This window comes from Rhodococcus sp. DMU1 (assembly GCF_012272955.1).
GTDB lineage: Bacteria > Actinomycetota > Actinomycetes > Mycobacteriales > Mycobacteriaceae > Rhodococcus > Rhodococcus aetherivorans.
Map to the genome: position 1 here is coordinate 1,813,452 of NZ_CP050952.1, position 456,326 is coordinate 2,269,777.

Annotated in this window: 420 protein-coding genes, 4 pseudogenes and 1 riboswitch (1 of these 425 only partly in view); of the genes and pseudogenes, 250 read left to right on the forward strand and 174 right to left on the reverse strand. The window is 70.8% G+C overall.

The features are described 5' to 3' along the window. Nucleotides 1-251 precede the first annotated feature (251 nt). The gene (locus HFP48_RS08600; protein WP_037201496.1) at nt 252-449 is read left to right on the forward strand and encodes a hypothetical protein; all 198 of its coding nucleotides are present in this window, start codon (nt 252-254) and stop codon (nt 447-449) included. Between the two features lie 88 nt (nt 450-537). Continuing rightward, entirely contained in the window at nt 538-1,761 is a 1,224-nt protein-coding gene (locus tag HFP48_RS08605; RefSeq protein WP_072634694.1) for an EAL domain-containing protein, read from the forward strand. On the opposite strand, the gene HFP48_RS08610 is transcribed toward HFP48_RS08605, so the two are convergent. Then, on the reverse strand, nt 1,748-3,415 hold the full coding sequence (locus HFP48_RS08610) for an FAD-binding oxidoreductase (protein ID WP_168579355.1): 1,668 nt from the start codon (nt 3,413-3,415) through the stop codon (nt 1,748-1,750). The genes HFP48_RS08605 and HFP48_RS08610 overlap by 14 nt on opposite strands. A 25-nt stretch (nt 3,416-3,440) precedes the next feature. Beyond that, nucleotides 3,441-5,096: an alkaline phosphatase D family protein gene (locus HFP48_RS08615; RefSeq protein WP_168579356.1), complete on the reverse strand. Its 1,656-nt coding sequence runs from the start codon at nt 5,094-5,096 to the stop codon at nt 3,441-3,443. A 220-nt stretch (nt 5,097-5,316) separates the two neighbouring features. On the opposite strand from HFP48_RS08615, the gene HFP48_RS08620 reads away from it, so the two are divergent. Then, a complete protein-coding gene (locus HFP48_RS08620) occupies nt 5,317-5,517 on the forward strand; it encodes a hypothetical protein (RefSeq protein ID WP_260502470.1) in 201 nt (66 codons plus the stop codon). A gap of 37 nt (nt 5,518-5,554) precedes the next feature. Here the strand turns inward: HFP48_RS08620 and HFP48_RS08625 are convergent, their stop codons facing one another. Then, on the reverse strand, nt 5,555-6,037 hold the full coding sequence (locus HFP48_RS08625; RefSeq protein ID WP_006948019.1) for an SRPBCC family protein: 483 nt from the start codon (nt 6,035-6,037) through the stop codon (nt 5,555-5,557). Then, complete coding sequence (locus tag HFP48_RS08630; protein WP_043799194.1) at nt 6,034-6,366, reverse strand: metalloregulator ArsR/SmtB family transcription factor; 333 nt, start codon at nt 6,364-6,366, stop codon at nt 6,034-6,036. Before HFP48_RS08630 ends, HFP48_RS08625 begins: the two co-directional genes overlap by 4 nt. A gap of 66 nt (nt 6,367-6,432) precedes the next feature. Here HFP48_RS08630 and HFP48_RS08635 point away from each other — a divergent pair, with 66 nt between their 5' ends. From HFP48_RS08635 to HFP48_RS08660, 6 genes are all read left to right on the forward strand, one after another. Next, on the forward strand, nt 6,433-6,930 hold the full coding sequence (locus HFP48_RS08635) for a DUF2505 domain-containing protein (protein ID WP_006948023.1): 498 nt from the start codon (nt 6,433-6,435) through the stop codon (nt 6,928-6,930). A 114-nt stretch (nt 6,931-7,044) separates the two neighbouring features. Next, the gene (gene recC / locus HFP48_RS08640) at nt 7,045-10,341 is read left to right on the forward strand and encodes an exodeoxyribonuclease V subunit gamma (RefSeq protein WP_168579357.1); all 3,297 of its coding nucleotides are present in this window, start codon (nt 7,045-7,047) and stop codon (nt 10,339-10,341) included. Then, complete coding sequence (locus HFP48_RS08645; RefSeq protein WP_210432815.1) at nt 10,338-13,634, forward strand: UvrD-helicase domain-containing protein; 3,297 nt, start codon at nt 10,338-10,340, stop codon at nt 13,632-13,634. Before recC ends, HFP48_RS08645 begins: the two co-directional genes overlap by 4 nt. Next, nucleotides 13,631-15,514, forward strand: a complete 1,884-nt coding sequence (gene recD / locus HFP48_RS08650) for an exodeoxyribonuclease V subunit alpha (protein ID WP_168579359.1) — start codon at nt 13,631-13,633, stop codon at nt 15,512-15,514. The genes HFP48_RS08645 and recD overlap by 4 nt, the downstream gene beginning before the upstream one ends. Nucleotides 15,515-15,538: 24 nt before the next feature. Next, complete coding sequence (locus HFP48_RS08655; protein WP_006948033.1) at nt 15,539-15,742, forward strand: hypothetical protein; 204 nt, start codon at nt 15,539-15,541, stop codon at nt 15,740-15,742. Beyond that, the gene (locus HFP48_RS08660; protein WP_043799206.1) at nt 15,739-16,104 is read left to right on the forward strand and encodes a type II toxin-antitoxin system death-on-curing family toxin; all 366 of its coding nucleotides are present in this window, start codon (nt 15,739-15,741) and stop codon (nt 16,102-16,104) included. Before HFP48_RS08655 ends, HFP48_RS08660 begins: the two co-directional genes overlap by 4 nt. On the opposite strand, the gene HFP48_RS08665 is transcribed toward HFP48_RS08660, so the two are convergent. From HFP48_RS08665 to HFP48_RS08675, 3 genes are all read right to left on the reverse strand, one after another. After that, on the reverse strand, nt 16,049-17,266 hold the full coding sequence (locus tag HFP48_RS08665) for an FAD-dependent oxidoreductase (RefSeq protein WP_161996189.1): 1,218 nt from the start codon (nt 17,264-17,266) through the stop codon (nt 16,049-16,051). The two genes, HFP48_RS08660 and HFP48_RS08665, sit on opposite strands and share 56 nt — an antisense overlap. A gap of 114 nt (nt 17,267-17,380) precedes the next feature. Continuing rightward, the gene (locus HFP48_RS08670; protein WP_050034841.1) at nt 17,381-19,009 is read right to left on the reverse strand and encodes a LuxR family transcriptional regulator; all 1,629 of its coding nucleotides are present in this window, start codon (nt 19,007-19,009) and stop codon (nt 17,381-17,383) included. A gap of 88 nt (nt 19,010-19,097) precedes the next feature. Beyond that, complete coding sequence (locus HFP48_RS08675) at nt 19,098-19,847, reverse strand: ABC transporter permease (RefSeq protein ID WP_043799209.1); 750 nt, start codon at nt 19,845-19,847, stop codon at nt 19,098-19,100. A gap of 105 nt (nt 19,848-19,952) precedes the next feature. On the opposite strand from HFP48_RS08675, the gene HFP48_RS08680 reads away from it, so the two are divergent. Continuing rightward, a complete protein-coding gene (locus HFP48_RS08680) occupies nt 19,953-20,552 on the forward strand; it encodes an ATP-dependent Clp protease proteolytic subunit (RefSeq protein WP_196813355.1) in 600 nt (199 codons plus the stop codon). A 2-nt stretch (nt 20,553-20,554) separates the two neighbouring features. Further along, on the forward strand, nt 20,555-21,148 hold the full coding sequence (locus HFP48_RS08685) for an ATP-dependent Clp protease proteolytic subunit (RefSeq protein ID WP_029542284.1): 594 nt from the start codon (nt 20,555-20,557) through the stop codon (nt 21,146-21,148). A 103-nt stretch (nt 21,149-21,251) separates the two neighbouring features. Here HFP48_RS08685 and HFP48_RS08690 read toward each other — a convergent pair whose 3' ends face one another. Continuing rightward, on the reverse strand, nt 21,252-22,067 hold the full coding sequence (locus HFP48_RS08690) for a mycofactocin-coupled SDR family oxidoreductase (protein ID WP_006948042.1): 816 nt from the start codon (nt 22,065-22,067) through the stop codon (nt 21,252-21,254). A 101-nt stretch (nt 22,068-22,168) separates the two neighbouring features. After that, on the reverse strand, nt 22,169-22,537 hold the full coding sequence (locus HFP48_RS08695) for a helix-turn-helix transcriptional regulator (protein WP_102799778.1): 369 nt from the start codon (nt 22,535-22,537) through the stop codon (nt 22,169-22,171). A gap of 176 nt (nt 22,538-22,713) precedes the next feature. On the opposite strand from HFP48_RS08695, the gene HFP48_RS08700 reads away from it, so the two are divergent. Together HFP48_RS08700 and HFP48_RS08705 are read left to right on the forward strand one after the other, a co-directional pair. Then, complete coding sequence (locus HFP48_RS08700; protein ID WP_006948046.1) at nt 22,714-23,373, forward strand: TetR/AcrR family transcriptional regulator; 660 nt, start codon at nt 22,714-22,716, stop codon at nt 23,371-23,373. After that, nucleotides 23,370-24,029 (forward strand): enoyl-CoA hydratase-related protein, encoded by a 660-nt coding sequence (locus HFP48_RS08705; protein WP_006948048.1) that lies wholly within the window; start codon nt 23,370-23,372, stop codon nt 24,027-24,029. The genes HFP48_RS08700 and HFP48_RS08705 overlap by 4 nt, the downstream gene beginning before the upstream one ends. A gap of 43 nt (nt 24,030-24,072) precedes the next feature. Here the strand turns inward: HFP48_RS08705 and HFP48_RS08710 are convergent, their stop codons facing one another. The 6 genes from HFP48_RS08710 to HFP48_RS08735 form a co-directional block, all read right to left on the reverse strand. Beyond that, the gene (locus tag HFP48_RS08710) at nt 24,073-25,596 is read right to left on the reverse strand and encodes an ATP-dependent DNA ligase (RefSeq protein WP_168579360.1); all 1,524 of its coding nucleotides are present in this window, start codon (nt 25,594-25,596) and stop codon (nt 24,073-24,075) included. A 76-nt stretch (nt 25,597-25,672) separates the two neighbouring features. Further along, entirely contained in the window at nt 25,673-26,755 is a 1,083-nt protein-coding gene (gene ugpC / locus HFP48_RS08715) for a sn-glycerol-3-phosphate ABC transporter ATP-binding protein UgpC (RefSeq protein ID WP_168579361.1), read from the reverse strand. Between the two features lie 29 nt (nt 26,756-26,784). Next, the gene (locus tag HFP48_RS08720; RefSeq protein WP_006933843.1) at nt 26,785-27,666 is read right to left on the reverse strand and encodes a carbohydrate ABC transporter permease; all 882 of its coding nucleotides are present in this window, start codon (nt 27,664-27,666) and stop codon (nt 26,785-26,787) included. Then, the gene (locus tag HFP48_RS08725) at nt 27,666-28,631 is read right to left on the reverse strand and encodes a sugar ABC transporter permease (protein WP_006933844.1); all 966 of its coding nucleotides are present in this window, start codon (nt 28,629-28,631) and stop codon (nt 27,666-27,668) included. Before HFP48_RS08725 ends, HFP48_RS08720 begins: the two co-directional genes overlap by 1 nt. Beyond that, nucleotides 28,628-29,956 carry a sugar ABC transporter substrate-binding protein gene (locus HFP48_RS08730; protein ID WP_006933846.1) on the reverse strand — a complete coding sequence of 443 codons (1,329 nt, stop codon included), beginning with the start codon at nt 29,954-29,956 and terminating at the stop codon, nt 28,628-28,630. Before HFP48_RS08730 ends, HFP48_RS08725 begins: the two co-directional genes overlap by 4 nt. Nucleotides 29,957-30,018: 62 nt before the next feature. Next, entirely contained in the window at nt 30,019-31,023 is a 1,005-nt protein-coding gene (locus HFP48_RS08735; RefSeq protein ID WP_006933848.1) for a sugar-binding domain-containing protein, read from the reverse strand. Nucleotides 31,024-31,139: 116 nt separating this feature from the next. Here HFP48_RS08735 and HFP48_RS08740 point away from each other — a divergent pair, with 116 nt between their 5' ends. The 4 genes from HFP48_RS08740 to xylB are packed head-to-tail and all read left to right on the forward strand — an operon-like array spanning nt 31,140 to nt 35,969. Beyond that, nucleotides 31,140-32,156, forward strand: a complete 1,017-nt coding sequence (locus HFP48_RS08740; RefSeq protein ID WP_168580542.1) for an NAD(P)-dependent alcohol dehydrogenase — start codon at nt 31,140-31,142, stop codon at nt 32,154-32,156. Nucleotides 32,157-32,167: 11 nt separating this feature from the next. Continuing rightward, a complete protein-coding gene (locus HFP48_RS08745) occupies nt 32,168-33,640 on the forward strand; it encodes a mannitol dehydrogenase family protein (RefSeq protein WP_029542295.1) in 1,473 nt (490 codons plus the stop codon). After that, nucleotides 33,637-34,563, forward strand: a complete 927-nt coding sequence (locus tag HFP48_RS08750) for a carbohydrate kinase (RefSeq protein ID WP_006933855.1) — start codon at nt 33,637-33,639, stop codon at nt 34,561-34,563. The genes HFP48_RS08745 and HFP48_RS08750 overlap by 4 nt, the downstream gene beginning before the upstream one ends. After that, nucleotides 34,560-35,969: a xylulokinase gene (gene xylB, locus HFP48_RS08755; RefSeq protein WP_168579362.1), complete on the forward strand. Its 1,410-nt coding sequence runs from the start codon at nt 34,560-34,562 to the stop codon at nt 35,967-35,969. The genes HFP48_RS08750 and xylB overlap by 4 nt, the downstream gene beginning before the upstream one ends. A gap of 14 nt (nt 35,970-35,983) precedes the next feature. Here the strand turns inward: xylB and HFP48_RS08760 are convergent, their stop codons facing one another. Beyond that, on the reverse strand, nt 35,984-36,157 hold the full coding sequence (locus HFP48_RS08760) for a hypothetical protein (RefSeq protein WP_161996180.1): 174 nt from the start codon (nt 36,155-36,157) through the stop codon (nt 35,984-35,986). A gap of 149 nt (nt 36,158-36,306) precedes the next feature. Here HFP48_RS08760 and HFP48_RS08765 point away from each other — a divergent pair, with 149 nt between their 5' ends. Together HFP48_RS08765 and HFP48_RS08770 are read left to right on the forward strand one after the other, a co-directional pair. Continuing rightward, on the forward strand, nt 36,307-36,777 hold the full coding sequence (locus HFP48_RS08765; RefSeq protein ID WP_161996179.1) for a VOC family protein: 471 nt from the start codon (nt 36,307-36,309) through the stop codon (nt 36,775-36,777). Nucleotides 36,778-36,834: 57 nt separating this feature from the next. Beyond that, the gene (locus HFP48_RS08770) at nt 36,835-38,151 is read left to right on the forward strand and encodes an MFS transporter (RefSeq protein ID WP_168579363.1); all 1,317 of its coding nucleotides are present in this window, start codon (nt 36,835-36,837) and stop codon (nt 38,149-38,151) included. A 3-nt stretch (nt 38,152-38,154) separates the two neighbouring features. On the opposite strand, the gene HFP48_RS08775 is transcribed toward HFP48_RS08770, so the two are convergent. Continuing rightward, on the reverse strand, nt 38,155-38,799 hold the full coding sequence (locus HFP48_RS08775) for a LysE family translocator (RefSeq protein ID WP_006933867.1): 645 nt from the start codon (nt 38,797-38,799) through the stop codon (nt 38,155-38,157). A 95-nt stretch (nt 38,800-38,894) separates the two neighbouring features. Here HFP48_RS08775 and HFP48_RS08780 point away from each other — a divergent pair, with 95 nt between their 5' ends. The 6 genes from HFP48_RS08780 (at nt 38,895) to HFP48_RS08805 (ending at nt 44,046) form a co-directional block, all read left to right on the forward strand. Continuing rightward, nucleotides 38,895-39,785 (forward strand): LysR family transcriptional regulator, encoded by an 891-nt coding sequence (locus HFP48_RS08780; protein WP_168579364.1) that lies wholly within the window; start codon nt 38,895-38,897, stop codon nt 39,783-39,785. A 211-nt stretch (nt 39,786-39,996) separates the two neighbouring features. Beyond that, a complete protein-coding gene (locus HFP48_RS08785; RefSeq protein ID WP_029542304.1) occupies nt 39,997-40,824 on the forward strand; it encodes an IclR family transcriptional regulator in 828 nt (275 codons plus the stop codon). A 45-nt stretch (nt 40,825-40,869) separates the two neighbouring features. Further along, the gene (locus HFP48_RS08790; protein WP_006933873.1) at nt 40,870-41,664 is read left to right on the forward strand and encodes a 2-keto-4-pentenoate hydratase; all 795 of its coding nucleotides are present in this window, start codon (nt 40,870-40,872) and stop codon (nt 41,662-41,664) included. Beyond that, the gene (locus HFP48_RS08795) at nt 41,661-42,449 is read left to right on the forward strand and encodes a fumarylacetoacetate hydrolase family protein (RefSeq protein ID WP_006933875.1); all 789 of its coding nucleotides are present in this window, start codon (nt 41,661-41,663) and stop codon (nt 42,447-42,449) included. Before HFP48_RS08790 ends, HFP48_RS08795 begins: the two co-directional genes overlap by 4 nt. Before the next feature lie 2 nt (nt 42,450-42,451). Further along, complete coding sequence (locus tag HFP48_RS08800; protein WP_168579365.1) at nt 42,452-42,649, forward strand: tautomerase family protein; 198 nt, start codon at nt 42,452-42,454, stop codon at nt 42,647-42,649. Between the two features lie 131 nt (nt 42,650-42,780). Beyond that, complete coding sequence (locus HFP48_RS08805; protein WP_006933879.1) at nt 42,781-44,046, forward strand: acyl-CoA dehydrogenase family protein; 1,266 nt, start codon at nt 42,781-42,783, stop codon at nt 44,044-44,046. A 123-nt stretch (nt 44,047-44,169) separates the two neighbouring features. On the opposite strand, the gene HFP48_RS08810 is transcribed toward HFP48_RS08805, so the two are convergent. Further along, a complete protein-coding gene (locus HFP48_RS08810; protein ID WP_044475768.1) occupies nt 44,170-45,174 on the reverse strand; it encodes an AraC family transcriptional regulator in 1,005 nt (334 codons plus the stop codon). A gap of 130 nt (nt 45,175-45,304) precedes the next feature. On the opposite strand from HFP48_RS08810, the gene HFP48_RS08815 reads away from it, so the two are divergent. Together HFP48_RS08815 and HFP48_RS08820 are read left to right on the forward strand one after the other, a co-directional pair. Then, entirely contained in the window at nt 45,305-46,519 is a 1,215-nt protein-coding gene (locus HFP48_RS08815; protein ID WP_029542310.1) for a cytochrome P450, read from the forward strand. 2 nt (nt 46,520-46,521) lie between these two features. Next, complete coding sequence (locus tag HFP48_RS08820) at nt 46,522-47,550, forward strand: 2Fe-2S iron-sulfur cluster-binding protein (RefSeq protein WP_006933887.1); 1,029 nt, start codon at nt 46,522-46,524, stop codon at nt 47,548-47,550. A gap of 54 nt (nt 47,551-47,604) precedes the next feature. Here HFP48_RS08820 and HFP48_RS08825 read toward each other — a convergent pair whose 3' ends face one another. After that, the gene (locus HFP48_RS08825) at nt 47,605-48,627 is read right to left on the reverse strand and encodes an AraC family transcriptional regulator (protein WP_006933888.1); all 1,023 of its coding nucleotides are present in this window, start codon (nt 48,625-48,627) and stop codon (nt 47,605-47,607) included. A gap of 237 nt (nt 48,628-48,864) precedes the next feature. Here HFP48_RS08825 and HFP48_RS08830 point away from each other — a divergent pair, with 237 nt between their 5' ends. Beyond that, complete coding sequence (locus HFP48_RS08830; protein WP_043799290.1) at nt 48,865-50,427, forward strand: 4-hydroxyphenylacetate 3-hydroxylase N-terminal domain-containing protein; 1,563 nt, start codon at nt 48,865-48,867, stop codon at nt 50,425-50,427. A 28-nt stretch (nt 50,428-50,455) separates the two neighbouring features. Further along, nucleotides 50,456-50,986 carry an NADH-dependent flavin reductase gene (nphA, locus tag HFP48_RS08835; RefSeq protein ID WP_006933892.1) on the forward strand — a complete coding sequence of 177 codons (531 nt, stop codon included), beginning with the start codon at nt 50,456-50,458 and terminating at the stop codon, nt 50,984-50,986. 121 nt (nt 50,987-51,107) lie between these two features. Here nphA and HFP48_RS08840 read toward each other — a convergent pair whose 3' ends face one another. The 5 genes from HFP48_RS08840 to HFP48_RS08860 form a co-directional block, all read right to left on the reverse strand. Continuing rightward, on the reverse strand, nt 51,108-51,536 hold the full coding sequence (locus HFP48_RS08840; protein WP_006933894.1) for a tautomerase family protein: 429 nt from the start codon (nt 51,534-51,536) through the stop codon (nt 51,108-51,110). A gap of 65 nt (nt 51,537-51,601) precedes the next feature. Continuing rightward, complete coding sequence (locus tag HFP48_RS08845; RefSeq protein WP_006933896.1) at nt 51,602-52,354, reverse strand: SDR family oxidoreductase; 753 nt, start codon at nt 52,352-52,354, stop codon at nt 51,602-51,604. A 165-nt stretch (nt 52,355-52,519) separates the two neighbouring features. Beyond that, nucleotides 52,520-53,998, reverse strand: coding sequence for an aldehyde dehydrogenase (locus HFP48_RS08850; RefSeq protein ID WP_006933898.1), 1,479 nt, complete (start codon nt 53,996-53,998; stop codon nt 52,520-52,522). A 15-nt stretch (nt 53,999-54,013) separates the two neighbouring features. Further along, nucleotides 54,014-55,087 carry a 4-hydroxy-2-oxovalerate aldolase gene (dmpG, locus tag HFP48_RS08855; protein WP_006933900.1) on the reverse strand — a complete coding sequence of 358 codons (1,074 nt, stop codon included), beginning with the start codon at nt 55,085-55,087 and terminating at the stop codon, nt 54,014-54,016. Next, entirely contained in the window at nt 55,084-55,962 is an 879-nt protein-coding gene (locus HFP48_RS08860) for an acetaldehyde dehydrogenase (acetylating) (protein ID WP_029542312.1), read from the reverse strand. The genes dmpG (HFP48_RS08855) and HFP48_RS08860 overlap by 4 nt, the downstream gene beginning before the upstream one ends. A gap of 221 nt (nt 55,963-56,183) precedes the next feature. On the opposite strand from HFP48_RS08860, the gene HFP48_RS08865 reads away from it, so the two are divergent. Then, nucleotides 56,184-57,278 carry a VOC family protein gene (locus HFP48_RS08865; RefSeq protein ID WP_006933903.1) on the forward strand — a complete coding sequence of 365 codons (1,095 nt, stop codon included), beginning with the start codon at nt 56,184-56,186 and terminating at the stop codon, nt 57,276-57,278. A gap of 75 nt (nt 57,279-57,353) precedes the next feature. Here HFP48_RS08865 and HFP48_RS08870 read toward each other — a convergent pair whose 3' ends face one another. Next, complete coding sequence (locus HFP48_RS08870; RefSeq protein WP_006933904.1) at nt 57,354-58,283, reverse strand: sigma-70 family RNA polymerase sigma factor; 930 nt, start codon at nt 58,281-58,283, stop codon at nt 57,354-57,356. Between the two features lie 75 nt (nt 58,284-58,358). On the opposite strand from HFP48_RS08870, the gene HFP48_RS08875 reads away from it, so the two are divergent. From HFP48_RS08875 to HFP48_RS08885, 3 genes are all read left to right on the forward strand, one after another. Then, complete coding sequence (locus HFP48_RS08875) at nt 58,359-58,814, forward strand: carboxymuconolactone decarboxylase family protein (protein WP_043799232.1); 456 nt, start codon at nt 58,359-58,361, stop codon at nt 58,812-58,814. Nucleotides 58,815-58,929: 115 nt separating this feature from the next. Further along, nucleotides 58,930-59,319: a hypothetical protein gene (locus tag HFP48_RS08880; RefSeq protein WP_065922833.1), complete on the forward strand. Its 390-nt coding sequence runs from the start codon at nt 58,930-58,932 to the stop codon at nt 59,317-59,319. 92 nt (nt 59,320-59,411) lie between these two features. Further along, nucleotides 59,412-59,834 carry a hypothetical protein gene (locus tag HFP48_RS08885; protein ID WP_029542318.1) on the forward strand — a complete coding sequence of 141 codons (423 nt, stop codon included), beginning with the start codon at nt 59,412-59,414 and terminating at the stop codon, nt 59,832-59,834. A 96-nt stretch (nt 59,835-59,930) separates the two neighbouring features. On the opposite strand, the gene HFP48_RS08890 is transcribed toward HFP48_RS08885, so the two are convergent. Then, nucleotides 59,931-61,628: a fumarate hydratase gene (locus tag HFP48_RS08890; protein ID WP_029542320.1), complete on the reverse strand. Its 1,698-nt coding sequence runs from the start codon at nt 61,626-61,628 to the stop codon at nt 59,931-59,933. Nucleotides 61,629-61,920: 292 nt separating this feature from the next. Between HFP48_RS08890 and HFP48_RS08895 the strand changes: the two genes are divergently transcribed. Both HFP48_RS08895 and HFP48_RS08900 read left to right on the forward strand, forming a co-directional pair. Continuing rightward, nucleotides 61,921-62,676, forward strand: coding sequence for a CPBP family intramembrane glutamic endopeptidase (locus HFP48_RS08895; protein WP_029542322.1), 756 nt, complete (start codon nt 61,921-61,923; stop codon nt 62,674-62,676). Between the two features lie 35 nt (nt 62,677-62,711). Beyond that, on the forward strand, nt 62,712-63,236 hold the full coding sequence (locus HFP48_RS08900) for a 2'-5' RNA ligase family protein (RefSeq protein WP_168579366.1): 525 nt from the start codon (nt 62,712-62,714) through the stop codon (nt 63,234-63,236). A gap of 10 nt (nt 63,237-63,246) precedes the next feature. Here HFP48_RS08900 and HFP48_RS08905 read toward each other — a convergent pair whose 3' ends face one another. Continuing rightward, a complete protein-coding gene (locus HFP48_RS08905) occupies nt 63,247-63,462 on the reverse strand; it encodes a hypothetical protein (RefSeq protein WP_006933918.1) in 216 nt (71 codons plus the stop codon). 90 nt (nt 63,463-63,552) lie between these two features. Beyond that, entirely contained in the window at nt 63,553-64,344 is a 792-nt protein-coding gene (locus tag HFP48_RS08910; protein WP_006933920.1) for a helix-turn-helix transcriptional regulator, read from the reverse strand. Between the two features lie 128 nt (nt 64,345-64,472). On the opposite strand from HFP48_RS08910, the gene HFP48_RS08915 reads away from it, so the two are divergent. After that, nucleotides 64,473-64,808: a DUF1330 domain-containing protein gene (locus HFP48_RS08915; protein WP_006933922.1), complete on the forward strand. Its 336-nt coding sequence runs from the start codon at nt 64,473-64,475 to the stop codon at nt 64,806-64,808. A gap of 12 nt (nt 64,809-64,820) precedes the next feature. Here the strand turns inward: HFP48_RS08915 and HFP48_RS08920 are convergent, their stop codons facing one another. Continuing rightward, a complete protein-coding gene (locus tag HFP48_RS08920) occupies nt 64,821-65,387 on the reverse strand; it encodes a mismatch-specific DNA-glycosylase (protein ID WP_168579367.1) in 567 nt (188 codons plus the stop codon). Between the two features lie 156 nt (nt 65,388-65,543). Here HFP48_RS08920 and HFP48_RS08925 point away from each other — a divergent pair, with 156 nt between their 5' ends. Further along, nucleotides 65,544-66,488 carry a winged helix-turn-helix domain-containing protein gene (locus HFP48_RS08925; protein ID WP_006933925.1) on the forward strand — a complete coding sequence of 315 codons (945 nt, stop codon included), beginning with the start codon at nt 65,544-65,546 and terminating at the stop codon, nt 66,486-66,488. Nucleotides 66,489-66,612: 124 nt separating this feature from the next. Next, the gene (locus HFP48_RS08930) at nt 66,613-67,335 is read left to right on the forward strand and encodes a DUF1906 domain-containing protein (RefSeq protein ID WP_168579368.1); all 723 of its coding nucleotides are present in this window, start codon (nt 66,613-66,615) and stop codon (nt 67,333-67,335) included. Here the strand turns inward: HFP48_RS08930 and HFP48_RS08935 are convergent. From HFP48_RS08935 to HFP48_RS08945, 3 genes are all read right to left on the reverse strand, one after another. Next, nucleotides 67,322-68,749 (reverse strand): MFS transporter, encoded by a 1,428-nt coding sequence (locus HFP48_RS08935; protein WP_029542330.1) that lies wholly within the window; start codon nt 68,747-68,749, stop codon nt 67,322-67,324. The two genes, HFP48_RS08930 and HFP48_RS08935, sit on opposite strands and share 14 nt — an antisense overlap. Before the next feature lie 123 nt (nt 68,750-68,872). Continuing rightward, complete coding sequence (locus HFP48_RS08940; RefSeq protein WP_029542331.1) at nt 68,873-69,220, reverse strand: hypothetical protein; 348 nt, start codon at nt 69,218-69,220, stop codon at nt 68,873-68,875. Nucleotides 69,221-69,320: 100 nt separating this feature from the next. After that, a complete protein-coding gene (locus HFP48_RS08945; protein ID WP_037200674.1) occupies nt 69,321-70,148 on the reverse strand; it encodes a hypothetical protein in 828 nt (275 codons plus the stop codon). Between the two features lie 359 nt (nt 70,149-70,507). Between HFP48_RS08945 and HFP48_RS08950 the strand changes: the two genes are divergently transcribed. Beyond that, the gene (locus tag HFP48_RS08950) at nt 70,508-71,755 is read left to right on the forward strand and encodes a mannosyltransferase (RefSeq protein WP_037200676.1); all 1,248 of its coding nucleotides are present in this window, start codon (nt 70,508-70,510) and stop codon (nt 71,753-71,755) included. On the opposite strand, the gene HFP48_RS08955 is transcribed toward HFP48_RS08950, so the two are convergent. After that, nucleotides 71,700-71,987 carry a 4a-hydroxytetrahydrobiopterin dehydratase gene (locus HFP48_RS08955; protein ID WP_029542335.1) on the reverse strand — a complete coding sequence of 96 codons (288 nt, stop codon included), beginning with the start codon at nt 71,985-71,987 and terminating at the stop codon, nt 71,700-71,702. The two genes, HFP48_RS08950 and HFP48_RS08955, sit on opposite strands and share 56 nt — an antisense overlap. Before the next feature lie 25 nt (nt 71,988-72,012). Here HFP48_RS08955 and HFP48_RS08960 point away from each other — a divergent pair, with 25 nt between their 5' ends. Next, nucleotides 72,013-72,417, forward strand: coding sequence for a (deoxy)nucleoside triphosphate pyrophosphohydrolase (locus HFP48_RS08960; RefSeq protein ID WP_029542337.1), 405 nt, complete (start codon nt 72,013-72,015; stop codon nt 72,415-72,417). A 12-nt stretch (nt 72,418-72,429) separates the two neighbouring features. On the opposite strand, the gene HFP48_RS08965 is transcribed toward HFP48_RS08960, so the two are convergent. After that, on the reverse strand, nt 72,430-72,597 hold the full coding sequence (locus HFP48_RS08965) for a hypothetical protein (protein WP_006933942.1): 168 nt from the start codon (nt 72,595-72,597) through the stop codon (nt 72,430-72,432). A 401-nt stretch (nt 72,598-72,998) separates the two neighbouring features. Between HFP48_RS08965 and typA the strand changes: the two genes are divergently transcribed. From typA to HFP48_RS08990, 5 genes are all read left to right on the forward strand, one after another. Next, nucleotides 72,999-74,885, forward strand: a complete 1,887-nt coding sequence (typA, locus tag HFP48_RS08970; protein WP_006933946.1) for a translational GTPase TypA — start codon at nt 72,999-73,001, stop codon at nt 74,883-74,885. Between the two features lie 77 nt (nt 74,886-74,962). Continuing rightward, complete coding sequence (locus tag HFP48_RS08975) at nt 74,963-76,870, forward strand: ABC transporter family substrate-binding protein (protein ID WP_043799239.1); 1,908 nt, start codon at nt 74,963-74,965, stop codon at nt 76,868-76,870. Further along, on the forward strand, nt 76,867-77,760 hold the full coding sequence (gene mshB / locus HFP48_RS08980; RefSeq protein ID WP_083662478.1) for an N-acetyl-1-D-myo-inositol-2-amino-2-deoxy-alpha-D-glucopyranoside deacetylase: 894 nt from the start codon (nt 76,867-76,869) through the stop codon (nt 77,758-77,760). Before HFP48_RS08975 ends, mshB begins: the two co-directional genes overlap by 4 nt. 50 nt (nt 77,761-77,810) lie before the next feature. Continuing rightward, entirely contained in the window at nt 77,811-77,969 is a 159-nt protein-coding gene (locus tag HFP48_RS08985; protein WP_006933951.1) for a hypothetical protein, read from the forward strand. Nucleotides 77,970-78,021: 52 nt separating this feature from the next. After that, a complete protein-coding gene (locus tag HFP48_RS08990; protein WP_006933953.1) occupies nt 78,022-78,459 on the forward strand; it encodes a hypothetical protein in 438 nt (145 codons plus the stop codon). Here HFP48_RS08990 and HFP48_RS08995 read toward each other — a convergent pair. Genes HFP48_RS08995 through HFP48_RS09005 form a run of 3 tightly spaced genes read right to left on the reverse strand, consistent with a single transcriptional unit; the run spans nt 78,422 to nt 81,182 of the window. After that, nucleotides 78,422-79,156, reverse strand: coding sequence for a uracil-DNA glycosylase (locus HFP48_RS08995; protein ID WP_155951748.1), 735 nt, complete (start codon nt 79,154-79,156; stop codon nt 78,422-78,424). The genes HFP48_RS08990 and HFP48_RS08995 overlap by 38 nt on opposite strands. Continuing rightward, the gene (locus tag HFP48_RS09000) at nt 79,153-80,706 is read right to left on the reverse strand and encodes a PH domain-containing protein (RefSeq protein WP_168579369.1); all 1,554 of its coding nucleotides are present in this window, start codon (nt 80,704-80,706) and stop codon (nt 79,153-79,155) included. The genes HFP48_RS08995 and HFP48_RS09000 overlap by 4 nt, the downstream gene beginning before the upstream one ends. Next, nucleotides 80,703-81,182 carry a PH domain-containing protein gene (locus HFP48_RS09005; RefSeq protein WP_044475775.1) on the reverse strand — a complete coding sequence of 160 codons (480 nt, stop codon included), beginning with the start codon at nt 81,180-81,182 and terminating at the stop codon, nt 80,703-80,705. Before HFP48_RS09005 ends, HFP48_RS09000 begins: the two co-directional genes overlap by 4 nt. Before the next feature lie 174 nt (nt 81,183-81,356). Here HFP48_RS09005 and HFP48_RS09010 point away from each other — a divergent pair, with 174 nt between their 5' ends. The 11 genes from HFP48_RS09010 (at nt 81,357) to HFP48_RS09060 (ending at nt 94,653) form a co-directional block, all read left to right on the forward strand. Next, a complete protein-coding gene (locus HFP48_RS09010) occupies nt 81,357-81,545 on the forward strand; it encodes a hypothetical protein (protein WP_006933961.1) in 189 nt (62 codons plus the stop codon). Between the two features lie 60 nt (nt 81,546-81,605). Beyond that, nucleotides 81,606-84,239 (forward strand): bifunctional FO biosynthesis protein CofGH, encoded by a 2,634-nt coding sequence (locus HFP48_RS09015; protein ID WP_029542348.1) that lies wholly within the window; start codon nt 81,606-81,608, stop codon nt 84,237-84,239. Further along, on the forward strand, nt 84,236-84,937 hold the full coding sequence (locus HFP48_RS09020; RefSeq protein WP_168579370.1) for a hypothetical protein: 702 nt from the start codon (nt 84,236-84,238) through the stop codon (nt 84,935-84,937). The genes HFP48_RS09015 and HFP48_RS09020 overlap by 4 nt, the downstream gene beginning before the upstream one ends. A 129-nt stretch (nt 84,938-85,066) precedes the next feature. Beyond that, nucleotides 85,067-85,390 (forward strand): ferredoxin, encoded by a 324-nt coding sequence (fdxA, locus tag HFP48_RS09025; protein WP_006933964.1) that lies wholly within the window; start codon nt 85,067-85,069, stop codon nt 85,388-85,390. A 35-nt stretch (nt 85,391-85,425) separates the two neighbouring features. Then, nucleotides 85,426-86,511: a succinyldiaminopimelate transaminase gene (dapC, locus tag HFP48_RS09030; RefSeq protein ID WP_168580543.1), complete on the forward strand. Its 1,086-nt coding sequence runs from the start codon at nt 85,426-85,428 to the stop codon at nt 86,509-86,511. Nucleotides 86,512-86,700: 189 nt separating this feature from the next. Further along, entirely contained in the window at nt 86,701-88,341 is a 1,641-nt protein-coding gene (gene pruA / locus HFP48_RS09035; RefSeq protein WP_006933968.1) for an L-glutamate gamma-semialdehyde dehydrogenase, read from the forward strand. Continuing rightward, nucleotides 88,338-89,357, forward strand: a complete 1,020-nt coding sequence (locus tag HFP48_RS09040) for a proline dehydrogenase family protein (RefSeq protein ID WP_051446042.1) — start codon at nt 88,338-88,340, stop codon at nt 89,355-89,357. The genes pruA and HFP48_RS09040 overlap by 4 nt, the downstream gene beginning before the upstream one ends. Before the next feature lie 76 nt (nt 89,358-89,433). Continuing rightward, a complete protein-coding gene (locus HFP48_RS09045) occupies nt 89,434-90,129 on the forward strand; it encodes a rhomboid family intramembrane serine protease (protein WP_168579371.1) in 696 nt (231 codons plus the stop codon). A 5-nt stretch (nt 90,130-90,134) separates the two neighbouring features. Next, the gene (locus HFP48_RS09050) at nt 90,135-91,553 is read left to right on the forward strand and encodes an acyl-CoA synthetase (protein ID WP_168579372.1); all 1,419 of its coding nucleotides are present in this window, start codon (nt 90,135-90,137) and stop codon (nt 91,551-91,553) included. Between the two features lie 130 nt (nt 91,554-91,683). Beyond that, nucleotides 91,684-92,949, forward strand: a complete 1,266-nt coding sequence (locus tag HFP48_RS09055) for a helix-turn-helix domain-containing protein (protein ID WP_006933981.1) — start codon at nt 91,684-91,686, stop codon at nt 92,947-92,949. 153 nt (nt 92,950-93,102) lie between these two features. Next, entirely contained in the window at nt 93,103-94,653 is a 1,551-nt protein-coding gene (locus tag HFP48_RS09060) for a substrate-binding domain-containing protein (RefSeq protein WP_080688523.1), read from the forward strand. Between the two features lie 38 nt (nt 94,654-94,691). Here the strand turns inward: HFP48_RS09060 and HFP48_RS09065 are convergent, their stop codons facing one another. Both HFP48_RS09065 and dapD read right to left on the reverse strand, forming a co-directional pair. Then, nucleotides 94,692-96,080: an amino acid permease gene (locus HFP48_RS09065; protein WP_006933986.1), complete on the reverse strand. Its 1,389-nt coding sequence runs from the start codon at nt 96,078-96,080 to the stop codon at nt 94,692-94,694. 16 nt (nt 96,081-96,096) lie between these two features. Next, nucleotides 96,097-97,050: a 2,3,4,5-tetrahydropyridine-2,6-dicarboxylate N-succinyltransferase gene (gene dapD / locus HFP48_RS09070; RefSeq protein WP_029542360.1), complete on the reverse strand. Its 954-nt coding sequence runs from the start codon at nt 97,048-97,050 to the stop codon at nt 96,097-96,099. A 73-nt stretch (nt 97,051-97,123) separates the two neighbouring features. On the opposite strand from dapD, the gene dapE reads away from it, so the two are divergent. The 10 genes from dapE to HFP48_RS09120 all read left to right on the forward strand — a co-directional run bounded on the left by dapE (nt 97,124) and on the right by HFP48_RS09120 (nt 105,619). Continuing rightward, nucleotides 97,124-98,200 (forward strand): succinyl-diaminopimelate desuccinylase, encoded by a 1,077-nt coding sequence (dapE, locus tag HFP48_RS09075; RefSeq protein ID WP_006933989.1) that lies wholly within the window; start codon nt 97,124-97,126, stop codon nt 98,198-98,200. A gap of 56 nt (nt 98,201-98,256) precedes the next feature. Beyond that, complete coding sequence (locus HFP48_RS09080; protein ID WP_006933996.1) at nt 98,257-99,063, forward strand: TIGR00730 family Rossman fold protein; 807 nt, start codon at nt 98,257-98,259, stop codon at nt 99,061-99,063. After that, nucleotides 99,057-99,644: a TIGR00730 family Rossman fold protein gene (locus HFP48_RS09085; RefSeq protein ID WP_006933997.1), complete on the forward strand. Its 588-nt coding sequence runs from the start codon at nt 99,057-99,059 to the stop codon at nt 99,642-99,644. The genes HFP48_RS09080 and HFP48_RS09085 overlap by 7 nt, the downstream gene beginning before the upstream one ends. A 70-nt stretch (nt 99,645-99,714) precedes the next feature. Next, nucleotides 99,715-101,487: a long-chain-acyl-CoA synthetase gene (locus tag HFP48_RS09090; protein WP_168579373.1), complete on the forward strand. Its 1,773-nt coding sequence runs from the start codon at nt 99,715-99,717 to the stop codon at nt 101,485-101,487. A 59-nt stretch (nt 101,488-101,546) separates the two neighbouring features. After that, nucleotides 101,547-102,428: a dihydropteroate synthase gene (gene folP / locus HFP48_RS09095; RefSeq protein ID WP_029542462.1), complete on the forward strand. Its 882-nt coding sequence runs from the start codon at nt 101,547-101,549 to the stop codon at nt 102,426-102,428. Next, the gene (locus HFP48_RS09100; RefSeq protein WP_029542464.1) at nt 102,425-103,342 is read left to right on the forward strand and encodes a glucosyl-3-phosphoglycerate synthase; all 918 of its coding nucleotides are present in this window, start codon (nt 102,425-102,427) and stop codon (nt 103,340-103,342) included. Before folP ends, HFP48_RS09100 begins: the two co-directional genes overlap by 4 nt. A 42-nt stretch (nt 103,343-103,384) precedes the next feature. Then, a complete protein-coding gene (locus HFP48_RS09105) occupies nt 103,385-103,765 on the forward strand; it encodes a DivIVA domain-containing protein (RefSeq protein ID WP_043799256.1) in 381 nt (126 codons plus the stop codon). 2 nt (nt 103,766-103,767) lie between these two features. After that, nucleotides 103,768-104,364 (forward strand): DNA-3-methyladenine glycosylase I, encoded by a 597-nt coding sequence (locus HFP48_RS09110; protein ID WP_168579374.1) that lies wholly within the window; start codon nt 103,768-103,770, stop codon nt 104,362-104,364. Nucleotides 104,365-104,487: 123 nt separating this feature from the next. After that, a complete protein-coding gene (locus tag HFP48_RS09115; RefSeq protein ID WP_003936084.1) occupies nt 104,488-104,655 on the forward strand; it encodes a DUF3117 domain-containing protein in 168 nt (55 codons plus the stop codon). 112 nt (nt 104,656-104,767) lie between these two features. Continuing rightward, complete coding sequence (locus HFP48_RS09120) at nt 104,768-105,619, forward strand: putative RNA methyltransferase (protein WP_006938800.1); 852 nt, start codon at nt 104,768-104,770, stop codon at nt 105,617-105,619. A gap of 10 nt (nt 105,620-105,629) precedes the next feature. Here HFP48_RS09120 and glgA read toward each other — a convergent pair whose 3' ends face one another. After that, complete coding sequence (glgA, locus tag HFP48_RS09125; RefSeq protein WP_029542466.1) at nt 105,630-106,805, reverse strand: glycogen synthase; 1,176 nt, start codon at nt 106,803-106,805, stop codon at nt 105,630-105,632. A gap of 87 nt (nt 106,806-106,892) precedes the next feature. Here glgA and glgC point away from each other — a divergent pair, with 87 nt between their 5' ends. Next, entirely contained in the window at nt 106,893-108,107 is a 1,215-nt protein-coding gene (glgC, locus tag HFP48_RS09130) for a glucose-1-phosphate adenylyltransferase (protein WP_037200697.1), read from the forward strand. Nucleotides 108,108-108,126: 19 nt separating this feature from the next. Here the strand turns inward: glgC and HFP48_RS09135 are convergent, their stop codons facing one another. Then, nucleotides 108,127-108,756 (reverse strand): O-methyltransferase, encoded by a 630-nt coding sequence (locus tag HFP48_RS09135; RefSeq protein ID WP_065922827.1) that lies wholly within the window; start codon nt 108,754-108,756, stop codon nt 108,127-108,129. 244 nt (nt 108,757-109,000) lie between these two features. On the opposite strand from HFP48_RS09135, the gene sigE reads away from it, so the two are divergent. From sigE to tatB, 4 genes are all read left to right on the forward strand, one after another. Next, nucleotides 109,001-109,627 (forward strand): RNA polymerase sigma factor SigE, encoded by a 627-nt coding sequence (gene sigE / locus HFP48_RS09140; protein ID WP_006938796.1) that lies wholly within the window; start codon nt 109,001-109,003, stop codon nt 109,625-109,627. A gap of 16 nt (nt 109,628-109,643) precedes the next feature. Further along, nucleotides 109,644-109,997 carry a zf-HC2 domain-containing protein gene (locus HFP48_RS09145; protein ID WP_029542469.1) on the forward strand — a complete coding sequence of 118 codons (354 nt, stop codon included), beginning with the start codon at nt 109,644-109,646 and terminating at the stop codon, nt 109,995-109,997. Between the two features lie 190 nt (nt 109,998-110,187). Beyond that, nucleotides 110,188-111,639: a trypsin-like peptidase domain-containing protein gene (locus HFP48_RS09150; RefSeq protein WP_037201547.1), complete on the forward strand. Its 1,452-nt coding sequence runs from the start codon at nt 110,188-110,190 to the stop codon at nt 111,637-111,639. 84 nt (nt 111,640-111,723) lie between these two features. Next, nucleotides 111,724-112,104 (forward strand): Sec-independent protein translocase protein TatB, encoded by a 381-nt coding sequence (gene tatB / locus HFP48_RS09155; protein ID WP_168579375.1) that lies wholly within the window; start codon nt 111,724-111,726, stop codon nt 112,102-112,104. 70 nt (nt 112,105-112,174) lie between these two features. Here tatB and HFP48_RS09160 read toward each other — a convergent pair whose 3' ends face one another. From HFP48_RS09160 to HFP48_RS09180, 5 genes are all read right to left on the reverse strand, one after another. Continuing rightward, complete coding sequence (locus HFP48_RS09160) at nt 112,175-113,308, reverse strand: P-loop NTPase (RefSeq protein WP_006938786.1); 1,134 nt, start codon at nt 113,306-113,308, stop codon at nt 112,175-112,177. A 25-nt stretch (nt 113,309-113,333) separates the two neighbouring features. Next, on the reverse strand, nt 113,334-114,212 hold the full coding sequence (locus HFP48_RS09165) for a lytic murein transglycosylase (RefSeq protein ID WP_006938784.1): 879 nt from the start codon (nt 114,210-114,212) through the stop codon (nt 113,334-113,336). A 159-nt stretch (nt 114,213-114,371) separates the two neighbouring features. Then, the gene (locus tag HFP48_RS09170; protein ID WP_168579376.1) at nt 114,372-115,361 is read right to left on the reverse strand and encodes a hypothetical protein; all 990 of its coding nucleotides are present in this window, start codon (nt 115,359-115,361) and stop codon (nt 114,372-114,374) included. A gap of 88 nt (nt 115,362-115,449) precedes the next feature. Continuing rightward, on the reverse strand, nt 115,450-115,977 hold the full coding sequence (locus tag HFP48_RS09175) for a DUF1003 domain-containing protein (RefSeq protein WP_029542474.1): 528 nt from the start codon (nt 115,975-115,977) through the stop codon (nt 115,450-115,452). After that, nucleotides 115,970-117,244 carry a CBS domain-containing protein gene (locus HFP48_RS09180; RefSeq protein WP_029542476.1) on the reverse strand — a complete coding sequence of 425 codons (1,275 nt, stop codon included), beginning with the start codon at nt 117,242-117,244 and terminating at the stop codon, nt 115,970-115,972. Before HFP48_RS09180 ends, HFP48_RS09175 begins: the two co-directional genes overlap by 8 nt. Nucleotides 117,245-117,302: 58 nt before the next feature. On the opposite strand from HFP48_RS09180, the gene HFP48_RS09185 reads away from it, so the two are divergent. From HFP48_RS09185 to HFP48_RS09215, 7 genes are all read left to right on the forward strand, one after another. Next, nucleotides 117,303-118,259 carry a CoA ester lyase gene (locus HFP48_RS09185; protein ID WP_029542478.1) on the forward strand — a complete coding sequence of 319 codons (957 nt, stop codon included), beginning with the start codon at nt 117,303-117,305 and terminating at the stop codon, nt 118,257-118,259. Nucleotides 118,260-118,390: 131 nt separating this feature from the next. Next, nucleotides 118,391-118,879: a general stress protein gene (locus HFP48_RS09190; protein ID WP_003936099.1), complete on the forward strand. Its 489-nt coding sequence runs from the start codon at nt 118,391-118,393 to the stop codon at nt 118,877-118,879. A gap of 136 nt (nt 118,880-119,015) precedes the next feature. After that, nucleotides 119,016-120,350 carry an ABC transporter substrate-binding protein gene (locus tag HFP48_RS09195; protein WP_029542479.1) on the forward strand — a complete coding sequence of 445 codons (1,335 nt, stop codon included), beginning with the start codon at nt 119,016-119,018 and terminating at the stop codon, nt 120,348-120,350. Then, a complete protein-coding gene (locus HFP48_RS09200) occupies nt 120,347-121,312 on the forward strand; it encodes a sugar ABC transporter permease (protein ID WP_006938769.1) in 966 nt (321 codons plus the stop codon). Before HFP48_RS09195 ends, HFP48_RS09200 begins: the two co-directional genes overlap by 4 nt. Nucleotide 121,313: 1 nt before the next feature. Continuing rightward, nucleotides 121,314-122,150, forward strand: a complete 837-nt coding sequence (locus tag HFP48_RS09205) for a carbohydrate ABC transporter permease (protein ID WP_006938767.1) — start codon at nt 121,314-121,316, stop codon at nt 122,148-122,150. A gap of 5 nt (nt 122,151-122,155) precedes the next feature. Then, nucleotides 122,156-123,325, forward strand: coding sequence for a sn-glycerol-3-phosphate ABC transporter ATP-binding protein UgpC (ugpC, locus tag HFP48_RS09210; protein ID WP_006938765.1), 1,170 nt, complete (start codon nt 122,156-122,158; stop codon nt 123,323-123,325). A gap of 22 nt (nt 123,326-123,347) precedes the next feature. Beyond that, nucleotides 123,348-124,160 (forward strand): hypothetical protein, encoded by an 813-nt coding sequence (locus HFP48_RS09215; RefSeq protein ID WP_006938762.1) that lies wholly within the window; start codon nt 123,348-123,350, stop codon nt 124,158-124,160. A gap of 10 nt (nt 124,161-124,170) precedes the next feature. Here HFP48_RS09215 and HFP48_RS09220 read toward each other — a convergent pair whose 3' ends face one another. After that, nucleotides 124,171-125,691 carry an MFS transporter gene (locus tag HFP48_RS09220; RefSeq protein WP_102799362.1) on the reverse strand — a complete coding sequence of 507 codons (1,521 nt, stop codon included), beginning with the start codon at nt 125,689-125,691 and terminating at the stop codon, nt 124,171-124,173. A gap of 124 nt (nt 125,692-125,815) precedes the next feature. Between HFP48_RS09220 and HFP48_RS09225 the strand changes: the two genes are divergently transcribed. Both HFP48_RS09225 and HFP48_RS09230 read left to right on the forward strand, forming a co-directional pair. Continuing rightward, nucleotides 125,816-126,922, forward strand: coding sequence for a winged helix DNA-binding domain-containing protein (locus tag HFP48_RS09225; protein ID WP_029542486.1), 1,107 nt, complete (start codon nt 125,816-125,818; stop codon nt 126,920-126,922). A 76-nt stretch (nt 126,923-126,998) separates the two neighbouring features. Next, on the forward strand, nt 126,999-127,532 hold the full coding sequence (locus tag HFP48_RS09230) for a DUF1360 domain-containing protein (RefSeq protein ID WP_006938758.1): 534 nt from the start codon (nt 126,999-127,001) through the stop codon (nt 127,530-127,532). A 155-nt stretch (nt 127,533-127,687) separates the two neighbouring features. Here HFP48_RS09230 and HFP48_RS09235 read toward each other — a convergent pair whose 3' ends face one another. Further along, complete coding sequence (locus tag HFP48_RS09235; RefSeq protein WP_168579377.1) at nt 127,688-129,391, reverse strand: RecQ family ATP-dependent DNA helicase; 1,704 nt, start codon at nt 129,389-129,391, stop codon at nt 127,688-127,690. Nucleotides 129,392-129,580: 189 nt separating this feature from the next. Next, a complete protein-coding gene (locus HFP48_RS09240) occupies nt 129,581-130,426 on the reverse strand; it encodes a ParB N-terminal domain-containing protein (protein ID WP_006938754.1) in 846 nt (281 codons plus the stop codon). A gap of 94 nt (nt 130,427-130,520) precedes the next feature. Between HFP48_RS09240 and HFP48_RS09245 the strand changes: the two genes are divergently transcribed. Then, complete coding sequence (locus HFP48_RS09245; RefSeq protein WP_006938753.1) at nt 130,521-131,108, forward strand: suppressor of fused domain protein; 588 nt, start codon at nt 130,521-130,523, stop codon at nt 131,106-131,108. A gap of 9 nt (nt 131,109-131,117) precedes the next feature. Here the strand turns inward: HFP48_RS09245 and HFP48_RS09250 are convergent, their stop codons facing one another. Both HFP48_RS09250 and corA read right to left on the reverse strand, forming a co-directional pair. Then, entirely contained in the window at nt 131,118-132,932 is a 1,815-nt protein-coding gene (locus HFP48_RS09250; protein ID WP_168579378.1) for a hypothetical protein, read from the reverse strand. Continuing rightward, nucleotides 132,923-133,990 carry a magnesium/cobalt transporter CorA gene (gene corA / locus HFP48_RS09255; protein WP_029542492.1) on the reverse strand — a complete coding sequence of 356 codons (1,068 nt, stop codon included), beginning with the start codon at nt 133,988-133,990 and terminating at the stop codon, nt 132,923-132,925. The genes HFP48_RS09250 and corA overlap by 10 nt, the downstream gene beginning before the upstream one ends. 122 nt (nt 133,991-134,112) lie before the next feature. Between corA and HFP48_RS09260 the strand changes: the two genes are divergently transcribed. The 4 genes from HFP48_RS09260 (at nt 134,113) to HFP48_RS09275 (ending at nt 138,050) form a co-directional block, all read left to right on the forward strand. After that, complete coding sequence (locus HFP48_RS09260) at nt 134,113-134,967, forward strand: PHP domain-containing protein (RefSeq protein ID WP_006938750.1); 855 nt, start codon at nt 134,113-134,115, stop codon at nt 134,965-134,967. Then, on the forward strand, nt 134,964-135,383 hold the full coding sequence (locus HFP48_RS09265) for a hypothetical protein (RefSeq protein ID WP_168579379.1): 420 nt from the start codon (nt 134,964-134,966) through the stop codon (nt 135,381-135,383). The genes HFP48_RS09260 and HFP48_RS09265 overlap by 4 nt, the downstream gene beginning before the upstream one ends. Nucleotides 135,384-135,828: 445 nt before the next feature. Further along, the gene (locus HFP48_RS09270) at nt 135,829-137,022 is read left to right on the forward strand and encodes an NADP-dependent malic enzyme (RefSeq protein ID WP_029542499.1); all 1,194 of its coding nucleotides are present in this window, start codon (nt 135,829-135,831) and stop codon (nt 137,020-137,022) included. An 80-nt stretch (nt 137,023-137,102) separates the two neighbouring features. Then, on the forward strand, nt 137,103-138,050 hold the full coding sequence (locus tag HFP48_RS09275; protein WP_168579380.1) for a glycine betaine ABC transporter substrate-binding protein: 948 nt from the start codon (nt 137,103-137,105) through the stop codon (nt 138,048-138,050). On the opposite strand, the gene HFP48_RS09280 is transcribed toward HFP48_RS09275, so the two are convergent. The 3 genes from HFP48_RS09280 to HFP48_RS09290 are packed head-to-tail and all read right to left on the reverse strand — an operon-like array spanning nt 138,009 to nt 141,344. Beyond that, nucleotides 138,009-138,926: an alpha/beta hydrolase gene (locus tag HFP48_RS09280; protein ID WP_006938745.1), complete on the reverse strand. Its 918-nt coding sequence runs from the start codon at nt 138,924-138,926 to the stop codon at nt 138,009-138,011. The genes HFP48_RS09275 and HFP48_RS09280 overlap by 42 nt on opposite strands. Before the next feature lie 10 nt (nt 138,927-138,936). Then, nucleotides 138,937-139,764, reverse strand: a complete 828-nt coding sequence (locus HFP48_RS09285) for an SDR family NAD(P)-dependent oxidoreductase (protein ID WP_168579381.1) — start codon at nt 139,762-139,764, stop codon at nt 138,937-138,939. Then, a complete protein-coding gene (locus HFP48_RS09290; RefSeq protein ID WP_168579382.1) occupies nt 139,761-141,344 on the reverse strand; it encodes an NAD(P)/FAD-dependent oxidoreductase in 1,584 nt (527 codons plus the stop codon). Before HFP48_RS09290 ends, HFP48_RS09285 begins: the two co-directional genes overlap by 4 nt. A 71-nt stretch (nt 141,345-141,415) precedes the next feature. On the opposite strand from HFP48_RS09290, the gene HFP48_RS09295 reads away from it, so the two are divergent. Next, the gene (locus tag HFP48_RS09295; protein WP_161995676.1) at nt 141,416-142,048 is read left to right on the forward strand and encodes a TetR/AcrR family transcriptional regulator; all 633 of its coding nucleotides are present in this window, start codon (nt 141,416-141,418) and stop codon (nt 142,046-142,048) included. Between the two features lie 116 nt (nt 142,049-142,164). Here the strand turns inward: HFP48_RS09295 and HFP48_RS09300 are convergent, their stop codons facing one another. The 6 genes from HFP48_RS09300 to HFP48_RS09325 form a co-directional block, all read right to left on the reverse strand. Beyond that, complete coding sequence (locus HFP48_RS09300; protein WP_168579383.1) at nt 142,165-145,938, reverse strand: multifunctional oxoglutarate decarboxylase/oxoglutarate dehydrogenase thiamine pyrophosphate-binding subunit/dihydrolipoyllysine-residue succinyltransferase subunit; 3,774 nt, start codon at nt 145,936-145,938, stop codon at nt 142,165-142,167. A gap of 107 nt (nt 145,939-146,045) precedes the next feature. Next, nucleotides 146,046-149,846: an ABC transporter ATP-binding protein gene (locus HFP48_RS09305; RefSeq protein WP_161995675.1), complete on the reverse strand. Its 3,801-nt coding sequence runs from the start codon at nt 149,844-149,846 to the stop codon at nt 146,046-146,048. Nucleotides 149,847-149,971: 125 nt separating this feature from the next. Further along, nucleotides 149,972-150,757: an ABC transporter permease gene (locus HFP48_RS09310; RefSeq protein WP_006938729.1), complete on the reverse strand. Its 786-nt coding sequence runs from the start codon at nt 150,755-150,757 to the stop codon at nt 149,972-149,974. Next, on the reverse strand, nt 150,754-151,845 hold the full coding sequence (locus tag HFP48_RS09315; RefSeq protein ID WP_050034873.1) for an ABC transporter ATP-binding protein: 1,092 nt from the start codon (nt 151,843-151,845) through the stop codon (nt 150,754-150,756). The genes HFP48_RS09310 and HFP48_RS09315 overlap by 4 nt, the downstream gene beginning before the upstream one ends. 43 nt (nt 151,846-151,888) lie before the next feature. Next, nucleotides 151,889-152,728, reverse strand: a complete 840-nt coding sequence (locus HFP48_RS09320) for an alpha/beta hydrolase (RefSeq protein ID WP_161995674.1) — start codon at nt 152,726-152,728, stop codon at nt 151,889-151,891. Between the two features lies 1 nt (nt 152,729). Then, nucleotides 152,730-153,479 (reverse strand): hypothetical protein, encoded by a 750-nt coding sequence (locus HFP48_RS09325; protein ID WP_210432816.1) that lies wholly within the window; start codon nt 153,477-153,479, stop codon nt 152,730-152,732. A gap of 116 nt (nt 153,480-153,595) precedes the next feature. On the opposite strand from HFP48_RS09325, the gene HFP48_RS09330 reads away from it, so the two are divergent. Both HFP48_RS09330 and HFP48_RS09335 read left to right on the forward strand, forming a co-directional pair. After that, nucleotides 153,596-154,453 carry an AraC family transcriptional regulator gene (locus tag HFP48_RS09330; protein WP_006938721.1) on the forward strand — a complete coding sequence of 286 codons (858 nt, stop codon included), beginning with the start codon at nt 153,596-153,598 and terminating at the stop codon, nt 154,451-154,453. Continuing rightward, the gene (locus tag HFP48_RS09335) at nt 154,450-154,851 is read left to right on the forward strand and encodes a VOC family protein (protein ID WP_050034875.1); all 402 of its coding nucleotides are present in this window, start codon (nt 154,450-154,452) and stop codon (nt 154,849-154,851) included. The genes HFP48_RS09330 and HFP48_RS09335 overlap by 4 nt, the downstream gene beginning before the upstream one ends. A 1-nt stretch (nt 154,852) precedes the next feature. Here HFP48_RS09335 and HFP48_RS09340 read toward each other — a convergent pair whose 3' ends face one another. Next, a complete protein-coding gene (locus tag HFP48_RS09340; RefSeq protein ID WP_050034876.1) occupies nt 154,853-155,881 on the reverse strand; it encodes a glutathione S-transferase C-terminal domain-containing protein in 1,029 nt (342 codons plus the stop codon). Nucleotides 155,882-155,909: 28 nt separating this feature from the next. Next, nucleotides 155,910-156,605: a GNAT family N-acetyltransferase gene (locus tag HFP48_RS09345; protein ID WP_168579384.1), complete on the reverse strand. Its 696-nt coding sequence runs from the start codon at nt 156,603-156,605 to the stop codon at nt 155,910-155,912. A 38-nt stretch (nt 156,606-156,643) separates the two neighbouring features. Here HFP48_RS09345 and HFP48_RS09350 point away from each other — a divergent pair, with 38 nt between their 5' ends. The 5 genes from HFP48_RS09350 (at nt 156,644) to HFP48_RS09370 (ending at nt 161,892) form a co-directional block, all read left to right on the forward strand. Then, nucleotides 156,644-158,113 carry a DHA2 family efflux MFS transporter permease subunit gene (locus HFP48_RS09350; protein ID WP_168579385.1) on the forward strand — a complete coding sequence of 490 codons (1,470 nt, stop codon included), beginning with the start codon at nt 156,644-156,646 and terminating at the stop codon, nt 158,111-158,113. A 10-nt stretch (nt 158,114-158,123) separates the two neighbouring features. Then, the gene (locus tag HFP48_RS09355; protein ID WP_006938708.1) at nt 158,124-158,921 is read left to right on the forward strand and encodes an enoyl-CoA hydratase/isomerase family protein; all 798 of its coding nucleotides are present in this window, start codon (nt 158,124-158,126) and stop codon (nt 158,919-158,921) included. 66 nt (nt 158,922-158,987) lie between these two features. Next, on the forward strand, nt 158,988-160,043 hold the full coding sequence (locus HFP48_RS09360; RefSeq protein WP_029542511.1) for an AMP-binding protein: 1,056 nt from the start codon (nt 158,988-158,990) through the stop codon (nt 160,041-160,043). Nucleotides 160,044-160,151: 108 nt separating this feature from the next. Then, complete coding sequence (locus tag HFP48_RS09365; protein WP_006938704.1) at nt 160,152-160,913, forward strand: crotonase/enoyl-CoA hydratase family protein; 762 nt, start codon at nt 160,152-160,154, stop codon at nt 160,911-160,913. Between the two features lie 55 nt (nt 160,914-160,968). Continuing rightward, entirely contained in the window at nt 160,969-161,892 is a 924-nt protein-coding gene (locus HFP48_RS09370) for an adenosine deaminase (RefSeq protein ID WP_168579386.1), read from the forward strand. Nucleotides 161,893-161,900: 8 nt separating this feature from the next. Here the strand turns inward: HFP48_RS09370 and HFP48_RS09375 are convergent, their stop codons facing one another. Then, nucleotides 161,901-163,226, reverse strand: coding sequence for a D-arabinono-1,4-lactone oxidase (locus HFP48_RS09375; protein ID WP_168579387.1), 1,326 nt, complete (start codon nt 163,224-163,226; stop codon nt 161,901-161,903). 77 nt (nt 163,227-163,303) lie between these two features. On the opposite strand from HFP48_RS09375, the gene HFP48_RS09380 reads away from it, so the two are divergent. Together HFP48_RS09380 and HFP48_RS09385 are read left to right on the forward strand one after the other, a co-directional pair. Further along, nucleotides 163,304-163,948, forward strand: a complete 645-nt coding sequence (locus HFP48_RS09380; protein WP_029542519.1) for a TetR/AcrR family transcriptional regulator — start codon at nt 163,304-163,306, stop codon at nt 163,946-163,948. 72 nt (nt 163,949-164,020) lie between these two features. Further along, entirely contained in the window at nt 164,021-165,196 is a 1,176-nt protein-coding gene (locus HFP48_RS09385) for an amino acid deaminase/aldolase (protein WP_168579388.1), read from the forward strand. Nucleotide 165,197: 1 nt separating this feature from the next. Here the strand turns inward: HFP48_RS09385 and HFP48_RS09390 are convergent, their stop codons facing one another. Then, on the reverse strand, nt 165,198-166,553 hold the full coding sequence (locus tag HFP48_RS09390; protein ID WP_161995669.1) for a DUF2252 domain-containing protein: 1,356 nt from the start codon (nt 166,551-166,553) through the stop codon (nt 165,198-165,200). 32 nt (nt 166,554-166,585) lie between these two features. Between HFP48_RS09390 and HFP48_RS09395 the strand changes: the two genes are divergently transcribed. Continuing rightward, nucleotides 166,586-167,230: an alpha/beta fold hydrolase gene (locus HFP48_RS09395; protein ID WP_161995668.1), complete on the forward strand. Its 645-nt coding sequence runs from the start codon at nt 166,586-166,588 to the stop codon at nt 167,228-167,230. A gap of 64 nt (nt 167,231-167,294) precedes the next feature. Here the strand turns inward: HFP48_RS09395 and HFP48_RS09400 are convergent, their stop codons facing one another. The 4 genes from HFP48_RS09400 to HFP48_RS09415 all read right to left on the reverse strand — a co-directional run bounded on the left by HFP48_RS09400 (nt 167,295) and on the right by HFP48_RS09415 (nt 171,813). Next, complete coding sequence (locus HFP48_RS09400; protein ID WP_168579389.1) at nt 167,295-169,097, reverse strand: long-chain fatty acid--CoA ligase; 1,803 nt, start codon at nt 169,095-169,097, stop codon at nt 167,295-167,297. A 160-nt stretch (nt 169,098-169,257) separates the two neighbouring features. Then, nucleotides 169,258-169,887, reverse strand: a complete 630-nt coding sequence (locus HFP48_RS09405) for a phosphoribosyltransferase family protein (RefSeq protein ID WP_006938688.1) — start codon at nt 169,885-169,887, stop codon at nt 169,258-169,260. Nucleotides 169,888-169,970: 83 nt separating this feature from the next. Then, a complete protein-coding gene (locus HFP48_RS09410; protein ID WP_006938685.1) occupies nt 169,971-170,402 on the reverse strand; it encodes a hypothetical protein in 432 nt (143 codons plus the stop codon). 136 nt (nt 170,403-170,538) lie between these two features. Next, nucleotides 170,539-171,813 carry a TrpB-like pyridoxal phosphate-dependent enzyme gene (locus tag HFP48_RS09415; RefSeq protein ID WP_168579390.1) on the reverse strand — a complete coding sequence of 425 codons (1,275 nt, stop codon included), beginning with the start codon at nt 171,811-171,813 and terminating at the stop codon, nt 170,539-170,541. Between the two features lie 122 nt (nt 171,814-171,935). Between HFP48_RS09415 and HFP48_RS09420 the strand changes: the two genes are divergently transcribed. The 3 genes from HFP48_RS09420 to HFP48_RS09430 all read left to right on the forward strand — a co-directional run bounded on the left by HFP48_RS09420 (nt 171,936) and on the right by HFP48_RS09430 (nt 175,549). Beyond that, nucleotides 171,936-172,508: a TetR/AcrR family transcriptional regulator gene (locus HFP48_RS09420; RefSeq protein ID WP_168579391.1), complete on the forward strand. Its 573-nt coding sequence runs from the start codon at nt 171,936-171,938 to the stop codon at nt 172,506-172,508. Continuing rightward, nucleotides 172,505-173,545 (forward strand): SDR family oxidoreductase, encoded by a 1,041-nt coding sequence (locus tag HFP48_RS09425; protein WP_168579392.1) that lies wholly within the window; start codon nt 172,505-172,507, stop codon nt 173,543-173,545. Before HFP48_RS09420 ends, HFP48_RS09425 begins: the two co-directional genes overlap by 4 nt. A 69-nt stretch (nt 173,546-173,614) precedes the next feature. Beyond that, entirely contained in the window at nt 173,615-175,549 is a 1,935-nt protein-coding gene (locus HFP48_RS09430; protein WP_081636982.1) for a DEAD/DEAH box helicase, read from the forward strand. Nucleotides 175,550-175,657: 108 nt separating this feature from the next. On the opposite strand, the gene HFP48_RS09435 is transcribed toward HFP48_RS09430, so the two are convergent. The 3 genes from HFP48_RS09435 to HFP48_RS09445 all read right to left on the reverse strand — a co-directional run bounded on the left by HFP48_RS09435 (nt 175,658) and on the right by HFP48_RS09445 (nt 178,983). After that, on the reverse strand, nt 175,658-176,461 hold the full coding sequence (locus HFP48_RS09435) for a DUF1206 domain-containing protein (protein WP_029542535.1): 804 nt from the start codon (nt 176,459-176,461) through the stop codon (nt 175,658-175,660). Between the two features lie 108 nt (nt 176,462-176,569). Beyond that, nucleotides 176,570-177,085, reverse strand: coding sequence for a DUF664 domain-containing protein (locus tag HFP48_RS09440; RefSeq protein WP_006938667.1), 516 nt, complete (start codon nt 177,083-177,085; stop codon nt 176,570-176,572). Then, nucleotides 177,082-178,983, reverse strand: coding sequence for an ABC transporter ATP-binding protein (locus HFP48_RS09445; RefSeq protein WP_006938666.1), 1,902 nt, complete (start codon nt 178,981-178,983; stop codon nt 177,082-177,084). Before HFP48_RS09445 ends, HFP48_RS09440 begins: the two co-directional genes overlap by 4 nt. A 193-nt stretch (nt 178,984-179,176) precedes the next feature. Between HFP48_RS09445 and HFP48_RS09450 the strand changes: the two genes are divergently transcribed. After that, nucleotides 179,177-179,638 carry a PPOX class F420-dependent oxidoreductase gene (locus HFP48_RS09450; protein ID WP_006938665.1) on the forward strand — a complete coding sequence of 154 codons (462 nt, stop codon included), beginning with the start codon at nt 179,177-179,179 and terminating at the stop codon, nt 179,636-179,638. 9 nt (nt 179,639-179,647) lie between these two features. Here HFP48_RS09450 and HFP48_RS09455 read toward each other — a convergent pair whose 3' ends face one another. Both HFP48_RS09455 and HFP48_RS09460 read right to left on the reverse strand, forming a co-directional pair. Then, the gene (locus HFP48_RS09455; protein WP_006938664.1) at nt 179,648-180,250 is read right to left on the reverse strand and encodes a hypothetical protein; all 603 of its coding nucleotides are present in this window, start codon (nt 180,248-180,250) and stop codon (nt 179,648-179,650) included. Nucleotides 180,251-180,297: 47 nt separating this feature from the next. Further along, a complete protein-coding gene (locus tag HFP48_RS09460; protein ID WP_006938663.1) occupies nt 180,298-181,068 on the reverse strand; it encodes a deoxyribonuclease IV in 771 nt (256 codons plus the stop codon). A 138-nt stretch (nt 181,069-181,206) separates the two neighbouring features. Between HFP48_RS09460 and HFP48_RS09465 the strand changes: the two genes are divergently transcribed. From HFP48_RS09465 to HFP48_RS09505, 9 genes and pseudogenes are all read left to right on the forward strand, one after another. Continuing rightward, nucleotides 181,207-181,965 (forward strand): ABC transporter ATP-binding protein, encoded by a 759-nt coding sequence (locus HFP48_RS09465; protein ID WP_029542537.1) that lies wholly within the window; start codon nt 181,207-181,209, stop codon nt 181,963-181,965. A gap of 12 nt (nt 181,966-181,977) precedes the next feature. Further along, the gene (locus HFP48_RS09470) at nt 181,978-184,500 is read left to right on the forward strand and encodes an FtsX-like permease family protein (protein WP_029542538.1); all 2,523 of its coding nucleotides are present in this window, start codon (nt 181,978-181,980) and stop codon (nt 184,498-184,500) included. Between the two features lie 227 nt (nt 184,501-184,727). Continuing rightward, nucleotides 184,728-186,311, forward strand: coding sequence for an alpha/beta hydrolase (locus HFP48_RS09475; RefSeq protein ID WP_050034888.1), 1,584 nt, complete (start codon nt 184,728-184,730; stop codon nt 186,309-186,311). After that, nucleotides 186,308-186,793, forward strand: coding sequence for an LppA family lipoprotein (locus HFP48_RS09480; protein ID WP_201356153.1), 486 nt, complete (start codon nt 186,308-186,310; stop codon nt 186,791-186,793). The genes HFP48_RS09475 and HFP48_RS09480 overlap by 4 nt, the downstream gene beginning before the upstream one ends. Nucleotides 186,794-186,922: 129 nt before the next feature. Next, a complete protein-coding gene (locus tag HFP48_RS09485; protein ID WP_050034889.1) occupies nt 186,923-187,354 on the forward strand; it encodes a helix-turn-helix domain-containing protein in 432 nt (143 codons plus the stop codon). Continuing rightward, nucleotides 187,351-188,190 carry an alpha/beta fold hydrolase gene (locus HFP48_RS09490; protein WP_006938638.1) on the forward strand — a complete coding sequence of 280 codons (840 nt, stop codon included), beginning with the start codon at nt 187,351-187,353 and terminating at the stop codon, nt 188,188-188,190. Before HFP48_RS09485 ends, HFP48_RS09490 begins: the two co-directional genes overlap by 4 nt. Before the next feature lie 545 nt (nt 188,191-188,735). Beyond that, the gene (locus tag HFP48_RS31540) at nt 188,736-189,914 is read left to right on the forward strand and encodes an HD domain-containing phosphohydrolase (RefSeq protein WP_348983362.1); all 1,179 of its coding nucleotides are present in this window, start codon (nt 188,736-188,738) and stop codon (nt 189,912-189,914) included. Then, nucleotides 189,797-190,738 (forward strand): annotated as a pseudogene (locus tag HFP48_RS09500) (CocE/NonD family hydrolase C-terminal non-catalytic domain-containing protein); the annotation flags it as partial. The gene HFP48_RS31540 and the pseudogene HFP48_RS09500, both read left to right, overlap by 118 nt. Before the next feature lie 79 nt (nt 190,739-190,817). After that, complete coding sequence (locus HFP48_RS09505) at nt 190,818-191,816, forward strand: hypothetical protein (RefSeq protein WP_168579394.1); 999 nt, start codon at nt 190,818-190,820, stop codon at nt 191,814-191,816. A gap of 24 nt (nt 191,817-191,840) precedes the next feature. Here HFP48_RS09505 and HFP48_RS09510 read toward each other — a convergent pair whose 3' ends face one another. From HFP48_RS09510 to HFP48_RS09520, 3 genes are read right to left on the reverse strand one after another with little or no spacing between them, the layout of a single operon-like run. Next, nucleotides 191,841-192,818: a glycerate kinase gene (locus tag HFP48_RS09510; protein WP_168579395.1), complete on the reverse strand. Its 978-nt coding sequence runs from the start codon at nt 192,816-192,818 to the stop codon at nt 191,841-191,843. Next, nucleotides 192,800-193,738, reverse strand: coding sequence for a hydroxymethylglutaryl-CoA lyase (locus tag HFP48_RS09515; RefSeq protein WP_167666177.1), 939 nt, complete (start codon nt 193,736-193,738; stop codon nt 192,800-192,802). Before HFP48_RS09515 ends, HFP48_RS09510 begins: the two co-directional genes overlap by 19 nt. Then, complete coding sequence (locus HFP48_RS09520) at nt 193,735-194,961, reverse strand: CaiB/BaiF CoA-transferase family protein (RefSeq protein ID WP_168579396.1); 1,227 nt, start codon at nt 194,959-194,961, stop codon at nt 193,735-193,737. The genes HFP48_RS09515 and HFP48_RS09520 overlap by 4 nt, the downstream gene beginning before the upstream one ends. A gap of 263 nt (nt 194,962-195,224) precedes the next feature. Here HFP48_RS09520 and HFP48_RS09525 point away from each other — a divergent pair, with 263 nt between their 5' ends. The 17 genes from HFP48_RS09525 to HFP48_RS09605 all read left to right on the forward strand — a co-directional run bounded on the left by HFP48_RS09525 (nt 195,225) and on the right by HFP48_RS09605 (nt 216,088). Next, entirely contained in the window at nt 195,225-195,416 is a 192-nt protein-coding gene (locus HFP48_RS09525) for a hypothetical protein (protein WP_006941589.1), read from the forward strand. A 170-nt stretch (nt 195,417-195,586) separates the two neighbouring features. After that, on the forward strand, nt 195,587-195,829 hold the full coding sequence (locus tag HFP48_RS09530; protein ID WP_006941585.1) for a helix-turn-helix transcriptional regulator: 243 nt from the start codon (nt 195,587-195,589) through the stop codon (nt 195,827-195,829). A 5-nt stretch (nt 195,830-195,834) separates the two neighbouring features. Then, complete coding sequence (locus HFP48_RS09535) at nt 195,835-197,070, forward strand: HipA domain-containing protein (RefSeq protein WP_168579397.1); 1,236 nt, start codon at nt 195,835-195,837, stop codon at nt 197,068-197,070. A gap of 105 nt (nt 197,071-197,175) precedes the next feature. Then, entirely contained in the window at nt 197,176-199,260 is a 2,085-nt protein-coding gene (locus tag HFP48_RS09540) for a hypothetical protein (protein ID WP_050034901.1), read from the forward strand. A gap of 4 nt (nt 199,261-199,264) precedes the next feature. Further along, nucleotides 199,265-200,920 (forward strand): ATP-binding domain-containing protein, encoded by a 1,656-nt coding sequence (locus HFP48_RS09545; RefSeq protein WP_006939148.1) that lies wholly within the window; start codon nt 199,265-199,267, stop codon nt 200,918-200,920. After that, a complete protein-coding gene (locus tag HFP48_RS09550; RefSeq protein WP_006939146.1) occupies nt 200,917-201,540 on the forward strand; it encodes a hypothetical protein in 624 nt (207 codons plus the stop codon). The genes HFP48_RS09545 and HFP48_RS09550 overlap by 4 nt, the downstream gene beginning before the upstream one ends. Before the next feature lie 12 nt (nt 201,541-201,552). Continuing rightward, nucleotides 201,553-202,485, forward strand: coding sequence for a hypothetical protein (locus HFP48_RS09555; protein ID WP_006939145.1), 933 nt, complete (start codon nt 201,553-201,555; stop codon nt 202,483-202,485). 43 nt (nt 202,486-202,528) lie between these two features. Beyond that, the gene (locus HFP48_RS09560; RefSeq protein WP_006939143.1) at nt 202,529-203,452 is read left to right on the forward strand and encodes a LysR substrate-binding domain-containing protein; all 924 of its coding nucleotides are present in this window, start codon (nt 202,529-202,531) and stop codon (nt 203,450-203,452) included. Between the two features lie 180 nt (nt 203,453-203,632). Then, on the forward strand, nt 203,633-204,820 hold the full coding sequence (locus HFP48_RS09565; protein ID WP_168579398.1) for an acyl-CoA dehydrogenase family protein: 1,188 nt from the start codon (nt 203,633-203,635) through the stop codon (nt 204,818-204,820). After that, the gene (locus HFP48_RS09570; protein WP_168579399.1) at nt 204,817-206,070 is read left to right on the forward strand and encodes a CoA transferase; all 1,254 of its coding nucleotides are present in this window, start codon (nt 204,817-204,819) and stop codon (nt 206,068-206,070) included. The genes HFP48_RS09565 and HFP48_RS09570 overlap by 4 nt, the downstream gene beginning before the upstream one ends. After that, nucleotides 206,067-207,248 carry an enolase C-terminal domain-like protein gene (locus HFP48_RS09575; protein WP_006939130.1) on the forward strand — a complete coding sequence of 394 codons (1,182 nt, stop codon included), beginning with the start codon at nt 206,067-206,069 and terminating at the stop codon, nt 207,246-207,248. The genes HFP48_RS09570 and HFP48_RS09575 overlap by 4 nt, the downstream gene beginning before the upstream one ends. Before the next feature lie 31 nt (nt 207,249-207,279). Continuing rightward, nucleotides 207,280-208,419 (forward strand): CaiB/BaiF CoA-transferase family protein, encoded by a 1,140-nt coding sequence (locus HFP48_RS09580; RefSeq protein ID WP_168579400.1) that lies wholly within the window; start codon nt 207,280-207,282, stop codon nt 208,417-208,419. Nucleotides 208,420-208,736: 317 nt separating this feature from the next. Beyond that, nucleotides 208,737-210,197, forward strand: coding sequence for a benzaldehyde dehydrogenase (locus tag HFP48_RS09585; RefSeq protein WP_168579401.1), 1,461 nt, complete (start codon nt 208,737-208,739; stop codon nt 210,195-210,197). A 51-nt stretch (nt 210,198-210,248) separates the two neighbouring features. After that, a complete protein-coding gene (locus HFP48_RS09590; RefSeq protein ID WP_072634790.1) occupies nt 210,249-211,574 on the forward strand; it encodes an MFS transporter in 1,326 nt (441 codons plus the stop codon). A gap of 188 nt (nt 211,575-211,762) precedes the next feature. Then, nucleotides 211,763-212,698: a LysR family transcriptional regulator gene (locus tag HFP48_RS09595; RefSeq protein ID WP_006939123.1), complete on the forward strand. Its 936-nt coding sequence runs from the start codon at nt 211,763-211,765 to the stop codon at nt 212,696-212,698. Nucleotides 212,699-212,833: 135 nt separating this feature from the next. Next, nucleotides 212,834-214,174: an MFS transporter gene (locus HFP48_RS09600; RefSeq protein ID WP_006939122.1), complete on the forward strand. Its 1,341-nt coding sequence runs from the start codon at nt 212,834-212,836 to the stop codon at nt 214,172-214,174. Nucleotides 214,175-214,177: 3 nt separating this feature from the next. Continuing rightward, nucleotides 214,178-216,088 (forward strand): FAD-dependent monooxygenase, encoded by a 1,911-nt coding sequence (locus HFP48_RS09605; protein WP_072634793.1) that lies wholly within the window; start codon nt 214,178-214,180, stop codon nt 216,086-216,088. A gap of 64 nt (nt 216,089-216,152) precedes the next feature. Here HFP48_RS09605 and HFP48_RS09610 read toward each other — a convergent pair whose 3' ends face one another. The 5 genes from HFP48_RS09610 to HFP48_RS09630 form a co-directional block, all read right to left on the reverse strand. After that, complete coding sequence (locus HFP48_RS09610; RefSeq protein WP_168579402.1) at nt 216,153-217,175, reverse strand: alpha/beta hydrolase family protein; 1,023 nt, start codon at nt 217,173-217,175, stop codon at nt 216,153-216,155. Nucleotides 217,176-217,581: 406 nt separating this feature from the next. Beyond that, nucleotides 217,582-218,112 carry a flavodoxin domain-containing protein gene (locus HFP48_RS09615; protein ID WP_168579403.1) on the reverse strand — a complete coding sequence of 177 codons (531 nt, stop codon included), beginning with the start codon at nt 218,110-218,112 and terminating at the stop codon, nt 217,582-217,584. A 39-nt stretch (nt 218,113-218,151) separates the two neighbouring features. Further along, on the reverse strand, nt 218,152-219,000 hold the full coding sequence (locus HFP48_RS09620; RefSeq protein WP_246872528.1) for an alpha/beta hydrolase: 849 nt from the start codon (nt 218,998-219,000) through the stop codon (nt 218,152-218,154). After that, a complete protein-coding gene (locus HFP48_RS09625) occupies nt 218,997-219,524 on the reverse strand; it encodes a flavodoxin domain-containing protein (RefSeq protein ID WP_072634795.1) in 528 nt (175 codons plus the stop codon). Before HFP48_RS09625 ends, HFP48_RS09620 begins: the two co-directional genes overlap by 4 nt. 82 nt (nt 219,525-219,606) lie before the next feature. Then, entirely contained in the window at nt 219,607-220,260 is a 654-nt protein-coding gene (locus tag HFP48_RS09630; RefSeq protein WP_168579404.1) for an SDR family oxidoreductase, read from the reverse strand. 159 nt (nt 220,261-220,419) lie between these two features. Here HFP48_RS09630 and HFP48_RS09635 point away from each other — a divergent pair, with 159 nt between their 5' ends. Then, nucleotides 220,420-221,127: a gamma-glutamyl-gamma-aminobutyrate hydrolase family protein gene (locus tag HFP48_RS09635; protein ID WP_006939113.1), complete on the forward strand. Its 708-nt coding sequence runs from the start codon at nt 220,420-220,422 to the stop codon at nt 221,125-221,127. A 4-nt stretch (nt 221,128-221,131) separates the two neighbouring features. Here HFP48_RS09635 and lhgO read toward each other — a convergent pair whose 3' ends face one another. The 3 genes from lhgO to HFP48_RS09650 all read right to left on the reverse strand — a co-directional run bounded on the left by lhgO (nt 221,132) and on the right by HFP48_RS09650 (nt 224,914). Continuing rightward, a complete protein-coding gene (gene lhgO, locus HFP48_RS09640) occupies nt 221,132-222,337 on the reverse strand; it encodes an L-2-hydroxyglutarate oxidase (RefSeq protein WP_006939111.1) in 1,206 nt (401 codons plus the stop codon). An 87-nt stretch (nt 222,338-222,424) separates the two neighbouring features. Beyond that, nucleotides 222,425-223,621: an FAD-dependent monooxygenase gene (locus HFP48_RS09645; protein WP_168579405.1), complete on the reverse strand. Its 1,197-nt coding sequence runs from the start codon at nt 223,619-223,621 to the stop codon at nt 222,425-222,427. A 39-nt stretch (nt 223,622-223,660) separates the two neighbouring features. Beyond that, nucleotides 223,661-224,914 carry an aromatic acid/H+ symport family MFS transporter gene (locus tag HFP48_RS09650; protein ID WP_006939104.1) on the reverse strand — a complete coding sequence of 418 codons (1,254 nt, stop codon included), beginning with the start codon at nt 224,912-224,914 and terminating at the stop codon, nt 223,661-223,663. A 47-nt stretch (nt 224,915-224,961) separates the two neighbouring features. On the opposite strand from HFP48_RS09650, the gene HFP48_RS09655 reads away from it, so the two are divergent. From HFP48_RS09655 to HFP48_RS09670, 4 genes are all read left to right on the forward strand, one after another. Beyond that, complete coding sequence (locus HFP48_RS09655) at nt 224,962-225,804, forward strand: IclR family transcriptional regulator (protein WP_168579406.1); 843 nt, start codon at nt 224,962-224,964, stop codon at nt 225,802-225,804. A 125-nt stretch (nt 225,805-225,929) separates the two neighbouring features. Then, nucleotides 225,930-227,000, forward strand: a complete 1,071-nt coding sequence (locus tag HFP48_RS09660) for a cupin domain-containing protein (RefSeq protein WP_006939100.1) — start codon at nt 225,930-225,932, stop codon at nt 226,998-227,000. Nucleotides 227,001-227,006: 6 nt separating this feature from the next. Further along, a complete protein-coding gene (locus tag HFP48_RS09665; protein ID WP_029542600.1) occupies nt 227,007-227,828 on the forward strand; it encodes a fumarylacetoacetate hydrolase family protein in 822 nt (273 codons plus the stop codon). Nucleotides 227,829-227,838: 10 nt separating this feature from the next. Continuing rightward, complete coding sequence (locus HFP48_RS09670) at nt 227,839-228,555, forward strand: maleylpyruvate isomerase family mycothiol-dependent enzyme (protein ID WP_029542602.1); 717 nt, start codon at nt 227,839-227,841, stop codon at nt 228,553-228,555. A 67-nt stretch (nt 228,556-228,622) separates the two neighbouring features. Here the strand turns inward: HFP48_RS09670 and HFP48_RS09675 are convergent, their stop codons facing one another. From HFP48_RS09675 to HFP48_RS09690, 4 genes are all read right to left on the reverse strand, one after another. Further along, a complete protein-coding gene (locus tag HFP48_RS09675) occupies nt 228,623-228,964 on the reverse strand; it encodes an excalibur calcium-binding domain-containing protein (protein ID WP_168579407.1) in 342 nt (113 codons plus the stop codon). A 388-nt stretch (nt 228,965-229,352) separates the two neighbouring features. Beyond that, complete coding sequence (locus HFP48_RS09680) at nt 229,353-230,462, reverse strand: alcohol dehydrogenase catalytic domain-containing protein (protein ID WP_006938963.1); 1,110 nt, start codon at nt 230,460-230,462, stop codon at nt 229,353-229,355. A gap of 98 nt (nt 230,463-230,560) precedes the next feature. Beyond that, complete coding sequence (locus tag HFP48_RS09685; RefSeq protein WP_006938964.1) at nt 230,561-231,181, reverse strand: isochorismatase family cysteine hydrolase; 621 nt, start codon at nt 231,179-231,181, stop codon at nt 230,561-230,563. Between the two features lie 33 nt (nt 231,182-231,214). Continuing rightward, the gene (locus tag HFP48_RS09690) at nt 231,215-232,288 is read right to left on the reverse strand and encodes an LLM class flavin-dependent oxidoreductase (protein WP_029542606.1); all 1,074 of its coding nucleotides are present in this window, start codon (nt 232,286-232,288) and stop codon (nt 231,215-231,217) included. Between the two features lie 285 nt (nt 232,289-232,573). Here HFP48_RS09690 and HFP48_RS09695 point away from each other — a divergent pair, with 285 nt between their 5' ends. The 7 genes and pseudogenes from HFP48_RS09695 (at nt 232,574) to HFP48_RS09725 (ending at nt 239,860) form a co-directional block, all read left to right on the forward strand. After that, complete coding sequence (locus tag HFP48_RS09695) at nt 232,574-233,314, forward strand: GntR family transcriptional regulator (protein ID WP_006938967.1); 741 nt, start codon at nt 232,574-232,576, stop codon at nt 233,312-233,314. Nucleotides 233,315-233,728: 414 nt separating this feature from the next. Continuing rightward, on the forward strand, nt 233,729-235,084 hold the full coding sequence (locus HFP48_RS09700) for an MFS transporter (protein WP_050034913.1): 1,356 nt from the start codon (nt 233,729-233,731) through the stop codon (nt 235,082-235,084). A 4-nt stretch (nt 235,085-235,088) separates the two neighbouring features. Beyond that, nucleotides 235,089-236,999, forward strand: coding sequence for an FAD-dependent monooxygenase (locus tag HFP48_RS09705; protein ID WP_168579408.1), 1,911 nt, complete (start codon nt 235,089-235,091; stop codon nt 236,997-236,999). Next, the gene (locus tag HFP48_RS09710) at nt 236,996-237,865 is read left to right on the forward strand and encodes an alpha/beta hydrolase (RefSeq protein ID WP_006938972.1); all 870 of its coding nucleotides are present in this window, start codon (nt 236,996-236,998) and stop codon (nt 237,863-237,865) included. Before HFP48_RS09705 ends, HFP48_RS09710 begins: the two co-directional genes overlap by 4 nt. A 134-nt stretch (nt 237,866-237,999) precedes the next feature. Next, complete coding sequence (locus tag HFP48_RS09715; RefSeq protein WP_168579409.1) at nt 238,000-238,944, forward strand: 3-carboxyethylcatechol 2,3-dioxygenase; 945 nt, start codon at nt 238,000-238,002, stop codon at nt 238,942-238,944. A 62-nt stretch (nt 238,945-239,006) separates the two neighbouring features. After that, nucleotides 239,007-239,093 (forward strand): annotated as a pseudogene (locus HFP48_RS09720) (hypothetical protein); the annotation flags it as partial. A gap of 2 nt (nt 239,094-239,095) precedes the next feature. Further along, nucleotides 239,096-239,860 carry an SDR family oxidoreductase gene (locus tag HFP48_RS09725; protein WP_168579410.1) on the forward strand — a complete coding sequence of 255 codons (765 nt, stop codon included), beginning with the start codon at nt 239,096-239,098 and terminating at the stop codon, nt 239,858-239,860. Nucleotides 239,861-240,016: 156 nt separating this feature from the next. Here the strand turns inward: HFP48_RS09725 and HFP48_RS09730 are convergent, their stop codons facing one another. The 3 genes from HFP48_RS09730 to HFP48_RS09740 are packed head-to-tail and all read right to left on the reverse strand — an operon-like array spanning nt 240,017 to nt 242,682. Continuing rightward, complete coding sequence (locus HFP48_RS09730; protein ID WP_006938981.1) at nt 240,017-240,553, reverse strand: flavin reductase family protein; 537 nt, start codon at nt 240,551-240,553, stop codon at nt 240,017-240,019. Nucleotides 240,554-240,610: 57 nt separating this feature from the next. Continuing rightward, nucleotides 240,611-241,414: an alpha/beta hydrolase gene (locus HFP48_RS09735; RefSeq protein WP_043797917.1), complete on the reverse strand. Its 804-nt coding sequence runs from the start codon at nt 241,412-241,414 to the stop codon at nt 240,611-240,613. Beyond that, the gene (locus tag HFP48_RS09740) at nt 241,411-242,682 is read right to left on the reverse strand and encodes an LLM class flavin-dependent oxidoreductase (RefSeq protein WP_043797920.1); all 1,272 of its coding nucleotides are present in this window, start codon (nt 242,680-242,682) and stop codon (nt 241,411-241,413) included. Before HFP48_RS09740 ends, HFP48_RS09735 begins: the two co-directional genes overlap by 4 nt. 177 nt (nt 242,683-242,859) lie before the next feature. On the opposite strand from HFP48_RS09740, the gene HFP48_RS09745 reads away from it, so the two are divergent. Beyond that, nucleotides 242,860-243,816: a LysR family transcriptional regulator gene (locus HFP48_RS09745; protein WP_168579411.1), complete on the forward strand. Its 957-nt coding sequence runs from the start codon at nt 242,860-242,862 to the stop codon at nt 243,814-243,816. 550 nt (nt 243,817-244,366) lie between these two features. Here the strand turns inward: HFP48_RS09745 and HFP48_RS09750 are convergent. The 3 genes and pseudogenes from HFP48_RS09750 to HFP48_RS31550 all read right to left on the reverse strand — a co-directional run. Beyond that, nucleotides 244,367-245,620 carry an MFS transporter gene (locus HFP48_RS09750; protein ID WP_210432817.1) on the reverse strand — a complete coding sequence of 418 codons (1,254 nt, stop codon included), beginning with the start codon at nt 245,618-245,620 and terminating at the stop codon, nt 244,367-244,369. 396 nt (nt 245,621-246,016) lie between these two features. Next, nucleotides 246,017-246,688, reverse strand: coding sequence for a LysR family substrate-binding domain-containing protein (locus HFP48_RS09755; RefSeq protein ID WP_246872562.1), 672 nt, complete (start codon nt 246,686-246,688; stop codon nt 246,017-246,019). 127 nt (nt 246,689-246,815) lie between these two features. Beyond that, nucleotides 246,816-246,947 (reverse strand): annotated as a pseudogene (locus HFP48_RS31550) (LysR family transcriptional regulator); the annotation flags it as partial. Between the two features lie 216 nt (nt 246,948-247,163). On the opposite strand from HFP48_RS31550, the gene HFP48_RS09760 reads away from it, so the two are divergent. Beyond that, on the forward strand, nt 247,164-247,940 hold the full coding sequence (locus HFP48_RS09760; protein WP_168579412.1) for an alpha/beta fold hydrolase: 777 nt from the start codon (nt 247,164-247,166) through the stop codon (nt 247,938-247,940). Nucleotides 247,941-248,021: 81 nt separating this feature from the next. On the opposite strand, the gene HFP48_RS09765 is transcribed toward HFP48_RS09760, so the two are convergent. The 3 genes from HFP48_RS09765 to HFP48_RS09775 form a co-directional block, all read right to left on the reverse strand. Next, nucleotides 248,022-249,968, reverse strand: a complete 1,947-nt coding sequence (locus tag HFP48_RS09765; RefSeq protein WP_006946876.1) for a 3-oxoacyl-[acyl-carrier-protein] synthase III C-terminal domain-containing protein — start codon at nt 249,966-249,968, stop codon at nt 248,022-248,024. 53 nt (nt 249,969-250,021) lie between these two features. Continuing rightward, nucleotides 250,022-250,855, reverse strand: coding sequence for a 3-oxoacyl-ACP reductase family protein (locus HFP48_RS09770; protein ID WP_006946880.1), 834 nt, complete (start codon nt 250,853-250,855; stop codon nt 250,022-250,024). 885 nt (nt 250,856-251,740) lie between these two features. Continuing rightward, nucleotides 251,741-257,254: a carboxyl transferase domain-containing protein gene (locus tag HFP48_RS09775; RefSeq protein ID WP_029542619.1), complete on the reverse strand. Its 5,514-nt coding sequence runs from the start codon at nt 257,252-257,254 to the stop codon at nt 251,741-251,743. Nucleotides 257,255-258,098: 844 nt separating this feature from the next. Between HFP48_RS09775 and HFP48_RS09780 the strand changes: the two genes are divergently transcribed. From HFP48_RS09780 to HFP48_RS09800, 5 genes are all read left to right on the forward strand, one after another. Beyond that, the gene (locus HFP48_RS09780) at nt 258,099-258,551 is read left to right on the forward strand and encodes a GyrI-like domain-containing protein (protein WP_006946883.1); all 453 of its coding nucleotides are present in this window, start codon (nt 258,099-258,101) and stop codon (nt 258,549-258,551) included. 53 nt (nt 258,552-258,604) lie between these two features. Beyond that, nucleotides 258,605-260,458 carry an acyl-CoA thioester hydrolase/BAAT C-terminal domain-containing protein gene (locus tag HFP48_RS09785; protein ID WP_168579413.1) on the forward strand — a complete coding sequence of 618 codons (1,854 nt, stop codon included), beginning with the start codon at nt 258,605-258,607 and terminating at the stop codon, nt 260,456-260,458. 70 nt (nt 260,459-260,528) lie between these two features. Beyond that, on the forward strand, nt 260,529-261,707 hold the full coding sequence (locus tag HFP48_RS09790; protein ID WP_168579414.1) for a hypothetical protein: 1,179 nt from the start codon (nt 260,529-260,531) through the stop codon (nt 261,705-261,707). Nucleotides 261,708-261,932: 225 nt separating this feature from the next. Continuing rightward, nucleotides 261,933-262,355, forward strand: coding sequence for a hypothetical protein (locus tag HFP48_RS09795; RefSeq protein WP_168579415.1), 423 nt, complete (start codon nt 261,933-261,935; stop codon nt 262,353-262,355). 115 nt (nt 262,356-262,470) lie between these two features. After that, on the forward strand, nt 262,471-263,517 hold the full coding sequence (locus tag HFP48_RS09800) for a zinc-dependent alcohol dehydrogenase family protein (protein ID WP_029542625.1): 1,047 nt from the start codon (nt 262,471-262,473) through the stop codon (nt 263,515-263,517). Between the two features lie 104 nt (nt 263,518-263,621). Here the strand turns inward: HFP48_RS09800 and HFP48_RS09805 are convergent, their stop codons facing one another. Further along, nucleotides 263,622-264,761 (reverse strand): patatin-like phospholipase family protein, encoded by a 1,140-nt coding sequence (locus HFP48_RS09805; RefSeq protein ID WP_168580546.1) that lies wholly within the window; start codon nt 264,759-264,761, stop codon nt 263,622-263,624. Between the two features lie 243 nt (nt 264,762-265,004). Here HFP48_RS09805 and HFP48_RS09810 point away from each other — a divergent pair, with 243 nt between their 5' ends. Further along, nucleotides 265,005-265,673, forward strand: a complete 669-nt coding sequence (locus tag HFP48_RS09810) for an HAD family phosphatase (RefSeq protein ID WP_006941379.1) — start codon at nt 265,005-265,007, stop codon at nt 265,671-265,673. Nucleotides 265,674-265,717: 44 nt separating this feature from the next. On the opposite strand, the gene HFP48_RS09815 is transcribed toward HFP48_RS09810, so the two are convergent. Together HFP48_RS09815 and HFP48_RS09820 are read right to left on the reverse strand one after the other, a co-directional pair. After that, nucleotides 265,718-266,698, reverse strand: coding sequence for a hypothetical protein (locus HFP48_RS09815; RefSeq protein WP_210432818.1), 981 nt, complete (start codon nt 266,696-266,698; stop codon nt 265,718-265,720). Between the two features lie 154 nt (nt 266,699-266,852). After that, nucleotides 266,853-268,388 carry a hypothetical protein gene (locus HFP48_RS09820; RefSeq protein WP_168579416.1) on the reverse strand — a complete coding sequence of 512 codons (1,536 nt, stop codon included), beginning with the start codon at nt 268,386-268,388 and terminating at the stop codon, nt 266,853-266,855. Nucleotides 268,389-268,511: 123 nt separating this feature from the next. Between HFP48_RS09820 and HFP48_RS09825 the strand changes: the two genes are divergently transcribed. Together HFP48_RS09825 and HFP48_RS09830 are read left to right on the forward strand one after the other, a co-directional pair. Further along, nucleotides 268,512-269,369 carry an AAA family ATPase gene (locus HFP48_RS09825; protein WP_043800061.1) on the forward strand — a complete coding sequence of 286 codons (858 nt, stop codon included), beginning with the start codon at nt 268,512-268,514 and terminating at the stop codon, nt 269,367-269,369. Continuing rightward, nucleotides 269,366-269,848, forward strand: a complete 483-nt coding sequence (locus HFP48_RS09830; protein WP_168579417.1) for a hypothetical protein — start codon at nt 269,366-269,368, stop codon at nt 269,846-269,848. The genes HFP48_RS09825 and HFP48_RS09830 overlap by 4 nt, the downstream gene beginning before the upstream one ends. A 30-nt stretch (nt 269,849-269,878) precedes the next feature. Here HFP48_RS09830 and HFP48_RS09835 read toward each other — a convergent pair whose 3' ends face one another. Further along, nucleotides 269,879-270,037: a hypothetical protein gene (locus HFP48_RS09835; protein ID WP_006944786.1), complete on the reverse strand. Its 159-nt coding sequence runs from the start codon at nt 270,035-270,037 to the stop codon at nt 269,879-269,881. A 208-nt stretch (nt 270,038-270,245) separates the two neighbouring features. Here HFP48_RS09835 and HFP48_RS09840 point away from each other — a divergent pair, with 208 nt between their 5' ends. The 16 genes from HFP48_RS09840 to HFP48_RS09915 all read left to right on the forward strand — a co-directional run bounded on the left by HFP48_RS09840 (nt 270,246) and on the right by HFP48_RS09915 (nt 287,066). Beyond that, nucleotides 270,246-270,986 carry a DUF429 domain-containing protein gene (locus HFP48_RS09840; protein ID WP_006944788.1) on the forward strand — a complete coding sequence of 247 codons (741 nt, stop codon included), beginning with the start codon at nt 270,246-270,248 and terminating at the stop codon, nt 270,984-270,986. Nucleotides 270,987-271,050: 64 nt separating this feature from the next. Continuing rightward, a complete protein-coding gene (locus tag HFP48_RS09845; RefSeq protein ID WP_168579418.1) occupies nt 271,051-271,968 on the forward strand; it encodes a pseudouridine-5'-phosphate glycosidase in 918 nt (305 codons plus the stop codon). A 374-nt stretch (nt 271,969-272,342) separates the two neighbouring features. Further along, on the forward strand, nt 272,343-273,626 hold the full coding sequence (locus tag HFP48_RS09850) for an aromatic ring-hydroxylating dioxygenase subunit alpha (RefSeq protein ID WP_168579419.1): 1,284 nt from the start codon (nt 272,343-272,345) through the stop codon (nt 273,624-273,626). Between the two features lie 13 nt (nt 273,627-273,639). Beyond that, on the forward strand, nt 273,640-274,230 hold the full coding sequence (locus HFP48_RS09855; RefSeq protein WP_168579420.1) for an aromatic-ring-hydroxylating dioxygenase subunit beta: 591 nt from the start codon (nt 273,640-273,642) through the stop codon (nt 274,228-274,230). A gap of 10 nt (nt 274,231-274,240) precedes the next feature. Beyond that, nucleotides 274,241-274,516 carry a hypothetical protein gene (locus tag HFP48_RS09860; protein WP_029542639.1) on the forward strand — a complete coding sequence of 92 codons (276 nt, stop codon included), beginning with the start codon at nt 274,241-274,243 and terminating at the stop codon, nt 274,514-274,516. After that, nucleotides 274,513-275,220 carry a type 1 glutamine amidotransferase gene (locus HFP48_RS09865; RefSeq protein WP_168579421.1) on the forward strand — a complete coding sequence of 236 codons (708 nt, stop codon included), beginning with the start codon at nt 274,513-274,515 and terminating at the stop codon, nt 275,218-275,220. The genes HFP48_RS09860 and HFP48_RS09865 overlap by 4 nt, the downstream gene beginning before the upstream one ends. Beyond that, the gene (locus HFP48_RS09870) at nt 275,210-276,193 is read left to right on the forward strand and encodes an NAD(P)/FAD-dependent oxidoreductase (RefSeq protein WP_029542643.1); all 984 of its coding nucleotides are present in this window, start codon (nt 275,210-275,212) and stop codon (nt 276,191-276,193) included. The genes HFP48_RS09865 and HFP48_RS09870 overlap by 11 nt, the downstream gene beginning before the upstream one ends. A gap of 23 nt (nt 276,194-276,216) precedes the next feature. Then, the gene (fdxA, locus tag HFP48_RS09875) at nt 276,217-276,549 is read left to right on the forward strand and encodes a ferredoxin (protein WP_043800072.1); all 333 of its coding nucleotides are present in this window, start codon (nt 276,217-276,219) and stop codon (nt 276,547-276,549) included. 31 nt (nt 276,550-276,580) lie between these two features. Beyond that, a complete protein-coding gene (locus HFP48_RS09880; protein ID WP_168579422.1) occupies nt 276,581-278,074 on the forward strand; it encodes a glutamine synthetase family protein in 1,494 nt (497 codons plus the stop codon). A 36-nt stretch (nt 278,075-278,110) separates the two neighbouring features. Continuing rightward, nucleotides 278,111-279,478: a styrene monooxygenase/indole monooxygenase family protein gene (locus HFP48_RS09885; RefSeq protein WP_168579423.1), complete on the forward strand. Its 1,368-nt coding sequence runs from the start codon at nt 278,111-278,113 to the stop codon at nt 279,476-279,478. Beyond that, the gene (locus HFP48_RS09890) at nt 279,475-280,632 is read left to right on the forward strand and encodes a Xaa-Pro peptidase family protein (RefSeq protein ID WP_168579424.1); all 1,158 of its coding nucleotides are present in this window, start codon (nt 279,475-279,477) and stop codon (nt 280,630-280,632) included. The genes HFP48_RS09885 and HFP48_RS09890 overlap by 4 nt, the downstream gene beginning before the upstream one ends. Nucleotides 280,633-280,648: 16 nt before the next feature. Next, on the forward strand, nt 280,649-282,448 hold the full coding sequence (locus HFP48_RS09895; RefSeq protein ID WP_168579425.1) for a hydantoinase B/oxoprolinase family protein: 1,800 nt from the start codon (nt 280,649-280,651) through the stop codon (nt 282,446-282,448). A gap of 2 nt (nt 282,449-282,450) precedes the next feature. Beyond that, nucleotides 282,451-284,535, forward strand: coding sequence for a hydantoinase/oxoprolinase family protein (locus tag HFP48_RS09900; protein WP_037200721.1), 2,085 nt, complete (start codon nt 282,451-282,453; stop codon nt 284,533-284,535). A gap of 68 nt (nt 284,536-284,603) precedes the next feature. Further along, complete coding sequence (locus HFP48_RS09905; RefSeq protein WP_139310991.1) at nt 284,604-285,746, forward strand: LuxR C-terminal-related transcriptional regulator; 1,143 nt, start codon at nt 284,604-284,606, stop codon at nt 285,744-285,746. Next, complete coding sequence (locus tag HFP48_RS09910; protein ID WP_168579426.1) at nt 285,743-286,531, forward strand: SDR family oxidoreductase; 789 nt, start codon at nt 285,743-285,745, stop codon at nt 286,529-286,531. Before HFP48_RS09905 ends, HFP48_RS09910 begins: the two co-directional genes overlap by 4 nt. A 4-nt stretch (nt 286,532-286,535) precedes the next feature. After that, entirely contained in the window at nt 286,536-287,066 is a 531-nt protein-coding gene (locus HFP48_RS09915) for a flavin reductase family protein (RefSeq protein ID WP_006933107.1), read from the forward strand. 173 nt (nt 287,067-287,239) lie between these two features. On the opposite strand, the gene HFP48_RS09920 is transcribed toward HFP48_RS09915, so the two are convergent. Together HFP48_RS09920 and HFP48_RS09925 are read right to left on the reverse strand one after the other, a co-directional pair. Next, nucleotides 287,240-289,024, reverse strand: coding sequence for an alpha/beta-hydrolase family protein (locus tag HFP48_RS09920; protein WP_246872529.1), 1,785 nt, complete (start codon nt 289,022-289,024; stop codon nt 287,240-287,242). Between the two features lie 116 nt (nt 289,025-289,140). Further along, nucleotides 289,141-289,566 carry a hypothetical protein gene (locus HFP48_RS09925; RefSeq protein ID WP_006933103.1) on the reverse strand — a complete coding sequence of 142 codons (426 nt, stop codon included), beginning with the start codon at nt 289,564-289,566 and terminating at the stop codon, nt 289,141-289,143. A gap of 249 nt (nt 289,567-289,815) precedes the next feature. On the opposite strand from HFP48_RS09925, the gene HFP48_RS09930 reads away from it, so the two are divergent. Both HFP48_RS09930 and HFP48_RS09935 read left to right on the forward strand, forming a co-directional pair. Then, the gene (locus HFP48_RS09930) at nt 289,816-290,265 is read left to right on the forward strand and encodes a DUF6325 family protein (RefSeq protein ID WP_006933101.1); all 450 of its coding nucleotides are present in this window, start codon (nt 289,816-289,818) and stop codon (nt 290,263-290,265) included. A 55-nt stretch (nt 290,266-290,320) separates the two neighbouring features. Beyond that, nucleotides 290,321-290,614, forward strand: coding sequence for an SHOCT domain-containing protein (locus HFP48_RS09935; RefSeq protein ID WP_161995896.1), 294 nt, complete (start codon nt 290,321-290,323; stop codon nt 290,612-290,614). A gap of 84 nt (nt 290,615-290,698) precedes the next feature. On the opposite strand, the gene HFP48_RS09940 is transcribed toward HFP48_RS09935, so the two are convergent. Next, nucleotides 290,699-291,115, reverse strand: a complete 417-nt coding sequence (locus tag HFP48_RS09940; RefSeq protein ID WP_029542672.1) for a CoA-binding protein — start codon at nt 291,113-291,115, stop codon at nt 290,699-290,701. 202 nt (nt 291,116-291,317) lie between these two features. On the opposite strand from HFP48_RS09940, the gene HFP48_RS09945 reads away from it, so the two are divergent. Both HFP48_RS09945 and HFP48_RS09950 read left to right on the forward strand, forming a co-directional pair. Beyond that, a complete protein-coding gene (locus HFP48_RS09945) occupies nt 291,318-292,112 on the forward strand; it encodes a hypothetical protein (RefSeq protein ID WP_168579427.1) in 795 nt (264 codons plus the stop codon). A gap of 132 nt (nt 292,113-292,244) precedes the next feature. Then, a complete protein-coding gene (locus HFP48_RS09950; protein ID WP_168579428.1) occupies nt 292,245-293,165 on the forward strand; it encodes a phosphodiesterase in 921 nt (306 codons plus the stop codon). Between the two features lie 51 nt (nt 293,166-293,216). Here the strand turns inward: HFP48_RS09950 and HFP48_RS09955 are convergent, their stop codons facing one another. From HFP48_RS09955 to HFP48_RS09980, 6 genes are read right to left on the reverse strand one after another with little or no spacing between them, the layout of a single operon-like run. Next, nucleotides 293,217-294,164: a dioxygenase gene (locus tag HFP48_RS09955; protein WP_168579429.1), complete on the reverse strand. Its 948-nt coding sequence runs from the start codon at nt 294,162-294,164 to the stop codon at nt 293,217-293,219. Next, entirely contained in the window at nt 294,161-295,249 is a 1,089-nt protein-coding gene (locus HFP48_RS09960) for a maleylacetate reductase (RefSeq protein ID WP_168579430.1), read from the reverse strand. The genes HFP48_RS09955 and HFP48_RS09960 overlap by 4 nt, the downstream gene beginning before the upstream one ends. 3 nt (nt 295,250-295,252) lie before the next feature. Further along, a complete protein-coding gene (locus HFP48_RS09965; RefSeq protein WP_168579431.1) occupies nt 295,253-297,052 on the reverse strand; it encodes an FAD-dependent monooxygenase in 1,800 nt (599 codons plus the stop codon). A gap of 36 nt (nt 297,053-297,088) precedes the next feature. After that, the gene (locus HFP48_RS09970) at nt 297,089-297,541 is read right to left on the reverse strand and encodes a MaoC family dehydratase (RefSeq protein ID WP_072634829.1); all 453 of its coding nucleotides are present in this window, start codon (nt 297,539-297,541) and stop codon (nt 297,089-297,091) included. Continuing rightward, the gene (locus tag HFP48_RS09975) at nt 297,538-299,121 is read right to left on the reverse strand and encodes a class I adenylate-forming enzyme family protein (RefSeq protein WP_168579432.1); all 1,584 of its coding nucleotides are present in this window, start codon (nt 299,119-299,121) and stop codon (nt 297,538-297,540) included. Before HFP48_RS09975 ends, HFP48_RS09970 begins: the two co-directional genes overlap by 4 nt. A 25-nt stretch (nt 299,122-299,146) precedes the next feature. Then, entirely contained in the window at nt 299,147-300,394 is a 1,248-nt protein-coding gene (locus HFP48_RS09980) for an FAD-dependent monooxygenase (protein ID WP_246872530.1), read from the reverse strand. 209 nt (nt 300,395-300,603) lie between these two features. On the opposite strand from HFP48_RS09980, the gene HFP48_RS09985 reads away from it, so the two are divergent. Next, nucleotides 300,604-301,401: an IclR family transcriptional regulator gene (locus tag HFP48_RS09985; RefSeq protein WP_282597467.1), complete on the forward strand. Its 798-nt coding sequence runs from the start codon at nt 300,604-300,606 to the stop codon at nt 301,399-301,401. Between the two features lie 28 nt (nt 301,402-301,429). Then, a complete protein-coding gene (locus tag HFP48_RS09990; protein WP_168579433.1) occupies nt 301,430-302,053 on the forward strand; it encodes a TetR/AcrR family transcriptional regulator in 624 nt (207 codons plus the stop codon). 22 nt (nt 302,054-302,075) lie between these two features. On the opposite strand, the gene HFP48_RS09995 is transcribed toward HFP48_RS09990, so the two are convergent. Then, entirely contained in the window at nt 302,076-303,728 is a 1,653-nt protein-coding gene (locus HFP48_RS09995) for a helix-turn-helix domain-containing protein (protein ID WP_168579434.1), read from the reverse strand. Nucleotides 303,729-303,962: 234 nt separating this feature from the next. On the opposite strand from HFP48_RS09995, the gene HFP48_RS10000 reads away from it, so the two are divergent. The 7 genes from HFP48_RS10000 (at nt 303,963) to hcaB (ending at nt 310,225) form a co-directional block, all read left to right on the forward strand. After that, nucleotides 303,963-305,222 carry an FAD-dependent oxidoreductase gene (locus HFP48_RS10000; RefSeq protein WP_168579435.1) on the forward strand — a complete coding sequence of 420 codons (1,260 nt, stop codon included), beginning with the start codon at nt 303,963-303,965 and terminating at the stop codon, nt 305,220-305,222. Between the two features lie 139 nt (nt 305,223-305,361). Then, the gene (locus tag HFP48_RS10005; protein WP_168579436.1) at nt 305,362-306,219 is read left to right on the forward strand and encodes an alpha/beta hydrolase; all 858 of its coding nucleotides are present in this window, start codon (nt 305,362-305,364) and stop codon (nt 306,217-306,219) included. 22 nt (nt 306,220-306,241) lie between these two features. Next, entirely contained in the window at nt 306,242-307,144 is a 903-nt protein-coding gene (locus tag HFP48_RS10010; RefSeq protein WP_246872532.1) for a VOC family protein, read from the forward strand. Beyond that, entirely contained in the window at nt 307,137-308,468 is a 1,332-nt protein-coding gene (locus HFP48_RS10015; RefSeq protein WP_168579437.1) for an aromatic ring-hydroxylating dioxygenase subunit alpha, read from the forward strand. The genes HFP48_RS10010 and HFP48_RS10015 overlap by 8 nt, the downstream gene beginning before the upstream one ends. Nucleotides 308,469-308,494: 26 nt before the next feature. After that, nucleotides 308,495-309,055 (forward strand): aromatic-ring-hydroxylating dioxygenase subunit beta, encoded by a 561-nt coding sequence (locus tag HFP48_RS10020; RefSeq protein WP_168579438.1) that lies wholly within the window; start codon nt 308,495-308,497, stop codon nt 309,053-309,055. Between the two features lie 11 nt (nt 309,056-309,066). After that, a complete protein-coding gene (locus HFP48_RS10025) occupies nt 309,067-309,441 on the forward strand; it encodes a bifunctional 3-phenylpropionate/cinnamic acid dioxygenase ferredoxin subunit (protein WP_168579439.1) in 375 nt (124 codons plus the stop codon). After that, nucleotides 309,428-310,225 carry a 3-(cis-5,6-dihydroxycyclohexa-1,3-dien-1-yl)propanoate dehydrogenase gene (gene hcaB, locus HFP48_RS10030; RefSeq protein WP_050034941.1) on the forward strand — a complete coding sequence of 266 codons (798 nt, stop codon included), beginning with the start codon at nt 309,428-309,430 and terminating at the stop codon, nt 310,223-310,225. The genes HFP48_RS10025 and hcaB overlap by 14 nt, the downstream gene beginning before the upstream one ends. A gap of 68 nt (nt 310,226-310,293) precedes the next feature. Here the strand turns inward: hcaB and dmpG (HFP48_RS10035) are convergent, their stop codons facing one another. Genes dmpG (HFP48_RS10035) through HFP48_RS10045 form a run of 3 tightly spaced genes read right to left on the reverse strand, consistent with a single transcriptional unit; the run spans nt 310,294 to nt 313,117 of the window. Beyond that, a complete protein-coding gene (dmpG, locus tag HFP48_RS10035) occupies nt 310,294-311,319 on the reverse strand; it encodes a 4-hydroxy-2-oxovalerate aldolase (RefSeq protein ID WP_168579440.1) in 1,026 nt (341 codons plus the stop codon). Then, nucleotides 311,316-312,293, reverse strand: coding sequence for an acetaldehyde dehydrogenase (acetylating) (locus HFP48_RS10040; protein ID WP_168579441.1), 978 nt, complete (start codon nt 312,291-312,293; stop codon nt 311,316-311,318). The genes dmpG (HFP48_RS10035) and HFP48_RS10040 overlap by 4 nt, the downstream gene beginning before the upstream one ends. Further along, nucleotides 312,290-313,117: a fumarylacetoacetate hydrolase family protein gene (locus HFP48_RS10045; RefSeq protein WP_168579442.1), complete on the reverse strand. Its 828-nt coding sequence runs from the start codon at nt 313,115-313,117 to the stop codon at nt 312,290-312,292. Before HFP48_RS10045 ends, HFP48_RS10040 begins: the two co-directional genes overlap by 4 nt. Nucleotides 313,118-313,288: 171 nt before the next feature. Between HFP48_RS10045 and HFP48_RS10050 the strand changes: the two genes are divergently transcribed. Both HFP48_RS10050 and HFP48_RS10055 read left to right on the forward strand, forming a co-directional pair. Further along, nucleotides 313,289-314,071 (forward strand): IclR family transcriptional regulator, encoded by a 783-nt coding sequence (locus tag HFP48_RS10050; protein ID WP_246872533.1) that lies wholly within the window; start codon nt 313,289-313,291, stop codon nt 314,069-314,071. 117 nt (nt 314,072-314,188) lie between these two features. Further along, complete coding sequence (locus HFP48_RS10055; protein WP_168579443.1) at nt 314,189-315,148, forward strand: DUF1214 domain-containing protein; 960 nt, start codon at nt 314,189-314,191, stop codon at nt 315,146-315,148. 99 nt (nt 315,149-315,247) lie between these two features. Here the strand turns inward: HFP48_RS10055 and HFP48_RS10060 are convergent, their stop codons facing one another. The 4 genes from HFP48_RS10060 to HFP48_RS10075 form a co-directional block, all read right to left on the reverse strand. Then, nucleotides 315,248-316,738: a stealth family protein gene (locus HFP48_RS10060; RefSeq protein ID WP_168579444.1), complete on the reverse strand. Its 1,491-nt coding sequence runs from the start codon at nt 316,736-316,738 to the stop codon at nt 315,248-315,250. A 417-nt stretch (nt 316,739-317,155) separates the two neighbouring features. Beyond that, complete coding sequence (locus tag HFP48_RS10065; RefSeq protein WP_168578824.1) at nt 317,156-317,356, reverse strand: hypothetical protein; 201 nt, start codon at nt 317,354-317,356, stop codon at nt 317,156-317,158. Between the two features lie 96 nt (nt 317,357-317,452). Further along, nucleotides 317,453-318,085 (reverse strand): DUF3558 domain-containing protein, encoded by a 633-nt coding sequence (locus tag HFP48_RS10070; protein ID WP_168579445.1) that lies wholly within the window; start codon nt 318,083-318,085, stop codon nt 317,453-317,455. Beyond that, nucleotides 318,082-318,414, reverse strand: coding sequence for a hypothetical protein (locus HFP48_RS10075; RefSeq protein WP_043800101.1), 333 nt, complete (start codon nt 318,412-318,414; stop codon nt 318,082-318,084). Before HFP48_RS10075 ends, HFP48_RS10070 begins: the two co-directional genes overlap by 4 nt. A 452-nt stretch (nt 318,415-318,866) precedes the next feature. Between HFP48_RS10075 and HFP48_RS10080 the strand changes: the two genes are divergently transcribed. After that, nucleotides 318,867-319,684 (forward strand): IS5 family transposase gene (locus tag HFP48_RS10080; protein ID WP_246872563.1). Its coding sequence is split into 2 segments (ribosomal slippage): nt 318,867-319,223 and nt 319,226-319,684, totalling 816 coding nucleotides; the frame shifts between segments, so codons are not numbered across the junction. A gap of 468 nt (nt 319,685-320,152) precedes the next feature. Here the strand turns inward: HFP48_RS10080 and HFP48_RS10085 are convergent. Continuing rightward, complete coding sequence (locus HFP48_RS10085; protein ID WP_029542705.1) at nt 320,153-320,944, reverse strand: CoA ester lyase; 792 nt, start codon at nt 320,942-320,944, stop codon at nt 320,153-320,155. After that, nucleotides 320,944-322,209, reverse strand: coding sequence for a CoA transferase (locus tag HFP48_RS10090; protein WP_168579446.1), 1,266 nt, complete (start codon nt 322,207-322,209; stop codon nt 320,944-320,946). The genes HFP48_RS10085 and HFP48_RS10090 overlap by 1 nt, the downstream gene beginning before the upstream one ends. Nucleotides 322,210-322,428: 219 nt before the next feature. Here HFP48_RS10090 and HFP48_RS10095 point away from each other — a divergent pair, with 219 nt between their 5' ends. Further along, the gene (locus tag HFP48_RS10095; RefSeq protein WP_029542709.1) at nt 322,429-323,349 is read left to right on the forward strand and encodes a LysR family transcriptional regulator; all 921 of its coding nucleotides are present in this window, start codon (nt 322,429-322,431) and stop codon (nt 323,347-323,349) included. A gap of 29 nt (nt 323,350-323,378) precedes the next feature. Here HFP48_RS10095 and HFP48_RS10100 read toward each other — a convergent pair whose 3' ends face one another. The 3 genes from HFP48_RS10100 to HFP48_RS10110 all read right to left on the reverse strand — a co-directional run bounded on the left by HFP48_RS10100 (nt 323,379) and on the right by HFP48_RS10110 (nt 326,948). Continuing rightward, nucleotides 323,379-324,224 carry a CoA ester lyase gene (locus HFP48_RS10100; protein WP_168579447.1) on the reverse strand — a complete coding sequence of 282 codons (846 nt, stop codon included), beginning with the start codon at nt 324,222-324,224 and terminating at the stop codon, nt 323,379-323,381. 8 nt (nt 324,225-324,232) lie between these two features. Next, nucleotides 324,233-325,345, reverse strand: a complete 1,113-nt coding sequence (locus tag HFP48_RS10105) for a PrpF domain-containing protein (protein ID WP_210432834.1) — start codon at nt 325,343-325,345, stop codon at nt 324,233-324,235. Nucleotides 325,346-325,553: 208 nt separating this feature from the next. After that, nucleotides 325,554-326,948, reverse strand: a complete 1,395-nt coding sequence (locus HFP48_RS10110) for an SLC13 family permease (RefSeq protein WP_168579449.1) — start codon at nt 326,946-326,948, stop codon at nt 325,554-325,556. 441 nt (nt 326,949-327,389) lie between these two features. Here HFP48_RS10110 and HFP48_RS32075 point away from each other — a divergent pair, with 441 nt between their 5' ends. Together HFP48_RS32075 and HFP48_RS10115 are read left to right on the forward strand one after the other, a co-directional pair. Then, entirely contained in the window at nt 327,390-327,512 is a 123-nt protein-coding gene (locus HFP48_RS32075; protein ID WP_257785089.1) for a hypothetical protein, read from the forward strand. A 183-nt stretch (nt 327,513-327,695) separates the two neighbouring features. Further along, entirely contained in the window at nt 327,696-328,205 is a 510-nt protein-coding gene (locus tag HFP48_RS10115) for a hypothetical protein (protein WP_210432820.1), read from the forward strand. Between the two features lie 38 nt (nt 328,206-328,243). Here the strand turns inward: HFP48_RS10115 and HFP48_RS10120 are convergent, their stop codons facing one another. The 3 genes from HFP48_RS10120 to HFP48_RS10130 all read right to left on the reverse strand — a co-directional run bounded on the left by HFP48_RS10120 (nt 328,244) and on the right by HFP48_RS10130 (nt 332,036). Continuing rightward, on the reverse strand, nt 328,244-329,968 hold the full coding sequence (locus tag HFP48_RS10120; RefSeq protein ID WP_246872564.1) for a plasmid pRiA4b ORF-3 family protein: 1,725 nt from the start codon (nt 329,966-329,968) through the stop codon (nt 328,244-328,246). Nucleotides 329,969-330,098: 130 nt separating this feature from the next. Continuing rightward, complete coding sequence (locus HFP48_RS10125) at nt 330,099-330,902, reverse strand: hypothetical protein (RefSeq protein ID WP_050034956.1); 804 nt, start codon at nt 330,900-330,902, stop codon at nt 330,099-330,101. Between the two features lie 222 nt (nt 330,903-331,124). Continuing rightward, nucleotides 331,125-332,036, reverse strand: coding sequence for an SDR family oxidoreductase (locus tag HFP48_RS10130; RefSeq protein WP_050034957.1), 912 nt, complete (start codon nt 332,034-332,036; stop codon nt 331,125-331,127). 136 nt (nt 332,037-332,172) lie between these two features. On the opposite strand from HFP48_RS10130, the gene HFP48_RS10135 reads away from it, so the two are divergent. Continuing rightward, on the forward strand, nt 332,173-334,029 hold the full coding sequence (locus HFP48_RS10135; RefSeq protein ID WP_168579450.1) for a TerD family protein: 1,857 nt from the start codon (nt 332,173-332,175) through the stop codon (nt 334,027-334,029). A 199-nt stretch (nt 334,030-334,228) separates the two neighbouring features. Here HFP48_RS10135 and HFP48_RS10140 read toward each other — a convergent pair whose 3' ends face one another. After that, entirely contained in the window at nt 334,229-335,203 is a 975-nt protein-coding gene (locus tag HFP48_RS10140) for a GIY-YIG nuclease family protein (protein WP_168579451.1), read from the reverse strand. 438 nt (nt 335,204-335,641) lie between these two features. On the opposite strand from HFP48_RS10140, the gene HFP48_RS10145 reads away from it, so the two are divergent. From HFP48_RS10145 to HFP48_RS10180, 8 genes are read left to right on the forward strand one after another with little or no spacing between them, the layout of a single operon-like run. Beyond that, the gene (locus HFP48_RS10145) at nt 335,642-335,962 is read left to right on the forward strand and encodes a hypothetical protein (RefSeq protein WP_168579452.1); all 321 of its coding nucleotides are present in this window, start codon (nt 335,642-335,644) and stop codon (nt 335,960-335,962) included. Then, complete coding sequence (locus HFP48_RS10150; protein WP_246872535.1) at nt 335,929-338,703, forward strand: vWA domain-containing protein; 2,775 nt, start codon at nt 335,929-335,931, stop codon at nt 338,701-338,703. Before HFP48_RS10145 ends, HFP48_RS10150 begins: the two co-directional genes overlap by 34 nt. A 45-nt stretch (nt 338,704-338,748) precedes the next feature. Next, complete coding sequence (locus HFP48_RS10155) at nt 338,749-342,318, forward strand: tubulin-like doman-containing protein (protein WP_168579453.1); 3,570 nt, start codon at nt 338,749-338,751, stop codon at nt 342,316-342,318. A gap of 1 nt (nt 342,319) precedes the next feature. After that, complete coding sequence (locus HFP48_RS10160) at nt 342,320-345,055, forward strand: magnesium transporter (protein WP_168579454.1); 2,736 nt, start codon at nt 342,320-342,322, stop codon at nt 345,053-345,055. Between the two features lie 14 nt (nt 345,056-345,069). Then, nucleotides 345,070-347,076: a hypothetical protein gene (locus HFP48_RS10165; RefSeq protein WP_168579455.1), complete on the forward strand. Its 2,007-nt coding sequence runs from the start codon at nt 345,070-345,072 to the stop codon at nt 347,074-347,076. Beyond that, nucleotides 347,073-349,838 carry a hypothetical protein gene (locus tag HFP48_RS10170; protein ID WP_168579456.1) on the forward strand — a complete coding sequence of 922 codons (2,766 nt, stop codon included), beginning with the start codon at nt 347,073-347,075 and terminating at the stop codon, nt 349,836-349,838. Before HFP48_RS10165 ends, HFP48_RS10170 begins: the two co-directional genes overlap by 4 nt. A 46-nt stretch (nt 349,839-349,884) precedes the next feature. Next, on the forward strand, nt 349,885-350,901 hold the full coding sequence (locus HFP48_RS10175) for a hypothetical protein (protein WP_102799092.1): 1,017 nt from the start codon (nt 349,885-349,887) through the stop codon (nt 350,899-350,901). Then, a complete protein-coding gene (locus HFP48_RS10180; RefSeq protein WP_168579457.1) occupies nt 350,898-352,061 on the forward strand; it encodes a hypothetical protein in 1,164 nt (387 codons plus the stop codon). Before HFP48_RS10175 ends, HFP48_RS10180 begins: the two co-directional genes overlap by 4 nt. Before the next feature lie 114 nt (nt 352,062-352,175). Here the strand turns inward: HFP48_RS10180 and HFP48_RS31265 are convergent, their stop codons facing one another. Further along, a complete protein-coding gene (locus HFP48_RS31265; protein ID WP_210432846.1) occupies nt 352,176-352,544 on the reverse strand; it encodes a hypothetical protein in 369 nt (122 codons plus the stop codon). Between HFP48_RS31265 and HFP48_RS31270 the strand changes: the two genes are divergently transcribed. Both HFP48_RS31270 and HFP48_RS10190 read left to right on the forward strand, forming a co-directional pair. After that, nucleotides 352,543-352,746, forward strand: coding sequence for a calcium-binding protein (locus HFP48_RS31270; RefSeq protein WP_235194070.1), 204 nt, complete (start codon nt 352,543-352,545; stop codon nt 352,744-352,746). The genes HFP48_RS31265 and HFP48_RS31270 overlap by 2 nt on opposite strands. A 63-nt stretch (nt 352,747-352,809) precedes the next feature. After that, entirely contained in the window at nt 352,810-353,745 is a 936-nt protein-coding gene (locus HFP48_RS10190) for an HNH endonuclease (protein WP_246872537.1), read from the forward strand. A gap of 50 nt (nt 353,746-353,795) precedes the next feature. On the opposite strand, the gene HFP48_RS10195 is transcribed toward HFP48_RS10190, so the two are convergent. Continuing rightward, nucleotides 353,796-355,427: an IS1634 family transposase gene (locus HFP48_RS10195; RefSeq protein ID WP_168579021.1), complete on the reverse strand. Its 1,632-nt coding sequence runs from the start codon at nt 355,425-355,427 to the stop codon at nt 353,796-353,798. Here HFP48_RS10195 and HFP48_RS10200 point away from each other — a divergent pair. Next, nucleotides 355,402-355,800, forward strand: a complete 399-nt coding sequence (locus HFP48_RS10200) for an HNH endonuclease (RefSeq protein ID WP_246872538.1) — start codon at nt 355,402-355,404, stop codon at nt 355,798-355,800. The genes HFP48_RS10195 and HFP48_RS10200 overlap by 26 nt on opposite strands. A gap of 593 nt (nt 355,801-356,393) precedes the next feature. Here the strand turns inward: HFP48_RS10200 and HFP48_RS10205 are convergent. Beyond that, on the reverse strand, nt 356,394-356,642 hold the full coding sequence (locus tag HFP48_RS10205; protein WP_152103794.1) for a hypothetical protein: 249 nt from the start codon (nt 356,640-356,642) through the stop codon (nt 356,394-356,396). On the opposite strand from HFP48_RS10205, the gene HFP48_RS10210 reads away from it, so the two are divergent. Both HFP48_RS10210 and HFP48_RS10215 read left to right on the forward strand, forming a co-directional pair. After that, entirely contained in the window at nt 356,629-357,255 is a 627-nt protein-coding gene (locus HFP48_RS10210; protein WP_168579458.1) for a hypothetical protein, read from the forward strand. The genes HFP48_RS10205 and HFP48_RS10210 overlap by 14 nt on opposite strands. A gap of 168 nt (nt 357,256-357,423) precedes the next feature. Then, nucleotides 357,424-357,909 (forward strand): hypothetical protein, encoded by a 486-nt coding sequence (locus tag HFP48_RS10215; protein ID WP_168579459.1) that lies wholly within the window; start codon nt 357,424-357,426, stop codon nt 357,907-357,909. Nucleotides 357,910-357,940: 31 nt separating this feature from the next. Here HFP48_RS10215 and HFP48_RS10220 read toward each other — a convergent pair whose 3' ends face one another. After that, nucleotides 357,941-358,561, reverse strand: a complete 621-nt coding sequence (locus HFP48_RS10220) for a DUF2510 domain-containing protein (RefSeq protein ID WP_168579460.1) — start codon at nt 358,559-358,561, stop codon at nt 357,941-357,943. A gap of 537 nt (nt 358,562-359,098) precedes the next feature. Between HFP48_RS10220 and HFP48_RS10225 the strand changes: the two genes are divergently transcribed. From HFP48_RS10225 to ribB, 12 genes are all read left to right on the forward strand, one after another. Then, on the forward strand, nt 359,099-360,151 hold the full coding sequence (locus HFP48_RS10225) for a LacI family DNA-binding transcriptional regulator (protein WP_168579461.1): 1,053 nt from the start codon (nt 359,099-359,101) through the stop codon (nt 360,149-360,151). A gap of 127 nt (nt 360,152-360,278) precedes the next feature. Continuing rightward, nucleotides 360,279-361,364: a pyrimidine utilization protein A gene (gene rutA, locus HFP48_RS10230; protein ID WP_168579462.1), complete on the forward strand. Its 1,086-nt coding sequence runs from the start codon at nt 360,279-360,281 to the stop codon at nt 361,362-361,364. Between the two features lie 73 nt (nt 361,365-361,437). Further along, a complete protein-coding gene (locus tag HFP48_RS10235; RefSeq protein WP_168579463.1) occupies nt 361,438-362,406 on the forward strand; it encodes a carbon-nitrogen hydrolase family protein in 969 nt (322 codons plus the stop codon). After that, nucleotides 362,403-364,055 carry an amidase gene (locus HFP48_RS10240; RefSeq protein ID WP_168579464.1) on the forward strand — a complete coding sequence of 551 codons (1,653 nt, stop codon included), beginning with the start codon at nt 362,403-362,405 and terminating at the stop codon, nt 364,053-364,055. Before HFP48_RS10235 ends, HFP48_RS10240 begins: the two co-directional genes overlap by 4 nt. Continuing rightward, on the forward strand, nt 364,048-365,541 hold the full coding sequence (locus HFP48_RS10245; protein ID WP_168579465.1) for an MFS transporter: 1,494 nt from the start codon (nt 364,048-364,050) through the stop codon (nt 365,539-365,541). The genes HFP48_RS10240 and HFP48_RS10245 overlap by 8 nt, the downstream gene beginning before the upstream one ends. Continuing rightward, nucleotides 365,538-366,176 carry an isochorismatase family protein gene (locus tag HFP48_RS10250; protein ID WP_050034987.1) on the forward strand — a complete coding sequence of 213 codons (639 nt, stop codon included), beginning with the start codon at nt 365,538-365,540 and terminating at the stop codon, nt 366,174-366,176. The genes HFP48_RS10245 and HFP48_RS10250 overlap by 4 nt, the downstream gene beginning before the upstream one ends. A gap of 210 nt (nt 366,177-366,386) precedes the next feature. Then, the gene (locus tag HFP48_RS10255) at nt 366,387-367,565 is read left to right on the forward strand and encodes a sugar ABC transporter substrate-binding protein (RefSeq protein ID WP_050034988.1); all 1,179 of its coding nucleotides are present in this window, start codon (nt 366,387-366,389) and stop codon (nt 367,563-367,565) included. Next, nucleotides 367,552-369,090: a sugar ABC transporter ATP-binding protein gene (locus HFP48_RS10260; RefSeq protein ID WP_168579466.1), complete on the forward strand. Its 1,539-nt coding sequence runs from the start codon at nt 367,552-367,554 to the stop codon at nt 369,088-369,090. The genes HFP48_RS10255 and HFP48_RS10260 overlap by 14 nt, the downstream gene beginning before the upstream one ends. Next, nucleotides 369,090-370,121, forward strand: a complete 1,032-nt coding sequence (locus HFP48_RS10265; protein WP_168579467.1) for an ABC transporter permease — start codon at nt 369,090-369,092, stop codon at nt 370,119-370,121. The genes HFP48_RS10260 and HFP48_RS10265 overlap by 1 nt, the downstream gene beginning before the upstream one ends. Nucleotides 370,122-370,145: 24 nt before the next feature. After that, nucleotides 370,146-370,649, forward strand: coding sequence for an NAD(P)H-dependent oxidoreductase (locus HFP48_RS10270; protein ID WP_168579468.1), 504 nt, complete (start codon nt 370,146-370,148; stop codon nt 370,647-370,649). Next, nucleotides 370,646-371,131, forward strand: a complete 486-nt coding sequence (locus HFP48_RS10275) for a flavin reductase family protein (RefSeq protein WP_168579469.1) — start codon at nt 370,646-370,648, stop codon at nt 371,129-371,131. Before HFP48_RS10270 ends, HFP48_RS10275 begins: the two co-directional genes overlap by 4 nt. Next, the gene (gene ribB, locus HFP48_RS10280) at nt 371,128-372,348 is read left to right on the forward strand and encodes a 3,4-dihydroxy-2-butanone-4-phosphate synthase (RefSeq protein WP_168579470.1); all 1,221 of its coding nucleotides are present in this window, start codon (nt 371,128-371,130) and stop codon (nt 372,346-372,348) included. The genes HFP48_RS10275 and ribB overlap by 4 nt, the downstream gene beginning before the upstream one ends. 101 nt (nt 372,349-372,449) lie before the next feature. Here ribB and HFP48_RS10285 read toward each other — a convergent pair whose 3' ends face one another. After that, nucleotides 372,450-373,037 (reverse strand): DUF3558 domain-containing protein, encoded by a 588-nt coding sequence (locus tag HFP48_RS10285; RefSeq protein WP_065922743.1) that lies wholly within the window; start codon nt 373,035-373,037, stop codon nt 372,450-372,452. A 23-nt stretch (nt 373,038-373,060) separates the two neighbouring features. Then, the gene (locus HFP48_RS10290; RefSeq protein WP_065922742.1) at nt 373,061-373,393 is read right to left on the reverse strand and encodes a hypothetical protein; all 333 of its coding nucleotides are present in this window, start codon (nt 373,391-373,393) and stop codon (nt 373,061-373,063) included. A gap of 612 nt (nt 373,394-374,005) precedes the next feature. Here HFP48_RS10290 and HFP48_RS10300 point away from each other — a divergent pair. From HFP48_RS10300 to HFP48_RS10315, 4 genes are all read left to right on the forward strand, one after another. After that, nucleotides 374,006-375,385, forward strand: a complete 1,380-nt coding sequence (locus tag HFP48_RS10300) for a hypothetical protein (protein WP_246872539.1) — start codon at nt 374,006-374,008, stop codon at nt 375,383-375,385. Between the two features lie 104 nt (nt 375,386-375,489). Beyond that, nucleotides 375,490-375,696, forward strand: a complete 207-nt coding sequence (locus HFP48_RS10305; RefSeq protein ID WP_232334083.1) for a hypothetical protein — start codon at nt 375,490-375,492, stop codon at nt 375,694-375,696. Further along, the gene (locus HFP48_RS10310; RefSeq protein ID WP_246872540.1) at nt 375,690-375,977 is read left to right on the forward strand and encodes a hypothetical protein; all 288 of its coding nucleotides are present in this window, start codon (nt 375,690-375,692) and stop codon (nt 375,975-375,977) included. The genes HFP48_RS10305 and HFP48_RS10310 overlap by 7 nt, the downstream gene beginning before the upstream one ends. Nucleotides 375,978-376,043: 66 nt before the next feature. Beyond that, nucleotides 376,044-377,258: a GNAT family N-acetyltransferase gene (locus tag HFP48_RS10315; protein ID WP_168579473.1), complete on the forward strand. Its 1,215-nt coding sequence runs from the start codon at nt 376,044-376,046 to the stop codon at nt 377,256-377,258. A gap of 24 nt (nt 377,259-377,282) precedes the next feature. On the opposite strand, the gene HFP48_RS10320 is transcribed toward HFP48_RS10315, so the two are convergent. From HFP48_RS10320 to HFP48_RS10330, 4 genes are all read right to left on the reverse strand, one after another. Then, on the reverse strand, nt 377,283-377,963 hold the full coding sequence (locus HFP48_RS10320; protein ID WP_168580558.1) for a DedA family protein: 681 nt from the start codon (nt 377,961-377,963) through the stop codon (nt 377,283-377,285). Between the two features lie 56 nt (nt 377,964-378,019). After that, the gene (locus HFP48_RS10325) at nt 378,020-379,168 is read right to left on the reverse strand and encodes a serine hydrolase domain-containing protein (protein ID WP_168579474.1); all 1,149 of its coding nucleotides are present in this window, start codon (nt 379,166-379,168) and stop codon (nt 378,020-378,022) included. A gap of 103 nt (nt 379,169-379,271) precedes the next feature. Then, nucleotides 379,272-379,406, reverse strand: a complete 135-nt coding sequence (locus HFP48_RS32080) for a hypothetical protein (protein WP_006939481.1) — start codon at nt 379,404-379,406, stop codon at nt 379,272-379,274. A 37-nt stretch (nt 379,407-379,443) separates the two neighbouring features. Beyond that, nucleotides 379,444-379,893, reverse strand: coding sequence for a DUF5994 family protein (locus HFP48_RS10330; RefSeq protein WP_006939480.1), 450 nt, complete (start codon nt 379,891-379,893; stop codon nt 379,444-379,446). 191 nt (nt 379,894-380,084) lie between these two features. On the opposite strand from HFP48_RS10330, the gene ppk2 reads away from it, so the two are divergent. From ppk2 to HFP48_RS10345, 3 genes are all read left to right on the forward strand, one after another. Continuing rightward, nucleotides 380,085-381,032: a polyphosphate kinase 2 gene (gene ppk2, locus HFP48_RS10335; RefSeq protein WP_006939479.1), complete on the forward strand. Its 948-nt coding sequence runs from the start codon at nt 380,085-380,087 to the stop codon at nt 381,030-381,032. Between the two features lie 104 nt (nt 381,033-381,136). Beyond that, the gene (locus HFP48_RS10340) at nt 381,137-381,346 is read left to right on the forward strand and encodes a hypothetical protein (protein ID WP_044476108.1); all 210 of its coding nucleotides are present in this window, start codon (nt 381,137-381,139) and stop codon (nt 381,344-381,346) included. 34 nt (nt 381,347-381,380) lie between these two features. Continuing rightward, on the forward strand, nt 381,381-382,076 hold the full coding sequence (locus tag HFP48_RS10345) for an alpha/beta fold hydrolase (RefSeq protein ID WP_168579475.1): 696 nt from the start codon (nt 381,381-381,383) through the stop codon (nt 382,074-382,076). 19 nt (nt 382,077-382,095) lie between these two features. Here HFP48_RS10345 and HFP48_RS10350 read toward each other — a convergent pair whose 3' ends face one another. Beyond that, the gene (locus HFP48_RS10350) at nt 382,096-384,183 is read right to left on the reverse strand and encodes an elongation factor G-like protein EF-G2 (RefSeq protein ID WP_168579476.1); all 2,088 of its coding nucleotides are present in this window, start codon (nt 384,181-384,183) and stop codon (nt 382,096-382,098) included. Between the two features lie 147 nt (nt 384,184-384,330). Here HFP48_RS10350 and HFP48_RS10355 point away from each other — a divergent pair, with 147 nt between their 5' ends. From HFP48_RS10355 to HFP48_RS10365, 3 genes are all read left to right on the forward strand, one after another. Continuing rightward, nucleotides 384,331-385,404, forward strand: coding sequence for an alpha/beta hydrolase family protein (locus HFP48_RS10355; protein WP_006939468.1), 1,074 nt, complete (start codon nt 384,331-384,333; stop codon nt 385,402-385,404). Nucleotides 385,405-385,499: 95 nt separating this feature from the next. Further along, entirely contained in the window at nt 385,500-386,924 is a 1,425-nt protein-coding gene (locus tag HFP48_RS10360) for an aldehyde dehydrogenase family protein (RefSeq protein ID WP_168579477.1), read from the forward strand. A 94-nt stretch (nt 386,925-387,018) separates the two neighbouring features. Continuing rightward, nucleotides 387,019-387,492 (forward strand): hypothetical protein, encoded by a 474-nt coding sequence (locus tag HFP48_RS10365; RefSeq protein WP_006939466.1) that lies wholly within the window; start codon nt 387,019-387,021, stop codon nt 387,490-387,492. A 99-nt stretch (nt 387,493-387,591) separates the two neighbouring features. On the opposite strand, the gene HFP48_RS10370 is transcribed toward HFP48_RS10365, so the two are convergent. After that, the gene (locus HFP48_RS10370; protein WP_006939464.1) at nt 387,592-387,891 is read right to left on the reverse strand and encodes a chorismate mutase; all 300 of its coding nucleotides are present in this window, start codon (nt 387,889-387,891) and stop codon (nt 387,592-387,594) included. 375 nt (nt 387,892-388,266) lie between these two features. Between HFP48_RS10370 and HFP48_RS10375 the strand changes: the two genes are divergently transcribed. Next, nucleotides 388,267-389,118 carry a hypothetical protein gene (locus HFP48_RS10375; RefSeq protein WP_006939462.1) on the forward strand — a complete coding sequence of 284 codons (852 nt, stop codon included), beginning with the start codon at nt 388,267-388,269 and terminating at the stop codon, nt 389,116-389,118. A gap of 115 nt (nt 389,119-389,233) precedes the next feature. Continuing rightward, nucleotides 389,234-390,418: a thiolase family protein gene (locus tag HFP48_RS10380; protein ID WP_043797306.1), complete on the forward strand. Its 1,185-nt coding sequence runs from the start codon at nt 389,234-389,236 to the stop codon at nt 390,416-390,418. Between the two features lie 63 nt (nt 390,419-390,481). Here HFP48_RS10380 and HFP48_RS10385 read toward each other — a convergent pair whose 3' ends face one another. Both HFP48_RS10385 and HFP48_RS10390 read right to left on the reverse strand, forming a co-directional pair. Further along, nucleotides 390,482-392,038, reverse strand: coding sequence for a long-chain-fatty-acid--CoA ligase (locus tag HFP48_RS10385; protein WP_006939457.1), 1,557 nt, complete (start codon nt 392,036-392,038; stop codon nt 390,482-390,484). 129 nt (nt 392,039-392,167) lie between these two features. Further along, nucleotides 392,168-393,355: a hypothetical protein gene (locus HFP48_RS10390; protein WP_230304619.1), complete on the reverse strand. Its 1,188-nt coding sequence runs from the start codon at nt 393,353-393,355 to the stop codon at nt 392,168-392,170. Nucleotides 393,356-393,636: 281 nt separating this feature from the next. Between HFP48_RS10390 and HFP48_RS10395 the strand changes: the two genes are divergently transcribed. Further along, nucleotides 393,637-394,131: a MarR family winged helix-turn-helix transcriptional regulator gene (locus HFP48_RS10395; RefSeq protein ID WP_006939453.1), complete on the forward strand. Its 495-nt coding sequence runs from the start codon at nt 393,637-393,639 to the stop codon at nt 394,129-394,131. Further along, complete coding sequence (locus HFP48_RS10400; protein WP_168579478.1) at nt 394,124-395,914, forward strand: long-chain fatty acid--CoA ligase; 1,791 nt, start codon at nt 394,124-394,126, stop codon at nt 395,912-395,914. The genes HFP48_RS10395 and HFP48_RS10400 overlap by 8 nt, the downstream gene beginning before the upstream one ends. A 47-nt stretch (nt 395,915-395,961) precedes the next feature. On the opposite strand, the gene malQ is transcribed toward HFP48_RS10400, so the two are convergent. The 3 genes from malQ to HFP48_RS10415 are packed head-to-tail and all read right to left on the reverse strand — an operon-like array spanning nt 395,962 to nt 400,574. Beyond that, nucleotides 395,962-398,097, reverse strand: a complete 2,136-nt coding sequence (malQ, locus tag HFP48_RS10405; RefSeq protein WP_168579479.1) for a 4-alpha-glucanotransferase — start codon at nt 398,095-398,097, stop codon at nt 395,962-395,964. 48 nt (nt 398,098-398,145) lie between these two features. After that, a complete protein-coding gene (locus HFP48_RS10410; RefSeq protein ID WP_043797247.1) occupies nt 398,146-398,811 on the reverse strand; it encodes a response regulator transcription factor in 666 nt (221 codons plus the stop codon). Next, the gene (locus tag HFP48_RS10415) at nt 398,808-400,574 is read right to left on the reverse strand and encodes an ATP-binding protein (RefSeq protein ID WP_231385888.1); all 1,767 of its coding nucleotides are present in this window, start codon (nt 400,572-400,574) and stop codon (nt 398,808-398,810) included. Before HFP48_RS10415 ends, HFP48_RS10410 begins: the two co-directional genes overlap by 4 nt. 268 nt (nt 400,575-400,842) lie before the next feature. On the opposite strand from HFP48_RS10415, the gene HFP48_RS10420 reads away from it, so the two are divergent. Further along, entirely contained in the window at nt 400,843-402,495 is a 1,653-nt protein-coding gene (locus HFP48_RS10420) for a protein kinase (RefSeq protein ID WP_006939444.1), read from the forward strand. A gap of 79 nt (nt 402,496-402,574) precedes the next feature. On the opposite strand, the gene HFP48_RS10425 is transcribed toward HFP48_RS10420, so the two are convergent. Beyond that, the gene (locus HFP48_RS10425) at nt 402,575-403,960 is read right to left on the reverse strand and encodes a YbjN domain-containing protein (RefSeq protein ID WP_168579480.1); all 1,386 of its coding nucleotides are present in this window, start codon (nt 403,958-403,960) and stop codon (nt 402,575-402,577) included. Between the two features lie 134 nt (nt 403,961-404,094). After that, nucleotides 404,095-405,090 (reverse strand): alpha/beta hydrolase, encoded by a 996-nt coding sequence (locus HFP48_RS10430; RefSeq protein WP_168579481.1) that lies wholly within the window; start codon nt 405,088-405,090, stop codon nt 404,095-404,097. A gap of 291 nt (nt 405,091-405,381) precedes the next feature. On the opposite strand from HFP48_RS10430, the gene HFP48_RS10435 reads away from it, so the two are divergent. Then, a complete protein-coding gene (locus HFP48_RS10435) occupies nt 405,382-406,743 on the forward strand; it encodes a wax ester/triacylglycerol synthase family O-acyltransferase (protein ID WP_037201594.1) in 1,362 nt (453 codons plus the stop codon). Between the two features lie 6 nt (nt 406,744-406,749). Here the strand turns inward: HFP48_RS10435 and HFP48_RS10440 are convergent, their stop codons facing one another. From HFP48_RS10440 to HFP48_RS10455, 4 genes are all read right to left on the reverse strand, one after another. Further along, nucleotides 406,750-407,514: an ABC transporter ATP-binding protein gene (locus HFP48_RS10440; RefSeq protein WP_006939435.1), complete on the reverse strand. Its 765-nt coding sequence runs from the start codon at nt 407,512-407,514 to the stop codon at nt 406,750-406,752. After that, nucleotides 407,511-408,305, reverse strand: coding sequence for an ABC transporter permease (locus tag HFP48_RS10445; RefSeq protein WP_168579482.1), 795 nt, complete (start codon nt 408,303-408,305; stop codon nt 407,511-407,513). Before HFP48_RS10445 ends, HFP48_RS10440 begins: the two co-directional genes overlap by 4 nt. Then, nucleotides 408,286-409,320: an ABC transporter substrate-binding protein gene (locus HFP48_RS10450; protein WP_072634936.1), complete on the reverse strand. Its 1,035-nt coding sequence runs from the start codon at nt 409,318-409,320 to the stop codon at nt 408,286-408,288. Before HFP48_RS10450 ends, HFP48_RS10445 begins: the two co-directional genes overlap by 20 nt. Then, the gene (locus tag HFP48_RS10455) at nt 409,317-410,036 is read right to left on the reverse strand and encodes a TenA family protein (protein ID WP_168579483.1); all 720 of its coding nucleotides are present in this window, start codon (nt 410,034-410,036) and stop codon (nt 409,317-409,319) included. The genes HFP48_RS10450 and HFP48_RS10455 overlap by 4 nt, the downstream gene beginning before the upstream one ends. Beyond that, a riboswitch (TPP riboswitch) is annotated at nt 410,029-410,128 on the reverse strand. It overlaps the preceding gene by 8 nt. Before the next feature lie 123 nt (nt 410,129-410,251). On the opposite strand from HFP48_RS10455, the gene HFP48_RS10460 reads away from it, so the two are divergent. From HFP48_RS10460 to HFP48_RS10470, 3 genes are all read left to right on the forward strand, one after another. Next, nucleotides 410,252-411,793 (forward strand): carboxylesterase/lipase family protein, encoded by a 1,542-nt coding sequence (locus tag HFP48_RS10460; protein WP_029542851.1) that lies wholly within the window; start codon nt 410,252-410,254, stop codon nt 411,791-411,793. Between the two features lie 129 nt (nt 411,794-411,922). Next, nucleotides 411,923-412,657 (forward strand): GntR family transcriptional regulator, encoded by a 735-nt coding sequence (locus HFP48_RS10465; protein WP_029542852.1) that lies wholly within the window; start codon nt 411,923-411,925, stop codon nt 412,655-412,657. Beyond that, nucleotides 412,654-413,325: a sterol desaturase family protein gene (locus HFP48_RS10470; RefSeq protein WP_102799844.1), complete on the forward strand. Its 672-nt coding sequence runs from the start codon at nt 412,654-412,656 to the stop codon at nt 413,323-413,325. The genes HFP48_RS10465 and HFP48_RS10470 overlap by 4 nt, the downstream gene beginning before the upstream one ends. Before the next feature lie 18 nt (nt 413,326-413,343). Here the strand turns inward: HFP48_RS10470 and HFP48_RS10475 are convergent, their stop codons facing one another. Together HFP48_RS10475 and HFP48_RS10480 are read right to left on the reverse strand one after the other, a co-directional pair. After that, nucleotides 413,344-414,087 (reverse strand): helix-turn-helix domain-containing protein, encoded by a 744-nt coding sequence (locus tag HFP48_RS10475; protein WP_246872541.1) that lies wholly within the window; start codon nt 414,085-414,087, stop codon nt 413,344-413,346. Between the two features lie 2 nt (nt 414,088-414,089). Continuing rightward, nucleotides 414,090-415,586 carry an APC family permease gene (locus HFP48_RS10480; RefSeq protein WP_043797237.1) on the reverse strand — a complete coding sequence of 499 codons (1,497 nt, stop codon included), beginning with the start codon at nt 415,584-415,586 and terminating at the stop codon, nt 414,090-414,092. Nucleotides 415,587-415,787: 201 nt separating this feature from the next. Between HFP48_RS10480 and HFP48_RS10485 the strand changes: the two genes are divergently transcribed. The 4 genes from HFP48_RS10485 (at nt 415,788) to HFP48_RS10500 (ending at nt 419,167) form a co-directional block, all read left to right on the forward strand. Then, complete coding sequence (locus tag HFP48_RS10485; RefSeq protein WP_146034301.1) at nt 415,788-417,401, forward strand: FAD-dependent oxidoreductase; 1,614 nt, start codon at nt 415,788-415,790, stop codon at nt 417,399-417,401. A 28-nt stretch (nt 417,402-417,429) separates the two neighbouring features. Further along, complete coding sequence (locus tag HFP48_RS10490; RefSeq protein WP_029542861.1) at nt 417,430-418,101, forward strand: Rid family hydrolase; 672 nt, start codon at nt 417,430-417,432, stop codon at nt 418,099-418,101. After that, the gene (gene tatA / locus HFP48_RS10495) at nt 418,101-418,274 is read left to right on the forward strand and encodes a Sec-independent protein translocase subunit TatA (protein ID WP_006940119.1); all 174 of its coding nucleotides are present in this window, start codon (nt 418,101-418,103) and stop codon (nt 418,272-418,274) included. Before HFP48_RS10490 ends, tatA begins: the two co-directional genes overlap by 1 nt. 206 nt (nt 418,275-418,480) lie before the next feature. Continuing rightward, nucleotides 418,481-419,167 (forward strand): DUF998 domain-containing protein, encoded by a 687-nt coding sequence (locus HFP48_RS10500; protein WP_065922723.1) that lies wholly within the window; start codon nt 418,481-418,483, stop codon nt 419,165-419,167. Nucleotides 419,168-419,283: 116 nt separating this feature from the next. On the opposite strand, the gene HFP48_RS10505 is transcribed toward HFP48_RS10500, so the two are convergent. Next, entirely contained in the window at nt 419,284-419,562 is a 279-nt protein-coding gene (locus HFP48_RS10505) for a GNAT family N-acetyltransferase (RefSeq protein ID WP_006940123.1), read from the reverse strand. A 174-nt stretch (nt 419,563-419,736) separates the two neighbouring features. Further along, on the reverse strand, nt 419,737-420,258 hold the full coding sequence (locus HFP48_RS10510; RefSeq protein WP_006940125.1) for a hypothetical protein: 522 nt from the start codon (nt 420,256-420,258) through the stop codon (nt 419,737-419,739). A gap of 128 nt (nt 420,259-420,386) precedes the next feature. Between HFP48_RS10510 and HFP48_RS10515 the strand changes: the two genes are divergently transcribed. Continuing rightward, the gene (locus tag HFP48_RS10515) at nt 420,387-420,704 is read left to right on the forward strand and encodes a hypothetical protein (protein ID WP_006940127.1); all 318 of its coding nucleotides are present in this window, start codon (nt 420,387-420,389) and stop codon (nt 420,702-420,704) included. A 21-nt stretch (nt 420,705-420,725) separates the two neighbouring features. On the opposite strand, the gene HFP48_RS10520 is transcribed toward HFP48_RS10515, so the two are convergent. The 6 genes from HFP48_RS10520 to HFP48_RS10545 are packed head-to-tail and all read right to left on the reverse strand — an operon-like array spanning nt 420,726 to nt 423,994. Further along, nucleotides 420,726-421,349 (reverse strand): Type 1 glutamine amidotransferase-like domain-containing protein, encoded by a 624-nt coding sequence (locus HFP48_RS10520; RefSeq protein ID WP_029542868.1) that lies wholly within the window; start codon nt 421,347-421,349, stop codon nt 420,726-420,728. An 11-nt stretch (nt 421,350-421,360) separates the two neighbouring features. Next, nucleotides 421,361-422,245 (reverse strand): maleylpyruvate isomerase family mycothiol-dependent enzyme, encoded by an 885-nt coding sequence (locus HFP48_RS10525; protein WP_029542870.1) that lies wholly within the window; start codon nt 422,243-422,245, stop codon nt 421,361-421,363. Then, entirely contained in the window at nt 422,242-422,682 is a 441-nt protein-coding gene (locus HFP48_RS10530) for an HIT family protein (RefSeq protein WP_029542872.1), read from the reverse strand. Before HFP48_RS10530 ends, HFP48_RS10525 begins: the two co-directional genes overlap by 4 nt. Before the next feature lie 4 nt (nt 422,683-422,686). Then, nucleotides 422,687-423,457, reverse strand: coding sequence for an NAD-dependent deacylase (locus tag HFP48_RS10535; protein WP_051445986.1), 771 nt, complete (start codon nt 423,455-423,457; stop codon nt 422,687-422,689). Nucleotides 423,458-423,461: 4 nt separating this feature from the next. Then, nucleotides 423,462-423,632, reverse strand: a complete 171-nt coding sequence (locus HFP48_RS10540; protein ID WP_006940139.1) for a hypothetical protein — start codon at nt 423,630-423,632, stop codon at nt 423,462-423,464. Further along, complete coding sequence (locus HFP48_RS10545; RefSeq protein ID WP_006940140.1) at nt 423,629-423,994, reverse strand: DUF488 family protein; 366 nt, start codon at nt 423,992-423,994, stop codon at nt 423,629-423,631. Before HFP48_RS10545 ends, HFP48_RS10540 begins: the two co-directional genes overlap by 4 nt. Before the next feature lie 259 nt (nt 423,995-424,253). On the opposite strand from HFP48_RS10545, the gene HFP48_RS10550 reads away from it, so the two are divergent. The 4 genes from HFP48_RS10550 (at nt 424,254) to HFP48_RS10565 (ending at nt 427,879) form a co-directional block, all read left to right on the forward strand. Further along, nucleotides 424,254-425,366, forward strand: a complete 1,113-nt coding sequence (locus HFP48_RS10550) for a Re/Si-specific NAD(P)(+) transhydrogenase subunit alpha (RefSeq protein ID WP_043797226.1) — start codon at nt 424,254-424,256, stop codon at nt 425,364-425,366. After that, complete coding sequence (locus tag HFP48_RS10555; RefSeq protein WP_006940142.1) at nt 425,367-425,711, forward strand: NAD(P) transhydrogenase subunit alpha; 345 nt, start codon at nt 425,367-425,369, stop codon at nt 425,709-425,711. Continuing rightward, on the forward strand, nt 425,708-427,138 hold the full coding sequence (locus tag HFP48_RS10560) for an NAD(P)(+) transhydrogenase (Re/Si-specific) subunit beta (protein ID WP_050035005.1): 1,431 nt from the start codon (nt 425,708-425,710) through the stop codon (nt 427,136-427,138). Before HFP48_RS10555 ends, HFP48_RS10560 begins: the two co-directional genes overlap by 4 nt. Before the next feature lie 123 nt (nt 427,139-427,261). Continuing rightward, entirely contained in the window at nt 427,262-427,879 is a 618-nt protein-coding gene (locus tag HFP48_RS10565; RefSeq protein ID WP_161997045.1) for an NADPH-dependent FMN reductase, read from the forward strand. Here HFP48_RS10565 and HFP48_RS10570 read toward each other — a convergent pair. Genes HFP48_RS10570 through pdhA form a run of 4 tightly spaced genes read right to left on the reverse strand, consistent with a single transcriptional unit; the run spans nt 427,876 to nt 432,471 of the window. Continuing rightward, on the reverse strand, nt 427,876-429,051 hold the full coding sequence (locus HFP48_RS10570; RefSeq protein WP_168579484.1) for an MFS transporter: 1,176 nt from the start codon (nt 429,049-429,051) through the stop codon (nt 427,876-427,878). The genes HFP48_RS10565 and HFP48_RS10570 overlap by 4 nt on opposite strands. A gap of 21 nt (nt 429,052-429,072) precedes the next feature. After that, nucleotides 429,073-430,365, reverse strand: coding sequence for a dihydrolipoamide acetyltransferase family protein (locus tag HFP48_RS10575; RefSeq protein WP_246872542.1), 1,293 nt, complete (start codon nt 430,363-430,365; stop codon nt 429,073-429,075). A gap of 22 nt (nt 430,366-430,387) precedes the next feature. Then, the gene (locus HFP48_RS10580; protein WP_168579486.1) at nt 430,388-431,371 is read right to left on the reverse strand and encodes an alpha-ketoacid dehydrogenase subunit beta; all 984 of its coding nucleotides are present in this window, start codon (nt 431,369-431,371) and stop codon (nt 430,388-430,390) included. Further along, nucleotides 431,368-432,471, reverse strand: a complete 1,104-nt coding sequence (gene pdhA, locus HFP48_RS10585; protein WP_006940155.1) for a pyruvate dehydrogenase (acetyl-transferring) E1 component subunit alpha — start codon at nt 432,469-432,471, stop codon at nt 431,368-431,370. Before pdhA ends, HFP48_RS10580 begins: the two co-directional genes overlap by 4 nt. 166 nt (nt 432,472-432,637) lie before the next feature. Here pdhA and HFP48_RS10590 point away from each other — a divergent pair, with 166 nt between their 5' ends. Beyond that, the gene (locus HFP48_RS10590) at nt 432,638-433,108 is read left to right on the forward strand and encodes an Lrp/AsnC family transcriptional regulator (protein WP_072634951.1); all 471 of its coding nucleotides are present in this window, start codon (nt 432,638-432,640) and stop codon (nt 433,106-433,108) included. A 43-nt stretch (nt 433,109-433,151) separates the two neighbouring features. Here HFP48_RS10590 and HFP48_RS10595 read toward each other — a convergent pair whose 3' ends face one another. The 3 genes from HFP48_RS10595 to HFP48_RS10605 form a co-directional block, all read right to left on the reverse strand. Continuing rightward, the gene (locus HFP48_RS10595; protein ID WP_029542887.1) at nt 433,152-434,324 is read right to left on the reverse strand and encodes a thiolase family protein; all 1,173 of its coding nucleotides are present in this window, start codon (nt 434,322-434,324) and stop codon (nt 433,152-433,154) included. A 93-nt stretch (nt 434,325-434,417) separates the two neighbouring features. Next, complete coding sequence (locus tag HFP48_RS10600) at nt 434,418-434,894, reverse strand: thioesterase family protein (protein WP_006940160.1); 477 nt, start codon at nt 434,892-434,894, stop codon at nt 434,418-434,420. Beyond that, a complete protein-coding gene (locus tag HFP48_RS10605) occupies nt 434,891-436,087 on the reverse strand; it encodes a benzoate/H(+) symporter BenE family transporter (RefSeq protein ID WP_168579487.1) in 1,197 nt (398 codons plus the stop codon). Before HFP48_RS10605 ends, HFP48_RS10600 begins: the two co-directional genes overlap by 4 nt. A gap of 100 nt (nt 436,088-436,187) precedes the next feature. On the opposite strand from HFP48_RS10605, the gene HFP48_RS10610 reads away from it, so the two are divergent. Then, nucleotides 436,188-437,024, forward strand: coding sequence for a sulfurtransferase (locus HFP48_RS10610; RefSeq protein WP_029542891.1), 837 nt, complete (start codon nt 436,188-436,190; stop codon nt 437,022-437,024). Between the two features lie 10 nt (nt 437,025-437,034). On the opposite strand, the gene HFP48_RS10615 is transcribed toward HFP48_RS10610, so the two are convergent. The 3 genes and pseudogenes from HFP48_RS10615 to HFP48_RS10625 form a co-directional block, all read right to left on the reverse strand. After that, a complete protein-coding gene (locus HFP48_RS10615; RefSeq protein WP_044476147.1) occupies nt 437,035-437,859 on the reverse strand; it encodes a shikimate 5-dehydrogenase in 825 nt (274 codons plus the stop codon). A gap of 155 nt (nt 437,860-438,014) precedes the next feature. Next, nucleotides 438,015-438,665: pseudogene (locus tag HFP48_RS10620) on the reverse strand (HNH endonuclease family protein); the annotation flags it as partial. 81 nt (nt 438,666-438,746) lie between these two features. Beyond that, on the reverse strand, nt 438,747-439,073 hold the full coding sequence (locus HFP48_RS10625) for a hypothetical protein (RefSeq protein ID WP_006940172.1): 327 nt from the start codon (nt 439,071-439,073) through the stop codon (nt 438,747-438,749). A 190-nt stretch (nt 439,074-439,263) separates the two neighbouring features. Here HFP48_RS10625 and HFP48_RS10630 point away from each other — a divergent pair, with 190 nt between their 5' ends. The 7 genes from HFP48_RS10630 to HFP48_RS10660 all read left to right on the forward strand — a co-directional run bounded on the left by HFP48_RS10630 (nt 439,264) and on the right by HFP48_RS10660 (nt 448,426). Then, a complete protein-coding gene (locus tag HFP48_RS10630) occupies nt 439,264-442,068 on the forward strand; it encodes a DEAD/DEAH box helicase (RefSeq protein WP_198163299.1) in 2,805 nt (934 codons plus the stop codon). Next, nucleotides 442,065-442,823, forward strand: a complete 759-nt coding sequence (locus HFP48_RS10635) for an SWIM zinc finger family protein (protein ID WP_050035011.1) — start codon at nt 442,065-442,067, stop codon at nt 442,821-442,823. Before HFP48_RS10630 ends, HFP48_RS10635 begins: the two co-directional genes overlap by 4 nt. A gap of 189 nt (nt 442,824-443,012) precedes the next feature. Beyond that, nucleotides 443,013-444,518, forward strand: a complete 1,506-nt coding sequence (locus tag HFP48_RS10640) for a CoA-acylating methylmalonate-semialdehyde dehydrogenase (protein ID WP_006940176.1) — start codon at nt 443,013-443,015, stop codon at nt 444,516-444,518. Between the two features lie 12 nt (nt 444,519-444,530). Beyond that, a complete protein-coding gene (locus tag HFP48_RS10645; RefSeq protein ID WP_029542900.1) occupies nt 444,531-445,685 on the forward strand; it encodes an isobutyryl-CoA dehydrogenase in 1,155 nt (384 codons plus the stop codon). Next, on the forward strand, nt 445,682-446,743 hold the full coding sequence (locus HFP48_RS10650) for an enoyl-CoA hydratase/isomerase family protein (RefSeq protein ID WP_029542902.1): 1,062 nt from the start codon (nt 445,682-445,684) through the stop codon (nt 446,741-446,743). The genes HFP48_RS10645 and HFP48_RS10650 overlap by 4 nt, the downstream gene beginning before the upstream one ends. A 1-nt stretch (nt 446,744) precedes the next feature. Beyond that, nucleotides 446,745-447,653, forward strand: a complete 909-nt coding sequence (gene mmsB, locus HFP48_RS10655; protein WP_006940179.1) for a 3-hydroxyisobutyrate dehydrogenase — start codon at nt 446,745-446,747, stop codon at nt 447,651-447,653. Further along, the gene (locus tag HFP48_RS10660) at nt 447,650-448,426 is read left to right on the forward strand and encodes an enoyl-CoA hydratase (RefSeq protein WP_006940180.1); all 777 of its coding nucleotides are present in this window, start codon (nt 447,650-447,652) and stop codon (nt 448,424-448,426) included. The genes mmsB and HFP48_RS10660 overlap by 4 nt, the downstream gene beginning before the upstream one ends. 54 nt (nt 448,427-448,480) lie before the next feature. On the opposite strand, the gene HFP48_RS10665 is transcribed toward HFP48_RS10660, so the two are convergent. After that, nucleotides 448,481-449,008, reverse strand: coding sequence for a MarR family transcriptional regulator (locus HFP48_RS10665; protein WP_006940181.1), 528 nt, complete (start codon nt 449,006-449,008; stop codon nt 448,481-448,483). A 189-nt stretch (nt 449,009-449,197) separates the two neighbouring features. Between HFP48_RS10665 and HFP48_RS10670 the strand changes: the two genes are divergently transcribed. Then, nucleotides 449,198-449,743 carry a protein-tyrosine-phosphatase gene (locus HFP48_RS10670; protein WP_006940182.1) on the forward strand — a complete coding sequence of 182 codons (546 nt, stop codon included), beginning with the start codon at nt 449,198-449,200 and terminating at the stop codon, nt 449,741-449,743. Here the strand turns inward: HFP48_RS10670 and HFP48_RS10675 are convergent. From HFP48_RS10675 to HFP48_RS10685, 3 genes are all read right to left on the reverse strand, one after another. Then, nucleotides 449,728-450,876: a sulfotransferase gene (locus tag HFP48_RS10675; protein WP_168579488.1), complete on the reverse strand. Its 1,149-nt coding sequence runs from the start codon at nt 450,874-450,876 to the stop codon at nt 449,728-449,730. The two genes, HFP48_RS10670 and HFP48_RS10675, sit on opposite strands and share 16 nt — an antisense overlap. Nucleotides 450,877-450,937: 61 nt before the next feature. Continuing rightward, complete coding sequence (locus HFP48_RS10680; RefSeq protein WP_029542907.1) at nt 450,938-451,741, reverse strand: SDR family oxidoreductase; 804 nt, start codon at nt 451,739-451,741, stop codon at nt 450,938-450,940. Further along, nucleotides 451,738-452,904: a hypothetical protein gene (locus tag HFP48_RS10685; protein ID WP_168579489.1), complete on the reverse strand. Its 1,167-nt coding sequence runs from the start codon at nt 452,902-452,904 to the stop codon at nt 451,738-451,740. Before HFP48_RS10685 ends, HFP48_RS10680 begins: the two co-directional genes overlap by 4 nt. Before the next feature lie 83 nt (nt 452,905-452,987). Between HFP48_RS10685 and HFP48_RS10690 the strand changes: the two genes are divergently transcribed. From HFP48_RS10690 to cysC, 3 genes are all read left to right on the forward strand, one after another. Then, a complete protein-coding gene (locus HFP48_RS10690; RefSeq protein ID WP_029542911.1) occupies nt 452,988-453,902 on the forward strand; it encodes a helix-turn-helix domain-containing protein in 915 nt (304 codons plus the stop codon). A 213-nt stretch (nt 453,903-454,115) separates the two neighbouring features. After that, nucleotides 454,116-455,033: a sulfate adenylyltransferase subunit CysD gene (gene cysD, locus HFP48_RS10695; RefSeq protein ID WP_029542913.1), complete on the forward strand. Its 918-nt coding sequence runs from the start codon at nt 454,116-454,118 to the stop codon at nt 455,031-455,033. Further along, on the forward strand, nt 455,033-456,326 hold the 5' portion of the coding sequence (gene cysC / locus HFP48_RS10700; RefSeq protein WP_043797218.1) for an adenylyl-sulfate kinase. 542 nt of this gene lie beyond the right edge of the window; 1,294 of the gene's 1,836 nt are visible here — the first part of the coding sequence; it begins with the start codon at nt 455,033-455,035; its stop codon lies off the right edge, out of view. Before cysD ends, cysC begins: the two co-directional genes overlap by 1 nt.

Sequence of the window (456,326 nt, forward strand, 5' to 3'; positions counted from 1 at the left end):
GGCGCCGGATCCGAGGCAGACCCTCCCGGGTCTGTTATTCATTCGTGACCGTTTGTTGCCGTTCGGTGATGTCGGCAGGGGTGGGAATGTCACCGTAGGGGGGCATGCTCGAGCACGTCAGGCTCAGGAGCATCAGCAGCAACGGTCGGGCGACGACTGTGCGGTGCGCACGAGGTTGGGACGTGACCATGGCGACCAGACCGGCATCCCCCACCGTGTCCTCCGAGCGAACCGTGTCCTCCGAGCGAACCGTGTCCTCCGAGCGAACCGTGTCCTCCGAGCGGGCCGCCCCGCTCGTCGAGAGCCCCGGGGTCGGGTGGATTCTGTTGACGCTCTTCGGCCTCGGTGGGGGACTGGTGGCGGCGTCGATCGCCGGGTCGTTCCTGATCGGGATCTCGGTGGTGCTGCTCGTCGGCGGGCTGGCCGCGGTGCTGGTCGCCGTCGTGTGATCTCCGGTCCCGGCTGGGGAAGGTCGGGACCGGGCCCGTCGCCCGCACCGGCCTTTGCGCAGCGGGTCGCGCATGCGACGCTGGGGTCATGGTGTTCGTCCTCTCCGACCCCACCCGGCACGCGGATCCCGAGGCCGCGGGCCTGCAGGTGACGCCGTCCTACGCGCCGGTGCGCCGGCTGGACTCGGGCGCGCTCGCGGCGGTGGAGGTCCAGTTGCGCGGCCCCGCGGACGGGCCGCTCGCCACCGCGGAGGCCCTGCGGGTCGCGGCGCGGACCATGAGCGAGAAGCGGCACCTCGACCGGCTCAAGTGGTCGGTCGCGCAGTCGAGGCCGGTCCGGAACGTACCCGCGCTGGTGGCGATGGACCTCGAGTCGGTCGAGAGCCTCGACGTTCCCGATTCGGAGGGATTGCGGCGCGACGTCGTGGTGATCACGGAGGAGTCCCTGACGGCCAACCCGTCGCGGACGCTGCGCGCGGTGGCCGATGCCCGCCGCAGCGGCAAGGTCGTCGCGGTCGACGAGGTCGGGTCGCGTCCGCAGTCCCTGGCCCTGTTGCCGCTCGTCGAACCGGACGTGATCATCCTCGCGGCGCGGCTGCTGGCCCATCGTGCGGACACGGACACCGCCCGTACCGCGCACGCCGTGGCCGCCCAGGTCGAGCGGACGGGCGCGCTCGTGATCGCGGACGGCGTCGACTCGGAACTGTGCCGGCGACGGGCCCTGGGGCTCGGGGCCACGTACGGCCTCGGCGCGCTGTACCCCGCCGTCGACACCCCGGAACAACTCGACGAGGAGGGGATCGACCCCTTCCCGCCCGCACCCGTCCGCAGCGTCCGCCCGGAGGAGGCGCGCACCCCGTTCGCGATCGCCTCGGTGGGGCGCCGGCCCGTGCGCAGCCTCAAGCGCCTCCTGGTCGCGATGAGCACGAATCTCGAGAAGCAGGCCGGCGCCGCGGGCCCGGAGACCATCGTGCTCGGCACCTTCCAGTACGCCCGGCACTTCGGTGAGCGCACCCGCGCGCGGTGGCAGTACATGGCGGACCGGATCGCGTACGCCGGGGTGTACGGCGTGGGCCTCGGGCACTACGCGGAGGCGGGCATCCACCACGCGCCGCTCGACCCGGACGACCCGCTCGTCGAGGAGTGGAACGTCGTCGTCCTCGGCCCGCACTTCGCGTGCGTGCTGTCGGCCGTGGACCTGCATCGCGGCACCGCCGACCTCGACCGCGAGTTCGACTACGTCGTCTCGTACGACCGCGACACCGTGGTGCGCTGCGCCCGCTCGATCATGGACCGGTTCACGACGACGTAGGGCCGTCCGGCGCGGATGCCACCGGGCCGATCAGGACCCCCGGGTTCAGGATGCCCGCCGGGTCGAGAGCCGACTTGGCCGCCCGCAGGACCGCCGCGAACGGCTCGGGGCGTTGACGGTCGTACCAGGGCCGGTGATCCCGGCCGATCGCGTGGTGATGGGTGATCGTGCCGCCCGCAGCGAGGATCGCCTCCGACACGGCGGCCTTGATGTCGTCCCACTGGGCCACCGTGCTGCCCCACCGGCCCGCGGCGTAGATGCCGAAGTAGGGTGCGGGGCCGTCCGGGTACACGTGGCTGAACCGGCACGCGATCACCCCCGTCGCGCCCGCCCGGCGCATCGCGTCGTTCGCGGCGTCGTGCACCGCCGCCCGCAGAGAAGCGAATGTGTCCCACGTGCAGGCGGTTTCGAAGGTCTCGACGATCATCGACCGCGCGGCGAGGGCGTCGCGCAGGTACGGCATGCGCAGGAACGACGACCGCCACCTGCCCGCGGCGTCCGTGTCCCTCTCGTCGCCGGCCGAGCCGGTGCGCCGCGGCGCCTCCGGCGCGGTGCGCCGCGGCGCCTCCGGCAGGGTGCCGCCGTGCCCGCGGCACAGTTCGACGGCGCGGTCCATCCAGGCGTCCACGGGATGATCGGCCGACTCGAAGGCGAGCAGGAGGACACCGCCCCCCGACGGCGTGGCCGCGTTGACGAACGCCTCGACGGGGTCCAGCAACCGGCAGTTGGCGGGCCGGAGACCGGACTGGGCGACGGCGCGGGTCGCCGCCACCGCCGCTCCGTAGTCGGTGAAGTGCACCGACGCATCCGCCCGCCACCGGGGGCGCGGATGCAGCCGCATCCAGGCCTCGGTGACGACACCGAGGACCCCCTCCGAACCGAGGAACAGGCGATCCGGCGACGGTCCCGCTCCCGAGCCGGGCAGGCGACGCGACTCGCACGTGCCCGCCGGGGTGACGACCCGCATCGACTCCACCAGATCGTCGATGTGGGTGTATCCGGTCGCGAAGTGACCTCCCGAACGCGTGGCCAGCCAGCCTCCCAGCGTGGAGAACTCGAACGACTGCGGGAAGTGGCGCAGCGTCAGACCGGACGGGCGCAGTTCGTCTTCGAGCGCGGGACCCAGGGTGCCCGCCCTGATGCGGGCCGCCCGGCTCGTGCGGTCGATCTCCCGAACTCCTTCGAGGGCACCGAGATCCAGGCTCACCGCACCGGAGAAGTCGCCGTCGAGCCGCGGCTCGACACCGCCGACGACGGACGTGCCGCCGCCGAACGGAATCACGGCGACGTGCACCCGGGCACACCAGTCCAGGACGTCCACGATCTCGCCCTCGACGGTCGGCCGCACGACGAGGTCGGGCGGATGGCGCAGGTCGCCGAGCAGGTTCCGGACCACATCCCGGAACGCGCGCCCGTGGGTGTGGGCGGCCCGGTCCGTCGGGTCGGAGGAGCACAGCGCCGCAAGGGAATCCGGTGGAACGATCCGCGGGGGCGGCAGTCCGAGCGACGGCACGTCGGGCGGCGGGTGGTCCGTGAGGTCGGCGCCGGGCAGCAGGGCCGAGGCACGGTCGACCAGGTCCCGCAGCTCGGCGCCGCGCACCGCGTCCTCGACCGTGCCCCAGCCCCACCAGGAACGCGTGCCGGATCCCGTCACCGGACCCGCCTCGCGGTCCGCAGGGTCACGTGGTCTCGTCCGGCGTCGACAGCACGAGGTCGGCGGTGGTGGTGAAGCCGATGGGACCGTGCGGGACCCGGCCGGCCCGTTCCAGCACCAGATGCGCGGCACGGCCGGCCAGGCGCAGCGTCGCGATCTGATTGCCGAAGAACGGTCCCGTCGCCTTGGTCCACTCGATCGGCACCGGCGGCACCTCCGACACGCGCCCGAGCGCGAAGCGCACGGTCCGTTCCATCGCCCGGCTCCAGGAGATGCGGAACACCGCCCGGACCGCGGCGGGCACGTAGTTGTGCAGCGGCGAGCAGGTCAGCTGGTACACGCGGGTCGGCATCGGATCCGGGAACCGCGCCTGCGCGACGTAGGCGTGGTGCACGTCGCCCGAGAGCACGCAGATCGTCGCGGGGGGACGGCCGGACGGTCCGGTGCAACGGCCCCGGCCGATGTCGGCGAAGAGCCGGGCGAGCCGGTCGAACGAGTCGCGGAACGCCGCCCAGTGCTCGAGATCCGCGCCGCGACGGACGGTCTCCGCCCAGCGGGCGACCCGATTCCCGCGCACCCCGGCGGCGAGCCGCTCGTCCCAGGATTCGAGGTCGTGCAGCGCCCGCGGCAGCAGCCACGGCAGCGACGTCCCGACGAGCAGGTGGTCGTAGTCGCCCTGGGTCTGCCGCTCGATCCAGGAGAACTCCGGGTCCGAGACCATCTCCCGCCGGCCGCCGGACAGGACCCGCCCGCACCGCGAGTCGATCACGAGCAGTCGCACCCTCCCGAGGTCGCGCCGGTAGGACCACTGGGCGCCCTTCGCGCCGTCGGCCTCCTCGTCCGCGGCCGACGCGAACTCGCGCAGCAGCGGCTCGGCGTCCCCGTCTGCCTTCCGGACGCGCTGGTACAGCGCGTTCTCCGCCAGTTGGACGGGGTCGAGGTTGCCGAGGTGCTGGTACACCCAGTACGACGCCAGCCCGCCGACGATGCGTTCCTCCCACCACGAGGTGGCCTCGACCTCGTCGCGCCAGGACTGCGAGGTGTTCCAGTCGTCGTGCACGTCGTGGTCGTCGAAGATCATCGACGTGGGGACGGTGGACAGCAGCCACCGCACGTGCGGATCGGACCACGACTCGGCGTAGAGCCAGGTGTACTCCTCGTAGTTGCGGACCTGCGGGCCGGGAGGCTCGTCGAGGTCGTGGTGTTCGCGGACCCGCGCGAGGGTCTGTTCGGACAGTTCGTCGGCGTAGACCTGGTCGCCGAGGAGCAGCAGCGCGTCGGGCCACCGGTCCGGGGTCCGGGTCATCATGCGCTGCGCGTATGCGTCGAGGGCGTCGGCGCCGAGCTTGTCGTCGTTCTCGGTGGCGGACGTGGTGGCGAACCGGCACGAACCGAAGGCCAGTTCGAGCGGCCCGTCGTCGCTGAGGGTGCGGACGACGGACGCGGGGAAGTCGGGGTGCGGCCAGACCGGATCGCCGTCGAGGCGGACCTCGTACGGAGTGGTCGAGCCGGGCTCGAGGTCCTCGATCACCACCAGTGCGTAGTGGTGGCCGGCCACGGTCCAGGTGCGCTCCCGGTGGCCGAGAATCTCGACGGTGCACGGGTCCGACGTCTCCACCCACACGGTGGCGTCGCTGCGACCGACGTGCCGAAGGACCGGGCCCAGGATGAGCTCTGCCATGGCGCCACCTACCTCGGGGTTCGGATCGGCGATACAGCCATGCGCACGAGCCTACTGGTCCGCGGGGTCTCCGCGGCCCGGCTCGGCCGATTCGTCGGCGGGGGTGGTGCCGGGCGCCGATGCGGAGGATCGTGAGGGGGGCCGGGCGACCGGCGGCCAGGTGCACCGCGAGGGGATCGGAGCGAAACCGTTGAGTACCGAGCACAGGCCCGAGGATCCGCTGGAGAACATCGACGAGGACACGAAGCGCCGCGCGAAGGAACAGGCGGAGGAGATGCAGCGCCGGTACGAGCCGGGGGCCCGGCCGACGGTGACCCTGCCCGGGACCGGGGGGACGGTGTCGGGCACGGCGTTCGCCGACCTCGTCGACACGGGGTCCGACGAGGTCGACGAGGAGGGCGACACCGCCTCCGGTCGCTGAGCCCCGCACCGCGGGGAGGCGCTGAGCCCGACGGCGGTCACATCCGGGCGAGCAGCGCGTCCAGCGCGTCGTAGCTCTGGCCGAGACCCTCGGCCATGCCGGAGTTCAGCATGCCGTCGCGTTCCTCGGGCGTGTGGAACTGCGAGACGGTGACCACGCGGGTGCGGCCGTCGCCGAGGTCCTCGAACGTCGCGGTGTCGATGGCGACGTATGCCGGCATCCCGTCCCATTCGAAGGACTGCACAATGCGGTCCTTGGGCGCGATCTCCCGGAATCGCCCTTCGAACCCGTGGGTTTCGCCGTCGCTGTGCTCGACGAACCGCCAGTGTCCACCCCGTTCGAACTCGTAGCGTTCGACGTCGAGCCGGTTGCCCCGGCCCCACCACTGGGCGAGCAGTTCGGGCTCGGTGTAGGCGGCCCACACGCGGTCGCGGTCGGCGTCGAAGACGCGCTCGACCCGGATCTCGCGCTCGCTGGGCGTCGTAACGGCAAGCGGAGCAGAGGGATTCGTGGTGGTCATGACGTTCCTTTCGTTCGGTCGAGAAACTCCGCGAGGCGGTCCATGCGGCCCTCGATCATCTGCTGGTGGTTGCGGATCCAGTCCGCCTCCCGCTCGAGCGGGTTGGTGCCGAGCCGGCAGTAGCGCACCCGGCCCTTCTTCTCGGTGACGACGAGACCTGCCTCCTCGAGTAGCCGGACGTGTTTGGTGATCCCGGTCGGCGTCATCCGGTACCGGGCGGCCAGGTCGCTGATCGAGGCCGGTCCGGCACGCAGGTCCTGGAGGATCCCGCGCCGGGTGGGGTCCGACAACGCCGCGAACGTGGCATCGAGACTCGAATACTGAACCATTAGGTTCAGTGTTGCATCGGGGCGGAGCCCTGTCAACGGTCCGGGCGGGCCGATAATGTGCAGCTCATGCCGAAGTCCTTCGCCTTCACCACCGAGCTGGACCACCACGTCCGGGACGTGCACGCGGCCCTGATCGACGAGCGGTACTGGCTCGACCGGGTGGCGGACCGGGCGAGCGCCACCGCGGTGGTCGAGGAACCGCACGGTCCGGGCACCCTGCGCGTGACCGTCACGGACCGGTCCGAACCCTCGGAGCTGCCGTCGATCGTGCGCGGGATGCTGCGCGGCCCGCTGGTCATCGAGCGCACGGACGAATGGGGTCCGCTGATGGGCGAGGCCGCCGAGGGGCGGATGTCCGGAGGCGCCACCGGCCTGCCCGTCGCCCTCGAGGGACGCTCGCGGCTGCGGGTGAGCGAGACCGGCGGCACGTTCATCGACGTACAAGGGCAGGTCGTGGTCCGGGTCCCGCTCCTCGGGGGCCGGATCGAGTCGATGGTGCACGGGATGGTCCTGCAGATCGTCGAGAACGATCGGATCGCGATCGCGGCGTGGCTGTCGCGCTGACCTGCCGCGACCGCCCGCGCCGCGCCTGCTGCACCGCCGCGGCGGCGAGCCCTGTCACCGCGGTGTGATAAGCCGGTGGAGGACCGGAACACACCGAGCGACGAGGGGACCTGCGTGCTGACGCTGCACCGCGCCGAGCGCGCCGACACCCTGGCGGCCGCCCTCGCCGACCTGCTCGCCGTGCCCCTCGCCGACCCGTTCGCCCGCGAGCTCGTCGCCGTCCCCGCCAAGGGGGTCGAGCGGTGGCTGACCCAGCGGCTGTCGACGGTGCTCGGGGGCACCTGCGGCGACGGCGTCGCCGCCAACATCGACCACCCGTCGCCGGCACGGTTGGTGGACGAGGCACTGGCCGCCGCCACCGGCCGGGCGGCGGAGGACGACCCGTGGCATCCCGACCGGATGCTGTGGACGCTGCTCGACGTCGTCGACGACTGCCTCGACGAATCGTGGTGCACCGTCCTCGCCCGGCATCTCGGCCGCGACGGCGTCGATCACCGCGCCGGCCGTCGCTACGCCACCGCCGCCCACCTGGCCGGCCTGTTCCGCAGCTACTCCACGCAGCGCCCGGAGATGCTCGTCGACTGGGCCGCCGGACGCGACACGGACGGCACCGGCCACGGCCTCGCCGACCACCTCGGGTGGCAGGCACGGCTGTGGCGGCGGCTGCGCGAGCGCATCGGCGACGACAGTCCCGCCGAGCGGCTCACCGCCGCCTGCGCGCGGTTGCGCGCCGAGCCCGCGCTCGTGGACTGGCCGTCGCGGCTGTCGCTGTTCGGACCCACCCGGCTCACCGTCGCCCAGTGCGCCGTGCTGTCCGCGATCGCCGCGAACCGCGATGTGCACCTGTGGATTCCGCACCCCAGCCCGGCCATGTGGGAGGGGCAGGCGGCCGCGGAGCCGGTGCGCCGGCGCGCCGACGACCGCAGCGCCCTCGCGGTGCAGCACCCCCTCCTGGCGAGCCTGGCCCGTGACGTGCGCGAACTGCGCGCGCACCTGGCCGGCCCCGGAGTCGCCGACGTGCACCACACCGGCCGGCCCGGCCCCGACACCCTCCTCGGCCGGCTGCAGGACGACCTCCGCGCCGACCGGCCCCCGGCCCGCTCCGCGGTCGCCGACGGCACGATCCGCATCCACGCCTGTCACGGCCCGGCCCGGCAGGTCGAGGTGCTGCGCGAGTGCCTGCTGCACCTGTTCGCGGACGATCCGGGTCTCGAACCGCGCGACGTGGTCGTCATGTGCCCGGACGTGGAGACCTACGCGCCGCTCGTGCAGGCCGCCTTCGGTCAGGGCGCCCTCGCCCAGCGCGACGCTTCCGGACACCCCGGGCACCGGTTGCGGGTGCGTCTGGCCGATCGGGGCCTGCGCCGCACCAACCCGGTGCTGGCGGTCGTGTCGACGCTCGTGGACCTCGCCGACGCGCGGGTGACCGCCAGCGAGGTCCTCGACCTCGCCGCCGCCGCGCCGGTGCGCCGGCGGTTCGGCCTCGTCGACGACGACCTCGAACGGCTGCAGGAGTGGACCGCCGCCGCCGGCGCCCGATGGGGCATCGGCAAGGGGCAGCGAAACGCCTTCGGGCTCGGGGACTTCCCGCAGAACACCTTCGGCACGGCACTGGACCGGATCCTGCTCGGTGCGGCCGCCGACGAGTCGCAGAGCGAGTGGCTCGGGCTCACCCTCCCGCTCGACGACGTCGAGAGCAACGACATCGACCTGACCGGACGGTTCGCCGAGTACATCGACCGGCTGACGGTGGCGCTCCACGGCCTGCGCGGTCCGCAACCGGCCGCGCAGTGGGCCGCCGCCCTCGCCCGCGCACTGGACCTGCTGACCGACGTCGAGCCCGCCGACGCCTGGCAGCTCGCCCAGGCGCACCGCGAACTCGCGGCCGCCGTCGAGCACGCCGGGCCGGCGCCGCTGCGGCTCGCCGACGTGCGGGCCATGCTGGCGGCCCGGCTCGCGGGGCGGCCGACGCGCGCGAACTTTCGCACCGGTGAACTGACCGTGTGCACGATGGTGCCGATGCGGTCGGTGCCGCACCGGGTCGTGGTCCTGCTCGGCCTCGACGACGAGGTCTTCCCCCGCACCGCGCACATCGACGGTGACGACGTGCTGGCTTTGAACCCCTGTCTGGGAGAACGTGATCCGCGCAGCGAGGACCGGCAGTTGCTGCTCGACGCCGTCATGTCGGCGGGGGAGACGCTGCTGCTGTTCTACACCGGTGCGGACCCGGTCACCGGCGCCCGCCGGCCCCCGGCGATCCCGCTCAGCGAGCTGCGCGACGTGGTCGAGACGATGGTCGGACCCGAGGGCATGGCCGAGGTCGTCACCCGGCATCCGCTGCAGCCGTTCGATCCGCGCAACTTCCGGCCCGGCCGCCCGCTGAGCTTCGACCGGGCCGCACTCGCCGGGGCGCGCGCCGCGCAGCATCCGGCGAGGCACCGGCCCGGGCTGCTGCACCGTCCGCTCGCGCCCGTCGCGCGCACCGACGTCGACCTCGCCGACCTCGTCGCGTTCGTCACCCACCCCACCCAGGCGTTCCTGCGGCAGCGGCTCGGGGTGCGGGTGCCCGACCGGGACGAGGACATCGCGGACGCCCTCGACATCGGGCTCGACCCGCTCGCCCGGTGGGACCTCGGCGACCGCATGCTCGAGGCGCTGCTCGCCGGCACGGACCCCGCGGACTTCCGGGCCGCCGAATGGCGGCGCGGGACACTGCCGCCGTACCGGCTCGGCGAACTCGCGCTCGACGACGTCGCCGGCACCGTGGACGCCCTGGTGGCGGTGTGCCGGCCGATCTACACGGGACCGGCCGACACCGTCGACGTGAACGTCGACCTCGGCGACGGCCGGCGGCTGACCGGCACGGTCGGCGGGGTCCACGGCACCGTCGTCGCCCGCAGCACCTTCTCCCGGCTGGCGCCGAAGCACCGCCTCACCGCCTGGGTGCACCTGCTCGCCGTCGCCGCGTCGGATCGGCCGGGGCAGTGGCAGGCGATCACCACCGGCCGCGGCCGGTTCCGCAGCAGCCCGGCCTGGCGGTCCACGATCAACGCCCCCGCCGACGCGCTCGAGCAGCTCGCCCGGCTCGTGGACCTGCGCGACCGCGGGCTGCACGAGCCGCTGCCGACGGCCACCGCCGCCGCCGCGGAGTACGCCGAGCGGCGACACCGCGGCGACTCCGTCGAGATGGGCGTCGACGCCGCCGCCCAGGAGTTCGGCTCCACCTACGGCGAACGCACCGACCGGCACATCGCCTACCTGTACGGCTCCGGCGTGACGCTGCGGGACCTGACCGCCGTCGCCGCCCGCGACGACGAGCAGGCGTGGCACGGCGAGCCCACCCGGTTCGGCGCCCTCGCGCGGCGCCTGTGGGAGCCGTTGCTGTCCAACGAGATCCAGGGGCGTCCGTGACCCGAACCGTATCGAAGTTCGACCTGCTCGGGGCGCTCCCGACGGGCACCACCGTGCTCGAGGCCAGCGCGGGAACCGGCAAGACCTACGCCATCGTCGGCCTGGCCACCCGGTTCGTCGCCGAGGGGGCGGCGGAGCTGTCGCAGCTGCTGCTGGTGACGTTCAGCCGCGCCGCGACGCAGGAACTGCGCGAACGCACCCGGGACCGGTTCGCCGGCGTCGCGCGGGCGCTGGCCGACCCGGAGGCCGCGCGGCACCACCCCGACGAGCTGATCCGGCACCTCGCCGGCGGCGACGTGGCCACGCACCGGCGCCGGCTGCTGCGGGCCCTGTCCGACTTCGACGCCGCCACCATCGCCACCACGCACGGGTTCTGCCAGCGCATGCTCGACGAGCTCGGTACCGCCGGCGAGCGGGACACCGACGCGGTGCTCGTCGAGGACGTCGACGACCTGACCATCGAGGTCATCGCGGACCTGTACCTGCGCCGGTACGGGCGGGCGGACAGGGCACCGATCTCGCATGCCGAGGCCGCGGAGGCCGCGCGCGCCGCGGTCTTCGACCCCCAGGCCGCCCTCGCCCCCGAGGGCGCCGACGGCACGCCCGCCGGGGAACGCGTCGAGTTCGCCCGGGCCGTGCGGGCCGAGGTCGACCGGCGCAAGCGCCTCGCGGGCCTGCGGGACTACGACGACCAGCTCGCGCTGCTGCACGCGGTGCTGACCGACCCGGAGCACGGCGAGGCCGCGTGCCGCCGCATCGGCTCCCGCTTCCGCGTCGTGCTCGTCGACGAGTTCCAGGACACCGACCCGCTGCAGTGGGAGATCCTGCGCAGCGCGTTCCACCGCCGCACGACCCTCGTCCTCGTCGGCGACCCGAAGCAGGCCATCTACGCGTTCCGCGGCGCCGAGGTGCTGAGCTACCTCGGCGCGATGGAGTTCGCCGACGGCCACCAGGAACTCGTCTGCAACTGGCGCAGCGACGGGAACCTGCTCGCCGCCCTCGACCATCTGTACGGCGGTGCGGCCCTGGGTGATCCGCGGATCGTCGCGCACCCGGTGGAGGCGGCGCAGCCGGCGTCCCGGATCGCCGGGGCAGCGCCGCTGCGGCTGCGGCACCTGCCGCGGACCGGGGCCGGCCCGTGCGGCGCCTCCGGTTTCCCGAAGGCCCAGGCGCTGCAGGAACGGGTGGCACGCGACGTCGCGGCCGACGTCGCGGCCCTGCTCGGTGGCGACGTCACCGTCGACCTCGGGGCCGGCCGCCGGCCCGTCGAACCCGGCGACGTCGCGGTCCTGGTGCGCACCAATGCGCAGGTCGCCCTCGTCCACGGGGCGCTCACCGGTGCCGGGATCCCGGCCGTGCTGGCCGGCGGGACGAGTGTCTTCGCGACCCCGGCCGCGCGGGAATGGCTGCGGGTGCTGCAGGCGCTCGAACAGCCGCACCGCCCCGACCGGGTGCGGTTGGCCGCTCTGACCTCGCTGATGGGCCGCACCGCCGAGGACGTCGATACCCGGGGCGACGAACTCGTCGCCGCGATCGGCACCCTGCTGCGCGAACTGGACGTCGTGTTCGAGCGGTCCGGCTTCGCCGCGCTCTTCGAGCGCCTCGCCGCGTTCTGCGACCTCGAACCGCGGCTGCTGGGATGGCCGGGCGGCGAGCGGGAACTGACCGATCTGCGGCACCTCGCGCAACTGCTCGACGAGACCGCGTCGGCCGAGGCGCTGGGTGTCACGGCGCTGACCCGCTGGCTGACGGAACGGATCGCCGAGGCGGGCACGGCCCGTGCCGACCGCAGCCGCCGCCTCGACAGCGACGCCGCCGCGGTGCAGGTGCTCACCGTCCACGCCAGCAAGGGCCTCGAATTCCCCGTCGTGTACGTGCCGTTCGCGTGGGAGTCGGGCGTCCGGTCGAAACCCGACCGGCTCCTGCTCCACGACGACGACGGCCGCCGCGTCCTCGACGTCGGCGGCGAGGGCAGCGCGGGCTACGGCGAGCGCCGCCGGCGCCACGACGAGGAGGTGGCCGGCGAGGAACTGCGCCTGCTCTACGTCGCGCTGACCCGCGCCCGCTGTCACCTGGTGCTGTGGTGGGCTCCGGGGTACAGCACCTCCGGTGCCCCGCTGCACCGCATGCTCTTCGGCCGCGTGCCGGGCACGTCCGAGATCGCCCACAAGGCGCGCGTGCCCGAGGACCCGATCGTGGCGCAGCAGCTGACCGGGTGGGCCGGCCGGGCCGCAGGCACGGTGTCCGTCGAGGCCGTCGGATCGGCGCCGATCCCCGCCGTCACGTGGGTGCGGCCGCACGAGACCGTCGTGGAACTCGAGGCCGCCCGCTTCGACCGCGAGCTCGACGACGCCTGGCGGCGCACCTCCTATACCGCCCTCACCGCCGCCGCCCACGAGGGGCCCGGCGCGGGCGCCGAGGCCGAACAGCCCGCGAAGACCGACGAACCCGAGGAACCCCCGCTGCTGCCGGCCGACGCGGCGGACGACGGCATCGCGTCCCCGATGAACCCCCTGCCCGGCGGGGCCGTGTTCGGCACCCTCGTGCACGCGGTGCTCGAGGTCGTCGACACCGCGGCCGCCGACCTCGGGGCGGAACTGCTGCGCTGTTGCCGCGACATCGTCGCCGAACAATTCTCCGACGTCGACCCCGAGGAGCTGGCCGAGGCCCTGCTGCCGGTCCTGCGCACCCCGCTCGCCGGGGGCGCGGGCACGCTCGCCGACATCGCTCCCGCCGACCGGCTCGCCGAACTCGACTTCGAGCTGCCCCTCGCCGGGGGTGACGACCCCGTCGCCACCACCGTCACCCTCGACGGTGTCGCCCGGCTGCTGCGTGCTCACCTGCCCGCCGGCGACCCGTTCGCGTCCTACGCCGATCTCGTGGGCATCCTCGAGCCGACCCCGCTGCGCGGCTACCTCACCGGCAGCATCGATTCGGTCCTGCGGATCCACGGCACCGAGCCGCGATTCGTGATCGTCGACTACAAGACGAACCGGCTCGGGCCGGAGGAGCTCACCACCGCCCACTACACCCGGGACCGGATGGCCGAGGAGATGCTGCGCGCCCACTACCCGATGCAGGCGCTGCTGTATGCCGTTGCCCTGCACCGGTATCTGCGGTGGCGGCTGCCCGGGTACGACCCGGCCGTGCACCTCGGCGGCGTGCAGTACCTGTTCGTGCGCGGCATGGTCGGCCCGGACACCCCCGCGGGCTGCGGCGTGTTCGACTGGGCGCCGCCGCCCGCCCTCGTCGCCGAACTGTCCGACCTGCTGGCAGGCAAGGAGGTCCCGTGACGAACGCCCAGGTGGCCCAGCGTGGCAAGGGGGCCCTGCGGGTCTTCAACGAGGCCGGGGTGCTCGCGGCCGCCGACGTGCACGTCGCGCTGCGGCTGGCCCAGCTGTCCGGGGAGACCGCCGAGGACGTGCACCTCGCGACCGCGTTGGCCGTGCGCGCCGTGCGTGCCGGTTCGGTGTGCCTGGACCTGACCCGGTTGCGGGAGGTCACCGTCGACGAGGCCGCAGAGGTGGATCTCGCGGCGCTGCCGTGGCCGGACGACGACGCCGTCGTCGCCGGGTTGCGCCGCAGTCCGCTCGTCGTCGGCGGCGACCGCGGCCCGCTGCGCCCGCTGCGCCTGGTGGACACCGCCGACGGCCCGCTGCTGTATCTCGAGCGCTACTTCCGTCAGGAAGAGACGGTCCGGCAGATCCTCGACGCCCGCGGGCTCGGTCATCCCGTCGTCGACGAGCAGACGCTCGAGCGGGGGCTGCAGGAGCTGTTCCGGGACCAGCACGACCCCGGCCGCCCGGCCGCCGCACCGGATCGGCAGCGCATCGCCGCGGCGCTGGCCGCCACCGGGTGGACCACGGTCATCGCCGGCGGGCCGGGCACCGGCAAGACCCACACCGTCGCCCGGATCCTGGCGCTCCTGACCACGCTGCACGGCCCCGCCCTGCGCATCGGATTGGCCGCGCCCACCGGCAAGGCCGCGGCCCGGCTGCAGGAATCCGTCCGCGAGCAGGCCGAGCCGCTGGGCCTGCGCGCCGACCTGTCCGCGATGACCCTGCACCGCATGCTCGGCTGGCAGCGCGGCCGCACCCGGTATCGCTACCACGCCGGCAACCATCTGCCCTACGACGTCGTGGTCGTCGACGAGACGTCGATGGTGTCGCTGACCATGATGTGCCGGCTGCTCGAGGCCGTCCGCTCCGGCACCCGCCTGATCCTGGTGGGCGACCCCGACCAGCTGACCTCCGTCGACGCCGGCGCCGTCCTGGCCGACCTCGTGGCCCGTCCCGTCACCGCCGCGGGAAACCCCGTTCTCGGCCGCGTCGTGGGACCCGACCTCGACGCCGGCGACGACCCCGCCGAGGCGGCGCTCTCGCCGGGGGAACGGAACCGGCTGCGCGGCGGCGTGATCCGGCTCAGCCGCGGCCGGCGGTTCGGTGGCGACATCGCACACCTGGCCGTCGCCGTGCGGGAGGGCGACGCCGACGCGGTGATGCGGATTCTCGGGGGCGGTGGCACCGAGGTGTCCTTCCACGCCCCGAACGACCTGGAGGCCCTGCGGCACGACGTCGTCACCACCGCCGCGACCGTCACCGCCGCCGCCGTCGCGGGCGACGCCGGGACTGCGCTCGAGCAGTTCGAGACGCACCGCCTGCTGTGCGCGCACCGCGAGGGACCGTACGGGGTGCAGTGGTGGGCGCGGCGGGCGATGGAGTGGATCGCCACCGACACCGGCCGGCGGCTCGACGCCGAGCGCTGGTACCCGGGTCAGCCGCTGCTCGTCACCGCCAACGACCACGAGACCCGCATCTACAACGGCGACACCGGCGTCGTGGTCGTCGACGCCGCCGGCGAACCCGTCGCGGCGTTCGCGCGCGGCAGGGAGCCGTTCCGGCTCCACCCGAGCCAGCTGTCGGCCGTGCAGACCGTGTACGCGATGACCATCCACCGCAGCCAGGGCAGCCAGTACGGCACGGTCTCGGTGATCCTGCCCCCGCCCGAATCCTCGCTGCTGACCCGCGAATTGCTGTACACCGCGATCACCCGGGCGCGCGGTCACGTGCGCCTGATCGGCACCGAGGAAGCCGTCCGCGCCGGGGTCGAGCGGCGGGTGCTGCGAGCCAGCGGCCTGCGCCGGCAGCTGCCGGGCCCTCGGGCCGTCCGGTGATACCAAAGTGGTAGCATCGGACTCATGGCCATGACACTCCGGTTGACCGAAGAGCAGGAGCGAGCACTTGCGCTGTTGGCGGAGGCCGACGGTGTGAGTAAGCACGAGGCGACGGTGCGTGCCATCACGGAGGCGGCGGCGCGGCGCGTGCGGGACACGCGGGTGCAGGCGTTGTCCCGTGACGGCCGGGAGCGATACGCTGCGCTGCTCGACCGATTGGCTCAGTGAACGTCGAGTACCTGGAACTCGAGGATCTGCTCGCGCTTGCGGCGGATCTGGGAGTGCCGCACATTCGCGATCTCGGTCTCCTGGATTCGGCTGCGCACCGACCTCGCTCCTCGCTTTTCGGGCGTGATGCCTATCCGTCGATCCACGAGAAGGCCGCGGTGCTGCTCGAATCGATCGCGCGGAACCATCCTCTGGTCGACGGCAACACGCGGCTCTCGTGGATGGCGGTGTTCGTCTTCTACGGCCTCAACGGGCTCGATCTCGACGCGCCGGATGACGACGCGTACGACCTGGTGATCGCCGTCTCTACCGGGACGATCGACTACCGGGCAGCAGCCGAGACACTCGCCGGCTGGACGTAGCGTAGGTCCCCGACGAGCCGTATGAACGGCCGTGCGCCGGAGCGCCGAATCGGGTCGGAACCCCAGCGGGGACGGGCGCGCGGTGCTCGACCAGGTGCCGGACGACGTGCCCGGCGTCCGCGCCGGCCCCGCCCACGAGCATCGAGCGGAACGACGACTGGAAGCACAGCCCGGTGAAGTACAGGCCGGGGATGTCGGTCACCACCCCGTGCTCCTCGAGCGGCCAGCCGTCCGGGCCGAGCACCGGCAGGTCGATCCAGTCGTAAACCTGGCGGAAACCGGTGCACCACAACACGTTCGTCACGTCGAGGACGCGCCCGCCGGCGAGGACCGGACGGCCGTCGACGACCCCGGTGACCCGTTCGGTGATCCGTTCGACGCCGAGCTCGGCGAGATCCTCCCGCTTGACCCGCAACAGCGGTGCGCCGTGCCGGCGTTCGTGTTCACGCACCTTCCGGCCGAGCGGGGTGCGGACGGAGAGCACGTGGCCCCACACGAACCACAGGACCGGGAAGAGCACCCGCATCCGGCGGCTCTCGATCCGCACCGGGAGCTGCCCGGTGTCGCGGCCGCACAGGATCGTCGGATGGGACGTCGCCACCTCGTAGGCGAGGTCGCCGCCGGAGTGGGAGGCGCCCACCACGAGCACCGGGCCGTCGATCAGCTGCGTCGGATTACGGTATTCGCTCGAGTGCAGCTGCACGATCCGCGGGTCCAGCTCCGCCGCGAATTCCGGGATGCTCGGGGTGCGGCCGAACGTGCCGGTCGCGACGACGACGTTGCCGGCCTCGATCCGCATCTCGCCGCAGTCGAGGAGGAAGCGGTCGCCGTCGCGTGAGAGCCGACGCACCCGGGTGCCGCCCGCGACGGGGAGATCGAACCGCGCGGCGTATGCCTCGAGATAGTTTGCGACGTCGTCCTTCGTCGGAAACCGGTGCGGATCGCCGGGGAACGGCATGCCGGGCAGGCCGTCGTATCCGGCGGGGCTGTACAGGCGCAGCGAATCCCAGTGGCTGCGCCAGTTGTCGCCGATCCGCCGGTTCGCGTCGACGATCAGGAAAGAGCGGCCGCGCCGGGCGAGGTGGTAGCCGGCGGACAGACCCGCCTGGCCCGCGCCGATCACGACGGTGTCGATCAGTCGGGGTGCACTGTCGGTGGTCATGGGGAACTCCTGGCTCGAGGGGTCTGGACGGACGACGTTAGGCGCCGCCGGCATCGGCCGCGTCGGGCGAACTATGTAGCCGGCCGAGAACCCGGATGGGTCATTCTGTGCAGCTCAGAGCAGGTGGTGCTCGTACGCGTATGCCGTCGCGGCCGCCCGGGAGGACACGTCGAGCTTGGTGAAGATGTTGCTCAGGTGCCGTGCCACGGTCTTCTCGCTCAACACGAGTTCACGGGCCACGGCCCGGTTGGTCTTCCCGGTGGCGACGGCCCGCAGCACTTCGACCTCGCGCGGGGTCAGCCGGCCCCGCGCGGCCGGCCGCGTCGGCACTCGCGCGAGGTCCCGCAGGTCCGGCTCGGCGTGCAGGTCCCGGAACGTCGCCGCCGCGGCCTCGTACTCGAGCCGTGCCGACTCGGCATCGCCGAGCGCGTCACAGCAGCGGCCCTGCAGCACCCGCACCCGCGCGCACTCGTAGGGCGCCTCGAACCCGCGCCAGAGCCCGCACGAGCGGCGCAGCCGGTCGAGGGCGGCGCGCGGTGCGCCCTCGGCGAGCAGGACGGCCCCGGTGACCTGCTCGGCGATCGCATTCAACGCCGGAGCGTCCTGTTCGCGGGCCAGCGCCGCGAGTTCGTCGGCGCTGCGGCGCGCGGCCGCGACGTCGCCGACGGCGAGCGCGACCTCCACGTGGCCCGCCAGCAGCCGCGGACGATAGAGGGGAAGCGATTCGCCGAGCGCCCGCCGGATCCCGGCGAGCGCCGCGTCGGGGTCGCCCTGACGCAGACGCAACAGCGCCATGCCCGGTTGGATCTCGCGGCCCAGCCGGCCCGCGCGGCGGTAGGCGTCCTCGGCCTCGTCGAACTCGCCGCGCAGCCGGTGCAGTTCACCCTGTTCGTACAGGGCCATGCCGACGGCCGGTTGCCCCGGTGGGTCCGACAGCCGACGGAACGCGAGCCGGGCCAGGTCCATGGCCTCCGTCCAGGCGCCCTCCAGTTGCAGGATCTCCGCGCGGTGTACGAGGCACTGTCCACGGAACGGGACGAGGCCGGGCTGGGCGTCGCACCAGCGGCCGAGTGCCCGCGTCCATTCCCTGGCCCGCTGCAGCTGGAACGTGTCCTGGCAGGCCTCGATCACCGCGCAGTACACCAGGCCGGCCACGACCGGCGAGACCTCTTCGAGGGTCACGCCGACCATCACCTCGTCCAGCGTGCCGAGACCGCCGGTGACGTCGCCGAGCAGGATGCGGCACTGCCCGATGCCGAGGGTGCTCAGCGCGACGAGGTCGGCGTCGCCGCAGGACCGGCCGATTTCCTGGGCGGCGGTGAACGCGGGCAGGGCGTCGGCCGGGCGGTTCGCATGCATGTCCTGCACCGCCGCCGGCAGCAGCAGGAAGCCGCGCGTCGCGCAGTCCGGGCGTCCGGGCTCGCTCAGGTGCTGGGCCCGGGCGAGCCAGCCGCCGGCGCGCGCCACCTCACCACGGTTCATCAGCAGGAAGCAGAGCCAGAAGGCACTGCGTCCGGCCCGCTCGGGGTCGTCGGCGTCGAGATGGGCCGAGAACGCACGTTCGTACAGCGTCGCGCAGTCGTCGTCCCGGCCGACCAGATACGCCGACCGTGCGAACAGGTCGAGGTCGTCGGCGGTGAGGGGCTCGTGCGCGTCGGCGGCGCGGAACGCGTCGAACGCCCGCGTCCAGTCCCGCGCGTGGAACGCTGCCCGCGCGTGGTCGAGCACCGTCGACGGGCCCATCCTCGCTCCCTGCGGCGACCGAACGTGCACCGAGTGGTTGCCTGCGATCCTACGCCCCCCGGCCACCCGGTCCGGGGCGCTGCGGAGATCAGTCCGGCAGGCCGGGCCGGGTACGGACCGGTGCCAGACCGGAGACGAGGACGACGGCGGTGATCGTTCCGGCGGCCATGATCGCGGCGAGCACCACGATCTGGAAGCGTCCGGCCTCGAGCGGGGACACACCCCCGAAGATCGCGCCGACGAAGGCGCCCGGCAGCGTCACCAGCCCGGTGGTCTTGGTCTGGTCCGTCGACGGGATCAGCGCCGAGTGGACGGCCAGGCGCGTGAGCTCGCGGGTGGACTGCCGCGGCGTCGCACCGAGCGCGAGCCAGCCCTCGACGGTGTCCCAGTTGTCCCCGGTCAGTTCCGTGAAGCGCCGCCCGGCGAGGGTCGCGATCGTCATGGCGTTGCCGACGACGATGCCGCCGATGGCCAGCACGTACCGCGGGGAGAACTCGATGGCGCCGGTGACGAAGACGATCGTGAGCGTCACGGCGATCCCGAGCGCCATCGCACCGGATACGAGGGCCACGTGTCCCGGGCTCCAGCCGATCCGGCGCGATGCGGTGAGAGCCGCCACGGTGAACATGACGAGCAGGGCGGCGCCCACCCAGATCGGATTCGTGATCACCCCGGACAGCACCACGCTGATCAGGGCCAGTTGCACGGCGCCCCGCAGCACCGCGATCGCCGGCGCGAACTGATGCGGGGCGCGGTAGCCCCACAGCACCGCGGTCGTCGTCCCGACGAGCAGTGCCACCCCGACGGCGGTGGGCACCAACTCCAGGGACCAGGTCACCTCCGGAGCGTATCCGCCGGTCGCGCCCCTGCAACATCACCTGTGTCTGCCGTCGGCAGACGAAGCGCCCCGGCGCGCGGAACCGGCGCCAGGATGACGGTCATGATCACCACACCACCGCTGAACTACCGCGACCAACTCGCCGACCGGCTCTTCCAGCACCGCACGGTGCTGCTGACCGGGGAGGTGAACGACGACACGGCCGAACGGGTCTGCTCCGAACTCGTCCTGCTCGCCACGGCCGACACCGAACGCGACGTGGTCGTCTACATCAACTCGCCGGGCGGATCGGTCCTCGCCGGGCTCGCGATCTACGACACCATGAAGCTGATTCCGAACGACGTGGTCACCGTGGCTCTCGGGTTCGCCGCGAGCATGGGGCAGGTGCTGCTCGCCGCCGGCACGCACGGCAAGCGGATCGCCTTGGCGCACAGTCGCATCATGATGCATCAGCCGTCGGCGGGGATCGGCGGCACCGCGATCGACATCGCCATCCAGGCCGACAACTGGGAATACATGAAGCGCCAGTCCGAGGAGATCCTGGCGGCCGAGACCGGGCGCCCGGTGGAGCAGATCGCCGCCGACAGCGACCGGGACCGGTGGTTCACGCCCGAGCAGGCCCGCGAGTACGGCATCGTCGACGCAGTGGTCGACTCGTTCGGTCAGCTCGCCCCGTTCGCGGCCGGTCGCCGGATGGGGTTGTGATCATGTCCCAGTACACGATTCCGCACGTGATCGAGCGGACGCCGGCGGGGGAGCGGTCCTTCGACGTGTTCAGCAGGCTGCTGAACGAGCGAATCATCTTTCTGGGCACGGAGATCGACGACGGCGTCGCGAACGTCGTGATGGCCCAGCTGCTGCACCTCGAAGCCGAGTCGCCCGATCGGGAGATCGGCCTCTACATCAATTCGCCCGGTGGGTCGAGCACCGCGATGATGGCCGTGTACGACACGATGCGGTTCCTGCGGCCGCCCGTCGCCACGTACTGCATGGGTCAGGCCGCGTCCGCGGCGGCGGTGCTGCTCGCGGCCGGAGCACCGGGCCGGCGCTTCGTGCTCGCCCACTCGCGGGTGCTGCTGCACCAGCCGTCGACGCAGGGGCAGGGCACGATCTCGGACCTGTCGCTCCAGGCCGCAGAGGTGTTGCGGATCCGCGCGCAGACCGAGGAGATCCTTGCCGAGCACACCGGTCAGGACCCGGCGCGCCTGCGCAAGGACACCGATCGGGACCGCGTCTTCACCGCGCAGGAGGCCATCGACTACGGGCTCGCCGACGAGCTGATCGTCGACCGCGAGCCGTAGTGGCCGGGCCGCAGGGTGCACTCCCCCCTTCGGGTGGCCGAATGTGACATGCGTTCGCTCGGATCGAAGCGGTGTGACATTCGGCCACGTTGGGTGGGGGCGCTCAGCGGATCAGGTTCCCCAGGTCGACCGGGATCTGCGCGCCGGTGATGTACTTCGCCTCGTCCGAGCACACCCACGCGACGACGGCCGCGACGTCCTCGGGCTGCAGGATCTCGTACGGCAGGGAGTTCATGTAGATCGGGCCGAGAGTGGTCGCGTACTTCGCGATCAGCGGGTGCAGGTCGCTGACCTTCATGCCGGTCTCCACCCCGGCCGGGTGGACGGTGTTGACCCGGATCCGATGCTCGCCGAGTTCGTTCGCCATCGTCTTCGCCAGTCCGGTGATGCCGTGCTTCGTCGCGACGTAGTGGCCGGTGAACGGGGTGCCCTTGAGACCCGAGACGGAACTGGTGAAGACGACCGCGCCGCCCTCGCCCTGCTCGATCAGGTAGGGCACGGCGGCCTTCGCGGTGTGGAACACTCCGGTGAGGTTGACGTCCACCGTTTCGCGCCACTGCTCGAGGGTGATCTCCCACGACAGCGCGCCCGAGCAGATGCCGGCGTTGGCGACGACCACGTCGAGCCGGCCGAGCCGGTCCACGCCGTCGGCGAGTGCCCGCGAGAGCGCGTCGAAGTCCCGCACGTCCGCGGTCGTGGCGACGATGCGACGCCCGGTCGTCTCGACCAGCCGCACGGTCTCCGCGAGATCCTCCTCCGTGGCGCCCGGGTAGGCGGTCGAGGCGAAATCGATGCACGCGTCGATCGCGATGATGTCGGCGCCCTCCCGGGCGAACTGCACCGCCTCGGCGCGGCCCTGGCCGCGGGCTGCGCCGGTGACGAAGGCGACCTTGTTCTCGAAACGGCCGGCGGCATCCATGCTCGTCTCCTCGGCAGTGGGGGGATCGTCGGGTCGGACGCGGATTCTCCAGCCCCGAAGCGACGGGCGATACCACGGGTTCCGCTCAGCGGGACCGGGGCTCAGGCGGCGCACAGCTCCACGCGCGGGTCGCGCACCCGCTCGACCTGCGCGTTCACTCGCGCGGCGGTCAACCGCCGGATCCCGCGCGAGAGCAGGTGCTCGACGGGCAGGTGCAGCGCGCCGCACACCGAGCGCAGCACCTCCGACGACGGCTCCTTGCGGCCGCGCTCGATCTCGGACAGGTACTGCTTGGACATGCCGACCGCGGCCGCGACGTCGGCGAGGCTGCGGTCCTGATCCCGGCGTTCGTCGCGCAGGATCTCCCCGTAGACCTCGCGCAGCAGGCGCTCGGGCCGCGGCCCCCGGGCACGGTGCTGTCGGCGCCGGGCGTCGAGATCCGCGACGGCGGGCCGGTCCGCTGCTGACATGCCCCGAAGTCTCGCACGACGCCGGCGCCGGGGCCGGGGTATTCACCGACAGCGAAACGGGGGGCCTCCGTCCGCGACGCGACGCGGCACGGCCGGCCGCGGTTCGGCAGCGCAGCCGATCGCCACCCCGCGGTTACCGCCTAGTAATAGAGCGCATGTTCTGTTATGGTCCCGCTGTGCCCCGCCCCCGCATCCATGACCTCGACGAGGTTCTCGACACCACCGAAAGTCTGGTGGTGGAGGGTGGCGCGAGTGCGGTGACGCTGCGTGCGGTCGCCGCGGCCACGGGGATGTCGAACGGCGCTCTGTATCACGCGTTCGGCTCACGAGGCGGGCTGGTCGGCCGGGCCTGGTTGCGCGCGGCCCACCGCTTCCTCGACCTGCAACACGCGGCGGTCGACGAGGTTCTCGGCTCCGCCTCGGCGCCGGGCTGGGCCGTCGGGGTCGACGCCGTCGTCGCAGCTGCCGATACCCCGGCGGCGTTCGCCGCACGCTTCCCCGAGTCCTCGCGTCTTCTGCTCACCGTCCGGCGCGACGAGTTGCTCGGGTCCGACCTGCCGGAGGATGTCGCCGCAGAGTTGAGCCGGCTCGATTCGGTTCTGGTCGCGCTGCTCGTTCGCCTGACTCGGACATTGTGGGGCCGCGGCGACGCGCGTGCGGTCGCGGTCGTCGAGGACTGCGTCGTCGGTCTGCCCACAGGGCTGTTGCTCCGGCGTCGGCGTGTCCCCGACACCGCCTTGCGGCAACGCCTCGAGGCCGCGGTCCGTGCGGTTCTCGCCCTCGATCCTCCGCCGGCGCCGCCCCGGCGCGGCGGCCACACGAAAGGTTCTCGATGACTGCCACTCTGACCTACCGGGACAAGATCGCCGTCCTCGACCTCGGCGACGACGAGAACCGGTTCTCCCCGGACTGGCTCGACACCGTCGACCGCCTCCTCGACGAAGCGCAGCAGAACGCGCACGCGCTCGTCACCACGGCGACGGGGAAGTTCTACTCCAACGGCCTGGACCTGGAATGGTTGACGGCGCACGGTGATCGGGCGCAGTGGTACGTCGGCCGGGTGCAGGCGCTGTTCAGCCGCATCCTCACCTTCCCGTTGCCGACAGTCGCCGCGGTGGTCGGGCACGCGTTCGGGGCGGGCGCCATGCTCGGCATCGCGCACGACTACCGGGTGATGCGCGCCGACCGGGGCTACTACTGCTTCCCCGAGGTCGACATCCACATCCCGTTCACGCCGGGCATGGCCGCCCTGATCCAGGCCAAGCTGACCCCGCAGACTGCAGTCACCGCGATGACCACCGGGCACCGTTACGGCGGCCTCGAGGCCGAGGCTGCCGGCCTGGTCGACCGCACAGCCGGCGAGGGTACCGTCCTGGATGCCGCCGTCGAGCTCGTCACCCCGCTCGTGGGGAAAGACCCCGGCACCCTCGGTGTCATCAAGTCCACCATGTTCGCCACCGTGGTCGAGTCGCTCGCCCAGGGGCGGGCATGACCGGCCACGAGCGACATCCGGTATCGGGCGGAAGTGCGGGGCGCTAACCGGAATCCGTCGCCGGCAGCAGCGCCCGCACCGCGTCGATCGTGTCCGCCTCGGCAGCCGTCTTGTCGGGGCGGTAGCGCACCACCCGCGCGAATCGCAGCGCCACCCCGCCGGGGTAGCGCGGGCTGACCTGCACGCCGTCGAGTTCGATCTCCACGACCAGCTCCGGCCGCAGGTACACCGCGTGTGCGTCGCGGCTGCGCTCGTGCCGCGGGAATTCCTCGGTCTGCCATTGCAGCAGCGCGTCGGTCAGCCCCTTGAACGTCTTGCCGACCATGATCGGTTCACCGCCGTCCGGGTCCCGCGCGCCCAGATGGAGATTGGACAGGTACCCGGTGCGGCGGCCGTAGCCCCACTCGGCGCCGAGCACCACCAGGTCGAGGGTGTGCTCCGGCTTGACCTTCTGCCAGGCGCGGCCACGCCGGCCCGCCGCGTAGGGCGCGGTGAGGTCCTTGACGACGACGCCCTCGTGTCCGGCGGCGAGCGCGGCCTCGAACTGGGCCTTGGCTGCGGCGTCGTCCGGCTGCAGCACGCCCGGGATCCGGTGCTCGGGGGCGACCCGCTGCAGGGCGTCGAGACGCTCGGCGAGCGGTGCGTCGAGCAGGTCGACGCCGTCGAGGTGCAGGCAGTCGAAGAAGTACGGGTGCAGCAACAGATCGTGGGCGGACTCGGCGCCGAAGCGGCTCATGGTCTCCTGGAACGGCCGGGGCCGGCCCGCGGGGTCGAGCGCCAGGGTCTCGCCGTCGAGCACCACCGACGTGCACGGCAGCGCGGCGACCAGATCGACGAGTTCCGGTACGCTGCCAGTGATCTCGCGCAGGGTGCGGGTGAACACCCGCACCGTCTCGTCGTGGCGGTGCACCTGGATGCGGGCGCCGTCGAGCTTGTATTCGACGCTGACGTCGCCGCCGAACCGGCTGTAGGCGTCGGCGAGGGACGGCGCGGGAGAGGCGAGCATCGGCCTGATCGGCCGGCCCACCTCGAGACGGAACGCGGTGAGCACGTCGGCGCCGCCGGTGAGCGCGGCGGCCGCCGTCACGGACAGTTGCCCGGAGAGCATGAACGCCCGGCGCACCGTCTCGGCGGGCAGACCGGCCGTGGCGGCCACCGCGTCGGTCATCACGCCCTCGAGCGCGCCCTGCCGCAGATCCCCGGTGAGCAGCCGCACCAGGAACTCCTGTTCGGCGGTGGTGGCCGCGCCGAGCAGCGTGGCGAGCAGTTCGCGGCGCCGCCCCGTCGATCCGGTCCCGGCCAGACCGGCGAGCTCGGTGAAGGCCCGGTCGACGTCGGAGACGGTCAGCGACGGCGCGTCGGCCGGGTCGACGCGGGCCCCGGCGAGGGTGCGCCAGCCCACGCCGATGCGGCCCTGGCGGGGCTCGCCCGCCAGCCACGACACCGCGGGCTCGACCTCCACGGGGTCGAGGACGGCGAGGAGGCTGCGCAGTTCTTCCACCTTGGTCCGTCGCGACCGGGTGGTGCCGACGGCCCGTGAGGTGGCGACGATCGTCGAGAAGAGCACGCCCCGACCGTACCGACCCCCGCCGGTTCCGGCGCAGGTTCACCGCCGCTTCCGGCGCAGGTTCACCGCCGGCCGGTCAGTCGCCGACGCGTTCGCCCGTCTCCGGATGGAACAGGTGCACCGAGCCCTCCCGCTTGCGCAGCCGGATCGTGTCCGCGAGCCGGGCCGGGGTGCGGGTGAGCGACCGCGCGACGAGGGTGGTGTCGCTGCGCGCGACGCGGGTGTACACGTACGACTCGCTGCCGAGTTCCTCGACGAGGTCGACGATGGCCTCGACGCCGTCGCCGTCCGTGATCTCCAGCTGTTCGGGCCGGATCCCGACGGTGACGGTCTCGAGGCCGGCGCGGTGCAGCGCGGCGATGCGGTCCCGTTCGACCTCGACGACGGTGCTGCCGATCTGCACGCCGCCGTCGACGATCCGCGCGTCGAGCAGGTTCATCGCGGGCGAGCCGATGAACCCGGCGACGAACGCGTTGGCGGGCCGGTCGTACAGCTCGGTGGGGGAGGAGAACTGCTGCAGCGTGCCGCCGCGCAGCACCGCCACCCGGTCGCCCATGGTCATCGCCTCGACCTGGTCGTGCGTGACGTACACCGTGGTGGTGCCGAGACGCCTTTGCAGCGCGGCGATCTGGGTGCGGGTCTGCACCCGCAGCTTGGCATCGAGGTTGGACAGCGGTTCGTCCATGCAGAACACCTGCGGTTCGCGGACGATCGCCCGGCCCATCGCGACGCGCTGCCGCTGGCCGCCGGAGAGCTTGGCGGGCTTGCGGTCCAGGTAGTCGGTGAGGTCGAGCAGCTTCGCCGCCTGCTCGACCTTGCGCCGCCGTTCGTCGGCGCTCACGCCGCGCATCTTCAGTGCGAAGCCCATGTTCTCGGCGACGGTCTTGTTCGGGTACAGGGCGTAGTTCTGGAAGACCATCGCGATGTCACGGTCCTTCGACGGCACGCCGACCATGTCGCGGCCGCCGATGCTGATCGAGCCCTCGTCGATGTCCTCGAGTCCGGCGAGCATCCGCAGCGCGGTGCTCTTGCCGGAGCCGGACGGTCCGACCAGGACGACGAACTCCCCGTCCTGGATGTCCAGGTTCAGCGAGTCGACGGCGAGGGTGTCGGAGTTCTCGTAGATGCACGACGCGTTGCGGTAGGTGATCTCGGCCATGACGATTCCTTCGAAAGTGATCGGGGGAGTTACTTGATTGCGCCGAACGACAGGCCGCGCACGAGCTTGTTCTGAGCGACCCAGCCGGCGAGGACGACGGGCAGCGCCGCCATCGTCGCGGCCGCGGACAGGCGAGCCCAGTACAGGCCCTCGCCGGTGATGAAGCCGACGAGGAACACGGGAATCGTCTGCGCCTGCACCGCCGTGAGGTTGACGGCGAAGAAGAATTCGTTCCAGGAGAAGATGACGCAGATCAGGGCGGTGGCGGCGATGCCGGGCGAGACGAGCGGCAGGATCACCTCCCGCACCGACGTCCACAGGCCGGCGCCGTCCATGCTCGCCGCCTCGAGCAGCTCGCCCGGCACCTCGAGGAAGAACGAGCGCATCATCCACACCGCGATCGGCAGGTTCATCGCGGTGTAGAGGATGATCAGGGCCCAAATATTGTCGAGCAGACCGATGTTCGCGACGATCACGTACAGCGGGATGATCGCGGCGACGATCGGCAGCATCTTCGTGCTGATGAAGAAGAACAGGGCGTCCTTGGTCTTGCGCACCGGCCGCAGCGACAGGGCGAACGCGGCGGGCACGCCGAGCAGCAGGACGAGGATCGTCGACACGCCGGTGGCGAACGCCGAGTTGAGAAGGCTGACACCGACGCCGGTGTCGAACACCGCGCGGAACTGGTCGAGGGTGGGAGTGAAGAAGAACTTCGGTGGATCGGAGTAGGCGTCGGCCTCCTGCTTGAAGGCGGTGAGCACCATCCAGAACACCGGGAAGAAGAACCCCAGGGCGGCGATCCAGGCGACGACGCCCCATGGATTTGCCTTGCGGTGCTTGCGTTTCCGGGGGCGCGCCGGGACGGTCTCCGGTGCGGGGAGCTGCTGTGTGGTGGGGGCGGTGGTGCTCATCAGGCGGCCTCCTCCTTGCCCGTGAACGATGTGAAGATCAGCCGCAGCGCGACGGTGGCCACGACGATGGTGGCGACGACGACCACCACGCCCATGGCGGCGGCCTGGCCGATGTCGAAGCCGAGGAACGCCCGCTGATAGATGTAGAACGGCAGGTTGGAGCTGGCGGTGCCCGGTCCGCCCTGGGTCATCATGTAGATGGCGTCGAACGTGTTGACCAGGTGGATCGCGCCGAGCACGGCGCCGAGTTCGATGAACCGCCGCAGGTGCGGCAGCGTCAGCTCGCGGAACAGGGCGAAGGCGCCGGCCCCGTCGACCCGGCCGGCCTCGAGGGTGTCACGCGGCATGGACTGCAGCCCGGCCAGGATGAGCAGCATCATGAACGGGGTCCACTGCCACACCAGGTTGGCCATCACCGCGGCGAGCGGGTAGCGGCTGACCCAGTCGATCTGCCCGACGCCGAACGGGGAGAGCACGAAGTTGACGATGCCGAACACGGGATCGAACATCGCGGTCTTCCACATCAGCGCTCCCGCGACGGGGGTGACCAGGAACGGCGTGATGAGCAGGGTGCGGACGATGCCGCGGCCGAGGAAGACCCGGTCGAGCAGCAGCGCGAGCAGCAGGCCCAGCACGACGGAGATCAGCACGGTGCCGACGATGAGGATCACGGTGTTGACGGCGACCTCGCGGAACTGGCTGTCGCGGAAGACGTCCGCGTAGTTCTGCAGGCCCACGAAGCTGCGCGAGCCCGGGCGCACCAGGTTCCACGACTGCGTGGAGTAGTAGAGGGTGAACACGAACGGGATCTGCGTGACCACGATCATGAAGATCAGGGCCGGCAGCAGGGGCCCCCGGCGGCGCCAGCCTTCCGCGCGGGAGACCGCGTCGCTCTTGGCTTCCCGCACCCGGCGGATGCGTTCCGAGTCGTCGGCGGTGGGTGCGCCGACTGCCACGGTTGTCATTGTTGATCCTCCCGGTAGGTGGCACCGACGACGTCGGCGTATTCCTGGGCCTGTTCCAGCGCTTCGGTGACGGTCTTCTGACCGGCGATCGCGGCGCTGATCTGCTGGCTCACGCGGGTTCCGAGATCCTGGAACTCGGGGATGGCCAGGAACTGGACGCCGGTGTAGGGCACCGGCTCGACCGTCGGGGCGTCCGGGGTCGCGTTCTCGATGGACCGGAGGGTGAGTGGCCCGTAAGCGGCTGCGGCCTCACGGTATTCGGGGATCTCGTAGGTGGACAGCCGGCTGCCGGGCGGCACCCGCTCCCAGCCGAGGGTCTCGCCGACGGTGCGCAGGTACTCCTTGCTCGTCATCCACGAGACGAACCGCCACGCCGAGTCCGCGTTGTCGCTGTCGACGGGGATGCCGAGCGACCAGCTGTAGAGCCAGCCCGCGTCGTCCTTGACCCGGATCGGTGCGGGGGCGTACCCGATCTTTCCGACCACGTTGCTCGACGCGGGGTCCTCGAGGGTGGAGACCGCCGACGTGGAGTCGTACCACATCGCGACGCGGCCCTGGGCGAGCTGCGTGGCGCATTCGCTGAAACCGCTGGTGGCGGCGCCCGGCTGGCCGTGCTCGCGCACCAGGTCGACGTAGAACTGCACGGCCTCGACGACCTCGGGACTGGTGAGCTGCGCGTTCCAGTTCTCGTCGTACCACCGGCCGCCGAAGGTGTTGATCACCGTGTTCAGCGGGGCGAGCACCTCACCCCAGCCGGGCTTGCCGCGCAGGCAGATCCCGGCGGTGTCGGGGCTGTCGAGGCGGGCGGCGGCAGCGGCGACCTCGTCCCATGTGGGGGTGGGGGACAGGGCGATGCCGGCCTGCTCGAACAGGTCCTTGCGGTACATCAGGAACGAGGACTCGCCGTAGAACGGCACCGAGTACATGTCGCCGTCGTAGGACAGCGATTCGCGCAGGGAGGGAATGAAGTCGTCCTCGTCGTAGCCCTCCGTCTGCCGGGCGTAGTCGGAGAGGTTGGTCAGCCAACCGTTCTCCGCCCACTGCGGGGTCTCGTAGTTGCTGATCATCACCACGTCGAACTCGCCACCGCCCATCGCGGTGGAGGCCGTGATCTTCGCGCGGGCCTGGTTCTCCGAGAGCGTGACGAACCGCAGGTCGATGTCCGGGTTCTCGGCCTCGAACTGCGCGGCGAGTTGCTGGGCGTCCTGCATCTGGGAGTTCGACACCATCGCGATGGTGACGGTCTGGTCGGAGGCGCCGAGCGAGCCGGCGCCGGCGCAGCCGGTGAGCGTGAGGCTGAGCGCCCCCGCTCCGGCCACCAGCATTCGGGTGGTCGTTCTGGATGTGTTCACCGATCGTCGCCTCTTCTTCGGTCTCTCCGGTGGGGTTATCGGTCGAGTAGCCAACGTGCGCACTCGATGTCGCACACGAGCATGGTGGCCAGGCCGCCGCGCAGCGCCCCGAGCGCGGCCTGGTGTTTGGCGGCCCCGCCGGTGACGAGGACCGTGCCGGGGCAGGCGCGGATGTCGTCGAGCGAGACCGACACGGCGCGACGGTCGAGGTCCCCGCCGACGGCCGTGCCGTCGGCGTGGAAGAACCGTCCCGCGATCTCCCCGACCGCGCCGAGGTCGGTGAGGGAGTCGAGCATGGCGGTGTCGAGGTAGCTGCCCTCGAACAGGGTGGTCGACGTGGACACCGCCCCCACGCCGAACATCATCATGTCGGCGCGGCGGCCGATGTCCAGGGTGCGGGAGATCATCGAGTCGGCACGCATGGACGCGACCGTCGCGGGGTCGGCGTACAGGGGAACGGGGAGGCGGACCATCTTGGCCTGCAACTGTTCCGCGCATCGTCCGAGCACGTACTCGGCGCCGGTCTGGTAGTCGGACGCGGTGACGGCGCCGTCGAGCTGGACGATCGTCGCGCAGGTCGCCCCGCCCGGCGGCAGGGCCTGCGCGACGGCCACGGTCTCCGGGCCCCACGTGAATCCGAGGGTGTCCGTCGCGCGGATCCGCCGGCTGATCAGGGCGGCGGCGGCCCGTCCGACGCCCGCGAAGCTGGCGGCCTCGTCGAGCGGGCCGGCCGCGTCCACGCCGTCGCCGACGACGACGGCCTCGAGCAGGCCGAAGCGCTCCTCGAGGGCGCGTTCCTCGTCGGCGTGCAGGTCGTCGCGCAGGTTGGCCGGCACGTTCACCTCGATGCGCACCAGGCCCTGGGCCCGGGCCCGGGCGACGAGGCGTCCCGCGGTCGGCCGGGAGACGCCGAGGCGCGTCGCGACCTCCGCCTGGGTGAGGCCGTCCAGGTAGTACAGCGTCGCCGCGCGCAGCGCCAGGCGCAGCTCCTCCGGCGCGGCGGCGGCCGCGGGCTGGTTCGTCACGTGGGGGACGGTCACGACATCTCCTGGTTCGGAGGAACACCGTGAGCAAATGCTCATGGGTGCGTTCATTTGCTCAGTACGCTAGCATCGGCAATGTGACCCACACAACACCCCCGTCGATCCCGGCCGGCATGCGCGCCGCCGTCCTCGTCGAACCCGGACGGATCGAGATGCGCGAACGGCCGGTCCCCGAACCCGCACCCGGCGACGTGCTCGTCCGGGTCACCTCCGTCGGCGTGTGCGGATCGGACACGCACTACTACCGGGAGGGCCGCATCGGCGAATTCGTCGTCGAGGCCCCGCTCGTCCTCGGCCACGAGGCCGCCGGCACGATCGCCGCGGTCGGCGCCGGCGTCCCCGCCGGCCGGGTCGGGCAGCGCGTGTCCATCGAGCCGCAGCGCCCCGACCCCACCACCGACGAAACCCGGCGCGGGCGCTACAACCTCTGCCCGCACATGCGGTTCTACGCCACCCCACCCGTCGACGGCGCCTTCTGCGACTACGTCACCATCGGGGCGGAATTCGCCCACCCCGTGCCCGACACCGTCTCCGACGACGCCGCCGCCCTCTGTGAACCGCTGTCCGTGGGCATCGCCGCCGTCCGCAAGGCGGGCGTCACCGCCGGTTCCCGGGTCCTGGTCACTGGCGCGGGCCCCATCGGGATCGTCACCGCGCAGGCCGCCCGCGCGTTCGGCGCCACCGACATCGTCGTCACCGACCTCGACGCGGACCGGCGCGCGCTGGCCCGGAAGTTCGGGGCGACCGCCACGCTCGACCCGCGCACCGACGACGTCAGCGACCTGCACGTCGACGCCTACATCGACGCCTCCGGCGCCCCCGCCGCGGTCGCCGCCGCGATGCGGGCGGTCCGGCCCGCCGGCACCGTCGTCCTCGTCGGCTCCGGCGCCGAGACGATGAACCTGCCGGTCCAGCTGATCCAGAACCGCGAGCTGGTCCTCACCGGCGTCTTCCGTTACGCACACACCTGGCCGACGGCGATCGCCCTCGCCGCCACCGGCCGCGTCGACCTCGACGCGATGGTCACCGCCCGCTTCCCGCTCGAGAGGGCGGCCGAAGCACTCGAATCCGACCGGACACCCGGCAACATCAAGACCGTCGTGCGGGTGCACCCCGGCGACGACACGTAAGGAGCCCCGAAGTGGACCTGGGGGAGAACACCCTGAACGCCCTGCCCGTCCCTGGCCCGACCTACTCGCGCCGCGACATCGGCGTCGGCATCGTGCATTTCGGGGTCGGCGGATTCCATCGTGCCCATCAGGCGATGTACGTCGACCGGCTGCTCGAACGCGGCGCCCGCAACTGGGGCATCTGCGGCGTCGGCGTCATGCCCGGCGACCGCCGCATGCGCCACGCCCTCGCGTCCCAGGACGGCCTCTACACCCTGATCCTGCGCCACCCGGACGGCAAATGGGAACCGCGGGTGATCGGTTCGATCGTCGACTACCGCTACGCCCCCGACGATCCCGAGGCGGTGATCGAACTGATCGCCGCACCCACCACCCGCGTCGTCTCGCTCACCGTCACCGAGGGCGGTTACAACATCCGCCACGACACCGGCGAATTCGACGTCGACGACCCCGCCGTCCGCCGCGACCTCGAGCACCCCGACGCGCCGGCCACCGTCTTCGGCCTGGTCACCGCCGCGCTCGCGCGCCGCCGGGAGCGCGGGCTGCCGTCGCCGACGATCATGTCGTGCGACAACATCGAGGGCAACGGCACCGTCGCCCGGCGGGCTTTCACGTCCTTCGCCGAACTCGTCGACCCCGATCTCGCCGGCTGGATGCGCGAGCACACCCGGTTCCCCAACTCGATGGTCGACCGCATCACCCCCGTCACGACCGACGACATCGCCCCGGAACTCGACGCCCGCTTCGGCGTCCGCGACCGCTGGCCCGTCGTCGCCGAACCGTTCACCTCGTGGGTGCTCGAGGACGACTTCTCCTGCGGCCGTCCGGCCTTCGACGAGGCCGGGGTGCAACTCGTCGACGACGTCGCGCCGTACGAGTTGATGAAGCTGCGCCTGCTCAACGCGAGCCACCAGGCGCTGGCCTACTTCGCCCACCTGTGCGGCTACCGCTACGTGCACGAGGCCGCCCAGGACCCTCTGTTCGCGGAGTTCCTGCTCGACTACATGGACACCGAGGCCACCCCCACCCTGCGGCCCGTGCCCGGCATCGACCTCGCGCAGTACAAGCGCACCCTGATCGAGCGCTTCGCCAATCCCGAGATCCGCGACACCGTCGCCCGGCTGTGCGCCGAATCCTCCGACCGCATCCCGAAGTGGCTGCTGCCGGTGGTGCGGGAGAACCTCGCCACGGGCGGATCGGTGCGCCTGGCCGCCGCCGTCGTGGCCGGCTGGGCCCGCTACGCCGAGGGCATCGACGAGGCCGGCGACCCCATCGAGGTCGTCGACCGGCTCGCCGACACCCTCGGGCCCCTCGCCCGCAGCCAGCGCGAGGAGCCGACCGCCTTCCTCGGGAACCGGTCCGTCTTCGGGGATCTCGCCGATCAGCCGCGGTTCGTCGAGGCCTACCTGTGGGCGCTCGGGTCCCTGCACCGCGTCGGGGCCCGCGCCACCCTGCAAGCCCTGCGCAGCAAGGTCGGATCGTGAACGGGCCCGTCCTCGTGATCGGCGAGGCGCTCGTCGACATCGTCCGCCGGGGCGCGGCCGAGCCCGTCGAACACGTCGGCGGCAGCCCGCTCAACGTCGCCGTCGGCCTCGGCCGGCTCGGCCGCGACGTCGAGTTCGTCACCCATATCGGTGACGACGACCGCGGCCGCCGTATCGTCGGCCACCTCGCGGCGTCGAAGGTGCGGCTCGCCGCCGGCAGCAGCACCGCGGCGCGCACCCCGACCGCGACCGCCGTGCTCGACGAGAACGGCTCCGCCACATACGAGTTCGACCTGGAATGGCAACTGCCCGATCCTCGTCCCACGCCCGGTGCGCGGCACGTGCACACCGGATCCATCGCGGCCCTGCTCGAACCCGGCTGCGAGGCCGTCGCCGCGCTGCTCGACCGGCACGTGCCCACCGCGACCGTCAGCTACGACCCCAACGTCCGGCCCGCGCTCGTCGGCGACGACCCGCGCGCCCGCGACCGCATCACCCGGTTCGTCGCGGGCGCCGACGTCGTCAAGGCCAGCGACGAAGACCTGCGCTGGTTCGCCCCCGGCCGCGACCCCCGCGACGTCGCGCGGGAGTGGCTCGCGCTCGGGCCGGCACTCGTCGCGGTGACGCTCGGTGCGGGCGGTGCCGTCGCCGTCGCGCGGTCCGGCGCCGTCGAGGTCGCCGCGCACCCGGTCGAGGTCGTCGACACCGTCGGCGCCGGCGACGCGTTCATGGCCGGCCTGCTCGACGCCCTGTGGACCCAGGAGCTGCTCGGCGACCGCGAGGGCCTGCGCGGAATCGGACCGGACGCGCTGCGCACGGCCCTGGACGTCGCCGCGCTCACCGCGGCCCGCACCGTCGCGCGTGCCGGCGCGGACCTGCCCACCCGCGACGAGCGGGACGCCGACCCGAAGGAGCCGTGGTGACGCTCGTCGCCGGGATCGACTCGTCCACCCAGTCCTGCAAGGTGCTCGTCTGCGACGCGCACACCGGCCGCATCGTGCGGCAGGGCCGCGCCCCGCACCCCGACGGCACCGAGGTCGACCCGCGTGCCTGGGCGGACGCCCTCGACCGCGCCGTCGCCGCCGCCGGCGGGCTCGCCGACGTCGCCGCGGTGTCGGTCGGCGGTCAGCAGCACGGGCTGGTGACCCTCGACGAGACCGGGACGGTGGTGCGCCCGGCGCTGCTGTGGAACGACACCCGCTCGGCCGCGGCCGCCGCCGACCTCGTCGCCGATCTCGGGGGCGGACAGAAGTGGGCCGACGCCGTCGGCGTCGTCCCGCTCGCCGCGATCACCGTCGCCAAGGCCCGCTGGCTCGCCGACCACGAGCCCGCCCGCGCCGACCGCACCGCGGCGCTGTGCCTGCCGCACGACTGGCTGACCTGGCGGCTGGCCGGAGGATCGGACATCGGTGCGCTGATCACCGACCGCAGCGACGCCAGCGGCACCGGCTATTACAGCGCCGCCGACGACGCCTATCGCACCGACCTGCTCGAACTGGCGTTGCGCGGCCGGCGGCCCCTGCTGCCCCGGGTGGCCGGACCGGCCGAACAGGTCGGGGAGACGAGCCGGGGCGCCGCGCTGGGACCCGGCGCCGGGGACAACGCCGCCGCCGCCCTCGCCATCGGTGCGCGCGAGGGCGACGTGATCGTCTCCGTCGGCACGTCGGGCGTGGTCTCGGCGGTCTCGGTCACCCCCACCCGCGACCCCGACGGGCTGGTCGCCGGCTTCGCCGACGCCACCGGCCGCCACCTGCCGCTCGTGTGCACCCTCAACGCGGCGCGGGTCCTCGACGCCACCGCCGCGCTGCTCGGCGTCGACCACGACGAACTGTCACGGCTCGCGTTGTCGGCCCCGCCCGGCACCGGCGGGCTCGTGATGGTGCCGTACCTCGAGGGCGAGCGCACCCCCAACCGCCCCGGCGCGACCGGCGCGATCCACGGCCTGCGCCTGACGAATTCGACGCGGGAGCACCTGGCGCGCGCGGCCGTGGAGGGGCTGCTGTGCTCGCTCGCGGACGGCCTCGACCACATCACCGCGCAGGGCGTGCCGGTGCGACGGGTGCTGCTCGTCGGTGGCGGCGCCCGTTCCCGCGCGCTGCGCGAGGTCGCGCCCGGCGTGCTCGGGGTCCCGGTCGAGGTGCCCGAGCCGGGCGAGTACGTCGCCGTCGGCGCGGCCCGCCAGGCGGCGTGGGTGCTCGACGGCGGTGCGGAACCACCGCGGTGGCAGGGTGGTGCCGTGCAGCGTTACGAGGCCGACCCGATGCCGGCCGTGCGCGCCCGGTACGCGGAGGTCCGCGACCTGACCGAGGGCACGATCCGTTGCAGCTGACGCGGGTGGCCGGCTCAGGACAGGCCGAAGGCACTGGCCAGGAAGTCGATCAGCCAGGAGAAGATCTCGGCGGACCCGATCACGCTCGAGCCCTCGTCGGTGGTGTCGGCGAGGGCTGTGCCGGGCGCGAGCGCCGACAGGACTGTGGCGCCGAGAACTGCCGTGGTGATGCGAGCCGACGTCCGCATGAGCGTCTCCTTCCGACGGGTATCGAAACCAGTTCATGATCGCCCGGGCGTGCACCGGTTCGCGACCGCGATGAGTTCCGGTTCCGTCTCGGGTCGATATCTGTGACACCGACGGCAGTGCCGTCATCCACCCGAGCAAGGAGAAGACGATGCCGAAGATCACCCCGTTCCTGTGGTTCGACACCGAGGCCGAGGACGCGGCCAAGTTCTACACCAGCGTGTTCCCCGACTCCCGCATCCTGGGCACCACCTACTACCAGGACGCCGGCCCCAAGCCGGCCGGCACCGTCATGGCCGTCGACTTCGAACTCGACGGCCAGCGCTACGTCGCGTTCAACGGCGGCCCCGAGTTCTCGTTCTCCGAGGCGGTGTCGTTCCAGATCGACTGCGCCGACCAGGACGAGGTCGACCACTACTGGAACGCCCTCACCGAGGGCGGGGAGGAGAGCCAGTGCGGCTGGCTGAAGGACCGCTTCGGGCTGTCCTGGCAGGTGGTGCCGCGGCGGCTCTACGAGCTGCTCTCCGACACCGACCCCGAGGTGGGACGGCGCATCACCGAGGCGATGTTGCAGATGCGCAAGATCGAGATCGCGCCGCTCGAGGACGCCGCCCGCGGCTGAACCGGCGCGGCGGCCGAGCCCAGCTATCACCGCGGCGGCGGTGATAACTTTCGGTCGATGACCACGCGCACCGAGCGGCTCGACGAGCTCCCGTTCACCCGCAAACACGGCAGGCTGCTGCTCGGCTCCGGTGTGGGCTGGGCGCTCGACGCCATGGACGTCGGGCTCATCTCGTTCGTGATGGCCGCCCTGGCGGTGCAGTGGGGCCTGAGCACGACCCAGTTGTCGTGGATCGGTTCGATCGGCTTCGTCGGGATGGCCGTCGGCGCCGTGCTCGGCGGCCTGCTCGCCGACCGGATCGGCCGGCGCCAGGTGTTCGCGGTGACACTACTGGTGTACGGCCTGGCCACCGGTGCCGCCGCGCTCGCCGGCTCCGTCGCGGTGCTGATCGTGCTGCGGTTCGTCGTCGGTTTGGGTCTCGGGGCCGAACTTCCGGTGGCGTCGACCCTCGTCAGTGAATACGCGCCGCGCCGGCAGCGCGGCCGCATGGTGGTGGCGCTCGAGGCGTTCTGGGCGGCCGGGTGGATCCTCGCCGCCCTCATCGGCTACTTCGTGATCCCGCTCGGCGACGACGGCTGGCGCTGGGCGCTGGCCGTGGGGATCGTCCCCACCCTGTACGCGGTGGTCGTGCGGTTCGGCCTGCCCGAATCCGTCCGGTACCTCGAGAGCCGTGGCCGCTACGGCGAGGCCGAGACGGCCGTCCGGTCCTTCGAGACGTCCGCCGGCGTCGACGCGCCCCCGGACCAGGAGGAGACGTCGCGCCCGGTGCGCACCGACCCGGCGGCGGCCGCGTCGATCTGGTCGTCGCGGCTGCGGCGCCGGACCGTCGCCCTGTGGACGGTGTGGTTCGGCATCAACCTCTCGTACTACGGGGCCTTCATCTGGCTGCCCAGCCTGCTGGTCACCCAGGGCTTCGATTTGGTGAAGTCCTTCCAGTACACGCTGATCATCACGCTCGCGCAGTTGCCGGGGTACGCGGTCGCCGCGTGGCTGATCGAGGTGTGGGGGCGGCGCGCCACCCTGGCGAGTTTCCTCGTCGGCTCGGCGGCGGCCGCGGGGCTGTTCGGCCTCGCCGACACCCCCACCCGGATCGTCGCCGCCGGAATGGCGTTGTCGTTCTTCAACCTCGGCGCGTGGGGCGCGCTGTACGCGATCGGTCCGGAACTGTATCCGACGTCGGTGCGGGCCGCCGGGACCGGTGCGGCGGCCGCGTTCGGGCGCATCGCGTCGATCCTGGCGCCGCTGCTGGTGCCCGGGCTGCTCACGGCCGGCGGCAACCCGCTCGTCTTCGGGGTGTTCGCGGCGGCGTTCGCCGTCGCCGCCGTCGCCGCCTACACGCTGCCGGAACGCAAGGGGCAGGTGCTCGAGGCCTGAGCCCTACGCCCGTGCGGGCGGCGCCTGGCTGCAGGCCGTCGCCACGGCGAAGGCCCCGAGGGCCGTGCCGGTGACGAGGCGCTGCGCCCGCACGGCCCGCGGGTGCGTTGCCACGCGGCGCGCGACGGCTGCCGCGCCGAGCACGATCAACCCGTTCACCGTCAGCGCCACCCCGATCTGGACCGCGCCGAGCACGAGTAATTGCCGCCACTCGGGACCGGCGGCGGACGAGACGAACTGGGGCAGCAGCGCCGCATACATCAGGGCGATCTTCGGGTTGAGCACGTTCGTCGCGAGGCCCATGCCGAACAGTCGCGCCGCCGAGTGCTCGGTCGCAGGGGCCGGGGCGAAGAGTGCACCGCCGCCGGGACGCAGGATGCCCCATGCGAGATACGCGAGATAGCCCGCGCCGGCGAACCGCAGGAGATCGTGGGCGACGGGGACCGCGGCGAACAGGGCGGAGAGCCCGGCCGCAGTGGCGAGCAGGTAGCAGAGGAACCCGGCGCCGACACCCGCGAGGGACACCAGGCCGGCCCGGCGGCCCTGCGCCAGCGACCGGGAGGTCAGGTACATCATGTTCGGGCCGGGCGTGAGGACCATGCCCAGCGCGACCACGGCCACCCCGGCCGCAGCGGAGGCAGAAACCACGGGAACCCCTTCCGTTCGGGACAGGATCGAGAGTGCCGCGCGGAAACGTGCACGTCCATCACGGCTTTGTGCAGGGTTCTGTGTAATGTTGCTACATGCTCGACGTCGACGGGCTCGTGGCCCTGCGTGCGCTGCGTGACCACGGCACGGTCACCGAGGCCGCGAGCGCCCTCGGATACACGCCCTCCGCCGTCAGCCAGCGCATCAAACGGCTCGAGCGACGCCTCGGCGCGGCCCTCACGGCCCCGGCGGGCCGCCGGGTGGTGCTCACCCCCGCCGCCCAGCGCCTCCTCGACGACGCCGAACCCCTTCTCGGGCAGCTGGAATCGGCCTTCTTCCGGGTCTCGGGATCGTCGCGGATCGCCGGCGCGGTCACGGTGGCGGCATTCACGACGGCGATCCGGGCCGGCATCCCCGCGGCGCTGGCCTCGGCCACCATGGGCCGGCCGGATCTGTCCGTCAGGGTCGTCGAGGCCGACCCGGTCGACGCTGCCCTGAGGGTGGCCACCGGGCGGGCCGACGTCGCCGTGCTGCACCACTGGCGGTCGCTGCCGCGGGTGTTGCCCGACACCCTCGTCGCCGAACATGTGCTCGACGACGGCGCCGACGTGATCGTGCGCGCGGACCATCCGCCGGCCCTCGGCGAAACGCTCTCACCGCAACAGCTCTCGTCGTCGGACTGGGTGTCCACCGGCGAGGGGACGCTGTGCCACGAATGGCTGATGTCCATGTTCGCCGGGCACGGCCTGCGCCCCCGGATCACCTGCACGTCGAGTGACTTCGACATCCATCTGGACTTCGTGCGCGCCGGGCTCGCCGCCGCGCTGGTGCCGCGACTGGGCCGCAGGCCGCTGGGACCGGACCTGGTGGCGATGCCCGCGCCCGGCGCCGTGCGGGTCGTCAGCGTCGTCCGGCGCGCCGGTCAGGTCGACGACCCGACCCTCGCGCACGTCGTGGCGCACCTGCGGATGTCGTTGGGCGCGTAACCGCCGAGGCCCCGAGTGCGCACGTCTCGTGCCGATTTCCGAGGCAGCGTGACGGGATGTGCGCACTCGGTGCGCGTGGAGTCATCCTTCTGTGCATTCCCAGCCATGTTCGCCCGCCATCCGGGGGCCTAGTGTTCCAGATCACAAGCATCCGGCGGCGGGTGGTGCGCATTCGAGGCCTCCGCCGCGACCCGAAAGGACGGACCTGGACGTGGCGTCACTGCAGACGGTGCAGAGGATCGGACCGGTGCTGGACCTGTTCACGGTGCAGCAACCCGAGTGGGGAGTCTCCGAGGTCGCGGCGGCGATCGACGTTCCCCGATCGAGCGCGCACGCCCTGCTGTCGAGCCTGGTCGACACGGGGCTGCTCCAGTGCCGCGCACGCGGACGCTACCGGCTCGGTTGGCGCGTCGTGGAGCTGGGAGAGACGCTGCGCGGCACCGTCGACGTCCGGTCCTGTGCCGCCCCGGTCCTCGAGCGCCTGGTGGAGAAGTACGGCGAGACAACTCATCTCGCGGTCATGGATCGATGGAACGTCCTCTATGTGGACAAGATTCTCGGCAATCACAACATCACCGTGCAGGGTGCGCGGATCGGGACGCGCCTCGATGCGCATTCCACGGCGGTGGGCAAGGTGCTGCTCGCGCAACTCGAGGAGATCGAGGTGCGCCGGTATCTGGCCATGCGCCCGTTGCGGCGGCTGACACCGTCGACCACCACGAACCCCCAGGCACTTCTGGACGCCCTGGCCGGTGTGCGCTCGGCCGGCTTCGCTGCGGACCTCGGGGAGACGGTCTCGGAGGTGCACTGCGTCGCCGCCCCGGTGCGCGACGACCTGGGTTCCGTCGTGGCGGCCGTGAGCGTGAGCGTGCCCGCGACGCGCTTCGTCCAGCGGCGACCGCAGCTCGAGCGGGCCGTGGTCGGTGCCGCGCACGAGATCACCCGGGCGATCGCCGAAGCCCACGACTGCAGTCCCGTGCTCCTGCGGGACGACCCGGGTGCCGCCGGTTTGACGGCGGCGAGCCCACGCGCCTCCTGACCACGAATCCGACCGCACGAACGAGACAAGCGAAAAAGAGGAGCCATGGACACCGCCGCCCACAAGGCCGCAGACCGCCTGCTCGAGGTGTATCGCACGGGGGAACCGATCGATCCGCTCACCCCGGACCATCCCGACGCGTCGATCGAACTCGCCTACCGGATCCAACAGCTGCAGGTCGAGCAGTGGACGCTGGCCGGTGATGTCGTCAAGGGCCACAAGGTGGGCTTGGCCTCCCGTGCGATCCAGCGGCAGATGGGCGTCGATCAACCCGATTTCGGGCACCTGACCGCGAGCATGTTCCACCTCGAGCACCAGCCGATCCCCGCCGGCCGCTTCCTGCAGCCGCGGATCGAGCCCGAGGTGGCGTTCGTGCTCGGCCGGCCGCTGGCCGGTCCGGGCGTCACCGCCGCCGAAGCCGCGCGGGCCGTGGACTTCGTGCTGCCCGCACTCGAGATCGTCGACTCGCGGATCCGGGACTGGAAGATCGGCATCTTCGACACCATCGCGGACAATGCCTCCTCCGGCGGGGTGATCCTGGGGAGCCGGCCGGTCTCCCTCGGCGACGTCGACCTGAGGCTGATCGGATGCACGCTCCACATAGGCGGTGAACTCACCGCGACGGGAGCAGGCGGAGCCGTGCTCGGGTCCCCGCTCAACGCACTGGTGTGGCTGGCCAACACGGTCGGCCCGCTCGGGGTCACCCTCGAACCGGGGCATGTGGTGCTTCCAGGCTCCATGACCAGGGCGTTCCCGGTGGCGGCGGGCGACTCCGTCGTGGCGAACATCAGCGGGCTCGGCAGCGTCACCGCCGTGCTCGGCGGAAAGGACGAGAAATGAGCGACCAGTTGTGGAGCGCGGCCCGCGTCGCCGACGTGCTGCTGCGTGCGGAGGACACCGCGACCCCGCAGACGTCGATCCTCGCGGAATGGGACGGACTGGACCTGGGGACCGCGTACGCCGCGCAGGACATCGCGTTGCGCATGCGGCTCGCCCGCGGCGAGCGGCTCACCGGCGTGAAGCTCGGGGTCACGTCGAAGGCGAAGCAACGGCAGGTGGGCGTGGACTCGCCGTCCACCGCGTGGCTCACGGACCGGATGATCCTGCCGATCGGCGAGCCTGTCCCGCGCGAGAAGATGATCCACGCCCGCGCGGAGCCGGAGATCGCGTTCGTCATGGGCCGCAGGCTCGAGGGACCCGGGGTCTCGGCCGCGACCGCGCTGGCCGCGGTGGAGCACGTGGTCGGCGCGATCGAGATCATCGACAGCCGGTTCTCCGGCTACCAGTTCTCGATGATGGACGCCGTCGCGGACAACAACTCGTCCGGACGGTACGTGACCGGTCCGGTCGGCCGTGCGCCGGAGGATCTCGATCTCGCCCTCGAGGCGTGCCTGCTCGAGGTCGACGGCGAGGTGGTGGACTCGGCGACGGGCGCCGCGGTGCACGGACATCCCGCGGAGGCGCTGGCCTTCGCCGCGAACACCCTGGCCGAGCGGGGACTCGCCATCGAGGCAGGGTGGGTGGTGCTCACCGGCGGCATGACCGACGCGGTGCCGGTGCAGCCGGGGGCGCGCATCGCCGCGCACTTCACCACCCTCGGCACCGTCACCGTCGCGGGAGGCTGACGATGCCGTTCATCGACGTGACGATCGCGGAGGGGCGCAGCCCGGACGAGCTCCGGAGGCTGATCCACGAACTGACCCAGGCGGCGCACCGAGCGCTGGACGCGCCGCTGCCCAACATCCGGGTGGTGCTGCGGGAGACGCCGAAGACACACTTCGCGGCGGGTGATGTGACGATCGCCGAGCGTGAGACACGGACCTGAACGGTCCGGATATCCCGAACTGCGACAACGCCCGCCGGCGACGCAGTCGAGCATCGTGATCGGGCCGGATCGGGGCGGGGCCGCGGGATACACAAGGGAGACACCATCCCCTGCATCCCCCGGAGAACCCGATGACGTCGAACCGACAGCGCGCCCTGACCCTGGTTGCCGAGCCCGAGCCCGGCTGCGAACGGGTGGCGGACCGGATGTACCACGACCTGCTGTCGCCACCGGAGGTGCGACAGGTGCGCGACCGCGTCCGGGACTTCGCCACCCGGGCCGTCGCGCCGATCGCCGGCCGGATCGCCGGCGGGGACGAGCGCCTCGACGGGTTCCCGCGGGACGCGTTCGAGGCCATGGCCTCGAACGGTCTGTTCCGCATTCCCTTCACCGCGGACGTCGGTGGCGACGGACTCACGCATCGCGCCACGGCCACCGCGGTGGCCGTCGAGGAACTGGCGTACTACTCCAACAGTGTCGCCGCCATCTACGACGTCCATTGCATCCTCGCCGGCACGGCACTGGACCAGGGCACCGAGGCGCAACGGCACCGATGGCTGCGTCCCGTCGTCGACGGGGAGATCGTGGGGTCGTTCGCGACGAGTGAGCCCGGTGCGTCGAGCGATCTCTCTCCCGAGGCGGTGCAGACCGTCGCGAGCCCGGACGGCGACGGGTGGGTACTCACCGGCCGCAAGCGGTGGATCACCAATTCGGTCGTCGCCGGCGTCGTCGTCGTGCTCGCCCGGACCGGCGACAGCCTCACCACCTTCATCGTTCCCACCAGCGCACCGGGCGTCACCGTCGGCACACCCGACCGCAAACTCGGCAACCGCGGGCAGATCACGGCCGACGTGATCCTCGACCGTGTTCGGCTCGGACCGGAAGCGGTGCTCGGGCGGGTCGGCGGCGGCCTGCGCGTCGCGCTCCGGACACTCACGTACGGCCGCATCGGAATCGGCGCCGCCGGCGTCGGCATGGCGCAGGCCGCCTTCGACCGCACCGTCGCGCATCTGAAGTCGCGGCACGCGTTCGGTGGTTCGCTGGCTTCCAAACAGCACTGGCAGTTCGTGATGGCCGACTACGCGGCGGATCTCGAGGCCGCCCGCAGCCTGTACCTGAAAGCGGCTCTTCGGCTCGACGCCGGGGAGCATTTTCCCGAGCCCGAAGCGGCGATGGCGAAGCTGCGCGGCACCGACCTGGCGGCGCGCATCGCCCGGGATGCCGTGCAGGCGTTCGGCGGACTCGGATTCGTGCAGTCCCTCGGAGCCGACGACACCGAAGGACCGGTCGAGGCGATATACCGGGACAGCAAGATCGGTGAGATCTACGAGGGCGCCAACGAGATCCAGCGATGGGTCCTCGCACGACAGATCTTCGGACGCGATCACACCGGATAACGGAACATTCTCCGCACATCATTCGGAGCGCGGGACGGTCGTCGATCTCCGGCGAGGAAACGGGACGAACGGTTCTCGCGGGACTGCGGACGCGCGGTGCACGCGGTCCGCCCGTCCCGGCGACTATCGTACGGCTCGACCGAGCCGGAAATGCGCGGGGCTGGAGCCGAACTGCCGACGGAAGGCACGGCTGAAGTGGGACACGTCCCGGAAGCCGACCAGGCCGCTGATCTCGGTGACCGTGAGGTCGGTTTCCGACAGCAGGGCACGCGCGCGTCCGAGGCGTACCTGGTACAGCCAGGTACGGGGGGTGGTTCCCGCCGTGCTGAACAACTTGTGGATGTACCGCACGGACATTCCGAGTTCCACGCCGACATCGGCGAGCGTGTGGTCGGGGTCTCGGAGATACCGGACCATGGTGCTCTGCACCTTGCGAAGGTCGTCCGCGTGGATCCGCTTCGTGGCGCTCAACGGGGGCGATTGTTCACCGATCGCGCTCACGAGCAGATCCAGCGCCGCGGCCGCAACGGTTGCCGAAGAGCCCTGCGACAAGGGGGTATCGGCGGTGGCGACCTCGACGAGGAACCGGGACACGAACCTGCCGATTCCGGACTGCCCGGAAATGCCCTGGCCTGTCACGCTGTTCATGAGCTCGACGGGAAGGCGGGAGGTCAGCTGCTCACGCGGCGTGCGCAGCACGATCTGCTCGAATTCGGTTGTGGCGTCGACGACGAACGGTGCCGACGAGTCGACGATGCCGAAGGCGCCGTCGGTGAGGGTCGCCGACCGGGTCCCCTGCGTCAGGATCGCGGAACCGCGCGTGATCAAGCACAGCAGGTAGTCGTCGTTCGGATCCGAGGTGATCATCGACGGTGTCCGCACCACCGCGTGCGGATCGGCATGCACCACACTGACGGTCATCTCCCCGAGCGGGCGCGCGACCAGATCCGCCGCGAAACGGTCGTGCGTCTGCGGCCAGTCGACGTCCATCTCGCAGTAGGTCGTCTCGAGCGTGTCCGTCCACCGGGCACGACCTTCGGTGGACTCCAGTTCGCGCGTGCTCAGCGCCAATCTCCGGCCGGACGCCGCGGTGCACGGGGAGTCATCCTTCGGTGCACTGTCGGTCATGTTCCCGCTCACCTCCGCCTTCTAGTGTTCCAGATCACAGGAACTCGGCGGGCGGACGATACCGCGGGACACCCCGTCTGCGCGACCCCGGCCGTCATCTCCGATGAGCCCACGACAGGAGAGCGACATCATGACCACCACCCATACCTGGATCGACGAGATCACCATGGAGGAACTCGACCGCGACCCGAATCCGATCTACGAGCGGCTGCGCCGGGAGGCGCCGGTCGCCTACGTCCCGGCGATCGGGATGCACGTGGTGGCCACGAGGGAGCTGTGCCTGCAGATCACCCAGGACTCCGAGACGTGGTCCACGGTGATCGCCCCCTCGGGCGGGCGGACGTTCGGGACCGGAACCGTGCTCGACTCCAACGGCGAGCGGCACCGCAAGCTGCGCGAATGGATCGATCCGCAACTCCGGCCCGCCGCGGTCGACTCCTACGTGGAAGCGCTGGTCCGGCCGCAGGCGCGGAGCATCCTCGAACGGATCGAGGAACTCGGGGCCGTGGACATCCAGGAGGCCTATTTCGCTCCGGTCAGCGTCCGTGCGGTCGGTGACCTGATGGGTCTGCGGAACGTCCCCTCGGAGACGCTCGTGCGGTGGTTCCAGACGCTCGCGCTGTCGTACGGCAACGCCGAGGTCGACGAGAACGGCGAGTTCGCCCATGCCGAGCCCTTCGAGGCCGGAGACCGGATCAAGGAGGAGATCGTCGCCACCGTCGATCCGTTGCTCGACCACTGGACCCGCAATCCCGACCACACGTTGATCTCGCACTGGTTGCACGACGGAATGCCGGAGGGGCAGGTGCGGGAGCGGTCGGAAATCTACCCGAACATCTACGTCTTCCTGCTCGGTGCGCTGCAGGAGCCCGGTCACGTCATGACGACGACACTGGCGGGCCTGCTGCAGCATCCCGACCAGCTCGAGCGCGTCGTCGACGATCCGGATCTCCTCCCGCGGGCGGTCAACGAGGGCGCGCGCTGGGTAGCGCCGATCTGGAGCGCCGCCGTCAAGGTCGCGAACCGGGAGGTCACCGTCGGCGGCGTCGACCTGCCCGCGGGTACGCCGGTCATACTCGCGTACGGCTCGGCCAACCGCGACGAGACGGTGTGGGCGAACCCGGACGCCTACGACGTGGACCGGCCGGTCATGCCGCACCTCGCCTTCGGCGCCGGCAAGCACGCCTGTGCCGGCACCTACCTCGGGACCGCGATCGTCCGGATCGCCCTCGAGGAGTTGTTCGAGACGATCCCGAACATCGAACCCGACCCCGACCGCACCCCGAGCTTCTGGGGCTGGACCTTCCGCGGCCCGCAGGGCCTGCACGTCCGATGGGAGGTGTAGTCGTGAGCCACTCGGTGACCGTTTCCGGGCAGGACGGGGCCTTTCCCGGCGCGCCCGACCGTTCGGTACTCGAGTCCGCACTGCGGGCGAACCGCTGGTTGCCGCACGCGTGCTCGCAGGGCACCTGCGGGACCTGCAAGATCAGGGTGCTGTGCGGCGAGGTGGACCACGGCCGGCCCGACGAGACCATCCTGAGCGAGGCGGAGCGCGCGTCCGGGCTCACACTCGCCTGTCAGGCGACACCTCGCACCGATCTGACCGTCGCGCCGTTGAACGACGTGCCCCCGGACGGGCCGAGGCATCCCTTGCGCGACCACGCCGGCACCGTGCTCGAGCTGGCCGACATCGCACGGTGCACCCGCCGGCTCGTCGTGGAGCTGGACGAGCCGATGGAGTTCTCCGCCGGTCAGTACGCCGAGCTGATCGTGCCGGGTTCCGTTGTGGCGCGTCAGTACTCGATGGCCAATCCGCCCTCCGAGTCGCGCCGGCTCGAGTTCCACATCAAGCGGGTCGATGGAGGGCTCGCGACGGAGGGGTGGATCTTCGGCTCGCTTCGGCCGGGAGACCGGATCGGGCTGCGCGGGCCGCTGGGGCAGTTCGCCCTGGTTCGTCCCCAGGAAGAACCGGCCATTCTGGTCGGCGGCGGAACGGGGCTTGCCCCCTTGAAGTCGATTGTGCGCCATGCACTCTCCAACGATCTTGTCCCGAGCATCGACCTGTACCACGGAGGGCGCGGGCAGGCGGATCTGTACGACGTGGACTTCTTCCGGGCTCTCGAGGCCGCCGATCCCCGATTCCGCTACCACCCTGTACTCAGCGAGGAGCAGTGGGACGGTGCCACCGGCGTGGTCACCGACGCCGTGCTCGACGACTTCGCCAGTTGCAAGGGGCGCAGCGCATACCTGTGCGGGCCACCCGCCATGGTCACCGCGGCGGTCAAGGCGCTCAAACGGCGTCGCATGGCGCCCCGGTTGATCTTCAAGGAGGAGTTCACCGTCGGCAGCGCGCCGCCGGTGATGTCGCCGGTGTGACCGGTTCCGCGGCCGGGTGTTCGGGTTCACCCCGAGCACCCGGCCGGTCGTCGTTCAGTGTCGGTGCCCCGGTTCGCGGCCGGCGCGTTCCTTCCGATACTGGCCGGGGCTCGCGCCGAAGGCGGCGCGGAACGTCCTGCTGAAGTGGGAGACGTCCCGGAAGCCCGCGCATTCGCTGACCTCGGCGACGGACATCTCGGTCGTCAGCAGGTACTTCCGCGCGCGCTCGAGCCGTGCCTGATACAGCCATGCGCGCGGAGTGGTGCCCGCTGCGCTGAAGAGCTTCTGGACGTTGCGCAACGACATCCCGGCGTCGGCGGCGACGTCCGGAAGCGTGAGCTCGGGATCGTGCAGCTTCTGTTCGATGACCCGCTGGACGCGGGTGAGATCTTCCGTGCGGTGCAATTGGGCGGCACCGGTCGCGACAGTGCCTTCGGTGAGGGCGGTGACCAGCATGTCGACGGCCGAGGAGGCGAACGACACGGCGGCCCCCCGCGAGATGGGGGCATTCATCGACGCGATGTCGACGAAGAAGCGACCGACCAGTCCGCCCGGCCCGGTCTCGCCGCAGATCGTGCGGGCCGTGCCGTGTTCGACGATCCGCCCCGGCAGGCGCGAGGTGAGCAGCTCACGAGGAGACCGCACGACGATCTGCCGGAACGGTGCGGGGGAGTGGAAGACGAACGGGGTGGCGCAGTCGAGCAATGCGAACGACCCTCGCTCGACCGTCGTGGTCCGGCCCGACTGCTGCACCTCGACGTGGCCCTCGGTCACGATGCACACGAGATAGCCTGCACCGGAGTCGGAGTCGACCATCGCGGGCGAGCGGACCACCGTGTGGGCGTCGGCCCGGATCGTGCTGACGTGCAGATCGCCGAACGGCCGGCCGCCCCATTCCGCGTCGAAGTGACGTCGTGGGTTCGGCCACGCGACGTCCATCTCGCAGTACAGCTGCCCCAGCGTGCTCGCCCATCGGGTGTGCCCCTCGCTCGTGTCCAGCTCCTGCGTCCGCAGGGAAACGATGCCGGGGGCCGCTCCGTTGCGCGCAGAGTCACCCGTTTGTTCGCGCTCAGCCATGTTCCACCACACCTCCGCCTTCTAGTGTTACAGATCACAGGAACGTGGCGCCCGGAACGATATCCCAACCCCCGGCCCCGCGCGACCACCGAGGACGGTTACCGAAGCGCGCCAGCGTGATCGGTGCCGGGATCCTCCGAAGTCGGCGGATACGGCCGGGCCGGGTCGACGCCCGTCGTGCCGTTCCCCACCCGAGCCGATTCCTGCACCACACCCCCGAGACCAGGAGTGAAGACCATGACGACCACATCGATCCTGGGCGACGCCGTCGGAGCGCCCAACACCGTCCGGCCCATGACCGGCGACGAGTACATCGAGTCGCTCCGCGACGGTCGTGAGGTGTACTTCCGTGGCGAGCGGGTCGACGATGTCACCACACATCCGGCCTTCCGCAATTCGGTCCGGTCGGTGGCCCGGATGTACGACGCGATGCACAAGCCGGAAGCGAAGGGCATCCTGTCGGTGCCGACCGACACCGGTAACGGAGGATTCACCCATCCGTTCTTCAAGACGGCGCACAGTGCCGACGATCTGCTCCTCGCTCGTGATGCGATCGCCACCTGGCAGCGCGAGGTGTACGGCTGGCTGGGCCGCTCGCCCGACTACAAGGCGTCGTTCCTCGGCACCCTCGGAGCCAACGCGGAGTTCTACGGGGAGTACCAGGACAACGCGAAGCGGTGGTACAAGGAAGCACAGGAACGCGTGATCTACATGAACCACGCGATCGTGAACCCCCCGATCGACCGCGACAAGCCCGCCGACGAGACCGCCGACATCTGCGTGCACGTGGTGGAGGAAACCGACGCGGGCCTGATCGTGTCCGGCGCCAAGGTGGTGGCGACCGGGTCGGCGATCACCAACGCCAACTTCATCGCGCACTACGGCCTGCCGCTCCGCAAGAAGGAGTTCGGCCTGATCTTCACCGTCCCGATGGATTCGCCGGGCCTGAAGCTGTTCTGCCGTACGTCCTACGAGATGAACGCCGCCGTCATGGGTACGCCGTTCGACTACCCGCTCTCGAGCCGATTCGACGAGAACGACGCCATCATGGTGTTCGACCGGGTGCTGGTGCCGTGGGAGAACGTCTTCGCCTACGACACCGAGACGACCAACGGGTTCGTGATGAAGTCGGGCTTCATGTCTCGCTTCATGTTCCACGGTTGCGCTCGTCTCGCCGTGAAGCTGGACTTCATCGCCGGCTGTGTGATGAAGGCGGTGGAGATGACCGGCTCGGCCGGATTCCGCGGCGTGCAGATGCAGATCGGCGAGATCCTCAACTGGCGTGACATGTTCTGGGGACTGTCCGACGCGATGGCGAAGACGCCCGATCCGTGGGTCAACGGGGCCGTGCAACCGAACCTCAACTACGGTCTCGCCTACCGCACCTTCATGGGCGTCGGCTACCCGCGGATCAAGGAGATCATCCAGCAGACCCTCGGCAGCGGCCTGATCTACCTGAATTCGCATGCGAGCGACTGGGGTAACCCCGAGATCCGGCCGTACCTCGACCAGTACGTTCGCGGGTCGAACGGCATCGTGGCCATCGATCGTGTCAAGCTGCTCAAGCTGCTCTGGGATGCCGTCGGTACCGAGTTCGGCGGCAGGCACGAGCTGTACGAGCGCAACTACGGCGGCGACCACGAGGCCGTGCGCTTCCAGACGCTGTTCGCCTACCAGGCTCAGGGCCTGGACAACCAGCTCAAGGGCTTCGCCGAGCAGTGCATGTCCGAATACGACATCGACGGCTGGACGCGCCCGGATCTGATCAACAACGACGATCTGAAGATCGTCCGTAGCTGAACGGGGCGCAGCGATGAGGAGCACGGTCATGACCGACACCGCCCGGGGATCCGATCTCGACGTCACGCCTCTGCACATGCGTAAGGCCCTCGGCCGGTTCGCCAGCGGCGTCACCATCGTCACCACCGCCGAGTCCGAGGACGAGGCCTCGGTGCACGGAATGACCGCCAACGCGTTCACCTCCGTGTCGCTCGATCCGCCGCTCGTGCTCGTATCGATCGCCAACCGCGCCAAGATGAACGAGCGGATCCGCGAGGCGGGGCGGTACGGCGTTTCGATCCTCGCCGGGGACCAGGAACCGTTGTCCCTGCACTTCGCCGGCGCGGCGAACCAGCCGGATCTGGTCCGGTTCGTGTGGCGCAAGGGCGTGCCTCTCCTCGAAGGTGCACTGGTTCATCTCGCGTGCACCGTGGTCGATTCGCATCCCGCGGGTGACCACACCTTGCACGTGGGCCGGGTGGAGCGGCTCTGGTACGACGACGGGCACCCGCTGGTGTTCTACACCGGCACCTTCCGGTCGCTCGAGTTGCAGGGCAGGGACGAACCCTGGGGGTTCTGATCGAGCAGGGCGGGGTGGCCGCGGCGGGCGTCGCGGTCACCCCGCCTCTCGAACCCCCGAGCGAATGTGCCGTTGTGTCGGATAGATCGACGTAACGGCACATTCGCTCGTGCCCCGCTGATCACCGCGCCGGCTGTGCGGCCGCCGCGCGCGCCGTGATCTCGCCGGCGCGCGTGGCAGCGGCCGGGTTGCCTGCGATGGACCAGTTCACCGGATCGACTTCGACGATCTGTCCGCGCACCAGATCCCGCTGCGCCCCAAGGATCTCGACGATCAGATCGGTGAATCGCGCCGCCAACTCCTGGCGCTGCTCGATCGGGCGTCCGGCGAGGACGATCGCGGTGAAGTAGGGGGCCGGGGTGCCGCCGTCGGCGATCACCGTCCCGGCCGTCGCGGCGTCGTCCGGGTCGTACCGGACGACGAACGCCCGCACTCGCTCGATCGGGGAGTCGAGGACCTCCGCGTAGCAGCGGCTCGCGTCGGCGAGCAGCCGACGTCGTTGCTCGGCAGTGTAGGCGCCGTCGACGAGATGGAAGTGTGCAACGGGCATGGCCGCTCCTTTGTGACGTTTTGGGGTACAGATCTAGTGGACGCCGTGACTATTGGACTCCGTGACTATTGGACTCCGTGCCGGGTCCCGCCGTCGACGGTGAGGACGCTTCCGTGCAGCACGGCGGCCTCGGGGGCGAGCAGCATCTCCAGAGTCCAGCCGATCTCGTCGAGGGTCGGTAGCCGGCCGAGCGTGGTCTTGGCGCGGTAGCGGTTCCAGATCTCGCCGGGGTCGCGGCCGGTCTCGGCGGCTTCGGTCTCGACGAACTTCCGCAGCCGTGGCGTGTCGACAGGCCCCGGCGCGATGGTGTGGGTGGTGACGCCCTTCGGGCCGTACAGCGCGCTGAGCTGGCGCATGAGGTTGAAGACCGCGGCGTTCACCGTCCCCGGCCCGGCGTCGAGCGGGCCGGGTTCGAGCCCGAGCGACCCGGCGATCGTCACGAAACGCGAACCCGGCACCAGGTGGTCGCGGACGGCGTGCAGCAGCCGCACCAGCCCGCCGACCTTGATGTTCGCGCCGACCGCGAAGTCTCCCGGCGCGATGGTGTCGGCCGAGCCGCGCACCGGAAGTCCGGCCGCGAACACGGCCATCCGCACCGGTGCGTCGACGTGGGCGGCGATCGCCTCGATCGCGCTGTCGTCGGCGATGTCGGCGACGCACGGGACGATCAGGTCGTCCGAGGCCGCCAGCTTGTCGAGGTCGTCGGCGTTGCGGGCGACGGCGATCACGCGAAGGCCGCGACGGGCCAGGCGACGGGTGAACTCGGTGCCCATCGCACCGGTCGCGCCGACGACGACACACACTGAGGACGAAGTCATACCTGTGCTCCCTCTTGCCGTTGTGGAACGCCCGGACGATCCGCGCAGTAGCGGGACGGGCGATTGGTCGTTCGGCCGCGATCGACGCGCCGAACAGAAATCCGCCCACGCAAGATGCCGTGGGCGGATTCCGGTCTGCGGAGCGAATCCGATTCTCCGGCCGTTTCAGCCGCGCAATCGGAGGGTGACCGCGCGGGGTTCGGTGAAGAATTCGCGCGAGTACTGGCCGCCTTCGCGGCCGAGGCCGCTGGCGCCTTCGCCGCCGAACGGCAGGCGCAGGTCGCGTTCGAAGAACGTGTTGATCCACACGGTGCCGGCCTTCCAGCGGGCGGCCATCCGGTGGGCCCGGTCCAGGTTCTGGGTGAACAGCATCCCGGCCAGGCCGTAGGGGGAGTCGTTGGCGATGCGCAGGGCCTCCTGTTCGGTGTCGAAGCCGAGGACGGTCTCGACCGGGCCGAAGATCTCCTCGCGTGCGGTGCGGGAGTCGTTGGTCAGCCCGGTGATCACGGTGGGCGGGTAGTAGAAGCCGCCGGCGCGGGCCTCGTCGGTGAGGCGGGCGCCGCCGGTGACGACCTTGCCGCCTTCCTCCTGGGCGAGTTCGACGTAGCCGTGCACCTTGTCGAGGTGGCGTTGCTCGATGAGCGGGCCCAGGAAGTTCGACGGGTCCTTCGGGTCGCCGACGGTGAGCGTGTTCGCCTGCTCGGTGAACCGGGCCAGGAACTCGTCCATGATGCTGTTGTGCACCAGCAGCCGGGACCCGGCCAGGCACACCTGTCCGTTGCCGCCGAAGATCGCGCGGATCGCCATCGGCACGGCGACGTCGAGGTCGGCGTCGGCGAAGACGATGTTCGCGGACTTGCCGCCCATCTCCGCCGAGACCGGGGTGTGGTTGACTGCCGCGGCCTGCAGGATCTTCACGCCCGTCGCGCTCGAGCCGGTGAAGGTGATCCGATCCACCCGCGGATCCGAGGTCAGCGGCCCGGCGACGGCCTCACCGCCGAACCCGTGCACGACGTTGAGCACGCCCTCGGGCAGTCCGGCCTCGAGGGCGAGTTCGGCGAAGCGGTGCGCGGTCAGCGGGGTCTGCGGCGCCGGCTTGAGCACCGCGGTGTTACCGAAGGCCAACGCGGGGGCGATCTTCCAGGTGGCCAGCATCAGGGGTGCGTTCCACGGGCTGATCGCCGAGACCACACCGGCCGGCGGGTAGAGCACGTAGGACAGCAGGTCCCCGTCGGGGTAGGCCTCGTTGGCGGCCATCGCGACGTAGTCGGCGAAGAACCGCAGATTGTGGGCCACGCGGGGGATTTCGGCGTGCAGCGACTGGTTGATGCTCTTGCCGCCGTCGCGGGTCTCGAGCAGGGCGAGTTCCTCGCGGTGGGCGTCGACCGTGTCGGCGACCGCGTGCAGGATCTTCGCGCGCTCCTTCGGGGACAGCAGCGGCCAGGGGCCGTCGTCGAAGGCGGTGCGGGCGGCGGTGATCGCCGCGGCACCGTCCTCGGCGGTGCCCGCGGGCACGACCCCGAGCAGCGCCCCGTCGTGGGGGTCGCGGGACTCGAAGGTGGCCCCGTCCGACGCCGGCTTCCATTCGCCGCCGATCAGGTGCCGGACCTGCGTCACCGACGGCGTGTTCTGGGTCTGTGTCATGGCAGTCTCCCCGGGTCAGACGCCGGCTCGGGCCGGCAGTTCGTAGGTGCGGCCGGCCAGTTCGGAGGCGACATCGACGATCATGTCCTCCTGCCCGCCGATGACGCCGCGGCGGCCGAGCTCGAGCAGGATCTCGCGGGTGGAGAGGCCGAACTTCTTCGCGGCCCGCTTGGTCGGGTGGAAGAACGTCGAGTACACCCCGGCGTAGCCGAGGATCAGGGCGGTCTCGTCGACGATCTGCGGTTCGGTCATCAGCGGGGCGACGACGTGCTCGGCGGTGTCGATCAGCGGGAACAGCTCGACCCCGGTGTCCCAGCCGGCCCGCTCGAACGCGGCGGCGAGCACCTCGGTCTGGGCGTTGCCGGCGCTGGCGCCGAGCCCGCGCAGCGACCCGTCGATGAACGTCGCCCCATGCTCGGCCGCGGTGAGCGCGTTGGCGATGCCGACCCCGAGATTGTTGTGAGCGTGGAAACCGATGTCGGCGGAGATCGCCTGCCGCAGGGCCGCGACGCGGTCGCCGGCGTGCCGGGGCACCATCGCGCCGGCGGAGTCGACGACGTAGACGACGTCGGCGCCGTAGGAGTCGAGCTTGGCGGCCTGCTCGGCGAGCGGTTCGGGCTCGAGCTTGTGGCTCATCATCAGGAACGTCATCACGTTCAGGCCCTTGTCCTTGGCCCACTCGACGGGCTGCTGGGCGCAGTCGGCCTCGGTGCAGTGCACCGCGACGCGCACGGTCTTGATGCCGGCGTCGATCGCGCCCTGCAGTTCGGCGAGGGTGGCGATGCCCGGGACGTACAGCACCGCGATGTCCGCATCGTCGACGGCGTCGACGGCGGCACGCACGTACTCGGGGTCGGTGGCGGCGGCGAAGCCGTACTGGATCGAGGAGGCACCGAGGCCGATGCCGTGGGCCACCTCGATGGTGGGGATCCCGGCCCGGTCGAGGCCGCGGGCGATGTCGGCGACGTTGCCGGGGGTGAACCGGTGCGAGACCGACGACATGCCGTCGCGCAGGGTGGTGTCGACGAGGGTGACCTTGCGGCGCCCGCCGGGGGTGCCGGGGGTGTGGGTGGTGTCGGTGGTGCTCACTGGGCTGCTCCCTGGACGAGGCTGCGCTGCGCCATGACGTCGGCGACCTGCACGGCGGCGGCGGTGATAATGTCGAGATTTCCGGCGTAGGTGGGCAGGAAGTCGCCGGCGCCGACGACCTCGAGCATGACCGTGACCAGGTCGCCGTCCACATCGACCAGACGCAACGTGTAGCCGGGGACGTACTGCTGCACCTTGGCGACCATCTCGACCACGGCGCGTTCGATCGCGTCCGGGTCGGGGTGGCGGACCTTGGCGTAGACGGTGTCGCGCATGTTCATCGGCGGCTCGGCCGGGTTGATCACCGAGATCGCCTTGGCGCGGTCCGCGCCGGCGACCTGCGCGAGTGCCCGGCCGGTCTTCTCGCTGAATTCGCTGAGGTTCTGGCGGGTGCCCGGGCCGGCGCTGTGCGAGGCGATCGCGGCGACGATCTCCCCGTAGTAGGCGTCCGCGGCCTGGTTGATCGCGTACAGGATCGGGATCGTGGCCTGACCGGCACAGCTGACCATGTTCACGTTCGGTGCGTCGAGGTGTTCGGTGAGATTGACCGCGGGCACGACGTACGGGCCCACCGAGGCGGGCGTCAGGTCGATCGCGGTGATGCCGGCCGCGGCGTACCGGGGTGCGGCCGCGGCGTGCACCCTCGCCGAGGTGGCCTCGAACACCACGTCCGGCAGCTCGGGCCGGGCCAGGAGCCACTCGAGCCCCTCCGCGGACGCCTCGAGGCCCTCCCGCCGGGCCCGCTCGAGTCCCTCGCTGGCCGGATCGATGCCGACCATGTACACCGGCTCGACATGCTCGGACCGCAACAGCTTGTACATCAGGTCCGTCCCGATGTTCCCGGATCCGACGATCGCGGCTTTCAAACGACTCATCTGTGGGCCTTCCCTCCAGTGTCGGGGTGATGCTGCCGACGCTAGGGGCGATCCCCTGGTAGACGGCGGGTGATCCGGCGGTACCGGACACGCCCGGCCGTGATCCGATCGGTGTTCGGCTATCCCGAACAGCGCTGACGGAAGCGCCGGCACCCCCGCAAGCTCGTGACATCCACCACAACCGGAGCAGCAAGCCCGGCCAGCGGAGATCAGGAGTAGCCATGACCGACCCCACTGCCCGTTTCGACATCGCGCACCTCGCCCGTGCCGAACTGTTCACCCCCAGGCCGCAGGAAACCCTCGACTTCTTCACGAAGTTTCTCGGCATGTACGTCACGCATCGGGAGGGGCAGTCCGTCTACCTGCGTGGGTACGAAGACCCGTACCAGTGGAGCCTGAAGGTCACCGAGGCGCCGGAAGCCGGCATGGGCCACGCCGCGCTGCGCGCCAGTTCGCCGGAGGCGCTCGAGCGCCGCGTGGCGTCGCTGAAGCAGGGCAACGTCGAGGGTACGTGGAGCGAGGACCAGTTCGGCTACGGCAAGACCTTCGAATTCCAGTCCCCGGACGGTCACAACCTGCAGCTGCTGTGGGAGGTGGAGAAGTACGTCGCCCCGCAGGAACTGCAGAGCAAGATCCTCTCGCGGCCGTCGAAGAAGCCGCTGTCGGGGATTCCGGTCAAGCGGATCGACCACCTCAACCTGATGGCCTCGGATGTCACCCCGCTCAAGGACTCGTTCGAGCGGCACCTCGGATTCCGCACCACCGAACGCGTCGTGGACGGCAACGTCGAGATCGGCGCCTGGATGAGCTCGAACCTGCTCGGCCACGAGGTCGCCTGCATGCGGGACATGACCGGCGGCCGCGGCAAGCTCCACCACCTCGCGTTCTACTACGGCACCGGCCAGCACCTTGCCGATGCGGTCGAGATGTTCCGCGACTACGACATCCAGATCGAGGCCGGCCCCGACAAGCACGGGATCACCCAGGGGCAGTTCCTCTACGTGTTCGAGCCGGGTGGCAACCGCATCGAACTGTTCGGCGAGGCCGGTTACCTGCACCTGGATCCGGACGCCGAGACCAAGACCTGGCAGATGTCCGATATCGACACCGGTCTCGCGGTCGGCGGCGCGAAGCTGCCGTGGGAGACGTACTTCACCTACGGCACCCCGAATCCGCTCGCACTCGATCAGCACATCGAGAAGTTCTCGCACTTCGGTCCGGGCGCTCCCGTCGACGACCCGGAGGTGAGTGCCGCGGAACGCGCGGTTCCGGACGAAATCGACCATTCCCGAGCGGTTTCGGGATCCCCGGTCTGAGCCCTGGCCTTCTGCGGGTGCGCACCTCCCGCGCCGGTCTCCGGCGTGCCGCGACGAGAGGTGCGCACTCGCGTGTCAGCCGGCGTCCGGGAACGTCACCTCGAGCGCCGCGAGCTGCCCGGGATCCGACACCACCTCGATCTCGACGATCGCGTCGTCTTCGATCGTGAAGGCGAACACCGTGCGCGGACGGCCGCCCGGCGCCCATGCGGCACCGGGCATTCCGTCGACGAGCACCGTCCGGGCGGCCTGGGCGCGGCCGTCGAAAACCTTTGCGACGCTGTGGGGTCCGTGAAGCTCGTGCGCGAGCGCCGGTGCGCCGTGAGCCGCGCCGGCACGGGCCGTCGCCACGGCGACGTCGTCCGCGCGAAGGACCACGTCCGGATCGAGCAGGGCCAGCAGGTCGTCGAACCGTCCCTCCCGCGACGCGGCGAGGAACGCGTCGACGAGGCGACGGCGGCGCATCAGGTCGGCCCGTGGGGCGGTCGCGCCCTGGATGCGCCGCCGCGCGCGGCTCGCGAGCTGGCGGGTGGCGGCGGGGGAGCGCTCCACGATCGGGGCGATCTCGTCGAACGGGACGGCGAACAGGTCGTGCAGCACGAACGCGAGGCGTTCGGCCGGGGCGAGGGTGTCGAGCACGACGAGCATGGCCACACCGACCGAATCGGCCAGTAGTGCAGCGCTTTCCGGAACGTCGCGCGGGTCCGTCGACCCAGGTTCGGGACGGTCGGGCTGATCGAGGGGGACCTCCCGGCGCGAGCCCCGGGAGCGCAGCATGTCCAGGCACACCCGGCTCACCACCGTCGTCAGCCAGCCTCCCAGGTTGGCGACCTCGTCGGTGCCGGAGCGGTGCAGGCGCAGCCAGGCCTCCTGCACGGCGTCGTCGGCCTCGCTCGCCGAGCCGAGCATGCGGAAGGCCACCGCCCGGAGATGGTCCCGATGTGCCTCGAACTGTTCGGCGGGGAAGGCGCCGCCGGGGTGGGCCGAGAAGTTTCCGTCGCTCATGTCGTCACATTCTGTCGTCGGGATCCGTCATGGCTGTGACGAACGCACGACCCCGGATGTGACAAGGAGACGATCATGAAGGCTCGAATGACGAATCCCGCGCTCGTTCTGCCCGACGCGGTGACGGCGTTGCAGGCACTGGGGAACGCCGCCGACGGTGGCGGGCTGCCGGCGCGCACCACCCACCTCGTGCATCTGCGGGCGAGCCAGATCAACGGATGCAGCGTCTGTGTGGACATGCACCCGCGGCTGGCGAAGAAGGACGGGGAGACCGACAAGCGGCTGTTCGCGGTGGCGGCGTGGCGCGAGGCGCCGTACTTCACCGATGCCGAGCGGGCGGCCCTGGCGCTGACGGAGGCGGTGACCCGGCTCGCGGACCGGCCCGACCCGGTGCCCGACGACGTCTGGGACGAGGCCGACCGCCACTACGACGAGCCGCAACTGGCGGCGCTGATCCTGCAGATCTCGCTGATCAACGTGTGGAACCGGCTCAACGCGACGGTCAAGCAGGTGGCCGGCGCGCAGTGGTGACGACCGCGACGTTGCCCCCCGCCGTATTGTCTGGAATCATTCCAGATAATGCGTCGGAGGGTCGTCGCCCGCGTGGTGACGGCCCCGAACGAAAAGAACGAAAAGGAGTGCGCTCATGTTCGCCGCCGGCTCCGGTGCCGTCACGCTTCCGTCGATGGTCCTCGGAGGACTGCGGCCGCTCTACCGGCAGATGGCACGCGCCAACGTGCGCACCGTGGGCTTCGTGCACACCGTGGGCGCGAACCGGTTCGAGGTCCGGCTGACCGCGGCGGTGGGTGGACCGACGCTCGACATCCGTTCGCGGGACCGGACGATCGCGTTCACGGTGCCGCTCACGGCGCAGTTCCGGGCGCAGCCGGAACTCGATCCGGGCAGCTACCGGACGCTGTGCGCGATGCTGACGCCGGACGCCGCTCCGGCGGCCGGCACCGTCGTCCGCTTTCTGCAGGGCCTCGTCGCGCAGGCGCCCGCCGTGCTCTCCCGCACGGACACCCCCGCGGCCTGAGGGAGCCCGCCGCGACGGGGTTCGGCTGCCGAGACGGTGCCCGGGGGGCATGATCGGATCGGGACCGAACCGTGGTCCGGAGGAGGGTGACGATGGCGGAGGAAGGCGAGACCCGTCGATTCGGACTGCTCGGGTCCGCGATGGAGGAGTTGCTGGAGAGGACCCGCGCCGTGGCGGACGCGGTCGGGTCGATCGGGAGCGACGCCCTCGGCGCGATTCCCGAGCCCCTGTCCGCGCCCGCGAACCGGATGCTCGGCTCTCTTCGGCAGGTGATGGAGCTCGTGCCACCCGTCCTCACCGAGTTCGACGCACTCGTCGAGCAGCTGCACGCGCAGCGAAAATCGGTGCAGGCGCTGCAGGCACAACTGTCGGCGTTCGACCGTCAGTTGGAGGTGGTCGAAAAGTCGCTGGCGCCGTTGCAGGGTCTGGCCCATCAGTGGTCCCGTCTGCAGCAGTCGCTGCTCGACTACCCCGCCACCGGCGAACCGAAGAAGTCCGGCCCGTCGGAGGCCTGATCGACCGGATGCGTCGGCTCGTCCGGCGCCGCAGCATCCCGGTGCGTCCTTCGGGCTGCTGGGACAGCCCAAAGGACGCACCGGCGGCGCAGCCGCCTACAGGCCGGGGCGCTTGCCGATCGTCAGGGTGACCTCGCCGGTGCCGGCGAAGAAATCGTTGCCCTTGTCGTCCACGACGATGAACGCCGGGAAGTCCTCGACCTCGATCTTCCACACCGCTTCCATACCCAGTTCCGGGTATTCGAGAACCTCGACCTTCTTGATGCAGTCGAGTGCGAGGCGCGCGGCCGGCCCGCCGATGGAGCCGAGGTAGAAGCCGCCGTGGTTCTTGCAGGCGTCGGTGACCTGCTGCGAGCGGTTGCCCTTGGCGAGCATGACCATCGAGCCGCCCGCGGCCTGGAACTGCTCGACGTAGGAGTCCATCCGGCCGGCCGTGGTGGGGCCGAACGAACCGGAGGCCATGCCGTCCGGGGTCTTGGCCGGCCCGGCGTAGTACACCGGGTGGTCCTTCAGGTACTGCGGCATTCCCTCGCCGGCGTCGAGGCGTTCCTTGATCTTCGCGTGCGCGATGTCGCGGGCGACGACGAGCGGGCCCGTGAGGGACAGCCGGGTCTTGACGGGGTGCTTGGACAGTTCGGCGAGGATCTCCGGCATCGGCCGCGTCAGGTCGATCTTCACCGCGGCACCCTTGCCGGTGCCCGACACGCCCTCGGTCTCGGCGTCGAGCTGGGCGTCGGTGATCTCGGGCAGGAAGCGGCCCGGGTTGAACTCGAGCTGTTCGAGGAACACGCCCTCCGGGGTGATCTTCGCCTTCGCCTGCCGGTCGGCGGAGCAGGACACGGCCAGCGCCACCGGCAGCGACGCGCCGTGCCGGGGCAGGCGGATGACACGCACGTCGTGGCAGAAGTACTTGCCGCCGAACTGCGCGCCGATCCCGATCTTGCGGGTCAGCTCGAGCACCTGCTCCTCGAGCTCGAGGTCGCGGAAGCCGCGGCCGGTGATCGCGCCCTCGTTCGGCAGCTCGTCCAGGTAGTGCGCCGAGGCGTACTTGGCGGTCTTGAGGGCGAACTCGGCGGAGGTGCCGCCGACGACGATCGCGAGATGGTACGGCGGGCACGCGGCGGTGCCGAGCGAGCGGATCTTGGCCTCGAGGAATCGCATCATCGAGTCCGGGTTCAGGATCGCCTTCGTCTCCTGGTACAGGTACGACTTGTTGGCCGATCCGCCGCCCTTGGCCATGAACAGGAACTTGTAGGCGTTCTCGTGGCCGGCCGCCGTGTCGGCGTAGAGCTCGATCTGCGCCGGCAGGTTCGAGCCGGTGTTCTTCTCCTCCCACATGGTGAGGGGAGCGTTCTGCGAGTACCGCAGATTGAGCCGGGTGTACGCGTCGTACACGCCGCGGGCGATGGCTTCCTCGTCGTTGCCGGGACTGAGGACGTGCTGGCCGCGCTTGCCCATGACGATCGCGGTGCCGGTGTCCTGGCACATCGGCAGCACCCCGGCGGCGGCGATGTTGGCGTTCTTCAGGAGATCGAGCGCGACGAACTTGTCGTTGTCCGACGCCTCCGGGTCGTCGAGGATGCTTGCGAGCTGCTTCAGGTGATCCGCGCGCAGGTAGTGCTGGATGTCGTGCAGCGCGGTCTCGGTGAGCAGGCGCAGCGCCTCGGGCTCGACCTGCAGGAAGGTGCGGCCGCCCGGTCCTTCGACGGTGGACACCCCCTCGGTGGTCAGCAGCCGGTACTCGGTGGGGTCTTCCCCGATCGGCAGCAGGTCCTCGTAGAGGAAGTCGGCCATTTCTTCTCCTGAACTGTCCTGGACAGCGGGGCTGATGTTCGCGACAAGGCTAGTCCGGGCGACACGGCGCCCCGACGCCGGGGCGTGTGACGCAATCCGCTCCCGCACCCGTCGTGACCTGCGTCACTACCGAATTCGGCCGTCGCTGTGGCGCCGGTCACGGCCCCGGCGGCACGCGATCCGTACACTGGTATGGATGGTTCGTACGGCACAGGAACGGGTACTCGGAGAGCATCGGGTACCCGGAGGGCACCGCTTCCGACAGACCCGAGAGCGGGAGTTCGAGAACACATTGAGTACCGAGACCGTGCCGACGACGGCACCTGCGCACCGCGGATCGCTTCGCGGCGCCCACGCCTGGCTCGACGTCGCCGTCGTGGTGGTCGTCCTCGTCGCCACCAACCTGATCGCGCACTTCACCACCGTGTGGGCCAGCATCGCGACGGTGCCCATCGCGGCCGTGGTGCTCGTCGCGCTGATGCGCCGCCGGGGCATGCGCTGGTCCGAACTCGGGCTCTCGCCGCGCCACTGGCGGTCCGGTTCGCTCTACGCGCTGGGCGCCGCGGGGATCGTGCTGGCCGTGATCGCCGTCGGCGTGGCGCTGCCCCCGACCCGGCAGTTCTTCCTGTCCGACCGCTACGCCACGATCTCCGGCGCGCTCCTCGCATCGATGATCGTCATCCCGCTGCAGACGGTCATCCCCGAGGAACTCGCGTTCCGCGGCGTGCTGCACGGCACGCTCGAACGTGTCTCGGGTGCGCGCGGCGTGTTCGCCGCCGGCTCGCTGCTGTTCGGCCTGTGGCACATCGCCTCGTCGCTCGGGCTCACGAACGGCAACCGCGGGCTCAGCGGCGTCCTCGGCGGCGGCCTGTGGGGACAGGTGCTGGGCATCGCCGGAGCGGTCGTGGCGACCGCGGCCGCCGGATTCGTCTTCACCTGGCTGCGCCGCCGCAGCGGGAGCCTGATCGCCCCGATCGCCCTGCACTGGTCGCTCAACGGCGCCGGTGCCCTGGCCGCGGCCCTGGTCTGGCACGCCACCCTGAACTGACCGCCGGCGAACCGCCGCCGCGGTACCGTGCGCTGATGGCACTCGCGGTCTGCCTGCTCTTCGACGCCGCCGCCCGGCGCGCCCTGCAACAGCTGTGGGCCCGGCTCGAAGATCTCGGTGTGCCGACGCTGCTCACCCATACCCACGGCCGGCACGTGCCGCACCTGTCGTACGCGGTGCTGCGCAGCTACGACGTCGACGACGTGACGGCCGCGCTCGAGGCGCTGCCCGACGGCGGGCCGCTGACCCTCTACTCCGACGGCCTGGGCGCCTTCCGGCGCGGACGGATCTGGCTCGCGCCCGCCCCCACCGCCGACCTCCTGCGGCGCCAGCAGCGTGTGGTCGACACCCTCACCGCCACCGGCGCGGACCTGCACAAGCACTACCGGCCGGGCGTATGGACCCCGCACCTGACCCTCAGCCCCCGCGCACGGCTGGACGACCTGCCGCGGGTGGCCGCGGCCGTCTACGACGTGCTGCCCCTCGCAACGGCCGTGTCCGGCGCGGCACTGATCGACACCACGACGGGGGAGCGCCGTCCGTTGCGGCGGGTCCCGTGACCGACGTCGCTCACTCCTCGGGGTTCTCCACCCACTTGCCGTAGGGCGGGGGGCCCTCGCCCATGATCTGCACTCCGAAGTGCGGGGCGTGCTTCCACACGTAGCCGTGCAGGGTGTGTTCCTCCGACGTCTGCGTGTTGACGAGGACGAGGTCTCCCGTCGCGCGCTCCTCGAGCGAGAACCCGCTCTCCGGGCCCTCGAGTACCCACCACTTCTTCCTGCTCATGATCGATGCCCTCCGGTGCGGGACGGGACAGGTCTCGGGCCGGACGTTACTCCCGAGCGGGCCTTCGCGGCACCGGTTCGCCGATCCGGGTCATCGGCTCCCCAGCAGACGGCGGGTGGTCTCGTCGGCGGGGTAGAACGCCTCGATCGCCAGTTCCGCGACGGTGACGTCCAGCGGCGTGCCGAACAGCGTCGTCGTGCTCAACAGCGACAGCTCGCCGTCGTCGGTGCGCAGCCGCAGCGGCACCACCAGGGCGTGGGCGCCGGCCGGGTCGAGCTCGGCGTCGTGGCCGTCGTCGCACGGGTAGGCGGCCAGTTCGGCGTGCAGCCGTCGCAGCACCGGGTCGCCCGTCGCGGCGAGCTGGTGCCGCAGACGTGTCAGCAGGTGCGCCCGCCACTGGCCGTGGTTGGCGATGCGCGGCGCCATGCCCTCCGGGTGCAGCGTCACCCGCAGCACGTTCACCGGGGGCTCGAGCAGCCGCGGCGCGCAGCCGTCGAGCAGTCCCACCACGGCGTCGTTGGCGTCGACCATCGTCCAGTGCCGGTCCACCACCAGCGCCGGATACGGCCGGTGCGACGCCAGGATCCGCTCGATCGCGTCGGCCACCGCGGCCATCGGCACGTCCCCGAGTCGGTGCTCCGGATACGCGGGGGCCAGGCCGGCCGCGAGCAGCAGCGAGTTGCGCTCCCGCAGCGGGATGTCGAGCTGATCGGCCAGGCGCAGCAGCATGGTGCGGGTCGGCCGCGACCGGCCGGTTTCGAGGAAGCTCACGTGCCGCGCCGAGACCTCCGCCCGGTTGGCGAGCGCGAGCTGGCTCAGGCCGCGACGCTCGCGCCAGTGCCGCAGCAGCACTCCGACGGGTTCCTCGTGCACGGTGGTCATGCCCGTCACCGTAGGCGCGGAGTGGGAAGGGCGGCCATTACCTGCCGGGTAATCGATTCGGGCACCGGAGCGCGGCAGTCTCGTCGGTGTGCGGCACACCGCCGCCACCGACCGACCGGGAGGACCCCATGACCGCCTACGCGATCGCCCATCTGCGTTCCGTCGACTTCGGCCCCGAGATCGTCCGTTACCTCGAGGAGATCGACGACACCTTCACGCCGTACGGGGGCAGGTTCGTCGTCCACGGCGCCGAACCCGAGGTTCACGAGGGACCGTGGCCCGGCCACGTCGTGGTCGTCGAGTTCCCCGACCTCGAGCAGGCCCGCGCCTGGTACCGGTCGCCGGCCTACCAGGCGATTCTGCCGCTGCGCACCGAGCACTCCGACAGTTCGGCGATCCTCGTCGACGGCGTGCCGCCGGGATACCGGGCGAGCGACTACCTCGCCAAGGTGGGACGCGGCTGATCCGTCCGCGGTTCAGCGCAGGATCCCGGCCGCGCGGGCGGGCGCCGCATACGCCTCGGCGAGGGTGTCCACCGTCTCGTGGGCGTTGAGCCCGCTCGGATTCGGCACCACCCACACCGGCACCCCGCCGAGCGTCTCCGCCTGCAGCCCCGCGACGGCCTTCCGGTGCCCGAACGCCGACCGGTACGCGGTGATGCCGGCGACGGCCACCACCCGCGGCCGGTGCAGCGCCACCACCTCGGCCAGCCGCACCGCCCCGGTCCGCAGTTCCTCGGCCGTGAGCTCGTCCGCGCGGGCCGTGGCGCGCGGCGCGAGATTGGTGATCCCGACGCCCCGCTCGATCAGGTGGGCCCTGTCGTCCTCGCTCATCCCCGAGGTGGGGTCGATGGGCCGGAGCAGGATGCCGGCCCGCAGCAGCGCCGGGTAGAAGCGGTTGCCGGGCCGCGCGAAGTGCGCACCCGTCGCCGCCGTCCACAGGCCCGGGTTGATGCCCACGAACAGCAGCCGGCAGTCCGGCCCGATCAGGTCGGGCACCACCGCGTCACGGAAGCGTTCGAGTTCGGCGCGCGTGAATCCCACCCGCCCCACGGTAGCGAGCGGCGCCGCCGGCCCCGGCAGTGCCGGGCCCGGGGAGTGTGGCCGCCATCGCGCCCGCGCCCATCGGCTAGGGTGAAATGCGCGTCGTGGCGGGACCGGACAGCCGCGGCGAGCAGGGCCGAAACGATAGGGGAAGGTGTGCAGCGCCGGAACGTGATCGGTAACCCCGTCGGAGACTCGTCCGGCCGCGAGGTGGCGCTACCGCCGTACACGGATCTGCTGTGGCCCACCCTGCAGGCGCTGATCGGGCTCGGTGGCTCGGCCTCGATCGAGGAGCTCGAGAAGGCCGTCATCGCGCGCGAAGGTCTGTCCGAGGCCGCGCGGTCCGTACTGCACGGCGACGGGCCGGTCACCGAGATCGAGTACCGGGTCGGCTGGGCGCGCACCTACCTCAAGGGCATGGGGCTGCTCGCCAACACCCGTCGCGGCGTGTGGAGCGTCACCGACCGCGGCCGCGCGGTGCAGGAATCCGAGATCAAGCCCCTGCAGGTGGCATACACCGCGGAGAAGCGGCGCAAGCGGCTCGTGCGCAACGCGTCGTCGCGCGCGCAGGTGGTGACCCTCGCGGCCGCCCCCGAGGATCCCGAGCTGTGGCGCGAGCCCGTGCTCGCCGCCGTCGCCGAGCTCCCCGACGAGGGCTTCGAACGGCTCGCCGTCGCGGTGCTCCGCGCCGCCGGCTTCACCACCATCTCGGTGCCCCCGCACGGCGGTCACCTCGACACCGGCTCCGACAACGACGTCGACGTCGAAGGCACCGGCGTGCTGCGGGTGTCGCTGCTCGGCTTCTCGGTGTTCTTCCGGTTCCTGCGCGGCCCCGAGCGGGCGGGCGCGGACGTCGTGCGCGAGTTCCGCGCCGCGATGGCCGGTCGCGGCGAGAAGGGCCTGCTCGTCACCACCGGGACGTTCGGCGACGACGCCCGCGCCGAGGCGCACCGGCTCGGCGCGCCGCCCATCGAACTCGTCGACGGCGACGGCCTGTGCGATCTGCTCAAGGAACACGGTCTCGGGGTCCACACCACGGTGCGCACCGTCGAGGACGTCGCCCTCGTTCCCGCCTTCTTCGCCGAGCTCGGCGGCCGGTAGCCGCGCCGCGTCCCCGTCGCGCGGGCCCCGAATCCCGATGTGCCCGCGCGGGACCCGCGAGTGTGGTGCAATACCGGAAGCTCGACACCCTGTCCGCCGTGCACGCTCGTCCAAGCGAGGTTCGATGGCCATCTCACGTCGGGAACTGTTGCGGTACGCGGCCGTCGGCTCGTGCGCGGCCTGGGTGTCGGCTGTCGCCGCCCCCGGGGTGGCGCACGGCCGGGAGGTGCTCGGCACGATCGTCGACTACTCGGCGGCCGTGCCGTCGCCGTCGTCGATCCGTGCCGCCGGGCACATCGGTGCCATCCGGTACGTCTCGGACCGCCGGCCGGGCGCCGAATGGATGCTGGCCAAGCCGCTGACGGAGTCGGAGGCCGCCGCGCTCGTCGCCGGCGATCTCGAGGTCGTGTCGTGTTATCAGTTCGGCAAGGCCGACACGGCGGACTGGCTCGGCGGATACGACGCCGGGGTCCGGCACGCGACGCGCGGCCTCGACCTGCATCGGGCGGCCGGAGGACCGGCGGACCGGCCGATCTACGCCTCGATCGACGACAATCCGTCCGAGCAACAGTTCGCCGACCTGATCGCGCCGTACCTGCAGGGCTGGCACGACGTGGTCGGCGCCGGGAACACCGGCGTGTACGCCAACGGGCCGACCATCTCCTGGGCCCGCGACGCCGGCCTGGGATCGTTCTACTGGCAACATGATTGGGGCACGGCCGAGGGCTACGTGCATCCCGCGGCGGACCTGCACCAGGTGGGTGGCGGGACGATCGACGGCATCGGCATCGACGTCAACAATGTATTCAGCGCCGACTACGGGCAGTGGTCGCTCACCGCCGGTTGAGCCCGCCGGGCCGCGCCCGGGGAACGGCGGCGGTCAGGGCCAGCGCGACGGCGGAGGCCGCGATCGACAGCAGGAAGGTGGCGCGGAACCCGTCGAGGGCGGGCACCGTGTAGGTGCCGACCGTCGTGGTCATCGCCGCGAGCACCACGCTCACCACCGCCGCGGACGTGGACGTCCCGATCGAACGCATCAGCGTGTTGAGACTGCTCGCGGCGGCGGTCTCGGACAGCGGCACCGCGCCCATGATGAGGGCCGGCATCGCCGCGTACGCCAGGCCGATGCCCGCCCCGATGATCATCCCCGCCACGACGATGTGCCAGATCTCGGTGTACGCGACGTAGACCAGCACGTAGCCGGCGCCCACCACCACGACCCCGCTCGCCAGGGTGACCCGTGGCCCGTGGCTGCCGGTGATCCGCGCGGAGACGGGGGACAGCGCCATCATGACGATCCCGCCCGGCGCGATGAGCACTCCGGCCGTCACCATGGACAGCCCGAATCCGTAGCCCGTCTCGGTGGGGGCCATCAGCAACTGCGGGAACGCGAGCATCTGTCCGTAGATCGCGAATCCGACGGCGACCGACGCGAGGTTGGTCAGCAGCACCGGGCGCCGCGCGGAGATCCGTAGATTCACCAGGGGTCGCGCCGTGCGCAGTTCGTAGTATCCCCACACGAGCGCCGCGCCGGCGGCGCCGGCGAACATGCCCAGGGTCAGGGGATTCGACCAGCCCCAGGTGCCGCCCTTGGTGACGGGCAGGAGCAACAGCGTCAGCGTGACCGAGAGGCCGATCGCGCCGACGACGTCGAACCGGCCGGGGTTGCGGTGGGGCGACTCCGGGATCACCTTCAGCACCATGGCGATGCCCAGCAGGCCGAAGCCGGCGGCGGCGGCGAACAACATGTGCCAGTCGGCGATCTGGGCGATGGCCGCGGCGACGGGGAATCCGACGGCGCCGCCCACCCCGAGGGTGGCGCTGATGGTCGCCATCGCCCCGGCGATCCGCCGGGGCGGCAGTTCGTCGCGCAGGATCGCGATGCCGAGCGGGATCGCGCCGGTCGCCGCGCCCTGCAGGGCGCGGCCGGCGATCATCGGGAGCAGCGACTCGGCGAGGGCGCAGACGAGGGAGCCGGCCACGACCGCACCGAGGCTGACCAGCAGCATGCGCCGCTTGCCGAACATGTCGCCCAGCCGGCCGCTGATGGGGGTGAGGACCGCCGCGGCGAGGAGCGTGGCGGTGACCGCCCATGAGGCGTTCTCCACGGACGTGCCGAGCAGGTGCGGCAGCTGGGGGAGCAGGGGGATGACGAGGGTCTGCATCAACGCGACGACGATCCCGCACAGGGAGAGCACCGCGACGAGACCACGGGGTGCGGGGCGTTCGGCTGTGCCCGGAACGGGGGTCTCGACGGCCATGCGCCTCCTCGGGTCCGGGGGCCGCGCGATACGGGCGGGCATGGACGTGATCTACGAGATGTATCAGGTTCCCCACCGGGAGGGCAGCCGCCCGCCCGCCGATCGGGACACGGGCCCGGCCGGTCAGCTCTGGCAGTGCGCGGCGGGGTCGGGTTCGGCGGCGGTGACGACGAGCGTGGGATGCGGGTCGTCGGGGGCATCGTGGACACCGCGCCACGACAGCAGCGACCAGCGGGACAGTCCCGACAGCGCCGAGCCGAGGCTGGCGAACGACAGCGACGACAGGGCCGAACCGAACGAGCCCACCGAACCGACGGACAGCACCGACCCCACGCTGCCGATCGACAGGATCGAGTACGCCGAGCCGATGGACAGGATCGAGCCCTCGGAGCGGACGGACAGGATCGACCGGTGTGAACGGCGCGAGCGCAGGGACCGGGAAGCGGTGAGCCTGGACGGTGTTTCGGCCATGACTCGGTCTACCACGCGGTTCCCGGCTCGGGAAGCGCCCGGACGACGGAGGCCGCCGGGGGATGATCCCGGCGGCCTCGGCCAAGGTGCGGATGATCGGTCAGGCGACCGTGACGAGCCCGATCGTCGGCAGGAAGGTGCACGAACGCGGGGCCGCGCCCGCGGCTTGCGTGGTGATGCCGCCGGAGATCACGGCGGCCACGTTGCCGGAGCCGGTGTCGGCGATCGCGCTGAGCGTCGTCGGCCCGTCGGGATTGATCCTGGCCTCGTTGGTCAACGTCGCGGTGCCGCTGCGGCCGTTGGAGACGTTGATCCAGCTCACCGTCAGCGGCTGCGCCTGCTGGTCGGCGAACTTGGCGGTGCCCAGGGCGGTGAACACGAACCCGGCCTGGCCGGCCTTCGGGCCCGGCGGCGGGAGCGGCGCGGGGCCGGCCACGGCGAGCGCGGTGCCGATGGAGTCGCCGCCGTCGCGGATGCAGTCCTTGCCGATGCTCGGGTACAGGAACTGCGAGATCGCCACGGCGCCCGGCTCCGGAATGTCGGGTCCGCCGCCGCCGCTGCCGTCGAGGAAGGTGATCACGCGCTGGAGCAGGGCCTTGACCGAGTCCGGCAGCTGCGAGTTCGCGAGCAGTTCCTTCGCCTGGTCGAGGAGCTGATTCTTGCCGTCCGCGACGTCGGCCGGGCCGGCCGCCGCTCCGACGATGGCGGGGGCGAGGGAGGCGAGGGCCTCGACCTCTTCGGGGGCGGCTGCCTGGGTGCTGAGCATGCCCATGAGCGACTCGATCGACAGATCCGCCGGCACCTGGTAGCCGGCGAACTCGGCCGGCAGCTGGAGCACGTCGGGGATGCCCGGAACGACGGGTTGCGCGACCGCCTGCGACGGCACGGTGAGCGCCGCGGCGGCGGCGAGGGCGCAGGCGGTGAACATCCTGCGCGTTGCTCGGGTTCGAAGCACTTTTCCCCATCCTTGTCGTTGAAGCGGCTCCGGAGCGCGAGGCGCCGATGCCGCTGACGGCTCGGGGAGACACTTTATGTAGGCCCCCCGATCAGTACAAGCCGTGGCCGGTCTCACAGCCGCGCCCGTACTGGCGGGAGTCTAGCCATAACGTGTTCCGATCAGTGGTGTCCGCTCGAGACTACGTGTGACTGATGTGGTTTTTGTGAGAGTAGATGAAACTGTTACTGATGTGAGTATCGTGTTCGGCCCGCCGCCGCGGAACGGATAGTCTGCATCCGTCCCCGGCCCTTTCCCCCCGGGGTGACGTGACGACGGGAGGCCGCACCGCAGTGTCCGATCCGGTTCGCCCGCATCGACTGTGGTGGTGCGCGGCCCTGCTGGCCGTCTCCGTCGGGGCCCGGCTGGCGTGGAACTTCCTCACGCCCAACGGCATGAATCTCGTGGATCTGCACGTGTACGTCGACGGTTCCGCGGCGCTGCTGCGCGGCGAACTGTACGACTTCACCTACACCCGGGACACTCCCGAGTTCTCCCTGCCCTTCACCTACCCGCCGTTCGCGGCACTGGTCTTCTTCCCGCTGCACTATCTGCCCTTCCCGGTGGTCGGGGTGGCGTGGCAGCTGCTGACCGTGGCCGCCCTGTTCGGCCTCCTGCGCATCTGCCTCGAGTTGCTGTTCGGTTCCGCGGCGCACGGCGCGCGCTGGACGGCGGTCGCGCTCGTGTGGACGGCGGTGGGCATCTGGACGGAGCCCATCCGCACGACCCTCGACTACGGACAGGTCAACGTGTTCCTGGCCTTCGGCGTGATGGTCGCGGTCCGCAGCAACCGCTGGTGGCTCTCGGGCGGACTGGTCGGATTGCTCGCCGGCATCAAGCTGACCCCGGCGATCGCCGGCATGTACTTCGTGGCGCGTCGCCGCTGGGCGGCGGCGTTCTTCTCCGCGGCGACCTTCGCCGCCACCGTCGCCGTCAGCTGGCTGCTCCTCGGCGACCAGGCGCGGACCTACTTCACCACGTTGTTCGGCGACGCCGACCGGATCGGGCCGGTGGGGTCGGTCTGGAACCAGTCGCTGCGCGGAGCGCTGAGCCGCATCGTGGGACACGACGTGGGCACCGGGCCGCTGTGGCTGGCGGCTGTCGCGGCCTCGGCGGCGCTCGCCGTCGCGGCCTGGCGTGCCCTCGGCCCGGACGACCGGCTCGGCACGATCGTCGTCGTCGAACTGTTCGGGCTGCTGGTGTCGCCGATCTCCTGGATGCACCACTGGGTGTGGGTGCTGCCGATGCTGCTGTGGCTGGTCTACGGGCCGCTCGCCGGCCGCCTCGGCACCCGTGTGCTCGCCGGGTTCTGGGCGGTGCTGACCGTCGTCGGGGTGCCGTGGCTCCTCGGCCTGGCGCAGGACTCGATGTGGGACATCTCCCGCCCCGCCCTGCTGGCCTGGGCGGGCGCGTGCAACGTGGTGGGGGTGCTGGCGGTGTACGCGTGGATCGTCTACACCGGGCGCCCGGCTGCGGCCCCGCCCGTCAGCCGCGGGCCAGCGCGTCGATCTTCCGGGCCAGCTCCACGTCCGACCCGGTGATCCCGCCGGCGGAATGGGTGGACAGCGAGTAGGTCACCTTCCGCCAGCGGATGTCGATGTCGGGGTGGTGGTTCGCCGCCTCGGCGGCCTCGGCCACCCTGTCCACCAGCGCGACGGCCGCGGGGAACGAGGAGGACTCGACGGTCCGCACGATCGCGTTCCCGTCCCGTCGCCACTCGGGCAGCTGGGCGAGGGCGGCATCGATGTCGGCGTCGGAGAGCAACTCGGCCATGCCCCATTCTGGGACGATGCCGCACATGAGTGCAACGACGGGCCGGGCGGACGAGGTAGTGGCCGGGGCGATCTTCCGCGACGGCCGGCTGTTGCTGGCCCAGCGCATCGGGCCGCCGGAGCTCGCGGGGCTGTGGGAGCTGCCGGGCGGCAAGGCCGAGCCGGGGGAGTCCGCCGAGGCGGCGCTGCGCCGGGAGCTGCGCGAGGAACTGGGCGTGGAGGTCGCCGGTGCGCAGCGGGTCGGGGTCGGGGTGCCGCTGGACGGCGGCCGGGTGCTGCGTGCCTACCGGGTGGAGCTGCTCTCCGGGGAACCGCGGCCGCTCGAACACGCGGCACTGTGCTGGGTGGACGCCGACGAGCTGGAGCAGATCGACCTGGTGCCGAACGACCGGCTGTGGCTGCCGGAGCTGCGCGCGCACCTCGGGCGCTGACGGGGCGGGCGGTCAGGCGGCGCGGGCCTTCTTCAGGCGCTTCGCGAGTTCCTTCCCGCCGAGGCCCTCGTGCTCGAGCCTCTTCATCCGCATGATCACCACGGGGCAGCGCACACAGCGGGTCTTCTTGCGGCAGCACTTCTTCTTGGGCTCGAGCTGCGCGACCCTGCTCGCCTTCACCTTGCCCATCCGTGTCGCCGGCCTTTCGTCGGTGGGTCCCGGACCACAGCACTGGGCCCCTGGTCACATCAATTGGAAGGTTAGCATGCCCTAATAAAGGCGGAGGCGCCCGGCGAGCCGGTTTCGGCGGCCCGCAGCCGCCGGCGGGTTCGCCGAACAGTGCGCCGGGACGTGGCGAACGTCACGCTCCGGCCCGCGAACTGGTGAATCAGCCGTCGGCGGGCGCGAGGTACCACGTCCGGCCTGTACTGTATTGGAGGCCGCAGTGCCTGTGCGGGCCGTTCGCGGCCGCGAACGGGTGACTCGCATTCGCGACGCGGCCACCGCAAGAACGCCGTACGGGCGAGGTGCCGTCTGGGTCCAGTGCCGTGTGGCCGGACAACAGCCAGGAGAGCCATCGCGTGAGCACCGCCAGTTTCCGCAACGTCGCCATCGTCGCGCACGTCGACCACGGAAAGACCACCCTCGTCGACGCCATGCTGCGCCAGTCGGGCGCCTTCGCCGAGCGCGCGGAACTCGTCGACCGGGTCATGGACTCCGGTGACCTCGAGCGCGAGAAGGGCATCACCATTCTCGCGAAGAACACCGCCGTGCACCGGTACAACGGCGACGGCACCGTCACCGTCATCAACGTGATCGACACCCCCGGTCACGCCGACTTCGGTGGCGAGGTCGAGCGCGGCCTGTCCATGGTCGACGGCGTCGTCCTGCTCGTCGACGCGTCCGAGGGCCCGCTGCCGCAGACCCGCTTCGTGCTGCGCAAGGCGCTCTCCGCGTCGCTGCCGGTGCTGCTGGTGGTCAACAAGACCGACCGCCCCGACGCCCGCATCGCCGAGGTCGTCGAGGAGACCCACGACCTGCTGCTCGACCTTGCCTCCGACCTCGACGACGAGGCCTCCGAGGCCGCCGAGCAGCTGCTGGACCTGCCGGTCCTGTACGCCTCCGGGCGCGAGGGCAAGGCGTCGACGGAACAGCCCGAGAACGGACAGGCGCCCTCCGCCGAGAACCTCGACGCGCTGTTCGACGTCCTCATGAAGTACATCCCCGCCCCCAAGGGTGATCCGGCCGCACCGCTGCAGGCCCACGTCACGAACCTCGACGCCTCCGAGTTCCTCGGCCGCCTGGCGCTGCTGCGCATCCACAACGGCGAGCTGCGCAAGGGCCAGACCGTCGCGTGGATGCACGCCGACGGCGTGAAGAACGTGAAGATCACCGAGCTGCTCCAGACCATCGGTGTCGAGCGCCGGCCCGGTGACGTCGCCGTCGCCGGCGACATCGTCGCCGTCGCCGGTATCCCGGACATCATGATCGGCGACACCCTTGCCGACGTGGACAACCCGGTCGCCCTGCCGCGCATCACGGTCGACGAGCCGGCCATCTCGGTGGTCATCGGCACCAACACGTCGCCGCTCGTCGGCCGCGTGCAGGGCCACAAGCTGACCGCGCGCATGGTCAAGTCCCGTCTCGACTCGGAGCTGGTCGGCAACGTGTCGCTGCGCGTGCTCGACATCGGCCGCCCCGACGCCTGGGAGGTGCAGGGCCGCGGCGAGCTGGCGCTGGCCATCCTCGTCGAGCAGATGCGCCGCGAGGGCTTCGAGCTGACCGTCGGCAAGCCGCAGGTGGTCACCCGGCAGGTCGACGGCAAGGTGCACGAGCCCTACGAGGAACTCACCATCGACAGCCCCGAGGAACACCTCGGCGCGATCACCCAGCTGCTCGCGGCCCGCAAGGGCAAGATGGTGCAGATGTCCAACCACGCCGCCGGATGGGTGCGCATGGAGTTCATCGTCCCGTCGCGCGGCCTCATCGGGTTCCGCACCGACTTCCTCACCGAGACCCGTGGCACGGGCATCGCCAACGCCGTTTTCCACGGCTACGCCCCGTGGGCCGGGGAGATCCGCGCACGGCACACCGGCTCGCTGGTCTCCGACCGCTCGGGCTCGGTCACGCCGTTCGCCATGATCCAGCTCGGCGACCGCGGCACCTTCTTCGTGGAGCCGGGCAGCGACACCTACGAGGGCCATGTCGTGGGCATCAACCCGCGCGCCGAGGACCTCGACATCAACGTCACCCGCGAGAAGAAGCTCACCAACATGCGCTCCTCCACGGCCGACGTGATGGAGACCCTCGCGAAGCCGATCACCCTGAGCCTCGAGGAGGCCATGGAGTTCTGCGCGTCCGACGAGTGCGTCGAGGTCACCCCGGAGATCCTCCGCGTCCGCAAGGTGCACCTGTCGGCCACCGACCGGGCCCGCGCCCGCTCGCGGGAGAAGGCTCGCAACAAGTAGTCGCGGCAGTGGTGGTCCCGGGGGCCCCCCCCCCCCCCCCCCCCCCACCGCCGCATCCCGGAGGGAAGGGAGGCCGGATGCGCAGGATCGCCGGGATCACCGCGGTCGCCGCGGTGCTGGGGTTGACGGCGTGCACCGCCGATCCGCCGCCGCCGATCGAGCAGACCGAGCCCACCCGGACCCCCACCCCGGTTCCCCAGCTCAACACCGTCGTGGTGGCCGTCGACGACGTGGGCGCCGGGCTCAACCCGCACCTGCTCGCCGACCAGTCGCCCGTCGGCAACACCGTCGCCGGGATGGTGCTGCCGAGCGCGTTCCGGCCCGTGCCCGACCCCGCGCGGCCCGGCGCCTCCGCGTGGGTGCTCGACGAGTCCGTCCTCGCATCGGCCGAGGTCACCTCGCAGGCCCCGTTCACCATCACCTATCAGGTGCGCGACGAGGCGCAGTGGTCCGACAGCGCGCCCATCGCCGCCGAGGACTTCCGGTACCTGTGGCAGCAGATGATCACCCAGCCCGGTGTGGTCGATCCCGCCGGATACCGCCTCATCGAGGACGTCGGATCCTCCGGCGGCGGCAAGACCGTCACCGTCACGCTGCGCGAGCCCTACCCGGCGTGGCGGGAACTGTTCACCCACCTGCTGCCGGCTCACCTCGTCAAGGACACTCCGGGCGGTTTCACCACGAGCCTCGCCGAATCGATCCCGGTGTCCGGCGGGCAGTTCCATGTCAAGTCCGTCGACCGCGGCCGCGGCGAGATCCTGCTCGAACGCAACGATCGCTTCTGGGGCACGCCGGCCCGGCCCGACCGGATCCTGTTGCGCCGCGGCGGAACCGACGCGCAGCTCGCCGAGTCCATTCGCACCGGCGACGCGCAGGTCGCGCAGATGCACGGTGGGGGATCCGCGCTGCTCGCCCAGCTCGGCGCGATCCCGCAGGTGCGCACCGGCACCCAGCTGCAGCCCCGCGTCCTCGAGCTGACCCTCAACGGCCGCACGACCGAGTTCGCCGATCCGCGCGTGCGCCGGGCCGTCCTCGGGCTTCTCGACCCGGACCTGCTGGCCACCGTCGCGGCCGGCACGGAATCGGCCGTCGTCGCGGCCCGCGCGCAGGTGCTCGCCCCGTCCGATCCCGGCTATTCGCCGACGATGCCGCCGCGGCCCGGCCGCGAGGAGTCCCTCGCGCTCCTCGCCGGGGCCGGGTATGTACCGGCCGGCCCGGCGACGATCGACGCAACCGGCACCCCGGCGCCCGAGACCGCGACCACGGGTCTGCTCGCCCAGGGCGGCGTGCCGCTCACCCTCGTGCTGGGCGTGCCGGAGAACTCGCCGGTGGCCGACGCCGTCGCCCGCACCGCCGCGGACCAGCTGCGTGGGGCCGGTGTCGCCGCCACCGTGACGACGTTGCCGCCGGACGAGCTCTACGGCGACGCCCTCGTCGAGGGGACCGTGCATGCGGTGGTCGGCTGGACGCGCGCCGGAGGCGACCCCGCCACCGCTGCGCTGTCCCGATTCGGTTGCCCCCCAGTGCTTCCCGAGCAGGGCCCCGGCTCCGTCGAGCCGGCTCCCGCACCCACCCCGACGCCGGAGCCCGCCCCCGGCGGTGACGCCGAGTCCGTTCCGGACGGTGACGCCGAGTCCGTTCCGGACGGTGACGCCGGGCCGGTTCCCGACGGTGACGCCGGGCCGGTTCCCGACGACGAGATCGAGGCCGCCGAGGCGCAACTCGCCGCACCGAGCAACGTGTCCGGGGTGTGCGACCCCACCCTCGACCCGGAACTCGCCGGGGCCCTGCGCGGCGCCGGCGACGTGCCCGCCGTCCTGGCCGGGGCGCAGCCGAAGCTGTGGGACCTCGCCGTCACCCTGCCGATCGTGCAGGACCGCACCGTGATCGCCGCGGGACCCGGCGTCGAGGGCGTGACGCTGGCCGGCTCGATCCCTGCCGGTTCCCTGTCCGACGCGCAGAACTGGTGGAGGACCACACCGTGACCGATCGGAACGCCCCCGCGCCGAAACGCCTGCTGCTGGTGCACGCCCATCCCGACGACGAATCCATCACCACGGGCGGCACCATCGCCCGCTACGCCGCCGAGGGCGCCGAGGTCACCGTCGTGACGTGCACCCTCGGGGAGGAGGGCGAGGTCGTCGGCGACGAATGGGCGCAGCTCACCGCCGACCGGGCCGATCAGCTCGGTGGCTATCGCATCCACGAGCTCGGCCGGGCGCTGGCCGCCCTCGGCGTGCCCGCGCCCCGCTTCCTCGGCGGCGCCGGGCATTGGCGCGACTCCGGGATGGCCGGCACCCCGTCGGCCGCGAACCCGCGGGCCTGGGTGAACGCCGACCGCGACGAGGCGGTGGCCGCACTCGTCGCGGTGATCCGGGAACTGCGCCCGCACGTGGTGGTCACCTACGACCCCGTGGGCGGTTACGGCCACCCCGACCACATCCAGGTGCATCACGTCGTGACCGCAGCGGTCGAGGCCGCGGGGACCGGCGCCTACCCGCACGCCGGCGCACCGTGGGATCCGGCGAAGCTGTACTGGACCGTCACCGAGGCGAGCGCCCTGCGCCGCGGCATCGCGGAGATGACCGGCCTGCCCGACGGGTGGCAGCGTCCCGGCCCCGACGACCTGCCGTGCGTGCCCGACGAACAGGTCACCACCGTGGTCGACGTCGCCGGCGTGCTCGACGCCAAGCGGGCGGCCCTGGCGGCGCACGCGACCCAGGTCGTCGTCGCGCCCGGCGGAGCACAGTTCGCCCTGTCCAACCTCGTCGCGCAGCCCGTGCTGGAGCAGGAGCACTACGTGCTCGTCCGGGGCGACCGCGGCGACGTCGACGGCTCCGGCCGGGAGCGTGACCTCTTCGCCGGGCTGAGTTAGTGTGACCACGAGCACCGGACAGGTGATCGTGGTCACACGAGAGGGTCCTGATGTACAACTGGTCCGTCCAGAACCAGATCGTCGCATTCGTCGATTCGCTGCGTCCCTACGCGGACCAGATCAACGCCGCCTACTACCAGGCGCTCTACGGATTCGCGGACCAGGCCAGCCACGTGCTGACGCTCATGGGCTACCCGCCGGTGCCGTGATCGGCCGGGACCCGGTGACCACCCACCCGCGCCGGTGGCGCACTATCGAACGATGACGGTCGATCCCGCCACCACAGCCACCGAAGCTCCCGCCCCGCCGGCGCCGAAGCCGCGGCCGGGCATCGTCGCGCTGCTGACCTTCGACGGCTTCCTCTGCGCGCTGCTGTCCGTGTTCTTCCTCGGCCTGTACATCGGCACGGTGCCGTTCCCGATCACGATCGTGCTGGCCGGCGCGGCGAACATGCTCCTGGTGATGGCGATGCGTGCCGAGACCGGGTCCGCCTCGCGCGCGGCGTGGCCGCTGCTGGCGTGGATCGTCGGCTTCGTGGTGTGCCTGGCCGGCGGTCCCGGCGGCGATCAGCTCCTCGTCGCCGACTGGCGGACCCTGCTGCTGCCGGTCGGTGCGCTCGCCCCCGCCGGGTTGCACCTGTTCGTCGCCCGCATGGCCGCGCTCACGAGCGCAGTCCGGCAGCCCGCGCCGCGTCCGTGAGCACGGCGGTGAGCATGGCCGGGGTGAGCCGGCCGGTGAACGTGTTCTGCTGGCTCACGTGATAGCAACCGAACACGTGTAGCGGCCTGCGGTCCGCAGCGTCGCCGCGCGGCCGCAGTTCCACCGCCGTGCCGTGCCCGAATCCGGGGCGGGGACGCGGCACGGCCCAGCCGGCGTCGTCGAGTACCGGGAGCAGCGCCTGCCATCCGAAGCCGCCGAGCACCACGACCGAGCGCAACGTCGGCGCCAGCAGCTGCAGCTCCGCGTCGAGCCAGGTGCGGCACGTGTCCCGCTCCTGCGGCGTCGGCCGGTTGGCCGGCGGCGCGCAGTGCACCGGCGACGTGACGCGGGTGCCGAACAGTTCGAGGCCGTCGCCGCGGTGCGTCGCGGTGGGCTGCGACGCCAGGCCCGCCGCGTGCAGCGCGGCGTACAGGAAGTCGCCCGAGCGGTCGCCGGTGAACATCCGGCCGGTCCGGTTGCCGCCGTGCGCGGCCGGGGCCAGGCCCACGATCAGCAGGGACGCATCCGCCGGTCCGAACCCGGGCACGGGACGCGCCCAGTACTCCTCGTCGCGGTATGCGGCACGCTTCTCGCGGCCCACCTGCTCCCGCCACGCGACCAGGCGCGGGCAAGCCCGGCACTCGATCAGGCGCGCGTCGAGCGCGGCCAGGTCCGGGGGCCGATCGATCGGGTTCATCGGCGCACCCATCCGTCGCCGGCCCCGGGAGTGACCGCCTCGACCAGCGCCCACGCCTGCTCCGCGGGGAGGTCCACCACCGCGTAGCGGCCCGTACCGGCCGGGGTCGCGGCGACGACCGTCGCCACCCCGGCGCGGCGCTGGAAGAACGTCTGCCGCACCGTCCAGCCGATGATGCCGTCCGCCTCGAGCGAGACGCGGCGCCGATCCAGCGACCCGCCGCGGGTGATCAGCCACGCCGTCGCGTCCTGCGGCCCCGCCCCCAGCACGGCATGCCCCAGGCTGCGGTAGCGATCCCACGCCAGCCCCACCGCCGCCACCGTGACGGCCGCGACCGCCGGACCCCATGCCGCCACCGGGACCGTGCGGCCGGTGACCGCGACCGCCGTCGCACCGGCGGCGACGGCCAGCGCCACGGGACTCAGCGCCCGGGTGAACCGTCGCCGCCGCGCCGCCGGCCCGTGCGGCCGCAGCGGGGCGTCGAGCTGCCGCGTGTCGCGCAGTACCGCTGCCGCGACCCGTCGCGCCTCGGCGGAGGGCGCGGGCGGCAGCAGCAGCGACGACTCGCCGTGCTCGGCGGCGACGCCGGTCATCACCGCGTCCAGGCGGGCCCCGCCGGCCAGGCGCAGCGCAAGCGGCTCGCGAAGGCTCACGCCGCGCAGGCGGCGCCGGTCCAGGGTGGTGTGCCGGTGCCGCAGCAGGCCGTGCCCGACCCGCAGCATCCGCCCGTCGTCGGTGACCGACAGGTCCGCGTACAGCAGCACGTACCGCACGCACGCCGCCAGGCTCGCCACCACGCCCAGGACGAGCAGGCCGAGCACGGCGGCGACGAACGGGCCGGCGGCCTCGATCGACGACAGCCCGCGCTCGACGGTGGCCGACTCGCCGAGCCGCTCGGCGATCCCGTACTGGAAGGCCAGTCCCACCACCGCCGCGACGGTGACCAGCCCCGTGGTCGAGAACGGGGCGTAGCGCACCCAGCCCGGCTGGAACCGGGCGATCGCGGTTTCGGCCGGGGCGGCCGCCCCGGCCGCCTCGTCCGGCGCCCCTGGGTGCGTGCTGAGCAGGACGGCGCGCAGCGCCGGCACGGCACCGACCGCCAGGCCGTTCAGCTCGAACCGGTTGCGGTCGCGTCCGGCGCCGGTCCGCTGGCCGGTCCCGATCCGCACCACCGCCAGCCCGAGCAGCCGGTGCAGCAGGCGCTGTTCGACGTCCACGGACCGGATGCGGCTGCGCGGCACCGACAGCAGCTGGCGCTGCAGCAGGCCCCGGCGCAGCTCCACGTGCACCGGTCCGATCCGGTAGGTCGTGGTGAACCAGCGCAGCATGCCGATCACCACCAGCAGCGCGGCCACCGCCAGGCCCCAGCCGTGATTGCCGCTGCTGCTGCCGAGCAGCACCGACGCCACCAGCACCGGCAGCAGCCGCAGTACCTCCTCGACGGGGTGGATCAGCAGCATCCGCGGATCCAGCCGCAACCACGGCTGCTCGGCCTCGGCGGCGAGGGCGGGGGCGTCCTCCCGCTCCGGCGGCACGGGTACGTCGCTCACGTGGCATCGGCCTGGCTGCTGCCGGCGATCGCGGTGAGCCGGGCGGCGGTGGCGTCGGCGACCCCGACGTCGAGAGCGGTGATCTCCACGGCGCCCGCGGACGAGGCGGTGGTGACGGTGACGGTGGCGAGGCCGAGCCATCGTTCGATCGGGCCGCGCTCCGTGTCGACCGTCTGGATCCGGGAGATCGGCGCGATCCGGCGTTCCTGGGTGAGCCACCCCGAGCGCGTGTACACGGCGGTGTCGGTGATCTCCCAGCGGTGCACCCGGTACCGCCACAGCGGCATCACGGCCACGTGCGCGACGGCGAGAACCGCGGTGGCGACGCCGGCGGCGACGTGCCAACCCGGGTGCCGGCCGGAGTCGACTATCGCCCACACCACCTGCGCGGCCACGACCGGCACCCACAGCAGCGCGGCGCTCACCGCCCACAGCAGCCGCGCCCTCGGGCTGGGGCGCCACGCCGGATCGGCCATCGTCACCGGCGGCGGGGCGGCCCTGCCGGCTGCCGGGGGCGGCGGGGGGTCGTCCCGGTTCACGCGGTTCTCCTCGTCGGTGGTGTCCAGTCGGTTCCAGGCTAAGCTGATCGGGCGAGCAAACCCGGCAATGCCGCGACCGGGTTCGGAGTCGACACGAGGAGGAGGACCGCCGTGACCGAATCATCGGAGACCACCGAATACACGGAACTGCCCGAGGCCGATCGGATCGAGCAGGAGATGCCGGCCGAGGACGAACCGGCCGACGACGAGGTGACCTCGGTGCCGCTCGAGGTGGAGCCCGCGGACGTTCTCGAGCAGAGCCGGGTCGTCCCGGGAGACGAGGACTATCCCCGCGAGTGAGTTCGCCGGGGACGTGCCCCCGAGGTGGCATGGGTACGGCGGGTGGCGCATGATCGGCGAATGACCGATTCGACCCACGACGGTGCCACGCCCGCGATGTTGCCCCTGCCCTCGGTCCGCGCCGGCGCGGCCGGGCCCGCGTCGTCCGCGGCGGATCCTGTGCGGGTTTCCCCGTCGGGCATGCGGCGGGCGTTGCGGCGCGCGCGGGACGGGGCGACGCTCAACGTCGACGAGGCCGCGATCCTGCTCGCCGCCCGGGGATCGGATCTCGAGGACCTGTGTGCCTCGGCCGCCCGGGTGCGCGACGCCGGTCTGCTCGCGGCGGGCCGGCCGGGCACGGTCACCTATTCCCGCAAGGTGTTCGTCCCCATCACCCGGCTGTGCCGGGACCGCTGCCACTACTGCACGTTCGTGACCGTGCCGGGCAAGCTGCGCGCCGCCGGGCAGGGGATGTATCTCGAGCCCGACGAGATCCTGGACATCGCCCGGCGTGGAGCCGAACTGGGTTGCAAGGAAGCGCTTTTCACGCTCGGTGACCGGCCCGAGGAGCGCTGGCCGGAGGCGCGGCAGTGGCTCGACGAGCGGGGCTACGACTCGACCCTCGACTACGTGCGCGCGATGGCGATCCGGGTTCTCGAGGAGACCGGGCTGCTGCCGCACCTGAACCCCGGGGTGATGAGCTGGGCCGAGATGTCCCGTCTCAAGCCGGTGGCCCCGTCGATGGGCATGATGCTCGAGACCACGTCGACCCGGTTGTTCACCGAGCAGGGGGAGTGCCACTACGGCAGCCCCGACAAGGACCCGGCGGTGCGGCTGCGGGTGCTCACCGACGCGGGCCGGCTGTCGGTGCCGTTCACGACCGGCATCCTCGTCGGCATCGGCGAGACGCTCACCGAGCGCGCCGAATCCATCGCGGCAATCCGCAAGCAGCACAAGGCGTTCGGACATATCCAGGAAGTGATCGTGCAGAACTTCCGGGCGAAGGACGACACCGCGATGCGCGACGTGGACGACGCCGGACTCGACGAGTTCCGGGCCGCGATCGCCGTGGCCCGGCTCGTGCTCGGCCCGTCCATGCGCATCCAGGCGCCGCCGAACCTCGTCGCCGCCGACGAGTGCCGCGCGCTGCTCGCCGCGGGCGTCGACGACTGGGGCGGGGTCTCACCGCTGACCCCGGACCACGTCAACCCGGAACGGCCGTGGCCGAACCTGGACGCGCTCGCACGGATCAGCGCCGACGCCGGGTTCACCCTCACCGAGCGGATCGCGGCCCAGCCGCAGTACGTGCTGGCCGGGCAGCCGTGGATCGACCCGCGGATCGCCGCCCACGTGCGCGCGCTGGCGGACCCGGCGACCGGTCTGGCCCGGGACGTGACCCCGCAGGGGCAGCCGTGGCAGGAGCCCGACCTCGATTGGGAGTCCAGCGGCCGCGTGGATCTGAACTCCGAGATCGACGTGACCGGGCGCAACACCGAGTACCGCTCCGACCTCGGCAGCGCGTTCGGCGACTGGGACACCGTGCGCGAGCAGGTCCTCGCACTCGGCGCGAATGCCCCGGTGCGGTTGGACGGGGACGTGCTCTCGGCGCTGCGCGCCGCGGAGAAGGACCCCGCCGGCTGTACCGACGCCCAGTACGTCGCCCTCGCGCACGCCGACGGGCCCGGCCTCGAGGCGGTCGTCGCCCTGGCCGACCAGCTGCGCCGGGACACGGTCGGCGACGACGTCACGTACGTGATCAACCGGAACATCAACTTCACCAACATCTGCTACACCGGCTGCCGGTTCTGCGCGTTCGCGCAGCGCAAGGGCGACGCCGACGCGTTCACCCTGTCCACCGCGGAGGTCGCGGACCGGGCGTGGGAGGCGCACGTCGCCGGTGCCACCGAGGTGTGCATGCAGGGCGGCATCGACCCGGAACTGCCCGTCACCGGCTACGCCGACCTGGTCCGCGCGGTCAAGGAGCGGGTGCCGTCGATGCACGTGCACGCCTTCTCCCCGATGGAGATCGCCAACGGCGTCTCCCGCAGCGGCGTGTCCGTCCGCGACTGGCTGACCGAGCTGCGTGAGGCCGGCCTCGACACGATCCCCGGCACCGCCGCGGAGATCCTCGACGACGAGGTCCGCTGGGTGCTCACCAAGGGCAAGCTGCCCACCGCGGAGTGGATCGAGGTGGTCACCACCGCACACGAGGTGGGGCTGCGGTCCAGCTCGACGATGATGTACGGCCACGTCGACCAGCCGCACCACTGGGTGGGGCACCTGAACGTGCTGCGTGGGATCCAGGACCGCACCGGCGGCTTCACGGAGTTCGTGCTGCTGCCGTTCGTGCACCAGTCGTCGCCGCTGTACCTGGCCGGCGCGTCGCGGCCCGGTCCGACGTTGCGCGACAACCGCGCCGCGCACGCGCTGGCGCGGATCATGCTGCACGGCCGGATCGACAACATCCAGACCAGCTGGGTCAAGCTGGGTGTCGCCGGCACGCAGGCGATGCTGCAGGGCGGCGCCAACGACCTCGGCGGCACCCTGATGGAGGAGACGATCTCCCGGATGGCGGGTTCCCAGCACGGCTCGGAGAAGACCGTGGCAGAACTCGTGGCGATCGCCGAGGGCATCGGTCGCCCGGCCCGTCAGCGGAGCACCGCCTACGCGCCGCTCGCTGTCGACGGGGGCGCCCTCAGCGGGGCCGGCCGGTGAGCCCCAGGCTGGGCGACGGGGTCGTCGCGGCGGCCCTGGATGCGACCGCCGCGGGCGTCGGGCCGCTGTTCGACCTGGCGTACCTCGACCCGTTCGGTCTCAAGGCCCGCACGTTCGTGCCCACGGTGCGGGAGCGGACCCCGGTCGAGCAGGTGCTCGACGCGGCCGCGGCCGTGCTCGACGCCGGTCGCGTGCCGGGCACGGCGGCGTGGGCGGCCGCGTCGGAACAGGAGCGGGTGAACTGGTGGGTCGGCGGGCTCGGCTCGGTCTCGACGCTGCCCGTCGCGTTCTCCGGCATGCTCGGGGTGGTGGGCCGGATGCTGCCGCTGCAGGACGCGCTCGGCTTCGTGAACCAGGCGATCGTGCTGCTCGCCGTCGCCCGGGAACGCGGAATCCACGACCGCGACCGCCAGGTGCGGATGCTCGCGGCCGTGCTGTGCCGCCGCGACCTCCTCGGCACGGACGAAACCGGGACACCGCTGTCGTGGGTGCGGCGTCCGGTGCGGTCGACGATCGACCTGGTCCGCGCGGTGAACGCGGAATTCGCGCGGCGTCCGCAGCCGTCGGGCGCGTGGCGCGCGCTCGGCGTGCTGCCGCTGGTGGGGGCACTGGCCGGATACGTCGGCGAGCGGTCCGCCCTGTCCCGGGCCGCCGCGGACGGGCAGCAGTGGCTGGGCGCCCAGCCGGGGCCCGTCTAGTCAGGGCACCCTAACTCGGAGGGGTGTCCCCGCGGCGGGGGATACTGGACGTCGACGGACGCGGAGCGCGCCCCGATTCGGCGTGACCGTGCAGGTGGGCGGGCGACCAGAGAGGCAGGGAGAACACCAGTGACGTACACGATTGCGGAACCGTGCGTGGACGTGTTGGACAAGGCGTGCATCGAGGAATGCCCGGTCGACTGCATCTACGAGGGCGGTCGCATGCTGTACATCCATCCGGACGAGTGCGTGGACTGCGGTGCCTGCGAGCCGGTGTGCCCCGTCGAGGCGATCTTCTACGAGGACGACGTGCCGGACGAGTGGAGCGCGTACGTCAAGGCCAACGTCGACTTCTTCGACGATCTCGGATCCCCGGGTGGCGCCGCGAAGCTCGGCAAGGTCGATTACGACCCGCCGTTCGTCAAGGCCCTGCCGCCCATGGGCGAGGAATAGTGATCGGCGGTACCGTGACGCGCACTCGTCGTTCGGTGGCCGCGAGCCTGCCGGACTTTCCGTGGGACTCGCTGACCGGCGCGAAGGAGAAGGCGGCCGCGCACCCCGGCGGCATCGTCAATCTCTCGGTCGGCACCCCCGTCGACCCCGTCGCCCCGGTCATCCGTGAGGCGCTGCTCGCCGTCGCGGAGGAATCCGGGTATCCGACCACCCACGGCACGGAAGCGCTGCGCGCCGCCGCGGTCGGGGCGCTGGCCCGACGCTACGGCGTCACCGGCATCGACGCGTCCGCGATCCTGCCGGCCATCGGCACCAAGGAGATGATCGCGTGGCTGCCGAGCCTCCTCGGCCTCGGCGGCAGCGACCTGGTGGTGATCCCCGAGCTCGCGTACCCGACGTACGAGGTGGGAGCGCTGCTCGCCGGCACGCGGATCATTCGTGCCGACGGCCTCAACCGCCTGGGACCCGAGGGCGCGGCGCTGGTGTTCGTGAACTCGCCGTCGAACCCGACGGGCAAGGTGCTCGGCCTCGAACACCTGCGCAAGGTAGTGGACTGGGCGCGCAGCCGGGACGCGATCGTCGTCTCCGACGAGTGCTACCTGGGCCTGACCTGGGAGGGTGAGGCACTGTCCATCCTGCACCCGAGCGTGTGCGACGGCGACCACACGAACCTGCTCGCGGTGCACTCGCTGTCGAAGACGTCGAACCTGGCCAGCTACCGCGCCGGCTTCGTCACCGGCGACGCCGAACTCATCGCGGACCTGCTCGAGGTGCGTAAGCACGCCGGCATGATGGTGCCGCTGCCGATCCAGTCGGCGATGACCGTCGCGCTGAACGACGACGAACACGAGAACGCGCAGCGCGAGCTGTACCGCAAGCGCCGCGAGGTGCTGCTCGCGGCCGTCCGCGGTGCCGGGTTCACGGTGGATCACTCCGAAGCCGGCCTGTACCTGTGGGCGAGCCGCGGCGAGGAGTGCCGCGCGACGGTGGACTGGTTCGCCGAACGCGGGATCCTCGTGGCCCCGGGCGAGTTCTACGGTCCCGGCGGCGTCCAGCACGTGCGGATCGCGCTGACGGCCTCGGACGAGAGGATCGCGGCCGCCGCGCAGCGGCTGATGTGATGTGCGCGCACCGGCTGATGTGATGTGCGCGCAGCGGCTGATGTGATGCGCGCGCAGCGGCTGATGTGATGTGCGCGCACCGGCTGACGTGATGCGCGCGCGGCGGCGCGCGGCGGAAGCGACGCTGCCCGAGCAGGATTGCCGTATGCGACGCCGTGTTCGGCGCTACCCTGGGCCCAGGGAGGCCCCATGGACGCCGTCACTGCAGTTCCTGCGCCGGCCAACGAGCCGGTCCACACCTACGCTCCCGGCAGCCCGGAGCGGGAGCGTCTGACCGCCAAGCTGAAGGAGCTGGCGGCCGAACCGGTGGACGTCTCGCACGTCATCGGCGGCGAGCACGTGCACGGTGAGGGCGATCGCTTCGACATCGTGCAGCCCCACAACCATCACGCGGTGCTCGGCACCCTGCGCAACGCCACCCCGGCTGAGGCGACGGCGGCCGTCGAGGCGGCGACGGCCGCGGCCCCCGCGTGGCGGGAGATGTCGTTCGACGCCCGCGCGGCCGTGCTGCTGCGGGCCGCCGACCTGCTGGCCGGGCCGTGGCGGGAGACGATCGCGGCCGCCACCATGCTGGGCCAGTCCAAGTCGGTGCAGCAGGCGGAGATCGACGCGCCGTGCGAACTGGTCGACTTCTGGCGATTCAACGTGCACTTCGCCCGGGCGCTGCTCGCCGACCAGCCGTATTCGTCGCCGGGTGTGTGGAACCGGATGGACTACCGGCCGCTCGAGGGGTTCGTGTACGCGATCACCCCGTTCAACTTCACGGCGATCGCCGGGAACCTGCCCACCGCTCCGGCGCTGCTGGGCAACACCGTGGTGTGGAAGCCCGCACCGACGCAGTCCCTGTCGGCGTACTGGACGATGCGCCTGCTCGAGGCGGCGGGGATGCCGCCGGGCGTGATCAATCTGATCACCGGGGACGGCCGGGTCGCGTCGGAGGTGCTCCTGCGCGATCCTCGGCTGGCCGGTATCCACTTCACCGGGTCGACCCGGACGTTCCAGCACCTGTGGCGGGAGGTCGGGGCCAACATCGACGGCTACCGCACGTATCCGCGGCTGGTGGGGGAGACCGGCGGCAAGGACTTCGTCCTCGCGCACCCGTCGGCCGATCCGGGCGTGCTGTCCACGGCCCTGATCCGGGGGGCCTTCGAATATCAGGGACAGAAGTGCTCGGCGGCGTCGCGGGCGTTTCTGCCCCGCTCCCTGTGGCGGCGCATGCGCACCGAGTTCCTCGACGAGGTCGAGAGCCTGACCTACGGCGACGTGACCGACCTGTCGAACTTCGGCGGCGCCCTGATCGACCGGACCGCCTACGAGAAGGTCGTCGGCGCCCTCGAGCGGGCCCGCGACCGCGAGTCGATCGAGATCGCCGTCGGCGGCGGGTACGACCAGTGGGTCGGCTGGTTCGTGCGGCCCACCGTCCTGCTCACCGACGATCCGGGTGACGAGTCGATGTGCACGGAGTACTTCGGTCCGGTGCTGAGTGTGCACGTCTACGACGACGCGGAGCCGGACGCGTGGCGGCGGGTGCTCGACCTCGTCGACCGCGGTGCCCCCTACGCGCTCACCGGCTCGGTGATCGCCGAGGACCGCGCGGCCGTCGAGGAGGCCACCGCCGCGCTGCGGTTCGCGGCCGGCAACTTCTACGTCAACGACAAACCCACGGGCGCGGTGGTGGGGCAGCAACCCTTCGGCGGCGGCCGGGCGTCCGGCACCGACGACAAGGCGGGCTCGCCGCTGAACCTGCTGCGCTGGGTGTCGGCGCGGACGATCAAGGAGACGTTCGTGCCACCGACGGACTACCGGTACCCGCACATGAAGGGCGGGTGAGGTCCGTGGTCGCCTCGGAACCGCTGCCGTCGCCGCCCGTGACGTCGCGGGCGCTGCCGCGGCTGGCGTCGAACCCGCTGCGGCCGGTGATCCTCGCGGCCGCGAAGTCGCCCCGCGTCCGGGCGCTGGTCACCACGGCGCCGCCGACACGCCGGCTCGTCGACCGGTTCGTCGCCGGGGACACCCGCCCCGACGCGCTGGCGGCCACGAAGGCCCTGCTCGGCACCGGACGGGCGGTGAGCATCGACCACCTCGGGGAGGACACCACCGATCTCGCGCAGGCCCGGGCGATCGTCGCCGAATACGAGGCGCTGATCGCCGACCTGGCTCCGCTGGTCGAGCGCGATGCCCCGATGCCGGCGGTGGAGGTGTCGGTCAAGCTCACCGCGCTCGGCCTGGCCCTCGGCGCCGAGGGCCCCGGCATCGCGCTCGGGCACGCCCGGCAGATCTGCGCGGCCGCCGCCGCGGCGGGGGTGTGGGTCACCGTCGACGCCGAGGACCACACCACCACCGACGCCACCCTGTCGATCGTGCGGCGGCTGCGCGAGGACTTCCCCTGGGTCGGTGCCGTGCTGCAGGCCTACCTGCGCCGCACCGAGGCGGACTGCCGGGACCTGTCCGGCCCGGGCTCGCGGGTGCGGCTGTGCAAGGGCGCCTACCGCGAACCGGCGTCGGTGGCGTACCAGGATTCCGCCGAGGTGGACGCCTCGTACCTGCGGTGCCTGCGGGTGCTCATGGCCGGGCAGGGCTATCCGATGGTGGCCTCGCACGACCCGGCGATCGTGGCGGCCGCGGGCCCGCTCGCCGCCGAGTACGCCCGCGGCCCGGACGGATTCGAGCATCAGATGCTGTACGGGATCCGCGACCTCGAACAGCGCCGGCTCGCCGGCGCCGGCCTGCGCATGCGGGTGTACGTCCCCTACGGGGCCCAGTGGTACGGGTACCTGATGCGGCGGCTCGCGGAGCGGCCGTCGAACCTGCGGTTCTTCCTGCGCTCGGTGGTGTCACGGGATTGAACGTCCGGCGCCGGGGGAGCGGACCCGCCGTCGACGGAACCGGACGCCGGGTACGTCCGCAGGTACATTGACGCCCGTGAGCACCTCGGAGGCCGACCCCGGTTCGGTGCTCCTGCTCGCCCTCGTCGCGGCCCTCGCGGTGCTGCTCGCGCAGCGTCGGTGCGCGCCGCCGGGGCGGCTGGTGTGGTGGCCCCCGCCGGGGCGGCTGCTGTGGCCGCCGCCGGTGACCGCGCTCGTGCTGTGGCTCGTCGTCGCGGTCCCGTCGCTGCTGCGCCTGGCCGTGCCGTCGCTGCTCGGGACGTTCGGCCGCGACCCGCTGCGGATCCGCGCCGAGGACGAATGGTGGCGGGTCCTGACCTCGGTGCTCGTGCAGGACGGCGGCGTGTTCGTCACCCTGGTGAATCTGCTCCTCCTCGCCGTCGTCGCGACCGTCGCGGTGCGGGTGTGGGGCCCGGGCCGGGCGGTCGGGTTGTTCGCGGTGAGCCAGCTGCTGTTCGGGCTGTTCACCGCGTTCGTGTCGCCGTCGACCGGTGCCGGCAGCTCGGGCGCGTCGTTCGCGGTCGCGGGGTCGATCGCGGGCCTGTGGCTGGCGGTCGGCGCCCGCGGGGCCGTGCTCGCGGCCGCCGTCGGCATCGGCCTCGCCGGCGCGGTGCTGGTGGTGGCCGGTGACGGGCACGGCGTGGCCGTCCTCGTCGGTGTGCTGCTCGGCGCGGTGCTCGGGACGGTGGCGCCGCCGCGCCGCGCCGCCCTCGCGGCGGCTGTGCGATCCTGACCGACGTGTCTTCGCTGCTTCGTTCCCTCAACCCCCTGGCCGTCGCGCGCGGCGACGACCTGCCCGACGCGCTCCGCATCGACGGGCACACGCTCTCGCGCAGCGACATCCTCGGCGCGGCCGGTGCCCTGGCCCGCCGCATCGGCGGAGCCGAACGCCTCGCGGTGCTCGCCGCGCCGACAGCGACGACGGTGATCGCGGTGGTGGGCTGCCTGCTCGCCGGGGTCACCGTCGTCCCGGTGCCACCGGACTCCGGCCCCGCGGAACGGGAGCACATCCTGCGCGACTCCGGAGCTCAGGCGTGGCTCGGCGACGTCCCGGACGAACCCGGCCTGCCGGTGGTGCCGGTTCGGCTGCACGCCCGCGACTGGCACAGTCACCCGGAACCCGATCCGTCCCGCACGGCGTTCGTGCTCTACACCTCCGGCACCACCGGCGCGCCCAAGGGCGTGCTGCTGAGCCGCCGCGCGATCGCGGCCGGGATCGACGCGCTGGCCGAGGCGTGGGACTGGACCGAACGCGACACGCTGGTGCACGGGCTGCCCTTGTTCCACGTGCACGGCCTGATCCTCGGCGTGCTCGGTCCGCTGCGCGTCGGCAGCCGGCTGATCCACACCGGCAGGCCCACCCCGGAGGCGTACGCGCAGGCGCACGGCACCCTGTACTTCGGGGTGCCGACGGTGTGGTCCCGCGTCGTGGAGGACGAGGAATCCGCGAAGGCCCTGAGCGGTGCGCGGCTGCTCGTGTCCGGCAGCGCGCCGCTGCCCGTCCCGGTGTTCGAGCGCCTGCGCGAGCTGACCGGGCTGACCCCGATCGAGCGGTACGGGATGAGCGAGACGATGCTGACGCTCAGCACCCGGGTCGACGGGGAGCGCCGGCCCGGATGGGTGGGTACTCCGGTGCGCGGGGTCGAAACCCGGCTGCGCGACGAGCACGGCAACGACGTCCCCCACGACGGGGAGAGCATCGGCGGGCTGCAGGTGCGCGGGCCGATGCTGTTCGACGGCTACCTGAACCGTCCCGACGCGACGGCCGCGGCGTGGACCCCGGACGGGTGGTTCGTCACCGGCGACGTCGCGGCGATCGATCCGGGCGGGTTCCACCGCATCGTCGGTCGCGAGTCGACGGACCTGATCAAGTCCGGCGGCTTCCGGGTCGGGGCCGGCGAGATCGAGACCGTGCTGCTCGGCGATCCGTCCGTGCGGGAGGTCGCGGTGGTGGGCGTCCCCGACGACGACCTGGGCCAGCGCATCGTCGCCTTCGTGGTGCCCGCCCCGGACGGCCCGGCCGTCGACCCGGGCGCGCTGATCGAGCTCGTGGCCCGTCAGCTCTCCGTGCACAAGCGGCCGCGGGAGGTGCGGGTGGTGGACACCCTCCCGCGCAACGCGATGGGCAAGGTCCAGAAGAAGCAGCTGCTGACCTGAGTCTCGGCCCGTCGCCGCCGCCGGGTGTGAGCCAGGTCTCTGCGGGCCCTTGTCCGATTCGCCCGGGCCACGTACCTTCCTACGGCAGAGTAAGTTCGTCTCTTTCCGGAGTCATGGGGGGTTCCGCGGAATGTCGGTGTCCGAATACGGTTCGCGGTCCGGGGTGGCGTTCGTCGTCGACGGAAGGCCCGCCTCGGTCCCGCTGCGGGACCTGCGCGCCGTCGCCCGCAAGCTGGTCGCGCACTTCGCGGACAACGTCGCGCCGTGTTCGCTGCAACCGGGCGAAGCCCTGCGCGGCGACGTCACCGAGATCACCGTCCGGTGCCTGCGCCTGGCGATCCAGGTGCTCGACACGGGGGAGCTGCCGACCGACGCCGACCTGTCGGAGCTGCGCAGCAGCGCCGCCCAGTGGGCGCGCGCCGGGTTCCGTCTGGAATACATGCTGCGCATCTACCACGAGGGCATCCGGCTGGGCTGGGAACTCGTCACCGCCCGGGCCCGCGAGGGCGACGTCGAGTCGGTCGCCGCGGCGTCGCGGCTGTGGATGGCGCTGCTCGAACGCGTCACCGTCGCCGCGACCACCGGGTTCGTCGCCGAACTCGAGGCGATGCGCCGCAACCGCGACGTCGCGGCCCAGGAGCTCGTGACGGCCCTGCTCGGCGGGCAGGACGCCGCCGCCGTCGCGCGCCGGTCCGGGCTCGAGCTGGCCGAGCGGTACACGGTGCTGGGCGTGCGGCTGGGCCGGCACCCGGACGAGCGCAATCCGCACGTGCGGCCGGAGGTCGTCGCGCGGCGTACCCTGCGGCGGCTCGAGACCGAGCTGGACCGGGTGTGCGACGGCCGGCAGCTGACCATGCTCGGACCCGAGGGCGGCACCGTGCTGCTCGGCGACACCCCGGCCGAGCACATCCGCACCGCGCTCTACGAGCGGGTCGCGCGTGCCGCGGGGGTGCCGCTGACGGTCTCGCTCGTCGAGTCCGACGTCCCGGGCATCCCCGCCGCGGCGCACCAGGCGCACGAATTGCTCGAACTGGTCGGCCATCTGCGCCGGCCCGCCGGCGTATACCGGATGCAGGACCTCGCGTTCGAGTATCAGCTCACCCGGCCCGGGCCGGCCCGCGAGCACCTCGTGCGGGTGCTCGAACCGCTCGCCGACGCGCCCGAGCTGGTCGAGACCCTCGAGACCCACATCGCCCACGAACTGAGCCGCCAGCGCACCGCGCGGAGCCTGCACGTGCACGCCAACACCGTCGACTACCGGCTCAAGCGGGTCGCGCAGCTCACCGGGTTCGATCCCACCGTCCCCTCCGGGCTGCGCCACCTGCACGCCGCGCTCGTCGCGCGGCGCCTCCAGAGCGGAGCGGCAGCCGGCGGCTCACCTTCCGACGGCACGTGAGACCGGACCGTTACGATGTGGCGCAGATCATGACGACGGTGTGTGCGGCGCGGCCCGGCACCGGCAGGGGAGGACCACATGGCAGGAGGCCGCCACAGCGTGCGGACGGCACGTGACGGCCGATCGACCCGGGTTGTCGCAGTCGTCGGAGCGGTGGTGGTGGTAGTGCTCGCGGCGGCCGGAGTCGGCGTCGTCCGCGCCCTGACCGGAGGATGCGACACCGTCGAGCAGTACAGCCTCGCCGTCGCTCCGAGCATCGAACCGGCCGTGAGTTCCGTCCTCTCGGAAAACGCGGACACCCACTGCTACGAGTTCACGGTCGACACCGCCGAACCGGGGGACGTCGCCGGGCTGCTCGGCAAGGGGATCGACGCGCCCGACCTGTGGATTCCCGATGCCCGGTGGTGGGCGAGTCGTGCGGCACCGACCGCCGCCGGGCCGGTACAGATGATCGCCGGGGCGGTCGCGAGCACCCCCGCGGTGCTGGTCGGGCCCCCGGGGGCGGTTCCGGAGGTGTCCAGCTGGCGCGCCGCCCTCGCGATCCCGGATCTGGTGCTGGGCAACCCGCTGCGGACCGGTGTCGCCGCCGCCCCGATCCGGGCGGCCCTGGCCGAGACCCAGGACGACCCCGTCGCCGTCGGCACGGTGCGCACCGCCATGGTGCCCCTGGCCCAGAAGGAGAGCATCCGCACCGAGGAGGCGCCCAGCGGCGCCGACCTGCTGGCGACGATCGGCGCCGACGGCATCGGCGTCGCCACCGAGCAGCAGGTGCTGGCCTTCACGACGGCGAACGAGTCGGCCCTCGAGGCGCGGGTACCGGACAACGGCAGCATCCTGCTGGAATATCCGGTGGTGGTGACGTCGCCGGTGCCCGACCGGCACCATCGCGCGACGGACGCCGCACGGGTACTGATCGAGGTGCTGGGCACGGAGAAGGCCCTCGACGTGTTCCACGACCACGGGTTCCGCGGGCCCGACGGCGAGCCGTTGCCCGACGGCCGCGGCATCGGGGGCGTGCCGCTGCTGTCGCTGCGGGACGAGGCGATGGCGGAGGAGGCGCTCGGCGCCTGGTCGCTGATGGCGTTGCCGATCCGCACGCTCGTCGCGATCGACGTGTCCGGTTCGATGCGGTTTCCCGCCGGCGACGGCACCCGGATGGACCTGACGGTGCGGGCCGCCCTCGCGGGCAATGCGATGTTCCCCGACAGCGTCTCCGCCGGGCTGTGGGCGTTCTCGCAGGACCTCGGCGGTGACGGCCAGGACTATCTCGAGCTGGTGCCGATCCGGCGGTACGACACCGACGTGGACGGGCGCACCCAGCGTGAGGTGATGGCGGCCCAGGCGGAGAAGGTGCCCGGTCTGGTCGGGGGTGGCACCGGCCTGTACGACACGACTCTCGCGGCGTTCCGCGCCGTGCAGCAGAGTTACGACCCGCGCGCGGTCAACAGCGTCATCGTCCTCACCGACGGAGCGAACGAGGATCCGGACAGCATCACCGAGGCGCAGCTCCTCGAGATCCTCGCGCGGGAGCAGGACCCGGCACGGCCGGTGATCGTCGTGACGATCGGCATCACGGAGGACGCGGATGCGCAGACCCTCGCCGAGATCTCCCGCGTGACCGGCGGCTCGAGCTACGTCGCCCGCGACCCCGCGGACATCGCGAACGTCTTCGTCAACGCCCTCGCCGACCGCGGCGAGCGCTGAGGCCGCCGGCCACCCCCGGACCTACCGCGCCTCCGGCACTACCGCGCCGCGGTGCGGGACCGGCTCCGGCGCTGCCACAGCCGGGACACCGCGGCGATGAACAGGAACAGCACCGCCGTCGAGGCCAGCTGTATCCGCGCGGCGGAGTCGAACAGCATGAGCACGATGAACGCGCCGAGCATGGCCAGGGTCAGCCAGCTCAGGTAGGGGAACGCCCACATCCGGACGGTGAGGCGGCCCTCCTGTTCGAGCGTGGGCCGCAGCCGCAGGTGCGAGACGACGATGAAGATCCAGATCGCCAGCAGGGCGGAGCCGACCGCGTTGAGCAGGATGCCGAGGATGTCCTCCGGCAGCCACCAGTTCAGCAGGACCGAAACGAACCCGAAGAACACGGACAGCAGCACGGCGTTGCGGGGAACACCCGTGCGGGAGAGCTTCGCGAGGACGGTCGGGCCGTCGCCGCCCCGGGCGAGGGAGTACGCCATGCGTGAGGTGCCGTAGACGTTGGCGTTGAACGCCGACAGCAGGGCGATCACCACGACGAGTTCCATGAAGCCCGACACGTACGGCAGGCCGGCGATGTCGAGGACGCTCACGAACGGCGAGGTCTCCCCGCTCGCCGACGTCCACGGCAGCACCAGCACCATGATCGAGATCGAGCCCAGGTAGAACAGGCTGATGCGCCACACGACGGTGCGCACCGCGGTCGCGATGGACCGCTCGGGGTCGCGCGACTCGGCCGCGGCGATGGTGACGATCTCGATGCCGCCGAACGCGAAGGCGACGGCCAGCAGGCCGGCGGCGATACCGGCGAGCCCGTTGGGGGCGAAACCGTCGCCGTCGCCGAGCAGGTGTGTCAGTCCCACCGGCTCGGTGTCCGGCAGCAGACCGAACACCAGCAGCACGCCGATGACGAGGAACGCGATGATGACCGCGACCTTCAGCGCCGCGAACCAGAACTCGAACTCGCCGAAGTTGGCGACCTTCGCCAGGTTCACCACCGCGAAGAACGTGACGAACACCAGGGCCACCACCCATTGCGGCACGCCCGGCAGCCAGCTGCTCACGATCGCCGAGGCGCCGGTGATCTCGACGCCCAGCACCATGATGAGCATGAACCAGTAGAGCCAGCCCATCGTGAAGCCGGCCCATTCACCGATGCCGATGCGGGCGTAATGGGAGAAGGATCCGCTGGCCGGGAGGGCCGCTCCCATCTCCCCGAGCATGCGCATCACGAAGACGATCATGATGCCGGCCAGGACGTAGGAGACGATCACCGCGGGTCCGGCGGCGGCGATGCCGACGCCGGACCCGAGGAACAGGCCTGCGCCGATCGCGGAACCGAGTCCCATCATCGTCAGGTGCCGGACCTTGAGCCCGTGCTCGAGGTGGTCGGCTTCGGTGAGTGTGTGCTCGGTTTTCGACACGATCGGTTTCTCTGGGTCAGTCGTTGGCGTGCAGCGCCGCATTCAGTTCGACGCCGGTGCCCTTGGTGGGAACCACCTCGACGGCGCCGGTGACCGAGTTGCGGCGCAGCATCAGGTTGGAGCGGCCGTTGAGGTCCTTGGCCTTGACGACGGTGCCGTCGGGGCCGCTGACTTTGGTGCCGGCGGTGACGTACAGGCCGGCCTCGACGATGCAGTCGTCGCCGAGGGAGATGCCGACACCGGCATTGGCGCCGAGCAGGCAGCGCTTGCCGATGGCGATGACCTCCTTGCCGCCGCCGGACAGGGTGCCCATGATCGACGCGCCACCACCGATGTCGGAGCCGTCGTCGACGACGACGCCGGCGGAGATGCGGCCCTCGACCATCGAGTTGCCGAGCGTGCCCGCGTTGAAGTTCACGAAGCCCTCGTGCATGACGGTGGTGCCGGCGGCCAGGTGTGCGCCGAGGCGGACACGGTCGGCATCGGCGATGCGCACCCCGGACGGCACGACGTAGTCGACCATGCGGGGGAACTTGTCGACGCCGTACACGGTCACGGGGCCACGGATGCGCAGGCGCGAGCGCACCAGTTCGAAGTTGTCGACGGCGCACGGGCCGTAATTGGTCCACACGACGTTGGCGAGCAGGCCGAACACGCCGTCGAGGTTGGCGCCGTGCGGCCGGACGAGGCGGTGCGACAGCAGGTGCAGCCGCAGGTAGGCGTCGTGCGCGTCGGCCGGCGGCTGGGACAGGTCGGCGATCGTCGTGCGGACCGCGACCTGGTTGACCTCGCGCGCCTCGTCGGCGCCGACGAGCAGCGCGAAGTCCGACGGGATGTCCGTGCCCTCGAGCCGGGACGTGCCCGTCTCGCTGTATTCGCCCAGCGTGGGGGCCGGGTACCAGGTGTCGAGAACGGTGCCGTCCGCCGCGATGTTGGCGATGCCTACTGCTGATGCTCCCTGTGCACTCACGGTCGTGAAGCGTACGCGAGGCGTCGTCGTTCGCACCGGCGGCCTGGGAAATCGCTCCACGTATTGTTCTTGCATGTCTGCACCGCGCCTGGACCTGCACGCCGATCCGATCGAGCTGACCGCTGCGCTGGTCGACATCCCCAGTGTCTCGCAGGACGAGGCGGTGATCGCCGACTCCGTCGAACAGGCGCTGCGCGAGCAGACCACCGGTTTCGAGATCGTCCGCAGCGGCAACGCGGTCCTCGCGCGGACCCGGCTCGGCCGGCCGAGCCGGGTGCTGCTGGCCGGGCATCTCGACACCGTGCCCATCGCGGACAACGTGCCGTCGCGGCGCGACGGGGAGTTGCTGTACGGCTGCGGCACGGCCGACATGAAGTCGGGCGACGCGGTGTTCCTGCACCTGGCCGCCACCATCGCGGACCCGGCGCACGATCTGACGCTGGTCTTCTACGACTGCGAGGAGATCGCCGCGGCCTACAACGGTCTCGGCCGCATCGAGCGGGACCTGCGGGACTGGCTGGACGCGGACGTGGCGATCCTCGGCGAGCCGACGGCCGGGCAGATCGAGGCGGGCTGCCAGGGCACCCTGCGGGTGCGGATCTCGGCGACCGGGATGCGCGCGCATTCGGCGCGGTCCTGGCTGGGTGACAATGCGATCCACCGGCTGGCCCCGGTGCTGGAGCGGCTCGCGGCCTACGAACCGCGATCGGTGGACATCGACGGCTGCGTCTACCGCGAGGGTCTGTCCGCGGTACGGATCGCCGGCGGCGTCGCCGGCAACGTGGTGCCCGACGCCGCGGACCTCGACGTCAACTTCCGGTTCGCGCCCGACCGCACCGTCGAGCAGGCTCTCGCGCACGTGCGGGAGGTGCTCGACGGTCTCGACGTCACCCTCGAGCTCACCGACAGCTCGCCCGGCGCGCTGCCCGGCCTGGCCCACCCCGCCGCCGCGGACCTCGTCGCCGCGGCCGGCGGCCGGTTCCGGGCCAAGTATGGATGGACGGACGTCGCGCGCTTCGCGGCGCTGGGGATCCCGGCGGTCAACTACGGTCCCGGCGATCCGAACCTCGCGCACAAGCGCGACGAGCACGTGCCCGTGAAGCAGATCACGGAGGTCGCCGGCACGCTGCGGAGGTATCTGGCCGCCTGATGCACGATGCGGGGCATCGGCCGGGGCGGCCCGGCGGCATCCCCTAATCTGGGCGCATGGCGCGCGACACCGACCCCGGATCCCGCGACCGTGCGAGTGCCGATGTGGTGCACCGCGGTCCCGTCCAGTTGCGCCGGGACCGGGCGACCGAGACCACGACGATGGACCAGCGACTGCTGGACCGGAGGGGCCCCTCCGACTGGGTGCACACCGATCCGTGGCGGGTGCTGCGCATCCAGAGCGAGTTCGTGGAGGGTTTCGGTGCGCTGGCGGAGGTGCCGCGCGCGGTGGCGGTCTTCGGCTCTGCCCGCACCCCCGTCGACCACCCCGAGTACGTCACCGGCCGTGCCCTCGGGGCCGCGTTGGCCGCGGCGGGCTATGCGGTTGTCACCGGCGGTGGGCCGGGGGCGATGGAGGCGGCCAACCGGGGCGCGAGCGAGTCGGGCGGGTTCTCCGTCGGACTGGGCATCGAGCTGCCGTTCGAGCAGGCGCTCAACGAATGGGTCGACCTCGGACTGAACTTCCGCTACTTCTTCGCCCGCAAGACGATGTTCGTGAAGTACTCCCAGGCCTTCGTCTGCCTGCCCGGCGGTTTCGGCACGCTCGACGAGCTGTTCGAGGCGCTCACGCTGGTCCAGACCCACAAGATCACCCGGTTCCCCATCGTGCTGCTGGGCACCCACTACTGGGCGGGGCTGCTCGAATGGATCCGGCACGCGATGGTCGGCGAGGGCCGGATCTCACCGAGCGACCTCGATCTGCTGTACCTGACCGACAGCGTGGAGGAGGCGGTGCAGATCGTCGTCGACGCCCATCGCGGGCAGGACGAGTCGGCGCTGTACGGAGGGGGCGGGGCGTGGTGAGCGGTTTCCATCCGTTCGAGGGCATCGGCGGCGAGCGCACCGTCGAGGCGCGGGCGGTGTGCGTGTACTGCGCCTCCGGGCCGGTCGACGAGTCCTACCTCGAGCTCGCGGCGGCGGTGGGGACCGCCATCGGACGGCGCGGCTGGCAGCTCGTCTCCGGCGGCGGCAACGTGTCGATGATGGGTGCGCTCGCCCAGGCGACGCGCGCCGCCGGCGGCCACACCGTCGGTGTGATCCCCAAGGCGCTGGTGCACCGCGAGGTCGCCGACGTCGACGCCGACGAGCTGATCGTCACGGACACGATGCGCCAGCGGAAGCAGGCGATGGAGGAGCGCGCCGACGCGTTCGTCACGCTGCCCGGCGGGATCGGCACCCTCGAGGAATTGTTCGAGACGTGGACGGCCGGCTATCTGGGCATGCACGCCAAGCCGGTGGTGCTGCTCGACCCGGTGGGGCACTACCGGGGGCTGCTCGACTGGCTCGAGGCGATGGTGCCGACCGGCTTCGTCAACCGCCACGCGCTCGACGGCCTGCAGGTCACCGGCGACATCGACGACGCCCTCGACCGCTGCGCCGGGTGAGGGGCTTCCGCTTCGCGCCGAGGTTGCTTACTCTGCAGTAAGTTCCTGTCCGCCAGTAACCGAGGATGCCATGACCGAGTCCGGCTCGACGATCTCCCTGGTGGGTCTCGCCACCCAGCTTCCGCGAATGCTGCCCGACGCACCGAGCCTGCTACGCGGCGCGCGGGGTCTCATCCGGCGGCCGGACGCGCGCGAGACGATCGGGTCGGTGTTCCAGCGCCTCGCGGAGCGGAACCCGGATCGGCCGTTCCTGCGATTCGAGGGCGACGCCCTCAGCTACGGCGACGCCAACGCCCAGGTCAACCGCTACGCCGCCGTGCTCACCGCGCAGGGTGTGCGCACCGGCGACGTCGTCGGCGTGCTGATGAAGAACCGTCCGGAGGCGTTGCTCGTCGCGCTCGCCACGGTCAAGCTCGGTGCCGCGGCCGGCATGCTCAATCACCATCAGCGCGGCGAGGTGCTCGCGCACAGCCTCGGCCTGCTCGACAGCCGGGTGCTCGTGGTCGGGGAGGAATGCGAGGAGGCCCTGGAGTCCCTCGACGGGGCGCCGCCGGCCGGAAAGGTGCTGCGCGTCGGCGAACTCGACGACCTCGCCGTCGCCGCCGACTCCGCGAACCCCGCCGTCACCGACCGCCTGCAGGCGAAGGAGACCGCCTTCTTCATCTTCACCTCGGGCACCACCGGCATGCCCAAGGCCAGCCGGATGACCCATTTCCGGTGGCTGAAGTCCATGTCGGGCCTGGGCAGCCTGGGCGTCCGGCTGCGCCGCGACGACACCCTGTACTGCTGCCTGCCGCTGTACCACAACAACGCCCTCACCGTGTCGCTGTCGTCGGTGCTCGCCGCCGGCGCCACCTTCGCGCTCGGCCGCAAGTTCTCCGCCACCGGATTCTGGGCCGACGCGAAGCGCAACGGCGCGACGGCGTTCGTCTACATCGGGGAGATCTGCCGCTACCTGCTCAACCAGCCACCGTCGCCGGACGACCGCGACCACGGCATCCGGTTGATGGTGGGCAACGGACTGCGGTCCGAGATCTGGACCGAGTTCACCCAGCGGTTCGGCATCGCCCGCGTCGCCGAGTTCTACGGCGCCAGCGAGTGCAACATCGCGTTCGTCAACGCGCTCAACCAGCCGCGCACCGCGGGTGTCTGCCCGCTTCCGTACGCAGTGGTCGACTACGACCACGAGACCGGCAAGGCGCTCCGCGGACCGGACGGCCGGCTGCGCCGGGTCGGCCGCGGCGAGGTGGGCCTGCTGCTGGCGAAGGTCACCGACCGTGCCCCGTTCGACGGCTACACCGATCCCGAGGCGAGCGAGTCCAAACTCGTGCGCGACGGCTTCGAGGACGGCGACACCTGGTTCGACACCGGCGACCTCGTCCGCAGCCAGGGCTTCATGCACGTCGCGTTCGTCGACCGCCTCGGCGACACCTTCCGGTGGAAGGGCGAGAACGTCGCCACCACCGAGGTCGAGGCGGCCGTGTCGGCGAACGAGTCGATCTCGCAGGCAGTGGTCTACGGGGTCGAGATCCCCGGCACCGACGGCCGGGCCGGCATGGCCGCGATCACGCTGCACGACGGTGCCGAGTTCGACGGCACCGCGCTCGCGGCGCAGCTGTACCGGGCGCTGCCGTCGTACGCGGTGCCGCTGTTCGTCCGTGTCGTCGGCGAACTCGAGCACACCTCGACGTTCAAGAGCCGCAAGGTGGACCTGCGCAAGCAGGGCTACGCCGACACCGGCGACGACCCCGTCTACGTGCTCACCGGGCCGGAGGAGGGCTACCGGCCCGCGTACGACGGCTACGTCGAGGCCGTCGCCGGGGGCGAGCTGCCGGCGGGCTGACTCCCGCTGGGCCGGTTCCTGCCCGGGCCCGCCCGCGGGTGCGTGCCAGGATGGAAATCATGACCGCCTCCGTCACCGTCTCGCCGACCCTCTGCGGCCGCCCGGTCGCCACCGACCGGGCCCTGGTGATGGCGATCGTCAATCGCACCCCGGACTCGTTCTACGACCGGGGCGCGACCTTCACCGACGACGCTGCGATGGCGGCCGTGGATCGGGCCGTGGCCGAGGGCGCGGACCTCGTCGACATCGGCGGCGTGAAGGCCGGCCCCGGCGAGGTGGTCGACGCGGCGGAGGAGACCCGGCGGGTGGTGCCGTTCGTCGCGGCGATCCGGGCCCGCCACCCCGGGCTGCTCATCAGCGTCGACACCTGGCGCAGCGACGTCGCGCGGCGCGCGGTGGCGGAGGGGGCGGATCTGATCAACGACACGTGGGCGGGTGCCGATCCGGAACTGGTGACCGTCGCGGCCGAACTCGGCGCGGGCATCGTCTGCTCGCACACCGGAGGTGCGGTCCCGCGCACCCGGCCGCACCGCGTGCGCTACACCGACGTCGTCGCCGAGGTGACGCGCGAGATCGTCGCCGCGGCCGAGCGGGCCGCGAAGGCCGGGGTGCCCGGCGACGCCATCCTCATCGATCCGACCCACGATTTCGGCAAGAACACCTTCCACGGCCTCGAGTTGTTGCGGCACGTGGACGTTCTCGTAAATACCGGGTGGCCCGTGCTCATGGCGCTGAGCAACAAGGACTTCATCGGGGAGACTCTGGGGGTGGAACTCGCCGACCGGTTGGAGGGCACATTGGCAGCGACAGCACTTGCGGCCGCGGCAGGCGCGCGGATGTTTCGGGTGCACGAGGTGGCGGCGACCCGTCGCGTGGTCGACATGGTGGCGGCCGTCGTCGGCACGCGCCCCCCGGCGCGCACCGTCAGGGGGCTGGCATGAGCACCGCGATGACCCGGCCGTGGGCCGAGGCGAACAGCTGGGACGAGCCCGGATGGAGCATCGCCGAACTCGAACGCGCGAAGCGGGGCCGAACCGTGTCGGTGGTGCTGCCCGCGCTCAACGAGGAGACGACCGTCGCGGGGGTGGTGGACACCATCCATCCGCTGCTCGGCGGGCTGGTCGACGAGCTGATCGTGCTGGACTCGGGGTCTACCGACCGCACGGCGGAGCGGGCCCGCAGCGCCGGCGCCCGCGTCCTCTCCCGGGAAGAGGCGGTGCCGGGCCTCGCCCCGGTGCCCGGCAAGGGGGAGGTGCTGTGGCGCTCCGTCGCGGCCACCACGGGTGATCTCATCGCGTTCGTGGATTCGGACCTCCTCGACCCCGATCCGGCGTTCGTCCCCAAGCTGCTCGGACCGCTGCTCACCGGCGACGGAATCCACCTGGTCAAGGGCTATTACCGCCGCCCGCTCCGGGTCAGCGGCGCCGAGGAGGCCAACGGCGGGGGGCGGGTCACGGAACTGGTGGCGCGGCCGCTGCTCGCGGCGCTGCGGCCGGAGCTGACGTGCGTGCTGCAGCCGCTGGGCGGCGAGTACGCCGGTACCCGGGAACTGCTGTCGGCGGTGCCGTTCGCGCCCGGCTACGGCGTCGAGATCGGGCTGCTGCTCGACACCTACGACCGGCTCGGGATCGGCGCGATCGCCCAGGTCAACCTCGGCGTGCGCAAGCACCGGAACCGGCCGCTCGGGGAGCTGGGGGTGATGAGCCGGCAGATCGTCGGCACCATGCTCGCTCGCTGTGGGATCCCCGACTCGGGGGCGGGCCTGACCCAGTTCCTGGTGGACGGCGACGCGTTCGTCCCCGTCACCACGGAGGTCAGCCTCGCGGACCGGCCCCCGGCCGCCACCGTGGCCTGACGCCCCGGGCGCCCTGTCGGTGGCCCGTGCCAAGATCGGTACATGCTGACGGTTCTGCTCTACCTGCTCGTCATGGTGGTCGTCGGCGCGGTGCTGTTCCTCGTGGCGAGCGCGGTGTTCGGCCGCGGGGAGACCCTGGCGCCGATCCCGCCGGGCACCACCGCCACGGCCCTGCCGGTCACCGACGTGACCGGCGCGGACGTCCGGGATCTGCGTTTCCAGCAGGTGCTGCGGGGCTACAAGACCGCCGAGGTGGACTGGGCGCTCGACCGGCTCTCGCACGAGATCGACGACCTGCGGGCCAGGCTCGCCGCGTACGAGGACGCCGAGCGGGGCACGCCCGGTGGCGACGCCGCGGTGGGGCAGGCCGACGCATCCGTTGCGGTAGAGGCCGCAGGGGACCGCTCGGACAGGGGGGAGTAGCGATGGACGAGGACCGGGTGCGCTGTCCGTGGGCGGTGGATCCGCCGGGGTCCACGCTGTACCGGGACTACCACGACGAGGAGTGGGGCCGCGAGCTGCACGGGCGCGACGAGCTGTTCGAGCGCCTTGCCCTCGAGGCGTTCCAGTCGGGGCTGTCGTGGCTGACGATCCTGCGCAAGCGGGAGGCGTTCCGGTCGGCGTTCGCGGGGTTCGACGTCGAGGTGGTCGCCCGCTACACGGACGACGACGTCGCTCGCCTGCTCGGCGACGCCGGCATCGTCCGGAACCGGCGCAAGGTCGAGGCGGTGGTCGCCAACGCCCGGGCGGTGCTCGACCTGGAGGGCACGGACCTCGACGCGCTGCTGTGGTCGTTCGCGCCGGCGCGGCGCGCCCGGCGGTTCCGCTCCGTGGCGGAGGTGCCGGCGGTGACACCGGAGTCGACGGCAATGGCCCGCGAACTGAAGCGGCGCGGCTTCGCGTTCGTCGGTCCTACCACGGCGTATGCGCTCATGCAGGCCACCGGCATGGTCGACGATCACCTCGCCGACTGCTGGGTCGAGACGGACGTTCGACCAGTTTCCGGCCACATTAAGGCATAGTCAGCTACCCGGCGGTCGGCCGGATAGGGAAGAATGATGTGGCGAGCCTCGTCGAATTCCGACGAGGCCCCCACGGTAACCCACGCGCGCAAGAGTCGAGCGCAGATTTGGAGGGAGCAGAGGATGGCGGCCATGAAGCCCCGGACCGGGGACGGTCCCCTCGAAGCAACCAAAGAGGGACGAGGAATCGTCATGAGGGTTCCACTCGAGGGTGGCGGACGTCTGGTCGTCGAACTCACGCCGGAGGAAGCTGCAGCGCTCGGCGAAGAGCTCAAGGGCGTCACCAGCTAGGTGTCGGCACCCGGCGACGATTCGCCGGGTTCTCCGGGCCCCGCGCTCCACGGTGCGCGGGGCCCGTTGCTGTTCGTACTCCGGTGCTCTTCGTTTCTCGGAAGGACTGCCCGTGCTCGACGCGGTGACCGATCTGCTCGCCTGCCCGCAGTGCGAGCGCGGACTCGATCTCGACGACGGCGTGCTGCTGTGCGAGGCCGGGCACAGCTTCGATGTCGCCCGCCAGGGGTATGTCAGCCTCCTCACCGGGGCCGCGACGCGGTTCACCGGCGACACCGCGGAGATGATCGCCGCGCGGGCGGACTTCCTCGAGGCGGGACACTACGATCCGCTGCGCGACGCCGTCGCCCGCGCCTGTGCCGAGCGTCCCGGCGGCGACGGCACCGCCCGCGTCCTCGAGGTGGGCGCCGGCACCGGGCGGTATCTCGCGGCGGTGCTCGACGCGCTGCCGGGCAGCCGCGGCGTCGGGCTCGACGTGTCCAAGCCCGCGGTCCGGCGCATCGCCCGCAGCCATCCCCGCGTCGGGGCCGTGCTCGCCGACGTGTGGCGGCAGTGGCCGATCCGCAGCGGCGTCCTCAGCCACGTGCTGTCCGTCTTCGCGCCGCGCAACGCCGCCGAGACGCACCGGGTCCTCGCGCCGGGCGGCGTGCTCGTCGTCGCGGCCCCCACCCCGTCGCACCTGCGCGAGCTGGTGGCCCTGCCCGGCATGGTCCAGGTGGACGAGCGCAAGACCGAGCGGCTCGGGGCGGCCCTGTCCGGCGCGTTCGAGCGGGTCGACCGCGCCGACGTGCAGTACACCCTGGAGCTCGACCGTCCGGCACTCGGACAGCTGGCCGGCATGGGGCCCTCGGGGCACCACCTGACCGCCGAGCGGCTGGCGGAGCTGGTCTCGGGGCTGCCGGAGCCGTTCCCGGTGACCGCCTCGGTGACCGTCACCGTGTGGGAACGGCGCGCGACGCACTGAGCCGGGACGCTCAGTGCCGCGCGGCGGCGACCTCCTGGTACACCGCGAGGGTCTGCCGCGCGATCTGCGCCCAGGAGAACTCCGCGATGGCCCGCACCCGTCCGGCCCGGCCCATCTCCGCAGCCAGGGCGGCGTCGCCGGCGACCTCGTTGATCGCCGCGGCCAGCGCCTGCTCGTACGCCCGCGGCTCGTAGGAGTTGTAGTGCACGAGCCGGCCGGTGACCCCGTCCTCGACGACCTCGGGGATGCCACCGACGTCCGACGCGACGACAGCGGTCTCGCAGGCCATCGCCTCGAGGTTCACGATACCCAGTGGCTCGTACACCGATGGGCACACGAAAACTGATGCCGCGGAAAGGATCTCACGGACCGAGTCGGTGGGGAGCATCTCGCGGACCCAGAAGACGTTGCCGCGCCGGCGCTCGAGTTCGGCCACCGCCTGCTCGGTCTCGGCGGCGATCTCCGGGGTGTCCGGCGCGCCGGCGCACAGCACCAGCTGAATCCCGGGGTCCACGTCGTGGGCGGCGGCGATGAGGTGCCCGACGCCCTTCTGGCGCGTGATGCGCCCGACGAACGCGACGATCGGCCGATCGGGGTCCACCCCGATCTTCTCCAGGGCGGACGGCTCGCCCGGCTCGGCCGGCCCCGGGTGCCACACCCCGGTGTCGATGCCGTTGCGCACCACGTGCACACGGGCCGGGTCGACGAACGGATATGCGTCCAGCACGTCGAGGCGCATCCCAGCGCTGACCGCGATGACCGCGTCCGCGTGCTCGACCGCGTTGCGTTCGGACCACGAGGAGACGCGGTAGCCGCCGCCCAGCTGCTCGGCCTTCCACGGCCGGCGCGGTTCGAGCGAATGTGCCGTCAGCACGTGCGGCACGTCGTACAGCTCGGCGGCGAGATGCCCCGCGAGGCCGGTGTACCAGGTGTGGGAGTGGACGACGCCGGCACCGCTCGCGGCGTGCGCCATCCGCAGCTCGGCGGACAGCGTCGTCAGCGCCGGGTTGGCGCCCGCCAGTTCGGGGTCGGGTCCGTGGACGAAGGCGCCCTCGCGGGGCGCCCCCATGCAGTGCACGTCGACTTCGCACAGCCGGCGCAACTGCGCAACCAATTCGGTGACGTGCACGCCGGCACCACCGTAGACCTCCGGCGGGTACTCCCGCGTCATCATTGCCACCCGCACCGGATCAAACTATCCGGCGCGTGACGTTCCGGCCACCGATGGGCCTCTTCGCTGGCGGCGGAGGGGGGTGGCGGATAGGTTGACTGTGTGAGGAGCCAGCCCCATGTGCTTGGAATCGTGCTCGCCGGCGGCGAGGGCAAACGCCTGTATCCGCTGACGGCGGACCGCGCGAAACCGGCGGTACCGTTCGGCGGTGCCTACCGACTGATCGACTTCGTGCTGAGCAACCTGGTCAACGCCGGGTTCCTGCGGATCTGCGTGCTGACCCAGTACAAGTCCCATTCGCTGGACCGGCACATCTCCCAGACCTGGCGCCTGTCGGGCTTCACCGGCGAGTACATCACCCCGGTGCCGGCGCAGCAGCGGCTCGGGCCGCGCTGGTACACCGGCAGCGCCGACGCCATCCTCCAGTCGCTCAACCTCGTCTACGACGAGGATCCGGAGTACATCGTGGTGTTCGGCGCCGACCACGTCTACCGGATGGACCCGGAGCAGATGGTGAGCCAGCACATCGAGTCCGGCGCGGGCGTGACCGTCGCCGGCATCCGGGTACCCCGCAGCGAGGCGTTCGCGTTCGGTTGCATCGACACCGACGAGCAGGGCCGCATCACCCAGTTCCTCGAAAAGCCCGCGCACCCGCCCGGCACCCCGGACGATCCCAACGTCACCTTCGCCTCGATGGGCAACTACGTCTTCACCACCAAGGTGCTGGTGGAGGCGCTGCGGGCGGACTCCGAGAACCCGGACTCGGACCACGACATGGGCGGCGACATCATCCCCGCCCTCGTCGCGCAGGGCGCCGCGCACGTCTACGACTTCAACGACAACGTCGTGCCGGGCGCCACCGAACGCGACCGTGGCTACTGGCGCGACGTCGGCACCCTCGACGCGTTCTACGACGCGCACATGGACCTGGTGTCGGTGCACCCGATCTTCAACCTCTACAACCGGCGCTGGCCGATCCGCGGCGCCTCCGAGATGTGGCCGCCGGCGAAATTCGTCCAGGGCGGTCTCGCGCAGGAGTCGATCGTCGGATCGGGCAGCATCCTGTCGGCCGCCACCGTCCGCAACTCGGTGCTCAGCTCCAACGTCATGATCGAGGACGGCGCCACCGTCGAGGGCAGTGTCCTGATGCCGGGCGTGCGCATCGGCAAGGGCGCGGTCGTGCGGCGCGCGATCCTCGACAAGAACGTCGTCGTCGGCGACGGCGAGATCATCGGCGTGGACCTCGAACGCGACCGGCAGCGCTTCGCCGTCAGCAGCGGCGGCGTCGTCGCCATCGGCAAGGGCGTGTGGATCTGATCGGGGCGTGCGCCGGGGCCTAGAGCTTGGCGGCGCAGAGCAGCCCGTCGCCCACCGGCAGCAGCACCGGTGCAAGACGCTCGTCGGTCACCACGGCCCGCGTCGCCTCTCGGACGGCGAGGACGGCGGAGTCACGCTCGCCCGGGTCGGCGACGCGGCCGCAGAGCAGCGCGTTGTGCAACACGATGACCCCGCCCGGTCGCAACAGCCGCACGCCCTCGCGGACGTAGTGCGGATGATCGGCGGGGGTGGCGTCGACGAAGACCAGGTCGTAGGCCGAGTCGGCCAGCCGTGGCAGCACGTCCAGCGCGCGCCCGTTGATCAGCCGGGTGCGGGAGGCCGTGACGCCGGCCTCCCGGAACGCGGTCTTGGCGGCACGCTGATGCTCGGGCTCGCTGTCGATGGTGGTGAGGACGCCGTCCTCGCGCAGGCCCCGCAGCAGCCAGAGTCCGCTGACGCCGGCGCCGGTGCCGACCTCGACGACCGTCCGGGCGTCGAGCATGCGGGTGAACATCGTCAGGGCCGCGCCCACTGCTGCCGGGATCGGATCTGCGCCGAGATCGAGGGCACGCTCACGCGCCAGGGCGAGGTTCTCGTCCTCGGTGACGTTCTCGACGTGGGCCAGGATCCGTTCGGCATTCGTGTGCACCCCAGTGAGGTTATCGTCGCCGGGGGCCGGTCGCAGGCAGGCGCGCACGGCGGGTGGATTCTCAGGCGATGCTCAGGTTGCTCATATCGGCACCACATCCCCGTGCGTGAGGGTGTAGATACCACATCAGACCGCACCGACAGCGCGATCGGGGTACCGGGAACAAGCCGGCGCCCCCGGGTGTTGGACGAAGACACCGACACCCACGATCAGCGGTCCCGAAGAGGAGGATCCAGCGATCCACATGGCCGATTCCCCCCAGCTCCCCAGCCCCGACGCCGAGCCCACGGCCGACGTCGAGCTCACCGGCACGGCAGTGTTCGACGCCACCGGTGACCGTGCGGTGATGCCGTCGTGGGACGAGCTGGTGCGCGAGCACGGCGACCGGGTGTACCGGCTCGCCTACCGCTTGTCCGGAAACGCGCAGGACGCCGAGGACCTCACCCAGGACACGTTCATCCGGGTCTTCCGCTCGCTGCAGAACTACCAGCCGGGCACCTTCGAGGGCTGGTTGCACCGCATCACCACCAACCTGTTCCTCGACATGGTCCGGCGCCGCAACCGCATCCGCATGGAGGCGCTGCCCGAGGACTACGACCGCGTGCCCTCCGAGGGCCCCGACCCCGAGCAGATCTACCACGATGCCCGGCTCGGCGCCGACCTGCAGTCCGCCCTGGACTCGCTGGCGCCGGACTATCGTGCTGCTGTCGTCCTGTGTGACATCGAAGGCCTGTCCTACGAGGAGATCGGTGCCACACTGGGAGTCAAGCTCGGCACGGTGCGCAGCCGCATCCATCGCGGACGGCAGGCGCTGCGTGAGCACCTGCGCGAGCATGGGAAGGTCGAAGTCGGTCGAGTCGATGCGGGGTAGCCGCCAGGAGGATTTCATGACGAGGGCACACCCGACCCGCCGGTTCGGTTCCACGGAGCACCTGGCGAGTGAGGCTGTGGCAGCGTACGTGGACGGCGAACTGCGGATGAACGCGTATCTCCGGGCGGCCGAGCACCTGGCCGTGTGCCCGGAGTGCGCCACGGAGGTCGAGGCCCAGCAGCAGGCCCGGCGCGCGTTGCGCGACGCCGCCCGGACGGCGCCGCCCCCGATGCCGAGTTCCCTCCTGGGTGCCCTCGCCGACATCCCGCAGCACCACCAGGACCTGTCCGCGCCCGGCTTCGGGGGAGTGCTGGCGGCCGACCAGTCCTGGCCCGCCGGGCGGCGCTGGCCGATCCGTTGGCGCCGTTGACGGTGCTCGCGTCCTTCCGCGCCGTGATCGACCCGCGACGGTCGGTGGCGGTGCCACCGGTGCCATCGGTGATACTGGGCACCGTGACTGACGGACACGGGGGAGACGGGCACGCGTGACAGCGGAATCAGTGGAGTCCGAGCGCCGGGCCGCCTCGACGTCGGACACGGACGGCGCTCCCGCGCCGGGCGTGTCGCACCGCGCCGACGCCCCGCGCCTGCAGCCCCGCCCGGTCTATCGCCCGGACGTCGACGCCGCCGCCAGCAGCGTCTTCGGCCGGCCGGCCGGTACGACGGGCTCGTTCGGCCGGTCCGCCGAGGAACGGGCCGCGGAGCCGCGGGTCGGCCACGGTGCGCCCGCCGATCCGGTGCTGGCCGAGGCGTTCGGCCGACCCGTGGGCACCTCCGAGATCCTGCAGCGGCCCCCGGCCGACCCGGATGCCGAGACCGATGCGGACGGCCCCGAGCCCGACCCGTGGCGCGACCCCACGACGAACGTGCGCCTGGGCGCGCCTGCGCAGGCCCGCGACGAGCGCCCGTTGCCGCCCGCCCCGAAGCTCACGCTGCGGGAAGTCCTCTTCGGCGGTCGGATCGAGACCCGCGCCCTCGCGACGCTGGCGGCGGTCGCGCTGACCATCGGCATGATCGGCGGTCTCGTCGTCGCGCTGATCACGTCCGACACCGGCTCCCTCACCAGCCGCAGCGTGACGCTGGCCCAGGTGGAGCAGGACGGCGACCTGCCGACCGGGCAGGTGGCCCGCGTGGCCGACGCGGTGCTGCCCGCCGTCGTCTCCATCCAGGTCACCGTCGGCGACGAGTCCGGCACCGGGTCCGGTGTCGTGATCGACGGTGCCGGATACATCGTCACCAACAACCACGTGATCTCGATGGCCGCGACCGGTCCGGACGCGAAGATCCAGGTCACCTTCAACGACGGCACCAAGGTGCCCGCACAGATCGTCGGGCGCGACATCAAGACCGACCTGGCAGTGCTCTCCGTCGACGTGGACAACCTCACGGTCGCCGAACTGGGCCGTTCCGGGGACGTGCAGGTCGGTGAGGACGTCATCGCCGTGGGTTCGCCGCTCGGGTTGAGCAAGACCGTCACCCGCGGCATCGTCAGCGCCCTCAACCGGCCGATGCGCCTGGGCGGTCAGGGCACCGACACCGACGCCGTGATCGACGCGGTGCAAACCGACGCCTCCATCAACCCCGGCAACTCCGGCGGCCCGCTCGTCGACGCCGAGGGCCGCGTCATCGGCATCAACTCGGCCATCAAGACCGAGACCGGCGGTTCCGTCGGTCTGGGGTTCGCCATTCCCATCGACGACGTCACCGCCGTCACCCAGGAACTGATCCGCACCGGCGCGATGCGTCATCCGGAGATCGGCGTCAACGCCCGCAGCGTCGTCAACGACGTCGCCAGCGGCGCCGAGGTGGCCAACGTGCAGGAGGGCAGCCCCGCGCAGCAGGCCGGGATCGTCGAGGGCGACGTGATCGTCAAGGTCGGGGACCGCGAGGTCACCAGCGCGGACGAGTTGGTCGTCGCGGTCCACGCCCAGAAGATCGGCGAGCCGGTGACGGTGCAGCTGGTCCGCTCGGGCCGTCTCGTGGACGTGCAGGTGACCCCCCAGTCCGACTGACCGTCGGCTCCCTGTTCGCTGGGAATTCGCTGTGACCTGGGTCCTCCGGGCTGCGAACGGCGCGGCACCACGTACCCTGGAGCGGTGTTCGGCAACATCGGTTGGGGCGAATTCATGGTCCTCCTCGTCGCGGCGCTCGTGGTCCTCGGCCCCGAGCGGCTGCCCGGCGCGGTGTCGTGGGTGACCAAGTCGCTGCGGCAGGTCCGCGATTACGCGTCCGGCGCGAAGGAGCAGCTGAAGGAGGAGCTGGGCCCCGAGTTCGACGACCTGCGTCAACCCCTGTCCGAACTCAACGAGCTGCGCGGCATGACGCCCAAGGCGGTCATCACCAAGCACCTGCTGGACGGCGACGAATCGCTGCTCACCGGCAACTTCGACAAGCCCGGCACCAAGCCGGTGAGCAAGCCCGTCCCGCCGCCGCTGGCGGCCGGGGAGAAGCCCCCCATCGACTCCGACGCGACGTAGGCCGCTGCGCGGCCGGTGTGTCCTTCGGGCGGCAGGAGCAACCCGAAGGGCACACCGGCGCCGCAGGCGCCTACAGGTGGCGGGTGGTGTCGATCCCCAGCGACATGCCGGCCAGGCCGCGGCGCCGCACGGCGAGCTTCTCGGCGATCTCGCGCAGCGCCGTACCCGCAGGCGACTCGGGGGCGCTGAGAACGATCGGGGTGCCGGCGTCGCCGGCCTCGCGCACCGCCGGATCGAGCGGGATCTGGCCCAGCAGCGGGACGGTCGCGCCGACGGCGCGGGTGAGCCGCTCGGAGACGGCCTGACCGCCGCCCGTGCCGAACACGTCCATCCGGGTACCGTCGGGCAGTTCGAGCCACGACATGTTTTCCACGACGCCGACGATGCGCTGGCGGGTCTGCAGCGCGATGGAGCCGGCCCGTTCGGCGACCTCTGCGGCGGCCTGCTGCGGCGTGGTGACGACGAGGATCTCGGCGCCCGGGATCAGCTGCGCGACGGAGATCGCCACGTCGCCGGTGCCGGGCGGCAGGTCGAGCAGCAGCACGTCCAGATCGCCCCAGAACACGTCGGCGAGGAACTGCTGCAGCGCACGGTGCAGCATCGGTCCGCGCCAGACCACGGGCGTGTTGCCCTGGGTGAACTGGGCGATGGAGATCATCTTCACGTCGTGCGCGACGGGCGGCATGATCATCCGCTCCACCTGGGTGGGCTTGGCGTCGGTGCCGAGCATCCGTGGGATGGAATGGCCGTAGATGTCGGCGTCGAGCACGCCGACGGACAGGCCCCGCGCGGCCATCGCGGCGGCGAGGTTAACCGTGACGGAGGACTTGCCGACCCCGCCCTTGCCGGAGGCCACCGCGTAGACGCGGGTGAGCGAGCCGGGCTGGGCGAACGGGATGACCGGCTCGGTGGAGTCGCCGCGCAGCGACTTGCGCAGCTCGGTGCGCTGCTCGTCGGTCATGACGTCGAGCTCGACGCGCACGGCGGAGACCCCGGCGACGTCGGCGACGGCCTTGGTGACGCGGTCGGTGATCTCGGTGCGCAGCGGACAGCCGGCGGTTGTCAGGTAGATGCCGACGTCGACGCTGCCGTCGCCGCCGATCTCGATGCTCTTGACCATGCCGAGCTCGGTGATGGGCTTGCGGATCTCGGGATCCTGGACCCGCGCCAGGGCGCTGCGAACGTCGGACTCGCTGACTGCCATGGCATCAATCGTAGGTGGCGCCCGATCAGTGGATGCGCGGCAGGTCCGCCGCGCTGGGGGTGACACCGGTCGAATAGGCGGCCGACCAGGCGAGCACGTTGGCAACGTATGCCATCGAGTTGTTGTAGCGATGGATGGCCTTGGTGGCCTGCGCGATGTCGTGCATGTTGTTTCCGCCGTCGCACAGGTACTTGGCGGTGGTGAGGGTGGAGTCGTACAGGTTCTGCGGGTCGGCGTCGCCGTCGCCGTCACCGTCACCGGCGTAGAGCTTCCACGTGGACGGGATGAACTGCATGGGGCCGACCGCCCGGTCGTAGACGGTGTCGCCGTCCAGGGTGCCGCCGTCGGTGTCACGGATGACGGCCTGGCCACGCAGGCTGCCGTCGAGCGGCAGGCCGATCACGGGTTCGAGGAGGTTGCCCTTGTCGTCGGCCTTGCCACCCTTGGCGTGGCCGGACTCGACCTGGCCGATGCCGGCGAGCAGCGTCCAGTACATGTTGCAGCCGGGGTTCTCGGCGGCGAGGATCCGCTCGGCGTTCTGGTAGGCGGCGAAGTTGATGCCGGGGATCCCGAGGGGGCCGGGCTGCAGCGGCGCCGGGGCGGCGGGTGCGGGCTCCGGGGCGGGCGCGGGGGCCGCCGCGGGTTCCGCGGTAGGCTCCGGAGCGGTCATGAGGGCGGCTGCGGCGGCGACGTCGCGGGAGACCCCGTCGGCGACGTAGGTGGTCTCGGACGCGGCGGTCACGGGCTCGGCCACCGCTTCGGTGTCCTGGACGCCGAACAGGGTCTTCGGGCTCGCACCGGCGCTGGTGGCGGCGGCGACCACGCCGACCGGAACCAGTCCGGTGAGGGCGATGACCGAATTGCGGCGAAGCTTGGACTCCGAAGGCTTTCTGTGCCGGCCCACTCGATACCTCCTGGGCGCCTACCCCGAGACGCTTTCGTTACATGGCGGTATCGACCATACATGAAGTGATGCGTTTCCGTTACCCTACCGTGATGTAACGCGCTGAGCTGGGCATACGGTGGCAGGGAGGGGTTACCGGGAGATCGAGTCGTGACCGGATCAGGGCACGGGCGGCGCCGGGCACAGCGCCGGGACGAGACACGGCAGCGGCGGCAGCACCGGCGCGGGCGGCGGTGTCCCGACGACCGGCGCGGGGGCGGGGTCCGGCTCGACCGCGGGCGCCGGGACCGGCCCCGGTGGGGGCGCACCGGTGGTCCCGGCGACGGGAGCCGGGACGGTCTCGGCGACGTCGACGGTGTTCGGCAAGGCCGGAACGGCCGGCGTGGCCGACGGCATCGGGGGTGGCACGACGATCCCCGGCGAGACCGCGGCGCCCTTCTCGTAGGCGGCCGACCAGGCCTGCACGTTGGAGACGAACTCGGGCGACGGGTCGAACCGGGCCGCTGCCCGGGCGCGGGCGTCGGGCTCGGCGAGGCGAGCGTCGTCCGAGCACAGCCAGGTGCCGGCCGCCAGGGTGGCGTCGAAGACGTTCTGCGGGTCGGCGGCGCCATCCGCATTGCCGTCCGCCGAGAACTGCGACCACACCGCCGGGGGCAGCTGCATCGGCCCGAGCCTGCCGGTCCCGGGGGCCACACGCGCGGTGGTGAGGGTGCCGAGCACGTCGGTGCGTCCCGAATCGGCGTGCTGCGAGGTGATCCGTCCGATCGCCGCGAGCAGATGCCACGGCAGCGCGCACCCGGGCTCGCTGATCGCTAGCTGCATCTCGGCCGCCCGGTACGCGTAGAGCACCAGTTCGGGGATCGCCAGGGGGCCCTCACCGGCCATCACGGGTGACGGCTGTCCGGGAGCGACCGTGACCGCGGGCGGTAGGTCCGCGGCGGGATCGGGAGCCGTGCTCGCGGCTCCGCGCACGGGCCGCGTCGTCGCCGGATCCGCCGGCAGTACCCCGACCCCGGTGCTGCCGTCCGCCGCCGTCACGACGACCGGCTCCGTGTTCTCCGTCGCGGCCACCGTCGCCGGCGACGACGCGACCGCCGCGAACCCCGCGCCGAGCACCACCGGCACCGCGATCAGACCCTGCCAGCGCACGCCATCACCCCACAGACCTACTCGTCGCGGACCGTTACCCCACCGACACCATCGACCGGCTGTGATGAACGTTACAGCGAGTCACGTCTCAGCGGCGGGGAGGGCGCGGTTTACCGGCCGTCGTCGTTGCCGTGTCCTCCTCCCCCGGCTCGATCAGCAGTGCGCGCAGATCGTCGAGTTCGCGGCGCAGATAGTCGCGGGTGGCCACCTCGCCGACGGCCAGCCGCAGCGCCGCCAGCTCACGCGCGAGGAACTCGGTGTCCGCCTTGGTCTGGGCGGCGCGGGCCCGGTCCACCTCGAGGGAGACCCGGTCCCGGTTCTCCTGCCGGTTCTGGGCGAGCAGGATCAGCGGCGCGGCGTACGCGGCCTGCGTGGAGAACGCGAGGTTCAGCAGGATGAACGGGTACGGGTCCCACTGCAGCGCGACGGCGAAGACGTTGAGCAGGATCCACACGATCACCACGACGGTCTGGATGGCCAGATAGCGCCCGGTGCCGAGGAACCGGGCGATCGACTCGCTGACGCGCCCGACGGCCTCGACGTCGAAGTTGACCCGGAAGCGGCCGGTGCGGGGGGTGTCGAGGCGCTGCCGGGCCACGGCGGAACGGTCACTCATCGTCGGCCTCCTCCTCGCGCCAGTCCTCGGGCAGCAGGTGGTCGAGCACGTCGTCGACCGTCACGGCACCGAGCAGGTGCCCCTCGTCGTCCAGCACGGGCCCGCACACCAGGTTGTACGTCGCGAAGTACCGGGTGACCGCGGTGAGCGAGTCGTCCGGGTCCAGTCGCGGCAGGTCGTTGTCGACGATCCCGCCCACCAGGCCGGCCGGCGGCTCCCGGAGCAGCTGCTGCAGGTGCACGCAGCCCAGATACTTGCCCGTCGGGGTCGCGGTGGGCGGCCGCACCACGAACACCATCGACGCGAGCGCCGGCGTGAGGTCCGGGTCGCGGACCCGGGCCAGCGCCTCGGCCACCGTCGTCGCCGGGGTGAGCACCACCGGCTCGGGGGTCATCAGGCCGCCGGCGGTGTCGGGGGAGTGCTCGAGCAACCGCCGCACCGGCTCCGAATCCTCCGGATCCATCAGGCGGAGCAGCGACTCGGCCTCCGAGTCGGGCAGCTCACCGAGCAGATCCGCGGCGTCGTCGGGATCCATCGCCTCGAGCAGGTCCGCGGCGCGTTCCACCTCGAGGTGCATCAGCAGATCGGTCTGGTCGTCGGTGGGCAGCTCCTGCACGACGTCGGCGAGCCGCTCGTCGTCCAGCGCGACCGCCACCTCGTGCCGGCGCTTCTCCGGCAGCTCGCGGAGCGCGTTCGCGACGTCGGCGGCGCGCATGTCCTCGAACTGCAGCAGCAGCTGCGAGACGCCCTGGCCGGGCATCCCGAGGTTGGTGTAGGTCAGACCGTGCACGTGCTGCCAGTCCACGACGTGGATCGCGGACCTCCGGCCCAGCCGGCCGCGGTGCGCGCGCACGGCCACCCGCGAGACCAGCCAGTCCCGGGTGCGGGTCAGTTCGATGCCGAGGTCGACGACGACCACGTCCACGCCCGCGAGCTCGCCCAGCTCGGGATCGTCGACCCGGACCTTCGAATCGAGCACCTGCGCGAGCGCCAGCACCTCGGTCGGCCGCTGCGTGAACCGGCGCAGGCTCACGTTGCCGGTGTTCAGGGTGACGGCGCCCGGCTCGATCGCCGTCACCCGCAGCATCGGCACGAATATTCGCTTGCGCGTTGGCAGTTCGACGACCAGGCCGAGCACCCGGGGCTGCTGCCGGCCGATCCGGATGGTGAGCACGACGTCGCGCACCCGGCCGATCGACTCGCCGTCGGGCCCGAGGACCACCAGACCGGCGAGCCTCGCCGCGAATACCTTGCTCACTGCTGCCATGATGGTCAGGCTAGAACGTGCGGTCGTCGATTTCGGAACACGGAGGTCTGCCCAGCCCATGTCGTTCGACTTCAGGCCCCGAAGGTCCGTGCTCGCCGTTCCCGGCAGCAGCCGCAAGATGATCGACAAGGCCAAGGGCCTCGCCGCCGACGAGGTGTTCCTCGACCTCGAGGACGCCGTCTCCCCGCTGGCGAAGGAGCAGGCCCGCACGACGATCGTCGAGGCCCTCAACGAGGACGGATGGGGCGAGCAGCTGAAGGTGGTGCGGGTCAACGACTGGACGACCGACGCCACCTACCTCGACGTCGCCACCGTGGTGGGCGGCGCCGGCGCGCACCTCGACGCGATCCTGCTGCCGAAGGTCCCCGACGCGAGCCACGTGCAGGCGCTCGATCTGCTGCTGACCCAGGTGGAGAAGGCCCACGGCCTCGAGGTGGGCCGCATCGGCATCGAACCGCAGATCGAGGACGCACTCGGGTTGACCAACATCAACGCCATCGCCACGGCGAGCCCGCGCGTCCGGACCCTGGTGTTCGGCCCGGCCGACTTCATGGCGAGCATCAACATGCGCACCCTCGTCGTCGGTGAGCAGCCCGACGGCTACGACCGCGGCGACGCCTACCACCACATCCTCATGACCATCCTCATGGCGGCCCGGGCCCACGGCCTGCAGGCGATCGACGGGCCGTACCTGCAGATCCGCGACGTCGAGGCGTTCCGGCGCTCGGCGCAGCGGACCGCTGCCCTCGGCTTCGACGGCAAGTGGGTGCTGCACCCCAGCCAGATCGACGCCGCGAACGAGGTCTTCAGCCCGCGGCAGGAGGACTACGACAAGGCCGAGATGATCCTCGACGCCTACGAGTGGCACACCTCCGCGGCCGGCGGCGCGCGCGGCGCCGCGATGCTCGGGGACGAGATGATCGACGAGGCCAGCCGCAAGATGGCGCTGGTGATCTCCGCGAAGGGCCGGGCGGCCGGGATGACCCGCACCACGAAGTTCGAGCCGCCGCAGTAGGCGGCTGCGCCGCCGGTGCGTCCTTCGGGCGGCGGAAACAACCCAAAGGACGCACCGGCGCCGAAGGCGCACACGGGCAGAATGGACAGGTGCGCCGGATCGGGGCGCGCAGTCACGAGAAGGAGCCGAAGATGACCAACCCCCTCGGACAGCCGGGACGCGCCACGCCGGGCCTGCCGACTCCGCCGAGCGGCTGGCCGGTCGGTTCGTACACCACCTACGCCGAGGCGCAGCGGGCTGTCGACCACCTCTCGGACCAGTCCTTCCCGGTCGAGGACGTCACCATCGTGGGCGTCGACCTCATGCAGGTCGAGCGGGTCACCGGCCGGTTGACGTGGGCGAAGGTGATCGGGGGCGGCATCGCCTCCGGCGCCTGGCTCGGTCTGTTCTTCGGCCTGCTGCTCGGGATCTTCTCGACCGACTTCCTCGGCCCCCTGCTCGTCGGCATGGTCGGCGGCATCGTCTTCGGCCTGATCTCCACGACGATCCCGTACGCCGCGACGCGCGGCCAGCGTGACTTCTCGTCGACGATGCAGCTGGTGGCCGGCCGTTACGACGTGCTGTGCGCGCCGCGCAACGCCGAACGGGCCCGGGACCTGCTCGCCAAGCTCGCGTTGTAAACCGTTCGATCACAGTTCCGCTCCGGGCGGCAGTTGGGTCGCGCGCCGGCGCCCGGTGCGTTACGTTCGCACCAAGTGTGACGGAAGTCACCGTCGCGCTGGACGACGGGCGGAGGCTGCGGTGCGGAGACGGGCGGTGAGGGTCGGACTGGTGGGTGCCGCGGCGGTGCTCGCGCTGTCGTCGGTCGCGGCGTGCGGCAGCGAGTCCAGCGGGACGGTACTGAGTTTCTACACCGCCGCCGACGGTGCGGAGCAGTACGCCGCCGCGGCGGCGAACTGCACGGCCGCCGCCGGCGGCAGGTACACGATCGAGCAGCGCACCCTGCCGAAGGGCGCCGACGACCAGCGGCTGCAGCTCGCGCGGCGGCTCACCGGCGATGACGACACGCTGGACCTGATGACCCTCGACGTGGTATGGACGGCCGAGTTCGCCGAGGCGGGATGGGCGCTGCCGCTGCCGCCGGACGTCGCGGCCTCGGTGTCCGAGGGCACCCTCGCCGGGCCGCTGGCCTCGGCGACGTGGCAGGACACCCTGTACGCGGCTCCGCTGAACACGAACACCCAGTTGCTCTGGTACCGCAAGGACCTGATGCCCGGCGGCCGCCCGCCGCAGACGTGGGACGAGATGATCGACATCGCGAGCGGGCTCGCGGACGAGGGCCGGCCCAGCTGGATCGGGGTGCAGGCCCGCCAGTACGAGGGCCTGATGGTGTGGTTCAACACCCTGCTCGCCAGCGCGGGCGGATCCGTCGTCGCCGAGGACGGCACCACCGTCACCGTGGCCGACGGTGACGCCGCCGTGACGGCCCTCGACATCATGAAGCGCGTGGCGACGGCGCCCGGTGCGGATCCGTCGCTGAACCAGTCCGACGAGGCCGCCGCCCGCCTGGGCATGGAGAGCGGCAAGGCCGCCTTCCAGGTGAACTGGCCGTTCGTCTACCCCGGCATCCTCGAGAACGCCGAGAAGGGCTTCCTGCCCTCCATCGACGACAACGGCAACGTGACCGCCGAGAACACCGGCAACACGGTGCTGACGGTGAACGGCGAGCAGAACTTCCTCCCCGCGCCGTACCCGGCGGTGATCGCTGGCACGCCCGCACGGGTCACCATCGGCGGGTTCAACATCGCTGTCGCCCGCACCAGCCGCAACCCCGACCTGGCGTTCGAGGCGATGCAGTGCCTGCGCAACGAGGAGAACCAGCGCAACAACGCCGTCGACGGCGGCGTTCCGCCCACTCTCGCCTCGCTCTACGACGACCCGGAGTTCCAGCAGGCGTATCCCGTGTGGCGGGAGGTGCGCGAGAGCCTCGAGAACGCGGCGGTGCGCCCGGTTTCGCCCGCCTACCAGAGCATTTCGACGCTCATCACCGCCACGCTCAACCCGGTCGACCGGATCGATCCGCCGCGCACGGTCGACGAACTCGCGGAACAGGTTCGCAAGGCGGTCAATTCGGAAGGGCTGATCCCGTGACCACCACGCCCGCAACCAGACCCGTCCCGCCGGCCGAGGGCGCCCGGACCGCACCGTCCCGGCGCGAGAAAGCCCTTCTCTCCGAAGGGAAGAAGGCCGAACGCCGGCTCGGGCTGTGGCTCGTCGCACCCGCGGCGCTGCTGATGCTCGCCGTCACGGCCTACCCGGTGGGGTACGCGGTCTGGCTGAGCCTGCAACGGTACGACCTGCGGTTCCCCGACGAACGCGAGTTCGTCGGACTGGCCAACTACGTCTCGGTCCTCACCGACGCGTTCTGGTGGCAGGCGTTCGCCGTGACCGCCGGGATCACCGTCGTGTCGGTGGCGATCGAGTTCGTCCTCGGCCTGACACTGGCGCTGATCATGCACCGCACCATCGTCGGCAAGGGCACCGTCCGCACCGTGGTGCTGATCCCGTACGGCATCGTCACCGTCGCCGCGGCCTACAGCTGGTACTACGCGTGGACGCCGGGCACCGGTTACCTCGCGAACCTCCTGCCCGAGGGCAGTGCCCCACTGACGCAGCAGCTTCCGTCGCTGGCGATCATCGTGCTCGCCGAGGTGTGGAAGACCACCCCGTTCATGGCGCTGCTGCTGCTCGCCGGGCTGGCCCTCGTTCCGGACGACCTGCTGCGCGCCGCCCAGGTCGACGGCGCCGGCGCATGGACGCGGCTGACCAGGATCATCGTGCCGCTGATGAAGCCGGCGATCCTGGTGGCCCTGCTGTTCCGCACCCTCGACGCCTTCCGCATCTTCGACAACATCTACGTCCTCACGCGCGGATCCAACGGCACGGGCTCGGTGTCGATCCTCGGATACGACAACCTGTTCAAGGCGTTCAACCTCGGGATCGGGTCGGCGATCAGCGTCCTGATCTTCCTGTGCGTGGCCATCATCGCGTTCGTGTTCATCAAGCTGTTCGGGGCGTCCGCACCGGGCTCCGATCCGGAAGGGAAACGGTGACATGACGACGACCGAGACCCCGCGCCGCAAGCTGAGCTGGTCGGTGGTGAACCTGCTCGTCCTGCTGTACGCGCTGATCCCCGTCGTGTGGATCGCCAGCCTGTCCTTCAAGCCGGCCGGCACCATCAAGGACGGCCGGTTCATTCCCCGGGAGTGGACACTCGACAACTACCGCGGGATCTTCCGCACCGACGCGTTCACCAGCGCACTGATCAATTCCATCGGTATCGGGCTGATCGCGACGGTGGTCGCGGTGGTCATCGGCACCATGGCGGCCTACGCCATCGCGCGGCTCGACTTCCCGGGCAAGAAGATCCTCGTCGGCGTGGCGCTGCTGATCGCGATGTTCCCGCAGATCTCCCTCGTCAGCCCGCTCTTCGACATCATCCGCAAACTCGGGCTGTTCGACACGTGGGCCGGCCTGATCATCCCGTACATCACCTTCTCCCTGCCCCTGGCGATCTACACGCTCTCGGCGTTCTTCAAGGAGATCCCGTGGGAGCTCGAGAAGGCCGCCAAGATGGACGGCGCCACACCCGGGCAGGCGTTCCGAAAGGTGGTGGCGCCGCTGGCGGCGCCGGGCATCGTCACCGCCGCGATCCTGGTGTTCATCTTCTGCTGGAACGACCTGTTGTTCGCGATCTCGCTGACCTCCACCGAGCGGTCCATCACCGCGCCCGCGGCGATCGCCAACTTCACCGGGGCCTCGCAGTTCGAGGAGCCCACCGGCTCGATCGCGGCGGCCGCGGTGGTCATCACCATCCCGATCATCGTGTTCGTGCTGATCTTCCAACGTCGCATCGTGGCCGGCCTGACGTCCGGCGCAGTGAAGGGATGACCCAGATGGCTGAAATCGTGCTGGACAAGGTGACCAAGCTCTACCCCGACGGGGCGAAGGCGGTCAGCGACGTGGACGTGACGATCGCCGACGGGGAGTTCATCATCCTGGTCGGTCCCTCGGGCTGCGGGAAGTCGACGACGCTGAACATGATCGCCGGGCTCGAGGACATCTCCTCCGGCGAGTTGCGCATCGGCGGCGAGCGGGTCAACGAGAAGGCGCCCAAGGACCGGGACATCGCGATGGTGTTCCAGTCGTACGCGTTGTACCCGCACATGACGGTGCGGGAGAACATCGCCTTCCCGCTCACCCTCGCCAAGATGCCCAAGGACGAGATCGAGCGGAAGGTCACCGAGGCCGCCAAGATCCTCGACCTGACGGACCATCTCGACCGCAAACCGTCGAATCTGTCCGGCGGGCAGCGTCAGCGGGTGGCGATGGGCCGCGCGATCGTGCGCAACCCCAAGGCGTTCCTCATGGACGAGCCGCTGTCCAACCTCGATGCCAAGCTGCGGGTGCAGATGCGCACCGAGATTGCCCGCCTCCAGAAACGGCTGGGCACCACCACGGTGTACGTCACCCACGATCAGACCGAGGCGATGACCCTCGGCGACCGGGTGGTCGTCCTCCGCGGCGGGCTGGTGCAGCAGATCGGCGCGCCCCAGGAGCTCTACGACCGGCCGAGAAACCTGTTCGTGGCCGGATTCATCGGCTCTCCGTCGATGAACTTTCTGGCCGGCCAGCTCGAGTCGAACGGCGTGCGCACCGTGATCGGCGACTTTACCCTGCCGGCCGAGCGGTGGGCGGCCGTGCAGAAGCACAATCCGGGACGTGACGTCGTCGTCGGCGTCCGGCCCGAACACTTCGAGGACGCCACGCTCCTGGACCCGGCCCAGCGTGAGCAGGGTACGACCTTCACCGTGGACGTCGACGTGCTCGAATCGATGGGGTCGGACAAGTACGCGTACTTCACCGTCGAGTCCCCGGACCTGCATTCGAGCGACCTCGACGACCTGGCGGCCGACGTCGGCGTCGCCGACCTCGCCGGCGGGTCGATGGTCGCGCGGCTGCCCGCCGAGTCCGGCGTCGCGAAGGGCCGGCCCGTCCAGCTGTGGTTCGATCCGGCGAAGATCGCCCTCTTCGACCAGGCGACGGGGGAGAACATCACCCTCTGACCGAGCGGTGCATAGTAGGCCGGTGGACCTCGACGACATCGCCGACGAGCTGTACGGGCTCGATCCGGGCGAGTTCACCGCGGCCCGCAGCGAGCACGTCGCCCGCGCCCGTGAGGCCGGAGACCGCGAGCTCGCGGCGGCCGTCGGCCGGTTGCGCAAGCCGACCGTGTCGGCCTGGCTGGTGAACATGCTCGTCCGCGAGAAGTCCGAGGAGGTCACGGCCCTGCTCGGGCTCGGCGACGCCCTGCGCTCCGCGCAGCGCCAGCTCTCCGGGTCCGAGCTGCGGCGGCTGTCCACGCAGCGACGGCGGGTGATCGGTGCGCTCGAGAAGACCGCGGCCCGCCTCGCCGCCGAGCATGGCCGGCGGGCGTCGGAGGCGGCCCTGCGCGAGGTCGGCCAGACCCTGCACGCCGCCCTCGCCGACGCCGATCTGGCCGAGCAGGTGCGCGGGGGCCGGCTCGAGGCGCCCCTGGACTACAGCGGCTTCGGCCCGGTGGGGCTGTCGGTCGTCCCGCCCCCGCCGGCACGGACGGACACCGAGGCGGACGAGGCCGAGCGCACCCGGCGCGCCGCCGCCCTGGAGACCGCCGTCGCCGAGGCGGAGGCGGCGCGGAACACCGCCGACGAGGCGCAGTCGGTGGCGGCGCGGGCACGCGCGGCGGTCGAGGAACTCGACGGGCACGTCGCGCGGTTGCGCGAGGAGCTGAGCCGGGTGGAGCAGCGGCGCGAGTTCGCGCGACGCACCGCCCGGTCGGCCGACGAGGACGCCGCGAAGGCCGAGGACGCGGCGCGGCAGGCGGAGGAGGCGGTGCGCGCGCTGCGGGAGCAGGACTGACGTCGCCCGATCAGCCCCGACGCGCCGCGGCGGCCTCGGCCTGATCGTCCGCGACGACGGGCGTGGCGGCGAGACCGGACACCGATCCCCATTCGGCAGCGAGGGCCGTCGCCTCCACCTCGTCCTCCTCGCGGTCGCTGAGCGGACGCGTCGCCGGTTGCCCGCCGACGAGAACGAGCACCGCGGCGGCGGCCGCGGCCGCGGCGCCCAGCGCGAACGCCGCGACGAACGCGCTCTCGCGGACGACGCCGCCGGTGCCGGCGACGGTCAGCGTGGCCAGCAATGTCGTCACCACCGCGCTGCTGAGCGAGCTGCCCGCCGTGCGGGCGATGGAATTGATGCTGTTCGCGACCCCGGTCTGATCGGGGCGCACCTCGGCGACGAGGAGCGCCGGCAGCGCCGCATAGGCGAGACTGACGAAGGTGGTGACGAGGATGCCGGAGACGATCAGCTGCCAGCTCCGGTCGTGCACGACCGCCACCAGGGCGAAGCCGGCGATCCCGAGAACGCACGCTCCGATCAGCACCCAGCGGGCGTCGAACCGGTGGATGAGCCGGCCCGCCAGTGCCGCGGCGACCACACCGACGAGCGCGCCCGGGAGCATGTACACCGCGGTCGCCTCGAGCACGGTGGCGCCGAACCCGTATCCGGCGACGGCGGGCGGGGTCTGCACGAAGTATGCGGTGGCGAGGAAGCTGACGAACATGGCCATGCCGACGAGGAACGCGGCGCCGTGCACCACGAACACCGGCCGGTGGGTGAGCATCCGCGGCGGCACGAGCGGCTCGTCGACGTGCCGTTCGAAGAGGAACCACCCGGTGAGCACGGCCAGGCCGAGGGCGGCGCTCGCGACGGTGGGCGGCGCCGCCCACCCCCACGTTCCGCCCTCGGACAGGGCGAGCAGCACCAGCGCCAGGCCGACGGCGAGCAGCGCCGCGCCGAGCCAGTCGATCCGGCCTCCCTCGGCCCGCCGCCGCTTCGGCACGACGAGGAAGGCGCTCAGCAACGCGACGACGTTGAACGCCGCCACCAGCCAGAACACCCGGCGGTAGTCGCCGCCCGAGACCATCAGGCCGGTGAGCACCATGCCGATCGCACCACCCACGCCGAGCGTGCCCGAGAACAGGCCCATCGCGCCGATCAGCCGCTGCGGCGGCAGTTCGGCGCGCAGCACGGCGATGCCGACGGGGAACAACGCGAACGACACGCCCTGCAGTACCCGGCCGAGAAGCAGAAGCGCGAACGAGTCCGTGGCGGCGCACAGCAGCGAGCCGACGAGCACTACGGCGAGGACAGTGAGCAGAACCGGGCGTTTGCCGCGCAGGTCGGCCAGCCGGCCCAGCAGCGGCGTGGTGACGGCGGCGGCGAGCAGGTTCGCGGTCAGCACCCAGCCGGCGGCGGTCGTGCTCACGCCCAGCTGGTCGCGGATGGTGCCGACGATCGGCACCACGGACGTCTGCATCACGGCGATCGTGGTGATGATGAAGCACAGCACGGGAACCAGCAGCCGCGCACCTCTCGGATCGGACATCGGCTCTCCTCGACGCTGCAACATGAAACTAAATTCAACTAAACATCTACCGGACGCTCGGTCTCGCCGTCCAGGCACATGCGAAACCCGGGCCGCCGTCGGACCGCCGTGGCAGGGTGTCCCCGTGACGCCGCGCACCCTCACCGCCCGCGCGCTCGGCCGCGCCACCCTCGCCCGGCAGCACCTGCTGCGGCGCGGCGACCTGCCCGCGATCGAGCTGGTCGAGCATCTGCTGGGCTTGCAGGCCCAGGCGCCGAGCCCGCCCTACTTCGCGCTGTGGGCGCGGTTGCGGCGGTTCCGGCCGACGGCCCTGGCCGACCTCCTCGAATCACGCGACGTGGTGCGCATCGTGCTCATGCGCGGCACGGTGTTCGCCGTCTCGGCGGCCGACGCGGTGGCCCTGCGGGACTGGATCCAGCCGCTGCTGGACCGGGACCTGACCACCAACACCCAGTATGCGGCCGGTCTGGCGGGGCTGGATCTGCGCGAGCTCGCCGCCGTGGGCCGCGACCTGCTCCGCGACGGCCCGCGCAGCCTGCAGGAACTGCGCCCGCTGCTCGCCGAGCGGTTCCCCGGCCGCGACCCGGCCGCGCTTGCCTACGGGCTGCGGAATCTGCTTCCGCTGGTGCAGGTGCCGCCGCGGGGGCTGTGGGGGCGCTCCGGGCAGCCGAGACTCACGCCGCTCGACGAGTGGATCGGTCGCGGCCCGGCACGGGCGGACCCGGCCGTCGTCCTCCGGCGATACCTCGCCGCGTTCGGGCCGGCGAGCGTGCGCGACGCGCAGACCTGGTCGGGGCTGACACGGCTCGGTGAGGTCTTCGAGCGGTTGCGTCCGTCGCTCGAGGTGTTCCGTGACGAGAACGGTGTCGAGGTGTTCGACCTACCCGACGCCCCGCGACCCGAACCGGCGACGCCGGCGCCGGTGCGGATCCTTGCGCCCTACGACAACGTGCTGCTCTCGCACGCCGACCGGACCCGGATCGTCCCCGACGAGCACCGTCGCCGGATCATGACGCAGAACGGCATCGTGCGCTCGACCTTCCTCGTCGACGGGACCGTCGCCGGGGCCGCGAACCTCATCGTCACGAGGAATTCGGCCGTGCTCGAGGTGACCCCCTGGCAGCGACTGACAGCCACCCGGCGCGCGGCGGTCGAGAAGGAAGGTCTGCGGCTGACGAGATTCGCTGCTGCGACCGCCGAAGTGCACGAGGTGCGGTTCGTCGAACAGTAGGCGCGCGGCGGCAGGCGTGGCCCGCCCGCGGACGGGGTATCCGGCGGGCGGACCGAACTACCCGCAGGAGCAGCAGATGAGCAATCAGACCGACACGTCCCTCGACCTCGCGGAGACCGCCCGCAGGCACGCCCGCGAATACACGGCGGGTGAGGACCTCCCGATGCGGGGGTACGCGACGGTCCTTGCCGGGTACAGCACGCTCGTCACCGTCGCCGTGATCGGCGCGCTGGTGACCGGCCGGCGGCTGCCCGACCGGTTGAGCGGCGAGGACCTGATCGTGCTCGCCCTGGGCACGCACAAGCTGTCGCGGACGGTCACGAAGGACGCGGTGACCAGCCCCCTGCGGGCGCCCTTCACCCGGTACACGGGACGGGGCGGTCCCGCCGAGGTGACGGAGGAGGTGCGCGGAACGAACACCCTGCGGCACAGCCTCGGGGAGCTGCTCACCTGCCCGTTCTGCTTCGACGTGTGGGTGGCGACCTTCTTCACGATCGGGATGGTCTTCGCGCCGCGCCCGACGCGGCTCGTCGCCGGGCTGTTCGCGGCCCTGGCCGGCGCGGATTTCCTGCAGTTCGCCTACGCGAAGGCGCAGCAGAGCGTCGGGTGAGCGCCGCGGCCCGTCGCCCCCTGTGCCGTCTCGGGCAGGACGGGCCGTGCAGGATCCACGCGCCGGTTCGGAATCCGCCCGTGCTGCGGCGTGGGCGGATTCCGAAGTCCCGGGCGGATCCACCGGGCGCATCCGCCCGGCCCGCCTGGGGGACGTCAGGCGATGTCGGGCTCCGGCTCGGGCTCCGAGTTCTCGGGGCGCAGCAGGTCGTGCTCCTCGACCGCCTCGAGCGAGAGGGTGCGGTAGCCGTATCCGTCGAACAGCACGGTGATCCGGTCCGTCTCCGCGCTCATCACCTCGCCGGCGCCCCACTGCGCGTGCACGACCCGGGTGTGTAGCGGAATCGATTCGTGACGAACATGATTCGCCGGCTCGGGCCGGCTCTCGGGGATCCCCTCGCGGCAGCAGTCGCAGTGGCCGCACGGTTCGAGCAGCGACTCGCCGAAGTACCCGAGCAGGAACTGCCTTCGGCAGCCGCGGGTTTCGGCGTAGCCGCGCATCATCTCCACGCGGGAGCGGTCCATCCGTTCGCCCACCGCTGCCACCTCCGCCGCGCGCCGGACGGCGATCTCCACCTCGACGGTGCGTGCGGTGAACCCCTTGCGTCCCGAGGAGACCACCCCGGCCCGTTCGAGCAGGTTGACCGCGTTGGTCAGGGTCCGGCCGCGGGTATCCAGTTCGGCGCGTAGGTCTTTCAGTCGCGTCGGGGCTTTCGCGCGCCGCAGCGCGGTGAACGCCCGGCCGAGCAGTTCCTCGTCCGGGCGGTGGGTCGTGAAGAACTTCGCGAGCGAGAGGTCCTCGGGCCGGTAGAACAGCAGCGCCTTCGCCTCGAGCCCGTCGCGCCCGGCCCGGCCGATCTGCTGGTAGTAGCTGTCCACGGAATCCGGCGCGGAGGCGTGCGCGACGAACCGCACGTCGGGCTTGTCGATGCCCATGCCGAACGCGGAGGTCGCCACCACCACCTCGTACTCGCCGTCGAGGAACCCGTGGTGTACCCGCTCGCGCGTGGCCGACGCCAGGCCGGCGTGGTACGCGGCCGCCCGCAGTCCCCGTTCGGCCAGTTCGGCCGCATAGAACTCGGCGTCCTTGCGCGTCGCGGTGTACAGCAGCCCGGGCGTCTCGAGTCCGGCGACCGTCTCGATCACCGCCCGGCGTTTCTCGGCGTCGGTCGTGTACCGCTCGACGGCCAGATCGATGTTGGGCCGATCGAATCCGCTGGCGATCACCACCGGGTCGCGCAGGCGCAGCTCCTCGACGATCTCCTGCCGCACCGGCGGCGACGCGGTGGCCGTGAGCGCCACCACCGGCGGTCGGCCGAGCCGGTCGAGCGCGTCGGCCAGGCGCAGGTAGTCGGGCCGGAAGTCGTGGCCCCACGCGGACACACAGTGCGCCTCGTCGACCACCACGAGGGAGACGTGCGCGTCGGCGAGACGGGCCACCACCTCGTCGTTGGCGAGCTGCTCCGGCGCCAGGAAGACGTACTCCACGGTGCGCTCCCGGATCGTCTCCCACGCGGCCGCGGTCGCCGAGGCCCGCTGCCGGGAATTGATCGCGACCGCGTCCGGCGCCGAGGTGGCGTCGAGACCTGCGATCTGATCGTTCTGCAGCGCGATGAGCGGGGAGATCACCAGGGTCGTGCCCTCGATCAGCAACGCCGGCACCTGGTAGATCGCCGACTTGCCCGATCCGGTGGCCATCACCGCGAGCACGTCCCGGCCCCGCACCAGCGGTTCCATCGCGTCGAGCTGGCCGGGACGCAGTTCCTCCCAGCCGAACACGCGGCGCGCGGCCGCCCGTAGCTCGGCCCGGATGTCACGCGGTCCGGTCGTGTCGGCTGCGTCCTGCACGGTCGCCGTCAAGCGTGTCCTCCTGTCGTGGGCCCGGTCCTCCCGACCAGGGTACGGAGCGCATGGAGTCCCCAACCCCAGCGCGGACCGGCGCCGGCACGCTTCTCGACCGGCCCGAGGCACCCGGGCGTTCGGTGGGCGCCCTCGGTGGCTGACCGGGGATACCTCCGGCGCCCCGGGATCAAACCGGTGGGCGTGCGCTCACCGCGGGGCCCGCCGCCGCAGCCGCTCGATGATCTCCTCGTTCCACACGTGCCGCCGCACCAGCCGGTACCGTTCGCCGGCCAGCCACAGATACGCCTCGGCGTCGGTGCGGGTGCGCAGCATCCCCGCCGCCCGCACCATGTCGACCACCGGTACGAACTCCTCGTCGAACCACCGCTGCGCCACCACGTCGCGGGTGAGGAACTCGCCGCGCTCCTGCATGAGCCGGAAGCCCCACGCCTCGATGCACTCGGCCAGTTCCGCGTAGTCCCACGGGTCCCGGACGGTCACCGCATCACGCCGGCTGCCGGTGAGCGGCACCCGGCTGAGGAACATCCGGTAATGGTCCTTGCGCATCAGGTCCGAGTGCTGGGTCACGCCCTCCGGCGAGATCCGGGTGACGATCTCGGTCACGTAGGCGTCGATGGTCGCGTCACCGCGGGCGTAGGCGATGGAGACGCGGTGGTGCCCGTCCACCACGAAATGCATCGTCCCGATGCGGTACACCGTGATCGGCGGCACCGCCTCGCCCCGGCGGCGGGCCGTGGCCAGCTTCTCCCACCGCTGGCGCAGCCGCGCCGACGTGGGCCGGAACCGCCGGTCGAAGTCCTCGGTGCGGTCCACGCTGCCGACGATCGAGGCCACGTCGATGCTCTGCAGGCCCAGGCGCCGTTCCCCGACCCGGCCGAGGGCCCGCACCACGGCGTCGAACGGCAGCACGGCGTTGACGTCCTCGGGTTCGCGGCGCAGCCACGCGATCAGCCGCGCGTACTCGGCGCGCCGCCGCTGCCGGGAGAAGTCGTCGCCGGCGTCGGCGCCGGGGAAGCCGGTGTCTCGCACCATTACACGACGGTACCGGCGGACGGGGCCCCGGTCGGCCGGATCGGCGCAGGCCGCACCGGCGGCGCGGGACCCGCCTCGGGTCTACATTGCAGGGGTGATCGACGCCGTGCTGCCCGCCGTCCGTGCCCATCTCAGCGCCCGCCTCGGGGGCGGCGAGCCGGAGACGGCGTCCGTGACGTTCCTCGGCCTCGAACCCATCGAGGTGCTGCGCTTCCGCGTGGAACAGCCGGACCTGGTGCGGTTCGCGACCCTGGGGTGTTCGCGGCACCCGATGGGCGACCCCACCGCGACGGTCGCCGACCCGACCCGCGGGCCGCGCGCCGAGCTGATCCTCAGCGTGCGCGGCCTCAGCGGCAGTCTCCCGGGACTGGTCCGCACGCTCGCGACGCTCGCGGCCCTGCCCGCGGTGGAGGGCGTCGTCCTCACCGACGACGCCCTGCTCGACCTGGGGGAGCCGCTGTGGCAGGGCGCCACCTTCACCGCGGTGATGCTCGAGCCGAGCGACGTCCCCGACCTGGTGCTGCCCGAGCCCGCCGACCCGGTGCGGTTCTTCGAGGTGATACCGCTGACCGGCACCGAGGCCGCGTGGAAGCGGTTGCGCGGCGGCGCTGCGCTGCGCGAGGCGTGGTCAGAGGCCGGCATCGACGTGCGGGACCCGAACCGCGCCCCGGCCCGCATGTGAATCGCGCCGTCAGCGGGGCACGACGACCCCGATCGGGCCACCGGCGAGGCAGACGTCGAGCCCGGCCGACGCGGAGCGGGCCTGCAGCCCGGTGCCCGCGCCCGGGACCCGCGCGTACACCGTGCCCAGTCCCGCGGTGACCGGCACCCGCACCCGTGGCGCTGCGGGGAAGCCCACCTCGATCTCGCCGTCCGCGGAGGCACGGTAGTTCAGCTGCACCGTCCATTCCCCGCCCACCAGCGCGGTGTCGGCGGGGAGCACGGTCGTCGTCGACGCGGTGAGCAGATGCCCGCAGTCGGGCACCGGCCCGGGCAGCACGTGCCGCACCGGGACGAGACCCGCCGGCACCAGCCGTCCGCCGTCGTCGAGCACCTGCAGTTCGGTGGTGACGGCGCCGATCTCGGCGCGTCCCGGCAGCGGCGAGAACACGCGGCTGAGCAGATTGTGGGGGTGGGTGACCGGCAGGAGCACCCACACCGAGACGGGATGATCGAGGATCGGCATGTCCGGCCGCGCGGTGAGCGCGGACTTCGCGGCGGCCAGGTACGCGCCGGTGGGGTTGTCGGCCCAGGTGCGGGCGAACGTCGCCGTCGACCACAGGCTGCTCGCCGCGAAGGTGACCGCGCACCCGGCCGCGACGAGCCGCCGTGCCGGTTGTGCGGGGGGCGCGTCGCCGCGCGACGGAGCGTGCAGGATCAGCGCCGCGGCGATCGCGACGACGACGGCCGTGTCGGTGTGGTAGCGCAGGGTCTGCGCCAGTTCGTACGTCGTGTCCGGACCGAAGCGGGTGCTGATCATCGCGGCCGTCGAGGCTGCCACGTAGACGGCCGTCGCGGCCCACACCCAGCCCGTGCGCCGGTTCCGCCGCAGCGACCACACCAGGACGGCGAGCACCGCCGCCCAGGCCGCCACGACCAGCCCGGCCGGCGGATCCGCCCACGGCGGGCCCGGATTCCAGCGGTCCCATCGCCACGGCCCGCCCAGCAGGGTCGGCAGCACCCCGAACGAGACGCCGTGGTGCGTCAGCCCGCGCACCATGTCGGCCGTGGGCGCCCCGAACCGGGACTCCACCAGGGACAGGTAGGCGGCCGCCCACCCGGCGAGGGCGAGCGCCGAGCCCAGCCACAGCGGCGCCCCGCGTACCGCCGCGGTGCGCACCGGCCGGCGGCGGCCGTCCAGCCGGTACATCAGGGCGACGGTCGCGAAGGCCACCGCCGGCACCAGCACCGACTTCTCGAAGAACAGCAGCGCGACGACGGTGACCGCCGTCCCGCTCAGCGCGTAGCGGATCCGGCCGGTGCGCACCAGCCGGATCGCGTCGCCGGCCACCCACGCCAGGGCCGCCTGCAGCGGCAGCGAATTCAGCCCCGCCGCCCACCACGCGAACGACGGCAGCGTCAGGGGGGTGAACAGGTAGAACAGCAGCGGGCCGAGCAGCGCCGGCCGCGGCCCCAGCAGCAACCACAGCACGCGCAGCACGGCCAGCGACGCCAGCGCCTGGCCGGCCACCAGCGTCGCCGCTGCGGGCCACCACTGCAGCGGCGCGAGGGCCGTGACGACGCCGGCCACCAGGAACCCACCCGGCATGAGATGGCCGTCGTGGTCGTAGCCGAGGAGTTCGAACGACAACAGCGGGTGCATGCCCGAGCGTCCGACCAGAATCAGGTCGTCCCAGTAGAACTCCCCGCGGAAGGCGAGCAGCGAGCGCACCGTCAGCTGCAGGGCGATCAGGACGAGTGCCGCCGCGAGCATCGCCGGGCCGGGTGTGCGCCCGTCGGGGGAGACCGGCGCGAGGCGCTCCCGGGCCGCGGTGATCAGAGCCATTTGTTGCGGCGGAACGTGACGAACAGGCCGACGGTGATCGCGACGATGGCCCCGATGACCACGAAGTATCCGTGCTCCCAGTGCAGTTCGGGCATGTTGTCGAAGTTCATCCCGTAGATCCCGGCGATCATCGTGGGTACGGCCGCGATCGCCACCCATGCCGAGATCCGGCGCATGTCGGTGTTCTGCTGCACCGTCACCTTCGCGATCGCGGCATCGACGAGAGTGCTCAGCGTCTCGTCGTAGTCCGCGATGCGCTCGGCCACCTTGGTGTGATGGTCGGCCACGTCCCGGAAGTAGCGCCGGACCTCCTTGGGCACCGGATTGCCCGCGCCGCGGGTCAGCTGGCGCAGCGGCGTCGCGAGGGGGAGCACCGCCCGCCGCAACTCCACGATCTCCCGCTTGAGCAGATAGATCTGTTCCACCGCGATGCGGGTGTCGGGCGTGAACACCAGTTCCTCGAGGTCGTCGATGTCCGGCTGCACGGCGTCGACCACGGCGAGGTACGTGTCCACGACGTGGTCGGCGACGGCGTGCAGCACCGACGACGGCCCCAGCGCCAGCCGCTCCGGGGCCGCCTCGAGCCGGTGCCGCACGTCCGCCAGCGCCGAGTGGTCGCCGTGGCGGACGCTCACGACGAAGTCCCGGCCGCAGAAGAGCATGATCTCGCCGGTCTCGACGATCTCCTTCGTCGTGGTCACCGACTCGTGCTCGACGTAGTTCACGGTCCGCAGCACCAGGAACGTCACGTCGTCGTAGCGCTCGAGCTTGGGCCGCTGATGCGCGTGCACCGCGTCCTCGACCGTCAGCTCGTGCAGGCCGAACGTGCGGCCCACGCTCGTCATCTGCTGTTCGTCGGGCTCGTGCAGGCCGAGCCACACGAAGCCGGCGCCGCGCCGGCGCACCTCCGCGAGCGCCGCGCCGTGGGCGTAACGGCCCGGCAGTCGCATGCCGTCGACGTAGACGGCGCAGTCCACGACGGCCCGCTCGGCGGGGATCCGCAGGGCGGGCGCCGCGGCGCCGGTCCGTCGCGACGAGTGCGAGGGCAGGTTCGGCATCGGTTCCCTTCCGCGCGGCACGCTCCGGCCCGAACCGGGCGGTCCGGGCCGTCACAGCGTCATGCTAACCCGCCCCGGGCCGGCCGCCGGGGCTGCGCGACGGCACCTGACACACTGGTGGGGTGCGTATCGACCTGCATGCCCACTCGCTCGCCTCCGACGGGACCGACACCCCGGCGGGGCTCGTCCGCGCCGCCGCCGAGGCCGGGCTCGACGTCGTCGCCCTGACCGACCACGACACCACCGCCGGCTGGGACGCTGCGGCCGACGCCCTGCCCGGGGGACTGCGGCTGATCCGCGGCATGGAGATGTCGTGCACCGGGCGCGGCGAGGACGGCCGGCCCGTGGCGGTGCACCTGCTCGCGTACCTGTTCGACCCGCGGGACGAGGCGTTCGCGGTCGAGCGGGAGCGCCTGCGGGCGGAGCGGGTGGCCCGCATCCGGGCGATGGCCGAGCGGATGGCCGACGACGGGCTGCCCGTCGACCCCGAACGGATCGTCACCGCCGCCGGCCCGGTGGCCGGCCGACCCCACCTGGCGCGTGCGCTGGTGGAGGCGGGTGTCGTCCCGAGCATCGACGCCGCCTTCGCAGACCTGCTCTCGTCGCGGGGCCGCTACTACGTCACCAAGGCGGACACGCCGCTGTCGGACGCCGTGCGCATGGTCGCCGCGGCCGGCGGCGTCACCGTCGTGGCGCATGCCCGTGCCCGCTCGCGTGGGCGGCTGCTTGCGCTCGACCACATCGAGGAGCTCGCCGAGCTGGGCCTCGGGGGCCTCGAGGCGGACCATCCGGACCACGATCCGGCCGACGCGCGGCTCATGCGGGACATGGCGGCGAAGCTCGACCTGTTCGTGACCGGGTCGTCCGACTACCACGGCGGCAACAAGAAAGTCTCCCTCGGCCGGTACACGACGGACCCCGAGGCGCTCGAGGCCCTGACGGCCCGTGCCACCGGGATCGAGGTGCTTGCGGGATGACCACCTGGGGCCGCCCTGCGCGACGTCACGACCGCGCCGACGGGTACGACGACTACTACGCCGACGACTCCGGCCGCGACCCCTACGGCGCCCCCACGGCGGCGCCGTCCCGCCCGGGTCGCGGGGCGCCGCGGCGGGACGGGCTCGTCGTGCGGGGACTGCGGGCGCTGTCCGGCGTGGTGTGCGGCGCGGTGATCGTCCTGACGGTGGTGGTCTGGGCGGCGCAGTACCTGGGCGACAAGCGGGATTTCCCGGGACCGGGCTCGGCGTCGCTGTCCGCGCACGTCGTCGCGGTGGTCGTCGCGTCGGCCGCGCAGGTGTTCGCGGACCGCCGGCGCGGGCTCGCCGCCGCCGTGGGCGCCGGTGTGGTCTATCTCACGGGCGCGGTCCTGATGTTCACCCAGTGGTGGGGCTGACGTTTCGCGCGCCGTCCGTTACCGGTAGGTAACCGGCCGGCATCTCGGGCTTTTGCCTCGGAACGGCTCCGATCGCGGGGTCGACATTCCGGCTCTGCTGTCCAAACTCACAGGTGAGCGGGGAAAAACGTGAGACATTCGCAAGAAATACCGATTTGATTGTTGGGTTGTGAAGGTGGCAAACTTTTCCTCAATCCGGCGTCGGTGCCACCGCCCCGAAGCCGGACGAAGATGGCAGACCCTGTAGAGGGCTCGTCGCCAGGGCTCACCCGCCTCGGCGCCATCACGCTCCGGAAGTCGTACAGCGTTGTACAGCGGTAACCGTGATCGCGCCCGGAAGCTTCACCGAAATGTCCTTGGCGAAGCGCTGCGCCGGATGTCCGTCGCGCAGCTACTTCGCAGTAACCGGAACCCGAGTGGTTCCGGCTCGAGCAGGAGTGTCATCGTGTCAATCGTGTCTGATGCACCTACCCCCCGGAAGGTCGAATTGACCGACGAGGAAATCTTCAGCAGCCATATCGACGGCAAGCTGTCCGTCGAGCTCACCGCACCCCTGGAGACGCAGCGCGATCTGTCGATCGCCTACACGCCCGGCGTCGCGCAGGTTTCCCGCGCGATCGCGGCCGACGAGACCCTCGCCGACCGCTACACCTGGACCAACCGCCTCGTGGTGGTCGTCTCCGACGGTTCGGCGGTGCTCGGCCTCGGTGACATCGGCCCGCGCGCGTCGCTGCCGGTGATGGAGGGCAAGTCCGCCCTGTTCAAGAAGTTCGCGGGCCTGAACTCGATCCCGCTGGTGCTCGACACCAAGGATCCCGACGAGATCGTCGAGACGCTGATCCGGCTGCGCCCGAGCTTCGGCGCGGTCAACCTCGAGGACATCTCCGCCCCGCGCTGCTTCGAGATCGAACGACGCGTCATCGAGGCGCTGGACTGCCCGGTCATGCACGACGACCAGCACGGCACCGCCATCGTGGCACTCGCCGCGCTCAAGGGCGCCGCCAAGGTGCAGGGCCGCGAGCTGGCCGGCCTGCGCATCGTCATCTCCGGCGCCGGTGCCGCCGGCGTCGCCGTCGCGAACATCCTGCTCGCCGCCGGCGCGGCCGATGTGACCGTGCTGGACTCGAAGGGCATCGTCTCGGCCGAGCGCACCGACCTGAACGAGGTCAAGGTCGACCTGGCCGCGCGGACCAACCCGGCCGGCCGGCACGGCGGGCTGATCGAGGCCCTCGACGGCGCGGACGTGTTCATCGGCGTCTCGGCCGGCACGGTGCCGGAGGAGATCGTCGCTCGGATGGCCGACGGCGCGATCGTGTTCGCGCTGTCGAACCCGGATCCGGAGATCCACCCGGAGGTCGCCGCCAAGCACGCCGCGATCGTCGCGACCGGCCGCAGCGACTTCCCGAACCAGATCAACAACGTGCTGGCCTTCCCCGGTGTGTTCAAGGGCGCGCTCGACGCGGGCGCCCGGCGCATCACCGAGGGCATGAAGCTCGCCGCCGCCGAGGCCATCCTCTCGGTCGTCGGTGACGAGTTGGCCGTGGACAAGATCGTCCCGAGCCCTCTCGATCCGCGGGTGGCGCCCGCCGTCGCCGAGGCCGTCGCGGCCGCGGCGCGGGCCGAGGGCGTCACCGACTGACGCGATCGACCGCACGCCCCGGCCGGAGCCCGCACCCAGGTTCCGGACCGGGGCGTTCGGCTTTCCGGGGATGCGCGAGGATGGGCATCGTGTGGAGCGCGAGGAGCCGGGGACTGCGGGGCGAGGGATTCATTCGGACGGTGGCCGGGCCGGTGGTCGCCGTCGCGGTGCTGACCGGGTGCGGGCCGTCGGTGGTCGACGAGTCGACGGACGTCGCCACCGTGGTCGTCGGCGCCGGAGACGACGCCGCGAGCGAACTGCTCGCCCGGATCTACGCGGGCGCCCTGGCCGGTAGCGGGACCCGGACCGAACTGCGCACCGGGCTCGGCGGCCGCGCCGACTACCTCGCGGCGCTGGACGCGGCCGAGGTGACCCTCGTGCCGGACTACACCGGACGGCTGTTGCGGTACTTCGCCCCGGCTGCGACGGACACGGACGCCGAGGACGTGTTCGAGGCGCTCGCCCGATCCCTGCCCGACGACATGGCGATCACGGACTACGCTGCCGCACAGGATCGTTCGGTGCTGTTCGTCTCCGACGCCACCGCTGCCCGGCTCGGTACCACCGAGTTGGCCGGGATCGTCGGCCGGTGCGGCGAGCTGACCGTGACGGTCACGGGCGGATTCGAGGAGAACGACGGACTGCGGGACATGGCCGAAAGAGGCTGCGTCCCAGGCCGTGTCGAAACCGACGACGCGCCGGGGCCCGCGGCCGGCGGGGGCGTGGCCGCGCTGACGACCGCCTCGGCCGCCGCGCGCGACGCGACGGGCGTCGCGCTGCAGGATGCGCCGGACCGCGCGCCCGGATCCGGTCCGGAGGCCGGAACCGGCACGGAGCCACCGGTGTTCACCGCACAGAACGTCGTCCCGGTGTTCCGCAAGCACGTCCTCGGGGAACGTCAGCTCGAGGCCCTGAGTCTCGTCGCGGGGGAGCTGACCACCGCCGACCTGGCCGAGATGCTCGACCGGATCGGCGGCGGCGAGGACTCAACCGTCGTCGCGCAGGCGTGGCTCACCGAGCACGTGTGAGCGCAGGAAGGCGCCGAGCTGTGCCACCGCGTCGGCGGCCTCGCCCACCAGCGCGGCCTGCAGATGGGCCACGTGCCACAGTTCGCGCTGCTCGGTGACCGTCACGTCCACCCCCGCCTCACGCAGCTTCCGGGCGAACTCGGTGACCTGCGGGTACAGCATCTCGCCGGTGCCGACGTGGATCAGCGTCGGCGGCAGGCCGGCCAGGTCTCCGCGCAGCGGCGCGTAGCCGGGGTCGGAGGCGTCGCGGTCGCCGAGATACGCCCGCGCCGACGCCGAGATCCAGGCGGCGTTGAGGACCGTGTCCCGGTCGAAGGGGAAGTCCCGCGAGGCGGGATCGACCCAGGGCGCGATCAGCCCCAGGGCGGCGGGCCGCACCCCGTGCCGGTCGATCAGCCGGCGCGCCGCCGCGACCGTCAGGCCGCCCCCGGCCGAGTCGCCGGCGATCGGGGCGGTCTGCGGGGTCACGCCGTGCTCGGTCACCAGCTCGAGGTACGCACCGACCGCGTCGTCCAGTGCGGCGGGGTAGGGGTGCTCCGGGGCCAGCCGGTAGTCGAGCACGTACACCGCCGAACCCGAGGCCGCGGCCAGGTGCGCGGCCAGGGACCGGTGCGTGGCGGGCGAGGCCACCGTGTACCCGCCCCCGTGCAGGTACAGGACCGCGGTGGGACGTTCGGTGGCGCCGACGGTGACGCGTTCGGCGGGCCGGCCCGCGAGCGTGACCTGCTGCACCACCGTGCCCTCGGGCAGGGTCTGGATCGGCGCGACGAGCTCGAGCAGCCGGCGCTGGACGGGGTACGGCAGCCGCGCGTTGAGGGCGAGCCGGTAGGCCGGCCGCACCGCGGCCCGCACGACGGGCAGGGGGAGCTGGGGCATGACCGCGACCCTAGCCCTTCGGCACGAAGCGGCCACTGACGAATGCGACGACACGCTGATAGGACGGGCCCACTACGCGCACCCAGGCGTCGAGGAACTTCGCGTCGGCGCCGATGAGTACCCGGGCCCTGCCCCTGCGCACGCCCTCGACGATGGTGCGGGCCGCGTCCTCCGGGCTGGTGCGGGCCAGCTTGCGGTCGAAGAACTGGGCGAAGGATTCCTGATCGTCGCCGGCCGGGACGGCGGCGTTGCGGGCGATCGCCGTCTTGATGCCGCCGGGATGCACGCAGGTGACCTTGACGGGGTGCCGGGCGATCAGCATCTCCTGGCGCAGTGCCTCGGTGAAGCCGCGGACGGCGAACTTCGCGGAGTTGTAGGCGCTCTGACCGGGGATGGCCAGCAGCCCGAACAGGCTCGAGACGTTGACGATGTGGCCGTCCCCGGACGCGACGACGTGGGGCAGGAACGCCTTGGTGCCGTTCACCACGCCCCAGAAGTCGACGTCCATGATCCGCTCGATGTCCTTGAACTCCGAGCGTTCGAACTCGCCGTGGTAGGCGATGCCGGCGTTGTTGTAGATCTGGTTGACCTGGCCGAAGTGGACGGCGACGGCGTCGGCGTAGTCGAGCACCGCCTCGCGCTGCGTGACGTCGAGGTGATCGGCCTTGACCTCGGCGCCGAGGTCGCGGGCCCGGCGCACAGTCTCGTCCAGCCCGGCGGTGTCGACGTCGGACAGGGCCAGCCGGGCGCCGCGCCGGGCGAGCTCGAGCGCCAGGGCACGGCCGATGCCCGATCCGGCGCCGGTGATCACGGCGACCTTTCCTGCGAACTCGCTCACTGCGCTGCCACCTTCCGGGTGTCGGTCTCGTCGGAGTCACGGACGGTCGCCGGCGTCTGCGCCGGGACCGGGGGGAGGTCCGCCGCGGCGACGCTGCGGTAGGCGTCCAGGTCGAAATGCTTGGTGATGCGGCGGAATTCGAACGTGAAGCTCGGCCACAGGGTGGTGTTGTTGCCGTGCTTGTCGAGGTACCAGCTGGCGCAGCCGCCGTTGCTCCACACGCTGCGCTTCAGGGCGTCCTGCAGGTTGCGGTTGTATTCGCCCTGCACCTCCGGGCGCACCTCGACGGTGCCGATCCGGTGGCGGTCGATCGTCTCGATCGCGTCCACCAGGTAGTTCAGCTGGGATTCGATCATGTACACCATCGAGGTGTGGCCGAGTCCGGTGTTCGGTCCCACGAGGAAGAACATGTTGGGGAAACCGGCGACGGCGGCGCCCTTGTAGCCCTGCATGCCGGTGGCGTCGAAGACGTCCGCGAGGCTGCGGCAGTCCTTGCCGAAGATGCCGGCGAAGGTGGGCGAGTCGGTGACGTGGAAGCCGGTGGCGACGACGATGGCGTCGACCTGGCGGGTGGTGCCGTCGCGGGTGACGATGCCGTCCGCGGTGACCTCGGCGATGCCGTCGGTGATCAGGTCGACGTTCGGCCGGGCCAGCGCGGGGTAGTAGTTGTTCGAGATGAGCATCCGCTTGCAGCCGATCCGGAAGTTCGGGGTGACCTTGCGGCGCAGCTCGGGGTCGGTGATCTGGCGGCGGATGTGCGCGCGGGCGGCGAGCTCGAGCGGCTTCATGAAGACCGGTGCCTTGGCCAGGCCGACGACCTGCGTCTCGCGGGTGAGGTACTGCAGGGCGCGGGACAGGCGCTGGAACCCGGGTACGCGGCGGAACGCGAGCCGCTCGACGGGGGTGTATTCGCGGTCGGCGCGAGGCAGCACCCAGGGCGCGGTGCGCTGGTAGACGTCGAGGTGGGCGACCTTGCCGGCGATGGCGGGCACGATCTGGATTGCGGAGGCTCCGGTGCCGATCACGGCGACGCGCTTGCCGGTCAGGTCCGCGTCGTGGTTCCACCGGGCGGAGTGGAAGATCTCGCCCCGGAACCCTTCGATGCCCGCGATGTCGGGCAGCGACGGCTCGCACAGCGCCCCGACGGCGGAGACGACGATCCGGGCGTCGAACGCACCCTTGGTGGTCTGCACGTCCCAGCGGTGGGTGGCGGTGTTCCAGCGGACGGTCTGCACGTCGCACCCGAACACGGTGCGGCGGCGTACGTCGTACCTGTCGGCGACCGAGGCGATGTAGGCCTGGATCTCGGGCTGGGGGGAGAAGGACCGCGTCCAGCCGGGGTTGAGGGCGAACGAGTAGGAGTACAGGTTGGACGGGACGTCGCACGCGGCGCCCGGGTACGTGTTGTCGCGCCAGGTGCCGCCGACCTCCGATCCGCGCTCGAGGACCACGAAGTCCTTGCCGGCCCGGGTCAGTCGGACGGCGGCGCCGAGTCCGGCGAACCCGCTGCCGATGATCAGCGTGTCGACCTTACGCGGGTGCGCATCGGTGGCGATGGTGTCTGTAACCGGAAGACTCATGTAAATAAGCGTAGGGCCATATTGAGCGCCGGTCAATAGCCTGTTGACTGCGATTCAACAAGAGTGTTTGCATGGCATCTGTGAAGGGCAACAGCAGCAAGCGCACCAGGCTGAGTCCCGCCGAGCGGCGGGCCCAGCTCGTCGACCTCGGCGTGCAACTGCTCGCCGAACGGCCGCTCGAGCAGATCTCCGTCGAGGACATCGCCGACCAGGCGGGGGTGTCGCGCGGGCTGCTGTTCCACTACTTCGCGTCCAAGCACGACTTCCACGTCGAACTCGTCCGGCACACCAGCCGGGACATGCTCGAGCGCACCGCACCCGACGACAGCCTCGGACCGATGGAGATGCTGCGCGGCACGATCGTCGCGTACGTCGACTACGTCACCGACCACCGCGACACCTACCTGTCGATGCTGCGCGGCACCGCGAGCGGGGACCCGGACATGCGGCAGGTCTTCGAGGACACACGCACCGCCATGGTCGACCGCACCGTCGCGTACCTGCCCCGCATCGGCATCGACGCCGGGCCCGCCGTCGCCCTGGCCGTGCGCGGCTGGATCGCGTTCGTCGAGGACACGACGATCGCCTGGCTCCGGGACCCGCAGCTCACCCGCGAGGAGTTCGTCGACCTCGCCGTCGCCGCCCTGCCCGCGCTGGCCCTCGCCGCGGGCGCACCGAATGTCACAGCGGTTCGATCTGAGTGAACGCGTGTGACATTCGGTCACGTCCCGGGGGCCGGAAACGGCGCGAGCCGGGCCGGCCGCCCCGAAGGGCAGGCACGACCCGGCTCGCGTGAGAACCGCGGGGCTACCGCCGGTGACTACCGGCCGAACGCCTTCTCCAGGATCTCCTGCTGCTCGACCGCGTGAACCTTGCTCGAGCCGGAGGACGGAGCCGACATCGCGCGCCGCGACGCCCGCTTGATGCCCGACAGCTTCTCGGGCAGCATCTCCGGCAGCGCCAGACCCAGGAACGGCCACGCTCCCTGGTTGGCCGGCTCCTCCTGCACCCAGAAGAACTCGTGCGCGTTCGGGTACCGGTCGAGCGCCTCGGCGATGCGGCGACGCGGCACCGGGTACAGCTGCTCGATCCGCAGGATCGCGATGTCGTCCCGCTTCTCCTTGTCCTTCTTCGCCTTCAGCTCCCAGTAGAGCTTGCCGGAGGTCAGCAGGACGCGGGTGACCTTGTCGCGGTCGCCACCCTCGTTCTCGTACAGCGGCTCCTCGAACACCGAGCGGAACTTGCCGGTGGTGAAGTCCTCGAGGTCGCTGACCGCGGCCTTGTTGCGCAGCATCGACTTCGGCGTGAACACCACCAGCGGGCGGCGGATGCCGTCGAGGTGATGGCGGCGCAACAGGTGGAAGTAGCTCGCCGGCGTCGACGGCATGGCCACCGTCATCGACCCCTCGGCGCACAGCTGCAGGAACCGCTCGATGCGGCCCGAGGTGTGGTCCGGGCCCTGGCCCTCGTGGCCGTGCGGCAGCAGCAGCACCACGTCGGAGAGCTGACCCCACTTGGCCTCGCCGGAGGAGATGAACTCGTCGATGATGGACTGCGCGCCGTTGACGAAGTCACCGAACTGCGCCTCCCACAGCACCAGCGCCTCCGGGTTGCCCACGGAGTAGCCGTACTCGAAGCCCAGGCCCGCGAACTCGGTCAGCGCCGAGTCGTACACCATGAACTTGCCGCCCTTGCCGCCCTCGGCCGCCACCTGCTGCAGCGGGGTGTACTCGGCACCGGACTTGCGGTCGATGAGCACCGCGTGGCGCTGGGTGAAGGTGCCGCGGCGCGAGTCCTGACCGGCCAGGCGCACCAGGGCACCCTGCTCGACCAGCGAACCGAACGCCAACAGCTCGGCGTACGCCCAGTCGATGTGGCCCTCGCGGGACATCTCCCGGCGCTTCTCGACGACCGGCTTGACACGCGGATGCACGGAGAAGCCCTCGGGGACGTTCACGAACGCGTCGCCGATCCGCTCGAGCACCGACTTGTCGACCGCGGTGGTCAGCTTCGCCGGCGGCGTCTGGTCGAGCTCGACCGACTCCGACGGTTCCGGCTTGTACTTCTCGAGCTCGCGGACCTCGTTGAAGACCCGTTCGAGCTGGCCCTGGTAGTCGCGCAGCGCGTCCTCGGCCTCTTTGAGCGAGATGTCGCCACGACCGATGAGGGACTCGGTGTAGCTCTTGCGGACGCTGCGCTTGGTGTCGATCACGTCGTACATCGCCGGCTGCGTCATCGACGGGTCGTCGCCCTCGTTGTGGCCGCGACGGCGGTAGCAGATCATGTCGATGACGACGTCCTTGTTGAACTTCTCCCGGAAGTCCACGGCCAGCCGGGCCACCCACACGCACGCCTCCGGGTCGTCCCCGTTGACGTGGAAGATCGGCGCGCCGATCATCTTCGCGACGTCGGTGCAGTACTCCGACGACCGCGAGTGCTCGGGGGCCGTGGTGAAGCCGACCTGGTTGTTGACGACGATGTGCACGGTGCCGCCGGTGCGGTAGCCGCGCAGCAGCGCGAGGTTGAGGGTCTCGGCCACGACGCCCTGGCCGGCGAACGCGGCGTCGCCGTGCAGCAGCAGCGGCATGACGGTGAAGCCGCCCTCGCCCTTGTCGAGGATGTCCTGCTTGGCGCGCACGAGGCCTTCGAGGACCGGGTTGACGGCCTCGAGGTGCGACGGGTTCGCCGTGAGCGACACCTTGATGTCGTTGTCGCCGAACATCTGGATGTAGTTGCCCTCGGCGCCGAGGTGGTACTTGACGTCGCCGGAGCCGTGGGCGGCGGCCGGGTTCAGGTTGCCCTCGAACTCGGTGAAGATCTTCGAGTACGGCTTGCCGACGATGTTGGCCAGCACGTTCAGGCGGCCGCGGTGCGGCATCGCGATGGCGACCTCGTCGAGCTCGTGCTCGGCGGCCTGGTCGATGATCGCGTCCATCATCGGGATGACCGACTCGGCGCCCTCGAGCGAGAACCGCTTCTGGCCGACGTACTTGGTCTGCAGGAAGGTCTCGAACGCCTCGGCGGCGTTGAGGCGGCTGAGGATGTACTTCTGCTGCGCCACGGTCGGCTTGACGTGGTGCGCCTCGACGCGCTCCTGCAGCCACTGCTGCTGCTCGGGATCGAGGATGTGGGTGTACTCCACGCCGACGTGGCGGCAGTAGGCGTCGCGCAGCACCGACAGCACGTCGCGCAGCTTCATGCGCTGCTGACCGTGGAAGCCGCCGACGTTGAACTCGCGGTCGAGGTCCCACAGGGTCAGATCGTGCGTGGTGACGTCGAGGTCCGGGTGCGACCGGAACTTGTCCTTGACGAACTGCAGCGGGTCCGTGTCGGCCATCAGGTGGCCGCGGCTGCGGTAGGCGGCGATCAGCTCGAGGACGCGGGTGCTCTTGTCGACCGCGCCTTCCGGCACGTCCTTGCGCCAGCGGACCGGCTCGTAGGGGATGTGCAGCGTGTGGAAGATCTCGTCGTAGAAATCGTCGCTGATCAGCAGGTTGTGGACGGTCCGCAGGAAGTCGCCGGACTCCGCGCCCTGGATGATGCGGTGATCGTACGTCGAGGTCAGCGTCATCAGCTTGCCGACGCCGAGCTCGGCGATGCGCTCGTCCGAGGCGCCCTGGAACTCGGCGGGGTACTCCATCGCACCGGCACCGATGATGGTGCCCTGACCCGGCATGAGCCGCGGTACCGAGTGCACGGTGCCGATGCCGCCCGGGTTGGTCAGCGAGATGGTGACGCCGGAGAAGTCCTCGGCGGTGAGCTTGCCGTCGCGCGCACGACGGACGATGTCCTCGTACGCGGAGTAGAACTGCGCGAAGTTCATCGACTCGCAGTTCTTGATCGCGGCGACGACGAGCGAACGGTTGCCGTCCTTGCCGGCCAGGTCGATGGCCAGGCCGAGGTTGGTGTGCGCGGGGGTGACCGCGTTCGGCTTGCCGTCGATCTCGGCGAAGTGGCGGTTCATGTTCGGGAACGCCTTCACCGCCTGCACGATGGCGTAGCCGAGCAGGTGAGTGAACGACACCTTGCCGCCGCGGGTACGGGCGAGGTGGTTGTTGATGACGATCCGGTTGTCGACCATCAGCTTCGCAGGGATGGCGCGCACACTGGTGGCGGTCGGGATCGAGAGCGAGGCGTTCATGTTCTTCGCGACGGCAGCGGCAGCGCCACGGAGAACCTTGGACTCTTCCTGGGTGGCCGGCGCGGCGGGCTTCGCGGGGGCCGGCTTGGCCGGCGCGGCGGGCTTCGCGGGGGCCGGCTTGGCGGCGGCGGGCTTGGCCGGTTCCGGAGCGGGAGCCGCCTTGGGTGCCGGTGCGGGCTTCGCCGGGGCAGTAGCGGCCTTCGGCGGAGCCTGGGCCGGGGTGGCCTTCGAGGCGGGGGCGGATTCGGTGGAGGTCGGGGCGGAACTCTGCGCCGGACGCTGGGTCTGCGTGGCGCCGTTCGCGCCACCCGCGACCGCCGCCTCCGGGGAGTAGTCCGTCAGGAATTCGTGCCAGCTGGCGTCCACGGACGACGGATCGTCCTGGAACCGCTGGTACATCTCGTCAACCAACCACTGGTTCTGTCCGAACTGGGAAGTAGAGCTGCTGCTCACGGCAGTTGTTCGCCTCGTTTCTTTCTTCGGTACCCGATCGGAGTGCCTATGTATATGAGGCTAGCCCGCGGCTGTGACGAACAAAAAAGCTCTGCCACGGTCGAGACCTACCTCACAATCTCTGATTCGATGGGATCCCCATCGACGACGGTTCTCGACAGCCGATTATTCCCTGCCCGCATTTGGGCCGCATCACAGAGGGTCGTGTACACGCCTCCGGCGTGCCGCAGTGCGTCGTGCGATCCGGTCTCCACGATGCGCCCGCCGTCGACCACGACGACCAGGTCGGAGCGTGCCGCGGTGGCCAGCCGGTGGGCCACCACCACGGCGGTGCGGCTGCGGGTCACCGACTCGCCCGCCGCGAGCACCGCCCGTTCAGTGCCCGGGTCGAGCGTCGCGGTGGCCTCGTCGAGCAGCAGCAGGTCCGGATCGACGAGTTCGGCCCGGGCCAGCGCCACGAGCTGACGCTGCCCGGCGGACAGGCCCTGCCCGCGCTCGCCGACGGGATGCAGCATGCCGCCGGGCAGACCGGCGATCATGTCGAGGGCCCCCACCGCGCGTGCGGCGGCCTCGATGTCCGCGCGGTCCGCATCGGGCCGCCCGTAGGCGATGTTGCTCGCGACGGTGCCGGTGAACAGGTGCGCCTCCTGCGGGACGACGCCGAGCCGGGCCCGGTACTCGGGCAGGCGATACCCGCGCAGGTCGACGTCGTCGACCCGCACCGAGCCGGACGTCGGATCGTAGAACCGGGCCAGCAGCTTGACGATCGTGGACTTGCCGGCGCCGGTGCGGCCGACGAGCGACACCGTGGAGCCGGCGGGGAAGTGCAGGTCCACGCCGGTGAGCGCGTCGGTGTCGGCCCCCGCGTAGCGGAACCCGACGTCGTCGAGGCGCACGTCGCCGCGCAGGTGTCCCGGGACGGGCACCGTGCCGGTGCCGCCCGTCTCGAGGGAACTCTCGGTGCGCAGCAGGTCGCCGATCCGGCGCAGCCCCACCCGGGCCTGCTGGTAGCCGTCGAACACCTGCGACAACTGCTGGATGGGACCGAACAGCAGGCCGAGGTAGAGCACGAACGCGACGAGCACGCCCGCGGTCGTCGCCCCGGAGGCCACCTCCCGGGCTCCGACGAACACCACCGCGGCCAGCGCGAGGTCGGACAGCAGCGCAATGAACGGGAAGTACAGCGAGATGGCCCGCTGGGAGCGCATCCGGCTGCGCCGGTACGCATCGGCGCGCTCGGCGAACCGGCGGGCCGCGAACTCCTCCCGGCGGTAGGCCTGGGCCGCCCGCAGCCCGGTGACGTTCTCCTGGAAGTCCGCGTTGACCAGGGAGATGCGTTCGCGGGAGACCGAGTAGGCCGTGGACGAGACCCGCCGGAACCACAGCGTCGCCGCGAGCAGCGGCGGCACCACCGCCAGCGCTACCAGCCCCAGGGTGAGGTCGGTGGCGAGCAGGGCGACCGAGATCCCGACCAGCGTCAGCACGCTCACCACCGCGGTGGACAACCCGGTCTGGATGAACGAGGAGAGCGCGTCGACGTCCGTGGTCATCCGGGTCATGATGCGGCCGGACAGCTCCCGCTCGTAGTAGTCCAGACCCAGCCGCTGCAGGTGCGCGTAGCTGCGCACCCGCAACCCGAACAGCACCCTTTCGCCGGCGCGGGCGGTGAGCACGGTGAGCACCGCGACCACCAGCCAGGCCAGGAGCGCCAGCGCGGCGCCCACTGCGGTGGCCGCCCACAGCCGCGCGGGTTCGCCCGGCGTGACGCCGCGGTCGACGGCGTAACGCACGATCGACGGGAACGCGATCGACGTCAGCGACTCGACCGCCAGGCACAGCACCACCGCCGCCAGCAGCCACCGCACCGGCCGCAGCGTCCGGGAGAGGCGGAACTCGGGGTCGGGGCGCCGCAGCTGTGCCGTGTCCAGCCCCGGTTGCTCGGTGGCCGGGGGCAACGCCTCGACCGCCCGGCGCAGCGCCGGCGTGGGGGCGATCGACCCGAGGGCGCCGCTCATCGGACCGCCGCCGCGGCCACCCCCGCCCGGCCCCGCCTGCGGCGCGGCCGCCCGGACCGCGGCCGGATCGGAGTCGGGCGCCGCCTCCGGCCACAACGCTTCGACGCCGTACCCGTCGGCACGGTCCGGCTCCGGCGTCTCGTCCTCGGCGCCACTGAGCAGGGCCCGGAACAGGGCGTTGCGCGCCTCGAGTTCGTGGACGGTCCCGGAGTCGACGACGCGACCGCCGTCGAGCACCGCGACCCGGTCGGCGAGCGACAGCGTGGACCGCCGGTGCGCGAGGATCAGCGTGGTGCGCTTCGGGCGCGCCCGCAGCGCCGCGAAGATCGCGGCCTCCGTCTCCGCGTCCACCGCGGAGGTCGCGTCGTCGAGGATCAGCACCCGGGGGTCGAGCAGCAGCGCCCGGGCGAGTGCGACGCGCTGCCGCTGCCCACCCGACAGCGTCAGACCGCGCTCCCCGACGACGGTGTCGTACCCGTCGGGGAGCGCCTCGACGAACTCGTCGGCGCACGCCGCCCGCGCGGCGGCGCGGATCTCCTCGGCGCTCGCCTCGGGCCGGCCCAGCGCGATGTTCGCCGCGATCGTGTCCGAGAACAGGAACGGTTCGTCGAACACCAGGCTCACCGCCTCGCGCAGGTGCTCGGCGCGCAGGGCGGCGACGTCGATCCTGTCGCCGTCGGCGGTGGTGACGTACACGGCGCCGGATTCGGGGGCGTAGAACCGGGGCAGCAGCAGCGACATCGCCGTCTTGCCGGAGCCGGCGGAGCCGACCACGGCGACGGTCTCGCCCGGCGCCAGTTCGAGGTCGAGACCGTCGAGCACGGGCCGTCCGGGCTCGAAACCGAACGTCACCGCGTCGAGGACCAGCCCCAGCGGCCCGTCCGGCAGCGGCACCGGATGCGGCGGGTCGGCGACGTCGGGCTCGGTGTCGATCACCTCGTACACCCGCTCGACCGCGGCGCGGGAGAGCTGCGCCATGATCACCACCGAGAACAGCGTGCGCGTCGTCGCGGTCATCGTCGCCAGGTAGGCGGCGAACGCGAGGAACGTGCCGACGGTGACGGTGCCCTGCAGGGCCAGCCAGCCGCCGAGCGCGATCACGGCGACGAGCCCGAGTTGCGGGATGGCACCCATCGGGGCGGCGAACGTGGCGTTGATCCGGGCGGCGCGCATGCGCTCGGCATAGAGGGCGCGGCCGTGCTGTTCGAGCTGGTCCACGGCGCGGGCCTCCTGCCCGAACCCCTTGACCACCCGCACCCCGGTGACGGTCTCCTCCACGTGCTGGGCCAGGTCGGCCGCGCGTTGCTGCGCCGACCACGTCGCCGCGAACAGTTTGGGCCGGACGACGGCGACCACCCCGGCGATCACCGGGACGGTGACGAGGGCGACGAGGGTCAGCAGCGGCGAGAGCACCGCCATGATCACCAGCGCCAGCGCGAACTGCAACAGCGCCCCGGCCGACATGGGGACCATCGCCAGCAGGCCCTGGACGAGTTGCAGGTCGGTGATCGACCGCGACACCACCTGCCCGGTGCGGATCTGGTCCTGGCCGCGCCCGTCGAGCCGCTGCAGCGAGGCGAGCAGCCCGAGCCGCAGGTCGTGCTGCACGTCCAGCGAGAGCCGGCCGGCGAGCATCCGCCTGCCGTACTGACACCCGAACCGCACCAGCGCGCCCACCGCGATCGCCGCCGCCGCCAGCCCGATCAGCTGCAGGTCGTGGCCGTCGGGGTGGGTGGCGCTGTCGAGCGCCAGCTTGGTCAGCAACGGGAACGTGATGTCGATCAGTGCGGCGACGACGGTGACGGTCAGCGCGCCGAGCGCGACGCGGCGATGCTGCCAGGCCTCCGCGCCCAGCCGACGGATCCAACCGGGGGAACGCGCGTCGTGTGCCATCGTCTTCCGACATTAGCGCCGGCCGGGGACACGGGAGGATTCTGCGGCGAGGGGGTGGTTGTTGCGCCCACCACTCGATCGATGCCGCAGCAACCTCCCCTTCGCCGCGAGAACCGCCGTCGGACTCAGACGATGTCGCGGGTCCGGGTGCGCCACCAGCCGAGGCCGCAGATCAGCGCGGTCCAGCCGAGCAGCCCCAGCGGCGCCGCCGGCCACGTCACGGCCGGGTCGACCTCCTCGGGCAGGTCGATGACGGTGAAGACCGTGTACCAGGTGAGCTGCCCGGGCAGCAGCCGGGCGAGTGCGCCCGCCCCGAGGCCGTCGAGGATCAGCGAGACGATCAGCTCCCCGAACGGGATCCAGGCGGTGATCGCCAGGACGCTGCCGGCCGTCGACCCGGTGAGCAGGCCGAGCCCGGCGCCCATGAGGGCCCACAGCATCGCGGCGAACAGGCCGGCGCCGAGGACCGCGGCGACACTGCCCGCACCCGAGCCGTCACCGGCGAGACCACCGCCGAACATCAGGATGGTCAGCATCGACACGGCCTCGACCACCACGCAGTACAGCAGCCCGAACGCGACCGCCGTCGTCAGCTTGGCGGCGATCACTCCGTCGCGGCCGCGGGTGGTCAGGAAACTGGTGACGATGGTGCGGTGCTGGAACTCGCTGCCCGTGTTGACCACCCCGAACAGCGCCGCGAACAGGAACACCAGCGCGAGCGCGACGCTCACCCCGATCGCGGCGGCGGCGGTCTCGGCGAAGCTCTCGCCGACGAGGCTCTCGAGCGTGCCGAGGATCGGCAGGGTCAGCGCACCGGAGAACAGGCCCACCACCACCGGGGTGATGCCGAGGATCCACCAGTAGCGCAGGCCCAGGACCTTGCGGAACTCGGCCGTCAGCAACGCGGTCATCGGGGTCCCTCCCAGCCGGTCGGCGAATGCTGTTGCCCGGGCGGAAACGGCCCGGGCGGCGGGAACTGTCCCGGGTAGGGCGGCTGCTGCGGGGGCGTCGGCCCCTGCATGCCCCACCCCGGCGCGGCCCCCACGTACTGCCCGGCCGTCATCGCCAGGAACACCTGTTCGAGGTCGGCGTGCTCGACGCTCGTCCCGAACACCGTCACGCCGTGTCCGGCGGCGAGCGCCGCGACGCGCTCGGGCTCCACCCCGACGATCGCGAGCCGGCCGTCCGGCTGCACCTGCGCGTCGGTGTGGCCCGCCGCGGCCAGCGCCGTCGCCAGGCGGGCCGGGTCGGAGGCGGCGACGAGGACCCGCGCGCGGTGCGCGTGCCGCAGGTCCGCCGTCGTGCCCTGGTGCACGAGCATGCCGCGGCTGATGATCACCAGACGGTCGGCCGTCTGCTCGACCTCCCGCAGGATGTGGCTCGAGATCAGCACGGTGCCCCCGGAACGCGCGTAGCCGAGCAGGAAGTCGCGCAGCCAGGCCATGCCTTCGGGGTCCAGGCCGTTCGCCGGTTCGTCGAGCACGAGGTAGCGCGGTTCGCCGAGCAGCGCGGTGGCCAGGGCCAGCCGCTGCCGCATGCCGAGGGAGAACTCGCCGATCCGCCGTCGGGCGGCCGCGCCGAGCCCGACCAGGTCGAGAACGTGCCGCACCCGGGCCGCCGGCACGCCGATCGCGGCGGCGTACACGTCGAGATGGGTTCCGGCGGTGTGCTTGGGATGGAAGCTCTGCGCGTCCAGCACCGCACCGACCACCCGCGCCGGCTGCGGCAGCGAGGTGAAGGGCATCCCGTCGACGAGCGCGGCACCGGCCGTCGGGCGCACCAGACCGAGCAGCATCCGCAGGGTCGTCGTCTTCCCGGAGCCGTTCGGTCCGAGGAATCCCGTGATCGATCCCGGCGGGACGGAGAACGACAGGTCCGACACCGCCGGCACGTTGCGAAAGGTCTTGCTCAGCCCCTGCACGGCGATGCCCGGCGGCGGCGCGGCCGCGTTCGCGTACCCGGCGCCGGCGACCGGCCCCGTCGGGAACGGCGCTGTCATCGATACCCTCCCTGGTGTGGGCCCCTGCTCGGACCCCGCGAGCCTACGTGCCCGGCGCGGCGGACCGGGAGAAGGACCGGTCGAGGAAGGGAAGCACCAGTTCGAGGAATTCGCTCGGGGCGTCGAGCTGCGGGCAGTGCCCGGCGTCCGGAATGATCGCGACCCGTCGCCGGGCCCCGGTGTTCACCCGGCCCGCGGCGCGCGCCGGGGTGATCAGATCCCGCTCGCCCCACACGAGCAGCGCCGGCACGGTCAGGGAGTTCACCATCTCGGGAATCGGCAGCCGGCCCAGTTCGGGGATCACGGCCCGGCCGACGGCCAGCATGGTCTCGATGCTGCGCCGCGTCGCGTAGTTCGCCGCGAACGCGGTGCGCGTGTCGCCGCCCAGCCGGTCCGGGCGGTGCAGCGCCGCGCGGGTGTACAGGGCGGCGACGGCGAACTGCACGAGCGCCGGCGGCACGGGCCGGGACAGCGCGCGCGACACCATGTCCAACGGCAGCCGCGCTCCGCCCAGCCAGCTGCGCGGTATGCCGGCCATCCCCGGCATGTCGGCGAGTACGACGCCGTCCACCCGGCGCGGATACGTCGACGCGAACGCCAGCGACGTCACCGCTCCCAGCGAATTGCCGATCAGCGCAACCGGATCCCGGCAGTCGGCGATCACGTCGGCGACGGTGTCGACGTAGTGGTCCAGTACCGGCGCCCGCCAGTGCCCGGCGCTCCGGCCGAACCCCGGCAGGTCGACGGTCAGGACCCGGTGGCGTTCGGCCAGGGCCGGGGCCACCTTGCACCAGGTGCCCCCGTGATCGGAGTATCCGTGCAGGAGGACCACGGTGCGCGGGCCGGATCCGCTCTCGCGCACGAACACCGTGCCCGCGGACATCTCACCAGCCGGTCAGGGGAGAGGACAGCGCCTGCCAGTTCGGATCGCCGTCCGGCCCGGTGGCCGGTCCGGCGAGCGACGGACGCTTCGCCGGCCACTGCGCCGGCGGCGGGCCGAACGCATCGCGCGCGTTCGCGATGACCCGCTTGCCCAGCGCGCGGTTGCCCACGCCGCCGATCGCGGCACCGATCCCGGCCGGCACCAGCTTGCCGAACACGAGGGCGCTGCGCTTGGCGAGGTACTTGCGGACGAACGTCCGCGCGAGCGACTTGTTCACGGACCTCAGCTGGGCGCCGGGGATCTTGCCGGTGATCGCCGACGTCCACGTCTTCGCGGTCGTGCCCGTGGCCCGCTCGACGATCTCCATGCCTGCCTCACCCAGTGCCACGGCGAGCACGAGGGCGCGGCGCTGCTCGTGTTCGTGCGGTTCGATCCCGTGCACCGACGCCACCGCAAGCGTCAGCAGCGCGGCAGCCTCGAGGAAGAACGCGGTTTCGGCGCCGACCGCGGCGATCGATGCGAGCGTGCCGATGCCGGGAACGGTCGCGGCGGCGCCCGCCGCCGTGCCGCTGCCGGTGACTCCGTTGAGGAAGATCTTCTCCAGCCGCGCAATGATCTGCTCCGGAGTCTCGCCGGGATGGGCGCGCCGCGTCAGTTCGACGTAGCGCGCCACCGCGGGCGCCTGCAGCCTGCTGCCGTTGTCCAGGAGCGTGACGAGATACTTCTCCACGCGTCCCACCCTGTCGGTCATCGTTCCGTCCTCGATCCTCCCGGCCCTCCCGGGCCTGCATGCGCCGCCGTGAGTCCACGGTTGCTCACCCCGTGTACCCCATGGGCGTGTCCTCTATCCCTGTTTACCCTGGGACCGTGACCGGCATCTCGGACGGTGCCCGGCGGCGGCCCGCCCCGTCGCTGCGTCCCTACGTGCGCGGTTACGACGGGTACCGGCTGACGGGATTCGCACCCGGCACCCACCTCGGCCTGCCGTCCCCGGACCTGACCGTCGTGCTCACGATCGGCGCACCGCTCGAACTCGCGCGGGCCGCCGCACCGGGCCAGGGGCCCGGCCGATTCGGTGCGCTCGCGAGCGGGCTGGCCACCACCGCCGTCACCATCGCCCACGACGGCAACCAGCACGGCATCCAGCTCGCACTCACCCCGGCGGGAGCACGGGTGCTGCTGGGCGTTCCCGCCGGTGCGCTCGGCGCCTGGGTCGTCGACCTCGAGGAGGTGCTCGGCGCCGCCGCCCGCGAGCTCGGCGAACGGATCGCCGCCACCGGGGCGTGGGAGAGCCGGTTCCGGGTCCTCGACGAGGTGCTCGGCCGGCGGCTCGCCGGCGGGCGCGGCGAGATCGATCCCCGCCTGCGGCACGCGTGGCGCAGGCTGCAGGACCCGCGTTCGCCGGGGCCGCGGATCACCGATCTGGCCGACGAGATCGGCTGGAGCCGAAGGCATCTGACGTCGCGATTCACCGCCGAGTTCGGGGTCGGGCCCAAGGAGGCGGCACGGGTGATCCGATTCGACCGGTCCCGTCGGCTGCTGCGCAGCCCCGGGCCGCACGTGCTCGCCGACGTGGCCGCCCGGTGCGGGTTCTACGACCAGGCCCACCTCGCGCGGGAATGGCGCGAGATCGCCGGGGTCCCGCCGTCGCGCTGGCTGCGCGACGAGCAGTTCCCAATCGTCCAAGACGGCGACCCGGCCGTCGACGAACACTGGCAGACATGACCACGACAGCACTCACCACAACCGTATGGCCCTGCCTCTCCTACACCGACGCCCGGGCGGCGATCCGCTTCCTCGTCGACGCGTTCGGCTTCACCGAGAACGCCGTCTACGGCGACGGCGACCGCGTCGACCACGCCGAGCTGAGATGGCCGCACGGCGGCGGCGTCATGCTCGGCTCGGCCGGTCGGGGCGGCCCGATCGAGACGCCCGCCGGCACCGGCTGCATCTACCTCGTCGCCCCCGATGCCACCGCCGTCGACACGCTGCACGAACGCGCCGTGGCCGCGGGCGCCACGATCGTCGTCGCCCTGCACGACACCGACTACGGCTCACACGACTTCACGTGCCGGGACCCGCAGGGGGTGTACTGGAGCTTCGGAACCTATCCGGGCGCGTGAATCACGCGCCGTGACCGGCCGGCACCGCCTCCTGCGCCCGCGGCGGGGGCGGTGGCGTGCCGTCACCGAACGGCTTGCCGCCCAGCTCTTCCCGGCCGTGCGGCGTCAGCCACCCCCTCAGGTCGGGGCCCTTCGGCACGATCTGCGTCGGATTGATGTCGGCGTGCACGATGTAGTAGTGCTCCTTGATCTGCACGAAGTCGATCGTGTCGCCGAAGCCCGGCGTCTGGAACAGGTCCCGGGCGTACCCCCACAGCGCCGGCATCGACGAGAGCAGACCCCGGTTGCACTTGAAGTGCCCGTGGTAGACGGCGTCGAAGCGGGCCAGCGTGGTGAACAGCCGGACATCCGCCTCGGTGATCGTCTCGCCCACCAGGTACCGGCGCGAACTCAGCCGTTCCTCGAGCCAGTCCAGCCGCGCGAACAGCCGGTCGAAGGCGCGGTCGTACGCGCGCTGCGACCCGGCGAACCCGCACCGGTACACGCCGTTGTTGACGTCCTGGTAGACGAGCTGGGCCACCTCGTCGATCTCGTCGCGCAACGGCTCCGGGTAGAGGTCGGGGGCGCCGTCGCGGTGCAGCGCCGTCCACTCCGTGGAGAAGTCCAGGGTCATCTGCGCGTAATCGTTGGTGACCACCCGGCCGGTGGGCACGTCCACGACGGCCGGGACCGTGATGCCCCGTGGGTACTCGGGGTCCCGGGCGAAGTACGCGTCCTGCAACCGCGGGATCTGCAGCACCGGATCCACCCCGCCCGGGTCGAGATCGAACGTCCAGCTGCGCTCGTCGTGCGTGGGCCCGCACAACCCCAGCGACAGCGCGTCCTCGAGCCCCAGCAGCCGGCGCACGATGAGCGTGCGATTCGCCCACGGGCAGGCGCGGGCGGCGATCAGCCGGTACCGGCCCGCCTCCACCGGATACCCGTCGCGCCCGTCGGCGGTGATGCGCGTGGTGATGTAGTGCGTGTCGCGGCTGTACTCGGCGCCGGGCGTGACATACCCGTCGCTGTCGCCTCCGGAGTGCTTGTTCACAGGGCTCCCTTCGCTCGGTGCGGCCCGTTCAGACGCTAGCCGGTACGGCCACCGAGGTGTGGGTACCCAGTTCGGTGTATCCCAGCACCGCGGCCAGGCCACGGCCCGCGGTGTTGTCGCGCCGGGCCCGCCACTGCGGGATCAGCCCGGCGTCGAGCGCGTCGTGCGTCGCGAGCGTCGCGACCGTCGCCGCCAGACCGATCCGGCGGTGCTCCGGCACGGTCAGTGCCGTCACGTCCGCCAGGATCGACTGCACCTCCCGGTACACCGCCCCCGACAGCGGCCGGTGGTCGTCGTCGAGCAGCACGAACGACGAGGCCTCCCCGTTCACATTCTCGAGTCCCGCCTCGGTCGCGTCGTCGGGTGGGCAGTGCCGCAACAGCTCCGCGAGATCGTCGACCTCGTGGGAGATCAGCGGATCGCGCACCCGCGTCGCGTCGACCCAGTCGGCGCAGTAACTCAGCGCGTGGCTGCGCACCGCGCGGCCGCGGGTCAGGTCGAGCAACGCCGACGCGTCCAGCTCCGCGTCGGGCACCGCCGCGACGGCCTCGACCGCCCAGCTCGGACCCACCACCGCGGTGGCCTCACCGAGGCGCAGCACCCGGACCAGCGCGGACGCGTCGTCCACCCGCGTCACCCGTCCCGGCGCGGCGAGCGCTCCGTCGTCGAGCCCGAGTTCGCGGCACCAGGCCAGCCGCACGATGTCCAGGAGATGTCCGTCCACGGCGCTACCGTAGACGCCTACGAGCGGAGGACGTGCGGGTGGAGACCGAGACAAATCCGTGGCCGGCGCTGTGGGCGCTGTGCCTCGGGTTCTTCATGATCCTGGTGGACAGCACCATCGTGGCGGTCGCCAACCCGGCGATCATGCGGGCGCTGGATACCGACATCAACAACGTCGTGTGGGTCACCAGCGCGTACCTGCTGGCATACGCGGTGCCGCTGCTGGTCACCGGCCGCCTCGGCGACCGATTCGGCCCGAAGCGCGTCTACCTGGCGGGCCTGGTGCTGTTCACCGCGGCGTCGCTGTGGTGCGGATTGTCCGGCACCGTCGCCGCCCTCGTGGTCGCCCGGGTCTTCCAGGGCCTCGGCGCGGCCCTGATGACCCCGCAGACGATGGCGATCATCACCCGCACCTTCCCGCCCGACCGGCGAGGCACCGCGATGGGCCTGTGGGGCGCGGTGGCGGGGGTCGCGACCCTCGTGGGCCCGCTGGCCGGCGGTGTCCTCGTCGACAACCTCGGCTGGGAATGGATCTTCTTCGTGAACGTGCCGGTCGGGATCGTCGGTTTCGTCCTCGCGGCGCGGCTGGTCCCGGCGCTGCCCACCCATCCGCACCGGTTCGACCTCCTCGGCGTGCTGCTCAGCGGCGCGGGCATGTTCTGTCTCGTGTTCGGTATCCAGGAGGGCAACTCCTACGACTGGTCCACTCCCGTGTGGGTGCTGATCGCCGCCGGGGTGGCGCTGCTGGCGGTGTTCGTGTGGTACCAGTCCCGGGGGCGCGGGGAGCCGCTCGTTCCGCTCGGCCTGTTCCGCGACCGCAACTTCTCGCTGGCCAACATCGGCATCGCCACGATGGGCTTCTCGGTCACCGCGATGGTGCTGCCGCTGATGTTCTACGCCCAGGGCGTGCGCGGCTGGACACCCACGGAGTCGGCGTTGCTGATGGCCCCGATGGCGGTCCTCACCGGCGTGCTCGCCCCGATGGTCGGGCGGCTCGTGGACCGAACCCATCCGCGCTACATCGCCGGCACCGGATTCGCGCTGCTCGCCGTGTCGCTGGCGTGGCTGGCCGCGGTGATGACGCCCGACTCGCCGGTGTGGCAGCTGCTGCTGCCGATCGCCCTCATGGGCGCCGCGATGGCCGGCATCTGGTCGCCGCTGGCCGCCACCGCGACGCACGGCCTGCCGCCGCATCAGGCGGGGGCCGGGTCGGGTGTCTACAACACCACCCGGCAGGTCGGTGCCGTCCTGGGTAGCGCCGCCGTGGGTGCGCTCATCACGTCCCGCCTCGCCGTGCACGGGTTGGCCGGCGGCGGTGCCGGCGAGGGCGGGACGACGGCCCTGCCCGAGCCGGTGCGCGCGCCGTTCGCCGCCGCCATGGCCGAGTCGACGCTGCTGCCTGCCGCGGTCCTGCTCGTCGGCTTCGCCGCGGCGCTGTTTTTCACGCGGCCTGTGCGCACCGAGCCGGCGCCGAGACCACCCCTCGAGCAGCGCCGCACGCTCGCCTAGTGTGGCGCGCATGACGCAGACCACACATCCCACCCGCCTCGAGCGCCACACCACCGCGGCCGGTGCCGAGGTCGCCGTGCTCACCGTCGCGCACGGCACGCTGAACCTGTTCGACCGGGCCCTGTTCGACGCCGTGATCGCCGACATCACCGCGCTCGTGGCCGCGCCGCCGCGCGCGGTACTGATCCGCGCGGAAGGCAAGGTCGTCTCCGGCGGGGTGGACGTCCACCTGTTCGACGGCCTCGACGCCGGGCAGGGCGCGCAGCTGTGGCAGGACCTGTTCGCGCAGATCATCCACCCGCTCGAGGCCCTGCCGTGCCCCGTGGTGTTCGCCGCGCACGGGCTCACCCTCACCGCGGCGTTCGAGATCTCCCTCGCCTGCGACATCGTCCTCGCGGCGCCGGGCGCGAAGTTCGGGTTGGTGGAAACCGTCGTCGGTCTGACCCCGTCGATGGGCGGGCCGCAGCGGCTGGCCGAGCGTGCCGGCTCCGGCCGCGCACGCGAACTGGTGATGACCGGCGACCTCTACGACGCCGAGACGCTGCGGTCGTGGGGCGTGGTCAACGCGGTCCACGAGGACGTGGATTCCGCCGCACGCGCCTTGGCGGACCGGCTCGCCGACGGCCCCACCCGCGCCCACGACGCCACCAAGCAGATCATCGGCGCGTGGCGGTCCGGTGGCGTCGCGCACGCCGACTCGGAGACCCCGGACGTCTCCGGCGCGCTGTTCGGCACCGACGACCTGAAGGGTGCCGTGCGCAGCTTCCTCACCGTCGGCCCGGGGAAGGCGTCGTACACCGGAAGGTGAGCCGATCCCGCCCCCAGTTGTGACCCGCGCCATATAGTGCAGGCACACGACGAGGCGGAGGTGACGATGTCGGTGGCGGTGGTCCGGGTTTCGTGCGCAGCGGGGTGGTTCCGTGACGAGCGTGTCAGTCGCCGACTGGACGGTGTCCTGCGGTACGAGGACCTCGAGCCGTGCCTGGCCGAGCTGCTCGACCGCAGCGCGCTGCGGCACTCCGCCCGCGTCGCCGCCGTCGACCGGGCCGGCAACGCCCTCACCTACGGGCAGATGTGGTCGTCGGCAGCACGGGTGGCGGGTGGACTGCTCGATCAGGGCGTGGGCCCGGCCGACCGGGTGGTCGTCCACTATCCGAACGGGTTCCGCTGGCTGTACGCGTTTCTCGGGGTGGTCCTCGCCGGTGGGGTGCCGGTGCTGCCGGATCCGACGTGCAGCGATCCGGAACTCGAGTGGATCGCCGATGACAGCGGCGCCGTCCTGACCCTCGACGGCGAGCTGCCCGACGGGGTGGCGTTCCTGGACGAGGGCGCCGCGCCGGACGAGCTCGCGGTGCTGTACTACGTACGCAAACGCGGCGGGGGACTGCACGGGGTGGAGCTGACCAACGAGAACATCCTCTCCACGATCGAGGCCGTGGTGCACGCGATGGACCTGACCGCGGAGGGGGCGCGCACGGTGCTCACCGCACCGCTGTCCACGGCGGCGGGCAGCGCCGTGCAGCTGTTGCCCACCCTGGCGGCCGGCGGCACCGTCGTCGCCGCCGGGGCCCGGGGGGTGCGGGTGCCGTGGCGGCACCTGCGCGCGTCGTTCCCCGCGGCGAGGTGCGTACGCGGCTGGGGGGTGGCCGAAACCGGCGGCATCGGGCTGCTGCTGCCCACCGACCAGCGGGCCGCGCACCCGCGCAGCGTCGGAGTTCCGTTCGGCGGCATGGAGGTCGCGCTCCTCGGCCCGGCCGCCGATCAAGGCGTCGGCGAACTGCTGTGCCGCGGTCCCAGCGTCGCGCGCCGCTACTGGAACGACCCGGAATCGACCGCCGAGACCTTCGACGACGGCTGGTTCCACACCGGCGACCAGGTGCACATCGACGGGGACGGCTTCGTCACGCCCGTCGCCGTCCGGGTGTCGTGACACGGCGGTACGGCCGGTCCGCCGCCGCCGCCGGGTTCGGTTGCGGTATAAGCGAATGGACCGCGGTACGCGCGGTCGGCTACCGAATCCTGTGAAAGGTGTGCGCGCATGTCCGACGAGGTCCTGCTCGAGCGTCGCGGTCGAATCCTGGTGATCACCATCAACCGGCCCGAGGCCCGCAATGCCGTCAACGCGGCCGTCAGCCACGCCCTCGCCGCCGCCGTCGACGAACTCGACGCCGATCCCGACCTGTCCGTGGGCGTGCTCACCGGTGCGGGTGGCAACTTCTGTGCCGGCATGGATCTCAAGGCGTTCGTCGCCGGGGAGAACGTCGCGGTGCCGGGCAAGGGCCTCGGCTTCACCGAGGCGCCGCCGCGCAAACCGATCATCGCCGCCGTCGAGGGCTTCGCGCTGGCCGGCGGCACCGAACTCGTCCTCGCCACGGATCTCGTGGTCGCCGCCGCGGACGCCAGGTTCGGCATCCCGGAGGTCAAGCGCGGACTCGTCGCCGCGGGCGGCGGCCTGCTGCGCCTGCCTACCCGGATCCCGTATCAGAAGGCGATGGAACTGGCCCTCACCGGCGACGCGTTCACCGCCGAGGAGGCCCACGGCTACGGCTTCGTCAACGTTCTCACCGAGCCGGGCGGCGCGCTGGAGGGTGCCCTGGCCCTCGCCGAACGGATCACGGCCAACGGCCCGCTCGCCGTGGCGGCCACCAAGGAGGTCATCGCCAAGGCCGCCGACTGGCCGGCGGACGAGGCCTTCGACAGGCAACGCGAGATCGTCGGCCCGGTGTTCGTGTCCGAGGACGCCCGCGAGGGCGCGACGGCGTTCGCGGAGAAGCGTTCCCCGGTCTGGAAGGGCCGCTGACGACCCGCGTCCCTTCCGCGCGGCCGCGGAAGGGACGCGTCGACGAAGGAGGATCGTGCTCGCCGAACTGCATGTCCACATCGAGGGCACTCTCGAACCGGAGCTGATCTTCGCTCTGGCCGAGCGCAACCGGGTCGCGCTCCCGTACGCCGACCTCGCGGAACTGCGCAGCCGGTACGAGTTCACCGATCTGCAGTCCTTCCTCGACCTGTACTACGCGAACATGCAGGTGCTGCGGACGGCCGAGGACTTCGCCGATCTCGCGCGGGCGTACCTGCGCCGGGCGGCGCAGGCCGGCGTGACGCGGGCCGAGTTCTTCTTCGACCCGCAGGCGCACACGAGCCGCGGCGTGCCGCTGACGGAGGTGGTCGAGGGCCTCGCGGACGCCGTCGCGGCGGGCCGGCGAGAGTTCGGCGTCGATGCGGCGATGATCGCCTCCGTCGTGCGGGACCGGCCCGTGCACGAGGCCGAGGAGGTGTTCGGGGAGCTGCTGCGCCTGTCGGCTCCGATCATCGGGCTGGGCCTGGACTCTGCGGAGGTGGGCTATCCGCCGTCGCTGTTCGAGGACGTGTTCGCCCGCGCCCGCGCCGAGGGCCTGCACACGGTCGCCCATGCGGGAGAGGAGGGACCGCCCGAATACGTGTGGCAGGCACTGGATCTGCTCGGGGCCGAACGCATCGACCACGGCATCCGATCCCTCGAGGACCCCCTCCTCGTCACGCGCCTCGTGGACGAGCAGATTCCGCTCACGGTCTGTCCGCTGTCCAACGTCCGTTTGCGCGTGGTGGATTCGCTCGAGCGGCATCCGCTGCCGCGCATGCTCGAGGCGGGTCTGCTGGTGACCGTCAACTCCGACGATCCGGCGTACTTCGGCGGGTACGTCGACGACACGTTCGCGGCGCTGCGCGATCGGCTCGGGCTCACGTCCGATCAGCGGGAGACGTTGGCGCGCAATTCGATCGAGGCGTCCTTCGGCTAGCCCGCGGCCTACGGGCCGAGCACGCGGTCCAGGTACGGGTTGGCGAAGGTGCGCTGCGGGTCGACACGGTCGCGGACGGCGAGGAAGTCGTCGAAGCGCGGATACGTCGTGCGCAGGTCGGCCGCGCTGCGGCCGTGCATCTTGCCCCAGTGCGGCCGTCCGTCCACGGCGCGGGCGATCGCCTCGACCGCATCGAAGTACGCCCGGTGCTCGCGCCGGTGGTACTGGTGCACGGCGAGGTACGCGCTGTCGCGGCCGTGTGCCGTCGACAGCCACACGTCGTCGGCGGCGGCGAAGCGTACCTCGACGGGAAAAGCGACACGGAAGTCGTTGCGGGAGAGCCACGCATCGATCTCGGTGAGCACGTCGGTCACCGAGCCGACGGGTACGGCGTACTCCATCTCCCGGAACCGGACCCGGCGCGGGGAGGCGAAGACGCGATAGCTGCGGTCGACGAACTCCCGCGGCGACAGCGTCCGGGCGGCGAACTCGTTGAGCCGCGGGATGGTCGCGGGGGCGCGGGTCGCGACGCGCTGGACGACCTCGAACATGCCGTTGGCGAGCACCTCGTCGTCGACGAAGCCCCGTACCCGGCCCACCGGGGCGCCGGGCGCGTCGGCGGGCAGCCGGGTGTTGCGCTTGGTGAGCACCCGGTCGGTGTGCGGGAACCAGTAGAACTCGAAGTGGTCGACGGCGAGCCGGTCGCGCTCGAGCACGGCGAGGGTGTCGTGCAGCGTGCCGGGCGCTTCCGCGGCGTGCAGCGCGAAGGCGGGCACGCACTCGAGTGTGATCGTGGCGAGGATGCCGACGGCGCCGAGGCCGAGCCGGGCGGCCTCGTAGAGTTCCGGGTGGTCGTCGGGGGAGCAGTGCACGACGGAACCGTCGGCGAGCACCACGGTGGCGGCGCGGGCGACGGTGGCGAGGCCCCCGAATCGCGCGCCGGTGCCGTGGGTGCCGGTGGACATCGCGCCGGCGAGCGACTGCACGTCGATGTCCCCGAGGTTGGGCACGGCCAGACCCTGATCCCACAGGAGCCGGTTGAGATCCCGCAGCCGGGTGCCGGCCCGCACGGTGACGAGCGCACCGGCGGAGGTGGGCCGGACGTCCTCGATGCCGGTGAACCGGTCGAGGGAGACGAGCACGCCGTCGGTGACGGCGACGCCGCTGAACGAGTGTCCCGCCCCGACCGCCTTGACGCGCAGGCCCCGCTCGGATGCGCGTGCGACGACGGCGGCGATCTCGTCCAGGGATTCCGGAGTCTCGTACGCGCGCGGCGTCGCGGATTCGGTGCGCGCCCAGTTGCGCCAGGTGGCTGCGGGACGGTCGGTGGCCATGGGGCAATCATCGACTTGGACGACCGTCCAGGTCAATAGGGGCCGACGGATCCGGACCGGGTTCTACGATCGGAGGCATGCTGAACCGGTTGCCGGCGGACCAACGTCGAGCCCAACTCGTCGAATCCGCCCTCGCGCTGGCCGAGGGCGGCGGTCTCGGGGCCGTCACAGTGCGTGCCGTCGCCGAGCACGCCGGCGTATCGCTCGGGGTGGTGCACTACTGCTTCGAGAGCAAGGAAGCCCTCGTCGCCGCGATGGGGGAGACGCTGGTGCTCCAGCTCAGCCAGGCGTTGCGCACCGCCTTCACCCTCCCGCAGAACGGGCCGGACCCGCAGGGCCCGCGCGGGCTGCGGCAGCTGCTCTACGCCGGGATCACTGCGATGTGGCCGACGATCGAGGCGACGGCCGACCGTCAGCTGCTCACCTACGAGATCACCACCTATTCGCTGCGCCACCGCGCTGCCGGCGAGCCGCTCGGCGGCAACATCGCCACCGAGCAGTACCGCATCATGGACGTCGAGGCCCAGGCATTTCTCGAGGAGTGCGCCGCCCGCACCGGCACCGAGTGGGTCGAGCCGGTCTCGACCGTCGCGCGCCTGGCGCTGGCCATGCTCGACGGCCTGGTCCTGCGGTGGCTGGTGGATCGTGACAGCGACGCCATCGTCACCGAACTCGACGACATCGCCGCGATCGTCGCCGGCCGGGCCGTGGAAACGACCTGAACCTGGACACAGGTCCAAGTCGGTGCTTGACTGGCCGCGACGACCCGACCTGCCGTGGATTGGACCCCCGCCGTGACCCACCCCCTCGACCGGCTCCACGACGCGACGGCCGACCTGGACCCGCCGCTCGCGGCCGTCGACCTTCCCACACTCCGACGCAACGCCGCCGACCTCGTCCGTCGCGCCGGGGGCACGCCCGTGCGGGTGGCGAGCAAGTCCGTCCGGTGCCGCGCGGTCCTCGAGGAGGTGCTCGGCACCGGCCTCACCGCCGACGGCGGTTTCGGCGGGATCATGGCGTACTCGCTGCGCGAAGCGCTCTGGCTGGTCGAGCGCGGCGCCCGCGACGTGCTCCTCGGATACCCGACCGTCGACCGTGCCGCGCTCGCCGAACTCGCCGGCCGGCCGCACGCCCTCGACGCGGTCACCCTCATGGTCGACTCCGCCGCCCAGCTCGGCATCGTCCGCGACGCCCTCGGCACCGCCCGTGTGCGACCCCGCGTGTGCCTCGACGTGGATGCGTCGCTGCGGCTCGGGCCGGTGCACCTCGGCGTGCGGCGCTCGCCGCTGCGCACGCCCGACGAGGTGGGGCAGCTCGCCCGCTGCGCCACGACCGCCGGCTTCGCCGTCGTCGGAGTGATGTTCTACGAGGCGCAGATCGCCGGTCTGCCCGACACGTCGCTCGCGGTCCGCCTGATCAAGCGCCGGTCGGCCGCCGAGCTGGCCACCCGTCGCAGCGCCGTCGTCGGGGCCGTCCGCGCCGTCGTCGGCGACCTCGAGATCGTCAACAGCGGCGGCACGGGTTCGCTCGAGATCAGTTCCGCGGACCCGGTCGTCACCGAGGTCACCGCCGGCTCCGGCCTCTACGTGCCCACGTTGTTCGACCGATACCGGGCCTTCACACCGCGGCCCGCGCTGTACTTCGCGCTGCCCACGGTGCGCAGGCCCAGTCCCACCATCGCCACGCTCTTCGGTGGCGGTTACATCGCCTCCGGCCCGACGGGTACGTCCCGGGTACCGCGGCCGGTGCGGCCCGCCGGACTGCGGTTGCTGCGCGCCGAGGGTGCCGGCGAGGTGCAGACCCCGGTCACCGGCCGCGCCGCCGCAGACCTGCCCGTCGGCGGCCGCGTGTGGCTGCGGCATGCCAAGGCGGGGGAGCTGTGCGAGCGGTTCGCGCACCTGCATCTCGTCGACGCCGGCGGCACCCGCACCACCGTCCCCACCTATCGCGGCGAGGGGCACTGCTGGTGAGCTACGCCGGTGCCGCGCTGTTGCACAACGCCTTCCAGTCCTGCTCCGTGCGATCGGCGTAGGCGGCGGACCACCGCGCCACCGCCTCGTCGAACACCGTCCCGCGGCCGAGGTACCCGGCGACGAACGCGCCGTCCGGGCTCTGGCTGTGGGCGCGGGCGAGCAGCGCTCCGCACAGCCGGCCGTACTGCTCCGATTGTGCGGGCCTGAGCCGTTCCCACTGCACCGATCCCTTCATGTCCCGGAACTGACGCACATAGAAGTCCCGGCGCACGCCGTCGGCGCCGGGGACGCCGGTGATCCAGCCGAGAAGCGGATCCGAGTGGGCCTGCAGGATCCGCTGTGCCCCCACGACGCGGGCGCCCTGGCCGTGCGCGATGAGGTCGGCCTCGACCCGGTGCGGGGTCTCCCGGATCCCGCCGTGCGTCTCCAACACCGACCGCCCGGCCTCCTTGACCTGGAGAAACAGCGGCTCGTCGGCCGGGCCGAGCAGCAGGACGAGGAAGCATCGGGTGCCCACGCTGCCCACCCCCACGATCCGCATCGCAAAATCCACGACGCGGTACTGGGAAAGCAGCAGCTGGGCATCCGCCCGCACCGTCGCACGGTAGGACGCGACGATCCGCTCGATGGCGTCGAGTGACCCGATGTCGAGGTGGCGGACGATCGGGGGCTGGTCGACGATGCGCGGAACGTCGTCGGCCGTGGTGACCGTCAGTTTCCTCAGGACCTGTTCCGACGTGCGGCTGCGAGCCTTCTGCACGACGGCTCGTATCGCCTCCGGATTCCGCGACGCCTGCTCGATCTCTTCCGCGTCGACCTGGAAGTAGAACCGCTCGGTGGCCGTCAGGCCGGACAGGAACCGGATGGTCTCGCGGTACGAGCGCACCGTCGCGAGGGTCGCGTCCCGGCACTGCTGCTCGGTGCAGCCGGTGTGACGGCCGGCCAGCCATACCGAGGCGGCCAGCCGCTTGACGTCCCATTCCCACGGCGCCGGATACGCCTCGTCGAAGTCGTTGAGATCGAACAGGACCCGTCGCTCCGGCGAGGCGTACAGGCCGAAATTCGCCAGATGGGCGTCGCCCGAGGCCACCACGTGCGGTCCCGTCACGGCCTCGGTGGACAGATCCGCCGCCATCGCGGCGGCGCTGCCGCGGTAGTAGGCGAACGGGGACTCCGTCATCCGCTCGTACCGGATCGGCACCAGTTCCGGCAGCCGGGTGCGGTTCTGCTGCTCGAAGATCGCCACGGGGTCGCGGTCGGGGCAACGGAATTCGCCGTGCGCACCGCGGGGCACGCGGGTGCGGGCGGCACGCCCCTCGGCTCGACTGCGCTCGGCGGCGGTAGTCGGTGTCATCCCGCGATTGTGCACCGGCGCACAATGACCGCATGCCCTTTTTCGACGGCAGCACCGGCCGTATCCACTACCGACACTGGCCCGTCGACGGCGCGGCGGCCGCCGTCGTCTTCGCCCACGGGATGCGTCAGCACACCGGCCACTACCACCGCTTCGCGGCGGTCCTGGCGACGCACGGCATCGCGTTGTGGGGCATCGATCTCGCCGGGCACGGTCTGTCCGAGGGCAGCCCCGGCGAACCGGGCGTCCTCGACGACCTGGCTGCGGACCTGCTGCGCGTCGCCGAGGTGGCGGAGCGTGCCGAGCCGGGGATGCCGCTGGTGGTGATGGGGCATTCGCTCGGCGCGGCGACCGCCCTCACGCTGCTGCGCACCGACGCCGGCCGCTTCCGTGGCGCCGTGCTCTGCGGGACGCCGCGCTCGGCGGCCGTGCCCGCGACGGCCGAGATCCTCGCGGGGGCTCGCATCCCGCTGCTCGCGGTGCACGGCGCCGACGACCGGCTGGCCCCGATCGACCCCGTGCGGGCCTGGGCCCGGACGATCCCGGCCCTGGACCTGCGCGAGTACCCCGACGCGGGCCACGACCTGCTGCACGAACCGGTGCACCGCACGGTGACGCGCGACGTCGCCGAGTTCGTCCGGACCGTGACCGAAGTGCCGGCCCCCCAACAACAGTGAGCGAATGTATCCCTCACTCGATCAGAGGAGATGAAGGATACATTCGCTCACCATGGGCGTGGCCCTACGAGTAGATGGCCTCGATCGCCGTGCCGTGCGCCTCGTGGATGACGTTGCGCTTGAGCTTGAGCGTCGGGGTCAGCTCGCCGGTCTCGATGGTGAAGTCCACTTCGAGGATCCGGTACTTCTTGATCTGCTCGGGGTTGGAGACCTTCCTGTTGCCCTCGGCCACCGCGGCGTCGATCTCCGCGATCAGGTCGGGGTTCTTCAACAGCTCGGACACCGGGGCGTCGGCCGGAATGCCGTGGCGCTCCTTCCAGCCGGGCAGGGCCTCGGGGTCGAGGGTGATCAGCGCGCCGATGAACGGCTTCGCGTCGCCGACGACGATGACCTGGCTGATCAGCGGGTGCGCCCGCAGAGCGTCCTCGAGCACGGCCGGGGCGACGTTCTTGCCGCCGGCGGTGACGATGAGCTCCTTCTTGCGGCCGGTGATGTGGACGAATCCGTCCTCGTCGATCTTGCCGATGTCACCGGTGTGGAACCAGCCGTCGACGATCGCTTCGGCGGTGGCCTTCTCGTTCTTCCAGTAGCCGCCGAACACCGCGGGGCCCTTGAGCAGCAGCTCGCCGTCCTCGGCGATCCGCGCGGCGTGCCCGTTGACCGGCCGGCCGACGCTGCCCACCCGCTGGTGCTCGGGGGTGTTGATGGTGACGCCACCGGTGGTCTCGGTCAGGCCGTAGCCCTCGAAGATCGGGATGCCGACGCCGCGGAAGAAGTGGCCCAGGCGCGCGCCGAGGGCGGCGCCGCCGGAAACCGCCTGCTCGCACTCGCCACCGAGGGCCGCGCGCAACTTGCTGTACACCAGCTTGTCGAACACCGCGTGCTTGATCTTCAGGCCCAGACCGGGCCTGCCCTTGTCCAGCGCCTCGCTGTACGCGATGGCGGTATCGGAGGCCTTCTCGAAGATCCGGCCCTTGCCGCCGTCGTACGCCTTCTGCTTGGCCGAGTTGTAGACCTTCTCGAACACGCGCGGCACCGACAGGATGAAGTTCGGCTTGAACTCGCCGAGCTGGTCGAGCAGCGTGGTCAGATCGGAGGTGTGCGCGACGGTGACGCCGTGCTCGAACGCGCCGAACGAGATCTCGCGGGCGAACACGTGCGCGAGCGGCAGGAACAGCAGGGTCCGCTTGCCGCTCACCATGGAGTTCGGCAGGGCGAGCTTGACGGCCGCCGCCTCGGCCCACAGGTTGCTGTGGGTCAGCTGCACACCCTTGGGGCGGCCGGTGGTGCCCGAGGTGTAGATCAGGGTGGCGGGAGACTCGGCACGCACCTGGTGGCGCCGCTCCTCGAGCTGCTCGTCGGTGATCGCGGCGCCGCGCGCGATCAGTTCGTCGACGGCGCCCTTCGCTCCCGCTGCGCCCTCGATCTGCAGGACCTCGCGCAGGGCCGGCGCGGCCTCGGCCACGGCGGCGACCGTCCGCGCGTGGTTGTCGTTCTCCACGACCAGCAGCGAGGTCCCCGAGTCCTCGAGGATCCACTGGGCCTGGTCGGCCGAGGAGGTCTCGTAGATCGCGACGGTGCAGCCCCCGGCGGCCCAGATCGCGTAGTCGATGAGGACCCATTCGTAGCGGGTGCTCGACAGGATCGCGACCCGGTCGCCGAGTTCGATCCCGGAGGCCATCAGGCCCTTGGCCACCCCGCGGACCTGTGCGGCGAACTCGGCGGCGGTGACGCTGACCCACCGGCCGTCGACCCTGCGCTCGAACGGCACCCAGGTCGGCGACTCCTTCTCGTGCCGGAAGACGGCGTCCGCCATCGATGCGTCCTCGGGAATCGAGAACGACTGTGGCACGGCAAACTCTCTCACGGTGACCCCTCCATCAATTTTTCACTGGTGGATGTGCATTGCATCACACGAGGACGGAAAACGCAGCAACGGGGGTGCCCGATTTGTAGCCTTTTCGCTCTGACCTGTGAAGATACCTGTTAATGATGGACACGGACAACCGTTGTGCGCGGGTGCGTGCTCAGGCGGGCTCGAGCAGCCGGGCGGCCTCGTCGTCGGAGAGCTGATGGAAGTCGTCGTATGCGGCGCCGACGCTGCCCAGGTCCGCGGGCGTGAACGGGCACACCACCTCGTCGGCCACCGCGCCCACGCGACGCGCCGCCTCCGGGGACGCCACGGGCACCGCCAGCACCACCCGTTCGGCACCGGACTCCCGAGCGGCCAGGCAGGCGACGGCAGCGGTCGCGCCGGTGGCCATGCCGTCGTCGACGAGGACCACCGTGCGTCCCGACAGCGACGTGCGCTCCTTGCCGCCGCGCAGCAGCCGGGCGCGACGGTCGAGTTCGGTGCGTTCACGGGCCTCGATCCGTGCGATCGAGTCCTCGGCCACCCGGCCGATCCGGATGACGTCCTCGTTGAGCACGCGGAAGCCGCCCTCGGCGATGGCGCCCATCGCGAGTTCCGGCTGCCACGGCACCCCGAGCTTGCGGACGACGAGCACGTCGAGCGGGGCGTCGAGGGCGCGAGCCACCTCGCGGGCGACGGGGATGCCGCCGCGTGGGAGGGCGAGGACCACGGGGTTCGCGTCGCGCAGGTGGGCGACCGAGCGGGCCAGCCGCCGCCCGGCCTCCGGACGGCCGGAATAACGCATAGGTCGAGTATGCGCCCGGCGGCGGGCGGCCCGGGTGGGTTTGCGTCCGGATCCGGGCCCGCTCAGGCGACGGTGTGCAGGGCTCAGGCGACGGTGTGCAGGGCTCGGGCGGGCCGCAGGGCGTCGAGGAGCGGCTGCCAGGTGGAGGCGTCGCCGCCGCGCCGCTGCCACTCGCCGGCGAGGGTGGTGTCGTCCGTACCGGCGAGGTCGTCGATGGTGTCGACGCCGTGCCGGTACAGGACCTCGGCGGCCAGTTCGACGGTGTCGGCGGCGATGGGGGCCTCGTCGGGGCTGTAGCGGCGACGGTAGTGGCCGACCTTGCCGGCCCACTGGGCGCTGCCGCCGGTCTCCTCGAAGGTGCGCAGGAGCGCGCGGATCCCGTCGCGGCCGGCGTCCGCACCCTGGGCGGCCCGGTAGGCCCGGTAGCGATCGGTGACGATCCCGGGATCTACGCCTCGGGTGCGGTGCACTGCGTCGAGCAGGCGCAGGGCCAGGTTGTCGGCTGCGTCGGGCATCGGGGCCTCCCGGTGGTGACATGGCGCGGTGGAGCGGTTCCACAGGTGTATCGCCGATGACCGGGCGTGTGTTGCATCACAGACTTCCTCGGCGTGTCTTCCTCCCCGTCACAGGGGAGGAAGACACGCTCCGGGGCTATCCGAGCTCGCCGTGCAGGTATGCGGCGTAGGCCGGCAGGTCGAGCTGCCCGTGCCCGGACAGCCCGATCACGATCACCTCGGGCCCGGTGACGGTCCGCGCGTACTCGGCGGCCGCCGCGAGGGCGTGGGCCGACTCGGGGGCGGGCACGATGCCCTCGCTGCGGGCGAACTCGACGGCCGCCGCGAAGGCGTCGGTCTGCGCGACGGCCGTGCCCTGCACGTATCCCAGTTCGACGGTGTGGCTGAGCAGCGGCGCCATGCCGTGGTAGCGCAGCCCGCCGGCGTGGATGGGGTCGGGGATGAAGTCCTGACCGAGGGTGTGCATCTTGAGCAGCGGGGTGAGGCCGACGATGTCGCCGTGGTCGTAGCGGTACTCGCCCTGCGTGATGGACGGGCACGCGGCCGGCTCGGCGGCCACCACCCGCGTCGTGGCGCGACCGTGCAGCACGTCGCGCAGGAACGGGAACGACAGGCCGGCCAGGTTGGAGCCGCCGCCGGCGCAGCCGAACACGACGTCGGCCTGCTCCTCGCCGGCGGCGCGCAGCTGGGCGACGGCTTCGAGACCGATCACGGTCTGGTGCAGCACGACGTGGTTGAGCACACTGCCGAGCGCGTACCGGGCGGCGGGGTCGCCGGCGGCGACCTCCACGGCCTCGGACACGGCGATCCCCAGCGAGCCGGGGGTGTCCGGCTGTTCGGCGCGCACCTTGCGGCCGGACGCGGTGAGTTCCGACGGGCTCGAGTGCACGGTGCCGCCGTACACCTCGATGAGGTGCCGGCGGTACGGCTTGGACTCGTACGAGGCGCGCACCTGCCACACCTCGAGATCGATGCCGAACTTGGCGCATGCGAACGACAGCGCGCTGCCCCACTGGCCGGCGCCGGTCTCGGTCGTCAGCTTCTTCACGCCGTCGAGGGAGTTGTAATACGCCTGCGCCAGAGCCGAATTCGTCTTGTGGCTGCCCACCGGGCTCACGCCCTCGTACTTGACGTAGATGCGGGCGGGGGTGCCGAGTGCGCGCTCGAAGGACCGGGCCCGCAGCAGCGGCGTGGTGCGGTAGGTCGCGTACGCCTCCCGGACGGGTTCGGGGATCGCGATGTCGGTCTCGGTGGACAGCTCCTGCTCGATCAGGCCGGCGGCGAACAGCGGTTCGAGGTCGGCGGCCGTGACCGGTTCCCTGGTGCCGGGATGCAGGTGCGGCGGCGGGGCGTCGGGCAGATCTCCCGCGATGTTGTACCAGTGGGTGGGAATGCTGACGAGCTCCGACACCGGAAGGTCCTTTCGTCTGTCAAGAGTGGAACCGGTTCAGTGTGCCCCCCGTCGCGCGTGGCCCGTCCGGCGGAGGGCTCGCGGTGTCGACAGAAATATGTAGACCGGTCTATTATTTTGCTGTGACCACCAAGGGAGCACGCACGAAGGCGCGCATGATCGACACCACGCTGGAGCTGATCCAGACCCGCGGCTACCACGGCACCGGCCTCGCCCGCATCACCGACGCCTCCGGTGCGCCCCGGGGCTCGGTGTACTTCCATTTCCCCGGCGGCAAGGACGAGCTCGTCGTGGCGGCGCTGGACCGGGTGGGTGCGGAGTTCACCGGCCTGCTCGAGGCGCTGCTGGCCGAGGGGCGGACCGCCGCCGAGATCGTCGCCGCGGTGTTCGACGACCTCGCCGCCCGGCTCGGGCGATCCGGGTTCGCGGCCGGCTGCGCCGTCGCCTCCGTCGCCGTCGACGCCGCCACCGACAACCCCGTTCTGCAGCAGAGCTGCGCCCGCGTCTACGAGTCGTGGCGGGTGGTCCTCGAGCGGGTGCTCGTCCGCGACGGGATGCCCGATGCCGCCCGGCTCGCCGGGGTGATCGTCAGCCTCGTCGAGGGCGCGACCACCGTCGCCCGTGCCCGGCACGACGTGACCCCTCTGGTGGACGCCCGTGCCGTCGCGCTCGACCTCCTCGGAGCCGCGCGATGAGCGCCGCGGTGGTCTTCGGCGCGACGGGGTTCATCGGCCGCGGCCTGCTGCGGGAACTGCTCACCGACCCGGACGGCGACGATCTCGTCGTCGCGGCGGTGCGGACCGCGGAGTCGGGGGCGCGGCTGCGCGACCGGCTCGTGTCCGGCGGGGTGCCGCTGGACCGGCTCTCGGTCCATGTGTTCGATCCGGGCTCCGCCGAGCTCGTCCTGGATCCCGTGGCGGCGGACGTGCGCGACGTCTACAACCTCGCCGCCGCGTTCGCCTTCGGGATGACGGCCCGGGCGGCGCGTGAGGTGAATGTGGTTCTGGCCGAGAAGATCACCCGATTCGCGGCCGCTGCCGGCGCGCGCCGGCTGGTGCACGTCAGCGGTTACCGCGTCGCGGCGTACCCGGCCGTGCCGGCGCCGTGGCCGCCCCGGCACCGGCGCCGGATCTACCGGAGGTTCGGCGCATACGAGGCGTCGAAGATCGAGGCCGATGCGGTGGTGCGTGCACTCGCCGCGGAGCTCGGGGTCCCCCTCACGGTGGTCAACCCCGGGACGGTGATCGGCGACTCCCGGACCGGGGAGGCCGATCAGTACCTGGGTCTCGCGGAGCTGGTCGTGCAGCTCGCCCGCGGGCAGCTGCGCGCCGTGCCCGGCTCGCGGCGCACCGTGCTGCCCGTCGTCACCATCGACCACCTCGCGCGCTTCCTGGCGCTGATGCCGCGGGACCCGGAGACGGCGGGGCGTGCCTACTGGGTCCTCGACGACGCCACGCCGCCGCTGCCCGAGCTGGTCGCGCTGGTCGCCGACGAACTCGGGGTGGCCGCGCCGCGCCTGCGGATACCCGTCGCGGCGCTGCGGGCTCTGCCGGCCCGCCTGACCAGCGCGGAGAAGGAGACCCTGAGTTTTCTCAGCGCCGACACCTATCCGACGGCGCCCGCCACCGCCCTCGCGCGCCGGCACGGGCTCGAGTACCCGCCGGTGCGGCCGGCGCTGCGGCTGTGGGCCCGCCACGTGGCGGCGACGGCACCGGATGCGGCGTCCGGATAGGGTGGTCGGGGACCCTTGTCCGGCGCTGTGGAAGGGTCATGGCCGTCCATCCGATAAACTGCAGGTCAAATGAGTGATACTGTGCAAGACCCCGAAGCCGACACCGCTACCCCCACGTTCGCCGATCTGGACATCGACGCCCGTGTGCTGCAAGCGCTTTCGGATGTGGGCTACGAGACCCCGTCGCCGATCCAGGCGGCCACCATCCCGCCGCTGCTGGAGGGGCGCGATGTCGTCGGTCTCGCGCAGACCGGTACCGGCAAGACCGCCGCGTTCGCGGTGCCGATCCTGTCGCGGATCGACACCGCGGTGAAGCGGCCCCAGGCACTGGTCCTGGCTCCCACCCGTGAGCTCGCCCTGCAGGTCGCGGAGGCTTTCGGCAAGTACTCGGCGCACATCCCGGGTCTGCACGTGCTGCCCATCTACGGTGGCCAGAGTTACGGCGTGCAGCTGTCCGGGCTGCGCCGTGGCGCGCACGTCATCGTGGGCACCCCCGGACGTGTGATCGATCACCTCGCCAAGGGCACCCTCGACATCTCCGAGCTCGAGTTCCTCGTGCTCGACGAGGCCGACGAGATGCTCACCATGGGCTTCCAGGAGGACGTCGAACGGATCCTCGCCGACACCCCGGAGACCAAGCAGGTCGCGCTGTTCTCGGCGACCATGCCGGGCGCGATCCGCCGGCTGTCCAAGCAGTACCTGCACGACCCGGTCGAGATCACGGTCAAGTCGAAGACGACGACGTCGGCGAACATCACCCAGCGCTGGGTGCTCGTGTCGCACCAGCGCAAGCTCGACGCCCTGACCCGGATCCTCGAGGTCGAGCAGTTCGAGGCGATGATCCTCTTCGTCCGTACGAAGCAGGCCACCGAGGACCTCGCGGAGCGGCTGCGGGCCCGCGGTTTCTCGGCCGCCGCGATCAACGGCGACATCGTGCAGGCCCAGCGCGAACGCACCATCGGCCAGCTCAAGAGCGGTGCGCTGGACATCCTCGTCGCGACGGACGTGGCGGCCCGCGGTCTGGACGTCGACCGCATCAGCCACGTCGTGAACTACGACATCCCGCACGACACCGAGTCCTACGTGCACCGCATCGGCCGCACCGGCCGCGCCGGGCGCAGCGGTGACGCCCTGCTGTTCGTCGCCCCCCGCGAGCGGCATCTGCTCAAGGCGATCGAGCGGGCCACCCGGCAGCCGCTCACCGAGATCCAGCTGCCGTCGGTGGAGGATGTCAACGCCCAGCGCGTCGAGAAGTTCAACGATTCGATCACCGAGGCGCTCACGTCGGATCACCTGTCGCTGTTCCGCACGTTCGTCGAGGACTACGAGCGCGAGCACGACGTGCCCCTCGCCGACATCGCGGCGGCGCTGGCCGTGCTCTCCCGCGACGGGGAGTCGTTCCTCATGGAGGCCGAACCCGAGCCCGTGGCGCCGCCGCGGCGGGAACGCGAGCCGCGGGAGCGGCCGCCGCGCCGGTTCGACGACGACGGTGCGTCACGCGTCGGGCGCGACGGGCAGGAAATGGCGACCTACCGCATCGCCGTGGGTAAGCGGCACCGGGTGGTGCCCGGCGCGATCGTCGGCGCCATCGCCAACGAGGGCGGCCTGCGCCGCAGCGACTTCGGGCACATCAGCATCCGCCCGGACCACAGCCTCGTCGAGCTGCCGAAGGACCTGTCGCCGGAGACGCTCGAGGCGTTGCGCGGCACCCGCATCTCCGGGGTGCTCATCCAGCTGCAGCCCGACAGCGGCGCACCGGCGGGTCGGCCGTCGACCTACCGTCAGCGCGACGACCGCGGCGAACGCCGTCAGGGTGAGCGCAAGGAGTACGGCGGCAAGAAGGACTGGGGCGATCGCGGCGGCCGCAACAAGGACTTCGGTGGGCGCGGCGACCGGTTCGGCGACAAGCCGAACCGCGGATTCCGTGAACGCTCCGGCGAGCGCGGGCAGTCCGGTGGACACGGCTCGGGCGGCCACAGCGGCGGCTACCGCGGGCGCGACTGAGCACAGCGGCGGCTACCGCGGGCGCGACTGAGCACAGCGGCGGCCACCGCGGGCGCGACTGAGCACAGCGGCGGCCACCGCGGGCGCGACTGAGCACAGCGGCGGGGCTCACATCTTCCCGTACCGCGCGAGGACGAAGCAGTACGCGCCGTACGCGGCGATACCGAGGCCGGCCGCGACGAGCAGGATCTGACCGAACGGGGCGGTGCCCAGCGTCTTGAGGGCACCGTCCAGTCCCGTCGCCTTGGACGGATCGGTGGTGAACGTCGCGACGAGGACCAGGACGCCGGCGCCGGCGATCGCCAGGCCCTTCGCGACGTACCCGACGGCGCCGAGCGGCTCGGCGTACCGGGGCAACCGCGCCCGGTGCAGGTCGTCGAGGAACTTCTTCGCCGCGCCCTTGTAGACGTGGTAGGCGCCGATTCCGATGATCACCAGCCCGGCCGCGACGAGCAGGACCTTGCCGCCTCCGGACTGCATCAAGCGAGCACTGAGTCCGGCGTTCTGTTCACCGCTCGACTTGCCGGTGCCCCGCGCGAACTGGAACGCGGCCAGTGCCAGCGCCAGGTACGCCACGGCGACGCCGACGGTCTTGACCCGGTCCAGGGCGGACGGTTTCTCGACGTCCGAACGTTTGCCCACTGCGGCCTCGACCAGACGCCACAGTGCCAGCGCCGTGAGCGTCACGGCCAGGATCCACAGGACGATCCGGCCGCCGGGCTGGGCGGCGAGCTCGCCGAGGGCACCGGACTGATCGGCACTGGCCGGATCGCCGAACGCGACCTGGACGACGATGTAGGCGATCAGCAGGTGCACGACCCCGCTCGCGGCCTGTCCGACCCGCGCCACCTTCTCGAACATCGGGTGCTGGGCAGCGCCCGCAGCTCCCGTGCTGGTCTGTTGTCCGGTCACGCGACGGCCTCCAGGATCTCGCGGCGACGGCGCCGGGGCGCCCCGGCAGTGGTGCCTACGGCGAGCCTATCGCGCCGGCGGGGCGTCGTCCGGGTTCGCCGGCGCCGGCTACCGGACCCTGCCGGCCAGGACGTCGGCGGTGGCGCCGTCGACGGATTCGCGGATGATGTCGGCGTGGCCGGCGTGCCGGGCCCATTCCTCGATCTGATGCAGGACCAGGAACCGCACGGAGAGCGGCACGCCCTGGTCCAGCCATCGGGCGATGTCCGCCGGCAGGTCCACCACCCGGCCCAGGTCCGGGTCCGCCCGCAGCACGTCGGCGAAGCGGGCCGCGACTGTGTCGAGCCGGGCGAGCTGATCCGCGACGGTCTCGTCGTCGCGCACCGCCCACCCGGCTGTCCACGCCGCCACCGGGTCCGGCTCGCGGCTCTGCGTCCCGGCGATGCGGTCGGCGGCGGCGACCTCGCCGTCGATCACATGGTTCAACAGCGACGCCAGGCTCATCGCGGAGGCGCTGGGCACGCTGCGCGCCTGGTCCTCGGTCAGGCCGGACAGTGCGTTGCGGAACGCGGCGCGCTGATTGTCGAGAAGCAGGAGCAGCAGATCGGTCTCGTTCGTCGTCATGCGCCCAGTGTGGGAGCCATTGCGGACACCCGCGGTCCTGAATCGGCGAACTGGGTGCGGTACAACTCGCCGTAACGCCCGCCGGCGGCGAGCAGCTCGGAATGGGTGCCGCGCTCGACGATGCGTCCGGCCTCGACCACGAGAATCAGATCCGCCGCGCGGACCGTGGACAACCTGTGTGCGATCACCACGGAGGTCCGTCCGGCCAGCGCCTCCGTGAGCGCCTCCTGCACGGCAGCCTCCGACGTCGAGTCCAGGTGCGCGGTGGCCTCGTCGAGGATGACCACCCGCGGGTGGGCGAGCAGCAGCCGCGCAATGGTCAGCCGCTGGCGCTCACCGCCGGAGAGCCGGTACCCGCGCTCGCCGACGACGGTGTCCAGGCCGTCGGGCAGGGAGCGGATCAGGTCGGTGAGCCGGGCCCGGCCCAGCACCTCCCACAGCTCGTCCTCGGTTGCCTCCGGGCGGGCCAGGAGCAGATTCGCCCGCACGCTCTCGTGGAACAGGTGCCCGTCCTGGGTGACCATGCCGACGGTCCCGCGGATCGACGCGGTGGTGAGCCGGCGCACGTCGACCCCGCCGAGCAGCACGGATCCGGAGTCGGTGTCGTAGAGCCGCGGCACCAGTTGCGCGATCGTGGACTTGCCGGCGCCGGAGGAGCCCACCAGGGCCACCATCTGCCCGGGCTCGGCCCGGAAGCTCACGTCGTGCAGGACCGGTGCGCCGCCGCGGGTGTCGAGCGTGGCCACCTCCTCCAGCGACGCCAGCGAGACCTTGTCGGCGGCGGGGTATGCGAAATCCACGTGCCGGAACTCGACGGCGACCGGGCCGTCGGGGACGGGGCGGGCGTCGGGGGCCTCCTCGATCAGCGGCCGCAGGTCGAGCACCTCGAAGACCCGCTCGAAGCTCACCATCGCGCTCATCACGTCGACGCGGGCGCTCGCGAGTGCCGTCAGCGGCGAGTACAGGCGCGTCAGCAGCATCGCCATCGCCACGACGGCACCCGGCTCGAGCTGGCCGCGCAGCGCGTAGAAGCCGCCGAGGCCGTAGACGAGGGCCAGCGCGAGGGCGGACACGAGGGTCAGGGCTGTGACGAACACCGACTGCAGCATCGCCGTCTTCACCCCGATGTCGCGCACCCGGCGGGCGCGGACGGCGAACTCCGACGACTCCTGCGACGGCCGGCCGAACAGCTTCACCAGCGTCGCGCCGGGCGCGGAGAATCGCTCCGTCATCTGGGTGCTCATCACCGAATTGTGGTTGGCCGCTTCACGATTCAGGCGCGCCAGCCGCACGCCCATGTGCCGGGCGGGCACCACGAAGATCGGCAGCAGCAACAGTGCGAGCAACGTGATCTGCCAGGAGATCCCGATCATCACCACGAGCGTGATCGCGAGGGTGACGAGGTTGCCGACCACGCCGGACAGGGTGTCACTGAACGCCCGTTGGGCGCCGATGACGTCGCTGTTGAGCCGGCTGACGAGGGCGCCGGTGCGGGTGCGGGTGAAGAACGCGATGGGCATGCGCTGCACGTGGTCGAACACGGTGGTGCGCAGGTCGAGGATGAGGTCCTCGCCGATGCTCGCGGACAGCCAGCGGTTCAGGATGCCGAGCCCGGCCTCGACGACGGCGATGGCGGCGATCAGCACCGCCAGCCACGTGATCACCGAGAGGTCGGCGCGGTCGACGATGGCGTCGATCACCCGGCCGGCGAGGACCGGGGTGGCCACGCCGAGTGCGGCGATCACCACGCTCAGCAGCAGGTACATGCCGATGTTGCGGCGGTGGGGGCGGGCGAACTCGGCGATCCGGCGCAGGCTGGCGCGCGAGAACGGACGCCGGTCGCTCTGCGCGTGCATCGCGTTGTACATCGCGTTCCACGCGGTCACTTCCATGCTCATGCGGGAGCCTCCTGAAGTCGGTCGCCCGACCGTAGAACCTCGAGTGGACTCGAGGTCAAGCGTAGGTGCGCGGACTGCTGCGGGCTCGCGAGGCCGGCACCGAGTCTGCCCGTTCGTGTAGAACCCGCCACCGGATTCTGCACGTGACCTCCGACAGGGCCCGTCGTCACGGCCGCGCACGTAGGGTCGGAGCATGGCACCGAAGATCGCAACGGCGGACCGCGTGGACCGCGACCGGCTGCTCGAATTCGTCCGCCCGCGCCACCGCGGCACCCTGGTCACCACCCGGTCCGACGGCCGGCTGCAGATGTCCCCGGTCACGTGCGGGCTGGACGACGCCGGCCGCATCGTGATCGCGACCTACCCGGAACGCGCCAAGGTCGTCAACATCCGCCGCCGCCCGGCCGTGTCGATCCTGATCCACTCCGACGACTGGAACGGGCCCTACGTCCAGGTGGACGGCACCGCCGAGGTGATCGACCTGCCGGACTCGGTCGAGCCCCTCGTCGAGTACTTCCGCGCCGTCGCCGGGGAGCACCCCGACTGGGACGAGTACCGGGAGGCGATGCGCACGCAGGGCAAGTCGCTGATCCGCATCACCGTCGAGGACTGGGGTCCGGTCGCGACGGGCGGTTTCCCGCCCGGCCGGGCCTGAGCCGCCCGATCAGCGAGCGACGTCGACGACCAGCCGCGTCGGGTTCGTCAGCGCGTACACGGCGAACGGCGTGTTCGGCTCCGCGACGCCGACGAACGACTGGGTCACGCCCTCGAAGACGCCGGAGCCGTTGACCTCGACGACCGAGCCGCCCGGCTGCGCGAGCACCGGGTTGGGGCCGGAGTACGGTTCGACCCCGCTGTCGAACGGATACGCGGACCCGTCGATGAGCACCTGCAGGATCGCGCCGCCGGCGACGGCCACGTCGTTGCCGCTGCCGTCCTGCACCGCCCGGTCGACGTATCCGACGCGCCACCCCGGGGTGCCGGTGCCGCCCATCTCGTACACGACCCGGTCGAAGTTCTCGTGCCGGCCGGTGCGGATGTCGGTGACGGTCAGCTTCGCGCCGGCCGAGGCGGGCGACGTCTTGTCCGATGCGTCGGTCGGCGCGGGCTCGGGGGTCGGCGACGAGTCGGCGGACCCCGACCCCGACGAGATCGTGGAGGTGGCGGTGCTCGCCGACGCGGACGGTGCCGGGCTGTCGGCGTCCGAGCAGCCCGCAAGTACCAGCGCGGCGGCGGTGACGGCGAAGGCGATCCGGGCGTGCTTCATGAGCAAGATGTTACGGCTGTGACGGCCCGGTCTCCGGGAGGCGTGCCTCACCCGAGCAGTTCGCGCAGGTAGGCGACATCCTCGGCGATCCCCTCCGCCGGGGTCTCGAGGACGATCGGCGCGTCCGCGGCCCGGCACACCGCCACCAGCAGGCCGGGGTCGATCGTGCCGGCGGCGATGTTGGCGTGCCGGTCCCGGCCGGAGCCGAAGCCGTCGCGGGAATTGTTCAGGTGCACCAGATCGATCCGGCCGGTCGCGGCCCGTACCCGCTCGACGACGTCGACGAGGTCCTCGCCGCCCGCCCACGCGTGGCAGGTGTCGAGGCAGAAGCCCACGTCGTAGTCGCCGACGGCATCCCACAACCGCGCGATCGCATCCACGTGCCGGGCCATCGCGAACTCGCCCCCGGCGGTGTTCTCGATCAGGACGGGCACCGCGAACCCGCCCTTGTCCTCCTGTCGCTCGAACAGCTTGCGCCAGTTCTCCACGCCCGCGGCGACCTCCTCGCCGGACCGGACGTGGCCGCCGTGCACCACCAGGCCGAAGGCGCCGATCCGGGCGGCCGCCTCGGCGTGCTCGGCCACGGCCTTGCGCGACGGCATCCGCAGCCGGTTGTTCGTGCTGGCCACGTTGATCACGTAGGGGGAGTGCACCACCACCGCGACGTCGGAATCGCGGATCTGTTCCTCCCGGGGGTGCGGGCCCGGCTTCGTCCACTGCTGGGGATCGCCGAGGAACAGTTGCACCAGGTCTGCGCCGACGCGTTCGCCGCAGCCGATCGGATCGTCGTCCTGCCGGACGTGTGCTCCTATCCGCATGGTCTCGACGGTAGCGCCCGGCGGCGACGCAGGAGAACCTCACCGGGACGTCACCGGGCGCACCCTGAGAACCGTCCGGCGCGGAATCCGGGACGTCCCCGATGGTGCCCTGTCGGAAAAGTCAGGAAGATGGTGGGCATGCCAGCCCACACCGCCACTGCCGCGCGCGCAATCGACCTGAGAAAGATCTACGGAACCGGTGAGACCGCCGTCCACGCCCTCGACGGGGTGAACGCGGAGTTCGCGGCGGGGGAGTTCACCGCCATCATGGGTCCCTCGGGTTCGGGGAAGTCGACGCTGATGCACTGCCTCGCCGGCCTCGACACCGCCACGTCCGGTTCGGTGGTCCTCGGCGACACGGACCTGACCGACCTGTCGGACAAACAGATGACGCAGCTGCGGCGCGACCGCATCGGCTTCGTCTTCCAGGCGTTCAACCTGGTGCCCACGCTCACTGCACTCGAGAACATCACGCTGCCCGTCGACATCGCCGGCCGCAAGGTCGACCGCGAATGGCTGGACACCGTCGTGAACCGCCTGGGACTCGGCGACCGGCTCGACCACCGGCCCGGGGAGTTGTCCGGCGGTCAGCAGCAGCGCGTGGCGTGCGCCCGCGCGCTCGCCGGCCGGCCCGAGATCATCTTCGGCGACGAGCCCACCGGCAACCTCGATTCCCGTTCCTCGGGCGAGGTGATGTCGATCCTGCGGGCCGCGGTCGACGAGTTCGGGCAGACGGTCGTGATCGTCACCCACGATCCGCGTGCGGCCAGCTACGCGGATCGGGTGGTGTTCCTCGCGGACGGGCGCATCGTCGACGAGATGCGCGACCCGACCGCCGACTCGGTCCTCGACCGGATGAAGCAGTTCGACGCCGTCGCCGTTCCCACGGCGAAGTAGGGCGAGCCGATCATGAGCGCGAATCCCATCCGCAGGGTTGCCCTGCGCAATCTCGCCGCCCACAAGGTGCGGCTGCTGCTGACCGTCCTGTCCGTGGTGCTCGGCACCGCGTTCGTCACCGGCTCCTTCGTCTTCACCGACACCCTGCAGCGCACATTCGACAGCATCTTCGCCGACGCCGCCAAGGGCGTCGACGTCCGCGTCAGCAGCGAACAGCAGGGCGCGAGCGGCGTCCCCGACTCCGACGTCGCCGTCGTCTCCGCGGTCCCCGGCGTGCGGACCGTGGTGCCGGCGTTCGGCGGGCCGGTCATCGTCCTCGACTCCGAGGGCGCGGCCATCCAGACCGGCGGCGCCCCCAGCGAGGGCACCGCCTACCTGCCGCCCGACCAGCAGCTCGGCGACCCCAACGAGTTCGTCGCCGGACAACCGCCCACCGTCGACGGCGAGATCGCGCTCAACTCGAGCGCCGCCGAGCGTGCCGGACTGTCCGTCGGGGACCCGACGAAGATCCTCGCCGCCTCGGCCGGGATCGTCCCGGTCACGGTCAGCGGCATCTACGACGTCGAGACCGACACCGGCGGCTACGTCGGGGCGATGTTCACCGAGAACCAGGCCCGCACCCTGTTCACCGACGGCACGCACGTGCAGTACATCGACGTCGCCGGCGACGGTGTGCCCGCGGACGAGCTGCGGGACCGCATCGCCGCCGCCGTGCCCGGCCAGAAGGTCCAGACGGGCGCCGAGGTCAGCGAGGAGATCAAGACCGAGATCGAGGAGGCGCTGAGCTTCCTGAACTACTTCCTGCTCGCGTTCGGCGCGATCGCGCTGCTGGTGGGCACCTTCATCATCTACAACACCTTCTCGATGATCGTTGCGCAGCGACTGCGGGAGCTCGCGTTGCTGCGGGCGATCGGGGCGAGCCGCAGCCAGGTGGGCCGGTCGGTGAACCTCGAGGCACTGGTCGTCGGGATCGTGGGCAGTGCCCTCGGCATCGCCGGCGGCGTGGCCCTGGCCTACGGGCTGCGCTCCGCGCTCAACGCGTTCGACGTCGGCCTGCCCTCGGGCCCGCTGCAGCTCGCGCCGCGGACCGTGCTCGTGGCCCTGCTCATCGGCGTCGTCGTCACCGTGGTCAGCGCCTACGCGCCGGCCCGCCGCGCGAGCAAGGTCCCGCCGGTCGCGGCCATGCGGGAGGAGTCCACCGCGACCGTCGAGTCGCTGCGGCTGCGGACCGTCATCGGAGCCGTCGCCGCCGTGGCCGGTGCCGTCACCGTCGTCGTCGGCGCCCAGGGCACCGGCGGTGGCGCGGCCTCCACCGTCGGCGTCGGGGCCTTCGCCCTGATCATCGCGGTCCTGCTCGCGGCGCCCGCGCTGTCGCGGCCCTTCGTCGCGGGGCTCGGCGCGGTGTTCGCCCGCCCGTTCGGGGCCGTGGGCCGGCTCGCCCGCACCAACGCGGTGCGCAACCCCCGCCGTACCGCCGCCACCGCCTTCGCGCTCACGCTGGGTCTGATGCTGGTGTCGGTGATCGGGGTGTTCGGCGCGTCCGCCAAGGAAAGCGTCAACTCGCTCGTCGACACCGGCGTCAAGTCCGACTTCATGCTCACCGGACCGCAGATGATCGGGGTGCCCGTGGGGGCCGCCGCCGCAGCGGCGCGGGCCGAGGGCGTGGAGGAGACCATCGCGATGCACGGCGTCCCGGCGCGCATCGGCGACGAGGACACGTTCGGCGTCGCGCTGTCCGGCCCCCTCGGCGACGTGCTCGAGGTCGACGTCACCGAGGGCCGCGAGGACGTCGCCGGCACCGACCTGCTGGTGTCGCAGACCACCGCGGGCGAGAAGGGCTGGAAGGTCGGCGACGCGGTCACCCTCACCAGCCGCGACGGCGAGGACGTCGGCACGACGGTGAGCGGCATCTTCGCCGACAACCAGTTGCTCGGCTCGTGGGTCGTCTCCGAGGAGGTCTACCAGCAGTTCACCCCGCCTGCGTCGCGCTCGGACTTCGTGGTGTTCGTGAACACCGCGGCCGGCAGCGATCCGGAGACGATCCGCACGGCGCTCGAGGACGCCACCAAGCAGTTCGTCGTGGTCCAGGTGCTCGATCGGGAGCAGTTCAAGGGCCAGCAGGCCGCCCAGATCGACACGCTGCTCGCCGTGCTCTACGGGCTCCTGGCGCTGGCGGTGGTCATCGCGGTCCTGGGCATCGTCAACACCCTCGCCCTGTCGGTGGTGGAGCGTCGCCGGGAGATCGGCATGCTCCGCGCGGTCGGCATGCAGCGGGTCCAGGTCCGCCGCACGATCTACATCGAGTCGATGCTCATCGCGGTGTTCGGCGCGGTCGTCGGTCTGGTGCTGGGCCTGGCGTTCGGCTGGGGTTTCGTCCGGACGCTGGCCGACCAGGGCCTCGACAAGATCGCCGTCCCGTGGGGGCAGGTGATCGCCATGCTCGTCGGATCCGGCGTGGTCGGTGTGCTCGCCGCCCTGTGGCCCGGCGTCCGTGCCGCACGCACGCCGCCGCTCGAGGCGATCTCCGACATCTGACGCGACGGGACCCCCGCCCGTCTCCCTCCGCCCCCGGTGCCCCGCGCGCCGGGGGCGGAACTCGTGCTGCCGCAGGCGCGACCCGGCCGCAGTGACCGGGACCCTCGTCTCCGGACGTGAGTTGTCCACAACCGGCCCGTTCTTCCACAGTTTCACGCCGGCGGCAGTGCGCGCCGCCGCGGCAGGCGCGCAGCGGATTACGCTGCTGCGCCGAGGGGGTGGATCGAATGGATCTTCGGCAGTTGCAGCGGTGGGACCCGGATGCGCTGGACGGTCTCGGCGCGGTGCTGGACCGGCATGCGGGGGAACTCGAGCGGATCGGCGCGCAGATCACCGCGTCGGGACGGTTCGACGGACAGTGGTCGGGGCTCGCGCACGCGGCCGCCGAGCAGCGGCTCGGTGACGTCACCGGCGGGATCGTGCGACGGTCCGACGCGTATCGGGAGGTGAGCCGCTGCGCGGCGTGGTGCGCGCCGCGGCTGCGGGCACTGCGCGCGGAACTCGACGACGCGACCCGCTGGGCGCGGGACCGGGCGTTGACCGTGCGGGACGACGGAACCGTCGCGGGCGGACCGGGTACCGACCCGGAGCGGCACGAGGCACAGGCCCGCATCCGTGCGGTCCTCGACCGGGCCGAGACGCTGGATCGGTGGGCCGCAGCCGACCTCGGCCGGGTGCCGGACCAAAGCCCTTCGCGTCCGCTCGGTTTCGGGGGCGTGCGCGCTGCGCCCGCGTCCACCCCGGCGGTGCCGGCGCCCGGGACGGCGGCGGCCCAGGTGGCCGCGTGGTGGGCCGGACTCGACCACGGCGAGCGCACGAAGGTCGTCACCCTGGCACCCGAGCTGATCGGCAACCTCGACGGCGTGCCGGCCGCGGTCCGCGACCTGGCCAACCGCGCGCAACTGGCGGGGGAACGGCGCCGGCTCGAGGAGGTCGCCGCCCGATTGCAGGCCCAGCTCGACGCCGATCCGCTCGGCGGACTGGCGAGCAACGCCGACGCCGGACTCGCCCAGACCCGCAACAAGATCGCCGCGCTCGACGCCATCGAGACGACGCTGGCCCGCGAGGACCGGCGGCTGCTGGGCCTCGATCTGTCGGGCCGGGAAGCGATGGCCGCGGTGGCGGTCGGGGACGTCGACACCGCCGACCACGTCACCGTGTTCACCCCCGGCGCCGGCTCCACGGTGCAGGGCAACCTCGCCGGGTACGACACCCGGATGGCGGCGCTGCGGGAGGAGGCCATGCGCCACCTGCAGGAGGCCGGCCGTGCCGCCGAGTCGGTCGCCGCCGTGACGTGGCTGAACTACCAGGTGCCGCAATGGGGCTGGGGCCTCGCCCGCACCGAGCTGAGCCCGGTGTCGGACCTCGCGGCGGTTCGTGCCGCCCCGCGGCTCGCCGGCTTTCTCGACGGTCTGTACGCCGAGCGGGACCCGCACGTCACCGCCGTCGGTCACTCCTACGGTGCGCTCGCCACCGGCCTGGCGCTGCAGCAGGGTGTCGGGGTGGACGCCGCCGTGTTCCTCGGCGCCCCGGGAATCGGCACCGACGACGTCGCCGAACTCGGTGTGCCGCCGGGCGCGACGTACCTCGTGGAGGCCGACCGCGACCCGGTCGGTGACGTCGGCACGTTCGACGGCGATCCGAGTTTCCTCGACGGCGTGACCCACCTGTCGAGCGACGCCGGGGCGGACGCGTCCGGCCGGCCGCGGCTCGGCTCGACCGGGCACAGCGAGTACCTGAGCGACGGAACGATGAGCCTGTACAACGTCGCCGCGGTCGTCGGCGGCCTCCCGGATCGAGTGGTGCGATGAAGGTTCTGCGCGTCGGTGTGCCGGTGCTGGCCCTGTCGCTCGCGGGGTGCGCGGGCGGGCCGGTCCCCGTCGCCGTGCCCGAGCCGGTGGCGGCGGACCGCGCCGGTGCCGTCGAGTACTACACCCGGGTCCAGCGCGACGCGATGGCCGCCCTGTCGGACGCTTTCCCGGAGATGCAGTTCCGGCAATCGGACCCGGCCACGACGGCCTACTGCGAGCTGCCCGACGGATCGGCGGGCACCACGGTGTTCCTCCCGATCCACCTCTCCGATCGGCCGGTGCCGCCGGGGCAGCTGGAGCGGGCGGCGCGGGTGTTCGAGGAATCGTTGGCGGGCACCGGTTTCCGCGGTGCCCGGTCGCTGCCGGTCGAGACCGGGCTCCAGATCCGGATGTTCGCCGCGGACGGCTCCTCCATCTCGTTCGGCAGCTATCTCGCCGCGACGGTGGGGCTGACGGTGGGGTGCTACCCGGACCGGCCGTAGTGAACTCCCCGTGCCCGCCGGTGTGCGACGAGGGAGGAAAGGGTCGGGAGGCGAGGAGCGGGGGAGGTTCCTCATATGCACGTTAATATCCCTATTGCGCGGATAGTGAGGGAAGTTTAGGGTATTTATGTGAGTGAACGTCTCTATTCGGTGGACGAGGTGGCCGAAAGCCTGGGTCTACACGTGCGCACCGTCCGCAACTACGTGCGCTCCGGGCGGCTCCCCGCGGTCCGCATCGGCAAGCAGTACCGCATCGCGCAGCAGGACCTCGAGGCCTTCACCGGCCGCCCGATGCCGCCCTCGTCGCACGAGTCGGCCGCCCGCCGGCGGCACACCGACGTGTCGAGCATCGTGGAGATCGACGCGGTCGGCGCCGAGACGGCCCACCGCCTGACCACTCTCGTGACGAGCGCGGCGGGCAACCGCCGTTCGGGCGACGAGCCGCTGCGGATCGAGACGGTGTACGACGAGAGGAGGGCGAGGATGAAGATCGTCATCCTCGGCGGGCTGGCCGACACCGCCCGGCTGTTCGACTACATCGACGGGGTGCTCGAGTCATGACCACGATCTACACGTCCGAGGCCGGCGCCCGCGAGGTCCGGCGGCGCTATCGTGATGCCCTGCGGGACTGGCCGATTCCGGCCGAGCATGTGCGGGTACCCACCCGCCAGGGGGAGACCTTCGTGCTCGTCTCCGGTCCGGACGACGCGCCGCCCGTGCTGCTGCTGCACGGCTCGGGAGCGAACGCGACGATGTGGCGTGACGACATCGGCTCCTGGGCGCGGCATTTCCGAACCTACGCCGTCGACCTCGTCGGTGAACCGGGGGAGAGCGCGCCGTCCCGGCCGCCCCTGGCCTCCGACGCGTACGCGCTGTGGCTCGATGACGTGCTCGAAGGTCTGGGGGTCACGAGCGCTGCGATCGTCGGCGTGTCCCTCGGCGGCTGGATGGCGGTGGACTACGCCACCCGGCGCCCGGAACGGGTGACGCGGCTGGTCCTGCTGTGCCCCGGTGGCCTGGGCCGGCAGCGGATGGGCTGGCTGGTCAAGGCGATGTTCCTGCGTCTTTTCGGGCGCCGGGGGGCACTCCGTTCGGCGGCCGTCGTCACCGGCCTGGACACTCCCGAGACGCGTCCGGTCCTCGACGAGGTGGTGCTGACGTTCGCCCATTTCAAGCCGCGTACGGAGCGGTTGCCCGTGTTCTCCGACGACGCGCTGCGGCGGCTGACCATGCCCGCGCTCGTGATCGTCGGTGGCCGCGACGTCCTGTTCGACTCCGAGGGCACCGCCGACCGCGTGCACCGGTGCCTCCCGCACGCGACCGTCGAGGTGCTACCCGAGGCCGGGCACGCGATCCTCGGCCGGACGGAATCCGTCCTCGAATTCCTGCGCGACTGACCCGTCGCGCGGCAACCCGCTTCGGTCGAGGCGAATCCGCCAGGAAGAAGCGTCATGTCCCCGAACCTGCCTCACGAGACGGGCCGACCCGCGGACCGCCGCAGGATCGACGGTCGAATCGCGACTACCAGGGAGTTCCGGCTGGGATAGTGGTGGTTGTGAGCGACCATGCCCGGTCCGGACGCGTGGCGGAGTTGACGATTGCGTTGTCGTTGGCGACGGATCTGGGCACGGGGCAACCGATGGAGCACGGGTTGCGTACGTGCTGGCTGTCACTGGCCGCGTCGGAGGCACTCGGGCTGGCCGCGCCGGCGCGGTCCTGCGTGTACTACGTTGCGCTGCTTCGGTTTCTGGGATGCACGTCGGATGCGTCGGAGACCGCGGTACTGGCCGGCGGCGACGACATCGCATTCGACGCGACGATGGCGCCGATGCTGATGGCCGAGCCCGGTGAAGGTGTGCGCTATTTCGTCCGCCATCTGGCGCACGATCTCCCGTCGCACCGCCGCGTGGGGCGGATTGTGCGGGCACTGAGCGACCCGGACATGAATCGGCGCAGCCTGTCGCAACATTGCGAGGCGGGCGCCCGCCTGGCAACCCGCCTCGGGATGGCCGAATCCGTCCGTCGGTCGCTCGCGCATGCGTACGAGCGCTGGGACGGCAAGGGCTATCCGGCCGGCCTGGCGGCCGACGAGGTGCCGGTGGCGGTGCGGATCGTGACGGTCGCCCGAGACGCCGAGCTGTGGGCGCGCCGGGCGGGCTGGGCGGCAGCCACCGACGTGCTGTTGCACCGCAGGGGCCGCGCGTACGACCCGGCCGTGGTCGACGCCGTGGTCGCCGACGGTGAACACTGGCTCGCCGGAATCGGTGACGACCCGTGCGCGGCGGTCCTCGATGCCGAGCCGGCACCGGCCCTGACGATCGAGTCGGGCAACCTCGACGTGGCTTTGACCGCGGTGGCCGATTTCGCCGATCTGAAGTCGCCGTACCTTCGAGGCCACTCCACCGGTGTCTCGCGGCTGGCCGTTGCTGCCGCCGAAGCTGCCGGCCTTGCCACTGCCGACGCGACGACGCTGGGCCGAGCCGGACTGGTCCACGACGTCGGACGTGTCGGTATCCCCAACGGGATCTGGGATCGCCGGGGTCCGCTCAGCGCCGAGCAGTGGGAACGGGTTCGGCTGCACCCCTACCTCGGCGAGCGGGTCCTGCACCGCTGCGCGCTGCTGGCCCCCCTCGCCGACCTGGCGGCACGCCACCACGAGCGAGCCGACGGCTCCGGTTACCACCGCGGGGCCTCGGGAGACCAGCTCGGCCTTGGTGCCCGGCTGCTGGGCGCCGCCGATGCCTACCATGCGATGACCGAGAACCGGCCGCACCGGCCGGCGCTCACCCCGGCCGAGGCGGCGTCGCAGCTGCTCGACGAGGTCGACGCGGGCCGCTTCACCCGGGTCGAGGTCGACGCGGTGCTCGATGCTGCCGGTCAGGTGAGCCGCCCGCCGCGGGTCTCCCGTCCCGCGGGTCTCCCGTCCCGCGGGTCTCCCGTCCCGCGGGTCTCACCGAGCGCGAGGTCGACGTGCTGGCGCTCATCGCCCGCGGCAGCACCAACAAGGAAGTGGCGAGCGCCCTCGTCATCTCGCCCAAGACGGTGGGGCACCACATCGAACACATCGACCAGGGTCGCGGCTGGACGATGGACGGCACGATCGAACTCTTCGACGCGCTGAAGGGTCCGAAGAAGCTGGACATCGGCCCGTACCCGCCCATGCAGTCGCGCCCCTTCATCGAGGAGCACGACAAGATGTTCCGCTGGTACGACTACTGGATCAAGGGCATCGACAACGGGATCATGGACGAGCCCGCGGTGAGCGTCTTCGTCGAGGGCTCGCGTGAGCGGGTGACCGGCAGCCAGTGGCCGCCGAAGGACATCGAATACACGTCCCTCTACCTGCGCCCGCGCGGCAAGCTCTCCACCGAGCCGGAGCCGATGGGTGCGCAGTACGCCGCCCCGGACGGCTTCTATCAGGCCCCGCTGACCGTCACCGACAAGGTCGAGATCCTGAGGTGGGAGACCCCGGTGTTCGAGGAGTCGACGGAGATGATCGGCACCGGTGCCGCGCACATCTTCGCGGAAATCGACCAGCCGGACTCGAACTTCATCCTGCGCCTGTGGGACTACGCCCCGGGCGGCAAGCGCCAGCTGATCACCACCGGCTACCTGAAGGCCTCGCACCGCGAGCTGGACGAGCGCACCACCGAGGGCAACCCGTACCACCCGCACACCCGCGCTGTGCCGGTCGAGCCCGGGAAGATCGAGGAGTACGTGCTGCGCCTCTACCCGTTCGCGAACACCTTCCAGCCGGGTCACAAGCTGACCGTGGAGCTGTCCAACGGGGAGCCGCTGGCCGACGAGCACAACGCGCTGCTCCCGCCGGATGCGTTCCACCTGCCGGTGGGCCGCCCGGTCACCCACAAGATCTACCGGGACGCCGCCCACCGGTCCCGGCTCGTGCTGCCGTTCACGACGCGCAGGGCGGGGGAGAAGGAGTAGCGACAGCGGTTTCGGACGCCACGTCCTTCCGCCACGGTGCGTTACGCTCGGGCATCGTCCCGTCGGCGGAAGGGCAGTGATGCGTGCGGTGCTCGGCGTTGCGATCGATGCCGGTGAGGTCTGTGCGGTGCTCGTGGATGCCGACGTTCCGGCGCTCGGACCGTTCGACACGCAGCGGTGGGCCGCCGGCGAACGCGCGGACGCGGAGGCGGTGCGCCGGGCGCTCGCGGTGATGACCGAGCGGGCCGCGCGGGCCGGGGTGCCGTTTGCCCGCGCCGGACTGGTGGCGTCCGAGGCGGTCGTGCCGGACCCCGGGGAGACCGCGGTGCCGGTGCAGGCCGTGGGGGTCGACGAGGCCCGGCTGGCCTTCCTCGCCGCGGCCCCGGAACTCGAGGGTGTACGGGTGGTGGCACTGATCGGCCGCGACGATGCGGCCACGACCGCGTCGGTCGCCGACATCCGTTCGGGGGCGGTCCTCGCGTCGGTCGCCGTGGCGGAGGACGACTTCGGTGGGATCGCCCCGGCCTTGCCGGAGGCCGCGGACGAGGCCGTGGCGCGGGCCGGGGTGGCGCCGGAGGCGCTGGCCTTCCTGGACCTGCGACCCGGCGACGCCGCGGTCGCCCGGGAGTTGTCCGCGGTGCTCGGCGTGCCGTTCGTGACCCCGCACGGCGTGCCGTGGCACCGGGCCACCGGAGCCGCGCTCGTGGCCGCACACTCCGATCGGCCGCCGGCCCCGGCGCCTTCCCCGGGCCGCCGGGTGGCGGTGCTGGTGTCGGCCCTCGTCGCGCTGGCCGTGCTGCTCGGCGGCGGGCTGGCCGTCGCCATCGGTGGGGCCGGACCGTCCGAGCCGCCGCGCCCGGCCGACGCCGTCCGGTCCGTGCCCGCACCGCAGACCAGCCTCTCGCCGGAGACCGGGACGCCGTCCGCGGTTCCGTGCCCGGGGCGCGACACTCCGGCCGCGCAGGCGCCCGAGGCCCGTCCCGCGGGCTGGTCGGTGCGGGCGTCCGACCCCGACCTCGGCCCCCACCCCGGCCCGACGCCGCCGACGACGACCGTCACCGCACCCCCGTGCGAATGACGTTCCCCCGGAATATCGTTCGATTCAGGCGCGGCGTGCGAGCCGGGCGCCGGCCGCACGCATGGCGTCGAGATCGGTGGCGACCATGATCTCCGCGAATCGGTCGCGGTAGTCACCGAGGTCGTCGCCGACGGATCCCACCACCGCCACCACCGGCACCGTGTGGACCCGGGCGAGGATCGCCGAGACGATCTTTCCGGCACGGGACTGTCCGTCGAGGCGGCCCTCGCCGACGACGACGAGGTCGGCGCCGGCGAGGGCCGCGTCGAAACCGACGGCGTCGAGCACGAATTCGGCTCCCGAGCGCAGGTCCGCGCCGAACTGCGCCCACATGCCGCCGGCGAAACCGCCGGCCGCGCCGGTGCCGTCGACCTCGCGCGGATCGCGCGGAAGCGTCACGGCTGCGTCCTCGAGGCGCCGCGTGAGCCGCTCCACGGCCGTCTCGTCGGCGCCCTTCTGCGGGCCGAACACCACGGCGGCGTCGGCGTAGCGGGTGGTCACGTCCGTCAGCACCGTGACGGTGGCGGTGCCCAGGCCGCCGGCCTCCACGATGGCGGTGATCGCGCCGAGCCCGCCGTCGGTCGTGGCCGACCCGCCGGCCGCGACGACGATGTGCGTGGCGCCGCGCCGCAGTGCTTCGACCATCGCCAGCCCGGTGCCGTAGGTGTCCGCCGTCATCGGATCACGGAAGCCCTTGTGCGGTGTGGTGATTCCGCTGAAGGTGGCGAGTTCGACGACTGCGGTGCCGTCCTCGCCGAGTCCGAACGATCCCGAGCACGGTGCGCGCCAGGGGTTCACGGATTCCATCTCGATCAGCTCGAGGCCGAGCGGGCCGGTGAGCACGTCGAGGGTGCCGTCGCCGCCGTCGGCCACCGGCATCCGGATCGCCTCGAGCCCGGCGGATTCCGCGCCGGCCGCCACCTCCGCGGCGACCTCCGCGGCCCGGTACGTGCCCTTGAAACTGTCCGGAGCGATCAGCACCCTCACCGGTTCACCACCCATTCGAACGCCGCGGCCTCGGATCGGGCCCCCTGCGCAGCGCGGGAGCGGTTCGGCTCGCCCAGGTCGGCGACGACGGACTCCCCGAGCCGGACCAGGTCGGCGAACACCGCCGGGGTCAGCCAGGGGGGCCGGGTGGCGAAGAGCAGGTCCTCGCTCGCGGTATTGCCGCTCGCGCCGGGGGCGAACGGGCAGCCGCCGAGACCGCCGAGCGAACCGTCCACCACCGCGGCGCCCGCCCCGATCGCCGCGAGGCTGTTGGCGACGCCCAGACCCCAGGTGTCGTGGCCGTGGAAGACGATGCGGCGGGCGGGGGAGTCGTCGCGCACCCGGGACACCAGCGCCGCGACCTGCGCCGGCACGGCCTGGCCGAGGGTGTCCGCCAGGACGATGTCGGCGGCGCCGTCGGCGCGGGGGTCGCACGCGATCTCGAGCACCCGGTCGGGGTCGACAGGCCCGTCGAACGGGCAGGTGAACGCCGTGGCCAGGCAGAGCTGGATGCTGCCGCCGGCAGCGCGGGCGTGCTCCACCGCGGCGGGCATCGCGGCGAGGCTCGCGTCGGTGTCCCGGCCGATGTTGGCACGGTTGTGTGCATCCGACACCGACAGGCAGTACTGGAAGTGCCGGGCGCCGGCGGCGGCCGCCTTCTCCACGTGCCGCGGCGTGGCCACCCAGATGTAGCAGCGGTCGAGTTCCTCGGGCGTGAGCATCCCGATCAGTTCGACGGTGCCGGCCATCGGGGGCACCAGATCGGGCCGGGCCATCGAGCCGATCTCGAGCTGCGGCACGCCGGCGGCCAGCAGGGCACGGACGATCTGTGCCCGGCGCTCGACGGGCAGCACCTTGCCGGTCAGTTGCAGCCCGTCGCGCAGGGTCACGTCGCGCAGTTGCGGTGCCCCGGCCCTCACGACACCACCGCTCACGACACCACCTCCAGGAGCTCGTCGATCTCGGCCTCGGTCCGGCCGAGCAGGCCGCCGAGGATCTCGCGGGTGTGTTCGCCCAGGTCCGGCCCGACGTTGCGGATCGGCAGCGACCGGCCGCCGAGCACGGGCACGATGCCCGGGAACCCGACCTGTTTCGGCTCGTCCTCGCCGACGTCGACGGCGAAGTGCTGGATCATGTTACGGGCCCGGTACTGCTCGTCGTCGACGATGTCGGCCGCCGTGTAGATCGGCCCGCACGGCACCCCCGCGGCCTCGAGGATCCCGAGCACCTCGTCGCGCGGCCGGCGCCGCGTCCAGTCGGCGATCGCGGCGTCGAGTTCCTCCCGCCGGTCCCACCGCCCGTGGTTGGTGGTCAGGCCGGGATCGTCGGCGAGGTCGGGCCGCTCGATGGTGCGCATGTAGCGCTGGAAGATGGCGTCCGCGTTGCCGGCGATGATCACGGAGGTGCCGTCCGAGCAGGGGTAGGCGTTCGAGGGGGCGATGCCCTCCATGCGGCCGCCGACCCGTTCGCGCCGGACGCCGTAGGCGAGGTAGTCGGGAATCAGCGATTCCATCATCGACAGCATCGACTCGTTCAGGGCGACGTCGACGACCCGGTTCACCATCGGCAGCGACCCGATCAGCTGCCGCTGCAGCAGCGCCGTGACCGAGCCGAAGGCCGCGTACAGCCCGGCGATGGAGTCGCCGATCGACACCCCGACCCGCACCGGCGGCCGGTCCGGGTCCCCGACGAGTTCGCGGAACCCGCCGACGGCCTCGGCGACGGCCGCGAATCCGGGGCGATCCGCGAGGGGCCCCGTCTGGCCGAACGCGGAGATCCGGGTGATCACCAGGTCGGGCTTGATCTCCGACAGCACCTCGGGGCCTATGCCCCATTTCTCCAGGGTGCCCGGCCGGAAGTTCTCGAGCAGCACGTCGCAGTGGCGCACCAGATCGAGGATCACGGCCCGGCCCGCGTCGGTACGCAGGTCCACCACGATGGACTTCTTGTTGCGGTTCACCGTGCGGTACAGCATCGACGTGTCCCCGGCGTACAGGCGCCAGTTGCGCAGTTCGTCGCCGGTGCGGGGACGTTCGACCTTGATGACCTCGGCGCCGAAGTCGGCGAGCAGCCGGCCCGCGGTGGGTGCGGCGATGTAGTTGCCGAGTTCGAGGACGCGGATGCCCTCGAGAGGGCGCAGGATCTCCTCCGAGTTCATGGGCAACAGTGTGCCCTGTGCCGCTGCGCGGCGTGTGCCCTGTGCCGCTGCGCGGCGTGTGCCCTGTGCCGCTGCGCGGCGTGTGCCCTGTGCCGCTGCGCGGCGTGTGCCCTGTGCCGCTGCGCGGCGTGTGCCCTGTGCCGCTGCGCGGCGTGTACCCCGCACCGCCGGCGAGCGGACACGCCGCGCCCCTCCCGCGATCGTGTGACCCAGCGCACTATTCTTCGTAGTCGGGCGGGGGGCCTCGGGAAGGTGCTTGGGTCATGGTGGTCGCGAAAGTCGTTCTGTGGTGTGCGCTGCTGGCGGGTCTGGTCGGCGCCGGGATCGCCGTCAACGCGCTGCACGTGCACGGTGCCGTCGGCTCACTGATCGTGGCGTCGGTCGCGGGCCTGGTGCTGCTGCGGCTTCGGCCCGCGGCCCAGCTCGAGGTCGAGCCGGATCGCGTCACGCCCTGACCGGCCGCACCCCTGGGCTTGCGAGGCCAGGCCGAAGCCACGAACTCCCGTGGACGGGCCAGCTTTGCGACTCTTGAGCTTGCCATTGCAGGCATAGCCCTGGACAACTGCGCGTAGCGACGGCACACTCGACGCAAAGCATGCCGTCGCAAGCACAGGGAGGAGGCGCCGTGGCCACGCCCCGCCGTCGCGCCCGCACGGGACGCGGCGGTCTCGGTGACCACTTCGTCGACCGGCGGCACCGGCTCGGCCTCACCCAGTCCGAGCTGGCCGACCTCGCCGGGGTGTCGCGCTCGAGCGTCCAGTCGCTCGAGTCCGGCCGCGCCACCGTGCAACTCGACCTCGTCGTGGCGATCGCCGACGCGCTGGGCTGCGACCTGACCCTCACCACGCGCGGCGACCGGGCCGGGTGAGCGCGGTGGTCGAACGCCTGGTCGCCGTCGACAGCGCCGACGTGTACAAGGGCGACCGCTTGGCCGGGCACCTCACCCGGGACGGCCACGATGTCGTGTTCCGGTACGCGCAGGACTACCTCGACGATCCGGCCGCTCCCGCCCTCGCGTGGACGGTGCCGAAGACCGGGGAGGAGGTCCGCGCCGGCGGCGGCAGCGTGCCCCCGTTCTTCGCCGGCCTGCTGCCGGAGGGCATCCGGCTCCGCGGCGCCGTCGCCGCCACCAAGACCTCCGAAGACGACCATCTCACCATCCTCATGGCGGTCGGCGCGGACACCATCGGCGATGTGCGGGTGCTCCCCGCCGGCGCTCGGCCCCCGACGTCGACGCTCCTGCTCGACCCGGATGCCGTCCGGCGCGAGGACCTGCACGAGCTGTTCGACCGGATCTCCGGCCACGAGTCCGTCGTCCTCGACCCGACCTCCCTGCCGGGAGTGCAGGCGAAGGTGTCGGCCCAGATGTACTCCGCCCCCGTCGCGACGGTGCAGGGCCCCGCCATCCTCAAACTCGCACCGCCCCGCGGCTACCCCCGCCTGGTCGAGAACGAGCACTTCTTCATGGGTCTCGCGACCGCCTGCGGCCTCGCCGTCGCCGGGCATCAGCTCGTCTACGACCGCAGGGGCAACGCGGGACTGCTCGTCGCCCGCTTCGACCGATGGATCGGTCCCGGCCACACCGTCCACCGCACCGCGCAGGAGGACGCCTGCCAGGTCCTCGGTGTCTACCCGGCGGCCAAGTACCGGCTGAAGACCGAACGCGTCGTCGAGGCGCTGGCCGCCGCGTGCGAGCGCGGCCGCGGATCGGCCCGCGTCGCCACCCTCGAACTGCTGCGGCTCGTGGCCTACTCGTACGCCGTCGGCAACGGCGACCTGCACGGGAAGAACTTCTCCATCCACCTGACCGAGGCCGGGCTGTGGGCCGTCACCCCGGCGTACGACCTCCTGTGCACCCAGCCCTACCTCGGTTGGCGCGACCCGATGGCCCTCGACCTGTACGGCAAGGCCAACAAGCTCACCCGCCGCCACTTCGTCGAGTCCGGTGGCCGGCTCGGCGTGCCCGAACGCGCCGTCGTCCGGATGCTCGACGGGATCCGGCGCGGGATCGCCGGCGGCCTCGACCGCGTCGCCGAGATCGGGTTCGACGACCGGGACACGGCCCGTCTGCGGGACATGCTGGTCCGGCGCGCCGACGAACTCGGCTGATCCGGTCGTCGTACGACGGCCGGACCGCCGGCCGGTAGAGTCCCCGACGGGCGTTCCGCACGAGACCGCGGTCGCCTGTCGCGCATCGAAGAGGAGCACCGGGTCGTGTCGCTGTGGTCGACTGCACTGTCCCCCGGGATGCTCAGCGAGTACGTCTGGCTCGACCTGATGCCGTGGCTCGACCGGTACGGCTCGGCCCGCAACGCGCAACTGGCCGCCCTCGTCCCCGACGAACGCTGGTGGGAACGCCGGTCCCCGGCGGAGACCGCCGCCTCCGCCGACGTCGTGGCGATCTGTGGGGAACTGGCCCGCATCTACGTCACCGAGCACCCCGATCTCGCGTTCTCCACGGGAATCGCCGACACCGTCGACGTCCCCGTCGCGGCGCTCGGGCTCGGCACCCGCGCCGCCGCCACCGTCGCGCGGCTGCCCCGCGCGGCGACCACCGCCGGCCTGCTCGGCTACACGCCCGCCGCCCTGTTCTCCGTGCGCGGTGCGGGCCCGGAGACCGTGCACCAGATCGTGCAGGCCGTCCTCGTCCTCGCGATCCTGCGGGACCCGGCGTCGCTGCGGGTGGCGACCGACGCCCCCACGCTCCCGCCGGCGCTGTCGCTGCTGATCGACGACCTCGTCGCGCTCGCGCGGTGGCGCGGGCTGCGCGCCGACCCCGACCGGCCGTTGGTGCGGGTCGAGCTCGAGGACGGCACCCCCGAGGAGATCCAGCAGGTCGCCGCGCGCATCGCCGCTCTGACCGCACGTGACCTGCCCGTGCCGGCGCCCCACCGCGCGCTCGACGAACTCGCCGCGTACGTCGCCGGGCTGTCCGCGCCCGAGCGCGACGCGATCCGCCGCCGCGTCCTCGGCGACGAGCCGCCCGACCCGGACGCGCCGTCGACCTTCGCGTTCGGTACCGCCGTCGGCGACCTGCTCGCGGCGCTGCGCGTGGACGTGCGCCCCGTCGCCGCCCTCGACCGGATGCTGGGGTTGCGGCCGGAGCTGGCCCAGCCCGTCCCGGGGCTCGACGTGCCGCTGTGGCGGGCTCTCGCCCGCCTCGACGACCGCTTCGAGGTGGTCGACGGGTGGGTCGCCGTGCCCGGCCTGGCCGAGGCCGAGCGCCGCACCCACGCGCTGCTCGCCGAGTTCGAATCCCCGAACGGGGTCGTCGAACCCGCGGCCGTCGCTGTCGTGTGGGACCTGCCCGCCGCGGAGTTCGCCGCGTGGCTGCGCCGGTGCGGTGTACCGATGTTCGAGGGCCGCGCTCTGACCCGGCGGTCCGCGTTCGCCGATCATGCCGCGGCGGTTCTCGAGGTGATCGGGGATCCGCTGCCGGCCGCGGAGCTCGTCGACCGCATGGGCACCCCCGCGGGTCCCGCCGCCGTGATCGACGCGATCGGCGCAGACGAACGGTTCACGCTCTCCGAGGACGGCAGGTGGTCACTCAGCGAATGGGAGACCGACGAGGCGGGCGCGGTGCGCGGCCGCATCGCCCGGATCGTCGACGCCGACGGCGGATCCGCCGACCTGGACCGCGTCGTCGACCGTCTGGTCGAGCGTTTCGGGGTGTCGCCGACCAGCGCCCGCATCTTCGCCGGCAGCGGCGACTTCGAGATCGTCGACGGCCGGGTGCGCCGGCGCCGCCGCACCCACGTGAGCATCAAGCCGCCGCACCGCACCCGCCGCCTCTACCGCCTCGGCGACGTGTGGCGGCTGCGGGTCACCGCCACGCGTGACCACCTGCGCGGTGCCGACTTCCCGGTGCCGTCCGCGGTCGCGGGGGTCATCGGCTGCGCGCCGGGCCGCGAGGTCTCCCTGTCGTCCCGGCTGGGCACCCAGGTCGTGCGCTGGACCGGCGCGTCCCCCCATCTCGGCAGCGTGCGACGGTTTCTCGAGGACCTCGGGGTGGACGAGGGCAACGAGATGTTCCTCGAGTTCCATCCCGGCGGCCGGTTCGACGTGCTGCCGCTGCGCACCGTCGCCGACAACGCCGAACCGCTGCGCAAGGCGCTCGCCCTCATCGGCCACTCGGCCCCGGAGATCGTGCCGGACGAGGGCGTCGCGCCGGCCTTCGCCGCCGCCGTCGGCCTGGGCGACGAGACCCGGCCGCGCCGGGTGCTCAGCGCCTACCGGGCCCGGCACGAGGCCGAGGTGACCGCATTGCTCGAGCAGGCATGGGTGCGCGTGCCAAGCTGAGCGCATGCCGATCCGCAGACCCGAGCATCCGCTGTTGGCGAACGACGCCGAACGCGTCGTCTGGGACGCGCTCGTCCGGCAGCTCGGCGACGGTGATCTCGTCGCCGCGGGCCTGCGCGTCACCGACCATCTCAAGGACCACGAGATCGACTTCGTCCTAGCCCTCGAGGGCCACGGCATCGCGTGCCTCGAGGTCAAGGGCGGCCAGGTGTGGCACGACGGCTTCCAGTGGGTGCAGGCCCGGCAGGGCAAGGACCGGTCGATCGATCCGGTCCGGCAGGTGATGCAGTCCTGCTACGCGCTGCGCCGCTACGTCGAGGCCGACCCCCGCTGGACGCAGGGCCGGCTGCGCTGGGACCACTTCGTCGTCCTGCCCAACACCGAGGTCCGCGCCGACTTCGCCCTGCCCGAGTGCCCCCGCTGGAAGGTGATCGACCGCAACGACCTCGGCAGCATCGCCGAACGGCTGCGCGCGGTGCTCGACAAGCAGGAACTCGACCGGCCGGCCCTCGTCGCCGACGGCGTCGACCAGTTCGCCGAGGTGCTCGCGGGCCGTGGCCTGCCACAGCGCGACGTGGTTTCGCGTGCCGTCGCCAACGAGGACGCCGCGGACCGGCTCACCGAGCAGCAGGCCGTCATCCTCGACGCGACCCGCCTGCTGACCCGGGTCGAGGTGCGCGGCGGCGCCGGCACAGGCAAGACGTTCCTCGCCCTCGAGCAGGCCCGGCGCCTCGCCGAGCAGCACCAGCGGGTCGCGTTGATCTGCTATTCGCACGGCCTCGCGTCGTACCTGCAGCGGATCACCGCGACGTGGAACCGGAAGAAGCGGCCCGCATACGTCGGCGAGTTCCACGCCCTCGGCCGGCTGTGGGGGGCCGCCGAGGGTCCCGACGAGGCCCTGCGCACCGCCGACACCGTGCGCTTCTGGGAACACGACCTGCCCGCCCAGATGACCGAGCTGGCCCGGTCGCTGCCGGAGGGACAGCGCTTCGACGCGGTCGTCGTCGACGAGGCGCAGGACTTCGCCGACGCCTGGTGGGATCCGATCATGGCCGCCCTGCGCGACGAGGAGACCAGCGGCATCTACGTGTTCACCGACGAGGCGCAGCGGGTGTTCGACCGGGAGGGCCGGCCCCCGGTGCCGCTGGTTCCGCTGGTGCTCGACCACAACCTGCGCAACACCCGGCAGATCGCGGGGACCTTCGGCCCGCTCGTCGGGCAGCGGATGCGGCTGCTCGGCGGCGACGGCCCCGACGTGCAGTTCGTCGCGTGCCGCGGCGACGAGGCGCTCGCCGTGGCCGACGACCGGATCGACGCCCTGCTCGAGGAGGGCTGGCGGCCCGGCGACGTCGCGCTGCTCGCGACGGGCAGCCGGCACCCGGAGCAGGTGGCGCGCCAGTCCGAGGGCAACTCGGCGTACTGGGACAGCTTCTGGGACACCGAACAGGTCTTCTACGGGCATGTCCTCGGCTTCAAGGGACTCGAGCGCCGGGCGGTGGTGCTCGCGGTGAACGAGACGCAGCCCCAGGAGCGCTCGCGCGAGCGCCTGTACGTGGGGTTGTCCCGGGCCCGCGACCAGCTGGTGGTGTGCGGGGACCCGGACTTCGTCCGGCAGGTCGGCGGTCCGGAGCTGGCGGAACGGCTGGGGATCGGCCGATGAGCCTGCTGCGGGACTGGACGGTGTCGGCGACGGCGGGGGAGTTCGTCGGATTCCTCGTTCCCGCCGTCGTCGGGGCCGTGCTGTTCGACAGTGCCGCGGCGTTGCCGGCGCTGATGGCGGCCGGTGTCGTCGAGGGATCGGTGCTGGGCTGGTCGCAGGCGCGGGTGCTGCGGCACCGGCTGCCGGCGATGTCGGTCCGGCGCTGGGTGCTGGGCACGGGTGTCGCCGCCGCGTGCGCCTACCTGCTGGGGATGTCGCCCTCGACCTTCTACGAGACGTGGTCCGCGTGGCCGGTGGCGATCCCGATCGCGCTCGGTGTCCTCTTCGGCGTGGCGTTGCTGGGTTCGATCGGGGTCGCGCAGTGGCTCGAGCTGCGTCGGCACCTCCCGCGCGCCGGGCGCTGGATCGTGTGGACGGCCGGTGCGTGGCTGGCCGGTCTCACGCTGTTCCTCGTGGTGTGCACGCCGCTGTGGCAGCCCGGCCAGCCGCTGTGGCTCACCGTGGCGATCGGGGCGCTCGGCGGCCTGCTGATGGCGTTTGTGACCGCCCTGGTCACCGGCTTCGGCATCCGTCACCTGCTCGGCACGGAGCATCCTGCTGCGCCCGTCGTGCGCGCGTAGCACCATGGAGCCATGGCCGACGACGCGCACATCGAGGAACCGGGTCCCGCCGACGAAGCCGTCGCCCGCGCCCTGCGGGACGCGATCGTCTCGGTCGAGGCCGCCGTCGCGCGGGTGCACGAGTTCTCCGCGGAGATCTTCGAGCTGGTCGGCGCACCCGGAGGCGGGGACGCCGTCGACCACCACAACGCGCTGACCAGGGTGGCTGGGCTCCTGGACGCCACCGGGCAGCTGCGCGCCACCGACTGGGAATCCGTGCGCGGCCTCGGCGACGTACTCGCCGATCGGGCCGGGCGGCTGCGAGCCCACACCGGAGAAGTGCTCGACGGGCTCGCCGCCGACGCTCCGGCGCAGGACCGGGTGGCCTGCCTGCAGCAGGCCGTGGAGACCGACCGGCTCGGCGAGACGTTGCAGCTACTCGTCCTCGTCGAGGACTCGCTGAACCTGTGGCAGCGGCTGCGGCTCGCGCGGATCCGCACCACCGAACCGGACCGGCTCGAGCACGAATGCGCGGCGATCGGCACGACGCTCGCCGGGCGCGTCGAGCGGGACGTCGGGCTGCTGCTGCGCGCCCGCGCACGGCTGGCGAGCTACGCCGCGCTCAAGCCGTTCGAGCTGGTGCGATGGCTGTCGACCGCCCGGGTGAAGAAGGACATCGCCCGGCTCCGGGCGGACCTGGACGACGTCGCGGCGGCGCTCGGCAGCGCCGCGGAGCGCGCCCTCGAGGCCGAGGATCCGTCGGTGGCCGAGAACCTGGCGGAGCTGGGCAACCCGGTCCGGGCCGTCGGCGGTGCCCTCGGCGACAGCGCCCGCACCCTCGGCGGCCGGGCCGTCGGGGCGGGCAGCACCGGGGTCGGGAAGCTGGGCCGGGGGCTGCACCGGGTCGCGGAGCCCCGCCGGCGGCCGGGCGGCGACGTGCCGCTGACGACCGCCCCCGACGCCTGACCGCCGCGACGGGCGCGGCGCGGACCGCCCATATGATCGATTCATGAGCAGCGACCGGGCGCCGGCCTTCACCATGCGGCAACTGGTCGCCTTCGTCGCCGTCGCCGAGACCGGGACGATCAGCGCGGCGGCCGACCGGCTGCTGGTGTCGCAGTCGGCGGTGTCGCTGGCGGTCACCGAACTCGAGAAGGCGCTGTCGGCGCAGCTGTGCGTGCGCCGCCGTGCCCACGGCGTGCACCTCACGCCGGCGGGGGAGTCGCTGCTGGCCCGGGCGCGGGCCCTGCTGCAGCAGGCGAGCGAGATCGAGGACGAGATGCTCGGGGCGGGCGGCGAACTCGCCGGCCGGCTCGCCGTCGGGTGTTACACGACGGTCGGGCCGACGATCCTGCCGCCGCTGCTGTCCGAGTTCACCGAGCTTCATCCGCGGGTGTCGCTCGAGTTCCGGGAGGCGATGGCCGACGAGCTGGGCGAGCGGCTCGAGGGCGGGGCGCTGGACGCGGTGATCACCTACGACCTGGAGCTGCCACCGGCATGGCGCACCGCCACGCTGATGACGAGGCGGCCGGCGCTGGTCGTGCAGGCGGGGCACCGGCTGGCGGCCACGCCCGGCCCGGTGGAGCTGGCCTCGGTGCGGGACGAACCGATGGTGTTGCTCGACGCGGTGCCGGCGTCGACACACGCGATGCAGGTGTGTGCGCGGGCCGGGTTCACGCCCCGGATCGAGTACCGGTCGGCGAACTACGAGACCGTGCGGGCGTACGTCGGCCGGGGCCTGGGCTGGACGATCATGCTGCACCAGCCGCAGCTCAACCGCACCTACGGCGGACTGAAGATCGTGCTGTTGCCGATCGACGTCCCCGACCTCGATCCGGTGCGGCTGGTCATCGCCTGGCGTCCCGACGTGGTGCTCAGCCGGGTGGTACGCGAGTTCATCTCGTTCGCAACGGCCCGCGTGGGCGCGCTGTGAGCGGCGCCGCCGACCATTCTTGAGTATTTCTCATATCGATCAGCAGATTCCTGTTCTTTTCTGAGGTTGTGACTGCGGACATACTGGGTTCCGACGCGCTGATCGGCAGCGCGCGGTCCGGGTTCCGTTCCCGGCTCCGATGAGAAGCGCTGATTCACAACCACTTCGAGGAGATCGATAATGTCTGCCACGGACGCCCTGCATCCGCCGGTCCTCTTCGCGCCGGAACACGAGGAGTTCGCCCAGTGGGTCCGCGAGTTCGCGGCACCGCACGCCGAGAGCTACCTCGAACGCGCCCACCGCGAGGAGTTCCCGTGGGACCTCGCCGAGAAGATGGCCGCACAGGGCCTCCTCGGCCTCGGCGTCTCCGAGGAGAACGGCGGTCAGGGCCGCATCGGCGAGGTGCTCACCAAGACGCACCTCGGCATCGCCCACGAGGAACTGGCCTACGCGAACTTCTACCTCAGCCAGCTCGCCTACACGAACAACCTCACCGGCCCGCTGCTCGAGCGCTTCCTCGCCCCCGATGTCGCGAAGGACTGGGTGCGCGGCATCGTCGAGGGCCGCCACGTCGTCGCCCTCGGCCTGACCGAGCCGGGCAGCGGCTCGGACGCGATGGCCATGCGCGCCAAGGCCGAGAAGGTCGACGGCGGCTGGAAGCTCAACGGCGAGAAGACGTCCATCACCTTCGCCCCGCACGCCAAGGCGATGATCACCTTCGTCAAGGCCCGCGGCGCCACCCCGGAGGAATCCGGCGTCACCGCCTTCCTCGTGCCCCTCGACTCCGACGGCGTGAGCATGCAGAAGTTCCCGGACGCCGGCTGGAAGCCGCTCGGCCGGGCCGGTGTGTTCCTCGACGACGTCTTCGTCCCGGACGAGTACGTCATCGGTGGCGTCGGCAACGGATTCCGGCTCGTCATGAGCGAATTCGACTACACCCGTTCGGTCATCGGCCTGATGTCGACCGGAGTCGCCCGCAACGCCCTCGACATCACCATCGACTACGTCAAGTCCCGCAAGGCGTTCGGCAAGCCGGTCGCCTCGTTCCAGGGTGTGTCCTTCCCGATCGCCGAGAACGCCACCAAGCTCGAGGCGGCCCGCTGGCTCACCTACCGCGCCCTCTCTCTCGCCGACGCCGGCAGGCCCTTCACGAAGGAGGCCGCGATGACCAAGCTCTACGCCACCGACGTCTCGCTGCAGACCATCCGCGACTGCATCGTCGCCCACGGCCACAGCGGCTTCGCCGAGGAACTGCCGCTGCAGGCCATGCTGCGCGACGTCTCCGGACTCGAGATCGGCGAGGGCACCCCGCAGATCCAGAAGGTCGTCATCGGCCGCGCGCTGCTCGGACGGGAGGCCACCGCATGAGCACCAGCCGGCGCCGCGCCCTCGACGGGGTGCGGGTCATCGACCTGACCCAGGCCCTCGCCGGGCCGTTCTGCACCTCGCTGCTCGCCGACCAGGGGGCCGACGTGATCAAGGTGGAGCCGCCGCGCGGCGACTTCCTCCGCTATGCCGGCCCGTTCGCCTCCGACAACGAGCCCCGCGACTACGGCGGAGTGTTCCAGTCGGCCAACCGCAACAAGCGGTCGATCGTGCTGGACCTGAAGAAGCCCGACGCCCGCGACGTGCTGCTGCGCCTGATCGACGACGCCGACATCCTCGTCGAGAACTTCAGCGCCGGCGTCATGGACCGCTTCGGCCTCGACTACGACACCCTCGCCGCGCGCAATCCCCGCCTGGTGTACGCCTCGATCCGCGGATTCGGCGACAAGACCGGAGGGCACAGCCCCTACCAGGACTGGCCGGCCTTCGACATCGTCGCGCAGGCCATGGGTGGGCTCATGTCCATCACCGGTACCGACGCCGAGCACCCCGTCCGGGTGGGTTCCGGTGTCGGCGACACGGTTCCGGGCCTGTTCGCCGCCTTCGGGATCCTCGCCGCCCTGCGCGACGCCGAGCGCACCGGGCAGGGCCAGTACGTCGACGTCGCCATGGCCGACGCGGTCCTCGCGATCTCCGAGGTCGTGGTCAACACCTACGGCCACACCGGCCGGGTCCCCGGCCCGCTCGGCAACCAGCTGCAGGGTTTCGCGCCCTTCGACACGGTGCAGGCACAGGACGGCGTCGTCGCGCTGGGTGCCCCGCACAACCCGCAGTGGGCCAAGCTCGCCGCCGTCATGGGGCAGCCGGAACTCGTCGACGACCCGCGGTTCGCCACCGACCACGACCGGTGGCTCAACCGCGATGCCGTCTACGAGGTGGTCAACGCCTGGACCCGCACCCGCACCGTCGCCGAACTCATCGAGCTGCTCGGCGGCAAGGTGCCGCTCGGCCCGATCCTCGACGCCGCGGACATCTTCGCGGACCCCCACTTCCGGGCCCGCGACATGCTGCCGACCGTCACGCACCCGCACAACGGCCGTGCCGTCACCGTCCCCGGCATCCCCGCCAAGCTCTCCCGCACCCCGGGCGCGGTCGAGCGCCGCGCCCCGCTCATCGGCGAGCACACCGTCGAGATCCTCCGGGAGGCCGGCCTCGACACCGCCGAACTCACGGCCCTGGCCGACGCCGGCGCCACCGTCATCCCTTCTTCCGCTCAGGAGCACGTCGCATGATCATCACCAAGGTCGAACTGATCCCGGTCTCCACACCGCTGGTCAAGCCGTTTCTCATGCCGGGGACCAGGATCACCCACATCCATTCCGTCGTGCTGAAGCTGCACACCGACGAGGGGATCGTCGGCTACGGCGACAGCGGCGACACCTCCACCTGGTACCGGGGCGAGACCCAGGAATCGATGACGGCGATGATCGCGAACCACATCGCCCCGGCGTTCCTGATCGGCCAGGACCCGCTCAACATCGAGAAGATCGTCGGGCAGATGGACACCTTCGTCCGCGACAACAACCAGGCCAAGGCCCTCGTCGACTTCGCGCTGCACGACCTCAAGGGCAAGGCCCTGGGCGTGCCCGTGTACCAGCTGCTCGGCGGGAAGAACGCCGACGCCTCCGTGCAGGGCTGGGTCGCCTCCGCCGGCCCGGTCGACCAGGTGGTCGCCGAGGCCGTGCAGGCCCACGAGAAGGGCTTCTGCCTGATCAAACTCAAGTCCGACGGCAACTCCGACCACGACGTGGACAACGTCCGCGAGGTCCGTGCCGCGCTGGGCGACTCCGCCCGGATTGTGGTCGACGCCAACGGCTTCTGGAACTACGACCAGGCGCTGAAGACGATGCGCCGGCTGGACCGGTACGGCATGGAGTGCATCGAGCAGCCCGTCCCGCACTGGGACATCGAGGGCATGGCGCGCCTGCGCAGCCGCATCGACACGCCGATCTTCGCGGACGAGTCGGCGCAGGAGCTGCACAACATCCGGGAGATCATCGAACGTCGCGCCGCCGACGGCCTGTTCATCAAGATGCAGAAGGCCGGTGGCCTGCTCAAGGCGCAGCGCTGGCTCACGATGGCGCGCCTCGCCGACATGGCCGTCATGAGTGGCTGCATGATCGGCTCGGGCCTCGAGGCCAGCCCCTCGGCGCACCTGATGATCGCCAACAACTGGGCGTCGCAGTTCACCCACGAGAACCTCGGCCCGCTGATCATCAACAACCAGTGGGAGAACGCCGAGCAGAAGATCACGCAGGACATCGCCCTGAACGTGCCGATCTTCGCCGACGGCAAGCTCTACCCGAACGAGGGCCCGGGCTTCGGCATCGAACTGAACGAGGAGTTCATCGCCTCGCACATCACCGAGGGCAAGCAGACCGTCACCGTCGGCGAGCTCGTCGGCGTCTAGCGACGCCGAGAACCTGCAGGAGAAGATCACGATGACCGAACACCGGACGGGCCCGCTGGCCGGCCTGAAGGTCGTGGAACTGGCCGGGCTGGGACCGGCGCCGTTCGCCGCGATGTTCCTCGCCGATCAGGGCGCCGACGTCGTACGCGTCGAGCGTGCCGGCGCCGGGTTCACCATGCCGATCGATCCGCGGCTGGACACCCTCCAGCGCGGCAAGCGGATGATCGGTGCCGACCTGAAGGACCCGGACGGGCTCGCGACGGTGCTCGCGCTGGTCGAGAAGGCCGACGTGCTGATCGAGGGTTACCGGCCCGGCGTCACCGAACGCCTGGGCCTGGGTCCCGAGGACTGCTGGGCGCGCAACCCGAAGCTGGTGTACGGCCGGATGACCGGCTGGGGCCAGGACGGGCCGCTCGCGCAGCGCGCCGGGCACGACCCCACCTATCAGGCCCTGGTCGGATCGCTGCACGCGATCGGCCGGGCCGGCGGACCCCCGCAGCTGCCGCTCAGCCTGGTCGGCGACTTCGGCGGCGGTGCAATGTATCTCGTGTCCGGCATCCTCGCCGCGCTGTGGGAGGCGCAGCGCTCCGGGCGCGGCCAGGTCGTCGACGCCGCGATCGTCGACGGCGTCGCGCACCTGATGGCCAACCCGTACTCGATGCTCGCCGGGGGCGCGTGGCACGACGCGCGCGGCACCAACCTCATCGACTCCGGGGCCCCGTTCGTCGACGTGTACGAGACCTCCGACGGCCGGCACGTCGCGGTCGCGGCCCTCGAACCACCCTTCTACGCGCAGCTTCTCGCGGGGCTCGGCCTCGATACGGACGGCGAACTACCGGGACAGTGGGACCGCCGGCGCTGGCCGGCGCTGCGCGAGCGGATCGCCGCCGCGTTCGCCACCCGCCCGCGCGACGAGTGGGCGGAAGTCTTCCGGGACACGGATGCCTGTGTCGCCCCGATCCTTTCGATGACCGAGGCGCCCGCCGACGCGCACCTCACCGCACGGGGCACCTTCCTGTACCGGGACGGTCACCCCGAACCTGCGCCCGCGCCGCGCTTCTCGCGCACCCCGGCGGGGGTGCCGGCCGCGCCTCCCGTGCCCGGACGGGACGACCCGTCCGAGATCCTGCGCACGTGGGGCATTCTCGACGCTGTCGCGTCGACCCCCTGACCTGCAGGTTCACCGGATCCGCGGGTGGCGACCGGCTTCGGTGCCGCCCGCGGTCCTGCATGTCGCCATTGTTGAGCAGACCTGTGGAATATCACCGGCTAATTCTGCTTTTCATGCCATTGTGACGTGACCCATACTTCAGGGGCCAACGGAGGGCTCGCTCCCCGGCACCGAGCGAGCGTCCAGCCGCCTCGTCCGGCCGCCTCGGCGGTCCTCACCCACGGCCGCCTCGGCGGTCCCCTCATTCACGGCCGCGACCGCCGCGTGCCCCGCTTCGCCCGCCGGCCGGTCCGGCACCCGTACACAAGGAGTTCGTGATGGCACTTCTCGACGAATCCATCTGGCAGGGAAAGATCTTCGTCGGAGACTGGATCCCCGGCGGCGCCGGTGAGATCAAGGTCGTCGAACCGGCGACCGGCGCGACGCTCGGCAGCGTCGGCCTCGCCGATGAGGGCGACCTCGAACGCGCCGTCGACCGTGCCGTCGCGGCCCAGCGCGACTGGGCGGCCCGCCCGCACACCGAACGCGCCGCCGTGCTGCGCCGCGCCGGCGACCTGTGGCAGCGGCACGCCGACGAGATCGAGCGCTGGATCATGCGCGAGTCCGGCTCCCTGCGCCCCAAGGCCCAGCTCGAGACGCACGTCGCGGCGCAGGAGTGCTTCGAGGGCGCGGCCCTGCCCTCGCACGCGCTCGGCGAGATCCTGCCCAGCGAGGCACCGCGCCTGAGCATGTCGAAGCGCGTGCCCGTCGGTGTCGTCGGTGTCATCGCGCCGTTCAACTTCCCCCTGATCCTCGCCATCCGATCGGTCGCGCCGGCGCTCGCCCTCGGCAACGCCGTGATCCTCAAGCCCGACCCGCGTACCGCCGTCTGCGGCGGCGTGGCCCTCGCCCGCATCTTCGAACAGGCCGGCCTGCCCGCCGGGGTACTGTCCGTGCTGCCCGCCGGCGCCGACGTCGGCGCCGCCCTCGTCGACGACCCGCGGGTACCGGTCATCTCCTTCACCGGCTCCACCCCGGCCGGCCGCGCCGTCGGCGCCGCCGCGTCCCGCAACCTCAAGAAGGTCCACCTCGAACTCGGCGGCAACTCCGCGATCGTCGTCCTCGACGACGCCGACCTGGCCGCCACGGTGGCCGCCGGTGCCGCCGGTTCCTTCCTGCACCAGGGCCAGGTGTGCATGACCACCGGCCGGCACATCGTGCACGAGTCCGTCTACGACGAGTACGTCGCGCAGCTCGCCGCCAAGGCCGAGGCGCTGCCCGTCGGCGACCCGGTCACCGAGCAGGTCGCGCTCGGGCCGATCATCGACCACGGTCAGCTCGAGAAGATCCACGCTCTGGTCACCGCGTCCGTGGACGCCGGCGCCCGCCTCGTCGCGGGCGGCACCTACGAGGGCCTGTTCTACCGGCCCACCGTCCTCGCCGACCTCCCCGCCCGCGCCCCCGCCTACGCCCGGGAGGTGTTCGGGCCCGTCGCTCCCGTCGTGAAGTTCTCGACCCTCGACGAGGCCGTGGCCCTGGCCACCGACACCGAGTACGGGCTGTCGCTCGGCATCTTCACCCGCGACGTCGGCAAGGGCCTCGCCCTCGCCGAGCGGATCCCCACCGGCATCGCCCACATCAACGACCAGACCGTCGGCGACGAGGCGAACATCCCGTTCGGTGGTCTCGGCGCCTCGGGCAACGGCGCCCGATTCGGCGGTGCCGCCAACAGCATCGAGGCGTTCACCGAGTCGCGCTGGATCACCGTCAGCCGCGACGTGCCCGTCTACCCCTTCTGAGCGGCCCCGCCGACCGGATCTAGCATCGTCCTCGCAGAGTAAGGACCTACCATGACCCTCGCAGACCCAGAGCCCGCCGCCATCGTCGCGCCGGCGCAGCGGAACAAGGACATCCGTCGCGTCGTGTTCTCGAGCTACCTCGGGAGCACCGTCGAGTTCTACGACTTCATCCTGTACGCGACCGCCTCCTCGCTCGTGTTCGGCCCCGTGTTCTTCGCGAACCTCAGCCCCGGCCTCGCGCTGATCGCCTCCTACGCGACCTTCGCCATCGGCTACATCTCCCGCCCGCTCGGCGGCATCGTCTTCGGTCACTTCGGCGATCGCATCGGCCGCAAGAAGATGCTCATGCTGTCGATGACGATCATGGGAGTGGCGTCCTTCCTGATCGGCCTCGTCCCGGCGATACCCACCTGGGGCGCCGTGATGCTGATCCTGCTGCGTGCGGTGCAGGGCGTCGCGATCGGCGGCGAGTGGGGCGGGGCGGCCCTGATGTCGCTCGAGCATGTCAAGGGCCGTAACCGCGGCTTCGCGGCGGCGTTCACCAACGCCGGTGGCCCCACCGGCGCCGTGCTCGGCACCGTCGCCCTCTCGCTCGCCGCTCTCCTGCCGGAGGACGACTTCCTCTCGTGGGGCTGGCGCGTCCCGTTCCTGTTCTCGGCCGTCCTGCTTGCCGTCGGCCTGTTCGTGCGGGCCCGCATCGCCGAGAGCCCCGTCTTCGAGGAGGCGCTGCGCGCCGCCGAGGCGAAGAAGGACCGGACCAAGGAGACCATCCCGCTGGTGACGATCCTGCGCGCGCCGCGCACCCTGATCCTCGCCGGACTGGTGTGCACCGCGCCGTTCGTGATCCAGGCCCTGTTCTCGACGTTCGTGATCACCTACGCCGCCGGGAACGGCGTGTCCCGGTCGCAGGGCCTCACCGCCTTCGCGATCTGCCAGTTCGTCGCGATCTTCGGCATCCTGGGCGCCGCCCGGCTGTCGGACACCTACGGGCGCAAGCCCGTCATGATGACCGGCTTCGTCGGCATGGTCGTCCTGGCGTGGCCGCTGTTCCAGCTCGCCTCGTCCGGCAACTTCCTGCTGGTCGTGCTGGCCTTCGTGATCGCCTGCTCGGTCCTGCAGTCGCTGACGTTCGGCCCCATGCCGGCGTTCCTCGCCGAGCAGTTCGGCACCCGCGCCCGCTACACCGGCGCCTCCCTCGGCTACCAGATCGGCAGCCTCCTCGGTGCCGGCTTCACCCCGGTCATCGTGGCCTCGCTGTACGCCGGCTCCGGCACCATCGGCAGCGTGATCGTGTACCTGGTCGCCGGCTGCGCCCTGAGTGCCGTGGTCCTCGCCCGGTTCGTCAAGGAGAGCAAGGACGTCGACCTGAGCGCCTGATCCGCGTCACCGGCGGGGCCGGGCACCGCACAGGTGCCCGGCCCCGCCGCGCGTAGTCGATGTCGGGCGGGCCCGTGGGAAGGGGAGGTTGTCGCGACCACCGGGCTGTCGCTGCGCCATCCGTCGAGTAGCACCGGCGACAACCTCCCGCTGGGGGTGGAAAGCTCCCGCTCGATACCGTTGCCCGCATGACCCGTCCCGACTCGGTGCCCAACTTCACCATGCGCCAGCTCGCGGCGTTCGTCGCGGTCGCCGAGACGGGAACGATCGCCGGCGCCGCCGAGCGGCTGCACCTGTCACAGTCCGCGCTGTCCGCGGCGCTCACCGACCTCGAGAAGTCGCTCCAGACGCAGCTGGCCGTGCGACGGCGGGCGCGCGGCGTGCAGCTGACGGCGATGGGGGAGGCGGTACTGGCCCGCGCCCGGGTGCTGCTGCACCAGGCGAGCGAACTGCAGGCCGACGCGGTGGGGGAGGGCGGCGGTGTGGCCGGCCCCGTCGCCATCGGGTGCTACCCCGCCCTCGGGCCGACGGTGCTGCCCGCGCTGCTCGCCGGATTCACCCACCGCTTCCCGCGCGCGCGGGTCGAGTTCCGGGAAGACACCCAGAACCGGCTGCGCACCCAGCTCGACAACGGCGAGCTCGACCTCGCGATCGTCTACGACCTCGAACTGTCCGCGGAGTGGCGCAAGGCGACGCTGATGACGCGCGAGCCGACGGTGCTGCTCGACGCGAACCACCGTCTCGCCGGCGGGGACGGCCCGGTGCGGCTGGCCGATCTGCGCGACGACCCGATGGTGCTGCTCGACGCGCCGCCGAGCAGCAACCACGCGATGGAGGTGTGCCGGGGCGCCGGGTTCGCGCCGCGCGTGGCCTACCGCACCTCCAACTACGAGACGGCGCGGGCCTTCGTCGGTCGCGGCCTGGGGTGGACCCTGCTGCTGCAGCGGCCCCCGCTCGACGTGACGTACGAGAATCTCCCACTCGTCGTCAGGCCGCTCGTCGATCCGGTTCCCGACTCCGTCGACGTGGTCGTCGCGTGGCATCAGGACTCGATGCTCAGCCGGGTGACACGAGCATTCATTCACTTCGCGTCCACGGGAAGGACACCCACCGCGAGACCCTGACCTGCGGTGATCCGGAGTACCACGGAATTTCCGGGGTATCAGCACGAATAGTTGCGCTTTTCAACCGCTTGTGATGGGGGTCATGCTTGCCCAGTCCGCCGTGACGCGGGCCGCATCGTGAAAGGCAAGCAACACATGACGATTACCACGCCGGCACCGTCGCCGGAGGTACTGCAGCGCAAGGCCCGCAAGGCTGCGCTCGGCAGTTTCGTCGGCACCGCGATCGAGTGGTACGACTTCTTCATCTACGGCACCGCCGCCGCCCTCGTGCTCGGGCCGCAGTTCTTCCCCGGCACGTCCGAACTGGCCGGCACCCTCGCCGCCTTCGCGACCCTCGCCGTCGGCTTCGTGGCCCGCCCCATCGGCGGCATCGTCATGGGCCACTTCGGCGACCGCGTCGGCCGCAAATCGATGCTCGTCACCTCGCTGCTGCTGATGGGCTTCGCGACCGTCGCCATCGGGCTGCTGCCCAACTACGCCGCCATCGGCGTCGCCGCGCCGATCCTGCTGGTGGCCCTGCGCTTCGTCCAGGGCCTCGGCGTGGGCGGCGAATGGGGCGGGGCTGTCCTCGTCGCCACCGAGAACGCGCCCGCGGGCAAGCGCGGCCTCTACGGCGCCGCACCCCAGATCGGCGTTCCCGCGGGCGTCCTCCTCGCCAACCTCGTGTTCCTGCCGCTCACGGCTGTCCTCGACGACGCCGCGTTCGCGGACTGGGGCTGGCGCGTGCCGTTCCTGCTCAGCGCCGCCCTCGTCGGCGTCGCCATGTGGATCCGGCTCGGGCTCGAGGAGAGCGCCGACTTCGAGAAGAGCCGGGACGCGGCCGGGGACGTCAAGCTCCCGCTCGCCGAGGTCCTCGTCAAGCACTGGAAGACCGTGCTGCTCGCCGGCGGCACCTTCGTCGCCACCAACGGCATCGCCTACGCCTACATGGTCTACGTCCTCAAGTACGGAGAGAAGGAACTGGGCTTCGACAAGTCCACGATGCTGTTCCTGCTCATCGCCTCGTGCCCGTTCTGGATGGCCGGCATGGCGATCAGCGCCTACAAGTCCGACATCGTCGGCCGGCGCCGCGTCTACATCGTCAGCTCGATCGCCCTCGTGATCGTCGCGGCCCTGTTCTTCCCGCTGATGGACACCGCGATCCTGCCCGTGATGCTCGTCGCGATGATCGCCCTCGGCTTCGTCCTCGGCGCCTGCGCCGGGCCGCAGTCCGCCCTGTTCGCCGAGCTGTTCCCCGCCCACATCCGCTACAGCGGCGCGTCGCTCGGCTACCAGATCGGCGCGATCCTCGGCGGCGGCCTCGCCCCCATCGTGGCGACCTCCCTCTTCGCGGCCTTCGGCACCTCGCTAGCCGTCACCGCGTACTTCGTGCTGATCGCGCTCGTCAGCCTGATCAGCATCCTCCTTCTTCGCCACCCCCACGACCCGTCGGTCGCGGTGGCGCCCTCCCATCGGTCCGAGCAGGAAGTGGCCTGAGGCATGTCGACCTACTACCAGCCCCCCAAGTACCCCGCATCCGACTTCCCGTCGATGCAGCCCGACGCCGAGGCGCTGCCCGTCGTCGTCGTCGGAGCCGGACCCGTCGGCATGGCCGTCGCCCTCGGTCTCGCGCAGCGCGGCATCCCCGTGACGATCCTCGAGGCGGCGGACCAGGTCTCCTTCGGCAGCCGCGCCATCTGCATCTCCCGGCACAGCCTCGAGGCCGCCGCACGCCTCGGCTTCGGTGCCGAGCTCGAGAAGATCGTCCTGCCCTGGGTCGGTGGCCGCAGCTTCTACCGGGACCAGCAGGTGCTGCACTTCCGGATGCCGCAGCGCGAGTTCGATGTGCGGCCGCCGATGATCAACGTCTCGCAGTCCGAGTACGAGCAGATCGTCGTCGACACCATCGAGCAGAACCCGCTCATCACGCTGCACTGGCAGGCGAGCATCGCCGGCATCCTCCGCGGCGACGACGAGGTGACCCTCGAGGTCGACACCGCGTTCGGCAAGCGCCACCTGCGCGCCGCGTGGGTCGTCGCCGCCGACGGCGGCCGCAGCCGCATGCGCGAGCTCGCGGGCCTGCGCCTCGAGGGCACCAACTACGAGGGCCGCTACGTCATCGCCGACATCCACTGGGAGTCGGACCTGCCCGCCGAGCGCATGGTCTGGTTCGATCCGCCGAGCAACCCCGGCTCGACGATCATCATGCACAAGCAGCCGAAGAACATCTGGCGCATCGACTACCAGCTCGACCCGTCCGAGGACGCGGAGATCGAGACCCAGGAAGACGCCATCCGGGCCCGCATCGCCAAGCACCTCGACTGGCTGCAGAACGACCTGCCCTGGACGCTCGAGTGGCACGGGTTCTACAGCGCCCGCGCCCTCGCGCTGCGCGAGTTCACCCACGACCGCATCCTCTTCGCCGGCGACGCCGCGCACCTCGTGCCGATCTTCGGCGTGCGCGGCCTGAACTCCGGCATGGAGGACGCCGAGACGCTGGCCTGGCAGCTCGCCGCCGTCGTCCACGGCAACGCCGACGCCGCGCTGCTGCAGGCGTACTCGATCGAGCGGCACGACGCGTGGGAGCAGAACGTCGCGAACGCCGGCAAGTCCACGCTCATCATGTCCCCGGGAACCCACGGGTACCGCACCACCCGCGACGCGGTGCTGGCGCTCGCCGTGGGCCGCCCCGAGTTCGGTGAACTGATCAACCCGCGCCAGTCCAGCGCCACCCACGCTCGCCTGTCGCCGCTGACCTGGCCGGTCGCGGAGGGCCTGACCGGGGTGCTGCCCGGTGACCCCGTCGAGGACCGCCGCGTGCGGGTCGTCACCGCCGACGGCAGCACCGCGTCGTCGCTCAACGTGGTTCGCGGCACCGGCTTCGCCGTCGTGGGCTTCGGCCTCGACGCCGACGGCAGTGCCGCCCTCGCCGCGGCCGCTTCCGACCTCGCCGCCGCTCTTGCGCCGGAGAGCGTGCGCGCTGTTGCCGTCGGCGGTACCGCCGCCGACGGGGTCACGGTGCTCGACGCGCCCGACCTGGCCGAGGCGCTCGGCGCGACCGCGGGCGAGGCCTTCGTCATCCGCCCCGACGGCCTGCTGCTGTGCCGGGTGCCGGTCGCCGAACTGTCCGGCGTCGCGGCCGCGCTCCGCGCCGGCACGGCACCCGAGGGCCCGGCCGTCCCCGCACGCCCCGCGCAGGTGCTCACCGACGACGAGCAGCGCCGCGAGAACGTGTGGCTGGGTCTGTCGGATGCGCTCGATCAGGTGGACCCGTCCGACCGGGAAGGCTTCCTGGTCCGCCTCGCCCTGCAGCTCGGCTCGCAGGCCGGCCACCGCGAGTTCGAAGAGGCCATCGCTGCGGCGACCGACACGTCGCCGGTGCGCACCGAGGAACTGGCCCCACAGGCCTGAGTCCGTCCGACGACGGCACCCCCGCCCGGCGATCCCGGACGGGGGTGCCGTCGCGCGTTGCGGGTCAGGCGCCGATGGCGGAGCCGAGCATCGGCCAGGCCCGGTGCAGGTCCTCCTGCCAGTAGCCCCAGGAATGGGTGCCCACGGGCCGGAAGTCGACGGTGGCCGGGATGCCGAGCTCGGCGAGCCGCCGGGCCAGCAGATGCGTGCATTCGTTGGTGGCGGCCTCGATGATGCCCCCGACGACGACCTGCTCGGCAAGGTTCGCCGGGTCGCCGGCGACGTTCGGATGATCGAGCCGGTCGTACGGACCGGGCAACCCGGTGCCGTTGGACAGGTAGATCTGCGTCCCGCGCAGCTTCTCGGCGTTGACGTAGGGGTCGTTGGCCACCCATGCGGGGTCGCCTTCGGGACCCCACATGTTGTCGGCGTCGCCGCCACCGCGCGCCTCGACGACGAGTTCGACGTAGGTCCGGCCGGGACGGGTGCTCGTCTGGGCACAGCCACTGAAGGCGCCGACACCGCGGTACAGGCCCGGTGCGGACTCCGCGAGACTCAGCACAGAAGTCCCCGACATCGACAGTCCCGCAATGGCATTAGCCCCGGTGGTGCCGAGAGCCGCGTTGACGATCGGCGGCAGCTCGCGGGTGAGGAAGGTCGTCCATCGGTTCCGGCCGAGGACCGGGTCGTCCTGCTTCCAGTCGGTGTAGTAGCTGAACGCGCCTTCGAGCGGCAGCACCACGTTGACGTCCTTGTCGGCGAAGAAGTCGGCCACGTCGGTGCGGTCGAGCCAGGTGAGGGTGCCGCCGTCGCCGCCGCCGGCGCCGGCGAGCAGGTACAGCACCGGGCGTGGGGTGCTCGTGTCGCGCGGCAGCAGCACCGCCACCGGAATCACGCGGCTCATCGACGCCGAGTACACGTGCAGGGTGCGCTGCCGAGGGCTGTTGTCCTCGCTGCGCTCGAGGTACGAACCGTCGGCGCTCGGGGCCGGCTGTGCCGCCGCGGGTGCGGCCACGGCGAGCGCGGCGGCCGTCAGCGTCGCCGCGACGACTGCCGTCACTCGACGGAACGGTCTCGGACGGCGCATGGGATCACCTTCGGTCGGGACGAGATCCTTCGATGCTACGGCGCACAAGAGCCCGCACGGGGCATGTGCGGGCTCTTGTGCGTCGGACGGTCAGCTGAGCAGATCCAGGATAAGTTCGAGCAGGTCACCGAGCTCGATTGAACCGAGCAAATCTTGGAGGCTTGACATGAAAGCTCCTTCATTCTGTTTGTTCGGGCGGACTTTTCATGTGTAACACGAGTGTGGTTGAGTCGCAGGTAATTCGGGTACCGATTGCCCTTTTTATTTGATATTCGGTATTTCCGCCGGTCAGGGCCGGGGAAATCTGCAGATATATGGGTGAGCATATTGTTCGGACCGCAGCCGGGTCGCGGGGATTCGGAATTATGTGCGATTCGCGCGGTCGGCCCGAAATGTGAATTCCCGGCTACGGCCGATCGATATTCCGGACGATCCGGGCGGCGAAGGCGTCGATGTCGGCCCAGTCCCGGTGATCGCCGTACCGGCCGCCGGTCAGGCGGAACACCACCCGGCCCAGAGGCCCCGGCCACTGCTCCAGCTCGATCGCCCCGGCGAAGGCCCGGTACTCGCGCACGTTCGCCGTCGCCCGCAGCGCCGCCGCCACCTTCGGCTCCTTCAGCTTCGGCCGCACCCACCCGGCCAGCCGCGCGGAGATCATCGCGCTCGTCGCACCGATGGTCTGCACCGAGAACAGCCACGCGGGCTTCCCGGCGAGGAGCGCGCGGTGCAGATCCGCGAAACGAGCGGCGGGAGCGAGCCACTGCCCGTTGTGCACCGAGCTGCCGAGCACGATCGCGGCGTAGTCCGACGGATCGACCGGCTCGGCCAGATCCCGCAGGTCCGCGTCGTGCCCGGCTTCGGTGAGCCGCTGTGCGATCCGTTCGGCCACGCCGCGGGCCGCCCCGTATGCCGTCGTGTACGCCACCAGTACCTTCACGTGAGCTCCCTCCACCGACCTGTCCCGATGACGCGACGATTATCCGGCTGTGCCGGAGGGTGCCCGCCAGTTCCCCGGAAAGTCCGGCGCGTCGGGAGTGTCGAGAAAGCTCGAAGCGTCCCTCACGCTCCGCTCACCCGTTATCACGCCCAGGTGGCCCACCCCGGGATGGACGAGCACCCGGCCCCGCGGCACGGCCGCCGCAGCCTCCCGGAACAGCGCCGCGCCGTAGAAGCCGTCCCGGTCGCCGCCGACCACGAGCACCGGACACGACACCTCGGGGAGCCGGGCGGTCACGTCGAAGCGGTCCTCGGCCTCGGCCACGGCGAGGAAATCGTCGTACCCGTGCCGGGCACCCGACGGCTCGAGCAGCCATCCCAGCGTCCACAGCAGCCTGCGCGACCACCATCGCGCCCCCGTCGTCGCCGCGAGCTCCGCCATCGCCCGTCGCGGATGCCCCTCGCGCACGACGGCCGCGGCCCGTCGCTGCACCTCGCGGCCCGGGCCGAGGCGGTGCGCCGACGCCACGAGCACCAACCTGCGCACCAGCGCCGGGTGGTCGAGAGCCAGCTGGAGCGCGACGCTGCCGCCGGTCGAGACACCGAGGACGTCGACCGGGCCGGGGAAGTGGTCGGGCATCGCCTCCGCGTAGTCGCGGGCGAGATCCGCCATGGTGGTCCCCGGCGGCAGGCCCGGCCGGCGGTTCACCCACCACACGCGTCGCGTCGTCGTCCAGGGCGCGATCTGTCCCAGCTGGGTGCGGCGGTCGAAGCCGCGGGGTGGCCGGTGGTGGTTCGACAGGCCGGGCATGAACAGCAGGGGCGGACCCGTACCGGCGCGCAGGTAGGGCATGCCCGAGTTCCAGGTGCCCTCCTGCGCTGCGATCACGCCGCGTCCAGCGTCCGTGCGATGCCCCTCGCCCAGTCCTCGATCTCCTGCCAGTCCCGGAAATCGCCTTCGGGCAAGAGCTTTCGTCCGGCGGGCAGCTTGCGCATCAACCGCGCTCCGACACCGAGCGTCTTCGGGTCGAGGGCGCCGAAGAACACGTGATGCTCCCGTGGCGCGACCGCGTCGGTCAGCTCCGAGAGTTCCTGCGGTGCCGCGCTCTCCCGCACGTTCTGTCCCTGTTCGTCGACCTCGTCGGTGCCGAGCGGTCCGCTGGTGAACAGCCAGACCGGGCGGGCGACGAGTCCGTCGCGGTGCTCGCGCACGAACGCGCTCGCCGGCTTCTCCCAGTGCCCCAGGTAGGCGGAACTGCCGACGACGCACGCGTCGTAGTCGTCCACCGACGCCGGAGCCGGCAGTTCCAGAGTGTCCACCACGTGCCCCTCGGTCCGGATCACCTCGGCGATCCGCTCCGCGATCCCGGCGGTGGCGCCGTGCCGGCTGGCGTATGCAACGAGAACCTTCATGGCGGATACCCCTGTCGTCGAGCTGTGCTCCTGCCGGCCCGTTCCACCATCGGCCCCGCCGGCGTCACCCGTCAAGCGCTGCTCAGCCGAGTGCGTCGAGGGCCTCCTCGATCGGGGTGTCCCCGTTGTTGAACTCGATGGTGCGCCGCACCGTCGCGGGCCGGTGCAGCACCGCCGCCGCGACCGCCGCCACGTCCGCCCGCGAGACCTGCCCCTTGCCGGCGTCCGGGCCGGTCTCGATCCGGCCCGTCGGCGAATCCAGGGTCAGCAGGCTCGGGCCCAGGATCGTCCAGTCCAGATCGGTGCCGCGCAGGTGCGCGTCCGCGGCCGCCTTCGCCTCGGCGTACGGATGGAAGCCGTTGTCCTCGGGCACGCCGTGGTCCGGGCCGGCCCCGAAGTACGACACCATGACGTAGCGGCGAACCCCCGCGCGCTCGGCCGCGGTCATCGAGGCGATCGCCGCGTCGCGGTCCACGGCGTACGTGCGCTGCGGATTGCCGCCGCCCGCGCCGGCCGACCACACCACGGCGTCGTGACCGGACAGCAGCGGCACGAGTTCGTCGACGCCGAGGTGCTCGACGTCGGCCACGACGGGGGTCGCGCCCGCGGCGCGCACGTCGTCGGCGTGGTCGGGGTTGCGGATCACCGCGGTCACCTCGTCGCCGGCGTCGGCGAGCAGCCGCTCGAGGTGCAGTGCCACCTTCCCGTGGCCGCCGATGATCACGATCCGTGCCATGTCGAATCCTTCCGTCGCCGGCCCGCCCGTCGGGCCGCCTCCCACCATCGCACCATGGCGGCGGTGGTCCGTGGGGGAGCACCGGTCGGCGACGTTCGCTCACCGAACGTTCACGCCCCGGGCACCCGAGGTGCAACGTACAGCGGGCATGCTGGGGCGATGAACCCTGTCGTCCTGGAACTCCGCCACGTCGAATGCGAGGGCCCCGCCGCGTATCTGCCGGTGCTCGAGCAGTACGCGCAGGTGCGCACCGTCCGGCTCGGGCGCGACCCGGTGCCCACGGCGCTCGACTACGCCGCCGTCGTCGTCATGGGCGGCCCGATGGGCGTCGCCGACGCCGCGACGCTGCCGTGGCTGGGGGAGGAGATCGCGTACCTGCGGTCCGCCGTCGCCGCCGGCATTCCGGTGTGGGGGGTGTGTCTCGGCGCGCAGCTGCTCGCCGCGGCCCTCGGCGCCGACGTCTACACCGGCCCCGTCCCGGAGGTCGGCGTGGGGGAGGTGGAACTCGCGCACGCCTCGGCCGCCGACCCGGTGTGGGGCGAGCTGCCGTCCACCTTCCCGGTGCTGCAGTGGCACGCCGACACCTTCGACCTGCCGCCGGGCGCCACCCTGCTCGCGTCGTCGCGGGCCTACCCGAACCAGGTGTTCCGGCACGGCAGCAGTTACGGCGTGCAGTTCCATCTCGAGGCCGACGCCGACCAACTCGGTGGCTGGCTCGCGATCGACGAGTACCGGGCGTCGCTCGAGGCGGCCCTCGGGCCCGGGTCCGCCGACGCCGTCGCCGCCGAACTGCGCTCGGTACAGCCCGAGACCGTCGCGCACGCGGCGGCCGTGATGAAGCGGTGGCTCGAGACGTACGTCGTGTGAGCGCTCAGGCCTGCAGACCGGCCCGCTCGAGCGCCGCGCCGACGAGGTGCTCGGCGATCGCCATCGACGACGTCGCGCCGGGGGAGGGGGCGTTGCGCAGGTGGACCACGCGCCCGTGCCCGGTGATGACGAAGTCGTCGACGAGCGAGCCGTCGGCCTCCATGGCCTGCGCGCGGATCCCCCGGGGTCCGGGGAGCACGTCGGCGACGGTCAACCCGGGCACGTACTTCGCGGCCTCGGCGACGAACCGCCGGATGCTCACGGCCGTGCGCAGCTCGCGCGTCGCGGCCGGGACGTTGCGGACGGCGAAGCGGCGGAATCCGGGGAAGACGAGGGCGTCGCGCAGGTCCCGCAGCGACCCCGACCGGCGGCGGTACGCCTCGCGGCCCGGCGCCAGGAACGCGTTGGGCCCGACCATGATCGCGCCGTCGATCCGTTTGGTCAGGTGCACGCCGAGGAACGGGTACCGCGGATCGGGCACCGGATAGATCAGTCCGCGCACCCGCCCGGCCGCCTCGGGTCGCAGCAGGTGGTAGTCGCCGAGGAACGGCACGATCGCGGGTGTCGCGAGGTCCCCGGCGCCGTGGGCGAGCCGATCCGACTGCAGGCCCGCGCACGTGATCACCAGGTCGAAGCCGTCGGTGCCGGTGTCGGTGCCGACGAGCACCTCGTCACCGAGGGAGCGGATCGCCGTGACGGGCGTGGCGAGCCGGACGGTGCCGCCCGCCGCGGTGACGTCGTCGGCGAGGGCGGTGGTCACCGCGACGTAGTCGACGATGGCGGTGTGCGGGGAGTGCAGGGCGGCGATGCCGCGCGCGTGCGGCTCGATGTCGGTGATCTCGTCGGGCCCGATCCGGCGGATTCCCGGCACCCCGTTGGCGACGGCGCGGTCGTGGATGGCGTCGAGACGGTCGAGTTCGCTGTCGTCGAGCGCGACGACGAGCTTGCCGCACTCCTCGTACGGCAGGCCGCGGGCGGCGGTGAACTCGGCGAGCAACTGCACCCCGCGCCGGCACAGGCGCGCCTTGAGGCTGCCGGGCGGGTAGTACAGCCCGGCGTGCACCACCCCGCTGTTGTGGCCGGTCTGGTGCGCGGCGAGCCGGGGTTCCTTCTCGAAGAGGGTGACGTCGGCCCCGTGCATCGCCAGCTTCCGCGCGGTGGCGGCGCCGATGATCCCCCCGCCCACGACGGCGGCCCGCAGCGAACCCATGCGCGCCAGCCTACGAGCCGGCGGCCGAATGTCACACGGGTTCGCTTGGATCGAACGCGTGTGACATTCGGCCACACGCCCGGTGGCTCAGCGGTTGCGGTCGGAGCTGTAGCCCCACAGCCAGTCGGTGTACTTGTAGCTCGACGTGTCGCGGATGCGGAACAGCTCGTTGCGGGCCTCGCGGCCGGCACCGTCGAGGTGCCAGAGGTCGCCCCACATGCGGCCGGTGGTGAGGATGCGGTTGCAGCGCGGTGCGCGCTCGGCGTTGACGTCGCGCAGGATCTTCGGCCAGTTGGCGTTGTCGCCCTGGTAGTCCTCGGCGGCGTAGTCGGCCAGGCACTTGGCGTCCTCGAGCGCCATGACGGCGCCGGAGGCGAGGTACTGCAGCGGCGGGTGCGCGGCGTCGCCGAGCAGGATCATGCGGCCGTCGACCCAGTTGTCGATCGGGTTGCGGTCGAACATCGGCCACCAGCGGTCGGTCCACAGGTACTTCAGCGCGGCCTGGACGCTCTCGTGGCAGTGGTCGTAGGCGTGCGCGAGTTCGTCCGGGCTGCCCCACTTCTCTTCACCGCGCAGGAATGCGGGCGACTGGAAGACGGCAACCTGGTTGAGCATCTCGCCCTGGCGCAGCGGGTACTGGATGAAGTGGCAGCGCGGGCCGATGTAGCCGACGACGTCCTCGATCTCTTCCTCGAGCGGGACCTCGTTCATCGGGAACGTGCCGCGGAAGGCGACGTATCCGGAGCCGACCGGCTTGTCGTCGGACAGCTTCGGGCGCAGCCGCGAGTGCAGGCCGTCCATGCCGAGAGCGATGTCGCCGACGTGCTCCTCACCGTTCTCGAGGATGACGCGGACCTTGTCGCCTTCGGTGACGACGTCGTTCACGGGGGCGTCGGTGCGCAGGTCGGCGCCGGCCCGGCGGGCGGCGTCGACGAGCACCGCGTGCAGATCGGAGCGGTGGACGACGAAGTACACGCCGCCGTAGTGCTGCTGGTAGTCGTGGCCGAGGTCGACCTTGGTGAGGATCTCGGCGGTGACGGCGTCGCGGAAGACGAGGTTCTTCGGCAGGACACCCTTGGAGATGACCTCGTCGTAGACGCCGAGCGCCTGGAGGATGCGGGAGCCGTGCGGGCCGATCTGCAGTCCGGCGCCCACTTCGCCGAACTCCGAAGCGCGCTCGAACAGCGTGACCTCGGCTCCCCTGAGGGCGAGGGCGAGGGCGTTGGCGACTCCGCCGATGCCGCCGCCGGCGATGAGAACCCGCGCGTCCTTCAGATCGGACATGACACTCCTTGTGGTCGGTAGATCGATATGACGAATGGATCAGTGGGCCATGATCGGGCCGCGCGGTGCGTCGTCGCTGACGGGGAAGCGCTTCCACACGACGGTCAGCAACAGCGAGGCGATCAGCGCGCTCACGGCGAAGAGGATGAAGTTCGAGTTCGCGCCCAGTCCGGCGGCGAGCAGCCAGCCGCCGATCTGCGGGGCGGCCACGGCCCCGATCCGGCCGACGCCGAGCGCCCAGCCGAGCGCGGTGCCGCGCAGATGGTCGGGGTAGTAGGAGGCCACCGCCGCGATGATGAGGCACTGCGTTCCGTGGGTGCCCACGCCGGCGAGCACGAAGATCGCGTACACCACCGCGGTGGGTGGGGAGAGCAGCAGGGCGAGCAGAGCCACGCCGGCGACGAACGCCGCGACGATGCTGGTGGGCACGGTGCCGAACCGCACGCCGCCCCACGCGGTGATGAACGAGCCGGCCACCGCGCCGAGGTTCAGCGCCAGCGCGAAGGTCAGGGCGCTGCCGAGGTCGGTGCCCGTGTTCTGCATGAGCTTCGGCAGCCACGTGCCCAGGCCGTACCAGGCGAGCAGCGTCACCACGGTGACCAGGGCGAACATGATGCTGATGGTCCGGAACCTCGAGCCGAGCAGTTCGCGGAAGCCGCCGCCGGCCGGGGCGTCCGTCTTGGAATGGGTGTTGGGCAGGTACTTCAGCGCCAACGGCACGAGGACGAACAGGGGCACGAGAGCGAACAGGAACATCGGGCGCCAGCCCCAGTTCGGGATGACCGGGATGCCGAGCAGGGCCGCGATGGATCCGCCGATCGGCACGCCGGACATCATCATCGTCGCGACGGCGGCGCGCCACCGCCGCGGAACGAGTTCGGCGGCCAGGGCGTTCGACGTCGGTACCAGGCCGCCGAGGCCGAGTCCGGCGATCAGCCGCATGGCGCCGAACATGAACGGACCGGTGGCGAAGGCGCAGAGCGTGGTGAACACCGACAGCACCACCACGCAGCCGATGACGGCCTGCTTGCGGCCGATCGCGTCGGACAGGCGCCCGGCGAGCACCGCGCCGATCATCATGCCGAGGAACGCGAGGCTGCCGAGGGTTCCGGCGGTCGCGGAGCTGATGCCCCACTCGTCCTGGAGGCTGGAGATGACGTTGCCGTAGACGATGAGGTCGTAGCCGTCGAAGACGACGAACAGCCAGCAGACGATCACGGCGAGCGCCGTGCCGCGATTCAGGACGATCGTGCGTTCGCCGGGGGCGGCGTCGGCGCCGGAAGAACTGTGCATGGCTCTACCGTGATGCGCCCCACGCTCCGGTGCAATAAAGTTCTGGTGTGCAGAAAAAGTCCGCGGCCCCGAAGAAGGCATCGAAGACCATCACCCGGCCGTCGTATGCGCTGGAATCGGTGGACAACGCCCTGCGCCTGCTGCAGATGCTCCGCGACGTCGGTGCGCTGCGGCTCAAGGATGCCGCCGAGGAACTCGGGACGGCCCCGTCGACGGCCCACCGCCTGCTGTCGATGCTGGTGTACCGGGGGTTCGCCGTGCAGGACGAGAAGCGCCGCTACCACCCCGGCCCGGCGATGGGAGTGGGACCCGCGCAGCAGGGCTGGACGCGGGAACTCACCGAACTCTGCCGGCCGCACATGGAGGCGCTGGCGATCCTGACCGGCGAGACGATCAACCTCGTCATCCGGGTGGGGTCGCAGGCCCGGTTCCTCTACTCCGCGGAGTCCGAGTCGATGCTGCGGGTCGGCGACCGCCAAGGTCAGGTGCTGGCCGCCGAGCTCACGGCCGGAGGGCGAATCCTGTTGGCGGAGTTGCCCAGGCAGACGCTCGAGCAGCTCTACCTGAGGCCGCCGGAAGAGCCGCACATCGATCCGCGCCCGATCGCGGGGTACGGGGTGGACCGCCGGCTCGCCCCCGGGGAATTCGAGGTGTTTCTCACCGAGCTCGAGGCGGCCCGCAGGGTGGGGTTCGCCGTCAACGTGGAGCAGACCGAGGAGGGGGTCGCCGCATTCGGTGTCGCCGTCCGCAACGGGCAGGGACGGGCGATCGCGGCGATCACGGCCGCGGTGCCGATCACGCGGTACCGCCAGCATCTGAACGGGGCCCTCGTCTCCCGGATGCGGGCGACGGTCCGGGGGATCGAGGTCGACGTCGCGCACATCGAATGACGCCGCCCGGGCCCCGCGGAGGGCGGCGCAGAGATTCCGCATAGAAGAATTGCTTGTGCTGCGGGAGGACCGGAGACCTACGTTGAGAGCAACGCCGCACGTGTCCCGCTTCACGAGGAGAGGTCATGACCGCTACCGAGAACACCGATCCGGAGCTGCAGCAGCTCTACGCAGACTTCGAGACCGAGCACCTCAATCCGCTGTGGACCCAGCTGGGCGACCTGATGCCGATGGCCCCGACGTCCAAGGCCGTGCCGTTCGTGTGGAAGTGGTCGACCCTGTACCCCCTGGCCCAGCGGGCGGGCGATCTCGTGCCCGTCGGCCGCGGCGGCGAGCGGCGTGCCATCGCGCTGGCCAACCCCGGTCTCGGCGGCGTCCCCTACGTCACCCCCACGCTGTGGGCGGCGATCCAGTACCTCGGCCCCAAGGAGACCGCGCCCGAGCACCGGCACTCGCAGAACGCCTTCCGGTTCGTCGTCGAAGGCGAAGGCGTGTGGACCGTCGTCAACGGCGATCCGGTGGCCATGTGCCGCGGCGACTTCCTGCTCACCCCCGGCTGGAACTTCCACGGCCACCACAACGAGACCGACCATCCGATGGCGTGGATCGACGGCCTCGACATCCCGTTCGTCCACTACACCGACACCGGGTTCTTCGAGTTCGGGTCCGACGGCGTGACCGACGAGTCCACCCCGGACGTCTCCCGCTCCGAGCGGCTGTGGGTGCACCCCGGTCTGCGCCCGCTCGTCGGCCTCGACGCCAAGTCCAGCTCGCCGATCGCGTGCTACCGCTGGAAGTACACCGACGCCGCGCTGAACGAGCAGCTCGCCCTCGAGGACGAGGGCTACGCCGCCACCCCGGAACCCGGCCACGCCGCAATCCGGTACACCAACCCGACCACCGGCGGCGACGTCATGCCCACGATCCGCGCCGAGTTCCACCGGCTGCGCGCCGGTGCGCACACCCGCACCCGGCGCGACGTGGGCTCGACCGTGTTCCAGGTCTTCGAGGGTGAAGGTCGCTTCCACCTCGGCGGCCGGGACCACACGGTCACCAAGGGGGACATGATCGTCGTGCCGTCCTGGGTGGAGTGGTCGCTCGAGACCGACGGCGGCGTCGACCTGTTCGCCTTCTCCGACGCCCCGATCGTCGAACGCCTTCACTTCAACCGCACCTACATCTCCGAAGGAGCCTGACCCGACATGCGACTCGCCACCCTCCGCCTCGACGGCACGACCGCCGCCGTGCGCGTCGATTCCGACACCACCGCCACCGTGATCGACGGCTACGCCGACCTGTCCGCGCTGCTGACCGACCCGGACTGGAAGACCGTCGCCGAGCGGGCCTCCGGACGCACCGTCGACCTGACGAACGCCGACTACGCGCCGGTCGTGCCGAACCCCGGCAAGATCGTCTGCGTCGGGTTGAACTACGGGACCCACATCAAGGAGATGGGCCGCGACCTGCCCGAGTACCCGACCCTGTTCTCGAAGTTCAAGGAGGCCCTCACCGGCCCCTACGACGACGTGATCGTCCCCGAGTACGCCGCCGCGCAGCTCGACTGGGAGGCCGAGCTGGCCGTCGTCATCGGCAAGCAGGCGTACCAGGTCTCCGAGGCCGACGCCGAGCAGTACATCGCCGGCTATTCGGTGATCAACGACTACACGATGCGCGACTACCAGTACCGCACGCTGCAGTGGGATCAGGGCAAGACGTTCGAGAAGACCAGCGGCTTCGGTCCGTTCCTGAGCACCGACTACGCCCTCGGCTCGCGCATCGAGACCCGGCTCGAGGGTGAGGTCATGCAGTCGGCCACCACGGACGACCTGGTGTTCACCCCGGCCAAGCTGGTGGACTACATTTCCCACATCGTCACCCTGCAGCCCGGCGACGTCATCATCACCGGCACCACCGGTGGGGTCGGGCACGCCCGTAAGCCTGCTCGCTACATCGGCAACGGGGAGACGGTCGAGGTCAGCATCGAGGGCCTCGGTTCGGTGCGCAACAAGACCATCGTCAAGTAGGAGCTCACCCGTGGGGTTCAACGATCTCGACCTGTCCGAGCGGCTGCTGATCGCCCGGCGCGGCACCGCGTACTTCTCCCAGCGTCTCGCCGAACTCACCGACGACGAGCTGGACGCACCGACCGCGCTCGAGGGGTGGACGCGTAAGCACCTCGTCGCGCACGTGGGCTACAACGCCGCGGCCCTGTGCCGGCTCATGGACTGGGCCGCCACGGGCGTCGAGACGCCCATGTACGCCTCCACCGAGCAGCGCGGACAGGAGATCGCCGAGGGCGCCACCCTCAATGCGGCGGCGCTGCGGAACCTGTTCACCCACACCGTGGCCCGGCTCGACGAGAAGTGGCGGCACCTGCCGGAGTCGGCGTGGCAGGCGCAGGTCCGCACGGCGCAGGGCCGGCTGGTGCCGGCCGAGGAGACCGCCTGGATGCGCACCCGCGAGGTGTGGATCCACGCGGTGGATCTGGGCAACGGCGCGCGCTTCGGCGACTTCCCGCCCGTCGTCCTCGACTCGCTGCTCGACGACATCGTGGGGATGTGGCGCAAGAAGGATCTCGGCGCCGGCCTCGTGCTCGAGGTCGACGGTCGCGACCCGATCGCCGTGCGACAGGACGCCGACCCGGTCACCAAGGTGAGCGGCCCGCTCGCCGCCGTGGTGCGCTGGGCCGCCGGACGTGGCGCCGTCGGACTCACCGCCGGCGCCGACGTGCAGCCGCCGCGCTGGCTCTGATCACCGCACACGACGACGGGGGCCTGCGACCGGACACGGTCGCAGGCCCCCGCCGCGTCGGTGGATCCTAGCGGGGGTCGACCTCGCAGGCGATGCCGTCGTCGTCGCGGTCCAGCTTCGGCGCGTAGCCGGGCTCGTCCCGGTACAGCGGCGCCACGCCGGCGTTCCACGCCTCGGTGCAGTTCTTGTATCCGACGCTCGGCGCCGGCGCCGGCGCGGGCGCCGGGGCCGGGGCCGCCTGGGGCGCGGGTGCCGGGGCAGGAGCCGGCGGGGCGGGCTGCGGGAACAGGAAATCCGCGGATCCGGTGGGCAGCAGGTCGGCGAGCGAGAATGCGTTCGCGGTGGCCGGAGCGGCGACGACGAGGGCAGCGCACCCGGCCGCGGTGGCGATGAGCCGACGAATCTTCATGTGTGTCTCTTTCTCTCGGGACGGCGCACGGATCGGGGGAATCCGCGCGGCCGCTCGATTATCCCTTTTGTCCATTCGCGGCACCGCATCGATCCCTTCTTCGATCATGAGAACTCGCTGATATCGGTCTCCCCGGGGTTTCACGCGCGGGAACCACGGTTGTGGTGCGCAACAGGGCGCACCGACGACAGGAGGACGATCATGGAGTTCGGCAGGAAGTGGATCGCAGTGGGAAATGAGCTTTGCTATCTCCAGACTCACATGATTTCGGCTATCGGCACTGAACCTGCAATGCGCGCGTAGCTACCGGCGCTGAATGCAGATGACCTTCGCATCTTCATCGCAAAGGCCATCTGCACCGAGTCTCGCTCTTATCTTTCGCGTGTCCTCAGGGAACGCTGATGAAGTTCGAAAATCCGCCATGTCGGGCAGGCAGGTCGGCGAGTGCTTCGTTGATCTTCTCGAGCGGGAAACTGTGGTGTTCGAAGACCGAGAGGTCGAGGACCCCGGCGCCAGCGAGGTCGGCCATGTCCTGGGCTTCGGCGGTGGAGAACCACAAGCTGCCGAGCACGCTGATCTGCCGGCACATCAGCGAGAACATATCCAGCGGTGGGCGTTCCATCATGCCGCCGATATCGACCGCGACGCCACCGCGACGGAGGGTGGTAATGGCGTCGAGGAACGATTCGGCAGGGGCGCCGGGACCGAGGGCGTCGATGACGATGTCGACGCCCTCGCCGTGGTTGTGCTCGTGCACCCAGCTGCGCAGCTCACCCTCCCCGGCTGGGAGGACGTGGATTCGGTCGGGGGCGATCGCGCGGACGTCGTCGAGCAGGCCGGCGTTGCGGCCGGTGCCGAAGATGCGGGTCGCGCCGAGCGCGAGGGCGTTCAGGCAGGTGCCCAGGCCCAGAGTTCCTGAGATGCCGTCGATCAGGACCGTGGTGCCCGGGCCGGCGCCGGCCTTGCGCAGTGCCGAGTAGCCGGTGCCGAGATAGCCGAAGCGGGCGCCTTCCTCGAAGCTGACCGTGTCGGGCAGTTTGACCAGATTGCGTTGGGGTGCGGTCAGATACTCGCTGAGGCCGCCATAGGGGTAGGCGTCGAACATTTTCTGGCCGTCGGCGCCGAAGGAGAAGTAGCCCATGAAGGTATAGCGGTCACAGTTCTGATCGTTACCCTGCCGGCAGGCGCGGCAGCCGCCGCAGGAGATGCCGGGGTTGACGTAGACCCGGTCACCGACGGCGACGTCGGTGACATGGCTGCCGACGGCGGCGACGACACCGGCAGAGTCGAGACCGAAGACGGCGGGGAGCTTGGGCAGCGGCAGATAGGGGAACCATTCGCTGTAGGTGGCCAGGACGTTGCTCAGGTTCGGCACGACGTTGCATGCCTTGACCTGTACCAGCACATCGGTCGGCCGTGGCTCGGGAACAGGGAGGTCCTCGATCTGCATCGGCTGATTGATCTCGTGGAGGCGGGCCACACGCATGGTGGACTTCATGTACGAAAACTCCTGATATTTAGTGTGTTTGGTCGCGGTCTATAGGTGGGGATGTACGGCGCGGTCATGTGCCCGCATCGAAGCGAGCTTCGGTGTGATCAGGCGCGGGTGCCGGTGACCGTCGCGGTCAGGGCGGTGCGGACCTCGTCGACGGTGCTGATCTCGGCCAGCAGTCCGAGTGAGTCGATGCTCGCGTGGTGCGCTGCGGGGGTGGCTGCGGAGCATGCATCTTCGACGATCACCACCCGGTAGCCGAGATCGCTGGCCACCCGGGCAGTGCCCTCGACGGAGGCGTTCGTGGCCACTCCGGCGAAGACGAGAGTGGTGATGCCCTTCTCGCGCAGGACGGTGTCGAGGTCGGTACGAGCGAACGCGCCGATGCGCTGATGGGTGAGCACGATGTCATCTCCGTGCGGTGCGAGCGGTTCAACGATCTCGGCGAGTTCGCTGCCCTCTTTGAGGCAGCCGGATTGAGCGACGATGCCCAGCAGGGGTGAATTGACCTCGAGATCGGAGAAGTCGGGCTTCCACGCGACCCGGGTGTAGACGACGGTTGCGGCGGCCGTGCGGGCGGCGGCGATGAGCGCGGCAATCTGGTCGATGACGTGGCGTACGGTGACCTGCTGGTGGAAGAAGTCGGCGAAGGCGCCGGTGGGGCCGACGATGTCGCCTTGGCAGTGCACTGCCACGACGGCGGTGGTGCGCGGGTCGAGTTCCATCAAGAGCTCCTGGCTGGGAAAGGGTGGGGGCGGTCAGGCGTGGGCGAGGATCGAGTGCCCGATGTTGTCGATGTCGCGGGCAGCGGTGAACGGGTTGGACAGGAAGACCTGGAGTATGTCGACGCCGGCCTCGCGCATCAGGGCCGCCTTCTCGCGCAGGTCGGCGGGGGATCCGTACAGGCACCAGTAGTCGACGAGTTCTTTGGTGATGATCGGACGGTGTCGGGGATCGAGTCCGCGCAGGTATTTCGCCCAGACATCGAGGTAGTGCGGCTGGTCCGGGGTCTTCGGGTCAGCGAGGTACTGCTGGGCGGCGGTGAGGGACGCGTCGACAATCGGATCGCCGAGCTCTTCGCGGTGCTGGTCCATCAGCCCGGCGTTGGTGATGCATGAGCTGATCGGGCCGGAACCGAAGCCGTTGGTGACGCCGTCTTCCCAGGTTTCCCCGTTGCCGAGTTGGTAGAACCACGACAGAGAGACGAGCTTGACCGAACCCGGTGCCCGGCCGGCATCGGCGACCGCCTTGTCGAGTTCGCGGCGGATCAGGCCGATCATGTCGGTGTCGGGCCCGAGGCAGTAGACGACGGCGTCTGCGTACTTCGCCGCCTCGGCGAGCCCGCGGGGTCCGCCGGCCGCGACCCAGATTGGTATGTGGTCGGTGACGTTGTAGAAGCCACTGTCCTTGTCGAGGAACTCCACTTCCCGGGACTGCCCGAGCCAATGGTGGGTGACCCGGTGGCCGGCCATCAGCTCTCGTGAGACTTCGATGGCGTGGGTGAGTTCGGAGATCTTCGCGGTGCGGTTGCCCATCGAGCGCAGGGCGTTGTTGGCGGTGCCGATGCCGAGGAAGGTCCGGCCGGGGGCCAGGGCGTTGAGGGTGGCCATCGAATTGGCGGTGACCGGGGCGATCCGGGTCAGCGGATTGGTGACCATGGTGCCCAGGTTGATGGTGCTGGTGTGCTGGGTGGCAAGGGCGAGGAACTGGTAAGGGTCGGAGAACAGCAAGGGGCCTTCGCCGACGCCGAAGTGTGTGATGCCCAGGTCCTCGGCCCGTTTCACCACTGCGACCTGATCGATCTTGGCGCAGGTACCGATACAGAATTCCATGTTCTTCTCCTTGCATGTGGCCCGCGTTGCCGAGGGCACTGCTCGGCCTGTCGCCCGCAGAGGGCGCATGTCCGGGTGCCGGGATATGGCGCGTACGGCGTGCCCTCCGGCGTTAACCCCGAGGTTGGCCACGATGCCCCGTCCATCAGGTCTGGAATGCTAGCGTTCCAGACGAAGGTAACCCACAGTGACTCACACCACAAGTACTAGAATGCAAGCTGTTGCGGTGAGCGCCGCGGCATAAGGGGGAGCCATGTCCGGGACGCCGACGGAAAGCCTGACTCGATGACCACCACCGACACCGGCCCCAAGCCGGGCAGTGAGGCCGCCGCCCTGCTCGCCAATGTCCGCACCTCGGGGGCGCGGCTGTCCTCCGCGTTGTACGACATTCTGAAGAACCGGCTGCTCGAAGGGCGCTATGCGGCAGGCGAGAAGATCGTCGTCGAGTCGATCCGGCAAGAGTTCGGGGTGAGCAAGCAGCCCGTCATGGACGCTCTGCGCCGCCTGTCCAGCGACAAGCTGGTCCACATCGTTCCCCAGGTCGGTTGCGAGGTCGTCTCCTACGCCCCGCGCGAAGTGGAAGACTTCTACACCCTGTTCGGCGGTTTCGAAGGGACCATCGCCGCGGTAGCGGCCTCCCGGCGGACCGAGGCCCAGTTGCTGGAGCTGGACCTGATCTCGGCGCGGGTCGACGCCCTGATCACCTCCCACGACCCGGTGGTCCGCGCCCGCGGGTACCGCGTGCACAACCGGGAGTTCCATGCGGCCATCCACGCGATGGCGCACTCGCGGATCATGGAGGAGACCAGCCAGCGAATGTGGGATCTGTCGGACTTCCTGATCAACACCACCGGCATTACCAACCCGCTCTCGAGCGCACTGCCCGACCGGCAGCATGACCACCACGAAATCACCGAGGCCATCCGCAACCGTGACGCAGCTGCCGCCCGCGAGGCCATGGAACGCCACATCGTCGGCACCATCGCAGTAATCCGCGACGAATCCAACGCCCAGCTGCCGAGCTAGACCCCGATACCCGGGCCATCGACCGGCTCCGCTATCGCGCCACCTACGCCGAGGGGGGACTCTCGGCCGTAGCGCTGCAGACGATCCACCGGCACCCTCCGCGCTGACCCCTGTCTCGCCCCAGAGGGCCGGCGCGCCGTCGATCACCTTTACCCTCATCCAGAGACTTGCGTCACCCTCTATGCCCGAGTAGCGTCTGAACTAGACGTCTAGCATTCTAGTTGAGTGCTCCCTCTCGAAGATTCTCCAGAGAACCCCTCTCGAACATCCCCAGAAGAAAGGAGCGGCCATGACGACCGCTTCGCACGCATCGTCCTTCGGGGCACGAGCCCACTTCCGCCCACAGATCGGGGAAGCCCGACCGTGAGCACCACACCTACCTCCCCGACGAAGACTTCACCGCTGCGGGTAGCGATGGCCAGCTTCATCGGTACCACCGTCGAGTACTACGACTTCTTCATCTACGGCACCGCGGCCGCGCTGGTATTCCCTGAGTTGTTCTTCCCGGATGTCTCGTCCGCGATCGGAATCCTGTTGTCGTTCGCGACCTTCGGCGTTGGGTTCCTCGCCCGCCCGCTGGGTGGCATAGTGTTCGGGCACTTCGGTGACCGGGTCGGCCGCAAGCAGATGCTGGTGATCTCCCTGGTCGGAATGGGCTCGGCCACCGTACTGATGGGATTGTTGCCCGGTTACGCCCAAATCGGGATCGCCGCCCCCATCCTGCTGACCCTGCTGCGCCTGGTGCAGGGCTTTGCCGTCGGCGGCGAGTGGGGTGGAGCCACCCTGATGGCCGTCGAGCACGCCCCCACCGCGAAGAAGGGCTTTTTCGGATCCTTCTCCCAGATGGGGGCACCCGCCGGGACCAGCGTCGCAACCCTGGCGTTCTTCGCGGTCTCCCAATTGCCCGACGAGCAGTTCCTGAGTTGGGGCTGGCGACTGCCGTTCCTGTTCAGCGCGGTGCTGATCGTGATCGGGCTGTTCATTCGCCTGTCCCTGGCCGAAAGCCCCGACTTCGCCGAGGTGAAGGCACAGAGCGCCGTGGTGCGAATGCCGATCGCCGAAGCGTTCCGCAAGCACTGGAAGGAAATTCTCCTCATCGCGGGCACCTACCTGTCCCAAGGAGTGTTCGCCTATATCTGCATGGCCTACCTCGTCTCCTACGGCACCACCGTCGCGGGGATCAGCCGCACCTTCGCCCTGGCCGGAGTATTCGTCGCCGGCATCGTCGCCGTCCTCCTCTACCCCGTGTTCGGCGCTCTGTCCGACACTTTCGGCCGCAAGACCATGTACCTGCTCGGCGCCGCCGCGATGGGTGTGGTGATCGCCCCCGCCTTCGCACTGATCAACACCGGCAACCCGTGGCTGTTCATGGCCGCGCAGGTGCTGGTCTTCGGAATTGCAATGGCCCCCGCCGCCGGCGTGACAGGCTCCCTGTTCACGATGGTCTTCGACGCGGACGTGCGCTACAGCGGTGTCTCTATCGGCTACACCATCTCCCAGGTCGCCGGCTCCGCGTTCGCCCCGACGATCGCGACCGCCTTGTACGCCTCCACCAACACCAGCAACTCGATCGTGACCTACCTGCTGATCGTCTCGGCCATCTCGATCGTCTCGGTGATCCTGCTGCCCGGCGGCTGGGGGCGCAAGGGCGCTGCGAGCCAGCTCACTCGCGACCAGGCCACCTCCACACCGAAAATGCCTGACAACGAAACATTTTCGACTCGGACAGTTCCGGACACCGCAGCATCCCTGCGCGTCCTCGACAAGTGAAGTGATGACAGACATGAGTGACCACGACCGCACCTCCTACGACACCGACGTCGTGATCGTCGGCCTCGGCCCCGCCGGTGGCACAGCGGCGCTTGCCCTGGCCAGCTACGGCATCCGCGTTCACGCCGTCTCGATGTTCCCCTGGGTGGCGAACTCGCCGCGCGCGCACATCACCAACCAGCGCGCCGTCGAAGTGCTGCGTGACCTGGGCGTCGAAGACGAGGCGCGCAACTACGCCACCCCGTGGGACCAGATGGGCGACACGCTGTTCACCACGAGCCTGGCCGGCGAGGAGATCGTCCGGATGCAGACCTGGGGTACGGGCGATATCCGCTACGGGGACTACCTGTCCGGAAGCCCCTGCACGATGCTCGACATTCCGCAGCCCCTGATGGAGCCGGTGCTGATCAAGAACGCCGCCGAACGTGGTGCGGTCATCAGCTTCAACACCGAATACCTCGACCACGCCCAGGACGAGGGCGGGGTGACCGTCCGGTTCCGCGACGTCCGCTCGGGCACCGTGTTCACCCAGCGAGCCCGCTTCCTGCTCGGTTTCGACGGCGCACGATCGAAGATCGCCGAACAGATCGGGCTTCCGTTCGAAGGTGAACTCGCCCGCGCCGGTACCGCGTACATCCTGTTCAACGCGGACCTGAGCAAATATGTCGCTCATCGGCCGAGCATCTTGCACTGGATCGTCAACTCGAAGGCCGGTTTCGGTGAGATCGGCATGGGTCTGCTGCGCGCGATCCGACCGTGGGACCAGTGGATCGCCGGCTGGGGCTTCGACATGGCGAACGGCGAGCCGGATGTCTCCGACGACGTTGTCCTCGAACAGATCCGGACCCTCGTCGGCGACCCGCACCTGGACGTCGAGATCGTGTCGAGGTCCTTCTGGTACGTCAACCAGCAGTGGGCTGAGCACTACCAGTCCGGTCGAGTGTTCTGCGGCGGCGACGCGGTGCACCGGCATCCGCCGAGCAGCGGGCTGGGCTCGAACACGTCCATGCAGGACGCGTTCAACCTGGCATGGAAGATCGCGTTCGTCGTGAAGGGGTATGCAGGACCGGGTCTGCTCGAGTCCTACTCTCCTGAGCGTGTTCCGGTCGGCAAACAGATCGTCGCTCGCGCCAACCAGTCCCGCAAGGACTACGCCGGGCTGCGCGAATGGTTCGATCACGAGAGCGACGACCCGGTCGCCGCCGGCCTGGCAAAGTTGAAGGAACCCTCGTCCGAAGGTGTTGCTCTGCGTGAGCGGCTGTACGAGGCGCTGGAGGTGAAGAACGCCGAATTCAACGCCCAGGGCGTCGAACTCAACCAGCGCTACACCTCGTCCGCGGTCGTTCCCGACCCCGAGGCGGGCGAGGAAGTGTGGGTGCGCGATCGTGAGCTGTATCTGCAGGCCACCACCCGGCCGGGCGCGAAGCTGCCGCATGCGTGGCTGGTCGGCGCCGACGGAACCCGCATCTCCACCCTCGACGTCACCGGCAAGGGAATGATGACCCTGCTGACCGGACTCGGCGGCCAGGCATGGAAGCGTGCCGCCGCCAAACTCGACCTGCCGTTCCTGCGGACCGTCGTTGTCGGCGAACCCGGCACCATCGACCCTTACGGATACTGGCGGCGGGTCCGCGACATCGACGAGGCCGGCGCCCTGCTCGTGCGGCCCGACGGCTACGTCGCGTGGCGACACAGTGCTCCGGTCTGGGACGACACCGAAGCGCTCACCAGCCTCGAGAACGCTCTCACCGCGGTCCTCGACCACTCGGCCAGCGACAACGGGAACCCGAGCGGCACAAACGAGCCGCAGTACAGCACCCGGGCCGTGCCGATCGTCGTTCCGCACGTTACCGCCGAGGATGCAGCACCAGCTTCCGCCACCCGCACCACCACAGTCGAGGGAGAGAACCGATGACCCGTCCTTACACCAGCGTCTGGGACGACCTGAACCAGGTCGAGTTCAGCCAGGGATTCATCCAGGCCGGCCCCTACCGGACCCGATACCTACACGCCGGCGACTCGTCCAAGCCCACGCTGATCCTGCTGCACGGCATCACCGGCCACGCCGAGGCGTACGTGCGCAATCTGCGCTCGCATTCCGAGCACTTCAACGTCTGGGCAATCGACTTCATCGGCCACGGCTACTCGACCAAGCCCGACCACCCGCTCGAGATCAAGCACTACATCGACCACGTGCTGCAGTTCCTGGACGCCATCGGCGTCGAGAAGGCCTCGTTTTCCGGGGAGTCTCTCGGCGGCTGGGTCACCGCCCAGTTCGCGCACGACCATCCCGAGAAGGTCGACCGGATCGTGCTCAACACCATGGGCGGCACCATGGCCAACCCTCAGGTGATGGAACGTCTCTATACCCTGTCGATGGAAGCGGCGAAGGACCCGAGCTGGGAACGCGTCAAAGCACGCCTCGAATGGCTCATGGCCGACCCGACCATGGTCACCGACGACCTGATCCGCACCCGCCAGGCCATCTTCCAGCAGCCGGATTGGCTCAAGGCCTGCGAGATGAACATGGCACTGCAGGACCTCGAAACCCGCAAGCGGAACATGATCACCGACGCCACTCTCAACGGCATCACGGTGCCCGCGATGGTGCTGTGGACCACCAAGGACCCCTCCGGTCCGGTCGACGAAGCCAAGCGCATCGCCTCCCACATCCCGGGCGCCAAGCTGGCCATCATGGAGAACTGTGGCCACTGGCCCCAGTACGAGGACCCCGAGACCTTCAACAAGCTGCATCTGGACTTCCTCCTCGGTCGCAGCTGACACAGACCCCGGCCGGTGCCGCCAACCCCTGCAACCCGGGCGGCACCGGCCGGATCCCACTTACCCGACCTATTGCGCTCTCGTCCGGACCCCCGGAGAGAAAGCGCCGAAGCAGCAGCAAGGAGACCGCCGCGATGCCTGTAGCGCTGTGCGCGATGTCGCACTCCCCCCTGATGGGACGCAACGACCCCGAACAGGAAGTCATCGACGCCGTCGACGCCGCATTCGACCACGCGCGCCGGTTCGTCGCCGACTTCGCCCCCGATCTCATCGTCATCTTCGCCCCCGACCACTACAACGGCGTCTTCTACGACCTGCTGCCGCCGTTCTGTATCGGTGCCGCCGCGCAGTCCGTCGGCGACTACGGCACCGAAGCCGGCCCTCTCGACGTCGACCGTGACGCCGCCTACGCAGTCGCCCGCGAAGTCCTCGACAGCGGCATCGACGTCGCATTCTCCGAACGCATGCACGTCGACCACGGATTCGCCCAAGCACTCCAATTGCTGGTCGGATCGATCACCGCCGTGCCGACCGTGCCGATCTTCATCAATTCGGTCGCCGAACCGCTCGGCCCCGTCAGCCGGGTACGGCTGCTCGGCGAGGCGGTCGGGCGGGCCGCTGCCAAGCTGGACAAGCGTGTGCTGTTCGTCGGATCCGGCGGCCTGTCCCACGACCCGCCGGTCCCGCAGTTCGCCACCGCGCCAGAGGAAGTGCGCGAGCGGTTGATCGACGGCCGCAATCCCAGTGCCGCCGAACGTGATGCCCGCGAACAGCGCGTCATCACCGCCGGGCGGGACTTCGCCGCCGGCACCGCCGCCATCCAGCCACTGAACCCCGAATGGGACCGGCACCTGCTCGACGTCCTCGCCTCCGGCGACCTCGAGCAGATCGACGCGTGGACCAACGACTGGTTCGTCGAACAGGCCGGACACTCCTCCCACGAAGTGCGCACCTGGATCGCCGCGTACGCGGCAATGAGCGCCGCCGGGAAGTACCGCGTCACCTCGACCTTCTACCGCGAAATCCACGAGTGGATAGCAGGATTCGGAATTACTACCGCCGTCGCCGTCGACAAATAGACCCCGCCGCTCCCGCCCCGCAGTCCCAACGAAAGGTGGCCCCGGATGACCTCCGTCCGCCCGTGCTCGCCGTCGGTGAACGCGGGCTGGTCGGTGGGCAGGAAGACCTCATCGCCGACATCGCCCTCGACCTCGCAGCTCGTCAGTAGGAATGCACACGGGCCGACGAGTCGCGCTGGTCACCGGGGCCAGCCGCGGCATCGGGGCGGCCATCGCAGATGCGGTGGCCGCCTCCGGTGCCGCCGTAATCGTCCACTACGGATCCGATCGGACGGCCGCCGCTGCGGTGGTCGACGGCATCACGGCTGCCGGGGGCCTCGCGGCTGCGGTCCAGGCCGACCTGTCCCGACCCGAGGGGCCTGAAGAGCTGATGCGGGAGTTCGACTCCGCGCTCGACGGTCTCGGGCTCGACCGAGGGCTCGACATCCTCGTCAACAACGCCGGAATCAGTCGGCGCGGAGCGCTCGAGCGCGTCACTGTCGAGGATTTCGACCGTCTGGTCGCACTCAACCAGCGCGCCCCGTTCTTCGTGACTCGGCATGCCCTGCCCCGGATGCACGACGGCGGTCGCATCGTCAACATTTCCTCCGGATCCGCCCGCTACGCCAGACCCGACGTCATCAGCTACGCCATGACCAAGGGGGCGATCGAGGTGTTCACCCGCGCCCTCGCCGTAGACGTCGGCGAACGAGGCATCACCGCCAACGCCGTGGCGCCGGCCGCGCTCGATACCGACATGAACGTGCACTGGCTTCGCGGTGACGACCATGCCCGCACCACCGCCGCGTCCACCACTGCACTGCGAAAACTCGCCACCGCGGAGGACATCGCTGCGATCGTGGCCTTCCTCGTCAGCGCCGCCGCCGGTGCGATCACCGGGCAGGTCATCGACGCCACCAACGGCAACCGGCTCTAACCAGAACTTACCCGGTCCCGGGTCTACTCTCACCGCTTGGAGAGATCGGGCACGAGAGGCTTGCGGTGCATCGTATGCGGCCGCCTCGAATCCAAGCGGACGAAGAATCCAGACTTGCCGGTCACGCCCCGACAGGCATGGAGCCGGCCGGACCGATCATTCCCAGGAGCCGGAGCTGTGAAGCTGGGATGTCTGCCCGCGGTAGTACACCAACGGCCGGTTGTCGCTGAAGTCGACGTCGGTGACGCGGCCGATCATGCCGAGGTGGTCCCCGGCTTCGAAAACATGGTCCTGCTCGCACAGCACCGTGGTGACGGCGTTCTTGATGGTGGGGATTCCGTGGTGATATTCCCACTCACCGAGGTCGAACTTCGCTCCGTCGAGTCGAGCGAAGCCGTGGCAGATCTCGGCTTGATCCTCGGCGAGGACGTTGATGCAGAATGTGCGACAGCGCCGAAGCTGGGCGAACGTCGATGATCCGGAGAAGGCGAAGAACGCCACCAACGGTGGATCGAGCGATACCGAGGTCAGCGAGCCGATGGTCATGCCGACCGGTTCCCCGTCGCACAGGGCGGTGACGACGGCGACCGAGGTGGGCACGCGGCCCATGGCCCGCCGGATCGTCGTCGCATCGACCTCGTGCTCGTCGGCCGGTCGGGTATCGCGTGCGGGGGGTTGCAGCGTTGTGGTCATGGTCGGTTTCCTGGGAGGTCGGGGACCCGGTCGGGAGGACACCGGTGCCTGCTCGGGTCAGAGGAGGAATTTGTCGACGGCTTCGACTGTGTCGTCGAGTTTTTCCACCTGGGGGATGTGGCCGCAGTCGTCGACGATGGTTACGGTGCTGTCGGCGATGAGCTTGTGGAACTGATCGGCGTAGTCCACCGAGATGAGCCTGTCGTTGCGGCCCCACACGATCAGCGTGGGTGCGGTGATGCGGTGCAGGCGGTGCCGCAGGCCGCGGTCGGGGATGGGCCAGGCGAACTTGCCGGTGCAGCCGAACGCCCACACCATCGCCGCGGCCGCGGCCTGCTGCTGGGCGAGGTCGTCGGAGGGTGCGAGCATCGCCTGGGCGGCCGGGCTCGCCGGGTCGTGGAACAGCAGGGCCGGTAGCTGGTCGGGGGGTGTAGCGATCCAGTTGGCGACCGGGGCGGTCTCGGTCCACAGCCCGATAGGGTCGAGCAGGACCAGCTTGTCGGGCAGGGTGGGGAAGGTGGCGGCGAGTTCGGCGGCGAGCATGCCGCCGAAGGACTGCCCGATCACCACGGGATGGTCGAGCCCGAGGGTGCGGACCAGCTCCTCGTAGGCCAGCACCATGTCGCTGAGGGTGTCGATGGTGTGGATGGCGTACGGGTTGCCCTCGCTGGTGCCGGGGAATTCGGGGGCGTAGACGGTGTACCGGGACGCCAAATGGGACAGGAACGGATCCCACGCCAGACCGGCGGCCGGGTGCAAATACAGCAGCGGTGCGCCGGCGCCGGCGACCTTGACGGTGATGGCGAGCCGGCCGCCCCAGACGTCGACGGTCTGTTCGGTGATGGTGGGTGTGGTGCTCATCGGGCGTTCGCTCCTGCCTTCGTGGTGGCGGTGATGTCGTAGGCGATGGGGGTGCCGCCGAGTCGGCTCGGCCACCAGTGGTGTTCGTGGTCGGTGTCGGTCCACAGCGTGCGCAGCCGCGGCAGGACCTCCTCGGCGAACAGGTGGATGTTCTTCATCACCAGGTGCCGGGGCAGCGAGCCGAAGCCGAGCATGGCGTGCAGATTGCCGATGCCGTATTCGCGGCAGAAGGCGAGCAGCTGTTCGGCGACGGTGTCGGGGCTGCCGACCACCACGACACCGGCCTCGACCAGATCGCGGAAGGTGGCGGTGCGCATGCGGTGGTACAGGCCGAAGTCGCCGGGGTCCTTGATCAGGGCCTTGACGCCGTTGATGTCGATGGCGCCGGGCAGGCCGAGCTTCTCGATCGGGATCGAGCCCAGGCCCTTGCGGAAGGCGTACTCGGCGTGCGGACCGTACTCGGTCTCGGCGCGTTCGTCGGTCTCGGCGACGGCGATGGTCTGCAGGAACCCGATGCGGTAGGGATTGCGGGCGACGCCGGCCTCGTCGGCCTGTTCCCACATGCGGTCGAAGATGCGCTTGCCGGTCAGCTTGGCGCCGAACCAGCTCAGGTAGTTGAACCCGAAGCCGCGGTCGAAGCACATCCGCATGGTGCGTGGGTTGCCGATGCCGGTGATCCACACCGGCACGTTCTCCTGCAGCGGCCGCGGCCACATGTTCACCATCGGATATTGGGTGTAGCGGCCGTTCCAGGCGAACGGTTCCTGCTCGCGCCAGGCCCGCAGGACCAGTTCGAGGTTCTCGTCGAACCGGGGGCGGACCTCGATCGGCGGGATGCCGTTGTTGATGTTGGCGTCGTAGCTCAGACCCACGGTCAGTCCGGCGACCAGGCGGCCGCCGCTCATCACGTCGATCATCGCGTATTCCTCGGCGGCCCGGAGCGGCTCGCGGGCTTTGCCCAAAGAGCGGCCCATCGGGTAGACGGCGACGTCGAGTCCCTCGGTCTCGGTCATGTAGGCCAGCGCGCTCGAGATCAGATCGGGGTTGGGGACCATGTCGTAGCTGCTCTGGCCGTGTTCGGTGACCGCGACGCCGTCGTAGCCGCTGCGGGCCCCGAGCATGAGCTCGTCCATGAAGTCCCGGATCGAGGAGTACATCCCGTCCCGGGTGACGAGCGAGTACGGGATGCTGCACACCGACTCGTATTTGGTCTCGAAGTCGTCGGGCAGGTACCGGTACGGCGCCTGCAGGAACAGGTTGACCTTCACGTGTTCTCCTCCACAAGTGCGACGAGGTGAGAAACGCCCAGCCCGCGGTCCCACCGGAACGAGAGGCCCGTCACTGTCCGGGGTCGGTGTGATCCAGCTCTCGAAGATGAGGCTAGGAGGCAGAAACCTAGATGTCTAACACCTGTTTGTTCAGCTATTGAGATATCTTCCATCTGAATGTCAGACTGGGGTATGGAGCTGCGCCATATGAAGTACTTCGTCACCGTTGTCGACGAGGGCAGCTTCACCCGGGCGGCCGAGCGGCTGTCCATCGCCCAGTCCCCGGTCTCCCATCAGATCCGCAAGCTCGAACGCGAACTCGGCGTGCGACTGCTCGCGCGCACCACCCGCTCGATCGCCCTGACCGAGGCCGGCCGGGTGTTCTACGACCGCTGCGTCGCCCTGCTCGCCGCCAGCGAGGACGCCGTGGATTCGGCGCGCAAAGCCGACCGCGGAGAAATGGGAGCATTGTCGTTGGGGTTCACCGGCTCGGCCACCTACGACCTGATGCCCAACCTGGTCCGTGCCTACCGCGAACGCAACCCGCTGGTGGAGCTCACCCTGCGCAGCGAGATGCTCACCCCGGCCCAGGTTCAGGCCCTGCTCGATGGCACCCTGTCCGTCGGATTGCTCCGACCCCCGGTGAACGCGCCCGGCATCGTCGTCGAACTGCTGCGCAACGAACCCCTGCTGGTGGTCATGCCCGTACAGCACCCCATGGCCAGCGCCACCACGATCGACCTCCACGATCTCGCCGACGAGGCATTCATCGGCTACTGCTCCCCGTCGACCATGCACGACACCCTGATCACCGCGTGCAGGCAGGCGGGCTTCGTTCCCACCGTCCGGCAACAGGTGGCCGAGACCTCCACCCTGGTCGCCCTCGTCGCCGCCGGCCTCGGGGTCGCCCTCGCGCCCGAGTCGGTACGGCACCTGCGCATGAACGGTGTCACCTACCGACCGCTGAGATCTCCGAAAGTGTCCGTGCCCCTGGCCTTGGCCTACCGCGAGGACACCATCGGCCCACTCATCCGTCGCTACCTCGACACCGCCCGAACCGTCCTGCGCAGCAAGAAACTGCTCGACACCACGTCCGATCTCGACGAGTTGGGCCAGTACATCGACACGATCTGAAGCACATCTGTCTCGTGCTCCTGGCGTTCGAGGCGGCACAATATCGGTTATCGGCTGCATGTATGGCAATCTTTAGGCCAATAACGGGGCTATCAGCGGCCCGGGCACCTGCACCGCCGCCACCGGCGTATGGGACGCACCCGTCGGGGACCGAGGCATCCCGATGAGGAGAGGGTGCCGATGGCCGCGGCGCCGGCCCCGCGGCGGTCGGCGGCGTCTGTCTCGCACTTTCCGCCATGGTGATGCCCGCGCTGGCCCGGTGATCCGCCGAGGACGCGGCCGCGACCATGGTCGCGATCAACGACGGGCCGTGCAGCCGGCCGTGGTCAGCCGATCTTGTCGGCGGCGCCCAACAGGTCGGCTCACCCTTCTTCATGTCCGACACTCGGTTTCGATCCACTCACCGCGAAGCGGCAGGCTGGGGCCGTGGGTCTCGATGATGCGGCTGCGCGTGTCATCTCTCGAGGGCGATCGCGATGAAGACACAGCTCGGCCCCGCCTGGAACGCAGGCGGGGGCCGAGCCGAATGTCACGGTTGGTTCAGGGGACCTCAACGGCCTGCCGGGACGGCGGTGCTCTCGTCCTCGCTGGAGACCTTCTCTTCGCCGGGCAGCGGGATGCGGTCCATTTCGAGACCGGCTGTTTCCGGGATGAACCTGACGGCTACCAGGGTGACCAGAGCCAGCACCACGATGTAGGCCGAGAAGATCCACCCGACATCCATGGAGTTGAGCCAGGCGTAGAGATAGGGCGCCGTGCCGCCGGAGAGTGCGGCACCCACGGAGGTCCAGATGCCTACGCTCGTCGCGCGGGCTTCCGTGGGCGACTGCTCGGACATGACTGTGGAGTGGATCGACGACTGGATGCCCCATACGAGCAGGGCAACTCCCTGCGACACGAACAGGGTCCACGGCGCCGACGTCAGGACCCAGTTGATGGGGAACACCACCACAATGACCGCGACAGCCCACAACACCAGTTGCTTGCGGCGCCCGATCCGGTCCGAGAGCCGCCCCCAGAACGGCAGTGCGATGGAGGCAAGAATCTGTGCGCAGAACGTTGCGATGTAAGCCCCGTTGGGATCCATGCCCTTGCCGGAAATGGCGAACGACGAGGAGAAGTTCACCCACGTGTAGTAAAGGACGTTGGTCAGGAGGCTCAGCATCAGAATGCGGACGGCGATGATCACCAACTGCCGGCGCGTGATCACCCGGACCGACGCGGTGCCGGCGGCCGCCTTGGCTTCCTCGAAGAATCCGGATTCTTCGGCCTGACGGCGGAGGAACAGCGCGAAGATGGCCAGCACTGCTCCGATGGCAAAGCCGATGCGCCACCCGAACTCCGACATGTCGTCCTCGGAGATGATCGACGTCAGAAGGATGCTCATCGCGGTTGCCGCCATGACGCCGAGCAGCATGGTCATCATGATGCTGCTACCCCACAGGCCCCGCTTGTTCGCCGGGGCGATCTCGGCCAGGTATGTGTAGGCGTTTCCGCTTTCGCCGCCGTGGGCGATGCCCTGGATGAGCCGAGCCGTCAGAAGGAGAACCGAGGCCCAGATGCCGATGGAGTCGTAGGTCGGGATCACCGCGATCAGGAGACTGCCTGCGCCCATCATGAGCATGCAGATGACCAGGGATGTGTTGCGTCCCAGCCTGTCTCCCAGTCGGCCGAAGATCAGCCCGCCGAGGGGGCGGGCGAGGAAGCCGCCGGCGAACACCGCCAGCGTGGAGAGCAGCGCCGACTGGGGATCGTTCTTGTCGAAGAAGTTGGCGGCCAAGTATGTGGTCAGGAGCGCATACATGGTCCAGTCGAACTATTCGAGGAAGTTTCCCGAGACGACGGCGATCATGGACTTCCGCCGATTCCTCGGAAAGTGCCCTGTGCCGTTGGGTATTCCGGCGCCGTCGCCGGCAGTGGCTGTCGTTGACATGGAGAACCTATCGAAGGGAGAAGTTGAGGGAGGGGAACGGCTCCTATGAGGCACGGCCCCGGGGTGAGAGGTGTGACCCACCGCGCAGAGCTTCTCATATCCTCAGTAGTGCAATCCAATTCTGATTGATCTGAATTCACTATGAGTTCGATAGCGGGGATTGACCAATCCGAAGGTACGTCGACGGGAACGACAAGAACCCCAGCGGAACCGGGACTTCGGTGAGTCCGGTCGGGGCTGATCCGGCCCTTTCGGGGCAACGTCGGGTTACCGGATGAGGAGTACCGGCTCGGGCTCGGGTGTGGGCAGGAGCTCCCGGGCAATGGCCACGACAGCGTGCAGGGCAGGATCCGTGTTCTTCTTGTGCCATGCCAGCACAGCGGCCATTTTCGGTACCGGTGTGGAAAACGCCCGATAGCAAAGTCCGGGCATTTGGATGTGCTGTACGGAGGAGACAGTCACTGTGATCCCGACACCGGCGGCGACGAGACTGAGAATCGTGTAGGAATCGGGCGCCTCCTGGACGATGCGCGGGGAGAAGCCCGCCTGCAGGGCGATCAGCGCCGTGGCGTCCCTGACCGTGGAGCCTTGCGTGCCAGGGAAAGTCACGAACGGCTCACCGGCCAGGTCGGCGACTTCCAGCTCCGGTTTCGCCGCCAGTGGGTGGTCTTCGGGCAGCGCAGCCACCAGCGTCTCGAAGTCGATGATGTGCCAGTCGATCGACGGGTCGCGCACAGGCAGACGAGCCAAGCCCATGTCGAGGCTTCCGGAGAGGGTCTGATTCACCACCGCTCCGCCGTACGTCTGCCCCTGGAGAGCAAGGTCGATGCCCGGTTCGCTGCCCTTGACGGCCCTGGTGATCAGAGGCAGGACGCGGCGGCTGCTGACGCTGGCAAAACCCAAGGAAGCTCTGCCGGTAATTCCCGAGCTGCCGAACATCGCCGCGCGTTTTGCCAGGTCCAAGTCGTTCAGAACTTTCTGCGCCGGGCCCTGCAACGCCTGGCCCGCCTTCGTGAGTGAGACGGACCGTGTGTTGCGCTCGAACAGCTGGACGCCGAGCTCCCTTCTCCAACTGCTGGATCTGCTGGCTGACGGGAGGCTGCGCCATATGAAGCCGCGCGGCCGCCCGGCCGAAGTGAAGTTCCTCCGCTACCGCAAGGAACGTGCGCAGGTGACGGATCTCCACTACTGCCCCCATTGATCTATCTCGACTATCAGACCGGGCCGCTATTGATATTTGGCGAGCATCAATTTCAGCAGAGCCTCCCGGTGGGAACTCGACGCTCCGGCCGAGAAGGCGTACGACGAAGGCGAATATTCGTCAGAACCCAACGGATCGCATTCTTTCGGCAGTAGCCACGCAAGCGTCGGACAGGGCCGCGCCCCTGGTCGGCGGCACTGGAAGGATGTCGCCATGAGCGATATACACACCGTCGCGTTCGGCGACGTGGAGATCGAGGTGCTCGTCGACGGATCCGGCCCGGCCGTGGTGTTGCTGCCGTCCCTCGGCCGCGACTCCTACGAGTTCGACCCGATCGCAACCGACCTCGCCGCCGAGGGCTTCCGTGCGATCCGGCCCCAGCCGCGTGGCGTGGGCACGAGCCGCGGTCCGCTCGAGGACCTCGACCTGCACGACCTCGCCCGCGACGTCGCCGAGGTGATCGAGCGGCTCGACGCGGGCCCGGCCGTCCTCGCCGGGCACGCCTTCGGCCATTACGTCGCGCGGGTCCTCGCTGCGGATCGGCCCGACCTGGTGCGGGGGGTGGCGATTCTCGCCGCGGGCGCCCGCCGGTTCCCGGAGTCGCTCACCGAACGCGTCGCCAAGTGCTCCGACCTGTCGCTGCCTGGTGCCGAGCGGCTCGAGCACCTGCGGGCGGTGTTCTTCGCCGAGGGGCACGACCCGGCGGTGTGGCTCGACGGCTGGTGGCCCGCCGCGATCGTCGCGCAGCGCCGGGCGATGGCCGTCACGGACAAGGAATCATGGTGGACGGTCGCGCCGTCGCCGCTGTTGGACCTGCAGGCAGGCGACGACGTGTTCCGTCCGGCGCCGACCCGCGGCGAACTCACCGGGCAGTTCGGCGCCGACCGGGTCACGGTCGTGCTGATCCCCGGGGCCGGGCATGCCCTGATCCCCGAGGTTCCGCACGAGGTCGCCCGGGCCCTGATCGACTGGATCCGCGTCCTGCCCTGAGAATCGGTACCGAAAGCCGTTGCCCGCGTGCGCTGGTGCGCACGCGGGCAACGATTCCCCACGCGGGGAACGACGGTTCGATCAGCCGAAGGCGAGTGTCACGTCGTCCGAGGTGGACGCTGCGCGCAGCGGGTCGATGGCCACGGCCCCACCGTCGACCGGGCGGAACGGTGCCACCACCGCCGGATCGATCCGCAGCACCGTGAAGCCGGCGACGGCGCCGGCGCCGAAGCCCGGAGCGAAGATCCGCACGGGTTCGGTGATCACCCCGTCCCGGACCGCGTCGTGGATGGCGAGCGGGATGCTCGCCGACGAGGCGTTGCCCACCTTCTCGATGTTGAAGTACAGGCGGTCCGACGAAAGGCCGGCGTCCGCCGCGAGCTCGGTGATCATCGTCTTGTTCGCCTGGTGCGGGACGATCAGGTCGATGTTGTCGAGCAGCGTTCCCATGCCGCCCTCCGGGGCGGGCAGGGCCTTCACGTCGTCGAGCATCTGGACCAGATAGCGGCCGGCGAGCGCCTTGACCTCGGGTCCGTAGACGGTGATGTAGTTGTCGAAGTCCGGGTTGGGCCAGATGATCGAGTTGACCTGGCTGTTCGGGCCGCTGGCGTAGGTCTGCATGTACTCGATGTCCGGTGCGGAGCCTTCGGGCGCCACGCCGACCACGAGCGCAGCCGCGCCGTCGCCGAAGATCATCCGGGAGGGGCGCACATTGCCGATCTTGTCGGAGAACTTCTCCACGCACACCACCAGCACCGGCCGTTGCACCTGCTGCAGGATCCGGGTGGCCTCCGCCAGCCCGTACGGCAGGCCGGCGCACGCGGCGACCAGGTCGAACGAGGCGTGGGTCTGGGCGATGCCCAGCTCGCCGGAGATCCACGTGGCCAGCGACGGGATCAGCCGGGCGCTGGTGCAGGTGCACACGATCACGGCCCCGATGTCCTCGGGTCCCACCTGCGCGTGCTCGATCGCCGACTTCGCCGCCGACAGCGCGAGGTCCTCGAAGCTGCCCGAGGTGTAGCGGCGCTGTTCGATGCCGGTCTTGGCGGTGATCTCGTCCGCGGTCATCGGCGACCAGTTGTAGGCCGAGTTGCGGATCAGATCCTCGTTGGTGCACACCTGATCACCGTGCGCGACGGCGAGGGCCTCGATGCGCGGCTGCACCGCGAAGTCGCGGCGTACGTCGATCGTCGGGTACGGCCGCGAGGGCTGCACCGGCTCGACCTTCGCGGGGACGGCGGCGCGGGCGGTCCGACCCGAGGTGACCCGGGAGATGAACCGCTGCACGTGCCGGTCGCGCGGGTAGTAGAGCACGACGTAGTCGTCGTCGCGCAGCTGCCCCACCTCGGTGAGCTCGACCTGGGTTCGCTCCCACGGCTGCTGGTTGTGCAGCACCATCGACCAGCGCCGCAGCGCCTCGAGCTCGGCGACGTCCTCGTGGCAGTCGAGGATCTCGTCGTAGCCGAACCGGGGGAAGTCCGGGTTGTACGCACCGAGGCGCATCGTCCGGTTCGACGGATCGGAGATCAGCTCTGCGACGGTGGGCTTGACCGTCGGCAACCCGGAGGCGATGTGCTTGCGGGCGCCGAAGACGTCGAAGAGGGTCTCGAAGATCCGGTCCTCGGCGGGGTCGTCCCAGCCCGCGGGCAGGGCGCGGTAGGCGTCCGCGACCTGGGCGGTCTTCGTCTCACTGTCCGGCCACGGCGTCAGGACGGGCATGTAGACGTCGTCGCGGTTGCGCGGCACGTCCGACCACCGGGTGGGGCGCTTGTCGAACATCGTGATCGCGAAGCGGTTGGCCCAGAAAAGGTTCAGCGCCATGTCGCGCATGAGATCGACCTTGGTGCGGTAGACGCCCTGCGCGTGGCGCGAGAGGATCTCCGAGACCGTGGGGGCCTTGGTCTCGAAATCGCGACGGATGACGGCATCGAGCTGCTCGACGCTCGTCATCGTCGAGAAATCGAGATCGGGAAAGAAGTTGGACGGGAAGACGATCCGCCCGTGTCGGTTGAGCTCGAAAGGCTGCATGTGCCGAAGTACCGTTCAGTGAGAAGTGCGGAGGTGTGTCTGGGTGCAGCGGGTCACATGTCGAGTCCGCCGTTGACGCCCCACACCTGACCGGTGATGTAGGACGAGGCGTCGGCGGCCAGGAAGTGGACGACGCGGGCGATCTCTTCGGGATCGGCCAGGCGGTTCACCGGGATCGTGCTCTTGATGCGATCGAGGACCTTGTCCGGGATGGTCTCGACCATCTCGGTGGCGACGAAGCCGGGGGTGATGGTGTTGACGGTGACGCCGATGCTGTCCGGGGTGAGCTTGCCGGAGCGGGCCAGCGTGAACGCCGCCTCCTTCGCGAGCGTCTTGGTCAGGCCGAACATGCCGGCCTTCGAGGCCGCGTAGTTCGCCTGGCCGATGTTGCCGGTCTCGCCGATGACGGACGAGACGTTGACGATGCGACCGGTGCCGCGCTCGAGCATGTGCTTCAGGGCGGCCTGGGCCAGGAAGAAGGCGCCGGAGAGGTTGACGGAGATGACGTTGTTCCAGTCGTCGTCCTCCATCTTCAGCACGGTGCGGTCGATGGTGATGCCGGCGTTGTTGACGAGGATGTCCAGGCGCCCGTGCCGCTCGATGACCTCGTTGATGGTGCGACGGCAGTCGTCCGCGTTCGCGACGTCGCCCTTGTGCACGCTGTACTCGACGCCGTTCTGGCCGTTCGCCTGGATGTCCGCGAGGAACTGGTCGGCCTGGGCGGTGTTGCGCCCGTACCCGGCGGCCACCGTCGCGCCCTGGGCGGCGAGGCTGCGGCTGATGGCCGCGCCGATGCCGCGCGTTCCACCGGTCACGAATGCGACGCGGCCGCGCAGCTTGGTGCCGGCGACGGTGGTACGGGACGACGGTTCGATGGTGCTGGTCATGTCGGTTCTCCTCGAATGCGGCGAACTCGACGGATGCCGTCGAGTACAGATGTGTCGGGCCGGCGATGCCGGTGCCCCGAGCGGCGGTGCCCGGAGTCCGATCGGCGTGGGTGCTACCGCGAGCAGCTGATGTGAGCGTCCCTGCACGCTTCGCGATATTCGCCCCTGCCAACCGAATTCACGTAGTGCTCCCGCTCGTTCTCCCCTGTCGAGTTCAATGATGCAGCATCGCGCGTCATGTGTCATGTCTTTCGCCGAAAATGATTGGCAGAGCAATGACTTACGCTAATGATACTGAATAGTCTTGAATAACAACGGATTACGGTCATTGTTGGGGTGATGTTCACCTACAGGCCGACTGCATGTCCGTTCCGGGACCTTGGTCACAACACGCAACGCGCAGCGGGCCGATCGGAATGGCGCGCGGTACTACTGCACGGTCAGGAGTGCGGCATACATGCAGCTGGTCTGTTCGCGTATTCGTGATCTGCCTGCGAAATATATTCCAGTACAACATAATTCACTGCTCGATCCGTGACTGTTCCGATCGCATGGGGGGTGCCGGCTCGAAAGCACTGCGTGCCAACAGCGTGCATGTAGCGACCTGCGCGGGGGGTGTGGGGGGCGAAAATCGGTACCCGGCTCCACGCCGCCGCAAACCTGTGAGCTTGCTCACGATCGCATATTTCCCGGGATTGGGACACTCCGGATCGGGGGTTGTGTGCGCGGATCGGTCGTCTCGCCCAGCGACTGCAGGGCGACGTACGGCCGTCCCGGCGGGAGAAAGTACCCGGGACGCCGGCCGAGACGGTGACGGACCCGTGAGGGCACAAGAAAGGGCCCCGCACCGGCGAACCGGTGCGGGGCCCTTCGGGGATCGTGCGGTTACTGCGCGAGCACCTTCGCCATGCCTCGCTCGACGGCGGCGACGATCTCCGGCCGCAGGTCCGCGGCAGGGATGATCGAGTGCACGGAGCCGACCTGCTGGGCGCGCTGGATGTTGTGGATGGCCTCGAACTCCGCAGCCACCTCACCGAGCTTCTCCGACCGCACCGCGGTGCGCTGCGTTGCCAGCTCGACCCGCAGGCGGGCCTTCTCGCCGTCCTCGGCCGCGGCGAGCTGCGCCTCGAGTTCGGTGATCCGCGGATCCGCCGCGGTGCGCGCATTGACGTCGCGGGTGAACACCACCGCCGCGGCGGGTGCGCCGCCGAGCACGGAGGCGAACGAGCCCTCGACCGCGAGCACCTCCATGTTCTCGTTCAACGCGCCGGAGAACACCACGAAGGCGCCACCGTGGTAGCGGGAGACCACGACGAAGACGATCGGGCCGTCGAAATTGACGATCGCCCGGCCGATCTCGGCGCCGTTCTCGAGCTGCAGGTTACGCAGCGACTCGGGGGAGCCGTCGAACCCGGACAGGTTCGCCAGCACCACCACGGGGCGGTTGCCGCTCGCCGCGTTGATCGCCCGCGCGGTCTTCTTCGACGACTTCGGGAACAGCGTGCCCGAGGTCCACTGGTCCGGCCCGTCGGTGGGGAACCAGCCCTTGCGGGCGATGGCGCGGGACTCGATGCCGATCACCGTGACCGCGTTGCCGCCGAGATGGGCGTCGAACACCACCGACGTGTCGGCGTCGGCCATGTCTGCCCACCGCTCGAGCACCGGGTGGTCCTGGTCGACCACCGCGCGCATGACCGTGCGGATGTCGAACGGCTTCTTGCGGTCCGGGTTGGTCTCCGCGGAGAAGATGTCGCCCACCGTGGTGAAGTCGCTCGACGGGTGCACGTGCGGGTACACCCGGACGTCGCGCTCGATCGGGTCGACGGTCTCGGCCTTGCGGGGGAACCGCTCGCCCGGGGCGAGGTAGGCGTGCTCGTAGTGCCCGAAGAGCACCTCGACCGCGGCCGACAGGTTCGGCGCCCAGTACTGCGCCTGACCGTTGGGGCCCATGACGCGGTCGTAGCCGCCGATACCGAAGTTGTCCTCGGCCGACACGCCACCGGAGTAGTCCAGGGACTGCTTGCCGGTCAGCACCATCGCACTGTCCGGGGTCATCACCAGGATGCCCTTGGTGTGCATGAGCATCGTCGCCTCGGCGTTCCAGTACGGCTGGGCGCCGACGTTGATGCCGGTGACCACGACGTTGATCTCGCCGCCGGCCTGCGTGAAGGTGATGATGCGGCGCAGGGCCCGCGAGACCCAGTCCATGTTCTCGGTGCCGGACTCCATCGAGATGGTGGCGCCGGAGGACAGCGCGAACCACTCGACCGGGACGCCGAGCTGCTCGGCCAGGTCGATCGCGGCGACGACGCGGGCGCACTCGGCCTCCGCGACGGTGCCGAGCGCCTTCGTCGGATCGCCGAACAGCGCGACGCGGGTCATGCCCTCCGGGTACCGCGGCGTCGGGGTGGTGACCAGCCCGACCACCAGACCGGCCTTGTTCCGGCCGTACGGACGCTGCACCGGCACCACGGCACCGGTGACACCCCCCGTCGCTGCGCTCGCCCCGGAGTCGTCGAGGTCGTACTCGACGAAGCTGCCCTTGCTGCCGGTGAGCAGCGGGATCAGCTCGTACGGGTACACGGTGCCGCGGGCGCGGGAGCGCTGGACCTTCTGGGTGTACTCGTCGAGCGGCTGCAGCGGCTCCTTCGGCGGATCGGTCACCCGCACGACCACGCCGGCGCCGGAGCGGTACGAGAATCGCAGCGCCACCTCGCGGGGCTCGGCCTCCGCGGTCTCACGCCACCAGCCGATGACGGTGATCTCCTCGAGGCCGGCGCCGACGGTGAGCGGGGCCGCCCCACGGCTGACCCGCTTCAGGTCGTCGATGCTCAGATCCACCTCGGGCCACACGAACAGCACCACGCGGTTCGCATCGAGGCGGCGCTTGCCGCGGGCGGCCTGCGACCGGCGGATCGCGTCGAGGCAGCTCGACAGGGCCCGCTCGAACGCGGGCAGGCCCACGATCGTGCCGGTCTCGTCGCGCTGCGGGGTCAGGTCCCGCACCTCGGCGAGGGCGATGAGCCGCTCGTCGGACGGATTCTCGTTCGCCGCAATGTGATACAGGTACGAGTCCGGGTTCGCCGGCAGGCGGGTGCCGACGAAGTTCTTCAGCCGCCACAGATCCAGGCGCTGACCGGTGAGCGGGTGCATGTCGCGGATGTTGGTTTCCTCCGCGTACCCGGTCTCGAACGGGCGGAAGGTGAAGACGTGCTCCTCGGCGCGGTCGGTGTGGCACACCGTCACCGTGACCCGGCGGGCGGCGGCGGCGACCTCACGGCCGGCCAGCACCGCGCGCAGCGCCTCGGCCTGCGCGTCGGCGTCGGCGGGGGCGTCGTCCCACGCGAGGTACAGGTCGACCACCAGGTTGTCGGTGCCGGGCAGGGTGCGCGCCGACTCCTCGACGGTGTCCAGGGCCGCCTCGAGCTCGGCGTGCCGGGCCTCGGTGGAGATCAGGTACAGGCGGGTGCCGCGCAGATCGAAGTTGCCGGTGACGAACTGCCGGCCGCCGCGCACCTCGGACTGCACCTGCTCGAGCGTGCGGATCTTGTAGGCGCGGCGGGTGATGACCTCGAGCAGCGGGCCCGGAACGGTTTCCGGTCGGGCGATCTGCTGGGCGAGCAGGTCGATCAGCGGCTCGGGGGTGGCCACCAGGGCCTCGACGCGCTGCGCGTAGTCCGCGGCGCCGGGGTGGTCGGCGAGGTGGGCGAGGCTGCCGCGCACCCCGTCGTACACCTGCTCGCGGACCTTGCGGATCACCGGCTCCTCGAAGAGGCGGTAGCGCAGGTTGCGGGCCGCGTCGCCGATCACCGGGTAGCGCACCTGGGTGGCGACGATGAGCCGGTCGAGGACCTCGTTCAGCTCCTGCGAGATGCCGGCCGGTCCCTCGGTCTCCTCGAGCCACCGCTCGAGCAGTGCCGAGACCACCGGAACCTGCGTCTCGATGCGCTGCTGCGCGAGGAACAGCCGGTAGACGGCCTCCTCGAGCTCGGGGGTGCGATCCAGCTCGGTGACGTCGTAGTGCCGCAGCGCCTGCGACAGTCGCGCACGGAAGCTCTCGGGCAGGCCGCCGACCTCGACGTCGAGGGACTGCAGGTAGCCGTGGAAGTGCTCGCGGGGGCTGTGCACGCGCTCGTCGCTGGACTCCTCGGCCTGCGTCGGGCGGTTGCGCGAGAGCTCGCACACGTCGGCGAACGTGGTGAGCAGCGCCAGCTCGGCGCGCACCAGGTCGCAGTTCCCGGCGGCCTCGCCGCGCAGGCGGTCGTACTCGGCGAGCAGCGTCGCGGTCCGCTTGCCGGAGACGTCGTAACCGGTGACGAGCGCCTCGAGGGCGTCGAGCCGGGCCAGCGCGTCGGCCGCGGCGTCGCCGGTCACGACGGCGGCGGGTGCGGGGAACTGCACGCGCTCGACCGTCTCGGTGACGGTCTCCTCGGCGATCCGATCGACACGCAGCAGCGGTGCACCGGCGTCGACCTGCGAGTTGACCACGGCGAGGACCTCGCGGACGCGGCCGGCGAAGGGCGCGCGCACCGCGGTCTCCATCTTCATGGACTCGAGCACCACGAGCGTCTGGCCGGCCTCGACGTCGTCGCCGGGGGCGACGGGCACCGCGACGACGACGGCGGGCGCGGGGGTGCGCACGACGCCGGCCTCGTCCTGGCTGATCTGGTGGCTGATGCCGTCGACCTCGACGAGGAAGCCGGTGGCGCCGGCGATCGAGACGATGTGGTGGCGGCGGCCGGCGAGGACGAGCCGGGACTCGAACTGCCCGAGCCGGTCGACGTCCACCTCGAGTTCGCCGCTGCCGGCGTCGACGCGGTAGCGGTGCGGCCCGACCTGTCCGACGAGCAGCTCGTAGGCCTGGCCCTGGTAGCTCAGCTCGACCTTGCGGCCCACCGAGTGCCCGGCGCGGGGGCGGCCGCCGCGGGCGGAGGTGAGGAACGCGGCGCGCTCGTGGCTCTCCTCGGCGTCGTAGACGTCGACGGCCGTGGCGATCAGCGCGATGTCGGCTACCCGGGACGGACCGGTGGCGGTGCCGGCTCCGGTGCGGTCGAGCCAGCCGGTGTCGGCCGACGCGGAGATGACCTCCTCGCGGTCGAGCAGGTCGAGCAGGAACGACTTGGTGGTGGTGCCGCCGTCGAGGACGACGGTGGTCTCGCGCAGCGCGGTGCGCAGGCGGGCCAGGGCCTCGTCGCGGTCGCGGCCCCACGCGATGATCTTGGCAACCATCGAGTCGTAGTCCGGCGGGATGACGTCGCCCTGGGCGATGCCGGTGTCGACGCGCAGGCCGGACCCGAGCGGGAACTTGAGCAGCTGCACGGAGCCGGGGGCGGGGGCGAAACCGTTGTCGGCGTCCTCGGCGTTGAGCCGGGCCTCGACGGCGTGACCGAACTCGGGCGGGCAGTCGCCGGGCAGCTTCTCCCCGGAGGCCACCAGGATCTGCAGCTTGACCAGGTCGATGCCGGTGGTGGCCTCGGTGATGGGGTGCTCGACCTGCAGGCGGGTGTTGACCTCGAGGAAGGTGAAGATCTTCAGGTCCGGCTGGTACAGGTACTCGACGGTGCCGGCGCCGCAGTACCCGGCGGCGCGCACGAGGTCCGCGGAGACCGCGCGCAGGTGGTCGGCCTGCTCCTTGGTCAGCAGCGGCGAGGCCGACTCCTCGATGACCTTCTGGTTCTTGCGCTGGATGGAGCAGTCGCGCACGCCCGGCGCCCAGACGTTGCCGTGACCGTCGGCGATGACCTGGACCTCGACGTGGCGGGCGTCGGTGACGAGACGCTCGATGAACACCACGGGATCGCCGAACGAGCGCTCGGCCTCGCCCTGGGTGCGCTCGAGGGCGAGCTCGAGCTCGTCCTCGGAGTACACCTTGCGGATGCCGCGGCCGCCGCCGCCGGAACGGGCCTTGATGATCAGCGGGTAGCCGATGGCCTGGGCGTGCCGGCGCGCGTCGGCGCGGGTCTCGACCGGTCCGCCCGACCACGGGGCGACGGGCACGCCGACCTTCTCGGCGAGCAGCTTGGCCTCGACCTTGTCGCCGAGCAGGCGCATGGCCTCGGCCGACGGGCCGATGAAGGTGATGTTCAGGCGGGCGCAGACCTCGGCGAAGGCGGGATCCTCGGCCACGAAGCCCCAGCCGACCCACACGGCGTCGGCCTTCGCTTCGAGGAGGGCGCGCTCGAGTTCGGCGTGATCGAGGTAGGGGGTGGCGGCCGTGGTGGACGGCCGCAGGGTGACGCCCTCGTCGGCCTGGCGGACGAACATGGCCCGCCGCTCGGCCTCGGTGTGCAGGGCGATCGTCTTGATGTCGTAGCCGTGCTCGGAGTTGAGCTCCCGGACTGCTCTGATGAGGCGTACTGCCGCCTCACCTCGGTTGACCACCGCGATCCGTTTGAACATACTCGTTGCCACCGTTCTCCAGGTTTGTGCGCGCTCGTGCGACGCTCGTCGAAGCTTCTCGCCAGTGAGTGAAAAAAGTTAACCGATGTCGAGGCCCGCGTCACGGGTTGATAACGCGAGCAAGAACATGTATCGGTCGGCTCCTCGTGTCGGCGTATGCGTGCGGACGTGTGCACCGACTGGCCCGGCGGATGCCTGGGTGTCGGCGGACAGGCGGTCGGCCTCGTCCCGCGGACCGTCGTCGTCGACGGCCGAGTGCCCCCCGGTGGGGACGATCCTTCCGCTAACAGCATGAAGGAAACATGAGGGTTTGTCACGTTTTGTGGTCGGCAGGGCGGGGTTTGCCGCTCCCTCTCCGCCTCGCGCGCGGGAACCGCTGGCGGACAGTCGATTACGATCGAAATGGGGGACGATTCCGGGGCCCGGCCTCGGCGGGCCCGGGAATACCGCCGGGTAACACCGGGCAGTAACATTCGGGCCGTTGGTCTTTCGCGCGGCACGATGTCGGGTCCGCGAGCGCCGTCGGCTACGTGAATTGTCCAGCATCGGACCGGCATCGACGCCGCGAACGGGTCGAAGCGGACACGGGCCGCCGGCTGCGGGACCCGTCGCGCCGCCGCGACGAGGGTCGCTGCGGTCCGGCCGGTGCTGTGACGATTGTCACGGTAGTCGGAGCGCTCGTGTGTGCGGGCCGAATGTCACATCGATTCGATTGCATCGACCGGATGTGACATTCGGCCGCCGGCAACCCCCGCGCAGCCCGGGCGCTCGATGTCTCCGGAAGTTCACGAATCGGCAGTGTGAATCGCCTATCGTGGCCCCAGGCTTCGACAGGGGAGGACGCATGCCCGAGATCGTGCACGCACCGGCCAGGCATCTGGCCGCCGTGGAGTTCAGCACCGACGTGGCGCACATCGGTGAGCACCTCGGCGAGGCGTACGGCGCCGTCGAGCAGTACCTGGCCGGCGCGGGCACGTCGCCGGCCGGCCCGGCCGTCGCGTACTACCGCAACTTCACCAGGGAGGGCTTCGACGGCGCCGCCGGCTTCGAGGTCGCCACCCGGATCGACGGCGACGGCCACGTGGTCCCGATCGACCTGCCCGCCGGCCAGGTCGCGACCGAGACCCACCTCGGTCCCTACGACACGCTCGAGCACACCTACGAGGCCCTCGCCGCCTGGGCCGCCCGCGAGGGGCACGACCTCGACCTGAGCACCGCGTGGGAGGAGTACTGGAGCCCGCCGGGCACCCCCGCCGAGGAAGTGCGAACCGTGATCTTCGTTCCCGTGAACTCCTGAGGCGTATCGCGGAAGCACCCCCACGGCGGCGGGAGGCGGGAGACAATCCGCGAATGTCCCTCGTCGTCGGATTCGCGCCGTGGATTGTGTACTGGATCCTCGTCGGCAACACCGGGTTCGTCACCGCCGTGGCCGCCGCCCTCGCGCTCGCCGCCGCCGGCCCCCTCGTACAGCGGGTGCGCGGAAAGCCTTGGCGCTCCCTCGACGTCGGCACCGTCGTCGTCTTCGCGCTGCTGCTGATCGCCGCGCTCACGCTCGACGACGCCGTCCTCGAACGCTGGCTGCAGCCGGTCGGCAATCTCGGACTGCTGCTCGTCGTCCTCGGCGGCATCCTCGCCGGACGACCGTTCGTGCGCGAATACGCCGTCGAGACAGTCGATCCCGCGACCGCGGCATCCGGCGGCTTCCGGTACATCACCACCGCGATGACGTGGATGTGGGCCGCCGCGTTCGCCGTGATGACCGTGTCCTCGCTGATCCCGCCGATCGTCGACGGTTCCGCCACCGTCCGCGACGAGACCGACGCGCTCTCCGTCGTCGGCTACTGGGTCGTCCCCTTCGTCGTCCTGGGTGCCGCCGGACTGGTTTCGGCCCTGTTTCCCAAGTGGTTCGACACGAAGTCCGCGCTCGCCGCCACCGCCAACCCGAGCCCCGAACCCGCGTCCCCGACGGCACCACCCCCGGACCTCGACTCGCCCCGGGTGCACCTCGTCGTACCGCGCCAGTCGCGGCACGACGAGCCGTTCCGCCTCACCCTCGCCGGGTCGCGGCCCGACGCGACGATCACCGTCACCGCCGAGGGCGCCGACATGTCCGGCGCCCGCTGGCGGTCGCACCGCAGCTACGACGGCAGCGTCGACGTCGTCGACGAACCGTTGTGGGACATGCGGTTCGACGAGCCCGACCGCGTACCCGACCTGTTCGTCCCCCCGCCCGGCCGGTGGCCGGTCACGCTCACCGTCACCGACGGCCCGCACACCACGCGACGCACGGTGATCCGCACCGACGCCGCGCCCGGCGTGACCGTCGAAGACCTCGACGTCGCCGGACGGCCGGGTCTGCTCGCCCGCCCGGACGGCCCGGCTCCGCTGCGCGGATGGCCGGCGGTGCTGTGCGTCGGCGGATCCGAGGGCGGCGTCGATTCCCAGCGCGCCACCATCGCTGCCCTCGCCTCCCACGGCCACGTCGCCCTCGCCTACTCGTGGCTCGACGAGAACACCGAGGTCGCGTCCGTACCGCTCGAGCGCTTCACCGGCGCGCTGCGCCACCTCGCCGCCCTGCCCGAGATCGACACCGACAACGTTGCCGCCGTGGGCATTTCCCGGGGCGCCGAAGGCCTTCTCGCCGCCGTCGCGGCCGACGGCACGTCGCTGCGGGCGCTGGTGCTCGTCAGCCCCAGCTCCGTCTCGTGGCAGGGACTCGGGCCGGACGGGGAGATCCCGGACACTCCGTCGTGGACCCTGGGCGGCGCGCCACAGCCCTGGGCACCGCTGCCCAGCTCCGCGCTGATGCCGCAGATGATCCGCAACGCCTGGCGCGCCGGCCGCGACGTCGCCCGGCACCGGCCGTCGCTGCTGCGGCTGTCCGACGCCTACCGCGCGGGACTGCGCGACGCGCCCGACCCCGCCCACCTGCGGTCCGAGAAGATCGACGCCCCGATCCTGTGCATCACCGGCACCGACGACCAGCTGTGGCCGTCCACGGACATGGCGGGCGCCCTGCTCGCCCGGCGCGGCGACGGTCGCGACCGGCACCTGTCCGTCGACGGCGCCGGCCACCTGATCCGCCTCGGTATGTTCCCCGGCGACGCCCAGTGGAGCGGTGGCATCGCCTTCGGCGGCACCCCGGCCGGGCAGGGCAGGGCCCAGCGCGCCGCGGTCGACGCCGTCACCGAGTTCCTCGCCTGACCGGCGCTCCCGTCGCGGTCCCGGGTTTTCTGGAACAGTGGAGGGGTCCGGACGCCACGAGGAGGTCCCGATGTCCGACGACCCGCAGTTCCCGGTCGGGTTCGAACCGGCCGCGCAGCGCCGCGAGCGGATGGCCGCGCAGGTGCGCCGCTGGTGCGAGCAGCACCGGCTCGACGGCCGGCATGCCCCGCTGTCGGACGCCGCCGCTCTCTGCCTGGCCGCCGGCCACCTCGACGACGAGACCCGCGACATCCTGGCCCGGCGCCGCCGGATCGGCCGCGGCCTGCCCACGCTCGGCGGGTTCGGCGCGTTGCGCCATCTCACGGACGAGCACGCCCGCCTCACGGTGCGAGCCGCCGACCTGCGCCCCGGCGCCGCCCGGCTGGTGTTCGAGTACCGGGCGGGGGAGCTGGCCAAGCGGCTGCGCAACGCCCACTACACGCTCACCGTGTCCGGCCGGCACTACGCGCAGGGCGTGCGGGCCGTGCGGCGGGAACGGCGCGACGGCGTGCACCTCGACCCGCACCAGCGTGACGCCCTGTTCGCGGCGCTGCAGCGCACGCCCGCGCCGATCCCCGAGAGAACGACCGATCAGGTGCGCGGCGCCGTGCTCGGCGTGGCCGTGGACCGGGTGACGCGCTGGTCCGACGGCACCGCGGCGGCCGCGGTGGGACGTCGCGCCGCCGACGCCCTCGGCCGGCAGGTGCCCGACGGCGACGATCACTTCGTCGACCGGTACGACACCCTGCTGTTCCTCGCCGGCACCCTGTTCGACCGGATCGAAGGCTCCACGGCCTGGCGGTCGGACCACCTCGCGGTGCAGCGGTCCCAGCTCGATCTCGCCGACGAGCTGACGCAGATCGCCGTGGACGCCGTGACGTTGCGGGGCCTGCTCGCCGAACTCTCCGACGCCCGGCGCGCGGCGCCGTCCGCTCGCGCGGCCGTCGACGCGCGCATCGCCGCGCTCGCACCGGTGTGGGATCAGCTTCTCGACCGGGTGGCGGCACTGGCCCGCATCGGCGAACTGCTCACCGTCGCCGAGGTCCAGCTGCGCACGGCCGAGGTCGAGGCACGCACCGCGAGCCTCGACGAGCGGATCGACTCCCTCATCGGCCGATCGGGAGCGCGGGAGTTGTCCGCCGACAACACCCACTTCGTCGGCGACCAGTTCGGGATCGCGGCAGAGCTGATGGGTTCGCTCCGGTCGGAGCTGAGGGGCGACATCGCGGAGCTCACCGCGCGGGAGTGAGGCCGCCCGCGCGTCGATTGTCAGCTGTCACAGCCCAGCTCCTCGGTGATTCCGACGTCGCCCGACGGCACTGCTTCTCGTGCGGGCGGTGCTGTAGCTTTCACGCGTTCTCGAGCGAAATCGACTGGGGGTGAACGGGTGCTGCGCAGTGTGTCGAGATGCACGGCGCCGAGATGCACGGTGCCGAGACCCACGGTGCCGGCGTGCACGGCCCGGAGGTCGGGGATGCTCCTGGCGGCGACGGTGCTCGCCGTCGCCGGCTGCGGCGGGTCCGGCGGCACGGTCCGGGTGCAGGACGATCCGATCCTCGAGGCGGAGTTCGACACGGTCCTGCTGACCGGCGAACCCCGCACCCTCGCCTCCGTGGCCGAGGACGCCGGTCTGTCGCCGGGGTCGTGGGACCGCATGTACCGCTTCTCGCTGCCCCTGCTGATGAGCTCGATCAACCGGGATCTCGGCCTGACGGGCACCGTGTGGGAGAACCTCCCCGACACCGCGGGGCAGGGCCTGATCGTCTTCATGTCCGACGGCGCCGTCGTCCGTGCCGCCGTCGACCGGGCACCCGTCGTCGAGGTCGACGGGTACGGCACCCCCGAGGCGCTGGTCGAGGCGGCCCCGGACCGGCTCACGATCGTCTCCGGCCACTGACCGACCCGGTGTGACATCCCCCCGTCCGATTCGAGGTCCAAGGACCCGTTCCGAACGGGCGCGAACGATGGGACGCTGAGACCGGCAGACACCCATCGGCGAAAGGGCCGAAGCAATGAAGGCACTGGTGTTCCACGGTCCGGGCAAGCGCGTCTGGGAGGACGTTCCCGACCCCCGAATCCAGGACCCCACCGACGCGATCGTCCGCGTCGACGCGGTCACCATCTGCGGCACCGACCTGCACATCCTCGGCGGCGACGTCCCCGAGGTGACCGACGGGCGCATCCTCGGGCACGAGGCCGTCGGCACCGTCGTCGAGGTCGGGCCGGGCGTGCAGAACCTCGCGCCCGGCGACCGGGTCCTCGTCTCGTGCATCACCTCGTGCGGGCGCTGCCGCTTCTGCCGCGAGGGCCGCTACGGCCAGTGCCTCGGGGGCGGGGGCTGGATCCTCGGCCACCTCATCGACGGCACCCAGGCCGAACTCGTGCGAGTCCCGTTCGCCGACAACTCGACCCACCGTGTACCCGAGGGCGTGAGCGACGAGCAGATGCTCATGCTCGCCGACATCCTGCCCACCTCCTACGAGGTCGGCGTGCTCAACGGATGCGTGCGGCCCGCCGACGTCGTCGTCATCGTCGGCGCCGGACCGATCGGTCTTGCCGCGATCCTCGCCACCCGGCTGCTGAGCCCGAGCCACGTCGTCGCGGTCGATCTCGCCGACAGCCGCCTCGAGGCCGCCAAGGCGTTCGGCGCCGACGTCGTGGTCAACGGCGGGCGCGACGACGTCGCCGCGGTGGTGCGCGACCTCACCGGCGGCCTCGGCGCCGACGTCACCATGGAGGCCGTCGGAGTGCCGGCGACGTTCGAACAGGCCGTCGAGCTGGTCCGGCCGGGTGGCCATGTCGCCAACATCGGCGTCCACGGCGCGCCCGCCACCCTGCACCTGGAGAGCATCTGGATCAAGGACCTCACCATCACCACCGGCCTGGTCGACACCTACTCGACGCCGACCCTGATCGGCCTGGTCCGCAGCGGCAAACTCGACACCTCGCCGATGATCACCCACCGGTTCGCACTCGACGAGTTCGAGGAGGCCTACGACGTCTTCGGCCGCGCGGGTGAGACCGGTGCGCTCAAGGTGCTGCTGACGGGCAGCCGGTAACCTGGCGCGGCTGCGCTCGCTGCTTCACCCGCGCCGCCACAGGCGAGCGAATGTATCGTTCCGTCGGACTACCGAGGTGAGCGATACATTCGCTCGGGCCGCGCTCATTCGTGAGTTGCCGCGATTCCGAGTTCGGCTGCGGCGGAAGTAAAGTCCGGGTCGAAGAGCAGGAAGCTCAGCAGGTCGCCGTGGTCCTCGCGTGTTCCCCCGGCGAGGCGACCCAGGACCGACAGCCACGGATGGCGCAGACCGCCGACGCCCGCGGCCTTCCTGCTGTACACGTCGTACGCGAGCCGGCCGAGGTCGTACGCCTGATCGAGCGACGGGCCCGCGAACCGCACCCGGATCTCCCGATCCGATGTCACGTCCGCGCTGTCCACTCCGGCTGCACGGATGCGCATCAGCCGGTCGTTACGGACCTCGAGTTGGTGGAGGTCTTCGATCATGCGGTCCGAGAGGAGGGCGCGCAGGATCAGCGCGGCGGCACCGAATACGTCGGGCGGTTCCTCGTCGCCGGGCACGAGGTCGGCGGCAGGCCGTTCGATCCAGTGCCGCGGCTGGGTCGCGACGACTCCGAGGGTGTCCGCGCCGAAGGCGAGGGCCGGTTTCAGCGGGGTGTTGAGCTGCAGACCGCCGTCGGCGTACCAGCCTGCCCACGCCGCCGGTTCGGTGACCCGGACGGGCCGGAACAGCACCGGCACCGCCGCCGATGCCAGCACGTGCTCGACGGTCAGTTCCGTTTCGACGTAGGTGATGTTGCGATGTTCGTCGTAGGGAGGTAGCGGCACAGACGAGTGCTTCTCGACGAAGACCACGGTGCCGCGGGTGGCGACCGACGTTGCGGTCACCGCGACCGCCCCGATGGCGCCGCTGCGGATGTTGGCGTGCAGGTCCTCCCAGCAGATGAGAGAGTCCAGCAGGTCGTGCATGCGCTCGGTGTCGAGAAGGCTCGGTAGCGTGACGTCCAGACCGGCGGCCTGACCGAGGTAGCGCAGGCCCGTGCCGACCAGCGTCCCCACGGGGCCGAAGACGTCGTCCAGTCCCACCGTCGACCACAGGCTCACGATCCTGTGGGTTGCGGCCTTGTACCCGTCCCCGGCGAAGGCGGCCAACGCGACGACGTTCAGTGCGCCGGCGCTGGTTCCCACCAGAATCGGGGGGTGCTCCGACCTCGGCAGGTGCGGCAGCAGCGATGCGATAGCTCCGGCCTCGTACGCGCCCCGGGCGCCCGCGCCGGATACCACCAGACCTACGGTTTCGCTCACGGTCGTCCCCCTCACGACGAGCACGTGCGTACATCGGAGAACGATACGCGCCGGTGCGGCGCCGAATGCGTGATCCGCAGGAGGCGGACGAGGGGCGCGACGAGCACATCCTCGCCCCGTCGGCAGCGCTCACGGGCATCCGGCCGGGGGCGCCGGATCCGTCCGCCGATCGGTTGCGTGTCGGTGTCGTGCCTGCGGACGAGTGTGGCCGAGACTGGGCCTGTGTCCGATATCGGCGGTGTGGAAGCGGTGGTGTTCGACCTGGACGGTGTGCTGGTCGACTCCGAACCGCTGTGGGAGCAGGTGCGCCGGCAGGTCGTGGCCGAGCACGGGGGTCGGTGGACTGCCGACGCGCAGAGCCGATTGATGGGCATGAGTACCCCGGAGTGGTCGAGGTATCTCAGCGACGGTCTCGGTGTCGACCTGCCGCCCGACGACGTGGCAGCGCTGGTCATCGATCGCATGGGCGCTCGCTACGCCGACCGGCTGCCGCTGATTCCGGGTGCGGTCGAGGCGGTGCGCGCGATGGCGGCGCGGTGGCCGCTCGGGCTGGCCAGCTCGTCCCCGCAGGCTCTGATCGACGGCGTGCTCGACGCCGCAGCGCTGGGAGACGTGTTCACCGTGGCGTTGTCCACCGAAGGTGTGGCGCGTGGGAAGCCGGCACCCGACATCTACCTGACGGTGGCCGAGCGACTCGGGATGGACCCGGCTCGGTGTGCGGCGGTGGAGGATTCCAGCAACGGGCTGCGGTCGGCGGCGTCGGCCGGCATGCGGGTGATCGCGATTCCCCATCCCCGGTACCCACCCGACCCGGATGCGCTCGCCCTCGCAGGACTCGTGCTGCCCGGCTTGGACAGTCTCACCCCGGCCGCGGTGGCAGCGATGAGGTGAGAGGTGGATGTCGGGGCCCTGCCCCGGTGCAGCCGGTCTCGCCCCTATGCCGGCGGACTCGGCGGACCGCCGACCGGCTGACCCGAAACACGTTTGGGAAGAACGGGAGTGGGAGCCGGGACCGCGCAGGGTGCGAATTGCGCGGCCCGGAACAGGTTGTCGGCGACGCACTCGCCGTCGACACCGGCGGGGACGGAACCGGCGACGAGACCGCGGACCTCCCGGTACAGCGCGGTGGTGTGTTCGACGGCGAGCTGCACCGCGAGCTGGTGATACGTCGTGCCGGGATATCCGGGGACCGGCTCACGACCGCGGAGCGTGCCCGGATCGTCCTTGTTCAGGGTCAGGTGACACTCCTCGAACGGGGCGGGCGGGGCGGGCGGGCCCTCGGCCGGTGGGACGGACGACCCGGCCGGGGGAGCGGGTGGACCGCTCGGGCAGCCGTCGAGGCCGTTCGCCGGGGTCAGCTCGAAGTATCCGGTGTGTAGTCCGGCCGGAAGAGCGGCGGGAGCGCACGTCGGAAAGATCGGAGCGAGCCCCGGTGCCCGATCCGTGCCGACGGCCAGCTCGACCCAGTTCGAATGGGAGTAGAAGTCGGCGAGTGCGTGGGTCAGGCCGCCGAAGGCGCTGCGGGCCGCGAAGCCGTTCGCGGAGGTGCGGAACTCCGGCGGGCCGGTGGGTTGCGCACCGGCGATCACGGCGGGCACGAAGAAGTTCCACGCGTCCCGGGCACGGTCGCAGACGTCCGCCGGTCGCGCGGCGTTGTCGAAGTGCCGGAAGGCGTCGCCCTGGAACAGGTCGCTGCCTTCGTTGCCGGTGCCGGTGAGGAGGCTTCCGGTGATCTCGGCGAGCGCCGGGTCGTCGACGCCCCCGTCGGTGGTGGCCGGGGGCAGCGCTGCACGCAGGATCGCGCCGTGGATGTCGGGCGCGAAGGCCAGCGCGTTCGGCGGCATCGACACGGACAGTAGTGCAGCGGCGGCAACCGTCACGATCGTCGACAGACCGGGGCGGGGAAGCAGTGTCATGGGTACTCCGCAGTCGTTGGGTCGTGGCAGTCGTTGGTGGTGGCAGTCGTGGGTCGTGAGCACCGCGCTGCTTCCGGCGATGCCGCGTTCGTTACCGGTGGTGGCCTCCTCCGAATATCCCCCTCGGCGGCGATCGTCGCCGGGGAATTCGGGATCATCGCAGAGCCTGCCCGGCCGGCACCCCGAACGGCCGCACGAGTACGGCACCCCAGTCCCGCCACGGCGGGCACCGTGGGGGAGGCCGCCCGTTCAGGAAGCGGATCGCCGCGTCCTCGAATGCCGCCGATCTGGGCAGGTACGGGTGGGCGACGCGGGCCGGGCACCCGTTTCGCTCGACGTCGAGCCGCCAGTCGTCCGGCATCAGGGGCAGATCGGTGGCCGCGGGGAGGCTCGTTGCTCGTACCGTTGCGGGAAGTGGCTGAGCGAGGATGGATTCCGCGGCTCCCGCCGTGCCGAGCAGTTCCCGCGCGGCGGGGGTGTCCGGGTCGAAGTGGAACCGGACCAGGTCGGTGGCCGGAGCGGCGGCACGCAGCAGGTCGCCGAAGACGCGGCCGGGCGCGTTCACGTGCGGTGGGGGATAGCCGGTCGGGGTGCTCGGGAACGGGCCGACCAGCAGCAGCGCATCGACGTCGACCCGTCCGGTGGCGACGGCCTCCCACACCACCCACACGGCGTGCGAATGCGCGGCCACCACCAGCGGACGAGGCAGCGCGGACGCCTGCTCGACGAACAGATCGACCTGCTCGTGGAACGGACGCTGGGTGTCGCTCGGCTCGTAGGGGGCACCCGTGCGGATCGGGCAGGTCGCGTCTCGCTGCGGCTGCCCGTCGCCCGGTCCGGCATACGAGAAGTAGTACACCTGCTCGCAGCGGTAACCGAGGCGGTGCACGTCCGTCGCGTGGATCGCGCCCCGCCCCGACGCCGAGTTGATCCCCGACAGGATCAACAGCGAACCCGGCTGCGGCGGGCCGGGTTCCGGCTCGTCGTACCCGCGGGTCGCGACGAATACGAGCGACGCGGCGGCGAGCACCGCGACGAGCGCGGTCAGGACCGCCCCCGGCCGGCGCAGCGCCGGGCGGCCCATCGCCCGGATCGCCAGGCCGGTCGCGACGGCCGAGACCGGGACGAGCGGCACGGTCAGGACCGGGACCAGTTCGGCCACGGCACCCAGCGCCAGGATCACCGCGCAGTACGGCAGCATCACCTCGACGCGCAGCCCCCGCCGCCAGGTCAGCGCGACGGCCGCGCGCAACCGGGATCCGCCCTGCCACGGCACCGGGCCGAGCGTGAGCACCAGCACCCCGATCAGGGCGACGGCGGGCCAGAACAGCCGGGAGTACAGGACCGCGGAGGCGGTGGCGTCGGCGAACGCCGCCAGCAGCACCGGCCCGAACGCGACCGTGTAGAACAGGGCCGCGAAGCGCAGGCGGCGGGCGTCGAGGCCGCCCAGGAGCCACGCCATGAGCGCCACCCTGGCTGCGGCCACCCCGGCGAGCAACACCAGGAACGCCGGCCACGACGATGCCTGCGACAGCAGGATCCGCAGGTCGGTGAATTGATCCAGCGGCGGCAGCGCCACCAGGTGGATGAGCCCCGGCCAGGTCGGGACCGCGTTCGTCGCGGCGAGGAGCACGACGAGCGCCGCCGCGGCCGCGAGCGGCCACCACCGCCTCCACCGTCCCTCTCGCACTCGCGGGCTCCCGTCGCCGACTACCTCGAATCTAGGGGGTGCGCCGGTGCCCGGCGCCGGATTCGTCCGGCTCCCGGTGTACTTTGCTGAGCGAACGAGTAGCGAGTGTGCTGGGGGTGTGGTGTGGCGCGGGTGATCGCGACGATCAATCTGAAGGGCGGCGTCGGCAAGACCACGACGACGGCCGCCCTCGCGGAGTTCATGGCCGCCGAATTCGGGCAGCGGGTGCTGCTGATCGACCTGGACCCGCAGACCAACCTCACCACGATGATGATCGGGGAGGAGCGCTGGCAGGAGCTCAACCAGCTCGACCGCACCCTCGCCACGCTGTTCCGCGGCGCCGTCGATCCCGACGCCCCCGCCTTCGACATCGAGAAGGCCCTCCAGCGCGACGTCTCACCCGTGCGCGCCGTCAAGAACGTCGACCTGCTCGCCTCGTCGCTGGATCTGATGGACATCCAGGAGGGACTGAGCCACCAGCAGTACGCCGACCCGAAGTCCACCCGGCCCCTCGAGGTGCTGCTGCACGCGATCACCCCGATCGCCGACCGGTACGACTACATCCTCGTCGACTGCCCGCCCAACCTCGGCATGCTCACCCAGAACGGTCTGCGGCTGGCGAACGGCTACCTCATTCCGACCATCCCCGACATCCTCTCGACCTACGGCATTCCCCAGCTGCAGACCCGGGTGCGGGCGTTCGCCGAGCGGACGGGACATCCCATCCGCGAGATCGGCCTCGTCATCACCAAGTACCGGAGTGCGTCGAACCTGCACCGCAGCATCATCGAACAGCTGCAGCGCGACGAGCGGATCGCGAACGTCGTGCCGGCGTGGATCCCCGAGGCCAACCAGATCGCGCAGTCCGCGGAGTTCGTCCCGTACGGCACCCTCAAGCGCAAGTACGGCAACTCCGGGCAGTTCGACGCCCTGCGCATGCTGACCGAGGACGTCCTGATGAACGCGCAGGTGCTGCTGTGACCGGCACCGTCGACCGCGACGAGGCCCGCCTCCGAGTGCAGATCGGGGAGGCGAGCGCCGCGCTGCTGCGGCTGCAGGGATCGAGCCCCGCCGCCGCGACCGCCCTGGTGCGGCTGGTGCAGGTGATCGCCGACGAGGCCGCCCGCACCCCGCGGTTCGCGCACGCCCTCGCCTCGGCACTCACCGCGCCGGGAGAGGCGCCGTCGCCCGCCCCGGCACCGCGGAAGGCCCCCGCCGCGCGGCGCGGCACACGCGCCCCGGGGCCGTTCGACCCGTTCGCCGCGTTCCGCGACGGCGGCGAGGCCGGCCTACGCGCGAAGCTGGCGCCGCTGGACGTCGAGCAGCTCAAGGACATCGTCGCCGAGCACGCGATGGACTACGACCGCCTCGCCATGCGCTGGCGCACGCCGAAGAAGTTGCAGGACAGGATCGTCGATCGGGTCAAGGCACTCACGACGAAGGGCGACGCCTTCCGCTGACGGCGCAACCGGATCGCGGAGCGGCGCCGGTCAGGGTGTCCGTGTCCGTCGATCTACTTCCTTCTCGACGGCGACGGCGAGGTCGTGGACGACCCTGGAGTGCCATTGCTTGTGAGCCGCGAGGTCCGCGGCGAGCGCATGGCAGTCCGGGCATTCCTGTGCGGCGCTGTTCTGCTGGGTGTGCTCCATGGTGTTGCACCTCCTGGAAGAGATATCCGCCTCCACCGTGGCACGGATGCGGAACGTAGTCCACGATTGCGTGCCCGCCGATCCTGTGCGTGCCGGCGGCTTGCTCCCTCCAGCGCGTGCCTGCCCCCGTTGTGGCGGGACCGAGGGGGTGCACGGTGCACAGTACGGGTGCAGGCTCCGGGGCCGGGCAGCGGATACCGTGACGTCCGTGAAGACGGTAGGGGTCGACCTCGCGGCGGAGCCGGCGAAGACGGCGGTCGCCACCGTCGCCTGGGAGCACGGCACCGCGACGGTGCAGGAGCTACGGCTCGGCGCGACCGACCCGGACGTCGTCAACGCGGTGGCCGCCGCGGACCGGACCGGCATCGACGCGCCGTTCGGGTGGCCCGACGCGTTCGTGGACTTCGTCGGCGCGCACCATCGCCTCGAGTACTCGCGCGAACGCGCCCTGAGCAGCCGAGCCGGACGGCTCCCGCTGGTGCGGCGGTTGACCGACCGCGTGGTGCATGCCGGGACGGGAATCGTCCCGTTGAGCGTGTCCGCGGATCTCATCGCCCATGTGGCGCTGCGGTGTGCGGGTCTGCTCGCGGAACTCGATGCCGTCGGGGTGGATGTCGACCGCGTCGACGGAACGGTGGTCGAGGTGTATCCCGCTGCTGCGCTGCAGGGCTGGGGCCTGCCGTTCAAGGGATACAAGAGCGCGAAGAACCGCGAGGCGCGGGCCGCATCGGTGGCCGCACTGGAACGCGCCCTTCCGGGACTGAGGCTCGGCGGCTTCCGGGACCTCTGTGTGGCCTCCGACGACGCGTTCGATGCGGTGGTCGCCGGCCTCGTCGCCCGAGCGGCAGCGCTCGGAAGAACCGTCCGGCCCGATGCGGCGCAGCGCGCCGTCGCGGTCCGGGAGGGGTGGATCCATCTGCCGCTGTGCGGAATCCGTGAGCTGCTCTGAGTTTCGGAGATGATCGGCGACGCTCGCCCTCCGCCGCTACCCTGCACGCAACGAGAGGAGCCGCATGGACCCGGTGATCCGGATATCGGACGAGGTGCGCGACGCCGTCGCAGCCCGCCGGCCGCTGGTGGCCCTGGAATCGACGATCTTCACCCACGGCCTGCCGCGCCCCCGCAACCTCGAGGTGGCGCTCGAGGCGGAGGCGCGGTTGCGGGAGGCGGACGTCGTCCCCGCCACCGTCGGCGTGCTTCGCGGCGTCCCCACCGTGGGGCTGTCCACCGACGAGATCGCCGACCTCGCGACGGCGGAGACGGTGACGAAGCTGAGTGTGCGCGACCTGCCGATCGCCGTGGCGCGACGACTGTCCGGCGGCACCACCGTTGCCGCCACGGCGCTGCTCGCACACCGCGGCGGGGTCGAGGTCTTCGCGACGGGCGGGCTGGGCGGCGTGCACCGCGGCGCGCAGAGCACCTTCGACGAGTCCGCCGACCTGGTCGCCCTGTCCACCGTGCCGATCCTCGTCGTCAGCGCCGGCGTCAAGTCGATCCTCGACATCCCGGCCACGCTGGAGCGGCTCGAGACCCTGAGCATTCCGGTCGTCGGCTACCGCACGACCAGCTTCCCCGGCTTCTACATCCGCGACAGCGGCTGCCCGCTCGAACATTCCGTCGGGTCGCCGGCCGAGGTCGCCGCCCTTGTCCGTGCCCGGGACGCAATCGGCCTGAAAGCCGGTGTCCTGCTTGCGAATCCGGTATCGGAAGACGCCCAGCTCGACCCCGCGCTGCATGCGCGGGTGCTGCACGAGGCCGAGGAGCGGGCCGCGGCGGCCGGAGTGGTCGGCAAGGACACCACGCCGTTCCTGCTCGACCACTTCCACCGCGCGACCGGCGGCCGCAGCCTCGACGTCAATGTCGAGGTCTATCGGGGCAATGTCGCGCTCGGCGGTGCCGTCGCCACGGCGCTCGCCGCCGAACCGCGATAGCCGCCGGCCGGGGTTCCCGCCCGCCGCCTCGAGGGCGGCCGTGCCCGGTGCGCCACCGCGCGTTGACAGCGACTGTGACCTGGGGCACAATCATGCCCACGTCCGGCGGGTGTCGTAACCCCGCCGTAATCGGCCGTCGTGCCGCGACCCGTCATGGGTCCGTTCTGTAAATCTCTTGTTACACACGGGATTTCTGGTGTCGTTCGACCCTTGCGGGCCGGTGAATACCCCTCCTGGGAGGGATACCGAGCCCCGTGCGGCCCGGCCAGGATTAACCCGACGCGAACGCAATCCGACGCGATCGGAAACCGCCCGAACCTCGGGCGACGACGAACGATCCCGCCACGTGACGCCTCGGCGAAAGGGCAAGAGCCATGACCGTGAGTTCCACCCACTCGTACGACGAGCTGGTGCAGCACGACCGGGTGCACCGCACGCTGTACACCGACCCGTCGATCTTCGACGACGAGATGCGCCGCGTCTTCGGCCGCACCTGGGTGTACCTCGCGCACGAGAGTCAGGTCCCCACTCCCAACAGCTACCGCACCGGCTACCTGGGTCTGCGCCCCATCATCGTCACCCGAGACCGGGCCGGCGAGCTGCACGCCCTGTTCAACCGCTGCACCCACCGGGCCGCCACCGTCTGCCGCGACGAGAGCGGCACCGCCAAGAACTTCCAATGCCCGTATCACGGATGGACTTTCAAGAACACCGGGCAGCTCGTGGGGGTGCCGTGGCCCGACGCGTACGGACCGGACTTCGAGCGCACCGACCTGAACCTCGGCGTGGTGCCGAGGGTGGAGAGCTACCGCGGCTTCGTCTTCGGCACCCTCAACGCCGATGCGCCGCCGCTCGCCGAGCATCTCGGCCCGGTCCGCGAACCCCTCGACTACTGGATCGACCGCGCCCCGGGTGGCGAGGTGTTCCTCCGCAACTCCGCGCACCGCATGGTCTACCGCGGCAACTGGAAGCTGGCGTACGACAACGCCGGCGACGGATACCATCCGGCGTTCTCGCACCGCTCCCTGCTGCAGATGGCCGAACGGCTCGGCGAGTCCAAGGACATGACGTACTTCGGCCGCACCCCCGACCGCGGCCCCATGTACGTGCAGTACCTCGGCAACGGACACACCTTCATCGACCAGCGCCCCAGCTACGACGGCCCCGGCGCGTTCTGGGCCAACCAGCGCCCGCAACCCGGGCGGGAGGTGTTCGAGGAGCTGATCCGCAGCGAGTACCCCGACGACGCGCTGCGCTACCTCGACCTGACCGTCGGCGCCCAGATCAACCTCAACATCTTCCCGAACCTGCTCATCATCGGGAACCAGGTGCAGGTGATCGAGCCGCTCGCCGTGGACCGTACCCAGCTCACCTGGTACGCCACCACCGTCGGCGGTGTCCCGGACGAGGTCAACGTCCTGCGCATGCGCACCCAGGAGGACTTCCCGGCCTTCGGCGAGCCCGACGACCAGGCCAACTTCGAGGAGGCCCAGCGCGGCCTGAGCATCCCGGAGGTCGAATGGGTGCAGATGAACCGCGGATTCGGTGTGGAGGGCCGGCAGAAGGTCGACGCCGACGGCGTCGTGACCGGGCCGGTGACCGACGAGCTGCACATGCGCGGCTACTACCAGGAATGGCTCCGGCTGATGAGCCGGTGAAGGGACACGACAGATGACCGTGCAGAGCAACGAACGCCACGACACTTCCCGGTACTCGTACTACCTGGACTCCGCCTACTACGACCACCTGGCCGAGCTGATGGGGGCCTGGCAGGAGGACTGGAGCGAACCCGATCCGCGGGTGCGCTCCGAGGTCGAGAACCTGCTCTACCGGGAGGCCCGCCTGATCGACGACGGCCGCTTCAACGACTGGGTGGAGCTGTTCACCGACGAATGCCTCTACTGGGTGCCCACCACCCCCGGCGGCGGCGACCCCCGGCGCGAGGTGTCCCACGCCTTCGACGACCGTCGCCGGCTGATGGACCGGATCTACTGGCTGCGCACCGGACTCGCGTTCTGCCAGATCCCGTCGTCGCGCACCCGGCGGCTCGTCACCAACGTCGAGGTCCTCGACACACCCGACCGCCGGCTCGTGCGATCGAACTTCCTGATCACCGAGTTCCGGGCGGGCACGACCAAGACGTACGCCGGCTGGTGCGGGCACGAACTCGTCCGCCGGGACGAGCAGTGGCGGATCGCGGTCAAGCAGGGCAACCTCGTCGACTGCGAACACGGCCACGAGAACCTGACCCTCGTCCTCTGACGGGCCCGCCATGACCGACAACACCGAACTCGACCGCCTGCGCGCCGAGGTGGACCGGCTCACGCGGCGCGTCGACCGCCTCGACCGCGAGCTCGCCGCCCACCGGCAGGTCGCCGACGCGATCCGGCGCGCGCAGTTCTGGGACTTCACCCCCTACGAACTCGTCCCGGACGGCAGCTGGATCGCCGTCGACCGCGCCGACGCCGTCGCCCTGCTGCGCGCCCTCGCCGCCACCGACCACTGGCGACCGTGGACACACACTCTGGAACCCCGAGGTGCCGTATGAAACCCCTGCTCGTCGTCGCCCACGTCGACGACCCCGACCTGACCGTCCTCGGCGACGTCGTGCGCGATCACGGCGTCCCGATCCGGATCGTCCGCCCCTTCCGCGGCGACGTGCTGCCCGCGCCGGACGAGGCCGCCGCGGTGATCTGCCTGGGCGGTAAGGAGTCCGCCGACGACCCGCACGACTACCTGCTGCGCGAACGGGACTTCCTGCGCACCGCCGCGGCCACCGACGTGCCCACGCTCGGGATCTGCCTCGGCTCCCAACTGCTCGCCCTCGCGCTCGGCGGCACGGCGGTGCGCGGCAGCGACCGTGCCGAGGTCGGCTTCGTCGACGTCACCGCCTGCGGGGCGGGGCTGGATCACCCCGTCGATTTCACCGGCACCCGGTTCTCCTTCCACTGGGACACCTTCCAGCTGCCGCCCGACGTGACCGTCCTGGCCCGGTCCCGGGACTTCGTGCAGGCCTTCGCGTTCCGCTCCGCCATCGGGGTGCAGTACCACCCCGAGAGCTCCGTCGACGGCATCGCCGGGCTCATGGCCGGCGAGCCGGACAAGGTCCGCGCCGCCGGCGCCGACCCCGACGAAATCCGTTACAAGGCACCGGAGTTCGCCGATCCCTCCCGTGATCACCTCGCCGACCTCGTCGAGCACCTGCTCGCCCCGGCGCTGTGCCCGAGTCCCGGAGCCGGTCATGAACACTGACGCCGACCTGCTCATCCTCGGTGCCGGCCCCACCGGCCTGTACGCCGCCTACTACGCCCGCATCCGCGGCCTGCGCACCGTCGTCGTCGACGCGCTCCCCGAGCTCGGCGGCCAGGTCGCCGCGCTCTACCCGGAGAAGGAGATCTACGACGTCGCCGGCCTGCCCGCGGTGAAGGGCAAGGACCTCGTCCGGCAGCTCGTCGAGCAGGCCGGCGACGACGTCGAGTACCTCCTCGGCCGGCAGGCCGTGGACCTCGATCGCGACGGCGACGTGCTCACCGTCCGCACCGACGACGACGAGCGCATCCGCACCCGCGCCGTCCTCGTCGCCGGTGGCATCGGGTCCTTCCGGCCCCGGCCCCTCGACGCCGCCGACAGGTACGCCGGGCGCGGCGCCGCGTACTTCGTCACCGACCTCGGCGACTACCGCGACCGCGACGTCGTGGTCGTCGGCGGCGGGGACTCGGCCCTCGACTGGGCGCTCGCCCTCCATCCGATCGCCGGGTCCGTCACCCTCGTGCACCGCCGCGACCGCTTCCGCGCGCACGCCGCGTCGGTGGACGAACTGCGCCGCCGCGGTGCGACCATCCACACCAACGCCGAGGTCACCGCCGCACACGGCACCGACAGTCTCGAACTCGTCGAGGTCCTGCGCCACGAACACGGCGACACCGTGCGGCTGCCGGCGCAGAAGCTGATCGCCGCGCTCGGCTTCACCGCCCAGCTCGGGCCGCTGCGCACCTGGGGCCTCGAACTCCACGGTCAGCACATCGTGGTCGGCCGTGACATGGCCACCAACGTCCCCGGCGTCTACGCCGCCGGCGACATCGCCGAGTACCCCGGCAAGGTGCGGCTGATGTCCGTCGGCTTCGGTGAGGCCGCGACCGCCGTCAACCACATCGCGCACCGCATCGACGACGATGCGCCGCTGTTCCCCGGCCACTCCACCGACGCCGGCCCCGTCCCGAGCTGACGCACCCCCCCCCAGGAGGAACCGTGCCGTACTTCATCGGAGAACCCTGCACCGACGTCATGGACAAGTCGTGCATGGAGGAATGCCCCGTCGACGCCATCTACGAGGGCGCCCGCAAGCTCTACATCCACCCGTTCGAATGCGTCGACTGCGGTGCCTGCCAATCGGTGTGCCCGATGGAGGCCATCTCGAACGACCGCCGGGTGGACGAGACCACCCGCATCCATCTCGAGGACAACGCCGTCTTCTTCAGTTCGGTGCTGCCCGGGCGCGACGTCCCGCTCGGCTCCCCGGGCGGGGCGGTGCACACCGGCCCGATCGGGGTCGACACCCCGCTCGTCGCGGCACGCGACTGACCCCACGAACCCACCCCTCACGGAGGACCGCATGTCCACTTCAGCCAAGTTCGTCGCCCGCCACGCCCTGTACGACGCCGCGCAGCAGGAGGCCGCCGACCGCGCCCGGAACCTTCTCGCGGAGAAGGGCATCGAGATGGTCCGCCTGGCCTGGCCGGATCAGCACGGCCTGATCCGCGGCAAGACGATGACCGTCGACAGCTACCTGGCGGCGCTCGAGTCCGGCACCGAGATCACCATGGCGCCGTTCTTCTTCGACACCGCCAACGCCATCGTCTTCAACCCGTTCAGCCCCGGCGGCGGGTTCGACATGCCCGAGCTGTCCGGCAGCCCGAACCTCACCATGGTTCCGGACCCCACCACCTTCCGGGTGCTGCCGTGGGCGCCGGACACCGGCTGGGTGCTGTGCGACCTGTACTTCCGCGACGGCAGCCCCTTCCCGTTCTCCCCCCGCAGCATCCTGCGCAACACCCTCGTCCAGCTCGAAAGCGCCGGCTACCACCTGATCACCGGCCTCGAGGTCGAGTGGTATCTCACCCGCGTCCTCGACGACAAGCTCGTCACCGGCTCCCTCGGTGCCCCCGGGATGCCCGCCGACCCGCCGGAGGTCGCGGCCGTCGCCCGCGGCTACAACTACCTCCTCGAATCGCATCTCGACGAGATCGACGACGTGCTGCGCCCGGTGCGACAGGCCGTCACCGCGCTCGGGCTGCCGCTGCGCTCGATCGACGACGAGTGGGCGCCGAGCCAGGTCGAGACCACCTTCGACGTGCTCGAGGGCATGGCCGCCGCGGATTCGATGCTGCTGTTCCGCTCCGCCGTCAAGCAGATCTGCCGCCGCGGTGGCTACCTCGCCTCCTTCATGTCCACCCCGGGCATCCCCGGCTTCTACGCCAGCGGCTGGCACCTGCACACCTCCCTGGTCGACACCGTCACCGGCGAGAACGTCATGGTGCCGGGGGAGGGGGAGCTGCTGTCCGACATCGGCCGGCACTACGTCGGCGGCACCCTGGCCCACGCCGCCGCCGCGTCGCCGTTCATGACGCCCACGATCAACGGGTACCGCCGCCGTCGCCCGTACTCCCTGGCCCCGGACCGGCTGACGTGGGGCCTGGACAACCGGGCCGCGATGATGCGCGTCATCAGCGCCCCCGGTGACAAGGCCTCACATGTCGAGAACCGCGTCGGCGAGCCCGCCGCCAACCCGTACCTGTACATCGCGGCGCAGGCCGCCGCGGGGCTCGACGGCATCAAGAACAAGACCGAGCCGGGTGCCCCGTCGGTGGATCCGTACGCCGCCGACGTTCCGCACCTGCCCACGAGCCTGAAGGAAGGGCTCGCGGCCCTGGGGGCGAGCCGGTTCTACCGGGAGGCGTTCGGCGACCGGTTCGTCGACTACCTCGTCACCATGAAGTCCAGCGAGGTCTCGCGCTACGAAGCGCACCTGGCCGAGCAGCCCGACCCGCAGGGCTACGCCGAGACCGTCACCGAGTGGGAACACCGCGAGTACTTCGAACTCTTCTGACCACCGCTCCACCCACCGGCACAAGGGATGACCGCCATGAGAAGAATCTCCGTGATCGGGGCCGGCCAGGCCGGAACCATCCTGTCGATGGCCCTGCAGGCCAACGGCTTCCAAGTAGACCTCTACACCGACAAGACCGCCGAGGAGATCCTGCACGAGACCTCCCCGACCGGCACCGCGGCCCTGTTCCACCGCTCGGTCGCCACCGAGCTGCGGCTCGGCTGCCCCGGCTACGACGACAAGGGCGTGCCGATGGACGCCCTGCACGTGTGCTTCAGTCCGAAGATCGGGCAGGAGCTGGTGCACTTCGGCTCCGCGCTCGGCGACGCCGCCGGCGGTGCCGTGGACGTGCGCCGCAAGTCGTACGACCGGATGGTGCGCCTGGCCGAACTCGGCGGCAACATCGTCGTGACATCGGTGCAGCCCGACGACCTCGACGACATCGCCGCCGGCAGCGACCTGACCGTCGTCTCCACCGGCAAGTACGGATTGTCGTCGCTGTTCGCCCGCGACGCGCGGCGCAGCGTCTACGACACCCCGCAGCGCAACCTCGCCATGGTGCTCGTGCGCGGCATCCCCACCGACGGCACCGCCTTCCCCAACCGTGTCGAGGGCTCGACGGGCGTGTGCTTCAATCTCTTCGGCGACGCCGGGGAGATCTTCTGGGTGCCGTTCCTGCACAAGTCCGGCGAGAACGTCTGGTGCCTGGTGTTCGAGGCCAAGCCCGGCGGCCCGTTCGACTGCTGGGCCGACGTCACCACCGTCGAGCAGGCCTTCGCGACCGCCTCGCGCCTGGCCCGCGACTACGCCCCGTGGGACTGGCCGTCGATGCGGAACATGGAGCCGATGCTCGACGACCCGCACTCGTGGCTCAAGGGCCGGGTCACCCCGTCCGTGCGCTCCGGGCTGGGCACCACCCCGGGCGGCCGGCCGATGATGAGCCTCGGCGACACGTCCGTCGCCTACGACCCCGTCGCCGGTCAGGGCGCCGGCTCCGGCATCCGGCAGGCCGGGCACTACTTCGACGCCCTCCTCGCCCGCGGCGACGGACCCTTCGACGCCGAATGGATCACCCGCACCTTCGAAGGCGTCTACGAGGAGCACATCGCCGGCACCTACCGGTTCACCAACCTGCTCCTCGAACCGCTCGGCAAGACACCGCAGCGGGTGCTCACCGCGTGCTTCGCCGACCAGCGCCTCGCCACCCGCTTCGCGCAGGTCTTCGACGCACCTCCCACCGCCTTCCCGTGGCTCACCGAGCGCGCGGCCGCCGACCGGTGGATCGGCGAGCACACCGGTCGCCGCCCCGGCGCGGTCGTCGCCGCCGGCACCGCGAAGATCCTCGCCGGGCAGGTCCGGAACACGCTGCGCGGCAGCCACTTCCCGCGGGCGGTGAGCGCGTGATCGCCACCCTCGCCGAGCGCGACCGGCGCTGGCGGCTGCTGCACGAGCGGATGGAGCGCGACGGTTACGACGCGTTGCTGTTCGCCGCCGCCGACTACCGCGGCCACAAGGGCGCCCTGCGCTACCTCGCCGACTACAACCTCTCGCACCGCTACGGCTACGCCGTCCTGCACCCCGGCGCCGCGCCCACCCTCGTGCTGCCGAAGAACCTCGAGGGCGGCCGCCGGCCCCGCACCGGCTGGATCGACGACTACGTCTACGCCGAGAAGCTCTCCGAGGCGCTCGTCAAGACCCTCACCCGGGGTGCGGCACCGGCCCGCGTCGGCATCGTCGGCATGGGGCAGGTCATGAAGGTCGAGGACTACCTGCACCTCACCGACGCGCTGCCCGGCACCGTGTTCGAGGACGCGAGTGCGATGTTCGAGCAGGTCCGCGCCGTCAAGACGGCCGCCGAGATCCGTGGCGCCGAGGAGTCCGCGTACATCGCCGACCGCTGCTTCGAACGGCTGCTCGAGATCGCCCGCCCCGGCACGACCGAACGCGCCGTCGCCGCCGAGATGTACCGCGTCGCCTACTCGCTCGGCGCCGAGGACCCGCTGTTCCTCACCATGTACGCCGACGACGAGCCGACCGGCCCGTGCCCGACGTTCGGGGCCCCCGGCGGCCGGGAACTCACCGCCCACGACGTGTTCACCTTCAGCTACGAACTCGTCGGGCCCGCCGGCTACTGGATGGAACTGTCCCGCATGGTCACCTTCGCCCCGCCCACGCCGGAGGTGCAGCGCCTCGCCGACGCGGTGTGCTCCGGCATGGCCGCCGGAAGCGCCGCCCTGCGCCCCGGCACCACGATGTCCGGTGTGCAGCGCGACGTCATCGCCGCGATCGAGCAGCACGGGGTCAGGTCGTCCTACTGGTCCGGCCACGGCCTCGGCCTCGACGTGCTCGAGGAGCCGTGGGTGGGCCTGGAGATGGTGCAGGACAACGAGAACCACGAGGCCGTCACCGCCACCGCCGAGGGCATGGTGATCGCCCTGCACCCCATGCTGTGGGACGCCGACTCCGGCGCCATGGGCTACATGGCCGACACCTGCGTCGTCGAGGCCGGGCGCACCCGCACCCTGTCCAAGTTTCCGACCGAGCTGTACCGGGTCTGAGAGAGGTAGAGCAATCATGACCACCCTGGAACGCCCCACCGCCGGCACGGCGGGCGGCACCGCCATCGACCCGATCCTCGCGTCGGTGCTGCAGCGGCGCGTCGACGCCATCGCCAAGGAGATGGCGACGATGCTGATGCGCTCGTCCCGCTCGCCGATCTTCAACGAGATCGGCGACCTGGTGACGGTGCTGTTCGACAAGCACGGCCGCACCCTCGCCCAGGCCGAGTTCGCCGCCATCATCGCCTTCGGCGCCCAGCCGCCACTCGAATACATCATCGACTACCTCGGCGACGACATCGCCGAGGGCGACGTCATCCTCCACAACGACGTCTACACCGGCGGCAACCAGAACGCCGACACCGGCGTCTACCTGCCCATCTTCCACGAGGGCGAACTCGTCGGCTGGGCCGCCGCCAAGGGCCACATGGCCGACATCGGCGGCATGACCATCGGCGGCTACAACCCCAGCGCCACCGAGATCTGGCAGGAGGCCCTGCGCATCCCGCCCGTGAAGATCATGGCCGGGGGAGTGCTGCGCAAGGACGTGTGGGACTTCGTCGGCGCCAACATCCGCATCGACTTCGTCATGGAGGACATCAAGTCCATGGTCGGCGCGTGCACCGTGGGCTCGCGCCGCCTCGTCGAACTGCTCGGCCGCTACGGCCGCGGCACCTTCGACGCCCACATGGACTACATCCTCGACAGCTCCGAGAAGCAGGTCCGGGCCGAGATCGGCCGCTGGCCCGACGGGGTGTACCACGGCGAGAGCTGGATGATCTCCGACGGCCTCGACCCCACTCGCCGCTACAAGGTCGCCTGCGACATCACCGTCTCCGGCGACGAGGTCACCTTCGACTTCTCCCGCACCGACGATCAGGCCCCCGGCATCACCAACATGCCGCCCGCCTCCGCGATGGGCGCCGTGCGCATCGCGTTCCTCATGCTCGTCGCCGCCGGCGGCATCAACATCCCCACCAACGACGGCCTGTTCCGGCCCGTGCACACCGTGTTCCGGCCCGGCTCGCTGCTCAACCCGCACTTCCCGGCCGCGACCATCTTCGGCAACCAGATGTGCGACGAGGTCGTCGACGCCATCATGTCGGCCCTCGCCGACGCCCTGCCGGACCGCGTCACCGCCGGGTGGAACAAATTCATCTGCACCGCCCTCAACGGCACCGACCCGCGCACCGAACAGCCGTTCGTGACCCTCACCGTGTTCCAGCGCAACGGCCCCGGCGCCATGAAGGGCACCGACGGGTGGGACGCGCTCGGCTTCACCGGCACCGCCGGGCAGATGCGCTCCCCGGACCCGGAGATGTTCGAGCTGTCGAGCCCGCACTTCCTCGAATATCACGAGTACCTACCGGATTCGGCCGGCGCCGGCCAGTGGCGCGGCGGCCTCGGCACCCGCTCGGCGTGGCGCTGCTACGGCGACTCCGAAATCGGCGTCACCATCGGCGAATCCGTCGAATCCGAGGGCGGCGCCCCCGGAGCCGGCCTGTTCGGCGGCGGCCCCTCCGGCATGAACCGCATGACCGTCGAATACCCCGACGGCACCACCCACGAGTGGGGGTCGAAGGAACTCGTCGAGCTCCCGTCCGGCTCGGTGGTCCGCTCCGTCAGCGGCGGCGGCGCCGGCTACGGCGACCCGCTGCTGCGGCCCGCCGACCTCGTCGCCGACGAGGTCCGCAACGAACTGCTCTCCGCGGAACAGGCCCGCATCCGCTACGGCGTCGTCGTCGACGCCGCCACCCGCACCCTCGACGCCGAGGCAACCGCTCAGCTGCGCAACACCCGGAAAGGCGGACAGTGACCATGTCGGCAACACCCAGCATCCGCATCGGAGTCGACGTCGGTGGCACCTTCACCGACTTCCTCGTCGTCCACGAGGACGGCACCCGGCTCGTGCACAAGACCAGCTCCATCCCCTCCGACCCGTCCACCGCGGTCGTCAAGGGCCTGACCGAGATCGCCGAGCGGCGCGGGGAGACCCTCACCGGCCTGCTCGCGCAGGTCCACACCATCGTGCACGGCACCACCGTCACCACCAACGCCCTGCTCACCCGCACCGGCGCCAAGACCGGCCTGCTCACCACCGAGGGCTTCCGCGACGTGCTGCAGATGCGCGACGGCACCCGCGAGGACGCCTACGACAACCGGCTCACGCCGCCGGCGCCGCTCGTGCCCCGGGCGCTGCGCCGGCCCGTCGGCGGCCGCCTCGACCACGAGGGCACCGAGGTCACCCCGCTCGCCACCGACGACGTGCGTGCCGCCGCCGAACTGTTCCGGCGCGAGGGCGTCGAGGCCGTGGCGGTGTCGTTCATGCACTCGCACGCCGGCGACGAGCACGAACGACAGGCCGCCGACATCCTCGCCGCCGAGCTGCCCGGCGTGTACCTGACCCGCTCGAGCGAGCTGCTGCCGCAGGTGCGCTACTACGACCGCACCAGCACCGCCGTGCTCAATTCCTATGCGGGACCGATCATCACGCGCTACCTTCGGGTGCTCACCGAGGCGCTCGACGCGGCGGGATTCACCGGCATCCTGCTGCTCATGCAGTCCAACGGCGGCGTCGCCACCCCCGACGAGCTGGCCCGCCGTGCCGCCCTGTCGCTGCTGTCCGGCCCGGCGTCCGGGCCCACCGCCGGCCTGCTCGAGGTCGCCCCGCACGGCTGGGACCGCTGCCTGACCGTCGACATGGGCGGCACCAGCTTCGACGCCGCCGTCGTCAACGACGGCCGGCCGCTCGTGATGACCGACGGGCAGATCGACCGCGGCCGCATCGCCCTGCCCATGGTCGACATCCACACCATCGGCGCCGGCGGCGGCAGCATCGCCTACGTCGACGAGGGCGGCCTGCTGCGCGTCGGCCCCGAGAGCGCCGGCGCCGTCCCCGGACCCGCCTGCTACGGCCGCGGCGGCACCCGCGCCACCGTCACCGACGCCGACGTCGTCCTCGGCTACGTCGACCCCGCGAGCTTCCTCGGCGGCGACATCCCCCTCGACCGGGAGGCCTCGATCGAGGCGATCCGCCGCGACGTCGCCGAACCCCTCGGCATCTCCGTCGAGGAGGCCGCCGCCGGCATCTACGACGTCGTCAACGTCGGCATGGCCGCCGGTGTCCGGGAGATCACCGTCCGCCGCGGTCTCGACGCCCGCGACTTCCCGATCGTCGTCGCCGGGGGAGCCGGGCCCGTCCACGCCGCCGCCATCGCCCGCGAACTCGAGATCCCCGTGCTCGTCACCCCGCGCGAGTCGTCGATCTTCTGCGCCGCCGGCATGCTCGTGTGCGACTTCCAGCACGACTTCGTGCAGAGCCACAAGGCCGAACTCGCCGCCCTCGACACCGGAGAACTCCTCGGGATCTGGCACGACATGGCCATGCGCGGCCGCAAGATCCTCGCCGAGGAAGGCGTCGCCGACACCGAGGTGACCCTGCAACCCTCGCTGGACATGCGCTACCGCGGCCAGTGGTACGAGATCAACGTGCCGCTCGACCCGTCGTCCCTCGACGGCGTCGACCTCGCCGACGTCGCCGAGCGGTTCCACGCCATGCACGACACCCTGTTCGGCTACCGCTCCCCGGACATGCCGATCGACGTGCTCAACATCCGGCTCAGCGTCGTCGGCACCACCCCCAAGCCGCGCCTCGACAGCGCCGTCGTGCCCACCGGCGACGGCACCGGGCGGATCGGCACCCGCCCGATCTGGTCGGTGCTGCACCGGACGATGGTCGAGGCCGCGGTGTACGACGGGCACGGCCTCGGCGTGGGCGCACACTTGGAGGGGCCGGCGATCATCGAACTGGGCACCAGCAGCGTCGTGGTGCCCGACGAGTTCGCCGTCGAGGTCGACGACCGCGGGTCGTTCGTCCTCCGCTACCGGCCGGCGGCGTCCTGAACGCCGGGCGGGTTGCCGATACGAGGGTGGAGGCCGCCGCACGGGCGGCCGAGGAGGTGCAGGGGGCCATGGACATCGAGTTCCCGTTCGACGGTGACGACGACGATCGCACCGTCGCGACCGATCTCGCCGACGTCGCCGAGTCCCTCCTCGCCGTCGACACGGTCGAGGCGATCCAGGACCTGTGCATGGACCTCGTCCCGCGGGTGCTGCCGTCCCGTGCCTTCGGCATCTACCTGTTCGGCGACTCGCCCGGCCGCACACCGCTGGCCGCCGCGGAGGGCGTCAGCGAACGCTTCCTGACGCTGTACGAGGAACTCGGCCGTCACCAGGACCCCGTGCTGCGCACGCTCGAGCAACGCCGCCGCCCCACCCACAGCAGCCGGCTGATGAGCGAGAACACGTGGACCGAGTCCCCGTTCTTCCGCGACGTGGCCCGCCTGCACGACATGCGGATGGTGCTCGAGGCGCCCATCATCGAACGCGGCCACGTCGTCGGCACCCTCAACTTCGCCGACAACGACCGGCTCGCGCTGGCGTCGCCCGCGGAGATCGCCGTCGCCGGCGCCCTGGGCCGGCTCGTGGGTGTCGCGGTCACCGAGGTGGCTCGGCGGGAGGCGGCCCGCGCCGTGCAGGACGACCTGTGGGCCGCGCTCGACCTGTCGAGCGAGGCCACGGTCATCCTCGATCTCGCCACCGGGCAACGCCAGGTCAACGCCGCCGCGCGGGCCCTGCTCGGCCGGGTCGGCATCAGCGAGCCCACGCTCTGGCTGACCGGGCTCATCGAAGCCGGCGGGCCCGGCCGCGACGCCGACGCCGGCATGCGGCAGACGTTCGTCCTGGACGTGCGCCTCGACGGGGTGTCCCGGCACCTGCAGGTGCAGAGCTGCGTCACCGACCGGGGCGGCGCCCGCCGCGTCGTGGCACTGCTCGAGCTGTTGCCCGCCGCACCGGGCGTCGCCGCGCTGCCCGACCACCTCGCCTCGCAGCTCTCCGCCCGCGAACGCGAGATCGCCGCCCTCGCCGTCGCGGGCCTGCAGGACCAGCAGATCGCCGAGAAGCTCTTCCTCAGCCGCTACACCGTCAAGCAGTACCTCAAGACCACCTACCGCAAGCTCGGGATCCGATCCCGGCTCGAGCTCACCCGCGCCGCCCTCACCGGCGAACCCGCCGACGACGGACCGCGCCCCACGACCCCGGAGCAGCCATGACCACCACCGACCCCACTGCCGTTGTCACCGGCGGCGCCACCATGATCGGCGCGGCCGTCGCCGAAGCCCTCGCCAAGGACGGCTGGTCCGTCGCGATCGTCGACGTCGATCCCGCCGGCGGAGCCGTCGCCGACCGGCTGGGCGAGCAGGCGAGCTTCCACCGCACCGACCTCACCGACGACGAAGCCCTCGCCGGCACCGTCGCCGCGATCGCCGACCGTCACGGCGGCATCGACCACCTCGTCAACCTCGCCTGCGTCTACCGCGACAACGGGCCCGCCTCCACCCGCTCCGACTGGCTCGCCACCCTCGACGTCAACGTCGTCAGCGCCGCCGTCCTCACCGGGCTCGCGCTGCCGTGGCTGCGCCGCTCCGACCGGGCCGCCGTCGTCAACTTCACCTCCACCTCCGCGCGCGTCGCGCAGGCCGGGCGCTGGACGTACCCCGTCAGCAAGGCCGCCATGGTCCAGCTCACCCGCAACATGGCCCTCGACCTCGCCGCCGACGGCATCCGCGTCAACTCCGTCTCGCCCGGCTGGACCTGGTCCAACGCCATCGACCAGCTCGCCGGCGGGGACCGCGTCAAGGCCGACCGGGTGGCCGCGCCGCTGCACCTGCTCGGCCGCACCGGCGACCCGGCGGAGGTGGCTGCCGTGGTGCGGTTCCTGCTCTCGCCCGAGGCGTCGTTCGTCACCGGAGCCGACTACGCCGTCGACGGCGGTTACACCGCCATGGGCCCCGAACGGGCCGATCAGCTCATGGCCGAACTCGCCGGACAGGAGTGACGCCATGACCACCCACGGACTCGATCTCCGCGACCTGCGCAACGCCTTCGGTCAGTTCGCCACCGGCGTCACCGTCATCACCGCGCGCGGTGCCGGCGCCCGGCGGGCCGGCATCACCGCGAACTCGTTGACCTCCCTGTCGCTCGATCCGCCCCTGCTGCTGTTCTGCCTCGCCAACCGGGCGCCCAGCTATGAAACGTTCTGCACCGCCGAGTATTTCGCAGTCCACGTGCTGGGGGTCGAGCAGCAGGGGCTGTCGCAGCGGTTCTCCCGGCCCGCCGAGGACAAGTTCGCCGGGCTGCCGGTCGACGAGGGGCCCGGCGGGGTGCCGCTGCTCGGCGGATGCCTCGCCCGGTTCGTGTGCACCCGCGAAAATGCTTACGTGGAGGGCGATCACACCATCTTTGTCGGCCGGGTGCGGGAGTACGAACGGGGAGAGGACGAGCCGCTGCTGTTCCACGCCGGCAGCTACCGGCTCGCGGCACCCCGGGAGGCCGTGCCCGGGTGCGTCGCCCGCTCGCCGGCCGCTCGGTAGGGCCGTCAGCCGCGCCGCCTGCCGCACCCGACGGCCGGGCGCGCGTCCATCACTACCGCCACGCCCTGGTCGGACTGTCGTCGACGTCGACGAGCAGGTGGTTCCCCGGGTCTCGGAAGATTCGGTGCCGGAACATCACTCGAATCATCGCCACCGGAACGCCCCTTCCTGTCCTACTCGCCGGCTTCGATGATCGTCCGGAGGGTGGTGAGTTGCTCGGGGGTGATCCCCGTCGGTTGCATGACCGCGTTCCATCCGTCGACGTACCCGGAGGTGTATTTGTGGCCGTGGCCGCCCGGGACACCGGTGGAGAACGGCAGGTCCGCGGTGACCTGCCAGAACGTCACGAACGGCATCCAGAACATCTCCTCGAGCACATCCTGTCCGGGTGGCTGACCGATCCAGTCCGGTTCGCCGAGGATCAGATTCGGGCTCCACCAGACGATCGGGTCGGACGGATGCATCAGGTACAGGACCCGACTGCCGTCCCAGGGCGTGTCCGCGGGAGGAATCTCCGTCCGGGGATCGTTGGTGAACCGCACCGTGCGCCCGTTCTGGTAGACCGGCTCGATCTCCGGGCTGCCCGGGGCACGCCGATCGCTGAATTCCCGGAACAGGGTGTTGAAGTTCGGGGGGCCGACGAACAGCGTCCCCGAGGTGCGGTTGCGCAGATCGTATTCGCCGCTGAAGGCGGTCTCGCCGCCGAACGAGCCGAGGCTCTCTCCGGCGACGAACAGCCGGGGGCGGTTGTCCTGTGGCAGTTTCGACCACACGTCGTAGACCGCGTCGAACAGATCGCGACCGGCTTGCCGGGCCTTCGACTGATCGACCAGATAGGAGATCCACGACGGCAGGTACGAGTACTGGAGCGCCACGGTCGCCGCGTCGCCACCGGTGAGATACTCGAACGAATCCACCAGCGCCGGGTCCACCCACCCGCTTCCCGTGGTGGTGATCACCAGCAGGTTCCCCCGCTGGAAACCTCCGGCACGGCTGAGGTCCTCGACCGCCGACGCCGCCCGGGATTCGGAGTCGTCGGCCGACGCCAGTCCGGCATAGGTCCGGATCGGCTCCAGGGCCGGGCGTTGGGCGAACTGTGTGAGCTCCTCTGTGGAGGGGCCGGAGCCGATGAAGCTGCGCCCCTGCCACCCCAACGACTCCCACGGCACCACCGATCCCGGTCCGCCCGAACGCAGGCCGGTCGTGGGCTGCTGTATGCCCTCCGGGGTCATGGTGTCCCGCACCGAGAACGCCGAGTTGGCGACACCGACGAGGCCACCGAGCAGCACACCCGACACGACCGCATAGACGAGCCAGGCGACCGCGAGCCACCCGACCACGGTCGCCGCGCGATGTCCGATCCACCGGTTGAGCAGAGCGGCCAGCCAGCGATACAAGCCCCGGACGCCGCGCCCGACCGCCAGGAGGAGACCGAACATCACTGCAGCCACGACGGGGGAGAGGACCACGAGCGCGACGTTGTACTCGGTGACCCCCATCAACACGCGGATCTCGTGCTGCCAGTACTGACCGATGGCGAAGGAGCCGACGAACAGCACCGCCGCGGCGACGAGGAAGACCAGCCAGGAGCCGCGCCGCGGACGTCGAGGGCCTCGGTCGGCGAATGCGCGCCACACGAACGCCGCGAACACCCCCAACCCGTAGCCGATCGCGGCAGTAATGCCACAGATCATGCCCTGGAGCAGGCCTCCGCGTGGTAGCAGCGACGGCGTGAACGACAAGCACGCGAAGATCAGTGCGCCCCAGCATCCCGGGAGGGTGACGTACAGCAGCTTCCGGCGGCCCACGGTCTCGGGCGACCGGCTCTCGTCGTCTCCTGCCGCGGCCTCCACGGTCGCGGTGCGATGTCCGGAGCCGGGAAGACCTGCACCGGTGGTCGCCGTGTCGGGCGCGCTCGGCGCCGAATCGTCCTGGGCCCCGGTTCCCTGTGGTGTCATTGCTGTCCGCCTATGTGCGACCGGTCCGGGACGAGCGAGAAGCATTCCCGATTTCGCGCCAGGCCGACTTCTCGATCAGCAGGGGAACGAAGGTCCGGATCTCCTCCTCGACCTGGTCAGTAGTAGTCGGCTCGCGGGTTCCAGGTCGAGATCGCCCAGATCACCACCACGTCGAGCGCGATGATCAGGATCGACCACCACGGGTAGTACGGGAGCCACAGGAAGTTCGCGAGGATCGACAGCGCAGCGATGACAATTGCCGACACTCGTGCCCACGTCGCGCCGCTGATCAGGGCGATGCCCACGACCACCATCACCACACCGAAGACGATGTGGACCCACCCCCAGGTGGTGAGGTCGAATTTGAAGGTGTACTCCTGGCCCTGGACGAACACCTCGTCCTCGGCCACCGCCGCAATCCCCTGGAAGAACTGCAGAATGCCGATCGTGGCCATGATGACCGCGGCCCCGATCGACGTCCCCGCGGCGATGCCCTGTTTGACGGACATGCCTTCCTGATCGGCACGCACGTTCTGAGACATGATGCTCCCCTTCCGAGGCGGGACTGGTATCGCCCAGTGTGCGCTTCGGCTCTGTTTCTCTGCAGTGGCTTTGGGCCTTTTTCCCGTTTCGAAGCGGTCACGAGACCGGCATGCGCCGGGGGCGGGTCGGTGTCCCGATGCCACATGTGCAAAAACTGATGCGGGTTGCCGCGCGCGGACTATCGTCGAACAGGTGGTGGGGTGGTGCGCCCGCCGAACACTGGTTCCGTCGCTGAAACGAGGCTCCTGGTGACCGATTCCGACATCGACGAGATGGGTCCGGTCGACTATCTCGTCATCGAGTTTCCTGCCGATCGTCCTCCCGACGGGTCGGCGCTACCGCTCCTGCGCGATCTCGTCGAGCGCGGCATCATCCGCGTGCTGGACCTGGCGTTCGTCCGCAAGGACCCCGACGGCTCCGTCGCCGGGATCGACATCGCCGAGGTCGGGCTCGAGGGCGAGATCGACGTGACCCTGTTCGCGGAGGCCGCCTCGGGTCTGCTCGACGACACCGACTTCGCCGAAGCCGGAGCCGCGCTCGAGCCGGGCTGCTCGGCAGCCGTCCTGGTCTACGAGAACACCTGGGCCGCGCCCTTCGCGCGGGCACTGCGTCGCAACGGCGCCCAGCTCGTCGCGTCGGGCCGCATCCCGGTGCAGAGCATCCTGTCGTCTCTGGACGCCCTTGGATCTGAAAGCTGAAGTAGAACAGAGCAATTCGAATCGACATACCATTCGAGTACCCGAGGAGTGCACCATGCCCGGACTGCTTCGCGGAGTCGCCCGTACCGCCGTGGTGGCCGGAACCGCCACCGCGGTGTCCAACCGGGTGTCCCGGCGGCAGGGCCAGCGCTGGGCGGCGCAGGAGCAGGCTCCATACGACCGCGATGCGCAGTACCCGCCCGAACCTGCCCCGGCGCCGACCGCCCCGGCGGCCCCGGGAGGGACGGACCGGATCGCCGCATTGAAGGACCTCGCCGAGCTGAAAACACAAGGCGTGCTCACCGAGGCCGAGTTCGAGGCCGAGAAGGCCCGGATCCTGGCGTCCTGACCCCTCCGCCCGATCGGCACGGCCGCCGGCCGTCGCCGGCGGGCGGCCGGTCAGCGAGGGCGACGCCGCGGCGCAGCAGCGGGCTCAGCCGCGCCGCCTGCCCCACTCGATCGCCGGGCACGCGTCCATCACCATCGCCACGCCCTGCTCGGTGGTGCGCCGGAACGCGTCCTCGTCGATCACGCCGAGCTGGAACCACACGCCCTTCGCGCCGATCGCGACGGCCTGGTCGGCGAACTCGCCCGCCGACTCCGACCGGCGGAACACGTCGACCACCTCGACGGGGAACGGAACGTCGGCGAGGGACGCGTAGCCCTGCTCGCCGAGCACCGTCGGCGCGTTCGGATGAATGGGGACGATCCGCTTGCCGCGCTCCTGCAACAGCCGCGCGATCCGATACGCGGTCCGGCCGGGATTGCCGGACAGCCCGACCACCGCCCAGGTGTCGCAGTCGTCGAGCATCAGGTTCACAGCCTTCGGGTCCTGCCAGGACGTGCTCATGGCAGCAAAATTACCCCTCGTCGGCGCGGCGCGGACGTCGTCGCGGCACCCGGGTCGACCCACCGAAGGCCGACTCGTCCGGCTACCGCCGAACCCCTGCCCGTACTCTGGAGTACAGAAACTCGAGTCGTGCCGCGTTGGACCCGTCGCAACACAGCTCACCGATGCGTACGGGGCGCAGCACAGAAATGGACGCAGTCGAGTGCAAGATACGGCCGGTCGAGGCATCCAAGCCTTCATTTCCGAGGTCATCCAGCGCGGGGGCCGCGCCGAGCGGCTCGAGCACCTGCCGCGCAACCCGGTCCAGGTGTGGGGCGTCGACGGGAACAGCTGCATCGTGCGCGTCCGCGCCAAGATCGACGGGGACTGGCAGGCGCGACGGCAGGACGCCCTGCCGGACGCCGACGACACGGGCTCGCAGTTCTGGGTCTTCGTGGACCTGGGGAGCACCCCGGTGACGTACTTCGTGCTGCCGTCCGACGAGGTCGCGGCGGGGATCGCCGCCGAGGTCGACATCTGGATGGCCGATGCGCGCGGCCGGACCCGCACCGGAAGCCACGCCATCCCGCTCAGCAGCGTCGCCCACGGCAAGGACCGCTGGGACCTGCTCGGCCTGACGCCGGCCAAGGACACCACCCGCTACACCGACGACGACGCGGCCGAGGCCGAGCAGGAGCGGCTCGCCCGCAACCGCGCGCGCAAGGCGAGCGCCGCGGGCAAGGCACGCGGGGCGGCCGAACCCGAGGTCGCCGAGGACCCGCGGCTGCCGGTGCTCGCCGACTGGGACGGCTACCGGGTGAAGGGGCGGTTCGACCCCGCCACCGGCGTCCTCGAGATCACGGCCGGTCCGATGGAGGGCCGACGGTTTCCCGATCCGACCACCGCCGCCGTCGCCGTCGCCAGCTACCTCAGCGGTGACGTCGAATCGTGCGACGGCGGCATGTTCTGGCGCCTCGACCAGCCGGAATCCACGCCGTTGGGGGCGCACCTCGCCTGACGGCACCCGAGGTTTCCGCCCTGTTCGCCGTCGCGTCGACTCCGGGGTGCCCGAGGGCAACCCGAACCCGTTCGACTATGGTCATACTCGACGTGTGCCCCTGAGCACGTCGGCGAACGGAAGTGAGAGATCATGGGCAGCCCTCGTGGGGCCGAGCGAATAGCCGAATACCCGAGGCCCTCGCACACCCTGCTGCACATCACCGACACCCACCTGGTCGGCGGAGACGAACTGCTCTACGGGACGGTCGACGCCGACGCCCGGGTGCGGCAGATTCTCGCCGATATCCGCGCGTCCCAGGTACAGCCGGACGCGCTCGTGTTCACCGGCGACCTCGCCGACCGCGGCCAGCCCGACGCCTACTCGAAGCTGCGCGGCCTCGTCGAGCCCGTCGCGCAGGCACTCGGCGCGCAGATCGTGTGGGCCATGGGCAACCACGACGACCGCGCCACCTTCCGCGAACTGCTGCTGGATCAAGCGCCGTCCACCGGCCCGATCGACCGCGTATACGACGTCAACGGCCTGCGCATCATCACCCTCGACACCTCGGTGCCCGGCTTCCACCACGGCGAGATCTCGCAGGAACAGCTGAACTGGCTGGCGCAGGAACTCGAGACGTCGGCGCGCTTCGGCACCATCCTCGCCATGCACCACCCGCCGGTACCCAGCGTGTTCGACCAGGCCGTGCTCGTCGAGCTGCGCGACCAGGCCGGCCTCGCCGAGGTGCTGCGCGGCACCGACGTGCGCACCATCCTCGCCGGGCACCTGCACTACACCACGACCGCGACCTTCGCCGACATCCCCGTCTCCGTGGCCTCCTCGACGTGCTACACCCAGGACCTCAACGTTCCGCCCGGGTGCCAGCGCGGCCACGACGGTGCCCAGGGCTTCAACCTCGTGCACGTCTACCCGGACACCATCGTCCACTCCGTGGTGCCGACCGGCAGCTACATCACCACCGGCCGGCCGTCCACCGCGGAGGACGCGGCCCAGCGTCTCGCCGAGGCCGGAATCCGCATCCCCGAGAACCCGGACGTCACCGTCCGCGTCTAGGCTCGCGCCGCACAAACTCGGACGGTCGGTACCGGCGTCGCCACGGCCGGCCTACTCGGCGGGCGCCAGCACGATGTCGAAATCGACGCTCGCCCAGCTGCGCCCCGCGAGATCGTGTCCGTCCGGCGGCGGCTCCTGGGCCGAGTGCTGGACGAAGTCCTTGACGAGCGAGTCCTCGACACCGAACACGCTGTCGCGGTCGAGGTAGTCGCAGCCGTCGACGAAGATGTGGGTGACGAGCGTTCGAAGTCCCGGCGCGGACACCATGAAGTGCAGGTGGGACGCGCGTATCGGTGACCGCCCGGCGGCTTCGAGCAGCCGCCCGACCGGACCGTCGTGCGGAATCGGGTAGGGGGTGGGGGTCAGTCCCCAGAAGCTGTACCGGCCGTCGTCGCCGGTGAACAGGTGAGCGCGAGCCGCGACGCGCTCGTCGCGGTACTGCACGTCGTACAGTCCGTCCTCGTCGGCCTCCCACACCTCGAGGCGAGCGCCCGGCACCGGCCGGCCGGTGAGGTCGCGGACGGTGCCCTGCACTCGGCACGGTTGGCCCTTCGCGCCGAACGTCAGGTCGCCGCCGGTCTCGATGCGCGGTGACCCGTCGACGAAGAACGGCCCGAACACGGTCGACGCGGTGGCGTCGCCGATGGCCTCGTTGTTGACGGCGATGGTCTGCATCGAGACACCGAGGACGTCCGAGAGGAGGACGAACTCCTGGCGTTTGTCGTCGGTGATGTGTCCGCACTCGGTGAGAAAGCCGACGGCGGTACTCCATTCCTGCTCGGTGAGCCGTACCTCGCGCACGAATGTGTGCAGATGCTGGACGAGCGCCCGCATGAGCTGACGCAGGCGCGGCGAACCGGTGTTGTCGAACGACGCGACGACCCGGTCGACGAGGTCCTGCTCGCGCCGTGCCTGTTCGGGCGATACGGAGGGCGCCGCGTCGAGTGGGCGGGCGGTCGGGTGGCACGGCTCGTGAGGGCGATCGGATGGGGTGTTCACGGAGTCCTCCGGGTCTGCCGACCCGACCACGCCGCGTACAGCAGCTCGGTCAGGTTCCGCGGCGTGACGGGTGTGGGATTGGTGTCGGGAACGGCGGCAAGGCAGCGCCGCACCGCGTCGGGAAGATCCGCCTCGCGCATCCCCAGCTCGGCGAGAGACGTCGGAGCGTTGGAGCGCCGCCGTAGTTCGTCGAGTGCTGCGGAGGCCGCATCGGGATCCGTCGGGGTCGGGGATCCCAGCGCGACGGCGAGGCGCCGGCCGAGCGTGGGGAGCGACGCGGCGTTGAAGGCCAGCACGTAGGGCAGCACGACGGCGTGGGTCTGCGCATGCGGCAGACCGTATGCGCCGCCGAGGACGTGGCAGATCTGGTGGTGCATGCCCGAGCCGGCCGACGCGAACCCCACGGCAGCAAGGTGCGCGCCGTACAGGCAGCGGTCGCGGCCGTCGATACCGCCGGGGTCCGCGACAACCTCCGGCAGGCCGGTGGCGAGGGCACGGGCGCCCTCGAGGCAGAGCGCGGCATTGATCGGATCGGCGCGCGGGGCCCACAGCGAGTCGATGCAGTGGGCGAGCGCGTTCAGGCCGCTGGCCACACTGAGATCGACCGGCAGGCCGACGGTCAGCTCGGAGTCGTAGATCACCGAGGCCGGAAGGACCGCGTTGTCGGCGCCGGTGGTCTTCACCCCCTTCTCGGTCAGCCCCCACACGTTGGTCGCTTCCGAACCGGCGTAGGTCGTCGGCACGGCCACGATCGGTAGGCCGGTGGTCATCGCGACGGCCTTGGCCAGGCCGACGGCCGATCCTCCGCCGATACTGACGAGGGCGTCGGCCTCGGCGTCGATTGCGGCCCGCCGTGCTCGTCGCGCAACCTCGACGGGGACGTGCGGATGGACCTCCGACCAGCGGTAAACCACCGGCAGGTCCCCGGCGATGCGGTCGGCGAGGGTAACTTCCGCCGCCGATGCCACGAGCATGACCCGCGCGGCGCCGAGCCGGTCGATCTCGGCCGCGAGGTGGCGGCGTGCGCCTCCGGCCCCGAACACCACGCGCTGCGGAAGGGCCTCATGGGTGAACGACAGTCCCATCGGTCACGCCTGCCGGTGCAGGATTCGGAGCATGGCGTCGCGCAGTGCGGCCACCGGGTCGTCCGCCACACGGTGTGCTCGCCATCCGATGTGGGTGTCCGGCCGGACCAGGACCGCACCGTCCTCCGCCACCTCCCGCAGCCTGTTCCAGTCGAAGTACAGGTCCTGTACCTGCTCGCCGGCTCCGATCACGATCGGGACCACCTCGACGCCGAGTTCCTCCGAGACCTTCGCCGCCGCGCCGGCCCACGCCCGGCCGGTCTTGCCGGTGAAGAGAGTGAACTGCGTGTACTTCGCCAGATCGTGAGTGGACATCTTGCTCGTCGAGTTGCCTACCCAGCAATGCGGGAGGCGCACACCGGGATACGTGTGCGGCTCGTAGTAGAGTTCCGGATCCCGCGCGGGGGCGGGCAGGACGCTCCCGTCCCCGGCCACCGCGGTGGAGCCGGCGTAGTTCTGCCCCAGCTCGACGCCGAGAGCGTTGAATTCGTAGTTCTTGAGCTCCATCGCCGCCGCGAGCGCCTGCCTCTTGGTGGCACCTTCGGGTGTGTCGGCCCGGAGTTCGGCGAGTTCGGCCTGCATGTGTTCGACCGTCGTCGCCCGAGTTGTGCCGAGGGCTTCGAAGATTCCCACGAACTCCCGACTGGACTTGTTGGCGCGCCTGACGATCTGCTCGGCAACAGGGACACGTTCGACCGAGTAGGTCTCGAGTAGTCCCGGACCGGCGCGTCCTTCCAGCACGGCGGCAATCTTCCAGGCGAGGTTGTAGGAGTCCTGGATGGAGGTGTTGGAGCCCAGGCCGTTGCTCGGCGGGTGACGGTGGGCCGCGTCGCCGGCGATGAAGACCCGGTGCGACTGCATGTGCGTGGCGTACATCTCGTTGTTGCCCCACAGCGAGTAGCCCGTGATCTCCACGTCGATGTCGTCGCGACCGATCATGGTGCGGACGATCTCCCGGGCGTGATCGTCGTTCATCTCCGGTGGCGGCAGCTCGATGTCGTAGCCCCACACCGCGAGCCACTCGTTCCACGGGCGCACCATGCGGACGAGTCCGGCGCCGATGCCGCCGACATCCGAGCCGGGCTGCACCACCCAGTACAGCACCGAGGGGCGGTGCGCGACGAGGTCGGTGAGGTCGGCACGGAACGTGATGTTCATCGAACCGGCAATGTCCATCCGGCCCTCGAACGGCAGGTCGAGGGAGGCTGCGATCGTGGAGCGGGCGCCGTCCGCCCCGATCAGATACTTGGCCCGGATGTCGAATTCGCGGCCGTCGAGCCGATCGAGAACACGGACGGTGACCCCATCGGCGTCCTCGGAATGCGAGAGGTACTCGGTCGAGAACCGCGTCTGCGTACCGCGGACCGTGGCGTTCTTCACGAGGATCGGTTCGAGATGCGTCTGCGGAATGTCGCAGTTGAGGGACGGCGAGGCGAGCACGTAGTCGGCCTCGCGTGCGGGGTGGGTACCCCACGCCAGGATCCGCCCGAGTTCCTCGCCCGCCAGGGCGGTGCAGAACACGGTGTCACCCATGATGGCGTGGGGGGACGCCTCCGCAAGGACCTGCTGCTCGATGCCCACGTCGCGGAAGATCTCCATCGTCCGCTGATTGGTGATGTGAGCGCGTGGCGTATTGGCGGTCCACCGGTACTTGGTGATCATGATGTTGTCGATGCCGAGCGTGGACAGGAACAGTGCAGCGGAGGCGCCGGCGGGGCCGGACCCGACGATGACGACGTCGGTTTCGACGACCGGGCCACGGGGAGGAGCGGTCTCGGCGAGACCGTCGTGAAAGACAGGCATGGGTTCTCCGAAGGCAGGGGTGACGGGCGGCGGGTATCAGTCGTAGTAGCGGAAGATCACCTCGGCGACGCAGGCGGGCTTGTCGCCGTCCTCGATCTCGATGACGCACCGGTAGACGGCGTCGACGCCGCCGTCGAACGGCACGGTGTCGGCCAGGTGCAGGTCCAGCCGTACCCGCGTGTCGACCGGAACCGCGGCCGGAAAGCGAACTCTGTTGAGGCCGTAGTTGAGTCCGAGGGAGCAGAAGGACGTATCGATGGTCTGCTGGATGAGCCCGCCGATCAGCGCCAACGTGTGGTAGCCGTGCGCGATGATCGATCCGAACGGGGACGCCGCGGCGCGCTCGGTGTCGAAGTGGATCCAGTTGAAGTCGTGTGTGGCCTCACCGAATCCGCGGATGTGCTGGTGGTCCAGCGTCACCCACGGACTGGAGCCCAGATGTGTGCCGACGTGCTGGGTGAGATCGGCGGTGCTGCCGAAGACGATCATCGTTCCTCCTGGGACGGGACGGGTGCGGGGCTGTCGGATCTCGGGTCGAGCATCTGTTGCACGCCCCGGCGGTCGAGCTTGGCGTTGGCCAGGAACGGGAGCTGGTCGCAGAACCGCACGCTCTTGGGGATCTTGTACGAGCTGAGGCGCTCGCGAAGGAACCTCTTCACTTCTTCCTCGGTCGGGGCGTGCCCGCGGGCCGGGACCGCAAGCATGTGGGCGGCCTCGCCGAGGTCGGGATCCGGCACGGCGGCCACGGCGGCGAGCTGGATGCCGGGGTGGTTTTCGACGGCCTGCTCGATCTCCATCGGTGAGATGTTGTAGCCGCCCGAGCGGATGAGCAGTTTCGAACGACCGGCCAGGACAAGGTTTCCCGAGTCCTCGAAGTATCCGAGATCGCCGGTGCGGAGCCATCCCGTCGGCGTGATCGCTTCGGCGGTCTTGTCGGGCTTTCCCCAATACCCGTGCATCAACGGGTTGCGTCGTACGAGGATCTCGCCGGGTTCGCCGGGGCGGTGCCCCGGGATCGGTTCGATCCGGATGTCGATGTCGTCGAGCGGCTTGCCGACGGTGCGGGTCGCCTCCGCAGGGGTGATGTCCCGATCGGTCATGGTGATGCACCCGATCTCCGTCATGCCGTAGGAGGCGCCGACGACGGGGATCCGGGCGGCGAGCCGCTCCGCCAGGCTCACCGGCAACGGACCGACCCACCACAACCGCTCGAGCGAGCCGAGGTCCGCGGTCTCGAACCGATCGTGTGCCATGAGCCTGTTGAGCATGGTTTGGATGACACCCTGCCAGAGGGTGACCTTCTCCTGCTCGATCGCGTCGAGTGCGGCGCCGGCCTCGAAGCGCGGCAGCTGGACGAGGGTGCCGCCGGACAGAATGGCGGACACGACTTCGTTGCCCTGACCACCGATGTGGTCGATCGGCATGAGCGACAGGATGCGTGGCGCCTCGACGGGAGTGTGGCGCAGGAGCGCGGAGAAGGTGAGGATGCCGCGATGGGTCACGACGGCGCCCTTCGGGTCCCCCGTCGTCCCGGACGTGTAGACGAGCGACAGCGGGGCGTCGGGATCGACGGGCCGCGCGACGGATCGTGCGGGAACCGCCTCGAAGGGCACTGGCCCGCCCGGCTCGTCACCGAGACGAACGACGGCACGAATGTCGTGGCGTTCCGCGGCCCGATCGACGAGGGCACCGAACTGCGTGCCCTCGAATCGTTCCACGGTGACAAGGACGGAGGGCGTGGCGTCCGTGAGGATGTAGTCCAGTTCCTTCTCGTTCACCCGCGTTCCGATCCCGAGGAAGAGGGCGCCCAACCGGGCGCACGCGAGATAGACGGCGACGACTTCGGGGCGCGGGTACGAGAGCATGCCGACCCGGTCGCCGGGGCACACCCCCAGCGCTTCGAGACCGGCGGCGGTGCGTTCGGCCTGTTCGCGCAGTTCGCCGTAGGCGCAGCGGAACGAACCGTGCACGACGGCCTCGCGATCGGGGTGGGCGGCGGCACGGCGGGCGAACACGTCCCAGAGGCTGGTGTTCGAGGTGCCGGGGCTGGGATGAGGTTGATCGATCATGATGGTCCTCGGCGTGCGGTGATGGTCAGAATCGGGTGGACGGCGAGAAGCGCTCGGCGGAACCGGATGTCACCCGGCTGTCCAGCCACATTCCCGGCCGGCTCCACCAGCGCGCGGCGAACGCCGCACCCCATTGCGCGGCACGGTCGAACACGGTGTTCGCCTCCATCTGGGCGAGCGCGCCACCGGCGGCATCGGCGTTGAAATGCCCTGCACGGCGGCGTGTCTCGCCCGTCGCGCCGACCTGTTCCCGGGCGGCGGCGTCCCCACCGTCGCGAGCTGCGGCGGCGAACGCCTCGATCGCGGCTTGCGCGTCGCGCACTCCGGAGTTCAATCCGCGTCCGCCGCCGAACGGTGCGAACAGGTGCGCCGCTTCACCCGCGAGGAACACCCGGTTGTGCGGGTCCGTGAATCGCGCGGCGACCGCGCGGTGGAATCGATAGCGCGAGACCCACGCGATGCGATCGCGGTAGCGTTCGCCGAGGATGGCCGCGACCCAGGCGGCGGTGCCGTCGGCCGACTGGAGGGCCTCGACGTCGTCGTCTCGGCGTGCCTGGAGGTCGAGGCGCCACCCGCCCTGGAAGGGCAGGACGAGGACATTGCGTCCTTCGACCGCCGGGTGCCGGTAGTGGAACTCCCGCACGAGCGGCAGCGGGTCGTCGGCAACCTCGTCGACGTCCACGATGACGAAGGACGCGTCGGACCGCGGACCCTCCATGCCGATTCCCAGCGACGTGCGTACCGCAGAGTGCGCACCGTCGGCGGCTACGACGTAGTCTGCGTCGATCGTGCTGCCGTCCACGAGGTGGACGGTGACCCCGTTCTCGGTGGACGACACGCTGCCGACCCGACTGCTCCACCGGATCGGAATCCCGGCCTTCTCGACGTGCTCGAGCATCGTCCGCTCCTGCAGCCGCTGCGAGATGCTGGCGCCGAACGCGCCGTGGGGCGCGCGCGGAAAGGTCCGTTCGTACACGGTGCGGCCGTGGTACGTCGAACGGATACGCGGCCAGGTCACGCCCTCGCGGGCGAGCCGCGCGCCCAGGCCGGGGGAGAATGCGTCGAGCTGGTCCAGCGTTTCGCGGTAGAGGTAGGTCGCGCGGCTTCCGGGTCGGAGCCGGTTGCTGTCCTCAGCCTCGAGGATTGTCGTCCGGAGGCCGTGTGAGTGCGCGGCGAGGGCCGCCACGAGTCCGACGGGGCCGGCGCCGACGACCACAACCTGAATTCGTGGCGCCGAGGTCGGGTCCGGGGGAGAGGGGGATTCGGATGTCATGGCTTCGACTGTGGCCGGACCCGGATCGGTGCTCAATGGATGACTCGTCCAGCGATCGGGCCGGGTGTTGTGGGCATCGACTCGAGGCGGTGGGCACGTGGACGCGGCCCCGAGGGGCGCAGGCGGAGCGGCGGGCGTGATTCGTTGACAGGGTGCCGGTCGGTGGATAGCCTCATTGGAACGATCGTTCTAGCCAGCTTGGAGGCGTTATGGCAGGAGATCCTCGTCCCGGACTGGAATGCCGCAGTGTTTCGGCGCCGGACGATCGTGCGGCTACCGCATCGTTGCTCGGGCGGGCATTCGAGATCCTGGGTGTATTCACTCAGTCCCGACGGTCCATGACACTGAGCGAACTCGCGCGCGGAAGCGGGTTGCCCAAGTCCACGACGCACCGTCTCCTCGCGATGCTGCAGGAGGTGGGCGCCGTCGAGCGTATCGACGACCGGTATCAGGTGGGACTGCGGTTGTTCTCGGTGGGACTCTGCTCCGCCGAGCTCGAACTCCGTGACGCTGCGCTGCCGTTCCTCGAACGAATCCACCGGGCCACCAGGCAGACCGTGAACCTTGCAGTCCTGCGCGGAAACGACGTGGTCTATCTGGCGAAGATGACCGGTAGTGCAACGTCGACCCCGGCCTCGGTGGGTGGCAGGCTGCCGGCTCATGCCACGGCGGTCGGCAAGGCTCTGCTCGCACACACACCCCTCGGCCCCGCGCCGTCGCGATCTCGCGTCCTCGTCCCGCGCACACCCAGCACGATCGTGCGTCCGGACGACCTGCACACGTGTCTCGAGCGCGTCCGCATCTCCGGGTACGCGCTCGATCGCGAGGAATCTGCGAAAGGCCTGGCGTGCGTAGGGGTTCCCGTCCTGGTGGGCGGCGACGCGGTCGCGGCGATCTCCGTGGCGTTTCCGAGCGGGTACGGCACCGGAGAGCAACTCGTCTCCCCGTTGCGGGAGGCGTCGGCCGCGATCGGCCGGTCGCTCGGGGCGCGTTACGTATCTGCCTAGACGAGTCGAGGAGGCGGGGACCGGATCCATGGCCGGCGCGGAGGCAATTTCACAGAACAGTCGCGACCACCTGATGAACGTCGCGGAGGAATTGATGGCGGCTCAGGGCTACCACCGGACCTCCATCGCGGACATCCGGCGTGCATCGGGGCTTCCCGTCGGATCGATCTATCACCACTTCAAGAGCAAGTCCGGCCTGCTCGCCGCGGTGATCGAGCGGGGAAGCCGGAAGTTCTTCGCGAATCTTCCTCGAGCGGTGAATATTTCCGGATCCACCGAGGAGGCGATGCGCGCGTACTGGTCGGCCGCGGCCGCAACCATCGCCGAACACATCTCGTACTTCCAGCTCGAGGCGGACATCGTGTGGCACGGGGCGGCCGACCCGGAACTCGCCGCTGTGGTGGCGAAGGCCACCGGCTATGCCCGCGACCAGCTGGTGGACGTCATCGAGCCGTTCGCGCAAGAGGCCGGTGTGGTGGACCCGCGCGCGTTCGCGGTCGAACTCGCTCTGACCAGCGTGACCTTCGTGCGCGGCGCCGTCATCGAATCCGGGGGGGACGCGGCGTACCTCGAACGCAAGATCGGCGCCCTCTACCGGATGTTGCGCGCCGACATCGTCGCCCAGGGCGCCGGCCGCGGCGCCAGCCCGTAGGAGCACGGTCGCGCGGCCCGCGTCAGCGGCCGTCCCGGCGTCCCACGACGGTGCTCAACCGCAGCGCCAGCAGCAGGAAGAAGCGAGCATCCGGGTCGTCGAGATCGACGCGGAGCAGCTTGCAGACGCGTTCGATGCGGTAGCGCAACGTGTTGACGTGAACGTGCAGTGCACGGGCCGTTTCGGCCGCTCGCCGGTCCTTCTCCAGGTACGTCTGCAGCGTGTGCAGCAGATCGGAGCCGTCGCGGATGTCGGCGCGCAGCACCGGAGCCAACGATTCCTCCGCCGCGGCCGCCAGCGCGTCGACCCCGCCGACGTGCGCGAAGAGGCGGTACATTCCGAGAGACTCGACGGAGACGACGGCGCGTTCGCGTCGTCCGTGGACACCGACGCGCAGCGCGAAGCGGGCCTCGCGCACGGCCGCGGGATAGTCCTCGGCCCGGCGACAGACCGGACCGATGCCGACGCCGAGCACTTGTGGGCGGCACTCCTCGACGATCGCAGCGAGGTGCGTTGCGAGGACGGTCGATTCCGCGTCGCCGCGCACGGGCCACAGCACGAACGCGTCGCCCTCGAACGTGGTCAGCTGCGCGCCGGGAACCCGAGACCGCACCCGCCGGCCCAGGGTGTCGAGCAGTGCCCGATCCACGTGCCGGTCACCTCCCACGGCGACGACCGCCCGAGGGACGCCGAGATCGAGCCCGACCAGCAGAGCCCGATGCCACAGCCGGCGCAGCTCGTCCTTCGACCCGTCCAGCAGGCTCCGCACCAAGTGATCGGTGAGGCGGATCTCGGTTTCGAGGGCGGCACGGTGCCGCGCGAGGTCCATCCCGACGAGAGCCGCCAGCACGCGCACCGAGTCGTCCCCGGTGGCGGCGGCCCCACGCAGGGTCAGCGTTGCGTTGTCCGTTCCGGGGACGCGGAACTCCCGCACGCACCCCGTCGTGCGGCTTCGGTCGACGGTCGGGTTGCCCGGCCGCGGCGGGCGGCCGTTCGGCCCCTCGAGGTGCACCGATGCGCCCCACGCGTCGCCTGCGAGTTCGAGACAGTGGTCGAGACCGGCACCGGACAGCATCGATTCGGCCGTGGCCAGATACAGCTCCCGCTCGGCGCGGGACCGCTCGCGGTCGTCCTCGAGCGTCCGCAGGTCCTGCGCGGCGCGTGCTCGTTCCACGGCCCGCTCGCGCAGCTCCCCGGCCATCGACGCGAGACCGGCCAGCGCGCGCAGCTCCTCCGACTCGACGGGGCGGCGTGCGCGTGACACCACATACAGCACCGAGTCGACGTGTGCGGCTCCGCTCATCGGCACCGCCGCCGCCGAGACCAGTCCCTCTCGTTCCAGCAGCTGCCGCATCCGGGGGATCGCCCGAGGGTCCGCGCTGTAGTCGGGTGTCGACACCGGTCCGCCGCTGCGCAGCACCTCGCCTCCGAGCCCCCGGTCGGGCGGTATGTGGCTCAGGGCATGGACTTCGGGCTGACTCAGACCCGACCCGGCCACCATGTGGAGACCGTCCTCGCGGGCGTCCATCCAGAACGCCGCGTCGGCACGCGCGGTGGCGCGCGCCGAGGTGAGTGCCGCGCGCACCACGTCGTCGGCACTGTCGGCCGCGACGATGTCGCGAAGAGCAGTCAGGATGTCGGTGTACTGAGCGCGCCCGGATCGTTCGACAGGCATGGCGGTGAGCATACGCTCGACCACGGCCGTGCTCCGGCGGATTCGCCGTGCCGATTCGGGTCCGCAGATGAGAGAAACGCTGGGCCGCATCACACTTCACAGGACCGTCCCGGTCGGAGTTCCGGCGCACGGAACAGTCGATGGACGCCGGTGTCCACGCGAACCTACTGTGATCCGTACAACATGCCTGCGGAGTGGGGCACCTCCCAACCGCTCCGTGAAGGAGATGGCACTTTGACCCGTAACAAGCACCACGTCGTCGTCGGTGCCGGCGCCGCCGGCCTGGCCGCGGCGTCGGCGATGAGAGACAACGGATTCGCCGGTCGAATCACCGTCTTCGACGCCGACCCTCACACACCCTACGAACGCCCGCCACTGTCGAAGGAGTACCTCTCCGACCGCAGGCTGCGGGAGATAGTGGCCGAGACCGAGTACCGGCGCCTGGACATCGAGTTGCGCGTCGGTGTCGGGGTGCGCCGGCTCCGACCGTCGGACCGGCGCATCGACACATCCGACGGCGAAGAGCTTGTCGCGGACCGGGTGCTGCTCACCACCGGCGTGGCGGCACGGCGGTTGGACGTTCCCGGGGCCGCCCTCGGAAACATCCTCACGCTGCGGGATGCGGCCGACGCCGCGGCCTTGTCCGCCCGGCTGAGGGCGGGTGGGCCGCTCGTCGTTGTGGGTGGAGGGTTCGTCGGTCTCGAGGTCGCTGCGGCCGCGGTGGACCGCGGAATCGACGTCACCGTCGTCGAACTCGGCGAGCTCCCCCTTCTGGCGGCCGTCGGCCCGGAGATCGCCCGGCGCATCTGCCGGCTGCACACGGAACGGGGGGTGCGCATCCTGACGCGCCGCACGGTCGACGCGTTCGCGGGCTCGCGCACAGTGGAGTCGGTGCGGCTGTCGACCGGCGAACGTCTCGACGCGGCAACCGTCGTCGTCGGGTGCGGTGTCGTCCCCAACGACGGGCTCGCGAGACAGGCGGGAGTAGCCTGCGCCGACGGCATCACCGTCGACGACCTGGGCCGCAGCAGCGACCCCTGGATCTGGGCGGCCGGAGACATCGCCGCGCACGTCAACCCGCACCTCGGTCACCGGGGTCGGATCGAGCACTGGGACGTGGCCCGCCGGCACGGTGCGGCCGTCGGAGCGTCGATGGCGGGGAACGCGACCGTCAACCGCGAAATTCCCTACTTCTGGTCGCACCAGTACCAGCACACGCTGCAGATGTACGGGCGCGGGCGGCCCGGCGACCGCGTGATTGTCCGTGACTCGTCCACCGAACCCGGATTCGTGGCCTTCTGGGTGCGCGACGGGCGTGTTGCCGCCGCAGCCGCCCTGGACGAGCCGCGCGATGTCCGATCGGCAAAAATCCTGGCGGAAAACAGGATTGCAGTTCCGGACGAGACTCTGCGGTTCGCGGGTACCGACCTGCGCAGGCTGGTCCGCCAACTGAGGAGCCCGGACGCCCGGCGCGACATCGACGTCACCGGGTGATCCCGAAACAGACGCGACCCGAATCTATTCCATAGCCAGATTCGCCCGGGCCAGGGCGTTTCAGGTGCCCCGTGGCGTGGTCCCGCTAGCCCCGGCCCGGGGTGAAATCTGGGCACACCCGGACGTAGAGAGGATGACGATGACGACAATAATGGAGACTTCGGACGTCGAAGCCGGCGGTTTCCGCATCCGGCTCAACAGAGCCGGCCCGCGCACCGGGGAGACGATTCTGTTCCTGCACGGATCGGGGCCCGGTGCCACCGGGTTGTCGAACTATGCCGCGACCGTTTCCGCCTTCGCGGACGACTACGACTGTCTTGTGATCGACCAGGTGGGCTGGGGCGACTCGAGTCACCCGGCCGAGCTCCCCCCGAGCGGACGTGTCCGGCAGCTCGTACTGAGCAACCTGGCGCTGGTCGACGCCCTCGGCCTCGACAGCGTGCACCTCGTGGGGAACTCGCTGGGTGGGGTCGTCGCCCTGAACATGCTGACCGTCGCCCCGGACCGGATCGGGAAGGTCATCGGCATGGGAGCCGGTGGCGGCGGCAACACCGCGCCGACCGGGGAATTGCTCAAGCTCATCGAGTTCTACAACGACCCCACGCTCGAGAGCATGAAGCAGTTGATCTCGTACATGCTCCACGATCCGGACCTGTTCGGCGACGAGATCGACGCGATCGCCCGGGACCGGCTCGAGACGGCGCTGCGTCCGGACGTGCGCCGATCCCATCTCCTCACCTTCGGGCTTCCGCAATCCGGTCCCGGGCTTCCGGGCCTACGTGTCCCGGAGACATCGCTGCGGCGGATCCGCAATGATGTCCTGCTGGTCCACGGCCGCGAGGACTCGGTGGTCCCCGCCGAGAGCAGCGAATGGCTCGCCCGGCGAATCCCCAACGCGCGCCTGCATGTCATGCCGCACTGCGGTCATTGGGCGCAGATCGAACAGGCCGATCGGTTCGTCCAGCTCAGCACGCTGTTCCTGCGCGGCCGGATCTGAGATGTCAACGAAAGGAAATCCCGTGAGCACTGTGAAGGCTCTTGCATACCTGCGGGTGCGCGGCCCCGTCGACGAGTGGAGGGAGTTCGGCACCCGCATCGTCGGAGCCCAACTCGTGCCGTCCGACGACCCCACCGAGGCCCGCTTCCGGTTCGACGAGCGTGCGTACCGGCTGACGGTCGAGGACGGTCCCCCCGGGGCGGACGCCCTGCTCGCCCTCGGGTTCGAGACGCGGACCAGCGAGGACCTCGACGCGCTCGCCCGCCGCCTGGTCGCGAACTCGGTCCCGGTCTCGGAGGATGCTGATCTGGCGCGTGCACGGCATGTGCAGCGGCTCATCGCCTTCGATGACCCCGACGGCAACCCGATCGAGGTCGTGTACGGTCATCCGCACGACCACACCCCGTTCGTGTCGCCGCGGGGAATCGACTTCGTCACCGGCGATCTCGGCCTCGGGCATGTGTTCCTCTTCGCATCCGACGCGCAGCGATCCGCCGAGTTCTACCAGTCGATGCTGGGCTTCCGCCCCAGCGACACCATCGCCTTCGGCCCGACCAATGCAGTCTTCTTGCACTGCAATCCGCGTCACCACACGGTGGCGCTCGCCGCCATCCCGGGTTTCGAACCGGGGATCGGCCATGTGATGCTCGAGCTCAGCCGCCTCGACTCCGTCGGCCGTGCACTCGATCTGGCGATGGAGACGCCAGGGCAGGTCGTCCGCGCCCTCGGGGAACACACCAACGACGCGATGACCTCGTTCTATCTGTCCACACCGTCCGGGTTCGCGATCGAGTACGGATGGAACGGCAGACTCGTGGACGACGACTCGTGGACTGTCGGCCACTACCGGTCGGCCAGCACGTGGGGCCATCAGGTCCTTGCCGACGTCCCCAGCGCCGTGGCAGTGGGGGCCGACGATGAGTGACATCCATGCGCTGGTCGACCCCGCTCACGGCCTACTCAACCCCACCATCTACACCGACCCGGGCATCTACGAACTGGAGCTCGAGCGGGTGTTCGGCCGGACCTGGCTCTTCCTCGCGCACGACAGTCAGTTGCCGAAGCCCGGGTCGTTCGTCCAGACGTACATGGGTGAGGATCCGGTTCTGGTCGTGCGCCAGCGAGACGGCTCGGTGAAGGCGTTCCTCAATCAGTGCCGGCATCGGGGAATGCGGATCTGCCGATCGGACGAGGGCACGAGTCGCGCGTTCACGTGCACCTACCACGGCTGGTCGTACGACCTCGAGGGCAACCTCATCAACGTGCCGCAGCAGCAACGCGGATACCGTGACCGGATCGACAAATCCTCCTGGGGCGCCACGAAGGTCCCCCGCATCGCGAGCTACCGGGGGTTCCACTTCGGCACCTGGTCGGACGAGGTCCCGGACTTCGTCGAGTATCTGGGCGAGATGGCGTACTACTTCGACGCGACCATCGATCGATGGGACAACGGCATCGAGTTCGTCAAGGGCGCCGCGAAGTGGGTCATCGACTGCAACTGGAAGCTGCCGGCGGAGCAGTTCGCCAGCGACATGTACCACGCCGCGATCTCGCATTCGTCGGCGATGCTGGCCCTGCACGAGGATCCGGCCTTCCACGGTCTGCTCAACCCACCGCCCGACGCACCGGGCCGGCAGTTCGCCGGTGACGGCCACGGATCGGGGAGCTTCTGGCTCCCCGAATTCGGTCCCGACCTGCACGCAGGCCACGAGTACAGCGCCTGGCAGACAGCCAACCGCGACGAAGTCTTCCGCCGGATCGGCGCCGACCGCGCCGTGAAGGTCTCAGGGCACAATCTGATCTTCCCGAACTTCTCCTGGCTCGGACCTGTCAACACGATGCGGGTGTGGCATCCGCGCGGTCCCGGACAGATCGAAGTGTGGGCATGGACGTTCGTACCGAAGGACGCGTCGCCGGAGGCCAAGGCGGGGATGCGGCGGGGCACCCAGCGCTCCTTCAGCCCGGCCGGGGTCTTCGAGACCGATGACGGCGAGAACTGGACCGAGGTGCAGCAAGTGCTGCGAGGCTGGAAGTCGCGCAGCACCGAGTTCAACGTCCAGATGGGGATGGGATTCGAGGAACGCGACAGTCACGGACTTCCCGGCCTGTCCAACGATGTCTACAGCGAAACCGCCGCCCGCGGGTTCTACGGGCGGTGGCTGGATCTCGTCGACGGCCTGCCGTGGGACGAAATCCTCCGCCGAGCCGACGAGGCCAAGCGCTCCGAACACGCAGGGGAGAGTCGATGAGCACCGAAACCCGCAGGGGAGAGTCGATGAACACCGAAACTCGCAGCGCCGACGGGCTGCCCGCGGCCGTCCAGCGCGCCGACGTGCATCTGCAGCACGCGGTCGAGCAATTCCTGTATGCCGAGGCGGAACACCTCGACAACCACCGCTACCACGAATGGCTCGAGTTCTTCGGGGAGGACGTGCACTACTGGGCGCCCACCCGCATGACCCGCACGTTCCGGGAACGCGACGCCGAGATCTCCGGCCCGGACGAGGGCGCGTTCATCGACGACGACTTCTCCTTCCTGCGGGGCAGGGTCCGCCGGCTGACCTCGGGCCTGTCATGGTCGGAGGAGCCCCCGTCGCGCACCCGGCGGTTGCTGACCAATGTCCGTGTCGCGCACCGCGAGGACGGCGATCTCGACGTGGTGTGCAACTTCTGGGTCTACCGCAGCCGGCTCGAGCGGCACCAGGACTGGTTCGTCGGTGAGCGCTTCGATGTGCTGCGCCACCACACCGGCACCGTGCCCTTCAGGATCCGCGAGCGCCGGATCGTCCTCGAGCAGACCACGATCCTCGCCCCCAGCATCAGCATCTTCCTGTGAGGTATCCGACGATGACGGCTGAATTATCCAGTGAGAACACGCGGTGGGTTCGTGTCTGCGCGGTCGGCGACCTCGACGACGACGACGCGGTGCGGCTCGACTCGCGTCCGCCGGTGTCGGTGTTCAGGTCGAACGGGGAGTACTTCTGCGTCGACGACACGTGTACGCACGAGACGTACTCCCTCGCCGACGGATGGATCGAGGACTGCGTCGTGGAATGCCCGCTCCACATGGCGAAGTTCTGCCTCCGAACCGGCCGGCCCCTGAATCCGCCCGCGACGACCGCGGTCCGCACGCACCCGGTCCGTATCGAGGGCGGCGACATCCACGTCGGACTTCCCGACTCGTACGAACTGAAGGAAGGAGCCCGTAGTGGGACGGCTTGACGGAAAGTCGATTCTCGTGACCGGCGGCGGATCCGGGCTCGGCCACGCCCTGGTGAGACGGTTCGTCGAGAACGGCGGTCGCGTGACCGTGCTCGACAGGTCGGAGCAGAAGCTGACCGCACTGCGCGAGGCGTTCGGGACCAGCGTGCGCACCCTGACGGGCGACGTCACCTCGTTCGCCGACAACAAGCAAGCAGCCGATCTCGCCGTGCGCGAGTTCGGTGCTCTCGACACCTTCGTCGGCAACGCCGGAGTCTGGGACTTCGGTCGTTCGCTGCTCGACGCGTCGCCGGAAGAACTGGGTACCGGGTTCGACGAATTGTTCTCCGTCAACGTGAAGGGCTATCTGCTCGGTGCGAAGGCCGCAGCGCCGCACCTGAAGTCCTCCCGCGGCAGCATGATCTTCACCCTGTCCAACGCGGCCTTTTTCCCGGGCGGGGGTGGGCCGCTGTACGTCTCGTCCAAGCATGCCGGCGTGGGACTCGTGCGCCAGCTGGCGTACGAACTTGCCCCGGAGGTTCGGGTCAATGCGGTCGCTCCCGGCGGCATGGCCACCGACCTGCGCGGGCCCGGCGCGATGGGGCTCGCCGATCACTCGGTGGCCGAGGCCATTCCGATCCGGCAGATGGTGCGCGACAACGGAGCTCTGCAGATCGAGGTGGAACCCGACGATTACGTGGGCGCCTACCTCTATCTCGCGTGCCGTGACGATTCCGCGACCGTGACGGGAACGGTGGTGGACGTCAGCAGCTGGGGAACACCCAAGAGGACCGACGCCGTCTGACGGCGCAGCGACCGGGGCGGGTCTGTCGTTCGCGACAGACCCGCCCCCGCGTGCATGCGGATTCCGGGTCACGCCGGGCTGCCGGCACGTTCCCCCAGCAGGTCGAGGGCGATGTCGACGATCATGTCCTCCTGCCCGCCGACGAGCGCGCGCCGCCCGACCTCGAGCAGGAGGGTGCGCACGTCGATGCCGTAACGCTCGGACGCTGCCTCCGCGTGGCGGAGGAACGAGGAGTACACGCCGGCGTAGCCGAGGGTGAGGGTCTCGCGGTCCACCCGGACCGGCCGATCCTGAAGCGGCCGGACCAGGTCGTCGGCGGCGTCCTGCAGCGCGAACAGGTCGCTGCCGTGGGTCCAGCCCTGCAGGTCGGCGACGGCGACGAACGCCTCGAGCGGGCAGTTGCCGGCCCCGGCGCCGTGTCCGGCCAGGGAGGCATCGACGCGAGTGACACCTTCCTCGACGGCGACCACGGAGTTCGCCACCGACAACGACAGATTCTCGTGGGCGTGGATACCGATCTCGGTGCCCGGGTCGAGCACGTTCCGGTAGGCCCGAACCCGTTCGCGTACCCCGTCCATGGTCAGACGACCGCCGGAGTCGGTCACGTAGACGCAGTGCGCGCCGTAGGACTCCATCAACTTCGCCTGTCGCGCCAGCTCGGCGGGCGGTGCCATGTGGCTCATCATGAGGAATCCGGAGACGTCCATGCCCAGCTCGCGGGCCGTCGCGATGTGCTGGGCCGAGACGTCCGCCTCGGTGCAGTGCGTGGCCACGCGCACCGAGCGGACCCCGAGCCGGTAGGCGTGCTCGAGTTCGCGGATCGTGCCGATCCCGGGCAGAAGCAGCGTGGTGAGGCGCGCCCGGGACACGTTCGCGGCCGCGGCCTCGATCCACTCCCAGTCGGTGTGGCTGCCCGGTCCGTAGTTGAGGCTGCCCCCGGCCAGGCCGTCGCCGTGGGCGACCTCGATGGCGTCGACACCGGCCGCGTCCAGCGCGGCCACGATACGGCCCACGTCGTCCGGGGTGATGCGGTGCCGAACGGCGTGCATCCCGTCCCGGAGCGTGACGTCCTGGATGAACAGTTCGGTCGTCATCGGGTGGTCTCCAGTTCTGCCGCGCGCGCGGTGTCCGTCTCGGCGGCGGCCTCCGCGAACCGCAGGGCAGCCGAGGTCATGATGTCGAGATTGCCCGCGTACGCGGGCAGGTAGTGGGCGGCACCCTCGACCTCGAGGAATACCGACACCTGGTGGGTGGGTGTGGTCGGGGCGCCGTCGGCGAGCAGGGTATGCACCGGTTGCCCCTCCGGGACCGGGGTGATCTGCACCTGCTGCTTGAGCCGGTAGCCCGGCACGTAGGCGGCGACGTCGGCGACCATCCGCTCGATCGACTCCCGGACGGCGTCGTGCACGACTGCGCTCGGCTCGGAGATCAGGCAGAACACGGTGTCCCGCATGATCAGCGGCGGCTCGGCAGGGTTCAGGACGATCACCGCCTTGCCCCGGGCTGCGCCGCCGACCGACTCGATCGCGTGCGCCGTCGTCTCGGTGAACTCGTCGATGTTCGCGCGGGTGCCGGGTCCGGCGGACTTCGACGCGATGGACGCGACGATCTCGGCGTAGGCGACGGGCGTGACGCGGGAGACCGCCGCCACGACGGGGATGGTTGCCTGCCCACCGCAGGTGACCATGTTGACGTTCGGGGCGTGCCGGTGTGCGTCGAGGTTGACGGCCGGAACGACGAACGGGCCGACCGCTGCGGGCGTGAGGTCGATCAGCCGCTTGCCGTAGGGTTCGAGCGCCCGGGCGTTGGCCCGGTGCGCCTGTGCCGACGTCGCGTCGAACACGAAGCCGATCTCGTCGAAGTTCGGCAGGCCGATCAGACCCGCCACGCCGTCGGCGGTGGTGGGGACACCCAGCCGGCGGGCGCGGGCCAGGCCGTCCGACTCGGGGTCGATGCCGACCATGGCGCCCATCTCGAGATTGGTCGAGTTCCGGATCACCTTGATCATCAGGTCGGTGCCGATGTTGCCGGAGCCGATGACGGCCACCTGTGTTCTGCGGGTGCTCATGTGTGGTCCTCCTGGGTGAAGGTCGCGGTCACGGAACCGAGTCCGGTGATGTCCGCGGTGACGGTGGAGCCGGGGTGGACGGGCGCCATCGGCCCGAGGGCCCCGGACAGGACGATCTGCCCGGCGCGGAGCGGTTCACCGAACCGGCGGGCGGTGTCGGCGAGCCACGCCAGGGCCCGCAGCGGGTCGCCCAGGCAGGCCGCGCCGTTCCCGGTGGACACCGCCGCGCCGTCGACGCGCATCGCCATCTCGGTGTCGACCGGTTCGAACTCGTCGAGCCCGCGGCGCCGGGTGCCGAGGACGAACAGCCCGGACGAGGCGTTGTCGGCGACCGTGTCCCCGAAGGTGATGTCCCAGCCTGCGATCCGGCTGTCGACGATCTCGAGGGCGGCGACGGCGTAGTCGACGCTGGCGCGGATACGCCGGGCGTCGAGCGGGCCGTCGGCGAGGTCCTGCCCGAGCACGAAGGCGATCTCCGCCTCGACCTTCGGTTGCAGCAGGCGCTGGAAGGGCACGGGTTCGTCCTCGGTGTACTGCATGTCGTCGAACAGGACACCGAAGTCGGGCCGGTCCACGCCGAGTTGCCGCTGGACCGCCGGTGACGTGAGCCCGATCTTGCGACCGACCACACGAGCGCCGGCGGCCGTGCGTGCCGCGTTCAGTTTCGTCTGGACCGCGTAGGCGCGCTCGATATCGGAGCTGCCGATGAGGTCACGCACCGGCGGGCACGGTGAGTGGGTGCGTACCGCGTGGTCGATCCGGACGAAGGCCGCGTGTACAGCCGGATCGTCCGTCGCGGCGCCGCCGGAGGGCGGAGCCGGCATGTGGTCGGTTCCTGGGGAGGGGGTCATGGCGGTCCCGGAAGGTCGAAGGGAATTGGTCTGCCCACTGTCGCCGGGCGAGCCGGCATCCGGCCAGGACAATGTTCGACTCAGTGGAACGTACAGTGGCGGGTGACCCGAATCGCCAGGTCACCGGACGAAAGGGGGAATGCGGTGCACACTCCCAGCGACGTGCAGATCGACCCGAACACCGTGCTCGGCAAGGTCGTCACCGTGCTGTATGCGTTCACCGTCGACGACCACGGGCTCAGCCTCGCGGAACTCGGCCGGCGCACCGGCATCCCCAAGGGCACCCTGCACCGGCTGGTCTCCGACCTCGTCAAGGTGCGCCTTCTCGACCGCACCCAGGCCGGCTACCGGCTGAGCGGGCAACTGTTCGAACTCGGAATGCGGGCGTCCACCGAACGCAGCCTGATCGAGGTCGCAACCCCGTTCATGGAGGACCTGTACGAGCGGACGCACGAGACGGTGCACCTCGGCATCCTCGAGGGCACCGAAGTGGTCTACATCTCCAAGATCGGGGGACACCGGCAGGCCCGCTCCCCGTCCCGTCTCGGTGGCCGAATGCCGCTGCACTGCACGGCCATCGGAAAGGCCCTCCTCGCCTACTCCGATCCGGAGATCCTCGAGAGGGTGCTCGCCGGGCCACTCGAACGGCGCACCCCGAAGACGCTGTCCGGGCCCGGACTGCTGCGCGCACAGCTCGAACGCATCGTCGACGAGGGGGTCGCGTACGAACGCGAGGAATCCGCGATGGGCATCACCTGCGTCGCCGCGCCGGTACTCGACCCCGACGACCGGCCGATCGCGGCCCTCAGTGTCACCGGTCCCGTGGCCCGCTTCCATCCCGAGCGGCACGCCACGTCGGTGCGCGCGGCCGCGGCCGGCGTCGCCGCCACCCTCGCGCGCCGCGCGCGGATGTCGGAGCCGGAATGAGACGGGCCGCACCGTGCCCGGCGGCCGGCCCGGCAGTTCCGGCAGGGAACCCCGGTCCGTCGCGGAGGCGGACGAATCGGACAGCGCGTGGGGCGTTCGTCGTCTAGGCTGCCGCGCATGACATCGATTCCGGTGAATGTGGACAATTTCGTTCGCGCGGAGACGGATCGGATGTTTCTCGATCTTCAGCGGGACGCCGGGGGCATCAATGTGCTCCGGCACAACCGGGAGCCCGCCTCGGTCGAGCAGCAGACGGTGATCCGGATGAACCGCGACACCCTGTACAGCCTCGCGATCGTCGACACCTCGGGGGGAGCGACACTCACCATCCCCGACGGCGGTCGGCGGTACATGTCCGTGATGGTGGTCGACCAGGACCACCATGTCGATCGGATCCTCCACGACCCGGGAGAGCACAGGTTCACGGCCGACGAGTTCCCGACACCGTACGTCGCCGTCGCGGTGCGGATTCTCGTCGATCCTTCCGACCCGGACGACGTCCGCACCGTGGTCTCGCTCCAGGACCGGTTCCGTCTCGAAGTCGGCTCGTCGACGCCGTTCGCGGCGCCCGGCTACGACCGTGCGAGCCTCGACGCGACGCGGGAGGCGCTGCTGGCGCTGGCACGAGGACTGACCGGATTCGATCGGATGTTCGGCGCCAGGAACGCCGTCGATCCGGTCCGGCACGTGATCGGTACCGCCGCCGGCTGGGGCGGCCTTCCGACCGAGGAGGCCGTGTACATCGGCGTCGATCCGGGACTGCCGGTCGGAGAGTACGAGTTGACCGTCGGCGATGTGCCCGTCGACGGCTTCTGGTCCGTCTCGGTCTACAACGCCGAGGGCTTCTTCGAACCGAACGAGCACCACGCCTACAGCATCAACAACCTCACCGGCGTGCCGAACGCCGACGGCTCGATCACCGTCCGTTTCGGTGGCGGCGACGATGCGGACCGCGCCAATTACCTTCCCGTCACGGAGGGGTGGAACTATCTCGTTCGCCTGTATCGCCCGCGTGCGGAGGTCCTCGACGGAAGCTGGGTGTTTCCCGCCCTCGCCTCGTCACCGAACGGGCGGTGAGCGTCGACGCCGGCCCGGCGTCGTCCCCGAGTTCGCGTTCCACCGCGACCGGGCCGCCCCGCGGGTAGCGGGACGGCCCGGTGCGTCCGAGAGCGCAGGTCACGCCCGCCTCGGGTAGTCCGTCTCCCACGGCGCCGGGATCGGGTAGTACCGCTCCAGGAACTGCGTGACCTTGGCCGTCCGCAGCTCGAGGTCGACCTCGGGCACGCTGCCGTCGTTGAGGCAGAAGAAGTCCATCTTCCGCTTCGCCAGCAGCGTGTCCAGCTCGCGCAGACCCGATTTCATCGTCGTGTCGACGTACCGCATGCGGGCCGTCGTCTGCTGCACCGCCCGGCCGGTCATCAGCGCGTAGTAGTGGTAGAACGAGTTCGTCACCGAGATGTTCTCCGCGGCCCGGAACGTGCTCGCCGCCGTCGCGGCGAACTCGTCCGCGAACTCCCGCTCCATCTCCGCCATGATGCCCTTGCGCAGGGGAACCGGCGTGTGTTCGAGGTGCCGGGTGATCGTCACCCCGAACCGGTCCTCGAGCAGCCGGCGATTCACGCGCGCCGCGTTCTCGAAACCACTGCGCTTCTTGTGGTTCCGGCCCAACCCGATCCGGGTGTCCGCCTCGATGAACTTTGTGACCCCGCCGCCGGAGAAGAACATCTGCGGATCCACCGGGCGGCCGAAGAACATGTCGTCGTTCGAGTACAGGAAGTGCTCCGCGAGGCCGGGGATGTGGTGCAGCTGGCACTCGACGGCCTGCGAATTGTGGGTGGGCAGCACCGACGGGTCGGCGAAGAACTCCTCGCTGCGCACGAACGTGACCCGCCCGTCGTCGGCCAGCCAGTCCGGTCGCTCCGAGTCGGTCGCGACGAAGATCCGCCGGATCCACGGCGCATACATGTGTACGGAGCGCAGCGCGTACTTCAGCTCGTTGATCTGCCGGAAGCGCGCGGGGGAGTCGTCGCCCTCGCCCACCACGTAGTTCTGCATGCGCTTGGCGCGCTCGGCCTGCCACTCCTTCGACGAGCCGTCCACCCACGAGAACACCAGGTCGATCTCGAACGGGACGTCCGACGGATGGGTCGCGAACATCCCCTCGATCGTCGGCCACGTCTGCCCGTAGCGCTCGACGGTGGTGCGGGTGATCTCCTCCCGCGGCACGCTGCGCCGGGTCAGGGCGTTCTCCTTCGGCAGGAGGATTTCGTCGTCGGTGTGCGACCACAGCTCGATCTGCACTCCGTTCGACGCCCCGTACCGCAGCCCGCTGGTCAGCTCGACTCGCGGCCGGAACAGGCGGAACGCCCGATCCTTGGAACTGTGGGAGAGCCGGCCGTCGGCGACGAGCACCGGTCGGCGCCGCTTGGTGCCGACCGTCTTGGAGTAGAACGGTTCGTCGGTGCACGCGGCGACCAGTGCGGCGCGCAGCTCCTTGCGGTCGGCCCAGTCCACCGCCAGCACCGGGCGCGCGCCGTCGCCGCGGACCAGCAGATAGTCGATGCCGGCGTCGTCGAGGACCCGGCGCACGAAGTACAGATCCTCGAGCATCGCCTCGTGCGGCGTGGTCGTCGAGATGGGGATCGCATAGCGATCCCGGAACCACACGATGTCCGGGTGGCCGTGCAGCCGGGGCCGCTCGGACGCGAGCGGGGGAGCGTCCCCAACGCTGTGGGGCAGGGGGACGAGATGAACGGTGTGGGGGGCCGGCGTGTGCGTCGGAGTGCTCCTTTCCTGTGAAGGGATTTCCCGCGAAAGATCCCGGGAACGAGAAGTTTGATTCTAGTGGCCGATGCGACTGAAGGTGCAACTGAAGACTGCAGGGGAGAACCTGTAGCCGGGGAGGCGGCGCGTTGTCGGCTTTGTGTCGATTCGATGCTGCGGACGTGATCGTTGCGTGACGACCCGCGGACCGAATGTCACAGCGGGTCGATTGGATCGCATGACTGTGACATTCGGTCGAAGTCCGGTCGCCGGCTGGTCGCCGTCTGGCCGCCGTCCGGTCGCCGTTCGGCCGAGCGTTGGTCAGGGTTGTGCCTCCGACATCCGTGTAAGCCGTTCGACGACGTACGGCCACGGAATCCGCTTCTGCTCGAGCAGTGCCAGCACTGCGGCCGCGTTGTCCGGCCGTAGCAACGCCCACGCCGGGTGCTGCTGTCGCAGGCGCGGCAGGCGGTGCAGGTCGGCGGTGGACACGACGCTCCCTCCGGGATCGGGTTCGACCATGCTGACATATGGGAGCGACAGCGTCGCGGGCGTGGTCCGCCGAACTCGGGCGGGTTCGAGGTCGGCCTCCGGGGGCGAATCCAGACGAGTACCGAGTCAGCGGGTGTGCGACTCGAAGTCGTCGAGGACGGCGACGATGCGCTCGGCCGTGTCTTCAAGTCCGGTGCACCATTGCGCTTCGGGTACGCGAGTGCCGCCCTTGCCGAAAAGAACCTGAGCGAAAATGAGCACGCCGTAGGACGTCTCGACGCTCATGCCGCAACGTTCGGGGAGGGACAGGTTGGTCTTCAGCAGTGCGCGTCGGCCCGCGATCTCAGATGGAATGACGTCGTCGCCGTTGTCGGCGGTCTTCTGGAGTTCGATTGCCCAGTCGAAGTTGGCCGATCTCACCGTCAGGGCGTAGGCGGCAACGCCGGGAAACTTCAAGACGCCGTCGTAGGAACAGCCGAGCATCGTGTAGTGCGTCGCCGCGAAATCCGTGTTGTCTTGGGAGTTCGGGTCGTAGCCTGCCGCGGCAAGAACGTCGTCGGGGATGTCGAGGCACGGGTCGAAGGCGACGAGAGGTCGGTCGGACTCGTCCACCAGGCGCGGTACTCGTGTCGTTGCTGTTGGGGTACTCGGGGCCTCGTCTGTGGATTCCGAGTTGGGGGACGAGGCAGTGCACGCTGAGAGCGATGCAAGCACAATAAGTGTCCCTGTGATTGCGGCACCGGTACGGCCCGCGGTCACAGCTCGTCCTGGTTCAGGGCGTGCAGACGGGCGGTCCAGTTGTTTTCGGCCGCGAGAAACCCCTCACCGCCTGCGGCGAACGCTTCTCGCATGCCGCTGAGCACCGCCTCGAATTGTTCCAGTCGTTCGTAGAGCGATTCGGGTGTGCCGCGGGCTTTGCGAACGAAGCCGGCGCGGAGGTCTTCGGCCGACTTGAAGCCCCCGAAACTTGGTGCATCGGTCAGGTCGCTTGCATGGCGTGCTGCGTTGCGAAGTGTCGTCAGCATGGTGTCGCAGATGGCGACGATCTCCTCGATCGTCCGCGGTTCCAAACGAAGTCTCTCTGCCATGAATCCCCCCGGTATCAGTTGGCCCGGGAACTGTAACGCATTCGATTGCAGGTCACGCGGGATTCTCTTTCGAGAATGGGGGTTGAGACGCCTGCGCCCCGACCGAACTCGCGTGCGATTCGGTCGGGACGATTCGGTTCTCGTCGGCGGGGTCGGTGTCTCACAGCGCCAGTGTCAGGCCTGCTCCTGCGAGAGTGTGCGGTCAGGCCGGAGGCGAGCATCCAGGCGGAGTGCTTGTCGAAGGTCGGCGCTCCCCGGTCGCCCACCACGGCGAGTATCGGTGCGATCAGTCCGCAGATGCCGACGACGACAAAGATCGTCAGCGCCAGGCCGTCGAAGCCAGGGCCGATGGGCGACGTCGAGCCCAGAGCGGATGCACAGATGTGCGGGGCGCATCGAACCTCCGTGGGTAAGAGCGTGTCTTGTATGGGTCGGATCCTGTGTACGGCATGATGCATGGCGTGGTCGATGCGTTGTCTACTCGGTTGGTGCCGGATGCGTTGTGGGAGATCGTCGAACCGCTGCTGCCTCGGTTCTCGCCGAGGCCGCAGGGCGGCGGCCGGGCGGCGCTCGATGATCGGGCGGTGTTCACCGCCGTCGTCTACGTGCTCACCAGTGGCTGCGCCTGGCGGCACCTGCCACCGTCGTTCGGGGTCAGCGTCCCGACCGCGCACCGCCGGTTCGCGGCCTGGGTCAAGGCCGGGGTGTTCGACGAGTTGCACCGCCAAATCCTCGACCGACTCGGCGCCGGCGGGGACCTGGACTGGTCCGCGGCGATCCTGGACGCCGCGCACGTCCGGGCGAAAAGGGGGGCTCTCTGACCGGTCCCAGCCCGGTCGATCGAGGCAAGAACGGCTCGAAGATCCACATCCTCTCCGACGCCGATGGTATCCCACTGGTCACCGCGGTGACCTCGGCAAACACCCACGACAGTGTCATGCTGCAGCCGATGGTCACTGCGATTCCGGCGGTGCGATCGCGTCGTGGTCCGCGTCGCCGCCGGCCCGGCCGGTTGCGGGCGGACAAGGGTTACGACTATCCCGTACACCGCCGGTGGCTGCGGGCACGGGGCATCGTCCCGCGTATCGCCCGCCGCGGCGTCGACAGCAGCGAGCGCCTCGGCCGTTACCGGTGGAAGGTCGAACGCACCCTGGCGTGGCTGAGCGGCTATCGCCGGCTGACGATGCGCTACGAACGTCACGGTGAGCACTTCGCTGCCTTTCTCCAACTCGCTGCTGCGCTGACCTGCTTCAAGAAACTGGCCAAATGAGACATGCTCTAAACCACGATGGCGGGTCAGATCGCGAACAGCAGCGCGCCGGTACCGATTGCGACGGCGACGCAGTAACCGAAGAATCCCCCGGCGTCACCTTGGACAGCGAGGCCCAGACTTCGTGCGCGAGACGGTCGGGAAGTTCGACGCGTTCTGGTGGCTGCTCCTCATCGTGGGAACGCGCCCCAGTACGGAGTCACCACGGTGTCGAAGCGGCTGCCGCTATCCCTGCTCGCGGTGCTCGACGAGGTCTCCAACGTTCGCAGGCTGTGGGAGTTGCCGAACCGGTACTTGCACTCCGGCAGCCGCGGAACCGTGCTCATCACCACCTTGCTGTCCCAGGTCTACTCTCGGTAGCCACCAGCCTGCGTATCGGGAGATGATGCGTCGGCCGAAGCATCTGCTCATGGCAGGTGGCACGCGTTCGTGCACTACATGGTGTAGACGGTGCGGAGCATGACGGCATCACGTTCGCGCGGCGTCCAAGATCTTTTGTGCCCGCTCTGCGACGGGGAGATCCACGAATTCACCTCCGGGTAGCCGGACCGCCGCTCCGCCGGCCTTCTCGAATGCGTCGACCACTTCGCGGGCCCAGTCGATGTCGTCCTGTCCCGAAGTGAAGGTGGCATGGATGGCCGTCAGCTGGGCGGGGTGAATTGCGGACTTGCCGAACAGGCCGAGGCTGCGACTGTGGGCGGCCTGCTGGATGAGTCCGTCATTGTCGTCGAGGTGGGGGTAGACGCTGTCGATCGGTGGGGCGATGCCGGCGGCGCGCGCGGCGACGACGAGGTGGGATCGCACGTACTGCATCGGTATGTCCCCGTCTCCCGTGCCGAGGTCCTTCTGCAGGTCGATACCGCCGAGTGCGAGATGCGTTACCGCCGGGTGGCCGGCGATATCGAAGGCATTGGCGACCCCTTTCGCGGTTTCGATGGCGCAGATCAGGGGTTTTTCCGGGGCCCGGGCTGCGACCCAGTGAACGTCGTCGAGTGTTTCGACCTTGGGGATGCGGATGCCGTGTGCCGATGCAGCGACGGCATGCAGATCAGCGGCGGCGAGTCCGGTTCCGGGGGCGTTGATTCGCACCCATGCGGTCCTGGTGGTGACGACGGATGCGACGTTTGCCCTGGCGGTCCGCTTCTCGGAGGGCGGCACCGCGTCCTCGAGATCGAGGATGACGGCGTCGGCGCCGGCGTGGAACACCTTTCCGAGCAGATTCAGGTTGTGGCCAGGCGCGAAGAGGTAGCTGCGGTTCATCAAAGGACGCCCTTCTCGGTGAGTTCGGTCATTCGTTCCTGGTCGATGCCGAGGGTGTCCCGGTAGAACTCCTGGTTGTCCTGCCCGAGGCGGCGGCCGGGGAACTTGATCGCGCCCGGAGTCCCGAGCATGCGAAGCATGACGTTCTGCATCTTGATCGGGCCGAGGTCTTCGTCGTCGACGGTCGTGATGCAGTCACGGGCGAGGACCTGCGGATCACTCATGAGTTGCGCGACGTCGTAGATGGGTGCGAGCGCGGCGCCGACCCGTTCGAACTCGGCCGTGACCTCATGCAGGGGTCTGTCTGCGATCCACTTCGCAACCGCGTCGTCGAGCAGTTCGCCGTTGCGGCTGCGTTCGCCGGCAGAGTCGAACCAGGATTGCTCGACGATGTCAGGTCGGCCGACCAGGCGCATGACCCGCGCGGCGACAGAGGTGGCGCTCGCGGAGACGGCAACCCACCGGCCGTCCTTGGTGAGGTAGGTGTTGCGTGGAGCGTTATTGGGGGAGCGGTTGCCGTTGCGGCCGGTGATGGTGCCGAGTTGGTCGTAGGCGGTGGGCCCGGGGCCGAGAATTCCCAGGAGTGGTTCGAGTAGTGACATGTCGATGACCTGTCCGCGGCCGGCCGAGCCGTTGCGGTGGAGGAGTGCGGTCACCACGCCGAATGCGCCGGCAAGTCCGGCAACGCCGTCGGCGAGTCCGAAGGGCGGCAGCGTCGGTGGGCCGTCCTCCGTCCCGGTTTGGTGGGCAAAGCCACTCATCGCCTCGGCCAGGGTGCCGAATGCGCGGCGCTCGGCGTAGGGCCCGGATTGGCCGAACCCGGTGACGCGGAGCAAGACCAGTCCCGGATTGACGGCATGGAGTCGGTCCGGACCCAACCCCCACTTCTCGAGTACGCCGGGGCGGAAGTTCTCCACCAGCACGTCGGCATCGATCACGAGGTCGCGGAGTATCTGCTGGCCTTCGTCGGTGCTGAGATCGAGAGTGATGCACTTCTTGTTACGGGCGATGACCTTCCACCACAGTCCGTGGCCGTCCTTCCGGGCTCCGTGTGAGCGGGCGGGATCGCCCGAGGGGTGCTCGATCTTGATTACGTCCGCGCCGAAATCACCGAGGAGCATGGCGGTGATCGGTGCGGCGTAGACGGTACTGATGTCGAGGACGCGGAGGCCGTGCAACGGGCCACGTGTCGGAGGAGGGCTGTCGGCTGTGCTCGTGCCAGGGTGGTCGTGGGTCGAGTAACTGTCGCTCGGGTGTGCAGTCATAAGCTGTCCTCGGATGGTGGGGAAGGTCGATACAGGTGCGGCGCTCGACAGCGGCCGGGGTGCACGAGCGCGGACCGACGGGTGATGCCGGCAGGGTCATGGCGCGACCGAAAAGTCCGTGGCGCCGTTGCCGCCACCTCAGATTGACATCCCCCGGGTTCAACTACAATCACGGGCATATCGACAGCAGTTAACTTTGTCTAAAGTCAGGGGTGGCGCGTGCTGGATACTGCCAGGATGTTCACACTGCGCACGGTCGCCGCGCACGGGTCGATCACCGCGGCGGCGTCCGCGCTCGGGTATACCACTTCGGCTGTGTCCCAACAGATCGCGAAGCTGGAGAAGGAGGCGGGGCAGCCGCTTCTGGAACGGCACGCGCGAGGCATCGTGCTGACCGAGGCCGGAAGCTCGGTGGTTCGGCACACCGAACGTATCCTGGTCGAGCTGGAGGCCGCCGAGGCCGAACTCGCGGAGATCAAGGGGCTGCGGGCCGGTGTGCTGGCGATCGGCACCTTTCCCACGGCCGGATCGTCACTGCTGCCGCTGGTGGTCAAGGAGTTCAAGACGCGGCACCCGGGCGTCGATCTGAAGGTGCTCAGCGGCCGGTTCGCGCAACTGGTCGACGCCCTGCGCCGGCGGGAGACCGAATTGTCGTTGCTGTGGGACTACGAATGGAACCGGATCGACGACCCCACGTTGACCTACCACCACCTGATGAACGATCCGACCGTGTTGCTGGTGTCGGAACGGCACCGTCTGGCTGACCGCGACTCGATCCGGATCACCGAACTGCGCGACGAGTCGTGGGTGGTGCGCGCCGACGATCACCCGGTTGCCCAGACACTCGAAAAGCTCTGTCAACAAGGTGGTTTCATGCCTCGGACGAGCGTATTCGCGCACGACTACGGTGAAGTACAGGCGATGGTGGCCGTCGAGCTCGGTGTGGCCATCGCGCCGCGCCTGGCCGTGCTCAACCTCCGGCCCGACGTCCGGTCGATTCCCCTCGCGACCCGCCCGCCGCAGCGGCGCATCCTGGTCGCGCATCTGACCGAGCGGCGGCTGAGCCCGGCCGCGCAGGAAGGAATCGCGGTGTGCACTGCCGCCGCCCGCCTACTGCAGGAGGGATTCGAGGCCGGATAGGGGCCCAACCCTCCCCGGAAGGATGTCTGTCAGTTCCGGCAGATGCCGAACGCGTCGGCGAGGCGAGTGATCTGCTCGGCCCGCCCGAGGCGGGGTAGGTCGCTGCCGTCGCGGATGATGCGGCCGCGGGCTTCGAAATCGGCCAGGAACTGCCGCGCCCAGGTGACATCCGACGGTGTAGGGCTGATGGCCTCGTTGATCACCTGCAGCTGGTCGGTGTCCAGGCACAGCTTTCCGGTAAGGCCGAGGGAGACGGTCACTGCGGACTGTTCGCGCAACACGGTGTGGCCGTTGCTGACGGTGGGGCCGTCGATCGGTCCGGGCAGCCGGCCGACCCGGCTGGCGACCACCAGTCGGGAGCGAGGGTACGCCATGGCGAGGTCGTCGGCGCTCGTGCCGGTGTCCCGGCGATAGTCGCCGCTGCCGAAGGCGAGCCGGAACACGCCGCGGGCGCGAGCGATAGCGCCGGCCTGCTCGATGCCGAGGGCGGATTCGACCAGGGCAAGGACTGGGGTGCCTCCGCCGAGTCGGTCGAAAGTTTCGGTGATATGTTCTGCCGCTTCAGTTTTCGCGAGCATTACGCCCGCCAGTCCGGGAAGGCCGGCGAGTCGATCGACGTCGTCGCTCCAGTACTTCGAGGACCGGTCGTTGATCCGGACCCAGGCCGAGGAGTGTTCGAGCCAGGCGGCAACGTCCTCGCGTGCTGAGGACTTCCGTTGCGGATCGACTGCGTCCTCGATGTCGAGGACGATCTGATCGGCGCATGAACGTTCGGCCTGGTCGAACAAGTCGATCCGGCCGCCGTTGACCAGCAGCCAGGAGCGGGCGATCCGCGCGTCGATTGTCCGGGGTGCGATCGTGGCGTTCTCGGGCATTCGGACCTTCACCGTGCCAACCCGACCAGTGCAGGCGCCGGGCCGGTGACGAAGAGTTCCGCCACTGCGATGCGTCGGGCCGCCCGGTGCAAGGTGACCGATTCGAGGATACCGTCGGGCGAGGTGGTGAGGTCGACGTCGAGGACCCCGGCGGGCGTCCCTATCCGTAGCGATCCGGGCCACCGGACCCGTGTGTTGTGGGTGACGACGCCACCGGTCACGGTGGACGCCGCGGCGACGGCGACAGCGGACGTCAGTCCGATTGCGGGGTGCGGGGCAAGCATCGACAGCATCCGGACGGAGATGTCGTAGTCGTCTTCGTCGATGTCGACGCCCGCGCTGGTGCGGTAGTCCACCGGCGGGCCGACGACGCCGATCTTGGGGATCGCGTGGGTGATCGGGTCTCCCGGTTTGCTCAGTCCCATCAGCAACGATGATTCCCGTCGCAGCCGGAGAAGCAGCGGCAGGTGTTCGGCGATGGTCCGATTGTCTTCTGCGCCGGTCAGGCCGAGGTCGGCGGCGTCGAACAACGCCGCCGGAGCGCCAGCGGCGACCATCGTGGCGCGGTACGTGTGGTTTTCGATCGAAATCTGTTCGGCGGGTGCGCCGGTGGGCAGCAGTGTGGCTGTATCGGCAGCGAGACCGGCGAAGGTGAGGCCAACCGGGACGCCCAGCGCGCTGGTGCCTGGCACGGCCGCGTCACCCTCGGTGGGGATCATTCCGCCCGGGGTCGCGATCTCGGCAGTGAGGATTGCGCCGGTGTTCTGGTTGCGCATCCGCACGGTCGTCACCGCGGAGTCGACCGGAACGAAGCCGGATTGCAGCGCATACAGCCCGATCGCGGTGGCGCAGTTCCCACAGTTGCTGCCCCATTCCACCTGCCGGTCACCGATCGCGACCTGGGCGAACAGGTAGTCGACGTCGATGCCGGACTCGCTGGAGCGGCGCACGATCGCCGCTTTCGACGTGGTCGAGCTGCCGCCGCCGACACCATCGAGCTGGCGCGGGTCGCCGGAGCCGAACGCGGAGGTCAAGATGGCGTCCAGCCCCCCTGCCTGGGGGATGAGGGGATCGACGTCCACGGCGTTGAACAGCCAGCACTTGCTGGTGCCTCCCCGCATCCAGGTTCCACGGAGTGTGAACACGGTCGGCCCACCTTTCGGGTTGGAAGAGTGTGTGAGGCACCGCTGGAGGCTCCGATCGGATAGGGAGCGTAGGTGCCAGCGGTGTCCCACTACCCACCCTGACCGAGATCAGGGTGGAGAACAATGGCGGATTTCTCGATGAGGGTTAACTCGAGCTAAACCCTCAGGGGGTGGCGTCGACGCGTCAGGCCAGGGCCGGGATGGCCACCAGCAGCAGCCAGCACAGCATCGGCGCGATCGCGACCACGATGCCCGCGTTCAGCAGCAGCTGGCGGTAGAACCGGGGGCGTTCGATGTTCTGGGCGTTGGCGAGGACGAGCGCGCCGTTGGTCGAGAACGGGGATACGTCGACCACGGTGGCCGAGATGGCGAGGGCCGCCACGACGCCGACGACCGGGAGTGCTCCGGTCTGCAGCAGCGGAAGCGCGAGCGGGATGACAGCGGTGAGCAGTGCGGTCGACGACGCGAACGCCGAGGTGACGCCGATGACATAGCAGAGGACGACGGCGACCAGCAGGGGGGCCCCGATGGTGATCGCCATCTCGGCGAGATGGTCGAGCGTGCCGATCTCCTCCATGAGGGAGACATAGGTGACCATGCCCGCCACGAGCAGCACCGTGGACCAGCTGATACCGGCGATGGCCTCACTCTGCTTGGACAGGTCGGTGAAGGCGAGGATCGCACCGGCGGCGATGGCGACGAAGCTGATCGGCATGTGCAGCACCAGCACCAGCACCAGCACCGCGGCGATCAGGACGAGGGTGAGCTTCTGCACGGCGGTGACCGGCTGTCGTGCGGGTTCGGTGACGATCTCGGTGCGCGGGGTCCGGATGAGTACCTGGGTGCCGGTTCCCCCGGCCGAGCTGCCGGACGGGGCCGTGCCGGGTCCCTCGACGGGAGTGCGGTAAGGACTCCCGCCGCCGTCGGAGTCGAACTCGTCACTCGAGCCGGTAGCGGTGAATTCGAGGTTCCGCATCCGGGCGAGAACGGCGTAGCCGATCACGGTCAGGACCGAGAGCAGCAGGTTGATGCCGTAGCTGGCGAAGAACAGGGTCCACGGGGCGATCGTCAACCCACTCGATTCGACGATGTCACGGACGAGGACGCCCGAGACCGAGATCGGCGAGAATGCTCCGGCGTGTGCGCCGTTGATGGTCATGATGCCCATCACCAGCGGGCTCATCCGGGTGCGAGCGGCGAACGACATCGCCGCCGGCGTGATCAAGGCGACGGCCGCCGGGCTGAACGTGCCCAAGGCCGTGAGTACCGAGGCGCAGAAGAAGAACACCCAGGGAACGATCGTCACTCGTCCGCGGACGCTGCGTATGCAGGTGTTGACGAGGAGGTCGATGGTCCCGTTCTTCTTCGCCATGCCGAAGAAGTAGGTGACGCCGATGATCGTCAGCACGATCGAACTGGGGAACTCGGCGAGGATCTCCTTGTCGTCGTAGCCGAGGAGGAACGCCCCCACGACGAACGCGCCGATGAACCCCAATATGCCGATGTTGATGGGGAAGAAGGTGGCGATCACGAACATCGCCACCAATGCGATCAGTGGCAGTATCTCGATGGAAGTCATGAGCGTTCTTTCGGTTCACCGCGAGGCGGATCGAACGGCGCCCGATCGGCAGTTGCGAACGGGCGGGTCAAGCGAGGCGGAACGTGTCTTGCTGTCGCAGTCCACGTCGCACGAGGCGTTCCCGCAGGGTGCCGGAAGAGTGACTATTTGCATGTCACATCCTTCGCTTGACCATTACCTACATCACATTAGAAGCGGCCCGTGTTCATGACAATGTCGAATCGCTATGGTGGGCTTTAGTTGAACTGAAGGCTCACCCGGAGGGGTGAGGCGTAATCCGTTCGATGTGGTGACCCTGCTCCTGCTTCTCGGTATCACTGAGGCCGGATCCGTGGAGACCGCGCCGGCCGTGACGGCGTGTGAACGACGAAAGCGCTTCCCGTAGTGAGAGAATCGAGATTCTCGATGTCACGACTACCCGTATACGTAGAGGCGCTTTCAGTGCAATCATCGGACACCTTCACGGCTGGGTCCGCGGTGTTCGACGAACACAATCTCGTGTCCGCGGCCGGGCTGGTCCCGGTCCTCGACCTGGCCGAACAGGTCGAGGACAGCGGCAGGTGAACTTCGTCCAGAACGAGGTCGTCCTGTCGCTGTGTGCCTCGTGCTCGTCGACCACAGTCGGTCCGGCAGCAGCGCGCATCGAGCCGGCTTTCCAGTCCAGCACCTTGCCAGCCTCTACAAGCGGCCGCCGTCGAGCGAGAACTCGAGGGGGTTGTCGAGAAGTGGGCGCGTGAGCGGCAGGATGTGCCGATCGAGATCACGCAGCGTTTGCTCACCTCGACCGTTCGTATCGGTCAGCACCGATTCGCCAAGGCAGCGCTGACCAACCACGGCAACCGGTGCGTGTTCTGCGGCATGGGGAACGTAATCGGGGGACGTCGCCGGCCGCGACTGCTCCCTGCGAGCCACGTCAAGCCGTGGCGAGAGAGCGCCAGCAAGGAACGCCTCGAGCACCTGAACAGACTGACGGCCTGCCCCACGCCCGATGTCGCATTCGACACCGGCCTCCTCACCGTGTCCGAAGACCTCTCCATTACTTACGCAACCGACCTCGAACACGCACTGCCGAGTGACGAACCACTGCGTCGTGCCTTCGGCAAGCCGCCGCCGGCCGACCGGTTGATCCTTCCCGCGGGCGCGGATCGACCCGACACGGTGTACCTCGGGTGGCGCCGAACCCAGGTTTTCGTGTCGCCACCCACGGCTGCCGAAGGTCTACGACCGACAGGGGAGAAGGACTGCGCGCTCGATTGATGGTGCGCGATTCGCGCGCAAGCCTTTCGACCGCAACGCTACCCGAACAGTGCGCGCAGCTGTCCGTTGGCGTCGTCGCGGTCGAACCACTCCGGGTCGACGCGCTCACCCGGCCGCAGTCCGAGCCACTGCCGGATCTCGTCGTGTCGATCGTGGGCCGGGTCGTCGGCCGCGGCGAGCATGTCCGTCCAGCCCCACGTCCCGCCGGAGTCCTCGGCCGGCGCCAGGCCCTGCCCGTCGACACAGGCGGCGCGCGGTGCCTCGGCGTCGAAGTCGGCGACGGACTCGACGACGATGTCGTGCGTCCACCCGTCGCCGTAGTCGTACAGGTACGTCAGCGATGCCCCGAGCTGGGGCAGCGCCGTCCCGATGGTCACCATTCCCTCGTCGACGACCTCGTCCTGACCGTTTGCGAGCTCGTCGTCGAGCTGATCGTCGGGCACGTATACGCAACCACCGGTGAACGGCTCGCCCTCGGTGAACTGGTGCAGGTGGTAGTCCTCCCAGGCGAAGCAGCTTTGGATGACGAAGTGCAGATGCAGCAGACTCAGGGAATTGTCGACCACCACCCGTCGCCACACCGCAGGCTCGCTGTCGCGCAACGTGATTCGCAGGGTACACCGCGCGGGCGGGTGGATGGCGACGGGTGTCGCGTCGTCGAGGAGGATGCGCACGGCGGCCCGCACGACAGGACGGAGAGGCGTCGGCACGCGGTAGCTGTCCGCGTCGTCGAGGATGCCGTCGGCGACGAGGTCGTCGAGGCGGTCGACGAGCATGCTGCCGAGAAGACTCGGTCCGACCGGCATGCCGGGGAACAGCACGGACAGTGCGTGCAGGCGTTCCTCGGGGCCGGACGGCAGGGGGTGCTCACCGAGACCGGCGGACAGGACGGCAGCGGTCGCCTCGTCGAGGACGGAATGGAATGCCACGAGCCGCCCCTCGCCGCGCCTGCCGAGGGCCACGACGAGGGACTGTGTCACCGCGTCCCGGCACAGGGTGAGGTACTCGCCGGGATTACGGTCCGGATCCCGCCACACCGGCGCGGCAGGACCGGGCTTGACGACGGTCTTTCCGATCGAGATCAGGTCCAGCATGGCTGCAACGACCCAGGTCTGTGCCAGCACGGAAAGATCCCACATCGACTGGACCTTGCGCGGTGCCAGATCCTCGCGCTTGCCGCCGACAGCGTCGAAGGCCTCCATGACCAGGGCACGCTTCAGCGCTCCGGTCGCGGTCACAGGCCGACGTTCGCCGATCCAGCCGAGCAGGGCGTCCAGCCGTGCGACGACCGGCACGACCGTCAAGGCGGCACGCTCGGCCTCGGGATCGACCGGCGGCTCTTCGACGTCGACGGGTGGGAGGGACGCGAGCTTCGATTCGATGTACGACGTGAGCGTGGACAGACCGTACCCGAGGTCTTCGTCCTGGCCGGTCCACCGGTTTGTCGCCGAGAGGAACTGCAAGAACACGGCGGCATCCCCGGCGATGTGTGCCCGCGTCTCGTCGTCGTCCTCGACCAGTTCACTCGTCAGCACCCGCTCGAGAAGGTGGTCCACGTCGCGGCTCCGCCATGCCGTGGTCGCAAACCCGGAATCCGCACGCGAGAGCGCGTCGATCGCGTGCCCGACGCTGGCAACGAAGTCCTCCGCCTGATTCGCGGGGCACCCAGCTTTCTCCATCAGCCATGCGGCGAACTCCGGCGCCAGTGTGCGGTACTGCTCGCTCGGTGTGCCCGCCGGGCGGCGACGCTCGGCCAACGACACGACATTGTTGGGCAGCGGCTGAGAGGAGGATCCGCGACTCGACCCTGAGCGCTTGCGGGACATGGGCCTCCGACCTCGGTGGTCACGGAACAGTTCTCGCAGATGCTACCGGCTCGCCGTCGACGGATGCTCACGCGGCGAGCGGGTGGTCGGGTGCGTCGACGCGGCGGCACGGGCATCGCACGGCGCGGCCGTGCGGGTCGTCGGGTAGCCAGCCGTACTCGTCGCACCGGCCGCACCGGGGTGGCAGGGGAGGCCGTGGCAGGGGAAGCGATTGCCACAGCGGGATCCATGCGTGCGCGAAGCGCGTCGGATTGTTCGGTCGATGGACCGATCGTGCCGCCGCGACCAAGGGCGGGATTCCGTGGGAGTCGATCAGCGCGGCGATCTGGGAGCGCGCGGCGGCGGGCAGATAGTCGAACGTCGCCGTCAGACCGGCGGCGCGGCATGCGGTCGCCAGCTCGCCGATCTGCTTCTTCTCCGGGATGCTGCCCACCCCTTGTTGCCGTGGGGGCGGTGCCGTGGGTTCGGCGGCCGGTGAGGGGTTTGTTTCAGTCTCTTGGTCCTCAGTTCTTTGTTCAGCGCCGGGTTCTCCGGTGTCCGGCTCGCCGGGGTTCGGATTTCCAGGCCCCGGCTCGGGCCGGACCGGTACTTCATAGACGGTCTGGACGGTGATCCATTGACCGTGCTCGTTCTGGCGACGCTCGGTGACGAGGTGGCCGTGCGCAGCCAGTTCCCGCATCGCGGACCGGATGGCGTCACGGCCTTCGGACGGTGATTCCGCGGCGATCGCGTCGGAGCGGATGCGCCAGTCGGCCGGCTTCGAGAGCAGCCAGATCAAGACCGCGCGGGCGCGGAAGGAGAGGTCCTTGTTGCCGATCGTCTCGTTGCGGACGACCGTGTAGTGGCTCGTCGGGCGCGGCGCGCGGCGCACGCCTCCGACGCGGGTATTGTTACCCACGTTCGACTCCTAATCAGTCGGACATCCGGCCCGTCGGGAGTTGCCGCTCCTGGCGGGCCTTCTTCAATTGTGGCCCTCGCGGGTGCGAGGGGATGACACATCGTGGCACCGCGCCGCGGACGCGTCAATTGATTCGTCTTGATTGTGTGGAATCCGTTGGGGGCGAGCGGTAATCGCTGCGTCGGCGTGTCGCGCTCACCGATACCCGGTCGCATCCGCCGGCAGACCGCGATCTTGAACCTCCACCATGTACCGCCAGCAGTCGGGCTGTGACCCGTCGACGTCGGTGAAGCCGTACTCGCGCGCCAGGCCACCCGACGAGAACGACCCGCCGTTGCGGCGATGGACGTCCGGATCCGCGGCCAGCGCCGCGACGGCCCGGCCGACGAAACGCGGCGACTCCGAGATCGCGACGAAATGTGGCACGGCGGCGTCGCGCCAGTTCTCCTCCGTGACCCCGAAGTGCTCGAGCATCATCTCCGACCGCATCCACCCGGGCGTCAGCGCGACGGCCGTGCACCCGTGCGGCGCAAGTTCCTTCGCCTGGGAGAACGCAAGCCGGAGCATCGAGGACTTGACGAGGTCGTAGAACACCGAGAGCCGAAAGTTCTTCGCGTTGTACTCGGCGGTACCGTCGGTCATTTCGACGACGAGCCCGCCCGGGTTCCGGATCAGCAGTGGCAGAGCGAAGTGGCTGGTGATCAGGTGCGTGTCGACCGAGAGATGCACCATCCGCAGACCGCCCGCCAGGTCGTGTTCCCACAGCGGGGTGTCCCACTCGATGAGCTTCTCGCCGCCCCAGATGTCGTTGACGAGGACGTCGAGGCGGCCGTGCTCGTCGTCGATGCGCTGCACGAGCCGTCGCACCTGCTCGGGATCGAGGTGGTCGACGGCGACGGGTATGCCGACCCCACCCGCGGCCGTCACCAGCTCGGCGGTCTCCTCGATCGTCTCCGGCCGGTCGTACTCCGAGCGGTGCTCGCGGGTGCTGCGGCCGGTGCAGTAGACCGTCGCGCCGGCCTCACCGAGAGCGATTGCGGTTCCGCGGCCGGCGCCGCGGGTGGCGCCGGCGACCAGGGCGATTTTGCCTGTGAGTGGCTGTGCCATGGCTGGAACGGTACTGCCCGCAGCAGTCGGAAGGCAGCCGCACTCGGCGTGGCGCCGCCGGCGGTGTCGGACATATCAGTCACTATGTTCCGGTGCGCCGGTGGGACCGGCCGGAGAACAGTCGGAGGTAGAGCAGGTGCAGGTGATCGACACGCTGTCGCACGCGTCGGGTTCGCGGACGCTGCCGAAGGGCCACCGCTGGGTGGTCGTCGACGTCGAGACCTCCGGCCTGCGCGCCTACGCGCATCGGGTGCTCAGCGTGGCCGCGCTGGTGTTGCGGGAGGACGGCAGCGTCGAGCGGGAGTACTCGACGCTCGTCGACCCGGGTTGCGACCCCGGCCCGGTCCACGTGCACCGGTTGACGCGCGAACGGCTCGCCGGAGCTCCCCGCTTCGAGCAGATCGCCGGCGAACTCGCCGAGGTGCTGGACGGCGGGACCATCGTCGCCCACAACGCGGCCTTCGACTACGGATTCCTCGACGCCGAGTTCCGGCGCGCCGGAACCGAGATCCCGGCCAGACAGCGGTTGTGCACTCTCGCCCTGTCGAGGCGGCTCGAACTCGACGTGCCCGATCACAAACTCTCCACCCTGGCCGCCCACTGGCAGGTCCAGCAGTTGCTCGAGCACGACGCCTACGACGACGCCCGCGTCCTCAGTGAGGTCTTCGTACGCAGCGCCCTGCTCGCCGAGAGCCTGCAGCTCCCGCTGCCGGTGGTCGACTGCCTCAGCCGCAGGCCCGCCTACCCGGACTCCGTGCCGCGCGTGCCGTGCGAGTGGAAGAACCCGGGACGCCTGTCGCTGGACGTCGGCCTGGTGCAGGGGATGAAGGTGGTCGTCACGGGGCAGACGGTTACGCCGCGGGTCCCGCTCGCCGGCCGGATGGCCGACGCCGGCCTCGACGTCATGAATTCCGTCAGTCGCCAGACGAGCGTGGTCGTGTGCAACGACCCCGGCGTACAGACGGGCAAGATCCGCAAGGCGATGGCCGAGGGCATTCCCGTCGTCACCGAGCAGCAGCTCGAAGAGATGCTCACCCGGGTGAATCCGGGTGAACCGAAGATGCGTCCCGTGGTCGAGGTGGCCGCGCCCCCTGCCGAGCCGGTGATCGAACCTCCGCCGCAGCCGGAGACTGCGGAGCCCCTCGCCGATGTACCGAGCCTGCCCGAGCGGATGCTCACGGGACAGAAGCCGAAGCTGTGGCAGGGCCGGCGGGTGCTGCTCCTCGGCGGCACCCACCTCGACGCCGTGCTCATGCGCTCGCGTCTCGTCCAGCTCGGTGCACGCCCGTCGCTCAACCTCACCGCGGCGGTCACGGACGTGCTGATGCTGGAAGGCGGCGACAGCGACCGGCGCATGCCGCGCATCACCGCGCGCGAGCTCCCCGTCCTGACCATGACGGACATCAGCGCCGCGGTGGAGAAGGGCGTCGTGCCGCCGCACATGCGCATCGAGTCCCGCATCTCCGCGCCGGCGCTCGCCCGAGGCGAGGTCATCGACCTGCCGGCGCGGAAGACGTCGTGGACGGTCAACGTCGCGTGGCGCGCCGAGACGGACGACTTCGACGTCGACGTCGTCGCCTTCCTGCTCGCGGAAGACGAGAAGGTCGACAGCGACGACGACTTCGTCTTCTACAACAACCCCTCCGCCGAGGACGGCGCGGTCGAGCTGTCGATCGACGGCAGCAGCGAACAGAGCGTGCGGTTCGACCTGGCCGCGCTGCCCGACGAATGCGGACGCGTCGCGATCGCCGCCGCGATCGACGGCGAGCGGGCCTTCGGCGAACTGGGGGCTGTGTCGGTGAGCGTGGATGGTGAGGACGGCACGGCGGCGACCTTCGTGCTCGATGCCGGGACCACCGAGCGGACCATGGTGCTCACCGAGATCTACCGGCGGGCGGGGAAGTGGCGGTTGCGCGCGGTGGGGCAGGGGTACGACGACGACCTCGGCGGGCTCGTCGCGCTGTACGGCGTGGACGTCGAGGAAGGCAATTGACTGTCGAACGGACGTCGCTCTTCTGTTCGCCCTTACGTGCGATTCGGCTGGCACCCAGCCCACGTCCGCATCTTCCAGATAGTCCTGCCGACGGTCGGACCAGAATTTTCGATAGCGGGCCGGCCGAGTCGTGCAACCGGGCGGTGGTCCGGTGCCGGCCATCCGTCCAGGAAACCGCCGAATTCGGACCTGCGTAGGACTATTTCACGATGTGGTCCGCAAGGTTGAAGTCATGATATCTCCCGTACACTGTGCTGCCCTTGAACATCAAGCTGACAATCAGATTTCGAGCTTGCTGAACCACAACCGGATCGGACAGCAGTTTCTCGAGGCCGGAAAGCGAATCGAAGGAAACTCGCCTGACGGGACCGATCGAGGCATAGCCGTATTCTCGGCGCGAGCTGATTCCACGCCGTAGAACAAGCCTGGCGAACGTCGTCCGAGCCTTTCCCACGGGCGGTGCCACGTTGAGGAACCCGCGCACGACATCGGCGTTGGCGCGCCCATTGTCGGAAATGACCAGCGCTTCGATGGGGCCGACCGAAAGAGTCGTTAGTCGGCGTGACGATGCCGTCCTTCCGGTCGAAGGCATCGAGCTCAACGCCCAAACTCGACGCTCGGTTCGGCGCGGTGCGGGAAGGCACGAGTCGACGAATAGTGCCAGCAGCCTTACGATCTCAGGAAACTCCGAATGACTCGCAAGTTCCTGGTACTTGTGAAGGCTGGCTGCCCGCATGGCGGAATCGTCGACACGATCAAACATGGACTCGTCCGCAGGCACAGCGAACCAATCGGTGAGTTCTCGCGGATCGACGAGGGCGCTGAGAGTGGGACTAGGGAACGGGGTCGAGGTCAGAGCGATATTGCGCAGGCTGTGGGTTCGCCCCACGGACTCGATCAATTGCCGTTCGATCGGATCGAGCTGCTTCGCCGTCGGTACGGGACGGAACGCCACGTCGGTGATATCGAACCATCGGCGACGGTGCGCAGCGAGACGCGCGACGATATCGATCGTTTGACCGACATATCGATACCCGTCGGCGAACGTGAGGACATATACGCCACGTCGCGGATTGCCCGCCGAGAACTGGGAGGCGAACGAGGCCTGGGGGTCGAAACGTAACCGTGTGAAGCGCAGACCGCTGTACTTGATCTGCTCATCGTCGACGGTCATGCATCTCCTCACGGGTCCTGGGCAGAACAAGGTGTATCACCCCGGTCTGCGAGGGCAACAGGGGGTCTGCGACCGCGTGAGTATCTGTAACTCGGCATGGCTCCGGGAGTCCCAATTCGGAAGGTGTAACAATTGCTCACCGCCAGCGATTGAAGTTTGAAGTTGTTGACGACTACCAGGGGAAGCTCGCTTCGGGCCAGCCCTGCCCGACCCCGAAAGAAGCGCGTGTCCTCCTCGACCGACCCCTTCGATTTCAGCGAGTACTCGAGCTCGCGGGACGACGCAGACGATCCGTGGTCGGGTGGATCCCAGTCGCCATGGCCACCCCCCGAGCCGTTCGGAAGCGTGGCCGCCGCCTCGTTCGCGGGGCCCGGCGGGTCGACGCCCGGGTTCGGCGGGGCGCCTGCCGACGCGTTCGCTGTCGAGCAGCGGCCGGTCGTGACGGCCATTTCGCAAGGTAGGCCGCCGCGCGCATGGCTGAGCGGCGGCGGCGTCGTGGCGCTGCTGGGGCTCACCGCCGTCGCACTCACCCTGTCGGGTGGCTCCAGAGTGTTCGCCTTCATCGGGTGGCTGCTGGCCGGTCCTGCCGCGTTCTACCTGCTTGCCCAGCACACGGTCGCCGACATGCAGCAGCGGGCGCGGCCGGTCTACGCGGGCTCGAAGGCTGTGCAGGGGACGTATTGGACCGTCGTTGTGCTCGGATTCGTGGGCATCGCGCTCGGGGCATGGCAGATCGCGGAATGGGCGGGTCGACTGTGAAGAAGGTGGCCGCGCTCGCGGCAGTGCTGCTCGGCTCTCTGGTGGTGGCGGCACCGGCCGCGTCGGCTGCGCCGCAGCAGTCGGCGGTGGGGGACTTCGGCGGGTGTCTCGCCTCCCAGCGCGAGGGCGATCTGCTGTTGATGATCGACGAATCCGGCAGTCTGCAGGTCTCGGACCCCGAGGCGGCGCGGGTCTCCGCGGCCAACTACCTGCTCGAACAGCTCAGCTCCTTCGGCGGCTCCGCCGGGGTCGCGCTCGACGTTTCGGTCGCCGGCTTCTCCGATGACTTCACCGTGCACGCGCCGTGGACCCGCCTCGACGGTGGGTCCCTGCCTGCCTTGCAGGACGAGGTCGACAGGTTCCGATCCCGGACGAACGGTGTCGACACCGACTACTGGGCCGCTCTCGACGGTGCCCGCGGCGCTCTCGCCGACCGCTCGTCCACAGCCGCGAACAGATGCCAGGCCGTCGCCTGGTTCTCCGACGGCAAGCTCGACTTCACGACGCGGGACGCGGAGAAGCCGTACGCCCCAGGAGTATCGCTCGGCACCGACGCAGGTGTTCAGCAGATCATTGCGGCCGCCCGCGAGTCGATCTGCCGGCCCGCAGGTATCGCGGACCAGTTGCGGTCGTCGGGAATCGTCACCTTCGCGGTGGGGCTCGCGGCCGGTCCGGCGCAGGCCGGGGACTTCGATCTGATGCGGTCCATCGCCACCGGAGAACCCGCCGCCGGGCAGGCGTGCGGGAACCGGACCTCGCCCCGACCCGGCGACTTCTACCTCGCCCAGAACATCGACGACCTGCTCTTCGCGTTCGACGCGTTCAGCAGTCCGGGCCAGGCGCCGCTCGAGAACGAGACGGGCGTATGTGTGGGTCAGGTGTGCGAGGAAGCGCAGCACCGCTTCGTCCTCGACAACTCCATCGGTTCGGTGACAGTCCTGGGCTTCGCGGACGCGGACGGGCTCGTACCCACACTGGTGTCGCCCGACGGGGCCGAACTTGCGATGCCGCGCGACAACGCCCCGCGCAGCCTGAACGTCGACGGAGTCGGCGTCGACTACCGCTGGTTGTCAGCGCGGTCGGTGTCGTTCACGATGCGCCAGCCGGCGTCGGCGAACCCGGGGCAATGGCAGGGCATGTGGGCTCTCGTGTTCGTCGACCCCGATGGCTCCGATCCCGCGGCGCGCTCCAAGTCCAACATCCATATCTCGGGCAACCTGTTCCCGGCGTGGCTCGGACAGGATGTGACCGCCATCCACAGCGGCGAGAAGACATCTGCGATACAGCTCGGCATCGTCGACTCCGACCGTCGGGAGATCGACCCCTCCGACCTGCTCGGAAGCGCGTACTTGTCGGTGTCGCTCGTCGACTCGGCTCGGGTTGCGCACGAGCTGGCGTCGAGGATCCCGAAGAACGGGATCGACGAGCCGATCGAGCTGGATCTCACGTCGGTGCCACCGGGTGAGGCGACGCTGCGCCTCGCTCTCGAGGTGACCACCGCCGACGCCCGGACGGCTTCGGGGACGGTCATCGCGCCCGGTACTCAACTGGCGCCCCAATACGTCGACGTGCCGCTGACGGTGGCGCCCCCGGTCGGCTATCCAACGCTGCCGAACCGGATCGACTTCGGCACTGTCGAGGGATCCGGTCGGTTCCCGGTGGAGATCCCGGTCGGCGGTCCCGGCTGCGTGTGGCTCGATTCGGCGGAACCGATCCGCATCGATGCCGTGCCGGACGGCGTCGGTGACGTGGCCTTGGTGAACCCCGCAGCGACTTCGGCGGAGCGGTGCCTGGCCGTCGAGGAGGGCGCACAGGGCGCACTGACGGTCGAACTCGACGTGCCCGAGGCCGGCAACGGCTCCCTCAACGGTTCCGTGCGGATGATGATGGCCCCCGCCGGGGAGCTCGACCGCGCGATGCCGGTCGATGTGCCGTTCACCGCCGAGCTGCAGAAACCGCTCGACAGTGGCCGGTTCCTGCTGGCCTTCCTTCTCACGCTGTTCCTGGGCATCGCGATCCCGCTGGCTCTGCTGTATGTGCTCAAGTGGCGAGCCTCGCGCATTCCTGCCGAAACCCTGAAGGCCCAGCGCTTCTCCGTGACGATCGCCGACGGCGCCGTTCTGCGGGACGGAGTACCCTTCACGCTGCGCGACGGTGACCTCACCGAAATCGTTCGGAACCTGGACAAGCCTGCGCGACTGCTGACGGCAGACGGCGTCAAGCTCGAGGCGACGACCGGGCTCTCCCCAGTCGGCACGGGGTACGTCCGTGTCAAGGCCGGTGGCCTGCTCGGCTCCTCCGGTGCGAAGCCCGACCATGACCCGCGCACAGGTGAGGCCAGGCTGCCGCTGGCGGTGCACAACAACTGGGTGATCCTCCACGATCCGGCCGGACCCGCCGACCACGCGTCGCTGCTCCTGCTCGTCGGCGCAGGTTCGAACCCGGTCCGGTTGATCGAGGATCTGAACCGGCGCGCACCGGGCGCCTTCGCGAGACTGCGTGAGCGTGTCGGATCCGACGACACGGCGACGCCGGGCACCGGTGCGCCTGACGGGCGACCCGCACCGCAGTCGTCCTTCGATCCGTTCGGCGCACCCACCTCTCCGCCCGCACCGACATTCGGTGCGCCACCGGCGTTCGGCGGCAGTTCTGGATTCGGTGCCGCGCCGCACAGGGGTTCGAGCTCGTCCGCCGCGCCGGCCGCTCAGCCTTTCGACCCGTTCCGTCCGCCCGGCGCTTGACGGTCGGAATCCAGCTTTGCTCTCTCTCGATGTGGAAGGACCGGTATGAGGCGGTTTCTCGTAGTCGGATGCGGTGGTTCGGGTGCCGTCACGCTCGCGTACATGATGGACCAGCTCCGGTCCGATCTCGCCGCGGCGGGAGTGGACCGGATCCCGGGTGGGTGGCAGTTCGTGAGCATCGATGTGCCCACTGCGCCGGAGGCGGGGCCGGACGGGCTCGGCAATGTTCGCGACCAGGGCGGCTACTACTTCGGCAGCGGCCCCCAGGGCGACTCGTACGGAGTGCTCGACAACGCGCTGAGCAACCAGCTCGCCGCCCGCGGCAGCCTCGACGAGATCGCCACCTGGGCCCCGCGGGATCCCTCCGCTGTCACGGTGCCCATCGGGTCCGGCGCTGGCCAGTACCGCGCCCTCGGCCGCATGATCACGCTGAGCAAGGCCGGCGGTATTCGCGAGACCCTGCAGTACGCCTGGGACCAGCTGTTCACCGTGCAGACCGCCACCGAGATGGGCGCGCTGAACGTCCCCGGCGGGGGCAGCTTCGAGCAGGAGGAGTCCCCGATCGTCCTGGTCGTCTCGTCGATGGCTGGTGGCGCCGGCGCGTCGATGGCCTTGGATGTGTGCCGCCTGCTGACGCTGATCCCCAAGCTCGATCCGCGGCTGATGGGTGTGTTCATGGTCGCCCCGGACATCTTCGACGGCCTCGGCCGCAGCGCCACCACCGGCGTGCGCGCCAACGCCCTCGCGATGCTCGGCGAAATCGTTGCGAGCCAGCTCGGGTCCGCGCGCGAGCACGACGTCGAGATCCTGCGCGCGCTCGGCCAGCAGAACGGCGCCGGCGAGAAGGTGCCGTTCGCCCGGGTGTTCCCTGTGGGCCGCCGTGTCGGCGTCGAGGGCGCGCCGTTTGGCGACGGTTCACAGAAGGCGATCTATCGCGGCCTCGCTCGTGGTCTGGCGGGCATGATGATGAGCGGCGCTGCGACGCGCCAGTTCGTGCAGTACGACCTCACCAACGGTGCGGGCCTGTCCGGCCAGCGCGACAACATCGGCTGGGGCGGACAGTGGGACAACCTGCCGTGGGGCACATACGGGTTCTCGAGCTTGAGCATGGGCCGCGACCGATACGCCGAATACTCGGCGCAGCGGCTTGCCCGTAGCACCGTGGACCGGCTCCTCGACGGGCACCGCAACCCCGGCAATGCCGCGTCCGACGACGATCAGGTCAACTCCATCCTCGACAGCCAGTGGCAGACCCTGCTCACCACGATGGGTTTGCCTGTCGTTCAGGCGGATCCGCGGGGCGCGCAGGTCGGCATCAGTGCGTGGCTGACCGGTGTGGTGCTGCCCCAGGGCGACGGCCTGCGGATGGCCCGTCAGGTCACCGAGTCCGAACTGCGTGGCTACCTTCCGTCCGGCAGCGGTCTGAACGCGAGCCAGTGGGTCCCCGAGATCCAGCGGGTGCTCGGTGCCCGTCGTCAGGCGCTCACGGCGTCCGCCGAAGTGCACGCGCTTGTCCATGCGTACCAGTGGCACCGCACTCTCGCCGACAACATCGAGCGCACGGTGGCGAAGGCGATCGCCGACCTCGGCCTGCCGTACGCCACCGCGCTCGTGAACCGGCTGACCAGCCACATCAAAGACCAGGTGCGGGTCGGGGCGGAGGACCTCGCGAAACAGGCGCCGACCGACATCACGGCGCAGTCGGCCGACACCGCTCAGGCGCTGTCCGCACTCAAGGGAACCATCGAGAGCGACGCCGACATCGTCGACCGTGTGCTCGCGAGCTGCAGCCAGAACGTCTACCGCCAGCTGTACGCCTCGCTGTCCGGGAAGGTGGCCGAGGTCGCGGCCGCGCTCGTACCGGAGATTCTCCAGCCCCTGCTCGAGGCGCTGAACGACGCGCAGACGTCGATGCGGCGGGCACGCAGCAAGCCGGCGAGCGACGTCGGCCTGGCGCGCCTCTCCACCGACCAGTACGGTGCGTGGCCCGCGGACAAGGCCGATCGGGTACCCAAGCGGTTCGCGGAAGCGAACAACGAGGTGATGCTCACCCCGTCGGCCGACTTCATGGTGCAGTACCGCAGCGACCTGCCGCTCGCGGTCGCGTCCAGCGGTCTCGGCACGCCGCCGTTCGAGGAGTCGGTCAAACGGGCCGTCGTCGGGGTCGTCACCGGTCTGTGGCAGACGATCGACGGCAGCAAGTCGCCGGGGGAGGAGCATCCCGTCCTCGAGCGCACATCGGCGTGGCGGACCCGCGCATTCCCGTACGATCCGGGAACCCGCGACGCGCTCATTCCCTCGGCCGCACGGTATGACCTGCACCTTCGACCTGCGGAACTGCTCGCGCGCGCTCGGCAGTTCGTCGGCCGCACCGGGGAGTCCTTCGACCGCTTCTGTCGCGTGTCGCTGCGGGAGTACATCGAGGATCCGACCGTCCCCGAGTACGCGCTCGAGGAGCGGCGTGAGCGACTGCAGGCGAAGTTCGCCGAAGCGCTGTCGCTGGCGCGACCACTCGCCAGCGTCAACCAGCAGGCGCTCGAGGCGCTGCATCCGGGGCAGCAGGTCGAGTACCGGTACAAGTTCACCTCGGTGCCGTTCCTCAACCTGCCCGTCGCGGATTCCCTCGAGCAGGTACTGCAGAAGAACCCGATGATCGACCACGAGACCCGATCGGAGTTCGTGCGCCTGCTGACCGAGGAAGACCGGTTGACTCGCATCGACATCTTCGGCTCCTACCCGAACTACTCGCCGCTCGCCTACGACTCCGTGCTCACCCCCGCGGCCAAGCAGTGGGCGGATTCGACTCCGACGCAGCAGGAGTCGTTCTGGCAGTGGCGTCGCTCCCGGCCATTGGCCGCCTCGCTGCCGATGCACTACAGCGAGCGGCGAGCGCTGACCGCCGGCTGGTTCCTCGGCCTCGTGGTCGGCCGCCTGCGCCTTCCTTCGGAACCGTACGACGAGCCGGTGCGGGTGTGGGATGCCGCCTCCGCGGCGTGGGTCGACTTTCCCCATCCCTTGCTGACCCCGCCATCACGGTTCCTCGCCAACAACGACTGGCTGCCCGCGGTGCTCGAATCGGTCCTGCTGGCGATGGCGCGGTCGCACGAATCGCCGGTCATGCAGTCGATGCTTCCCTACCGGACGCTGCGCGCGATCTACGACGCCTCCCCGGAGAAGCCGGCCGGCGGCATCCTCGAGGTCTCCGCCAAGTCGATCCTCACGCAGTGGCTGCGGACCGGCGAGACCGGCACGGGATGGCAGTCCCAGGTCACCGACACCGGCCCGGACGTCTCGATCGACGCTCGCGCCGAGAACGCTGCGACATGGCTCGGCCGGGTGCGGGAGTTCACCGGGCTGCACTACATGGCAGCAGGGGAGGACGCGGCACCCGGTGGCGGGACCTTCTCGGCGATCACCGATCGCATCACTGCGTCCCATACTCCGATATTCCGGGACATCGCGCCGGACGTGTACTGGGCGACCGGTGAGCTGCTGAACCTGATCGAGGAGTGCAGGCACCGCGCCGAGCCGCCGGACCGGCCGGTGCACGAGCCGGCGGCGTCCGCAACGTCGGCATCGCACGCGTTCGTGATTCCCGACGCGGGTCAGTTCTGACATGGCCGATTCGGTGAAGAGCGTTCTCACGGTGTTCCTTGCCTCCACCGGGCCGGCGCTCGGGGTGCGTGACGTCCTCCGCGACCTGTCCGCGGCGGGCTTGGTCGCACCGTTCGTGTGGGTCGACGACGCCGGCGTCACGCCGGGTGGTGCCCGCATCCCAGCCGTCGAAACCGCCTGTGGTGCGGACACAACGGTGGTGCTGCAGGACGTGCTCGCGTCGCGTCGCGTCGATGTGGTGCGACTGTGCGTGATCGTGCCGGGAGCACGCGGCACCGATCCCGTTCGGGTCGAGTCGGAAAGGGCGCTCGCCGACCTCCTGTCGTCGAACTCGGGCGGAGCCCGCCTCGTTCGACTGCGGACGGTGCTGCGTCGTCCCGGCGACACCCCCTCCGACTCCGTCGCGGTCGCGCTCGCCGGTTGGCACAACCTGCTTGTCGCACCGGAGGATTCGCGGGGTCCGGGAATGGGCCACGAGTCCCTCACCGTAACCACCGATCCGATCGACGTCGGCCGCCACGCCGCCCCGGTGATCGCCGGAATCGTGGGTCTGTGGACGGATGCGGAGCATGCCCCGTTCGACGAGCAGCCGGTCCTGCCGGGAAGCACGCTGCGGGTGGTGCGGTCGTTCTACCGCCGACTCGACACCTCGCATGCCGAGCACGAGCTGCGCACGCACCTGCTCGACTTCGGCGGGCAGCTGCCGTTGCCCCGCGACGCCGGCACCGCCGTCGTGTACGCCGACGACGTCCCGGCTGCCACGCGAACGATGGCCCAGGCACTGTGGGTCAAGCACCGGCACCTGCTCCAGGGCGAGCGCGTGAGCGCACCTCCGGCCGACGCTCCGCGCCTGGTGAAATTCACCGACGCCCTGACGATGTTCTTCTCGTTCCTCGTCGCAGTGCTGCGCAACGCCCCGGCGCAGTGGGCCGCCCGGGTCGGTCACCGCGCCTCGGCCGCGGTCGCTTCGGCGGCACAGTCCACGCTGTTCGGATCGGCGCAGGGCGCCAGGCGTGTGGTGGTCCGCGGTGTCGACGCGGACGGCCGCAGGGTCGGATGGTCCGAGTACGAGGCGGCGTCACGGCAGATCGGCGCAGCTCTCGACGGAGCGACGAACACGCCACAGTCCGCGGCGCCCGACCTCTCCTCGCTGTGGCGGGACTATGCTCGCGCCGCCCTCACGCTCGCCGACGCCGCCGAACGGTCACCGGGCCTGCCGACCATCCAGGTCGGCGCCCACCGAGCCGTGTTGCGTTCGGCGTCGGACATTGTGCCGGGACCGGACGACGAGTTCACCGACATCCCCGGCGTCGTCTCGGCGACGCTGAACGTCCACGCCGCCGAAGCCCCGGACCTCCTCGGCATCAAGGACTTCCAGGCACGGCTGCGGGAGCTGGAACAGGATCCGACGATCGGGCTCGACGCGCGGAGAACGAGCGCCGCGCTGGCGGGCTGGGTGGGCCGCGTCCGCCGAAGCTTCGCGGTCACCTTCGGATCGATCCTCGCCGACGGGTTGTCGGCCGGCATCACCGAGGCAGGCATGTTGCTTGAGCGACTCAACGCCGCCGAAGTGCCCCGCGATCTGGCCGAGGCGAGCGCCGAACAGCAGGCGCGCATGTTCCGCCAGGTGCGCATCGCAACGCTCGGATTCCTCGCCGCCGCGATCGTCGCGGGCGTGCTGGCCTGGCGGGAGCTAATCTCGTGGTGGACCGGCGGGCCCGTCATCGCAGTGTGTGTGCTCGCCTGGGCGGGCGTCGTGGCCTGGATCTGCCAACGCACGCAGCAGTACCTCGAGCAGCTTCTCGTCGAACGCGAGGCGGCGTCGGCGGCGGCCGCAGCAGACCGGAGGAATCTCAGGTCTGCCCTCCGAGAGATCGAGAACCTCACTGCCGCGTATCGGCAGTTCCTGTCGTGGAATCGGGCACTCGGAGCGTTCCTGGCGAAGCCGCTCGGCGTCACCGACCACACCCATGCCGTCGGCCGCAGCATCGAATGGGGGATGCCCCGGCACAGCGCCGTCGGCATCGGTAGCCCCGAGCCCGCCCAGGTCGAGCGAGTCGCAGACGCGCTGCGGCAGGACATGTTCGGTGTCGGGTGGCTGACCGAGGCGTGGGACGCCGTCGTGGGTTCCGCGGGTTCCTCACTCGGTGCTGCAGGACTCGACATCGATCGCGACCCCTCCCTGCTCGCCGCGAAGGCCGGAGCCGGGTCCGGCTCTCCGCTCGACGAGTGGTCCCTCCGATTCCACCGCGGCGAACGTCAGGCGAGCGGTGCGGCACTGATGTGGGAGCGGGCACTCGGCGAGCTGTCCGGGCCACGTGGCGACTTGGCACGCGAGCTGCTCGCCACCATCGAACATCGCGCCGACGGGGCCGTGCGTCGCTACGGAATCGACGAGTTCCTGGCCGGCGTCGGACAACCTGCGGCCGAGGGGTTCTTCGACCCTGCCGTCTTCACCGATACCGCGGCGATGCGCGGCCTCACCACCGTCGCGGAGACGGCGTCGACCCGTACCCCCGCCGGCTGCGGGCTTGTCGCGGTCACCACCCAGTACACGGAGGGAATCGCCGCGGAGGATCTGCGGACCATGCCGTCGGACGGTCACCCCGCAGCACCGGTCGACATTCCGCAGGTGCCCGACCTCGAGCTGCGACCGGCCGAACCGACGCACGACCGTGCGGACCGTCCGGCCCCTGCGCCGTTCGCTGCGCTCGTCGCCGACGGCATCAACTTCTGAGAGCGAGTGGAACAATGCCCGACGTTGTCTTCGAGGCTCTGCAGCTGTGGCGGCAACAGCAGATCGACGACGGCCGTCTTCGTCCCGGCCTGCTCAAGGACACGCATCTGCAGCAGATCATCCGGTCCGATCGGCGCACTGCCGAGGAGATCGAACCGATGCTGCCACGCCAGGCGAAACCACTGGTCGACGGAATCGTCCACGTGGTGACGTCGGCCCAGCCCGGCGAGTTCGTCACCGAGGCGTCGCCGACGGCGGAGGCGCCCGAACCGCCGGTTCCGCCGGCGCCGGTTCCCGGAAGCGAGCACCTGGTCGACCTGCGCACCGAGGACTTCTGCGAGTTCATGCACGGGGAGTCCGATCAGGAGGTCGGGGCGATCACCATCACGGCCGAACCGGGCGGCGGGCATCTGCTCGAATGGTCACCGCTGCCGGATCGGTCCGGACAGATGGTGCTGTACCGCGTCGTCGCCGGTGAGACGCACCGTCCCTACAAGCCGGAGGCCGGGCGACTGGTCGGCGTCACCCGCGGAACCCTCCTCGTGGACACCGCAGCTCCGGCCGCCGCGGTGCGGCACCTGCAGGTGTGGGCACATGCCGGTCGCGACCAGCACGACGCGGTGCGGCGCCAGCCCGTTCTCATCGCGGAGGGGCATGTCCTCAGTCCGGTCGCCGACTTCGTGGTCGTCGAGGACGACGGCGCCGTGATCGGACAGTGGTCGGTGTGGCCGGGGGTCACCCGCGTGCGGGTACTGCGCATCCCGCTCGACGGCCGAACCCCCGTGACCAACGACCCACGGCACCGGATCCTGGCCGACCAACCCAATCTCGGCGGATTCGTCGACCGCGACCCGCAGCGTGGGCATCGCTACCTCTACCGCGCGATCTGCGAGGTCGACGTCGACGGGCACACCAGACTCTCCCCGGCAGCACAGGCGGAAGTCCTCGTGTCCGCGGTGCTCGAGCCCGTCACCGACCTGCACGTCGCCACCCACGGCGACAGCGACGACCTGCACTTCGACCTCGGCTGGACCCCACCGGACATCGGCACCGTGGTGATGTATCGAACGGAGACCGCACCGCGGCCGGGCATCGACCGGACGCTGCTCGCGGCGGGCGCACTCGACGTCTCCGGTGGGCTGCCGACCTCCGCACGACTGGTCCATCCGGTGACCGTCGGAGGCGACGGCGAACACCGGATGAGCAACGTCTCCTGGCCGCGCGGCTGGGTGCGGGCCTACTTCACGCCCGTCACCGTCCTCGACGGAGACGTGCAGGTAGGGCGCACGGTCATCGCGACCAGGCCGCTGCCCGCGCCGCGAGAGGTGCGGATCGTCGAGCGCTGCACCGAGCAGGTGCTCACCTTCCCGTGGCCGGAGGGTGCGGCATCGGTGTCGGTGTACGTGAGCTCGCCACAGGTTCCGGCCGAGCATGCGATCGAACAGCGCCCCTTCGCGGAGATCTCCCGAGCGGCGTACGAACGCGACGGCGGCCTGCACCTGTCGAACCCGCTGCCCGAGCAGGGATGTGCCGTCCACGTGGTCGCCGTCGCCTACACGGCCGGCGAGCGTATCGCGGGCATCCCCGCCACCGTCGACTACCAGGGTCTGTTGCGGATTCAGTACACGACCGAGACTCGCAGCACTGCCGGTGGTGTCGCGCTCGCCGTACGGCTCGCCTCACAGGTCGAACTCCCGACGGCCCCACCGTTCGTCGTGGTGCACAACCAGACCCGGCTGCCGCTCAGTGCTCGGGACGGCCGGCCGCTGGAGGTCCGTGGGGACGGGCGAACCCAGCCCGGCGCCCGGAGCTTCCATCCGCGCGGCCTGCATCGCGAGTGGAGCCAGCCGTGGACCGTCGACGTGTCGGACTTGACCGGGTACGTGCGGGTCTTCGCCGACGTGCGGCCCGAGCAGAGCCGTACCATCGCGCTGATCGATCCGCCGATCGAACACATCCGGCTCGATCTCATCGGCGATCACCTCATCGGTGACGACGTGCCGCGCGAAGACGCGCGATGACGGCTCGGAGGGACGAGACCGAATCGCCACGGTTCGGTCAACTCAGCTACACCTCATTCGACCGTCCCGGCACCGGATCCGGCGGCGGCTGGCAGGTCAAGGAGATGTCCGGCGACCTCGACGCCGACGAACAGGAACTGCTCCGCGCGGGAGTCGTATCCCGATTCGAATCCCCGCAGCCGATGCCCCGATTTCCGACCGTCGAGGACATCGCCCGGCGCCCGCGGCGGCTCATGTACGCCCACATCCGTGACGCGGCCGGATGCTATTGGCACACCGTGCCCGCCGGCTCGGACGCCTCCGGCCGCCCCGGGAATGTCTTCGCCCACGCCGTGCTCGATCGAGGTGCGGAGCCCGGCGACGGGGTGCGTCCGATCGAGCGCTGGCGGTCCACGGACTGGCTGGTCCCGTACGGCGCCGACGAGGTCGCCGAGGCAGCCCTGCCGGCCACGGCACCCGGACCCGGCGGGATCGTCGATCGCGACGCCGCACTCGGATTCCTGCTCGATCCGGGAACCTGGCGGATCGGTGTCTTCAGCGTCCTCCTCGACGCGGTGGCGCGGTCCCTGCGCGGCGGCCCGGCGGTGGTGCTCGGATGCAAGGATCCCGACACCGCCGCGCTCTGGATCGGGGCCGTCTCGCACTTCATGTCGCCGGGCACCGCCCGCCGCTTCGGGTGGTCCACTTTCGACCGTCTGCACTCCGTCGACGACGCCGTGGCAGGCGGCGCGAACCTGGTGACCGTTCCGCTTTCGGACCTGCCCGGAGACAGTCCCGGCTGCACTGTCTTCGGCGAGAACGAGACTCCCGAACTGGGGGAGCTCGACGGTGAGCCGCACTCCGTCGCGAACGGCAATCTCGTTCCGGTGACGTACTGGTCGGTGCTCGCGCAGACGGTTCTGCTCGACGTCGAGACCGCGCATCGAGCGCTCGCGCGTCAGGACGCGATCGCGGCCGGTGTGGGTGATCGCGACCTGACCGAGGCGTGGCCGCTGGCGATGGCCGTCGTCGCCGACCCCGGCCTGCACGACGCACTGGACGAGGCCGCCTCGGTCGTACTCGCGGAGTCCCCGATGGAGGCCGCCACCGCACCCGATCTCGCGCACGTGATCGTCGGAATCGTGGACGAGCGACTGGGTGCGACCACACAGCAGGCGGAGGAAGCACTCGCCCGCTGGCAGGTTGACAACGCCGTCACGCCCGCGGTCCGGCAGCTCGCCGGCACCGTGTTCGCCTTCCGCGCGCTCGGTGACGGCCACTGGGTACGTCGGGCGGGACCCGCGCAGTTCGCTGTCGTCGAGTCGTGTGCTCGAACCGAGGACCTGCAGGCCGAGGCCGATGCGATACTTGGCGATCTGCGCTTGCGCGCACGAGGCGGCGGAAATCTGCGCGATGTCGCGTTCGACGCCCTCAAGACGATCGACCTGCTCGTGCGTGCCGACCTCCTCCGCGATCGCGGCGTCGACGTGGCCTTCGAGGTGCTCGAGCGGGCGGTGATCCCGACCCTGTGCGATCGGGTCGACGGAGCCGCGTTCGTCGCGGAACTCGGGCCGGTCTCTGCGTCGACGCGCGTGAGATTTCTGCAGCCCGCTCTGACCGCCCATCCCGTGTTCGCCGGGCGCCCGCTCGGCTCCCGGCTTGCACCTCCCGTACTCGAATGGCTCGTCGACGGACTGTTGGACGTACCAGACCTCGACGAGCTCGCCTCCGACCCGCAGCGCATCACCGAGCCCGAATGTGTGCTGATCGCCGACGGCGTCTTCGCCCTCACGGAACAAGAATTCGATCGAGCACGAATACGGAGCGAGCTGGTGCCGGTCGCGTTGTGGAGGGCACTCCACGAAGCGCGGGAGGGCGGCTGGGCGCCGAGCGATGTTCCGGCGCTGGTCGCCGGGCACGGCTGGACGGCGGAGCAATGGTGCCGACTCGTCGGCGCGTTTCCCGAGGCCGTTGCGCCCCGTTTCCTGCAGGACGTGGTCGTCCGCGAACCGTGGGGACCGGAGCTCGAGACGCTCGTCCGCCATCTGGCCGAGCCCGGCGCTCGCGAGGAAGCGTCGAGGTGGGCGGCCGATCCGTACCTGGACGACCTCGCGGTGTCGTGGGCGCTGATCCGGAACGAGGAGCGCTGGGCTGCGATCAGCGGACCGGCACTGCGCCGGGCACTCGACGTGCATGTGTTACCCGTCCTGGAGGACTACGCGGAAGGCTACGAAGCGGACCTTCCCACGGATCTGCTCGCCCGGCTCGCGATCTTCACTGTCGCGCTGCGGGGGCAGACCCCACCCCAATCGGGCCTCCCGGTGCCGGACCTTCCGGCCCGGCACCGGGAGGCGCTCGTCCGAGCGGTGGACGAGGACGCACGGTTCGTCGTCGATGCGCTGGCCTCCCTGGTGGAATCCGGTGCGCTCGACGCCTATTGGCTGATGGCACACGCGGTGTTCACGTCTCCGTCGGCGCCGCGGGTGCGGTCCGTGCTGGATCAGCGCGACGTTCTGGCACGGTTCGAGGTCGGATCGGGTGGTGTGCGGCGTTCCCTTCTGGACGAGGTGGCGTCGACGGTGATGAAACGGCCGGACTACCGCGGCCCGCTGGGGGTGCACGGTCTGATGGACGCGATCCGCGAGGAGCTACATCTGCGGGGACACCGCGACGTCGCCTACGCGTGCGACGTGTACGCCGGGTTCGTCCGGAGGTGGCTCGACGAGCGCCGAGCCGACGCGGATCGATCGTCGCCGGGCCGGGCGACGCCGAGGCGGGTGTGAGGACAGTGCAGATGTGCAGTGCGTGGACACGGGGAGGACAAGACTGATGCCCGGATATGTGCTCGACGGGGCAGGGGTGGTGGACCTGCCGCACCAGCCGCTGGCCGTGACGGTCGATGCGACCACCGTGACGGTTCAGGTGCAGGCGATGACGCCTGACGGCGCCCCGGAGGCGTCCGCGCTCTACCCGAAGCCCGGCTTCCTTGTACTGCCCCGAGTCGCCCAGGAGATCGTCGTGGCCGCGCGCCCCGGGGGCGGCGCAGTGGTGTTTCCCCAGGGAACCGTGCTGCAGGCAACCATCGGGGTGGACAGCAGCCGCAGCGCCGACCCGGATCGGGCCGAGCTGACACCGCTGGACGTGTCGGGTCTTCACCACGTCGAGCTTGCGACGATCGCCCCCGCGGGGGAGCGTCTCGCGGTCACGGCCCGCAAGACGGTGGTCGACGTCCCGCTCAGCGATCTCGGCGCCCGCGCGCGGTCCGCGGCACGCGGCGCCCTCGGCGTGGACCGGCTGCCCGAGGCGCGCCGGCTGCGCGTCGAGGTGGATATCGATACGACGATGTCGATGCTGCCGCTCATCGAGGACGGCAGTGTTCGCGCGGCGGTGGACGTGCTCACCGGTATCACGGCGGTGATCGGAATCCGAGAAGAATTGCAGGTCAATCTGATCGGCCGATCCTCCAGGTCGCTGCCCGTCGTCGAGCTGCGGCACGTCGCCGACCAGGTCCAGGCGCAACTGGACGCCGCGCCACTGGGAGTGGGGTTCCGCTCCGCGGAGATCGACCGGTCGAGTTACAACACCCCCACGCTGGTATTCACCGTGACCGACGCACTACCCGCCGATCACACCGGCACGGGTGTGCCGGGTGTGCGACGGCGGCCCGTGATCCTGTGTGCAGACACCTCGGCTGCGGCGGGCCTCGGCACCGCCGTGCCGCCCACCTGCGAAACGGCAGGCACGGATTCCGACTGGCTCTCCAGCCCGGAGAAATTGTTCGCAACGGTGACGTCGCTCGTGGCAGGACTGTCGGCGACACCGGAATCGGAAGGTGCGCGGCGATGACCAAATGCCCACGTTGTTTCACGGTGCTCCCGTCGGACCGTTACGCCTGGACCCCGACCGCGCCGGACGAGATCGAGGTCGACGACGTCGCGACCGTCTTTCACGGCAGCCCCGTGCGGTCCGGCAAGGTCGTCGAACTCCAGCGGCCCTCGGGGTCCGGGGACGACTGGGCGCCGCCGGTGAGCGACGCCGAGGACAAGGCCAGCGGCCCGGTCGCCGAAGTGTGCCCGACGTGCCACTATCGGCTACCGACCGGGTGGCGCGGCGCCCACACCACCTGCATCGCGATGGCCGGCGCCCGCGCCACCGGCAAGACCGTGTACATCGCCGTCCTCGTCAAGACCCTGCAGTTGCTCGGCGAGCGGCTCAACTGCGTGGTCGAGCCCGCGACCTCCGAGACCGAACAGGCCTACCGCGAGCTCTACGAGAGGCCGCTGTACGAGGAACGCGGCATCCTCGAATCCACCCCCGCAGCCCACACGAGCAACCCGTACCAGCGGGAGCCGCTGATCTTCAGCCTCGGCCTGTGGAACGGCATTCGACAGTACCTGGTGCTGCGGGACGTGGCAGGGGAGGACCTCGAGAACCCGGACAACGCGCACGCCCCGCACCTGCGCTTCTTCGCGCAGGCCGACGGCGTCGTGTTCATGTTCGATCCGCTCAAGGTCGAATCCGTCCGGCAGCAGCTCCACGACCTGGTCCCGGCTCAGGAACGCGTCGGCGGCGACCCCCGCTCGGTGCTGCGGACCGTGTTGTCCATCATCGGCGACAGCACACCGAATCTTGCAATCGTCCTCTCCAAGTTCGACGCCCTGCAGGCCCTCGAGCATGTCGACGGCAGCGACTGGAGCGAGATCATGTCACAGCGCGGCGCCGCGTTCTCCCGTGACCCGAGCCTGCAGTACGCGCCCTACAACGAATCCGATGGCAGACTGCTGCATGAGGAAGTCCGCAGCCTCCTCGACAAACTCGAAGCCCGCTCGATGGTGATGGCCGTCGACCAGCCGCACACCGGTGCCTCACTGCACAGCCGGTTCTTCGCCGTGTCGGCGCTCGGAGAGTCACCGGTCGGGGACCGACTGCACCACAGCGGGATCTCCCCCTTCCGATGCCTCGATCCGGTGCGGTGGGTGCTGGCGCAGCGTGGGGTGTGGACTTGAGACCAGGAATCGGAGAGTCCTGCGCAGGGCCTGTAACGAAGGCAAGTGCGTGACCGATTCCCTTGTGTCCAAAGAACTTTCTATTTCTTGGGGGGAGCGCGGTAGTCACCGCGTCTACCGACCAGCGCTTCGAAGGAGAGACTGCATGCTGAGTACCGCTTCGCGTCTGCGTAGGACAGGTCGGGTGGGTGCCGAGAGGCACTTGCGGAACGTCGGGGTGCTCCTGGCGACCGCCAGCGCCGTGACACTGCTGTCCGGATGTGGAGCCGAGGCGGAGTCGGAGCCATCGGCCGCCCCCACTGTCACGTCGACTTCGGCGAAGCCCGCCACGTCCTCCACTACTCGACCGGTCTTGCCGTCGTCGACGACCTCCACGCTTGCGCCTACATCGACCATTCCTCCGGCCCCGATTGCCGCTGCCACCAGCACCGTAGCGGCACAGCCGGTCGTGACGACGGTGCCCATGCCGCCGGTCGTCTGCATGAATCTCCAGGACGCACAGAACCTAATTCAGGAGCTCGGTGTGTTCTATTCGCGCAGCGTCGACGCCACCGGCCGGGGTCGAAATCAGGTGCTGGATTCGAACTGGATCGTGGTCGGGCAGACCCCGAGCGTGGGTGAGCCGGTCGGTGAAGGGGATGCGGTGCTTTCGGTGGTCAAGATCGGTGAACCCAACCCCTGCTGAGTCTCCTCGAACCGGAGCGGGCACGGAACGTGTTTGATCAATTCGTGTGCATGAAGGAGGACAGTGACAGACGCAGCGACAATTCGTGACGGCGTCGAAGACTTCGATACCCGGCTCCGACGCGAGGCGATGAGGTTCCTGGCTGTGCGAACCCACGACGGCCTCTACCCGATCTCCAAGGCGGAACTGCTCGACTTCGAGATCGACGGATCGATGTTCCGGCTGATGGACCCGCAGCGCGGCATCCGCAAGCCGCGCCAGCTGGCGTCTGCCCTGTCGATCAGCACGGTATTTCGTCGAAAAGGGGAGAAGCGCCCTTACGAGGATGCGGTGGGACCGGACGGACTTCTCCGCTACAAATGGACGGGCGAGAATCCAGACCACATGGACAATCGTGGTCTGCGAGCCGCCATGGATCAACAGGCTCCGTTGATTTGGTTCTTCGGCGTCGGGCCGGGTCTGTTTCAACCGGTCTTTCCAGTCTACCTGGTGGCGGAAGAACCTGCGCTGCACCAATTCGTTGTTGCCACCGAGTTTGCCCGGGACTTACACCATGTCGATTCACAGGCTGAGGCGCAGCTCCGACGGTACGTGCTGGCAGAGACCAAACGGCGCCTGCACCAACCGGTCTTTCGGGCGACGGTCATGCGGGCATACGAAACCCATTGTGCGGTATGCGCTCTGGGTCACGGTGAGTTGCTTGACGCGGCGCATATCATGCCCGACTCCCACGAGGAAGGAATTGCGTCTGTCAGCAACGGGCTCGCACTGTGCAAGATCCATCACGCGGCCTACGATGCACGGATCCTCGGAATCACGCCGGATTTTGTAGTGGAGATTCGACAAGATCTACTCGAGGAAGTTGACGGGCCGATGCTCGAACACGGTCTCAAGGAACGGCACGGCGAACGGCTCATGGTGCTCCCGACGTCTCGCGAGGAGCGACCAGACCGACGGTTGCTCGAGTTGAGCTATGGGCGATTCCGCTCGGTCGGCTGAGCGCCGATTGCCCAGCAGTGTGGAATCTGTCCTGAGTTAGGACATTTGGCTTAGTGTCCCGATTCGAAGCCGAGACGGGTGAGAATCTCCAGTTCAGCAGCAGGGATCTGCGGCGGAAAGTCCTGGACGGCGCCGTTGATGGCGATGGTCGAGGTTCGTAGCGGCCGCAGTTGCTTGACCAGCCTCGCGATCGCCACACCGGTGTGGTCCTGGGCGCAGCGGGCGACGGCCAGAGCGGCGAACACGATGGTCAGGTGCGCCTCGATGGCGTCGCGGGTGCGGTGGAACATCGGCCGTGCCCGCAGATCGGTCTTCGACATGCGAAACGACTGCTCGACATGCCACAGGTCGTGGTACTTGCCGATCACCTCGCCCGGTTCCATGAGCGTGACCGGGATATTGGTGACGTATCCCTTCAAGCCGACCAGCGATCGAGCTCGTGCCAGCGCGGCATCATCGAGTCGCTGACCTGCGGTGGTGGTCTTGACGAAGCGCGTCGCCTTCGACTTCTGGGTGCCCTCGACCACCGCCCGCGCCCTCGCCTCCTGGGCATTGAGAGTCTGGTTGTCGCGCACGGCACGTTTGCGGGTGTACTGCCAGATCGCCCGCCACGAGGTGGGATGCCGAACCGGATCCCAGACCGGTTCGGCCCGCCTTTTCACGGTGTTGACCACGCTGCGGGCGTGCCGGGGGGTGACGGTGTCGATGATCTGCCCATCGGTGAACACATCACCGTGCCAATGGAAATGGGACGTCAGATCAGCGGGCGCCTTCGTCACCCGGGAGCCGACGATGAACTTCAGGCCGGCCTCGTCGAGAGCGGTGAGATTCGCCGCCGACAGCATGCCGGCATCGGCGGCGATGACCATCTCCACGCCCTCGAGGTCGTGCCGGGCTTGGAACTGACGCACCATGGGGACCAGGGTGTGCGTTTCGGCCTTGTTGCCCTCGAAACAGGCGATCTCCAGTGGGAACCCGGTGCGGTCGACGAGCAACCCGACCACGATTTGTGGATCGACCCGGCGCTCTTTGGAGTAGCCGACCTTGCGCAGGTCGTCTTCCTTCTCGGCCTCGAAGTACAAGGTGGTCACATCGAACAGCAGCAATCCCAACCCGCCGGTGCTGGCCGCGTACTCGAAGCAACGGCGGGCGATCCGGTCGCGGTAGTCGCCGGTGATGATCTGCGCGAGGTGGCGTTGAATCCTTTTGTACGACACCGGATCAGCGCCGAGATCGTCGAGGACGCGCAGGGCATCGATCTTCGAGGTCGGTTCGACGATCCGGGCGATGACCAGGTCTTTGAACACCGCGTCGTCGATGATGTCGAAGCCGAGCCCGTCGTAGACGAAGGTGAGCACGTCGTAGAGCAACCGGGCGCTGGTGCGCACGGTTCGTCCCGCCCCGGCGAGCTCGCCACCCTTGCTCGTCGTCGGGCCGGGCAGTTGGCCGGTCCGCCAGTCGGCAACATCGGCGATCTGCTCGACGGGCGTCGGCACATCCAGCTCCAGCACGCCTTGATCGCCGTGCAGCAGGTGTCGGGCTCGTTCGAGCAGAATGCCCAGCTCGACGTCGGTATGCGCGGACCCGACGTGAGCGAGGATCTCGTGCCGGCCGCGGTGTTTGCGCACGACCTGCACCGCTACCGCCCCGGATGCGGTGCGCACTTTCCGCACGAATGCCACGGCCCGAACCTACCTGCTTAGTGTCCCGATCCGCTTCGTCGACGTCGTGAATGCGCAGGTGGAAGCCTCGGCAGGTGTTCTACCCGCCAGTAATGTCCTAACTCAGGAGGAAGGAATTGCGTCTGTCAGCAACGGGCTCGCACTGTGCAAGATCCATCACGCGGCCTACGATGCACGGATCCTCGGAATCACGCCGGATTTTGTAGTGGAGATTCGACAAGATCTACTCGAGGAAGTTGACGGGCCGATGCTCGAACACGGTCTCAAGGAACGGCACGGCGAACGGCTCATGGTGCTCCCGACGTCTCGCGAGGAGCGACCAGACCGACGGTTGCTCGAGTTGAGCTATGGGCGATTCCGCTCGGTCGGCTGAGCGCCGATTGCCCAGCAGTGTGGAATCTGTCATTTGATCGGGACCTGAATACAACAGGTCTGGGTGCAGTGAAAGTGGATCCGGCGAGGGGTTTTCACCCGGCATCCGGAATCCGCATGCTGTCCGCTCGATCGTCTTGACGAGTCGGTTGTGGCCATCGACGCCGGTAAAGGGCTCACCGCTTGCGGGATGGCGTGACGAATGCGTCGAGTGAGCAGCTCGGCGGATCTCGAAGTCTATGCCCGGGTCTTGTCGCTCCCGGGAACGCGCGCCGGCGCCGGCTCGGTCGGATGACCCGTGGTTGACCCGTGGTCTGGGTTACGAACCCCGGTGCACGGTCGGCCATGACACGCCGCCCGACCGGTGGCGACTATAGTCAGCCACCGATCGGGCGGCGCCATCAATGGCTTTGCCAACCTGGGGAACTCAATCGGCCGGCAGTGCCGACTACCGGGAGTTGAGCGATCGACTCGGTTGAGGAGCCGCGAGGGCGGTCGTCCTCGCGGCAGTGCCGCTGCGCCTTGCGTCAGGATGCGTCGCAAACCCGTCGGGTCAGGTTGCCCGGCCAAGATCGACGGGTCGGCCGAGTCCCATTAGATGATGCGTTCCGGCGAGCCCTCGTCCAGGTCGTCCTCGCGGGGGAGCTGCCCGTCTCGATCAACTGGCCGATCGATGATTCTCTTCGACAGTTCCGCGCTCACGCGTTCCGCACGGTTCCTGAGGAAGGCGTCATAGTCATCGGACCAGACGATCTTGAGCCGTCGTATTCCACCGGTCAACTGCGGTGCCGCGTCGGGGTGGTCCGCCACACCCTCGAGGACATTGTCGATGACCGAGAACATGTCTGTGCCCGCCGCGCCGTATGCACCGGAGCCAGAGTCAGAGCCCGGGCCGGTTAGGAAGCCGCGGCGCTGGCCGTGGATCCTCGGCATCGTCGCCGCCCTCGCCGTGGGCGTGGGGATCGGTGTCGCCGGTACGCCCTCCGACGAGGAGAACCAGGCGATGATTGACACCTCCGTCGCTGCGGCGGTCTCCGATCAGCGCGCCCAACTCGCGGCCGAACAGGCGGAGGCCGCCGCAGCCCTCGACGACGCGAAAAAGCAGGCGGCGGCCGCCTCAACCGCGCAGCGCGCCGCCGACAACGCGCACGCGGCGGCAGACTCACGTTCGGCGGAACTTGACAAGCGCGAGGCAGCGTTGCTGCCGAGGGAAGCCGACGCAGCCAAATCCACATTTGGCAACGGCATGCACCTCGTCGGGCGCGACATCAACGCCGGGACGTATCGGACCGCCGGCGGGTCGAATTGCTATTGGGAGCGACTTTCTGGAACTTCCGGCGAGTTCGACGACATCATCACCAACGACAACGTGTCAGGGGCGTCGGTGGTGACCATCAGTTCGTCGGACGTAGCCTTCAAGTCCAGTGGTTGCGGAACATGGACCAAGATCGGATGAACGCTGGGGCCATGAGCTGGTAGTTGCAGTATTTTCGGGATCGCATTGCCATTGGATGCGATGGGATCATTTCGGTATCAGCTCGAAGGGATCGGAAATGCTGGACGTTGCAGTAGTTTTCGATTCGATCTGTGCATAGATCGTTGGCGACAGTGGGACAATTCGACGATGAGGATTCCCATCGCGGTTGTCGCCTCGGTGGCTGTGGTCGTGCTCGGAGCATGCGGATCGTCGAACGGTAGTGACCCGGCTCCGGATCGGGCGGCAGGCCTTCCCGGGTCGACGACTGCTTCCACTTCCGCCGCGCGCGCGACGACGGCTCCGCCTCCCCCTCGAACCACACGTCAGGCGGCGTCGATGGCGGAGCAGTTCGAGCAGATGACTTCGACATCATGTCGCGAGGATGTGGATCCGGTCGCTTGCATGTATGAGCGGCGCGCGTATATCGAGTTCTTCGAGCGATCCGCGATGCGAAGCGTGGATGCGTCATATCACGAAAGCCTGAGCGAAATGCTCCAGCATGTGTACACGCAGCACGACGAGTTCGTGGCGAAGGGATGCCCGGCGAACCCGAACGCCGACGAATGCAGAATTCCGCTCATGATCTCCGATACGGTGATGGTAACTCTGGGGGCCCTGTTCTCCGTGGAATGAATATGCACCGACATCCGGAGCGGCGTGGTGATCAGGGGGCTCCGAACCCGTACGTGTAACTTCCCGTGCTCCAGTTCATGGTCGCGTTGTATTTGTAGCCGCTCATCGTGCCATCGCCGTTGTCTTTCGTTGCCGCGAAGCACTCGAATATCGTTGTTAGCTCGGTGAGATCATCTATGGAGCCACCTCCGACCGGCGAACACGACACGGAGAGGATCGGTCCATCGATGATCGACGAATTAGCGTGCTTTTCGGCCATCTGCTTGATACTTGCTTCGATCTGAGTGACGCTTACTCTTCGTATGGAACGCTCTGCTTCTGCGCGTCGTTCCTGCTCTGCCTTCTCGGCCGCGATTCGATCAGCTTCCCTTTGTGCTGCCTCCGACGCCGCAGCCTCGGCGGCAGCCACCTGAGCCGCGATCTCGGCATCGTGGGATACCTTCCAGGCGATGCCCGCGACCGCCACAACCGCGAGGAGGGCCGCGATGCTCCACGCGATCGGATTCTGTATCAGGGACTTCCAGCGTGGTGGTCCGGCGTTCGGCTGCTGGGGTGCGGGAAGATCCAACCATCGGCTGCCGTCCCAGTAGCGCATGCCGCCGTCAGGGCTCGGATACCACCCCGGGGCTGCGCTATGCGCCTCGTTCGTCATGCCACGGCACCTCCACGGAAGCGGCCGAAATTGCAGTGATCTGCATAGTGCAGCGTATCGCGATAGCGCTGCTCAGGGCGTGATTTTGGGATCGGTTCAAGACTGAGGTGTCACTGTCCCGCAGCGCCGTCCAGGAATGGCTGCAGCGTGCGCACGGGATATTTGGGCGGCGATTCTCTCCATTGTTCTGTAGGTGGTACGAGGGCGACTTCCACGCCCTCCTGAATTTTGCGGTGAGAAACGATTCGGTCATCAGCTACGGAGCCGCGGGGTTACGGTTGGGCGCCGTGGCAGTTGCACCCCCGATCAGCGACGTCGGGTGGGTCGAGACCGTCGGAGCTCACAGTGGACAACCTATGCGCGGCCAGCCGTCAATCGTGTCGTCCACCGGGGAGCGAAAGTCGAGTGGTTGATGGCAACCTTGCACCCGCCGTGGCACCCTTGCACCCACTGTGGGCTGGCGCAATGGGTGCAGTCTGTGGCGAAATAGTACAAGCCTGCGCGCCGGGAGGGGCGGTGCGCACCTAGAATCCGCTCGTGGGCAACAAGTCGGTCACCAGCTACGACGTCGCACGCGCCGCGGGCGTGTCGCAGTCGACGGTGTCGCGCGCCCTGCGGGGCGACCCGCGCGTCATCGAGGAGACCCGCGAGCGCATCCAGGCCCTGGCGAAGGAGATGGGGTACGTCCCGCACATCACGGCGCGGAGCCTGATCACGCGGCGGTCGTCGTCGATTGCGGTGGTGAGTGGTGACCTGCGGAATCCGTCGTATCCGACGCTGGTGAACACGCTGCAGGACCGGTTCGCGCAGCACGACTATCGGGTGCTGCTGATGAGCGACCGGACCGAGGGGTCGCTGGAGAAGGACATCCTGGCGCTGCGGGGCGGGCTGGTGGACGGGGTCGTGTTCATCTCGGCGCGGCTGGATTCGCCGATCGTGTCGGAGATGATCGACTGGAAGATCCCGCTGGTGATCCTCAACCGCGACGTCGACGGCAGCCAGGCCGGGCGGGTGGACCGGGTGACGTCGGACAACGTCGGCGGGGGTCGGCTCGTCGCCGACCACCTGATCGAGCTGGGGCACCGGCGCATCGGGCTGATCTCCGGCCCGCTGGAGAATCCGAGCGTGAAGCTGCGCGAGGCGGGCTTCCGGGAGGGGCTCGACAAGCACGGCCATCCATTGGACGAGACGCTCGTGCACCGTGGCGCGGTGGACGCCAAGACCGGTTTCGAGGGCGGCATGGAATTGCTCAGCCGGCCGGACCGGCCGACGGCGGTGTTCTGCGCGACGGACTACATGGCCTACGGCACCCTCGACGCCACCAAGCGCCTGGGCCTGCTCGTGCCCGACGACGTGTCGATCGTCGGCTACAACGACCTCGACGCGTCGGGTTGGTCGATGTTCGACCTGACGACGGTGCGCCAGCCGCTCGAGGACATGGCCTCGGCCGCCGCCGAACTGCTGCTCGCGCGGATCGACGGCGCGGCGGGCGCGCCGGTGCACCGGAACTTCGCCGTGGAATGGGTGCAGCGGGGGAGCGCGGCCCCTATCGGTCAACTGGGGCGTGCGCAGTCCGTCAAAGATCGTTAACCGGGGCAACAAGTCCGTTACCCACGAGCTCCGATCCGGCAATAACCCCTGCATACATTCGAAGTCATAGCGAGCAGGGCAGAGTTGCCCCACCGCTTCTTCGAATCCCCGCAGCTTCAGGAGCGACATGGAAATCGGCGTCTTCATCCCCATCGGCAACAACGGCTGGCTCATCTCCAAGAGCGCCCCGCAGTACATGCCGTCGTTCGAGCTCAACAAGACGATCGTGCAGAAGGCCGAGAAGCACGGCCTCGACTTCGCCCTGTCGATGATCAAGCTCAAGGGCTTCGGCGGCGAGACCGAGTTCTGGGACCACAACCTCGAGTCGTTCACCCTCATGGCCGGCCTCGCGGCCGTCACCGAGAAGATCAAGCTGTTCGCCTCCACCCCGATCCTCACCCTGCCGCCGGCCATGGTCGCCCGGATGGCGTCGACCATCGACTCGATCGCCCCCGGCCGCTTCGGCGTCAACATCGTGACCGGCTGGGCGCCCAACGAATACACGCAGATGGGCCTGTGGCCGGGCGAGGAGTACTTCGGCTACCGCTACCAGCAGGCCACCGAGTACGTCACCGTCATGCGGCAGTTGTGGGCCGACGGCGTCAGCAACTTCAAGGGCGAGCACTACACGATGGACGAGTGCGTCCTCTCGCCGAGCCCCACCGGCGGTGCCGTGCCGATCGTCGCGGCCGGACAGTCCAAGAGCGGCATGAAGTTCGCCGCCGAGATGGCCGACTTCAACTTCATCATGGGCACGGGCATCAACACGCCCACCGCGATCTCCGACTCCACCGCCACCCTCGTCGAGGCGGCGAACAAGACGGGCCGCGACGTCGGGGCCCTGACGCTGTTCATGATCATCGCCGCCGAGACCGACGAAGCGGCACAGGCGAAGTGGCAGGACTACCACGACAACGCCGACCTCGCCGCCCTCGGCTACATGGCCGACCAGTCCGCCGCCGACGCCACCGCCGACGACGCCTCGACCGCCAAGACCATCTCCCTGCCCGAGGGCGCGGTGAACTTCAACATGGGCACCCTCGTCGGCTCGTACGAGACCGTCGCGAAGATGCTCGACGAGGTCGCCGAGATCAAGGGCATCAAGGGCATCATGCTCACCTTCGACGACTTCGTCGAGGGCATCGAGAACTTCGGTACCCGCATCCAGCCGCTGATGAAGAGCCGCACCACCGTTCAGGCCGAAGCCGCCTGACCCCGAGCGGCGGGTGGGGGCGCGTGCACCGATCCGCGCCCCCACCCGCCACCCCACACCCGGAGGTTCCCTCTTGCATCCGCGCACCCTCGACGTCGCGATCGTCCAAGCCGGCGAACTCACCGAGGACCTCCTCGGCAACCTGGCCCGGCTCGCCGCCCTCGTCCGCACCGCCGCCGCACCCGACGCGACCGGCGCCGTCCCCGACCTGGTGGTGCTGCCCGAACTGATCACCACCCCCTACTTCTGCACCAGCCACGACGTGGACCGCACCCCCTGGGCGCAGACCGTCCCCGGCGAGGCCACCACGCTGTTCGGCGACCTCGCCCGCGAACTCGGCTGCGCGATCGCCTTCGGCCTGTTCGAGCGCACCGCCCACGACGTCACCCACAACTCCGTCGTCCTCGTCGGCCCGGCCGGTGAGGTCGTCACCTGGCGCACCCCCGACGGCGGCGCAGTGCCCGCCTACCGCAAGCTCTCGCTGCCCGCGAGCAAGGTCGGCGACGTCGACATCGACGAGAAGTACCACTTCGCGCCCGGCCAGGCCCCCGCCACCGCCGACCTGTTCGGCACCCGCTTCGGCTGCGTCATCTGCTACGACCGCACCTTCCCCGAATACTGGGCCGTCGCCCGCGCGCTCGGCGCCGAGGTGATGCTCGCGATCGTCTCGTCCCTCGGCACCCGCGAAGACCTGTTCCTCGCCGAGCTGCAGACCCGCGCCCTCGAATCGCAGATGTGGATCGTGGCCGCCAACCGGGCCGGGCCGGAAACCCTCAACGGCGTGACCGTCGACTACTTCGGTCTCTCGTGCGTCATCGCCCCGAACGGCGAGATCGTCGCGCAGGCACCCGCGCACCGGGCGGGGGAGACGCTGCGCTTCACGCTCGACCTCGACGCCGTCCCGGCCGTGCGCGCGGCCTTCCCGCTGGCCCGCGACCGTCGCCCCGACGTGCTGCGCCTGCTCGCCGACCTCACCGCCGGCACCCTCCGGCCCGAGCCGCTGCCCCGGCCGAGTGCCCTACCGCTGGAGGTGAGCGGGTGACCACCACCGACTACCCCGACCTCACCGCCGCCGCGGCCACCACCGTCGACGACCTGCTGCCGCAGGCCCGCGCGGACATGGCACCCCTGCTCGAGACCTCCCGGCTCGCGCCGCTGCCGCCCGCACCCGACGCGCCGGCCGCCGAGCCCGCCCACTCCGTCGCGCTGCTCGCCGCGAGCCCCGTCCCGGTCCCGCCCGTCCCGGCCCCGGCGCACCGCGCGCGCACCGACGCGGCCCTGCACGACCTCGGCGTGCTCGACCTGCTCGCCGCCTACGCCGCCGGCGCCACCACGCCCACCGCGGTGCTCGCCGCGCTGCGCGCCCGCTGGGCCGACCCAGCGCTCGTCGGCGGGGCGATCCTCGCCGTCGTCGACGGCGCTGACGAGGCCGCCGCCGACTCCGGCCGCCGCTGGCTGGGCGGAACCGCCCGCCCGCTCGAGGGCGTCTTCTTCGGCGTCAAGGACATCGTCGACGTCGCCGGTGCCCCGGTCACCGCGGGCTCGCACACCACCGGCGACCGCGTCGCCGGCACCGACGCCACGGCCGTCGCCCGGCTGCGCGCCGCCGGCGCCATCCCCGTCCTGATCACCGCGACCACCGAATTCGCCTGCGGCGCCCCGCACAACGCCCGCTACGGGGCCGTCACCAACCCGTGGGACCGCAGCCGCTGGACCGGCGGCTCGTCGACCGGCTCGGCCGGCGCCCTCGCCGCGCGCCTCGTCCCGCTCGCGCTCGGCACCGACACCGGCGGCTCGATCCGCGTGCCCAGCGCCCAGTGCAACCTCACCGGCATCAAGCCCACCTACGGGCTCGTCCCGCGCACCGGCGTCGCGTCGCTGTCGTGGACCCTCGATCACATCGGGCCCATGGCGCGCTCCGCCGCCGACCTGCGCGTCGTCCTCGACGTCCTCGCCGGACCCGACGGTCTCGACCCCGCCGCGGCCCCGGACGCGGTGGCGCGGCAGGTGCAGGCCGGCCTCGCCGAACCCAGCACCCCCGGCCCGCCGTCGCTGGCGGGCGTACGGCTCGGCGTCCCCACCACGTGGTTCACCGAACTGTGCGACGCGGGCGTGCTGGCCGCGTGGGAGGCGGCGATCGCCGCGCTGCAGGGCCTGGGCGCCGAGGTGGTGCCCGTCGACGTCCCCGACGCCCACCGCCTGCACGACGACGTCACCATCGTGCTCACCTGCGAGCTCGCCGCCAACCAGGAGGGCGCGCTGGAGCGCTTCGCGCGGTACGACATCGGCACCCAGGTGCGCATCGCGCGCGGGCTGGTGCCGTCGGCGGTGGACTACCTGCGCTCGCTGCGGCGCCGCGCGGGCGCCCAGCGCGCGACGGTGCAGGCGTTCGACGCCGCCGGGATCGACGCGTTCGTCACCCCGGGCATCGGGGTGACGGCCGCGCGGCTGTCGGACGTCACCGTCGAGATCGACGGCGTGCGCCACCCGATGCAGTCGATCGTCGGCCGCAACACCGGTCTGTTCGACTACCTCGGCCTGCCTGCGGTGATGGCGCCCGCCGGTTTCGTCGACGGCCTGCCCGTCGGCGTGCAGATCGTGGGCCGGCCGTGGGCTGACGACACGTGCCTGCGCCTGGCGCAGGTGCTGCAGGCCGTCACCGACGTCCACGAGCGTCGCGCCGATGGATAGCGTTGCCGCACGGCATCATCCGCATCCGTGGCGGGTGTTCGCGGCCACCAGTATCGGCGTGATCGCGGTGTTCCTCAGCATCAGCGGCCTCACCGTCGCGCTGCCCACCGTCACCCGCGAGCTGGGTGCCTCGGCGGCGCAGTCGACGTGGATCCTGTTGGGCTACATGCTCGTCACCACCGCGCTGATCCTCGTGTTCGGCCGGCTCGCCGACATCGTCGGCCGTCGCCCGCTGTATCTGGCGGGGCTGGCGGTGTTCACGGTCGCGACCGGGCTGTGCATGCTCGCGCCGACCGCCGGGTGGCTGATCGCGGCGCGGGTGCTGCAGGGCGTCGGGGCGGCGGCCGTCGTCACCAACAACACGGCGCTGCTCACCGACACCTTCCCGCCGCACAGCCTGGGCCGGGCCCTCGGCTGGAACGCGACCGTCGCGGCCGTCGCGCAGGTCGTCGGGCCGGTGATCGGCGGTGCGGCGACGGCCGCGTTCGGCTGGCGCGGGCTGTTCGTCGTCGTGCTGCCGGTGGGGGTGCTCGCGATCGCGTCGTCGCTGCTGGTGATCCCGCGCGGCACCCGCCGTCGCATCGAGCGTGAGCCGTTCGACCTGGCGGGAGCGGTGCTGTCGACCGCGCTGCTGACCGCCGTCGTGCTGGCGCTGACACCGGGGGTGACGTCGTCGCCGTGGTTGCCGTGGGCGTGCGGCGCCGCGAGCCTGGTGCTCGGCGCGGTGTTCGCGGCGGTGCAGATCCGTCGCGCCCATCCGCTGGTGGACCTGACGCTGTTCCGCAACCGCGGCATCGCGCTCGTCCTCGTGGCGGTGCTCGTCAACGCCGTCGCCACCTACGCGGTGACGCTGCTCGTGTCGCTGTACGGGCAGGCAGTGGGCGGGATCTCGGCCGTCGCGGCCGGGTTGCTGGTGATGCCCGTCGCGGTGGGCACCGTCGTCGCGGCCGCCGCCGCGGGCTCGCTGATGCTGCGCTTCACCCCGCGCACGCTGACCGCCACGGGCATGGCGCTCAACGCCGTCGGGCTGCTCGGCGTCACCCTGATGCTCTCGCCCGACGGCGGATCGCTGGGGGCGACGGCGCCGTTCCTGTTCGTCCTCGGCTGCGGCACCGGCCTGTTCATGACCCCGAGCACCAGCGCGCTGATGCTCACCGCGCCTGCGGAACGTCGCGGGATCGCCAACGGGCTGCGCTCGACGCTGCAGAACGTCGGCTACCTGCTCAGCACCGCGCTGGCGCTGGCCGTCGCGACCGTCGGGCTCAGCGCCACCGCGCGGCAGGCCGCGTACGGCGGCACCCTCGGCACGCTCGGCAGCGCCGAACTGGCGCGGTTCGTCGACAACGTCCGCTCGGTGGGGCTGGCCTTGGCCGTCGTCGCCGCCTCGGGTGTCGCCGTGTGCCTGGCCTTCCCGCGCCGGCAGGTCACCGCGCCCGCCGTCGTGCGTCCCCTCGAACCCGTCACGACCCTGAAGGAATCCGCATGACCCTCGCCGACCGCACCGCCCAGGCGGCCGACTACGCCCGCGCCGGCTTCGGGCAGGAGCTTCAGCCCGGCACCCGCCCTGCCCTGATCGTCGTCGACCCGGCCCGCGCCTACATCGACCCGGACTGCCCGCTCTACGCCGGGGTGGAGGAGAACGTCGCGGCGATGCGCACGCTGCTCGCCGACGCCCGCGCCGCCGGCATCCCCGTCGTGATCACCGAGGTGCGGCTGCGCGCCGACGGCGCCGACGCCGGGGTGTTCTTCAAGAAGTCGGGCACGCTCGTCGCGTTCTGCGAGGGCAGCCCGTACGGGGAGCTCATCGACGGCCTCGAGCCGACGTGTGCCGAGCTGCTCGTGACGAAGAAGTACGCGAGCGCGTTCTTCGGGACGTCGCTGAATTCGTACCTGACGTCGCTCGGGGTGGACACTGTCCTCATCGCCGGCCTGTCCACGAGCGGCTGCGTGCGCGCGACGACCCTCGACGCGATGCAGCACGGCTACATTCCCATAGTCGTGGAAGACGCCGTGGGCGACCGGGATCCGGCCATCCACCACTCGAACCTGTTCGACATGCAGCAGAAGATGGCCGAGGTCTGGCCGCTGTCGCGCGCCCAGTCCTACCTCGCCCGTGCGTGATTCCGGTAGCTCTGGCTACCAGAAACGCGCACGGGCGGCGAAGCCGCACGGCAGTTAACACGAACGAACCAACGGTGTTGCCGGTCGCAACACGGCACCCGATACATTCGAAGTCATCGACCGCATCGGCCGGCCCCGCAACGACGCGCCCCCGCCTCTCGTCGAATCCCGCCTCTCGTCGAACCTCCGCTTCCCCCTCCAGGAGAATTCATGCGCACCACCCTTCCCGGCCGCGCCGCGATCGCCGCGCTCACCCTCACGGCCGCCCTCGGTCTCGCCGCATGCAGCAGTTCCGGCTCCGGCGGCGGCGACGTCTCCGACGTCGACGTCGCGGCCGGCATCGAATACGCCCGCGCCCAGCTCGCGAAGTACGCGGCCGACCCGGAGTTCACACTCGAGGCCGAGCCCTTCCCGATGCGGAACATCGCCGGCAAGACGATCTTCGCGATCCCCACCAACAGCGAGAACCCCTACAACGTCGCCGTCGACGAGGAATCGAAGAAGGTCGCCGAACGCTACGGCGCCACCTGGATCGAATACACCAATCAGGGCCAGCCCGCCCAGTGGGCCACCGGCGTCGAGCAGGCCGTCAACCAGAGGGTCGACTTGATCATCCTCTCCCAGGGCATCGACGCCTCCCTCATCAAGCCGGCCCTCGAAAAGGCCGAGACGGCAAATATTCCCGTGCTGCTCACCCACACCATCCTGCGCGGGGAGTCGCTGCCCGCCGGCCTCGAGGGGCTCGTCGACGCCACCACCGACGCCCCGCTCGCCGAGGCCAACCGCCTCACCGTCGACTGGATGATCGATCAGACCGACGGCGAGGGCAACGCCCTGATCATCACCTCCAACGAGGTCCCGCCCGCCAAGGCCGAGGTCGCGGCGATGGAGGACGAGATCGCGCAGTACTGCCCCCGGTGCGAATACAAGATCGTCAACGTGCCCGTCGCCGAGTGGGCCACCAAGATCCAGTCCGAGGTGCAGTCAGCCCTCTCCGCCGACCCCACCATCAACTTCGTCCTGCCCATCTACGATTCGATGTCGCTCTATGCCCAGTCCGGCATCAAGGCCGCCGGCAAGACCGGCCAGGTCGAGATCTCCTCCGTCAACGGCACCCCCGCCGTGCTGAAGATCCAGCAGGACGACGGCATCGTCACCATGAACGTCGGCGAATCCATCCCGTGGCTCGCCTGGGCCACCATGGACCAGGCCGGCCGCCTGCTCCTGGGCTACGACCCCGTCCCGAACGGTGCCCAGCAGACCCCGCTCAAGCTCATCACCGCCGACAACATCGACGAGACCGGCACCCCGCCGCAGCCCGACAAGGGCTACGGCACCGCCTACGTCACCGGCTACGAGGCCCTGTGGGGGTCCAGTGAGCAGCCCTGACCCCATCGTCAACATCGTCGGCCTGTCCAAGACCTTCGGCAGCCACACCGTCCTGAAGGACGTCGGCCTGACGATCCACGCCGGCGAGGTGCACGGCCTGCTCGGCGAGAACGGCTCCGGCAAGTCCACCCTCATCAAGGTCCTCGCCGGTTTCCACGCCCCCGACCCCGGTGCCGCCCTGCAGGTCCGCGGCCGCGACGTGCCCCTGCCCGTCCCCGCCGGCGGGTTCCGCGAACTCGGCATCAGCTTCGTCCACCAGGACCTCGCGCTCGTGCCCGACCTGTCGGTGGTGGAGAACCTGCGCGTCGGGCCCGTCGTCGCCGGCTCTAGGCCGTGGATCTCGTGGCGGCGCGAGAAGGGCACCGCCCGAGCGCTGTTCGACCGCTTCGGCCTCGACGTCGACCCGGATGCGCCGGTGTCGAGCCTCGGCGAGACCGACCGCGCGCTCGTCGCGATCCTGCGGGCCGTGGAGGAACTCGGCGACCGCCGCACCCTCCTCGTCCTCGACGAGCCGACCGTCTTCCTGCCCCGCGAGGGCACCGACATGCTGTTCTCCGTCGTCCGCGAGATCGTCGCCGACAAGAAGGCCGCGGTCCTGTTCGTCTCGCACGACCTCGACGAGGTGCTCGACCACACCGACCGCGTCACCGTCCTGCGCGACGGCGTCTCCCAGGGCACCCACCGCACCCGCGACCTCACCGCCGTCTCGCTCATCGATCTCATCGTCGGCCGCAGCCTCGACTCCGCCGACCCCCGCGTCGCCGGTCCCGTCCGCGACTTCGACGACGCGGCGCCGCTCGCCCGGATCGAGGAACTCGAGACCGCGACCGTCGACGGGATCGGCTTCGACGTGCGGCCCGGCGAGATCGTCGGCCTCACCGGCATCGCCGGCTCCGGCTACGACGACGTGCTGCCCGCCGTTTACGGGGCCCGACCGGCCCGCGGGGGAAGGTTGACGATCGGCCCCGACACCGTTGCGCTACAGACGATCACGCCGATCGACGCGCTCGACCGCAAGGTCGTGTACGTGCCACCGGACCGCAAGGTGGAGGGCAGCGCGCCGGAGCTGACCGTCGCCGAGAACGTCACGCTGCCGATCCTCGGGGCGGGCCTGGTCAAACCGGGGGTGCTCAGGGCCGTCGCCGCGTCCCTCGCCGAGCGCTGCGACGTGCGGCCCCGCGACCCGCAGGCCGTCTACGGTTCCCTCTCCGGCGGCAACCAGCAGAAGGCCCTGCTCGGCAAGTGGTTCCAGACCGACCCGGCGCTGGTGCTGCTCGCCGAACCCACCCAGGGCGTGGACATCGGTGCCCGCGCCCGCATCTTCGAGATGCTCCGCGAGACGGCGCGCGGGGGAGCGGGCATCGTCGTCGCCAGCTCCGACTACGAGCAACTGTCGGTGCTGTGCGACCGCGTCCTCGTCTTCTCCCGCGGCCACATCGTCGCCGAACTCACCGGCGACCACCTTTCCAAGCACCACATCTCGGACAGCGTCCTCGGACTGACCCGACAGGAAGTGAAAGCCTGATGTCCGTCACCCTCGACAAGACCACCACCACGAAAACCCCCGCACCCGTTACGGACTTCGCCCGGCCGCGCGTCGCGCTCGGCCCGCTGGTCGAGAAGTACGCGCTCGTGCTGGCCCTCGTCGCCGTCGTGCTCGTGTTCAGCGCGCTGCGCCCCGAGATCTACCCGACCGCGAACAACCTGCAGAACATCCTCGGCTCCCAGGCCGTGCTGCTCATCCTCGCCCTCGGGCTGATCGTGCCGCTCACCGCCGGCGAGTTCGACCTCTCGGCCGTGTCCACCATGTCCCTCGCCGCGATGACCATCGCGGTGCTCAACGTCCAGCAGGGCTGGTCGCTGCTGCCGGCCATCGCCGTCGCCGTGCTCGTCGCGCTGTTCGTCGGCGTCGTGAACGCCGTGCTCGTCGTCCGGCTGCACATCGACTCGTTCATCGCGACGCTCGGCAGCGGCACCGTCGTCCTCGGCGTGGTGCAGTGGATCTCCGACTCCACCTCCGTCACCGGCATCGACGCCGCGCTCGTCGACGCGACCATCGGCACCCGCCTGTTCGGGGTGTCGCTGCAGTTCTACTACGCCCTCGCCCTCGTCCTGCTCACCGCGGTGATCTTCCAGTACACGCCGATCGGGCGCCGGCTGCTGTTCGTCGGGCGCGGACCGCAGGTCGCGCGGCTCAGCGGCCTGCACGTCGACCGCATCCGCGGCGGCGCGCTCGTCACCTCCGCGCTCGTCGCGGCCCTGGCCGGCATCGTCTACGCCGGCATGCTCGGCGGCGCCGACCCGTCGTCCGGGCAGTCGTTCATGCTGCCGGCGTTCGCCGCCGCATTCCTCGGCGCCACCGCGATCGTGCCCGGCCGCTTCAACGCCTTCGGCACCCTCGTCGCGGTGTACTTCCTCGTCGCCGGGGTCGTCGGGCTGCAGATGCTCGGCGTCGCCAGCTTCGTCCAGCAACTGTTCTACGGCGGCGCACTCGTCGTCGCCGTCGCCCTCTCCGGTGCGGTCCGTCGTCGCACCGCCTCCCGATCCGCGCGCTGAGCGCCCGACCGAAAGACACCCGCCATGAAGACCACCGTCGTCGCCGGCAACCCCAAGCCCGGCTCCCGCACCCTCGACGCCGCCACCCTCCTGGCCACCGAACTCACCGGCTCCGCACCGGACCACGTCGTCGACGTGATCACCCTCGGACCCGGCCTGCTCGGCTGGGGCGACGACGCCGTCAAGGCGGCGGTGGACACCGTCGCCGCCTCGGACCTCGTGGTCGTCGCCAGCCCCACCTTCAAGGCCGCCTACACCGGCATCCTCAAGCTCTTCCTCGACCAGTTCGCCACCGGCGACGGCCTGCGCGACGTCACCGCCGTGCCGCTCATGCTCGGCGCCGGCCCGGCCCACGCCCTGGCCCCGGACCTGCTGCTCAAGCCGGTCCTCGTCGAACTCGGTGCCACCACCCCGGCGCCGGGTCTGTACCTGCTCGACTCCACCTACACCACCGACACGCGGATCGCGGACTACGCCCAGCGCTGGGCTCCGGTCCTGCGCTCCACTCTCCGGACGGAGGCCCGATGACCACCCTGACCCTCGACGGCGCCGCGCTGCGTCGCGCCTTCGCCCACATCCCGTCCGGGGTCGTCGCGATCTGCGCCGACACCGGCACCGAACGCCTCGGCATGGCCGCGAGCACGTTCGTGCCGGTGTCGTTGGATCCGCCGCTGGTGGCATTCTGCGTGCAGAACACCTCCACCACCTGGCCGAAGCTCGCGGCACGACCGCGACTGGGCATCAGCGTCCTGAACTCCGACGGTGCCGCCCGGGTGCTCGCGGCCAAGGTCGGCGACCGGTTCGCCGGCATCGACACCGAAACCCGGGACGGGGGAGCGCTGTTCGTCGCCGGCTGTAGCGTCCGGATGGACGTGTCGATCGAACAGCAAGTGCCCGCGGGCGACCACGCCATCGTCGTGCTGCGGGTCCGCGAACTGCACTGCGACGACTCCGGCACCGAGCCGATCGTGTTCCACCGCAGCGCCTTCCGCAGGCTGGTGGCGTCGTGAACCGGGTGGAGGCGGCGCTGGCCGCACTGCGCGCGGGGCGGCCCGTCCTCGTCGCCGACGACGCCGACCGCGAGAACGAGGGCGACGTGATCCTCGCCGCCCACCACGCGAGTCCGGAGTGGATCGCGTGGACCGTGCGGCACACCTCGGGCCTGCTGTGCGCGCCGATGACCGGCGCCCGCGCCGACGCCCTGGACCTGCCGGCGATGGTGACCGACAACCAGGACCCGAAGCAGACCGGGTACACGGTGACTGTCGACGCCGCGCGCGGGGTGAGCACCGGCATCAGTGCCGCCGACCGCGCCACCACGCTGCGGGTGCTCGCCGACCCCACCGCCACCGCCCGGGACCTGATCCGGCCCGGGCACATCCTGCCGCTGCGCGCCCGGCCCGGCGGGGTGCTCGAACGTCCCGGCCACACCGAGGCCGCCGTCGACCTGTGCGCTCTCGCCGGGCTGCCGCAGGTCGGGGTGATCGCCGAACTCGTCGCCGACGACGGGTCCATGATGCGCATGCCCGGCATCGAGGACCTCGGCGCCCGGTACGACCTGCCCGTCCTCACCGTCGCGGAGCTGATCAACTACCGCGCCGCGCACCCGCTGCCCGCAACCGTGGTGCCGGCCGGGCGGGTGATCCGCGCCGACGAGACCGTGATGCCGACCCGGTTCGGCACCTTCCGTGCCGTCGGCTACCTGGACCGGCACACCGGTGCCGAGCACCTGGCGCTGCTCGCCGGCGACCCGGTCGACGGGGCGCTGGTGCGGGTGCATTCGGAGTGCCTGACGGGGGAGTCGTTCGCCTCCCAGCGCTGCGAGTGCGGCCCGCAGCTCGACGCCGCCCTCGAGCGTCTCGCGCACGAGGGCGGGGTGCTGGTGTATCTGCGCGGGCACGAGGGCCGTGGCATCGGACTGCTGAAGAAGCTGGCCGCCTACCGGCTGCAGGACGGCGGCCTGGACACCGTGCAGGCCAATCTGGAACTGGACGAACCCGCCGACGGCCGCGAATACGGCGGTGCCGCCGCGATCCTGCACGACCTCGGTGTGCGGTCGGTGCGGCTGCTCACCAACAACCCGGCCAAGATCTCCGGGCTCGAGGACAACGGCATCGTCGTGTCGGGGCGGGTGCCGCTGCACGTGGGCAGTGCCCCGGCGAACGTGCGGTATCTGGAGACGAAGCGGCGGCGGATGGGGCATCTTCTGCCCGCGGCGGAAGGATGAGCCTGCGCGGGCGGGCGCCATCTCGGATCCGCGCAGATCGCAGTCATCCGCGCTGACAATTGCCGAGGCGGATGACTGACGGGCGCGTGTGCGCCCGGTGATCAGCGGGGTCTCGACTCGACGTCGTCGAGGACGGCGACGATGCGGCCGACGGTGTCGTCGAGGCCGACGCACCACTGCGACTCCGGAAGCGGTGCGCTGCTGTCGCGGAAGTGGATTCGCCCGACCATCAGAACGCCGTACGACGTCTCCACGCTCATGCCGCAGCTGTAAGGGCGGGACGGATCGATCTTGAGGAGTGCTCGTCGACCGGCGAACTCCGTAGGGACGGCGTAGTCGGCTGTCTTCTCCTGTTCCACTTCGAAAGTGAAGTTGGCGGAGAGGACCGAAAGGCCGTAGCGGTCCAGGACGCCGGGGATGTGCAGCGTGCCGTCGAATTGGCATCCCAGCATCGTGTAGTGCGTTGCAGGGAAATCCGAGAATCGCCTCGACGTCGGGTTGTATCCGGCAGCTGCCACGACGTCGTCGGGAAGGTCGAGACAGGGATCGAACGCCACGTGCGGGCGATCTGATTCGTCGACGATTCGAGGTACACGGGTCGGGGCCGCGGCCGCGGTTGTCGGTTCCGCGGGAGTGGGTCTAGGTCCCTCGCATGCTGTGAGCACTGCGACAAGTACGAGCGCCGACATCGCAGAGTCGAGTGCGCGGCGACTCACCGCTGTGCCTCGCGCATGTCGCCGATCTTCTGTGTCCAGTCGTACTCGGCATCAAGGAAACCCTCGCCGCCGGCGGCAAACGTCTCGCGCATCTCCTTCAACACGGAATGGAATTGCTCGAGCCTCTCGTAGAGAGAAGCGGGTGTGCCGCGGGCCTTCAGTATGAACCCGGTGCGAAGGTCCTCGGCGGATTTGAAGCCGCCGAAACTCGGCGCGTCCGCCAGCTCGTAGGCGTCGTTTGCCGCCTTCTTGAGCGATTCCAGCATGGTGTCGCAGATGGCGACGATGTCCTCGATGGTGTGCGGTTCAAGGCGCAGTCGATCTGTCACGGATTCCCCCTCGGTCCATGGACGAGGCACTGTAGCGCATCGACGGAGGGGCGTACGTCACTGCTCGGACCCGTGCGAAGGGCAACGGACAGGCGGGGAACGACCGCGGGCTTGCACCTGCTGTGTGATGCAGGCACCCGCTGCAGCGAGCTGGAACGGGTGCCTGCATCTCGGAACGGGTGCAAGCCGGCTGACTCGGTCAGCGTTGCTGCGGGTGATCCGTCGGATTGTCGGCAGCTGGTCATCCGGCAGTCGCATACAGCGCGGGTCCTTCTGTGTAAGGTGCATCGGGCAGGTAGGGGAAACAGGGGGCAACTGCATGGGGGAGAGCGTTTTCGTCGTGCCGGAAGAACTCCGGTTGCTTGCAGCAAGGACTGCGGACGCCGGTGCCGCACTGGAGAAATGCACCGACAGGTCGGAAGTCGGGGATCTGCTTTCCGGATCGTGTACCGCGATTGCATGTGAAGAGGTGTGGACAGCCGTGGTCGCATCGATGTCCCAGTTGGCCGCTCGTCTGCGCGATGTGGCGGTGAGGGCTGAAGCTGCTGCGGATTCGTATTCGGAGGTGGATCGTGCGTCGGCCGACGCATTGCGCGACCTGCGGGGCAGAGTGTGAGTCCGGCGACGAGAGAGCAGGCCCAACGCTGGGACACCGCTTCGCTGGTCGTGATCGCAGCTGCATGGGAGGAACTTGGTGACGAAATCGACCGGCGTAAGCGCGACGCGGAGCGCGACTTCGACGACTCGCACCGGTTTTGGCGAGGAGCAGCCGGCGATCACGAACGCACCAGGATGCAGCGATTCGTGGATGCGGCGAATCGCGCGGCAGGAGCTCTCGAACGTTGTGTCGATGTTGCTCACCGCGGAGCCTCGAGCATCGAGGCCGCGCGATCGTACGTAGTGCATGCCATCGCGTTGGCGGAATGTGAGGGGTTTCGGGTTGCGAACGATGGGCGTGTCTCGGCGGTCGATGTGGCCGGAGCCTCGAATGAAGTCGCGAGCCGACACGAGACGGAAATTGTCCGCGCGTTGACCGTACTGGGCGACGAAGACGCGCGGGTGGCAACGGCGATGCGGAGAGCGCTCGAGTCGCTCTCCGCGATGCAATCGGACGAGGTTCGGTTTCCGGCGGACGTGGTGTTCGCCGGACCCGCGCCTGCCCCGGGGGCAGACTCCGGCGACGAGCGGCGTGCGGATGCCGCCGATGCATTCGAACGACTCACAGGTCGGTTCCCGCTCGACCCGGTGGACTGGGCGACGGCGTACATCCTTGTGGCGAACAGCTTCGCCGAGAAGTACGCGGGAGTCGGGCCGGAGGTCGTCGCGGGTCGGATCGAACCCGTGCCGGGTCAGGGCGTAGTGCGGATCGGGCTCTACATCCCGTCCGAAACGGTGGTGAACCTGCCGCAGGATCTGGGTGACCATCGGTCCGAGGATCCCCGATTCGACGTCGAGGACACACGAGTCGCGATCTACGTCGACTACGAGAACGGCATGGTGATCGCCCGTCAGAATCCTTCGGTGTCGGTCGACGGTGACGTACGGGTCGGTGTGCCGACCGTAGACGTCCAGCAGGCGGCCGACGGTGCCGTTCGGATCCAGTACCACGCGAGAAACCCTCTCGCTCCGGATGTGTCGACGCCAACGCATACGGTCAACGGCGACATCGTGGTATCGCCGCGGGCGGAAGGAATTGCTGTCGACGGTGTGATCACGGATTACCCGGCGCTCGAGGTCTATCGGGATACGCCCATGGGCGGTACGGAAACTGTCACGATCGACCCTGCCGACAGCGGCAGCGAATACGGTCCGCTCATCAACCTTCCGTTCCATCATTCGATCGGGGTCGGAACGGAAGCGTTCGAGCGTTTCAGGTCTGCGTACGCTCAGTTGCCGCCTTACGAGGCGGGGACACGTCCCGATGCGGATCCGCACCAGCCCACGCGGCTCGGTGGTACGGAGGATGCGCTTCGTGTGGTGGTCGTCCGATGATTCGGCCGGTCCTCCCGCCTGGGCTTTCGCAACGGCTCGATCGGATCGGCTTCTGGGAGGCCGCCACGTGGTCCCTGCCGTTTGCCGCAGCCGGCGGAGCGTCGTTGTTCGTCGGGATTGTCGCCGCGATCGGCATGATCGACTATCGGGCGAACCCGACGGAAGGGTGGATCCTCGCTGTCGTCGCCGCACTCATGGGTGCCGTCGCTGCCGTGCTGGCGCGCTCACGCGCCGAACGTGACCGCGGAATTGCGCTCGGAGTCGGTGGGGCCGCGGTAGTTCTCTGTGTCGTGTGGTTGTTGTCGTGGTGAGCCGTGAGTCGTGGTGGACCAATCGCATCGACTGGTTCGGCCCGGAGAGCTTCGTCGGGGCGCTGTGCGGACTGGGGTGCGTGGCGTCGGTCCCTCTCGGCGTTGCCGGCGGCGACGCAGCGTGGCCGTACCTCGGTCCACTCGTCGGTGGGGGATTGCTGACGGCGTTCCGCGGGCCGGTCCGTCGATTCGGCACGGGGTTGGCCATCTCCAGCGTCGCGGTCCCGTCGCTGCTGGTCGGTGTCCTGTTGTTCGGTGGGGCGGCGGCGGTGTTTCGATGAACGGCGGGCCCGGGCGGAGGGCACGTCTGGGCGGTCCCGTCGCCGTGATCCCCGTATGCTGCGGTAATGCCGGAGATTCGAGTCCTGGACACCGAAGCCGAGCTGCTGACGGCGGCGAAGCTGTTCCGTACCGCGATGATCGGGATGCCGGCGCCGAATCCGCTCGAGCCGGGACAGATCCTCACCCAGCGCGAACAGGGCCGCACCCTCGGGGCGTTCGTCGACGGGCAGATGGTCGGCACGGTGGAGTCGGCGTCGAGTGGCATGGTGCTGCCCGGCGGCCGGCGGGTTCCGCACGCCGCCGTGACGCACGTCGGCGTGCTGCCCACGCACACGCGGCGGGGTGTGCTCTCGGCGTTGATGCGTCGTCAGCTGAGCGATGCCCAGGACCGGGGTGAGGTGGTGACGTCGCTGCGGGCCTCCGAGGCGACGATCTACGGCCGCTTCGGGTACGGCGTCGCCACGACGACGCACACCGTCGAGCTCGACGTGCGGCGGGCGGTGCTGCGCCCGTCGGTGGGCGAGGGCGAACCGGTGCGGCTCGTCGATCCGCACCACGCGTGGGACCTGCTGTCGCGCATTGCCGACGCCAATCCGTCGTCGCGGCCCGGGAGCATCGATCGCATCCCGCCGTGGTGGCGGTCGCAGGAGCACCGGATCGTCGGGGACCGCGAGCCCCGGTACGTCGCGGTGCACGGTGAGCCGGGCGAGGAGACGGGCTTTGCCCGGTACCGGCCGATCGGCACCGACATGTGGTTCGGCAGCCGGGATCGGACGGTCGTCGTCGAGGACTTCTTCGCCCCGACCCGCACCGCCTACCTGGGCCTGCTCCGGTTCCTGCTGAACCTCGATCTCGTCGACACGTTCGTCTTCGCCGCGCTCCCGCAGGACGATCCGCTGCCGTGGCTGCTGACGGACTCGCGCGCGGTGCGCTTGCGCAGTGCCGGCGACGAGACGTGGCTGCGCATCGTCGACGTGCCGGCCGCGCTGCGTGCGCGGACCTACGCCGGCACCGGAGAGGTGCGGCTGGCCGTGATCGACGAGCGTCTCCCGGAGAACACCGGGACGTATCGGATCTCGGCGGCGGGGGCCGAGCGGGTGGACGAGCCGGCGCAGCTCGAGGTGGACGTGTCCGCGCTCGCCGCGACGCTGCTCGGCGGGACGCGGTGGCATCAGCTGGAGGTCGCCGGCCTGGTGCGGGTGCTCGACGACGAGGCGCTCCCGGTGGTCGAGCAGCTGTTCGCGACGGCATCGGCGCCGTTCGCCGGCGTCATGTTCTGATCCCGCCCGGGCGCAGTGTCGTGGTCAGCTCGTACCGCTCTGCGCGCGACGCTTCCGGACACGCTTGACGATCGCGTAGCCGAGGAACAGGACGACGGCGGCGATCACGATGTTCTGGAACACCGACGCGTACGGCTCGACCCGCGCCCAGTTCGCTCCCAGCCCGTAGCCGGCGAGGACGAAGATCGTGTTCCAGACGAGGCTGCCGGCGGTGGTGAACAGCACGAATCGCCACGCGGGCATGCGGGTGACGCCGGCGGGGATGGAGATGAGGCTGCGGAACAGCGGGACCATGCGGCCGAAGAACACGGCCTTGCTGCCGTGCCGCTCGAACCATGCGGTGGTGCGGTCGAGGTCCGCGACGTCGACGAGGGGGAGCCTGTCGACGATCCGGCGGATGCGGTCCGGTCCGACGCCGCGCCCGGCCGCGTAGAGGCCGAGGGCGCCGGCGAGCGAGCCGAGGGTGGTCCAGAACAGCGCCCCGAAGAGGGTGAAGCTGCCCAGGCTCGCGGCGAACCCGGCCAGCGGCAGGATGACCTCGCTGGGCAGCGGCGGGAAGAAGTTCTCCAGCGCGATCGCGATCCCCGCTCCGACGCCGCCGAGCCGGTCCATGAGGGACAGCGCCCAGCCGGCGAGGCCCTCGGTCGGGACGGCGGCGTCGGCCGGGATGGCGGCGAGGAGTGGTGCAGTCACCTCACCCACGATAACGGCGGATCACGCCGGATCCGGCCGACGTGAGGGCCGCCACGGCCTCGTCCCGGTCAGGATCCGGCGAGCGCGGCCTGCAGTTTCTGCACCACGGCGGGGGCGGGGTTCTGGTTCTGGGCATTGGGGATGTCGCTGTTGACGGCCACGAGGATGATGTCCTGGGTGTTCTTGTCGTAGCCGAAGTAGGTGTTGAAACCGGGCAGCTCGCCGGTGTGGCTGAGCCAGCCGTCGGCGTCGCCGAGCCCGAGCCCGTACGCCGCGGTCGCGGTGTTCGGTGGCAGCCCGTACAGGAACGACGACATGCGCACGTCCTGGGTCTGCTGGTCGTAGAGCCCCTCGCCGGTGCCGATGGCCTTCGCCCAGATCTGCAGGTCGTCGAGGGTGGAGATCATCGCCCCGGCGGCCCATGCCCACGAGGGATCCCAGTTGGTGGGGTCGGTGGTCTGTCCCTCCGGCTGGCCCTGCTCGGTGATGCCTTCGAGGTGGGGGGAGGGGATCTCGGCGGTGTCGGGGAAGGAGGTCTCGCGCATCCCGAGCGGCTCGATGATCTTCCCGGTGATGTAGTCGCCCAGGCTCTGCCCGCTGACCTGCTCGACGACCAGGCCGAGGGCGATGAGGTTCGAGTTCGAGTACTCCCACTTCTCCCCGGGCGGGAAGTTCGGCGGCGCTCCGCGCACGATGTCGAGCAGCTGCTCGGGAGTCCAGGGCTTGGTCGGGTCGCCGAAGAGCTGGTTCTGGAAGTTCTCGTCGAAGGTGTAGCTGGGGATGCCGCTGGTCATGTCGGCGAGCTGGCGCAGGGTGGCGGTGTCACCGTTGGGCAGGCCGGGCACGTACTTGCCGATGGGGTCGTCGAGGGACAGCTTGCCGTCCTGCATCAGCTGGAGCACCGCGGTGACGGTGAACGTCTTGGTGATGCTGCCGATGCGGGTGTGGTCGGAGGCGGTCGGGGGCTCGGTGGAGTCCTGGCCTGCGGTCCCGGAACTGCCGGTCCACTCGTAGTCGGCGGTGATCACCCGCGCGACGACGCCGGGGAACCTGAAGTCGTTGCGCACGTCGTCGAGCGCGGTCTGGAACTTCTCGGCCTGGGCCGCGTCGGGCGCGCGGGTGGTCGTCGTCGCGGAGTCCTCGGTGCCGGTGTCGGAGCCGCAGGCCGCGGCCACCACCACGAAGGCGCTCACGGCGAGGATCGAAAGACGGCGCATCGCAGCTCCCAGGGTCGGCAGGATGACAACATCATCGGACCTCAGTGTGAACCCTGCATCGGCGCAGCGCGTGCAGTTCGATCATGAAAGCGGCGGCGGGCGCTCAGTTCGGTGCGGAGAAGAGGCCGGAGTAGTCGTACGGTCCGTGACGCCGGGTGTCCGCCTCGAGGTCGGCGGTGGTGTCCGGCTCGGCGGGCTTGCCGGGCTGAAGGAAGATCGGGTACTCGTGGTGCTGCATGGTGTCCTGTTCTGTGGAGCGATCGGGGAGGGAAGGGTCAGTGGTCGCCGGGCGCATCGGCGACTGTTCGCATGATCTCGTAGGCGCGGTCCGGATCGGTGTGGGGATCGACGAGCGTCAGCGCGATCCGCGTGTCGTTCTCGCCGAACAGATACATCAGGTTCGCCGGCTGTCCGGGAATCGGACCGGTGATCTCGATGTCGTCGACGTCGTCGATGCGTCGCTGAGCGGAGCTGACCGCATTCCATTCGAACGCGATCCGTGCGACGGACCCGAGCCGCGGGGCGAGCGCCGAGATCAGGTCGTGCAGCTCCGAGGTGATGTTCGAGGTCCAGGGAAACCATGCGCCGTCGACGGACGACGTGGGCGCCCCGGCAGGTCGCAGCAGCAGCCGCGGGGTGCGTGTGGGCTCGGGGAACGGCTGCGTTCCCGCCCGTGCCGGCGCATCCCGGCGGGTGCCGGGATGTGGAGGCGGTGTGTGCGTCACAGGACGCTCCTTGGTCGGCCGCGAATCAGCCGGAAAGATGTTCCAATCGGGGCCCATCGAGCGGGAGGCTCGACGCGAGATGCCCATCGATACCCGAAGCCTACAGGGTGGGGCCGGGAACGGGCGAATGTGCAGCGGGTCGCACACCCGATCGAACCGCGGGGTGCGGGTGCCGGCGGTAATCTCACGGAGTGGACGAGTTGAACGAGAACGGCGAGCCGTTCGAACTCGCGTCGGACGGCCAGGTCGACGTCACCCCGGAGATCGACGAAATCGGCGAGCTGCTGCGCAAGTCGGGCCGCGAGAACCTGGTCGCCGACGTCGACGAACCGTGGCGGCACGGGTATCCGTACGACACGAAGATGACGCGGCGGCAGTACGAGGCCCGCAAACGCCGGCTGCAGATCGAACTGCTCAAGCTGCAGGCCTGGGTCAAGGAGTACGACGAGAAGATCGTCATCATCTTCGAGGGCCGCGACGCGGCCGGCAAGGGCGGGGCGATCAAGCGGTTCACCGAGCACCTCAATCCCCGCGGCGCGCGGGTGATGGCGCTCGAGAAGCCCACCGAGCGCGAACGCACGCAGTGGTATTTCCAGCGCTACGTCGAGCACCTGCCGGCCGGTGGGGAGATCGTGCTGATGGACCGGTCCTGGTACAACCGGGCCGGCGTCGAACGGGTGATGGGCTACTGCACCCCGAACGAGTATCGCGAATTCACCCGCTCCGCACCGGAATTCGAGCGGATGCTGGTGCAGTCGGGGATCCATCTGGTCAAGTTCTGGTTCTCGGTGGGCCGCGAGGAGCAGCACGCGCGGTTCGTCGCGCGCAGCACCGATCCGGTCAAGCAGTGGAAGCTCTCGCCGACGGACCTCGCGAGCCTCGACAAGTGGGACGCGTACACGGAGGCGAAGGAGGCGATGCTGTTCTACACCGACACCCCGCACGCGCCGTGGACCATCGTCAAGGCGAACGACAAGAAGCGCTCGCGGATCGAGGCCATGAAGTGGGTGCTGCACCGTTTCGACTACACCGGCAAGGATCCGCGGGTGGTCCGCACCCCGGATCCGCTGATCATCGGCTCGCCCGAGACGGTGTACGACGAGGGGGAGCGCCCCTCGGAGTCCTTTCCGACGATGTGATCTGCGGCCGGCGACCGCCCGCGCCGTTTCGGGGTGCGGGAGACCGGGTACTGCGAGAGGGCCGAACCGGCGGACGCCGGCCGACATCGAAAGGACGTCACACCGTGGGAAGTCCGGATGAGCGCGATGAGCGCGAAGAGCCCGTGGAGGCCACCGACCGCCCGGCCCCGGTCACCCGGGAAGACCTGGAGAACCTGGTGGACGACATGGAGAAGCGGGTCGAGTCCGAGCGCGAGGAGGAGGGCGTCGAGGGCAGCGTCTCGGACCGCGAGGAGCAGAAGCCGATCGTGACGGGCGACGAGGCGCCGGACTGACCGGGCCGTGTCGTCACCCGAGCCGGAGCCGCCGATGCCCGATGCCATGACCCGTGCCTTCGTCCTGCTGCCGGGGGCCGGCTCGGACTCGTGGTACTGGCACCGGGTGGTGCCGCTGCTGCGCGAGTGTGGGCACGAGGTCGTCCCAGTCGACCTGCCGTACACCGATCCCGGCGCCGACCAGTACACCTACGCCGACGTCGTGGTTTCGGCCGGCCGTGACGTCGCGCGGCCGCCGACCCTGGTCGCGCAGTCGATGTCCGCGTTCACCGCGGCGATCGCCGCCGAGCGGATGCCCGTCGACGGGCTGATCCTGGTGGCCCCGATGATTCCGGCGCCGGGCGAGTCGCCGGGGCAGTGGTGGTCGGCGGTGGCGCAGGCCGAGGCGAAGCGCGCGCAGGACGTCGCCGAGGGGCGCGATCCGGACGCGCCGCTGGATCCGCGCGGGCTGTTCTTCCACGACGTGCCCGCCGACGTGGTCGACGAAGCCTTCGCGCACGAGCAGCCGGGCATGTCGGAGACGGCGTTCGAGCCGGCGTGGCGGGCGCCGCGGTGGCCGGACGTGCCGGTGCGGGTGATCGCGGGCCGTCACGATCGGTTGTTCCCGTTGCCGCTGATCGAGCGCCTCGCTCGCGAGCGGCTGGGCGTGGAGCCCGAGGTGATCGACAGCGGGCACCTGCCCGCCCTCGCCCGCCCGGCGGAACTGGCGTCGCTGCTGCTGCGGGAGTGAGGATCCGCCGCCGGACGCGTTACCGGCTTCCGCTGCGGGACTTGCCGTTCGACGTGGCCGTCTCCTGGCCGCCGGTGAACTGCGCAGCCACCGCGGCGGGCATCGCCTCGTAGCGCAGGTGCATCCGGGCGAACTCGGCGGTGCCCTGGGTGAGGGACCGCAGATCGACCGGGTAGCGGGCGAGTTCGAGCTCGGGGACCTCCGCGCGCAGCAGGGTCCTGCCCGGCTCGGCGCTCTCGGTGCCGAGGACCCGGCCGCGCCGGGCGGACAGGTCGCCGAGGACGGCGCCGAGATACTCCTCGGGCAGGATCACCCGCACCGCGGCGACAGGTTCGAGCAGCTTGACCTCGGTGTGCGTGGCGGCGTCGCGCAGCGCCAGCCCGGCCGCGGTCTGGAACGCGGCGTCGGAGGAGTCCACCGAGTGTGCCTTGCCGTCGACGAGGGTGACGCGGACGTCGATGAGCGGGTTTCCGGTGGCCACACCCTTGGCGGCCTGCGCACGCACGCCCTTCTCGACGGACGGGAAGAACTGCCTGGGCACGGCGCCGCCGACGACGCGTTCGGCGAATTCGATGCCGCCGCCGATGGGCAGCGGTTCGACCTCGACGTCGCACACCGCGTACTGGCCGTGGCCGCCGGACTGTTTGACGAGGCGGCCGTGGCCCTTTGCGGGGGCCGCGAACGTCTCGCGCAGCGCCACCCGGTACGGGACGGCGTCGACGTTCACGCCGTGGCGGGTGCGCAGCCGGTCGAGGACGACCTCGGCGTGGGCCTCGCCCGTGCACCACAGCACCAGCTGGTGGGTGTCGGGGTTCTGCTCGAGACGCAGGGCGGGGTCCTCGGCGGTCAGCCTGGAGAGGGCCTGCGAGAGCTTGTCGTCGTCGCTGCGGCTGTGGGCCTCGACGGCCACGGGCAGCAGCGGCTCGGGCAGCGGCCAGCGGTCCAGCAGGGTCGACGCCCCCGCTTCGGAGAGCGTGTCGCCGGGCTGGGCGGTGACGAGCTTGGCGATGCACACCAGATCGCCGGCGACGGCCTCGGGCACCGGTCGCTGTTGCCGGCCGAACGGGCTGGTGAGGGTCGCGACGCGCTCGGTGGTGTCGTCGCCGGCGGACCCGGCCAGCCGGATCGTCGTGTCGGGGCGCAGCGTTCCGGAGAACACCCGCACCAGGCTGATGCGCCCGACGTACGCATCCCCGGCGACACGGATCACCTGCGCCGTCAACGGCCCCGCGGGATCGGCGGCGGGGGCGGGCGGGCGACGGTGGGTGGGGTCGGGGAAGGCCATCGCGACGAGATCGAGCAGTTCGGCGGCGCCGACCCCGTAGTCGGTGGTGGCGAGAGCGGGATGCAGTGCACAGTCGACGATCTCGTGCCGCAGCCCCTCGTCGAGGGATTCGGTGTCGAGGGCCTCGCCGGCGAGGTAGCGCTCCATGAGCGTGTCGTCCTGGCCGGAGATCGCCTCGACGAGGCTCTCGCGCGCGGCGCCGGTGTCCGGCACGGCGGCGGGATGGCCGTAGCCGCGGCCGGTGAGCAGATCGATCGAGCCGCACGGGCGGCCGCCGTCGAAGACCGGCACGTACACGGGGCGCAGGGTGTCCGGCCCGAGGTCGAAGGCGTCGTGACAGGCGGTGAGCATCTCGTCGAAGTCCGTGCGGGCGACGTCGAGCTTGGAGACGACGATGGCGCGCGGGATCGCGGTCTCGGCGCATTCGCGCCACAGGGTGCGCGTGGCGGCGGAGATGGGATCTGTTGCGGAGACGACGAATACGGCCGCGTCGGCGGCGTGCAGTCCCGCGCGGACCTCGGCGTCGAAGTCCGGATGCCCGGGGGTGTCGATGATGTTGATCTTCACGCCGTTCCACTCGAGCGGCAGCACGGCCAGTTGCACCGAGCGGCGGTGCTGCTGCTCGATCGCCTCGTAGTCGGAGACGGTGGTGCCGTCGGCGGTGCGTCCGGCGCGGCCCACGGCGCCGGCGGCCAGGGCCAGGGATTCGGCGAGGGTGGTCTTGCCGACCCCGCTGCAACCGACGAGGACGACGTTGCGGATCTGTGCGGGGCGCTCGACGGCGGGCGCCCGTTCGGTGCGTGCGGCAGAGCGGTCGGGCATCGGCGACTCCTCCCGTGGCCTGTGCCAAGTGTAGGAGGCGGTTCCGCCGCCGTGGCGTCTTTCGGGATCGGCGGCGGTCCAAAAAGTCGCCGCGGGGGCGATGCTCGAGTTACTCTCAACCTGAACTTGAGGTTTAGGGAGGCCCTCGTGGTTGATGTTCAGCGCCCGGCACTCGTCCGCCTGTTCACGGCCGGGACGGCACTCGCCGCCGTCTCCGTGCTGGGGGCGGGGGTCGCCGTCGCGGCACCCGGCACCGGATCGAATTCCGGCTCGTCCGTGCCGGCGGCCTTCCAGGAGGACCCCGGACCCCTGCCGGAGCTGCGGAACATCGCGACACCGGCCATCGTGGGGGAGACCCCGATCTCCGAACGCGCCGTGCGGCTGACCGTCGCGAGCCCCGCCCTGCGCCGCGACGTGGGCGTCGAGGTCCTGCTGCCCGCCGACAACTCGGCCCCGCGCCCCACCCTGTACCTGCTCGACGGGGTCAGCGCCCGCAACCACACCAGCGGCTGGATGAACATCGGCGGCGCGCCCGCCTTCTTCGCCGACAAGAACGTCAACGTCGTCATGCCCAACGGCGGCCGCGGCAGCCTCTACAGCGACTGGCAGCAGTCCGACCCCAAGCTCGGCCTGAACAAGTGGGAAACCTTCCTCACCGAGGAGCTTCCGCCGCTGCTCGCCGCGCGGCTGAACAGCAACGGGGTCAACGCGATCGCCGGGAACTCGATGGGTGGGCAGGCGGCCATGATGCTCGCCCACCGGCACCCCGAGCTCTACCGGGGCGTCGCCGCCTTCAGCGGCTGCTACTCGACGGGCGACCTGCTCGGCAGTGCCGTCGTGCAGACCAGCACCTCGTCGCAGGGCGGCGACGTCGTGAACATGTGGGGCCCGCCCGGCAGCCGGGAGTGGGCCGAGCACGACACCGTCGCGCACGCCGAGAACCTCGCCGGCAAGGAGCTCTACCTGTCCGCTGCGACGGGCGTGCCCGGTCCCCACGAGACGCCCGAGACCCCGGACCTGGCGCGCACCCTCGTCGCTGGCGGCATCCTCGAGGCCGGCTCGCGAATGTGCACCCAGCGGCTCGAGGAACGCCTCGGCGCCCTGAAGATCCCCGTCACCGTCACCTACGAACCCGTCGGCGTGCACGCCTGGGGCTACTGGCGCGACCAGCTGCCCAAGGCGTGGCCGACGCTCCAGCGCGCCCTGGACACGCAGCCCTGACGCGCCGCGGCGGGGCCGGACCCGCTTCCCGCGGCCCGTCGGGGACGCGTCGTACGCTGCGTGTGAAGCACATCACTCGGCGGAGAAGGAACGATATGAACAACGTGCTCGACCGCACGAAGATCTACATCGGCGGCGAATGGGTGGACTCCGACGGCACCGGCCGGATCGACGTGATCGCCCCGGCCACCGAGGACGTCATCGCCGTCGTCGCCGAAGGCACGGCACAGGACGTGGACCGGGCCGTACGCGCGGCGCGGGCGGCGTTCCCGGCGTGGTCGGCGCTCACCGGCGCCGAACGCGGTGCCCACCTCGGCAAGGTCGCGGCCCTCATGGCCGAGCGCATCGACGATCTCGCCGCGCTGGTCTCCCGCGACATGGGCATGCCGGTGACGCTGGCCAAGCCGGTCCAGATCGGCATGCCGCTGAAGAACATCACCCGCTACGCCGAACTCGCCGCGACCTACGACTTCGACGCCGGCGAGGTGGGCAACGCCCTCATCGTGCGCGAGCCCATCGGTGTCGTCGGCGCCATCACGCCGTGGAACTACCCGCTGCACCAGGTGGTCCTGAAGGTGTTCGCCGCCCTCGCGGGTGGCTGCACCGTCGTGCTCAAGCCGACCGAGGTGGCGCCCCTGATCACCTACGCGCTCGTCGACATCTGCGACGAGGCGGGCCTGCCGCCCGGCGTGTTCAACCTCGTCAGCGGGTACGGGCCGGTGGTGGGGGAGGCCATCGCCGCGCATCCCGGCGTGGACATGGTCTCGTTCACCGGCTCCACCCGCGCCGGCAAGCGCGTCGCCGTCGTCGCCGCGGAGACGGTGAAGAAGGTGGCCCTCGAACTCGGCGGCAAGTCCGCCAACGTCATCCTCGACGACGCCGACCTGACCCGGGCCGTCACCGACGGCGTGGCCCAGTGCTTCCTGAACTCCGGGCAGACCTGTTCGGCACTGACCCGCATGCTCGTCCCCGCCGAGCGCATGAACGAGGTGGCCGCCCTCGCCGAGCAGGTCGCGCGGGCCTACACCGTCGGCGATCCCGCCGCGGCCACCACCCGGCTCGGCCCCCTGGTCAACGCCAACCAGTTCAAGCGCGTGCGGTCCTACATCGACCAGGGCATCGAGGAGGGCGCCGAACTGGTCCTCGACGGCCGCGAAACCGGCCTCGGCACCGGCTATTTCGTCGGGCCGACCGTGTTCGCGAACGTGACCGAGGACATGACGATCGCGCGCGAGGAGATCTTCGGTCCGGTCCTGTCGATCATCGGATACCGCGACGAGGACGACGCCGTGCGCATCGCCAACGACAGCGACTACGGGCTCTCCGGCGGGGTCTGGTCTGCCGATCGCGCCCGGGCCGAGCGGGTCGCGCGACAGCTGCGCACCGGGCAGGTCTCCATCAACGGGGGCGCCTTCAACACCGACGCACCGTTCGGCGGTTACAAGCACTCCGGCGTCGGGCGCGAAGCCGGCGTCTTCGGTCTCGAAGAGTTCCTGGAGGTCAAGGCACTCCTGCGGTGACCGTATGGGGTACGTCACGTTCGGGTGCCGCAGAACGATAGACGGGAAAACGGCATCGGTTTCCCCGACAGGGAAAGCGCGGAAGGAGCGGACGATGTACATCATGCCGCCGGACCCGAGTGGCGGGTCCGCGGGCAACCTGGACGTTCCCCCGCGTGGCCTGCGCGAGGTCATGGAAGGCCAGCTCCCGGACCTCGCGGCCTGCGCGCGGCTGCTGTCCGTCGGTTCCGAGCGCGCGGCCCCGGTCTTCGACCGGGCGCTGGCGCGTGCGGTCGCGACGTGGCGGGGCCCGATCGGTCCCGAACTCTGCGCGTACGCCGTGTCGTGGTTCGTGTACCTGTTGCACGCCGAGACGCCCGCGCATCGGCGTGCGGAAGGCTGCGGCGACGACGCCGTCCTGTTCTCGACGTTGCCGCCGGTCGAGCAGATCGCCCTCGTGCTCGGTGAGTTCGAGGAGCTGCCGCCGGCGGGCATCGCCGCCGTCGCCGGCCGCGCGTTCGCCGAGTTCGAGCTGGAGACGCCGCAGCCGGCCTGGGTGCGGGACGGCCTCCTGCACGCGAGGCGCTGACCGCCGTACCTGCGTTCGGGCGGCCCCGGCTCTTCGGGTGGCAACGACGACGCGGCCCCCGCACCGATCCGGTGCGGGGGCCGCGCGAAGTCGTCGGGTCTAGGAGGACAGGCGGGTGCGTCCGAGGCGGAGCAGCGTCATCGCCAGGGTCTTGCCGTCGGCGCCGAGCTCGGCGAAACGGTCGAGGACCCGCATCTCGTGGTTCTGGGCCTGCCGCGCGGTCCCGGACTCCTTCGCAGCGATGCCCGCCCGGCGCGACAGCTCGCTGCGGCGCTCGATCGCCTCGAGGATCTGCGCATCGAGCGTCCCGATCTCGTCGAACAGTCGACCGAGGTCTTCCTGGGCCGAAACCACCTCGCGGGCGGACTCGAAGCCAGGCGAATCAAGCTGGACAGTCATGCAGATTCCTCCGGTCTCGTCTGGATCGTCGATGATTGTGTCGTTCCCGTCGGCGCCAGTGTTACTCATCCGTAGACAAGATTTTCGTGTCCCGCGTCCGGCGGCCGGCCAACACGAGTTGAACACCTTTTGAACTGGGCTTTATGTCCGTCCCGTGGCATTTGTGGCAATGGTCACACCGTCGGGTATCCGCCTCGTCGGGCCCCTCGGACGTAGGGTCGAAGGTCCCTTCTCCGCCGTGGACGCCCGCCCCGGCGCGTGTCGTGAACCACAATCCGCAGGCCCTGCGGTAGCGTTCCCCACCTACCGGCAACCGGTCGGGGCGGTGGGATCCCCGGCGCTTCCGGAAGGGGAACTCAGTGGGACGGGTGTTTTGTGCACGGCACCGATGAAGACGAGTCCGACGCCGTGCCGCTGATCCGCCCGGAGGAATGGCCGCCCCCGAAGTTCAGCGCCCGGGTCGCCGCCGCGATCGCCCTCGCCGGCGTCGTGATCCTCGTCTCGCTCTGGCGGGCCTGGGATGCCGGGCAGGCGGGAGCCTGGGCGGTGACCCGGTTCTTCCTCATCCTGTCCGGCCTGATGGCCCTCACGGCGCTCTTCGGATACGTGTACTGGCGTCCGCGCCGCGGCGACCCCGAGATCCGGTTCGTGGAGTCGCGGGGCCGCGGGGCCACCGAGATCCGCGCTTCCGGCGCCGTCTTCCATCTGATGGGGGCGATGACGACGAGCGCGGCGTTGCTCTCGCTCGGCGCGGCCGTCGAGATAGTCCTGTTCGACGACGGCGTTCCGTGGGTGAGTGTGCTGCTCGCCGCCTTCGGGCTGCCCTGCGCGGCGTTCGTCGCGGAGGTGCTGCGCGGGGGGATCCGCCGAGGGGCGCTGCTGCTGACCCCGGACGGGATCCGGCAACGCGGCTGGACCATCGAGTCGTACCTGCCGTGGGTCTCGGTGGCCGGGGTGCACGCCGTCCATCACGGATTCCCCGAGATCTGGGTGCTGGGCACGCCGGCCGCCGCCTGGGCGCGACGACGGACCAGCCGGCTGTTCCGCCTGGACCGGTTGCCCCGCGAACCGGTGATCGAGGTCGACTCCCGCAAGTTCGACGGCGACCCGGTGCTGCTGTATCGGATGCTCGACTTCTACGCGAGAAATCCGCAGGCCCGGGCGGAGCTCGGGTCGGCCGCGGCGGCCGAGCGCGTGCACCGGGGCGACCTGAGCGACCCGGCCTGACGGCTGCCCGTCTTGCGCCGCAGTGCCACCCGACTGTGTTGCGGCTCACTGCTCCGGTATCGTCGTGGGCAAGAGATGGCACTCGGTGCCGTTCCTGCGAGAGATGGGACGTGAGATGAGCACTCCGGAACGGATCGTCATCGTCGACGGTGCGCGTACCCCGGTCGGCAGCTTCGGCGGCGCGTTCAAGGACGTACCGGCCCACGAACTCGGCGCGACCGCCGCGAAGGCGGCCCTGCAGCGCGCCGGCGTGGCGGCCGAGGACATCGACGAGGTCGTCATGGGCTGCATCGGGCAGGTCGGCCCGGATGCCTACAACGCGCGTCGCGTCGCGCTGGCGGCCGGGCTGCCGGTCTCGGTGCCGGCGTACACCGTCAACCGGCTGTGCGGCTCGGGCCTGCAGGCGATCTGGTCGGCGGCGATGCAGATGCGCTGGGGCGGGGTGGATCTGGCCCTGGCCGGCGGCGACGAGAACATGTCCCGCATGCCGTTCTACGACTTCGGCGCCCGCTCCGGCTACAAGCTGGGCGACCGCACCCTCGTCGACGGCACCGTCGGGATGCTCACCGACCCGTTCCACGGCATCCACATGGGCGTCACCGCCGAGAACGTCGCCCGCGAGTACGGCATCAGCCGCGAGGCGCAGGACGAGTTCGCCGTCGAATCCCAGCGCCGCGCGGCCACCGACGCCGCCCGCGCCGCGTTCGCCGAGGAGATCACCCCCGTCGAGATCGGCGGCCGCAAGCCCACCGTCGTCACCACCGACGAGCACCCCAAGCCCGACACCACCGTCGAGACCCTCGCGAAGCTGCGCCCGGCATTTCAGAAGGACGGCACGGTCACCGCCGGCAACGCCTCGGGCATCAACGACGGCGCCGGCGTCGTCGTCCTCGCCCGCGAGTCCGTCGCGCAGGAACGGGACCTGGGTGGGCTCGCGGTGATCGAGTCCGTCGCCACCGCCGCGCTCGAGCCGGAGCTGATGGGCTACGCGCCGGTCCTCGCCCTGCAGAAGCTGTTCGAGCAGACCGGCACCACCCCGGCCGACATCGACACCGTCGAGCTGAACGAGGCGTTCGCCTCGCAGGCCGTCGCCGTGATCCGCGACGCCAAGCTCGACCCGGCCAAGACCAACCCGTACGGCGGGGCGATCGCCCTCGGCCACGCGGTCGGCGCGACCGGCGGCATCCTGACCCTGCGGGTGGCCAAGGACCTCGTGCGCCGCGACCTCGAACTCGGCATCGTCACCATGTGCATCGGCGGCGGCCAGGCCCTGGCCGCCCTGCTGCGCCGGGTGCGCTGAGCCGGGCCGCTCCGCGGCCGGTGCGTCCTTTGGGCTGCTGCAGCAGCCCAAAGGCCGCACCGCTCAGATGGTCCGTTCGTGTCCGGCCCAGTAGGGGGCCCGCAGGGAGCGCTTGAGGATCTTCCCGGTGGGGTTGCGCGGCAGCATGTCGACGATGTCGATGGTCGCGGGGCACTTGAACTTCGCCAGGTGCCGACGGGTGTAGTCGATGAGTTCCTGCTCGTCCGCCTTCTGGTCCGGGGCGAGCACCACCACCGCCTTGACCGTCTCGCCCCACTTCTCGTCCGGGACGCCGATGACCGCGACCTCGGCGACGGCCGGATGCTCGACGAGGACCCGCTCGACCTCCGGGCAGTACACGTTCTCACCGCCGGTGATGATCATGTCCTTGAGCCGGTCCTCGATGAACACGAAACCGCCGTCGTCGACCCGGCCCATGTCGCCGCTGCGCAGCCACCCGTCGGCCGTGATCGTCTCGGCCGTGGCGTCGGGCCGGTTCCAGTACCCGGGGGTGGTCTGCGCCGAGCGCCACCACAGTTCGCCGATCGCGCCTGGGGCCGCGTCCTCGAGCGTGGCCGGATCGACGATGCGCATCTCCACGCCGGGAATGGGGGTGCCGGCCGACGCCATCCGCGCCTCCTGCGCCGGATCGCGGTGCACCTCCGGCAGCAGCGCCGTGATCACCCCGGCGAGCTCGGTCATGCCGTACACCTGGACGAATTCGGTGTCCGGCCACGCGGCGAGCGCGCCGCGCAGCAGCGGCAGCGGCATCGGCGCGGCGCCGTAGGTGATGCGCTTGAGCCGGGAGAACGCCCCGATCGCGTGCGCTCCCGCGCCGAGGACGGCCGCTATTACCGGGGGCACCAGGAAGGCGATGTTCGCGCCGGCCGCGAGACCCGTGAACAGCGACGGCGCGTCGGCCTCCCGGGTGAACACGCACCGGCGGCCGTCGTGGATACCCATGATCGCGTAACAGGTGCCGCCCACATGGAACAGCGGCATCGCCACCAGCAGGCAGTCACCCTCCGTGAACGGAAGCACCGCGAGCACGTCCTCGGAGTGCGCGAACAGGTTGCGGTGCGTCAGCTGCACACCCTTGGGCCGGCCGGTGGTGCCGGAACTGTAGAGCAGCAGCGCGGTGGTCTCGGGCGCGACGTCGGGCAGGGTCGCCGGCGCGGCCGCCGCGAGCCACGGCTCGAACTCGTCGTTCTCCCCGCCCACGACGACGATCTTCTGCACCGTGGACAGCCGGGGTCGCAGCGACTCGATCTCCTGCGCGAATTCCGCTCCCACGAACAGGATCCGGGCGCGCGAGTCGTTGATCACGTAGTCGAGCTCGTCGCCGGCGAGCCGGAAGTTCGGGATGGCGTTCGCCGCGCCGAGCGCGGAGGTGGCGAAGGTGACCTCGAGGCACGCGAGGTTGTTCTTGTCGACGAATGCGACGGTGTCGCCGGGTCCGACGCCGTCGGCGGCGAGGGCGCCGGCGAGGTGGAGCAGTCGCTCGTGCCACTGCGCCCAGGTGTGGGTGCGGTCGAGGTACTGCACCGCGACCTCGTCCGGTTTGGTCTGCGCCCAGTGCGCGACGCGGTCGAGGATGACGGACGGGGCGGGGACGGACATGCGTGAGCCTCCTGGGGGAACAGGTGCCGCCGTGTGGCGGGTGTCACACAGGTTATTGCCGGCGGGGCGTGGCGTCTCGGAATCGGACGTATCGCCGCCGGGCGGGTCCCGTGGTCCGGCTCCGCGAGGTCAGGGCAGGCAGGCGGCGTAGCCGCCGGCCTCGAAGGTGGCGGTGTCGCAGTACGCGGCCCGCGGGTAGTAGGGACCCATCGTCGCGGCCGGATCGCCGCCCTGTGCGGCCTGCACCGACTGCGGGTAGAACGCGTCGGCCGGCAGCATGTTCCGGTAGAGCAGAGTCTTCTTGGGGACCTCGGTCGAGCCCCACGGCAGCACCGTCACCGTCGGATCGGCCGTGGCGCGGGCGGGCACGTCCTGGGGCGCCGCGACGACGTAGGTGAACCAGCCCTCCGCGTCGGTCGCCGTCTCGAAGTCGGCCGCGCACGCGACGACCGGGTACGGGGTGACCTGGTCGTTCTGGCACATCGACCAGTACCGCACCTGGCGGCCGGGCGTGGTGACGGGTTCGCCGGCGCGGGTGTCGGGGAACGTGGGGGCCTTGCCGCGCACGACGAGGATCCGGCCCGGCTGGTACGTCAGCACGGAGCCGATGTACTTGTTGTCGCCGTTCGGGAACAACCCGGACGTGGTGGCCGGGCTGACGAAGGTCGCCTCGGGGTTGTTGCCGGGGAAGGCGCCGGACGCCGCGCCCTCGACGATGCGGTCGACGGCCGCCTCGGCGGCGCGCTCGACCGGTCCGCTGCCGTAGTCGGCGGGGTCGAAGTCGGAGCTGCACGTGGGCACCGGCACGGCGCGCCCACCCTGGTGCAGCGTCACGTCCGGTAGCGGGACCCCGCCGGTCGGGGAGGCCGGGTCGTCGGGCACATAGACCCGGACGATGAGGAATCCGGCCGGTGCGGTGGGCGACCCGCCGGTGGGCAGCGCGCCGATCTCGTTGCGGGCGTGGTCGGCCGGACCGGTGACGACGGTGGCGCTCCAGCGCCGGGCCGAGGCGGGCAGCCCCTCGGCGGCCGCGTCCGCGAACGGGTTCCCGCTGCCCGGATCGGGCGCGATCTGTGCGTCGCGCAGGGTGTCGACCGTGTCGAAGTTCGTTCCGTAGGTGTTGAGCGAGAAGTACCGGGCCGCCGGATAGGTGCCGTGCAGTTCGATGCTGTCGCCCGGGGCCAGCGCGTACGGCAGCACCCAGTAGGTGGCATCGACGTCGGGGAACGCGATGTCCAGCACGGTCGAGTCGGACCGGAATTGCCACGCGCACGACCCGACGGGTTCCTGGGCCGCGGAGGTCGCGGGCGTCAGCAGTGCGTGCGCCGCCGCGAGCAGGCCGACGAGCACGGCGGTCCGTCGCCGGCCGCGCACGGCCGTCGCAGGATCGGGTTCGGCCGTCGAACGATCGGGTGCGGCCACGGGGAACTCCTTCGCCGGGGGCCTGGTCCTGTCGCATCATCTGTACCGGAAACGGGCAGGCCGGGCCTGCGGTTCGGGGAAATTCGCGATCGACGCCGTGCGTCTCGGCGCGTCTGTGCGGTGCCGCGGGGAGAGGCGATTGGGGTGTCGAGCGGCACAGGGCTTACAGTTGCGTCGTGCAACACAAGCGGGAGGTTGCGGCGCAGTCCGCAGCGGCCGGTGTATCCGAGGTATACGACGAGTTCGTGTACCTGATTCGCCATCTCACAGCGGGGGAGCGCGCCCACGACGACGTGCTCTCGCTGGCGCAGCATTCGATGCTCGGCTTCATCGACCGCAACCCGGGCTGCCGAGCCACCGACATCTCGGATGCGTTCAGCGTGAATCGGTCGACCGTCTCCCGTCAGCTGCGCAGCTGCATCGACGCCGGGCTGGTCCAGGCGCAGGCCGGACCCACCCGGCTCGGCCACCCGCTCCGGCTCACCGACCGGGGCCGCGAGACCCTCGCCCGCACCGTCGCCGGACGTCACGACGAGATCCGCGCGGCGCTGACCGGCTGGGGCCAGGACGACATCGATCGGTTCGTCGACATGCTGCGCCGCTTCCGCCAGGGAGTGGAACACCGGTCCACTGCCCGCCCCGACCACAACGAGGGAGACGCTCGTGCGTGAGTACACCACCCCCGCCCAGTTCACCGTCGGCGACGACGAATCGGTCGTCCGCACGGTCTTCACGCACGCGGAGAAGACTCCGCACCGCGTGATGTACTCCCGCCCGGAGGGAGAGGACTGGGTCGCCGTCACCGCACGGCAATTCGCCGAGCAGGTCTCGGGGGTCGCCAAGGGCCTCGTCGCGGCGGGCGTGCAGCCCGGCGACCGGGTGGCCCTGCTGTCGGCCACCCGCTACGAGTGGGCGCTGTTCGACTACGCCATCTGGGCCGCCGGCGCCGCCACGGTGCCGATCTACGACTCCTCGTCCACCGAGCAGATCCGCTGGATCCTGCAGGACTCCGAGGCGGTCGTCGCCGTCGTCGAGACCGCGCGCCACGAGGCGCTGTTCGTCGACATGCCGGACACCCTGCGCCGCACCCTGCGGATCGAGGGCGGCGCCGTGGAGATGCTGATCGCCGAGGGCGCCGGCGTCGACGACGCCCAGCTGCAGGCCCGCCTCGACGGCATCCGCGCCGACGACCTCGCCTCGCTGGTGTACACCTCGGGCACCACCGGCCGGCCCAAGGGCTGCATGCTGACCCACCGCAACTTCTACAGCGAGGTCCGCGGCATCCTGACCGCCTCGATCGGTGAGGTGGCCAAGCCGGGCAGCCGGGTGCTGACCTTCCTGCCGCTCGCGCACGTGCTGGCCCGTGCCGTCTCGCTGGCCGTCTTCGAAGGCGGTGCGGCGCAGGCGCACTGGTCGGACTTCGGCACGATCTCCGCCCAGTTCGAGCGCTACGCCCCGAACACCATCCTCGGCGTGCCGCGCGTCTTCGAGAAGGTGCGCGACGCCGCGGCGCGCAAGGCCGCGGCCGGCGGCAGGTTCAACGCGGCGATCTTCGCGTTCGCCGAGGAGACCGCCATCGCCTACAGCGAGTCGCTCGACCACGGCGGTCCGTCGTTCGTGCTCAAGGCCAAGCGCAACATGGCCGACAAGCTCGTCTACGCCAAGCTGCGGCAGGCGATGGGCGGCGAGTGCTGGTTCGCGATCTCCGGTGGTGGCGCCCTGAGTCCCCGTCTCGGCCACTTCTTCCGCGGCGTCGGCGTTCCGATCTACGAGGGCTACGGCCTGACCGAGAGCACCGCCGCGCACAGCGTGAACGTGCCCGGCGCCCAGAAGATCGGCACCGTCGGCCAGCCCATGGGCGGCAACAGCACCCGCATCGCCGACGACGGCGAGATCGAGCTGCGCGGCGGGGTCGTGTTCCAGGGCTACTGGCGCAACGAGAAGGCCACCGCCGAGGCCTTCCACGACGGCTGGTTCCGCACCGGCGATCTCGGCGAGATCGACGAGGACGGCTACGTGAGCATCACCGGCCGCAAGAAGGACCTCATCATCACCGCCGGCGGCAAGAACGTCTCGCCCGGGCCGCTCGAGGACCGGATGCGCTCGCACACGCTCGTCTCGCAGGCCGTGGTCGTCGGCGACGGGCGCAGCTTCATCACCGCGCTGCTCACCGTCGACCCCGAGGTGCTCGACAACTGGAAGGCCGAGAACGGGAAGGCGCCGACGGCCACCATCGCCGACCTGCGGCACGACCCGGCGCTGCACGACGCGCTGCAGTCCATCGTGGACGACGCCAACTCGATGGTCTCCCACGCCGAGGCCATCAAGAAGTTCGTCATCCTCGACCGGGACCTCACCGAGGAGACCGGTGAGCTGACGCCGACGCTGAAGATCAAGCGCAACGTCGTGACCGAGCGCTTCGCCTCCGACATCGAGAGCATGTACGCGAAGTGACGCGCGGCCGGCCGCCGGGTTCGGAACCCGGCGGCCGGCCGAGACGCTCAGGCCTCGTCGGCTGCGGAGGGATCCGGGGCCGGCGCCACAGCGGCGAGCAGGGCCGCGAACCGCTCGTTGCCGGGCAGATCGTCGAGCAGCACGGTCCGGCCCTTCTCGTCGGCCAGCGGGATCCGCCAGTTGGGGTACTCGTCGGTCGTGCCCGGCTGATTCTGGCTGCGCCGCTCACCGACCGCGTCGGCCAGCGACACCCCGATCAGCGCCGACGGGCTCGCCGCGACGAACCGGTGCAGTGCCTCGACGGTCCGCTGCTCGTCGGCGACCTCGTCGAGCAGTCCGCGCTCCCGCAGCACCGCCAGCACGGCGTCGCGTTCGGCGGCCGCGTCGGCGGCCTCGGTCTCCAGGTCCCGTTCGAGCAGACCCAGCTCGGACCGCAGCGTGATGTGTTCTCCGGCAAGGAAACCCGCCGTCGGTGGCAGGTCGTGCGTGGTGACCGACGTCAGGCACAGCTCCCGGTAGCTCTCCGGGGGCCGGGGGTCGTCGCCGTCGCGCTCGAACCACAGGATCGACGTCCCGGCGATGCCGCGGCGGGACAGGTACTCCTGCACCCAGCTCTCGAACACGCCGAGGTCCTCGCCGATCAGCACGGCGTCGGCCCGGTGCGCCTCGAGCGCCAGGATCCCGATGAGGGCCTCGTGGTCGTACGTGACGTACGTGCCCTGATCGGGCGTGCAGCCCTCGGGAATCCACCAGGTGCGGAACAGGCCCAGGATGTGGTCCACCCGCAGGCCGCCGGCGTGGCGCAGCGCGGTGCGCACCACGTCGCGGTAGGGCCGGTAGCCGAGCTCCGCGAGCCGGACCGGATGCCAGGGCGGCTGGGTCCAGTCCTGACCCTGCCGGTTGAAGTCGTCCGGCGGCGCACCGACTGTCATGTCGCGGATCAGGGCGTCGCCGAGCGTCCAGGCGTCGGCGCCGTCGGGACGGACACCCACCGCGAGGTCGTGCACGATGCCGACGTCCATGCCGGCGGCACGCGCCGCGGACTGCGCCTCGGCGAGCTGCTCGTCGCACAGCCACTGCAACCAGCAGTGGAACTCGATGCGCTCGGCCAGCTTGGTGCGCTGCCGCGCGACGTACGGCGTGTTGGGGGTCGCCGCCAGGGTCTCCCAGCGGGCGCTGCGGTCGCCGAACTTCTCGGTGAGCGCGCACCACAACGCGAAGTCGGTCAGCGCGTCCCCGCCCGCGGCGCGGAACGCGTCGAACTCCGCCTGCCGCGCCGGGCTGCGCGGCACCCGGAACACGTGCCCGAGCACGTCCATCTTGGCCCGGAACGCGGCGTCGCGGTCGATGCGCTTGTCCTTGCGGTTCGACTTGGCGAACTTCCCGGCGTACGCCTCGAGCGTCTTGCGGTGCTTGCGCGGCAGGAACGCCGCCTCGCGGATGTTCTCCACCCGCAGATAGATCGGGTGGACGAACCGCCGCGAGCTCGGCAGGTACGGCGACGGCTCGAGCGGCGGCTCCGGCTCGCCCGCGTGGACGGGATTGACGAGCACGAAGTCACCGCCGTCCACCGAGGCGGTGATCGCGGCGAGGTCCGCCAGGTCCGCGAAGTCGCCGACGCCCCACGACCGCTTCGACCGCACCGAGTACAACTGCGCGGCCAGGCCCCGGCGACGTCGCTCGAGGAGCCGGTCGGCGGTGCCGAGACGCGCGGGTGTCACCACCAGGGTGGTCTCGGCCGCGGTGTCGTCGCTGCGGGCGTGCAGGGTGTGCCACCCGAGCGGCAGGTCCGGGACGGCGAACGTCGCGCGGCCGACGAGCCGGCCGTCGACCTCCCGCGGATCGACCCACACGTCGCGCTGCGCGACGTCGACGACGTCGCCGTCCTCGGTGCACACCTGCACCTGCACCGGAGTGCCGTGCGGCACGTGCACGGGGAAGGTGCGCTCCTCGCCCTGCACGACCACCAGGACGGGTGGCAGCATGCGCCGCCACGGCTCGTTCGGCAGATCCGCGAGAACGGCGTCGATCTCCGCCTCGGTGCCCGCGGACACGCCCAGCGAGGCCAGGACCCGGCGCAACGTGTCGTCGCTCGCGTAGTGGTCCTGCTTGTCCCACCCCACATACGAGGTGGCGATCCCGAATTGCTCGGCCAGTTCCCGCAGCTTCACCGTCGATGTCACGACACCCGATCATGCCAGGTCGCGGACCACTCGGCAGACCCGGCGATGTCAGTTGCGGACTGCGGGGCCGAGGTAGGCGAGCACGGCCAGGACGCGGTGGTGGCCGTCGGGTTCGGGGGGCAGACCGAGCTTGTCGAAGACGGCGCGCACGTGCGCGCCGACGGTGCGTTCCCCGAGGGACAGGGCCGCTCCGATCGCCCGGTCCGAACGGCCTTCGACCAGGAGGGTGAGGACCTCCCGTTCCCGGGGGGACAGTTCGTCGAGGGCCACCCGGTCGCGGTGCGGCCGCGAGACCAACCGGCCGACCACGTCGGGATCGATCGCCGTTCCGCCCGCCGCGACGCGGTGCAGCGAGCCGAGGAAACCGTCGATGTCGGAGAGGCGGTCCTTGAGCAGATATCCCAGACCGGCCGTCCCGCCGGCGAAGACGTTCATGACGTTCTCGGTTTCCACGTACTGGGACAGCAGCAGCACGGCGGTGCCCGGGAAGCACCGGCGAATGGTGAGGGCGGCCTCGATGCCCTCGGTGGTGTGGGTGGGAGGCATCCGGATGTCGACGACGGCGAGGTCCGGGCGCTGCTCGCCGACCAGCCGCAGCAGGGCCTGCGCGTCCGCGGCCTGGCCGACCACCTCGATTCCCTCGTCGTGCAGCAGGCCGGCGATTCCCTCGCGGAGCACCGCGGAGTCGTCGGCGAGCACCACCCGGAGGTTCACGACGGCTCCCCGGATGTCCCGGTGGTGAGGGGAAGGGACAGCGTCAGCGTCGTTCCGCCCCCCACGGGACTGTGCACGGTGAGCACCCCACCGAGGGCCGTGGCCCGGTCCGCCAGTCCGCTCAACCCACCGCCGGCGGTCAGCGTCGCACCGCCGCACCCGTCGTCGGTGACGACCATCCGCAGCATCCCGCCGTCCCGGCGAAGGTCGATCTCGATGTGGGTGGCGCCGGAGTGCTTGGTGGCGTTGGCCACCGCCTCGGCGGCGATGAAGTAGGCGGCGAGTTCGACAGAGGCGGGAGCCCGCACGGTGAGGGTGTCGACGATCTCCACCGGCAGCGGCGCGCGCTCGGCCAGGGCGGTCAGCGCGGCGGCGAGCCCGTGTTCCTGCAGCACCGGGGGATAGACACCCCGGGCCAGTTCCCGCAGTTCCACCAGCGCCGAGTCCAGTTCGGCCGTGCCCTCGTCGAGCAGCTCCTGCTTACGCTCCGGCTGGGATGCCCGCTGCGCACGCCGCAACAGAATCGTCGCGGCAACCAGGCGTTGCTGCGCACCGTCGTGCAGGTTGCGTTCGAGCCGCCGCCGTTGGGCGTCCCCGGCGGCGACGATCCGCTCCCGGGACCGGCGGACCTCGGCGAGCTGAGCCTGCAACTCGGACTGGAGGCGCTGGTTGTCCAGCGCGAGGGTCGCGGCGCTGCGCACCGCCGCGAGCAGTTGCGGCTGATGTCGCAGCGACCGGTCGTACACCAGCGCTCCGACCGGGACGCCGTCGCGTTCGAGGACGGTCGCCGCGCGGGGGTCGTCGTCGTCCGGCAGGCTCTGCGGCTCCCCGTTCGCGTCGAGATAGCTGTTCCACTGTGGTGACCACGACCACAGGATCAGGCCTGGGTCGCGCAGTGCCTTGCGCAGCGCGTGGACGAACTCGTCCCCGAGCGGGGCCGCACCGACCTCGATCATCACGTCGCTGACCGCGCTGCGCGCGACCCGGTAGCGCCACAACCCGACCAGCACCGCCACCGGAAACAGCGCGGTCGCCAGATAGCTCAGGTAGGCCGTCCACACGTTTCCCACGCCGGAAGACCGCGCCGTGACCAGCCCCGTTCCGATCACCGTGGCGAATCCGAGAATGCCGGCGATCCACAGGGGCGCGAACGCGGCCCGGTAGGCCGGGGACCCCGACCGCCAGCGGGCCAGCAGCACGCCGATCACGACCACACTGATGCCGATGGCAATTGCGCCGAAGACGAGCTGCAGCCCCCTGAAGATCGCCGGGTCGTCCCGGACCAGCAGCAGGTTGGGCGCGGTGAAGCGTTCTGTGCCGACCATCACGGAGGGGTTGTAGAACATCAGATCGAGCAGGACCGAGACCAGGAAGTACACATAGCAGCCCCCGACGAACCACCGTTCCCACCGCCGGTTCAATCGCCCCGTCGGAAAACCGAGCAGGATATGGATCAGCACCGGGAGATACATCACCGTCAGCGCCGCGCCCACGGTGAAGACGACCGGATTGCGTGACGCACCGCCCCCCTTCACCAGCCACAGCACCCCGGCCAGCACCATCAGCCGTCCCGTGTTGTCGTCCGGGCGGCTCCGCCACGCGATGATGCCCGCCGCGACGAAGGCGACGCCGACCGCGGGGAAGGCGACCAGTTCCGCCGGGCCGACGGGCGGACCGCCGGGCCAATCGAGCGACACCACCACCACCGCGACCACCAGCAGGGTGGTCACGGCGACGATGGCCGGCACTGTTCGACGACTCACGACGAGGCCTCCGATCCTCGCTCCCAGCATCTCGCTCCCGGCCCCGCCGGACCACCGTGCTGGCACTGTTCGACCATCTCGGCCGTCACGTGATTCGGCGGCAGCGCCTGCACGGAGATCCGTACCGTGCCTGCACGGAGCCCCGGCCGGTGTCTGCACGGTGCGCTCCGCGCCGGACCGGCGCCAGGTCGGCGGACAACCGCGCGCCGCAGCGGTTCCGCCGACGATCCCCGAGGGGTTGAATAGAGGAGGTGGGCCGCTTCGGGAGGTGGTGGCGGTGACGGGGAACGGGGCTCCCGGGCCGGGTTCGGTATTTGCCGGGTACACCATCGAGCGGCTGCTCGGCGCGGGCGGCATGGGTTCGATCTACCTGGCGCAGCACCCGCACCTGCCGCGCAAGGTGGCCCTCAAACTTCTCCACCCCGCCCTGACCGCCGACGACAGCGTCAAGGCCCGCTTCGAACTCGAGGCCGACCATGCCGCGCGCCTCGAGCACGCCAACATCGTCCAGGTCTACGACCGCGGCTGCGAGGACGGCCGGCTCTGGATCGCCATGCAGTACGTCCCCGGCACCAACGCCGCCGCGCTGCTCGGCCACGGGCCCGTCCCGCCCGAGCGGGCAGTCCACATCGTCTCCGAGATCGGCAAGGCACTCGACTACGCCCACCAGGCCGGGGTGCTGCACCGGGACGTGAAGCCGACGAACATCCTGCTCGCCGAACCCGCCGGCCCGGGCGAACCCGAACGGGTCCTGCTCACCGATTTCGGCATCGCCAAGGCCCTCGACGAGGCGGGCGGGCTCACCCGCACGGGGATGTTCGTCGGCAGCCTGCAGAATGCCGCACCCGAGCAGTTCGACACCACCGCCGCGCTCGACCACCGCACCGACATCTACTCGCTCGGCTGCACCCTCTACCACCTGCTCACCGGCCGGCCCCCGTATTCCGGCGACACCCTGGCGAAGCTGTGGCATGGGCACGTCCGCAGCCCGATACCCCGGCCGAGCGAGGCCCGGCCCGACCTGCCGAAGGCGTTCGACGCCGTCGTCGCGGGTGCCCTCGCGAAGGACCGCAACGACCGCTACGACACCTGCAGGGAACTCACCGCCGCCGCCCGGAACGCCCTCACGTCCGAGACCACGACCACCGTCCCCGCGCCCGCAGCCGACGACACCCTGGCCCGGACGGTGGCGGTGGACGCCGCGTCACCGAGCAGGGTCGCCGCGACGCGGCGCGCGACGCGGCGCGGCGACAGCGCGGCACCCCTGCGGGTGGTGCTCGCCGACGACTCCGTGCTGCTGCGCGAGGGTATCGCCCGGCTGCTGTGCGACGAGGGGATCGACGTCGTCGGCGAGGCCGGCGACGCCGCCACCCTGCTCGGTCTCGTCGCCGACGAGCGGCCCGACGTCGCCGTCGTCGACATCCGGATGCCGCCGACCCACACCACCGAGGGAATCGTCGCCGCGGCGGCCATCCGTGCCGACCACCCGGACACCGCGGTGGTACTGCTGTCGCAGTACGTGGAAACCGACCACGTCATGAATCTGCTCGCCGACGGGGCCGCCGGCCTGGGCTACCTGCTCAAGGATCGGGTCGCCGACATCGACGAGTTCGTCGACACCCTGCACCGGGTCGCCGAGGGCGGCTCGGCCATCGACCCCAGCGTGGTGAGCCGGATGGTGGCCCGGCCCCACCGCGACAGCCGTCCCATCGACACGCTGTCCACCCGCGAACGCGAGGTCCTCAGCCTCATGGCCGAGGGCCGCTCGAACCGGGCGATCGGGGCGGCCCTGTTCCTCGGAGAACGCACCGTCGAGGCGCACGTCCGGGCGATCTTCCTCAAGCTCGGTCTGCACCCCGAACCCGAGGACCACCGACGCGTCCTGGCCGTGCTCAAGCATCTCGAGGCGACCACCCCGTGAACCACCCCGGCTGCCGAGGGCCACGTGCCCGCGCTGCGGCCGCGCCGTCCCGCGGAAACGGCTCGCCCGCACGAGGTGCTCAGTCGGAGAGTTCGTCGAACAACGTCGGCTCGTCCGGGTTCTCGAACAGCTCGATCTGCTCGGGTGGGGACGGACGCGGCCGCCGCACGCGTGTCGTGGCGGTGCCCGCCGGGGGCACGAGCAGCCGCATCGCTGCGGTGAGCGAGCGGCAGGTCAGCTCCCACTCCTGCGCCTTCGCCTCGGCGCGGGCGATGCCGGCGCCGTCTCCGGCCGCGGCACGCCCCATCGCCTCGGCCTGCCAGCAGACCTGCGCGTCCACGCTCATCCGCAGGAAACGCAGCAGCTGGTCCGGTTCGTCGCCGGCCATGCGGGCCACCGTCCGGGTCTCGACCTCCGCCCGGCCGTCGAGATGGAGATCGCGCAGCGCCAGCAGCGTCGGCGGCAGGTCCTCCTCGGAGTCCGTCGTCCACGGCGGCAGCTCGTCCGGGGGCGGCGGAACACCGTCGTGGTCGGTCTCGTGCAGCAGCTCGCCGCCGAGGCGGGTGCCGAACGCCTCGTCCAGCCCCTCGAGGAACTGCGCGACGTGGTCGAGCGTGGTCAGCAGGTGGGCCGGCACGAACGGCGACGCGGGCAGGTGTGCCGCCACCGCGACCCGGTCCTCGACCAGCACGAACTTCAGGTGCGGCCACCGGCGGTTGAGGTCGGCGACGACCTCGGCGGCGCGGGTGCGCCCGGTGATGTTGTGGACGATCGGGGCGAACACGTCGACGGTGCGCTCGTGCGGCCCGACGCCGACGAACACGAGCAACCCCGCGACCCGCAACGCCAGGTCGCCGTCCTCGTCCCACAGCGGGACGTCGCCGATCCGCTCGCGCAGCGTCGACTCGATCAGCTCGCGCACGTGCTCCTCGCCCGCGGTCTCGACGGCGAGCGGAAGCGCGGCCGGCGGCGGCGTCTCCTCGGCGGGCGCGGGCAGGTCGAAGGCCGCCGCCCGGCCGGCGCCGAACGTCTCGGTGCGCAGGAACAGCGGATGCGGCACCCCCCACACCCGGCGCAGCGCCGTCACCGCGACGGCCGCGAGCTGGTCCGCCCACGCCGCGGGCCGGTCCATCCAGTAGGCCGGGGACCCGCCGTCCTCCGGGTCCTCCGGTCCCCGGGACGGTTCGCGCCAGCCGAGCTCGGCGAGCAGCGCCTCGTCGGCCGGGCGGAGGCGACGGTCGCCGCCGAGGTGGGCGTTGGACGGCACCTCGCACCGCACCTGGCCTGCACCCCACGCGTAGAACTGCACGCACGGTCCGGCGGGTCCGGTCTCCTCCTCGACGAGCGGCTCGAGGAGCAGCCCGTCGCCGTCGCACATCGACGCCACGTGATCGGCGAGCCGTGCCCGGAACTCGCTCCAGGACCGGTCGACGTCGCGGTCGAATCGGCTCTCGGTGTCGGTCACGATCCGCCCCCCTTTCCCAGTGCTGCCGGACCAATCTGTGCCGGAGACACTAGTCGCGCCGTCCGACAGGTGCCCGGCTCGGCGCGGGTGGTGGTCGCCACGTGGCACCGGCGGGGTGGTCCGGTGGGGGAATCTCAGCCGACGCTGCGGACGAACGCTCCGATCGAATCGACGGCTCGCCCCGCCTCGGGCACGAGGCCCGCCGCGGCCTGGAAGACGTGCACCTGCCGTTCCCACACCTGCAGCTCGCAGGGCACGCCGGCGCCGGCGAGGCGCCGGGCCATCAGCTCGGCGTCCACGTACGTCATCTCCTCCGAGCCGGTCTGGATGAGGGCGGGCGGCATGGCGGTCAGGTCGGCGTCGACCGGTGACACCGCGCGCGGACCCGGCCGGCCGGAGGCGGCGTCGATGCGGGCGATCACAGCGGCCAGGGCCGGAACGGCGCGGCGCGGGAACAGGGCACACCGGTACGAATTGGGATGTTCGAGCTTGCCGCGGGTGTCGAGGTCGGTCAGGGGCGAGAGCGCCACGTTGCCGGCCGGCCGGCCGAGACCGAGCCGCAGCGCCTCGAGCGTCACCTGGAAGGTGAGGAATCCGCCGGCGGAGTCGCCGGCCACCACGATTCGTTCCGTCGGGTATCCGTGCGCGATCAGCCACCGCAGCCCCTCGATGCCGTCCTCGACCGCGCTCTCGATCGGGTGTCCCGGCAGCATGCGGTAGGCGACGCTGAGCACGGGTGCCCCGGCCGCCGACGAGATGCGGGAGACCATCTGCCGGTGGGTGGTCAGGCCGCACACCAGGAACGCGCCGCCGTGCAGGTAGAGGATCGCCGTGGCGCCGTCGGCTCCGGGGGCGGCGAGGAACTCGGCGTGGCAGGACGGCAGCCGGACCGGGTGCCGGTGCGTGCCGGGGACCGGCTTGAGGGGGAACGCCAGCCGGTCCACCACACCCGTCGGCCACGGCAGGTGCGGGGCGCGCGCCCACGCGTCGATGACCGGCTTGACGGTGCTGCGCACCGAGACGGTCAGCGCCTGCGACGGCAGGCTCACGCCGGCGACCTCGCGGCGGAGCACCGGCCGCGGCACGGGCGGATACGACAACGACGGATGGTTCGACGCGGTACTCGTCACCGGGACCTCCTCGTCCTCACCTGCTCGGACGGAGCCCTCTCGTCGACGGCTCCCGTCTTCTCTCTCGGCCCTTCTCCGAGGCGTTCGCGGCGTTCGTCCGGGTCGGTTGCCCGACAGTACGACGAGGAATCGCCGGGGCGAAGCATCGTGACTCGATGGAGACCGGACAAAGGGAACTCCGCAGGTCGTCGGCATGCCCGTTATCGATCCGGTACGGCCGTCCGGTCGCCGGACGTACCATCCATCCCAGCGTGCGACGGCGGACGAAAGGGGGCTGTCCCGGTGGGATACATGCCTGTGACCGACTCGATGTTCCTGATCGCCGAGTCGCGGGAGCGCCCGATGCACTTCGGCTCGCTCGAGCTGTTCACGCCGCCGCCCGACGCCGGTCCGGGATACGTCACCGACCTCTACAACCGGCTGGTCGCCGACGCGCAGGTCGACGAGCTGTTCCGCAAGCGCCCGGCCGACCCGGTGTCGAGCCTCGGCTACACCTGGTGGGCCGTGGACGACGAGATCGACCTCGAGTACCACGTCCGGCACTCGGCCCTGCCGGCGCCGGGCCGGATCCGTGAGTTGTTCACCCTCGTCTCGCGCCTGCACAGCGGCCTGCTCGACCGGCACCGGCCGCTGTGGGAGGCCTATCTGATCGAAGGGCTCGCCGACGGCCGGTTCGCCGTCTACACGAAGATGCATCACGCGCTGCTCGACGGGGTCTCGGGGCTGCGGCTGCTGCAGCGGACCTACACCCCCGATCCGAACGTGCGCGAATTCCCGGCGCCGTGGCACCTGCCGGCCCGCCCCAGCTCCGGCACCCGGGAGCAGGACTCGCTGTTCGCTGCGGTGCGCTCACTGGCCGGCGACGTGATCGGCGCGGCGCCCGTCGCGCTGCGGATCGCCCGGACCGTCCTCGGCGGGCGCCGCGTCGCGTTGCCGTACGAGGCACCGCGGTCGATGTTCAACGTTCCGATCGACGGGACGCGGCGCTTCGCGGCGCAGTCCTGGAGCCGCGAACGCATCACGCGGGTGCGGCAGGCGGCCGGGGTGTCGAGCAACGACGTCGTCGTCGCCATGTGCGCAGGTGCCCTCCGCGCCTACCTCCTCGAACAGCAGGACCTGCCCGACCTCCCGCTGATCGCGATGGTCCCGGTGTCGCTGCGAGCCAAGGACGCTCCCGATTCGGCCGCGGGCGGCAACAGCGTAGGGGTCACGCTGTGCAACCTCGGCACCCATCTCGAGGATCCGCTCACCCGGCTCTCGACGGTCAGCGATTCGATGGCGGAGGGCAAGACCCTGTTCGCCGGGATGACGCCGCTGCAGGCGACGGTGTGGTCGGCGCTGAACGTCGCCGGGCTCGCGCTGGCACCGATCTCGGGCGCCGTCTCCCTGGCCCCGCCGCCGTTCAACCTCATCATCTCCAACGTGCCGGGACCGCGGGAGCGGGTGTACCGCAGCGGGTCCCGGCTCGACGGGATCTACCCGGTGTCGGTGGTGCTCAACGGCCAGGCACTCAACATCACGCTGACCACCACCGCCGACACCGTCGACTTCGGCGTCGTCGGATGCCGCCGCACGGTCCCCGGCCTGCAGCGGCTGCTCGGCCACCTCGAGGACGCCCTTGTGGAACTCGAGGTGGCACTTGACATTTCGTGATCGGCGTCAGTCCGGCAGTGCGGAACTGCGTGGTCCGGTGGCGTGCAGGACGTCGACGAGTTCCTTCTCGAGGGTCACGAACTCCGGCGACGTCAACGTGTCCAGACCCCGGGGGCGGGGCAGCGGCACCGTCACCTCGTGACAGATCCGGGCCGGGCGCCGCGTGAGCACCAGCACCCGATCCGACAGCAGCAGCGCCTCGCGCACGTCGTGGGTGATCATCAGCACCGTCCACCGGTCCCGCTGCCACACCTGCTGCAGCCACAGCTGCATCTCGGTGCGCGTCAGCGAATCCAGGGCCCCGAACGGTTCGTCCAGCAGCAGCACCTTGCGGCCCTGCAGGACCGTCCGCGCCAGGGCCGCGCGCTGGCGCATCCCGCCCGAGAGCTGCCGGGGGGCGGCATCCTCGAACCCGGCGAGGCCGAAGGCGGGGAACAGCTCCCGGGCCCGGGCACGCGCCTCGCCGCGCGGCACGCCCTGCACCTCGAGGCCGAGTGCGCAGTTGCCGAGCACGGTGCGCCACGGGAACAGCAGGTCTTTCTGCGGCATCAGGGCGGCCCGTCCCGGTGCGGCCGGCCGGTCACCCACCGTGACGGCACCGGTGTCGGGAGAGTCGAGACCGGCGATCAGCCCGAACAGGGTGGACTTGCCGCACCCGCTCGGGCCGATGAGCGAGACGAACTCGCCCTCGGCCACGGCGAACTCGGCGCCGTCGAGGACGGTGCGCGCACCGAACGCCTTGTGCACGCCGGTGACCGTGACGGCGTTCATCGCGGGCTCCTCGTCGTCTGCGCCCACGGCGCCACCACCCGTTCCACGGCGTAGGTGAGCAGGTACAGCGCCAGCGAGACCACCGCGGTGACGAGCACCGCCGCGAGCACCAGATCGGTCCGGAACGAGTTCTTCTGGGTGCTCATGTAGATCCCGAGCCCCGACGTGGCGCCGACGTATTCGGCGAAGACCGCACCGACGACGGCGTAGGTGACCCCGATGCGCAGCGCCGTGAAGAACCGGGGCAGCGCCGACGGCAGCCGCACGTACAGGAACTCCTGCCAGCGGGAGGCACCCATGCTGCGCAGCAGCGCTCCCGCCTCCCGGTCCGCGGCCGCGAAGCCCTCGATCAGGCCGATCGCCATGGGGAAGAACGTGGCGAGCGCGATCACCAGGATCTTCGGCAGCAGCCCGAATCCGAACCAGATGATCATCAGCGGCGCGATCGCGATGATCGGCAGGGTCTGCGACACCACGAACAGCGGCACCAGGGCGCGGCGCAGCCACGGCGAGAAGTCCACGACGATCGCGAGGAGCCACGCCACGACGAGGGACACCGCGAAACCGACGAGGGTGACCTGCAGCGTCGACCAGGCATGGCCCGCGATGGCGTCGCGGTGCGCCCAGCCCTGCCCGAGGACCCGGGCGGGGGAGGGCAGCACCTGCGGGCGGATGCCGCTGAGCGTCACGTACAGCTGCCAGCCGACGGTCAGCGCGGCGACGACCAGCACGGCCGGTGCGACGCGCCGCACCCAGGGATTCCGGGTCGGGTCAGGGCGTGAGGTAGTCATCGGTGAAGTACGTCGACCAGTCCGGCTCGGTGGTCAACGGCTTGCCGTCGGGGCCGGAGAGCAGGCCCTTCTCGAACAGGAACCGGGAGTACCCGGTCCACCGTTCGAGGGTGAGGGTGCCGACGCGGCCGTTCTCGTCGCGCAGGTAGCCGGCCGACAGCATCCGCTGGCTCTCGTAGACGAGATCCTCGTCGGGGAAGGCGCCGGGCTCGGCCTCGATCAGCGCGCGGGCTCCGCGGTCCGGGTCCTGCGCGGCGATCTCGTAGCCGCGCTGGACGGCCTGCACGAACGCCCGGGCCTGGTCCGGATGTTCGGCCAGCCAGTCCTCGTTGCCGTCGATCACGATCGCGTAGGCGTCGGGGAACCCGTAGTCGGTGTAGCGGAAGTAGCGCATCGGCAGCCCGCGGTGCTCGGCCTCGATGCCTTCCCACGCCAGGTACGAGACGGTGAAGTCGGCGGTGCCGGAGTACACGGCCTCGTAGGCGGAGGTGCCCAGGGTGACGGAGGTGAAGTCGCCCCGCCCGCCGTCGTTCCGGATCACCTGGGCGAGCGTCTCCTCGTCGCCCGGGTCGCCGAAGCCCGCGTAGGTGCGGCCGTCGAGGTCCCGGGGCCGGGTGAGGTCGGCGCGGTCGGCCTTGACGGCGATGCCGGTCGCCCAGTGCTGCAGCGGCGCGAGCACCGAGACGGTGCGCGAGCCGGCCGCCCGGGAGAACGTCGCCTGCGCCTGCGTGGAGATGCCGAACTCGGCGTTGCCGGCGTCGACGAGGGTGTCCGGGGTGGTGTTGTTGTAGGGCAGGAACTCGACGTCGAGACCGGCGTCGGCGAACAGGCCCTCCTGCTGGGCCACGTACAGGCCGGTGTGGTTGGTGTTCGGCGTCCAGTCCAGGGCGAACCGGATCGTGTCGCCGGAGTTGTCGTCGCCGGTGCCGCCGGCGCAGGACGCGGTGAGCAGCAGCGCCGCGGTGAGGGCGGCCAGGACGGTGAGCCGGCGACGCAGCCGGGAGGTGGTCGTCATGAGGCCGGCCAGTCCTGCGTGTTCAGCGCGGTGTCCCAGAACAGCAGCTCGTAGCGGGTGGCGATCGTGAACGCCCCGGCCATGGCGTCGCGCTCGGTGTCGGTGGCCGCCGCCGCCGCGAGGTCGACGAGCTCGCGGGCGGTGGCGACCGCGGCGTGGAACTCGGGCGCGTCGTAGGTGGTGACCCACTGGGCGTAGGGGTGGGTGGGGTCCGCGGTGAGCACGTCGGCGGCGCGGACGGCCAGCTCGCGGCCGACCTCGGCGTAGATCCAGAAGCACGGAAGCACCGCGGCGGCGCCGACCGGATACGGATCGGTGGCGACCGTGGCGGTCAGGTAGGAGACGTAGCCGAGGCAGGCGGGGGAGTGCGCGGGGGTGTCCTCGGCGGGCGGCAGGACACCACCGGTGAGCAGACCCCGGTGCAGGGCCGATTCCTCGGTGGCGGCCGTCGCCGCGCTGTTGGCCCAGAACGCGGCGGTGGCCGGGTCCGGGGCCTTCGCCGCGAGGAGGGCGAGCGCCTTGGCGTAGCCGGCGAGGTAGAGGGCGTCCTGCTCGATGTAGAAGCGGAACGCGTCGAGCGGCAGGGTCCCGTCGCCGAGCCGGCGCAGGAACTCGAGGTCGTCGATGGCCTCGCGCAGGACCTTCGTACGGTCCCACAGCAGATCGGTGAAGCGCTCGGTCCCCTCCGGGACCGACGCATGGGCAGGCATGGTCATGCCGTGACATCCCTTCGTCAGCATTACCTGATCAGGTTCGACGGGTGTGATCTCAGCTCCCGCTCGTGTGCGGAGCACCCCGTGTCTACGGAGGCGACGATAGCACCGGGTGTGGCTCGCCCCACGCGGGCCCGGGGTGCCGGGTCGCCGGGGCTGCGCGTGCAGCCTGTCTGTTGTTGGTACCTTGGCCCCAGACCGTTCGTTCGGGAGGGACCGTGGACGCCGAGACTCTCATCGTCGGGTGCAAGTACGGCGACGTACGCGGCTACCGCGACGGTTCCGTCTACGCGTGGAAGGGCGTCCCGTACGCCGCGCCGGCGTCCGGCGACCTTCGGTTCCGCGCCCCCGAACCGCCGGAGCCGTGGACCGACGTGCTCGACGCCCGCCGGTTCGGGCCCATCGCGCCGCAGGGCCGCAACAATCCCATCCCCATCGACCCGGGCCTGTCGATCGGCGAGGACTGCCTCTCGCTGAACATCTGGGCACCGGAGCCGGACGGGGAGCCGCGGCCGGTGATGGTCTGGATCCACGGCGGCGCCTACGTCCTCGGGTACTCGGGTCAGCGGATCTACGACGGACGGTTGCTCGCCGAACGCGGGGACGTCGTCGTGGTGACGGTCAACTACCGGCTCGGAGCCCTCGGCTTCCTCGACTTCTCGTCGTTCTCGACAGCCGGGACCACCTTCGAATCCAACGTCGGGTTGCGGGACCAGATCGCCGCGCTCGAGTGGGTGCGCGACTGCATCTCCGCGTTCGGGGGCGACCCGGACCGGGTCACCGTGTTCGGCGAGTCGTCGGGCGGCGGGTCGCTGACCACCCTGATGACCGTGCCCCGCGCCGAGGGCCTGTTCCACCGGGCCATCGCGCAGAGCCCGCCGGCGACGTCGGCATACGGGTCCGAGCGGGCTGCCCGGGTCGCCGAGCGGTTCCTCGAGATCCTCGACCTCACGCCGGCCCGGGTGTGGGCGTTGCGGGACATGCCGCACGAGACGCTGACCGATGCGGGCGACGTGCTCGTCGGGGAGATCCCCACGAAGTTCCCCGGCACGCTCGCGATGGCGCCGGTGGTCGACCGCGACCTGGTGCCGAAGTACCCGGTGGCGGCGTTCCAGAAGGGGCTCGCGCACCGGATTCCCCTGATCATCGGGTCCAACAAGGACGAGCCGTCGATCTTCCGCTTCATGAAGTCGCCGCTGATGCCGGTGAGCGACGCCTCCGTGCAGGCGATGCTCGACGCGCTCGCCGCGGATCATCCGGAGCTGCCGCCCGACCGTATCGCGGAGATCATCTCCGCGTATCCGGACGTCTCGAAAACGTCGGGGGCGATGGCGCTTTCGCGGGACGCCGGGTTCCGGATGCCGGTCGTGTGGATCGCCGACGCGCACAGCGCCCACTCGCCGACGTGGGTGTACCGGTTCGACCACGCCACCCCGATGCTCAAGGCGGCGCGGATCGGCGCCGGCCACGCCACCGAACTACCCTACGTCTTCGGCAACTTCGGGACCCTCGATCGCGACCCCACGTTCTGGCTCGGCGGCCGCAAGGCCGCGACGGTGGTCTCGGGCCGGATCCAGCGCCGCTGGCTGGCCTTCGCGCACCACGGTGTGCCCGCCGCCCTGGACGGGTCCCGGCATTGGGCGCCGTACGACACCGGAAAGCGGATGACCCTGCTGATCGACAGCACCGACACCCTAGTCCCGGACCCCGACAGGGTGCTGCGTGAGGCTTGGGGCGACCAGGTGATGGGCTTCAGCTGATCGGGCGGCTCCGTGCGGGCCGAATGTCACATCACTTCGCTCAGATCGGCCTGCTGTGACATTCGGCCGACACCAAACTGGTATGACCACTTGACCTCTGGCCGGGTTCCGGCCTACGGTCGGTCCGTGATGTTCGAGCCGATCGCCCGCAAGTCCGCCTCCGGCGAGGTGTACGACCAGATCGCCGCCCGGGTGCTCGGGGGCGACCTCGCCGCCGGGGCGGCGCTGCCGAGCGAGCGCAACCTGGCCGAAGCGTTCGGTGTATCGAGACCCGCTGTCCGCGAGGCGATTTCCCGGCTGTCCCACGCGGGTCTGGTGGAGGTGCGCCAGGGGGAGGCGACGTCGGTCCGCGACTTCCGCACCCAGGCCGGTCCGGAGCTGCTCCCGCGGCTGCTCGTGCGCGACGGCCGGCCCGACTGGGATGTCGTCCGCAGCGTCCTCGAGGCCCGACGCCTCATCGGCCGTCAGGTTGCCCGGCTCGCCGCCGCCCGCGCGACGGACGAGACGGAACCCCGGTTGCGCGACGCCGTGGCGCGGCTCGCGACGGGAGAGGACCCCGTCGCGCTGCAGGTCGCCGCCCTCGAATTCTGGGAACGCGTCGTCGACGCGGCCGACTCCCTCGCGTTCCGGTTGATCTTCAACAGCCTGCGCAACGCCTACGAACCGGCCATGACCGCGATGGCCGGCGTCCTGGTCGCCGAAGTCGGCCGCACCGACCTCTACGAACGGCTCGCCGGCGCGATCGTCGCCCACGACGAGGACGGCGCCGAACGCGCCGCCGGGGAACTGCTCGACCTGGGCACGTCGGCCCTGACGACCGCCATCGACCATGCGGAACACGCAGATGCGAGGAGCCGGGCATGAGCACGGATCGGACCGAACGGCGTAGCCGTCGCACCTCGATCGGCCTGCGGGACGCCGCCGCCGAGTTCGCCCGGCACCCGTCGCCGTGGATGATCGGCGCGATGCTCGCCGCCGCGAGCGTCGCGCGGGTTCTCCGCGGCGACTGGCAGATCTCCGACGCCCTGGTCCCACTGGTCGCCTTGCTGGTGTTCCCGCTGGTGGAATGGGTCATCCACGTCGGCATCCTGCACTGGCGGCCGCGCCGGATCGCCGGGCTGACGCTGGATTCGCTGTTGGCCCGCAAGCACCGCGAGCACCACTGCGACCCGCGCGACGTGCCGCTGATCTTCATTCCCTGGCAGACCCTGGTGTGGCTGCTGCCGGTTCTCGTCGCCGGCGCATGGCTGGTCTTCCCCAGGGCCGGCCTGGCACTGACGTTCCTGGTGACCGTGGGCGTCCTGGGCCTGAGCTACGAATGGACGCACTACCTCATCCACACGGACTACCGCCCGGACTCGCGGCCCTACCGCGCGGTGTGGCGCCACCATCGGCACCACCATTTCAAGAACGAGCACTACTGGTTCACCGTCACCACCGCGGGCACCGCCGACCGGATTCTCGGCACCGAACCGGACCCGGCCTCGGTCGAGACGTCGCCGACCGCCCGGAATCTGCACGCGTCCCGCTGACCCGGTGCGTGGACCCGCTCACGTGCGTCGCGCTGTGCCGGGCAGCCGCAGGCGCCCGGCGAACTCGTGGAGCAGATCGATCAGATCCCGATCGTCGGTGCGGATGCGCCCGGTACCGCCGATCGCCGCGAGGCATCCCACGATCGCGGCGCCGTCGTCGCGCACCGGGACGGCGACCGCGGTGCGTCCCTGACGCAATTCGTCCTGCTCGACGGACACGTCGAGGCTCCGGATGCGACTCAGCTCGATCGCGAGCCGGTCGAGCTCGACGATCGTGCGCGGCCCCACTTTCGGCAGGGTTGTGCCGGGGACGAGATGGGGGCGGTCGGCGAGAAGCAGCTTCCCGATCGCGGACGCGTGCAGGTGCCGGGTCAACGACGACTCGCCCAGCAGCTCGTGGTCCGGGTCGCGATCCACCAGCCGGATCCGGTCCCGTTCGTAGGAGGCCAGATACACCCCGTGCCGCACCTGGGCGCGCAGATCCTCGAGCACCTCGGCCACCGGCCACGTCTCCACGTGCGGTGTTGCCGCCAGCTCCTGCGTCCGTCGGCCGAGCGCGAAACCCGACAGGTCGTGCACCCGCACCAGATAGCCGTCGGCGACGAGGAGGTTGAGCAGCCGGTACGCGGTCGCCGGCGGGATGCGGGTGAGCCGGGCCAGATCCTTGGCCGTCGCGCCCGAACCCAGCTGAGCTACCGCCTCGAGCAGGGCCAGCGCACGCTGCACGGCCGTCGGCTCCCGGCCGGTGACCTCGCGCGCCACCGTCAGAGATCCCGATGCGGGCCGCGGTCGGCACGCACCAGGGTCATCGCGCCGAGCCGGTCGGGTGCGAAGACCCCGGCGCCCGGCAGCACGTCCGCGGATTCCGCGCTGTCGAACACCCCGATCGCCGTCGCAGCGCGTGGCGTCCGCCGCCGGAGCAGGAGGTACCACAGGGGTCCCGCGGCGAGCAGCAGCAGGGGGACGGCCACCACGGCGGGATCGACCGCGACGATGCCGGAGCCGACGACGCAGCCGAGCAGCAGCGCGCCGCCCGCGGCCGCAGCACCACCGACGAGGGTCGAGCCGCGGGTCTGCTCGCCGATTCTGGTCAGGAAGCGCAGGGAGGCGACGGCCACCAGGACGTACGCGACGAGCACCGCGACGCGTACCGCGTGCTGAAGCCCCGCGACGAGATGCGGAGCCCCGGCCTTGGCGACGGCGATCGTGAGCGCCACCAGCCCGGCCGCGGCGACGGCACGGTACGGCGTGCGGTACATCCGGTGCACCGCGGCCAGGGGCCGGGGGAGCACCCGCTCGATCCCCATCGTGTACCCCAGTCGCGAAACCGCGTTGACCGATGCCATCGAGGACGCCAGCCACGAGCAGGTCAATCCGAGATGCAGCGCCACGACGACGGCGACCGGCACGCCGGAGTCGGTGCCGTGGCGATACGCGTCGATCACCGTCCCGCCGCGGCCACCCCAGACCGCCAGGGCCGCGAGGACGCAGAGCGCCCCGCAGATCACCGGTGTCCAGAGCACGGTGCGGGTGACCGTCACCAACGGTCGCCGGGCCTCGGGTGCCAGGAAGGTGGCGCTCTCGAATCCGGCGAGCGCGAACACGGCGGTGAGCGCCAGGACCACGAGTTCGCCGGCGCCGCCGCCGGGGGGTTCCGCGACCGGTGTGGGCACGGCCGGCACGAGGAACAGCGTGAGGATGAACGCGAGCGAGCACGCCTCCACCAGCAGGATCGCGTGGACCGCGAATCTGATCCCGCGGACCACGCACGCGCCGATCACGCAGGCCAGCACGAGATACAACGGCAGTGCGGGAACGGAGACGCCGGCCCCGTGGGCGACTGCCAGGATCGACTGCCCCCCGTGGTAGAGGGTGAGCCCGGCACTGCCGAGGTACTTCACCGCCAGCGCGGCACCACCGCCGAGCGCGGCGCGCGGGCCGAGTCCCTGCGCGACGAACGTGTACGGGCCGCCGGCGGCGGCGAGGCGGCGGGTGAAGGCCGCGAAGCATCCGGCCACCGCGCCCAGCAGGACCGTCGTCGCCGCCACGGTGAGCAGGCCTGCGAGCATCGACTGCCCGGCCACGATCGCGGTCGTCAGGACGACCATCGACGCGGCGGGCGCCGTGGTGGCGACCGACTGCGCGAGGACCTCGATGCCGGACAGCCGGCGCCGGCCGAGGGCTCGTAGCGGCGACAAGGCCGGTCGTTCCGGCTCACGCGCCGTGAAGGACTGCGTGATCGCGTCGGAGAGTGCGGACATGGCACGCGAAGCTATCGGCCCGGTGTTTCCGGTCTGTTTCCGGGGGAAGTCGAACGGGCGCACCGGGATCGAGAATTCGGGTCCGCGGCGGACCGTCGTTCTCGAGCGCCGGTCCGCAAGACGTTGCGCGTGCGAGACATCCCCGCATCCCGCTCTTCCCACCATAGGTGCCGAGCCGATCGGGACGGTCGGTGTTGCACGATGGGAGCAGTCACTGTGGCAGTTACACGTAGGTCTTTCATGAAAGGACTCGGCGTCACGGGCGGCGCCGGCCTGATGTACGGCGCGATGTCCACGATCGGCCTCGCGCCCGCAACGGCGTCGACGCCGGCTTTCCGGGCGCCGGCGCGCAGCGACCTGATCGGCCGGGTGGACGGCCATCATTCGGTCGTCGTCCTCGGCGGCGGCCCGGCCGGATTGTGCGCCGCCTACGAATTGGGGAAGGCCGGGTACGACGTCACGGTGCTGGAGGCTCGGCGTCGGCCCGGTGGCCGGGTCTGGTCCGTGCGCGCCGGAACGGAGGAGACGGACCTGAACGGCGAGAAGCAGGTCTGCACCTTCGCCGACGGGCACTACTTCAACCTCGGTGCCACCCGCATCCCGCAGAGCCACGTGACGATGGACTACTGCCGCGAACTGGGGGTGGAACTGCAGGCGTTCGGCAACCAGAACGCCAACACCTTCGTGCACTACTCGAGCGACACGGCGTTGTCCGACCGGTCCATCACGTATCGGGCGGCGAAGGCCGACACGTACGGGTACATGTCGGAGCTGTTGCAGAAGGCGGCCTCCCGCGGCGCACTCGACGACGTGCTCACCCAGGCCGACAAGGACGCGCTGTCCGAGTTCCTCAGCGACTTCGGCGACCTGTCCGGCGACGGACGATACGTCGGGTCGACCCGCCGCGGGTACACCTCCGAGCCCGGCGCCGGTCTGGACTTCGGCACGCACGAGCCGCCCTTCGCGATGACGGACGTGATCCGCGGCGGCATCGGCCGCAACTTCAGCTTCGACTTCGGCTACGACCAGGCGATGATGATGTTCACCCCGGTCGGGGGCATGGACCGCATCTACTACGCGTTCGAGGACCGCATCGGTACCGACAGGATCGAATACGGGTCGGAGGTGACGGCCCTGCAGAACACGACCGAGGGGGTGCGGGTGGAATACACCCGCGACGGTGCGCCGCGGGTGGTGGACGCCGACTTCGCGATCTGCACCATCCCGCCGCACCTGGTGACGCGGCTGAACCACAACCTGCCCGCCGACGTCGTGCACGCACTCGGCGCGGCCGAGCCCAGCTCCTCGGGCAAGCTCGGCATCGAGTACACGCGCCGCTGGTGGGAACTCGAGGACCGGATCTACGGCGGTGCCAGCAACACCGACAAGGACATCTCCCAGATCATGTTCCCCTACGACCACTACAACTCGGACCGCGGCGTGGTCGTCGGCTACTACTCCTCGGGCAAGAGGCACCTCGGTTTCGAATCGCTCACGCACAAGCAGAGATTGGCCAAGGCGATCGCGGAGGGGGCAGAGATCCACGGCGACAAGTACACCCGCGACATTGCCTCGTCGTTCTCGGGCAGCTGGCGCCGCACCCGGTACTCGGAGTCGGCCTGGGCATCGTGGCAGGGTGCCGGGGGTTCCCACGGGGGAGAGGCAACCCCCGAATACACCCTGCTGCTCGACCCGGTGCAGAACGTCTACTTCGCCGGCGACCACCTGTCCAACGCGATCGCCTGGCAACACGGTGCGTTCACCTCCGCACGCGCCGTGGTCACGTCGCTGCACGAGCGTGTCGCCGCATCCTGACATCCCCATCCCGGACAAGGAGAGATCCATGAACAAGCGTGCCGCCCGAACCGTTCTCGCGGCCCTGGTCCTGCCCGTCGTCGGCGCCTCGACCGTGGCGTGCTCGTCCACGGACGCGGAGGCCGGCTCGGCACCGCCCGTGCTCGTGCAGTCGGTGCTGCCGGTCGGGGAGGCCAACCCGATGATCGCCGAGGGCGTGGGCATCGGCGCCAGCGCCGCCGTGTACAAGACCAGCGGAATCGGGCCGTCGGCCGCGAACACCGCCGCGCCGCAGGGGTCCCCGGAGTCCTACATCGACACCGCGACCTTCGCGGGCGGTGTCCTCCCGGCCGGGGTGACGGTCACCGAGGCGCAGGGCATCAATGTGCTCCGCAAGATCCGCGACAATCTCGAGGCTCAGGGGCTCGGTCTGGCGGACGTGACCACGATGCGGGTCTTCCTCGACAACGCCCCGGGGACGGATCGCGCCGACTACGCCGGATGGAACCGGGCGTACCGCCAGTTCTTCGCGAACACCAACCTCGAGACCGGCGACACCGAGCTGGTGCCGATGGGGACCGCCGAGCCCGCCGCGCCGCTCGAACGCAACCCGGCTCGCCCGAGCCGATTCGCGCTGGAGGTGGCGAGTCTGCCGGTGGCCGGGTGGCTCGTCGAAGTGGAGGTCGACGCCGTCTTCCCCGAGGGGAAGGGACCCCGCTGATGGGAGCACTCAGTCCCGCCCACTGGGCGATCATTGCCCTCGTGGTGCTGGTGTTGTTCGGATCCAAGCGGCTGCCCGAGGCCGCACGGGGCCTCGGGCGGTCGATGCGAATCCTGAAGACGGAAGTGGGTGAGTTGCATACGGACACCGGCGACGCGCCACGGGAGCTGTGAACGCGTGGGCCTGCGCCGCGGCGCAGGCCCACGGGCTGCGTCCGCCGGTTGCGGTAGGCACTGTCGGCACCGGTGGCGCCCGCGGGGCGATGGGTCGAAGTTCCCATCCCGAGGGGAGCCGAATGGGCAATACTTCCGATGCCGGTCACCGTCGGTGCTCCTAACGTCCTCTGCGACGGCAGATTCGGACTCGGTCAGGAGCGGTCATGAGCGCACACGTCGGCGTCGGACCCGGTACGCGGCTGGTTCGGGGACGTGCCGCCGCACTCGCCGGGATCGTCGCGCCCCTCCTCTTCACCGTGGTGGTGCTGGCGCAGCAGGCAGCCCGGCGGGACGAGTACAGCCCGACCGCGGAAACGATCAGTGCGCTCGAAGCCGGCCCGAACGGCTGGATCCAGCAGTTCAACTTCGTCGTGTTCGGACTCCTGCTGCTGATCTTCGCCGTCGCCGTGCACCGGGGACCGGCGGCCGACCGGACGGGCGCCCTCGGCCCGGTGCTGATCGGTCTCGCCGGCGTCGGCGCACTGCTCGCGGCGGTGTTCCCGCTGCGGGAGGACGCAGCGGGGGTCACCTACGACCCGGGCTACCACTTCGTCTCGGGCTTCACGTTCTTCTCGTGCATCGCGCTCGGCCTGGTCGTGACGTCGCGCCGTCTCGCACGCGACGGGCGGTTCCCGGCGCTGTCGCGCTACGTGCTCGGTGCCGGACTCGTCGCCGCGGCCGGCGTGCCGCTCATGGTCGTGCTGGTGCTGCCCGACGACGCGCCCCTGCACGACCTCGCGGGTCTCGTGCAGCGGGGCATTCTCTGGTTGGTCGTCTTCCCCGCGCTCGTCGCGCTGGGCCTTTGCCTGCGCGCCGGGGGTGCCCCCACCGGGCAGGCCGGCGCCCGCTGAGCGAGGCGGGCGCCTCCGCGCTGTTAGAGGCGGCCGCCTCCGTGCTGATTGAGGCGGGCGCCTCCGCGCTGTTAGAGGCGGCGCCTCCGTGCTGATTGAGGCGGCGCCTCGGCGAGTCAGTTCCGGTATTCGGGGTTCGCGTCGAGGAACTGCGCGACGTACCAGCATGAGGCCGCGATCTTCAGGCCCTCCGAACGGGTGGCGTCGAGGGCGTGGCGGACCACCTCGGCGGCGAGCCCGTGACCGCGGAACCGGGGCTGGGTGACGGTGTGGTCGAAGTCGCGCACACCGTCCGAGTCGGTGTAGTCGGCGAACGCGGCGAGGGTGTCGCCGGTGTACAACGCGAATCGGGACTGCTCGGCGTGATGTTCGATGCGGTGCTCGTCGTTGGTCACGCCAACGACCCTACCGGCCGTCGCGCCGGCGGGGGGATCCGCCCGCGGCGGCGGTAATGCGCGCGGCGCGGGCCGCGATGTTCCTGTTGTGGACCTGTGTCGAGGGCGGGCCCCGCGTGACGTGAGCGGTGACGTGGTGGTGGTGACGCGATGCAGTCGACAGTGGCGACGGACTCAGGCGGGGACCGGGCCGGCCGGCGGGTGGGCGGCGCGGACGGCGTCGACGAACGCGGACTTGCGGGTCAGGTAGCGGTCCCGGAACTCGTCGAGGTCGTCGGTTCCGTCGCTCGAGACGGCGGTGAGGTATCCGAAGAGGGCGACGGCGGCGGCGAGCACCGGATCGGGAGCGGACAGCCGCATCTCGTTGACGATCGCATCGAGGTCGACGATGCCGCGGGCGACCGACCGCAGGTGCAGGTCGTCGGATTGCAGGGCCTCGGTGAGGTCGGCCTCGGCGAGGGCGGAGTGATCCGCCTCGAACAGGTGGTTGTAGACGCTGTCGGCGGCGTGCAGGAAGCGAACCTGCAGCGCGCGATCGGCCGCCCGCAGGGGAGCGGCCACGGCGGCGTTCCGTCGCGGGGGTCGCGCGCCGATCCGGGTGGCGAGGACGCCGAGGAGCACGCCGGCCGTGAGTCCCACCGGTACGGCCCACCAGGGTGCCGCACCGCTCGTGAGCAGGTCGGTCAGTGTCTCCACCGTACGGATCCTAACAGCGGAAGTCACATCAGTCTCACCAGTCACTCTGTTATCGAATCGTTCCGGCTGCGCGATCGGGTGGTTGTCGCAGGTCACTAACGTCAACGGTCGTTCGAAGGAGGTGCCGTATGACCGCATCCGCGCTGACGGACGCGAAACTCGTCCGCGCGTTGTCCGACGAATTCCTTTCGCGGCGAGTCGATTACAACGCGCTGGAGCGCCTTCATCACGGGGACGTGGCGGACTGGGCCGCCGCGGCGAGCAGGTTCGCGGCGCTGTCGGACGAGGAGGAACGGCACCTCGCCCTGCGCTGGCGGGACAATCCCCGGGAACTTCTCGACATCCTGCTCGCGCGGGCCGACGAGGTCACCGCCCGCCGATGCCGCACGGCCTGGGTCTCCCTCGACCGGTTCGCGCCGTTCGTCCGCGCGAGCAACGGGCCGTGACCACGGCACCGGCACGGGGCCTCAGGACTCGTCCACGACGATCACCTCGTCGTCGCCGAGTGCCCGGAACGGCAGCCGCTCGCGAGTGAGGAAGTCCAGCGTCCGCGCGACGCCCGCGTCGGCGAGGGGCGAGTCCCCGGCGTGCGGGACGATCGCGTAGTCCACCCACCCGAGACCGTCCCAGCGGGCCGGGACCCCGCAGACCGCGTCGACCTCGCCGGGATCGTCGGAGAATTCGAGACCGCGCAGGGACGGCGTCACAAGGCACGCCCCTGCGCTGTATCCAGCGTAGGCCAGCGCACCGGAACGGACCAGGTCCGTGAGGATCTCGTCGCCCCCGCACAGGGCGAGCCGCGCGCGCAGCACGAACGTGTTGCCGCCGCGCACCCACAACGCTCCGAACGGGGACAGCGCCGCCCGCAGGCCGTCGGGGGCGCCGGCATGGTCCCGCAGATCCACCTCGGTGGGTTCGTATCCGAGCGCACGCAGCGGCGCCAGCTCGCTCGCCACCGCCGAGTCCCGGGCCCGGGACGGCCATGCGTCGGCCGCGTTCGCGATCACCGCGATCGGGCACGGCCCCCGCGTGACTCCGAGGAGCAACCCGGGATCCGTGCCGAACCGGTACGACGACAGGAACAGCCGCACGAAGCCGCCGATCAGATGGTGAAGGCGAGGTGGTCGACGATCCGCCGGCCCACCGTCGTGTCGCCGCCGAGGGTGATCTCGTCGAGACGGTCGAACGCGTGCGTGCGGCCGCCGGCGAGCCGCGCGAACAGCCGCGAATCCATCGCCACGGTGCTCGTCGCCGGACCGGACAGGGCCGGCACCACCGCGGCCCGGCCGTCCACCTCGACGTGGAGGGTGCGGGCCAGTGGGCCGCTCAGCTCGAACGTGATCCGCGCCCCGTCGGGAGCCTTGCCGCGCTTGCCGACGACGAACGCGAGCGCCCCGAAGATCTCCGCGGCTGCGAGCTCGGCCCGGGCGCCGCCCTCGTCGCCGGGCACGCCGAGCGCGTCGCGGAGGTCGAGTTCGTGCATCCAGCAGTCGAAGACGCGGATGCGCATGAAACGGCCGTAGGTGGCCTGCCCCACCGGGGTCATCGCCGGTTCGTCGAAGTCCTTCTGGGTCATGGCCCCGAGTTGCTCCCGCCGGCGCGCGACGATCTCCCGGTACCGCGCGAGCACCTCATCGCCCGGCGTGCCGCGGAGGGACTCGATCCACCGTTCGTTGAAGGCGCCGATCTCGTTGCGGACGTGGCCGAGGGCGTGCACGTCGATCTCGACGTGCGGCGCCTCGATGCCGGCGAGCATCGACTCGGTCCCGATCAGGTGTGCCGTGATGTCCTTGACCGTCCACCCGGGCAGCGAGGTGGGCGTGTACCAGGTGTCCCCGTGTACGTCGGCGAGCAGCTCGTCGATGACCCCGAACTGCTCGAGGAGCAGCGCGCGGATCGGCTCGACCGGGAACTCCGGCGCGGCGTCGGTGTCCGGCCCGGTGGTGCCGCCGGTCGTGGTGTTTCCGTGTGTCTTTCCGTGTGTCACAGTGCGTCCTCCGCTTCGAGACGGGCCAGGCCGGCGCGGATCGCCGCACCGGTGGCCTCCGGGTCGTGGGGCCGGCGCCGCAGCAGTCCCGCCGCGAGGCGCAGCTTGTCGCCGCGCCACCGCGGCAGCACGTGCAGATGCGCGTGGAAGACGGTCTGGAAGGCGGACCGGCCGTCGTTGAACACCAGGTTGGCGCCGTCCGCGGCGAAATCCGAGCGTTGCACGCCCCGGGCGATGCGCTGCCCGGCCCGGAACAGCGCGGCGCCGTGCTCGGGATCGAGGTCGTCGAGCCGGGGCGCGTGGACCCGCGGCACCACCAGCGTGTGCCCGCGGGCGATCGGCCGGATGTCGAGGAAGGCCACCACGTCGTCGTCCTCGTACACCCGCACGGCGGGAGCGTCGCCGCGGACTATGGCGCAGAACACACAGGAGCTCACCCGCTCACTGTAGGCGGGGCGTCTGCTCCGCGGCGACCGCTGCGACGAGTTGCGGCAGGCCCACCGCGGCGGTGGTGCGCCACACCTCGTCCACCCGGTCGGACAGGTCGGTCTGCTCGGGGTTGACCTCGACGACGGGGATACCGTGCCGGCGGGCCAGCGAGGGCAGGCCGGCGGCCGGATAGACGATCCCCGACGTGCCGACCACGAACACCACGTCTGCGGTCAGCACGGAGGCGGTGGCCGCCTCCCACGGTCCGGCCGGCAGCGGCTCGCCGAACCACACCACCCCGGGCCGCACGTCGCCGCCGCACGCGCCGCAGGCCGGTGGATCGAGACGGGCGACCGGCTCGGTGGGGGCCTCGGGCAGGTCGGCGGGGGTGCCGCACTCGGCGCACCGCGGCGAGAACAGGCTGCCGTGCAGATGCGAGAGCACGGGGCTGCCGGCCCGCTCGTGCAGGTCGTCGACGTTCTGCGTGACGATCGACAGGTCCACGGTGCGCCCCCAGCGGGCCAGCGCCCGATGCCCGGCGTTCGGCTGCACTCGTCGGACCAGGGCCACGCGCCACTGGTACCAGGCCCACACCGACGCGGGATCGCGGTCCCACGCCTCCGGTGTCGCCAGATCGGCCGGGTCGAAGTGCTCCCACAGGCCGGTCTGCGCGTCGCGGAACGTCGGCACGCCGCTTTCGGCGGACATTCCGGCGCCCGTGAGCACGGCGACCCGTCGTGCGGGCCGGGCCAGATCGAGGATCCGCGCGGGGGGAGTGGGCATCGGGTCAGGGTAGGGGGCCGGGGCCGGACTCGTCCGTACTCTCCTCGTCGTGCCGGAGGACGGCGCCGCACCGTGGGCACGGGGCCTCCGGTTCCTCGAGGAAGAAGCCGCAGTCGGGGCAGACCCGGTGCATCCAGCACACGGGGTCGCCGGCGGCGGCGGGCACGTCGTTCACCGCGCACCCCGCATCCGCTCCGCGAGGACGGCGGCGCCACTGTGCTCGAGGTCCCGGGTGGCGGTGAGCAGGACGACGGACCGGCCGTCGGCCAAGTCGTCGAGGCGCGCCAGGGCTGCACGCGCGTCCGGGCCGTCCAGTTCGGCGAGGTACCGGTCGCGGAACTCGGCGAACTGCGAGGCGTCGTGCGAGTACCACTTGCGCAGCCCGGTCGACGGCGCCAGGTCCTTGGCCCAGTCGTCGTGATGGAACGCGTCCTTGCGCAGCCCCCGCGGCCACAGCCGGTCGACGAACACCCGGAACGCCTCCTCGTCTCCCGGATGGTCGTACACGCGCTCGACGACGACACTGCGACGTGCCATGGACTCGCCCCTCCTCCCTCACCGCGGATACGGCAGAATTGTGAAGTGAACTACCTCACATTCTGGCATCGTTCGACTGTTCGGACTCGATTCAGACGAAACCCAGCGGTTGCGCCGCTGTCGGGGGCGGGGTACGTCTGACTAGGCTCATCGCCCATCGTGCACGGCCCGAGTCGGCCGCTCGTCGCACATGACCCGCCGCTCATCGCGGTGAGGTGCCGATTCAACGCAGGAGTCGAAAACTTTGGAAACCGAGGATATGGGTACGGGACGTGCGGTGACAGCGCGACCCACCGTCGGCGTCGTTCGGGAAACCAACGACGGCGAGCGGCGGGTCGCGCTGGTGCCGATGATCGTCCCGTCGTTGATCAAGAAGGGGCTCGACGTGGTCGTCGAGTCCGGGGCCGGGCTCGGTGCGCTGATCCCGGACGAGGCCTACGTCGAGGCCGGTGCGCGGATCGGGGATGCGTGGTCGGCGGATGTGGTGCTCAAGGTGGCGCCGCCGTCGGATGCGGAGGTCGCCCGGATGCGGTCGGGGCAGGCGCTGATCGGGTTCCTCGCCCCGCGCAACGCGCAGAACCAGATCGGGGCGCTGGCCGCGGCCGGGGTGCAGGCGTTCGCCGTCGAGTCGATCCCGCGGATCTCCCGGGCGCAGGTGATGGACGCGCTGTCGTCGCAGGCGAACGTCGCCGGGTACAAGTCGGTGCTGGTCGCCGCGTCGGAGTCGACGCGGTTCTTCCCGATGCTCACCACCGCCGCGGGCACGGTCAAGCCGGCGACGGTGCTGGTGCTCGGTGTGGGGGTGGCCGGGTTGCAGGCGCTGGCCACGGCCAAGCGCCTGGGCGGGCGCGCCACCGGCTACGACGTGCGTCCGGAGGTCGCCGACCAGGTGCGGTCGGTCGGTGCGCAGTGGCTCGATCTGGGCATCGACGCCGCCGGTGAGGGCGGCTACGCCCGCGAACTCACCGCCGACGAGCGTGCGCAGCAGCAGGCGGCGCTCGAGGAGGCCATCAAGGGCTTCGACGTGGTGATCACCACCGCGCTGGTGCCGGGCCGGCCCGCGCCGCGGCTGGTGACCGCCGCCGCCGTGGAGGGCATGAAGCCCGGCTCGGTGGTGGTGGATCTGGCCGGCGAGACCGGCGGCAACTGCGAGCTGACCGAACCCGGACGCACGGTGGTCAAGCACGGCGTGACCATCTGCTCGCCGCTGAATCTGCCCGCGACCATGCCTGAGCACGCCTCGCAGCTGTATTCGAAGAACGTCGTGGCCCTGCTCGAGCTGATGCTCGACGAGTCCGGTGCCCTGGCGCCGGACTTCTCGGACGAGATCCTCGACGGCGCGTGCGTGACCCGCTCGAAGGAGAACGTCTAGATGTATACCGAACTGTTGGCGAACATCGCGATCCTGGTCCTGGCCGGGTTCGTGGGCTTCGCCGTGATCTCGAAGGTGCCCAACACCTTGCACACCCCGCTGATGTCGGGCACCAACGCCATCCACGGCATCGTGGTGCTCGGTGCGCTGGTGGTCTTCGGCCACCTGCCGGCCGGCGCGCCGTGGAGCATCAAGGTCATCCTGTTCGTCGCGTTGGTGTTCGGCACGCTGAACGTCGTCGGTGGCTTCGTCGTCACCGACCGCATGCTCGCGATGTTCAAGCCCAAGAAGCGGGTGCCGGTGTCGGCCGCCCCGGCGGAGCAGAAGGGAGCCGACGCGAAATGAGCTACCTCGTCTCCGTCCTGTACATCGTCGCGTTCGCGATGTTCATCTACGGTCTGATGGGCCTGACCGGCCCGAAGACCGCGGTCCGCGGCAACTACATCGCCGCGGTCGGCATGGCCGTGGCGGTGCTCGCCGTGCTGATCGACATCCGCGACACCGACAACTGGAGCTGGATCGTCGCCGGCCTGGTCGTCGGCGTCGTCCTGGGCGTCCCGCCGGCGCTGCGCACGAAGATGACGGCGATGCCGCAGCTGGTGGCGCTGTTCAACGGCGTCGGTGGCGGCACCGTCGCGCTGATCGCGTGGGCGGAGTTCCTCGACTCGGACGGCTTCACCACCCTCGCCGAGGAACCGACGGTGCCCGTGGTGGTCGGCTCGCTGTTCGCCGCGATCATCGGATCGGTGTCGTTCTGGGGTTCGCTGGTGGCGTTCGCCAAGCTGCAGGAGCTGCTGAACAAGAACCTCGAGCGCCGCCTCGTCGGCGCGGCCAAGGCCTTCCAGCTGGCGAACATCGTGCTCGCGCTCGCGGCGATCGCGCTCGCCGTGTACATCGGACTCGCGGCCGACCCGGCGAACGATCCGACCTCGGCGGTGTGGATCGTCGCGCTGCTCGTCGTGGCCGGGCTGATGGGCCTGTTCGTGGTGCTGCCGATCGGCGGCGCCGACATGCCGGTGGTCATCTCGCTGCTCAACGCCCTGACCGGCCTGTCGGCCGCGGCGGCCGGCCTGGCGCTGAACAACCAGGCGATGATCGTCGCCGGCATGATCGTCGGTGCGTCGGGTTCGATCCTGACCAACCTGATGGCCAAGGCGATGAACCGGTCCATCCCGGCGATCGTGTTCGGCTCGTTCGGCGGCGACGGCGGTGCCGGTGCGGCCGCGGGCGGGGCCGGCGGCACCGTCAAGGCGACCTCCGCCTCCGATGCCGCGGTCCAGATGGCCTACGCCAACCAGGTCATCGTGGTGCCCGGGTACGGGCTGGCGGTGGCGCAGGCGCAGCACGCGGTCAAGGAGATGGCGGCGCTGCTCGAGGAGAAGGGCGTGGAGGTCAAGTACGCCATCCACCCGGTCGCCGGCCGGATGCCCGGGCACATGAACGTCCTGCTCGCCGAGGCCGAGGTGCCGTACGAGGCGCTCAAGGAGATGGACGACATCAACGGCGAGTTCTCCCGCACCGACGTCACCGTCGTCATCGGCGCCAACGACGTCACCAACCCCGCCGCCCGGCAGGATTCGTCCAGCCCGATCTACGGCATGCCCATCCTCAACGTCGACCAGTCCAAGTCGGTCATCGTGCTCAAACGCTCGATGAGCTCCGGCTACGCCGGCATCGACAACCCGCTGTTCACCGCCGACCACACCTCCATGCTCTTCGGCGACGCGAAGAAGATGGTCTCCGAGGTCACCGAGGAACTCAAGGCGCTGTAGGGAGTTCGACGAACCGGGGCGTCCGCACGGAACACCGTGCGGGCGCCCCGCTCGTGTGCGACCGTCGGAGGTGGCAGGCGGGCTGTGCCCCGGCCCGTGGCACCGACGGAAAGGACGCGTCCCGTGACCGAGCACTCAGGGACCGAGCACCCAGGGACCGAGCACCCAGGGACCGAGAGGACGTACAGGGTCGGCTACTTCGTCGGCAGCCTGTCGTCCACCTCGATCAACCGTATCCTCGCGAAGGCGTTGATCCGGCTCGCCCCGCACGACCTCGAATTCGTCGAGATCGCCATCCGGGACCTGCCGCTCTACAGCCCCGACTACGACGCGAACTACCCGCCGGAGGGGGCCGCGCTCAAGGACGCGATCGCCGCTGTGGATGCGGTGCTGTTCGTCTCACCCGAGTACAACCGGTCGATTCCCGGGGCGCTGAAGAACGCCATCGACTGGGCGTCGCGCCCGTGGGGGCAGAACTCGTTCGATCACATCCCGGCCGCCGTGATCGGCGCCTCCATCGGCGCGATCGGCACCGCCGTGGGCCAGCAGAGCCTGCGCGCCGTGCTGAGCTTCTGCAACGCGCGGCAGATGACGTCGCCCGAGGCGTACATCCATTACACGCCCGAGGTCTTCGGGGACGACGGCACCGTCCACAACTCGGGCACCGAGGACTTCCTCCGCAACTACATGCGCGAGTTCCGCGACCACGTCGTGCGGGTCCTGACCGTCCTCCCGCGCTAGCGGCCGTCCACGCGCGCGAGCGTGCGACGGGTCCGCTCACCGACGGAGCCGGCGAGGGCTGCGGCGGCGAGCACACATGCCAACGGCACCGTCATCGCCGCGGTGAGCGACGTCGCCTCCGAGAGCCAGCCGATGGTGGCGGGCCCCGCCAGGAACCCGATGTATCCCATGCCGACGACACGGGACATGTTGCGGCCCGGGGCGCCGGCGTCGATGTTCCCGGCTGCGCTGAAGATCTGCGGCACGGCGCCGGACAGGCCCAGCCCGAACAGCGCCCATCCGGCGAGCGTCGTGGGCAGCCACGGGGAGGCGACGACCGTGCCCATCCCGGCCCCCGCCAGCAGCGTGCCGTACCGGACCACGGCCACGGCGCCGATGCGGGCGCTGACGCGGTCCGCCACGAAGCGGCCGAGCGTCATCGTCGTGGAGAACGCGCCGAAGGCCAGCGCCGCGACCGCATCCGGGCTGCCCAGGTGTTCCTTGACCTGCAGGGCGCTCCAGTCGTTGGCGACGCCCTCGCTGAGCATCAGCATGAACGCGAGCCCGCCGAGCAGCAGCACCCGGCGGGAGTATCCGCCGCGCGGGCCGGCCTCGCGCGGGTGCTCGACCCGGGGCACCCGCACGAGGTGCGGCGCCGAGACCGCGACGACGAGCGCGCCGACGAGGCCGGCGCCGCCGAGGGCGACGGCCGGGGCGAGCCCCGTCGCCAGGGCGGCCGCCCCGACCAGCGACCCGGCGACCCCGCCGACCGAGAACAGGCCGTGGAACGCGGCCATGATCGGCCGCCGGTAGCGTTGCTCGACCGCCACGGCCTGCGAGTTCATCGACACGTCCAGGGCGCCGTTCGCGAACCCTAACACCGCGAGCGCCACGCCCAGCTGCCACGCCGCGCCGGCCAGGCCGGGGCCGAGGGTCGCCACCGCCAGCAGGACCGCCGCGGCGACGGTGGTGCGGTCGCTGCCGAACCGGTCGGCGAGCGGACCGGTGGCCTGCATTCCGGCGATCGCCCCGGCCGCGAGGACCAGCAGCAGGGAACCCAGCGTGGCGTGGTCGATGCCGACGCGCTCCTCGATCGCGGGGATGTGCACCACCCACATCGCGAGCAGGAACCCGTTGACGCCGAAGGTGGCGAACACGGCCGCGCGGGCGCGGCGAAGATCCTGAGCGGTCACGTGTCCCGACGCTACCGCCCGTCAGATACCGGCGAGCAGTTCCGGCACCGGGTCGGTGAGGATCGCCCCGATCTCGGCCAGCGCCCGCGCTGCCTGCTCGCCGTCGACGAGACGATGGTCGAACGACAGCGACAGTGTCGTCACCTGCCGGACGGCGAGTTCGCCGTCGACCACCCACGGTCGCGGGGTGACGGCACCGAGCGCGAGGATCGCCGTCTCCCCGGGATTGAGGATGGGGGTGCCGGTGTCGACGCCGAACACGCCGATGTTGGTGATCGAGACCGTGCCGCCGGTCAGGTCGGCCGGGGTGGCCCGGCCGGAGCGGGCGGTCTCCGCGGCGTGGGCGACGGCGCCGGCGAGGCCCGGCAGCGACATGCGGTCGGCGTCGCGGATCACCGGCACCATCAGGCCCGAGTCGGTGGCGGTCGCGATGCCCAGGTTGACGTAGTGGCGGGTGACGATCTCCCGGTGCTCCTCGTCCCAGGCCGCGTTGAGGACGGGCTGGTGCTCGAGCGTCCGCAGCAGCGCCTTGGCCACCACGGTGAGCAGCGTCGGGTGACGGCCCTCGAAGGCGGCCGCGCCGCGCAACCGGGCGACGAGGTCGACCGTGGCGGTGACGTCGCAGGTGAGGAACACGGTCACGTGTGGGGCGGTGAAGGCGCTGCGCGCCACCGCGGCGGCGGTACGTCTGCGGATCCCGTGGATCGGGGTCCGGGTCTCGCGATCCGATCCTGTTGCCGCCGTAGCGGATCCGCGTTCCTCCGCGGCGCGTCGGACGTCCGGGACGGTGATCGCCCCGCCCGTGCCGGTACCCGTCACCTCGGTGAGGTCCACCCCGAGGAGCCGGGCCTCACGGCGCGCCGACGGTTTCGCGTCGGGGCGGTGCCGCTCCCCGGGCGGTGGGGGTGCCTGCGCCGGGGCCGGTGCCGCCGCTGCGGCGCGGGCCGCGCGCCGGCTCACCGGCGCGGCGCCCGGCCCGTAGCCGACGAGCACCTGCACGGGTGAGTCCCCGCCACCGGTCGGGGCCGGCGCGGTGCCCGCCGCGACCGGCACCGCGATGCGGATCAGTGGCGCCCCGACGGGCACGCCGGCGCCCGGCTCGGCGAGCAGTTCGGCGACCGTTCCCGCGTACGGGGAGGGCAGTTCCACCGTTGCCTTGGCGGTCTCGACCTCGGCGATCACCTGGTTGAGCTCGACCCGGTCGCCGACGGCGACGGACCACGACACCAGTTCCGCCTCGGTCAGGCCCTCCCCGAGGTCCGGCAGCCGGAAGACCTCGCTGTGTTCGGTCACCACGGTGCCGTGTTCGCTCATGCCCGGTTCCATGTCCGGCTCCTCACGCCGCGAGGCTGCGGTCGACGGCGTCGAGGATCCGGTCCGGGTCGGGCAGGTGGTACGCCTCGAGTTTCGCCGGGGGATAGGGGATGTCGAAGCCGCCGACCCGCAGCACCGGCGCCTCGAGCTGGTAGAAGCAGCGCTCCGCGAGCTGGGCGGCGATCTCGGCGCCGATGCCGCAGAACAGCGGAGCCTCCTGCACCACGACGAGCCGTCCGGTGCGCCGGACCGACGCCTCGACGGTGTCGAAGTCGATGGGCGAGAGGGACCGCAGGTCGATCACCTCGACCGAGTGCCCCTCGGTGTCGGCGATCTGCGCGGCGTGCAGCGCGGTGGCCACCATCGACCCGAACGTCACGACGGTGACGTCCGTTCCGGGCCGGGCGACGCGGGCCTTGTCGAGCGGGAGGTCGGGCTCGGCGTCGAGGTCGACCTCGCCGCGGTCCCAGTACCGGCGTTTCGGCTCGAGGAAGATCACCGGGTCGTCGAGCGCGATGGCCTGCTGGATCATCGTGTAGGCGTCGGCCGGATGGCTCGGGCTGACGACCCGCAGTCCGGCGGTGTGCGTGAAGTACGCCTCGGGTGACTCCGAATGGTGCTCCACCGCACCGATCCCGCCGCCGTAGGGGATGCGGACGGTCAGGGGGGCGGTGACCCTCCCGGCGGTGCGGTAGTGGATCTTGGCGACCTGCGAGACGATCTGGTCGAACGCGGGGTAGACGAAGCCGTCGAACTGGATCTCGCACACCGGCCGGTAGCCGCGCAGGGCCATGCCGAAAGCCGTTCCCACGATCCCGGATTCGGCGAGGGGCGTGTCGATGACGCGGTTGTCGCCGAAGTCCTTCTGCAACGTGTCGGTGACCCGGAAGACCCCGCCGAGCCGGCCGACGTCCTCGCCCATGATCACCACCTTGCGGTCGTGTTCGAGGGCCCGGCGCAGCCCGGCGCCGAGGGCGGCCCCGAGGGCCAGCGTGGTGGTGGTCATGACAGCGCCTCCTCGTGGGTCGCGTTCTCGAAATCGGCGAGGTAGTCGCGGTAGCGGGTTCGTTCCTCGGCGATCATCGGATGGTCGGTGGCGTAGACGTGGTCGAACATGCTCAGCGGCTCGGGGTTCGGGGCACCGAGGGTGCCGGCGCGCAGCCGGGCCGCGGCCTCGTCGGCGGCGGCGCCGACCTCGTCGAAGAACTCGTCGCCGGCGTGTCCTTCCCGCCGGAGCAGCCGGTGGAGCCGGTCGATCGGGTCCCGGGCCTTCCACAGTTCGGTCTCGGCGGGGGTGCGGTAGCGGGTGGGGTCGTCGGAGGTGGTGTGCGGGCCCATCCGGTAGGTGATGGCCTCGACGAACGACGGGCCGCTGCCCTCCCGCGCATGCCGGGTGGCCCGGCGGGTGACGGCGAGCACCGCGAGCGCGTCGTTGCCGTCGACCTGCACGGCCGGCATCCCGTAGCCGGCGGCGCGCTGCGCGATCGGGACGGGACTCTGCGACCGGACCGGGTGGCTGATCGCCCAGTGGTTGTTCTGGCAGAAGAAGACCACGCCGACGCCCCACGCGACGGCGAAGCCGAGGGCCTCGGCGATGTCGCCCTGGCTGGTCGCCCCGTCGCCGAAGTAGACGACGGTGGCGATCTCGGCGCCGTCGAAGTGGGCGCCCATCGCGTATCCGGTGGCGTGCAGGCCCTGGGAGCCGACGACGATGGCGGGATTGGTCATATTGACCGTGGCCGGATCCCAGCCGGAGTGGGCGCACCCGCGCCACAGCCGGGTCATGTCGGCGGGGTCGACGCCGCGGCACCAGGCCACCCCGTGCTCGCGGTAGCTGGTGAACACGTAGTCGTCGCGGTGGAGGGCGTGCGCGGAGCCGACCTGGGCGGCCTCCTGGCCGAGCAGGGGCGCCCACAGTCCGAGTTCGCCCTGCCGCTGCAGCGCGGTGGCCTCGGCGTCGAGGCGGCGGACGACGACCATGTCGCGGTAGAGGGCGCGGAGTTCGTCGGGTCCGACGTCGGCGACGAGCGCGGAGTACTCGGGGTTGTAGACCCGTCGTCCGTCGGGCTGGATCAGCTGGACCGGATAGGCAATCTTGTCGACCACCGTGCACCACCTCGCTATGGCGGGACCGGTCGCCCTCGTGAGGCGGGCCGGCGGACCTGTGTTGTACCTCACATGATCCACGCGGGGTGCAGGTGCGCAATCGGCCGATGCGCAATTGTGCAGTAAGCACGGTTTCGGGGTGCCCGCCGCTGTCATACTGCGAAATATGACCAGTCTCGATGCCACCGACGCCCGGCTGCTGCTCGAGCTTGCGCGGACCCCGCGGGCGACCGGGGTGGAGCTGTCCCAGCGTCTGGGGTTGTCCCGGAACACGGTGCAGGCGCGGCTCGCGCGATGGGATGCGGAGGGGGTCCTCGGGTCGTTCGAGCGGCGGGTGGATCCGCAGGCTCTCGGCTATCCGCTGGCGGCGTTCGTCGCCACCCGGGTCGATCAGCACCGGCTCGATTCGGTCGTCGCGGCCCTGGCGCAGATCCCGGAGGTGACCGAGGTGTACGGCATGACGGGGCAGACGGACCTGTCGGTGAAGGTGGTCGCGCGCGACGCCGAGGATCTCTACCGGCTGGCCGGGCAGATCCTCGAGATCCCCGGCGTCGAGCGCACCAACATGGCGCTGGTGATGCGCGAACTGGTGGGTCCGCGCACGACGCCGCTGCTCGAGCGGCTGGCGCAGCGATGAGGCGTGCCTTCCGGGACCGGGTCCCGGAAGGCACCACCGCGGACTAGAGGATCTCGTAGATCGTGGCGTTGGCGGTGCCGCCGCCCTCGCACATCGTCTGCAGGCCGTAGCGGCCACCCGTGCGGCGCAGGTGGTGGATCAACGTCGCGGCCAGGCGACCGCCCGAGGCGCCGAGGGGGTGGCCGAGCGCGATGGCACCGCCGAGGGGGTTCAGCTTCTCGAGCGGCGCGCCCGTCTCGCGTTGCCACGACAGCGGTACCGAGGCGAAGGCCTCGTTGACCTCGAACGCGTCGATGTCGTCGAGCGACAGTCCCGACCGCTTCAGCGCCAGGGCGGTGGCCGGGATGGGGCCGGTGAGCATCTTGACTGGATCGTCGCCGGTGACCACGGCGGTGTGCACGCGCGCGAGCGGGGTCAGGCCCAGCGCCTTCGCCTTCTCCGAGGTGGTGATCAGCAGCCCGGAGGCGCCGTCGGAGATCTGGGACGCGTTGCCGGCGGTGACCACTCCGTTCTCCCGGAACGGGGCCTTCAGGCCCGCGAGCTTCTCGACGGTGGAGCCGCGCCGGATGCCCTCGTCCGCGGCGATCACGGTGCCGTCCGCCAGGGTGTACGGCGCGATCTCGTCCGTGAACAACCCCTCGTCCTGCGCGCGGGCGGCCCGCTCGTGCGACCGGACGGAGTACTCGTCGAGCTCGGTGCGGGAGATGCCCCACTGCTCGGCGATGATCTCGGCGCCCACGCCCTGGTTGAAGCGGCCGTGGAAGCCGGGCGCGGTGAGCTCGTCGGCGTACCGCTCGCGGGCCGGACCGCCCATCTGCCCGGTGCCCTCGGGGGCGGAGGAACCCAGCGGGATCGCCGACATGATCTCGACGCCGCCGGCGACGACGAGATCGGCCTGGCCGGAGATCACCGCCGCGGCCGCCGTCGAGACGGCCTGCTGCGACGAGCCGCACTGCCGGTCGATGGTGAAGCCGGGCACCGATTCCGGCCAGCCCGCGCCGAGCACGGCCATGCGGCCGATGTTGCCGGACTGCATGCCGACGGATTGCACGGTGCCCCAGTGCACGTCGTCGACGAGCGCCGGGTCGATGCCGGTGCGTTCGGCGATGGTGCGCAGGACGTGGGCGGACAGCTCGACGGCGTGGACGCCGGACAGGCCGCCGCCCCGCTTGCCGATGGGGGTACGGACGGCTTCGACGATGACAGCATCGCGCATCTTGGGATCGCTCTCTCTCGGGGACGTGCGGATGCCCCGGAGTGTAATCCGGTAGATGAATACAATGCCAAGCGGATGCTTGGTGGTCGGGAGCTATTCCGCCGGGGGCGTCACCAGCTGGGCGACCGCCTTCTTGATCTCCTTGGGGATCGCCACGGGACGTCGCGTGCGGGCGTCGACGTACACGTGCACGAAACGCCCGGTCGCCGCCGGCTGCAGCCCGCCTTCGCCGTCCTCCCGGAAGATGGCCAGCGAATAGGTGACGCTGCGGGTTCCCAGCCGCTCCACCGCCAGGCCGACGCGCAGCCGGTCCGGGAAGGACAGCTCCGCCAGATACCGGCACGACGTCTCCGCGACCACGCCGATCGCGTCCAGCTCCCGGATGTCGACCCCGGTCGTGGCCATCAGCCATCCGTTGACCGCGGAGTCGAAGTACGAGTAGTAGGTGACGTTGTTGACGTGGCCGTAGTGGTCGTTGTCCGCCCACCGGGTCTGCATCGGCCAGAGGACCGGGAACCGGGCGGGAACGGGTGGGTCGGCGGCGGGCGTCGTCGGCTGGCGGTTCGTCACCGTGCTGACGATAGTCCCACGCGGACGGCAAGTCCGACCATCAACGCCCAGAATGCCGATCCGATACCGAACAGGGTCGATCCGGACGCCGCGACCAGGAACGTCACGACCGCTGCTTCGCGCTCCGGCGCGTCGCGCAGAGCCGAGGCCAGGGCCCCGCCGAGCGTCGCGAGCAGGGCCAATCCGGCCACCGCCTCGACCACCCCGTCCGGTGCCATCGCCACGACCGTCGCGAGCCCGGTCGAGCACAGGGCCAGCGCGAGATACGACCAGCCCGCCGACCACGCCGCCACCCACCGGCGTGCCGGATCCGGGTCCGCCTCGGGCGCCGCCGCCAGCGCCGCACTGATCGCCGCGAGGTTGATCGCGTGCCCACCGGCCGGCGCGCCCACGACGGTGCCGAGGCCCGCGACCGTCATCGACGCCCGCCACGGCGTGGCGTAACCGAACGAGTCGAGCACTGCGGTGCCCGGGATGTTCTGCGACGCCATCGTCACGATGTACAGGGGCACGGCGATGCCGAGCAGCGCCTGCCACGTCCACGCCGGAGCCGTGAGATCGATCGAGGGCAGCAGATCCCGCGCCGCGGGCCGGGTTCCCGAGCGCGACAGGTGGATTGCCACGACCACCGCGGCCGTCGCGAACGCCCCCGGCACCGCCCAGCGCGGCCGCAGCCGCTGCAGCACGAGCCACGTCGCCACCACGGGCAGGATCGAGGCGGGCGAGGACATCACCCCCTCGACCGGGGCGAGGCAGAGCGGGACGAGCACCCCGGCGAGCATGGCCTGCGCCAGTGGCGTCGGGATCGCCGCGATCAGGGCGCCGAGCCGCGGCCACAGCCCCGTCAGGACGATCGCGGCGCCCACGACGACGAACGCGCCCACCGCGGCCGGCCATCCGCCCGCCACCACGCCGGTGCCGGCGAGCAGCGCGGCGCCGGGCGTGGACCACGCGAGGGTGATCGGTGTGCGGTACCGCCGCGCCAGCCACAGGATGCCGAGCCCCTGCGTCACACAGAGCGCCAGCAGACCGGACGCCGCCTCCGACGGCGACGCCCCGACCGCCCGCAGTCCCGTCAGCACCACCGCGAACGAACTGGTGAACCCGACGAGGGCCGTGACGATGCCCGCCCCGATCGGCTGGGTGAGCGGGGCGGGACGGGTGGGCGCGGGAGCATCTGACACGGGCGGCATTCTGCCGCAGTGGACCCGGGCGGCATTCTGCCGCAGTGGACGCCGCCGCACCTCCCGTGTCGCGCGGCGCCCACCGCGCGGGCGTGCCAGGATCGGAGCCATGGTTGCGAATCCCGTGCTGATGACCGTGCGCGAACTGGCCGATCTCGTCGAGGTGGGCAGGCCGCCGGTCCTGCTGGACGTGCGCTGGTCGCTCGACGACCCGAACGGCGAGGACCGCTACCACGAGGGTCACATCCCCGGAGCGGTGTACGTCGACCTCGAGACCGAGCTCGCCGATCCGGGCTCGCCCGAGCGAGGCCGTCACCCCCTGCCGGACGTGGTGCGGCTGCAGGACCACGCGCGACGGTGGGGGATCGACGACGGCGACACCGTCGCCGTCTACGACGACACCGGGGGCCTCGCCGCCGCCCGGGCCTGGTGGCTGCTGCGCTGGGCGGGCCTTCGGGACGTGCGCCTGCTCGACGGCGGGCTGTCGCTGTGGACGGCGGCGGGACATGGCCTCGCGGCCGGGCCGGGGGAGGCCGTGAAGCCGGGATCGGTGACCCTGCGCGGCGGCCGGATGTCCACCGTCGGCATCGACGAGGCGGCCGAGTTCCCTTCGCGGGGAACCCTGCTCGATGCGCGGGCCGCGGCGCGGTACCGGGGCGACGAGGAGCCCGTCGATCCGCGCGCCGGCCACATCCCCGGCGCGGTCAGCGCCCCCGCCACGGACAACCTCCGCGAGGACGGCACGTTCCGGACCGCCGAGGAACTCGCCGACCGCTTCGCGACCGTGTGCGGGGACGGTCCCGTCGCCGTCTACTGCGGATCCGGGGTGACCGCGACCCATCAGATTGCGGCGCTCGCCCTCGCCGGGATCGACGCAGCCCTGTTCCCGGGGTCGTGGTCGCAGTGGTGCCGGGACCCGGCCCGGGAGATCGCCACCGGGGCGTGAATGCCGGGACTCAGGCCGCGGATCGGGAGAACTCCGACGCGCGGCGCACCTGCTCGGGCGTCGGAGTCACGCCGGTGTACAGCGCGAACTGCTGCGCCGCCTGCAGGGCGATGACCTCGGCGCCGGTGATCACGGGCAGTCCCCGCTCCTGGGCCGCGCGGATCAGCGGCGTCTGCGGGGGCATCGCCACCACGTCGAACACCGTCGTCGCCGCGCCCACCGCAGCTTCGGGGAACGGCAGCTGCCCGGATTCCGGCCCGCCCGCCATCCCGATCGGCGTGGCGTTGACGAGCAGGCCCGGAGCGAGCTCGCCGAGCTCGGGCCGCCAGTCGAACCCGTACTGCTGCGCGAGCGGGCGACCGGTCTTCTCGTTGCGGGCGATCACCGACACGTTCGCGAACCCGCTGTCGCGCAGGGCCGCCACCACGGCCTTGGCCATCCCGCCGCTGCCGGCGACGGCGGCCGGCAACGCCGGGTCGACCTCGTGCTCGCGCAGCAGATCCACCACCGCCTGGTAGTCGGTGTTGTAGGCGTGCAGCACCCCGTTCTCGTTGACGACGGTGTTCACCGACTCGATGGCCCGCGCCGAGTCGTGCAGCTCGTCGATCAGGGGAATGACCGCTTCCTTGAACGGCATCGACACCCCGCACCCGCGGATGCCGAGGCCGCGGATCCCGGCCACCGCCGCCGGCAGGTCGGTCGTCGTGAACGCCTTGTACACGAAGTCCAGGCCGAGTTCGTCGTAGAGGTAGTTGTGGAAGCGGGTGCCGATGTTGCTCGGGCGGCCCGACAGCGAGATGCACAGGCGGGTGTCCTTGGTGATGCGCGAAACCATGAGTGCCACGCTAGTTCCCTGCGCCCGGATGCGGGGCACGGCGCCGGAGGGCGGCAGCCGCGCGACCACCGGGCGTCCGCGCGGGCAATTCGTGGATGGGTCCGACCGACGAGCGGGCGATCGCCGCGACGACGGGCTCGGCACGCGGAGATCGTCGACGCCAGCGCCCGCCGGTCGGCCACCGTGATCGGCAGCCCGTAGCGCACCGCCACCGACAGGTACTTGCCCGCGAACCAGCAGCGATACGCCGCCGCCGGCGGCAGCCACTCGGCCGGGGTGTGATCGCGCTTGTCCTCGTTCGCCGGGCCGTCCACCGCGATCAGGTTGTAGGCGACGTCGTTGGCGAACTGCCGGCGCCGTTCGGCCGGCCAGGCCGCCGCCCCGAGGTCCCACGCCGCCGCCAGCGGGTAGATGTGGTCGATCTGGACGGCCCGGCCCTCGGCGCGACGGAATTCGAGCCGCGCCCCGGTGTACGGGTCGGTCAGCGTGCCCGACAGGACGACACAGTCGCCGGTGCCGGGCCGGAACGCCACGTCGCGCAGATCGCGGGCGAGCACGTTGTTGCGGGTGTCGCACCCGTCGCGCCCGCCGGGTCCCGGATGGTCGTCGGACCACGCCTCCCCGAACACGCACCCCTCGCCCGGTCCGCACCCCCGCTCGTACCCCGGCACCTGCGGCCGGTGCGGCACCACCGCCGCCCGCGCCAGCAACTGTTCGAGCTCGCCGCGGCCGGGGCTGCCCGGTGCCGGTGGTACGTTCGACTCGATCCGGTCCCAACCCCACGACACGGCGATCGCGACCGCCACCACCAGCCCCCAGAACGCTGCGCCCCCTCGCACGCGGACATTCTCACCGACCGCACCGACAGCGACGGCGCCGGTGCCCGCTCAGCCGTCGGTCGTCAGCGGAAACCGCGTCGCGTGGATGGACTCGATGGTGCGGCCGTCGTGCCCGACGATCCACGACCCCCCGTGCTGCCTGCACTCGGCGATCCGGTCGAACACGGTCAGCAGGAAGAACACCGCCTGCTCCGCGGTGGCGGTGGCGGCGAGCCGGTGGGACTCACCGTGTTTCGTCCCGTCGAGCCACACGCCGCACTGGCCGTCGAGCCGCATCGTGGTGATGTGCTCGGAGTCGACGAACGCGTACTTGACCTGCTCCCAAGGGGTGTGGGCGCTGTAGGCCTGTTCGAGGACCTGGATCATGATCGACATCGCAGTCTCCTGGTGGGTGCACCTGCAGCCCAGTGTCCTCCGGGGAGCGAGCCCGATCCAGGGCCGATCGTCACCGGCGCTCGGCGCACGCTCGGCACGACCGTCCCGCGCGGGCCCACCCGCCACGACGGCGGGCGTGCGCCCCCAGCCCGTCACGACGGTGTCGGTCGCGGCTGGCACCATGGTGGGCATGCTGCACGGGCTGTGGTCACCGGGAGCGGGCCTGATGCTGTGGCGCGACGGCGACGACCCGCCCGACGACACACCCGCTGTACTGCGACGATGGATCGACCGGCCGTTCCGGCACCGCGTCGAGCTGCGTCTGCCCGGCGACGACGCTCCGCGGCGGATCCCCGCGGTGGCGGTCGCGCCGCCCGACGCCGCGGAGCTGCTGCTGGCGCTGCCGCGGCACGCCGAGGGGGTGGCCGGGGACCTGCGCTACCTCGCCCACGTCGCCCGCGGCATCGAGCGCTGGGCGCAGGCCGGGCGGGTGGCCCCGGAACTGCACCGCGCCGACGGGCAGTGGTGGGCCCGGTGGCGCCTGCTCGGCGGCGACCGGATCCGGGCCTGGACGGCCGAGCTGTCCGCCGCGATGCCGCCGGTGCAGCGGCAGGCCGGCCGGCCCGCGGCGCTCCTCGACGACCTCGCCACCGAGCTCACCGATCCGATCACCCGGGCGTTGATCGGCAACGTGGGTACCTCGCTGCATCCGCTGATCGCCGCCCTGGCCGAGGGGCAGCCGCACCACAGCGGCTCCCAGCGCATGGCCGAGGCGCTGGACGAATGGCGGGCCTCGCTCGCCGGAAACGAGCCCGACCTGGTGCTGCGGCTCGTCGAACCGGACGACGAGGAGGACGGCATCGGCGCCGACACGCTGTGGCGGCTCGAGGTGTGCCTGCGGTCGGAGGGGCAGGCGCCGGTGCCGGTGCCGGTGGACGGCTCCGACGCGCAGCTGCTGCAGATCGGGATCCGCAAGCTCGGCGCCGCCCTGAAGGCGTATCCGCGGCTGCAGGACGTGCCGCGCGACCCGGACAGCCTGGACCTGCTGCTGCCGACGGGGGTCGTGACCGACCTCGTGGAGCACGGTGGCCGTGCGCTGGGTGAGGCCGGCGTCGCGTTGCTGCTGCCGCGCGCGTGGGCGCGGCTCGAGCCGTCGCTGCGGCTGCAGGTGTCCTCGCCGGTCGCACCCGTCGCCGCCGAGGACGACACCGTCGGCATGAACGCGCTCGTCTCGTTCGAGTGGCAGCTTGCCGTGGGCGACATGCTGCTCACCCCCGCCGAGATGGAACGGCTGATCGCGGCCAACAGCGACCTGGTCAAGCTGCGCGGCAAGTGGGTGCAGGCCGATCCGATCGCGCTCGCGCGGGCCGCCCGCTACGTCGCCGGCCAGGGCGCGACGGACGCGACGCTGGCGACGTTGTTCGGCCGGTTCACCGGCGACGAGCCGCCACCGGTGGAGGTCACCGACGTCGCCGCGACCGGCTGGGTGGCGACCCTGCTCGACGGGCAGGTCCGGCCCGAACCGGTGCCGCCCCCACCCGGCCTGCACGCGACCTTGCGTCCGTACCAGCAGCGCGGCCTGGAGTGGCTGGCGTTCATGAGCGGCCTCGGGCTGGGCGCGGTGCTGGCCGACGACATGGGCCTCGGCAAGACCGTGCAGGTGCTCGCGCTGCTCGCCCACGAACGGGCGGGCGGCGACGACGTGCCCCCGACGTTGCTGGTGTGCCCGATGTCGGTGGTGGGCAACTGGCAGCGCGAGGCCCAGCGGTTCGTCCCGGGCCTGCGCGTGCACGTCCACCACGGCCCGGCGCGGTTGCGCGACGCCGCGCTGGCCGCGGCGGTCGCCGACAGCGACCTGGTGATCACGACGTACGCGCTCGTCGCGCGTGACGTGGCGCCGTTGAGGTCGCTGCGCTGGGGCCGGGTGGTGCTCGACGAGGCCCAGCACGTGAAGAACGCCGCGACCGCGCAGTCCCGCGCGACGCGGGCGATCCCCGCGCGGCACCGCGTCGCGCTCACCGGCACCCCCGTGGAGAACCGGCTCGAGGAACTGCGATCGATCCTCGACTTCGCCAATCCCCGCCTGCTGGGTTCGCCGTCGACGTTCCGGGCCCGGTTCGCCGTCCCGATCGAGCGGGAGCGCGACGCGGCCGCCGCCGCGCGGCTGCGGGCGTTGACGTCGCCGTTCGTGCTTCGCCGCGTCAAGACCGATCCGTCGGTGATCTCGGACCTGCCGGAGAAGTTCGAGCAGACGGTGCGGGCCAACCTGACCGCCGAGCAGGCGGCGCTGTACCGGGCGGTGGTCGACGAGATGATGCGGCAGATCCGGGACAAGGAGGGCATGGCCCGCAAGGGCGCGGTGCTCGCCGCGCTGACCCGGCTCAAGCAGGTGTGCAATCACCCCGCGCACTACCTGGGCGACGGCTCCGGGGTGCTGCGGCGGGGCCGGCACCGTTCGGGCAAGCTCGGGCTGGTGGAGGACATCGTCGAGTCGATCCTCGCCGACGGCGAGAAGGCGCTGCTGTTCACCCAGTTCCGGGAATTCGGTGAGCTGATCGCCCCGTATCTCGCCGAGCGGTTCGACACCACGGTGCCGTTTCTGCACGGCGGGGTGTCCAAGGGCCGGCGCGACGCGATGGTCGCCGCGTTCCAGGGCGACGGCGGCCCGCCGATGATGCTGCTCTCGCTCAAGGCCGGCGGCACGGGCCTGAACCTGACGGCCGCGAATCACGTGGTGCACCTGGATCGTTGGTGGAATCCGGCGGTGGAGAACCAGGCCACCGACCGGGCGTTCCGCATCGGCCAGCGCCGCGACGTGCAGGTCCGCAAGCTCGTGTGCGTCGGCACGCTGGAGGAACGGATCGACGAAATGATCGCGGGGAAACAGGAATTGGCGGAGCTTGCGGTGGGAGCGGGCGAGAACTGGATCACCGAGCTGTCCACCGAGCAGCTGCACTCGCTGCTGTCCCTGGGCGACGAGGCGGTGGGCGAGTGAGCCCGGCCGGCGGGTTCGACCGTTACGGCAAGCGCCGGCGGGTCGTCGGCGGCATCGAGGCGCGGACGAAGCGCGGGTCGATCGGACGCACCTGGTGGTCGAAGGAGCTGGTCTCGGCGATGGAGCAGGTCGCCGACAAGGGCCGGCTGGCGCGGGGCCGGACCTACGCCCGGTCGGGACAGGTGGTCTCGATGCGGCTCGAGCCCGGCGTGGCGGTGGGGGAGGTGCAGGGCAGTCAGCTGCGCCCGTTCACCTCGACGGTCTCGATCCGCACGCTCGACGAGGAGGCGGTCACGGAGCTGATCGACCGGGTGCGGTCGGCTCCGGGCATGCTGGTCCGGCTCGCGGGCGGTACGCTGCCGGAGGAACTGGGTCCGCTGCTGCTGCCGCGGCGCGCCGGTGAACTGGACTTCGACTGCACGTGCCCCGACGACGGGTGGCCGTGCAAACACGCGGCGGCAGTCGGGTACCTGCTGGCCGAGCACGTCGACGAGCAGCCGCTGGCGGTGCTCACCCTGCGCGGGGTCGACCTGAACGCATTGATCGGCGGGGTGGACGCCGCCGAGACCGACGACGAGGACTTCTACGGGGACGCGATCCGGTTGCCGGATCTGCCGGCCGAGCCGTACCGGCCCGCGCTGGACGATCTCGATCCGATGCTGTTGCGGCGGGTCCTGCGGGCCGGCGGCACCGACGAGTCGGTGGTCATCCGCGGTGCCGCCGACCTGGAAGAGATGTACCGGCGGCTGCGATAGGCCGCTCCTCGGCCGGTGCGTCCTTTGGGCGGCTGAAGCGACCCAAAGGCCGCACCGGCGGCGCAGCCACCTATGGACATACATGGACTTCCAACTATAGGATGAGCACACATTGCCGGGGGTGTCGTCCGCTGCCCCCGATCATCCCACCGAAACACGAGAATTCGACCAGTTAGGACGGATCCGGACATGAGCGTTCGAGAACTCACCCACTTCGTCGGGGGCAAGCACATCCCCGGCGCCTCCGACCGGTTCGCCGACGTCTTCGACCCCAACACCGGCGAGGTGCAGGCCCGGGTTCCGCTCGCCGACGTCGCCGAGGCCGAGGCCGCCATCGCGAACGCCGTCGAGGCTCAGAAGGAATGGGCCGCGTTCAACCCGCAGAAGCGCGCCCGCGTGCTGATGAAGTTCCTGCAGCTCGTGCAGGACGACATGGACAACCTCGCGCGGCTGCTGTCCTCCGAGCACGGCAAGACCGTCGCCGACGCCAAGGGCGACATCCAGCGCGGCCTCGAGGTGATCGAGTTCGCCACCGGCATCCCGCACCTGCTCAAGGGCGAGTTCACCGACTCCGCCGGCACCGGCATCGACGTCTACTCGATGCGCCAGCCGCTCGGCGTCGTCGCCGGCATCACCCCGTTCAACTTCCCCGCGATGATCCCGCTGTGGAAGGCCGGACCGGCCATCGCGTGCGGAAACGCGTTCGTGCTCAAGCCTTCCGAGCGCGACCCGTCGGTGCCGCTGCGCCTGGCGGAGCTGTTCATCGAGGCCGGGCTGCCCGCCGGCGTGTTCAACGTCGTCAACGGCGACAAGACCGTCGTCGACGTGCTGCTGACCGACGAGCGCGTCAAGGCCGTCGGCTTCGTCGGCTCCACGCCGATCGCCCAGTACATCTACGAGACCGCCGCCGCCCACGGCAAGCGCGCCCAGTGCTTCGGCGGCGCCAAGAACCACGCGATCGTCATGCCCGACGCCGACATGGACCAGGTGGCCGACGCCCTCGTCGGCGCCGGCTACGGCTCCGCCGGTGAGCGCTGCATGGCCATCTCCGTCGCGGTGCCCGTCGGTGAGGAGGCCGCCGAGGCTCTCGTCGCCAAGCTGAAGGAACGCGTCGCCGAGCTGAAGGTCGGCCGCAGCGACGACCCGAACGCCGACTTCGGCCCGCTCGTCACCGCCGAGGCTCGCCAGCGGGTGCACGACTACATCCAGTCCGGCATCGACGAGGGCGCAGAGCTCGTCGTCGACGGGCGCGACTTCGTGCTCGAGGGCCACGAGAACGGCTTCTTCTCCGGCGCCACCCTGTTCGACAACGTCACCGCGGAGATGAAGATCTACCGCGAGGAGATCTTCGGTCCCGTCGTGATCGTCGTCCGCGCGCACGACTACGAGGAGGCCCTGCGGCTGCCCTCGGAGCACGAGTACGGCAACGGCGTGGCCATCTTCACCCGCGACGGCGACACCGCCCGCGACTTCACCAACCGCGTCAACGTCGGCATGGTCGGCGTGAACGTGCCGATCCCGGTGCCGATCGCGTACCACACCTTCGGCGGCTGGAAGCGGTCCGGCTTCGGCGATCTCAACCAGCACGGCCCGGACTCGATCCGCTTCTACACCAAGACCAAGACCGTCACGCAGCGCTGGTTCTCCGGCCTGAAGGAGAACGCCGACCACTTCGTCATCCCGACGATGGACTAGGACGAGATACCGATGTTCACCCTCACCGACGACGACCGGGCGATCCGCGACACCGCCCGCGACTTCGCCGCCGAGTTCCTCGCCCCGAACGCGGTCGAATGGGACCAGACCAAGCACTTCCCGGTCGACGTCCTGCGCAAGGCCGCGGCCCTCGGGATGGGCGGCATCTACGTCCGCGAGGACGTCGGCGGGTCGGGCCTGCGTCGCCTCGACTCCGTCCGGATCTTCGAGGAACTCGCCAAGGGCTGCCCGTCCATCGCCGCCTACATCTCCATCCACAACATGGTCACGTGGATGATCGACCGGTTCGGCAACGACGAGCAGCGCCGCCGTTGGGTCCCCGGGCTCTGCTCGATGGACCAGCTCGCGAGTTACTGCCTGACCGAGCCCGGCGCCGGCTCCGACGCGGCGGCCCTGAGCACCAGGGCCGTCCGCGACGGCGACGAGTACGTCCTCACCGGCGCCAAGCAGTTCATCTCCGGCGCCGGCACGTCGGACGTGTACGTGGTGATGGCGCGCACCGGCGAGCCCGGCCCGCGCGGCATCTCCGCGATCATCGTCCCGAAGGACACCCCCGGGCTGTCCTTCGGCGCCAACGAGAAGAAGATGGGCTGGAACGCCCAGCCCACCCGGCAGGTGATCTTCGACGGTGCCCGGGTGCCCGCCGAGAACCTGCTCGGCGAGGAGGGCAGCGGTTTCCGCATCGCCATGCACGGGCTCAACGGAGGCCGGCTCAACATCGCCGCGTGCTCGGTCGGCGGCGCTCAGGCCGCGCTCGACAAGACCGTCGGCTACCTCGCCGAACGCAAGGCGTTCGGCGAGCGGCTGCTCGACTCGCAGGCCCTGCAGTTCCGGCTCGCCGACATGCGCACCGGCATCGAGGCCTCCCGCACCCTGCTGTGGCGCGCGGCCGACGCGCTGGACCGGAATGCCGACGACGTGGTCGAGCTGTGCGCCATGGCGAAGCGATTCGCCACCGATGCCTGCTTCGACGCCGCCAACGACGCGCTGCAACTGCACGGCGGCTACGGCTATCTTGCCGAGTACGGGCTCGAGAAGATCGTGCGGGATCTGCGGGTGCATCAGATCCTCGAAGGAACCAACGAGATCATGCGGGTGGTCGTCGCGCGCAGCGTGGTGGCCGCGGCGCAGAACGGAGCAAAATGACCGAGACGGAAGACGTCCTCGTCCGGGTCTCCGGCGGCATCGGCCGGATCACCCTGAACCGGCCCAAGGCCATCAACGCCCTGAACTACGACATGGTGAAGGTGACGGCCGCCGCGCTCGGCGAGTGGGCCGGGGACGACTCGGTCCGTGCGGTCGTCGTGGACGGGGCGGGGGAGCGCGGCCTGTGCGCCGGCGGTGACATCGTCTCGATCTACCACGACGCCCGCGACGGGGGCACCGGCTCGCAGGACTTCTGGCGCGACGAGTACATCCTCAACGCCGCCATCGGCCGCTACCCGAAGCCGTACGTGGCGCTCATGGACGGCATCGTCATGGGCGGCGGCGTCGGGATCGCCGCCCACGGCAACGTCCGCGTCGTCACCGAACGCTCCACGATCGCGATGCCCGAGGTGGGCATCGGCTTCGTCCCCGACGTGGGCGGCACCTGGCTGCTCTCGCGCGCACCGGGCGAGCTCGGCACCCACCTCGCCCTGACCACCGGCCGGATGACGGCCGGCGACGCCATCGCCCTCGGTTTCGCCGACCACTTCGTGCCGTCCGAGGCGCTCGACAAGTTCGTCGCCGCCCTCGAATCCGGCACGGTCGACGAGGCGCTCGCCGAATTCGCCCAGCCGGCCCCGGAGTCGCCGCTGCTCGCGCAGCGCTCCTGGATCGACGCCGCCTACTCGGCGCCGACCGTCGAGGAGATCGTCGCCCGACTGCAGGACGCCGAGGAGCCCGAGGCCCGCGCAGCCGCCGAGCAGATCCTCGGCAAGTCGCCCGTCGCGCTGAAGGTGACCCTGCGATCGGTGCGCCACGCCCGCGAACTCGGCAGCCTCGAAGAGGTGCTGAACGAGGAGTACCGGGTGTCCCTGGCGTCGTTGCGCTCGCACGACCTCGTCGAGGGCATCCGCGCGCAGGTGGTCGACAAGGACCGCAACCCGGCGTGGTCGCCGGCGACCCTCGCCGACGTCACCGACGCGGACGTCGACGCGTACTTCCAGCCACTCGGCGAGCTCGAACTCGGGCTCGTCGCACCCGAGAAGGAAACCGCCTGACATGAGCACACTGCCGAACGTCGCCTTCCTCGGTCTCGGCCACATGGGCGGGCCGATGGCCGCGAACCTCGTCAAGGCCGGCTACCCGGTCACCGGTTTCGACCCGGTGCCGGCGGCCCAGGAACAGGGCCGCGCCGACGGCCTCACGATCTCCGAGTCCGCGACCGACGCGGTCCGCGACGCCGACGTCGTGATCACGATGCTGCCCAACGGCGCCCTCGTGCTGAAGCTGTACGACGAGGTCCTGCCGGCCGCCCGGCCGAACACGCTGTTCGTCGACAGCTCCACCATCGACGTCGCCGACGCGCGCGCCGCCCACGAGAAGGCCGTGCAGGCCGGGCACCGCGCCATCGACGCGCCCGTCTCCGGCGGCGTGGCCGGTGCGGCCGCCGGCACCCTCGCCTTCATGGTCGGCGGGTCGGAGGAGGACTTCGAAGCCGCAAAGCCGCTGCTCGAGGTGATGGGTCGCAAGGTCGTGCACTGCGGCGGGTCCGGCGTCGGCCAGGCCGCCAAGATCTGCAACAACATGATCCTCGGCGTGTCGATGATCGCCATCAGCGAGGCCTTCGTGCTCGGCGAGAAGCTCGGACTGACCAACCAGGCCCTCTTCGACGTCGCGTCCAACGCCTCCGGCCAGTGCTGGGCGCTGACCAGCAACTGCCCGGTGCCCGGGCCGGTGCCCACCACCCCCGCCAACAACGACTACCAGCCCGGGTTCGCCGCCGCGCTCATGGACAAGGACCTCGGTCTGGCCGCGAACGCGTTGCGCGCCAACGGCGTCGACGCCGAGCTGGGGCTGCGGGCCGCGGAGATCTACCACCGCTTCAACGAGTCGGGTGGCGGCGGACTGGACTTCTCGGCCATCATCACCGAGATCCGCAACCGCTCGACAGAACAGGAAACCCAGTGACGGACTTCGAGACGATCCTGCTCGACCGCAAGGACCGCGTCGGCATCATCACGCTGAACCGGCCCAAGGCGCTCAACGCCCTCAACAGCCAACTGATGCGTGAGGTGGTGGCGGCCGTCGAGGAGCTCGAGGCGGATGCCGGTATCGGCGCCATCCTGCTCACCGGCTCCGAGAAGGCGTTCGCCGCGGGCGCGGACATCAAGGAGATGGCGCCGAAGACGTTCTCCGAGGTGTACGCGGAAGACCTGTTCTCGCAGTGGGATCGGCTCTCCTCGGCCCGCAAGCCGATCATTGCCGCCGTCTCCGGGTACGCCCTCGGCGGCGGCTGCGAACTGGCCATGCTGTGCGACTTCATCATCGCCGCGGACACCGCCAAGTTCGGCCAGCCCGAGATCAAGCTCGGCGTCATCCCCGGCATCGGCGGCTCGCAGCGGCTCACCCGCGCCGTGGGCAAGGCCAAGGCGATGGACATGTGCCTGACCGGCCGGAACATGGACGCCGAGGAGGCCGAGCGCGCGGGCCTGGTGTCGCGCATCGTGCCGGCCGCGGACCTGTTCGACGTGGCGCTCGAGGCCGCGACCACGGTGGCGTCGATGTCGCTGCCCGTCGCGATGATGGCCAAGGAGGCGGTCAACCGGTCCTTCGAGACCACCCTCGCCGAGGGCGTGAAGTTCGAGCGGCGGGTGTTCCACTCGACGTTCGCCACCGCCGACCAGAAGGAAGGCATGGCCGCGTTCGTCGAGAAGCGCGCGCCGGAATTCAAGCACGCCTGATCGTCGTCCTCGACCGGGGCCGTTCCGCATCCTGCGGGACGGCCCCGATCCGTGTCACCACCTGGTGGGATCGCCTCCGGTGTCGAAGTCGCCGGCGTCGCGGCGCAGGCCGGCCAGGATCCGCAGCAGCGTCTCGAGCTGGTCGTCGGGCACGCCGGGCCGGGCGAACACCTCGGCGTTGAGCTTCTCGGTGGTCTCGACGGCCAGCGCCCGCCCCTCGTCGGTCAGTTCGACCAGTGTGGCGCGACGGTCGCTCGGGTGCGGGGTGCGGCGCACGAGCCCCGCGGTCTCGAGCCGGTCCACGGCATTGGTGACGCTGGTGGGGTGGACCTGCAGCCGGGCGCTGGCCTTCGCCATGGGCAGCGCCCCGGTCCTGGTGAAGTGCAGCAGGGTCAGCAGTTCGTACCGGGCGAACGTGAGCCCGAACGGTTTGAGGACCTCCTCGACCCGCGCCATCATGATCTGCTGCGCGCGCATCACGGAGGTCACCGCGGCCATGCCGTCCGCGACCTCACCCCAGCCGTGGGCCGTCCACTGGCGGTGGGCCTCGGCGATCGGATCGAGCGGTAGGGGTGCGGGCATACGTCGATCATCCCATGTCGCACGGTCTGGACGTGACGTGGACACGGCTTCCGGACCCCGCCGGGGCGGCCCGCGAACCGGCCGCCGTGAGTGAACGACACGCGGCGCGCGTGCGAACGGCACGTGAACATCGCACGGCGCCGAAAATCGCGTCCCCTCCGCCCGATTCGCGGCGACTAGAGTGCGCGCGTGCACATCCTGTTCGTCTGCAGCGGCAACGTCTGCCGGTCCGTGATCGCGGAGCGGCTGACGCGGGCCTACGCGTGCGAATCGGGGTGGGCCGACCTGACCGCCGAGAGCGCGGGCACGCGGGCCCTCGTCGGGTATCCCGTCGAACCCAGGGCGGCCGCGGTCATCGCCGGTCTCGGCGCCGACGCGAGCGACTTCCGCGCCCGCCGGGTGACCGCGACGATGGTCGAGGGCGCCGACCTGGTCCTGACCATGAGCGAGGAGCAGCGCGACCGGGTCGCCGGCCTGACCGCCGGCGCCGCGGCGAAGTCGTTCACCCTGACCGAGGCGCACCGCATCGCGACCGTCACCGGTGCGGAGACGATCGCCCGGCTCGACGCCTGCCGGGATCCCAGCGGCGCGGCCCGCACCCCGAACATCCCCGACCCGATCGGCCTGTCCGAGCAGGCGTTCGTCGAGACCGGGGATCTCATCGCCGCCGCGCTGTTCCCGCTGCTCGACGTCCTCGCCGCCGCGGCGGTCGCCGCGGGTCAGCGACAGGCGTAGTCCGGGAACCGCTCGTCCACCTCGGCGTCGCTCAGACCGAAGTCCTCGAGCCGGTAGCGGTGCGCCGGCCGGCGGTCCCCGCTGCGGCTCTCGGCGTGCAGCGCGGCCATCGCCTGTTCGGCGCCGGCGGTGAGCGGGATGCCGAACCGGTCGTAGATCGCGCCGACCGTGCCGAGGGGATCGGCGACGAAGTCGCGGTAGTCCACATCGACGAACCGATCCGGGTGGTGCCGGCTCCGTTCCGCGGTGAACGTGTCGAGCCCGCGCGCCCACAGGTCGAGCTGGCTGCGCCCGATGCTCGCGCCCCGGAAGGTGTGCGACCAGCCGTCGGTGGCGTGCGCGGCCAGGCTGCACACCGACGGGATCACGGTGCGCGGGTCGCGGTGGGTGACGACGATCAGCGCGTCGGGGTAGACGGTGAGCAGTTCGTCGAGTGCGAACAGGTGGCTCGGGTTCTTCAGGACCCAGCGCTTGCCGGCGTCGGGAAGCCCGATCAGCTGCAGGTTCCGGCGGTGCCGGGCGTACGCGCCGGTCCAGTCCTGCCGCGCGAGCCAGCGCGAGTAGGTGGGCAGGTGCGCGAGGCATTCGTAGGACACCGATCGGAAGGACTGCCGCAGCAGCTGCCAGCACTCCTCGACCTCGCCGGCGGACATGTAGTGCACACCCATGAACTCCGGGTGCTCGACGTGGTGCTGCGCGAACCCGGCCTCGATGGCCGCGAACGCCGGGTTCCCGGCCCACGTCTCGCGCGGCGGCCGTGGCTGCGGCAGCTCGGTCAGCCACATCTCGAGTCCCTGGTGGCCGGGATCGGCGGTGAGCAGGCGGTGCAGCGCGGTGGTGCCGGTGCGGGGGAGGCCGGTGACGAAGATCGGCCGTTCGATCGCGACGTCGGCGTGCTCGGGGTGGGCGCGCCAAGCCGATTCGCTCAGCAGCCGCGCGACGAGGGCGCCGCGCAGGAACACCCGCGACATCTTGCTGCCGAGCGGGGTGAGGTGTTCGTCGCGCGCATACGAGTCGAGAAGGACGCCGAGGGCCTCGGTGTAGTCGTCGTCGCCGAAGTCGGTCAGGCCGGTCAGCCGCGTCGCGGAGGCGTGCAGGTCCTCGACGGTGCCGACGCTGGTGCGTTCACTCATGCATCTCCCTTCCCTGTGCGCGCTTCTGGTAGTGCCGGCTACCGAAAACGCGCACGGCTGGTCAGTGGTGGTATTCGCCGCAGTTCACGTCCAGGCACTGGCCGGTGACGGCCCGTGCCAGCGGGGAGGCGAGGAAGATCACGGCGTCAGCCACCTCCTCGGTGGTGGGCAGGCGTTTGAGGTCGGTGCCCGCCGCGGTGTGCTGGTAGATCTGTTCGACGGTGGTGCCGTACTTCTCTGCCTGGTGCTCGAAGTACGCCTTCAGGGTTTCTCCCCAGATATAGCCGGGGGCAACGGAATTGACTCGGATTCCGTGAGGGCCGAGCTCGGTGGCGAGGGACTGTGACAGCGCGAGCAGGGCCGACTTGGCCAGCTTGTAGCTGCCGTAGCGCTCCTGCGAGTGTCGCAGCACCATCGAATTGATGTTCACCACCGAGCCCTTCGTCTCGGTCAGGGCGTCGGTGAACAGTTGGGTCAGGCGCAGCGCGCCGAGGACGGTGAGTTCCACGCTGTCGCGGATGTGCTGGAAGTCGGTGCGTGCCAACGGTTTCATCGACGGAACCGAGAAAGCGTTGTTGACCAGGGTGTCGACCCGGCCGAACTCGCGGAGGGCCGTCTCGACCAGCCGGGACGCGGAGCCGGTGTCGGTGATGTCGGTCGGGACGGACAGGGCGCGCCGGCCCAGGGCGGTGATCTCGGCCGCGACGTCGTCGAGGCGGGCGGCGGTGCGGGCGGCGAGCACGACGTCGGCGCCGTGCTCGGCGCACCGCACCGCAAGGGTGCGGCCGAGTCCGGGCCCGACGCCGCTGACCACGACGGTCTGTCCGGCGAGCAGGGGGCTCGGGGTGGTGGTCACGGCGCTCACCCGAGCATCCGGTCGGCGATCGCGGTCTGGCGAGCGGCGATCCGCGCGGACCACTGCTGGGGCGTGACCCGGTTGTGGTCGAGGAACGGCAGTGCCGCGGCCAGGTCGTCGAACGGGACCACCCGGGCCGTCGGGCCGTCCGCGGTCGTGAGGTCGCGGGAGAGGCGCTGCCAGCGGAACTGCAGGAACCCGCGGCTGCGACCCAGGGTCTCGACCCAGTTGGCGACGCCGGGATTGCGGGCGGAGACGACCATGCGGATCATCCCGTCCGGATCGACCTGGGCCTGTGTGTTGTTCAGCGACGTCTGGTGGTGGATGTAGTCGAGCGAGATATACCAGAGGCTGCCCAGCTGGAAGCCCTGGTAGGGCGCGTCGGAGGCGGGGACGGTGAGGATCATCGCCTCGTCGTCGCGCAGGTCGAAGTGCCCGACGGACGAGTACTGGGTGGCCAGGCCGCCAGGCGTCGGCCGCGGTTCGGTGACCGTGTTGACCGGAAGGTCGAGGTAGAACCACTGCGGGAACTGCAGCCACGTCCGCACCCGGGACACGAGCGCGCGCCCGGCCCGCCGGTAGCGAGCGGCGGCGTCGTCCTGCGTCGGCTCGGGCGGCGGTGTGCCGAGCGCGTCGACCCGGTCGATGCGCAGGGTGCCGCGCCGCTGGGACCAGTCGTTGTAGACCTCCCGGACGACGAGCTGGGACGAGCCGGGGGCGAGGGTGAAGTAGTTGTTCCCGGGGTCGGCAGGGCCGGGACCGAACCGGGCCTCGAAGGTGCCGTCGTCGGCGATGCGCAGCTCGCGGTCGTCGAACGCGGTGACGTTGCCGGGTACCTCGGCGTCGGTGTAGTTGCCGGCGAGCACCTGGAAGCTCAGGTCGCAGGTGGTGCCGCGGCGGCCGGTGACGACGTACTCGGCGTCGTCGCGGATGCGCGCCCCGAAGTAGAGGGTGTCGGGGTTGTCGAGCCCCATCTTCGTGTAGGGCCCGGTGCCGGTGACGAACGTGGGGTGGGGGCTCTCGGCCGCCCACGCCGAGTGGACGCAGGCGGTGATCCCGCCGGCGAGGTAGCGGTACCCCTCGACCAGGTCCTGCTCGGTGCGGATGTGCGGCGCCGTCGCGACGAGCTTCTCGGCCTCGGCGATGGCGGATGTGAGCGGATCGGTGAGCACACGATCTCCTTGCGGTTCAAATATGTACCGGTGCGGTAGGCTCTCGGTGCAGCGACGATAGAACGTGTTCCAAGGAGGCGTCAATGACCGAGGCCGCCGCGACGTCGTCCGCTCGGCGTTCGCCGCCGACCGAGCGGGTCGTGCAGGTCCTGGACCACCTGGTCGCGCACCCGGAGACCCGGTTCGGGCTCTCCGAGCTGGCGCGCCGGCTGGGCATGAGCAAGCCGACGTGCCTGGGGATCCTGACCGCCCTGACCGAGGCCGGCTACCTGATGCGCCATCCCGCCGACAGGACGTACGGCCTCGGTCCCGCGCTGATCGTCGCGGGCCGCGCCGCGCAGCGCGGCTTCGCCGTCGGTCCCGTCACCCACCGCCACCTGGCCGCGCTCGGCGCCGAGTTCGGTGCCACCTGCGCCGCGTCGGCGGTGGTGGGCGACCGCATCGCGGTCCTCGACGTCGCCGGGGCCGATCCGGACGGTGCCGGGGCGCGGGTGGGAGAGGTCTATCCGTTCGCGCCGCCGGTGGGCTTGATGTACGTGCTGTGGGACTCCGACGAGCGGCTCGAGCAGTGGCTCGCGCGCGAGCCGACGCTTCCGGTGCGGCTGGACCGGGACCGCCTGCGGGACGTGGTCGACGAGTGCCGCACCGCGGGATACCTGGTCGAGTCGCTCACCGCGGGCGGGCGGCGGTTGCACGCGCTCATGGCGGGCGTCGCGGCGCACGACCTGCCGTCCGAGCTGCGCGAACTGCTGGGGGAGATGGTGTCCAGCCTGGGGGAGCGGGTGCTGCTGACCGGGGCGGAACCGGCCGACGCCGAGCATCCGGTGAACCTGCTCGCCGCCCCCGCTTACGACGCGGACGGGCGGCAGTCGGTGGTGCTCACGCTCCACGTGGGCGCGACCCTGGCCAACCGGGAGATCGCCCGGCGCGGGGCGGCCCTCGTGGCCACCGCCGAGGCCGTCACGCGCGAGCTCGGCGGGCGTCGCCCGGCCCGGTGACGCGGGCGTCGCCCGGCCCGGTGACGGCCGGGTGTTGCGGCCCCGGGGGACCGAGCGAATGGATCATGCCGTCGGTCTGATCGAGTGGGCGATACATTCGCTCGCACCCCGCGAGGCGTTGACCCGGAACTGAAACTCGTTCTATTGTTCGGGGCGAAACCTTTCGACCGAGCCGGTACATATTTGGACCGGCGCTCGTGAGCTGGAGCCCCGATGACCCTCACGCCGTCGTACGAACTGTCCCTGCTGCGCGCGCTCGAGGCCGAGTCCGTGCACATCTTCCGGGAGGTGGCGGCCACCTTCGAACGTCCCGTGCTGCTCTTCTCCGGAGGCAAGGACTCCGCGGTGATGCTGCACGTGGCGGCCAAGGCGTTCTGGCCGGCGCCGATCCCGTTTCCGGTGCTGCACATCGACACCGGTCACAACTTCCCCGAGGTCCTCGCCTACCGCGACGCCGAGGCGGCCCGCCGGAGGGTGCGCCTGCTGGTCGCCTCGGTGCAGGACGACATCGACGCCGGCCGGGCCGTCGAGGACGTCGGCCCGCGCGCGAGCCGCAACCGGCTGCAGACCCGAACGCTGTTGCGCGCCATCCGCGAAGGCGGATTCGACGCGGTGTTCGGCGGCGCCCGCCGCGACGAGGAGAAGGCCCGCGCCAAGGAACGCGTGTTCTCCTTCCGCGACGAGTTCGGGCAGTGGGATCCCAAGGCGCAGCGTCCCGAACTGTGGCAGCTGTACAACGGCCGGCACCGCCGCGGTGAGCACATCCGCGTGTTCCCGCTGTCCAACTGGACCGAACTCGACGTCTGGAACTACATCCGCGACGAGGGCATCGAGCTGCCGTCGCTCTACTACGCCCATCGCCGCACCGTCGTCGAGCGCGACGGAATGCTGCTGGCGCTCAACGAGTTCCTCGCTCTGCTGCCGGACGACGAGCCGCGCGACGCGCTGGTGCGGTTCCGCACGGTGGGCGACGCCACCTGCACGGGGTGCGTCGAATCCGCCGCCGCCACCCCCGACGAGGTGGTCGCCGAGGTCGCCGTCAGCCGCGTCACCGAGCGCGGCGCCACCCGCGCCGACGACCGCATCTCCGAGGCCGGCATGGAGGACCGCAAGAAGGAGGGCTACTTCTGATGACCCGGTTGCTGCGCATCGCCACCGCCGGCAGCGTCGACGACGGCAAGTCCACGCTGATCGGCCGGTTGCTCCACGATTCCAAGGCCGTGCCCGAGGACCAGCTCGACGCCGTCACCCGCACCAGCCGCGAGCGCGGCATGGACACCCCCGATCTGGCGCTGCTCACCGACGGACTGCGGGCGGAGCGGGAACAGGGCATCACCATCGATGTCGCTCACCGCTACTTCTGTACCCCGCACCGCGCCTTCGTCGTCGCCGACACCCCCGGCCACGAGCAGTACACCCGGAACATGGTCACCGGCGCCTCGACCGCCGACCTCGCCCTCATTCTCGTCGACGCCCGCAAGGGCATCGTCGAGCAGACCCGCCGGCACGCCTTTCTCGCCAGCCTGCTCGGCGTCCCCCACCTCGTGCTGTGCGTCAACAAGATGGACCTGGTCGACTGGTCGCAACAGCGCTTCGACGAGATCTGCGCCGAATTCTCCTCGTTCGCAGCCAAACTCGACATCCACGACCTGACGTTCGTGCCGGTGTCGGCGCTGCTCGGCGACAACGTCGTCACGCGCACCACCACCATGACCTGGTACGAGGGCGCCTCGTTGCTGCACCGTCTCGAGCAGGTGCACATCGACTCCGATCGCAACCTCATCGACGCGCGATTCCCCGTCCAGTACGTGCTCCGCCCCGGTCACGGGGAGCACCGCGACTTCCGCGGCTACGCCGGCACCGTCGCGAGCGGGGCGTTCGCCCCCGGCGACGAGGTGGTGGTGCTGCCCTCGGGCTACGGCACGCGTGTGCGCGCCGTCCACGGACCGGGCGGCGACCCGGTGCCGAGCGCCTTCGCGGGCAGCGCCGTGTGCCTCGAACTCGAGGACGACCTCGACGTGGGCCGCGGTGACATGCTGTGCCGCCCGGGGAACCGCCCGCTCGTCGGGCACGAGCTCGACGCGATGGTGTGCTGGCTCGCCGAGGGCCCGGGTCTCGCACCCGACGCCACCTACACCCTGCTGCACACCACCAACGCCACCGCCGCGCACGTGGTGCGGCTCGACTACCGGCTCGACGTCACCACCCTCCACCGCGACGGGACGGCACGATCGCTGACCCTCAACGAGATCGGACGGGTGCAGCTGCGGACCCGCCGTCCCGTGCTGTTCGACCCCTACCGGCGCAACCGGACCACCGGCAGCTTCGTGCTCGTCGACGACGCGACCGGCAGCACCGTCGCCGCCGGGATGATCACCGGACCCACCCTCGCCGCCGCCCCCGTCGTGTGGCACGCGGCGGAGG

Excerpts from the sequence above, each read along its gene's own strand:
- HFP48_RS09465 (WP_029542537.1), top strand. The coding sequence starts at position 181,207 with ATGCCAGCCCACACCGCCACTGCCGCGCGCGCAATCGACCTGAGAAAG.
- HFP48_RS08795 (WP_006933875.1), top strand. The coding sequence starts at position 41,661 with ATGAGCGACCAGTTGTGGAGCGCGGCCCGCGTCGCCGACGTGCTGCTG.
- HFP48_RS08845 (WP_006933896.1), bottom strand. The coding sequence starts at position 52,354 with ATGACTTCGTCCTCAGTGTGTGTCGTCGTCGGCGCGACCGGTGCGATG.
- HFP48_RS10165 (WP_168579455.1), top strand. The coding sequence starts at position 345,070 with ATGCCCGACGTTGTCTTCGAGGCTCTGCAGCTGTGGCGGCAACAGCAG.
- HFP48_RS08850 (WP_006933898.1), bottom strand. The coding sequence starts at position 53,998 with ATGACACAGACCCAGAACACGCCGTCGGTGACGCAGGTCCGGCACCTG.
- HFP48_RS10250 (WP_050034987.1), top strand. The coding sequence starts at position 365,538 with ATGACCCTCGCCGACCGCACCGCCCAGGCGGCCGACTACGCCCGCGCC.
- HFP48_RS08815 (WP_029542310.1), top strand. The coding sequence starts at position 45,305 with ATGACCACCACCCATACCTGGATCGACGAGATCACCATGGAGGAACTC.
- HFP48_RS32080 (WP_006939481.1), bottom strand. The coding sequence starts at position 379,406 with ATGCAGCACCACGAGTACCCGATCTTCCTTCAGCCCGGCAAGCCCGCC.
- HFP48_RS10455 (WP_168579483.1), bottom strand. The coding sequence starts at position 410,036 with ATGACCATGCCTGCCCATGCGTCGGTCCCGGAGGGGACCGAGCGCTTC.
- HFP48_RS09365 (WP_006938704.1), top strand. The coding sequence starts at position 160,152 with ATGTCCGACGAGGTCCTGCTCGAGCGTCGCGGTCGAATCCTGGTGATC.
- HFP48_RS10285 (WP_065922743.1), bottom strand. The coding sequence starts at position 373,037 with ATGTCGGCGCTCGTACTTGTCGCAGTGCTCACAGCATGCGAGGGACCT.
- HFP48_RS09115 (WP_003936084.1), top strand. The coding sequence starts at position 104,488 with ATGGCGGCCATGAAGCCCCGGACCGGGGACGGTCCCCTCGAAGCAACC.
- HFP48_RS10150 (WP_246872535.1), top strand. The coding sequence starts at position 335,929 with ATGGCAGATCGCGGAATGGGCGGGTCGACTGTGAAGAAGGTGGCCGCG.
- HFP48_RS10210 (WP_168579458.1), top strand. The coding sequence starts at position 356,629 with ATGACCGAGAACATGTCTGTGCCCGCCGCGCCGTATGCACCGGAGCCA.
- HFP48_RS09610 (WP_168579402.1), bottom strand. The coding sequence starts at position 217,175 with ATGCGCCGTCCGAGACCGTTCCGTCGAGTGACGGCAGTCGTCGCGGCG.
- HFP48_RS09900 (WP_037200721.1), top strand. The coding sequence starts at position 282,451 with ATGTCGGCAACACCCAGCATCCGCATCGGAGTCGACGTCGGTGGCACC.
- HFP48_RS10480 (WP_043797237.1), bottom strand. The coding sequence starts at position 415,586 with ATGTCCGCACTCTCCGACGCGATCACGCAGTCCTTCACGGCGCGTGAG.
- HFP48_RS09925 (WP_006933103.1), bottom strand. The coding sequence starts at position 289,566 with ATGTCTCAGAACGTGCGTGCCGATCAGGAAGGCATGTCCGTCAAACAG.
- HFP48_RS09625 (WP_072634795.1), bottom strand. The coding sequence starts at position 219,524 with ATGAAGGTTCTCGTTGCATACGCCAGCCGGCACGGCGCCACCGCCGGG.
- HFP48_RS09815 (WP_210432818.1), bottom strand. The coding sequence starts at position 266,698 with ATGACACTGCTTCCCCGCCCCGGTCTGTCGACGATCGTGACGGTTGCC.
- HFP48_RS09665 (WP_029542600.1), top strand. The coding sequence starts at position 227,007 with ATGCGACTCGCCACCCTCCGCCTCGACGGCACGACCGCCGCCGTGCGC.
- HFP48_RS10040 (WP_168579441.1), bottom strand. The coding sequence starts at position 312,293 with ATGAGCACCCGCAGAACACAGGTGGCCGTCATCGGCTCCGGCAACATC.
- folP (WP_029542462.1), top strand. The coding sequence starts at position 101,547 with ATGACCGCCTCCGTCACCGTCTCGCCGACCCTCTGCGGCCGCCCGGTC.
- HFP48_RS10580 (WP_168579486.1), bottom strand. The coding sequence starts at position 431,371 with ATGACCACCACCACGCTGGCCCTCGGGGCCGCCCTCGGCGCCGGGCTG.
- HFP48_RS09230 (WP_006938758.1), top strand. The coding sequence starts at position 126,999 with ATGAGCAATCAGACCGACACGTCCCTCGACCTCGCGGAGACCGCCCGC.
- HFP48_RS09990 (WP_168579433.1), top strand. The coding sequence starts at position 301,430 with ATGGCCGGCGCGGAGGCAATTTCACAGAACAGTCGCGACCACCTGATG.
- lhgO (WP_006939111.1), bottom strand. The coding sequence starts at position 222,337 with ATGGGTTCGCTGCGGGCCGCCGTCGTGGGCGGGGGGATCATCGGCGCC.
- dapE (WP_006933989.1), top strand. The coding sequence starts at position 97,124 with ATGTCTGCACCGCGCCTGGACCTGCACGCCGATCCGATCGAGCTGACC.
- ugpC (WP_006938765.1), top strand. The coding sequence starts at position 122,156 with ATGGCTGAAATCGTGCTGGACAAGGTGACCAAGCTCTACCCCGACGGG.
- HFP48_RS09995 (WP_168579434.1), bottom strand. The coding sequence starts at position 303,728 with ATGCCTGTCGAACGATCCGGGCGCGCTCAGTACACCGACATCCTGACT.
- HFP48_RS09585 (WP_168579401.1), top strand. The coding sequence starts at position 208,737 with ATGGCACTTCTCGACGAATCCATCTGGCAGGGAAAGATCTTCGTCGGA.
- HFP48_RS08705 (WP_006948048.1), top strand. The coding sequence starts at position 23,370 with ATGACTGCCACTCTGACCTACCGGGACAAGATCGCCGTCCTCGACCTC.
- HFP48_RS09395 (WP_161995668.1), top strand. The coding sequence starts at position 166,586 with ATGCCCTTTTTCGACGGCAGCACCGGCCGTATCCACTACCGACACTGG.
- HFP48_RS10020 (WP_168579438.1), top strand. The coding sequence starts at position 308,495 with ATGAACACCGAAACTCGCAGCGCCGACGGGCTGCCCGCGGCCGTCCAG.
- cysD (WP_029542913.1), top strand. The coding sequence starts at position 454,116 with ATGACCCTCACGCCGTCGTACGAACTGTCCCTGCTGCGCGCGCTCGAG.
- HFP48_RS08875 (WP_043799232.1), top strand. The coding sequence starts at position 58,359 with ATGAAGGCTCGAATGACGAATCCCGCGCTCGTTCTGCCCGACGCGGTG.
- HFP48_RS09490 (WP_006938638.1), top strand. The coding sequence starts at position 187,351 with ATGACCACGATCTACACGTCCGAGGCCGGCGCCCGCGAGGTCCGGCGG.
- HFP48_RS10555 (WP_006940142.1), top strand. The coding sequence starts at position 425,367 with ATGTATACCGAACTGTTGGCGAACATCGCGATCCTGGTCCTGGCCGGG.
- tatA (WP_006940119.1), top strand. The coding sequence starts at position 418,101 with ATGGGAGCACTCAGTCCCGCCCACTGGGCGATCATTGCCCTCGTGGTG.
- HFP48_RS09595 (WP_006939123.1), top strand. The coding sequence starts at position 211,763 with ATGACCCGTCCCGACTCGGTGCCCAACTTCACCATGCGCCAGCTCGCG.
- HFP48_RS09565 (WP_168579398.1), top strand. The coding sequence starts at position 203,633 with ATGTCTGCCACGGACGCCCTGCATCCGCCGGTCCTCTTCGCGCCGGAA.
- HFP48_RS09950 (WP_168579428.1), top strand. The coding sequence starts at position 292,245 with ATGGGCAGCCCTCGTGGGGCCGAGCGAATAGCCGAATACCCGAGGCCC.
- HFP48_RS09360 (WP_029542511.1), top strand. The coding sequence starts at position 158,988 with ATGTCGGTGGCGGTGGTCCGGGTTTCGTGCGCAGCGGGGTGGTTCCGT.
- HFP48_RS08880 (WP_065922833.1), top strand. The coding sequence starts at position 58,930 with ATGTTCGCCGCCGGCTCCGGTGCCGTCACGCTTCCGTCGATGGTCCTC.
- HFP48_RS08805 (WP_006933879.1), top strand. The coding sequence starts at position 42,781 with ATGACGTCGAACCGACAGCGCGCCCTGACCCTGGTTGCCGAGCCCGAG.
- HFP48_RS10515 (WP_006940127.1), top strand. The coding sequence starts at position 420,387 with ATGACCGCATCCGCGCTGACGGACGCGAAACTCGTCCGCGCGTTGTCC.
- HFP48_RS08720 (WP_006933843.1), bottom strand. The coding sequence starts at position 27,666 with ATGAGCACCACCGCCCCCACCACACAGCAGCTCCCCGCACCGGAGACC.
- HFP48_RS31270 (WP_235194070.1), top strand. The coding sequence starts at position 352,543 with ATGAATCTCCAGGACGCACAGAACCTAATTCAGGAGCTCGGTGTGTTC.
- HFP48_RS08840 (WP_006933894.1), bottom strand. The coding sequence starts at position 51,536 with ATGCCCGTTGCACACTTCCATCTCGTCGACGGCGCCTACACTGCCGAG.
- HFP48_RS09680 (WP_006938963.1), bottom strand. The coding sequence starts at position 230,462 with ATGAAGTCCACCATGCGTGTGGCCCGCCTCCACGAGATCAATCAGCCG.
- HFP48_RS09785 (WP_168579413.1), top strand. The coding sequence starts at position 258,605 with ATGTCCCTCGTCGTCGGATTCGCGCCGTGGATTGTGTACTGGATCCTC.
- HFP48_RS09780 (WP_006946883.1), top strand. The coding sequence starts at position 258,099 with ATGCCCGAGATCGTGCACGCACCGGCCAGGCATCTGGCCGCCGTGGAG.
- HFP48_RS10055 (WP_168579443.1), top strand. The coding sequence starts at position 314,189 with ATGACATCGATTCCGGTGAATGTGGACAATTTCGTTCGCGCGGAGACG.
- HFP48_RS09700 (WP_050034913.1), top strand. The coding sequence starts at position 233,729 with ATGGCCAGCTTCATCGGTACCACCGTCGAGTACTACGACTTCTTCATC.
- HFP48_RS10025 (WP_168579439.1), top strand. The coding sequence starts at position 309,067 with ATGACGGCTGAATTATCCAGTGAGAACACGCGGTGGGTTCGTGTCTGC.
- HFP48_RS09320 (WP_161995674.1), bottom strand. The coding sequence starts at position 152,728 with ATGTCCGCGGGCACGGTGTTCGTGCGCGAGAGCGGATCCGGCCCGCGC.
- HFP48_RS10215 (WP_168579459.1), top strand. The coding sequence starts at position 357,424 with ATGAGGATTCCCATCGCGGTTGTCGCCTCGGTGGCTGTGGTCGTGCTC.
- HFP48_RS09100 (WP_029542464.1), top strand. The coding sequence starts at position 102,425 with ATGAGCACCGCGATGACCCGGCCGTGGGCCGAGGCGAACAGCTGGGAC.
- HFP48_RS10245 (WP_168579465.1), top strand. The coding sequence starts at position 364,048 with ATGGATAGCGTTGCCGCACGGCATCATCCGCATCCGTGGCGGGTGTTC.
- HFP48_RS08890 (WP_029542320.1), bottom strand. The coding sequence starts at position 61,628 with ATGGCCGACTTCCTCTACGAGGACCTGCTGCCGATCGGGGAAGACCCC.
- HFP48_RS09455 (WP_006938664.1), bottom strand. The coding sequence starts at position 180,250 with ATGAAGCACGCCCGGATCGCCTTCGCCGTCACCGCCGCCGCGCTGGTA.
- HFP48_RS09775 (WP_029542619.1), bottom strand. The coding sequence starts at position 257,254 with ATGTTCAAACGGATCGCGGTGGTCAACCGAGGTGAGGCGGCAGTACGC.
- HFP48_RS08930 (WP_168579368.1), top strand. The coding sequence starts at position 66,613 with ATGGCCATCTCACGTCGGGAACTGTTGCGGTACGCGGCCGTCGGCTCG.
- HFP48_RS08860 (WP_029542312.1), bottom strand. The coding sequence starts at position 55,962 with ATGAGTCGTTTGAAAGCCGCGATCGTCGGATCCGGGAACATCGGGACG.
- HFP48_RS10640 (WP_006940176.1), top strand. The coding sequence starts at position 443,013 with ATGAGCGTTCGAGAACTCACCCACTTCGTCGGGGGCAAGCACATCCCC.
- HFP48_RS10160 (WP_168579454.1), top strand. The coding sequence starts at position 342,320 with ATGGCCGATTCGGTGAAGAGCGTTCTCACGGTGTTCCTTGCCTCCACC.
- HFP48_RS09480 (WP_201356153.1), top strand. The coding sequence starts at position 186,308 with ATGAAGGTTCTGCGCGTCGGTGTGCCGGTGCTGGCCCTGTCGCTCGCG.
- HFP48_RS09765 (WP_006946876.1), bottom strand. The coding sequence starts at position 249,968 with ATGCAGCCTTTCGAGCTCAACCGACACGGGCGGATCGTCTTCCCGTCC.
- HFP48_RS10105 (WP_210432834.1), bottom strand. The coding sequence starts at position 325,345 with ATGCGGGGAGGCACCAGCAAGTGCTGGCTGTTCAACGCCGTGGACGTC.
- HFP48_RS10470 (WP_102799844.1), top strand. The coding sequence starts at position 412,654 with ATGAGCACGGATCGGACCGAACGGCGTAGCCGTCGCACCTCGATCGGC.
- HFP48_RS10085 (WP_029542705.1), bottom strand. The coding sequence starts at position 320,944 with ATGAACCGCAGCTACCTCTTCGCGCCTGGCCACAACCTGAATCTGCTC.
- HFP48_RS08765 (WP_161996179.1), top strand. The coding sequence starts at position 36,307 with ATGCCGAAGATCACCCCGTTCCTGTGGTTCGACACCGAGGCCGAGGAC.
- HFP48_RS09675 (WP_168579407.1), bottom strand. The coding sequence starts at position 228,964 with ATGAAGATTCGTCGGCTCATCGCCACCGCGGCCGGGTGCGCTGCCCTC.
- HFP48_RS09185 (WP_029542478.1), top strand. The coding sequence starts at position 117,303 with ATGTCGTTCGACTTCAGGCCCCGAAGGTCCGTGCTCGCCGTTCCCGGC.
- HFP48_RS08865 (WP_006933903.1), top strand. The coding sequence starts at position 56,184 with ATGACCGACCCCACTGCCCGTTTCGACATCGCGCACCTCGCCCGTGCC.
- HFP48_RS09975 (WP_168579432.1), bottom strand. The coding sequence starts at position 299,121 with ATGATCGATCAACCTCATCCCAGCCCCGGCACCTCGAACACCAGCCTC.
- HFP48_RS09690 (WP_029542606.1), bottom strand. The coding sequence starts at position 232,288 with ATGGAATTCTGTATCGGTACCTGCGCCAAGATCGATCAGGTCGCAGTG.
- HFP48_RS08770 (WP_168579363.1), top strand. The coding sequence starts at position 36,835 with ATGACCACGCGCACCGAGCGGCTCGACGAGCTCCCGTTCACCCGCAAA.
- HFP48_RS10370 (WP_006939464.1), bottom strand. The coding sequence starts at position 387,891 with ATGACTGTCCAGCTTGATTCGCCTGGCTTCGAGTCCGCCCGCGAGGTG.
- HFP48_RS10350 (WP_168579476.1), bottom strand. The coding sequence starts at position 384,183 with ATGCCCGACCGCTCTGCCGCACGCACCGAACGGGCGCCCGCCGTCGAG.
- HFP48_RS09750 (WP_210432817.1), bottom strand. The coding sequence starts at position 245,620 with ATGTATGCGCTCCTGACCACATACTTGGCCGCCAACTTCTTCGACAAG.
- HFP48_RS09405 (WP_006938688.1), bottom strand. The coding sequence starts at position 169,887 with ATGCGTTATTCCGGCCGTCCGGAGGCCGGGCGGCGGCTGGCCCGCTCG.
- HFP48_RS09220 (WP_102799362.1), bottom strand. The coding sequence starts at position 125,691 with ATGTCCGATCCGAGAGGTGCGCGGCTGCTGGTTCCCGTGCTGTGCTTC.
- HFP48_RS09445 (WP_006938666.1), bottom strand. The coding sequence starts at position 178,983 with ATGAGCATGGAAGTGACCGCGTGGAACGCGATGTACAACGCGATGCAC.
- HFP48_RS10110 (WP_168579449.1), bottom strand. The coding sequence starts at position 326,948 with ATGACTTCCATCGAGATACTGCCACTGATCGCATTGGTGGCGATGTTC.
- HFP48_RS10275 (WP_168579469.1), top strand. The coding sequence starts at position 370,646 with ATGACCACCCTGACCCTCGACGGCGCCGCGCTGCGTCGCGCCTTCGCC.
- HFP48_RS10170 (WP_168579456.1), top strand. The coding sequence starts at position 347,073 with ATGACGGCTCGGAGGGACGAGACCGAATCGCCACGGTTCGGTCAACTC.
- HFP48_RS09590 (WP_072634790.1), top strand. The coding sequence starts at position 210,249 with ATGACCCTCGCAGACCCAGAGCCCGCCGCCATCGTCGCGCCGGCGCAG.
- HFP48_RS09335 (WP_050034875.1), top strand. The coding sequence starts at position 154,450 with ATGACCACGACAGCACTCACCACAACCGTATGGCCCTGCCTCTCCTAC.
- HFP48_RS09310 (WP_006938729.1), bottom strand. The coding sequence starts at position 150,757 with ATGACCGCGTTGCTGACGGCCGAGTTCCGCAAGGTCCTGGGCCTGCGC.
- HFP48_RS09920 (WP_246872529.1), bottom strand. The coding sequence starts at position 289,024 with ATGACACCACAGGGAACCGGGGCCCAGGACGATTCGGCGCCGAGCGCG.
- HFP48_RS10625 (WP_006940172.1), bottom strand. The coding sequence starts at position 439,073 with ATGTCGATCATGATCCAGGTCCTCGAACAGGCCTACAGCGCCCACACC.
- HFP48_RS09835 (WP_006944786.1), bottom strand. The coding sequence starts at position 270,037 with ATGGAGCACACCCAGCAGAACAGCGCCGCACAGGAATGCCCGGACTGC.
- HFP48_RS10090 (WP_168579446.1), bottom strand. The coding sequence starts at position 322,209 with ATGACTGCACACCCGAGCGACAGTTACTCGACCCACGACCACCCTGGC.
- HFP48_RS09525 (WP_006941589.1), top strand. The coding sequence starts at position 195,225 with ATGGTGGTCGCGAAAGTCGTTCTGTGGTGTGCGCTGCTGGCGGGTCTG.
- HFP48_RS09475 (WP_050034888.1), top strand. The coding sequence starts at position 184,728 with ATGGATCTTCGGCAGTTGCAGCGGTGGGACCCGGATGCGCTGGACGGT.
- HFP48_RS08935 (WP_029542330.1), bottom strand. The coding sequence starts at position 68,749 with ATGGCCGTCGAGACCCCCGTTCCGGGCACAGCCGAACGCCCCGCACCC.
- HFP48_RS10140 (WP_168579451.1), bottom strand. The coding sequence starts at position 335,203 with ATGACCGTCGACGATGAGCAGATCAAGTACAGCGGTCTGCGCTTCACA.
- HFP48_RS10690 (WP_029542911.1), top strand. The coding sequence starts at position 452,988 with ATGACCGAGGCCGCCGCGACGTCGTCCGCTCGGCGTTCGCCGCCGACC.
- HFP48_RS08940 (WP_029542331.1), bottom strand. The coding sequence starts at position 69,220 with ATGGCCGAAACACCGTCCAGGCTCACCGCTTCCCGGTCCCTGCGCTCG.
- HFP48_RS08800 (WP_168579365.1), top strand. The coding sequence starts at position 42,452 with ATGCCGTTCATCGACGTGACGATCGCGGAGGGGCGCAGCCCGGACGAG.
- HFP48_RS09265 (WP_168579379.1), top strand. The coding sequence starts at position 134,964 with ATGACCACCTGGGGCCGCCCTGCGCGACGTCACGACCGCGCCGACGGG.
- HFP48_RS10205 (WP_152103794.1), bottom strand. The coding sequence starts at position 356,642 with ATGTTCTCGGTCATCGACAATGTCCTCGAGGGTGTGGCGGACCACCCC.
- HFP48_RS09305 (WP_161995675.1), bottom strand. The coding sequence starts at position 149,846 with ATGGCACACGACGCGCGTTCCCCCGGTTGGATCCGTCGGCTGGGCGCG.
- HFP48_RS08615 (WP_168579356.1), bottom strand. The coding sequence starts at position 5,096 with ATGGCAGAGCTCATCCTGGGCCCGGTCCTTCGGCACGTCGGTCGCAGC.
- HFP48_RS10450 (WP_072634936.1), bottom strand. The coding sequence starts at position 409,320 with ATGACGACCACCTCCCGGCTGCGTCGCCGGCTCACCGTCCTGGCCGCC.
- HFP48_RS09470 (WP_029542538.1), top strand. The coding sequence starts at position 181,978 with ATGAGCGCGAATCCCATCCGCAGGGTTGCCCTGCGCAATCTCGCCGCC.
- HFP48_RS10550 (WP_043797226.1), top strand. The coding sequence starts at position 424,254 with ATGGGTACGGGACGTGCGGTGACAGCGCGACCCACCGTCGGCGTCGTT.
- HFP48_RS08655 (WP_006948033.1), top strand. The coding sequence starts at position 15,539 with ATGGCCATGACACTCCGGTTGACCGAAGAGCAGGAGCGAGCACTTGCG.
- HFP48_RS09575 (WP_006939130.1), top strand. The coding sequence starts at position 206,067 with ATGATCATCACCAAGGTCGAACTGATCCCGGTCTCCACACCGCTGGTC.
- HFP48_RS09430 (WP_081636982.1), top strand. The coding sequence starts at position 173,615 with ATGAGTGATACTGTGCAAGACCCCGAAGCCGACACCGCTACCCCCACG.
- HFP48_RS09860 (WP_029542639.1), top strand. The coding sequence starts at position 274,241 with ATGACCGACAACACCGAACTCGACCGCCTGCGCGCCGAGGTGGACCGG.
- HFP48_RS08740 (WP_168580542.1), top strand. The coding sequence starts at position 31,140 with ATGCGCGCCGCCGTCCTCGTCGAACCCGGACGGATCGAGATGCGCGAA.
- HFP48_RS08870 (WP_006933904.1), bottom strand. The coding sequence starts at position 58,283 with ATGAGCGACGGAAACTTCTCGGCCCACCCCGGCGGCGCCTTCCCCGCC.
- HFP48_RS09870 (WP_029542643.1), top strand. The coding sequence starts at position 275,210 with ATGAACACTGACGCCGACCTGCTCATCCTCGGTGCCGGCCCCACCGGC.
- HFP48_RS08990 (WP_006933953.1), top strand. The coding sequence starts at position 78,022 with ATGACGGTCGATCCCGCCACCACAGCCACCGAAGCTCCCGCCCCGCCG.
- HFP48_RS09250 (WP_168579378.1), bottom strand. The coding sequence starts at position 132,932 with ATGGCTCTGATCACCGCGGCCCGGGAGCGCCTCGCGCCGGTCTCCCCC.
- HFP48_RS10595 (WP_029542887.1), bottom strand. The coding sequence starts at position 434,324 with ATGCGCGATGCTGTCATCGTCGAAGCCGTCCGTACCCCCATCGGCAAG.
- HFP48_RS09315 (WP_050034873.1), bottom strand. The coding sequence starts at position 151,845 with ATGACAGCGCCGTTCCCGACGGGGCCGGTCGCCGGCGCCGGGTACGCG.
- HFP48_RS08885 (WP_029542318.1), top strand. The coding sequence starts at position 59,412 with ATGGCGGAGGAAGGCGAGACCCGTCGATTCGGACTGCTCGGGTCCGCG.
- HFP48_RS09145 (WP_029542469.1), top strand. The coding sequence starts at position 109,644 with ATGACGAGGGCACACCCGACCCGCCGGTTCGGTTCCACGGAGCACCTG.
- HFP48_RS09635 (WP_006939113.1), top strand. The coding sequence starts at position 220,420 with ATGAACCCTGTCGTCCTGGAACTCCGCCACGTCGAATGCGAGGGCCCC.
- HFP48_RS08945 (WP_037200674.1), bottom strand. The coding sequence starts at position 70,148 with ATGTTCACCGCCTGCGCCCTCGCCGCCGCCGCGGCGCTCACCGTGCCG.
- HFP48_RS09450 (WP_006938665.1), top strand. The coding sequence starts at position 179,177 with ATGGCACCGAAGATCGCAACGGCGGACCGCGTGGACCGCGACCGGCTG.
- HFP48_RS09935 (WP_161995896.1), top strand. The coding sequence starts at position 290,321 with ATGCCCGGACTGCTTCGCGGAGTCGCCCGTACCGCCGTGGTGGCCGGA.
- HFP48_RS10500 (WP_065922723.1), top strand. The coding sequence starts at position 418,481 with ATGAGCGCACACGTCGGCGTCGGACCCGGTACGCGGCTGGTTCGGGGA.
- HFP48_RS09560 (WP_006939143.1), top strand. The coding sequence starts at position 202,529 with ATGAGCAGCGACCGGGCGCCGGCCTTCACCATGCGGCAACTGGTCGCC.
- HFP48_RS09725 (WP_168579410.1), top strand. The coding sequence starts at position 239,096 with ATGCACACGGGCCGACGAGTCGCGCTGGTCACCGGGGCCAGCCGCGGC.
- HFP48_RS09015 (WP_029542348.1), top strand. The coding sequence starts at position 81,606 with ATGACCGATTCGACCCACGACGGTGCCACGCCCGCGATGTTGCCCCTG.
- HFP48_RS10065 (WP_168578824.1), bottom strand. The coding sequence starts at position 317,356 with ATGGTCGAACCCGATCCCGGAGGGAGCGTCGTGTCCACCGCCGACCTG.
- HFP48_RS08685 (WP_029542284.1), top strand. The coding sequence starts at position 20,555 with ATGTCCCAGTACACGATTCCGCACGTGATCGAGCGGACGCCGGCGGGG.
- HFP48_RS10665 (WP_006940181.1), bottom strand. The coding sequence starts at position 449,008 with ATGCCCGCACCCCTACCGCTCGATCCGATCGCCGAGGCCCACCGCCAG.
- HFP48_RS10610 (WP_029542891.1), top strand. The coding sequence starts at position 436,188 with ATGGTTGCGAATCCCGTGCTGATGACCGTGCGCGAACTGGCCGATCTC.
- HFP48_RS10435 (WP_037201594.1), top strand. The coding sequence starts at position 405,382 with ATGCCTGTGACCGACTCGATGTTCCTGATCGCCGAGTCGCGGGAGCGC.
- HFP48_RS31265 (WP_210432846.1), bottom strand. The coding sequence starts at position 352,544 with ATGCAGACGACCGGCGGCATGGGCACCGTCGTCACGACCGGCTGTGCC.
- pruA (WP_006933968.1), top strand. The coding sequence starts at position 86,701 with ATGGACGCCGTCACTGCAGTTCCTGCGCCGGCCAACGAGCCGGTCCAC.
- HFP48_RS09980 (WP_246872530.1), bottom strand. The coding sequence starts at position 300,394 with ATGACATCCGAATCCCCCTCTCCCCCGGACCCGACCTCGGCGCCACGA.
- HFP48_RS09910 (WP_168579426.1), top strand. The coding sequence starts at position 285,743 with ATGACCACCACCGACCCCACTGCCGTTGTCACCGGCGGCGCCACCATG.
- nphA (WP_006933892.1), top strand. The coding sequence starts at position 50,456 with ATGACCGACACCGCCCGGGGATCCGATCTCGACGTCACGCCTCTGCAC.
- HFP48_RS09650 (WP_006939104.1), bottom strand. The coding sequence starts at position 224,914 with ATGCACAGTTCTTCCGGCGCCGACGCCGCCCCCGGCGAACGCACGATC.
- HFP48_RS09605 (WP_072634793.1), top strand. The coding sequence starts at position 214,178 with ATGTCGACCTACTACCAGCCCCCCAAGTACCCCGCATCCGACTTCCCG.
- HFP48_RS08985 (WP_006933951.1), top strand. The coding sequence starts at position 77,811 with ATGTACAACTGGTCCGTCCAGAACCAGATCGTCGCATTCGTCGATTCG.
- HFP48_RS09440 (WP_006938667.1), bottom strand. The coding sequence starts at position 177,085 with ATGACGACGAACGAGACCGATCTGCTGCTCCTGCTTCTCGACAATCAG.
- HFP48_RS09730 (WP_006938981.1), bottom strand. The coding sequence starts at position 240,553 with ATGACCACAACGCTGCAACCCCCCGCACGCGATACCCGACCGGCCGAC.
- dmpG (WP_168579440.1), bottom strand. The coding sequence starts at position 311,319 with ATGACGACCGAACTGTTCATCCAGGACGTCACGCTCCGGGACGGGATG.
- HFP48_RS09895 (WP_168579425.1), top strand. The coding sequence starts at position 280,649 with ATGACCACCCTGGAACGCCCCACCGCCGGCACGGCGGGCGGCACCGCC.
- HFP48_RS09425 (WP_168579392.1), top strand. The coding sequence starts at position 172,505 with ATGAGCGCCGCGGTGGTCTTCGGCGCGACGGGGTTCATCGGCCGCGGC.
- HFP48_RS09630 (WP_168579404.1), bottom strand. The coding sequence starts at position 220,260 with ATGGCACGGATCGTGATCATCGGCGGCCACGGGAAGGTGGCACTGCAC.
- HFP48_RS08790 (WP_006933873.1), top strand. The coding sequence starts at position 40,870 with ATGGACACCGCCGCCCACAAGGCCGCAGACCGCCTGCTCGAGGTGTAT.
- HFP48_RS09390 (WP_161995669.1), bottom strand. The coding sequence starts at position 166,553 with ATGACACCGACTACCGCCGCCGAGCGCAGTCGAGCCGAGGGGCGTGCC.
- HFP48_RS09190 (WP_003936099.1), top strand. The coding sequence starts at position 118,391 with ATGACCAACCCCCTCGGACAGCCGGGACGCGCCACGCCGGGCCTGCCG.
- HFP48_RS09275 (WP_168579380.1), top strand. The coding sequence starts at position 137,103 with ATGGGCATCGTGTGGAGCGCGAGGAGCCGGGGACTGCGGGGCGAGGGA.
- HFP48_RS09985 (WP_282597467.1), top strand. The coding sequence starts at position 300,604 with ATGGCAGGAGATCCTCGTCCCGGACTGGAATGCCGCAGTGTTTCGGCG.
- HFP48_RS10630 (WP_198163299.1), top strand. The coding sequence starts at position 439,264 with ATGCTGCACGGGCTGTGGTCACCGGGAGCGGGCCTGATGCTGTGGCGC.
- rutA (WP_168579462.1), top strand. The coding sequence starts at position 360,279 with ATGGAAATCGGCGTCTTCATCCCCATCGGCAACAACGGCTGGCTCATC.
- HFP48_RS09160 (WP_006938786.1), bottom strand. The coding sequence starts at position 113,308 with ATGGCAGTCAGCGAGTCCGACGTTCGCAGCGCCCTGGCGCGGGTCCAG.
- HFP48_RS10605 (WP_168579487.1), bottom strand. The coding sequence starts at position 436,087 with ATGCCGCCCGTGTCAGATGCTCCCGCGCCCACCCGTCCCGCCCCGCTC.
- HFP48_RS09090 (WP_168579373.1), top strand. The coding sequence starts at position 99,715 with ATGACCGAGTCCGGCTCGACGATCTCCCTGGTGGGTCTCGCCACCCAG.
- HFP48_RS09760 (WP_168579412.1), top strand. The coding sequence starts at position 247,164 with ATGAGCGATATACACACCGTCGCGTTCGGCGACGTGGAGATCGAGGTG.
- HFP48_RS08975 (WP_043799239.1), top strand. The coding sequence starts at position 74,963 with ATGCGCAGGATCGCCGGGATCACCGCGGTCGCCGCGGTGCTGGGGTTG.
- HFP48_RS10650 (WP_029542902.1), top strand. The coding sequence starts at position 445,682 with ATGACCGAGACGGAAGACGTCCTCGTCCGGGTCTCCGGCGGCATCGGC.
- HFP48_RS09710 (WP_006938972.1), top strand. The coding sequence starts at position 236,996 with ATGACCCGTCCTTACACCAGCGTCTGGGACGACCTGAACCAGGTCGAG.
- HFP48_RS09940 (WP_029542672.1), bottom strand. The coding sequence starts at position 291,115 with ATGAGCACGTCCTGGCAGGACCCGAAGGCTGTGAACCTGATGCTCGAC.
- HFP48_RS09505 (WP_168579394.1), top strand. The coding sequence starts at position 190,818 with ATGCGTGCGGTGCTCGGCGTTGCGATCGATGCCGGTGAGGTCTGTGCG.
- HFP48_RS10130 (WP_050034957.1), bottom strand. The coding sequence starts at position 332,036 with ATGGCACAGCCACTCACAGGCAAAATCGCCCTGGTCGCCGGCGCCACC.
- HFP48_RS10590 (WP_072634951.1), top strand. The coding sequence starts at position 432,638 with ATGACCAGTCTCGATGCCACCGACGCCCGGCTGCTGCTCGAGCTTGCG.
- HFP48_RS09180 (WP_029542476.1), bottom strand. The coding sequence starts at position 117,244 with ATGGCAGCAGTGAGCAAGGTATTCGCGGCGAGGCTCGCCGGTCTGGTG.
- HFP48_RS10380 (WP_043797306.1), top strand. The coding sequence starts at position 389,234 with ATGAGCACTCCGGAACGGATCGTCATCGTCGACGGTGCGCGTACCCCG.
- HFP48_RS09550 (WP_006939146.1), top strand. The coding sequence starts at position 200,917 with ATGAGCCTGCTGCGGGACTGGACGGTGTCGGCGACGGCGGGGGAGTTC.
- HFP48_RS08955 (WP_029542335.1), bottom strand. The coding sequence starts at position 71,987 with ATGGCCGAGTTGCTCTCCGACGCCGACATCGATGCCGCCCTCGCCCAG.
- HFP48_RS09715 (WP_168579409.1), top strand. The coding sequence starts at position 238,000 with ATGCCTGTAGCGCTGTGCGCGATGTCGCACTCCCCCCTGATGGGACGC.
- HFP48_RS09755 (WP_246872562.1), bottom strand. The coding sequence starts at position 246,688 with ATGTTCGGCAGCTCGGGAATTACCGGCAGAGCTTCCTTGGGTTTTGCC.
- HFP48_RS09645 (WP_168579405.1), bottom strand. The coding sequence starts at position 223,621 with ATGTCCGATCTGAAGGACGCGCGGGTTCTCATCGCCGGCGGCGGCATC.
- HFP48_RS10315 (WP_168579473.1), top strand. The coding sequence starts at position 376,044 with ATGCCGGAGATTCGAGTCCTGGACACCGAAGCCGAGCTGCTGACGGCG.
- HFP48_RS09545 (WP_006939148.1), top strand. The coding sequence starts at position 199,265 with ATGCCGATCCGCAGACCCGAGCATCCGCTGTTGGCGAACGACGCCGAA.
- HFP48_RS09970 (WP_072634829.1), bottom strand. The coding sequence starts at position 297,541 with ATGATCGTCTTCGGCAGCACCGCCGATCTCACCCAGCACGTCGGCACA.
- HFP48_RS09240 (WP_006938754.1), bottom strand. The coding sequence starts at position 130,426 with ATGGTGCGAGACACCGGCTTCCCCGGCGCCGACGCCGGCGACGACTTC.
- HFP48_RS09460 (WP_006938663.1), bottom strand. The coding sequence starts at position 181,068 with ATGCGGATAGGAGCACACGTCCGGCAGGACGACGATCCGATCGGCTGC.
- HFP48_RS09080 (WP_006933996.1), top strand. The coding sequence starts at position 98,257 with ATGGCGCGCGACACCGACCCCGGATCCCGCGACCGTGCGAGTGCCGAT.
- HFP48_RS09695 (WP_006938967.1), top strand. The coding sequence starts at position 232,574 with ATGACCACCACCGACACCGGCCCCAAGCCGGGCAGTGAGGCCGCCGCC.
- HFP48_RS09280 (WP_006938745.1), bottom strand. The coding sequence starts at position 138,926 with ATGCCCCAGCTCCCCCTGCCCGTCGTGCGGGCCGCGGTGCGGCCGGCC.
- HFP48_RS09175 (WP_029542474.1), bottom strand. The coding sequence starts at position 115,977 with ATGAGTGACCGTTCCGCCGTGGCCCGGCAGCGCCTCGACACCCCCCGC.
- HFP48_RS09880 (WP_168579422.1), top strand. The coding sequence starts at position 276,581 with ATGTCCACTTCAGCCAAGTTCGTCGCCCGCCACGCCCTGTACGACGCC.
- HFP48_RS09660 (WP_006939100.1), top strand. The coding sequence starts at position 225,930 with ATGACCGCTACCGAGAACACCGATCCGGAGCTGCAGCAGCTCTACGCA.
- HFP48_RS09055 (WP_006933981.1), top strand. The coding sequence starts at position 91,684 with ATGTCGGTGTCCGAATACGGTTCGCGGTCCGGGGTGGCGTTCGTCGTC.
- HFP48_RS10175 (WP_102799092.1), top strand. The coding sequence starts at position 349,885 with ATGCCCGGATATGTGCTCGACGGGGCAGGGGTGGTGGACCTGCCGCAC.
- HFP48_RS09600 (WP_006939122.1), top strand. The coding sequence starts at position 212,834 with ATGACGATTACCACGCCGGCACCGTCGCCGGAGGTACTGCAGCGCAAG.
- HFP48_RS09905 (WP_139310991.1), top strand. The coding sequence starts at position 284,604 with ATGGACATCGAGTTCCCGTTCGACGGTGACGACGACGATCGCACCGTC.
- HFP48_RS08670 (WP_050034841.1), bottom strand. The coding sequence starts at position 19,009 with ATGGGCCCGTCGACGGTGCTCGACCACGCGCGGGCAGCGTTCCACGCG.
- HFP48_RS08900 (WP_168579366.1), top strand. The coding sequence starts at position 62,712 with ATGGCACTCGCGGTCTGCCTGCTCTTCGACGCCGCCGCCCGGCGCGCC.
- HFP48_RS08905 (WP_006933918.1), bottom strand. The coding sequence starts at position 63,462 with ATGAGCAGGAAGAAGTGGTGGGTACTCGAGGGCCCGGAGAGCGGGTTC.
- HFP48_RS08695 (WP_102799778.1), bottom strand. The coding sequence starts at position 22,537 with ATGTCAGCAGCGGACCGGCCCGCCGTCGCGGATCTCGACGCCCGGCGC.
- HFP48_RS09510 (WP_168579395.1), bottom strand. The coding sequence starts at position 192,818 with ATGGGTGGTGAACCGGTGAGGGTGCTGATCGCTCCGGACAGTTTCAAG.
- HFP48_RS08630 (WP_043799194.1), bottom strand. The coding sequence starts at position 6,366 with ATGGTTCAGTATTCGAGTCTCGATGCCACGTTCGCGGCGTTGTCGGAC.
- HFP48_RS09770 (WP_006946880.1), bottom strand. The coding sequence starts at position 250,855 with ATGACCAGCACCATCGAACCGTCGTCCCGTACCACCGTCGCCGGCACC.
- HFP48_RS09845 (WP_168579418.1), top strand. The coding sequence starts at position 271,051 with ATGGACCCGGTGATCCGGATATCGGACGAGGTGCGCGACGCCGTCGCA.
- HFP48_RS08725 (WP_006933844.1), bottom strand. The coding sequence starts at position 28,631 with ATGACAACCGTGGCAGTCGGCGCACCCACCGCCGACGACTCGGAACGC.
- HFP48_RS08910 (WP_006933920.1), bottom strand. The coding sequence starts at position 64,344 with ATGACCACCGTGCACGAGGAACCCGTCGGAGTGCTGCTGCGGCACTGG.
- HFP48_RS08625 (WP_006948019.1), bottom strand. The coding sequence starts at position 6,037 with ATGACCACCACGAATCCCTCTGCTCCGCTTGCCGTTACGACGCCCAGC.
- HFP48_RS09885 (WP_168579423.1), top strand. The coding sequence starts at position 278,111 with ATGAGAAGAATCTCCGTGATCGGGGCCGGCCAGGCCGGAACCATCCTG.
- HFP48_RS09965 (WP_168579431.1), bottom strand. The coding sequence starts at position 297,052 with ATGCCTGTCTTTCACGACGGTCTCGCCGAGACCGCTCCTCCCCGTGGC.
- HFP48_RS09205 (WP_006938767.1), top strand. The coding sequence starts at position 121,314 with ATGACGACGACCGAGACCCCGCGCCGCAAGCTGAGCTGGTCGGTGGTG.
- HFP48_RS09555 (WP_006939145.1), top strand. The coding sequence starts at position 201,553 with ATGGCCGACGACGCGCACATCGAGGAACCGGGTCCCGCCGACGAAGCC.
- HFP48_RS09705 (WP_168579408.1), top strand. The coding sequence starts at position 235,089 with ATGACAGACATGAGTGACCACGACCGCACCTCCTACGACACCGACGTC.
- HFP48_RS08665 (WP_161996189.1), bottom strand. The coding sequence starts at position 17,266 with ATGACCACCGACAGTGCACCCCGACTGATCGACACCGTCGTGATCGGC.
- HFP48_RS09855 (WP_168579420.1), top strand. The coding sequence starts at position 273,640 with ATGACCGTGCAGAGCAACGAACGCCACGACACTTCCCGGTACTCGTAC.
- HFP48_RS09570 (WP_168579399.1), top strand. The coding sequence starts at position 204,817 with ATGAGCACCAGCCGGCGCCGCGCCCTCGACGGGGTGCGGGTCATCGAC.
- HFP48_RS10365 (WP_006939466.1), top strand. The coding sequence starts at position 387,019 with ATGTACATCATGCCGCCGGACCCGAGTGGCGGGTCCGCGGGCAACCTG.
- HFP48_RS08995 (WP_155951748.1), bottom strand. The coding sequence starts at position 79,156 with ATGAACCCGATCGATCGGCCCCCGGACCTGGCCGCGCTCGACGCGCGC.
- HFP48_RS10325 (WP_168579474.1), bottom strand. The coding sequence starts at position 379,168 with ATGCGCCGTCTTTCGATCCTCGCCGTGAGCGCCTTCGTGGTGGTGGCC.
- HFP48_RS09915 (WP_006933107.1), top strand. The coding sequence starts at position 286,536 with ATGACCACCCACGGACTCGATCTCCGCGACCTGCGCAACGCCTTCGGT.
- HFP48_RS10445 (WP_168579482.1), bottom strand. The coding sequence starts at position 408,305 with ATGACTACCTCACGCCCTGACCCGACCCGGAATCCCTGGGTGCGGCGC.
- HFP48_RS10180 (WP_168579457.1), top strand. The coding sequence starts at position 350,898 with ATGACCAAATGCCCACGTTGTTTCACGGTGCTCCCGTCGGACCGTTAC.
- HFP48_RS10465 (WP_029542852.1), top strand. The coding sequence starts at position 411,923 with ATGTTCGAGCCGATCGCCCGCAAGTCCGCCTCCGGCGAGGTGTACGAC.
- HFP48_RS09865 (WP_168579421.1), top strand. The coding sequence starts at position 274,513 with ATGAAACCCCTGCTCGTCGTCGCCCACGTCGACGACCCCGACCTGACC.
- HFP48_RS10360 (WP_168579477.1), top strand. The coding sequence starts at position 385,500 with ATGAACAACGTGCTCGACCGCACGAAGATCTACATCGGCGGCGAATGG.
- HFP48_RS10490 (WP_029542861.1), top strand. The coding sequence starts at position 417,430 with ATGAACAAGCGTGCCGCCCGAACCGTTCTCGCGGCCCTGGTCCTGCCC.
- HFP48_RS09290 (WP_168579382.1), bottom strand. The coding sequence starts at position 141,344 with ATGAGTCTTCCGGTTACAGACACCATCGCCACCGATGCGCACCCGCGT.
- HFP48_RS10270 (WP_168579468.1), top strand. The coding sequence starts at position 370,146 with ATGAAGACCACCGTCGTCGCCGGCAACCCCAAGCCCGGCTCCCGCACC.
- HFP48_RS10155 (WP_168579453.1), top strand. The coding sequence starts at position 338,749 with ATGAGGCGGTTTCTCGTAGTCGGATGCGGTGGTTCGGGTGCCGTCACG.
- corA (WP_029542492.1), bottom strand. The coding sequence starts at position 133,990 with ATGCCGAACCTGCCCTCGCACTCGTCGCGACGGACCGGCGCCGCGGCG.
- HFP48_RS09800 (WP_029542625.1), top strand. The coding sequence starts at position 262,471 with ATGAAGGCACTGGTGTTCCACGGTCCGGGCAAGCGCGTCTGGGAGGAC.
- HFP48_RS09325 (WP_210432816.1), bottom strand. The coding sequence starts at position 153,479 with ATGACCGACAGGGTGGGACGCGTGGAGAAGTATCTCGTCACGCTCCTG.
- HFP48_RS09520 (WP_168579396.1), bottom strand. The coding sequence starts at position 194,961 with ATGAACTCGGAGGAGATCCTGCGCCCTCTCGAGGGCATCCGCGTCCTC.
- HFP48_RS10075 (WP_043800101.1), bottom strand. The coding sequence starts at position 318,414 with ATGGCAGAGAGACTTCGTTTGGAACCGCGGACGATCGAGGAGATCGTC.
- HFP48_RS10100 (WP_168579447.1), bottom strand. The coding sequence starts at position 324,224 with ATGCCCGAGAACGCCACGATCGCACCCCGGACAATCGACGCGCGGATC.
- HFP48_RS08960 (WP_029542337.1), top strand. The coding sequence starts at position 72,013 with ATGAGTGCAACGACGGGCCGGGCGGACGAGGTAGTGGCCGGGGCGATC.
- HFP48_RS10005 (WP_168579436.1), top strand. The coding sequence starts at position 305,362 with ATGACGACAATAATGGAGACTTCGGACGTCGAAGCCGGCGGTTTCCGC.
- HFP48_RS10575 (WP_246872542.1), bottom strand. The coding sequence starts at position 430,365 with ATGAGCGAACACGGCACCGTGGTGACCGAACACAGCGAGGTCTTCCGG.
- HFP48_RS09790 (WP_168579414.1), top strand. The coding sequence starts at position 260,529 with ATGTCCGACGACCCGCAGTTCCCGGTCGGGTTCGAACCGGCCGCGCAG.
- HFP48_RS09685 (WP_006938964.1), bottom strand. The coding sequence starts at position 231,181 with ATGGAACTCGACCCGCGCACCACCGCCGTCGTGGCAGTGCACTGCCAA.
- sigE (WP_006938796.1), top strand. The coding sequence starts at position 109,001 with ATGGCCGATTCCCCCCAGCTCCCCAGCCCCGACGCCGAGCCCACGGCC.
- HFP48_RS10015 (WP_168579437.1), top strand. The coding sequence starts at position 307,137 with ATGAGTGACATCCATGCGCTGGTCGACCCCGCTCACGGCCTACTCAAC.
- HFP48_RS08760 (WP_161996180.1), bottom strand. The coding sequence starts at position 36,157 with ATGCGGACGTCGGCTCGCATCACCACGGCAGTTCTCGGCGCCACAGTC.
- HFP48_RS09735 (WP_043797917.1), bottom strand. The coding sequence starts at position 241,414 with ATGAGCACCACACCCACCATCACCGAACAGACCGTCGACGTCTGGGGC.
- HFP48_RS09375 (WP_168579387.1), bottom strand. The coding sequence starts at position 163,226 with ATGGCCACCGACCGTCCCGCAGCCACCTGGCGCAACTGGGCGCGCACC.
- mmsB (WP_006940179.1), top strand. The coding sequence starts at position 446,745 with ATGAGCACACTGCCGAACGTCGCCTTCCTCGGTCTCGGCCACATGGGC.
- HFP48_RS10615 (WP_044476147.1), bottom strand. The coding sequence starts at position 437,859 with ATGGTTTCGCGCATCACCAAGGACACCCGCCTGTGCATCTCGCTGTCG.
- HFP48_RS09850 (WP_168579419.1), top strand. The coding sequence starts at position 272,343 with ATGACCGTGAGTTCCACCCACTCGTACGACGAGCTGGTGCAGCACGAC.
- HFP48_RS10645 (WP_029542900.1), top strand. The coding sequence starts at position 444,531 with ATGTTCACCCTCACCGACGACGACCGGGCGATCCGCGACACCGCCCGC.
- HFP48_RS10255 (WP_050034988.1), top strand. The coding sequence starts at position 366,387 with ATGCGCACCACCCTTCCCGGCCGCGCCGCGATCGCCGCGCTCACCCTC.
- HFP48_RS10220 (WP_168579460.1), bottom strand. The coding sequence starts at position 358,561 with ATGACGAACGAGGCGCATAGCGCAGCCCCGGGGTGGTATCCGAGCCCT.
- HFP48_RS09295 (WP_161995676.1), top strand. The coding sequence starts at position 141,416 with ATGGCATCTGTGAAGGGCAACAGCAGCAAGCGCACCAGGCTGAGTCCC.
- HFP48_RS09005 (WP_044475775.1), bottom strand. The coding sequence starts at position 81,182 with ATGGCCGATCCGGCGTGGCGCCCCAGCCCGAGGGCGCGGCTGCTGTGG.
- HFP48_RS10440 (WP_006939435.1), bottom strand. The coding sequence starts at position 407,514 with ATGAACGCCGTCACGGTCACCGGCGTGCACAAGGCGTTCGGTGCGCGC.
- HFP48_RS09960 (WP_168579430.1), bottom strand. The coding sequence starts at position 295,249 with ATGGGACTGTCGTTCACCCATGAGGCCCTTCCGCAGCGCGTGGTGTTC.
- HFP48_RS10265 (WP_168579467.1), top strand. The coding sequence starts at position 369,090 with ATGTCCGTCACCCTCGACAAGACCACCACCACGAAAACCCCCGCACCC.
- HFP48_RS09105 (WP_043799256.1), top strand. The coding sequence starts at position 103,385 with ATGCTGACGGTTCTGCTCTACCTGCTCGTCATGGTGGTCGTCGGCGCG.
- HFP48_RS09355 (WP_006938708.1), top strand. The coding sequence starts at position 158,124 with ATGACGCAGACCACACATCCCACCCGCCTCGAGCGCCACACCACCGCG.
- HFP48_RS10385 (WP_006939457.1), bottom strand. The coding sequence starts at position 392,038 with ATGTCCGTCCCCGCCCCGTCCGTCATCCTCGACCGCGTCGCGCACTGG.
- HFP48_RS09745 (WP_168579411.1), top strand. The coding sequence starts at position 242,860 with ATGTCAGACTGGGGTATGGAGCTGCGCCATATGAAGTACTTCGTCACC.
- HFP48_RS10535 (WP_051445986.1), bottom strand. The coding sequence starts at position 423,457 with ATGCCCACTCCCCCCGCGCGGATCCTCGATCTGGCCCGGCCCGCACGA.
- HFP48_RS10345 (WP_168579475.1), top strand. The coding sequence starts at position 381,381 with ATGCCCGATGCCATGACCCGTGCCTTCGTCCTGCTGCCGGGGGCCGGC.
- HFP48_RS08780 (WP_168579364.1), top strand. The coding sequence starts at position 38,895 with ATGCTCGACGTCGACGGGCTCGTGGCCCTGCGTGCGCTGCGTGACCAC.
- HFP48_RS10560 (WP_050035005.1), top strand. The coding sequence starts at position 425,708 with ATGAGCTACCTCGTCTCCGTCCTGTACATCGTCGCGTTCGCGATGTTC.
- HFP48_RS09110 (WP_168579374.1), top strand. The coding sequence starts at position 103,768 with ATGGACGAGGACCGGGTGCGCTGTCCGTGGGCGGTGGATCCGCCGGGG.
- HFP48_RS08730 (WP_006933846.1), bottom strand. The coding sequence starts at position 29,956 with ATGCTGGTGGCCGGAGCGGGGGCGCTCAGCCTCACGCTCACCGGCTGC.
- HFP48_RS09580 (WP_168579400.1), top strand. The coding sequence starts at position 207,280 with ATGACCGAACACCGGACGGGCCCGCTGGCCGGCCTGAAGGTCGTGGAA.
- HFP48_RS09795 (WP_168579415.1), top strand. The coding sequence starts at position 261,933 with ATGCTCCTGGCGGCGACGGTGCTCGCCGTCGCCGGCTGCGGCGGGTCC.
- HFP48_RS08830 (WP_043799290.1), top strand. The coding sequence starts at position 48,865 with ATGACGACCACATCGATCCTGGGCGACGCCGTCGGAGCGCCCAACACC.
- ugpC (WP_168579361.1), bottom strand. The coding sequence starts at position 26,755 with ATGGCCGAGATCACCTACCGCAACGCGTCGTGCATCTACGAGAACTCC.
- HFP48_RS08825 (WP_006933888.1), bottom strand. The coding sequence starts at position 48,627 with ATGGCTGAGCGCGAACAAACGGGTGACTCTGCGCGCAACGGAGCGGCC.
- HFP48_RS08690 (WP_006948042.1), bottom strand. The coding sequence starts at position 22,067 with ATGGATGCCGCCGGCCGTTTCGAGAACAAGGTCGCCTTCGTCACCGGC.
- HFP48_RS08915 (WP_006933922.1), top strand. The coding sequence starts at position 64,473 with ATGACCGCCTACGCGATCGCCCATCTGCGTTCCGTCGACTTCGGCCCC.
- HFP48_RS10545 (WP_006940140.1), bottom strand. The coding sequence starts at position 423,994 with ATGGCACGTCGCAGTGTCGTCGTCGAGCGCGTGTACGACCATCCGGGA.
- HFP48_RS08810 (WP_044475768.1), bottom strand. The coding sequence starts at position 45,174 with ATGACCGACAGTGCACCGAAGGATGACTCCCCGTGCACCGCGGCGTCC.
- HFP48_RS08605 (WP_072634694.1), top strand. The coding sequence starts at position 538 with ATGGTGTTCGTCCTCTCCGACCCCACCCGGCACGCGGATCCCGAGGCC.
- HFP48_RS10485 (WP_146034301.1), top strand. The coding sequence starts at position 415,788 with ATGGGAGCAGTCACTGTGGCAGTTACACGTAGGTCTTTCATGAAAGGA.
- HFP48_RS31540 (WP_348983362.1), top strand. The coding sequence starts at position 188,736 with ATGAATCGGCGCAGCCTGTCGCAACATTGCGAGGCGGGCGCCCGCCTG.
- HFP48_RS10045 (WP_168579442.1), bottom strand. The coding sequence starts at position 313,117 with ATGCCGGCTCCGCCCTCCGGCGGCGCCGCGACGGACGATCCGGCTGTA.
- HFP48_RS09410 (WP_006938685.1), bottom strand. The coding sequence starts at position 170,402 with ATGCCCGACGCAGCCGACAACCTGGCCCTGCGCCTGCTCGACGCAGTG.
- HFP48_RS08635 (WP_006948023.1), top strand. The coding sequence starts at position 6,433 with ATGCCGAAGTCCTTCGCCTTCACCACCGAGCTGGACCACCACGTCCGG.
- HFP48_RS10675 (WP_168579488.1), bottom strand. The coding sequence starts at position 450,876 with ATGAGTGAACGCACCAGCGTCGGCACCGTCGAGGACCTGCACGCCTCC.
- HFP48_RS09380 (WP_029542519.1), top strand. The coding sequence starts at position 163,304 with ATGCTGAACCGGTTGCCGGCGGACCAACGTCGAGCCCAACTCGTCGAA.